Origin of the sequence: Paenibacillus nuruki (assembly GCF_963311185.1) — a bacterium.
Lineage (GTDB): Bacteria > Bacillota > Bacilli > Paenibacillales > Paenibacillaceae > Saccharibacillus > Saccharibacillus nuruki.
In genome coordinates this window covers 1,194,902-1,656,274 of sequence record NZ_OY725677.1, presented here as the reverse complement: position 1 = coordinate 1,656,274, position 461,373 = coordinate 1,194,902, and the positions used below count along the sequence as shown (strand labels likewise).

General features: G+C 38.7%; 403 protein-coding genes, 7 pseudogenes, 1 riboswitch and 1 other annotated feature (2 of these 412 only partly in view). Of the genes and pseudogenes, 92 read left to right on the top strand and 318 right to left on the bottom strand.

Annotation, left to right across the window (positions count from 1 at the left end):
* On the bottom strand, nt 1–1,836 hold the 5' portion of the coding sequence (locus RCP16_RS07385; protein WP_273594041.1) for a TerD family protein. 171 nt of this gene lie to the left of the window's left edge; only the first 1,836 of its 2,007 coding nucleotides appear in the window; it begins with the start codon at nt 1,834–1,836; the stop codon falls past the left edge of the window.
* 191 nt (nt 1,837–2,027) lie between these two features.
* On the opposite strand from RCP16_RS07385, the gene RCP16_RS07380 reads away from it, so the two are divergent.
* On the top strand, nt 2,028–2,591 hold the full coding sequence (locus RCP16_RS07380) for a GNAT family N-acetyltransferase (RefSeq protein WP_069328626.1): 564 nt from the start codon (nt 2,028–2,030) through the stop codon (nt 2,589–2,591).
* Between the two features lie 28 nt (nt 2,592–2,619).
* Here the strand turns inward: RCP16_RS07380 and RCP16_RS07375 are convergent, their stop codons facing one another.
* The 12 genes from RCP16_RS07375 to RCP16_RS07320 form a co-directional block, all read right to left on the bottom strand.
* Entirely contained in the window at nt 2,620–3,123 is a 504-nt protein-coding gene (locus RCP16_RS07375) for a ferritin (protein WP_069328627.1), read from the bottom strand.
* Between the two features lie 193 nt (nt 3,124–3,316).
* Nucleotides 3,317–3,673, bottom strand: coding sequence for a DUF948 domain-containing protein (locus tag RCP16_RS07370; protein ID WP_137221904.1), 357 nt, complete (start codon nt 3,671–3,673; stop codon nt 3,317–3,319).
* Nucleotides 3,674–3,735: 62 nt separating this feature from the next.
* On the bottom strand, nt 3,736–5,463 hold the full coding sequence (gene poxB, locus RCP16_RS07365) for a ubiquinone-dependent pyruvate dehydrogenase (protein WP_308642020.1): 1,728 nt from the start codon (nt 5,461–5,463) through the stop codon (nt 3,736–3,738).
* Between the two features lie 182 nt (nt 5,464–5,645).
* A complete protein-coding gene (locus RCP16_RS07360) occupies nt 5,646–6,368 on the bottom strand; it encodes a YebC/PmpR family DNA-binding transcriptional regulator (protein WP_069328630.1) in 723 nt (240 codons plus the stop codon).
* 247 nt (nt 6,369–6,615) lie between these two features.
* Nucleotides 6,616–6,957: a hypothetical protein gene (locus RCP16_RS07355; protein ID WP_069328631.1), complete on the bottom strand. Its 342-nt coding sequence runs from the start codon at nt 6,955–6,957 to the stop codon at nt 6,616–6,618.
* Between the two features lie 170 nt (nt 6,958–7,127).
* Nucleotides 7,128–8,684, bottom strand: a complete 1,557-nt coding sequence (gene abc-f, locus RCP16_RS07350) for a ribosomal protection-like ABC-F family protein (protein ID WP_273594043.1) — start codon at nt 8,682–8,684, stop codon at nt 7,128–7,130.
* A gap of 144 nt (nt 8,685–8,828) precedes the next feature.
* A complete protein-coding gene (gene cysI, locus RCP16_RS07345) occupies nt 8,829–10,556 on the bottom strand; it encodes an assimilatory sulfite reductase (NADPH) hemoprotein subunit (protein WP_137221898.1) in 1,728 nt (575 codons plus the stop codon).
* 63 nt (nt 10,557–10,619) lie between these two features.
* On the bottom strand, nt 10,620–12,461 hold the full coding sequence (locus tag RCP16_RS07340; protein WP_308642462.1) for an assimilatory sulfite reductase (NADPH) flavoprotein subunit: 1,842 nt from the start codon (nt 12,459–12,461) through the stop codon (nt 10,620–10,622).
* A 164-nt stretch (nt 12,462–12,625) separates the two neighbouring features.
* On the bottom strand, nt 12,626–13,804 hold the full coding sequence (locus RCP16_RS07335; protein WP_308642019.1) for an alanyl-tRNA editing protein: 1,179 nt from the start codon (nt 13,802–13,804) through the stop codon (nt 12,626–12,628).
* Between the two features lie 192 nt (nt 13,805–13,996).
* Nucleotides 13,997–14,437 (bottom strand): GNAT family N-acetyltransferase, encoded by a 441-nt coding sequence (locus RCP16_RS07330; RefSeq protein ID WP_308642018.1) that lies wholly within the window; start codon nt 14,435–14,437, stop codon nt 13,997–13,999.
* Between the two features lie 23 nt (nt 14,438–14,460).
* Nucleotides 14,461–15,483, bottom strand: a complete 1,023-nt coding sequence (locus RCP16_RS07325; RefSeq protein WP_308642017.1) for an acyltransferase family protein — start codon at nt 15,481–15,483, stop codon at nt 14,461–14,463.
* Between the two features lie 304 nt (nt 15,484–15,787).
* Entirely contained in the window at nt 15,788–18,526 is a 2,739-nt protein-coding gene (locus RCP16_RS07320; RefSeq protein ID WP_308642016.1) for a family 78 glycoside hydrolase catalytic domain, read from the bottom strand.
* Between the two features lie 162 nt (nt 18,527–18,688).
* On the opposite strand from RCP16_RS07320, the gene RCP16_RS07315 reads away from it, so the two are divergent.
* Nucleotides 18,689–19,567, top strand: a complete 879-nt coding sequence (locus tag RCP16_RS07315) for an AraC family transcriptional regulator (protein ID WP_308642015.1) — start codon at nt 18,689–18,691, stop codon at nt 19,565–19,567.
* Here the strand turns inward: RCP16_RS07315 and RCP16_RS07310 are convergent.
* Nucleotides 19,564–20,622: an LLM class flavin-dependent oxidoreductase gene (locus RCP16_RS07310; RefSeq protein ID WP_273594050.1), complete on the bottom strand. Its 1,059-nt coding sequence runs from the start codon at nt 20,620–20,622 to the stop codon at nt 19,564–19,566. The two genes, RCP16_RS07315 and RCP16_RS07310, sit on opposite strands and share 4 nt — an antisense overlap.
* 119 nt (nt 20,623–20,741) lie before the next feature.
* Entirely contained in the window at nt 20,742–22,409 is a 1,668-nt protein-coding gene (locus tag RCP16_RS07305) for a diguanylate cyclase (RefSeq protein WP_069328309.1), read from the bottom strand.
* Between the two features lie 299 nt (nt 22,410–22,708).
* Between RCP16_RS07305 and coaA the strand changes: the two genes are divergently transcribed.
* Both coaA and RCP16_RS07295 read left to right on the top strand, forming a co-directional pair.
* A complete protein-coding gene (coaA, locus tag RCP16_RS07300; protein ID WP_069328308.1) occupies nt 22,709–23,638 on the top strand; it encodes a type I pantothenate kinase in 930 nt (309 codons plus the stop codon).
* Between the two features lie 33 nt (nt 23,639–23,671).
* Nucleotides 23,672–24,040 carry a DUF423 domain-containing protein gene (locus RCP16_RS07295; RefSeq protein ID WP_069328307.1) on the top strand — a complete coding sequence of 123 codons (369 nt, stop codon included), beginning with the start codon at nt 23,672–23,674 and terminating at the stop codon, nt 24,038–24,040.
* Between the two features lie 166 nt (nt 24,041–24,206).
* Here RCP16_RS07295 and RCP16_RS07290 read toward each other — a convergent pair whose 3' ends face one another.
* The 7 genes from RCP16_RS07290 to RCP16_RS07260 form a co-directional block, all read right to left on the bottom strand.
* Complete coding sequence (locus RCP16_RS07290; RefSeq protein ID WP_371748205.1) at nt 24,207–27,047, bottom strand: chitinase N-terminal domain-containing protein; 2,841 nt, start codon at nt 27,045–27,047, stop codon at nt 24,207–24,209.
* Nucleotides 27,048–27,363: 316 nt separating this feature from the next.
* A complete protein-coding gene (locus RCP16_RS07285; RefSeq protein WP_308642014.1) occupies nt 27,364–28,476 on the bottom strand; it encodes an NADH:flavin oxidoreductase in 1,113 nt (370 codons plus the stop codon).
* Between the two features lie 196 nt (nt 28,477–28,672).
* Nucleotides 28,673–29,686, bottom strand: coding sequence for an AI-2E family transporter (locus RCP16_RS07280; RefSeq protein ID WP_069328304.1), 1,014 nt, complete (start codon nt 29,684–29,686; stop codon nt 28,673–28,675).
* A gap of 155 nt (nt 29,687–29,841) precedes the next feature.
* The gene (locus RCP16_RS07275; protein WP_137221878.1) at nt 29,842–30,894 is read right to left on the bottom strand and encodes an aldo/keto reductase; all 1,053 of its coding nucleotides are present in this window, start codon (nt 30,892–30,894) and stop codon (nt 29,842–29,844) included.
* Nucleotides 30,895–31,047: 153 nt separating this feature from the next.
* Nucleotides 31,048–31,845 (bottom strand): helix-turn-helix transcriptional regulator, encoded by a 798-nt coding sequence (locus RCP16_RS07270; protein WP_308642013.1) that lies wholly within the window; start codon nt 31,843–31,845, stop codon nt 31,048–31,050.
* A 39-nt stretch (nt 31,846–31,884) separates the two neighbouring features.
* Entirely contained in the window at nt 31,885–32,778 is an 894-nt protein-coding gene (locus RCP16_RS07265; RefSeq protein WP_308642012.1) for a fumarylacetoacetate hydrolase family protein, read from the bottom strand.
* Nucleotides 32,779–32,861: 83 nt separating this feature from the next.
* On the bottom strand, nt 32,862–33,173 hold the full coding sequence (locus RCP16_RS07260; protein ID WP_069328300.1) for an L-rhamnose mutarotase: 312 nt from the start codon (nt 33,171–33,173) through the stop codon (nt 32,862–32,864).
* 280 nt (nt 33,174–33,453) lie between these two features.
* Here RCP16_RS07260 and RCP16_RS07255 point away from each other — a divergent pair, with 280 nt between their 5' ends.
* From RCP16_RS07255 to RCP16_RS07245, 3 genes are read left to right on the top strand one after another with little or no spacing between them, the layout of a single operon-like run.
* Nucleotides 33,454–34,578 (top strand): ABC transporter ATP-binding protein, encoded by a 1,125-nt coding sequence (locus tag RCP16_RS07255; RefSeq protein WP_069328299.1) that lies wholly within the window; start codon nt 33,454–33,456, stop codon nt 34,576–34,578.
* Nucleotides 34,578–35,231, top strand: coding sequence for an ABC transporter permease (locus tag RCP16_RS07250; RefSeq protein WP_069328298.1), 654 nt, complete (start codon nt 34,578–34,580; stop codon nt 35,229–35,231). The genes RCP16_RS07255 and RCP16_RS07250 overlap by 1 nt, the downstream gene beginning before the upstream one ends.
* Before the next feature lie 26 nt (nt 35,232–35,257).
* Complete coding sequence (locus tag RCP16_RS07245) at nt 35,258–36,169, top strand: glycine betaine ABC transporter substrate-binding protein (protein WP_245703488.1); 912 nt, start codon at nt 35,258–35,260, stop codon at nt 36,167–36,169.
* 71 nt (nt 36,170–36,240) lie between these two features.
* On the opposite strand, the gene bshB2 is transcribed toward RCP16_RS07245, so the two are convergent.
* The 8 genes from bshB2 to RCP16_RS07205 all read right to left on the bottom strand — a co-directional run bounded on the left by bshB2 (nt 36,241) and on the right by RCP16_RS07205 (nt 43,550).
* Complete coding sequence (gene bshB2 / locus RCP16_RS07240; protein WP_308642011.1) at nt 36,241–36,933, bottom strand: bacillithiol biosynthesis deacetylase BshB2; 693 nt, start codon at nt 36,931–36,933, stop codon at nt 36,241–36,243.
* Nucleotides 36,933–37,277, bottom strand: coding sequence for a YojF family protein (locus tag RCP16_RS07235; RefSeq protein ID WP_069328295.1), 345 nt, complete (start codon nt 37,275–37,277; stop codon nt 36,933–36,935). Before RCP16_RS07235 ends, bshB2 begins: the two co-directional genes overlap by 1 nt.
* A 248-nt stretch (nt 37,278–37,525) precedes the next feature.
* A complete protein-coding gene (locus RCP16_RS07230) occupies nt 37,526–38,692 on the bottom strand; it encodes a rhamnogalacturonan acetylesterase (RefSeq protein ID WP_371748204.1) in 1,167 nt (388 codons plus the stop codon).
* Nucleotides 38,693–38,926: 234 nt separating this feature from the next.
* The gene (locus RCP16_RS07225) at nt 38,927–39,355 is read right to left on the bottom strand and encodes a universal stress protein (protein WP_069328294.1); all 429 of its coding nucleotides are present in this window, start codon (nt 39,353–39,355) and stop codon (nt 38,927–38,929) included.
* Between the two features lie 68 nt (nt 39,356–39,423).
* Nucleotides 39,424–40,515, bottom strand: coding sequence for a YhgE/Pip domain-containing protein (locus RCP16_RS07220; RefSeq protein WP_069328293.1), 1,092 nt, complete (start codon nt 40,513–40,515; stop codon nt 39,424–39,426).
* Nucleotides 40,516–40,614: 99 nt separating this feature from the next.
* Entirely contained in the window at nt 40,615–41,046 is a 432-nt protein-coding gene (locus RCP16_RS07215; protein ID WP_069328292.1) for a MarR family winged helix-turn-helix transcriptional regulator, read from the bottom strand.
* 89 nt (nt 41,047–41,135) lie between these two features.
* Nucleotides 41,136–41,387, bottom strand: coding sequence for a YolD-like family protein (locus RCP16_RS07210; protein ID WP_069328291.1), 252 nt, complete (start codon nt 41,385–41,387; stop codon nt 41,136–41,138).
* Nucleotides 41,388–41,561: 174 nt separating this feature from the next.
* Nucleotides 41,562–43,550: a glycoside hydrolase family 127 protein gene (locus RCP16_RS07205; RefSeq protein WP_308642010.1), complete on the bottom strand. Its 1,989-nt coding sequence runs from the start codon at nt 43,548–43,550 to the stop codon at nt 41,562–41,564.
* Nucleotides 43,551–43,750: 200 nt separating this feature from the next.
* Between RCP16_RS07205 and RCP16_RS07200 the strand changes: the two genes are divergently transcribed.
* On the top strand, nt 43,751–45,085 hold the full coding sequence (locus RCP16_RS07200; protein ID WP_308642009.1) for an MATE family efflux transporter: 1,335 nt from the start codon (nt 43,751–43,753) through the stop codon (nt 45,083–45,085).
* A gap of 98 nt (nt 45,086–45,183) precedes the next feature.
* On the opposite strand, the gene RCP16_RS07195 is transcribed toward RCP16_RS07200, so the two are convergent.
* The gene (locus RCP16_RS07195; protein ID WP_069328288.1) at nt 45,184–45,948 is read right to left on the bottom strand and encodes an SDR family NAD(P)-dependent oxidoreductase; all 765 of its coding nucleotides are present in this window, start codon (nt 45,946–45,948) and stop codon (nt 45,184–45,186) included.
* 206 nt (nt 45,949–46,154) lie between these two features.
* Between RCP16_RS07195 and RCP16_RS07190 the strand changes: the two genes are divergently transcribed.
* Nucleotides 46,155–47,822, top strand: a complete 1,668-nt coding sequence (locus RCP16_RS07190; protein ID WP_308642008.1) for a putative bifunctional diguanylate cyclase/phosphodiesterase — start codon at nt 46,155–46,157, stop codon at nt 47,820–47,822.
* A gap of 110 nt (nt 47,823–47,932) precedes the next feature.
* On the opposite strand, the gene RCP16_RS07185 is transcribed toward RCP16_RS07190, so the two are convergent.
* The 12 genes from RCP16_RS07185 to RCP16_RS07130 form a co-directional block, all read right to left on the bottom strand.
* Nucleotides 47,933–50,068: a glycoside hydrolase family 6 protein gene (locus RCP16_RS07185; RefSeq protein WP_308642459.1), complete on the bottom strand. Its 2,136-nt coding sequence runs from the start codon at nt 50,066–50,068 to the stop codon at nt 47,933–47,935.
* 475 nt (nt 50,069–50,543) lie between these two features.
* Nucleotides 50,544–51,509, bottom strand: a complete 966-nt coding sequence (locus tag RCP16_RS07180) for a glycoside hydrolase family 12 protein (RefSeq protein WP_308642007.1) — start codon at nt 51,507–51,509, stop codon at nt 50,544–50,546.
* Between the two features lie 364 nt (nt 51,510–51,873).
* Complete coding sequence (locus tag RCP16_RS07175) at nt 51,874–53,904, bottom strand: Na+/H+ antiporter (protein WP_308642006.1); 2,031 nt, start codon at nt 53,902–53,904, stop codon at nt 51,874–51,876.
* A gap of 191 nt (nt 53,905–54,095) precedes the next feature.
* On the bottom strand, nt 54,096–54,995 hold the full coding sequence (locus RCP16_RS07170) for an ABC transporter permease (protein ID WP_308642005.1): 900 nt from the start codon (nt 54,993–54,995) through the stop codon (nt 54,096–54,098).
* Nucleotides 54,996–55,009: 14 nt separating this feature from the next.
* On the bottom strand, nt 55,010–55,945 hold the full coding sequence (locus RCP16_RS07165; protein WP_308642004.1) for an ABC transporter permease: 936 nt from the start codon (nt 55,943–55,945) through the stop codon (nt 55,010–55,012).
* Nucleotides 55,946–55,955: 10 nt separating this feature from the next.
* Nucleotides 55,956–57,602 (bottom strand): ABC transporter substrate-binding protein, encoded by a 1,647-nt coding sequence (locus RCP16_RS07160; protein WP_308642003.1) that lies wholly within the window; start codon nt 57,600–57,602, stop codon nt 55,956–55,958.
* 12 nt (nt 57,603–57,614) lie between these two features.
* On the bottom strand, nt 57,615–58,946 hold the full coding sequence (locus tag RCP16_RS07155) for an LLM class flavin-dependent oxidoreductase (protein WP_371748202.1): 1,332 nt from the start codon (nt 58,944–58,946) through the stop codon (nt 57,615–57,617).
* Nucleotides 58,947–59,005: 59 nt separating this feature from the next.
* Nucleotides 59,006–60,220 (bottom strand): M20 metallopeptidase family protein, encoded by a 1,215-nt coding sequence (locus RCP16_RS07150; RefSeq protein ID WP_308642002.1) that lies wholly within the window; start codon nt 60,218–60,220, stop codon nt 59,006–59,008.
* A 253-nt stretch (nt 60,221–60,473) separates the two neighbouring features.
* Nucleotides 60,474–62,021 (bottom strand): sensor domain-containing diguanylate cyclase, encoded by a 1,548-nt coding sequence (locus tag RCP16_RS07145; RefSeq protein WP_137221853.1) that lies wholly within the window; start codon nt 62,019–62,021, stop codon nt 60,474–60,476.
* Nucleotides 62,022–62,226: 205 nt separating this feature from the next.
* The gene (locus RCP16_RS07140) at nt 62,227–63,174 is read right to left on the bottom strand and encodes an NAD(P)/FAD-dependent oxidoreductase (protein WP_139129255.1); all 948 of its coding nucleotides are present in this window, start codon (nt 63,172–63,174) and stop codon (nt 62,227–62,229) included.
* A 247-nt stretch (nt 63,175–63,421) separates the two neighbouring features.
* Entirely contained in the window at nt 63,422–65,488 is a 2,067-nt protein-coding gene (locus tag RCP16_RS07135; RefSeq protein WP_308642001.1) for an ArnT family glycosyltransferase, read from the bottom strand.
* A gap of 291 nt (nt 65,489–65,779) precedes the next feature.
* Nucleotides 65,780–66,460, bottom strand: coding sequence for a pectate lyase (locus RCP16_RS07130; RefSeq protein ID WP_308642000.1), 681 nt, complete (start codon nt 66,458–66,460; stop codon nt 65,780–65,782).
* Nucleotides 66,461–66,880: 420 nt separating this feature from the next.
* Between RCP16_RS07130 and RCP16_RS07125 the strand changes: the two genes are divergently transcribed.
* A complete protein-coding gene (locus RCP16_RS07125; RefSeq protein ID WP_069328715.1) occupies nt 66,881–67,354 on the top strand; it encodes a hypothetical protein in 474 nt (157 codons plus the stop codon).
* Nucleotides 67,355–67,459: 105 nt separating this feature from the next.
* On the opposite strand, the gene RCP16_RS07120 is transcribed toward RCP16_RS07125, so the two are convergent.
* The 5 genes from RCP16_RS07120 to RCP16_RS07100 form a co-directional block, all read right to left on the bottom strand.
* Entirely contained in the window at nt 67,460–67,957 is a 498-nt protein-coding gene (locus RCP16_RS07120) for a metallophosphoesterase family protein (RefSeq protein ID WP_069328716.1), read from the bottom strand.
* Nucleotides 67,958–68,767, bottom strand: coding sequence for a (2Fe-2S)-binding protein (locus tag RCP16_RS07115; RefSeq protein WP_308641999.1), 810 nt, complete (start codon nt 68,765–68,767; stop codon nt 67,958–67,960).
* Between the two features lie 145 nt (nt 68,768–68,912).
* Complete coding sequence (glpX, locus tag RCP16_RS07110) at nt 68,913–69,983, bottom strand: class II fructose-bisphosphatase (protein ID WP_069328718.1); 1,071 nt, start codon at nt 69,981–69,983, stop codon at nt 68,913–68,915.
* A 320-nt stretch (nt 69,984–70,303) separates the two neighbouring features.
* Nucleotides 70,304–71,902: a M4 family metallopeptidase gene (locus RCP16_RS07105; protein ID WP_069329789.1), complete on the bottom strand. Its 1,599-nt coding sequence runs from the start codon at nt 71,900–71,902 to the stop codon at nt 70,304–70,306.
* A gap of 523 nt (nt 71,903–72,425) precedes the next feature.
* A complete protein-coding gene (locus RCP16_RS07100) occupies nt 72,426–73,847 on the bottom strand; it encodes an aldehyde dehydrogenase family protein (RefSeq protein ID WP_308641998.1) in 1,422 nt (473 codons plus the stop codon).
* 444 nt (nt 73,848–74,291) lie between these two features.
* Here RCP16_RS07100 and RCP16_RS07095 point away from each other — a divergent pair, with 444 nt between their 5' ends.
* Both RCP16_RS07095 and RCP16_RS07090 read left to right on the top strand, forming a co-directional pair.
* A complete protein-coding gene (locus RCP16_RS07095; RefSeq protein WP_161594222.1) occupies nt 74,292–75,995 on the top strand; it encodes a methyl-accepting chemotaxis protein in 1,704 nt (567 codons plus the stop codon).
* 38 nt (nt 75,996–76,033) lie between these two features.
* A complete protein-coding gene (locus RCP16_RS07090) occupies nt 76,034–77,734 on the top strand; it encodes a methyl-accepting chemotaxis protein (protein ID WP_069328819.1) in 1,701 nt (566 codons plus the stop codon).
* Between the two features lie 113 nt (nt 77,735–77,847).
* On the opposite strand, the gene RCP16_RS07085 is transcribed toward RCP16_RS07090, so the two are convergent.
* Nucleotides 77,848–78,528: a serine/threonine protein kinase gene (locus tag RCP16_RS07085; RefSeq protein ID WP_069328818.1), complete on the bottom strand. Its 681-nt coding sequence runs from the start codon at nt 78,526–78,528 to the stop codon at nt 77,848–77,850.
* 236 nt (nt 78,529–78,764) lie between these two features.
* Between RCP16_RS07085 and RCP16_RS07080 the strand changes: the two genes are divergently transcribed.
* The gene (locus RCP16_RS07080) at nt 78,765–79,997 is read left to right on the top strand and encodes an aminopeptidase (protein ID WP_137221837.1); all 1,233 of its coding nucleotides are present in this window, start codon (nt 78,765–78,767) and stop codon (nt 79,995–79,997) included.
* A 162-nt stretch (nt 79,998–80,159) separates the two neighbouring features.
* On the top strand, nt 80,160–80,747 hold the full coding sequence (locus tag RCP16_RS07075) for an imm11 family protein (RefSeq protein WP_308641997.1): 588 nt from the start codon (nt 80,160–80,162) through the stop codon (nt 80,745–80,747).
* Nucleotides 80,748–80,929: 182 nt separating this feature from the next.
* On the opposite strand, the gene RCP16_RS07070 is transcribed toward RCP16_RS07075, so the two are convergent.
* A complete protein-coding gene (locus RCP16_RS07070; RefSeq protein ID WP_069328815.1) occupies nt 80,930–82,072 on the bottom strand; it encodes a zinc-dependent alcohol dehydrogenase in 1,143 nt (380 codons plus the stop codon).
* A 179-nt stretch (nt 82,073–82,251) separates the two neighbouring features.
* Here RCP16_RS07070 and RCP16_RS07065 point away from each other — a divergent pair, with 179 nt between their 5' ends.
* Complete coding sequence (locus tag RCP16_RS07065; protein WP_273594068.1) at nt 82,252–83,031, top strand: TraR/DksA C4-type zinc finger protein; 780 nt, start codon at nt 82,252–82,254, stop codon at nt 83,029–83,031.
* Between the two features lie 148 nt (nt 83,032–83,179).
* On the opposite strand, the gene RCP16_RS07060 is transcribed toward RCP16_RS07065, so the two are convergent.
* Nucleotides 83,180–84,532, bottom strand: coding sequence for an MATE family efflux transporter (locus RCP16_RS07060; protein ID WP_308642457.1), 1,353 nt, complete (start codon nt 84,530–84,532; stop codon nt 83,180–83,182).
* 293 nt (nt 84,533–84,825) lie between these two features.
* Nucleotides 84,826–86,151, bottom strand: coding sequence for a hemolysin family protein (locus RCP16_RS07055; protein ID WP_069328823.1), 1,326 nt, complete (start codon nt 86,149–86,151; stop codon nt 84,826–84,828).
* A gap of 341 nt (nt 86,152–86,492) precedes the next feature.
* On the opposite strand from RCP16_RS07055, the gene RCP16_RS07050 reads away from it, so the two are divergent.
* From RCP16_RS07050 to RCP16_RS07040, 3 genes are read left to right on the top strand one after another with little or no spacing between them, the layout of a single operon-like run.
* Nucleotides 86,493–87,419 carry a carbohydrate ABC transporter permease gene (locus RCP16_RS07050; protein WP_137221829.1) on the top strand — a complete coding sequence of 309 codons (927 nt, stop codon included), beginning with the start codon at nt 86,493–86,495 and terminating at the stop codon, nt 87,417–87,419.
* The gene (locus RCP16_RS07045) at nt 87,416–88,240 is read left to right on the top strand and encodes a carbohydrate ABC transporter permease (RefSeq protein ID WP_069328813.1); all 825 of its coding nucleotides are present in this window, start codon (nt 87,416–87,418) and stop codon (nt 88,238–88,240) included. Before RCP16_RS07050 ends, RCP16_RS07045 begins: the two co-directional genes overlap by 4 nt.
* 54 nt (nt 88,241–88,294) lie before the next feature.
* The gene (locus RCP16_RS07040) at nt 88,295–89,683 is read left to right on the top strand and encodes an ABC transporter substrate-binding protein (protein WP_069328812.1); all 1,389 of its coding nucleotides are present in this window, start codon (nt 88,295–88,297) and stop codon (nt 89,681–89,683) included.
* Nucleotides 89,684–89,792: 109 nt separating this feature from the next.
* Here the strand turns inward: RCP16_RS07040 and RCP16_RS07035 are convergent, their stop codons facing one another.
* From RCP16_RS07035 to RCP16_RS07025, 3 genes are all read right to left on the bottom strand, one after another.
* Complete coding sequence (locus tag RCP16_RS07035; RefSeq protein ID WP_308641996.1) at nt 89,793–90,203, bottom strand: spore coat protein GerQ; 411 nt, start codon at nt 90,201–90,203, stop codon at nt 89,793–89,795.
* Nucleotides 90,204–90,383: 180 nt separating this feature from the next.
* Complete coding sequence (locus RCP16_RS07030) at nt 90,384–91,355, bottom strand: SDR family NAD(P)-dependent oxidoreductase (RefSeq protein WP_308641995.1); 972 nt, start codon at nt 91,353–91,355, stop codon at nt 90,384–90,386.
* 67 nt (nt 91,356–91,422) lie between these two features.
* Nucleotides 91,423–91,923, bottom strand: a complete 501-nt coding sequence (locus tag RCP16_RS07025; RefSeq protein WP_083243590.1) for a MerR family transcriptional regulator — start codon at nt 91,921–91,923, stop codon at nt 91,423–91,425.
* A 261-nt stretch (nt 91,924–92,184) separates the two neighbouring features.
* Here RCP16_RS07025 and RCP16_RS07020 point away from each other — a divergent pair, with 261 nt between their 5' ends.
* The gene (locus tag RCP16_RS07020; protein ID WP_069328810.1) at nt 92,185–93,378 is read left to right on the top strand and encodes an LLM class flavin-dependent oxidoreductase; all 1,194 of its coding nucleotides are present in this window, start codon (nt 92,185–92,187) and stop codon (nt 93,376–93,378) included.
* Nucleotides 93,379–93,498: 120 nt separating this feature from the next.
* Here the strand turns inward: RCP16_RS07020 and RCP16_RS07015 are convergent, their stop codons facing one another.
* From RCP16_RS07015 to RCP16_RS07005, 3 genes are all read right to left on the bottom strand, one after another.
* Nucleotides 93,499–94,245: an SDR family NAD(P)-dependent oxidoreductase gene (locus tag RCP16_RS07015; protein ID WP_308641994.1), complete on the bottom strand. Its 747-nt coding sequence runs from the start codon at nt 94,243–94,245 to the stop codon at nt 93,499–93,501.
* A gap of 261 nt (nt 94,246–94,506) precedes the next feature.
* Entirely contained in the window at nt 94,507–94,683 is a 177-nt protein-coding gene (locus RCP16_RS07010) for a hypothetical protein (RefSeq protein WP_175425211.1), read from the bottom strand.
* A 213-nt stretch (nt 94,684–94,896) separates the two neighbouring features.
* Entirely contained in the window at nt 94,897–96,210 is a 1,314-nt protein-coding gene (locus RCP16_RS07005) for a WD40/YVTN/BNR-like repeat-containing protein (RefSeq protein WP_069328808.1), read from the bottom strand.
* Nucleotides 96,211–96,460: 250 nt separating this feature from the next.
* On the opposite strand from RCP16_RS07005, the gene RCP16_RS07000 reads away from it, so the two are divergent.
* On the top strand, nt 96,461–97,396 hold the full coding sequence (locus RCP16_RS07000) for an L-lactate dehydrogenase (RefSeq protein ID WP_069328807.1): 936 nt from the start codon (nt 96,461–96,463) through the stop codon (nt 97,394–97,396).
* 198 nt (nt 97,397–97,594) lie between these two features.
* Here the strand turns inward: RCP16_RS07000 and RCP16_RS06995 are convergent, their stop codons facing one another.
* From RCP16_RS06995 to bcaP, 4 genes are all read right to left on the bottom strand, one after another.
* A complete protein-coding gene (locus tag RCP16_RS06995; RefSeq protein WP_308641993.1) occupies nt 97,595–98,695 on the bottom strand; it encodes a DUF3900 domain-containing protein in 1,101 nt (366 codons plus the stop codon).
* 87 nt (nt 98,696–98,782) lie between these two features.
* On the bottom strand, nt 98,783–99,763 hold the full coding sequence (locus RCP16_RS06990; protein WP_308641992.1) for a DMT family transporter: 981 nt from the start codon (nt 99,761–99,763) through the stop codon (nt 98,783–98,785).
* Nucleotides 99,760–100,452, bottom strand: coding sequence for a GntR family transcriptional regulator (locus RCP16_RS06985; RefSeq protein ID WP_083243592.1), 693 nt, complete (start codon nt 100,450–100,452; stop codon nt 99,760–99,762). Before RCP16_RS06985 ends, RCP16_RS06990 begins: the two co-directional genes overlap by 4 nt.
* A gap of 136 nt (nt 100,453–100,588) precedes the next feature.
* A complete protein-coding gene (bcaP, locus tag RCP16_RS06980; RefSeq protein WP_069328804.1) occupies nt 100,589–102,007 on the bottom strand; it encodes a branched-chain amino acid transporter BcaP in 1,419 nt (472 codons plus the stop codon).
* Nucleotides 102,008–102,292: 285 nt separating this feature from the next.
* Between bcaP and RCP16_RS06975 the strand changes: the two genes are divergently transcribed.
* Nucleotides 102,293–103,267, top strand: coding sequence for an arsenic resistance protein (locus RCP16_RS06975; RefSeq protein ID WP_308641991.1), 975 nt, complete (start codon nt 102,293–102,295; stop codon nt 103,265–103,267).
* An 86-nt stretch (nt 103,268–103,353) separates the two neighbouring features.
* On the opposite strand, the gene RCP16_RS06970 is transcribed toward RCP16_RS06975, so the two are convergent.
* Complete coding sequence (locus tag RCP16_RS06970) at nt 103,354–104,298, bottom strand: tyrosine-type recombinase/integrase (RefSeq protein ID WP_273594078.1); 945 nt, start codon at nt 104,296–104,298, stop codon at nt 103,354–103,356.
* Between the two features lie 247 nt (nt 104,299–104,545).
* On the opposite strand from RCP16_RS06970, the gene RCP16_RS06965 reads away from it, so the two are divergent.
* The gene (locus RCP16_RS06965; protein WP_308641990.1) at nt 104,546–105,499 is read left to right on the top strand and encodes an alpha/beta hydrolase; all 954 of its coding nucleotides are present in this window, start codon (nt 104,546–104,548) and stop codon (nt 105,497–105,499) included.
* Nucleotides 105,500–105,929: 430 nt separating this feature from the next.
* Here the strand turns inward: RCP16_RS06965 and RCP16_RS06960 are convergent, their stop codons facing one another.
* The gene (locus RCP16_RS06960; RefSeq protein WP_308641989.1) at nt 105,930–106,535 is read right to left on the bottom strand and encodes a TetR/AcrR family transcriptional regulator; all 606 of its coding nucleotides are present in this window, start codon (nt 106,533–106,535) and stop codon (nt 105,930–105,932) included.
* A gap of 236 nt (nt 106,536–106,771) precedes the next feature.
* Between RCP16_RS06960 and aiiA the strand changes: the two genes are divergently transcribed.
* Nucleotides 106,772–107,527 carry a quorum-quenching N-acyl homoserine lactonase AiiA gene (gene aiiA / locus RCP16_RS06955; protein WP_308641988.1) on the top strand — a complete coding sequence of 252 codons (756 nt, stop codon included), beginning with the start codon at nt 106,772–106,774 and terminating at the stop codon, nt 107,525–107,527.
* 110 nt (nt 107,528–107,637) lie between these two features.
* Here the strand turns inward: aiiA and RCP16_RS06950 are convergent, their stop codons facing one another.
* The 21 genes from RCP16_RS06950 to fba form a co-directional block, all read right to left on the bottom strand.
* Nucleotides 107,638–107,997 (bottom strand): hypothetical protein, encoded by a 360-nt coding sequence (locus RCP16_RS06950; RefSeq protein WP_137221801.1) that lies wholly within the window; start codon nt 107,995–107,997, stop codon nt 107,638–107,640.
* 295 nt (nt 107,998–108,292) lie between these two features.
* The gene (locus RCP16_RS06945) at nt 108,293–108,511 is read right to left on the bottom strand and encodes a hypothetical protein (protein ID WP_308641987.1); all 219 of its coding nucleotides are present in this window, start codon (nt 108,509–108,511) and stop codon (nt 108,293–108,295) included.
* Between the two features lie 446 nt (nt 108,512–108,957).
* The gene (locus tag RCP16_RS06940; protein ID WP_371748198.1) at nt 108,958–110,517 is read right to left on the bottom strand and encodes an RNA-directed DNA polymerase; all 1,560 of its coding nucleotides are present in this window, start codon (nt 110,515–110,517) and stop codon (nt 108,958–108,960) included.
* Between the two features lie 365 nt (nt 110,518–110,882).
* Nucleotides 110,883–112,079: a staphylopine family metallophore export MFS transporter CntE gene (gene cntE / locus RCP16_RS06935; RefSeq protein WP_308641985.1), complete on the bottom strand. Its 1,197-nt coding sequence runs from the start codon at nt 112,077–112,079 to the stop codon at nt 110,883–110,885.
* 32 nt (nt 112,080–112,111) lie between these two features.
* Nucleotides 112,112–112,858, bottom strand: coding sequence for an ABC transporter ATP-binding protein (locus tag RCP16_RS06930; RefSeq protein ID WP_308641984.1), 747 nt, complete (start codon nt 112,856–112,858; stop codon nt 112,112–112,114).
* Nucleotides 112,858–113,664 (bottom strand): staphylopine uptake ABC transporter ATP-binding protein CntD, encoded by an 807-nt coding sequence (gene cntD / locus RCP16_RS06925; protein ID WP_308641983.1) that lies wholly within the window; start codon nt 113,662–113,664, stop codon nt 112,858–112,860. The genes RCP16_RS06930 and cntD overlap by 1 nt, the downstream gene beginning before the upstream one ends.
* On the bottom strand, nt 113,661–114,533 hold the full coding sequence (cntC, locus tag RCP16_RS06920) for a staphylopine uptake ABC transporter permease subunit CntC (protein WP_308641982.1): 873 nt from the start codon (nt 114,531–114,533) through the stop codon (nt 113,661–113,663). Before cntC ends, cntD begins: the two co-directional genes overlap by 4 nt.
* Nucleotides 114,534–115,466 (bottom strand): nickel/cobalt ABC transporter permease, encoded by a 933-nt coding sequence (gene opp1B / locus RCP16_RS06915; RefSeq protein ID WP_308641981.1) that lies wholly within the window; start codon nt 115,464–115,466, stop codon nt 114,534–114,536. It lies immediately after the preceding gene.
* A 46-nt stretch (nt 115,467–115,512) separates the two neighbouring features.
* Entirely contained in the window at nt 115,513–117,126 is a 1,614-nt protein-coding gene (gene cntA / locus RCP16_RS06910; RefSeq protein WP_442789687.1) for a staphylopine-dependent metal ABC transporter substrate-binding lipoprotein, read from the bottom strand.
* Between the two features lie 13 nt (nt 117,127–117,139).
* Nucleotides 117,140–118,426, bottom strand: a complete 1,287-nt coding sequence (locus RCP16_RS06905) for an opine metallophore biosynthesis dehydrogenase (RefSeq protein ID WP_308641980.1) — start codon at nt 118,424–118,426, stop codon at nt 117,140–117,142.
* Complete coding sequence (locus tag RCP16_RS06900; protein ID WP_308641979.1) at nt 118,419–119,225, bottom strand: class I SAM-dependent methyltransferase; 807 nt, start codon at nt 119,223–119,225, stop codon at nt 118,419–118,421. Before RCP16_RS06900 ends, RCP16_RS06905 begins: the two co-directional genes overlap by 8 nt.
* A gap of 36 nt (nt 119,226–119,261) precedes the next feature.
* Nucleotides 119,262–120,092, bottom strand: coding sequence for a histidine racemase CntK family protein (locus tag RCP16_RS06895; protein ID WP_308641978.1), 831 nt, complete (start codon nt 120,090–120,092; stop codon nt 119,262–119,264).
* Between the two features lie 244 nt (nt 120,093–120,336).
* Nucleotides 120,337–121,848, bottom strand: coding sequence for a right-handed parallel beta-helix repeat-containing protein (locus RCP16_RS06890; protein WP_308642455.1), 1,512 nt, complete (start codon nt 121,846–121,848; stop codon nt 120,337–120,339).
* Nucleotides 121,849–121,998: 150 nt separating this feature from the next.
* Nucleotides 121,999–122,958, bottom strand: coding sequence for a carbohydrate kinase family protein (locus RCP16_RS06885; protein ID WP_308641977.1), 960 nt, complete (start codon nt 122,956–122,958; stop codon nt 121,999–122,001).
* The gene (gene melA / locus RCP16_RS06880; RefSeq protein WP_308641976.1) at nt 122,958–124,259 is read right to left on the bottom strand and encodes an alpha-galactosidase; all 1,302 of its coding nucleotides are present in this window, start codon (nt 124,257–124,259) and stop codon (nt 122,958–122,960) included. Before melA ends, RCP16_RS06885 begins: the two co-directional genes overlap by 1 nt.
* A gap of 42 nt (nt 124,260–124,301) precedes the next feature.
* Nucleotides 124,302–125,126, bottom strand: coding sequence for a carbohydrate ABC transporter permease (locus tag RCP16_RS06875; protein ID WP_069327117.1), 825 nt, complete (start codon nt 125,124–125,126; stop codon nt 124,302–124,304).
* 15 nt (nt 125,127–125,141) lie between these two features.
* Nucleotides 125,142–126,080, bottom strand: coding sequence for a carbohydrate ABC transporter permease (locus RCP16_RS06870; RefSeq protein ID WP_308641975.1), 939 nt, complete (start codon nt 126,078–126,080; stop codon nt 125,142–125,144).
* Nucleotides 126,081–126,096: 16 nt separating this feature from the next.
* The gene (locus tag RCP16_RS06865; protein WP_308641974.1) at nt 126,097–127,374 is read right to left on the bottom strand and encodes an ABC transporter substrate-binding protein; all 1,278 of its coding nucleotides are present in this window, start codon (nt 127,372–127,374) and stop codon (nt 126,097–126,099) included.
* Between the two features lie 146 nt (nt 127,375–127,520).
* Nucleotides 127,521–128,300, bottom strand: coding sequence for a DeoR/GlpR family DNA-binding transcription regulator (locus RCP16_RS06860; protein ID WP_069327119.1), 780 nt, complete (start codon nt 128,298–128,300; stop codon nt 127,521–127,523).
* 119 nt (nt 128,301–128,419) lie between these two features.
* The gene (locus tag RCP16_RS06855; protein ID WP_308641973.1) at nt 128,420–129,352 is read right to left on the bottom strand and encodes a 1-phosphofructokinase family hexose kinase; all 933 of its coding nucleotides are present in this window, start codon (nt 129,350–129,352) and stop codon (nt 128,420–128,422) included.
* On the bottom strand, nt 129,349–130,215 hold the full coding sequence (fba, locus tag RCP16_RS06850; RefSeq protein ID WP_137221773.1) for a class II fructose-1,6-bisphosphate aldolase: 867 nt from the start codon (nt 130,213–130,215) through the stop codon (nt 129,349–129,351). Before fba ends, RCP16_RS06855 begins: the two co-directional genes overlap by 4 nt.
* Nucleotides 130,216–130,496: 281 nt before the next feature.
* Between fba and RCP16_RS06845 the strand changes: the two genes are divergently transcribed.
* Nucleotides 130,497–131,540 carry an SIS domain-containing protein gene (locus tag RCP16_RS06845; RefSeq protein WP_308641972.1) on the top strand — a complete coding sequence of 348 codons (1,044 nt, stop codon included), beginning with the start codon at nt 130,497–130,499 and terminating at the stop codon, nt 131,538–131,540.
* 114 nt (nt 131,541–131,654) lie between these two features.
* Here the strand turns inward: RCP16_RS06845 and RCP16_RS06840 are convergent, their stop codons facing one another.
* Nucleotides 131,655–132,395: a sulfite exporter TauE/SafE family protein gene (locus tag RCP16_RS06840; protein WP_308641971.1), complete on the bottom strand. Its 741-nt coding sequence runs from the start codon at nt 132,393–132,395 to the stop codon at nt 131,655–131,657.
* 132 nt (nt 132,396–132,527) lie between these two features.
* On the opposite strand from RCP16_RS06840, the gene RCP16_RS06835 reads away from it, so the two are divergent.
* The 3 genes from RCP16_RS06835 to RCP16_RS06825 all read left to right on the top strand — a co-directional run bounded on the left by RCP16_RS06835 (nt 132,528) and on the right by RCP16_RS06825 (nt 134,640).
* Nucleotides 132,528–133,445 carry a helix-turn-helix transcriptional regulator gene (locus tag RCP16_RS06835; RefSeq protein WP_308641970.1) on the top strand — a complete coding sequence of 306 codons (918 nt, stop codon included), beginning with the start codon at nt 132,528–132,530 and terminating at the stop codon, nt 133,443–133,445.
* Nucleotides 133,446–133,538: 93 nt separating this feature from the next.
* Nucleotides 133,539–134,033, top strand: a complete 495-nt coding sequence (locus RCP16_RS06830) for a DinB family protein (RefSeq protein ID WP_273594677.1) — start codon at nt 133,539–133,541, stop codon at nt 134,031–134,033.
* Between the two features lie 31 nt (nt 134,034–134,064).
* The gene (locus RCP16_RS06825; RefSeq protein WP_503467187.1) at nt 134,065–134,640 is read left to right on the top strand and encodes a YdeI/OmpD-associated family protein; all 576 of its coding nucleotides are present in this window, start codon (nt 134,065–134,067) and stop codon (nt 134,638–134,640) included.
* Nucleotides 134,641–134,735: 95 nt separating this feature from the next.
* On the opposite strand, the gene RCP16_RS06820 is transcribed toward RCP16_RS06825, so the two are convergent.
* The 3 genes from RCP16_RS06820 to RCP16_RS06810 form a co-directional block, all read right to left on the bottom strand.
* The gene (locus RCP16_RS06820) at nt 134,736–135,608 is read right to left on the bottom strand and encodes an amidohydrolase family protein (protein WP_308641968.1); all 873 of its coding nucleotides are present in this window, start codon (nt 135,606–135,608) and stop codon (nt 134,736–134,738) included.
* The gene (locus RCP16_RS06815) at nt 135,605–138,748 is read right to left on the bottom strand and encodes a GNAT family N-acetyltransferase (RefSeq protein WP_308641967.1); all 3,144 of its coding nucleotides are present in this window, start codon (nt 138,746–138,748) and stop codon (nt 135,605–135,607) included. The genes RCP16_RS06820 and RCP16_RS06815 overlap by 4 nt, the downstream gene beginning before the upstream one ends.
* A 219-nt stretch (nt 138,749–138,967) precedes the next feature.
* Nucleotides 138,968–141,019: a beta-galactosidase gene (locus tag RCP16_RS06810; protein WP_308641966.1), complete on the bottom strand. Its 2,052-nt coding sequence runs from the start codon at nt 141,017–141,019 to the stop codon at nt 138,968–138,970.
* Between the two features lie 173 nt (nt 141,020–141,192).
* On the opposite strand from RCP16_RS06810, the gene RCP16_RS06805 reads away from it, so the two are divergent.
* Nucleotides 141,193–142,038, top strand: a complete 846-nt coding sequence (locus RCP16_RS06805; RefSeq protein WP_273594096.1) for an AraC family transcriptional regulator — start codon at nt 141,193–141,195, stop codon at nt 142,036–142,038.
* A gap of 73 nt (nt 142,039–142,111) precedes the next feature.
* On the opposite strand, the gene RCP16_RS06800 is transcribed toward RCP16_RS06805, so the two are convergent.
* From RCP16_RS06800 to RCP16_RS06730, 15 genes and pseudogenes are all read right to left on the bottom strand, one after another.
* Nucleotides 142,112–142,849 (bottom strand): TetR/AcrR family transcriptional regulator, encoded by a 738-nt coding sequence (locus RCP16_RS06800; RefSeq protein WP_308641965.1) that lies wholly within the window; start codon nt 142,847–142,849, stop codon nt 142,112–142,114.
* Between the two features lie 113 nt (nt 142,850–142,962).
* Nucleotides 142,963–146,076: an efflux RND transporter permease subunit gene (locus tag RCP16_RS06795; RefSeq protein WP_308641964.1), complete on the bottom strand. Its 3,114-nt coding sequence runs from the start codon at nt 146,074–146,076 to the stop codon at nt 142,963–142,965.
* Nucleotides 146,069–147,598 carry an efflux RND transporter periplasmic adaptor subunit gene (locus RCP16_RS06790; RefSeq protein ID WP_308641963.1) on the bottom strand — a complete coding sequence of 510 codons (1,530 nt, stop codon included), beginning with the start codon at nt 147,596–147,598 and terminating at the stop codon, nt 146,069–146,071. The genes RCP16_RS06795 and RCP16_RS06790 overlap by 8 nt, the downstream gene beginning before the upstream one ends.
* 211 nt (nt 147,599–147,809) lie before the next feature.
* Nucleotides 147,810–148,463: a response regulator gene (locus tag RCP16_RS06785; RefSeq protein ID WP_308641962.1), complete on the bottom strand. Its 654-nt coding sequence runs from the start codon at nt 148,461–148,463 to the stop codon at nt 147,810–147,812.
* Nucleotides 148,464–148,473: 10 nt separating this feature from the next.
* Complete coding sequence (locus RCP16_RS06780; RefSeq protein WP_308641961.1) at nt 148,474–149,643, bottom strand: sensor histidine kinase; 1,170 nt, start codon at nt 149,641–149,643, stop codon at nt 148,474–148,476.
* 129 nt (nt 149,644–149,772) lie between these two features.
* Nucleotides 149,773–150,690 (bottom strand): NmrA family NAD(P)-binding protein, encoded by a 918-nt coding sequence (locus RCP16_RS06775; RefSeq protein WP_308641960.1) that lies wholly within the window; start codon nt 150,688–150,690, stop codon nt 149,773–149,775.
* 175 nt (nt 150,691–150,865) lie between these two features.
* The gene (locus RCP16_RS06770; RefSeq protein WP_137221743.1) at nt 150,866–151,534 is read right to left on the bottom strand and encodes a TetR/AcrR family transcriptional regulator; all 669 of its coding nucleotides are present in this window, start codon (nt 151,532–151,534) and stop codon (nt 150,866–150,868) included.
* 50 nt (nt 151,535–151,584) lie between these two features.
* A pseudogene (locus RCP16_RS06765) lies at nt 151,585–152,739 on the bottom strand (FAD-dependent oxidoreductase).
* 164 nt (nt 152,740–152,903) lie between these two features.
* Nucleotides 152,904–153,419 carry a hypothetical protein gene (locus RCP16_RS06760; RefSeq protein WP_069327138.1) on the bottom strand — a complete coding sequence of 172 codons (516 nt, stop codon included), beginning with the start codon at nt 153,417–153,419 and terminating at the stop codon, nt 152,904–152,906.
* Nucleotides 153,420–153,744: 325 nt separating this feature from the next.
* Nucleotides 153,745–154,584 carry a S66 peptidase family protein gene (locus RCP16_RS06755; protein WP_308641959.1) on the bottom strand — a complete coding sequence of 280 codons (840 nt, stop codon included), beginning with the start codon at nt 154,582–154,584 and terminating at the stop codon, nt 153,745–153,747.
* Entirely contained in the window at nt 154,585–155,238 is a 654-nt protein-coding gene (locus RCP16_RS06750; RefSeq protein WP_308641958.1) for a hypothetical protein, read from the bottom strand.
* Nucleotides 155,239–155,257: 19 nt separating this feature from the next.
* Nucleotides 155,258–155,761 carry a GNAT family N-acetyltransferase gene (locus RCP16_RS06745; protein WP_308641957.1) on the bottom strand — a complete coding sequence of 168 codons (504 nt, stop codon included), beginning with the start codon at nt 155,759–155,761 and terminating at the stop codon, nt 155,258–155,260.
* The gene (locus tag RCP16_RS06740) at nt 155,758–156,102 is read right to left on the bottom strand and encodes a hypothetical protein (protein WP_273594105.1); all 345 of its coding nucleotides are present in this window, start codon (nt 156,100–156,102) and stop codon (nt 155,758–155,760) included. Before RCP16_RS06740 ends, RCP16_RS06745 begins: the two co-directional genes overlap by 4 nt.
* A 179-nt stretch (nt 156,103–156,281) precedes the next feature.
* A complete protein-coding gene (locus tag RCP16_RS06735; RefSeq protein WP_137221734.1) occupies nt 156,282–157,244 on the bottom strand; it encodes an AEC family transporter in 963 nt (320 codons plus the stop codon).
* A gap of 106 nt (nt 157,245–157,350) precedes the next feature.
* A complete protein-coding gene (locus RCP16_RS06730) occupies nt 157,351–159,066 on the bottom strand; it encodes an NAD-dependent malic enzyme (RefSeq protein ID WP_308641956.1) in 1,716 nt (571 codons plus the stop codon).
* Between the two features lie 358 nt (nt 159,067–159,424).
* On the opposite strand from RCP16_RS06730, the gene RCP16_RS06725 reads away from it, so the two are divergent.
* Nucleotides 159,425–160,303, top strand: a complete 879-nt coding sequence (locus RCP16_RS06725) for a LysR family transcriptional regulator (RefSeq protein WP_308641955.1) — start codon at nt 159,425–159,427, stop codon at nt 160,301–160,303.
* Between the two features lie 76 nt (nt 160,304–160,379).
* Here the strand turns inward: RCP16_RS06725 and RCP16_RS06720 are convergent, their stop codons facing one another.
* Entirely contained in the window at nt 160,380–161,309 is a 930-nt protein-coding gene (locus tag RCP16_RS06720; protein WP_308641954.1) for an NAD(P)/FAD-dependent oxidoreductase, read from the bottom strand.
* Nucleotides 161,310–161,944: 635 nt separating this feature from the next.
* On the opposite strand from RCP16_RS06720, the pseudogene RCP16_RS06715 reads away from it, so the two are divergent.
* Nucleotides 161,945–163,657, top strand: a pseudogene (locus tag RCP16_RS06715) (alpha-amylase family glycosyl hydrolase); the annotation flags it as partial.
* 127 nt (nt 163,658–163,784) lie between these two features.
* On the opposite strand, the gene RCP16_RS06710 reads toward RCP16_RS06715, so the two are convergent.
* The 9 genes from RCP16_RS06710 to RCP16_RS06670 form a co-directional block, all read right to left on the bottom strand.
* On the bottom strand, nt 163,785–164,414 hold the full coding sequence (locus RCP16_RS06710; RefSeq protein WP_308641953.1) for a flavin reductase family protein: 630 nt from the start codon (nt 164,412–164,414) through the stop codon (nt 163,785–163,787).
* 334 nt (nt 164,415–164,748) lie between these two features.
* Nucleotides 164,749–166,512 (bottom strand): dihydroxyacetone kinase subunit DhaK, encoded by a 1,764-nt coding sequence (gene dhaK / locus RCP16_RS06705; protein ID WP_308641952.1) that lies wholly within the window; start codon nt 166,510–166,512, stop codon nt 164,749–164,751.
* Nucleotides 166,513–166,920: 408 nt separating this feature from the next.
* Complete coding sequence (locus RCP16_RS06700; RefSeq protein ID WP_308641951.1) at nt 166,921–167,448, bottom strand: SMI1/KNR4 family protein; 528 nt, start codon at nt 167,446–167,448, stop codon at nt 166,921–166,923.
* A gap of 27 nt (nt 167,449–167,475) precedes the next feature.
* Entirely contained in the window at nt 167,476–167,937 is a 462-nt protein-coding gene (locus RCP16_RS06695; protein WP_137221717.1) for a hypothetical protein, read from the bottom strand.
* 331 nt (nt 167,938–168,268) lie between these two features.
* Nucleotides 168,269–170,260, bottom strand: coding sequence for a stalk domain-containing protein (locus tag RCP16_RS06690; protein WP_308641950.1), 1,992 nt, complete (start codon nt 170,258–170,260; stop codon nt 168,269–168,271).
* 367 nt (nt 170,261–170,627) lie between these two features.
* Nucleotides 170,628–171,209, bottom strand: a complete 582-nt coding sequence (locus RCP16_RS06685; protein ID WP_308641949.1) for an NAD(P)-dependent oxidoreductase — start codon at nt 171,207–171,209, stop codon at nt 170,628–170,630.
* A gap of 271 nt (nt 171,210–171,480) precedes the next feature.
* Nucleotides 171,481–172,893: a radical SAM protein gene (locus RCP16_RS06680; protein WP_069328084.1), complete on the bottom strand. Its 1,413-nt coding sequence runs from the start codon at nt 172,891–172,893 to the stop codon at nt 171,481–171,483.
* A gap of 175 nt (nt 172,894–173,068) precedes the next feature.
* On the bottom strand, nt 173,069–173,881 hold the full coding sequence (locus RCP16_RS06675; protein ID WP_308641948.1) for a prolipoprotein diacylglyceryl transferase: 813 nt from the start codon (nt 173,879–173,881) through the stop codon (nt 173,069–173,071).
* A gap of 12 nt (nt 173,882–173,893) precedes the next feature.
* Nucleotides 173,894–174,157, bottom strand: coding sequence for a hypothetical protein (locus RCP16_RS06670; RefSeq protein ID WP_069328086.1), 264 nt, complete (start codon nt 174,155–174,157; stop codon nt 173,894–173,896).
* Nucleotides 174,158–174,379: 222 nt separating this feature from the next.
* Here RCP16_RS06670 and RCP16_RS06665 point away from each other — a divergent pair, with 222 nt between their 5' ends.
* On the top strand, nt 174,380–175,192 hold the full coding sequence (locus RCP16_RS06665; RefSeq protein ID WP_069328087.1) for an SDR family NAD(P)-dependent oxidoreductase: 813 nt from the start codon (nt 174,380–174,382) through the stop codon (nt 175,190–175,192).
* Between the two features lie 109 nt (nt 175,193–175,301).
* Nucleotides 175,302–176,207, top strand: coding sequence for a hypothetical protein (locus RCP16_RS06660; protein ID WP_308641947.1), 906 nt, complete (start codon nt 175,302–175,304; stop codon nt 176,205–176,207).
* 93 nt (nt 176,208–176,300) lie between these two features.
* Here RCP16_RS06660 and RCP16_RS06655 read toward each other — a convergent pair whose 3' ends face one another.
* The 3 genes from RCP16_RS06655 to RCP16_RS06645 form a co-directional block, all read right to left on the bottom strand.
* Nucleotides 176,301–176,528 (bottom strand): DUF896 domain-containing protein, encoded by a 228-nt coding sequence (locus RCP16_RS06655; protein WP_069328089.1) that lies wholly within the window; start codon nt 176,526–176,528, stop codon nt 176,301–176,303.
* Between the two features lie 224 nt (nt 176,529–176,752).
* On the bottom strand, nt 176,753–177,955 hold the full coding sequence (locus tag RCP16_RS06650; protein WP_308641946.1) for an ABC transporter permease: 1,203 nt from the start codon (nt 177,953–177,955) through the stop codon (nt 176,753–176,755).
* Between the two features lies 1 nt (nt 177,956).
* Complete coding sequence (locus tag RCP16_RS06645; RefSeq protein WP_308641945.1) at nt 177,957–179,405, bottom strand: HlyD family secretion protein; 1,449 nt, start codon at nt 179,403–179,405, stop codon at nt 177,957–177,959.
* A 270-nt stretch (nt 179,406–179,675) separates the two neighbouring features.
* Between RCP16_RS06645 and RCP16_RS06640 the strand changes: the two genes are divergently transcribed.
* The gene (locus tag RCP16_RS06640) at nt 179,676–180,563 is read left to right on the top strand and encodes a LysR family transcriptional regulator (protein WP_137221702.1); all 888 of its coding nucleotides are present in this window, start codon (nt 179,676–179,678) and stop codon (nt 180,561–180,563) included.
* Nucleotides 180,564–180,707: 144 nt separating this feature from the next.
* Here the strand turns inward: RCP16_RS06640 and RCP16_RS22495 are convergent, their stop codons facing one another.
* From RCP16_RS22495 to RCP16_RS06630, 3 genes are all read right to left on the bottom strand, one after another.
* On the bottom strand, nt 180,708–180,854 hold the full coding sequence (locus tag RCP16_RS22495; RefSeq protein WP_371748194.1) for a hypothetical protein: 147 nt from the start codon (nt 180,852–180,854) through the stop codon (nt 180,708–180,710).
* On the bottom strand, nt 180,824–181,633 hold the full coding sequence (locus tag RCP16_RS06635; RefSeq protein ID WP_371748193.1) for a class I SAM-dependent methyltransferase: 810 nt from the start codon (nt 181,631–181,633) through the stop codon (nt 180,824–180,826). The genes RCP16_RS22495 and RCP16_RS06635 overlap by 31 nt, the downstream gene beginning before the upstream one ends.
* 149 nt (nt 181,634–181,782) lie before the next feature.
* Nucleotides 181,783–182,343 (bottom strand): CGNR zinc finger domain-containing protein, encoded by a 561-nt coding sequence (locus tag RCP16_RS06630; protein WP_308641944.1) that lies wholly within the window; start codon nt 182,341–182,343, stop codon nt 181,783–181,785.
* A 157-nt stretch (nt 182,344–182,500) separates the two neighbouring features.
* Between RCP16_RS06630 and RCP16_RS06625 the strand changes: the two genes are divergently transcribed.
* The gene (locus RCP16_RS06625) at nt 182,501–182,992 is read left to right on the top strand and encodes a DinB family protein (RefSeq protein ID WP_308641943.1); all 492 of its coding nucleotides are present in this window, start codon (nt 182,501–182,503) and stop codon (nt 182,990–182,992) included.
* Nucleotides 182,993–183,108: 116 nt separating this feature from the next.
* Here the strand turns inward: RCP16_RS06625 and RCP16_RS06620 are convergent, their stop codons facing one another.
* From RCP16_RS06620 to RCP16_RS06610, 3 genes are all read right to left on the bottom strand, one after another.
* Complete coding sequence (locus RCP16_RS06620; RefSeq protein WP_137221694.1) at nt 183,109–183,579, bottom strand: C40 family peptidase; 471 nt, start codon at nt 183,577–183,579, stop codon at nt 183,109–183,111.
* A 313-nt stretch (nt 183,580–183,892) separates the two neighbouring features.
* On the bottom strand, nt 183,893–186,127 hold the full coding sequence (locus tag RCP16_RS06615) for a heavy metal translocating P-type ATPase (RefSeq protein WP_308641942.1): 2,235 nt from the start codon (nt 186,125–186,127) through the stop codon (nt 183,893–183,895).
* Nucleotides 186,117–186,494: an ArsR/SmtB family transcription factor gene (locus RCP16_RS06610; RefSeq protein ID WP_308641941.1), complete on the bottom strand. Its 378-nt coding sequence runs from the start codon at nt 186,492–186,494 to the stop codon at nt 186,117–186,119. The genes RCP16_RS06615 and RCP16_RS06610 overlap by 11 nt, the downstream gene beginning before the upstream one ends.
* Before the next feature lie 326 nt (nt 186,495–186,820).
* On the opposite strand from RCP16_RS06610, the gene RCP16_RS06605 reads away from it, so the two are divergent.
* Nucleotides 186,821–187,132: an ArsR/SmtB family transcription factor gene (locus RCP16_RS06605; RefSeq protein WP_069328165.1), complete on the top strand. Its 312-nt coding sequence runs from the start codon at nt 186,821–186,823 to the stop codon at nt 187,130–187,132.
* A 100-nt stretch (nt 187,133–187,232) separates the two neighbouring features.
* Here the strand turns inward: RCP16_RS06605 and RCP16_RS06600 are convergent, their stop codons facing one another.
* The gene (locus RCP16_RS06600; protein ID WP_069328099.1) at nt 187,233–188,243 is read right to left on the bottom strand and encodes a cation diffusion facilitator family transporter; all 1,011 of its coding nucleotides are present in this window, start codon (nt 188,241–188,243) and stop codon (nt 187,233–187,235) included.
* A 140-nt stretch (nt 188,244–188,383) separates the two neighbouring features.
* Nucleotides 188,384–189,253 carry a LysR family transcriptional regulator gene (locus tag RCP16_RS06595; protein WP_308641940.1) on the bottom strand — a complete coding sequence of 290 codons (870 nt, stop codon included), beginning with the start codon at nt 189,251–189,253 and terminating at the stop codon, nt 188,384–188,386.
* A gap of 170 nt (nt 189,254–189,423) precedes the next feature.
* Here RCP16_RS06595 and RCP16_RS06590 point away from each other — a divergent pair, with 170 nt between their 5' ends.
* Nucleotides 189,424–190,164 carry an SDR family NAD(P)-dependent oxidoreductase gene (locus RCP16_RS06590; RefSeq protein ID WP_308641939.1) on the top strand — a complete coding sequence of 247 codons (741 nt, stop codon included), beginning with the start codon at nt 189,424–189,426 and terminating at the stop codon, nt 190,162–190,164.
* A 25-nt stretch (nt 190,165–190,189) separates the two neighbouring features.
* On the opposite strand, the gene RCP16_RS06585 is transcribed toward RCP16_RS06590, so the two are convergent.
* The 5 genes and pseudogenes from RCP16_RS06585 to RCP16_RS06565 all read right to left on the bottom strand — a co-directional run bounded on the left by RCP16_RS06585 (nt 190,190) and on the right by RCP16_RS06565 (nt 193,720).
* On the bottom strand, nt 190,190–191,056 hold the full coding sequence (locus RCP16_RS06585) for an alpha/beta fold hydrolase (protein ID WP_308641938.1): 867 nt from the start codon (nt 191,054–191,056) through the stop codon (nt 190,190–190,192).
* Nucleotides 191,057–191,259: 203 nt separating this feature from the next.
* Entirely contained in the window at nt 191,260–191,949 is a 690-nt protein-coding gene (locus RCP16_RS06580; RefSeq protein ID WP_308641937.1) for an LrgB family protein, read from the bottom strand.
* 86 nt (nt 191,950–192,035) lie between these two features.
* Nucleotides 192,036–192,380 (bottom strand): annotated as a pseudogene (locus tag RCP16_RS06575) (CidA/LrgA family protein); the annotation flags it as partial.
* A gap of 120 nt (nt 192,381–192,500) precedes the next feature.
* The gene (gene yidC / locus RCP16_RS06570) at nt 192,501–193,433 is read right to left on the bottom strand and encodes a membrane protein insertase YidC (protein WP_137221677.1); all 933 of its coding nucleotides are present in this window, start codon (nt 193,431–193,433) and stop codon (nt 192,501–192,503) included.
* On the bottom strand, nt 193,376–193,720 hold the full coding sequence (locus RCP16_RS06565) for a hypothetical protein (protein ID WP_241669288.1): 345 nt from the start codon (nt 193,718–193,720) through the stop codon (nt 193,376–193,378). The genes yidC and RCP16_RS06565 overlap by 58 nt, the downstream gene beginning before the upstream one ends.
* 352 nt (nt 193,721–194,072) lie before the next feature.
* On the opposite strand from RCP16_RS06565, the gene licT reads away from it, so the two are divergent.
* From licT to RCP16_RS06550, 3 genes are all read left to right on the top strand, one after another.
* Nucleotides 194,073–194,930 carry a BglG family transcription antiterminator LicT gene (gene licT / locus RCP16_RS06560; RefSeq protein ID WP_069328105.1) on the top strand — a complete coding sequence of 286 codons (858 nt, stop codon included), beginning with the start codon at nt 194,073–194,075 and terminating at the stop codon, nt 194,928–194,930.
* A 259-nt stretch (nt 194,931–195,189) separates the two neighbouring features.
* Nucleotides 195,190–197,070: a beta-glucoside-specific PTS transporter subunit IIABC gene (locus tag RCP16_RS06555; protein WP_308641936.1), complete on the top strand. Its 1,881-nt coding sequence runs from the start codon at nt 195,190–195,192 to the stop codon at nt 197,068–197,070.
* Between the two features lie 254 nt (nt 197,071–197,324).
* Nucleotides 197,325–198,785, top strand: a complete 1,461-nt coding sequence (locus RCP16_RS06550) for a glycoside hydrolase family 1 protein (RefSeq protein ID WP_273594132.1) — start codon at nt 197,325–197,327, stop codon at nt 198,783–198,785.
* 161 nt (nt 198,786–198,946) lie between these two features.
* Here the strand turns inward: RCP16_RS06550 and RCP16_RS06545 are convergent, their stop codons facing one another.
* The 21 genes from RCP16_RS06545 to RCP16_RS06445 form a co-directional block, all read right to left on the bottom strand.
* Nucleotides 198,947–199,369, bottom strand: coding sequence for a MerR family transcriptional regulator (locus RCP16_RS06545; protein ID WP_241669287.1), 423 nt, complete (start codon nt 199,367–199,369; stop codon nt 198,947–198,949).
* A gap of 54 nt (nt 199,370–199,423) precedes the next feature.
* Nucleotides 199,424–200,152 carry an SDR family oxidoreductase gene (locus tag RCP16_RS06540; protein ID WP_308641935.1) on the bottom strand — a complete coding sequence of 243 codons (729 nt, stop codon included), beginning with the start codon at nt 200,150–200,152 and terminating at the stop codon, nt 199,424–199,426.
* A gap of 157 nt (nt 200,153–200,309) precedes the next feature.
* Nucleotides 200,310–201,422, bottom strand: coding sequence for an SLAC1 family transporter (locus RCP16_RS06535; RefSeq protein WP_308641934.1), 1,113 nt, complete (start codon nt 201,420–201,422; stop codon nt 200,310–200,312).
* A gap of 86 nt (nt 201,423–201,508) precedes the next feature.
* The gene (locus RCP16_RS06530; protein ID WP_308641933.1) at nt 201,509–203,935 is read right to left on the bottom strand and encodes a molybdopterin-dependent oxidoreductase; all 2,427 of its coding nucleotides are present in this window, start codon (nt 203,933–203,935) and stop codon (nt 201,509–201,511) included.
* The gene (locus RCP16_RS06525; RefSeq protein ID WP_308641932.1) at nt 203,932–204,363 is read right to left on the bottom strand and encodes a hypothetical protein; all 432 of its coding nucleotides are present in this window, start codon (nt 204,361–204,363) and stop codon (nt 203,932–203,934) included. Before RCP16_RS06525 ends, RCP16_RS06530 begins: the two co-directional genes overlap by 4 nt.
* A gap of 202 nt (nt 204,364–204,565) precedes the next feature.
* A complete protein-coding gene (locus RCP16_RS06520) occupies nt 204,566–205,705 on the bottom strand; it encodes an SLAC1 family transporter (protein ID WP_308641931.1) in 1,140 nt (379 codons plus the stop codon).
* Nucleotides 205,706–205,968: 263 nt separating this feature from the next.
* Complete coding sequence (rbsB, locus tag RCP16_RS06515) at nt 205,969–206,895, bottom strand: ribose ABC transporter substrate-binding protein RbsB (RefSeq protein ID WP_069328114.1); 927 nt, start codon at nt 206,893–206,895, stop codon at nt 205,969–205,971.
* A 34-nt stretch (nt 206,896–206,929) separates the two neighbouring features.
* Nucleotides 206,930–207,898: a ribose ABC transporter permease RbsC gene (rbsC, locus tag RCP16_RS06510; RefSeq protein ID WP_308641930.1), complete on the bottom strand. Its 969-nt coding sequence runs from the start codon at nt 207,896–207,898 to the stop codon at nt 206,930–206,932.
* A 1-nt stretch (nt 207,899) separates the two neighbouring features.
* Nucleotides 207,900–209,381 carry a sugar ABC transporter ATP-binding protein gene (locus RCP16_RS06505; protein ID WP_308641929.1) on the bottom strand — a complete coding sequence of 494 codons (1,482 nt, stop codon included), beginning with the start codon at nt 209,379–209,381 and terminating at the stop codon, nt 207,900–207,902.
* A gap of 58 nt (nt 209,382–209,439) precedes the next feature.
* Nucleotides 209,440–209,850, bottom strand: a complete 411-nt coding sequence (rbsD, locus tag RCP16_RS06500; RefSeq protein ID WP_308641928.1) for a D-ribose pyranase — start codon at nt 209,848–209,850, stop codon at nt 209,440–209,442.
* Nucleotides 209,850–210,755 carry a ribokinase gene (gene rbsK, locus RCP16_RS06495; RefSeq protein WP_273594140.1) on the bottom strand — a complete coding sequence of 302 codons (906 nt, stop codon included), beginning with the start codon at nt 210,753–210,755 and terminating at the stop codon, nt 209,850–209,852. The genes rbsD and rbsK overlap by 1 nt, the downstream gene beginning before the upstream one ends.
* Before the next feature lie 36 nt (nt 210,756–210,791).
* On the bottom strand, nt 210,792–211,769 hold the full coding sequence (locus RCP16_RS06490) for a LacI family DNA-binding transcriptional regulator (protein ID WP_137221656.1): 978 nt from the start codon (nt 211,767–211,769) through the stop codon (nt 210,792–210,794).
* Nucleotides 211,770–212,283: 514 nt separating this feature from the next.
* Nucleotides 212,284–213,180, bottom strand: a complete 897-nt coding sequence (locus tag RCP16_RS06485) for an aldo/keto reductase (protein ID WP_069328120.1) — start codon at nt 213,178–213,180, stop codon at nt 212,284–212,286.
* A 90-nt stretch (nt 213,181–213,270) separates the two neighbouring features.
* Nucleotides 213,271–213,915, bottom strand: a complete 645-nt coding sequence (locus tag RCP16_RS06480; protein ID WP_308641927.1) for a hypothetical protein — start codon at nt 213,913–213,915, stop codon at nt 213,271–213,273.
* A 29-nt stretch (nt 213,916–213,944) separates the two neighbouring features.
* On the bottom strand, nt 213,945–214,559 hold the full coding sequence (locus tag RCP16_RS06475; protein ID WP_308641926.1) for a YdcF family protein: 615 nt from the start codon (nt 214,557–214,559) through the stop codon (nt 213,945–213,947).
* A gap of 83 nt (nt 214,560–214,642) precedes the next feature.
* Nucleotides 214,643–214,879 (bottom strand): DUF3953 domain-containing protein, encoded by a 237-nt coding sequence (locus tag RCP16_RS06470; protein ID WP_308641925.1) that lies wholly within the window; start codon nt 214,877–214,879, stop codon nt 214,643–214,645.
* 186 nt (nt 214,880–215,065) lie between these two features.
* On the bottom strand, nt 215,066–217,726 hold the full coding sequence (locus RCP16_RS06465) for a transglutaminase-like domain-containing protein (protein WP_308641924.1): 2,661 nt from the start codon (nt 217,724–217,726) through the stop codon (nt 215,066–215,068).
* A gap of 87 nt (nt 217,727–217,813) precedes the next feature.
* On the bottom strand, nt 217,814–218,875 hold the full coding sequence (locus RCP16_RS06460) for a carbohydrate-binding family 9-like protein (protein ID WP_308641923.1): 1,062 nt from the start codon (nt 218,873–218,875) through the stop codon (nt 217,814–217,816).
* A 239-nt stretch (nt 218,876–219,114) separates the two neighbouring features.
* Nucleotides 219,115–219,786, bottom strand: a complete 672-nt coding sequence (locus tag RCP16_RS06455) for a DUF2625 family protein (protein ID WP_308641922.1) — start codon at nt 219,784–219,786, stop codon at nt 219,115–219,117.
* A gap of 369 nt (nt 219,787–220,155) precedes the next feature.
* Entirely contained in the window at nt 220,156–220,929 is a 774-nt protein-coding gene (locus tag RCP16_RS06450) for an SDR family NAD(P)-dependent oxidoreductase (RefSeq protein WP_308641921.1), read from the bottom strand.
* Nucleotides 220,930–220,971: 42 nt separating this feature from the next.
* Complete coding sequence (locus tag RCP16_RS06445) at nt 220,972–221,469, bottom strand: GNAT family N-acetyltransferase (protein ID WP_273594146.1); 498 nt, start codon at nt 221,467–221,469, stop codon at nt 220,972–220,974.
* 164 nt (nt 221,470–221,633) lie between these two features.
* Here RCP16_RS06445 and xerS point away from each other — a divergent pair, with 164 nt between their 5' ends.
* On the top strand, nt 221,634–222,716 hold the full coding sequence (gene xerS / locus RCP16_RS06440; RefSeq protein ID WP_308641920.1) for a tyrosine recombinase XerS: 1,083 nt from the start codon (nt 221,634–221,636) through the stop codon (nt 222,714–222,716).
* Between the two features lie 511 nt (nt 222,717–223,227).
* Here xerS and RCP16_RS06435 read toward each other — a convergent pair.
* From RCP16_RS06435 to RCP16_RS06385, 11 genes are all read right to left on the bottom strand, one after another.
* Nucleotides 223,228–223,770, bottom strand: coding sequence for an NADPH-dependent FMN reductase (locus tag RCP16_RS06435; protein WP_137221617.1), 543 nt, complete (start codon nt 223,768–223,770; stop codon nt 223,228–223,230).
* Nucleotides 223,767–224,330 carry a molybdopterin-guanine dinucleotide biosynthesis protein B gene (mobB, locus tag RCP16_RS06430; RefSeq protein ID WP_308641919.1) on the bottom strand — a complete coding sequence of 188 codons (564 nt, stop codon included), beginning with the start codon at nt 224,328–224,330 and terminating at the stop codon, nt 223,767–223,769. The genes RCP16_RS06435 and mobB overlap by 4 nt, the downstream gene beginning before the upstream one ends.
* Before the next feature lie 4 nt (nt 224,331–224,334).
* Nucleotides 224,335–225,639 carry a molybdopterin molybdotransferase MoeA gene (locus tag RCP16_RS06425; protein ID WP_371748226.1) on the bottom strand — a complete coding sequence of 435 codons (1,305 nt, stop codon included), beginning with the start codon at nt 225,637–225,639 and terminating at the stop codon, nt 224,335–224,337.
* Nucleotides 225,640–225,945: 306 nt separating this feature from the next.
* Nucleotides 225,946–226,710: a DUF4247 domain-containing protein gene (locus RCP16_RS06420; protein ID WP_273594151.1), complete on the bottom strand. Its 765-nt coding sequence runs from the start codon at nt 226,708–226,710 to the stop codon at nt 225,946–225,948.
* 12 nt (nt 226,711–226,722) lie between these two features.
* Complete coding sequence (locus RCP16_RS06415; RefSeq protein ID WP_308641917.1) at nt 226,723–227,229, bottom strand: DUF4178 domain-containing protein; 507 nt, start codon at nt 227,227–227,229, stop codon at nt 226,723–226,725.
* A 23-nt stretch (nt 227,230–227,252) separates the two neighbouring features.
* Nucleotides 227,253–227,657, bottom strand: a complete 405-nt coding sequence (locus tag RCP16_RS06410; RefSeq protein WP_308641916.1) for a DUF350 domain-containing protein — start codon at nt 227,655–227,657, stop codon at nt 227,253–227,255.
* A 205-nt stretch (nt 227,658–227,862) separates the two neighbouring features.
* Entirely contained in the window at nt 227,863–228,534 is a 672-nt protein-coding gene (locus tag RCP16_RS06405) for a PspA/IM30 family protein (RefSeq protein WP_069328148.1), read from the bottom strand.
* 369 nt (nt 228,535–228,903) lie between these two features.
* Entirely contained in the window at nt 228,904–230,580 is a 1,677-nt protein-coding gene (locus RCP16_RS06400) for a copper amine oxidase N-terminal domain-containing protein (RefSeq protein WP_069328149.1), read from the bottom strand.
* A gap of 348 nt (nt 230,581–230,928) precedes the next feature.
* The gene (locus RCP16_RS06395; RefSeq protein WP_069328150.1) at nt 230,929–231,957 is read right to left on the bottom strand and encodes an NADH:flavin oxidoreductase/NADH oxidase; all 1,029 of its coding nucleotides are present in this window, start codon (nt 231,955–231,957) and stop codon (nt 230,929–230,931) included.
* 289 nt (nt 231,958–232,246) lie between these two features.
* Entirely contained in the window at nt 232,247–232,969 is a 723-nt protein-coding gene (locus tag RCP16_RS06390) for an amino acid ABC transporter ATP-binding protein (RefSeq protein ID WP_137221604.1), read from the bottom strand.
* Nucleotides 232,956–234,443 (bottom strand): ABC transporter substrate-binding protein/permease, encoded by a 1,488-nt coding sequence (locus RCP16_RS06385; protein ID WP_371748190.1) that lies wholly within the window; start codon nt 234,441–234,443, stop codon nt 232,956–232,958. The genes RCP16_RS06390 and RCP16_RS06385 overlap by 14 nt, the downstream gene beginning before the upstream one ends.
* A 237-nt stretch (nt 234,444–234,680) precedes the next feature.
* On the opposite strand from RCP16_RS06385, the gene RCP16_RS06380 reads away from it, so the two are divergent.
* The 3 genes from RCP16_RS06380 (at nt 234,681) to RCP16_RS06370 (ending at nt 238,352) form a co-directional block, all read left to right on the top strand.
* Nucleotides 234,681–235,850: a M20 family metallopeptidase gene (locus RCP16_RS06380; protein WP_308642453.1), complete on the top strand. Its 1,170-nt coding sequence runs from the start codon at nt 234,681–234,683 to the stop codon at nt 235,848–235,850.
* A 61-nt stretch (nt 235,851–235,911) separates the two neighbouring features.
* Nucleotides 235,912–236,994, top strand: a complete 1,083-nt coding sequence (locus RCP16_RS06375; protein WP_308641915.1) for a UCP032817 domain-containing protein — start codon at nt 235,912–235,914, stop codon at nt 236,992–236,994.
* Between the two features lie 122 nt (nt 236,995–237,116).
* A complete protein-coding gene (locus RCP16_RS06370; protein ID WP_308641914.1) occupies nt 237,117–238,352 on the top strand; it encodes an MFS transporter in 1,236 nt (411 codons plus the stop codon).
* Between the two features lie 139 nt (nt 238,353–238,491).
* On the opposite strand, the gene RCP16_RS06365 is transcribed toward RCP16_RS06370, so the two are convergent.
* The 3 genes from RCP16_RS06365 to RCP16_RS06355 form a co-directional block, all read right to left on the bottom strand.
* On the bottom strand, nt 238,492–239,793 hold the full coding sequence (locus RCP16_RS06365; protein WP_308641913.1) for an extracellular solute-binding protein: 1,302 nt from the start codon (nt 239,791–239,793) through the stop codon (nt 238,492–238,494).
* Nucleotides 239,794–239,947: 154 nt separating this feature from the next.
* A complete protein-coding gene (locus tag RCP16_RS06360; protein ID WP_308641912.1) occupies nt 239,948–241,600 on the bottom strand; it encodes a response regulator transcription factor in 1,653 nt (550 codons plus the stop codon).
* Entirely contained in the window at nt 241,593–243,401 is a 1,809-nt protein-coding gene (locus tag RCP16_RS06355) for a sensor histidine kinase (protein ID WP_308641911.1), read from the bottom strand. The genes RCP16_RS06360 and RCP16_RS06355 overlap by 8 nt, the downstream gene beginning before the upstream one ends.
* A 258-nt stretch (nt 243,402–243,659) precedes the next feature.
* Here RCP16_RS06355 and RCP16_RS06350 point away from each other — a divergent pair, with 258 nt between their 5' ends.
* Together RCP16_RS06350 and RCP16_RS06345 are read left to right on the top strand one after the other, a co-directional pair.
* The gene (locus RCP16_RS06350) at nt 243,660–244,544 is read left to right on the top strand and encodes a carbohydrate ABC transporter permease (RefSeq protein ID WP_206665599.1); all 885 of its coding nucleotides are present in this window, start codon (nt 243,660–243,662) and stop codon (nt 244,542–244,544) included.
* On the top strand, nt 244,544–245,374 hold the full coding sequence (locus RCP16_RS06345) for a carbohydrate ABC transporter permease (RefSeq protein ID WP_069328159.1): 831 nt from the start codon (nt 244,544–244,546) through the stop codon (nt 245,372–245,374). Before RCP16_RS06350 ends, RCP16_RS06345 begins: the two co-directional genes overlap by 1 nt.
* Nucleotides 245,375–245,606: 232 nt before the next feature.
* Here the strand turns inward: RCP16_RS06345 and RCP16_RS06340 are convergent, their stop codons facing one another.
* Together RCP16_RS06340 and RCP16_RS06335 are read right to left on the bottom strand one after the other, a co-directional pair.
* On the bottom strand, nt 245,607–246,569 hold the full coding sequence (locus RCP16_RS06340) for an ABC transporter substrate-binding protein (RefSeq protein WP_069328160.1): 963 nt from the start codon (nt 246,567–246,569) through the stop codon (nt 245,607–245,609).
* A 297-nt stretch (nt 246,570–246,866) separates the two neighbouring features.
* Nucleotides 246,867–247,871 (bottom strand): hypothetical protein, encoded by a 1,005-nt coding sequence (locus RCP16_RS06335; RefSeq protein ID WP_308641910.1) that lies wholly within the window; start codon nt 247,869–247,871, stop codon nt 246,867–246,869.
* 251 nt (nt 247,872–248,122) lie between these two features.
* Between RCP16_RS06335 and RCP16_RS06330 the strand changes: the two genes are divergently transcribed.
* Nucleotides 248,123–248,302, top strand: coding sequence for a hypothetical protein (locus RCP16_RS06330; RefSeq protein WP_308641909.1), 180 nt, complete (start codon nt 248,123–248,125; stop codon nt 248,300–248,302).
* Nucleotides 248,303–248,471: 169 nt separating this feature from the next.
* On the opposite strand, the gene RCP16_RS06325 is transcribed toward RCP16_RS06330, so the two are convergent.
* The 3 genes from RCP16_RS06325 to RCP16_RS06315 form a co-directional block, all read right to left on the bottom strand.
* Nucleotides 248,472–248,759 (bottom strand): hypothetical protein, encoded by a 288-nt coding sequence (locus RCP16_RS06325; RefSeq protein ID WP_308641908.1) that lies wholly within the window; start codon nt 248,757–248,759, stop codon nt 248,472–248,474.
* Nucleotides 248,760–248,948: 189 nt separating this feature from the next.
* The gene (locus RCP16_RS06320; protein ID WP_308641907.1) at nt 248,949–249,437 is read right to left on the bottom strand and encodes an ester cyclase; all 489 of its coding nucleotides are present in this window, start codon (nt 249,435–249,437) and stop codon (nt 248,949–248,951) included.
* 153 nt (nt 249,438–249,590) lie between these two features.
* Nucleotides 249,591–249,926, bottom strand: a complete 336-nt coding sequence (locus RCP16_RS06315; RefSeq protein WP_308641906.1) for a Cif family virulence factor — start codon at nt 249,924–249,926, stop codon at nt 249,591–249,593.
* A gap of 154 nt (nt 249,927–250,080) precedes the next feature.
* Between RCP16_RS06315 and RCP16_RS06310 the strand changes: the two genes are divergently transcribed.
* Complete coding sequence (locus tag RCP16_RS06310; RefSeq protein WP_308641905.1) at nt 250,081–250,971, top strand: helix-turn-helix domain-containing protein; 891 nt, start codon at nt 250,081–250,083, stop codon at nt 250,969–250,971.
* Between the two features lie 47 nt (nt 250,972–251,018).
* Here RCP16_RS06310 and RCP16_RS06305 read toward each other — a convergent pair whose 3' ends face one another.
* From RCP16_RS06305 to glgB, 4 genes are all read right to left on the bottom strand, one after another.
* Nucleotides 251,019–253,769: a PAS domain-containing hybrid sensor histidine kinase/response regulator gene (locus RCP16_RS06305; protein ID WP_308641904.1), complete on the bottom strand. Its 2,751-nt coding sequence runs from the start codon at nt 253,767–253,769 to the stop codon at nt 251,019–251,021.
* A 56-nt stretch (nt 253,770–253,825) separates the two neighbouring features.
* Nucleotides 253,826–254,665 (bottom strand): hypothetical protein, encoded by an 840-nt coding sequence (locus RCP16_RS06300; RefSeq protein WP_308641903.1) that lies wholly within the window; start codon nt 254,663–254,665, stop codon nt 253,826–253,828.
* A gap of 228 nt (nt 254,666–254,893) precedes the next feature.
* Nucleotides 254,894–256,327 (bottom strand): glycogen synthase GlgA, encoded by a 1,434-nt coding sequence (gene glgA, locus RCP16_RS06295; protein WP_069325950.1) that lies wholly within the window; start codon nt 256,325–256,327, stop codon nt 254,894–254,896.
* A 16-nt stretch (nt 256,328–256,343) separates the two neighbouring features.
* The gene (gene glgB / locus RCP16_RS06290; RefSeq protein WP_069325951.1) at nt 256,344–258,266 is read right to left on the bottom strand and encodes a 1,4-alpha-glucan branching protein GlgB; all 1,923 of its coding nucleotides are present in this window, start codon (nt 258,264–258,266) and stop codon (nt 256,344–256,346) included.
* Between the two features lie 296 nt (nt 258,267–258,562).
* On the opposite strand from glgB, the gene RCP16_RS06285 reads away from it, so the two are divergent.
* Nucleotides 258,563–259,765, top strand: a complete 1,203-nt coding sequence (locus RCP16_RS06285; RefSeq protein ID WP_308641902.1) for a glucose-1-phosphate adenylyltransferase — start codon at nt 258,563–258,565, stop codon at nt 259,763–259,765.
* A 110-nt stretch (nt 259,766–259,875) separates the two neighbouring features.
* Here RCP16_RS06285 and RCP16_RS06280 read toward each other — a convergent pair whose 3' ends face one another.
* The 6 genes from RCP16_RS06280 to RCP16_RS06255 all read right to left on the bottom strand — a co-directional run bounded on the left by RCP16_RS06280 (nt 259,876) and on the right by RCP16_RS06255 (nt 266,451).
* Complete coding sequence (locus RCP16_RS06280) at nt 259,876–260,940, bottom strand: GNAT family N-acetyltransferase (RefSeq protein WP_308641901.1); 1,065 nt, start codon at nt 260,938–260,940, stop codon at nt 259,876–259,878.
* Between the two features lie 27 nt (nt 260,941–260,967).
* Entirely contained in the window at nt 260,968–262,371 is a 1,404-nt protein-coding gene (locus tag RCP16_RS06275) for a sensor histidine kinase (protein WP_069325953.1), read from the bottom strand.
* Nucleotides 262,371–263,069 carry a response regulator transcription factor gene (locus RCP16_RS06270; RefSeq protein WP_069325954.1) on the bottom strand — a complete coding sequence of 233 codons (699 nt, stop codon included), beginning with the start codon at nt 263,067–263,069 and terminating at the stop codon, nt 262,371–262,373. Before RCP16_RS06270 ends, RCP16_RS06275 begins: the two co-directional genes overlap by 1 nt.
* A gap of 13 nt (nt 263,070–263,082) precedes the next feature.
* Nucleotides 263,083–264,366 carry a hypothetical protein gene (locus tag RCP16_RS06265; protein WP_137221574.1) on the bottom strand — a complete coding sequence of 428 codons (1,284 nt, stop codon included), beginning with the start codon at nt 264,364–264,366 and terminating at the stop codon, nt 263,083–263,085.
* A gap of 12 nt (nt 264,367–264,378) precedes the next feature.
* Complete coding sequence (locus RCP16_RS06260; RefSeq protein ID WP_308642452.1) at nt 264,379–265,104, bottom strand: phosphonate ABC transporter ATP-binding protein; 726 nt, start codon at nt 265,102–265,104, stop codon at nt 264,379–264,381.
* Nucleotides 265,105–265,266: 162 nt separating this feature from the next.
* A complete protein-coding gene (locus RCP16_RS06255) occupies nt 265,267–266,451 on the bottom strand; it encodes an MFS transporter (protein WP_342671971.1) in 1,185 nt (394 codons plus the stop codon).
* A 244-nt stretch (nt 266,452–266,695) separates the two neighbouring features.
* Between RCP16_RS06255 and RCP16_RS06250 the strand changes: the two genes are divergently transcribed.
* The gene (locus tag RCP16_RS06250) at nt 266,696–267,613 is read left to right on the top strand and encodes a winged helix-turn-helix domain-containing protein (RefSeq protein ID WP_069325956.1); all 918 of its coding nucleotides are present in this window, start codon (nt 266,696–266,698) and stop codon (nt 267,611–267,613) included.
* A gap of 12 nt (nt 267,614–267,625) precedes the next feature.
* On the top strand, nt 267,626–268,393 hold the full coding sequence (locus RCP16_RS06245) for an HAD family hydrolase (protein ID WP_069325957.1): 768 nt from the start codon (nt 267,626–267,628) through the stop codon (nt 268,391–268,393).
* A 57-nt stretch (nt 268,394–268,450) separates the two neighbouring features.
* On the opposite strand, the gene RCP16_RS06240 is transcribed toward RCP16_RS06245, so the two are convergent.
* The 10 genes from RCP16_RS06240 to pdhA form a co-directional block, all read right to left on the bottom strand.
* Complete coding sequence (locus RCP16_RS06240) at nt 268,451–270,781, bottom strand: type IA DNA topoisomerase (RefSeq protein WP_308641900.1); 2,331 nt, start codon at nt 270,779–270,781, stop codon at nt 268,451–268,453.
* Between the two features lie 317 nt (nt 270,782–271,098).
* Nucleotides 271,099–272,586, bottom strand: a complete 1,488-nt coding sequence (locus tag RCP16_RS06235; protein WP_069325959.1) for a glutamate synthase subunit beta — start codon at nt 272,584–272,586, stop codon at nt 271,099–271,101.
* A gap of 399 nt (nt 272,587–272,985) precedes the next feature.
* Nucleotides 272,986–273,474, bottom strand: coding sequence for a dihydrofolate reductase (locus RCP16_RS06230; protein WP_308641899.1), 489 nt, complete (start codon nt 273,472–273,474; stop codon nt 272,986–272,988).
* Between the two features lie 381 nt (nt 273,475–273,855).
* Nucleotides 273,856–274,650 (bottom strand): thymidylate synthase, encoded by a 795-nt coding sequence (gene thyA, locus RCP16_RS06225; RefSeq protein ID WP_069325961.1) that lies wholly within the window; start codon nt 274,648–274,650, stop codon nt 273,856–273,858.
* 301 nt (nt 274,651–274,951) lie between these two features.
* Complete coding sequence (rpmG, locus tag RCP16_RS06220; protein ID WP_083243303.1) at nt 274,952–275,101, bottom strand: 50S ribosomal protein L33; 150 nt, start codon at nt 275,099–275,101, stop codon at nt 274,952–274,954.
* A 272-nt stretch (nt 275,102–275,373) separates the two neighbouring features.
* Complete coding sequence (locus RCP16_RS06215; protein WP_308641898.1) at nt 275,374–276,615, bottom strand: GTP-binding protein; 1,242 nt, start codon at nt 276,613–276,615, stop codon at nt 275,374–275,376.
* 250 nt (nt 276,616–276,865) lie between these two features.
* The gene (gene lpdA / locus RCP16_RS06210; protein WP_069325963.1) at nt 276,866–278,290 is read right to left on the bottom strand and encodes a dihydrolipoyl dehydrogenase; all 1,425 of its coding nucleotides are present in this window, start codon (nt 278,288–278,290) and stop codon (nt 276,866–276,868) included.
* A 3-nt stretch (nt 278,291–278,293) separates the two neighbouring features.
* Nucleotides 278,294–279,634, bottom strand: a complete 1,341-nt coding sequence (locus RCP16_RS06205; protein WP_069325964.1) for a dihydrolipoamide acetyltransferase family protein — start codon at nt 279,632–279,634, stop codon at nt 278,294–278,296.
* 207 nt (nt 279,635–279,841) lie between these two features.
* Nucleotides 279,842–280,819, bottom strand: a complete 978-nt coding sequence (locus RCP16_RS06200; protein ID WP_069325965.1) for an alpha-ketoacid dehydrogenase subunit beta — start codon at nt 280,817–280,819, stop codon at nt 279,842–279,844.
* An 83-nt stretch (nt 280,820–280,902) separates the two neighbouring features.
* The gene (gene pdhA / locus RCP16_RS06195) at nt 280,903–281,970 is read right to left on the bottom strand and encodes a pyruvate dehydrogenase (acetyl-transferring) E1 component subunit alpha (RefSeq protein WP_069325966.1); all 1,068 of its coding nucleotides are present in this window, start codon (nt 281,968–281,970) and stop codon (nt 280,903–280,905) included.
* A 253-nt stretch (nt 281,971–282,223) separates the two neighbouring features.
* Between pdhA and RCP16_RS06190 the strand changes: the two genes are divergently transcribed.
* Nucleotides 282,224–282,958, top strand: a complete 735-nt coding sequence (locus tag RCP16_RS06190) for an alpha/beta hydrolase (protein WP_137222006.1) — start codon at nt 282,224–282,226, stop codon at nt 282,956–282,958.
* Between the two features lie 193 nt (nt 282,959–283,151).
* Nucleotides 283,152–283,799 carry a thiamine diphosphokinase gene (locus tag RCP16_RS06185; RefSeq protein ID WP_069325968.1) on the top strand — a complete coding sequence of 216 codons (648 nt, stop codon included), beginning with the start codon at nt 283,152–283,154 and terminating at the stop codon, nt 283,797–283,799.
* 203 nt (nt 283,800–284,002) lie between these two features.
* On the opposite strand, the gene RCP16_RS06180 is transcribed toward RCP16_RS06185, so the two are convergent.
* The 25 genes from RCP16_RS06180 to metH form a co-directional block, all read right to left on the bottom strand.
* The gene (locus RCP16_RS06180; RefSeq protein ID WP_241669284.1) at nt 284,003–284,551 is read right to left on the bottom strand and encodes a GrpB family protein; all 549 of its coding nucleotides are present in this window, start codon (nt 284,549–284,551) and stop codon (nt 284,003–284,005) included.
* Nucleotides 284,552–284,567: 16 nt separating this feature from the next.
* The gene (locus RCP16_RS06175) at nt 284,568–285,626 is read right to left on the bottom strand and encodes a MoeB/ThiF family adenylyltransferase (RefSeq protein WP_069326042.1); all 1,059 of its coding nucleotides are present in this window, start codon (nt 285,624–285,626) and stop codon (nt 284,568–284,570) included.
* A 2-nt stretch (nt 285,627–285,628) separates the two neighbouring features.
* Complete coding sequence (locus tag RCP16_RS06170; protein ID WP_069325970.1) at nt 285,629–286,396, bottom strand: thiazole synthase; 768 nt, start codon at nt 286,394–286,396, stop codon at nt 285,629–285,631.
* 1 nt (nt 286,397) lies between these two features.
* Complete coding sequence (thiS, locus tag RCP16_RS06165; RefSeq protein ID WP_137221568.1) at nt 286,398–286,601, bottom strand: sulfur carrier protein ThiS; 204 nt, start codon at nt 286,599–286,601, stop codon at nt 286,398–286,400.
* On the bottom strand, nt 286,592–287,776 hold the full coding sequence (gene thiO / locus RCP16_RS06160; protein WP_308641897.1) for a glycine oxidase ThiO: 1,185 nt from the start codon (nt 287,774–287,776) through the stop codon (nt 286,592–286,594). The genes thiS and thiO overlap by 10 nt, the downstream gene beginning before the upstream one ends.
* Entirely contained in the window at nt 287,773–288,408 is a 636-nt protein-coding gene (locus RCP16_RS06155; RefSeq protein ID WP_308641896.1) for a thiamine phosphate synthase, read from the bottom strand. Before RCP16_RS06155 ends, thiO begins: the two co-directional genes overlap by 4 nt.
* Nucleotides 288,409–288,651: 243 nt before the next feature.
* Nucleotides 288,652–288,761: riboswitch (TPP riboswitch) on the bottom strand.
* Between the two features lie 151 nt (nt 288,762–288,912).
* Nucleotides 288,913–290,469 (bottom strand): ABC-F family ATP-binding cassette domain-containing protein, encoded by a 1,557-nt coding sequence (locus RCP16_RS06150; protein WP_069325974.1) that lies wholly within the window; start codon nt 290,467–290,469, stop codon nt 288,913–288,915.
* A gap of 307 nt (nt 290,470–290,776) precedes the next feature.
* Entirely contained in the window at nt 290,777–291,769 is a 993-nt protein-coding gene (locus tag RCP16_RS06145) for a hypothetical protein (protein WP_308641895.1), read from the bottom strand.
* Nucleotides 291,756–292,307 carry a hypothetical protein gene (locus RCP16_RS06140; RefSeq protein WP_069325976.1) on the bottom strand — a complete coding sequence of 184 codons (552 nt, stop codon included), beginning with the start codon at nt 292,305–292,307 and terminating at the stop codon, nt 291,756–291,758. Before RCP16_RS06140 ends, RCP16_RS06145 begins: the two co-directional genes overlap by 14 nt.
* A gap of 20 nt (nt 292,308–292,327) precedes the next feature.
* Nucleotides 292,328–292,708: a hypothetical protein gene (locus tag RCP16_RS06135; RefSeq protein WP_273594197.1), complete on the bottom strand. Its 381-nt coding sequence runs from the start codon at nt 292,706–292,708 to the stop codon at nt 292,328–292,330.
* 10 nt (nt 292,709–292,718) lie between these two features.
* Nucleotides 292,719–293,204, bottom strand: a complete 486-nt coding sequence (locus RCP16_RS06130) for an ABC transporter permease (protein WP_069325978.1) — start codon at nt 293,202–293,204, stop codon at nt 292,719–292,721.
* 55 nt (nt 293,205–293,259) lie between these two features.
* The gene (locus RCP16_RS06125) at nt 293,260–295,329 is read right to left on the bottom strand and encodes a hypothetical protein (protein ID WP_308641894.1); all 2,070 of its coding nucleotides are present in this window, start codon (nt 295,327–295,329) and stop codon (nt 293,260–293,262) included.
* The gene (locus RCP16_RS06120; RefSeq protein WP_308641893.1) at nt 295,326–297,143 is read right to left on the bottom strand and encodes a P-loop NTPase family protein; all 1,818 of its coding nucleotides are present in this window, start codon (nt 297,141–297,143) and stop codon (nt 295,326–295,328) included. The genes RCP16_RS06125 and RCP16_RS06120 overlap by 4 nt, the downstream gene beginning before the upstream one ends.
* Entirely contained in the window at nt 297,133–297,972 is an 840-nt protein-coding gene (locus tag RCP16_RS06115) for a hypothetical protein (protein ID WP_308641892.1), read from the bottom strand. Before RCP16_RS06115 ends, RCP16_RS06120 begins: the two co-directional genes overlap by 11 nt.
* Nucleotides 297,969–298,694: a hypothetical protein gene (locus RCP16_RS06110; RefSeq protein WP_308641891.1), complete on the bottom strand. Its 726-nt coding sequence runs from the start codon at nt 298,692–298,694 to the stop codon at nt 297,969–297,971. The genes RCP16_RS06115 and RCP16_RS06110 overlap by 4 nt, the downstream gene beginning before the upstream one ends.
* 48 nt (nt 298,695–298,742) lie before the next feature.
* A complete protein-coding gene (locus RCP16_RS06105) occupies nt 298,743–299,765 on the bottom strand; it encodes an SAF domain-containing protein (RefSeq protein WP_161594214.1) in 1,023 nt (340 codons plus the stop codon).
* A 27-nt stretch (nt 299,766–299,792) separates the two neighbouring features.
* The gene (locus RCP16_RS06100) at nt 299,793–301,274 is read right to left on the bottom strand and encodes a serine/threonine protein kinase (RefSeq protein WP_308641890.1); all 1,482 of its coding nucleotides are present in this window, start codon (nt 301,272–301,274) and stop codon (nt 299,793–299,795) included.
* 236 nt (nt 301,275–301,510) lie between these two features.
* Nucleotides 301,511–301,981: a DinB family protein gene (locus tag RCP16_RS06095; protein ID WP_137221545.1), complete on the bottom strand. Its 471-nt coding sequence runs from the start codon at nt 301,979–301,981 to the stop codon at nt 301,511–301,513.
* Between the two features lie 68 nt (nt 301,982–302,049).
* Complete coding sequence (locus tag RCP16_RS06090) at nt 302,050–303,120, bottom strand: SAM-dependent methyltransferase (protein WP_308641889.1); 1,071 nt, start codon at nt 303,118–303,120, stop codon at nt 302,050–302,052.
* 25 nt (nt 303,121–303,145) lie between these two features.
* The gene (locus tag RCP16_RS06085; RefSeq protein ID WP_308641888.1) at nt 303,146–303,475 is read right to left on the bottom strand and encodes a thioredoxin family protein; all 330 of its coding nucleotides are present in this window, start codon (nt 303,473–303,475) and stop codon (nt 303,146–303,148) included.
* Entirely contained in the window at nt 303,475–303,825 is a 351-nt protein-coding gene (locus RCP16_RS06080; RefSeq protein ID WP_069325987.1) for a cyclic-phosphate processing receiver domain-containing protein, read from the bottom strand. Before RCP16_RS06080 ends, RCP16_RS06085 begins: the two co-directional genes overlap by 1 nt.
* A gap of 33 nt (nt 303,826–303,858) precedes the next feature.
* Nucleotides 303,859–304,683 carry an Fpg/Nei family DNA glycosylase gene (locus RCP16_RS06075; protein ID WP_069325988.1) on the bottom strand — a complete coding sequence of 275 codons (825 nt, stop codon included), beginning with the start codon at nt 304,681–304,683 and terminating at the stop codon, nt 303,859–303,861.
* 26 nt (nt 304,684–304,709) lie between these two features.
* Nucleotides 304,710–305,516: a 5' nucleotidase NucF gene (gene nucF / locus RCP16_RS06070; protein ID WP_308642451.1), complete on the bottom strand. Its 807-nt coding sequence runs from the start codon at nt 305,514–305,516 to the stop codon at nt 304,710–304,712.
* Between the two features lie 93 nt (nt 305,517–305,609).
* The gene (gene rnz / locus RCP16_RS06065; protein WP_308641887.1) at nt 305,610–306,542 is read right to left on the bottom strand and encodes a ribonuclease Z; all 933 of its coding nucleotides are present in this window, start codon (nt 306,540–306,542) and stop codon (nt 305,610–305,612) included.
* A 103-nt stretch (nt 306,543–306,645) separates the two neighbouring features.
* Nucleotides 306,646–310,086, bottom strand: a complete 3,441-nt coding sequence (metH, locus tag RCP16_RS06060) for a methionine synthase (protein WP_308641886.1) — start codon at nt 310,084–310,086, stop codon at nt 306,646–306,648.
* Nucleotides 310,087–310,299: 213 nt separating this feature from the next.
* Here metH and mtnD point away from each other — a divergent pair, with 213 nt between their 5' ends.
* The gene (gene mtnD, locus RCP16_RS06055; RefSeq protein ID WP_069325992.1) at nt 310,300–310,839 is read left to right on the top strand and encodes an acireductone dioxygenase; all 540 of its coding nucleotides are present in this window, start codon (nt 310,300–310,302) and stop codon (nt 310,837–310,839) included.
* 90 nt (nt 310,840–310,929) lie between these two features.
* On the opposite strand, the gene RCP16_RS06050 is transcribed toward mtnD, so the two are convergent.
* The 4 genes from RCP16_RS06050 to yneA form a co-directional block, all read right to left on the bottom strand.
* Entirely contained in the window at nt 310,930–311,724 is a 795-nt protein-coding gene (locus tag RCP16_RS06050; RefSeq protein WP_069325993.1) for an HAD family hydrolase, read from the bottom strand.
* A gap of 99 nt (nt 311,725–311,823) precedes the next feature.
* Nucleotides 311,824–312,345: a hypothetical protein gene (locus tag RCP16_RS06045; RefSeq protein WP_069325994.1), complete on the bottom strand. Its 522-nt coding sequence runs from the start codon at nt 312,343–312,345 to the stop codon at nt 311,824–311,826.
* A gap of 183 nt (nt 312,346–312,528) precedes the next feature.
* Nucleotides 312,529–312,738, bottom strand: coding sequence for a DUF896 domain-containing protein (locus RCP16_RS06040; protein WP_069325995.1), 210 nt, complete (start codon nt 312,736–312,738; stop codon nt 312,529–312,531).
* Between the two features lie 210 nt (nt 312,739–312,948).
* Nucleotides 312,949–313,509, bottom strand: coding sequence for a cell division suppressor protein YneA (gene yneA, locus RCP16_RS06035; RefSeq protein WP_308641885.1), 561 nt, complete (start codon nt 313,507–313,509; stop codon nt 312,949–312,951).
* Between the two features lie 266 nt (nt 313,510–313,775).
* On the opposite strand from yneA, the gene lexA reads away from it, so the two are divergent.
* Nucleotides 313,776–314,402, top strand: coding sequence for a transcriptional repressor LexA (gene lexA, locus RCP16_RS06030; RefSeq protein ID WP_069325997.1), 627 nt, complete (start codon nt 313,776–313,778; stop codon nt 314,400–314,402).
* Nucleotides 314,403–314,477: 75 nt separating this feature from the next.
* Here lexA and RCP16_RS06025 read toward each other — a convergent pair whose 3' ends face one another.
* From RCP16_RS06025 to RCP16_RS06010, 4 genes and pseudogenes are all read right to left on the bottom strand, one after another.
* Nucleotides 314,478–314,951 carry a hypothetical protein gene (locus RCP16_RS06025; RefSeq protein WP_137221530.1) on the bottom strand — a complete coding sequence of 158 codons (474 nt, stop codon included), beginning with the start codon at nt 314,949–314,951 and terminating at the stop codon, nt 314,478–314,480.
* 115 nt (nt 314,952–315,066) lie between these two features.
* Entirely contained in the window at nt 315,067–315,303 is a 237-nt protein-coding gene (locus tag RCP16_RS06020; RefSeq protein ID WP_069325999.1) for a hypothetical protein, read from the bottom strand.
* Nucleotides 315,304–315,329: 26 nt separating this feature from the next.
* Complete coding sequence (locus RCP16_RS06015) at nt 315,330–317,306, bottom strand: glycoside hydrolase family 127 protein (RefSeq protein WP_308641884.1); 1,977 nt, start codon at nt 317,304–317,306, stop codon at nt 315,330–315,332.
* A 61-nt stretch (nt 317,307–317,367) separates the two neighbouring features.
* Nucleotides 317,368–318,755, bottom strand: a pseudogene (locus RCP16_RS06010) (glycoside-pentoside-hexuronide (GPH):cation symporter).
* 261 nt (nt 318,756–319,016) lie between these two features.
* Between RCP16_RS06010 and RCP16_RS06005 the strand changes: the two are divergent.
* Nucleotides 319,017–319,970 carry an AraC family transcriptional regulator gene (locus RCP16_RS06005; protein WP_308641883.1) on the top strand — a complete coding sequence of 318 codons (954 nt, stop codon included), beginning with the start codon at nt 319,017–319,019 and terminating at the stop codon, nt 319,968–319,970.
* 105 nt (nt 319,971–320,075) lie between these two features.
* On the opposite strand, the gene RCP16_RS06000 is transcribed toward RCP16_RS06005, so the two are convergent.
* From RCP16_RS06000 to RCP16_RS05905, 20 genes and pseudogenes are all read right to left on the bottom strand, one after another.
* On the bottom strand, nt 320,076–322,187 hold the full coding sequence (locus tag RCP16_RS06000) for a CBM35 domain-containing protein (protein ID WP_308641882.1): 2,112 nt from the start codon (nt 322,185–322,187) through the stop codon (nt 320,076–320,078).
* 344 nt (nt 322,188–322,531) lie between these two features.
* On the bottom strand, nt 322,532–323,995 hold the full coding sequence (locus tag RCP16_RS05995; RefSeq protein ID WP_308641881.1) for an NUDIX domain-containing protein: 1,464 nt from the start codon (nt 323,993–323,995) through the stop codon (nt 322,532–322,534).
* A 136-nt stretch (nt 323,996–324,131) separates the two neighbouring features.
* Nucleotides 324,132–325,469 carry a type I glutamate--ammonia ligase gene (gene glnA, locus RCP16_RS05990; protein ID WP_069326003.1) on the bottom strand — a complete coding sequence of 446 codons (1,338 nt, stop codon included), beginning with the start codon at nt 325,467–325,469 and terminating at the stop codon, nt 324,132–324,134.
* A gap of 24 nt (nt 325,470–325,493) precedes the next feature.
* Nucleotides 325,494–325,907 carry a MerR family transcriptional regulator gene (locus RCP16_RS05985; protein WP_017812459.1) on the bottom strand — a complete coding sequence of 138 codons (414 nt, stop codon included), beginning with the start codon at nt 325,905–325,907 and terminating at the stop codon, nt 325,494–325,496.
* A 208-nt stretch (nt 325,908–326,115) separates the two neighbouring features.
* Nucleotides 326,116–327,368 (bottom strand): annotated as a pseudogene (locus RCP16_RS05980) (methionine gamma-lyase family protein).
* 208 nt (nt 327,369–327,576) lie between these two features.
* Nucleotides 327,577–328,863 carry a GTPase HflX gene (gene hflX / locus RCP16_RS05975; RefSeq protein ID WP_137221520.1) on the bottom strand — a complete coding sequence of 429 codons (1,287 nt, stop codon included), beginning with the start codon at nt 328,861–328,863 and terminating at the stop codon, nt 327,577–327,579.
* Between the two features lie 100 nt (nt 328,864–328,963).
* Nucleotides 328,964–329,512: a ribonuclease FAU-1 family protein gene (locus tag RCP16_RS05970; protein ID WP_069326045.1), complete on the bottom strand. Its 549-nt coding sequence runs from the start codon at nt 329,510–329,512 to the stop codon at nt 328,964–328,966.
* 105 nt (nt 329,513–329,617) lie between these two features.
* On the bottom strand, nt 329,618–332,245 hold the full coding sequence (locus RCP16_RS05965) for a PBP1A family penicillin-binding protein (protein WP_308641880.1): 2,628 nt from the start codon (nt 332,243–332,245) through the stop codon (nt 329,618–329,620).
* Between the two features lie 183 nt (nt 332,246–332,428).
* The gene (hfq, locus tag RCP16_RS05960; RefSeq protein WP_069326007.1) at nt 332,429–332,668 is read right to left on the bottom strand and encodes an RNA chaperone Hfq; all 240 of its coding nucleotides are present in this window, start codon (nt 332,666–332,668) and stop codon (nt 332,429–332,431) included.
* A gap of 85 nt (nt 332,669–332,753) precedes the next feature.
* Nucleotides 332,754–333,731, bottom strand: coding sequence for a tRNA (adenosine(37)-N6)-dimethylallyltransferase MiaA (gene miaA / locus RCP16_RS05955; protein WP_069326008.1), 978 nt, complete (start codon nt 333,729–333,731; stop codon nt 332,754–332,756).
* The gene (locus RCP16_RS05950) at nt 333,728–334,501 is read right to left on the bottom strand and encodes a class I SAM-dependent methyltransferase (protein ID WP_308641879.1); all 774 of its coding nucleotides are present in this window, start codon (nt 334,499–334,501) and stop codon (nt 333,728–333,730) included. The genes miaA and RCP16_RS05950 overlap by 4 nt, the downstream gene beginning before the upstream one ends.
* A gap of 167 nt (nt 334,502–334,668) precedes the next feature.
* Nucleotides 334,669–336,822, bottom strand: coding sequence for a DNA mismatch repair endonuclease MutL (mutL, locus tag RCP16_RS05945; RefSeq protein ID WP_308641878.1), 2,154 nt, complete (start codon nt 336,820–336,822; stop codon nt 334,669–334,671).
* 55 nt (nt 336,823–336,877) lie between these two features.
* Nucleotides 336,878–339,667, bottom strand: coding sequence for a DNA mismatch repair protein MutS (gene mutS, locus RCP16_RS05940; protein ID WP_308641877.1), 2,790 nt, complete (start codon nt 339,665–339,667; stop codon nt 336,878–336,880).
* Between the two features lie 239 nt (nt 339,668–339,906).
* On the bottom strand, nt 339,907–341,703 hold the full coding sequence (gene opp4A / locus RCP16_RS05935) for an oligopeptide ABC transporter substrate-binding protein (protein ID WP_069326012.1): 1,797 nt from the start codon (nt 341,701–341,703) through the stop codon (nt 339,907–339,909).
* Nucleotides 341,704–341,740: 37 nt separating this feature from the next.
* Nucleotides 341,741–342,646, bottom strand: a complete 906-nt coding sequence (locus RCP16_RS05930) for an ABC transporter permease (protein ID WP_137221511.1) — start codon at nt 342,644–342,646, stop codon at nt 341,741–341,743.
* 61 nt (nt 342,647–342,707) lie between these two features.
* A complete protein-coding gene (gene opp4B, locus RCP16_RS05925; protein WP_069326013.1) occupies nt 342,708–343,676 on the bottom strand; it encodes an oligopeptide ABC transporter permease in 969 nt (322 codons plus the stop codon).
* 15 nt (nt 343,677–343,691) lie between these two features.
* Nucleotides 343,692–344,618, bottom strand: a complete 927-nt coding sequence (locus tag RCP16_RS05920) for an ABC transporter ATP-binding protein (RefSeq protein ID WP_069326014.1) — start codon at nt 344,616–344,618, stop codon at nt 343,692–343,694.
* A complete protein-coding gene (locus RCP16_RS05915; protein ID WP_069326015.1) occupies nt 344,596–345,636 on the bottom strand; it encodes an ABC transporter ATP-binding protein in 1,041 nt (346 codons plus the stop codon). Before RCP16_RS05915 ends, RCP16_RS05920 begins: the two co-directional genes overlap by 23 nt.
* A 192-nt stretch (nt 345,637–345,828) precedes the next feature.
* Nucleotides 345,829–346,803, bottom strand: a complete 975-nt coding sequence (locus RCP16_RS05910) for an aromatic acid exporter family protein (RefSeq protein ID WP_069326016.1) — start codon at nt 346,801–346,803, stop codon at nt 345,829–345,831.
* 198 nt (nt 346,804–347,001) lie between these two features.
* A complete protein-coding gene (locus RCP16_RS05905; RefSeq protein ID WP_308641876.1) occupies nt 347,002–348,531 on the bottom strand; it encodes a carboxypeptidase M32 in 1,530 nt (509 codons plus the stop codon).
* 246 nt (nt 348,532–348,777) lie between these two features.
* On the opposite strand from RCP16_RS05905, the gene RCP16_RS05900 reads away from it, so the two are divergent.
* From RCP16_RS05900 to RCP16_RS05880, 5 genes are all read left to right on the top strand, one after another.
* The gene (locus tag RCP16_RS05900; protein WP_137221509.1) at nt 348,778–349,116 is read left to right on the top strand and encodes an iron-sulfur cluster biosynthesis family protein; all 339 of its coding nucleotides are present in this window, start codon (nt 348,778–348,780) and stop codon (nt 349,114–349,116) included.
* A gap of 41 nt (nt 349,117–349,157) precedes the next feature.
* Nucleotides 349,158–349,742, top strand: coding sequence for a beta-class carbonic anhydrase (locus RCP16_RS05895; RefSeq protein WP_069326019.1), 585 nt, complete (start codon nt 349,158–349,160; stop codon nt 349,740–349,742).
* Between the two features lie 278 nt (nt 349,743–350,020).
* The gene (locus tag RCP16_RS05890; RefSeq protein ID WP_069326020.1) at nt 350,021–350,584 is read left to right on the top strand and encodes a PadR family transcriptional regulator; all 564 of its coding nucleotides are present in this window, start codon (nt 350,021–350,023) and stop codon (nt 350,582–350,584) included.
* 131 nt (nt 350,585–350,715) lie between these two features.
* Nucleotides 350,716–351,150 carry a hypothetical protein gene (locus RCP16_RS05885; protein ID WP_069326021.1) on the top strand — a complete coding sequence of 145 codons (435 nt, stop codon included), beginning with the start codon at nt 350,716–350,718 and terminating at the stop codon, nt 351,148–351,150.
* Nucleotides 351,151–351,155: 5 nt separating this feature from the next.
* Nucleotides 351,156–351,446 carry a YxcD family protein gene (locus RCP16_RS05880; RefSeq protein ID WP_069326047.1) on the top strand — a complete coding sequence of 97 codons (291 nt, stop codon included), beginning with the start codon at nt 351,156–351,158 and terminating at the stop codon, nt 351,444–351,446.
* Nucleotides 351,447–351,506: 60 nt separating this feature from the next.
* On the opposite strand, the gene RCP16_RS05875 is transcribed toward RCP16_RS05880, so the two are convergent.
* The 8 genes from RCP16_RS05875 to RCP16_RS05840 all read right to left on the bottom strand — a co-directional run bounded on the left by RCP16_RS05875 (nt 351,507) and on the right by RCP16_RS05840 (nt 361,873).
* Complete coding sequence (locus RCP16_RS05875; RefSeq protein ID WP_308641875.1) at nt 351,507–352,535, bottom strand: dienelactone hydrolase family protein; 1,029 nt, start codon at nt 352,533–352,535, stop codon at nt 351,507–351,509.
* Between the two features lie 132 nt (nt 352,536–352,667).
* Nucleotides 352,668–354,725 carry an HD domain-containing phosphohydrolase gene (locus RCP16_RS05870; RefSeq protein WP_308641874.1) on the bottom strand — a complete coding sequence of 686 codons (2,058 nt, stop codon included), beginning with the start codon at nt 354,723–354,725 and terminating at the stop codon, nt 352,668–352,670.
* On the bottom strand, nt 354,725–355,036 hold the full coding sequence (locus RCP16_RS05865; protein WP_069326024.1) for an STAS domain-containing protein: 312 nt from the start codon (nt 355,034–355,036) through the stop codon (nt 354,725–354,727). The genes RCP16_RS05870 and RCP16_RS05865 overlap by 1 nt, the downstream gene beginning before the upstream one ends.
* A gap of 14 nt (nt 355,037–355,050) precedes the next feature.
* Nucleotides 355,051–357,105 (bottom strand): FapA family protein, encoded by a 2,055-nt coding sequence (locus RCP16_RS05860; RefSeq protein WP_308641873.1) that lies wholly within the window; start codon nt 357,103–357,105, stop codon nt 355,051–355,053.
* Nucleotides 357,106–357,130: 25 nt separating this feature from the next.
* Entirely contained in the window at nt 357,131–358,261 is a 1,131-nt protein-coding gene (locus tag RCP16_RS05855) for a PP2C family protein-serine/threonine phosphatase (protein ID WP_308641872.1), read from the bottom strand.
* Between the two features lie 195 nt (nt 358,262–358,456).
* The gene (locus tag RCP16_RS05850) at nt 358,457–358,984 is read right to left on the bottom strand and encodes an RDD family protein (protein WP_161594209.1); all 528 of its coding nucleotides are present in this window, start codon (nt 358,982–358,984) and stop codon (nt 358,457–358,459) included.
* Nucleotides 358,985–359,015: 31 nt separating this feature from the next.
* Nucleotides 359,016–359,606 carry an RDD family protein gene (locus RCP16_RS05845; protein ID WP_308641871.1) on the bottom strand — a complete coding sequence of 197 codons (591 nt, stop codon included), beginning with the start codon at nt 359,604–359,606 and terminating at the stop codon, nt 359,016–359,018.
* 176 nt (nt 359,607–359,782) lie between these two features.
* The gene (locus RCP16_RS05840) at nt 359,783–361,873 is read right to left on the bottom strand and encodes a thioredoxin domain-containing protein (protein WP_308641870.1); all 2,091 of its coding nucleotides are present in this window, start codon (nt 361,871–361,873) and stop codon (nt 359,783–359,785) included.
* A gap of 359 nt (nt 361,874–362,232) precedes the next feature.
* Here RCP16_RS05840 and RCP16_RS05835 point away from each other — a divergent pair, with 359 nt between their 5' ends.
* Nucleotides 362,233–362,745 carry a hypothetical protein gene (locus tag RCP16_RS05835; protein ID WP_273594222.1) on the top strand — a complete coding sequence of 171 codons (513 nt, stop codon included), beginning with the start codon at nt 362,233–362,235 and terminating at the stop codon, nt 362,743–362,745.
* A 101-nt stretch (nt 362,746–362,846) separates the two neighbouring features.
* On the opposite strand, the gene RCP16_RS05830 is transcribed toward RCP16_RS05835, so the two are convergent.
* From RCP16_RS05830 to RCP16_RS05820, 3 genes are all read right to left on the bottom strand, one after another.
* On the bottom strand, nt 362,847–363,761 hold the full coding sequence (locus RCP16_RS05830; protein ID WP_308641869.1) for a methyl-accepting chemotaxis protein: 915 nt from the start codon (nt 363,759–363,761) through the stop codon (nt 362,847–362,849).
* Nucleotides 363,762–364,004: 243 nt separating this feature from the next.
* Nucleotides 364,005–364,865, bottom strand: a complete 861-nt coding sequence (locus RCP16_RS05825; protein ID WP_069327808.1) for a Cof-type HAD-IIB family hydrolase — start codon at nt 364,863–364,865, stop codon at nt 364,005–364,007.
* A gap of 531 nt (nt 364,866–365,396) precedes the next feature.
* On the bottom strand, nt 365,397–365,612 hold the full coding sequence (locus RCP16_RS05820; RefSeq protein WP_308641868.1) for a hypothetical protein: 216 nt from the start codon (nt 365,610–365,612) through the stop codon (nt 365,397–365,399).
* Between the two features lie 111 nt (nt 365,613–365,723).
* Here RCP16_RS05820 and RCP16_RS05815 point away from each other — a divergent pair, with 111 nt between their 5' ends.
* Nucleotides 365,724–367,253 (top strand): hypothetical protein, encoded by a 1,530-nt coding sequence (locus tag RCP16_RS05815; protein WP_308641867.1) that lies wholly within the window; start codon nt 365,724–365,726, stop codon nt 367,251–367,253.
* Nucleotides 367,254–367,264: 11 nt separating this feature from the next.
* Here the strand turns inward: RCP16_RS05815 and RCP16_RS05810 are convergent, their stop codons facing one another.
* From RCP16_RS05810 to RCP16_RS05770, 9 genes are all read right to left on the bottom strand, one after another.
* Nucleotides 367,265–367,876, bottom strand: coding sequence for a response regulator transcription factor (locus tag RCP16_RS05810; RefSeq protein ID WP_137221487.1), 612 nt, complete (start codon nt 367,874–367,876; stop codon nt 367,265–367,267).
* Nucleotides 367,854–369,080: a sensor histidine kinase gene (locus RCP16_RS05805; RefSeq protein WP_161594208.1), complete on the bottom strand. Its 1,227-nt coding sequence runs from the start codon at nt 369,078–369,080 to the stop codon at nt 367,854–367,856. The genes RCP16_RS05810 and RCP16_RS05805 overlap by 23 nt, the downstream gene beginning before the upstream one ends.
* Before the next feature lie 484 nt (nt 369,081–369,564).
* Complete coding sequence (locus RCP16_RS05800) at nt 369,565–369,702, bottom strand: type A2 lanthipeptide (protein ID WP_083243493.1); 138 nt, start codon at nt 369,700–369,702, stop codon at nt 369,565–369,567.
* 117 nt (nt 369,703–369,819) lie between these two features.
* Nucleotides 369,820–369,957 (bottom strand): type A2 lanthipeptide, encoded by a 138-nt coding sequence (locus RCP16_RS05795; RefSeq protein ID WP_083243493.1) that lies wholly within the window; start codon nt 369,955–369,957, stop codon nt 369,820–369,822.
* A gap of 233 nt (nt 369,958–370,190) precedes the next feature.
* A complete protein-coding gene (locus RCP16_RS05790) occupies nt 370,191–372,236 on the bottom strand; it encodes an FtsX-like permease family protein (protein ID WP_308641866.1) in 2,046 nt (681 codons plus the stop codon).
* Nucleotides 372,237–372,271: 35 nt separating this feature from the next.
* Nucleotides 372,272–373,033 (bottom strand): ABC transporter ATP-binding protein, encoded by a 762-nt coding sequence (locus RCP16_RS05785; protein ID WP_241669282.1) that lies wholly within the window; start codon nt 373,031–373,033, stop codon nt 372,272–372,274.
* A gap of 42 nt (nt 373,034–373,075) precedes the next feature.
* Nucleotides 373,076–376,252 carry a type 2 lanthipeptide synthetase LanM family protein gene (locus RCP16_RS05780; protein WP_308641865.1) on the bottom strand — a complete coding sequence of 1,059 codons (3,177 nt, stop codon included), beginning with the start codon at nt 376,250–376,252 and terminating at the stop codon, nt 373,076–373,078.
* Between the two features lie 190 nt (nt 376,253–376,442).
* Nucleotides 376,443–377,489, bottom strand: coding sequence for an adenosine deaminase (add, locus tag RCP16_RS05775; RefSeq protein ID WP_069327800.1), 1,047 nt, complete (start codon nt 377,487–377,489; stop codon nt 376,443–376,445).
* Between the two features lie 170 nt (nt 377,490–377,659).
* Nucleotides 377,660–378,100, bottom strand: a complete 441-nt coding sequence (locus RCP16_RS05770; RefSeq protein ID WP_069327799.1) for an SMI1/KNR4 family protein — start codon at nt 378,098–378,100, stop codon at nt 377,660–377,662.
* A 383-nt stretch (nt 378,101–378,483) separates the two neighbouring features.
* Between RCP16_RS05770 and RCP16_RS05765 the strand changes: the two genes are divergently transcribed.
* On the top strand, nt 378,484–379,158 hold the full coding sequence (locus RCP16_RS05765; RefSeq protein WP_308642450.1) for a response regulator transcription factor: 675 nt from the start codon (nt 378,484–378,486) through the stop codon (nt 379,156–379,158).
* On the top strand, nt 379,155–380,675 hold the full coding sequence (locus tag RCP16_RS05760) for a sensor histidine kinase (protein ID WP_308641864.1): 1,521 nt from the start codon (nt 379,155–379,157) through the stop codon (nt 380,673–380,675). The genes RCP16_RS05765 and RCP16_RS05760 overlap by 4 nt, the downstream gene beginning before the upstream one ends.
* A 77-nt stretch (nt 380,676–380,752) precedes the next feature.
* Here the strand turns inward: RCP16_RS05760 and RCP16_RS05755 are convergent, their stop codons facing one another.
* A complete protein-coding gene (locus RCP16_RS05755; protein WP_308641863.1) occupies nt 380,753–381,664 on the bottom strand; it encodes a discoidin domain-containing protein in 912 nt (303 codons plus the stop codon).
* 315 nt (nt 381,665–381,979) lie between these two features.
* Here RCP16_RS05755 and RCP16_RS05750 point away from each other — a divergent pair, with 315 nt between their 5' ends.
* Nucleotides 381,980–383,014 carry a WD40 repeat domain-containing protein gene (locus tag RCP16_RS05750; RefSeq protein ID WP_308641862.1) on the top strand — a complete coding sequence of 345 codons (1,035 nt, stop codon included), beginning with the start codon at nt 381,980–381,982 and terminating at the stop codon, nt 383,012–383,014.
* Nucleotides 383,015–383,173: 159 nt separating this feature from the next.
* Here RCP16_RS05750 and RCP16_RS05745 read toward each other — a convergent pair whose 3' ends face one another.
* On the bottom strand, nt 383,174–383,521 hold the full coding sequence (locus RCP16_RS05745) for a hypothetical protein (protein ID WP_069327797.1): 348 nt from the start codon (nt 383,519–383,521) through the stop codon (nt 383,174–383,176).
* A gap of 171 nt (nt 383,522–383,692) precedes the next feature.
* On the opposite strand from RCP16_RS05745, the gene RCP16_RS05740 reads away from it, so the two are divergent.
* The gene (locus tag RCP16_RS05740; RefSeq protein WP_069327796.1) at nt 383,693–384,196 is read left to right on the top strand and encodes a hypothetical protein; all 504 of its coding nucleotides are present in this window, start codon (nt 383,693–383,695) and stop codon (nt 384,194–384,196) included.
* A gap of 76 nt (nt 384,197–384,272) precedes the next feature.
* Here RCP16_RS05740 and RCP16_RS05735 read toward each other — a convergent pair whose 3' ends face one another.
* The 3 genes from RCP16_RS05735 to RCP16_RS05725 form a co-directional block, all read right to left on the bottom strand.
* Entirely contained in the window at nt 384,273–384,731 is a 459-nt protein-coding gene (locus RCP16_RS05735) for a putative immunity protein (protein WP_308641861.1), read from the bottom strand.
* A 279-nt stretch (nt 384,732–385,010) separates the two neighbouring features.
* Nucleotides 385,011–387,098 carry a glycosyl hydrolase gene (locus RCP16_RS05730; protein ID WP_308641860.1) on the bottom strand — a complete coding sequence of 696 codons (2,088 nt, stop codon included), beginning with the start codon at nt 387,096–387,098 and terminating at the stop codon, nt 385,011–385,013.
* A 204-nt stretch (nt 387,099–387,302) separates the two neighbouring features.
* A complete protein-coding gene (locus tag RCP16_RS05725; RefSeq protein ID WP_308641859.1) occupies nt 387,303–387,710 on the bottom strand; it encodes a hypothetical protein in 408 nt (135 codons plus the stop codon).
* A 129-nt stretch (nt 387,711–387,839) separates the two neighbouring features.
* On the opposite strand from RCP16_RS05725, the gene RCP16_RS05720 reads away from it, so the two are divergent.
* Complete coding sequence (locus RCP16_RS05720) at nt 387,840–388,358, top strand: GNAT family N-acetyltransferase (RefSeq protein WP_308641858.1); 519 nt, start codon at nt 387,840–387,842, stop codon at nt 388,356–388,358.
* Nucleotides 388,359–388,457: 99 nt separating this feature from the next.
* On the opposite strand, the gene RCP16_RS05715 is transcribed toward RCP16_RS05720, so the two are convergent.
* The gene (locus tag RCP16_RS05715; RefSeq protein WP_308641857.1) at nt 388,458–388,697 is read right to left on the bottom strand and encodes a hypothetical protein; all 240 of its coding nucleotides are present in this window, start codon (nt 388,695–388,697) and stop codon (nt 388,458–388,460) included.
* 167 nt (nt 388,698–388,864) lie between these two features.
* Between RCP16_RS05715 and RCP16_RS05710 the strand changes: the two genes are divergently transcribed.
* Nucleotides 388,865–389,182 carry a helix-turn-helix domain-containing protein gene (locus tag RCP16_RS05710; protein WP_308641856.1) on the top strand — a complete coding sequence of 106 codons (318 nt, stop codon included), beginning with the start codon at nt 388,865–388,867 and terminating at the stop codon, nt 389,180–389,182.
* 305 nt (nt 389,183–389,487) lie between these two features.
* Here the strand turns inward: RCP16_RS05710 and RCP16_RS05705 are convergent, their stop codons facing one another.
* The 6 genes from RCP16_RS05705 to RCP16_RS05680 all read right to left on the bottom strand — a co-directional run bounded on the left by RCP16_RS05705 (nt 389,488) and on the right by RCP16_RS05680 (nt 394,027).
* Nucleotides 389,488–390,120, bottom strand: coding sequence for an NADAR family anti-phage protein (locus RCP16_RS05705; protein WP_308641855.1), 633 nt, complete (start codon nt 390,118–390,120; stop codon nt 389,488–389,490).
* 109 nt (nt 390,121–390,229) lie between these two features.
* A complete protein-coding gene (locus tag RCP16_RS05700) occupies nt 390,230–390,748 on the bottom strand; it encodes a phosphoribosyltransferase-like protein (protein WP_308641854.1) in 519 nt (172 codons plus the stop codon).
* A complete protein-coding gene (locus tag RCP16_RS05695) occupies nt 390,724–391,077 on the bottom strand; it encodes a phosphoribosyltransferase-like protein (RefSeq protein WP_308641853.1) in 354 nt (117 codons plus the stop codon). The genes RCP16_RS05700 and RCP16_RS05695 overlap by 25 nt, the downstream gene beginning before the upstream one ends.
* A 14-nt stretch (nt 391,078–391,091) precedes the next feature.
* Nucleotides 391,092–391,313, bottom strand: a complete 222-nt coding sequence (locus RCP16_RS05690; RefSeq protein WP_308641852.1) for a hypothetical protein — start codon at nt 391,311–391,313, stop codon at nt 391,092–391,094.
* 152 nt (nt 391,314–391,465) lie between these two features.
* On the bottom strand, nt 391,466–392,041 hold the full coding sequence (locus tag RCP16_RS05685; RefSeq protein WP_308641851.1) for a restriction endonuclease: 576 nt from the start codon (nt 392,039–392,041) through the stop codon (nt 391,466–391,468).
* 36 nt (nt 392,042–392,077) lie between these two features.
* Nucleotides 392,078–394,027: a 3'-5' exonuclease gene (locus RCP16_RS05680; protein WP_308641850.1), complete on the bottom strand. Its 1,950-nt coding sequence runs from the start codon at nt 394,025–394,027 to the stop codon at nt 392,078–392,080.
* A 413-nt stretch (nt 394,028–394,440) separates the two neighbouring features.
* Between RCP16_RS05680 and RCP16_RS05675 the strand changes: the two genes are divergently transcribed.
* Nucleotides 394,441–396,141 carry a methyl-accepting chemotaxis protein gene (locus RCP16_RS05675; RefSeq protein ID WP_308641849.1) on the top strand — a complete coding sequence of 567 codons (1,701 nt, stop codon included), beginning with the start codon at nt 394,441–394,443 and terminating at the stop codon, nt 396,139–396,141.
* A gap of 84 nt (nt 396,142–396,225) precedes the next feature.
* On the opposite strand, the gene RCP16_RS05670 is transcribed toward RCP16_RS05675, so the two are convergent.
* Entirely contained in the window at nt 396,226–396,855 is a 630-nt protein-coding gene (locus RCP16_RS05670; RefSeq protein WP_308641848.1) for a DUF1836 domain-containing protein, read from the bottom strand.
* A gap of 182 nt (nt 396,856–397,037) precedes the next feature.
* On the opposite strand from RCP16_RS05670, the gene RCP16_RS05665 reads away from it, so the two are divergent.
* From RCP16_RS05665 to RCP16_RS05655, 3 genes are all read left to right on the top strand, one after another.
* Complete coding sequence (locus tag RCP16_RS05665) at nt 397,038–397,874, top strand: DegV family protein (RefSeq protein ID WP_273594255.1); 837 nt, start codon at nt 397,038–397,040, stop codon at nt 397,872–397,874.
* 303 nt (nt 397,875–398,177) lie between these two features.
* Nucleotides 398,178–399,911, top strand: a complete 1,734-nt coding sequence (locus RCP16_RS05660) for a methyl-accepting chemotaxis protein (RefSeq protein ID WP_308641847.1) — start codon at nt 398,178–398,180, stop codon at nt 399,909–399,911.
* Between the two features lie 321 nt (nt 399,912–400,232).
* A complete protein-coding gene (locus tag RCP16_RS05655; RefSeq protein WP_137225786.1) occupies nt 400,233–401,339 on the top strand; it encodes a DUF4179 domain-containing protein in 1,107 nt (368 codons plus the stop codon).
* 138 nt (nt 401,340–401,477) lie between these two features.
* Here the strand turns inward: RCP16_RS05655 and RCP16_RS05650 are convergent, their stop codons facing one another.
* From RCP16_RS05650 to RCP16_RS05635, 4 genes are all read right to left on the bottom strand, one after another.
* Nucleotides 401,478–403,247, bottom strand: a complete 1,770-nt coding sequence (locus tag RCP16_RS05650) for a SulP family inorganic anion transporter (protein WP_308641846.1) — start codon at nt 403,245–403,247, stop codon at nt 401,478–401,480.
* Between the two features lie 179 nt (nt 403,248–403,426).
* Nucleotides 403,427–403,777: an ArsR/SmtB family transcription factor gene (locus tag RCP16_RS05645; RefSeq protein WP_069328730.1), complete on the bottom strand. Its 351-nt coding sequence runs from the start codon at nt 403,775–403,777 to the stop codon at nt 403,427–403,429.
* A 62-nt stretch (nt 403,778–403,839) separates the two neighbouring features.
* Nucleotides 403,840–404,808 carry an NAD(+)/NADH kinase gene (locus RCP16_RS05640; protein WP_069328731.1) on the bottom strand — a complete coding sequence of 323 codons (969 nt, stop codon included), beginning with the start codon at nt 404,806–404,808 and terminating at the stop codon, nt 403,840–403,842.
* Complete coding sequence (locus RCP16_RS05635) at nt 404,805–405,854, bottom strand: SPFH domain-containing protein (protein WP_069328732.1); 1,050 nt, start codon at nt 405,852–405,854, stop codon at nt 404,805–404,807. The genes RCP16_RS05640 and RCP16_RS05635 overlap by 4 nt, the downstream gene beginning before the upstream one ends.
* Before the next feature lie 161 nt (nt 405,855–406,015).
* Between RCP16_RS05635 and RCP16_RS05630 the strand changes: the two genes are divergently transcribed.
* The 3 genes from RCP16_RS05630 (at nt 406,016) to RCP16_RS05620 (ending at nt 408,141) form a co-directional block, all read left to right on the top strand.
* Nucleotides 406,016–406,834, top strand: a complete 819-nt coding sequence (locus tag RCP16_RS05630) for a helix-turn-helix transcriptional regulator (protein WP_308641845.1) — start codon at nt 406,016–406,018, stop codon at nt 406,832–406,834.
* A 168-nt stretch (nt 406,835–407,002) separates the two neighbouring features.
* Complete coding sequence (locus RCP16_RS05625; RefSeq protein WP_137225776.1) at nt 407,003–407,386, top strand: VOC family protein; 384 nt, start codon at nt 407,003–407,005, stop codon at nt 407,384–407,386.
* A 446-nt stretch (nt 407,387–407,832) separates the two neighbouring features.
* Nucleotides 407,833–408,141, top strand: coding sequence for a hypothetical protein (locus RCP16_RS05620; RefSeq protein WP_137225774.1), 309 nt, complete (start codon nt 407,833–407,835; stop codon nt 408,139–408,141).
* Between the two features lie 143 nt (nt 408,142–408,284).
* On the opposite strand, the gene RCP16_RS05615 is transcribed toward RCP16_RS05620, so the two are convergent.
* A complete protein-coding gene (locus tag RCP16_RS05615; RefSeq protein WP_273594263.1) occupies nt 408,285–409,043 on the bottom strand; it encodes an SDR family oxidoreductase in 759 nt (252 codons plus the stop codon).
* Nucleotides 409,044–409,245: 202 nt separating this feature from the next.
* Here RCP16_RS05615 and RCP16_RS05610 point away from each other — a divergent pair, with 202 nt between their 5' ends.
* On the top strand, nt 409,246–409,839 hold the full coding sequence (locus tag RCP16_RS05610; protein ID WP_308641844.1) for a TetR/AcrR family transcriptional regulator: 594 nt from the start codon (nt 409,246–409,248) through the stop codon (nt 409,837–409,839).
* Between the two features lie 19 nt (nt 409,840–409,858).
* Here the strand turns inward: RCP16_RS05610 and RCP16_RS22570 are convergent.
* Nucleotides 409,859–409,972 (bottom strand): annotated as a pseudogene (locus tag RCP16_RS22570) (bacteriocin immunity protein); the annotation flags it as partial.
* A gap of 289 nt (nt 409,973–410,261) precedes the next feature.
* Nucleotides 410,262–410,507, top strand: a binding site (T-box leader).
* Between the two features lie 107 nt (nt 410,508–410,614).
* Here RCP16_RS22570 and RCP16_RS05605 point away from each other — a divergent pair.
* Both RCP16_RS05605 and RCP16_RS05600 read left to right on the top strand, forming a co-directional pair.
* Nucleotides 410,615–411,790, top strand: coding sequence for an aminotransferase class I/II-fold pyridoxal phosphate-dependent enzyme (locus RCP16_RS05605; RefSeq protein ID WP_308641843.1), 1,176 nt, complete (start codon nt 410,615–410,617; stop codon nt 411,788–411,790).
* A gap of 388 nt (nt 411,791–412,178) precedes the next feature.
* Complete coding sequence (locus tag RCP16_RS05600) at nt 412,179–413,288, top strand: helix-turn-helix transcriptional regulator (RefSeq protein ID WP_308641842.1); 1,110 nt, start codon at nt 412,179–412,181, stop codon at nt 413,286–413,288.
* On the opposite strand, the gene RCP16_RS05595 is transcribed toward RCP16_RS05600, so the two are convergent.
* Nucleotides 413,275–413,445, bottom strand: a complete 171-nt coding sequence (locus tag RCP16_RS05595) for a hypothetical protein (RefSeq protein ID WP_308641841.1) — start codon at nt 413,443–413,445, stop codon at nt 413,275–413,277. The two genes, RCP16_RS05600 and RCP16_RS05595, sit on opposite strands and share 14 nt — an antisense overlap.
* A gap of 211 nt (nt 413,446–413,656) precedes the next feature.
* Between RCP16_RS05595 and RCP16_RS05590 the strand changes: the two genes are divergently transcribed.
* Nucleotides 413,657–413,992, top strand: a complete 336-nt coding sequence (locus tag RCP16_RS05590) for a hypothetical protein (RefSeq protein WP_308641840.1) — start codon at nt 413,657–413,659, stop codon at nt 413,990–413,992.
* A gap of 11 nt (nt 413,993–414,003) precedes the next feature.
* Here the strand turns inward: RCP16_RS05590 and RCP16_RS05585 are convergent, their stop codons facing one another.
* From RCP16_RS05585 to RCP16_RS05560, 6 genes are all read right to left on the bottom strand, one after another.
* Complete coding sequence (locus tag RCP16_RS05585) at nt 414,004–414,885, bottom strand: carbohydrate ABC transporter permease (RefSeq protein WP_137225762.1); 882 nt, start codon at nt 414,883–414,885, stop codon at nt 414,004–414,006.
* Between the two features lie 30 nt (nt 414,886–414,915).
* Nucleotides 414,916–415,800 carry a carbohydrate ABC transporter permease gene (locus RCP16_RS05580; protein ID WP_137225760.1) on the bottom strand — a complete coding sequence of 295 codons (885 nt, stop codon included), beginning with the start codon at nt 415,798–415,800 and terminating at the stop codon, nt 414,916–414,918.
* Between the two features lie 177 nt (nt 415,801–415,977).
* Entirely contained in the window at nt 415,978–417,300 is a 1,323-nt protein-coding gene (locus RCP16_RS05575; protein WP_273594268.1) for an ABC transporter substrate-binding protein, read from the bottom strand.
* A 90-nt stretch (nt 417,301–417,390) separates the two neighbouring features.
* A complete protein-coding gene (locus tag RCP16_RS05570; RefSeq protein WP_161594330.1) occupies nt 417,391–419,187 on the bottom strand; it encodes a sensor histidine kinase in 1,797 nt (598 codons plus the stop codon).
* Nucleotides 419,180–419,986 (bottom strand): response regulator transcription factor, encoded by an 807-nt coding sequence (locus RCP16_RS05565; RefSeq protein WP_308641839.1) that lies wholly within the window; start codon nt 419,984–419,986, stop codon nt 419,180–419,182. The genes RCP16_RS05570 and RCP16_RS05565 overlap by 8 nt, the downstream gene beginning before the upstream one ends.
* Nucleotides 419,983–421,062, bottom strand: a complete 1,080-nt coding sequence (locus RCP16_RS05560) for a hypothetical protein (RefSeq protein ID WP_308641838.1) — start codon at nt 421,060–421,062, stop codon at nt 419,983–419,985. The genes RCP16_RS05565 and RCP16_RS05560 overlap by 4 nt, the downstream gene beginning before the upstream one ends.
* A gap of 130 nt (nt 421,063–421,192) precedes the next feature.
* On the opposite strand from RCP16_RS05560, the gene RCP16_RS05555 reads away from it, so the two are divergent.
* Nucleotides 421,193–422,167, top strand: a complete 975-nt coding sequence (locus RCP16_RS05555) for an aldo/keto reductase family protein (RefSeq protein ID WP_137225752.1) — start codon at nt 421,193–421,195, stop codon at nt 422,165–422,167.
* Between the two features lie 75 nt (nt 422,168–422,242).
* The gene (locus RCP16_RS05550) at nt 422,243–422,797 is read left to right on the top strand and encodes an O-acetyl-ADP-ribose deacetylase (RefSeq protein ID WP_069328748.1); all 555 of its coding nucleotides are present in this window, start codon (nt 422,243–422,245) and stop codon (nt 422,795–422,797) included.
* Between the two features lie 99 nt (nt 422,798–422,896).
* Here RCP16_RS05550 and RCP16_RS05545 read toward each other — a convergent pair whose 3' ends face one another.
* The 5 genes from RCP16_RS05545 to RCP16_RS05525 form a co-directional block, all read right to left on the bottom strand.
* The gene (locus tag RCP16_RS05545; RefSeq protein WP_069328749.1) at nt 422,897–423,652 is read right to left on the bottom strand and encodes a polysaccharide deacetylase family protein; all 756 of its coding nucleotides are present in this window, start codon (nt 423,650–423,652) and stop codon (nt 422,897–422,899) included.
* Between the two features lie 260 nt (nt 423,653–423,912).
* Nucleotides 423,913–424,587 carry a DNA alkylation repair protein gene (locus tag RCP16_RS05540; protein WP_273594274.1) on the bottom strand — a complete coding sequence of 225 codons (675 nt, stop codon included), beginning with the start codon at nt 424,585–424,587 and terminating at the stop codon, nt 423,913–423,915.
* Nucleotides 424,584–425,120 (bottom strand): methylated-DNA--[protein]-cysteine S-methyltransferase, encoded by a 537-nt coding sequence (locus RCP16_RS05535; protein WP_308641837.1) that lies wholly within the window; start codon nt 425,118–425,120, stop codon nt 424,584–424,586. Before RCP16_RS05535 ends, RCP16_RS05540 begins: the two co-directional genes overlap by 4 nt.
* On the bottom strand, nt 425,107–425,739 hold the full coding sequence (locus RCP16_RS05530) for a bifunctional transcriptional activator/DNA repair enzyme AdaA (RefSeq protein WP_308641836.1): 633 nt from the start codon (nt 425,737–425,739) through the stop codon (nt 425,107–425,109). The genes RCP16_RS05535 and RCP16_RS05530 overlap by 14 nt, the downstream gene beginning before the upstream one ends.
* Nucleotides 425,740–425,903: 164 nt before the next feature.
* Nucleotides 425,904–426,605: a YceI family protein gene (locus tag RCP16_RS05525; RefSeq protein WP_069328753.1), complete on the bottom strand. Its 702-nt coding sequence runs from the start codon at nt 426,603–426,605 to the stop codon at nt 425,904–425,906.
* Between the two features lie 226 nt (nt 426,606–426,831).
* On the opposite strand from RCP16_RS05525, the gene RCP16_RS05520 reads away from it, so the two are divergent.
* The 3 genes from RCP16_RS05520 to RCP16_RS05510 all read left to right on the top strand — a co-directional run bounded on the left by RCP16_RS05520 (nt 426,832) and on the right by RCP16_RS05510 (nt 430,740).
* Nucleotides 426,832–427,515, top strand: a complete 684-nt coding sequence (locus tag RCP16_RS05520; RefSeq protein ID WP_069328790.1) for a response regulator transcription factor — start codon at nt 426,832–426,834, stop codon at nt 427,513–427,515.
* On the top strand, nt 427,500–428,900 hold the full coding sequence (locus tag RCP16_RS05515; protein WP_193555973.1) for a HAMP domain-containing sensor histidine kinase: 1,401 nt from the start codon (nt 427,500–427,502) through the stop codon (nt 428,898–428,900). Before RCP16_RS05520 ends, RCP16_RS05515 begins: the two co-directional genes overlap by 16 nt.
* Nucleotides 428,901–429,138: 238 nt before the next feature.
* Complete coding sequence (locus tag RCP16_RS05510) at nt 429,139–430,740, top strand: right-handed parallel beta-helix repeat-containing protein (protein WP_308641835.1); 1,602 nt, start codon at nt 429,139–429,141, stop codon at nt 430,738–430,740.
* A gap of 104 nt (nt 430,741–430,844) precedes the next feature.
* On the opposite strand, the pseudogene RCP16_RS05505 reads toward RCP16_RS05510, so the two are convergent.
* From RCP16_RS05505 to RCP16_RS05445, 13 genes and pseudogenes are all read right to left on the bottom strand, one after another.
* Nucleotides 430,845–431,012 (bottom strand): annotated as a pseudogene (locus tag RCP16_RS05505) (excalibur calcium-binding domain-containing protein); the annotation flags it as partial.
* A gap of 294 nt (nt 431,013–431,306) precedes the next feature.
* Entirely contained in the window at nt 431,307–432,239 is a 933-nt protein-coding gene (locus RCP16_RS05500; RefSeq protein WP_308641834.1) for a TIGR02452 family protein, read from the bottom strand.
* Nucleotides 432,240–432,270: 31 nt separating this feature from the next.
* The gene (gene ybiA, locus RCP16_RS05495; protein ID WP_308641833.1) at nt 432,271–432,771 is read right to left on the bottom strand and encodes a riboflavin biosynthesis intermediates N-glycosidase; all 501 of its coding nucleotides are present in this window, start codon (nt 432,769–432,771) and stop codon (nt 432,271–432,273) included.
* A 30-nt stretch (nt 432,772–432,801) separates the two neighbouring features.
* Nucleotides 432,802–433,728 carry an NUDIX hydrolase gene (locus RCP16_RS05490; RefSeq protein WP_308641832.1) on the bottom strand — a complete coding sequence of 309 codons (927 nt, stop codon included), beginning with the start codon at nt 433,726–433,728 and terminating at the stop codon, nt 432,802–432,804.
* Between the two features lie 376 nt (nt 433,729–434,104).
* Complete coding sequence (locus RCP16_RS05485; RefSeq protein WP_069328759.1) at nt 434,105–434,434, bottom strand: hypothetical protein; 330 nt, start codon at nt 434,432–434,434, stop codon at nt 434,105–434,107.
* Nucleotides 434,435–434,555: 121 nt separating this feature from the next.
* Nucleotides 434,556–435,131 (bottom strand): TetR/AcrR family transcriptional regulator, encoded by a 576-nt coding sequence (locus RCP16_RS05480; RefSeq protein WP_069328760.1) that lies wholly within the window; start codon nt 435,129–435,131, stop codon nt 434,556–434,558.
* Nucleotides 435,132–435,261: 130 nt separating this feature from the next.
* Nucleotides 435,262–435,798: a GNAT family N-acetyltransferase gene (locus RCP16_RS05475; protein WP_308641831.1), complete on the bottom strand. Its 537-nt coding sequence runs from the start codon at nt 435,796–435,798 to the stop codon at nt 435,262–435,264.
* A 59-nt stretch (nt 435,799–435,857) separates the two neighbouring features.
* A complete protein-coding gene (locus tag RCP16_RS05470) occupies nt 435,858–436,871 on the bottom strand; it encodes an NADP-dependent oxidoreductase (protein ID WP_308641830.1) in 1,014 nt (337 codons plus the stop codon).
* 189 nt (nt 436,872–437,060) lie between these two features.
* On the bottom strand, nt 437,061–438,140 hold the full coding sequence (locus RCP16_RS05465) for an alkene reductase (protein ID WP_308641829.1): 1,080 nt from the start codon (nt 438,138–438,140) through the stop codon (nt 437,061–437,063).
* 54 nt (nt 438,141–438,194) lie between these two features.
* Nucleotides 438,195–438,947, bottom strand: a complete 753-nt coding sequence (locus RCP16_RS05460; RefSeq protein ID WP_069328763.1) for an SDR family NAD(P)-dependent oxidoreductase — start codon at nt 438,945–438,947, stop codon at nt 438,195–438,197.
* Nucleotides 438,948–439,169: 222 nt separating this feature from the next.
* A complete protein-coding gene (locus tag RCP16_RS05455) occupies nt 439,170–439,958 on the bottom strand; it encodes an SDR family NAD(P)-dependent oxidoreductase (protein WP_308641828.1) in 789 nt (262 codons plus the stop codon).
* 443 nt (nt 439,959–440,401) lie between these two features.
* Entirely contained in the window at nt 440,402–441,265 is an 864-nt protein-coding gene (nudC, locus tag RCP16_RS05450) for an NAD(+) diphosphatase (RefSeq protein WP_308641827.1), read from the bottom strand.
* A 288-nt stretch (nt 441,266–441,553) separates the two neighbouring features.
* The gene (locus RCP16_RS05445; protein WP_083243588.1) at nt 441,554–442,513 is read right to left on the bottom strand and encodes an NADP-dependent oxidoreductase; all 960 of its coding nucleotides are present in this window, start codon (nt 442,511–442,513) and stop codon (nt 441,554–441,556) included.
* A 178-nt stretch (nt 442,514–442,691) separates the two neighbouring features.
* On the opposite strand from RCP16_RS05445, the gene RCP16_RS05440 reads away from it, so the two are divergent.
* Nucleotides 442,692–443,633 carry a HEAT repeat domain-containing protein gene (locus tag RCP16_RS05440; protein ID WP_308641826.1) on the top strand — a complete coding sequence of 314 codons (942 nt, stop codon included), beginning with the start codon at nt 442,692–442,694 and terminating at the stop codon, nt 443,631–443,633.
* A gap of 90 nt (nt 443,634–443,723) precedes the next feature.
* Here RCP16_RS05440 and cydC read toward each other — a convergent pair whose 3' ends face one another.
* The 5 genes from cydC to RCP16_RS05415 all read right to left on the bottom strand — a co-directional run bounded on the left by cydC (nt 443,724) and on the right by RCP16_RS05415 (nt 450,320).
* Nucleotides 443,724–445,451: a thiol reductant ABC exporter subunit CydC gene (gene cydC, locus RCP16_RS05435; RefSeq protein WP_308641825.1), complete on the bottom strand. Its 1,728-nt coding sequence runs from the start codon at nt 445,449–445,451 to the stop codon at nt 443,724–443,726.
* Nucleotides 445,448–447,247, bottom strand: coding sequence for a thiol reductant ABC exporter subunit CydD (cydD, locus tag RCP16_RS05430; RefSeq protein ID WP_137220585.1), 1,800 nt, complete (start codon nt 447,245–447,247; stop codon nt 445,448–445,450). The genes cydC and cydD overlap by 4 nt, the downstream gene beginning before the upstream one ends.
* A 70-nt stretch (nt 447,248–447,317) precedes the next feature.
* Nucleotides 447,318–448,331: a cytochrome d ubiquinol oxidase subunit II gene (locus RCP16_RS05425; protein WP_193555924.1), complete on the bottom strand. Its 1,014-nt coding sequence runs from the start codon at nt 448,329–448,331 to the stop codon at nt 447,318–447,320.
* Nucleotides 448,328–449,695 (bottom strand): cytochrome ubiquinol oxidase subunit I, encoded by a 1,368-nt coding sequence (locus tag RCP16_RS05420; protein WP_069328774.1) that lies wholly within the window; start codon nt 449,693–449,695, stop codon nt 448,328–448,330. Before RCP16_RS05420 ends, RCP16_RS05425 begins: the two co-directional genes overlap by 4 nt.
* A 286-nt stretch (nt 449,696–449,981) precedes the next feature.
* Complete coding sequence (locus tag RCP16_RS05415) at nt 449,982–450,320, bottom strand: winged helix-turn-helix transcriptional regulator (RefSeq protein WP_241669234.1); 339 nt, start codon at nt 450,318–450,320, stop codon at nt 449,982–449,984.
* Between the two features lie 143 nt (nt 450,321–450,463).
* Here RCP16_RS05415 and RCP16_RS05410 point away from each other — a divergent pair, with 143 nt between their 5' ends.
* A complete protein-coding gene (locus tag RCP16_RS05410) occupies nt 450,464–451,348 on the top strand; it encodes an SDR family oxidoreductase (RefSeq protein WP_308641824.1) in 885 nt (294 codons plus the stop codon).
* A gap of 148 nt (nt 451,349–451,496) precedes the next feature.
* Here RCP16_RS05410 and RCP16_RS05405 read toward each other — a convergent pair whose 3' ends face one another.
* Entirely contained in the window at nt 451,497–451,832 is a 336-nt protein-coding gene (locus RCP16_RS05405; RefSeq protein ID WP_308641823.1) for an antibiotic biosynthesis monooxygenase, read from the bottom strand.
* A 156-nt stretch (nt 451,833–451,988) separates the two neighbouring features.
* Here RCP16_RS05405 and RCP16_RS05400 point away from each other — a divergent pair, with 156 nt between their 5' ends.
* Nucleotides 451,989–452,837 (top strand): AraC family transcriptional regulator, encoded by an 849-nt coding sequence (locus tag RCP16_RS05400; RefSeq protein ID WP_308641822.1) that lies wholly within the window; start codon nt 451,989–451,991, stop codon nt 452,835–452,837.
* Nucleotides 452,838–453,031: 194 nt separating this feature from the next.
* Here the strand turns inward: RCP16_RS05400 and RCP16_RS05395 are convergent, their stop codons facing one another.
* Together RCP16_RS05395 and RCP16_RS05390 are read right to left on the bottom strand one after the other, a co-directional pair.
* The gene (locus RCP16_RS05395; RefSeq protein ID WP_308641821.1) at nt 453,032–453,646 is read right to left on the bottom strand and encodes a hypothetical protein; all 615 of its coding nucleotides are present in this window, start codon (nt 453,644–453,646) and stop codon (nt 453,032–453,034) included.
* A 29-nt stretch (nt 453,647–453,675) separates the two neighbouring features.
* Nucleotides 453,676–454,842 (bottom strand): helix-turn-helix transcriptional regulator, encoded by a 1,167-nt coding sequence (locus RCP16_RS05390; RefSeq protein WP_069328779.1) that lies wholly within the window; start codon nt 454,840–454,842, stop codon nt 453,676–453,678.
* 249 nt (nt 454,843–455,091) lie between these two features.
* Between RCP16_RS05390 and modA the strand changes: the two genes are divergently transcribed.
* From modA to RCP16_RS05375, 3 genes are all read left to right on the top strand, one after another.
* A complete protein-coding gene (gene modA, locus RCP16_RS05385; protein WP_308642449.1) occupies nt 455,092–455,934 on the top strand; it encodes a molybdate ABC transporter substrate-binding protein in 843 nt (280 codons plus the stop codon).
* Nucleotides 455,931–456,611 (top strand): molybdate ABC transporter permease subunit, encoded by a 681-nt coding sequence (gene modB / locus RCP16_RS05380; protein WP_308641820.1) that lies wholly within the window; start codon nt 455,931–455,933, stop codon nt 456,609–456,611. Before modA ends, modB begins: the two co-directional genes overlap by 4 nt.
* Nucleotides 456,612–456,768: 157 nt before the next feature.
* Nucleotides 456,769–457,620 carry a GNAT family N-acetyltransferase gene (locus RCP16_RS05375; protein ID WP_069328781.1) on the top strand — a complete coding sequence of 284 codons (852 nt, stop codon included), beginning with the start codon at nt 456,769–456,771 and terminating at the stop codon, nt 457,618–457,620.
* 238 nt (nt 457,621–457,858) lie between these two features.
* On the opposite strand, the gene RCP16_RS05370 is transcribed toward RCP16_RS05375, so the two are convergent.
* From RCP16_RS05370 to RCP16_RS05360, 3 genes are all read right to left on the bottom strand, one after another.
* Entirely contained in the window at nt 457,859–458,641 is a 783-nt protein-coding gene (locus RCP16_RS05370; RefSeq protein WP_308641819.1) for a hypothetical protein, read from the bottom strand.
* Nucleotides 458,642–458,725: 84 nt separating this feature from the next.
* Nucleotides 458,726–459,178, bottom strand: a complete 453-nt coding sequence (locus RCP16_RS05365; RefSeq protein WP_308641818.1) for a flavodoxin — start codon at nt 459,176–459,178, stop codon at nt 458,726–458,728.
* Between the two features lie 209 nt (nt 459,179–459,387).
* Nucleotides 459,388–460,077, bottom strand: coding sequence for an SDR family NAD(P)-dependent oxidoreductase (locus RCP16_RS05360; RefSeq protein ID WP_308641817.1), 690 nt, complete (start codon nt 460,075–460,077; stop codon nt 459,388–459,390).
* Between the two features lie 156 nt (nt 460,078–460,233).
* Between RCP16_RS05360 and RCP16_RS05355 the strand changes: the two genes are divergently transcribed.
* Nucleotides 460,234–460,836, top strand: a complete 603-nt coding sequence (locus RCP16_RS05355) for a TetR/AcrR family transcriptional regulator (protein ID WP_308641816.1) — start codon at nt 460,234–460,236, stop codon at nt 460,834–460,836.
* Nucleotides 460,837–461,028: 192 nt separating this feature from the next.
* On the top strand, nt 461,029–461,373 hold the start of the coding sequence (locus tag RCP16_RS05350; protein WP_069328786.1) for a class I SAM-dependent methyltransferase. 525 nt of this gene lie beyond the right edge of the window; the window shows 345 of its 870 coding nt (coding positions 1–345); its start codon is at nt 461,029–461,031; the stop codon falls past the right edge of the window.

Genomic DNA, 461,373 nt, shown 5'->3' with positions numbered 1-461,373 from the left:
ATTATCAATCGTCAATTCCACTTTTTGCTTATACGCATCGAGTGAACCTACAATCACAATTTTCTCGCAATATGCAGGCAAAATGGATAGATCGATATACATCATTTTTTCCCATGCATTATCGTTGATCAATCGTATACATCCACTCGGGTGATCAGTCTGATTGTAGAAAATTAAATCTTCATCACTTTGACATTGATCCGATCCATCGACGAGAAAAGCAGAAATATCGATATCAATCTCGTCTTCTACATCTTTTTTAGATAATTTGAGCTTGAGTTCACTTTCATCAGAGACTCCGATACGTGAGCGCAAACGATCTTCCACTTTGGCTAACTGCATTTTATCCCATATTTCTACATCTAATTGTTCTGCTAATTGTAGCGCAGCACGGCTAAAATAATTTGTTGCTACAACCATATATTTGTCGCAATTGTACATTCTTGCGCCTGCATATACTTCTTGTACAGCTTTGATCGGAACCACATTGCTAAAGCATTTTAACTGCACCGCTTTGCGTACTCCGCCTTTGATCGCAATCAGATCCACCCCATAATCAGGAGCATAAGGATCACTGGTAGGGACTTCGACTTCATAGCCTAATTTGGTAAACAAATCCTGCATATGATACTCAAACGTTTTACCATTTAAAGCGATATCTTCTAACACTTCTGGCGTGAAATTATACGTATCCGTCAGATCAGGAATCCCATAATTCGCACCGATCTTTTCCATGCCAGCATTATAACCGTTCCCGATAGCATTAAAGCGCCATTCTTGCTTGTAGTAGTATAATGCACCCAATTCCAGCGCTGTATTAGAAGCACATGTCTCCATATCAATATGAAAACGAATCAATTCACGATTATCATAAGTGAGCACACGAATATATAATTGTTCAGGTGTACCATCAGGCATAACCAGTGAAAATAGAATCTTATCTTGCCCTGCTTGCTCTACTGCCGATAGATTTACAGTGTATTGCTCCATATCTTCTGTTGGTAATTCTCGTCCATCGACATGGGTCATCCCGATCGTGGATTTATTACCGAAAAAAGCGATATTTTCAGCATCAGCTAATTGATTATTGGCAAGCAACATCGCCGCGCTTAGACATTCCCCTTCGACTGTTTTCCAACCGATTCCTACTTTGAGGTTGGTTTGTTCTACTTTGGATTTGGAGCCTTTGATCACATGTTGTGAATCTGCTATGTTTTCGATCTGACTGATGCGTACTCGTCCATGCATCGGTAAATCTGTTTTGTTCACATACTGCGCAAATTTATTCAACAATTTACGATATAATACCGAAGTGGCTAGACTAGAAATCTTAGGAATATGCGTTAACATAATATTTTTAGGTGGTTTTCCAGCACACCGTAAAGGTGATCCTTTAATCGATACAAAATTCCAGAACATATGCGGTGCATTCATGGATTGAATGACTCGTGTATACGGTGTAACTTCTTCATCTGTAAACCAGATAATATGTGTTAATTCACTGGTATGAAATAGTTCTGCGAATAAATCTATTTTTTCTCCACGTAATGGATCTTTACCGTAAATATGTGTTTTCATATAATGAGAAGCGGTCACTTCTGCAAAATGAGGTAACTTGTAAAAAGATCCTTCGGTCTGGGCGATCACTTCAATATCACCGAACATCGATAACGGTGACAGCTTGGTCAAGACGGATTGCATATTATTACGCTTCATATACCGCTGTAGACTATCGGCTGTATTGATAATAAATATGTACCTCATTTTGGAACCATCTACATCTTGACGGGTTAAATAGGACTGATACGATGCTCTATAGTTAGTGGCAGAACTCATACAAAAACTCCTTTAAGAAAAATATAGAAAAAAAGATAGAAACCATACTAATGTGACTTAATAATCATTTATATTATTTCTAACTTTACCTCTTTTTACCTAAGAAGGAAATGAAATATTTTACGTTGGTTAGAATATAGGATGTTTGGTCTAATAGAATAAGGAAAGCGATATTGTGGAGGGAGAACGGTATGACATCATTACAATGGGTTACAACTACAACATGGGATGAATCATTATGGCAAAAGATTCAACCGATTTATGAAGAAGCATTTCCACATGGAGCGAAGCCCAAAAGGATATTGCGTACCATGCTGGAGCAAAATCATACGTTTATTCATGCTTTAATGGATCAAGATCAGGTAATAGCGATGGCGATCACGGGTCTGGTCGGTTCTTCTGCTGAATATATATTAATTATTGATTATATGGCTGTGCATCACGATTGGCGTGATCAAGGAATTGGGATGTCTTTTTTGGAACAGATCAAGCAATGGGCGATTCAGGAGTATTCTTTGGCGGCTATTGTGATCGAAGTGGAAGCTGAGGATACTCCGCTCAATCAAAGCCGATTATTATTTTGGGAAAAGTGCGGCTTTATTGCGACCTCTTATGTACATCAATATATCTGGGTTCCCGAACCTTATCGTGCAATGGTATTACCTGTACAAGCTGACTTTGTTGTCGATGATCAAGGAGAATCTCTATTTCGTCATATTATTTCTTTCCATGAAAAAGCCTACCGTAAAAGGTAGGCTTTTTGGATTTTAGTTTTTTATTTTATTATAGTGCAGGAGCAGTGAACGAACGTCCAGCAAATTCGGTATCCATCATATAGAAAGCATTACTGTCTTGTTCAATACGACGTAACTTTTGGATTAGATTATCGAACAAAGCCTCTTCTTCTACTTGCTCATCGATAAACCATTTCAAGAAATAGATGGTTGCATGTTCACGCTCATTAAGCGCTAAATCTGCCAGATGATAAAACTTCTCTGTATTTCGTTTCTCATGTGCATAGCCGTGTTCAAATACATCAAGCATCGATGTGTATTCGTTGGTTGGTTCAGGCATCGCTGTAAGTGTAGCACGGTATCCACGGTCATTTAGAAATTTGTAGATTTTCATCGCATGGAAACGTTCTTCTTCTGCTTGAACAATAAAGAAGTTAGCAAATCCATCCAGACTTTCTCCTGAACAGTAAGCAGCCATTGCCATGTACGTATGCGCCGAATAAAATTCAAAGTTCATTTGTTCGTTTAAAGAATGTATTAATTCATTTGCCATGATTCAGACACCTCGACCTCTATGTAATATAGATTGATTATAACACAGAATTGTCGAACTTATTTTGAATATCTAGTGACTCTCAATTGTGACCAAGTATTGTATCATCTTGTATGTTAATGATTGAACTACAAAAAAACAGGATCATATGCACAAAAGTATGCAGATGATCCTGTTGATTTGTTTATGATGATTAATAACGAGATGAGGATTGAAGTGAAGGTTGATGTTCACCTGTGCTTTCAGAATAAGTAGACGTAGATGTCGTCAACGTTGATTCTTCTTTCATCGAAAATAGTGCTTTCACTTCATGCAGACATAACATGAATGAGTTACCGATTTCTTTGGTATTATCCCCTGCTCCTTTAATCGTCGCCATTGCTACTTTCAAGTCAGCAGACTTTTGTTGCGCTTCACCTTTAATACGATCTACATTTTTCTTTACACCATCTACATCTTTTTTGACATCATCCAAAGTCAATTTGATCTGGTCTGCGGTAGCTTTACATTTGTCGATACTTTTTTTGATATCTTTAATCGGGTTACCCATAAGAGTACCTCCTTGTGTTTTTCTTTGTTTTCTCATACTATCTATTACCCAAAAGAAATGATTTAACGTAAAAGATTACTTTTTGCCAAATCAATGATCTCATCACCACGTCCATTAAGGATCGCTTTCATACTCCATACTGTAAATCCTTCTGCTTGTTTGAGTGTGATTTTCGGTGGCATGGATAGTTCTTGACGGTTAATGACCACATCAAGTAGTACAGGGCCATCATGAGCAAGCATACGCTCAATTGCAGAAGGAAGGTCAGCAGGATCTTCAACTCGAATCCCCATAATACCTAACGCATTTGCTACAGCCGAAAAGTCAGGGTTCACAAGCGAAGTCCCTGTTTCAAGAAAACCTGCTGCTTTCATTTCCAGTTCGACAAAGCCAAGTGCGCCGTTATTGAAGACAACAGTCTTGATAGGCAATTGATGTTGTTTTAACGTCAATAGATCGCCCATTAACATCGATAACCCACCATCACCGGATAAAGAGATCACCTGACGCTCTGGAGCGGTGGCTTGCGCTCCGATCGCTTGTGGAAGTGCATTTGCCATCGTCCCATGATTAAATGAGCCCAAAAGACGACGTTGACCGTTCATTTGTAGATAACGAGCCGCCCATACCGTTGGCGTTCCGACGTCTGCTGTAAAGATCGCATCAGTAGTCGCTGCATCACTTAACAGTTTCATGAGGTACTGCGGATGAATTGGAGTATGCCCTGGTTTGCCAACAGCTAATTCATCTAATCCTTCGCGTACTTTGGTATAACGATCTACACATTTCTGCAAATGATTCGAATCATGTTCTGTTGTAAGTAAAGGTAATAATTGTTCTATCGTATGTTTGACATCTCCGCAGAGTCCGTAATTCACATTTGTCCGTCTTCCGATATGAGAAGGATCAATATCCACTTGCAAAATAATGGCTTTCTCAGGATAAAATTGACGATACGGGAAATCAGTACCTAGCATTAAGAGTACATCACAATCCATCATCGTATGATAACCGGAAGAATAACCAATCAACCCTGATAAACCTGCAAAATAAGGATTGTTGTATTCTAAATGTTCTTTCCCTCTAAGCGCAGTCACCATTGGAGATTGCAATCGTTCTGCTAATTGCATCACTTCAGCATGAGCGCCTTTACATCCTGCACCACATAATAGACTAATTTTCTTACCTTCGTTTAAGTAGGTAGCTAGCTTTTGCAATTCATCTGTAGAAGGGTGAACGACTGGACGAGTCACATGACCGGGAATTTCAGATACAGGATGTTTCCCTGCTTCTAGTGCAGCAATATCTCCGGGTAAAATAATAACGGATACTGTAGATTGCGCTATAGCTGTCTGGATCGCCATGTTGATCGTACGTGGCATTTGCTTCTCTGTCATAATCGTTTCACAAAAAGCACTACATTCTTGAAAAATTTGTTCTGGATGTGTCGCTTGGAAATAACTACTTCCAATCTCATCACTTGGAATATGAGCAGCAATGGCTAGCACAGGTACACGATTACGATAACAATCATACAATCCATTAATTAAATGCAGATTACCCGGGCCACTACTTCCTGCACAGACAGCAATACTACCTTCTAATTCCGCTTCTGCTCCTGCGGCAAAAGCAGCCACTTCTTCATGACGAACATGAATCCACTGGATTTGACCGGATCGACGTACAGAATCCATAATAGCGTTTAATGAATCGCCTACGATTCCGTAAATGCGTTTAACACCTGCATTGATTAATGATTCTACAACTGAATCTGCAATATTTTTTTTCATGTACAGTCACCTTCTCATTTCCTATAGTCTATTCTTTATTTAATCTTTCGACATAATTCATTCTTTACCCGCAGAGTCACCTTTCTCAAACAATATGTAATTATATACAAAAGCCCTTTACCGAATAAACAGGCAAAGGGCTTAAAGTAATCTATCATATATCCTACTACATACGTAGAATCTTAATCTTCGAACTCTACATTGTGATAAACCTGTTGTACATCTTCCAAGTCTTCAAGCGCATCAATTAATTTTTCAAATTGTGCATACGCTGCTTCATCCGGAAGAGTAAGGTAATTTTGTGGCAACATCGTTAATTCAGCAACGGTAAATTCAGTAACACCGGCTTCTTTGAACGCTTCTTGTACAGCATGGAATTGATCCGGTTCAGCATAGACAATAACCGCTTCATCTTCTTCAAGAATATCGCGAGCATCAACATCTGCTTCCATCAAAATTTCCAAGACTTCATCTGCTGTTTTGCCTGTGATTCCGATTACTGCTGTAGAATCGAACATGTAAGCAACAGAACCAGCCACGCCCATATTACCGCCGTTTTTGTTAAAAGCAGAACGAACTTCTGGTGCAGTACGGTTTACGTTATTGGTTAAAGCGTCCACAATAATCATAGAACCATTTGGACCAAAGCCTTCATAACGAAGTTCAGCATACTGCTCATCTCCGCTACCTTTTGCTTTTTCAAGTGCACGATCGATAATCGCTTTAGGTACGTTATATGTTTTTGCGCGTTCAACAACGACTTTCAATGCACGGTTAGTTTCCGGATCGGGATCGCCTTTCTTCGCAGCTACATAAATTTCAACTCCAAATTTGGCATAGACACGACTTGTGTTAGCGTCTTTTGAAGCTTTCTTCTCTTTAATATTATTCCATTTACGGCCCATAGTTATCCCGCTCTCTTTCTAATATTAAATCTATATAATCAGTCAGTGTCTAATTATACTCGTAAAAAGATGCGTGAACAAGTTCATTCCTGCTGTTTCTGTTCATTTTGGTTCACAATAACGTGCATATCTAGTCATCTTTTCCAAATAACAGCACTTTCAGCAGGTGTTCATTTGCCTTTAGGACGGAATGTTTCGTCAGGATAACCTTGTATCTATGTACTTCTCCATTCAATCCTATTGACCATTATTCATTGGTCTTGAACTTACGGATATTTACAATAATATTATAGATCGTGCCGACAATATATACAGCAAGCAGTACATAAGCAATCATATTAGCTGTAGTGGATTTGACATAGATTAATAGATAAAGAGCAACAAACAGAAATTCAGTATTGATAAAAACAAACAGCAGTTTTTTCGCAATTTCTTCAGGTGTAAAGGCAAGAACCCCATGGCTAGGTTCCACGACTGCTCCACTTTGCTTACGTTTGTTACTGAGACTCATCCAACGTAGACCTGTCATGATAATCCCTACAGCAATTAAACCAATCACGATCAATAAAGCAATCTCCAGATTGTTCATTTGATTCTCCTTTGAAATGAATAAAAAGTAGTCGATCTCTCTTATTAATGTAAGATTAGACTTCGTTTTACATTATACAATAACTTTTATATCAATATATACATTTAAAAATAAACAATAAAAAAGAGTGCCTGTAAGCACTCTTTCTACTGTAAGCTCTATTTATTAACTTAAAATACTTTTGTTGTCCAATCTTCACAATTCCAAGTCTCTGTCACGATATCACGATAGAATTCAGGTTCGTGAGAGATCATCAAAATACTGCCTTTGTACGCTTGAAGCGCACGTTTAAGCTCGTCTTTGGCATCGACATCCAAATGGTTCGTCGGCTCATCCAGTACAAGAATATTCGTTTCACGATTAATCAATTTACAGAGACGAACTTTAGCTTTTTCGCCACCGCTCAGTACAGCAATTTTACTTTCGATATGCTTGGTCGTTAGCCCACATTTCGCTAGTGCAGCACGAACTTCGAACTGGGAATACGAAGGGAACTCTTTCCAAATCTCTTCAATACAAGAATTGTAATTGTCACCTTTCATTTCTTGCTCAAAATAACCAATTTGCTGATGTTCTCCACGTTGTACGGTACCCGAAATCGCTTGAATTTCGCCTAGAATGCTACGTAGTAATGTCGTTTTACCGATACCGTTGGCACCGACTAAAGCGATTTTTTGACCACGTTCCATTTTGAGATCAAGCGGTCTGGACAATGGCTCATCATAACCAATAATCAAATTGTTCGTTTCGAAAATCAATTTGCCTGCGGTACGACCGACTTTGAAGTTGAACTGCGGTTTCGGACGTTCTTGTGCAAGTTCGATCACATCCATTTTATCCAGCTTCTTCTGACGGGACATCGCCATATTACGAGTCGCTACACTTGCTTTGTTACGTGCTACAAAGTCTTTTAACTGTGAAATCTCTTGTTGTTGACGCTTGAAAGCAGATTCGAGCTGTTGTTTTTTCATATCATAGACTTCTTGGAAGTAATCATAATCGCCTACATAACGGCTTAATTCCTGATTTTCCATATGGTAAATAATATTGATCACACTATTTAAGAAAGGAATATCATGAGAGATCAGAATAAAAGCATTCTCATAATCAAGCAAATAGCGCTTCAACCATTCAATATGCACTTCATCTAGATAGTTGGTCGGCTCATCCAGCAAAAGGATATCTGGTTTTTCAAGCAGCAATTTGGCAAGTAAGACTTTGGTACGTTGACCACCACTGAGATCGTTCACATCTTTATCAAGACCGATATCTGTTAATCCTAGACCACGCGCCGTTTCATCGACTTTGGCATCGATCAAGTAGAAATCTTGAGCAGTTAGTGTATCTTGAATCGTACCCACTTGCTCTAACAATTCTTCTAGTTCTTCAGGAGTCACATCTCCCATTTTGCCGTACATATCATTCATCTCTTGCTCCATATCAAGCAAGTATTGGAAAGCACCTTTTAATACATCACGAATACTCATGCCTTTATCCAGAATAGCATGTTGATCCAAATAACCTACACGTACACGCTTCGACCATTCTACTTTACCTTCGTCCGGCTGTAATTTGCCTGTAACGATATTCATAAAAGTAGACTTACCTTCACCATTCGCTCCGATTAAGCCGATATGCTCGCCTTTTAGCAGACGAAATGATACATCTTTAAAAATAGCACGATCACCAAATCCGTGACTTAACTTCTCTACATTTAATATACTCATGGTTGATATAACACCTTTTCTGTTAGACTTTTTTCCTCGTTTTATTATAGGGGGAAATCGTTAACAACTCAATAAAAATCCTTTACAGTATCTTGTGCACTGCAAAGGATTTTTGATGATATCTATTCAACTATATAATAATGATTAAGCATGGAACTGCATACCATCTAATACTTCTTCTACATAGCCTGCACGAATTACAAAATCACCGAAATGCTCGCCAGCGATCCGTTCTTTGGCATATTGGTTCACCATCGGACGTAGTGAGTTCAAAATCTCTTCTTCACCAATGTTTTCTTTGTATAGCTTGTTTAGACGATGCCCTGTAAAGCTACCGCCTAGATACATATTGTATTTCCCAGGAGCTTTACCGATAAATGAAATCTCCGCGAGTGCTGGGCGTGCGCATCCATTAGGACAACCTGTCATACGAATCACGATATCTTCATCACGTAGACCTGCTTCTTCTAAGATTGGTTCAATCTTATCAATCAATTCAGGTAAATAACGCTCTGCTTCTGCCATCGCCATTCCACATGTTGGTAACGATACACAAGCCATCGAATTACGACGAAGAGCAGAATAATGAGCACCTGCGGTTAATTGATGACGCTCAATCAGTTCTTCAATCTTTTTCTTTTTGCGATTGCTTACATTACCGATAATTAGATTTTGGTTAGCTGTTAAGCGGAAGTCACCATCATGAATTTTGGCAATTTCACGTAAGCCTGTCATCAACTGATAATCACCATCATCCATAATCCGTCCATTTTGAATAAATAACGTCAGGTGGGATCTGCCATTACTGCCTTTCACCCAACCGTAACGATCTCCATTATGGTCAAAATGGAATGGACGTGCACTCTGCAACTGCCAGCCTAGACGTTCATGTAATTCGTCTACAAACCACTGTAGACCACGATCATCAATCGTATACTTGAAACGAGCATGCTTACGTACCGCACGATCACCATAGTCACGCTGTATCGTCACTGTTTTCTCAGCTACATCAATCATTTGCTCTGGTGTGCAGAATCCAATCACTTTGGACACTTGCGGATATGTTTTGTCATCTCCGTGTGTCATGCCCATACCGCCACCCACTGAAACGTTGAATCCGAGCAATACATCATTTTCGACCACAGCGATAAAGCCTAAATCTTGTGAAAATACATCTACATCATTAGAAGGTGGAACCGCAATCCCAATCTTGAACTTACGTGGCAAATAGACTGCACCATAGATCGGTTCTGGTTCTACATCATTGCTGTCGATAATCTTCTCTTCATCCAACCAGATCTCGTGATACGCTCTTGTCTTCGGATCTAAATGTTCACTGACTTTACAAGCCCAATCATACACTTGAGCATGTACATCTGATTGATAGGGATTCGGGTTACACATCACATTACGGTTCACGTCTCCACAAGCCGCAAGTGTACTCAGTAGCGACTCGTTAACTTCACGAATCGTGTTTTTTAGATTCCATTTCAATACACCATGCAACTGAAACGATTGACGTGTCGTTAAGCGAATCGTATCATTGCCGTATTTATGAGAAATACTATCCATCATCAGCCATTGTTCCGGTGTCACTACACCACCAGAAGCACGCACACGTAGCATAAATTGATAAGCAGGTTCTAACTTCTGCTTATTACGTTCGGTACGTAGATCACGATCATCCTGCATGTAGCTACCATGATGTTTCATTAGACGGTTATCATCTTCTGGAATCGAACCGGTAATCGGATCTTTCAATGTTTCCTCTAAGCTACCTCGTAAATAATTACTATTGCGTTTGATATCCTCAACATCGCTATGCGCTCGATCATGTGGAGGATACGGTTTTTCTTTTTCTAGATTCCCCATCTAACTGTCTCCTCTCGATATCTACAGAATGAATCACGTTCAACCGCTTGGAACCTTGAACGTTTAATACACATCCCGTTGATAACGTTTTTCCTGTTGCATCCGTGTTAAATATTCAGTCGCTTCTTCAGGGCTTAATTGACCTTCTTGAGCGATAATTTGTTCAAGTGTTAAATGTACATCGTTCGCCATCTGTTTCTCATCACCACATACATAGATAGCCGCACCTTCTTGAAGCCACTCGAATAACTCTTTGCTACGTTCTAACATGCGGTGCTGTACATAGACTTTGTCAGCTGTATCACGTGAAAAAGCAACATCCATACGAGTTAACGCACCATCTTTAAGCCAGCGTTGCCATTCGGTCTGGTACAAGAAATCAGTAGCAAAATGCTGATCTCCATAGAATAACCATGACTTACCAGAAGCTCCTGTTTCTTCACGTTCTCCAACAAATGCTCTAAAAGGCGCTACTCCTGTACCCGGGCCGATCATAATAATCGGTGTCTCTGGATTCTCAGGTAAACGGAAATTATCATTATGCTGAATATAGACAGGTAATGTATCACCCGCTTCTAGACGCTCTGCCAAATGAACCGAGCATACGCCATAACGTTCACGACCTCTTGCTTCATAACGAACCGCTCGAACAGTAACATGAACTTCTTCTGGGAAAGCTTGCGGACTACTTGCAATCGAATACAAACGGGCAGGAATTTTACGTAATACTGAAGTGAATTCTTGGGCAGACACACCTGTAAAAGAATGATCTTGTATCAGATCCAGCAGATCAATGCCGCTGATATAAGCACGAAGGTCTTGTTCACGACCCGGTGCGACTAATGCTTTTAGTTCATCACTTGAAGATAATTCTGCTAATTGCTGAACAATCGGCTTGGTAACTGTTGTAATCTCATAATGATGAAGCAACGCTTCGTGTAAAGAAGCTTGATCGCCATGTTTGCTAATCGTAACGATATCATCACTATTCCAGCTCATTGCAGAGATGATATCATTAACTAATTGCGGATGATTCTGTGGATAGACACCCAGACTATCGCCAGGTTGGTATTCCAGATGTGAACCTTCTAATGAAAGTTCAATATGGCGAGTCTCCCGACTGGAACCACGTCCGTTCAGGTTAAGGTTCTCCAATACTTCAGCTCGAAAAGGATTCGTCCGTGTATATTCTGATTCAACTGTACTGGATACCGCAGGTTGATCTGTTGTAGCAGGACTAGCTGAAGCGGTTGCCGATTGCGTCAAAGCAGCCAGTACATCATTCATCCATGCTGTTGCCGGTTCTTCGAAATCCACATCACAATCAACGCGAGGTACAAGGCGTTCTGCACCCAACTCTGCTAAGCGCTTGTCGAAATCTTTTCCAGTCTGGCAAAAGAATTCATATGAAGTATCGCCCAATCCTAATACTGCAAAACGTGCATGTTCTAATTGAGGCGCTCGTTTACTATGCACAAATTCGAAAAAAGGAATCGCATTATCCGGCGGATCTCCTTCTCCTTGAGTACTTACCACGATCAGCAGATTTTCTACTTTTTTCAATTGATTAGGCTTGAAGTCGCCCATCGATGAAAGTGTAATCTGAAAACCTTGCTCTTCTAATTTTTTAGACATCTTTTTCGCTAAGCCGTTACTATTACCAGTCTGTGATCCAAAAAGGATCGTTACGTCTTTGGAAAAGGATACCGTGTCTGTTGTTGTAGGGCTTGTCTCTACTGGCGTAGCAACAGCGCTTGCTGTTGTCGGACCTGCCGCCGTTTCAGGCAATGCCGCAATATATCCACTAAGCCAAATACGTTGTGTGGTATTTAGCGTAGGCAGAAGACGATTCAGCAGATCGACCTGCTCTTGATTAAAAGGACTATTCATCACTTGAAGTTCCAACAATATCCACCCCATCTGTAGCATCCTGCGATACTAATTCCTAGTATTGTGATCAGAATTAATTTACTTCTTTGAACTTATCATAGTGCGATGTAGCGGTCAATTGACTTCCAATCAGAATGCCTTATAGTACTTATCAGTTCTGCTGATAAACGGTGACCTATTTAATGCATAATGCCGAGTTGTTGTTCTGCAAAAGTATAAAAGGCGATGAGATCAGCTTCAGATGTAAATGTAGCTTGCGCAGACAGATCACTTCCTCCACCTTTTCCATTAAACGTCGACAGATGCTCTTTAAAGAAAGCTCCGCATTTTAACTGAGGATGACCGTTCTGAGCTAGAAATACTTTGTATTCACTTAAAGTTGCCAAAAGTACAGTCAATGGTTGCTCAGCCATCAAGTTTGCCGCTATACGTTGCAAATCAGGTAATGTTTTGTGTTCAAACATATGAGTTAATTGTTGATTTTGAATCTGAGACGATAATTGCTTGGCTTCATGTATATCGTTAGCTTTACGCAATTGTTCTAATTCTGTTTTGAGTTGTTGTTGATCTTCTTCCCATTTGCCAAAGCGTTCTAGAATGTCTTTGCGACCAGTATTGAATTTGACAGCAAGCGTATTCAAAATATCCAGACTATCGTTATAATCTTGAAGAGCACGAGCACCGCATTTGAAATATAGACGGATACTCCCTTTTTGTTTTTCAGCTTTGAACAATTTGATGATGCCGATCTGCCCAGTTTGCGCTACATGTGTGCCTCCACAAGCATTATATTCAACACCTTCTATCTCCACGATTCGAATATGTTCAGTCACTTTAGGCATTTTGACGATGGGTAATTGAGCCAATTGTTCTGCATTAACAAAATAACTTTTTATTGCCAGATTATTATAAATACGTTGATTAACCGCTTGCTCTAATGTAGTCATTTCTGCATCACTAAACGATGAACGGTCAATATCTATTGTGACCATATCTTGTCCCAAATGAAAACTAAGTGTCGGGGCATCGAATAATTGAAGTGCTGTCGCTGATAATAAATGCTGACCGGTATGATGTTGCATATGATCGAATCGACGTTCCCAGTTCAATTGACAGTCTGCTTGATCCTCGATTGGTAATCGCTCTACTTGATGCCAGATAACCTCTTCTTCTTTCACTACATCCAGTACAGCAATATCATTAATAACTCCTGTATCACAAGGCTGTCCTCCACCATGCGGGTAAAAAGCAGTCTCTGCCAAACGAACAAAGTGCTGCTGATCTTGTTCCTTGCGTTCGACAATCGTGGTTGTCCATTCTCGCAAAAATGAATCGTTATAATATAAAATAGCTGACATAATCATTTCCTTTCTTCATATACACGTTCTGATTTATACTTCATTATCATATCTTGCCGATAGGGAGTCGTCTAGTGAACGTCATATCTATTCTGTCTCATACCCACGCAATCAATCATAATAAAAAAACGTTAGTGAAGTATCTGCAACAGATTCTACTACTGATCTGTTCAACACATACTTCATTAACGTTTAAGAGAAATGCTTGATCATTTGACGATGATTAATGCCGATTTCAGTAAAAGCTTCTCCGATCGACAAGTAATTCATTTTTTCATAAAAAGGAATAGCATTCTCACGCGCATGTAACATAATCGTTGTATATCCTTCAGTCACTGCTATATGTTCGGCGAGTTCGACCAACTTTTTACCCACTTGCTTTCCTCTAGCCGTTTCACTCACAGCAACCTGCTTCATCTGTACTTGCTGTGAATCAAGCGGACGTAATAACAGAACACCGATAGTGTCTTTATCAAGAGTGGCACAGATATGAATATCGTGTTGCTCCTGTTGCCACGGATCGTCCCAGATACTGAGTCCTAGAGGTTGCCGTAACACCTGATCACGTAATTCCAGACAAGCTCGATATTGATCTGTATTCCAATCGATGCGCTGTACTTTCATATCTTCCATATGTTCCTCCACCTATACTTGGTTTATTCAGTCTGGCTTTTGCGATTAGAACGACTCTGGCTATGTTTTAATAATAATTTCATTTTAGGTTCGACTAACCATTTGAAAAGGTAACGGATACTGCTAAAAGATAATACCATCGTTAACATAATGCCTAAAGGAATTAATAATAACTTCTCAGTCGTCGTTGTAAAATGAGTATAAGCATCGCCTGCTGTCAGATACAATACAATAAATCCATGTAGGAGATACGTATATAGCGTATTTGTCCCCATTGTCGATATCCATGGAAGTGAGCGCTGAGGAATCAAAATCATTACCATTCCACCAATCAGTACAGCAGCCACATAGACAGCAACTCGATAAAGTCCAGCACTCCATTCAGGATGTCCTAACGATTCATAGGAGAAGCTTCCGAAAAACCATTCTTTTTTATACATATAACCATACGAAGACATTATCACATACGTTAATATCAATCCGACGCCTGAAATGATACGCATTGGAGTGGTACGCAACTTCTCGATCCATGATTTATCCATATAATAACCGATGAGAAAGAAAGGGAAAAACACAAGTGTACGCGATACGCTGGCGTAATATTGAGCATCATTTGCATATCCAGCAAGTATAGCGATCCCAATAACAATAGGTAGAGCATAACGAATACGAATAATATAAGGCATTGCGACTTTCCACAAAATCATACTTAAAAAGAACCACATCAACCAGTAAGGGGTAAAATAAGAAAACTTCAATTCTGCTCGATCATATATCCAGAAATCAAATAACGAATATAATGACTCAAACAGCAAATAAGGCACAATTAATCGACTGATAACTTTATTCAAATAATTACCGCTACCAATATTTTTAGCAAAGTAACCGGATATCAGCACGAATAAGGGAATATGAAATGTATAAATCATCAAATAAATTGGTCGCAGTACTGGATCTTCATTTAAAGGCTCAATTAAATGGCCAATAACGACCAATGTAACCAGAAGGAATTTTAAATTATCAAAATAATAATCTCTCGTGTTCATCTCTTTCGCTCCTTTGCTAGAAGAAAAATGCTATCAAAGACTAGCCGTTCTTCTAGTTCTGTGCTGAGAGGGCACGTTATTATAGGGGTATCTATAGGAATTGAATTGTAAATTTATGCATGTTTTACCCTACAATATTGTTCGTGAATCGCTAACACATTTCGTACGATTATAACAATGCTTGTATGACTATGCCACTTTAGCGTATCACCCAGATCATTTTCCAAATGCAAAAAGCCCTGTTAAATGATGTATTAACAGAGCTTTTTGATGTTATTATAAATGGAGAATACATCTGATGTTATCAACTGATAGGCTTCTGGGTATACGTGAAATGATAATGACCAGAACCAATCGTTACAGAAACAGCGCTTTGGATTTCTTGTACAGTCTGAATCCCTTGAACATCCTGTAATAACTGATCATTTTCTTGGATCGAAGATAATAGCGCATTCTCTAAGATAACGTCAGCAGTGGTATTTGGCGGAATAATGACTTCCAGTTGCCGCTTCTCCCCACTTTCTATCCAACTACATAAAATAGTACCGTAAGCAGACTCTAACGTCGCCCGGGCAGAAGTAATCTCTCCTTCTCCATACAACGGATGAATCTTAACTTTCTTGTAAGCTGGAAGACTCTCATCCATATCGAGACCTGCTACATAACGATACAACCATTCTCCTATAGCGCCATAGGCATAATGATTATACGAGTTCATATCATCCGGCCAGAATGAACCGTCTGGCTTAATACTGTCCCAATGTTCCCAGATCGTTGTGGCTCCTTTGGAAAGAGGATATAACCAGGATGGGTATTGTTCTTGGAGTAATAACCTGATCGCTGTATCGTGATACCCATGATCTGACAATGCAAAGCACAGATAAGGTGTGCCTACAAATCCAGTTGTTAAATGATAACCATTTTGGATCACTAAACGATTCAACTCAAAAGCAGTACGTTGTTGATCATGTTCATCTAGCAAATCAAACATTAAGGCGAGAGCATGTGCAGTCTGTGTCGGTGCAGCTAAACGTCCGGCAGGCGTTACAAATTCATGACGGTACGCTTGAATAATCTGCTGAAGACGTTCGCTGTACAATTGTTCATCTTCTACTTCTCCCAACACGACAGCCGTATCACGTACAATCCGTGTAGAATAAGCAAAATAGGAAGTCGCTACCAGATCCGTAGGCGTTGATCCCATATAACTATTTTCTTTAGCATCCAATGCTAACCAATCTCCAAAATGAAATCCTGTATTCCATAGATGCTGATTATCGCCTTGATTGTAAATATAGTCGACCCATGCCTTCATACTTCTATATTGTTCTTGCAATAACTTCTTATCTCCATAATGCAAATACATAACCCACGGACAGATAACAGCCGCATCGCCCCATGCCGCTGAACCAGGCAGTTCTGTATCCCCTTTCTCCTCGTCTAACACACTTAGCACATCAGGCACAACAAACGGTACGCTACCATTGGAGCGCTGATCTGCACTAAGATCACGTAACCATTTCTGGAAAAAAGGTGCGATATTATAATTGTAAGCTGCTGTACGTATAAATACCTGTGCATCACCTGTCCAGCCTAAGCGCTCATCTCGTTGTGGGCAATCGGTAGGCACATCCAGAAAATTTCCTCGCTGCCCCCAGACAATATTGTTTTGCAACTGATTGATTAGCGGATGAGAACATTCAAATGAACCAGCAATAGGCATATCTGAATGCATCACTTCTCCAGTGAACACCTCCAGTAATTGCCGATTAGTGAGATGATCCAGTCCTTCGACTTGAACATAACGAAATCCTTGAAACGAAAAACGAGGAGCATGACTGATCTGACGATCTTGTGTATCATCAGCTATATAATGAACCGCCTGCTTGGCAGTTCGCAAGTTTCCTCGATAAAAGTTCCCTTGTTGATCTAGAATTTCAGCATGATATAAGGTATATGATGCGCCAGTAGGTAATACACCTGTAAAACGTACTCGTCCTACCATATTCTGCCCCATATCCAATACCGTTTCTCCAGCAGGTGTATGTATAACGTCTACAGGAGTCAACACTTCAGTCACTCGAACAGCCCAATTTTCTTGAGCAATCAGATGATGATAAGGTAATTTTAATACCTTCACTTTGGGCCACTCTGAAGCATCAAATAACGGTTGATCCCAACCTTGCTGTTCTAAGGAAGCATCATAATGTTCTCCATCGTAAATAGAAGCTAGTGTAATAGGACTGGGTGCACTTTGCCATGATGTATCTGTACCTATGATTATTTCTTGTCCATCCTCATACCGAAGATGAAGCTGTAACAATAACGCTTTATGTTCTCCGTAATGCTGACGCTGATTCTCCCAACCGAGACGACCGCTATACCATCCATCGGCTAGACTTACCCCTATCGCATTGTCTCCCATGTGCAGATATGCTGTCACATCATAAGTCTGATACTGATGACGATGGTTATAACTTGTCCATCCCGGTGTAAACCATTCATTTCCTACACGTGTCCCATTGATCATCAGCTCATATAATCCAGCCGCTGTGGCATAGATACGTGCAGAGATCGGTTGACTGGGTAGATCCAATGACTTGCGTAGCTGAAAAACAGATTCGGGTTGCACATTATGCCATTCTTGCTCAGACGTAATCCACTCTGCTTGCCACTCTGACTGATCAAAGAAAGCCGTCTCCCACCATTGAATAGCACTCCATGCTGACGTTCTTTCCGATTGATCTTGAACTTGGACACGATAATAATAACGTGTTTGAGATTGTAAAGGTGAGCCTGCATACTGAACGTGAATCGATTGATCGCTTTTCACATGGCCAGAATCCCAACAGAGTTGTTGCCAGTTCTGGATATCTTGCGATACCTGTATCCGATAACTAGTTTGTACAGTGGCTCGCTGATCCGATTGAATGATCCAGCTAAATTGAGGATGAGATTGATCGCTACCTAACCATTCGTTACGATATTCGCATTGCAGTTGTATCACTTCTAATCCACTAGGTTGTAACAGAGTATCTTTCATTCGACCCACGCTCCTTCTATCCTAAGATATATACATCTATGAGATGATCTTTTCTTGAGATGAATTCCTTTTTATCATACGATAGTTGTAAGCGTTTAACATGTTGTATTCGGACATCATTAGATGGTGAATCAGACATCAGAAAGGACGGAATAACATCTTATGACAATCAAACGCAGAATAGATACGCTGATAGGTGACTACTTTTTCAACAAAGAAATTCCGATTTATATCAATCGAGTCGCAGAATCATATGAACTGCATGAACATATTCATGATTTTTTAGAATTAAATTATGTAAGTGAAGGTACAGGAAGTCATGTCATTAATGGCGTGACCTCTTCTGTCAAAAAAGGAGATCTATTTCTTCTGCCGATGGGCATCTCTCATGTATATCGCCCTTCCACAGCCAGTGATGCCGATCCGTTGATTGTATACAATTGTGTGGTTGATGCGGATTCGCTATTAGAGGTGTTGTCTACTTATCCGGGAAGTGAAGTGATTAAGCCTTTATTGCAAGAAAAGCAATATCGTTACTATGATGATCGCTGGCAACAATTTCAGCGTTTATTCGAGCAAGTGTACGAAGAATATCAGCGAGGTCGTGAAGGTTGGGTGATATCGGTCTATACCTATGTTATTCAGATTTTGATTCATTTACAGCGCTTGGATACAGAAGCTCAATTACGGATACAACCCTCCTCTTCAGGATGGGAAGATATAGTGCATGAACTTCATACTAATTATACCGGGTCTATTACTGTATCGGAGATGGCGGCAAAAATGAAAGTCAGTGTTCGTCAGCTTCATCGCTTATTTGTTAAGCATACTGGAGCATCAATGTCTCATTATGTACAGAAGATACGTATTCAAGCAGCTTGTGATTTGTTGCGAACTACAGATCTGTTGATTAGTGAGGTCAGCGAGCAGGTTGGGTATCATGATGTATCTTATTTTCATGCTTTATTCAAAAGAAAAACCGGCTCTGCTCCGAAAGCATATCGCCGGTTAGTTCGTTCTAGGAGTTTAGAAAATGATTAACTATTTACAGTATTACGAATCTGAGCCACTTCGCTAATAATTTCATAAGAGCGTAGTCTAGCCTGATGATCGTACAACATACCTGTTACAATCAATTCATCTGCACCTGTATCTGCAATATATTGTGTTAATTGTTGTTTTACTTTTTCAGGGCCACCTTTGATCGTAGAGCGTAGTTGTTGCTCCACTGCATCTTTTTCATAAGGTGTCCATTTGCTAGACATATCTGTAGGCGGTTGAACTTGACCTGTTTTGCCACGAATAATATTCAAGAATTGCTGTTGCATCGTGGTACCTAACCATTCTGCTTCTTCATCGGTATCGGCAGCAATTGCATTGACACCCACCATAGCATATGGTTTGTCCAAAATAGCAGATGGTTCAAAATGATGACGATAGACAGCTAATGCACGCTGTGTATAATCTGGTGAGAAATGACCTGCAAAAGCAAACGGTAATCCTTTTTGACCGGCTAATTGAGCACTAAAATCACTAGAACCTAACAACCAGATCGGAATATTTAAGCCTTCGCCGGGTACAGCACGAATCGGTGCGTGATAAGAAGTCGCTGATGCATCAAAAAAGGAAGTTAATTCTTGTAACAATTCAGGGAAATCTTCTCCACTGTCCAATTGACGGCGTAATGCAAGTGTTGTACGACGGTCACTACCTGGCGCACGTCCAAGCCCTAGATCAATCCGACCTGGATACATCGATTCCAAAGTACCGAATTGCTCTGCAATCACAAGTGGCGCATGGTTTGGAAGCATGATTCCACCAGAACCGACACGAATAGTTGAAGTTCCTGCGGCTAAATAGCCAATAACTACTGAAGTTGCTGAACTCGCAATCCCGGGCATATTATGATGCTCGGCAACCCAGTACCGATTGTAGCCCCATTTTTCAGCATGTTGTGCCATATCTAGACTGTTTTTAAAAGCTTCGCCTGCGGTTGATCCTGCTGTAATAGGCGCAAGGTCAAGTACAGATATTGGTATATTTCCTAATGTATTAGTAGAATGTGATGAATCTGAATGTTGGTGTTGTTCAGACATAATGAATACCTCCTTCTTGTTAATTATGGATGGTCTTATGGATTCACTATCTCTATAGTATACACCTAATTGTTATTAATTATAAGTTATTTATTAAAAATAACTAAATATCTTCTCAATCATTCTATATTTTTGGATATATCTTCGCCACAAATGACCTGATTACGACCTGCCTTTTTCGCTTCATACAAATAATGATCAGCGATAGCGAGCAATTCTGAACTCGATTGAGCGTGATCAGTAATCGTCGCAATACCGATACTGGCTGTCACTGGTAAGTTACCTGTGATCGGGCTCCAATCTGCTGAACGAATCGCTTCACATAACATATTTGCATACACACGTCCTTGCTTAAGATCCGTTTCCGGGAAGACGGCTACAAATTCTTCCCCACCAATTCGGGCTACAGCTCCAAGCGATGGAATCGTCAAAGAGAGTATCTTAGCGACATGAACAAGTACAATATCGCCAACTTCATGAGACAATGTATCATTGATTAATTTGAAAAAATCCAGATCGATCATCGCTACGGTTAGAGGTTGATTGAGTACAATGCACCGTTCTAGCAATTTGTTCATATGCACATCCATAAAACGGCGATTATGCAATCCTGTCAACGGATCACGCAGTGCCATTTCTTTGAAATACTCACTATCTCGCTTCGCTTCTTCAGCATCGTACACAATCTGCAATATCCGTGCTCTGGTCTCGCGCTGTGTAGAACGTAACGTTTCGTTTTCTTTGAAAAACATACGATGTTCTTCATAAGCTTCTTGATAGCGATTGGAAGCGGCATACCATTCTGAACGTTCCAAACGTACTTTGACACTAAGACGACCCAGCCCGTGTTCTTCTGAAATATGAGCAGCTTCATTTAACGTTTTCTCAGCTTCATGCAACTTCCCTTGTAGACGTTGGGCTTTGGCAACCGTTAATAGACATTCGGGCAATGTAGCCAGTTCACCTAATTTGCGTCTACCTACTGGCTCATCTAACAAAGGTTTTAACGTTTTTTCAGCTTCTTCTGGACGACCGGCTTGAATTTCAATAACAGCGATTGTATCTAATTGTTGCGCTTCTAAAGGTACTTTATGTTTAACACTGAGTTCACGCATTTGATCAATTAATTTGAGTGTCTCAGGAATATTTTCACGTTCATAATGCGTATACGCCATATTATTGAGAACGAACATCGATATCTGAAAATCATTAGTATTGGTAGCGATCTCTAGCACTTCTTGAAAACGATGTACTGAATCTTCGTATGCGCCTACTTCATCTAACGTTAACGCCAGTGTCATTAGATGGTCGGCACGGATCGGCAAAGAAGCATCTTCTGGCAAATATTTAAAACCAATTACAGCATTTTCCAGAGCACTCTCGCTATCTCCGATACGTCTATAAAAAGCAGCTAATAAGCGATGACTACGTGCTAATAAATAATGATGATTATGATCAAGTGCCCATTTATTAATCGTACGGATTTTGCGTCCACCTTCTGCAATTTTACCTTGTCTGCCCATAATATCTGCATGAATGAGTTGAGTACGAATAATCAAATCTTCAACATTAAGCGACTTAGCAATTTCCAGACTCTTGCGAACTTCATAGACCGAAAGATTAACATTACGATAAGGCATCATTTCAAGCGTTTCTAATAGTGTGGCAAAAGACTCAGGAGTATGCACAATAGATGCATCGCTCAATAAGGATTTGGTATGCAATTCACGATTAAATATAGCTTTGTCCTGATCGGAAGATTGTGAGTATTCATATTTTTCGGACAAAATATTTCCTCCTTATAGCCCGTCATCATGAGATCATTATGCATAGGGTTTTATAAACTCAACAATGTAATACTTATATTACCATTATGTATATCTAGAAAGAATAGTGTCTTGTCTACCTTATGCTATTCCAGATACAAGAAGCAAGATTGATGTTAGCTATTTGTAAGGATAATCAGCAATATTAGCTTAACACCAGTATTTAGAAGGTCAATAGCGATGCAAATTAAACCTTTAGAGGTTTTTCATTGTAAAGTTTGGTACACTAGAAATAAAAAATTCTCAGAAAGTGAGAGCACATGAAACGATATTCGCCATACATCGAGTTTGATCGTAAGGAATGGGCTTCCTTAAAAGATCACGATACACCACTATCTTTGACCGAGGTTGAATTAGAAAAACTACGTGGATTAAATGAACAGGTCTCTCTCCAGGAAGTGGAAGAGGTCTATTTACCGCTGACTCATCTGATTCATCTTTACGTGGGTGCTTCTCAACAGCTCCACCAACTAACGACTTCTTTTTTACAGAAAAAAGCCCGTAAAACGCCTTACATTATTGGGATTGCTGGTAGTGTCGCTGTAGGCAAAAGTACCACAGCACGCTTGATCCAGACCTTGCTTACCCGCTGGGACACGCATCGCAAAGTCGATCTGGTGACCACAGATGGTTTTCTGTATCCGAATGCGGTTCTTGAAGAGAATGGGATTATGAATCGGAAAGGATTCCCTGAAAGTTACGATATTAAGCGCTTAATTCAGTTTATTGGAGAAGTGAAATCTGGTAAACCGAAAGTAAAAGCACCTAAGTATTCACATCTAACTTATGATATTCTGCCGGATGAGGAAAGTGTCATCGACCATCCTGATATTTTGATTGTTGAAGGAATCAATGTTTTGCAGGTGAAAAAAGACAGTCCGCTATTCGTGAGCGACTTCTTCGACTTCTCGATCTTTATTGATGCAGAAGAGAAAAATATTGCTCGTTGGTATGTAGAGCGCTTCCAATTGTTACGCCAGACTGCTTTTCAGAATCCAGACTCTTATTTCCATTCTCGATTTGCAGATTTGTCTGAAGAAGAAGCTTTAGTGGTTGCTAACCATACATGGGAATCAATCAACGCCAAAAATCTACATGAAAATATCCTTCCTACCAAAGGACGCGCACAGCTGATTTTGAAAAAGGAAGCCAATCATACGATTCAAAATATCTATTTACGCAAATTATAAATAAAGGCATAGTTACGACTGGAGATGAATGAGATGCAAACGATACTGATTATAGGTTGTATGATGATGGTTTTAGCGGTCGCATTGGGGGCTTTTGGCGCTCATGCCCTTAAGAAAAAGCTAAACGCAGATATGATGAAAGTATACGAGACAGGTGTACAATACCATATTGCGCATGGATTAGGTATGTTAGTGATAGGGACACTCGGACATAATCTCACCCATTCTTCGCTGGCTGTAACCGCAGGTTGGTTGCTGTTTGTGGGAATTATTTTATTTTCAGGAAGCTTATATGTACTTAGCTTTACCGGTGTTCGGAAATTAGGTGCGATTACTCCTCTCGGTGGTCTTGCTTTTATCGCTGGATGGATCGTATTGTTAGTTGCTGTTATGCAAGGGTAAGGATTTCTCACTATCGTGGATGAATTGATACAATCTACTTGAAGATGACTTTCCACAATCTCCAAAAAATAAAGCCTTGAACTTCGATACGGTTATGCGATATGCATACCGTTGAAGTTCAAGGCTTTTTTGTACATCATATTTGCTTCATACAGCTAAAGTGCGATTATTGAGTAACTTTTACAGTGATGGCTTCGCTTTTCGTAACGCCAGAAGCATTGACCAATTCAGCCACATACTCATACGTACCTACTGGACGATCTGTGATACCACTAATGGCATGTTGCGCTTGAGGTGAACCTTCTTTTAGAGATTGAGTATCGATCAATTTACCATTTTCATATAAACGATATTCTGATCCATTCGTTCCCCACCATAGGTTCATACTCACTTGATAGTTACCGTCTCCATCCCAGTTATCATTCGATAACACGGACTTGGCAGGAGAAGCATCGGTTACGTTAACCACCAAAGGTTGGCTTTTCGTTGTACCGAATGAATTGGTTAATTCTAAAGTATACGTATACGAACCATTTACTTTACCTTTGATATCAGCTTGTACTACTTGTGCATTAGGTGATTGATCGGCAAGCTTTCCACTGCTGATCACCTGATCATTTTCATACAATTTATACGTAGAACCGTTATTGCCCCACCACATATTCATTGTAACTGTATAATTACCATCTTTAATTCCTGTGTCATGCCCATTATTGTCAGATAATACAGGTGTTCCTGGTACATCTGTTGCTAATGGATCTGTCACAACTGGTGGTTCTGTAGGATCTGTTGGGTTGGTAGGATCAGTAGGTGTTGTTGCCACAGATGTAATATCTGCCGCACTTCTTGGCTTCAATTGGAATACACCTTTGAAAATAGTAGCTACTCCAGTGATATCTACAAACTGTCCATTTTGATAAGCAAAGTTCGCTTGTGTTAAGCCTGTACGTGCGTCTACACGTGCATGTGTAGTTGCAGGTTGATCACCATATACATTGCTTGTTACATCAAATTCGAAAGAACCTGTAGGTGTAGCCGCAGCGATATTGCTGATCTGTACATTTTTCAATTGTACCAATTGTCCTTGATTATACGTGTCTACAGCTACTGCTGTTTTTGCTGTCGGCAATGATGCAGTGCCTGTTTTTTCAATACTTACCGGATCAGTCAATTCAAGCTCTGTATTGTACAAAGCTAATGGAGCTGTGACTTTGATAACATCTCCTTGATGAAATCCAGCTTGATTCTGGTAAACATAAATACCTGCTGTGTTATCTTGCAAATAAAAAGCTTGTCCACCAAAAGCACCTGGCTCTGTCGTTACAACACCTTCAATTGTAACCACTTTACCTTCTGCTTGAGTACGAGCATTCGCTACGGTTGTTAATGCCGGTGCTGGTTGTACCCCACCATTTTCCGCTGGCAAAGGTTCAGCAGGCACATTTGCAATCGTTACCGGAGTGGTTACTAGATTGCTACCATTCAGTCTTACACGTAGACTTGCTGTTCCTGTTGTGCCCGGCTTCACGCGGACCGTAATGTCTTTGTAAGCATGACCTTTGCTATCTGCGGTCAAACTGTACGTTGAGCTGTATCCATAAGAAGTAGGCCATGTACCATCAGGATTCTGTACTTGCCCTACTTGTGTACCTCCTGTTAAGAAAATACCGCTACTGTAACCTGTGACTGTACTATTTGCTGCTAGGTTGTCGGCGACAATACGAATTTGGAAAGGTTCAGCATTTGGCAACTCTGCTTGATGTACAAGACTATAAGTTGGCGATGTTACTGATACTGCACTGCCATAAGCACCTGGCTTAAATGTGGAAGCATCCCACCATTTGTATCCAGCTGCTGGAGCTGACCAAGGTTCTGCTTGAGGTTCAGTTGATGTCTGTGGAGCCTCGATTGGCAATAATGTCGTCGGTTGATCCAATTGCAGACCTTCTACTTGATCAAAGCTTGTATAGGTTTCTTTATCGGATAGCCAGTTGATCGTATTCACAAGCAATACGCCATCATCTACTTCTTTAAATCCATCATACGTTGTTTTTTTAGTGCCTGTTTCTTCACGTAGATATTTCGGAGAAGCATCTTCTACAGGTGAAGAATCACCGATAAATGCTGCTTTACCTCCTCCTAATTTGGAGACTGCTACATAAGGGCCTTCCGCAACACCGCCACCATTGTATACCCCTTGATCGACAGCATTACCCCACGCTGCATTCGTTTCTGGCAAGTAAACAATTCCTTTAGCTTTGGCTGGATCTGTAATAGCAAGTGTAGAACCGGCATGCATCGCTACACTACCTACACCTTCTGTAATTCCAAAAGCTTGATTCGGTGCAACCACTTGGTTAGCATTAATATCTCCTAAAGCGTTATAACGATAACGAATCCCGAAGTTATCAGATAACCAATCAGAGCTTGCTACTCCTTGCATCGCCGCAGAATTTTTCTCTTCTGTGCTCATGCCTTTCGTTGGATCTTCCCAAGCGCCACGACGGAAACCATTGATTGCTTCTGATCCGTCCCAACGATTTTTGTTACGATCGGCATTATAATGATCACCTACGAAGAAAATACTGCCACCGCTTTCAACATATTGTTTCATCGCAGCTTGTTCTGTTGTTTTGAACGGAACGTTAGGTTCTGCGATAACAAATACATCGTATTCACTCAAGTCACTGTATGTGATTGGTGTACTTTTGCGAAGTTCTTTCACATAGTAACCATCATTTGCGAGTGCATTTGCAAAATCTGAAAATCCGCCGTCGATTACCCAATCGGCTGCCCCTGCTGTCTGAGCATGACTGTTATCGAACAATACTTTTTTACCTGCATTCTCGTTAACCACTTTGGCTGCGATAAAAGGTGCTGGATCTGTAGGTCCTTCAGCATGAACTGCTGTTAATCCACCAAGCAAGCCTGTTTGCATTGGTAAAGCAATTGCCACCATTAGAGCATACTTCACCCAGCTTGATTTTATTCCACTACGTGTTACCATGTTTTGCCTCCTATGTACTGAAAGAATAGATATCTAACTCATATTATCATGGAAATATATTCAAAAGTAAGCTATTTTGTAAAAAAAGCAAAATAATTGGGTAATATTTTATTTTATTTTTACATTTTGAGGCAGTTAAGTTTACATTACTTTCATAAATTCAGCTCAAATCACCAAAATAGATCATTATATCGGTAACATGTATACAAATACCTGATTTATGATCAAAAAAAGAGCAACCCTTATGAAAAGGTTGCTCTTCTTAATTTATATGGTTTGATTTTGTTACCTGTTTATTTAATTTGATACCTTCAGTTTAGCGTAAAGATTTCAGATCTTCTTGATCAAATGTTTTGATATCATCTGTACGTTGCTCGTGCAATTTGGTAGCCCATGCTGCATCACCGATCAATGCACGACCGACAGCCACTAGATCAAATTCCCCTGCATTTAATTTCGCATCCAATTCTTCAAGACGGATACTTTCAGAGACATCTTCAGTCTTATTGCTTAAGAATACCTGATTAAGTCCTACAGAACCAACTGTGATTGTTGGTTTGCCTGTGATTTTTTTCGTCCAACCGGCAAGGTTAAGATCAGAACCTTCAAATTCAGGTTCCCAGAAGCGACGTGTAGAGCAATGGAAAATATCTACACCAGCTTCAGACAACGGTTGTAAAAATTGAGTCAATTCTTCGGCTGTCTCGACAAGACGAGCATCATAATGATTCATTTTCCATTGTGAAAAGCGGAATACGATCGGATAATCAGGCCCTACAGCAGCACGACAAGCTTTAACCACTTCAACGCCAAAACGTGTACGTGCTACAAGATCGCCACCATACTCATCGGTACGTTGATTCGTTTGTGACCAGAAGAACTGATCGATTAAGTAACCATGTGCTCCATGAAGTTCTATACCATCAAAGCCTACTCGTTTGGCATCCGTAGCGGCTTGAGCATACGCTTGAATGACTTCTTGAATCTCTTCTGTTGTCAACGGCTCATTTACTTTCTCACCGTTAATATCAAGACCGGATGGGCCGATCGGCCCAGCTTCTACATTCGGTAATGAACCGACTGGGCGAGCCATACCAACATGCCAGATTTGAGGCATGATTTTGCCACCAACTTCGTGTACTTGTCTAACCACTTCTGCCCAACCATTCAAAGCTTCTTCGCCATGAAAAACAGGGATATCTGGAGAAGAGACAGCAGCAGGATGATTGATCGCTGTACCTTCTGTAATAATCAATGCGACTTCATTTTCAGCACGACGTCTATAATACGTCGCTACATCTGCTCCAGGTACACCATTAGGTGAAAAATTACGTGTCATCGGAGCCATAACGATCCGATTGGACAATTCTAGCTGTGGTGTATGAAAAGGAGTAAATAGTTCTGATGTTTTTGGTGAATTGACGCTCATATAAAATCCCTCCAAATATGAATAATTGTATACCTAAGTAGATCGATATGTTTATAAGGATATCATGTGCGATAATGAAAAGCCAATCGTAAATGTAAAATTTTTGTAAAAGCAAAAAACGTTTATACTCCATACAGGCAGCATAAACGTTTCAAATAGACTGTGATCACAATAGTCTTTTATAACTAACGATCCATTAGACACTGCCTTTTTTCTTACGAGTAACCCCGATCAAATCAAGGAAAAAGACAAATAACGGAATACCGATAATCAATCCCCATGGACCGATAAAGTGTTCAGAAAAAATAAGAACCACAAAAGTATAAAAAACAGGTAGATTGGTTTTACTGGACATTAATTTGGGATTTAAGAAATAAGCTTCAATCGCATGAATCACTACAACCAGAATCAGCAGATAGACAATGTACTTCACTCCACCGATACTGAAAGCAATCAATCCTAGCGGAACAAGCGATATAAATACACCTGCAACCGGTATTAAGCCTAACATAAAGATAATCAAAGCCAGACCTAATAAATTCGGGAAGCCCATGAACCAGAGCGCGATAATCGTAATAATACAGTTGATCAATGAAATCAATAATTGAGCTTCAATGACTTTACCAAACGTATCTAAAAACATTTTGCCGAAATAACCGACTTCTTTAAAAAACCAACCTAACTTACTTTCTTGAAAAGAAGACGTAAAACGTGTAATGTGCGCACGATCCAATAAGAAAAATAAGCTAAGCAATAATGCTATAAGTAACTGAGAACCTAATTTGCTAATTTTTAAAATAACATTAAAGCCGGGTTCGATAAAACGCTGTACATTTAACGTATTCAAAAAGTTAATAATGTACGGGTTCCATTCACTTTCGTGAGGGTGCCGATAGGCTTCAATAATCATTTCGTATAACTGAGTGACCTGCATAATCACTGTAGGCACCATTCGGTACACGCCCCAGGCAATAACAGCCAGCAAGATCAGATACACTAAAGGTAAAACAAAAAAGCGTGAAACATTAGGAATGAACGTTTGAAATAACTTCATAAGCCCATCATACATACTACCGATTAGAATCGTCAGCAGTAATGTAAGTAAAATAATATTCATCATACTTTGCATAGCAAAAATCACCAGAACAAGAATCGCAAGCACGATAATGCGCCGGATTCCATCGTGGTTAATCCATTCCCTTACCTTCATTCATAGACCTCATCTCTATTTATGTCCGCTCCTGTTATCATAACGTTTTTCTGCTTTCTTGTCATCGTAGCAACAAAAGGCAAAACATCATACACATAAAAAAAGGAACCCACAAGTATATTACCTTGGGATTCCTTTTTTCAGTGTAATGTATATCACGAACGGGTATGACGCACCTGTTGTAATTGTTCTATTCTTGCTTGACTCCACATATCTATCATCCAGCCTGGATATTCACTAGGAATCTGACTGATCTTATCGAGTGTCTGTAATTCTTCTTCAGAAAATACAATATCGATGGCGCCTAGATTATCTTCTAACTGATGCATCTTCTTCGTGCCAATAATGACGCTGGTCACTGCACGTTGATGTAACAGCCATGCTAGAGCAAGTTGAGCTACCGAGGCTTCTTTTTGATTAGCCATTTCGATCAAAGTATCAATAATATCATACGCACGGTCTTTATCTACAGGCGGGAAATCAAAATCATTGCGTCGACTGCCTTCAGAATTTTGCTGATCACGTGTAAATTTACCGCTTAATAAACCTCCTGCAAGTGGACTCCATACGAGCAATCCCATATCGTTATGACTATGTAGCATCGGGATAATCTCACGTTCCAGCTCACGACCTGCAAGTGTATAATACGCTTGTGTAGAAACAAATTTTTCAAGTCGATGCTGATTCGAAATGCCGATCGCTTGAGCGATTTGCCATGCTGCCCAGTTGGATACACCAATATAGCGAACTAATCCTTGTCGTACAAGGTCAGTTAAAGCTTGTAGCGATTCTTCTATCGAAGTAGCAGGATCGAATCCATGAAGTTGATACAGATCAATATGATCCATTTGTAAACGTTCCAGACTATTTTGGACACCATCCATAATATGATTGCGAGAAGAACCTTTCTGATTAGGAGAAGATCCCATGACACCGAACACTTTCGTAGCGACAACCACTTCTTCTCGTTTGACGCCTAAGTTGCGTAGCGCTTGTCCAGTAATTCTTTCTGAATTGCCTTCAGAGTAAATATCTGCGGTATCAATAAAGTTAATTCCTGCTTCCAACGCACGTGCTAGTAAAGTATCTGCTTCTTCTTGCTGTACTTTACCAACGATATCAAAATTTTCTCCGCCTCCGAACGTCATTGTGCCAAAGCATAATTCAGATACAAATAGCCCGCTTGGACCTAATTGATTATAGTGCATCTATCGTTCCTCCTGTTCAATCTATACAATATAGTGTGGTTACTTTCTATATCCTATTCCATATGTATAGGTTCAACCACAGTACAGTTATGCTAGTAAAAAAACTAACAGGCAGCATGTGAGCTACCTGTTAGTTTAGGAACATAATATTCATTATGAGGAGACGGGTGAATAGATACACATATGATAATTGGGACTGTTGTCGAGTGTCGCCATTGAATTAGAGTCGAAAGTAACTATCTGTTGGGCACTAGGCATATGAATGTGTAAAAGACATGCTTTTTGAAGTTGAACATGATGCAAATTCCATATTGCTTCAAATTCAGGGCTATCCCTACATAAACGTTGTACAAATTCTCTGAAAAAAAGATTTTCAGGATGGCGATTGTAATAGCTACGATAGACAGCGACACAACTAATCGTATACTCTTCCAAGTTCACGATCCGACTCCGAAATTCTTCGTTTAGAAAGACTAACCTCATAAAAAACCGTTCTTCAGGTAACATTGCGTCTAGATTGGAAAATAATTCATTGGCTGCTGGATTCCAAAAAATAAACTCTGACATATGATTCGTAATAATGGATGGGGAATGAAGTTGATTCAGAATATGTTGCCAATGCGGGCTTATGGTAGAGACATTTGCAATCGTCTCAGGCTCATTCGGATTCCAGAGCTGAAGCAAATGTACTCTTTCATCAGGATTCAATTGTAGCGCTCTGGCTATATTTTCAATCACATCGCGTGAAGCAGTCACATCTCTTCCCTGTTCTAACCACGTATAATACGTAGCACTTACACCAGCAAGTACAGCCACTTCTTCCCGTCGCAATCCCGGTGTTCTACGTTGACCGTAAGAATGACTGAACCCTGCTTGTTCAGGTTGTAATTGATTCCGACGGGATTTGAGAAACGTTCCTAGCGTTCTCAGTTTGGTATTTTCTTGGATCATAGCGATCCCCTCCTGTGCCTTCCAAAATATCGTTTGATTCTATTTAGCCGATACAAATGTATTCGTTAATCTGCCTAGCTTTTCAATTTCAATTGTAACTTCGTCACCAGACTTTAACCAGACTCGTTCTTCTTCTGGTTTGCCCAAAATCACGCCTTCGGGTGTACCCGTCAAAATAATATCACCCGGATTAAGCGTCATATGCTGAGAAAGATAATGAATAATATAACGACAATCAAAAATCATATCAGATGTATTGGAATGTTGGACTTGTTCTCCATTTAGATAGGCACTGATCTGGAGCTGGTTGGGATCGCCAACTTCATCAGCTGTAACCAGATAAGGACCAATCGGTGCAAAATCGGGACATGTTTTGCCTAGTAACCATTGACTGGTCAGCATCTGTAGATCACGTGCAGAGACATCATTAGCGGCGCAATAACCAAATACATAATCTAAAGCCTCTTCTGTACTCACCTGACTCGCTTGCTGACCGATTACTATACATAGCTCTGCTTCGTAATCGACTTGTGTGCTGGCTTGTGGGAGCGTTACAGATTGTAGATGACCTGCTACCACATCAGAGAATTTGCTAAAAACAACAGGTGTTTGCGGAATCGGTGCCTTTGTTTCTTCTGCATGACGGCGATAATTAAGACCAATACAGATCAGCTTACCGGGGCTTGGTATTACAGGCAACCATTCGATATCTTGTTCAGCAATCGCTTGAGCTAAAAGTTCAGTGGTGTGTTGTTCTAAGATGTGTTGAAGCTGTGTATGTAATCCATGTTGAGACCAGAGATCGTCCATGTGTACAGGAAGGATTAACGAGGAATCGACAAAAGGTTGTAAAGCAGACATAGGTACAATCACATCATCTAATGCGATACCTATGTGTTGCTGTTGTTGATAACTAAAATGAACATATTTCATATCAGAACACCTCCAACACTAATCATGACAGGCTGAAGGTGTTCTTTCAACTATTCTCTAATAGGATATTACTAGAAATAAGATTAATTATGGTAATGAAATACTTCAGGAATGACTTCAGATGTGGTTCCTTGCGGATTAGCAATCAACATATCTGACATAAAAGTCTGCCAGCGCTGATTAGCAGGATGCACAGCTAGTTGATCCATCGCTGATTGATAGTGATCTACTTCCATATAGGCAAATAGAGTGCCTTCATGCAAAAAAATACTATACGTGTGAATCCCTACTTCTCCAAACGCTTGCAACAATTCTGGATAAACCGCTTGATGGCGTTCAATATACTCTTTTTGATCTTTCGGATCAATATGTAAAACAAAAGAAACGCGTTCCATCTTCAACATCCTTCCTTTTATTTGTTCGATAGATTCACTTTAAATTGTAAGCGTTATACCTCAAATAATCAAAAGACTTCTTCATCTTTTTTTAGACATTTTTCGACCGTTTTCATACAATTATGACTTTGTATATTGTTTCAAATGTATAAATTAGGTCTAAATACATGGAGCTCAATCAATTGTTATACGCATGATGAACCTAACTCTTTTTTAGAGTCATTATTGAAATGTCAATGGTTGTACATACCAAAATAAAATAGATAAAGGAGTACAAGTTATGATTAAATTCGAAAATGTAAGCAAAACGTACCCCGATGGTTTTCAAGCCGTCAAGTCACTTAATTTTGAAATAAAAGATGGGGAATTTTTGGTGTTTATCGGCCCTAGCGGATGTGGTAAAACGACTACGATGAAAATGATTAACCGCCTAGTCTCTCATACAGGAGGTACTTTATCTGTAGATGGCAAAGATATCAAAAAGCAAGATCCTGTGAAATTACGCCGTACGATGGGCTATGTGATTCAGCAAGCAGGACTGTTTCCTCATTACACGATTGAACAAAATATTGCTCTAATGCCTGAACTTAAAGGCTGGGATGAGAAGAAGAAAAAAGATAGAGTGATTGAAATGCTCAACTTGGTAGGTCTGGATCCTGAACTATTTGCCAAGCGTTATCCTAAAGAATTATCAGGTGGACAGCAACAACGTGTCGGTGTAGCCCGTGCTCTAGCCGCTGACCCTGATATTGTGCTGATGGACGAGCCTTTTGGAGCACTTGATCCTATTACACGTGAGCAATTGCAAGATGAGTTATTACGTCTACAACGTGATTTGAAAAAAACGATCGTTTTCGTTACGCATGATATGGATGAAGCTTTGAAATTAGGCGATCGAATCGCAGTTATGAAAGATGGCGAGTTATTGCAACTGGATACGCCTGATATGTTACTACGCGAACCTTCTCATGGTTTTGTAGAAGAATTTATAGGTAAAAATAGATTGTATCAAAATCCTGAGTATATTCCGGTTACCGATCTGATGCGTAAAGATCCTTCCACTTCTCTTCCAGATCGTAGCCCGGGTAAAGCTATTACCTTTATGCGCCAACGCAAAACAGATACGTTATTGATTACCGATACACAAGGTATATTGCTAGGGATTGTATCTGCCTATGATGTATTGGCTAATATCGATACAGTAGCTACGATAGGCGAAATTATAAAGCCTGTCACACATATGTTAAAACCAACAGATACCGCGCAAGATGCTTTGCTAAATGTCGTTGAAGCGAAAAACGGTATTCTACCTGTTGTCGATGAACAAGGAAAATTAGTAGGTATAGTGACTCGTGGAACTTTGCTGACCATGTTTGCTAATCACTGGGCTGGAGGCGAAGTATAATGGAAAACATATCTTTGTGGGAGCAATTTATCCGTCAATTTAACCTTCGTGGTCCAGAACTGATTGGAGCAACAGGGGTTCATATCAAATTAGTATTAATATCGATGTTGATTGCTATTGTTATCGGGGTACCGGCAGGTATTCTAGTCGCACGTGTGAAAGGATTACGCACACCCATTATTGGAGTTGCTAGTATTTTGCAGACGATTCCGGGACTGGCTCTACTGGGCTTTATGATTCCGATCTTCGGTATCGGTACGATTACAGCCGTAGCTGCATTGTTCTTATATTCTCTGCTACCTGTGATTCGTAATACATTTACAGGGATCAAAGATGTCGATCCAGCTATTATTGAAGCCGCCAAAGGTATGGGTCTAACCAGCCGTCAAATATTGTTCCGTGTTCAGCTTCCACTCGCATTATCTGTGATTATGGCGGGAATTCGGACAGCAACTGTTATTAATGTAGGTACAGCAACGTTAGCTGCTTTTATAGGCGCTGGTGGTTTAGGTGACTTTATCTTCCTTGGAATTACTCGTAATATTGATGCCCTTATTCTATTAGGTGCTATTCCTGCAGCTATCCTTGCATTGGTATTTGATTACTTGCTTGGGTTGGTAGAACGTTGGACAACACCACGAGGATTGAAATAAGGAATCTGAACGCAGGAGGAATGATGATGAAGCGAAACAAACGCTGGATAACGTTATTGATATGTATAGTGACGATCACAAGTCTGCTCACAACAGCTTGTAGCAGTTCATCCGCTACAGAGGGTACAACTGGCGGTGAAATTACCATTGGCTCCAAAAACTTTACCGAAAACATTATATTAGCTTATCTAATGGCAGATATGATTGAAAATCGTACCGGTATCAAAGTCAACCGTAAAGTCAATCTAGGTGGATCAAGTGTTGCCTGGACCGCTCTTCAAAATAACAATATTCAATTGTATCCTGAATACACAGGAACGATTGTTGCCAACTATTATCAACAAGAAACTACCAATTCTAAAGAAACATTAGCAAGCGCTAAACGATTGATGAAAAAAGATAATTTGCAATTTATTGCTCCTTTTGGATTCAGTAATACGTATTCTCTAGCGGTTAACCAAGAAACCGCACAAAAGTATAACTTAAAAACATTCAGTGATCTAGCCAAAGTATCGCCTAATCTTGAATTAGCGTCAGAATTTGAATTTACCGATCGTGCAGATACGTATCCTGGATTGAAGAAGAAGTACAATATGATCTTCAAAGATGTTAGAGGTATGGATCAAGGTATTAAGTACCGTTTGATCGGACAACATGATACTGATGTGGTGAGTGTCTATTCTACTGATGGTCAGATCAAGCTTAATAATCTATTTGTACTCAAAGACGACAAGCACTTTTTCCCGCCTTATGATGCAGGCGTAGCTGTTCGTTCAGAGACACTTAAAAAATATCCAGCGATCAAAAAAGCTTTGGATGCATTACAAGGTCAAATCAATGAACAAGAAATGCAGATTATGAATGCCAAAGTCGATCAAGGTTACCGTGAAGATGATGTTGCTCATGAGTTCCTGATCTCTAAAGGATTAATTAAATAATCACAATAAAAAGCCGCCCTACCCTTCTGATGTGAAGGAATAGGGCGGCTTTTTTTATAACAACATACGTCTTAAACAGAATGTGTCCAGAAACGTTCTTTACCAAAACGTTCTTTGATTTCTTTATCTTTTAATTTGTTCTGACCTAGCATTTCTACCGCTTGAAATTGCGAGCGATGGGCTTGGATCGATTTCATTTTATTTTCTAAAAAGTCGCTGACATCATTCTCAATATCAGGTTGACCTAATTCAGCATAGCAGTTTTTGGAAAATGCCATTGTATGCAGTAATGGACGTTCGCTTTGAGGCAGACGTTCTACAGCACGTACAACAGCGGCTCCTGTCGCATCATGATCAGGGTGAACGCTATATCCTGGAGAGAAAGTAACGATCAAGAATGGCTTGAGTTCAACGATTAGATCGTAAATAGTACCATCTAATACTTCTTTAACTTCAAACTCGATCGTTTTATCATGGAAACCGAGCATGCGTAAATCTTGAATGCCTATCGCTTCTGCAGATTTTTCCAACTCACCTTTACGAATCGTAGGCAGACCAATTCGGTTAGTAAATGGTGGAATCCCCATATTACGTCCCATTTCGCCAAGTGTGAGGCAAGCATAAGTCACTTGTCCTCCTTGTGCAATATGCTTCGCTAGTGTACCTGATAAACTGAATGCTTCATCATCAGGATGTGGCAATACGACAAGGATACGAGAATCAGCAGGAATTAGAGAAAATGTAGTTTTTTTATTATTGTCCATTAGAAAGGCTCCTTACTGAGTTGCAAAGCAACTACTAATTTACCTTGCGTATCATGACCAGCTAGAATCAGACGCTCTTGTTCGGTTTCTTCATAATGAGTAAGTCCTTCTGAATAAACCCAACCTTTTTCTGTTTTAAGTCCAACACGATATGGACCTTCGCCAGAAATAGAACCATGAATATAGCGTAATGTCGCATTACTGATAAAAGTAGCGGCTGGATGCTTGGTACTATCCAAATGAGCGGCATAGGCTCCAGTGGTCATTTCCAAATGAATATACAAATCTTGATCTTGTAGATCATCGATTCGTTGTTGAATCAAAGTTGGTTCGATAAGTAACATAATATATCCTCCATCAGGTCTGACCTTCTATAGCAGAAGATCGGATTAAGTTATTCATACAATGAAAAAGCTCAACGTATATAGTCTACCTTTCACAGTCGAGCATAGCAATACTTAAGGTATTATACTATAGTTTCTTTAGTTATGTATGAACATAATAAATCATCATATATGAAAAAAGCTTCTCCCTATATAAGCGAAGAAGCTTTGGATATACAGAAGTACCACTTTCATTCCTCGTTCAACGATTAATATAACCCTTGGGCTTTCATATTTTCAACAACAATACGAGCAAGCTGGGTGGCTCCAGCATAATTAGGATGTAATGTATCACCGTTCATATACAATGCTAATGTAGCATTTGCCCCGATCGAAGTGAAATAAGCAGAACTGAGTACATTTAGATCGATCAACGGAACATTGGTTTCTTGAGCCACTGCTATCGTTGCTCCGCGGTACCAACGACCTTCTGCATGATGGACACCTGCACTATCAAAATCAGTTGCTCTGCCTTGAGGTGTAGATAGAATAACTGTAGCACCTTTGGCTTTCACTTGATTCACCATATCTCGCATAATATCTTTGAATTGTGCTTCTGTCGTATTATTTTTGACATTCGTATCATTGATACCCAGTTGCACAATAAAGTAATCGCCCGGCTTAATGTATTTCAAAATGGCTTCCAGTTGTCCATCATCACGGAATCCACGCGCAATTTGTCCACCGGATGCCATATTGCGTACGAGATAATCGTTCTTGTTAATAAATTGAGGTAACATCTGTCCCCATCCACCTTGTACACTGCTAGTCAAAGGATAATAATTTGCTACTGTGGAGTCGCCACCTACGTAGATCGTTGGATGAGTGGTCGGATTGGTCGATACTTGTGTAATTTCAAGTGCGCTTAATGTAAAGGCAGCCCCTGCTTTGCCTTCTGTGACTAATAAGTTAAGCTGACCATCGGTAATCGGAATCTGGAATTGATCGGTCGCATTGTTTCCCGTCATATTAATCAGCTGATATACCCCTTCTGCGGCTACACTAGAACGTGTGGTGTTACCGAGTGTCACTTTCACTTCATACAATCCATTAGGTAGATCAACGTTAAAAGTATTACTACTTTTCGTTCCAAAGGTGACAAATTGTACTGCATCACTAGCTACACCTGTCCCTGAAGCAGATACATTTTTGATATTGGCTGGCGTGTTAAATCCATAGCCTGTTGAAGCATTATAAGCGGTCGAAGCTTGTACGCCTGTATATCCAGAAGTCACTGCACCACTACCAAAATCGAATTTGTAAGCGGTTGCAGAAGCATCTACAGAAGAAGATGTTCCCCACGATGTACTTAATAACCCTCCGATCAACATCATACAGCTGATTTTGCCCCATTTGTTAAGTAATTTGCTGTTCATGATTTGTCCTCCTTCAAAATGTTAACGTTTTCATTTCACTTTGTAACTATTCGCTTTGTACGATATTTTATCCTTTATCTGGATCAAAATATCATTTATAGAAATGTAGAAATAGTCTGTATAAGAATATCGATCCACTAATTGATCATGAATATAGACGCCTACAAAAACACCCAATACCCTTCTCTAACTTAGAGAAAAGATATTGGGTGCTCTACACGTTATTTGATTCGTTTATTTCACAATCATAACAGGAGATTTGGCGCGCTGTGTTACATAATGACTAACACTACCCATTACAAATTCACTCACAGTACCTAGCCCACGACTACCCATAATAATCAGATCTGCTTCAATGCTGTCTGCATACTTAACGATACTTTTACCCGCACTGCCTTGAATCACTGTGGCTTGAGCATTAGGGATGGTGGAGATCAATTGACGTAGATTAAGGCGTACATCCTCTTCTTCATGGTCAAAATAAGATTCTAGTTCATGTGTAGGAATCACTAACGGTTGTTGCAAAATCTCTGTAGACGTTGAATCTACATACAATACTTCAATCTGAGCTTTTAGTTCTGTTCCAAGACCAATCGCTTTCTCTAACGCTTTTTGAGAATGTTCTGATCCATCGTAAGGAACTAGAATGTGTGATAATGACATCGTTAACGCCTCCTTTTGGAATAGTACAGATAATACATACACAACAACCTTGTTCAGTCTACTGGAGATTAGTGACTATTTGCCGGATGATTGATAGGGCTTGGTGCTGGCTTGATCAGCGCTGTACGAATCCATGTGATTCCAAAAGTGACAATCGCTATCCATAGTAAATGAATCACAAATGAGGATACAGAAGCCCCACTATAAATTAACCTTAAATAGCCTTGTATAGCATTTGGAGCTGGTAAAAAGTGTCCTACATTTCGATATAAAGGAGATAACATAGCAGCAGGGATGATATTTCCTGCGGTCATCAACTGAAGCGGAATTAACGCTACGTTGAATAATGGAGCCACATTGCCGAATAAAGCGAACGCCATTTGTGTAACAGCAATACAGGAAATGTAGACCAATAGATGAAAGCTCCACATTTGCCAGAATGAAGCGGCTGTATCTGCGAATAACGTGGCTACTGTCGTAATCAGTAATGAAGCTACGATAGAGATTGCCAGCAGTAATATCTGTCTCCCCCAAAAGATCTGCCACTTACTATGATCACGCTTTAACATCATAGATGCAATATTTAATTGGATATTCATGGTCATAACACCAACATATGTGACAAAACCTAAGATCATAGGCAACATTGAAATGGCAAAATTAGAAATATCATGTGTTTTGACCACATTTGTAGTCACGATTTCTTGATGAACATCAGCAAAAGCATGTTCGCCTATCGTCGAGGAAATTTGTGCAGCAGAACTTTGTACGATGGACTTCGCAATATCCGAGTTCCCTTGATTGATATAATAATTCATCTGAGTACTGCCATTGCTCGCTACATCTTCGGTGAAATGAGCAGGAATAGAAATAACCATGGTCAATTCACCATTATCCATATGTTGTTGTGCTTCGTTTAACGACGGATAAGATTGAGTCTTGTATGGAACCCCTGTAGCGATCGCTTGAGCAATATTATCACCTGCTGTTCCGTCTTCATTGACAATACCTACCACCAGTTGATCCACTCGCTCTGTAGCTCCGTGATAACCCGTCATCCAGAATAATAAAAAGACTAAAGGTACAAAAATAGAAAATACGATCCCTACCTTAGTCTGGGTAATGCCCAAAAAATCTTTAAACGTTTTGAATACAGTCATTCTTTTCTCCTCCAAATACAACTTTTCTTTTTAAAATTACATGCATAGGATATAAATGGTTATGCATGTATTAAGCCAAAAAATATCCAGCTGACAGTATCAGCGGGATAAATGGTCAAACAATTGATTGATTGTGGCAATAAACTGTTTTACTTGTTCCGGTGGAAATAGGCTATTGATCTCATCATCAACCTCTTTCATAATCGGCTGTGTGGTTGCGATCAATGCTTGTCCTTGCGCAGTCAAATGCAATAATACAGCTCGGCGATCAGCAGGATCTACTGTACGTGTGATTAACTTTTTATTTTCCAATCGATCAATCGTTTTACCAATACTGGTCTGATCTTTAGAAAATAATTCAGCTAATGCTTTCTGAGAAATGCCTACGTGAACCACAAGGTTGTTCAGAACTCCAAATTGTTCTGGAGTGATATTATAATCCTGTAAAAGATGAGAAGCTTTTTTCTTATAAGCCAAATATGTTCTGGATAACAGCAAACCTAGCGGGTCTTGCTCTTGATTAAATGACATAAGTTATCCTCCAAAAAAAATACTAGCATAGCAGATAATCGGCTATGCTAGTATATTCTGAATATCATTATTTTGTCAAAACAATTTATTTAGTCTCTCGGGTAATTTACACCCATAATATCCATAAATTTGACTTTATGAAGTTCTTCTTCATATTGTACATGTACTCGACCTGTACGTGGATCCATATTTACAATCTGACCGCGTACAGGTTCTTCTGTACCCCAGACAGTCAGCAAAATTTCCGATTTTTCTTGATAGGCTTCAGTAAGTTGATTACCGATCTCTTCTAGTACAAATTCATCCCGTGTTGGACGCTTTGCTACTTTTGCTTTAGCCAAAATTAACCCCCCTTTACACTTCTCTATTCTATTTTACATTTAACTGCATATTGATTCAATAGTTTAAGCTAAAAAATAAGCACAAATGTTCGCTTTTTTCGTTAAATTGACATTTTTTCATACTATTTTCTGCAAAATAAAGAGATGCGACATCTAAATATCGCATCTCTTGTCCTACTTAGTTGATGAAGTTGTAGAAAAGGCTTCACTTTTACGAATCCAGACCGCCATATCGCCTTCACCACGATTTGCCCACAGGAAGTAAGGAATCGCTGTAAATGGTTGTTGTTGAGGTGTCGGAGCACTATCTTGATATAGATTATCGCCCCATCCCTCTTCTTGCTCTCGCACAGCTGTACCTTCAATGACGATCGTTCCTCCTAGCAACTGTCGATCGAATCGGGCAGTCAATAGCTTTTCAGGATGAATAGATAATGCTGAGATCAATTCTCCATTATCTGCTTGCTCCAGGCAGTATACTAATGGGCCATATTGTAAAGCGACCTTGCCCGCTGTAGCCCGCAGTCTTGGATGACTATGAATCACTTGTACGTGCATCTCCATATTCCATTCTATAACATCACTTGCTGACCATTCTCGCTGAATATAGATATATCCATCATGTAATAAGGACTCATAAGTTATTGCTTCACCGTTGATCGTAAGCGTAGCTTGTTTACACCAATTGGGTAAACGCAAAGCCAATGTAAACGATTGAGGTTGTTGTAATTGAAAAGAAAAACGAGTCGCTCCATTCCACGGGTATCTACTTTCTTGCTGAATAACAAGTTGCTCTTCTCCAAGTGTTAATTGTGCTTCTCCACCGATATACAGATGCGTATATATCGTATCTTGATCAGTACTATAGATGTATTGCCCTAATGAACTGACCAGACGTGCAATATTAGGAGGGCAACAGGAACAGCCAAACCATTTCTGACGTACAGGCTTTACATGATGCTTGCCTGGATTATGATGACAAGCAGACGGCCAGACTTCTAATGGATTCACATAGAAATAATGCTTACCATCCTGCGCCATTCCGCCAATTACTGTATTGTATAGAGCTCGTTCTAACACATCGGCATATTCGCTTTTGGCTTCAATCTGTAGCATTCGATGAGCAAAAAAGACTATTCCTACTGCTGCACAAGTCTCTGAATACCCTGTATCATTAGGAAGATCATAATCAATAGTAAAAGCCTCACCATGATGCGTAGAACCAATTCCGCCTGTGATATACATCTGCTTGTGCACCATGTTGTTCCACAATGTCTGGCAAGCTTCATATAGACTTTTATCGTCGGTTAAACCAGCCAGATCAGCCATCGCTGTATACATATAGACTGCACGAACAGCATGCCCTACTGCTTCTTTTTGTTCACGTACTGGCACATGAGCCTGACTGTATTTCAGATTAATTTCATTTGTTTTACCTACAAAAAAGTTGATGCGATCCCGTTGTTCCCATTCTTGCTCTAGAAAGTTAGGTTGTTGTCCACGTTCATCAATAAAAAATTGGCTCAGTTGCAAGTAACGTTGTTCTTCGGTTAAACGGTATAATTTCACAAGTGCTAGCTCAATCTCTTGATGACCATCATAGCCACGTAATTGACCTTCTTTGGTGCCAAATACGGTATCAATATAATCCGCTAGACGGCAGACCACATCAAGCAGTTTGCGTTTACCTGTTGCTTGGTAATAAGCTACTCCAGCTTCAATCATATGCCCTGCTGTATACAGTTCATGACAATCCGCTAGATTAGTCCAACGTTTATCCGGTTCTTTGATTGTAAAATATGTATTTAGATATCCATCTTCGCCTTGCGCTTCAGCAACAAGATCAATCACTTGATCGGTCATCTGTTCTAATGCAGAATCAGGATGTGTCATTAACGAATACCCTACGGCTTCGATCCATTTCGCTACATCCGTATCTTGAAAAACAAATCCATTAAATTCCCCTTCTTTGCGACCAGCAGCAATCTCAAAATTCTGAATAGCATAACTGGGTTCAGCATCAGCAATACGATCATGTAGAGCATCATATTGATAAGGAATCACAACTTCACGTACCAGTTCATTATATTTCGTCCAAAATTCATCTTGAATACGGACTTCTTTCGGTGTAACTGTGGTCAACACGTTATCATTTTTGAGCATAGGTATTCTCTCCTTTATAGTGGTAGTAAAGTAGACTTTCTTTCTAATATGATTACGCTTTCAAAATTATTGTTTAGGTTGTTATTAATTAATATCACATTCATTAACGATACACAATGATTTCCAACTATAAATTCAACAATCTATTCACAAATTGTTTAATCGTATTCATTTCGATTAATTTATGGTATAACAAAAGTATGAAAACATTACAATCTTCTACTCCACCTAATTATCGTAGTTATCTTGCTTTAAGTATTCCGTTAATTATTTCTACCGTGACTACTCCCCTTCTTGGTGCAGTAGATACTGCTGTTGTTGGTCATTTATCAAGTAGCATTTACATAGGTGGCGTTGCAATTGGTACTCTTATCTTCAATACATTGTACTGGTTATTTGGATTTCTAAGAGTAAGTACGTCTGGATTTGCAGCACAAGCCAAAGGCGCCGGAGAATTAGAACGTGGCTTCTCCGAATTGGTTCGTCCGACCATCATTGCTCTGCTTATCGGTTTCCTATTTATTGTGTTACAGTACCCCATTTTGCAAGGTGTACTGGCATGGATTAGACCTGATGCAAATATTCGTGAGCAAGCTTCTATTTATTTTCATATTCGTATCTGGGGTGCTCCAGTAACCCTGCTGAATTATGTTATTCTGGGTTGGCTCATCGGAATGGCGCATGTGAGGCAGACTTTATTTGTCCAGATAGGGATTAATGTACTCAATATGATTTTGGCGATCGTATTTGTACATGTATTTCACTGGCAAGTTGCAGGTGTCGCTTCAGCTACATTGATTGCAGAGATTATCGGGCTAGTATTCGGGATCTTTCTGATCTGTCGTTCTCCTTATTTCAAATGGGGATCGATATCGCAAGCAGGTCTATTTAATCGTGAAGCTTTACGCCGTATGATCAGTGTGAATAGCGATCTATTTATTCGTACGATCTGTCTGTTAGCAATGTTCAATATCTTTACAGCGAACAGTACTTCATTCGGCCCTGAGATGTTGGCTGCGAATGCTATTTTGTTACAAGTCCATTATATTATGGCTTACTTCTTTGATGGATTTGCCAATGCGAGTAGTATTTATGCGGGTCAAGCTGGTGGATCGCGTAACCCATTGTTACTACGGCAGACGATTCGGTGGTCATGGTACAGTTCATTTCTGCCAGCGCTATTGATCGTAATCGTCTACTGGGTGTTTCATCAACCATTATTGGGATTATTTACAGATTCAGCATCTACAATTGCACTGGCTAATGAATATAGCCCCTGGTTGTTACTGTTTCCTCTAGTGACAGGTGCAGGTCTTGTATTCTATGGATTATTTACAGGGTTATCTGTCACTGCTCCTATTCGTAATTCTATGATAATCTCTTTTGTATTATTTGTAGCGGTGCTCTGGATTGCTGTTCCTCTGTATGGCAACCATGGATTATGGTTAGCTTTTATCGTCTTTGGTTTAGCGCGAAGTGTATTTTTGTTAATACGTCTTCCTCGCTTGTTAGAAGCTGTTCCTACCAAATCATAAAAGTCCGCTGCATAAGTAAGATAACCAAAAGAGTCACACTCATGATAAGTGTGACTCTTTTTTGGTATCTATATACGTTTGTCTTTTATTATATCATCTTAAAATTCTTGATCGGTTGGGCGAATCAATACTTCATTGATAGCCACATGCTTAGGACGTGTCACTACATATTCGATAGCATCTGCAATATCTTGAGATTCTAGCGGTGTAATATCACCAAATAGCTTACCCATCTCTTCCATAACTTCAGAGCGTACATGTGAAGATAATTCGGTCTGTACAACGCCTGGCTCTATTAAGCCTACACGTACCCCACGACCTGTCACTTCTTGACGAAGAGCTTCACTAAAAGCAACAACTCCAAATTTGGTCATATTGTAGACAGCAGAACCTGCGCCTGCACGACGACCTGCTACCGAACTAATATTGATCAGATCGGCTACTTTGCGCTCTGACTGTTCAGCGGCTTTCAGTAAATGTGGCAATGCAGCATGAGAAATATGCAATAGTCCATTCACATTAATCGACACCATACGATCCCATTCTTCTGTCGGTGCATTTTCTGCTGGACCTAATAACATCACACCAGCATTGTTGATGACAATATCCAAACGATTATATTTTTGAATCGTTTGTTCAATCGCTTGTTGTGCTTGTGCTTGATCGGTAATATCTGCTTCAATCACGAATGCTGCTCCACCTTGAGAAGTAATATCAGCAGCTAATTGATCCAGACGGTCTTTACGACGTGCTACGACCACTACGGTTGCGCCTTGTGCAGCCAGAGTCTTAGCGGTTGCTTCCCCTATTCCACTACTTGCGCCTGTAACGAGGGCTACCGTTCCTTGTAATTTCTGTGCCATGTATAACACTCCTTTTATATGGATAAAATACACATATCTATAGTCTTATACCCTTAAAAAGAATAGCACAATCAAATTTTGAACAATTCATTTAAAAAAAGAAGTTCATTTTTTCTTCATATATGCTCTATACATACCGATGAAACCTATTATATATTAAAAATAATTTTAAGATTATGATTTGTATGGTAAAGGAGTGGACCTAAATGAATAACGAAGATTCACTGATTCATCCGCTTCTTAAGTTAGCTTTTGATGCTATGGAAGATCTAGTGTATATTATGGCTGTCGAGAATCGACAATTCGTATATTGTTATGTCAATCGGAAGGCAGAATTGTCTAGTGGAATCACTAGCGAATATATGGGTAAAAACTTTTTTGAGCTATACAGTGAACGGAATCAATATGAAATGGCTCAATATTTGCATAACAAATATTCTAAAGTACTTATTCAAGCACAAAGTGTACGTTTTGATGAAGGGCATCTTTTGCCTACCGGAACATTAAGCGGAGATAGTATCATTTCTCCTATCTTTGATGAACATCAAAATATCACTCATCTCGTCTGTATTACTCGTAGTTATGATGAACGTCATCATTATCAAGAGAAAATGCAGTATTATGCCTATCATGATGAATTGACTCAATTATTGAATCGGCGCTTTCTGTATGAGTTCGTGACTCAACCTGCTTATTTATTTATGTTTGATATTGATAATCTTAAGTATGTAAATGATACTCTGGGTATGGAAAGTGGAGATACTTTATTAGTTGAAGTTGCCGGTCGTCTTAAACGCAATTTCAGTTCCGACTATATCAGTATTCGTTTGAGCGGGGATGAATTTATACTGGTATCTAATCGAGAACAAGAACATCCCGAACAGATGGCGAAGATTATTATCTCTCTTATGAATGAACCTTTTTTATTCAACAATCATCAAATTAAGATTAACGTTAGTGTAGGGATCGCTTTCTTCTCGGAAGATATCAATATCTCGATTGCTTTGAGACGTGCTGATATTGCCCTATACCATGCCAAAACAAGCGGACGTAACAAACATCATTTGTTCTGTGAAAGTACGCAGTATGAGCAAGTGGTACGTTTTAATTACGAACTGGCACTGAACAGTTGTCTGGAAAAAGAAGAACTGCAATTATTGTATCAGCCGATCTATGGCAATAAGCAAAAGCAGGTCGTTGCGGTCGAAGCTTTATTACGATGGAAAAAAGATCATAAATATATGGTTTCTCCAGCTGACTTTATCCCTGTCGCCGAACAAACAGGTCTGATTATTCCGATAGGGGAATGGGTGATTCGTCAGGCTTGCCGTGATCTGACTATTATTCAAGCCAAATATGGACAACAGACGAAGATTGCTATTAATATTTCCAGAATCCAATTAAGTGAACCTGATTTTATTGATCGAATTAATCAGATTCTCAAAGAAGAAAACGTTAATCCACGTTATATTGATCTCGAAATTACGGAAAGTGTAGCTATGATCGATACGGTTAGTGAACGCTCTTCACTACTCAAATTACGTGAACAAGGATATACGATCTCTATTGATGATTTTGGGACAGGGTATTCTTCACTCAGTACACTTACTCGTCTTCCCATCGACAATATCAAAATAGATCGTTCTTTTGTGGCGCAAATGAACCCTCCTGTGCTTAAAGCTCTACTTGCGATGGCAGAAGCGCTAGAGCTGCATGTGGTCGCTGAAGGCATTGAAGAAGAAGAACAATGGCGGCAGTTGATCGAATTGGGATGTAACGACTTTCAAGGATATTGGATCAGTTATCCGATGCCACTTGCAAGCTTACCGGATCTCCCCCATTTTCTTTCTTCATTTTCAAACGATTACTTATAATTCTTGTCATGCTTATGATAATTATACAAAAGACCTTATCCCTAAAAGGACAAGGTCTTTTGCTATTGAGCATAGTTAGCAGATGGTCATATACGCATCATGCTTATTTATTATTGCGCTACACCCCATGTTAATGTATTGCCTTTGTACAATGTTACTTTGTTCCAATCTGCATATGAAGTCTTGGTTGCGTCAAAAGAATAATCGTTGCTTTCATCTAGTGGAGACCAATCATTTTTGGCCATACGTAGTTGAATATCGCCTGTCTGTGCACTAGGTTGAAGTGCTCCAGCGCCAGCAGTAAAACCTACTTCTACGTAATTAGGTGTAAAGGTAGTTGTTACATTGCTTTGACCTACTTGCGCCCAATCGACCCAAGCAGTCATATCTGCTGATCCTTCTTTAGAGAAATAATAACGCAATTTGAGATCGCTAAGATTCACAGCCGCTGTACCATTGTTTTTGATATTAAAATAAGGTTTGATCTGGCTATCATTAACATTGGTATCTCCCGCACGATACTGAACCACAAGATCACCTGCTGGTGTTGGATCTGTTGGTGTCGGTGGGTCTGTTGGTGTTGGCGGTGTAGTTGTAGTCGCTTGTGGCTTAGCACTCACCACAGACGAATTTACACTTGAACCTGCTGTGTTATTTGCAGTAATAGCATAATAATACGTTGTTCCATTTGTAACTGCTTTGTCTGTGTACAATGTGGTTGTAATATTAGCACCAACAGTAGTTAAAGCTCCTGTGGCACTCGTTCCTCTTTTCACCGTATAGCTAGTAGCTCCTGTTACCGATGACCAGTTCAATTTGACTTGACCATCTTCAGCAGTTGCTTTAAGACCTGTTGGTGCAGTAGGAACCGTTACTGGAACTGGAGTTGTAGGTGTTGTAGAACCGCCTACAGCTGGATAAGAATTGTTGATTAACATCACGAATTGATCATGGAACCAAGCACCAGAGATAGGTGCGTTAGGCAATGCACCGGTTAATACGCCATCGGCTGTTGTAAATGTAGGATCACACATACGGTCAAAGCCTTTGCCTTCATTGTTCGGAATCAGTGAGCTAGAACCATCGGATTCACCTGGAGGTTTAACCCATACATACGCATCCAAGTGAGCACCTGGAGCTGATGTTGGAGCTACACCAATACCTGCTCCACTAGCATTACACCAGTTACCACGGTGATCGCGGCGGTCTACGCGTCCAGAGTTCACATAGGTATTGATATCATTTCCAATAGCGGCAACTGGACGGTTAGGTCCACCCCATCCGTTACGGCCTGTATCAATCAAGAATCCAATACCACTTGGCCAGCCTGCACTGACAAAATCCTTATACAATGCGCCTGTAAAATCAGTTTCGTCAAAGTAAGGATTCCATTCGTAGAATTTGGACGATTTGATCGGTTGTCCACCGACATTTAGATCAGGATTAGGAAGATTAGGTTCATTCAGCGGTGTTGTATTCGCTGTGTTAGTTACAAACCCATCTACACTCGCAAGACCTGCTGTTGTAGATTGCACCACTTTAGTATACAAAGAGACCGTTGCTGTACGGTTGTTATCCCATCCCAACCAACCGGAGTGACCGATATCAAGGTAATTGTATACATTTGGGATTGCATGAAGTTTGTTTAAAGCGTATTTTACGCCCGCTTCATAGATTCCAGTTGAACTAGCTTGAGCACAACGTGCATCACTCAAGTTCGTCACCAGATTAGGTAAGCTATCCGGTTCGATTACGTTTACAATACGAATATCTTGATATTTAGGATTAGCGAAAATATCGGCAATCACATCAATATATTCTGTTTTGTATCGTTCTAACCCTGCCGGTGTTAAAGGTAGTTCGCCATTAGAAGCTAAAGCATGACAATCCCGTCCAGGAAGATCATAAATTACAAAGCTTGCTGTAATCGGGGTATTTCCTTTTTTCTGGGCTAACGCTGCATCCAAATGAGCTTCCAAGCTAAGACGACCTGCATTGTTCGCACCACCGCCTATCGCGTCAATCCGATCTAACCAGACGGATGTAGGATAGGACTTTATGGTTTCCATTTTTGCTTTGAGTGAAGCATCACTTACTTTCGCAATTGAGGCATTAACTTCTTTGGCATAATCAGGATTCACATACGCAGTCGCGCCAACAAACGGATTATCGACATGGGCTTCAGCATAAGCTGCTGGAGTAGAAAGTACAGGCAAAAGACTTCCAGTTAATAGTGAAACGGCCATCGTGTACTTCAATGTTTGCCAGATACTTTTTTTGGATTTCAAAAAATTCACCTTTCTTTCTTAAGTAATTTGGGTGGATCATGTGTATCCATTCGAAAAGTAAGCGTTATCTTTTTGGCTTACGTTTGCTTGTTCCCCTTCTGAATCACCTCCTCAGGGCTGATTATACTGAAAGTTTTTAATGGTGTAAATTGGTAATTATGGATTTAATTTGTTTATAATATTCAAAAATGTTAACGTTTTCATCTGTTTTTTTATATATCACAATGACACATATGTTAGTTTACGCGGAATTCATTTATACGCTGTTTAAGTAAGCCACCTTTACCATTTCCTAATTACCATATAATTCCATGTAATTTTTTCACTGTCAAAATGCAAAAAAAGTGCTTCTCTTACCCGTAGGCAAAAGAAACACTTTGATTTTATTCAGAAATGATATGAATTTCAGTACTATTTTAGTTCGAAAATGATCTTATTGAGCTGTAATCGACCAGTTTGTCACATTCAATTTACCGCTACCACTCATCACATCTGTACCGAATTTCACGCCACTTACATAATCAAAGGAGTTCAATTCGTTACGATCTAACAAGTTTTTGATAAAGGTAGAGATGTTCAAGTTTACGCTATCTGCATTCTCTGTTCTTACAAAAGTATATACATTTCCATTCATACTATTGAAGTTAGATTGACCTTCCATATCACTATTCATACCTTTACGATACACATCCCAATTAGCGCCATCTAGACTCACTGTGCCTAGAGATTCGCCCCATGTTGCTGTGGTCGTTTTCATATCTTGGTTTGTTGTTGAAGTAGAATCATTTTTATTCTCGACTACAGTTGAAGCATTCTGTGAAGTAGAAGTGACTAATTTTACAATATCAGAAGGTTGAGACTCTGCTCCTGCCCACTGCGTATTATGGATAAATACCGTATATCCTGTGCTATAATCACCTGTTGCTTCTTCAGTCGAATAGCTCACTGAAGTATTGATATCTTTCATTTGGCTTTGACGAGAGCTAGAGCTACTACTATTACTGCGTCTGTTCTCGTTGTCTTTATAGATTTGGACAGGGAAGTTACCTGCATTCTCATAACCTGGTGTCCAGTTCCAACCGTAAGAGATTGCTGGAGAAGATTGTGTACCTGTCATGTCTGCTGCATATGCCCAGTTATAACCGAAAGATGAATTGGTATCATAGAAGATCGACTGCGTAGAATCTTGATTTTCACCAGTCATCGTACTATTTGAATTATTCATGCCCGACCAACCTGTATTCGCTAGATAACCATTCGTACCCAGACTATAACTGCCATTTACATTATTTGAAGTCTCAGCTGCTGCTGAAGCTGCACCGGGTAGAAGTAAAGAAGCACTGATTGCAAACGTAGCTAATGCAAAAATAGGTTTTTTAAATGTCGTTGATTTTTTCATGATGTTACCTCCAGTAGAATTATAGTTAGTGAGTATCAGGAAAAAATGCTATCGATATAGATCAAGAAAGAACGATCTATTTTTAACTGTGCACAAAAAAAGCACAGTATAGACCACAGAAGAATATGTATCATTCTTGTTCTCTCTATTTCAAATGAAGAGATCGTTTATCCCAAAGCATAATACGATGTGTACTACCATCATGCTTCAAGATAAACGCTTCATTTGGATAAATCTTCTTTAACGTAGAAGATAATATATCGACTACTTCCTACTTATAACTTACCCAACACCGGTTCAACATAACCGAATTTGATAACCATTTTTTGTAAAAATATAATTTCGTCTTAAATTTGACATACTTTTAATTTTCCATCAGTATCCACTTTTCTAAATCTTGAACAAAATGTCTCATTTTACGAGCGTGTTGACGGTCAATTTCTCCACTTTCATACAGTTCTTGTACTTTATCACGTTGATTTTGGATCGCTGTCGTAATTAGATCTAGTTTTCCTTTATCTAGCGTAATATCAGGTAGTGATTGCCCTGTCTGGTACTGAATCGCATGAATCACTTTTTCATAACGGGCTATAATTTTGGTCGAAGCTGTTCTGTTATCTGGAGTCATCTGTTGCTGAATCGCTTCAATAGCCGCAATCGATGTATGCAGTTTTAACTTTTTCAACATATGTGTTCGTGCTGCTTCATCATTCGGCTCTAACGTTTCATGCTGTTCTGCATTGTTCAGTGGAATCATCCCTTTCCACTTGTCCAGACATTCGGCTATACCCGTATCTGATCGATCTCGAAGAACCGTTTCCAGACGGTCTAGTCGATATTCGAAAGTCATCGCAATCTCTGCGGTGATCTCCCCACGATTACGTAACCGTCTGACTTCTGTACGTTCAGCTTGAATACCGTGCAGGTAAATCTCCATTTCCTGTGGTCCCATACCGTTAATCTCCATGATCCGCTTTTGGAACACATCGCTTTTGGACATATAGCCTTTCACTTCAGCGATAAGATTACGAGCGGCATCACGATTGGAATCGTTCATATTAGAATGAACCGATTGTACAGCCGCTTCTAAAATTTTGAGTCGAATATCTTTTTCTGATTTTTTCTTTTTATCAGCAAGCGTCACTACAGGTTCTGGATCAGAAGATAATAATGGCAAGAAAATACTCGCTAAGATCAGACTCAGTAGAATAACTCCTGCTGCAATAAATAAGATCAATTCCCGTTCTGGAAATGCACTTCCATCATTTAATACATATGGAATAGAAAACGCAGCTGCTAAGGTTAAGGCACCACGAACTCCAGATAAAGAAGTTAATAATATCCCTCTAAGGCTAGGTCGATTGGATTCGGAAGGCGCTTGTAACAAATAGCGTACACTCCAAAATGCATAAATCCAGATAAACCGTAGCACATACAAAAGTAATGTAATAAGTACGACATAACCCAGTACTCTTCCGTTGTCGAAATTGACATTTTGGAATATAGTTCCCATGACTTCTGGAATCTGTACACCAAGAATCATAAATACCAGACCATTTAGTACAAATACAAGCACAGACCATGTACTGGTAGACACTAATTGCATTTTAAGTTGTACGGATTCGGCACGATCACGCTCCATCGCATGAACAATACCCCCGGCAACAACAGCTAAAATACCAGATACGCCAATTTCTTCGGCGAGTAAGTAGATGACAAATGGAGTGAGAATTTGCCACAATACATGCACCGTAATATCTTCCATTCCCCAACGTCGTAACCACACCTGACAACGAATAAGGATAAAAGACATCAATGCGCCAAGAGCCAATCCGCCCAAAGCCACAAGCACAAAGCTAAAAGAAGCTTCCCACCACGAAAAAGCACCGGTGACTGTAGCTGCTACAGCAAATTTAAAAGCTACCAGACCGGAAGCATCATTGAGCAAAGATTCTCCTTCGAGTAACCGATGAATGGATTGTGGTAAATGGACACGCTTTGCGAGCGAACCTACAGCGACTGCATCGGTAGGCGATAATATAGCCGCTAGAGCAAACGCTGCGGGTAATGGAATACTTGGAATTAGACTATGAATGGCATAACCTGCAATCAATACCGTAGCAAATACAAGCCCAAAGGCTAGCGTTATAATAGGGACTCGCAGATTCCATAACTCATCTCTAGGTGTACGCCGTCCATCGTTATACAATAATGGCGCAATAAATAGCACAAGGAATAATTCAGGATCAAGGGGTAACTCTACGCCTACGATCGAGACAATGATCCCGAGTGCAATTTGGAATAAAGGTACTGGCACCAAAGGAACCAGTCGATTCAAAATATTAGAAATACCAATCATTAAAAGTAAAACAAGTACAGCGATAAAGTACTCCATAGCCTTCCCCCTCTTTATGTTCTAGTCGATATGGAATAAATCTTGTCATTATTCCCCTATACAGTCAAGAAAGAAACAATCTTTTTTCACGCCAAAGAACGTATACATCACAACCTCATCCTATGACGGACTTTGTTGTAGCGTATACGCTCTACTTTTTTCACATGGTATAGACTCAAAATTATCTACAATTATAGATAAGAACTTTGGGGGTCTAACCGATCTCTGAGATCATCTCCTATAATATTGATCGCCAGAACAAATACAGTAATAGCTAGTCCGGGGAAAGTACAAATCCACCATGCTACAGTTAGATAGCCTCTACCTTGAGATAACAGTGCACCCCAATCGGGAATCTCATGGATCACACCCAAGCCTAGAAAGCTAAGCCCTGCGCCTGTGAGAATCGCTGTACCTAGACCTAGCGTTCCCATCACTAGAATCGGTGAGACTGCATTAGGAAGAATATGCTTCCAGACGATACGCAGTCCAGAAGCTCCTAGAGAGCGAGAAGCTTCTACATACCCTCGACTACGCAAACTCACCATCTGACCACGCATCACACGCGCATAACCGGGAATCGCCGAGACAGAGATCGCAATAATAATATTCAGCAATCCCGGACCCAGTGCAGCCGCAATCGCTAAGGCTAACAACACACCGGGAATAGTCATTAAAATATCTATAAAGCGCATTACGATCGTATCCAGTATGCCCCCAATGTAGCCTGCCACTGTGCCTAGCAATACGCCTACAAGTACACCTATAACGACCGAGCTAAATCCGATTAACAACGAATCCCGAGCGCCATAGACTACCAGACTGAATATATCTCTTCCAAAATAATCAGTACCTAGCCAATTGATAGCATTAGGGGCTTGTAAAATACGATCAGCTACCATGTCTACAGGTGAATATGGAGCAATCCACTGGGGCACAAGCGCACAGAGTACAATAAATGCAATAAGAGCTAGTGCGATATACCACATATAACGGGTCGTTGTTGCTTGCCATGATAACTTTTTCGATCGTACCGTGGAAGACGATTCATTTTGCCAGTCTGTTGTTAATGTTGGTGTTGCCTGCTTCATAGATACCCTCCCTTTTATCTCGAAGTACTCGAACGACGGATACGAGGATCAATATACGTATATGAGATATCTACCAGTAGATTAATAACTACGTATAGAATAGCTGTAAAAAAGACAACTCCTTGTACCACTGGAATATCACGTGCCATAATCGCATCTGCTAGAATCCGTCCAATACCTTGTCTGGAAAAGACCGTCTCGATCACTACCGTTCCGGCTAGCATTTCTCCAATCTGCATACCGACGACTGTCACCACAGGAATCAGTGCATTACGTAGAGCATGCTTATACATAATCACATGACGTGATATTCCTTTTGCCCGTAAAGTGGTGATAAAAGGTTCACTAAGCACTTCCAACATACTATTACGCACCATTCGAATCACAAAGCCTGCTCCAACAATCCCGAGCGTAATCGCAGGCAGTACCAGTGTCGATATCCCTTCCGAACCCATTGCCGGGAACCAGCCCAATTGAATAGAAAAGATCAAAATCAGCAAAATGCCTGACCAGAATGTAGGCATCGAAATTCCGAATAAGCCGACGGTTCGTGCTACAATATCAATCCAACCGTTACGATGAACAGCCGATAATATACCAAGCACTACACCAATGATCACAGCTATACATGTACTGGATAAAGTCAAAATCAATGTAGACGGAAAATTCGCTAAGATTTTGGGTAATACAGGATCAGAATTCACCATCGATACGCCAAAATCACCATGTAACATATCTGCGAGATAATGACCGAATTGAATATAAAATGGCTGATCTAATCCTAACTGTACCCGTAGGTTTTCGATCATTTCAGGTGTGGCATATGTGGGATCAATCATCGATAGTACAGGATCACCGGGTAGCAAGTAAAAGATCGCAAATACCAATGTTAATGATCCTACAATAACCAGTAACGATGAGATCGTGCGTGTTATGATCGTCTGTACCATAGATCCCTCCTTATCCTCCGATACGTACATCGTTAAATATCGGATAACCTAGATAATCAAATGTAATGCCTTGTACAGTCTTCGATGCTGCTATCGTATACGGGAAAATGTAAACAGGAATAATCACAGACAGTTCGCTAATACGTTGTTGTACCTTGCGATAGATTTGAGCACGTTTGTCTTTATCTTTTTCAATAGCTCCTTGTTCTAGCCATTGATCGACTTGCGGATCAGATAAACCGGGTAATGTCGGACGGGCTGACGGATCAGCAGTATGATAGAACGCCGACAATGCATTAGGATCAGAGTTCACCTGACTATTACCGTACAGATCGTACTCTCCATTTTGATAGACTACTGTCGCAATATCTTTAGTAATATTGACTTGCACCTCGATACCGACAGGCTTTAATTGCTGTTGGATCATCGCCGCAATATCATTGCGCTTTTCTCGGTTAGGAGAACCGTCTACATATTTGAGCGTGAGACGCTTGCCGTCTTTGACACGGATACCATCTTGCCCTTTCACCCATCCCAGTTCATCTAGCAGAAGGTTAGCGCGAGCTAGATCAGGTTGGATTTTATTTTCCAATGACTCATCGTAACCTAGAATGCCTGGAGTCAATGAAGACCATGCGCGTTCATACGTACCTAGATATAACGTTTTGACGATCGCATTTACATCAATCGCAGATTGTAGAGCTTGTCTTGCTTTGACATCATCCCACGGAGCATGACGTTCATTGATAAATAAGGTATACGGTAAGCCGAGTGTGTTGGCTTGTAATAATTGAAGATCAGGGCTGTTTTTGAGTGCCAATATATTTTGTGGAGGTACTGTCTCAGCAGCAAGTACCTGCTTACTTTGTACACTACCGATCCGTGTGGCTTCTTCAGGAATGATTGAGAATGTAATGCCATTGATATAAGGTGTGCCTGTATTTTTCACGGTTTCAGGAGCCCATTTGTAATCCGGATTTTGGTTTACTTGAATGAAAGTATTGTCTTTCCAATCAACATATTGATAAGGACCTGAACCGACAGGATGCTTACCAAATTGTTCGCCTTCTTTTTTCGCTGCTGTTGGAGACACGATTCCTAGCATGGCTTGACTAATATTGCCTAGAAAAGCTTCGGAAGGTGTCGATAGATTCACTTGCACGGTATATTCATTAATCACTTTAGACGATTCATAAGGACGAATAAGTGCTAGTGCATTGGCGGATTTGGTCGCTGGATCGATCACACGATCAAAGTTGAATTTGACTGCTTCTGCATTAAAAGGAGTGCCATCATGAAACTTCACATCTTTGCGTAATTTGAATGTATAGCTTTTGCCATCTTTGGAAGTTGTCCAAGACTCTGCAAGCCACGGCTTAATCGAACCATCAGCAGTCTGCAACACAAGACTATCGTACAATGTACGCATCACCCTCACCGATACCGCTAGACCACTACGATGAGGATCAAGTGTATCGGGTGAAGTAGCTAGCGCATATGTTAAATTTCCTTCATTAGCTGTAGCATGGCCTTGAGCACTACTTTTCTCTGCTGCTACGCCTCCGCAACCGGATAATACCAATGATAGAGCTATCAATAGAATACTTGCAGTCCATCCTAACAATGCAGGTAAATATTGTTTTTTAGTATGTGCCATAAGTGATTCCTTTCACCGTGTAATCGGAGAGGTATGTGGAGTATAACGATTAGCTGGAATATTCAGCCCTAGATTACCTCGCAGCGTATCTGCTTCATATTCGGTACGATAAAGACCTCGGGCTTGCAAAATAGGAACGACTTGATCAATAAATTCAGCTAATCCTTGCGGGGTACCTCCGCCGACAATAAATCCGTCTGCCGCTCCTGCTTCAAACCACTGTTGCAACTGATCTGCCACATGCTCTGGAGTTCCGATAAAGGTAGGTCTAGGTGTTGCCGCTTGTAATGCAACTTCTCGTAGTGTTAGCTGATGTTGACGAGCATTACGCTTGATGCTGTCTGTTGTACTACGGAAACTATTTTCACCCAATTCACCTAACTCGGGAAAAGGTTCGTCTAAAGCATATTGACTGAAATCGTGATGTTCAAAATAACGACCCAGATAATCTATCGCATTTTCAATCGTGACTAATTTCGCCACCTGCCAATATTTGCGTTCTGCTTCTTCATCTGTCTGACCCAGAATGACACTGATTCCCGGTAAAATGAGTAATTCATCTGCTGTACGCCCATATTGTGCGAGCCGCCCTTTGAGATCACGGTAGAAATCAACTGTTTTTTCCAGACTATCATGACGAGTAAATACCGCATCAGCTTCTTTAGCTGCCAAATTTTTACCATCTTCAGAAGAACCTGCTTGGAAAATAACAGGCTGTCCTTGACGGGATCGTCCAATATTGAGGGGCCCTTGTACTGAGAAATGTTCACCTTGATGATGAAGGGTATGCAGTTTATCAGGATCAAAAAATACTCCTGATTCTTTATCCCGTACAAAAGCATCCTCTTCCCATGAATCCCATAACCCTTTGGTTACTTGTAAATACTCATCGGCGATCTTATACCGTTCAGGATGAGAAGGATGTTCAGGCTTACTATAATTGCGCGCTGAACCTTCAAGTGGCGAAGTAACTACATTCCAGCCTGCTCGCCCACCACTGATATGATCGATGCTTGAGAACTGTCTAGCTACTGTAAAAGGTTCGCTATACGATGTGGATAATGTACCGACTAAACCAATACGTGAAGTAATCGCTGCTAGAGCAGATAATAAGGTGATCGGTTCAAAGCGATTCAGAAAATGAGGAATTGATTTTTCATTGATATACAGACCGTCTGCGATAAATAAAAAGTCAAACTTGCCCGATTCTGCTTTTAACGCTTGTTGACGATAATAATCGAAGTTAATACTCGCATCAGCAATCGCTTCTGGATGTCTCCAAGCTGACATGTTACCGCCTACACCTTGAATAATAGCTCCTAATTTCAATGTCTTTTGAGTCATGATCATCCACCCTTTATCTTTAATAGAATTGATCTATAGCCTGTAAGTCATTGTTGTGATCAAGTCAGTGCATCTAAAGCAAACTGAATATGCATTTTGGTTCCTAAAAGAAGAACCTGTTCATCGATATCGAACTTGGGATGATGTAAAGGATACGCTGTTGTCGCTTCTGGTGAACGGCAACCAATAAAAGCAAATACCCCCGGACGATGCTGAGTGTATAGGGCAAAGTCTTCACCGGCAAGAAACGGTTGCTCTAACGTCAGTACATTTTCCTTGCCAAAAATAGGTTCTGCCGCTTTCCTAGCTGTTTGTACGGCTGAAGATTCATTATTCAGTACCGTACCTGTGCGCTGAGTTATGGTTGCTTTTCCTCCATGCAGGCAAGCAATACTATGGGCATAATCAACAATTGCCCGTGTGATCCGCTCTACCGTTTCTGTTCGAAAAGCACGAAACGTTCCCGTCACTTCACTTTCGCCTGCAATCACATTTTTGACAGTGCCTGCATGTAGTGTTCCAAAAGATAGCACTTTCGCTTCGCTAGGATTAATACCTGTTGTCATAAAAATCTGCATATCATTCACAAACCGTGCCGCCATAATAATAGCGTCTGACGATAAATGAGGAGCACTATGATGACCTGAAGTCCCTTGAAAATGAACTGAGAAGTGACAAGATGCCGCCATTGCCGTCTCTTCATGTATCCCAATACTCCCTAAAGGAAGATCAGGCCAGACATGCATTGCGAAAGATTGCGACACTCCTTGCAAAATACCATCTTCGATCATATCTCGTCCGCCACTAATCCATCGTCCATCAATAGGTGAAAGCAGTGCCCCTTCTTCAGCCGGTTGAAAAACAAACTTGATCGTTCCACGAATCTGTTCTCGATGTTGACTTAATACTTTAGCCGCACCAAGCAACATTGCTGTATGAGCATCATGACCACAAGCATGCATATAACCTTCACGTTGAGATCGGTACGGATAATCATGTTCTTCTTGAATCGGTAAAGCATCGATGTCTGCACGTAATAGAATAGTCTCGCCTGGTTCTGCGCCATGCAGGATACCTACTATTCCTTTGCCAAAATGCTTACCCACGCCATGTTGTACGTCCAATCCCCATTTGCGTAATAGTCCAACAATCAGTGTAGTCGTATGATCAACATCGAAAAGAACTTCAGGATAAGCATGCAATTCGCGGCGAATACGAATCACGTCCGATTCAAGCGTATCCGGCAAAGATAAAGCTATAGCAAGTTCACTCATCCTCTAGATCCTCCCTCTTTTTTTCTAATGTCTTTAATTCCTATCTACTTAATTGGTATTGTCACATAAATGTAGACCTAATCTGGGATAAGGTCAATGAATTCGCTTATAGATAAGATTAATACAGATATAGAACATATCAATCGGATCGTTTAATGTCTCTAAAATGAAGGCTCATACTTATCGTTCAAATGAAAGAAAAGCATACATAACAAAAAAAGCCTGTTCACGATCTCACGTGAACAAGCTTTGGTTATATATTGATTTCTTCAGGAGTCGGTTCTTTTTCTACTTCTTCAGCAACTTCTATCGGTTGGTTGTAATAAATCGTTGTTCGATTTCTACCTTCACGCTTAGACGTATACATTGCTTCATCCGCATGACTAATCAGATCATCTGGAGTTCGGCCATGTTCAGGGAAAGCTACCACTCCACTAGACACCGTAATTATTTCACCTGAAGGACTCACCGTTCCTTGAAGCAATTCACGCAATCGTTCTGCTACAATATAAGCACGAGTCACATTACATCCACGTAGTAAAATACCGAATTCTTCCCCACCGTATCGAAAACAAACGTCTCCTTCACGTGACACGTTACGCATAATGACCGCTAAAAATTGCATCACTCGATCTCCGGTAAGATGACCATACGTATCATTCACTCGCTTGAAACGGTCAATATCTAACATGACCATGGCAAAAGGTTCATCCCCAATACACCATGCTTCAAGTGTCGAATCAAAGTTACGACGGTTTGCAAGCCCTGTTAGACCATCCAGAGCCGTTTCATTTTTTAGTTTCATAATGTACTTCTGTAATTGACGTGTAGTAAATCGAATACTTTGATACAGGACTTTCACTTCATACGTTCCCGATTTCATCGGTGGTAAAGCTTCACTACGCCAATCATTGACCATCCGGTTCGAATATTCAGCCAATACGTGCAACGGTCGAACAGCCAAATACGTAATAATCCAACCTGCCGCTAACGTAATCAGCAATAAAGGCAAAGATAACAGAATACTCTTCTGCAATAATTCACGCAAAGGAACATCAATCACCGATGCAGGCGTTTGTACAATCACACCCCAGCTAGTTTTCATATTATAAGCATAGCCAGTATAGAAGGTCTGATCTTGTTGATCGGTAAATTCAATTTTGCCGGCTAGACCCGCCATGACTTTCCACACTGCTTCATCCGAAGCTTTGCTTACTCCGACTAAGTTGATATCCGGATGGAAAATAATATTCCCTTTAGGCCCAACAGCATAGATATACGAACCATCCGAAGAATAATCATGTTCTAAAATACCTTGTAATACATTTGATTTTTGCAAATAAATCGTTCCGGCAATATACCCATAATAACGTTCTTGCTTATCAAATAAGGGACTGGTTACTAATACAATCCATCTACCATCTTTACTTCGAAAAGGCTCAGTGATATGAGGAATACGTATCTCTAACAACATATTGTTGATAGGTCCACTTAATTGTTGCCCTGCTGTGACACCTGATGTAGCAGGTACCGTATTATCTACAACTAACTTCTTATTTACAATGACAATCGAATTAAAGTAATTTTTGTTATTAGAATACAAATCTTCTAACAAATCTTGATCGATTTTACTTCCACGTTGCCATATTGTAGCGAGTCCATCGACACTTTCTTGCATTGTATCTAACACATTACCCGCAGCATTAGCCAGTTCACTAGCATGCTGGTAATTGCTTTCCAGATAATTATCAACAAGCGCTTGTTTACTGACCAGATAAGCGGAGTAAACAGAAATAATCATCGTGAGTAGGATTGAGAAAACGATGATAGTGCTTACAATGGTGACAAGCTTGAATCCCTTTTTAGGATATAAACGCAATATGACACCCCACCTGACCAATTAAATAGTAATCCATCTCAATTTTAACACAACCGTTTTCACAAAAGAAAGCAAAAGCGCACTTAAAGTGTCTTTTGCTTTCTAGAATATTATAGAAATATAGTTATTAATTTACTGTTTGCTTTTGTGGAGTACTTTTCATTTTTAATAATGTTTTATTAATCCATATCGCCGCCTGTGCTCCTTCGCCCATAGCAATATTCGCTTGTTCTGAATGTGCCCCTAGATCACCAGCAATCCATACATTTTCAATATTGCTCATTTTAGAGCGTGGATCGGTCTCTATATGATGATTATGAATCGTTTCTACACCTAATTGCTCGGCAAGCTCTGAATTGACATGATTTCCGCCAAAAGCAATAAATCCACGTTCCACTTCAATGGTCTGTCCATCTTCTAGCTCTACACTATGGATAATACCACCTTCATGATAATCCACTTTAGCTACAGCCGATTCGATATACGATATTTGTTTGTCTTGCAAATGCTCCATCGTTTCTGGACGGAATGGCTTGGATTCATGATTGATATAGATTAAGTCAGAAGTACGCTCTGACAGAATAAGAGCCATTTGTGCTCCTGCTTCTCCTGCACCGATCACGACTGTACGACGATCTTCAATCTCATAACCATCACAATCCGGGCATACATATACACTATAACCCAATGTTTCAACTAATCCCGGTAATCGTGGGAAACGGTCAATTAAGCCTGTAGCTAACAATAGTGTTTTGGCTTTATAACTTTCTCCTTGTGCACCTTTGAGTAGAAAATGATCTTCTTTTTGTTGAGCTTCCAAAATGCGATCTTCATGAAATTGTACACCTAATGGTTCTGCATGTTCACGTCCAAGCTTACGCAATTCTTCGCCTGAGACACCATTTGGAAATCCAAGAATGTTTCCGTAGTTCTGGCACAAAGTAGAACGTCCATGTCCAGCGTCAATCACCAGTACTTCATGTGCAGAATATCTGCCTAACTGAATAGCCGCCTGTAATCCTGCAATGCCTCCACCTACAATAATGCAATCATATAATGTGTTATCACTAATCATAAATATTACCCTCCTATAGTCCTTTTTTCTTTTTATAATTAACACTGACTTTGGTTTCTCCATATAGATCATTCACGTACAAGTGTACGTTAGTAGATGTTCGATACTTACTTACAATTAAAAAGATCGTATAAGATAATATGTAAACCTCTTATATATTATGAAACGCAATCGAATCAATATTACAAAAATCCTCTTCTTCTGTAGAGTGAATCTACAAGAAAAAGAGGATAGTATTTATACAATCTTATGAATTAATATCTGCGGGTGTAATTTCATACAATGTGCCACTCATCATCCCACCGAATCCACCGCCATTATGGGTACGATTCATCCCATTTAGAGGGCTGTTCATAGTAGAACTTGTAACTTTAGTATTATTAGCTCCAGAAAGGCTATTTTGTAAAACCGTACTGGTCGTATCTTGCCACTCTTCCGTAGGAACTTCTGTGCCGTGTGCTTTAATCCATGTGATCACTTCACTAGCTTCACCACCACGACCCCCTATACCATTGATCATAAAGTATTTGATTTCTCCTTTGCTGATCAAATCTTGTAAAGAATCTACGGTGAGAATCGGATCACTGCCTCCGAATCCCCCCATTGCCATCACAGGCTTGCCTGTTTGGATAATATAAGGAGCAGCTGTACTTGCATTAGATACAGCGAATAGATATTTTTCCCCTGTATTGTGTTCCATCGCATATTGTAATAATTTCTCATTGGCACTCTGATACATACCGCCACGATTAGGCGTTCTCGCAGGAGGTGTTTCTCCGGGAGCTGTTAGACGAGCAGAAGCACCTCCGAATCCGCCCAATCTTTCTTTCGCTTCAGGTCCACCTGCTGGAATAGCCACATTGCCAGTAGCATTTACAATAGAGAACGATGACCAATACAGTGGAGTTAATATAAGAACTGCCATCGCCATAGAAGCTAGATACGCTTTTCTTTCTTTGAAGATAGAACGACGTTTGCCTAAGATCAAGCCTATCGTCAACCCTAATCCTAAAATGCCAATAATATAAAACCAACTTGAACCGATCGTTTCATTAAATGGATAGATCACATACAGTTGAAAAGCAGTTGTTACTGCAATACTGATAGGCAGCAACCATGATAGCCATCCACGCTCTTCACGATATAATTTCCATTGAGCCATACATCCTGTTGCAGCCAGTACAGCGACAGGGGGTGCCAACATAATCAGATAATATTGATGGAAAAATCCTGCAATACTGAAGAAGCCAGCAACAGGAAGCAACCATATCACCCAGAATATAGTTTCTAGATGATCTGGACGACGCCATTTTCGGCGTAAACCTGCAAATAATGCAATCAATGAGATGATCGCAAATGGTAATAATAGACTTGCTTGACTGGAAAGACTGGATTGAAATAAACGAAGCGGGCCTGCATCGCCAATATTAAACATCGTTCCTGTATTTCTACCTCCTTCTGGAGGAGCAATCTGACTGCTGTTCAGCTCATTCGCTGGTGCAAGTACAGACGTCTGTCCGGTTAGACGATTCAGTCCATTATAGCCAAAAGCTAATTCCATCACAGAGTTTGTCTGACTACTTCCTTCATAAGGTCGCTCACTAGCCGGTACACTATCGACTACCATTGCCCATGATACCGAAATACCTGCTAACAATATCGTTCCGATCGCTAGAACAGATAGTTTCTTTTTCCAATGAACTTGGTAAGCCAAAAGATAAAATACATATAAGGCAGGTAAGATCATATACGCTTGTAGCATCTTGACGTTAAAAGCAATACCCACCATCGAAAATCCGGCAATAATCCATAGTGCTTTATGTTGCTTCACGCCTTTGAATAACATCCATGTTGCTAGTAGCAAACAGAATACTAATAGACTATCTACATTATTGGAACGTTGTACGGCTATTGCTACAGGGGTGATCGCCATCATTAGTGCTGCTAAACGTGCTGTAGACGTTCCAAAAGTCGGTTTGACAATAAGATAAATTAAACCTACCGATCCAACACCTGCTAATGCCATCGGCAATGTGACGCTCCATCCATGCACTCCAAAAATAGATGCAAATAACGTCTGCACCCAGAACGCTACAGGAGGCTTATCAATCGTTACAAATCCTCCGGGATCAAATGAAGCATAGAAAAAGTTATGGAAACTTTGAAGCATACTGGTTACTGCTGCTGTATAGTAAGCATTCGCATTTCCGTTTTCCCAAATCTTCCATATGTTCAGAAAAGCAGAAAGGATTAAAATAAAAATAAGTGGGATATCTATCCTCAATTTGGATACTGTATTTGCTCTTATTTCCATAGGTGTTCCTCCCCCGACTATAAATAGTACATGTATGTTTTTTATGTCATTTCATTGTGTAGGATAAACCTTAAATTCAGATCATGAATTACTTAAAAAAAGATTAAATATGCAATTTCTGTGATACATAAAGCATAATTATGCACAAAAAAAGAACCTCCTAACTCACTACGATGTGAGTTGGAGGTTAACTGTTTTATTTATAGTAGCAAAGGGGGATTTGCTAAGAACAAGGACAAATCAGGGTTAGAGTTGGGAAAACATGTACGCCAATAACTGGATCGTCAACTATTAATATTGAGTGTTACCACTTTCCGTAATGTTTTTAACACCAATAAATTTAGTGCCTACATTGTGGTAACGGGTATTCGTCATTTTCACTGTACTTGTTGAACTATCTGTACGGAAAATAGCTTCTTTCATATCAGAGATATCGCAATTGTCGATTGTTACATTCACTTTGAATGTACTTCCGCCCAATTGACGAATAAATTTACCTGCTTTGGAACCTTTAAAGTTACTCACTTTAAACGTAGAAGCAGCATTGATTTGGAACATTTTATCGTCACCATTGGTAGCTGAACCGCCTTTAAGCGTAACTGTTCCGCTCTCTTTGATTGTCATTGCGTCTTCACCGATATCTTCCCAGACAATGTTCTCCAGAGTGGCGTTGCCATAAGTATGTACGCCATCAGCCGCTGGATAACCCAGTACTACATTTTTTAATGTGCCCCCATTTTCAACACGGAAAATAGGTTTTTGACCTTCTTTTTGACTGCCATCTCCAAGAGCACTTCCTGCGATGAAACGTGCTCCTTTGCCATCATACACTTCCCCTGCTTTCACGATAATGGTAGTGTTTTGTACTCCTGCCGCTTCAACAGTTGTTGTTGGTACAGCAGTTGTCGGCACAATTGTAACTACTGATGCTAACAAAGTAGCCGCTAAAGTTGTTGTTAACCATTTTTTCATCAGTGATATCGCTCCTTTTGAAGTATAATATGCAACCTGTTACTTAAAATCATGTTTATCAGGTTTAAGTTAACGATATCATCGAATAATAGTTCTATCTATATGAATATAAGGAAATATTTAAGTTATAACCCTATAATTGTATATCTTATGTAAAAATAAAGTCATTTTTCCTTATAGTTATAGACCTATTGCATTGTTGATATCGGTATATTCGTTATACAGCCTACATTATTTCTAATTACTTATATTAATATTATGGAAAATATAGTAATATTAGGATGTAAAATGGTAACGTTTACTTTTTAGTTGTGATAACAGATTTTTTGCTACTTGAGTAAGGAGGTGATCATCGAGGTTCCCACTCGCTATTGGATTTGTAGTAGGAATATATCTTTATCTTATCAAGGAGGATATGTTATGAACTATTCAAAATATGCTACATCAGTAATAGGATTGATCTTAACGATGACGTTCTTTATTTCTCCCACTTCGATGATGGCGATGGAGCACAATGAGATCCCTTCATCTAGCGAAAATACGATCACACCTTCATTATATGCAGAAGACGATTTCCCAGGATCGATGGATCAAAATAATCGTGTGTATTACAGTCCTAGTATTGGCCCGGGTGGCAATGTAGATGCCGAGATTTCTGTTACATTACTGCCAGGAGAGCGTGTATTCATGACCTATGAATTTTACTCATGGTCTACTGAAAAATGGACACCTGTCGTCACAGAGATTATTGACGGCAATCAAGGTGGATTTTTGCATCGTATATTACCTCTTTCTCCTAACGATCCTATACCGGGTCTGTATCGAATTACGTTATCCAGTGATAGTACACGCTCCATCTCAAGTTGGATTCACCTAGAGTATTCCGCATGGTAAACGACTACTTTATCCTGATATAATACGTAAATAGGCATCATAAAAAGGGTTGATGATTTGAGCGACATACGCTCATCATCAACCCTTTTATATAGGATCTATATATTATTCTTTATCAAAAAAGAAGTGTTCCGCAGATACTTGATCGCCCTCGATCGTGATCTTACCATAAGAGTATCGAGGCTCACGGCGCTTGTCTGTCGGCGAACCCGGATTGAATAGTAAGATATCTTCTCGCACTTCAGACAATGGTGTATGCGAGTGTCCAAATACAATAATATCCACTGCTTCATTAGGAAACGTATTAAAAGCACGATCCGGTGTCGTCCCTTTCCATCCATCTCCATGCACCAAGCCGATTCGCTTGCCGCCCGCTTCAATAATCTTTTGTAGTCCTAATCGCTCCACAATCTCTGATCCATCATTATTACCTGCGACTGCTTCGACAGGCGCTAATTCAGACAACTTCTCATAGACCCACCAATCACAGAAATCTCCTGCATGCAAAATCAAATCTACCCCTTGTAAACCTTCTAATACATGATTAGGCAAATGACGATTGCGACTGGATAGATGGGTATCCGATATAATTCCAATAATCAATTAAATCCCCTCCTTTTGTTGATAAGCATAACGACGCTCATCTCTATCGGTTTCGCTAAGCTTCGGACAAGAGAAACAATAATCCCCGTCATCCATCCGATGATATAGACAACAAGCACTTTTTAGTGGAATCTGTTGATCTCCTTGAATACTGGTCGTATAACGAGTCCGCATATTCAATGGATTCACCGTTAATCCAAAAGGTTCAGCACTCATTTCAGAAGTCACATACCGATGATCATCTTTAATATGCTCTACAATCTCTGGTGAAGATGCTTCTTGTTGCCATGTCTGCACAAAATAATTAAACTGACTTGGAAATTGACGCCAGAAGACACGCGCATGAGCTCCTGTGACCGCAGAGATCGCTTCGACTATAGGACGAAGCGTTTGTTGGTACAACTGTTCTAAATGAGTCTGACGGAATAAGGCTCGTTCCTCAGGTGTATCCGGCCCTTGCTCTTCACCCCATTGCTGAAGTCGAAAAGCAAACTGACAATATCCATTACTCTCATACATATCCATAATTAAACTATCCGGCTCAAGTGCAATACTCTTATTATAGAAGGAAAGATAATATTGCCCTGCTAATGCGATTCGACCTAACCACGAACAAAAAAATGTGCCCGCAGGTTCGGTATCTGGTGCTTTTAACAAAGGAGCATAGAACTGTAAAAACTTCTCCATCCCGACCACTGTACTCAACTCTGCAAAAGAAGCACTATATATCGCATCAGGATGTGGTTCGATGATGATATAAAATTTAGCTTTTAACATGTCATGATCTAAGCTAAGTTCCATGCTGTCCATACCCTTCCTCTAGTAAGATTCATTATCATTTATCCTATACCAATCTCTGTGATTCTTCAAATCCATACAAAAAAAGACAGCCCTTCTATCAAGGACTGTCTTTTTATAAAGAGTAATACTGAAATCAAAAATGCAATATCAGCGATTAAGATGTTGGCTTCGCTTCGACCGGTTGCTTTTTGCTACTGACTACCGATTCAACAGCTGCTACACGGCGATCTTCAGGTTGCCCTGTTGCTTGAATCTTTCTTACTTTGTGAAGCACTTCTTTGTTCGGTAGGTAATGAAGTGATTTGATATAACGAATCGTTTTGGTTTTGGCACGCATAACAATTGAATGTGTCTCTGCACGATCATCCGCCAGATAACGTACACCACCCAAGATCTCACCAGGCGTTACACCTGTTGCGGCAAAAATAACATCGTCGGTGCCGATCATATCCTGCATCGTAAGAATCTGGTACGGATTTTCGATACCCATTGCCTGACAGCGTTCAAATTCAGCTGCATTGGCTGGCATCAGTCTGCCTTGAAGTTCTCCACCAAGGCAAGATAGCGCCGCTGCCGCCAGTACACCTTCTGGTGCACCGCCTGAACCTAGATACAGATCAATCCCTGCTTCGGGGAAAGCAGGAGCCATCGCGCCAGCTACATCGCCATCGCTGATAAATTTGATCCGTACGCCTACTTTACGTAATGTTTTGATAATACTTTCATGACGATCACGATCCAGTATCATTACGGTGATATCCGCCATATTTTTACCGAGTGCTTTGGATGCTTTATGCAAAGTCACATCGACAGGATCTTCAATACTGAGCTTGCCCACTAATGCAGGGCCTACAGCTAACTTTTCCATATACATATCAGGTGCATGTAGAAGATTACCTTTATCTGCTACAGCAATAACCGAAAGTGCGTTATTCAACCCCTTCGCTACAATAGCTGTTCCTTCTAGCGGGTCTACAGCCACATCAACTTCTGGCGAATCTGTATTTCCCACTTTTTCTCCAATATACAACATTGGAGCTTCATCCATTTCACCTTCACCAATAACGACTGTACCATTGATCGATACCGAGTCAAACATTGCACGCATAGCTAGTGTTGCTGCTTCATCTGCGCTGTTTTTGTCACCGCGTCCCATCCAGGGAGCCGAAGCCAATGCCGCGACTTCTGTTACTCTTACAATTTCCAATGCCATTTCGCGTTCCATGTCTTCCACTCCTTTATTTGGGATTTTAAAAATAAATGTTGTTTGCTAGAGCATATAATATCATCAATCCAAACAAAAATGTTGTTTTTAACGAAAATTTTCTTTTAAAACAAATTTATATGTTTGATAAATAAATATTATAGATGATTTCAGACTCGTTATTCACAAATAACCAACAATTATTTCATAATAAGAAAATAAATCTGTGTTTATTATTTCATTTTATATAAATAACCACATTTTATCAAATGAAAACAAAAAGAAGCAGTAAACAATCTCAAAGAGATCATTTACTGCTTCTTGAATGTAACTATTCGAGATTAGTTAATGCCTACAGCACTCAAAGAGTTTTTAACTGCTGTTGTTTGCGCAGAGCTTGCACCGTACAAGTCTGTAGAAGCTTGGATCATTGCAGAACGGTAAGCTGAGAAGTTAGAGCTAGAAGTTAGGTAGTAGTTCAATGCACGATATACGATTTGGATCGCTTGTGAACGACCGATACCTGTAGTGTTCACTCCACCAAATGTTCCACCTTGCGCTAACAAGTAGTATGCTTTGTTCGGAATACCACTGTTTGTGTGTACGCCGCCATTATCATCACTTGTATTTACATAAGCAGACATTGAAGCTGGTTGTCCACCTTTAGCAGGGTTGTCCATGTAACGAAGTGCATCACCAGTTGTACCTGGCGTATAGATCGCATCACCGATCAACCAGTTTTTACCTTCGATTGTGTTACCGAACATATCAGAGATCGCTTCATTCAACGCACCGGATTGACCGTAGTATTCAAGATTAGCTGTATACTCGGTTACACCGTGAGTCAATTCATGACCAACAACGTCCAAGTCACCAGACAATGGAATGAATGTAGAACCGTCGCCATCTCCGTATACCATTTGAGTTCCGTTCCAGAATGCGTTGTTATATCTAGTAGAGTAATGAACTGTTGATTTAAGAGCTAGACCATTACCATCAATACTGTTACGTCCAAAGTTAGATTTGTAGAAATCATATACTCTTTCTGCGTAAGTATGAGCATCTACAGCAGCAGGATCGTTAAACGTACTGCTTGTGCTGGATACTGTTGTTCCTGGCAAGGAAGTACGGTTAGCTGCCGTATATGTTTGTACACCTTTTCCACGAGTGCTATCGATCAATAAGTTGCTAGAACCTGATACTGTTGTTGTGAACGATTTGGTATCGCCCAATACGCCTTTACCTGTTCCTGTAGCATGCTCAATCAAGTCATATTGGAACAAGATTGAACCTGATTTCGCATCGATAAAGTAACGTGTACGAAGTGGTTCAGGAGTAAGTACGTTAACTTCAGTTACATACGCTAAGCTAGCTTTATCTTCTGGAGCATATACATACAATTTAGCACTTGGTGCTTTTTGAGCTTCGCCTAGTGAACCAATTTTAGAAGCAGCATCTTTTTCAGCAATTTTGATTGCTTCAGAAGCGCTAATTTTTGGAGTTACAGCTGCTTTTGCATCTTTAGAATCACTCAATTTACCGTAAACGTCTTCCACAACGCTACCTAGATACAAAGATACATTTCCTGTTTTATCGAAATGTAGTGTTTGTTCTGCGCCGTATACAGGAACGCCTTCGTAAATTTGGTTGATGCGATAATGTTCTGTACCTGTAGAAGAATCTGCTTGACGTTTAGTAATATCAAAAACTTGTTGTGCAGTTGCTTGTTGATCTCCGGCAATTGTACGTTTTTGTCTGTCCAAGAATTTCCATACTTTTGCATCGCCTGTCAATCCGCTAGTCACCAAAGTAGATTGTGTAATCACTTGTGGAGTGTAATCTCCTAGTGGTGTTACTTCATTAGCAGAAGCAGCAAAAGCTGGAGCCTGAGCACCAATCAACAAACTACCGGCAAGTATAAATCCAAACGTCTTTTTCAAAGTATTCTCCCCTGTTCACTTGGTTTTTTTGGTATAGCCTGTCTGCGAATATTCTTCCTTTTCTTCTAAGTACCTACGAGCCTTTGCCAAAATTGAATGATAGCATTCTAGGAATGCCTAAGCGCCAGCTACAAACTGCGGGCAACATCTACAACAACAATCAGTAACCGGTACCCCTCCTTTTGGACGCTCATATTTTACCAAATAAATCATTTTGTGGATTCCTCTTGCGTCTGAAAGGAATCGTATCATGATTCCTAAAAAAAATAAATACCTTTTTAGATAAAAATATGGAAAAAGTTGAAAAACACTGTTTTATCTGACATAGGGTGTATAGTTTAGTATCATTTGGGGAAAAGTACCTCATTTTACGCACGTAAATAAGACTTAATTCTACTTTTCAGCAGTAATTAAGTCTTATTTAAATTCCGATTCACAAAAAGTGAAAAAAGGTTATAAGAATCAGGTCGTGAATGAGTATAATTTTAACAATAAAAATGGAAATTATTACTCAACAGACTGCTTATTTTTTAAAGACAACTAACTTAGTCTCTAACATTTCTTCTAAAGCATATTTGATTCCTTCGCGTCCTATCCCACTTTGTTTGACTCCACCATATGGCATATGATCTACACGGAATGAAGGAATATCGTTAACAATTACTCCGCCGACTTCTAATTTCTCAGCAGCATGAAATGCCGTTTGCAGTTGTTGCGTATAGATGCCTGCTTGCAATCCATAATCCGAACGATTGACTTCGCGAATGGCTTCTTCCATATCTGCCACAGGGTTAATCATTACGATTGGAGCGAAAACTTCTTTACATGCTACACGTACTTCCGGATGTACTCGTAATAAGACAGTTGGCAACAGAAGATCATTCTCTACTGTACCGCCATAAGCGATCTCTGCTCCTTGGGATACAGCTTCTTCAATCCATTCTATCGCTCTTGTCTGTTCTTTCGGTGCGATCATAGCCGACACATCGGTATCTTCATTCATAGGATCACCTAACTTCAGTGCACGCGTTGCTTCTACAAATTGAGCAACAAACACTTCAAAGATCTCCTGATGTACATAGATTCGCTGAATTGAAATACACACTTGCCCTTGATTACCAAATGCTCCGGAGACTGCACGCTTAATCATCGCCGGGATATCGGTATCTCGATCAATAATCAAGCCAGAATTCGATCCAAGCTCCAAAGTCACTTTTTTCAGCCCTGCTTTGGAACGAATAGAGATACCTACTCCCGGGCTACCTGTAAATGATAATGCTTTGACACGTTCATCAGTAACAATCGTATCTCCTACCACTTTACCATCACCTGTCACTACATTAAGTGCGCCAGCAGGCAATCCTGCTTCTTGTAATAACTCGGCTAATAAGAAAGAAGACAATGGTGTCTGCTCCGCAGGCTTCAATACAACCGTATTTCCAGCGGCAAGAGCAGGACCCACTTTGTGTGCAACCAGATTCATAGGGAAGTTAAAAGGAGTAATCGCTCCAACTACACCTACAGGCTCTTTGACTGTATACGCTATTCTTCCTTCTCCACTGACCGAAGCATCCAGTGGGATCGTTTCACCATGAATCCGTTTGGCTTCTTCTGCTGCAAATTTATACGTTTCGACAGTACGCCCAATTTCAGTACGAGCGGCTTGAATCGGCTTGGCGCCTTCTAGAGCTATCAATTGAGCTGCTTCTTCAGATCGTTGTTCTAATAGAGAAGCTAATTTTTCCAAAATAGAGGCTCGCTGATGAGCTGGCATCGCACGCATAGTCTCTTTAGCTTCATAAGCAGCAGTAATTGCTTGCTTCGTTTCTTCTGCGTTCGCTTCTGCCACTTCTGTAATAAGAGAACGATTGTAGGGAGAATATAAAGGAGTATACGAACTAGCTTTCACCCATTCTCCGTTAATATATAAATGTTTTTGATCCATTGTAATCTTCCTTTCGCTATTCAAAATAAAGCTTCATCGTAAATGAACACTCCTACTCAATACCCTTTTTCATATCAAAGTATGTTCTATTATTTCAATTTGTTAAAAATAAGGTCTTTTTAACTATATTAATTTCGACTATATTCGACATTTCGAGTTTTAAAATATTATTTTTTTCGACATCTATACATTATTTTAAAATTTTACCGAAATATAATTTGTTGGAACAATAAAAGGATTAAAAAAGCGACAAAAGATAGATTTAAAAGGACAATAATAGATAACGCCTTAATATTAAAACCTTTTTGAAAATACATTAAAATACAATTAATGAAAAAATATTTAAAAATGTATCGACATATTCGACAAAATGTGATATTTTTACATTACTTAAAAACCAAGACTTATTAACTATAAAAATAGACACGAGATGAGATGGTACCGGTGAAGCATTTAAAAGTACAAACTAAAATTATCAGTTTAACGTTAATCAGTGCATTGTTTATGATTGTTATAGGATTTGCAGGTTACAAAACAACGGATCTAATGTCTACTGAATCGAACGAAATGTATAACCAGAATGTAAGAGCAATCAGCGATGTTAGCCAGATCATTATTGATAACCGTACGATCGAAGCTGCATTGCTTGAATTTATTATCACGACAGACGATGAACGCAATACAGCATTAGATGCTTCTATTAAAGAACGTTTGACTCAAAATCAAACTTTATATACAGATATGAGCACGATCAAGCTCAGTCCAGCAACAACCAAGCTTTATGATACTTACACTCAATCTTTAACGGATTACACTTCCAAAATTGAAGAAGTTCTTCAAAATGCTTCACAAAATAACAACACCGAAGCGTATCGCGTTTTTCAAAATGATGTAGAGCCATTACGAATAGCAATGAATGACACGACCAGACAACTTAATGCTTTGCTCAAGTCAGAAGCTCAAATCAACAATCAAGAAGCTGTTCATCTAGCCTCTGTTGCCAAATTAGTATTAATTATTGTCTTTATCGCAGGTGCTCTTCTTTCTGTATTACTAGGTTTATGGATCAGTCGTACGATCAGTCGCCCGCTGAAGCATCTACAAGAATTGATGAGTCGTGCGGGTGAAGGGGATCTTACAGTAGAAGGAACATATACATCTCGCGATGAGATTGGACAGGTTACACAATCCTTCAATGCTATGGTCAATAATGTGAAAGATATTATTCGCAAAGTGGATGAAAGTGCAATGACATTATCAGCTTCTTCTGAAGAATTAACAGCAAGTGCAGATCAGACTGCTCAAGCTGCTGAACATATTGCTGTCGCTACTAATGAAATGTCTACAGGTATTGAATCTCAAGTAGAATCTGTGAACCAAGTGAATCAGTCCATTGGTTCAATGTATGAACGTATGGGACATGTAGCTGCGATTAGTAATGAAGTGAATCAAATGACAGAACAAATGAACAATGACGCTAAAAATGGATTAAGTGAAGTGACTGAGATTACGAATTTAATTCAGGAAATAGCTAAAGATATGCAAGACAATCTAGTGGTCATGACTAATTTGAATGATAAATCCAACCAGATCAGTATTGCTTCTTCTGCCATCCAGCAGATTGCTCAACAAACTAATCTACTTGCTTTGAATGCTTCGATCGAAGCAGCTCGGGCAGGTGATGCAGGTCGAGGATTTGCAGTGGTTGCTGAAGAAATTCGCAAGCTTGCATCCAGTACAGCTGATTCATCCAAATTAATTTCAAATATGGTTCAATCGATCCAACATGATAGTAATATGGCTGTTGAACAAGTTCACAAATCATCCGATAGCATCCAGAGCACTGTTGCAAGCAGTACTCGTGTCAATACAGCATTTCAAGCGATTCAGCATTCGGTTAGCAATACAACAGAGAAAATTCTTCGTACCGGTTCATTGATTCAAGAAGTTGCCAAACAATCAGAGACGATTGCTGAAGCCATGGGACATGTGAGTGCGATATCAGAAGAAAGTTCTGCGGGAATTCAACAGACAGGTGCTGCTAGTGAAGAGCAATTGTCTACGATGGAAGAAGTTTCAAGTGCGGCACGCTATTTAGCGGATCTTGCTGAGAATTTACAGACGACTCTTGCCCGCTTCAAAATATAAATACGATTTTAAATCATATTCAGTCAGGAGAACAAAGCATGAAAAACTGGAAAGTTAGAACCAAAATTATCACTCTTATCGTAGTAAACCTACTAATCTTAATTATGTTAAGCGCCACAGGAACATTGATGACTAATAAAATGTCCAAAGTCGCTTCAAATATGTATGAAGTTAATATGCGCTCGCTAACAATTATGGATCAAATTATTATGAACTATGGGGATAGTGCTGCTAATCTTCTTGAATTGATGCAGACGACGGACCCAACAGCTAACAAAGCGCTAGTCAATCTTATTAATGCAACGACTGCAAGTAACAAAGAACAATTTGAATTAATGGGTCAAATGGCTTTAAGCCCGGCAAATCAGAAGCTAGCGGCTGAATTGGTTCCTTTAGCAACAGCCTTTTCCGAACAACGTGACAATATTTCTGCTTTAGCAGCATCTAATGAGAATGAGCAAGCTTTTCAAGCTTATGCGAATCTAAGTAACCAGCGTACTCAATTAAATGAAGTACTTAACGCTATGCGCACCAATCTTATTGATGAAGGCGGCAATGCGAAAGTAGATTCAGATCAACAGTATGCTCAATCTCAATGGATTACAGGTATTCTTTTTGCGATAGGCTTGATTGTATCGCTATTACTAGGAACTTGGATCGTACGCTTAATTGTACGCCCTTTAAATAATGTACAACTATTAATGACTAACGCATCTGATGGTGATCTTACCGTTCATTCTGACTATGTATCTAAAGATGAGATCGGTCAATTGTCTGCTGGCTTCAACACTATGATATCCAGTATTCGTGAAATCACGAAAAAAGTCGACGAAAGTGCAATGACATTATCGGCTTCTTCTGAACAATTAACAGCAAGTGCCGAACAAACGGCAAAAGCTTCTTCTCATATCGCTACTTCTTCTGGTGAGTTATCAACTGGATTTGAATCTCAAGTTGAGACGGTTAACCAGGTAACTAATGCAACCAATGAAATGACTGACAAAATGCAACAATTGCAAACAAGCAATAAAAATATTCAAGTGCTTACGAATCATATGGAAGAAACCGCAGGAAATGGAATCAATGAAGTTCAAGAAATTACACATTTGATCAATGATTTGGCAAGCAATATTCAAGATAATTTGAATGTGTTAACTAGCTTAAATCAAAAATCAGACGAAATCGGCTTAGCTTCGCAAGCAATTCAACAAATTGCCAAACAAACCAATTTACTTGCTCTCAATGCTTCGATTGAAGCGGCTCGTGCCGGGGAATCTGGACGTGGATTTGCAGTTGTTGCGGATGAGATTCGCAAACTTGCTGAAGGTGCAGCCCAATCATCTACACAAATTACCGCTTTGATCTCAGACGTTCAATCTGAAAGTCAAAAAGCTGTTGAACAAGTGCATACTTCAGTGAACAATGTACAAGCAGGTGTTCAAAGTAGTGAACGTGTCAATGTCGCTTTCGAAGCGATTCGTCAAGCCGTAGCTGATACGGTAGAACAAATTGGTGGTACACGCTTAATGGTGGGTTCTATCACTGTACAATCTCAACAAATCTCTGAAGCAATGGAACATTTAAGTGCTCTATCCGAACAAGGTTCTGCTGGTATTCAAGAAATGAACGCAGCCAGCGAAGAACAATTATCTACAATGGAAGAAGTGTCTGAATCGGCTCGTTACCTCTCTTCACTTGCAGAAGATCTACAACAATTGTTAGCTGGATTTAAACTTTAAGTTTGAATATGATCTTATGAGTCTTTGATTTTCTTTTTAACTGTCTGCTTTATTTGAAAAGGAAGCTCTCTACGGTATATGTAGAGAACTTCCTTCTTTTTTTATTACTTATGTTATTTCATATATTTAGAGAACAGTTCGCCTGCTCTTTTCGCAAATTCTTCCAGATCGATATTGGTTTTTCCCAGACGAGAATACCAATTTTTGACCGTATCTAATACCCATGATGGAATACTTTTACCTGATATTCGGCTATAAAATTGATAATAAGCCCATACCAGATGATCCCAACGCTTATCATCGCCTTTTTGAATATACTCGGATACATCGATTACTTTAGCATGTCCATTTTGGACAATGACATTTTTAAGATGAATATCCCGTGGATTCAGACCAATACTGCGTACATACTCTCTAGCCGCTTCTACATCCAAAATCACTTGCTCTGGTACTTCTATTCCTTGTAGTAAGCAATCTTGAAGAGTTGGCCCTTCTTCATAACTCATGACCAGATAGTTCGTTCCTCTACCATAACAAGTCGGAAAATACGGTGAACCTGCTAATCGCTCATATACAAAGACTTCAGATTGAATTTTATCAATTGCTTCAGGTGTAAAAAGCTTAAACGCATACTCTGGAACTTGATCATACGTAAATACAGCCGCATCTGTTCCTATGCCTATACACCTTGCTCCATCCGCATAACCGGATATAACAACAGGATCATTATCATCACTACCACTTACTCCTATACGGCGTAGCGCTTCTTCAGCTACTCTCCAATCGGATACCATCCAGATTGCCCCTCTCTTACCTCACATCAACCAATTACGGATTCATAATAAATATAACAATTTATACAGTATTCTAGACCATTTTTTTAAAGAAACCAAATTTTATTTTTAGATATGGAAATTTATACATTTCGACATTTTGTTTTCATTACGAATAGATTCCTGTAAAATAGATAAGACGGATCATAAAATGATTCTTTGACACATTTTTGTATTTGAAATGGAGGAATTTATCAATGTCAGATTTTCAGATCAAATTAGAACAGTACGCCGAACTTGCGGTACGGGTCGGTGTTAATATACAGCCAGGTCAGCGTTTGGTTATCAATGCTTCGATTGATGCTGTTGAATTTGTACGTATTGTCACCAAAAAAGCATATGAAGCTGGTGCTGTTCTTGTTAAAGTCAATTGGAGTGACGATCAAGTCGCACGTATGCGCTACGATCTGGCTCCAGATGAATCTTTTGAAATTGGTCCAAAATGGTATGCTGCTGAAATGGAAGAACTTGCTGAAGATGGCGGAGCTATTTTGCATGTCATCTCGGATGATCCTGATTTGTTAAAAGGTGTGAAGCCTGAGCGCATTTCTACGTATCAAATGACTGCTAATAAAGCACTTGCGAAATACCGTGAGTATGTACAATCTGAAAAATTAAGCTGGTCTATCGTAGCGGTTCCTTCTGAAGCTTGGGCTGCTAAAGTATTCCCTGATGTAGCAAAAGAAGATCAAATGTCTACTATGTGGGATGCGATTCTCAAAGCGGTACGTGTAGGTAATGGCGATGCGATCGAAGCTTGGGAAAAACACGTTGAATTGTTAAATACCAAGTCCAAATACCTGAACGATAAAGCATACAAACAACTTCATTATGTTGCACCAGGAACAGATTTGACGATTGGTCTTCCTGAAGGTCACTTATGGGCAGCAGCAGAAAGCACAAGTGAGCGTGGATTCTCATTTATGGCGAATATGCCAACAGAAGAAGTATTTACTGCACCTCTTAAGAGCGATGTTAACGGCTATGTAAGTAGCACGAAGCCTTTAAGTTATGGTGGTAACATTATCGACAATTTCAAATTAACATTCAAAGACGGTCGTATTGTTGGTGTAGAAGCTGAACAAGGACAAGATACATTAGAGCGTCTAGTCAATATGGATGAAGGTTCTCATTATCTGGGTGAAGTTGCCCTTGTGCCTCACAAGTCTCCTATCTCTCAATCGAACATTCTATATTACAATACATTGTTTGATGAGAATGCTTCGAATCACCTTGCAATTGGTAGTGCGTATGCGTTTAACTTGATCGGTGGTAAAGAATTATCCCGTGATGAGTTGAATGAACGTGGACTTAATAACAGTCTGACACACGTGGACTTTATGATCGGTTCAGGTGAAATGGATATCTATGGTATCACTAAAGACGGCGAAAAAGAACCAGTATTCCGTCAAGGCGAATGGGCATTTTAATTGAGTCTTTGTTATTATTTATGAAATAATAAAATAACAACTATAGTACGGATAAAAGACCTGTCATTTTATAAATGGCAGGTCTTTTACAGATATCCTCTTTTGATTTAGACTACATAGAACAGATTATCATTTGTATATCGGAAAGGAATTTATAAAGTCATGGAGTATTATATTTTGGAATATCAATATCCACGTAAAGGGTTTATTTCAGGAGGAGCTACATTTGTACCTGCGCTGGATGATTATTATGATCCGATCAACACAGAATTACTACCTCATACTACTGCTGATGTTACTTTAGATTTTAATTTGAGAAAAATGGATGTGGATTTTTTCTATACAGGTACACGGGCTACTGTAATATCTGATGCTTTCAAGCAACTTTTAGAACAATGGAAAGTGGTTGCACAATTTGTGCCGACAAAAGTTCACTATTATAATAATGTACCTGTATCTGGAACGTACTGGATTGCTCATAAGTTACAAGCGCTTGATGCTGTCCAGTATGAACAATCTCAATATGCTGGCAAAGCTATGGTTCTACGTTCTATCAATCAACCACCACGCCGAATAGCCAAAGGATTCGAAAAAATCGTATTAGACGAACAGAAAATTGGAGAAGCAGAATTGTTCACACTCGATTATACGTATATTTCTAATCCTATTATTTCAGAAGCACTTTATCAGGATATCAAACAGCATAAGCTGAAAATTCATATGACACCTGTAAGTGAATTTAGACCTTAATATAATAGGCAACTTAGATAATCTGGTAAAAAATAATAGACTCTATATCGTAAATAATTACAAAATAAGCTATCCTCTTCTATCCTCCTTATCAAAAAAGTGCTGACTCCCAAAGGAATCAGCACTTTTTTTGATTGTTGATGCAAGCAACTCGGAGTGAGCTTACCTGTTATAATAATCTATTATGGTTTGAGCACAACTTTGATACAGTTCTCATCTTTATTATCAAATACATTATAACCATGCTCTGCTTCATCTAATGACAGACGGTGAGTAATAATATCAGCAGCACTGAATTTACCTGTTTGAATTTGGTCGAACAACTCAGGCATGTAATGAACGACTGGAGCTTGCCCCATTTTCAGCTGAATATTACGTTCAAATAGATGACCGAATGGGAACTGGTTGTAATTCAAGCCGTATACGCCCGTTACTTGAATCGTACCGAATTTGCGAACAACATTACTCGCCAAATTTAAAGCACCCAAGCCGCCGCCTTGTAGCTTCAATGTAGTTTCGATTTTTTCCATCATTGATTTCTCTGCATCTAGACCTACACAGTCGATCACCACATCTGCTCCACCGCTTGTAAGTTCCAACAGGTATTTGTCTGCGTCGCCGACTTCTTTGAAATTGACGGTTTCTACATTGTTGGTACGTTTCGCATGAGCTAACCGGTATTCAACATGGTCTACAGCAATAACACGTTTTGCTCCTTTTTGCCATGCGAATTTCTGAGTAATCAATCCGATAGGACCGCAACCCAGTACAATCACCGTATCGCCTTTTTTCACGCCAGCACTTTCTACACTCCAGTACGCGGTAGGAATAACATCGGATAAGAAAAGAACGTCTTCGTCTGCTACTTCCAAGCGATCTGGAATCACGAAAGGCAAGAAATTACCATAAGGTACACGTAAGTATTCGGCTTGTCCTCCGGCAAATCCACCGTATGTGTTGGAATATCCGAACATAGCGCCTGTATCTTTTTCAGGATTTTCATTGGCGTTATCACATTGACTTTCCATTTCGTTTTTACAGAAGAAACATTCACCACAAGATACGTTAAATGGGATAATAACACGATCCCCTTTTTTCACTTTGGTTACTTCAGGCCCTACTTCTTCCACGATTCCCATCGGTTCATGACCGATAACATAATCGCCTTCCATACCTGGAATTTCACCGTTAAAGATATGCAAGTCAGATCCGCAAATCGATGTAGATGTTACACGAATCAGAATATCATCTTGTTTCTGCAACTTAGCATCTGCGACCTCTTTAACTTTTACTTTGCGTTTACCTTGATATGTTAGTGCCTTCACATTAATGTTCCCCTTTCAAAATTATAGTGGTTGAGTCGATATTTTTGTATTAACCAAACTTTTCCTTTTCTTAACAGGCGATTGATTATTAGCATAGTGGGGTAAATGGAGAATAGATCATCGATTTAACAAACATACTACAAATTTACGATAACTCGTCTTGAGAGGGGTAACACATAATGAAACACTTAAAATCTTCACAAATTGAGGAATTAAAAAATAGTTTATTAGAAGATAAAGAAGCATTGGAACGCCATTTCAATATGGAAAATGATACAGCAGATGGTCAAGTAGAATCCGAACTTGATTCTACAGGTGAACTTTCTTCTGTAGATAATCATCCAGCCGATCTAGGTACAGAAACATTTGAACGTGAACGCGATATGGCGATTGATGAAAATATGGATGAGAAGTTAGATCAAGTCAATGCTGCTCTACAACGTATCGAAGATGGTACGTATGGAATCAGTGAAATCAGTGGCGAAGAGATTCCTTTTGAACGTCTACAAGCTCTTCCATACACGACAATGCTAGTAGGTGAAAGTGCTGAAGAAGGCGGCGGTGTAAATGATTACCGTCCTGTAGAAGAAGACTTGATCACTCCTGCGGCTAAAGGTGCTGGAGAGAATCGTCAAAGTCATACAGGTAAATTCGATGACGCTGGCGCATGGCAAGCTGTCGAAGAATACGGTGTAGCTGATTCGCCTGCAATGTCTACGCAACGTGATGTAGAAAGCTATAATGAGCTTGCAGAAGGCGGAGAAAATAAAGACAACGGCACTGTAGAAGATATTGAGAAGTTCGCTGGCAATGATATCGAAGGCGGTCAACGTCATGTACAACGCGGCGAAGACTTGGATCGTTATGTAGCGGATGACGAAGGCGATACTGAATTACAAGTGAATGAAGATGACGAAGAAATCGATGCTGAGAGCGAAGAAGCGGATCGTCGTCGTTAAGATTATTTTCGGAGATATACATTATTTGAGATACGAATAATAATGTAACAATCCTATAAAGTAAAGACCCCTCTTATCTTTGTGGTAAGAGGGGTTTTTACTATTCTCTTTCGTATCAAAAGTTATTGCTATAGTGAAAAAATTTCTTTTATACTGCTATACTTTCCAAATCAGGCTGTAGCTTATTACGCAATATATAGAGCATCATCGCCCCTACTAGAAATGCAACCACATCTGAAATCACAAGTGACCAGACTACCCCATGAAACCCATTCATCTGATTAGCAATATACAACACAGGAATTAACGTGATTCCTTGAATAATAGACATAATAAATGCCGCCGTACCTTGAGCTGTTGCTTGAAAAATCCCTGTAAACAAAACGGTAATTCCTGTAATAAATAGAGATAAAAATGTAACATGCAAAATATAGCTACCCATTTCAATCAATTGCATATCGTTGGTAAATAATCCTATTAAATGATCTGAAATAAAATAGACGATAATCCCGAAAGTAGTAGCTAAAACCATAATCGCTTTCAGTGTAAAAGTAATGGTCTGTTTCATTCGTTCTTTATTGGCTACAAAATTAAAAGCAATCATCGGTACAACACCTTCACACAATCCCATTAAGATACATTCAGGAAATTGCAACAAACGTGATGAAATCCCAAACCCGGCTACAGCTTGTTCCCCGTATTCAATCAGAAAACGATTAAAAATTAGCGACATCGCTCCTAAAAACAGACTCATAATAAAAACAGGAACTCCGATTTTGAATACATTACTAGATATCTCTTTAGTGACTTTGAACGCTTTAATTGAAATCGTTAAAAATTGACTTTTGTATCCAATATGAAAGGCATAATACGCACTTGCTACCAGATTTGAAATAACGGTAGCCGAAGCTACTCCAATCACTCCCCAATGAAATACGAAAATGACCAATACATCAAGAATAATATTAACAATAACACTCAGAATCATACCGATCATCGACGTATTCGCTGCACCTTCGGAACGCACGATATTTTCTAACATAAAAAATAATAAAATAAACGGTGATCCCGCCAGCATAATCATCACATAGTCTTTGGTGAAGGCGAACGATTCTGCATTAGCTCCCAAAAATCGAACGATTGGATCTAAAAAAGGAAGTCCAACAGCTACAACGATCAAGCCAAGTATCAGACTCACGTAAAAAGCAAATGAAGATACATGCTTCACATCACTATACCTTTTTTCTCCTAGCAATCGAGAGATAAATGCTCCACTCCCTATCCCTATCAAATTACCTAATGCCATAATCACTGCAAATAAGGGCAATGTTAATGCAAGTGCAGTTAGCATCGCTGTATTATGAAGCGTCCCAATAAAATACGCATTTAAAATCGAATATACAACACTCATCGACATCCCTAACATCATCGGTACAGCAAAATGAGTAACCGATTTTACAATTGGAGCTTCTTCAAAATAATAAAGATTTTTGGCATCCATATGAATCACTACTTTCTCTTCTTATTTATGTGCTAACGAACAAAGCTACATTTTTAAATTTATTATCTAACATCGTTAGATAAGCCTTACAGTGTTAGATATTATCATTGATATCGGTATCTGTAAACAAAAACTTACACTGTTAGATTAAAATCAAAAAAAGGGATGTCAAACGAAAAAAATCGCTTCACATCCCTTGGATCTTCTATGTCACAGAAATTGTATATGTACACAGCAAAAAAGCAAACCACTTCTATAACAGAAGTCATTTGCTTTTTTACTTATAATGATGTTCAGGCTCCTGCCTGATTATGAGTTGTTGCGAATTGCGTGATCACTAATTTCACCCTTGAAATACGTTTCTGTTCCGTTTCTTCAATCACTAACAGATGTCCTTCATGCGCCACGCTTTGCCCGATTTGTGGAGGTAAAGATTCCACCCGGGAATACAGCCAACCACCAATGGTATCGTATTCTGTCGAATCCAAATCCAGTGAAAACCTTGTATTGATCTCATCAATTAACATCATTCCATCAATGGAGTACGTCATTTCATCAATAGGTTCTACAGCTGGACGCTCATGGTCAAATTCATCCTGAATTTCGCCGACGATTTCTTCCATAATGTCTTCAAGAGTTACTAGACCAGCTGTACCACCATATTCATCAATAAGGATAGCAATCTGTGTTTTGCCACGTTGCATCAGCTTCATCAGTTCACTAATCTTAATCGATTCAGGTACAGCTATAATGGGACGGATCAATTTGGCTGAATCTACACTTTGATAACGCATCAAATCTTTAATATGCACAAAACCGACAATATGATCTTTGTCGCCATCGCATACCGGATAACGAGTACGCATTCCTTCAAAAGCCAGTTCCAAATTCTCCTCTTTGGAACCGTGTAGACTCAGACAGATCATTTCTGTACGTGGGATCATGATCTCATGGGCGGTTGTATCAGCAAATTCGAATATATTATCAACCAGCGCCAGTTCGGTATTATCGATCAGTCCGCTCTTGTTGCTTTCCTTCATAAGTATACGTATTTCTTCTTCTGTGTGAGCCGAATCTTCTTCAGACACCGGAGCAATACCGAACATTTTGAGTAAAGCGTTCGCCATGCCATTCAACACCCAGATAAAAGGATACATCATTTTATGGAATAAGAGCATCGGTGCTGCTGTCCATAAGCTCACGACTTCCGCTTTGCGGATCGCTAGAGACTTCGGAGCAAGCTCTCCAAGTACAATATGCAATACCGTAATCACAACAAAAGCAATAACGATAGAGACAGTGTGTACAGCTACATCATTATTCCAGCCGAATGCCGTAAATATAGGTCTGATCAGGTCAGCAATCGCCGGTTCACCAATCCACCCCAATCCAAGTGATGCAAGTGTAATCCCTAACTGACAAGCAGAAAGGTAAGCATCCAGATTGTTTACGATCGTTTGCGCAAAGCGCGCTCTTTTACTACCACCATCGACTAATGTTTCTAATCGACTACTGCGAATTTTAACCATTGCGAATTCAGCCGATACAAAAAATCCATTGAGCATCACCAGAAATGCCACCAAAACTAAATTAAGTAAACTGGGTAAGGGGTCAGTCAAGTGTATATCCCGTACTGTCAAATTGATAGACAGTTACGGGTTCACCTCCTTCGTATATTTGTTTTTTGAATTTGCAGCCACATCACGTGCACCGTCATTTTCCCAAGTGTCCTCACTCCCTTCGTTTAGTTATGTATGATTATACATGTTCCTTACTTTATTATATCGTCTCAAACCCTCCCGTCAAATGCTCTATTCATCCGATTACAAATCTTTTACATAGATAATCATTTCTCTTAACATCCTGTATTTATACTGAACCACGTAGCAAGAAGAACAACATGTAAGCAAAAGATGAAAGTGAGGTAAGTGTTAACTTGGATAAAACGCCTGTAGTTTCAATGAAACGTTCTGTTCGAAAAACTCGTTCTATCGTGCGCTATCCCCGTCAGACTCGCCGTTGGAATGAATATATACTTGCAGCTATGTTTTTAGCTCCTTCCATATTGCTGTTCGGTATATTCCTTTTTTATCCGCTGATCAAGTCCGTATATCTGAGTCTACACTCCACTACACCTCGCGGAGATGTTGCCAAATTTGTAGGGTTCAAAAACTTCACAAATTTATTTACATCAGATACTTTTCTCAGCAGTCTGTGGGTAACTACTCAATTTATGTTGTTTACTGTACCGACAACATTGATCCTAGCATTGATCTTAGCTGCATTTTGTCGAAGCCGTATACGCGGTAGCCGTATCTTCCGCTTTATTTTCGCTTTACCTTTAGCGATATCGGTGAGTACGGGTTCTGTCATTTGGATGGTTCTATTTCATCCGACACTGGGAACATTAAATTATTTCCTTAGTATAGCTGGCTTACCAACTATCAATTGGCTTACTGATCCGAACTGGGCTTTGATCTCAATCTCGATTATGACCATCTGGATGAATCTAGGATTCTTATTCATTCTATTATTAGGTGGTATGGAAGGCGTACCTGAAGATATCTATGAAAGTGCACGTATGGATGGAGCTAGTCCAACGCGTACTTTTGTACAGCTCACTTTACCATTGATCTCGCCTACCATTTTCTTTGCCAGTGTCACCTCAATGATTGGTTCTTTTCAAGCGTTTGGACAGATCAATATTCTGACCAAAGGTGGCCCAATGAACAGTACGAATGTCATTGTTTATAACTTATATCAAGATGCGTTTATGAATTTCCGTTTTGGGACAGGAAGTGCGCAAGCATTGGTCTTATTCGCCATGATCTTAATTCTAACGCTTATTCAATTCAAATTTGGTGAAAAGAAGGTGCATTACCAATGAAACAAGGTCTAGTGCGCACAGGAACAGCCTACTTCTTTATGATTGTGGCTGCGGCACTTATACTTTTGCCTTTCTGGATCGCCGTTTCTAATTCATTTATGACTGAATCGGAATCAGCTACATATCCTCCACGATTTTTACCGTCAGGTATTCATATCGATAATTTTATAACAGTCATGAATAATATTCCGATTATTCGTTTTATTGTGAACAGCTTTTTGACCAGTAGTATTATTACGGTCGGTAATCTGATTACTTCTTGTATGGCTGCTTATGCGTTTGCTTTTCTACGGTTTCCCGGTCGTAAAATCTTATTCGGTCTATTTATGGCTACGATGATGATTCCGTGGGAAGTGACTGTGATTCCGAACTATCTAACCGTTCGTAGTTGGGGCTGGCTTGATTCGTATCAAGGATTAACTGTTCCTTTTCTAGCGACAGCTTTTGGAACATTTCTAATGCGCCAATTCTTCTTGCAACTGCCCAAAGAATTAATGGAAGCTGCTCGAATAGATGGTTGCGGACATATTCGCATTTTCGCTTCACTGGCTGTGCCGTTATCGATGCCAGGGCTTGCAACACTAGGGATCTATTCTTTCCTTAATCACTGGAATATGTATCTATGGCCACTATTGATTACGAATAGTGAAAGTATGCGTACGGTTCAGATTGGTATTAGTATGTTGCAATTTGCAGATGTAACCGCATGGAACGTTGTTATGGCTGGTATTGTGTTGGTGATGCTCCCTTCTCTTGTTCTTCTTGCTGTAGGTCTAGGTCGTCTTGTAGGCGGTCTAACAGCAGGTGCACTGAAGGGCTAACTCATAGATTATCTTTTCAAAATTTGTTCAACTAAAAGGAGAATACGAAAAGAAATGAAAATCAATCGTTCGCGTCAAACATGGAGTTTGCTTAGTTTATGCCTATTTTTATTCTTAGCAGCTTGTGGTGGAGGTCAAAGTACAACTGGCTCTACAGCAGCTACAGGTACAACAGCTGATGCAGCAAGTGAGACTTCTACAGGTCCTGTAAAAATAGTCTGGTGGCATTCGATGAGTGGCGATTTGAATAAAGTAGTTGATGAATTAGTTAAAAAGTTCAACGATTCTCAAAAAGATGTTCAAGTTGAAGCTATTTTCCAGGGCGATTATGATGCTAGTATTAACAAATTCAAAACATCTATGGGATCAGGAAGCGGCCCTACCATGCTTCAGACTTATGATGTAGGTACACGTTATATGATCGATTCTCAAGCGATCACACCGATGCAACAATTTATCGATGCCGATAAATTTGATACTTCACAGTTCGAACCAAACATTTTGAAATACTATACTTTTGATAATCAGCTGTATTCTATGCCTTTTAATACATCTAACCCGATTTTCTACTATAACAAAGATGCTTTCAAAAAAGCAGGTCTTGATCCAGAAAATCCTCCTAAAACATTAGATGAATGGGAAGCAGCAGCTAAAGCATTGACTAAAGATGGACAAACAGGAATGTCATTACCAATCTACGGATGGTTGATGGAACAAATGTTTGCAAGCCAAGATGCAACATTGTTGAATAACGATAATGGACGTACAGCACTTGCAACTGAATCTCAATTAGGTTCTGAGCCGGGTGTAAAATTCTTAACATGGTGGAAAAAATTGATCGATGAGAAATACATGCTTAATCTAGGTCGTAAAACAGATGATACGAAAAAAGCATTTGCTGCTGGTCAAGTAGCGGTAACAATGGATAGTACAGCTTCACTTCGCGGATTGATCAGCTCCACAGAAGGTAAGTTTGAAGTAGGAACGGCTCCATTGCCTAAAGTGGCTTCTAGCGATATTGGTAAAGGTGGCGTGGTTATCGGTGGTGCAAGTCTTTGGATTATGAATGACAAATCCGCAGCAGAACAACAAGCGGCATGGAAATTTATCAAATTCTTAGCAGAACCTGAACAACAAGCGTACTGGCATGTAAACACAGGCTACTTCCCAATTACCAAAGCAGCTTATAACGAAGATTTAGTAAAAGAAAACATGAAGAAATATCCACAATTCGAGACTGCTGTAGATCAATTGCACAATACCAAAATTGATACAGCTACTCAAGGTGCAGTAATGGGCATCTTTACTGAAGCTCGTCAGTTAACAGAAACAGCAATCGAAGAAGCACTTAACGGTTCCAAATCACCACAAGCAGCGCTAGACGATGCAGCTGCACAGATCACACAGAAATTAAAAGATTATAATGATACAGTTAGCCCATAAGCAATTGCATAACCAATAAAAGTAAGCACAAAAAAAGAAGCGTTAGTTCAATGGTTGCTCTTAACCACTGGATTAGCGCTTCTTTTATTTACTTTAGTATTAATCTATTTTACATCCGTGATGATGGTGCATGAATAGAAGGCGTTTGCCCTGAAATATGTGTGTATGCACCTGTAGGTTCGATAAACACAGCATAATCTAATGAAGTTAACGGTAGCACATGACGTAGCCCGGTATTGAGATCACGAATAACAATATGATCTTCTCCTGTCGCTTCTAATAAGCCACGATAGTCGCTATGCATCACTTCACGACCAGGGATCATATAGAACATACCGTTTTTCCCTAGATTGTTCTGTAGCTTTTGATGTAATGACAGATCAGTAGTCCTTGTATTTGAAAGATTCGTTGGACGAATAGTCGATGAAATGTAGTTATTGATTTGAGTCGGAATATGTTCCATGCCAGCATAGCCGTGCTCAGTTCGATAAGCGACCGGACGATAAGGTTGAGTCAACATGATTGCATTCCTCCCAATATTTTGAAATAGGTAGATACTCTAACTCTTAATATTACCCTTTTCTCTGTAGCTCCAATCGTATCTTTGAGGAGAGCGTCAAATAAAAAAAGGCACATCGCTGGTATTTCTACCGGGATGTGCCTTTTGAGATTGATTTATTTTATAGTCATCCTGCTTGATTTAAGAAAGAGATGCTCCGGTCAAAGTAACCGATAGATCCCATAGGCGTTTGGCTTGATCCGAATCCACAGCATACTCTTTCACGCCAACAGAAGGTACACCTTCGATAGCAGGTTCTGCAATATCGCAATCTTCACAATATACGCCACCTTTACCTTCTAACTGTGGAGAAGTAGCTGCCCAGAGTTGAGTTGCCGCTCCCTGTTCAGGTGTTTTGAAAGCAGAGTTTACTCCATTACCATCTTCATCGATCCATTTCAAAGCTACCATTTCTTCTTTAGGCAAATGGCGTTGAAGTGGTGTCAAAATGCCCCCCGGATGAACAGAGAAAGCACGTACCCCTTGTTCACTTCCACGGCGATCCAGTTCTACTGCGAATAAAGCATTAGCTGTTTTAGCTTGACCATATGCTTCAAACTTCTGATAATTGCCTTCAAAATTAATATTGTCCCAACGAATAGGTGAAATGTGATGCCCTGCGGAAGAAGTAGCTACTACTCTTGCGCCTTCTCCTGCGGTAAGTGCAGACCAGATCAAGTTGATCAACGTAAAGTGACCTAGATGATTGGTTGCAAATTGTAATTCCCAGCCTGGACCTACACGAGTCTCAGGGCAAGCCATCACGCCAGCATTTAGAATCGCTATGTCAATACTACGTCCACTCTCTAACAATCGACCTGCAAAAGCACGTACACTATCTAGATCGGATAGATCCAGTTCATCCACTTCGACATGTTCTAATCCTTGAAGTGCTTCATTAGCTACATCCGGGCGACGAGCAGGCACGATAACAAAAGCTCCTGCTTGTACGAGAGCACGTGTTGTTTCAAGTCCAAGACCGGAGTATCCGCCTGTAACTAAAGCGGTTTTACCTGTAAGATCAATACCTTGCAATACTTCACTTGCTGTACTGTCATGTCCAAATCCTGAGTTGATGTTGTGTTGAGCTGTTTTCACATAAGAATGTTCCATATTATTTCTCTCCTCTTCATCGTTGATACTCTTACTGTACAAGCTAGAGTTCACTCTAGGTCAAGTCTCATTTATCACAAATATTGATTTGTGTGTGAGATGACTTGCTGTGAGGATGATCTGTCGATGCTTCTGAAGCAGTGAGGTGTTGATTTTCCCACGTTTGTTCAGGCTCATTACGATTGAGGTGTTTCTCATAGACATTGGTCTTGAGTGTGATGACTTCCAGACAATCGTTCAAATGCTCCATCTGACTGACCACTCGTTGTTGATGTTCTTTCAAAATATCCAACCGTTCATGTTCATTACCCGGACCCATACGTACCAGTTCAGCAAAACGACGAATCTGAGCAATCGGCATACCTGAAGCACGTAGACGTGTACAAATGTAAAGCCATTCTACATCGACTTCACTATACCGTCGTCGTCCTCCCTCATCTCTAGCAATACGTGTAGATAACAGTAAACCTTCCCGCTCATAAAAACGGAGTGAATGTACGCTAAGACCTGAACGTTCTGCAACTTCCCCTATACTGAGCTGATTCTTCTGCTCTAAGTCAGTACTCATAATAACATTCTCCTTTATCAATCCTAGTCGATGTGATGTATAAATGATCACCAATACTTTGATTTCTATCTTAACTCAAGCGTTCGCCTTTCACCACTAATGCGACAGATAGAATGAATTTGAAACAATTGACACACCTGAGTGAAAATGCTAGTATCATTTATACCAAGTATGTTTGTCGGATTAGTCTATTAAATAATGAAATTAAGCGGTACACCCTATATAAATCTATCTATACTATCTTTTAAAGGAGATATTACGATGTCAACATCTGATCATATTCAACGGGATGAAGTAGAATTTGGCTGGTTTTTACCTACAATGGGAGATGGAACACGCTTTGGACAAGATTCTGAACGTCCTCCAACCCTTGAATATTTAACTAATGTTGCCCAGACTGCTGAAAAAGCAGGTTTTGAATTTGCTTTGATCCCTACAGGCGGTGCATGTCTGGACTCTTGGGTGGTAGGATCAGCTATTATCGGTGCAACTACAACGTTAAAACCTCTTGTCGCTCTTCGCCCGGGATTGATTGCTCCTGTGTTAGCAGCACGTATGGCAGCTGCTTTGGATAATCTATCCGGTGGACGAGCACGTATTAATATTGTGACAGGAAGCTCTCCTGATGATCTTGAAGAACTGGGTGATCCACTTGCGCGCGCTCATGACGAGAAGTATGCGCGTACTCGTGAATATGTGCATATTATGAAAAGTGTATGGGAACAAGCAGCTGGTCTTTCTTCAACAGAATTCGGCAATACAGGTCATTCAGCAGTTACCAATCACAAAGTGGATTTTCAAGGCGAATACTATGAATTAAAAGGGGGTACAAGTCGCCCTGCTACGGTACAAAAGCCTACTCTTCCTATTTACTTCGGTGGTAGTTCGGCAAAGGCCAAATCGGTTGGTGCAGAGTATTCAGATGTATTTCTAATGTGGGGCGAGCCTCTTGATATGATTCGTGAACAAGTACAAGAACTTGAACAAGCTCAAGCCGCATATGCCCGGGAACATGGTAGTGTTCGTCCACTTCGGATCGGAATGCGTGCTCAAGTCTTAGTGCGTGATACTGAAGAAGAAGCTTGGGAAGCCGCACGTAATCTAATTAAAGATATCGATCCTGCTACGATCGAACGTGCCAAAGCGTCATTCAGCCAAACCGGAGCAACCGGACAAAATCGTCAAAATCAGATTCGTGACGCAGCTGCACAAAATGACTTTGTTGTCGGCCCTAACCTCTGGGCGGGATTGTCTAATCTTCGTTCAGGTGGAGCTTTGATGTTTGTCGGTACTCCTGATCAAGTATCTGACCGTTTGATGGAATATGCGGAGATTGGGATTACATCCTTTATCTTATCGAGCTATCCTCATTTAGAAGAAGCACAGATTTTTGGTGAAAGTACATTGCCTTTATTTAAAGAAAAATGGAGCAATCGCTTAGTCGCTTCGAATTAAGGACGATGAAGTCTGTTAGCTAATCATAAACTACAAATTTTATGTCTTGATATAACAAAAACAGGTGCGAATAGATCGCACCTGTTTTTTTGTCATGCTTATAAGCATGCTCTAGCTCATCTATTCAACATAGATCATTTTACGTGTCATTCCACCATCTACAATCAATTCAGCACCGGTAATAAATGAATTTTCTGGATCGGTTAAAAATAAACAGGTTCTCGCTACATCTTCAGGTGTGCCTACACGTCCTGCTGGATGTTGTGCATGGTCTTCTTTCGTCAGAGCATTATAGTCGCCTGTCTCAATCCAGCCCGGGCTAATCGCATTCACGGTAATATGATCAGGCCCTAGCGATACAGATAGAGCATGGGTGATCGCTGTAATACCACCTTTTGAAGCCGCATATGCTTCAGAATGAGGCTCAGACATATGAGCACGTGTTGAAGAAATATTAACAATAGAACCTCCTGTATGATCACGCATCACTTTAGCGGCTTCGCGGGATACTAAGAAACAAGCTCTCACATTCGTATTCATTACATCGTCCCACTCGTCCAAAGTCAGTTCGTAAGGCGATTTCCAACGAGACACCCCTGCGTTATTAATAACAATATCAATCTGTCCGGTTGTATTCACAATCTCCTGTATGGTGGCTATAACGTCTTCTTCTCGACGTACATCACAAGGTAAAAAGTGCGCTTGTCCTCCACTCTCACGGATAGCTGCTGCGGCTGAAGCACCTTCAGGTTCTAACGTATCGGTCAAAAACACAGTAGCGCCTTCGGCAGCATAACGTTCTGCTACAGCTTTACCGATTCCTTTGGCTGCACCTGTGACAATAACCGTTTTCGAAGCATATTTCATAAGATATCTCCCTTTGAGTTCGTATATGAGTATGATGAATCTATACTGCTTATTCAACGATTGAGAGAATTAAGAAACATGACCTCTTATACGACCAGTACTATTCTATGTAAATACAAAGGTATGACTTATGTCCAAAAGGATCAGAAATGATAAAGGAACACACTTCTTATTGATCAGCGAAGTGTGTTCCTTTATGAAGTGCCTATAGATAATCCGTCTGCATGTCTGGCTTGGATAATAGATAATCTTATGAACCGATTATGCATAATACGCTTGTAAAAGCTCCTGAGTATCATCTTTAGCGGCATCCAATACACCTTGATCTGCCCAACATGCACGACAAGCTTCTTCTTCTCGACATTCATTAGCATCCAAGCAAGTGTAGCAAAGGTTCATGTAAAAGTTAGTAAGGTTTTCATTAGTATTGTTTCTCATCTCAATCATCTCCTTGTTTTTTCTACATCCCAAGCATAACCGATTCAAAAGCATATTAATGTGATTTATTTCACAATCAATAAAGAATTTTAAATTATTTTTTGATTTTATAAAAAGAAAGTATTCTAACGAGAAAAAAGGATCACCTTTGCTACCTTTAGACGGGTTCGCAAAGCAGATCCTTTGTATATTATTCTTATTTATGATTGTATTTTATAAAACATGCCATGTTTTGCCACCATCGGTAGTCTGCATCAGTAGTGAACGTCGTTCTTCATTTTTGGCAACTAATAACCAACCTACATTTGCAGAAAAGAATTGCAATTTGGCTAACTCTGGATAATTATTCAATGTTCTTTGTAACGTATTATTGACAGGTAATGCTGTCCATGTCTTGCCTTGATTGGTTGTACGATAGACTACCCCGTCAACTACAGACCATCCTATTTTGTTATTCAAAAAAGTAGGACCCATCGACTGATTAACACCAGTTTGAGCTTTTAACGCAAATGGAGCAAAGTTCCATGTCTTGCCTGCATCATTGGTAAAATAGCCATTGTAGCTTGTCTGGTTATCGGTTACACAACCAATATTCATCCAACCGGCTGTTTTGCTGTCACCAAAAAATTGAGGTTTCCCTGTGGTCAAAGCATGACAATTCGACATTTTGGTATTTTTCTCAAAGTCAGGCCCTGATTTCCACGTTTTGCCGGAATCACTTGTCATATAGAGATGAGGCTTACCTTGTTGTTCTAACGTCACAAATCCATGATCACGATCTCTAAAAGACATACCTACAAGCTTCCCGAATTTAGGAATAGCTTGCGTTGCTAACCCTTTAGCTTCATAGATACCTGTGTTTTGCATCACTTTTTCCCATGTATTACCGCCATCTTTGGTAATATAGAGTACTTTTTCCTGCTGATCTTCTGCACTATTGGCTGAATCTGAAGAAGCCAGTGCCCAACCCATTTTACTATCCATAAAATAAATACCTAATACATTTACTTCATCATCCAATGTAGCGAAATTCCAGTTCTGTCCGCCATCGGTTGTATGCAGAATTAAGGTTTCGCCTACACCTGATGCATTGCGAACCACCCAACCATTATTTTGATTTAAGAAAAAGATATCTTTGCCATACGTAGGCGGTTCTGAAAATGTAACGGTCTGAGCGGGTGATACATTATCCCATGTGCCTCCACTATCTTGCGTCACATAGATACGCAGTTCATTACGGGTAACCCCCCATGCTAGACCTGCACTTGCGCTTAATAATTGAAAGTCTGTTAATCGGGTCTGAATTTTATAACCTTTTTCAGCAGGAGCCCCCTGCTTCGTATCTGATGTGGCTGTATGGTTAAGGGTTATGGTCTGCCCTTGATCTTCAGTTTGAATTTTTTTGAGTTCTTGAGATGACGCTTTGTCTGCTGCTGGATCGTAATCACTTGTAGATGATTGACAAGCAGTAAGGACAAAAATAAGCGTAATCCATATAAAGAGCGCTTTGCGCATCGATCGTTTCATTCTTTCTCTCCTTTCACGCTTACATTAAGCAATTTGTGATTCCGATGTTTGATAACCCTTATAAGAGTAAACCATAATGAACAGAGGTTGTTTACAGAAAAGTTACAAGCCATTACAGATTTTGCGATTTTTGCAATGCTCCATACCATTTTTTGGGCTTTCTTTTCTGTGATCCTTTTTACATTGGTCGCGCTTTCCGTTACAATAGTAGCGAATCTGTAATATAGATTAAAGAAGGAGATGATAAAAAATGACAGTATCTGAATCTGTATCCAAGCCCCACCGTGTCGTTGTTATTGGCACAGGAGCCGTAGGCTCCACAACCGCTTATACCCTTTTACTCCACAAGAGAATGTCTGAACTCGTCTTTATTGATGCGAATCACAACAAAGCTCTTGGCGAAGCACTCGATATGAACCATGGACTCCCATTCGTTGGCGGCGTCAAACTATGGGCAGGTGATTATTCGGATTGCAAAGACGCAGATATTATCATTATTGCTGCCGGTTCCAATCAGCGTCCAGGGGAAACCCGGATCGACTTATTGAATCGGAACTCAGCCATCTTCGAAGACATTATTTCGAATATTACGAAATATAATAATAGCGGTATTCTACTTATTGCTACCAATCCAGTAGATATACTCAGTTATGTATCATGGAAAAAGAGCGGTTGGCCATCTAACCGTGTTATTGGCTCCGGTACATTACTTGATAGCGCACGCTTCCGTTATTTAATTGGTAAAGAAAAAGGCATTGATCCTCGCAGTATTCATGCTCATATTATCGGGGAGCATGGTGATTCCGAGTTGCCTGTATGGAGTCTGTCTAATATTGCAGGAGCTCCACTGAACTTTGAAGAAGACAAACAAAAAGAAATCTTTGAAAACACCAAAAATGCAGCTTACGAAATCATCAATGCTAAAGGATCTACTTCGTATGCGATTGCACTAGCACTTGACCGCATTGTAGCGGCTATTTTGCAAAATGAACACGCTGTATTGAATGTCTCTTCTTTGCTTGAAGATTATCATGGCATCTCTGACGTATATCTCGGTGTACCTGCGATTGTCGGTAGAGATGGTATCCAAGCTAAATTGCCTATTCCTATGAATGAGCATGAAGAAGAATTACTACGTGCTTCTGCTACAAAGTTAAAAGATCAGATTGCACAGTTAGATATTTAAGTTGAATCAGAGATAGATTCTGAAGTGATATATAATTAACTATAGACTATCTTGTATTCATATGACAAATCTCTAACGAATATTGATGTATAGAAAAACTGAATAATTCAAAAATAATATAAAAAAGTGGATTTAGGGATAAGACCCTGAATCCACTTTTTTTATGTGTAAAATGATGATTGTCTAATGATCACTTGATCAATAAGGAATATCATCGTCACGTTCAGGTGTTTCATTCGCCCGATCCACTAAGCGTCTTGCCACCACTTCAAAAGGCTCCGGCTGTAATAGTTCTACAGGTGAAAATCCTTTATCAAACGTAAACGCATCGCCTTCAATCACCATAGCATAATGATCACCTAACTTGGCAATATGCAGTCGATATCCATAATCAGCAAGCAATCCACGAATACTGGTATCTCCTAGCTTCATTTTGATCTCGATCTCTGGCTTAATCTCCACAATACGTTCTGCGGCTTCGATCACATGTTGCGGTTCCCATTTTTCTTGAATATCCCGCTTTTCACTGGCTGCCCATAGTTCTAGATCATGCTCTTCTTGCTGGCGTTCTAGATTGGTTGCATCCGGCCACTTTTCTTCGACATATGTCTGTACATAATCCATCACTCGTTCATTAACAATCTCCGGAATCGATTGCTCATACGTGATAAATTTCAAAAAGTCTTCAAAATAACGGGCATGAGAAGATTGATGAATTTTAAGCTCCCATTCTTCGATCATACCTTCTTCTGGCATATGCGGGTATTGGATTGATTTCATATTGCGAGCGCTAATCGCCATCTCGACTTCGCTAATCAGACTACGTTCATCCGAGATACGGGCGATACGCTGTTCAAAATCACATTTCATCACAAAAATAAACGGATCATCAAAATGCGTATCTAGCTTGGCTTGTGTAATAATCAAAGCTCCACCACGAACTGAACTTGTTTCCAGATAGCTACGTACCAGATCATCACATGCATTTTTGAAATCTTCTTTATTATCAACCGCTCTTAAACGAGTAAATAAATTGTAATTGGGATTGCTGGTCAGCTCATGTCCCGGCTCCACTAAAAACGTACCAATCTTAGTAGGCGGCTGTTCTGTACCCGGATTTTTTTCGACTTTTCGTTTGGCTGTACGACCAAATTCAGCATGTAGAAATTTTTTGATCTCACTTTCTTCATACTCATCTTCATCGAGTGTTTGATAATGTTTGTAGTTTTTGTTAGTTTGTCCTTCTTTACCTTCAACTTGTAATACAAAAAAAGATAAAAATTGAATATCAAATCGCATAATAAACTCCTTTAATTTCGCTCAATTAGTCTATATATCATTGTGAATTGAATATTGAAGCATGAATAGTATATGTTATTTCCGGAATCAAGTGACAGGATGATTAGACTTATGCTTACGGGAAATACCTGGCTCTCGAACCGACAATATAGCATTAACCGCCATACCTCCGATAACCAATACCAATCCTACCCACATGCCGACTGAAGACAACATAACACCTAGAAGTAGCCACTCACCTAATAAAGTAAAGACTACTTCTAACGCTTGCGTCGCTTCTACAGTCGCTAGACGTGCAGGATGATGTCTAACTTGATCGGTAGCACCAAAGAACAATACGGTTGCTACAACCCCGGAAAATAGAGCGACTAGAAATGTCTGACCTGTCTGAGCACCTGAAGGTAATCCAGATTGGATAGCACCAATACACGCTAGAATAATCCATACTGGAAGACTGGCTATACTCATTCCCAGTGTCCGCTGAAAAGCATCCAATCGCCCATCGCATACTTCCATCATTTTACGATTACCTAGCGGATAAGCAAAAGCCGCAATAGCAATCAATACAATACCTTGCCAGCTAGCACCTTCTGTATGTTGTCTGACCTGTTCCCACTGCATTAACCCAATCCCTGTCAAAATAATTAGCGCCGCTAACATGCCTGCTCTTGGGATCTTTCCTCGTTCTTGGATTGGTCCTTGAGCTGTATAACGGACAAAGAAGAACAGTGGTGACATAATCATACCTGCCACAATCGTCATTTCAAAAGCTGCCGCAGTCAGCCAACCGGGTGAGTAGATCGCCGCTGCACACATCGGTGCATAAAATAATCCAAATCCGATGGTACTCCATATCAACCACTGCACAGGCGACTTTTTCATTTCCACCCATAATCCAGTAAGATTACGGCGCAGAATAACCAGTATCGCTAATAACGGAATCATAAAAAAGTAACGCAGTGATGCGCTCCATAACCAACTGCCTCCACCCACTTCCATCGAGCGATTCAGTACAAATGTAAACGCAAAAAAGAATGCCGCCGCTACGCCGATCAGTACAGCTTTCATGATGAACCTTGATCTGTGGAAGATGGAGAGTGATTACCAGAAGAAGCCAACCAACTCCCCAGACTCATCCAGTTCTGCTCCATCCGTGTAGCGGTTAATAATAAGTCCCCTGCTTCACTTGCTTCTATAATCAGTCGATGGTCTTCAGGTGAATGCGTATGATCAATACTGCTGAATTTAGCGTATTCTAATCGTCTGATCTTAGGCATCACACGGCTTAGTGCAGCTATAATCTCGGGATTATTCGCTTGTTGTATAAATACATCGTGAAATTGATCATCAGCTTGAATAGCCGCAGAAGCATCCTGTTGCTGAAGTGCCGTAATCAATTCTTGATTGAACTGTTTTAGCATATCATAATGTGGGGTCTGCAAGTAAGGAATAGATAAGCGTGCTGCTAATCCATGTAATACCGCTGCTACTGTAAAAGCATGTGCTGCCGCTTCTTCATATAAAGGAGCAACCCGTGTAACGGCTCCAGGAAAAGATTCAATTAATCCTTCATCCTCCAATCGCTTCAAAGCTTCACGCACTGGAGTACGGCTTACTCCGAATTGCGCGGCTAATTCATTATCATTGAGCTTCTGCTCAGGCAATAATTCTAAGGTCACAATACCTTGTTTGAGCGTATCATATACTTGATCACGCAACGTCGGACGACTTATTTTCTGGATTGATAGTTTTTTCATAAAACCAATATATTGCATATTACTCATAATCTCAATCTTTTTATTATCGTTATGGTTAATTCTGTTGCATAAAAAAACCTCTGAACTGTGGAATAGACCACAATTCAGAGGTTTTTGATTTAGATTCGTTGGAATATTATTTGTTAGTATCACGATTTTTGCGATTTGGGTTTAATAGACTATGATTACGTCCATAAGCGAAGTAAATCAATAATCCAACAAACAACCAGATAAAGAATACAATCCAAGTTAATGGTGCAAGGCGAGTCATCAAGTATACACAGCCTAGTGCACTAATGATTGGAATCCAAGGCACCAATGGAACACGGAATCCTTTTTTCAAGTTAGGGTGATTACGACGAAGTACAATAATCCCTAGACTAACTACAGCAAAAGCAAACAATGTACCGATATTGGTCAATTCAGCTAGATCACCTAATGGGATAAAACCAGCGAAGATTGCGATAATGATACTTGCAATCCAAGTTCCTTTAGCTGGCGTCTGACCTTTACCACTAATTTTAGAAAAGACTGGAGACAACAGTCCATCACGTGACATCGAGTATAATAGACGACTCTGTCCATACATCATCACAAGCAATACGGTAGTAATCCCTGTAATAGCTCCCAATGATACGATCCAAGCTAGACCATTCAAATTAACAAATTCAAAAGCAAATGCTACTGGATCGCTAACGTTTAACATTTGATAAGGGACAATCCCTGTCAAAATCAATGAAACAATAATATACAATACCGTACAGATTGCTAATGAAGCAATAATACCGATTGGCAAGTCGCGTTGTGGACGTTTGACTTCTTCAGCGGCTGTAGACACTGCATCAAATCCGATATAAGCAAAGAATACCGTCGCTGCACCTGTCGTTACACCTGCCATACCAAACGGTAAGAATGGATGCCAGTTCTCAGGTTGTACATAGAATACACCTACACCGATAAAGATGAGAACAACGATCAATTTCACAGCAACCATAATTCCATTGGCACGTGCTGCTTCTTTGACTCCACGTGTGAGCAAGAATGCAATAATCAATGTAATCGCAGAAGCAATCACATCAAAGTATGTTCCTTTTTCTGGACTAAATGCACTGGTTAAGGCATGTGGGAGTTCTAATCCAAACCCTGATAATAGACTCTGGAAGTATCCAGACCATCCACTAGCTACTGCCGCACTAGCGAATCCATATTCCAGTATCAAGTCCCATCCTAGAATCCATGCAATAACTTCGCCGAAAGCTGTATAACTATATGTATACGCACTTCCTGAAGCCGGTACTGTTGAAGCAAATTCAGAATAACATAATGCGGCAAACGCACAGATAATACCTGCTAAAAGGAAAGAAAGTACTAATCCAGGACCTGCATATTTAGCAGCAGCTACCCCTGTTAATACAAAAATCCCTGTTCCGATAATAGCCCCCACACCTAGCGTGGTTAGATCAAGAGCTCCTAATACTCTTTTCAGCCCTTTGTCTTCCGCTTCTGCTATAGGTTTACGTCTGAATAAAGAAGTCTGTTCTTTATTACTATTCATACACAAAATCCTTTCACTGTGAGGTATTATGACATTTTTTTATAATATTAAAGGACACCTATAAAAAACTACATAATACTACACTGTGATGCGTTGAATTAATAAATTTATTTATGAAAAATCGTTAAATTATGAGATAAAAGCTTTCATTGGCTTCATTTTGGGAAAAAGTTGATTCTTTTTTTGCGATAAACGGAGATAAGCAATCTTTGCTATGATACAAATAACATCATTAGGATATGGCGATAAGAAATAATATGCTTATTAAAGGAGTAGGTTATACATATGATCACCCGTGAACAATTAGAACAGCAACAGATTTGGATCTACATTATTGTATTAATCATAGCTGCTGGATTGGGATTATTCGTTCCTGATCTAATCTCGATATTGGATCATCCGATATTGATATCTATAGTGATCGCTATATTGATGTTTGGGATGTTTACTCAGATTCCTTTTCTAACTATACGAAAGTCTTTGGGTGATCGCCGTTTTATATTGGCTTTACTAACTGCTAATTATATAGCTGTACCGATCGTCGTCTGGGGATTATCTCAATTTCTTCCTCAGCAAGCCCCCTTATTATTAGGCGTATATCTGGTACTACTTACTCCATGTATTGATTATGTTATTGTGTTTACACATCTAGGACGTGGCAATGAAAAAGCGATTCTACTGGCAACACCTATTCTTTTTGTCACCCAAATGGTTTTGTTGCCGGTATACTTGTGGTTATTTATGGGAGAGAAAGCATCTGAAGTGGTCAATCCTACACCTTTTATCGAATCTTTTCTTATTATTATTGTTCTCCCTCTGATATTAGCAATTGGTCTGCAAGTTATCGCTAGTAAAGCCAGACCGCGTGGATCATTACTGTTAGAAGGTTCAGCATGGATTCCTGTTCCATTGATGGCGTTGACCTTATTTATTATTGTAGCGTCACAGATCGGCAAGTTATCTATGTATGGAGACGTGATTATTCAGGTTATTCCTATCTATATTGCTTTTCTATGTATTATGCCTTGGATTACGAGATGGATTGTACAATGGTTCAAATTAGACATAAGCTCAGGACGAGCTGTCATTTTCAGTGCTGGTACACGGAACTCTCTGGTTGTGCTTCCACTTGCCTTATCTTTGCCAGACAATTGGAGTACTTTAGTCGCTGCGATTATTGTAACGCAGACGATTGTGGAGCTTGTCGGCGAACTGATCTATATTCGCATAGTTCCTCATTTTATTCTGCGTGACAAATAGAATCCAATATACAAAATAAGGATAGATCGTCGTGACACTAAACGATCTATCCTTATTTGCATGTTCAATAGTAGATATACATACTATTATTTGATTTCAAAAGGAAGCTGTACGTCCAATTTGGAAATCGCTTCTTCTTTTTCTCGATTGCTTACATGTGTATAAATGGTTGTCGTCTGAATTGAGGAGTGACCTAACAACTCTTGTACTGTCCGTAGATCTGTACCTTGACGTAATAACATCGTTGCAAACGAATGTCGTAATTTGTGGCTGGAATACGGAAGCCGTTGCTCGGGTTCGATATGACTTTGAAAACGATCAAATGTATCTGTAGCGATCTGCTGAATATTTCGAATCGACAAACGTGTTCCTTTTTGTGAAATAAATAGCGCACTTTCCCCATCTCTCCATGGAGATAATCGCTCTTCTATCGCTTGTTGTAAAATCGTCGCTACAGCATTCGGTACAGGGAGCGTACGCCATTTACGTCCTTTACCCAGTACTTGTAACGTGCCCCGTTCAGCATTGTAGTCGTTGAGATTGAGTCCATGAACTTCTCCAACCCGTAGCCCCATATACGCCATAAATAGAAAAATGGTCAAATTGCGAGTGCGATATTTGCCTTCTACCGATTGCATAAATTCAGTGATTTTGATTTCATCTAAGTAAACAGGTGCTTTATTATGTTCTGTTTTGGCTTTTTTTATCCCAAAAGCAGGATTATGTTCCGCCATTTCAAGTTCGATCAAAGCTTTGAAAAAACAACTTACTGCTGCATGCTTACGATTTCTAGTGGAATCACTGACACCACGTGTACGTGCGCTACTAAGAAAAGACAGCACATGACGCTTTTTCATTTCATCCAGTGGTTTGTTACGAATAGCATGGGAATTGAGAAACTCATATACATCGCTTAAATAAGACTTCTGTGTATAACGCGTATAACCCGCATCTTTCATCCAATCTGTAAAAGCTTCAATTTCTTCACTATATATAAAATCCTCTTCTTCGGATGCATACTTTGTATTCATCAGAGATCATTCATCCTTTCCTATAACCCACATCCTTCTTCTATTATACATCAACCTGTCGATATCGTTGAGACGCTACTGTTGAAATTAAAATGGGAAAAAGAGTGCATTCAGCGTTCTAACGTTTCAAATAGGGTAAAAAAGAGTATAACTTATATAGAAACAAAACAGCGTCAAATTTTATTTTGTCAAATTAATTTATGGATATACACTACACTAAACTTCATGATGAAGAGGAGATTCTACGATGACCGAATTCAAAAAAGTTTATCTTGAACCTGCTGCTCAACAATTCGCAGACGACAATTCTAAGCCTCCATTTCTACCTGATCTAGGTCCAGAAAAAGGGCGCGAAACAGTAGATGAAGTACAGTCTGGTGAAGTATACAAACCAGAAGTTGATATCGAAGAACTTAATATTGCAGGTGGCCCGTCTGGTGAAGTATCGGTTCGTATTTTACGTCCAAAAAATGCTCCTGAGACGTTGCCTGTGTTGGTATATATTCATGGTGCAGGCTGGGTATTCGGTAATGCACATACTCATGATCGCTTAAGCCGTGAACTAGCAACAGGTGCTGAAGTGGCTGTAGTATTCGTTAATTATAGCCTTTCACCTGAGCATAAATATCCTACAGCAATTGAAGAAATCTATGCTGTGGTAGAATGGATTGCTAAAGAAGGTTCTACCAAAGGTCTGGATGCTTCCCGTCTATATGTAGGTGGAGACAGTGTTGGTGGTAATATGACAGCTGCAATCACTCTAATGGCGAAAGAACGTAGCGGCCCTACTATCCAAAAACAATTGTTGTTCTATCCAGTAACTGATGCTTCTTTTGATACTGAATCGTATCAACAATTTGCAGAAGGATATTTCTTGCAACGTGATGGTATGAAATGGTTCTGGGATCAATACACAACCGATCCTAACGAACGTACTCAAATTACAGCATCCCCTCTTCGTGCAACAACAGAGCAACTGAGTGGTCTACCAGAAGCATTGGTTATCACAGGTGAAGCTGATGTATTGCGTGATGAAGGTGAAGCTTATGCTAACAAATTGCGCGAAGCAGGCGTACCTGTTACAGCTGTGCGTTTCCAAGGTATTATTCATGACTTTGTGATGTTAAATGTACTAGCTGATACTAACGCTAAAAAAGGTGCGATCAAGCTAGCTACTACCTTCTTACGCGAAGGATTTTAATACAATTCAATCCAATTGCTGATACTAGTTATAAACGATACATGTTTGAATCGATTCAATAGATGTATTGAATAAGTAAATAGTACAATAAAAAAAGGATGTTCTTGAGTCTATCTTAGGCTTAAAGAACATCCTTTTTTGTTATAGATCACGGATTGTTAATAATAGATACAGTTAGCTGATAAAAAAGACAACCTAGACACAAAATGGGATCTGTTATTTAAGTATATACTATTTAGTTTACATATTATTTATTATGTAAAATAATGATGTAAATTTATTAATGACTTTAAAAAGTTATTTTTATTGCAACTATAACATCGAAATAAAAATACATCCTTTTTTTATATGTCTAAAAATAATCTATTTAATGTGGCACCCTATCTTTGGAAAAATCATTCACTAGAGAATATTCTTTTACACCTCTTCTTCACTTTACTTTCAGACCATCAATATAAAGTCTTCGTATCCCTTGCAAAATGCGTTGCTTTTCAAATCCCTGATCGATCATATGAATATCTAGATTATGCAGAGTAGACATCAATGCTTCTACGGTATAGGCAATATCAATCTCTTCGATTTCATTGTTCTTTTGGGCTTGCTCTAACAGTCTTTGACAGCAATTACGCATCCACACATATAACGGCGATTGCATCGGACGATGTCCTGTTAAAGAACGACTAACATGGCATAACCATGGCGATTTCATTTCTAAAAAATCCGCAAATTGCTCAACAACACTATATAGTTGTTCTAAAGGTTGAGCTTCTACATGTGCCTTCAACCATTGATCCATCTGATCGAATAATGGCTGACATTCCTCTTTTACTACATCTATAGAAAGGTCATTAATCTCAGAATACCTTCTATATAGACTTGCTTGCCCTACCCCTGCTGTTTTGGAAATCTGATGCATATTCACATCTTGTATGCCTCCATGCTGTATAAATAATGTACGTGCAGCTTGTATAATTTTACGTCGATTGACTTCTTCCCGGCTTAATTTGAGGCTAGTCGATTGAGTTGCTTCTTTCATATATATCAGTCTCCTTATTATCATTTAAATAAATCTATGCTGATTTAATTGACAAACGGACAGATTGTCCGTTATAATTCTATTATGGACAGTTTGTCCGTTTATTATAAAGAATTATTTATTAAGAAGCAATAAGTAGATATTTTAAACGGAATAAATAATCTTAATTACGTCATTTTAAGTTTTTCGTTATAAAATGACTTAGAATTTCAAATATAGAAATGGAGTGTTAAAGTATGATTCAAAAACTTTATTTTTTACAGATGGGTTATTGTGGATTAGATCAATCTGCTTTAAATGGTAATCTACCTACGGGTAAGATTATGTATGTGCCTGTATGGTCTTTTCTGCTCGAAACATCCGACGGGCCTATTTTAATAGATACAGGAATGCCAGATTCATTTGTAAATCAGCCCAATTATTATGCTGGAACACGTCGAGAAGGTAAATTAATACCTGATATGCAACCACAACATACTATGCCAGAAACGTTAAAACGTTTAGGTTATTCGATCAAAGACATTCAAGCTGTTATCAGTTCGCATCTCCATCTAGACCATGCAGGCGGTAATCACCATTTTCAAGATGTACCTATTTATGTACAGCGTGCCGAATATCATGAAGCGATCCATAATGAAGATTACTCGCCAATAGAATGTCGAGAACCCAATTTGAATTATCATTTGTTGGATGGAGATTATGAAGTCGCACCAGGTATTCAATTATTATCTACTCCCGGTCATTCTGCGGGGCATCAATCTGTTCTACTGAATACTGAAAAATCCGGTTCTATTTTACTTACTGTTGATGTATCCTATACACGTGATAATTTTGAACGAGGTATCCCCTTTGCTGTTAAAGATGCACAACAAAATCAACAAGCGATCCAGCGTCTTCAACAAGTTATTCAAAATAAACAACCACAAATCGTTTTCTTTGGACATGATATAGAGCAAGCTAAACATCAACAAGTATATCCTTTATTTTTCTAAATGAATTATAATTAACATAATAATAATTATGTAAACTAAATAAAGAGAATGTAAAGAATAACACTCTCTTTGCCTCTAATATAAAGAAATCATACACTAAAAGAAATCCTTTACTTTCCACCAGCTTGACGAGAATTATAGAATTCAACTGCTTTTTGAATCAACTGTTGCATGGAACCGAAAGAAGTACTCTCTTTGACTTGACTATCCAACTGACCTTGAGGTACTTCTTTCACTTTATCTGCTGAATCTGTAGGAGATCCTACCCCTGCTTTTTGTAATAACTCTCCAATTGATTGAAATGGAGTATGCTTTTGCATAAACTCTGGTGTTAGTAATTTTTCTAAAGGTAGTTTTTGTACAATCTGATCCAACGGTAAATTTTTAGCTATTTCCATCAAACCACCCGGTGTTTTTGCTTTTTCAATCATTCCTTTAAGATCGCCCATTCCACCTAAATTAAATCCCATATTGATAAACCTCCTCTAAAAGTATCGTTCTATTCAGTGAATAAAACTACATAATGATATAGTTATGAGAGGTACCCCTATAAAGTACGTCTTCATGTCTATTACCCTAATCTGTAGTTAGTGATTGACTATCATTTTTAATTACTATGTAAGGTTGTGTGAAACCCTATACTAGTTTACGTATTATTTATTATGTAAACTAATGATAAAACAACGAGATTATAACCACAACTAAATAAATAACGTTTATGTTTCTTGCATCAAGTTAATCTTGTTATTTATTTAGTTGTGATGATTATATAATTTCTAACATACACTCCCATGAGTTCAGATACTCCAGTTCTTCTTCGACTCTTTGTGTTTCTTCTAGATCCGTATCTTCTTGATTCCATAATTCTTCTGTATCGGCAAATGCATTATTTATTAAAGGTGTAAACAACCATATCATTTTATCTGACATTCCCGCTTGTTGATACTCGTTAGATTGATTTGCTACATTATGAACATGACTCATTTTCAATCCATCTCCTTTTACACACTTTATATTTATGTCGACATGAAGTAAGCTTCCAATAAGATCATCTGACAAAATATTTATTTTCTTTTTTATATCATAATACAATCCACTCTTTTTCAAATCCGCTTAGAGGATGAATTATAAACTATAAAATATCATCCTCTAGATGGAGTTTATTTTTACAAAGTGTTGTATAGATTTAATACTACAATTACGAAAAGTGTAGGTAGATGAAAGAAGTATTCGCACCTAGCAAATAGAGATGTTTTTGAAATCTTTTAGGTTTACATAATTTAAATTATGTATGATTCTGTATTTTTGAGCCTTTTTAATATATGGTATTATTTGTTAATGAATATGAGAAATATACTCTTATTTATGCGGAATAGTGGTCGCATTATCTATTTCTAATCGATTTAAACATAAACAGCGTATAATTTATATTATACGCTGTTTTTTGATTGCTTAAGTTTAACTCCTAATAGCATTGCATTTAAAAAGCTCACTTTATTATCTTTTAGCTTTTTCCAATCAGAGTTTTCTTTGTTAAAATGTCCTATACTTAAAACTTCATAAACAAATACCCAGTTTTCTTGAAAATCTTCTTTATTCTCAAGTAGCTCCTTAGCGAGATTTTTAAATACCTTTATTTGCTTCTTATTATCTGTCATATCACTATTACAACAATATAAATAACCCAATAAATTTAAAATAGCATGATTAGAATTTCTAATTTTTTCAAAATCAATAGATTTAATTTCGAAGTTGTACTTTATAGAAAAAAATAAAGCATAACATACACTTTCATAATTATTACTCATAAAGCCTTCTTCATAAATTATATTTGAGAATCGGGAAATGATATTAGAATCTAATTCTTGCTCTTCAAATATATAATTATCAATAAGTTGTATTAAATAGGGATAAATAACAGCTAAATGTAAAACTTTTTTTACATAATATTTTTTAGCATTTTTAGATAGTTTCTTTTTATGAAAAATTTTAATCATGTAATTTAAAATAGCTGCATTGTTATTATTAGAATGTAATGCATATATTGCTGTATTAATTAATAGCTCTGTATTTTTATAATCCCAGTATTCCTTTTCGTTAATTGATAATGCGTTTAACTTACTGATCCAACTTTCTGTTGAAGGTATAGGCAAAACTGATATTGTAGTTTTTTTATGATTTAAAATCAAATTAAACTTTTTCAAAGCCTCGTTTATATCTACTAAAAATTTTTGTACTTCATCATAATTTTTAACATAACAGGTATAATCATCAATATTTCTAAAATACTTCCATCCTTTATCTATAAGGACTTTATCGATAAACACTAAGACTATCTCAGATAAAAGGTTAGAAGTATGAGGACCAATTAATATTCCATGTGTTTCTCCATTTTTAATATTTCTAACATGAAAATCTAGTTTATTAAACCAATGTTCTTCGCTACGGTTTTTTTTAGCTATTTCTTTTCCAGCTAATGCCCAGGCTAAAGAATGAGTATAAATACTAGGAAAACAAGTAGATATGTCAACATTAACAATATATTTTGAACCGATGAGAAAATCTTCATTTTCCACTTCACCATCAATTTTATAGTTTTTATAATTCATTTTAAAAACTATTTTTGTATCCCTCATTTTTCTAATATGTAGCCTACTAACTTTGATTGTTTGATTTTGTGTCTGCTTTTCAAAAAAATCTTTTAATTTATCCCAATGGTTTTTTATAAAAAAACATAATTGATAATAATTCATTGGATTTGGTATTCCTATACTTCTAGGAATATTAATATTTCTCATATTCTCATATCTAATAAAATTTGTTTCTCTAGGTGTATTTTCAAATTTAGGATTAAAATTTTTACAGTATTTATAAAAAGGAACACTATCAAATATGGGTGGAAGTTTTTCACTGAATAATCCGTATCCTAGCAAACCTTCAAAAATATCTTCATTATTTAGTTCATTCATAAAATCAGAATACTTTTTCAATAATACCACCTCTATCTTCACTAATTTAGTTAATTATAATTAATAGTCGTTTTAATATCTCCTTAAAATTTATTGATAGATTCAAAAAAATCCATCATTTTCTAAATGATTATAGTATAACTTTTAAAATTAAATAAGTATAACTATTTTATGAGAAATAGAGCATTTTTAAAATTAAAGTGTTTATGTATAAATTAATAAGTTTTAAATTAGTCACCATTTTATATTATTATATTTCGATTTTGTTAAATATATTGAATATTTATAATTGTCAAAAAAGAGAACGTCTATTGATAAACGTTCTCTTTTTTTGTATTTCAATAAAAATTGCTCATAAATATTAAATAGTTACAATTTATATTTTATTATGAAATTTGATATTTGCCCTCCATCTTGCGTCTTTTCAATAAAGTAAACACAATCAACATCACTCCAAGCAATGTACAAATATTATACATCCCTGAATAGGATAACACGTCTGAGAGGGGTCCCATAATGATACTACCCAGTGACATCCCTAGATCAGCTGTTGCAATAAATAAACCTATTAATATATTACGATTATGAGTGGGTAAAACAAAACTCAAATAGGTGGTTAATGTGGGATACAGAATCGCTTGAGCGACTCCCATACATATAGCTCCTATGTATAGAACAATAGCACCAACAATGACAGAAAGACTAATCAATTGTGCAGCGATCGTTAATAATAGCAATGAGCCTACAATAAAGGAAGTATGCCATTTGCCATCAGAAGGAATCTTTTTGCGTAATGTAAATCGGGCAATCACTACAGTTGCCGCTTGAATCATCAAATACACTCCCGCACTTCCTCCGGTCAATTCTTTAGCATATAACGGAATAAAGGTTGTTACTGCCCCAAATACAACCGAAGCTGTCAACATCATCAGGCTACATGTAAAAAGAGTAGGATTGGTTACCAATTGCTTGAGTGATCCAATTGTTCCTGTTCGCTGATCTGGAGAATCTTTAGTTTCTTTAGAGGGTCTAGCATCTATCCGCGCAGTATATCCAAGTACACCTGTAAAGACCGCAATAGCGATCATCGTTATTGTAAAATACGTCATATTACCACTTTGCCAGATCCCTAGTGCTAGAAGTGGTGCAATAATACCTGGCATATAAGAACAAAGTGAATATAGCGAGATCCCTTGCGAACGATCTTTTTCAGGAAGTGCGTCTATAATTCCCATCTGCAAAGCCATGGAGAAAAATGCAGTAGATACCCCTTGTAAAATACGAGCAATCAGATAACCGCTTAATCCAGTAAATGTATACAATAGTAAAGCCACAGCATTGATGATTAAAATTAAACGAAGGATTCGAATAGGCCCATATTGTTGAATCATCTGCCCTGCCCACGGACGGAAAAACATGGTGGTTAATAAATAGGCTCCCATAATCAGACCAATCGTTGTATTGGTCGCACCCCATGCATTTCCTTGAAGTGGAATAATCACATTTAAGATCGCATTGGCACTAAAGTAACCCAACACTAAAATGTATAATCGCAAAAATGGCCAGGACATCGCTCCTGTCAATGATTTCCCCTCCTTTGATCAGACATGCCTTTTTATAAAACAATCGATGTCGCTAATAAAGTACGGCCGTAATCCGACTGTACCTGACTTAATTGATCTGTATTTAGGATCTCTTCAATCTGTCCTTGACGAAAGATAATAATACGATCACAGATATAAGCAGCGGCTTGGATATCATGAGTAATAAAGACATAGCCCATATTGTAGATGTTTTTCAGTTCTTTCAGTAGCTGAAGGACTTGTACTTGAATAGATACATCTAGTGAACTGATCGCTTCATCAAAAATTAGATATTGTGGTCTGCAAGCAATCGCTCTAGCAATACATACCCGCTGTGCTTCTCCGCCGGATAATTCATGAGGGTACCTTTTTTTGAATGAAGCATTTAAGCCTACTTGCTCTAGTAATGAATCCAGAACATAGATTGAATTGCTGTCTATATTAGTACGAAGATGGACAGATTCCATAATTGTACGCTCTACCGTAAAAAATGGATTGATCGAAGATGTATAATCTTGAAATACAGCGCTGATCTGACCTCGCCTTGTCAAACGATGTTCAACAGACTTTCCATGTAAAAGTACCTGTCCTTGATCGGGTCGCTCTATACCTAATATCATTCGTACTAATGTAGATTTACCACTGCCACTTTCTCCGATAATACCTAAAGATTCTCCTGCTTCACATGCAAAGCTCACTCCATGAAGCACCTGATGCTTCTTTTTCCATCCGATGATTCCGTTGTGATATGATTTGGTTATATTTTCAATCTGTAACATTAAGAACCCTCCATCAGTTGGCGAAAGTGATCACTTAGTGTCGCTCGGGTAGCCATTAGATAACGAGTATATTCATGCTGGGCATTTGTAAATATATGATGAGTTGTTCCTCGTTCTACTATCTCTCCTGAACGCATAATTAAGACTTCATCTGCTATTTGCCTGACCACACCCAGATCATGAGAAACAAAAATCATAGAGTTTCCAATCGTCTGACGCAATAGCAAGAATTGTTGGATCACTTCATATTGTGAAATGGTATCCAGCGCTGTTGTCGGCTCATCTGCAATAATAAGGTCTGGTTCTAATACGATAGCGAGCGCTATCATCATTCGTTGCAACATACCTCCCGATAGTTCATGCGGATATTTACGTAGTAGTTCTACTGGCTTTTGCAACATAACTCTCTGCATAGCTTTGATCATATGATCATCAGCGACACGACGTTTCCATCCCAAATGTTGACCTAGTGTTTCTCTAAAATGAACACCGACTACACAGGAAGGATCAAAAGCGCTCATTCCATTTTGCATAATCATCGCTATTTCTTTGCCTCTTTTTTGCCGTATTTCTGCTTCAGATAAAGTCGTCAGATCGATTCCTTTAAATACAATCTTGCCCGATTGAGCCAAAGATTTAGGATTTAAACGGGTCAACGCTCGGCATGTCAAAGACTTACCACTACCGCTCTCTCCTACAATCGCTAGACAACTACCCTTTCGTAATTGAAAAGAACTATCATGTATCAGTGCTTTCCCGCTGTGTTGATCCCATATGTTCAATTGTTCCACTTCAAGAATATTCATATCCGAACCTGCCACTTTTTAGATGATGTATAGGGAGAAGCTGATTGATGCAGACGAGGATCAATCGCCACTTGAAGAGCATCAGCCAAAAAGTTAAATGCAGATACCATAATGATAATAGCGATACCGGGAGCTAACATCATTTCTGGACGAGTGAACATCACTTCTCTAGCTTCATTAAGCATCATTCCCCATTCTGCATGAGGTGCTTGAATACCCAATCCTAGAAAAGAGAATCCAGATATTTGTAAAATCATCGACCCGATCGAACTACTAGCAATAACAGTTAGATCAGCAAACGTCACAGGTACCACATGTCTACGTATAATATGCCAGTTGCTAATACCCGATGCTTTGGCAAATCGAATATAATCCAATTCGGTATATTGCATAACTGACGTACGAATCACCCGAGCAAACCAAGCCCATTTGGTCAAAATAAAAGCTATGACTATATTTTCAAGTCCTACACCTAGAATACCGACAATGGCGAGTGTCATCACATAGCCCGGAAAAGACAGCATGATATCGCATATACGCATGATCCAAGCATCGACTTTGCCTTTAAAATAACCTGCTATAAAACCAAGTGCTGTCCCGATTCCTATCGAGATCAACAGTATCCATAACACTAGTAAAATACTTGGACGAATACCATAGATCAGTCGGGATAAAATACATCTACCCAATTGATCATTTCCAAGCCAGTATGACCATGTCGATCCATTATAACGAAGACTCATATTCACTGTTAACGGATCATGTGGAGCAATAATAGGTGCACATATTCCTATAACAATAACAGCTATAACAGTAACAAGTGACAGTATACCGATCCGATCATGTCGTAGATTACTCCATATATTCATTTACAGACCATTCCTTAATCTCGGATTCATTGCAGCGTTGATCATGTCAGAAATAGCATTGAATATGACAAATGAAATAGCTAGTATTAACACATAGGCTTGAATAACAGGAAAATCTCTACTCAATATCGCTCGTATACTCAAGCTACCTAACCCCGGCCAAGCAAATACATTTTCAATAACCACTGTACTGCCTAATATAATAGGAATAGCCATACAAAAAATCGATATCGCTACTTGAAGCGAATTACGTAAAATATGCATCATAACGACAGATTCTTTTAACCCTGAGGCACGTCCATATAAGACATAATCTTTGTTCATATTACTGAGCATCGAACTACGTACATTTCTAAAATAGATACCAGCATAACTGATCGTGATAATCAGCACAGGCAGAATATAACTACGGTAAGAATCCATCCCACTGGTCGGTAACCAATCTAATTGGACAGAGAAATACCAGATCATTAATGCGGCTAACCAATAAGAAGGCATCGCTGTAAGGATAAAAGCTATTCCGCGCACCGTTTTATCTACTTTTTTTCCTACTTGTAATGCACAGATCACACCTAGCACCACAGAGACAATCATAATGGCTATCGAAGAAACCAGTGTTAATTTGAACGTATTTACAAAAGCAGGTCCTAACGTAGACCATACTGGCTGATTGGTTACATAGGAATGCCCAAAGTCCAATTGAAGACAAGCCATCCCCCAATCCAGATAACGGACAAAAAAAGGACGATCCAGACCAAGTTGTTGCTCTGTTTGTCTAATCAGTTCTTCGGTAATATCAGGAATACCTTGAGCTTGCAAAACAACTACTGCTGGATTCAAAGGCGATAAGTTAATAAAAGCAAACGTAACCAGAGAAATAATGATTAATAGTAAAAAAGCTAATACCATTCGCTTTACAATATAAATACTCAATCGTAATCCCCTCTACTTTGTATTCAATTCCAATCAGAATGTATATTTATTTTTCAAAGCTCATCTGTTCAAATGGAAGTTCGTATTGCGTCTGTTTGAACGTAATGCCTTTGAGATCAGAAGGTGCGACTACTGTGATATTTCCGTTCGTAATTGGAATAAAAATAGCCTCATCATGAACAATAGTAAGTACATCGGTAAATAATTGTTGACGCGTTTGCTCATTCGTCGTCGTCATAATCTGATCAATCGTTTTATATAGCTTGGGAGCTTCAGGTATACCTTGAGTGGCGTAAAGATAAGCATTTTGTGAAGTGAATCCTGCAATCGTACTTTGTGGATCATAGGCTAATCCCCATGTCTGGTTAAACAACAGATCGTATTCACCGGTGGATCTACGATTCGCAATCGATGTTGATTCTTCTCCTGTTAGCTCAAGCTTCATGCCTATAGCTGCTGCCGCGCTTTGGATCAGTTCAGCTTCTATTTTTTGCGAAGAGGAATTGCTGTCATAATATAATTTCATTGTGAGTGGTTTGCCATTTTTAGAACGAGAACCTGTACTATCAGTAGATACCCAACCTGCACTCTCCAAAAGCGAGGCTGCTTTTTGCGGGTCATATGCCCGTTCTTGTAGTGGGATATCTGCATCATTTACATTTTTTGAAAAGAGTGTATACGCAGGTGCCTCTGTTCCTCCCATAATATCTTTACTAATCGTTTCCCGATCGACTACATACCATAATGCTTCGCGTACAGCTTGTTCGTGTACTGGACTTGCTTGGCGACTCGTATTAGCAACGATCATTTTGGTATTCATAGATTCACTTTGTACCCGTTGATACTTTCCAGATGCAATCAGTTGCTCTACTGCTTCTACATCTACGCTGTCTGCTCCACGATCATCTGTAAATGCGAAATTAACTTCACCTTTTTGCAAAGCTAGATACGTCGTTTCTCCTGCGGGTAATACTTTAGCTGTAATCATAGGGATGGTTGGAGTTCCATTCCAATAGTTCGGATTGGCTTTGAACGTTGCATATTGTTCGGGTTGATGGTCTGCCAGTATATAAGGGCCTGTACCATGATATCCATTGACTCCATCTTTAGTTTCTCCATTTTTAAAATCTTTGGGCGAAATAAAAACGTAAGGACGAGTCATAGACAGTTCTGCTAATGTTGGATAATAAGGTTCAGCTAGTACAAGTTCAACTGTATATTCATCGACTACACGACATGCTTTTATTTTGGTCGATAATTTGATCCAGGCATGCTTTTCTGAATTACGCTGTACTGCTTCTATATTTTGCTTGACCGCTTCGGCATTAAAAGGCTCACCATCATGGAATTTGACGTCTTTACGTAAATGAAACGTATAGGTTTTGCCATCCGGTGATACGTCCCAAGATTCTGCTAATAGGGGTTTGATCCCTTCTGCTGTATTTTCGACTAAAGATTCATAGACGATTCCTTGAGCAGGCATTGATCCTGCATAAAGATGAGGATTCATATCATTGATATCTTTGGCAGTCGCATAGGTGATGTTTTTTGTAGCAGTCTCTGCCTGATTATTAGGTTGATCTTTGGCTGGATTACAAGCTGTTAAAATGACGGTTAACACCATCAATATAGTGATCGATTTGAATGTTGTGATAAACAAATGATTTCGCTCCTTAATGAGTTGTCTGAATCCGATTGTAGTCTTCATCATGATGATGAATTTGAAAAGCAGTCGATAACGGTTCTTCGGGATGAGCTTCAATATACTGCTGAAGATGATATTCATAATTACGGATCAATTGATCAATCGTAGGACAAGGTGTACCTGTATGTCTGGCGAATCCTTGAATCATTTTGATCCGATAATAGTCTTCTTGTGGCATTCGAGGAATGTCTTGCTTCCCTTCTTTATTGGTAAATACCGTCCGAATCGGCACAGCTGAGAAATCAAAATACCTTCCCTTTGAATCAGGTTCTGAAAATGGATCGATTAATAGTGAAGCATATCGTACATATAAGAGATACTCTTGGTGAATCGGTTCTAAGTCTATAAAGTTCTCAATATCTTCTCTAGATAGACTTTCTGTAGCGATAGGATAATTATCATCCACCATAAATTGAAGTAAATTGATCCCTGTAATCCCCATCTGCTGTAGCAGATTCATCACTTCTTTCCATTGAGACAGCATATTGCGAATCAATGGTGGAGTGATAGGACCTTCCGGATATAATTTGTATACAAATTTGGGGACACTATGACTACCAAATACAACTTGTAAGGAAAAATCATTCATAAATAGTGCAGGATGAACATAAAGTGAGATATTTCTAGTTTCTGCTTCCAGTGGTGAAGACATCGTTTGGACTTGAATTCCCAATTGTTGATACATACGCTGTAACTCTTGAACCCGTAACGAAGATGAAGTCTGAGAACCTATATATACTTTTTTCTTTACAGCAGTCGTAATCACTTGATGAGAAGGTTCATGACCTGCCCAACGTGTGTCTCCATAATACGTAGAAAAGCTGATAATCTCTGCCTCCGGTTGAAAAGCACTTATGTAGTCAGAGACCAGATCGCCCGAGCCAAATGTGGGAGAAATCAAAAGTACACATTGGATCTGCTTCAATAGATCAGGTTGAAGTTGTTGCAAGACTTGAATATAGGTGTCTGTAGTCACTGCCAGCACAATGGTATCCCATTGTCCTGTAATCTGTTCGTACCCAGCAAATACATGATCTATACGACATTCTCCTGCGACCGATTGATGTTTTTCATTTTGAATATGTACAGAGATATGTTGATCACTTTGCGCTAAAGCTTTATACACATGATCTGCACGTGAAGACTGCCTTCCTGCAATCGCTACAACACTATGTAAATGCTGCTTGAGATTAACAGCTACTTGAATCGCCACAGGGCCTGTACCCAGAATCAATACATTTTGAAAATTATTCATGATCTACACCCTTTTGATAAATAGCAATATCAAATACTTGATCCGCATGTACAATGTTCTCAACCTGTTGCCATTTTTGTGGATCTGTCGCTAAAGAAGGAAAATTAAATAATGATTTCAACCCATTTCCATATCGCATAGCTACTACCACTTGCTGGTTTGTTAATAGATATAATCGGTCTAGAATATCGTATTTTTCCGCAACGGTTGAACTGAAAATAATATGCGTAGCTTCTTGTAAGCCCTCAAGTTGTTCAACAGGAACCGCTTTTAACTCAATATCCAGATGAGATCCTAGTCGATCAATAACAGCTTGCCCCAGATCGATCGATTCTTGATCAATATCAATACCTACCACCTTGGCTCCAGTACGTCTAGCTATAAGCATAGGTGTCATTGGAAATGAGCCTGAGCCAATCATGACTACTTTGGATAAAGACGTCACATGAAATCCGCCAAATTCTTGTTCGATGCACGATTCTATATTTTTGAAATAATCGGTCTTCTCATCTTGTCCTTCCAGAAGGTGAAGCGCGCGATATTTCTCCATAATCGCTACACATCGTGCAGATCGCATTCGTAGTGTATCCATTATAGATGTTAAAGCTTCAATATCACTGGTCTGTAATTGTTCCCACTGCTCTTTATGGTAAGGATCAATAATGAACCTTGAATAATCATCGATCAACGTCTGTAACTGTGTATCATGGGCTAACGTGTGATCATATTGAGCTATAGCTTGTTCAAATTGCTGTGAGTAATCAATCAGACTTTGTTGAAATGTGAGTAACTGTTCCATTGTTATCCCTCCAATAGATGATCCTAATTACATGTGTTACACATTAACAAAAGCTTTGCCTTGCGCCACTAAACCTACATTGCCTTCAATCTCAACCTGTTCGACGATCGTATGTTGGTAATTTGCGGTGACACGAATAGTTCCTCCCGGTTGCTTAATATCACAATCTATTCCTTTTTGATGTTTCCAAGCAAGATAGGCACCAATCGAAGCTGTTCCTGATCCACAACCTCGTTCCCAGACGATACTATCAAGTGCTGGTACATAAATAAGTGGAGCCATTTCGCCCGTTTGTGCATCATACAATAACAGACCGATTAGGCTTACATCATATTCTGTTGCTAATATCCGAATAAATGATTCTGCTTCTTTCTGTAGAGTAGTACTGAATGTCTGTACTTCTATCACAAAATGAACAGCATCCTGATAATTCAATTGTGTAGTCTGCCAGATCTTATCTTTATGAAATGTACGGTATTGAATCTGTTCTGGCACCGGCATTCTAACACGACAATAATATTGCCCTGCTTTTCGAGTGACTATACACTGGATAGGTGTATGATTACCTGATGTCTCAATCTGGATAGGCATGGCAGTCATATCGGCAATATTCTTCTCTATAGCGAGCATCACTGCAAGAGACATACAAGCATTACCGCAAAATTCACCTCCTGCCATATGTAGACATGCTTCAGCATGAGGGCTAATCGCTTGTTGAATAAAACCTACCTGTTCTGCATGTACATGATCATAAGACATCAAGTTCGCAGCAATACGGGCATGATCCTGTTGTGGATACCATGTTTTTACAAGGATAGTCATATTTTGTGTAGGACTAAACTTTACAAAATCGATCTCTTGCTTCATTGTTCACCCTCATTCCCATATATGCTTTTATTAAATAGTAATAATTACGATTATCATCTGTAAGCATATATTACAAATATTGATAGTGTCAACAAATAATTATGTTATAAGGAAATTTATTATGTAATAAATACATCTGTATAAGATATAGTTATTATGAAAAAAAGCGACTATCCGGATAGGTTCTTTATACCGGATAGTCGCTTTTTTGCTATGGATACATCATAGGTACTGGGTATACGAATTACTCATCGGCTCCAATATTTACTGCACTACCAGATACCCGATTTTGCCCGTCAATATCAGCAGTTCCTATAATAGCTGTATCGGTTGATCCTTTATCTACAGCAGGTGAAGTTGCCTGAATATGATAATTATCTGCACTTACATTTACAAACTTAGGATCTGCGAAGATGGAATGAGCATCATTACCTGATCCTGATTTGTAAGCTGCAAATCCGTTATACTCTTTGTTTTTCCAAATCCAAAATGTAGAATCACTACTACCTGAAGCAAAGTACAAATTGTAGTCAACGACATTACCTGAATTTTTGGTATACGGATTTGTGATCAAAGCATTTGAAGCACCAGCTACCATAATATTGTTTTTGATAATGTTATTGGAAGTATCGTATTGTACTAATAATTGTCCATTATCGTCACCTAATGTATCGTTTTTGTACAGCGTATTATTCACGATTTTGGAGTTAGTGGTTGAACCACGACCTGTATCATATCCACCCATAGCAATACCAGTTAAGCGGTTTTTATAGACCATATTGCTACGAACTGTAATATTGTCGGTTGCTTTGCCTGCATGTTCAGAAGCAATTTCGATACCGATATCGTTGTTGTAACTATAGTTACGCTCAATAATCGTATCTTTCCCACCATCGACATAAATACCATCTGCGGAATTGGTGTTATTAGGTACAGGACCATAAGATACATTATTATTAGACGTAATATTATACACTTTATTACCTTGAATCAATCCATTACGAGCTTGATCATAAGCAACTGTTGGAGACTTGCCTTCGAATCCAATCACATCAATCCCAATGTTGTCTGCATCATGGATCGTATTATTGAGGATTGAAAATGTATCTACATTCCCGTTTACAACTAATGCTTCACTTGTACCTAACACTAAATTATATAATTCATTTCCGCTGATTGTCAGATTATTAATTGAAGCTGGAGCTTGGGTTCCATAGACAGCAATACCATGAGCATCACGTCCTAACCAGATGTCTCCACTTGATGTAGATGTAGGTGTAGCTGTACTTTTGATATCATGGATTTTGTTATTGAGTAATTTGATATTGCTTCCTTTACCATGGACATAGATACCAATCGGTAGCAAATCTTTAGTCGCTGTTTTGTAATTGCTAAGTTCCAACCCTTGAATCGTAATGTAATCCGCATTTTGAATATCGATTAATCCTTCTAATCCTGTAACACTTAATCCTGTTCCATCAATGATAGGTTTTTCAGAAGCATAGTTGCTAAAAGTGATAGCTCCTGTAGAAGAGCCTGATTTGGTGATTTTCAGCTTCTGATTATACGTACCTCCACGAATATAGACAGTACTTCCCGCTGTAGCTACATCTGCGGCATGTTGCAGTGTTTTCCAGGGAGCACTCAATGTCCCTGCATTAGAATCACTACCACTGGTGGATACATAATATTGCGTTTCTGCGGCTACCGCTTGAGAAGTATTCCACTGAATACCTGTGGTTACTAACAACACCATACTTGCGCCTAGCACTACTTTTTTGATGGACTTGAACACTTCTTCATCAGCTCCTCTGAAATAGTGAATTGCGATACATTAACGTTGTTGCTTACCCCTTGTATAGCAGAATAAGTATGACAAGCTCACCTCCTTTAAAGAATAAATACGTTAAGAATGACTCATCTGTATATGGTCTATCTGCTGTAAAGTCGGTAAAGCGCCTGTACCCCCTACTCCTTGAGTAGATAAAGCGCCACAAGCATTTGCAAATTCTAATAGAGTGGCTCTTCGATAACCTTGTAAATATCCATAAATGATCCCGGCATTGAAGCAGTCTCCTGCTCCTGTCGTATCAATAGGCGTCACCGGATAAGAGCGAATGGTTAGCGGCTGCCTGGTTGTATCAACAAGTAAAGAACCCTGAGAACCTAATTTTACGATCACATCGCCTACAAGATCAGGTAATTTGGTAATAACTTCTTCCATGTGTGAAGTGTTATATATATGCAATATCTCTTCTTCACTTGGAATAAACAAGTTAGTGGTTGTTAATAATTGTTCGATTCCTGAACGATCCCATAGATTGCGAATGTCCCAACCGGTATCAAAAGAAGTGCTTACGCCTAGTTGCTGTGCCTGTGCAAACAATGTTGACCAATGCTCTCTCATCTGATCTTGCAAATAGTAGGAACCGAAGTGTAAATGATCAGCTTCACGAAGTAATGATTCCGGAACCATATCAGGTGTAACACATGGAATACTTCCAGGATAGGTGACAAGGCCACGATCAGATGAAGTAGAAAATGATAATGTCACTCCTGTTTGGATATCTGAACGTGTATGAATATGATCTGTGTTTACACCCATTCGCTGTAATTCTTGTATACAAAATTCTCCAAAATAATCTGCTCCCACTACACTTACAAATATTACTTCAACGCCAAGACTAGCGAGTGCACAAGCCGTAATTGCTGAAGATGATCCCAAAACGATTTCGAATTGATTAGCTATCTTTTCTCGATTCCATTCCGGTACAATATCTTCTCCGGTTAAAATCATATCGACATTCAATTCGCCAACCACAACAACACTTGCAACGGGTGTATGTGATGCTTTAGTCTTCATCATTATTTCATATTCGGGATAAATTCCCGTTCCACTTCATATAATTCATCGAACATATTGCTAATTTCTTCAAGTGAACATACGGCTGCTGTTAATGGATCAGACATCAATGCATGACGTGCCATTTCTTTATCGTTACCGAGTACAGCACCTACAGCTAATTCAAAAAATGCCATATTCGAGCGACACAGCGCAGCTAGATGTTCAGGTAGACTGCCGAACTGACAAGGATTAATTCCATTACCATCAATCATACAAGCCACTTCGACAACACCATTTTGCGGTAAATTGTGAATCAGCCCTTGGTTAGGTATATTGCCATAAATCACTTTAGGTTCATTTTTCAGCATAGCTTCTATAATAACCGCTGCATACTCATTACTATTTTTCAATTCGATAGGTAAAGTACCTTCTAGTTGTTGTAAGATACGCTCATCGTTTTCTTTTCTCCAGATGGGCCAGTTATCTGCATAAAATCCTGTTGCACCGTTATATCCTGTATTGCAGTGCTGATCAATTAATTCCTGACGTTTGCGATAATAAGGAATATATTCAGAAAAGTGTCCGCTGGATTCAGATACAAAAGCACCTAAGTATTTCATTGCGTCTAAGCGGACAGGATCTTGACGCAGTAACTCTTCGTCTTTTATCTTTTCCAGTAATACAGGGTACAAGTCTTGACCTTTATGCTTGAGTTCAACGAACCATGACATATGATTAATACCACCTGCTCGCCATTCTAATTCGTTGTAAGGTACACCTGCATACTCTGCTAATTGACTGGATGTGTTCTGAATCGAGTGACATAGACCGACTACCGGAAGTTCTGTAATCCGTGAAGTGAGTAACGTAACTGCTGACATCGGGTTCGTATAATTCAAAATGGTTGCCTGAGGAGCAAGGTCTTCAATATCTCTCACAATATCGATCCAGCTTGGGAGCGTGCGCAACGTTTTGAACAAACCACCGGGTCCAAGCGTATCTCCTATACACTGATTTACATTGTATTTAAGAGGAATCTCATACTCGTACCTTACATTTTGCAGTCCACCGACTTCAATCTGATTAATTACAAATTGAGAGCCACCAATGACTTCACGTCGATCGGTAGAAGCGATAACTTTCCAACGATTACCTGTCATTTCAATCAACTTTTCGACCATACGACGAGCAATATCCAGACGCTTTGCATCAAGATCGACTAAAGCAATTGTTCCTCCATCGATTCCTTCTATTTTCAAGATATCTGTAGTGATATCCTGTGTAAAAGCACTACCTGCACCAATAATAGATATTTTTGTCATTATAATTCGTCCTCTCTGTATGTCGATTATGATGGAATATTGTTATTTCATACCTGTCATGGTTAAGCCTTTGATAAATTGCTTTTGGAAAATAAGGAAAACAATCATTACAGGTAAAGTAATTAAGACGGCAGCAGACATCACAACATTGTAATTGATCACATGAGTTCCGTTAAAATATACAAGTGCCAGAGGCACAGTCATATGATCGGTATCATTCAATACGATTAATGGCCATAGATAATTGTTCCATGCATTCATGAATGTAAAGATACCAAGCGCTGATAACATCGGCAAAATCAGAGGAGCAATAATGCGAATCATCAATCGCAATTCACCAGCACCATCTATCCGCGCAGCATCTAGCAAGTCCTGCGGGATATCTTCAATAAACTGTTTGGCTAAGAACACTCCATACGAACTAACAAGGTTAGGCAAAATAATAGCGGCTAAATGATCAATCAATCCAAGTCTTGCAGTGATCAGATAGGTGGGAATCATAATCACTTGAAAAGGAATCATCATCGTTGCCAGAATCAACATAAATAAAATGCGTTTGCCTTTAAATTGATGCTTAGCAAAAACGTAGCCGGCAAGTGCACTTGTAAACAGTGTAATGATGGTAATAATGACTGCTGAAATAGCGCTATTCCACATCCATTTCACAAATGGAGCATCTTCAAATACAGTGAAATATCCTTCTAATGTCGGATGATTTGGAAAAAAACTTCCCTGACCTGACATGATATCCATATTGCTTTTGAAAGAAGATACTACCATCCATAGATAGGGAACCATCATTGCTACTGCTGTCACGATTAGAAACACCAATACGATCGAATCCAACCATGGACTTTTTCGTTGCATCTGTATCTCCTCCTCTTATTGTTCCCAGCTAGAACGTCCTAATCGGAACTGAATTAATGTAACGATTAAAATGATGATCAAGAATATAGTTGCCATTGCCGAAGCATAGCCCATATTGGAATTGGAAAAAGCTTGATCATAAATATTAAGCGCTAAGACTCTTGTTTCGTTAAACGGCTCTCCTTTGGTCATAATCTGGAATTGTGGAAATGCTTGAAAATACGAAATCACTGTAGTGATCGTTACAAATAGCATCGTTCTGCGCAATAACGGCAAGGTGACAAAAAAGAACAAATGCCAGCGATTAGCGCCATCCAGAATAGCCGCCTCATAATACATATCAGCAATAGAATCTCTGCCTGCTATAAATAGCACGATATTATAGCCAATATCTGCCCAGAGCGTCATCATAATAACCGATAACAAGGCATACTTGGGATCACTTAACCAGTGAACAGGAGCAATATGTAGCTGACCCAGAATCACATTGAACAATCCACTGTCATAATTCAAAATAGTTGTCCAAACAATTGCCGTTCCCGCTAGTGGAGCAATAGCCGGTAAAAAGAACAGCGTGCGAAATAAATTTTTAAGCCATTGGATTCGTATTGCATAGATCGCACTTGCAATAACTAAGGTGATCAAAATATTGCTGATGACAGTAATACCAACGAATTTAAAAGTGATCCAGAGCGATTTTAGAAAGACTGCATCTTGAAATAACAATGCATAATTTCTGATGCCTATAAAAACAGCATGATTACTGAGCGGACTATAATCATAAAAAGATAACAACAAACTCCAAGCAATCGGCAGAAAAGCAAATACTCCAAAAAGAAGTAGAATCGGGGCTAGAGCAATACGTACAAACCATTTCTCATTTTGATATGAACGAGTGGTTCCTTTATCGAATGTTCTTTTACTGGTATTTCCAGCTTCGATACTTTTATTCATTCGCTATTCACCTCGATTACTTGTGTTGGTCTTGACTTGAATTGATTGATTTTTCTATATTACCTAGACCTGTTTCCACGGTGATCTGTCCGCTTACAATCAACTGAAAGTTATCATTAATCTGTTTAAAGAAATAATCTCGATCTGCAATAGGACCCATCCATTGACCATACTTCAAAATATCAAGCGGTGCTTTCATGTATGGATTCTTCTTCAAAAATTCAGGATTATTCGCGACTTCTTTTTTGGCAGGTACCGTAAATGTACTTATATTCCATTGAAGGAGATTTTCATTTTCGCTTAGAAATTGAATGAAACTTAAAGCTTGCTTCTGTATTTCACTTTTACTGGCTACCACTACACCCCATCCTGATTCTGCTGCGAAATAAGGATTCTCATTCGTAAATGAAGGAACAGGGACATACTCAAAATCTTTCATCTTATAGTTATCCAGTCCAGAAGCAACTGTCCAAGGACCACGATAAGTCATAGCAGAATTGCCACGGAAAAAGTAATCTGAACTATCCAATTGACCGCCAAAAACAGAAAGATCAGTTACTTTATCTACACTAACTAAAGAAGTAAGCGTATTCATTGCTCGGATAGCTTCTGGAGTTTGAAAGCTTACATGGTTATCGGTTCCCCAGTACTTTCCATTCTGTTGCAAAATCATGGAGAGAAAGGTAAACGTAATATTGTCTAAAGAAACAAAATCAAATCCCTTGATTTGAATGCCATTATCATTACGTACCGTTAATGTTTTGGCACTTTCCACTAAATCAGCCCATGTTTTGGGTGGATACTCTAGCCCTTTATTTTTGAACATTTCAGGATGGAGTAACATGCCTCCATTTTCGAGGTTATATTCAAGTGGTAAACCGTACAACTTGCCATTGTATTGATAAGCTCCTAATGGGGCTGGATAATACTCTTTGCTGATCTTGTCGATATCAGGAACTTCAGTCAGCGCTCCATTTTTACTATACTCTGGAACCCATGTACCAAACATCTCAGCTACATCGGGAGGGTTTTGTGCAGAAAAAGAGGCTTTAAGTTTTTGATTATAAACGTCATATGGAAAGGTCTGAAATTCAATTTCGATATCGGGGTGCTTGGCTTCATAAGCTTTGATCAGCTTGTTATATGCATCATTCATTGCACTTTCTTGATGTGCCCAAAATACGATTTTAGTTTTACCAGAGGAGCCTACATTTTTAGAATTCGATGCACATCCTGCTAGCATCACAGTAATCAAGATCAGTAAGATGAAATGGTTCAAAACCTTAGTAGGCATATTTATGAATTCCCCCTTTCAAATTCAGTACTCTTACATGCTCTATTTCTATTACCTATAGTGTATAGACAAAAGTTGGATATTCGAGCTAAGCAACCTTGTCTATACGTAATAACAGCTATATGATCAGATGGATATCCCAATCATTAGACAAGTTGTAGTTGAACATGTTCTTTCTCACATAATTGCTGTAACCAAGAATCAGGATGTACATTAGTGATAATACCGGTCACTTCTTTTAAAGGCATAATCGTAAATAAAGCTGTTTTCTCAAGTTTACTTTGGTCGAACACAGCATATACTTCACTAGAACGCTCACTCAATTGCTGAGCAATGCGTACTTCTAATTCAGAATGCATAGTAAACCCTCGTTCAGATGCGACACCATCTACACCCAAGAACATTTTGCTCAAATTAATCTTCTGAATAACACTTTCAGCTAAAGGGCCAATTAATTCATAACTTTGTGAGCGCATCACACCACCTGTTAGAACCACTTGGATTCCTTCAGCATCTGCTAATTCAAAAGCAATATTAACGGCATTTGTAACAACAGTGATATTTTTGCGATGCTTCAATTCCATAGCGATCAAAAAAGTAGTTGTACCGCCTGTAAGACCAATAACATCACCATCAACGACTAATGCCGCCGCCGCTTCTGCGATTTTTTGCTTATCTGGTTGCTGAGCTAGCTGTTTATCGACAAATGGAACTTCATCCTGACTGATTTTGCTTCCACCCTCGTAGACGGCTCCGCCAATCGTACGAATCAGATGTCCTTCTTTCTCCATAAGATCTAGATCACGTCTAGCTGTAGCTTCAGAGCAACCGATAACGCTAGTAATTTCTTGGACAGATATTTTCCCATTCTTTTTGATCATATCCATAATTTTTGTTCGTCGTAATTCACTTTTAGAATACTCCATTTCTGCAATCTCCTTTGATTGTTATGAGCATTATTCATATAATTCTGCTCTTTTTAATCATTTTGTATGATTACAGAATGAATTGCAAGTATTTATGATCGGTTCATACGGTTCACCTTTTATAAAGGAATCACCTGAACAGCAGATTCTAACTCCAAGTAAGTAGCATAATCCATATCGCCTGCTTTTTCAGATAAAGCATTTGCACTAGCAACAGCAGAAGCTAACTTTAACTGTTGTATAGGGTCGTACTGTCTTAATGTGGCAAATGCCATGCCTGCTACAAAAGCATCACCGCATCCTACCGTATTAATGGCTTGAATAGACGGAGATATCACTTGATACACTTGCTTATTGATGATTGCAATCGCTCCCTGACTTCCTCGTGTAATACAGACATTCTCTATCCCATGATTAATAAGAAGCCATGCTGTATCAATATATTGCTGATCTGTTGTCAGCGAAGTATTGCTCCACTGTTCTAACTCATGTTGGTTCGGTTTGATAAAATAAGGCTTAGCTTGAATTGAATCTGTAAAAGCGGCTCCACTTGTATCCAAAAAAGCATGTGCACCTGCCTGTTGTACAATTTCGATCAGTTCAGCATATCCATTCGTTGCGACTCCTTGAGGTAAACTCCCTGAAAAAACAATAATCGTAGACAACTGTGAAAGTTGTTGTATTTTCTGCTTAATGGCTATCCATTGCGATGAAGAAATCGTAAGCCCCGGTTCTAAAAGTTCAGTAGAAGCATGTTGACTGGATTCATCAATAATATTAAGACATATTCTCGATTCACCTGATGTTATAACAAAATCTGTGCTTATTTTGCGTGTTTGTAGCAAATGGTCTATTAGTTGTCCATTGTCTCCTCCTATACAACCAGAAGCAGTCACTTCACCACCTAATAATTTGATCATTTTGGCTACGTTATTTCCTTTACCACCTGGTTCTGTTAGTACACGTCTGACCCGATTAACCTGATTGGTCGCAAATGAATCCATATAATACGTTTTATCGACTGCTGCATTCAATGTCACCGTAGTAATCATTGTAGAACGCCAGCTTTACCTGCCGATCCGCATAAGCCGATTTTTTGCATGGCTAATTGTTTAACTGCTTCTTTGGCAGGAATCATATATTTACGTGGATCGTTTTCTGAAGGATTTTCGTCAAAAACGTGCTTAATCGCATCAGAGAACGCGATACGTAATTCAGTAGCGACATTCATTTTGGACATCCCTAGAGCAACGGCTCGCTTCACTTGTTCTGCTGGAATACCTGAACCTCCGTGAAGAACCAATGGGATATCGACCAATGCTGCAATTTTCTCGATTCGTTCAAAATCAATATGAGGGTCACCTTTATAAATACCATGTGCTGTTCCGATCGCAGGTGCTAATGTAAGTACTCCGGTTTGTTTTACAAATTTCAGACATTCTTCAGGATCTGCTAATAGAGCATCTTTTTCATCAACGACGATATCGTCTTCTACCCCTCCTACTTTGCCAAGTTCTGCTTCTACATTTACACCAGCAGCAGTTGCTACTTCCATGACTTTGCTAGTGATGGCTACATTATCATCATAAGGATGCATAGAAGCGTCAATCATGACCGAGGTATAACCTGCTCGTATACATTCAATAATAAGATTGAACTCTGTACAGTGATCCAAATGAAGAGCGATCGGAATAGAAGATTGATTAGCAGCAACCGTCGCTGCTTCGACTAAATACTTAGCTCCTAAGTGACGAACAGTGCCCACCGTCGATTGAATAATAAGTGGAGACTCCATTTCTGTAGCAGCATCTACAACAGCCTGTAGCATTTCCAAAGTATGTACATTGAAAGCAGCTACAGCATATTGATGTTCTCTTGCCTTTTGGAGCATAACAGTGGATGAAATAATTGGCATATTAGCATCTCCCTAATGATTGAATAAATCATATAATTTGATCCTTTAGATCATTTTTTAATTATGATACTCTTAATTTATGATCAAAACAATCTTTTTTTATTAATTTTTACAAATTTATTTATTTTTCGATTAAATAAGCGCATAAAATATCGCAATAATCAATTTTTGATTTAATAAATCATAATTATGATTGAAAAAATCAAAATAAAGAAATATACTATAAATGAAGTCCGCTCGTAATGACTATGTTGCAAAATATACTATATGGAGGTCAATTCATGAATTTAACGTATCAGGAAGTAAAAAAGCAATATACAGCGCTACATCAGACGTTCAATTATATGCTAGAACATCGTCATGCTATTGAAGAATTAAGACAACAAGTTCAACCTACTTCTATTACCTTTGTAGGTTGCGGCTCTAGTTACTGCCTAAGTGAATCCGCTGCTTTTTCGACTCGTTTGTATACACATATGCCTGCATCTGCATTAGCAGGTGGTGATCTCATGCTAAATGCAGAGCGATATGCTCCTCTTTTGGCAAATACATTATTGGTTGCTCCATCACGCTCAGGGAGTACAAGCGAAATTATAGAAGCTATTCAACGTGTACGTAAACTACAACCTCTTTCGGTTCTTTCTCTATCCTGTGTATCCGATTCTCCTTTATCTACACAAGCTGATTTATCTTTAGAATTACCATGGGCATTTGATCATAGTGTATGTCAGACTCGTACAGTCACGAATTTGTATGTAGCTAATCTGTTGATTAATGCTTTTTGGAGTAATGATGAGAAATTAATTGAAGATATTCAAAGTGCGATTCAAATGGGCGAAGCTTATATGGAAAAAGTAGAAGCATCGATTCGAGAAGTAGCTGATTTCGCATGGAAACGTGTCATTTTATTAGCAGATGGTGAATTACAAGGATTAGCTAACGAGGGTGCAATTGCTATTACTGAAATTGCTCAAGCAGAAGCGCATGCTTTTCACTTATTAGATGTTCGCCATGGCCCAATGGTCACTATTGATCAAGATACATTGGTGATTGTAGCATTAACTGGAGAAGGCACATCGTATCAACATGATCTTATTCAAGATATCCATGCTCGCGGAGCACGAATTATTGCGTTAGCCGATCACGCCAATCGGATTCCAGATGCATTAGTCCATCTAGGAATTGTTTTAGAACAACCTTTGCATCCAGCAGCACAAGGGATTCCTTTTATTTTCATCCCGCAAATAGTCGCTTTAGCCAGTGCAGAGCGTCAGAATATTAATCCTGATCAACCCGATGGATTGGAAGCATGGGTAAAGTTGTAAAAGTAGATTTGTATTTGTAATAGTACCGATAAAATTTATACAACAAAAGAGAACAGTCCTCTATAAAGGTCTGTTCTCTTTTGAGTTGTACTATTTGCCTATCATTTATTCATTTCAAATCACACCTAGACCTGCTAATAGCGTACAAATTCCAGATAAAATAATCAATCCCAATGAATACTTTTTAAACTTCTGCTCGTTCAAATAGTTAACCGCTTTAACTCCAATCCATGTCCCAATCACCATCACGGGTAACATCCAACCTAGATACAGACTCATCTCTTGATCGATCAATCCACTATATACAAAGGTAATGATCGTCACTCCATTTAATATCACACCGACTAAGGCTAGATTGGCTCGAAACATCTGCTTGGACATGCCTTGATTAGACAACATCAATGCCATAGGAGGTCCACTAACAGAGATACTTCCACTCAACAACCCACTTAACGCTCCTGCTGATAGATAAGCTGCTTTTTCATTGGCTATCGGAATGGTGCGTCCACTTAACAAAAACACAGCAAATAGTGTAATCAATATACCTGTCGCAATTTTAAGTACACTTCCACTGATAATAAGTAAAAATAACGTTCCTACCGGAGCCATAGCAACACTCGCGATAATCAATAATCCGATTTTACGAATATTCGTATCTCGATACACTGAACCTAAGACCAACAAACAAATCAGCATACTCAATATCACAATCATCGGTACAACACGTTGAATAGGGAGAAACAAGCTCAGTAAAGGTAAAGCAATCAACGCAAACCCAAAACTAGTCAGTCCTTGTACAAAACTTGCAATCAGGATAATACCTGCCCCCATCAGTAGAGCGTCTATAGTAATCATCTATACTCCTTCATGTTAACTAGATTCTATATTATATTAGATTATACGGTATACTTTTATCTATCCATACTATAATACTTTATAGGATCAATATAGATATAATCTACTAACCAAATTAGGCGGGATAATACGATGAAATTAGAACGATTGATTGCGATGATCTATAAATTACTTCATCATGAAGTATTGTCTGCTTCTGTATTGGCAGAACAATTTCAAGTTTCACAACGGACTATTTATCGGGATATTGATGTACTCTGTGCTGCTGGATTACCGATTGTCTCTTATCAAGGTAGTGGCGGCGGATACGGGATTATGGATGGATACAAAATGGATAAAAGTCTACTAGGTGCGTACGATGTCAATTCATTGATCACTGTTCTTGGTAGTCTCTCCACTGTATTTCAAGATCAACGTGCTCAAAGTACTATTGAACGTCTACAGAATATTGCTCCTGAACATCATCATTCTAATCTGGCGATCAATTTTAATACATACCGTACAGAACCTCATGCGCTGCTTTTTCTACGTCAAGGCATTACAGATACCAGAGTCGTTCGTTTCGATTATATTAATGCCAATAATGAGCATAAGGCGCGAGAAATCGAACCGTTATGGCTTCATTTTAAATATAGCACATGGTATGTACAAGGATTCTGCCGGACACGTCAGGATTATCGTGAATTTCGCTTGTCTCGAATGATGAATGTGCAGTTAACCGAAGAACATTTCCAAGCTCATCCACTTAGCCCTCAAGAGCCTATACATGCCGAACAAGAATGGAATACTTTATTAGAAAATATCGTGATTCGTGTAGCACCCCAAGCCTTGTCTGAAGCACTGGATCAATTTCAGCAAGCCGATAAGGAATTTCAGACAGATGGAAGTATGATTATGCGTATTCCTGTCTACCAACCACTGGAAGCCAAATGGTTGCGGTCGACACTGCTTAGCTTCGGAGATGGTATTGAAGTACTAGAACCTATCGAGTTACGTAGTATCTTAAAGCAACAACTTCAACAGGCGCTCAACCTTTATCCAGAAGTATGACATACTGTTGTCATACTTGTTTGGCTATGATGAGGATAGAAATTAATTATCATTCCAGAGGAGCTGTTATTTGTGCCAAATCATCCTGTAGCTATGTTTGAGTATCATATCTGGGCAAGCCGTACGATTATGGAAAGGATTCAAGAACTGCCTGCTTCTGTGTTACATGCAGAAGTAGGTAGCTCTTTCCCGACTATTGCACATGCACTAAGTCATATGTACGCTGTAGATCGAATGTTTTATCAAGTGTTACAAGGTGAAGAAATGCCGGAAGCCTTACAAGAATGTATGGCTTTGAATCAGACCACACTGACTTCTATCGATGAGTATATCACTCGTTTTGCAGTATTAACTGATCAGTATCAACAATGGCTACAAAGTGGAATAGATTTAGAACAATCTCTTCTACTGAACAATCCTTATGTCGGCCCAAGGCAGACGCGTTTAGCGGAAATCGTACTGCATGTAGTAAACCACGGAACATATCATCGAGGAAATATTTCTACTATGCTTCGTCAATTAGGTCATGCTTCTGTAATGAATGATTATCTATTATTCTGGTATCAGGAATCGGCATCATCTATCTAATGATCGAAAGGAACATGATATATTGAATAACATTGACCATCTTCTCACTATACATTTCAGAATAGAATTAAGAGCATGGTTACAACAGCATAGTAATGATATGCCCTATTGTTGGGTGATTGTGAGTATCACACCTGTTCCCAATATTCTACTCTATCTAGATGTGGTCGAAGAATGTCTATGCTTTGGCTGGATCGATGGGGTCAAAAAGAAAATATCTGATACACAATTAGCACAGCGATTATCTCCTCGTAGTCCCAAAAGTTCATGGACTGAACTAAATAAAGAACGTGTTCGTCGTTTAGAGCGACTGGGATTGATGACGGATGAAGGTAGAAAAGTACTGCCTGATATGAACGAAGAGAATTTTACTATTCATCCATATATCCTTCAAGCTTTACAAGAAGATTCTGAAGTGTATGCTCACTTTCTAGCTTTTCCAGCGCTATATCAAAGAGTGAGAATCGATACGATTCAGAGTATGGAGCATCAACCTGAAGTATTTCACAATCGGCTTCAGAAATTGATCACCAATACCAAAGCCAATAAAATGTATGGTCAGTGGCATGACAATGGGCGTTTATTGGATGCTCACGATTTGTTATAAATGATTATTTACTTGTATGACTATACATTCTCAAACACAAAAACGTGTACTTCCATGTCGATGTTTGACATAAAAGTACACGCTTTGATTTATGATTAGATTGATTGCGACTCTATCCAGCTTTTCAACTTGGGAAAGACTTCAAGTGCATTATTATAAAATACATTCTCCCATTGCGCTTCAGGAATTAGATTTTTGATAAAAGCAATATAAGCATCTAAAGGCACTAACGGCCAGTCGGTACCGAATACAAGCCGATCATACTTTTCAGCAAACACGATAGCACGCTTGAAATGATCCACATAGGTTTGTTCACCCATCAGGCGGTACACTTTAGAGCTATCTCCAACAATCCAACCGGATAGATCAGCATATAAATTGGGATTTTTCTCAAGTAGAGCTGCGGTGTCCATCACCCACGGATCACCCAAATGACATAACATAAAGGTAATATCCCGGTGCTTAAGGAACGTTTCTTCCATCGATAAGGGATGTGAGTATTTAAGCAGTCCATGATCCGAATAAGTCAGTCCTCCATGAATAACGATCGGAAGTTCATACTTACGCGCAAGATCATACACCGGATCATAGATAGCATCACCCACATTATAATGATAATACCCTGCATATAACTTGATCCCTACCACTTGTTGTGACTGCAAAGATTGCTCTAGTGCTTCCAATTGACCTTCTTGATGCAATGTCACTGGATTAATACCCACGCAAGTAAATAGATTATCTGGCATTTCATCCTTTAGATCCAATAACATCGGATTAAGTGCCGCTGTATCCGGAAAACCACCAGCAGAAGTCTCTGTCACGCCCATGCCAACAGCAGCGACTACGCCTGATCGTACAAATTCATCCAATAATCCTTGTTGACTATAGTCAATTGAAGCTAATGTCTCAGCTGTATCATAAAAAGATTCTATTTCCGAAAAATGAATATGGGCATCTATGATTTTCATGATGGACTCCCTTCTGAATCATTTTTTGCATCACGTACATCGAATTGAATATTGAATAAATCTGATAATGTTGAATCTGGAATCTCGGCATCTGAAATGATATAAAATTGTGGTTTGCCCCATACCTGTTCATTGTTGTTAGCAAATAGGTTAGCGATAGCAACAGAAGCCACTAAATGCGTATTCACAAACACAGCACAAGATTCATTTTCTGGATGGTCAACAAACAGTAACTTTTCTTTCCGTTCATTAGATCCAAAGCGAATGATTCTATCTTTGACTTCTGTCTCATACTGCACTTTTCCCGCTTTGTAGATCACATCTTCTTGGACTGTATTTTTAATATAAGCTTTGGCGTCTTTGATCTCTTCACTGACTTTGTAAAAGCTAAAATGATTCGCACCAAATGGTGATAATGTAGTTCCTGTATGTTGATCAAGCTTAATAAAGTTACACAGGACAGGAACCCCTGGAAGCGTAACATAATACTGCTGGAACGACAGTCCTTTTAACTTTACATTGTTCTGAATATGAACCGTAATACAAATACCTGACCATACATTTCCTAAATTATCTTTGATTTCTGTAAATTCAACAGAGCGTTCTTCTTCTAACAAGGTACGTGGTGATAGACCATGAACTTCTAATGTCATCCCACCTATCCATGGATTCCACCATGATTTAGCAACTGGTTGTGGAAATGAAGAATCTAACCATTCGACCCCATGATACTTCAGCGAAAATACAGTCGGTGCAAAAGATTGACTGGCTTGAAATTCAAGTACACCATTGCGCACTGTATGAATATCTCCATGCTCTGTGGAGATAATTTCCTGCGTGATCGCTTGTTCAGATCCTGGAAAGACTAAGCGCTGTTCTTCCAGTATATAAGAGTCCATATCCAGTTGTAATCTCAGCACATCTATTTCGTGAGCTGATTGTAAAGGAAGTTGCACCTCGAAATCATGCAGTTCTAATGTTCTATCAAGCTCATATTGATTCGGCTCTACACTATTGAACTGTGAAGCAATCGATAGCGTACCCTCTAGTATCACATTTTTGTGTTCTGTAATCTCCACATGTAGTGATTGCTGTACAAATGGATTGCCTTGATTTACTTTTAGCTCCAGAGATGAAGTTGCTATTAATGTATCTGCTGAGCTTTTCTGTAAAGCAAATGTCCGAAAGTCTTGCCAATCATTCCATGTGCCAATCGCTAACTGTAGCGCAGGCGTTTCGACTTGTTCTCCAAGCTTGCTAAGCGATAGCGAATGTTCTAATGCATATAACCAATGATCTGTAATCAATGTCTGATCGGCTGACCATGTTACACCATAGGTTGCATGAGGGGTATATGAGAACAACCAATTTTCAGTAATATCGCTAACTTCCCAGTAATCTGTAGCCGAAGCGTCAGAACCTTTAGCTGTATGGATATACTGATGTCGATAAGGAATAATACTATTTTCTAGCGCAAGGCGGAAATGTTCTTTTAAAAATAAAGGTTCGGTTCTTTCCTGTTCACTCGTATTCTTCACTTTGTAATATCGATTTACGATACCATTTGGATATAGTTCTACAACAGTTGTCAAAAGGATATGGAGCGTTTCCAGATTATATTCTGCTTCAAGAATCATCGCTTCTTCTTGGCGGAAAGTGACTTTAGAAGCACGATCTTTTTGAAACTCATTTTTGTAAGGTAATCCAAATTTGGGATGGAACAGTTGGGTAATACTTTCTAGCCCTTTATAGATAGCAAGCTTATTGTTTATTTTGTTCAAGCAGACATGGTATTGTCCGTTAGAAATAACCCAATCTTCAGCCGTCTCGCCTCCAAAAGAAGAGGAGATCCCTGAAAATACAAGACTTATGTATTGGTCAAGAACTTTGGAATCGGCTGTATAGCTTTTTTCCTTGTAAATAGAAATCGAATGATGCCAGATACCATAGCTAAGCAGTGTTGCTGTCAGTGTCACCGATTGACGTGATCGAGCTGGAACTTCAATAGCTATCTCAGCATTTTGAAAAGATAAGATATCGTCATCTGGACATTTCATATAATAAGTTACGGTTTGATCGTATTCATTTTCTACTGTTAATTCTAATTGTACTTCTTCGCCGACCATGATCATGCGGTGAGGCGCTTGTAATTTTAAGCGAACTGGAAATTTAGGTTCGACTCCGATCTTGAATATAGCAGACTTCCCATTAATGACTAACTCGGCTTCGACAACCGGATGCGTCTGGAAAAGGTCTTGCTCTTCTTCAATCGGCATAATCTGAAACTGTCCCTCAATAGTGGCGTGGGTGTCTACTGTTTTCGATTCTTGTAAGTCAAACGATACCGCGCTGTTACTGATTGATCGGATCTCAAGCGATAAGGGCTTACCTGTTTTGTTAATGATTTCATAGACAATCGGATACTCTGTTCCAAAGGGCAATCCATGCGCAACAGGGATCGTTGCTTGAATCTTATAATCATTCGTTTCAATCAGTCGCAGTCCGCGTCCTGTGCGTTCATATTCCATTTTGAGGTGTAGATCGTCTTTACTCCACTGATAGGTGAAATAATCAAATCCATACTCTTGCCGTCCATCCGGTTCGGTTATAATGTCACGAGTGCTATCTGTATACCAATCCATATGTTCAAAGTAAGACTGTACCGCTGGTGTCTGTAACACCGAAGGAATAAGATTGATAAGATGTGTAGTATCATCCCGACGTTCCCAGAAAAAGCCTGCTTTTTTATACGTAGGAACGGCTTTGATATTCCCCGGCCATGTATACAAATCTAAGCGTGGCCATCCACGTTGTAACGTTTCTTCGACTGCTCGTAAGACCAAGCGCTTGCCGATCTTATGTCCATGATAATCTGGACGTACATTAAGTAAAGGAATGTATAAAGCACCTGTATCTTCTTTATAATGAGAAAAGCTACAATATCCTACGACTTCTTCTGCTACTACTGCTAAAAAGATATCAATATGTGTATGATTGTGGTGTTCTTTCAAAATCATTTGTTCGGTCTGAACAGTATTATCACCACCCCAACTTTCATGACTGGCATTCCACATTTCTGCAATCGATGCAGCAAAGCGTGGTTCATAAGTTACTATTTGAATATTATCCATTTGGGTCATTGTTCTGGCTCCTCTATTAGATAAAATATCCGTATTTTACTAGCTACGATTAAATGAAGATACAGCTGTCGCTCCTTTCTGTCTAATTGTCTTTTATAATACTATGGTTCACTGCATAAGCAAAGCTTGAGAATGATCATACTATTCATGTGATAACTCCTACAAATCAGAGCAACAAAAAACCTCCTCATGATCAGGAGGTTTTTGACTTATTTCAAATTAAGACTGTAAAATCATCGCGCCATAAGCCGGTATAGTCGTGGCTCCATCTATGGTTGTACCTGTTAAGATATCTGTACGCGGAACTTTAGTATGGATAGGAGCCGGTTGATCACTGTAATTAAGCAAAAATACATAGTCTGCATGTTCATTCTGACGAATCCCTACTTCTACTTGCTCCGGTAATTCTAACCATTCGACAAGCGGTGAAGAAATATCCAATAGACTCAACAATTCATCTACAACTGCTTCATTAAAAGCTGCTCCATAATACAACACCTGACCTTGCCCCTGTGAACGCTTGGTTAATGCAGGAGCATTTTCGTAATAACACGAAGTATAGGTAGCTAATACTTCTACATCATCATGCTGAATGTGCAAAATATCGTTAAATAGTTCTGCGGATTGTTCGATCTGCTTGTTATTATGCTTCCAGAGCAGTCCCGGAGCTTCAATCGTACCTGTAATAGAAGTAAAATCAGCTACAGAGATACCACATAAAGAAGCTACAGGCCCTGGCATAGGCGCCATCCGGCACTGACCATTCAAGTCTTTGTATCCTGTTCTTGCACCAAAGATCAGTGTTCCCCCTGCTTCTACATACTGAGTTAATAACATCGCTGTCTGTTCAGACATAATCGCCGCATGCGGATAAATGATGAATTGATAGCGTTGTAGTTCTTCTAATGTCTGATGACGCAAATAAACGATATCTGTTGGAATATGCTGATACTGAAGTTGCTTGAACCATGCATTAATACTTTTAGCGGTTAAAGGGCCATGCCAGATATCGTATTCGCCATCCCAATCATTATCATAATCTTTGAGAATAGCAACATTGGCTTGATACGTTGTACCTGCAATCTTTTCACCGATGGAGACAAATTCTTCCCCTACTTGAGTGGCTTCTGCAATACGACGATTAGGCTGATTATGGTAATCATTGAGACCATGCCAGTATATCTCTGTACCAAATGTAGCTGTACGCCAGCGGAAGTACATGACTAGATCTGCACCATGCAGTACAGATTGGTATGTCCACAGTCTCAATTGACCTGGACGTGGAGCAGGCATATTCATACGATTCACCCAGCCACCCGGCCCTGCTTGCTGTTCCATAATACAGAAATTATTAGATATATTACGCACAACACTTAGATTCTGACTCCATTTGCGATCCAGTAACGGCTTGTGCTCGTTATTTCCGGAAATCGTTGAAAATTGAGGATACGAATCATATGAGAAAAAGTCGAGCATTTCTTCTGTTAAGGCATGAGTATCCAAATGACCAAACAATCCATTAGTCGTAATCCAATGATGCGGTGCGACTTCTCGCAAAATCTCTGCTTGAATACGAGCAAATGCAATCGTATTGTCTGAAATAAACCGCTTTTCATCTAAGACATGATGCGGATTGGGAGAGTGGGATACAGTAGGACGTGGCAAATACACCTGCTCCCAATCTGTATACGTCTGACTCCAGAATACAGTCCCCCATGCTTTATTAAGCGCTTCCAACGTATGATAACGATGTTGTACCCATTCACGGAATGCGATATGGTCTGCTTCTGCATAGAACTCACTAATTTCACAGTTTAGTTCATTATCGATCTGCCAACCTATAATAGCCGGATGATTTTTGAAATGATTTGCCATTTGACGGGTAATATTTGCACATAATTCTCTGTATTTGGGGCTACTATAATTGTAATGTCTCCGCATACCATGCTGATATGTAACACCTTCGATGGATACGTTCAATACTTCAGGGTATTTATGAGTTAACCATGCAGGCGGAGTGGCTGTAGGTGTTCCCATAATCACTTTCAATTCATATTGTTGAGCTAGATCTAATACACGATCAAACAGATCGAAATAGTATACTCCTTCTTGTGGTTCAAATACACTCCATGCAAATTCTCCGATTCGAATATGAGAAAGGTTCATCTGTTTCATTCGTTTAAAATCATCTTCCCATAAGGAATCCGACCATTGTTCAGGATAATAACATACCCCTAATTGCAAAGAATCTAGCTGAATCGATTTGTTCATGACTATCACCTCTACTGTTTGGATAGTCTTATTTTAAGTCTACTGAGCGTATCCGTATATAACGAGTAATTATCCTGATAACACTATTTTGCGATTATGGATTTACGATATAACTGCTGTTACTATAAAATAGGTCGTAGCATAGCATTCATTTCATATGAAAGGACGTAACGATGAGAGAACATATTTTCTTTCCCAATCCTTCATTTCCGCATTATAGTTGTTATCCAGACTTTATAGGTGGTTATCAGAACCATGCTTCTCATACCGTAGATCGTCCAGCTCAAAGCAGTGATTTCAAATTAAACCAGTTATATAATCTGCACTTTATTGTGAAAGGAAAAGGTTATGTATACAGTCAAGGTACGAAATATGAGCTGAGTGCAGGTCATGGATTCTTATATGGTCCTGAACTGGCACAACGCTATCAAGCCGATCCTTCTGATCCATGGGATATACGTTGGGTTCACTTTTCTGCTTCGGCACTCGAATCTTTATTGGGTAATCGGGGCATTAGTGAAGTCTGGTTATTTGAACATCATCATATAGAAACATTGAATCAACGGATGGATGATTTATTATCGCTAGGTCGCAACTTCGATCTTCAGCAAGAAATACGTGCTTCTGCTATTCTATACGAAATGTTGTTGCATATGAGTAAAGAAGCGGTCTCCCTCCACTTGCCCAAAGATCCTTCATTACCAGGCATTCATGCAGCCGCCAATTATATGCGTGAGCACTGTACACAATCTATATCGATCACAGAAATTGCTACATTCACAGGTTACAGTGTGCCTTATTTTTCTCGCAAATTCCATCAATCCATGGGTGTCACGCCTACTGCTTATTTGCTAGAATCTCGAATTTTACATGCCAAAAAGTTGTTACTGTCTACGAATAAAACGATTCAAGATATTGCTGTGGAGTCAGGCTTTTCGCAGAGTAGTTATTTTATTCATTGCTTCAAAAAAGTCGTTGATCTCACGCCTGAACAATTTAGGTTAAGTTGGGATTCTTGATAAGAACATGATATGTATAAAAAAGATGCCGAATATCTTCAGCACCTTTTTTGTTCAATCTATGGTATCACTCTCAATGCATTTCATAAGAACGTTGCTCTGTACCTGCAAAAGAATCAAGCATAACGATAGGATGTTGCTCTATACAATGGAGTAACGTCTTAATCAATAGACATCGATCTTGGCTATTCATTATTGCTTGCTCTGTCTGCATGATTTCACGCCACTTTACACGCTTCATTTCTAAAGTGAGCTGATCGGTATGCACAGATATTTTCGAATTATAGAGGCTTTGTTGAATATCCAATGCTTGAAACAATAGTACATGATTAGACTGCTGGATCTGTTGATTCAAATGGTCTTTGTTCCATTGCAACAGATTAATATCATCTAGCTCATATAAGACAGTATTCATCATTTCTAGCAGTACACTACTCAGACTGTATTCTAACCGTTGATAGGCATGATGAATAGTTGGATGATCTAATACATTTTCTTTCCCAACATGACTTTGATGCAAATGAGTATACACCATATCTAGATACTGCATATAACTTTGCATATAGTTTATTATTTTCTGCTCGGGGATCAAGTAAGGATCTGTATAATTGGTGAAAATAAGATGATCTATATCCTGACACATTGTATCTAAAATTAAACTAAACAGATGATCTTTATCTTTAAAGTGGTTTGTAAATTCTTTTTCCTTCAGACCACAGATATGCATAATATCTTGCTCTGAAACAGCATCATATCCCTTTTCAAAAAATAGCAGTTTGGCTTGTTGAACCATGGTATAGGTGTTATTCATCTATTAACCTCCTTCGCACCAACGCATAGATAGTAACCACATATTTAGCTACTATCTATACATAAATGCTTTTTTAAGAAGTATATGATTAGGATAGCAATAAAGTATTGTAATTACATCGACTGTTGACGTTTGGCTAACCGTTTGTTTTTGCGTTCTATTTTAGAAGTCATTCGTTTGTCAGTATAACGAGCCATTACCATATACAACGCTGGTACAACGAATAGTGTTAATACCGTTGAGAACACCAATCCGAAAATAATAACGACACCTAGTGGACGGAATAATAACTCTCCTACAGTTGCAATTGGAATCATACCCACAATAGCTGTTAATGATGTTAAAATAATCGGACGGAAACGTGCTGAAGCAGCTAGAATAATCGCTTCTGTTAGTTCCATACCTTCATGTCTTGCATCTTCTATAAATTCAATCAATACAATCCCGTTCCGTACTACAATTCCGGCTAATGCAATAATACCCATGACCGCCATAAATCCGATCGGTGTCTGTGTTACAAATAGCCCTAGTACTCCACCTGCCGCTGCTAAATAGACTGTTGTCATAATGATAAAAGGAATCAATAAGGAATAGAACTGCATCGTAATCAGGATGAAAATAATAAATATGGCGACGACAAATAATGCACCTAAATCTTTAAACGTATCGCTCTGGCTTGATGTCTCCCCGCCTACTTCCCATGTATATCCTTCAGGAAGCTGGATCTGTTCTAACTTAGGTCTAATATCTTGCATCGCTTCTGTTGCGGTCGGTCCACTTAGTTCAGCTTCAATCGTATTCACACGTTTAAGATCATAATGATTGATCTGTTGAATCGAGAATACCGGCTTGATCTCTACAATTTGAGACAATGGAATCTGTGTACCTGCGGAATTCGTAATATTCACCTGTTGCAACAATGTATTCGGACTGCTGTTACGTGAATCTTTGATATATAATTTCAAATCAATCAAATCACTACCATTATCAAAATCTCCTACAGTAAATCCACTACCCATCATTAATAAGGTTTGAGTTAAGTTTTTGTAAGTCACTTGATAGCGATCCATCGCTTGCTTGTTTACGGCGAAATCTAAAGTATAACTATCATTTCCTGTACTATCTGTAATCCCGTACGTACCCGGAGATTCTGAAATGATCTGCTTGATCTGATCGCTCAGACTACGTAGTTCTGGTAATTGATCCCCTGTCACTCGAATAGAAATAGGTTTTCCTACTGGAATCCCGAGTGCTGCACCTTTTACCGAAATTTGAATGCCGGGATATTCTGTTTTTAATGCGGCTGACCATAATTCTACAGTAGAATCAACATTCATCCCATGTTGCCCTGTGACTAGAATCTGACCTGAAGATGCGCCATTACCTGATCCACCCGTACTATTAAATAACTTGGGAGCCGCGCCACCTACAGCGTACGCTAATTTATCAATATCCGGCTGTTTTTTCACCCATTTCGCAATATTTTCAGTCACTTTATTGGTTTCTGTAAGTGAAGTTCCTGAAGGCAAATCAATATCTACCGAAATCTGAGGTTCTTCGGATGTGCCAAATAACTCAACAGGTGTCAATGCAGCAAGTCCGTATACAGCTGTACTAACTACAAGTCCTACCAGAGCCACCATTAATGGACGTTTGAGTAGACCTGGCATTAAGCGAAAAGCATAGCCATTCGTTAATAGCTGAATTTGCTTACCTAACAGACCCGGTGGCTTATCTACATGGCGTTTCCCTTTTTCAATTTGTCGATTCTCATACCATTCGCGGAAAATAGGAATAATCGTTAACGACATAATCATCGAAGCAAGCATACATAATGAAATAATCACTGGAATCGGTCGGATAAATGAACCCATGTCGCCCGGTAATAACATCAATGGCACAAAAGCAGAAATTGTTGCAAGTGTAGCCGTAATAATAGAAACAGCGACTTCTTTGGTACCTCGCACTGATGCTTCTTTTGGATTTTCTCCAAGGGTTGATAGCCTTCGCTCGATATTGTCATTGACCACGACTGCGTCATCGACCAGAATCCCCAGCACGATAATCAGACCTACAATGGTAATCTGGTTCAACGTGATACCAGCTTGAGGTAATGCAATCAATCCTAGAGCAATAGAGATAGGAATAGAGAGAGCTACAAAGCCTGCTGTAAGTAAGTTCATACCTAATGTACAGATCAGAATAACCGCAATAATAGCGATCGCCATTTCTCGTATTAAATCGTTAAATATTCGCTCAACTTCATCATTTTGAGCAAATAAAGACTCGATTTTCACATGAGAAGGTAATGTTTTCTCTAAAGAGGTCATTTTAGCGGATAATACTTTGTTCATATTGATAACGTCTGAACCTGCTTGACTACTGATATCCATAGTGATCGATGGAACACCATTGTAGTAACTGAGATACGATTCTGTGGTAGGAACCATTTTCACATCAGCTACATCTTTGAGATAGACCGGAATACCGGCTTCAGTTTGAGTAATCAAAATCTCTTTGATCGTATTATAATCATCTGATTTATCGACTTTGAGTTGATACATGCGATTGTCATACGTTAGATTTCCGACAGGAATACGATCATTTTCGGATTGAATCCCTTGTAATACTGTTTCCCATGAAATATTATATTGTTTCAGCTTATTCGTATCTGCTTCGATACTGATTTCTTGCTCGGGTAGTCCTTTAATCGCTACTTCAGTAATGCCGGGAATCGCACGAAGCTGCTTTTTCCATGTGTTCATAAGATCATTTAACGCATAGACATCTTCTTTGGTCTTACCATAAATAGCAAAAGACTGTACAAAACTCTGTGCTAAATTATCATTGACGATCGGTACATCTGCATCTGTAGGTAAGCTGGATTGAGCATCTTCAACTTTACGTCTTAATTCATTCCATACCTGTTCTGCATCGGCTTTATCTTCTGCTTGTACCGTAATCGTTGAAATTCCATTTCCTGAAGTTGAAGAGATCGTTTTGAGATCAGTCACTTCTTTGATCTTTTGTTCAAGTACTTCAGTCACAGTCTGCTCCATCAGTTCTGGCGAAGCACCTGCATAAGTGGTCGTAACCATTGCTGTTTTGACCACCACATCGGGCTGTAATTGTCGAGGTAACCCTATCCCTGAATAGACACCATACAAAATAAGTAAAACAAAAAACAATAGAGTAACTTTACGTTTTCTTATAAAAAACTCAATCATGAGCAGTTACCTCTTGAGCATTCTTTGGTGTAGCCAGAGTATCGCCATTAAATAAACGGTCTGCTCCCTGTACAACGACTTGTTCTCCAACTTGAAGTCCACTTTTAATCACATACTGATTGTTATAGGACTCGCCTACAGTCACAAAAGTCTGAACAGCTTTTCCTTTGATATTTTTGAATACATAGGGTTTATCTCCTGTACTAATCACTGCTTCTACAGGTAACAGTATTCCTTTTTGCGTCGTTGCTTGACGAGAAGCTTTGACCACCTGTCCCGGTTTCCAATCTTGCTTGGTATTACTTACAGTGACTTCTGCATTGATTGAACCTGTACTTTCATTGGTTTGTGGATATAACTTGGTCACTTTGCCTGTGCGTACATCATCATACAGACTTACACTTACTTCTTGCCCTACTTTCCATTGACTGATCTCGCTATCAGCTATAGGGAGTAGAACTTTCAAACGTGTGGTTTCTCCAATTACAAATGGATCGGATGAACCGCCCATAGCGCCACCACCACTTGAACCTGCACTCACTGTCTGACCGACAGATACATTTTTTTCTAAAATCACACCGCTGGCTTGTGCTTTTAAGGTGGTATAGGAAAGACTCAACACAATTTTATTTTTGGCTGTGATCGCTTGATCGTAGCTTGCTTTCGCTTTGTCGACTCCTGCTTGAGATTGAGCAATACCTGCTTCTGCTTGGGCTACACTTGCTTTGGCTTGTTCTATCGTTGCTTGTGCACTAGCGATTCCTGTCTGTGCTTGGGTGACAGCAGAAGCTGCATCTGCACGTTCTGAATCACTTGCACCTTCTAGTGTTAATGAAAGCTTGGCTTGAGCGTCTTTGAGACTATCTGTCGCATCAGCTAGAGCCGTCTGTGCTTGTTCATTCTCTTGTTGCGTAAGTAAGCCGTTGCTTGCTAACGTCTGCGAGCGGGTCGCTTCTGCTTTTGCCTGATTATAAGCGGTTTGTGCTTTGTTCACAGCATTTTGTGATTGTGCTTTTTCTTGCGAACGTGCTCCAGACAATACGCTTTGCTCGCTTACACGCGCACTATCGATTTTGGCTTGAGCACTGGCTAATTGAGCGTTGGCAGAAGATACTGTAGCCATTGCATTTTGCTTAGCGGCTTGAGCATCTTTTAAAGAAGCATTGGCACTGGACAGATCGGCTTGAGCAGCAGCCACAGACTGGTTCGCATCTGCTAATGATAAATTCAGATCAGCTGTATCCAATGTAGCCAGTACAGCACCTTTCTTTACCTGTTGTCCGATCTCACCTTTAACCGATGTCACTGTTCCAGCTGTACGGAAAGTAATAGGTGTTTCTGTATAAGCAGTTAATGTGCCTGATAAATTGTAATTCACATTAAGTGCTTGTTTTTGAATAGTGGTAAATGTTACATTGCTACTTGTTGTATTCACAGCAATTGTCGAAGAGTCTGTAGAACAAGCAGTTAGACTGATAACAAGTAGTATAGCTATACCTGCAAAATATCCTTTTCTATTCATTGATCATGTTCCTCTCTTATCTCAACACCAGTATAGTTGTGGTTTCTCTGTGCTTATCCTAACAAAGATAATATGTTGTCGAATCGTCCAATCGTACATGCACATCATGCCCTTTCGGGCAGAATTTATTACAACGCAAAAAAGAACACATCTCTACAACAAAGTGATGTGTTCTACATGTAATTATATTTTAGGGGTTATGTGTCTTTTTTTAAATATGCACAAGCCCTTGTTCTACTGCTATGGCTACAGCTTGTGCTCGTGAATCGACACCTAGCTTATTATAAATATTCGTAAGATGAGCTTTCACAGTACGCTCGGCAATACCCATATCAAAAGCAATCTCTTTACTACGATGTCCATGTGCAGCTGCTTGGAGTACAATCTTTTCTTTATCTGATAAAGAAGGAAGCAAATTGTTTCTGGTTGGCTTTTTGGGTGCAACATCATGTTTGGCTTTAAACACAATTTCCATAATTTCAGGTTGTAACAAGGTCTCGCCTCGAATCGCCGAGTCTAATGTACGAAAAAGATGCTCACGTTTGGTATCTTTGAGCAAATATCCTTTCGCTCCTATGGTTAAGCCTTTGATCATAAGATCATCTTCATTGTAAGTGGTCAGAATAACGACAGGAATCGTATTGTTCTGCGCTTGCAATTGTTCGATCGCTTCAATTCCATTCATAATCGGCATATTTAGATCCATTAAGATCACATCCGGACGAAGCTCTTCAATCAGCTGAATAGCCACTTTGCCGTTATCTGCTTCACCAATCACTTGATAATGTTCACTCGTCTCTAAGATAAGCTTAAGTCCTTCTCTAACGACAAAATGGTCATCTACAATCAATACGTTGTATTTCATACTATTCTCCTCATCTCAAAGGAATCTCGATATGCACAGAAGTTCCATGAGGTATACGATTCGTTATTTCTAATGTACCCTGTACAATACGGATACGTTCTTGCATGCCAATTAGACCATAATGTCCACTAAATGAACCGATCTGACGCATATCGAATCCAATGCCATCATCTTTAATATCCATTACCAAATGATGGTCATCATACGAAATGTTCAATTCTACATGGTGAGCTTGAGCATGCTTGATAATATTGGTCAAACATTCACGTATAATATGAATACTATGTTCATAGATCAATTGGGATACTTCTATAGGGGTTACTATATTGCTTTGTATCGGGATACCTGTTAAGGAAAGGAAATGATCTACTTCTTTCTCTACAGACTCAGCAAAATTCACTTGTAATTCGGTATGCAAACGCAAATCATCAATCGCACTGCGAGCTTCTGCTAATGTGTGACGTGCACCGCTCATAGACAAATGAACAATTTCATGTGCTCTTTTGGTATTATTCGAAGAGAGATGGGCATCAATCGCTTCCAATTGCATAATCAATCCGGCTAATCCTTGTGCTAACGTATCGTGCAGATCCCTTGCCATACGCTGACGTTCATTAGCAACCGTTAATTCTTCGACTTGATGATGAGCGATTTCTAATTCTTTCAAAAAATGCTGTGTACGTAACTTAGCATAAAATTGACGTAACGTTAAATTGATAATGCCTCCTACCAATACGTTCATTAATGTAAACAACGAAATATAAAACAGCAAATTAACAAAGCTTAAATAATTCATATAAGCAATACATACTATATAAATAGCCGCAATAGAAATGATTATCGTTATCTTCTTATACGGAGCATATAGTAATTGTCCAATAATAATCGGATACAGCACAATCATGACTAAATAATATCCTTGATTCATAAAATAAACAGACATGAGAAGGATAGCACTTTGTAATACATAGTACACCCATAATTCTCTTTGAATAAACCAGGTTACTTTCCAATTCAAAAACATAAAGCACAAAATACCCAGACTTGCTATCACAATATGAAGCACACTATTATGGGACGTTGTTTCTAATAATGTAGTTCCAATATGAACCATCAGAATCCACACGATCACCGGTTTACGTAGTTCTAACGCTATCTCACTCAGATACTTTTTTTGCATAATGCCCCCTTTCATAAGCCTCTTACAGTATAACAGGTGCTCAGATCAGGACATTGTACTTTCGGGCATGTACGTTGCAAAATTTAATAAAGCGATAAATACAACTTATTCTAGCTATAAGTGATTCATTTATACATGAGATGAATGGATATGATCAGCTAATATGTCTTTGGCAGATGTCCATTGTATTCCGGCATACCGATCGTTATCAATCTGTTCAAGCTTACCTAATCCGCTGAACATACCATGAACATATTGCATCCCTTGCCATGCGGGATACAAATCGGTTGAAGGCTTAGAACAACTACGTGCAATCTTAATCAATGTCTCCAACAATCCTCGACTTCCTGCTTTGAGCAAACGGAATCGTTGACCGCTTAATCTGCTCATCAGTACCGTCAATTGACGTGCATTGATCTGATCTCCTGCAATCTGTAAAAAGCGAGGAGCAGAGTTATCCAATGCTGCTTTGGCTGTATAGGTAGCTACATTGTCTTTGGTTGTAAAATCCATAGGTTGATCCGCATCATCCCAGTAAAGGATTCGGCGATGTGAGAAAAGAACGATAGGTGCCATCCCTGTTAACATATCTGCAAATGCTCCATTTAAAATAGAAGTGGCTGCAATCGGTGCTTGATCCAGTCTTTTCATAAAATCACGACGTAAATCCAAATTGCGATTTGATCCTACAGGTAACTTGGTATAGTCCATCGAGTAATCAGAAGGAATAAAGCGAGGAACGCCTGCTTCAACAGCTGCATTCAGTAGTAAAGTTTGTATCTCGATAATCACATCTTCTAGTCCACTTAGAGCAGATACTACACAGGATACGCCTGTACAAGCTGCTTTCATTTCTGCTGCATTCGTATAATCGACTTCTAAGATTTCGATTCCTAGTTGTTCTAAAGGTACCATCTTCGATAATGAAGTGCCCCGGCGAATCAATGCCCGCACATGTGCTCCTTCATGAACCAATGCTTTGGCAATCCGTTCGCCCAGATCACCAGTACTGCCTGCAATTAAAATCGTTGAATGTTCCGGTACCATGTAGAGATCCTCCTCAGTGTAATAACCTTTTATTTGTTGTTCCGTATTTTATAGATTATGTATAGTTCATTTTACCATTTGTTGAATCTATTAGAAATTATTAACGATAAGAATTTTTCTACAATCGTTAAATAAAAAAGCTATCATTCCCAAAGGAAGATAACTTTTCATTTTATTATTTTGGATTGTGCAGGATTCCTTGTAAGATCACTTCTAATCCCCATTGAAATCTCTCTTCGTCACCTGAGAACATTTCCTCATTTAAGCGAACAAGCATTGGATATTTTACTGCATCTAATGATTGGTAAGAATCACGAATCGATTGAAGAGTCATGCCTTTTTGCTCACGAGAAGATTGTTCAAAAGCTACTGAGGTGACATATAAAAGTAACATATCTGCTCCCCATGCTGCTGACTTCGCCTGTGCTCCCCCTGCTTGCAAACGCGCTAATATATATTCGTTGATTGCTAAAGAGTAAGGGCCGATTGGGATCGTTGTTAATGCAAGTTCCGCTACTCCTGGAGATGTATACAAAACGTTAAGATAAGAATTCAATAGAGAGACTAGTTCACTTTTCCAAGAGTTCGGTCGCCCTTCAGGCAATATTACATCTCTCAATCCATAATCAACTACATAACTGTAAAGCTCTTGAATATTTTTGACATACACATACAGTGATGAAGCGCCTGTATCTAAATGTTTAGCAATTTTGCGCATACTCATGCCGGACAAGCCTTCGGCTGCTAACAATTCAAAAGCAGTCTTTACAATAATTTCACGACTAAGTGCGTCTTTAGCAGGTCTGGTACGACGACTAATTATAATTCGATTTGTATTATCCATAGTTTCCTTATAACATGTTTAACTTTATTAGTAAATCCTAGAGTACTTTTTTATGCTTGTTGATGATACTGATTCATTAATGCTGCTAATCGAGAAGCTGCCTGATCACCAAAACAAAGCTGTAAGTTTTCATACGATTCTTTAGCCGCTTCTCCAGAGTAAGCATACATTTTCTGCTCATAACTTTGAACAGCTATACTCAAATCATTATGCTGTACAATAGACAGTGCTAATTCGGTAGCATCTAACATTGCTAGATTCACACCTTCACCAGCAAAAGGAGACATTAGATGTGCTGCATCTCCAATTAATGTAACTCCTGCTCGGTGTGCCCACGTTAATCCTACAGGCAACATGTAAATGCGTCTTGGAAGAATTTTCCCTTCTGCTAAACGGATATAATTTTGAAGAGAATCATCCCAATCTTCAAAATAACTTAGCAATTTTTGTTTTGCTATATCAGGTTGATCCCATAAAAAACCGAATTGATCTAACTATTCTTGCTCTACTTGAAAGCTCGCATACACACGAATATCTCCATCTCCATTTAACTGACCGATGATTGCTTTGTGATCTGCCAGTGCAAACATTTTACCACGACGATTAAAGCTAGACAGCTCAGGATGATCTATAGCCACATTTTTGATATGAACTTCTACCATACTCAAACCTGTATATTCTGCTTTGGCTTTTGTTAGAAGAGGACGAACTTTTGAAAATGCTCCATCTGCTCCTATAACAAGATTAGCGGTTTCCACATTCCCGTTTTCAAAATGAAGTTCATACAGATCATCTTTTAATGGAACAACATGGCTTAATGAGTGATTCCAGCGTATAGAAGTAGGGTCAAGTGCTTGTAATATCATTTCACATAATACACCCCGGTCGATTTCGGGACGATCTGAACCATGATCTTCTGCTATTTCGTCTAAATACATTTTTCCTTTTTTGTCAAAAAGTCTAAAGTCCTCTCCATCATAACGAGCAACAGCTTGAAATGATTCAAATAAGTCGGCTTCTTGTAATGCTCGCTGTCCAGATTCACTATGAATATCTAATGAACCTCCTTGTTGGTTATTAGCTTGAAAAGAAGATTTTTCATAAACAGTAGCTTTGACACCATATTTTTGTAAAATAACGGCTAACGTCAAGCCCCCAGGTCCTCCACCAATAATAGCTATTTTTCTTTCGTTTGCTTTTTGCATAATAATATCATCTCCATGTTTAACAGATTAACTTGTATTAGTTATATCATAACGAACATCGTTCGTAAAGTACAGTGTTCGTTAAATGCAGTAAGTGTACGATATAAATTTGTAATCAAAAGAAGTCTGTGTAGTTTAATCTACACAGACTTCTTTTATATCCATTAACTATTCCATTCGTCTCCAGAAAAACGTTCTGTAGCACGAGTATGCTCTTGTTTGGCTTGCTCACTTAGACGATAGCGAATTTCCTGAAGCATAATAGACATGATTTCCCGGCGTTCGCCAAGATCAATAAGTGCTTTACGTAATCCATCACGCACCATGCCTTCTTGTTCACCTTTTTGGTAACTAGCCAGAGCCGTAGCGCCTTTTTCAATTTCTAACTGCAAGTCTTGTACATAGGAAGTCACAAGTAATAATGACTCTTCATATACATCACTCGAAAACCCTTTAAGTGGAGAACGAATAAATCGTTCCTGAACCGATTCCTGAATATTAACCATTACAAAGGCTGGATTACTCAATAACAGATGCATACTTTGCATTTGCAAATCTTCCGGCATACGGTCAATCAAAATCGCTTCATTGTTCTCAAGCAACTGTTTTAAACAGTAATTCAGTTCAGCTTCACCTTCTGGTAATTTCTCTACTTGGTTTTTTCGCACAAAATAGATCATTATTGTCTCCTTTAAGTTACTGAATACGTTTACTAAAATCAGTAAAATTAAATACAATCTTTTAGTACCGTAAGTAGTAAATTCGCTTTAAGTTAAACGCATTATTTAAGTATTTTGTTATAACTTAACCATTTTAAGTACATTGTTAGCATATTTACTCTTAAAAAAAGACTCTTATTTACAATAATCGGCTTAAAGCGAAGAAATTGTTATGTATAAACTATGAATATTAGACAAAATATGCACTAAAGTATATATTCAAAAAAGAACAAAGAAATACTGATACTCCTTTATTCTTTCTTAAATAAGCTGTAATCATGTGCTATTAACTGATAATAATACATTTACTATGGCTGCTATGTCCAATTCCGGTCGATTTCACTATCGGAATCGGCTTTTTGGCTGTTAGCTTTAGAAGATGCTGTTGAATAAGATCCCATTCATGATGTTGTTCTATTTCAGTAAATGTTCCTAACAATATTCCAGAACATGTAGCGAATATACCGACTTGATCCATTTGATCCAGCATAGAGATGATTCGATGGGCACGTCCACTCCATGCTTCCAATAAAATAACTTTACCCGAAACCTCAGGGAAATACGGAGTGCCGACTAATTTTAAAAAGCAACGAATATTGCCTCCAATCACATCGCCATTTAGATTCTCACCCTGAACAAAATCAAAATCGAAATCATACAAATCCGAAGCTCCTTCAAAAAAGGTACGATAAAATTGCTGTCGTTGTTCTGCACCCTTTTCTTTGACCAAGTTCATGATTTGATAATGATACGTCTGAATATGAGATTGATGCACAATAGCGTTCAGAACAACAGTCAGATCGCTCATCCCAAAAAAAGCAGTCTGTGCTATACGAATCCGGTCATAATGAAGGTGTGGAAGTACGCCATTAGCCAGGTCGCCGCCAGAGATATCAAAAATAGCTTTGATCTGCGGATCAGCAAATAAACGATTTAACTCATTGGCTTTTTCTTGGGAAGCCTGAATAGTATGGGGTTGCATCAATACTTTAGATTCGACAACTTGAAGCCCCCACTGTTGCAAATATCCGATCAATTCATTAATCTGTACTCGGCGATCAGGTGAGATAGGATCCGAGCAAGCGACCAATGCTACTGTATCTCCAGATTTCAATTGCAGTGTCATTTATGTACTGCTCCTCTCTGTTGAGTGTAAAGACGTATTGATACGAATTCCTTTGTCTAATTGTTCTACTTGTTTATTTGTATAATCTTTACTGATTTCTTTATTGACCACTATACTATAAAAGGAATTCATGTTACGTAAAATAGATTGTATGGTTAATTGCGTTAAATCGTAATCTTGATGTGGATATTCTTGATTAGAATCAAACAGGAATGTCGCATCATTTTCTATAGCAACAACTCCAGCAACAAACTCTAGTTTTTCAAAGATTTGTACAAGTAAAGCTGTAAATTCATCTAATTCAGAATCTTTAATACCTATTTGATTCCATTCAGGTACATCTTCTGAGCAACCATAAAAACACATAGAAAAACATAAACTGTTTTTAGCAATACGTTGAATATAAAGATCGCTTTGAAGAGTCCTAGATGTATGAACATTAAGAGGAACACATAATTGATGAATTCTTTTACTATTAGAGTCTTGTTCATCATATAGATATCCTTTATGAAAAACTTGCAAAAGGTCAGTAGTCATGTGCATTTCTATCTTTATTGGAAGATCGCACAATTTATCTAATATGACTTGAATAGATTCAGATTCAAACATTAGAAAGCTAATTTCTAAAAAAGGACCACCTTGCAATCTATCCATAGCTATCTCCTTTTTCTTATTACGAATTCGCTGTGACGGATAATTGATAAAACTTTTTATCCACTTGCATTACTGGAAAAGAAGCAGGTAGTTGGGTTACTTCTATTTCTTGAAAGCCATTTTTTTCATAAAATCGATGGGCAGCTATAAATTGTAGAGTTGTGCCTAAATATATATGCGTTAATTGCTGTTGGGTTGCCCACGAAATGGCTTGTTGTAGCAATAATGTAGCTGTATTCCACACTTTTCCTCGATAATCAGAATGGACAAACATTTTGCGAAGAGCGACCTGTTGATTCCCTATATCTAACAAAGCAATTGTACCCACTACTTGATCACCATCACAAGCCACCCAGAAGTTACCGTTCCCTTTTTGATAAAAAGATTGAATGGATAATAGGTCTGGCTGATCTTCCTTAGTAATTGGTATATTGTATTCTTGTTGCTGAATATGAAGAATAAGCTGTACTACTTGCTCTTGATCACTGTCTGTGTAATTTCGAATACTTAGCGATGAATTCATTGGCGATACTCCTTTAGGAAAGAATTCCATTTCTTTTTGGAAAAAGGTTTATACAACAACGTCTCAAACCCATCATATTGTTGTTCATTCATACGTAGAACTATAGCTTTTTTAGCAATTTTAGCACAGGGTTGTGAAGAATAGTTTGGACTGCCTAACTTTCTTCGGACAGGAATATTAAATTGCAACAGATCCGCTAAATCATTCCAGCCTTCCCAGCTCCATCTAGCTTTGCGTTTCCAATCTATCGCATATAATATGTAATCAGATGTAGAGTTATTTTGTTTTTCGATCATAATCCATGTAGCAGGAATGATTTTTTGAGCTTGTCGTTGATTCATATTTGCTCCCTCACAATATCATTTCGTTATTGTTCTATTTTCATATGAATAATCTATAAATTCAACGTTCAATTATCAATATGCAAAACAAAAAGCCATTCACCGGAAATCTTTCAGCGAACGACTTTGATTTAAAATTTATTTTAAAATTAAAATGTATGATCTAAAAAAAACACATTTTACAATAAAATCGAGATTAAGATAGGTAAAGAAATTAAGGATAAAACGGAACTAATAACAAAAGAAGAAGCTGTTTCGACTTCAAGCGTTTCAAAGCGAGACGCAATCATTGCGGCGACTGCTGATCCAGGGAAAGATACCAACAATACAGCCATCGTAATATCTTTTGAAGATAATCCAAATGCTAAAGCTAATACATACGTTAAAATAGGCAATCCGACTACTTTTAATACCGAAATACTGATAGCATTCGCACTAAATTGAATACGATTCAGACCAATAGTTACACCAATTGCAAATAGTGCCGCACCGGATGTAATACTACCAATTTGATCAAGTGAACTTTGTAGCAATTCAGGAGAATGGAATCCAAACATCGTAAGCACAACCCCTAATAAAGGAACACAGGCGAGCGGCTCTCTAAGACCATGTAAAATCGAATGAACAGTCAGTTTGAGCAAGTTTTCAGGATGTCCATCTTTTTGCCCTGCTTGTGTTTTTTTACCTACAGAACTGACAATAGTTGCGATTGGATCAAGTAACGCATTAACAACAATACCTGTAATCGCAATCGGAATAGCAACTTCAGCAGCTCCAAACAAACTTCCAAGTACAGGTATACCCATAAAAGCGAAAGAAGGTTGAGTCGCATTTAAGGAGAAAATAGATGATCTATTTAAATCTTTTTTGAACACAAGTCTTAGGATTAATAGCAAAATTACATAAAACCCGATAATTCCTAAAAACATTGTGATAAAAAAAGGCCATTTATCGATTAACGTTTGTTTACTTGTTGTAGTAATTCCGATAAAAAGGTGAGCAGGTAGTGCAAATTTGGTCACTAATGTATTTAAACCTTTGGACGATGCGGAATTGAATACTTTAAAATGACCGCCCAAAAATCCAAGAATAATAACAAAGAAAATAGGTATTAAAATAATAAAAATATGACCGACTGACATGTTGTAGGACCTCCATTATATTTTCAAATCTACCCTGTAAAGGGCAGACTGCCTATCTGCTTTAGATAGACAATCTGAGAGTGATGCGATGGTAACAAAGCAATAATTAGCTTACTGGCGTCATCTCTGTAGATTTAACAGTTCTATATACGGGATGCCACATTGCGTCTTTGACAGCTTGTTCGATATCGGTTGGAGTATTTTGTGCAACACCATCTTGAATAGCGGCTTTGGCAACAGCTACAGCAACATTAAATGATACTGCTTGTAGATTTTTTACTCTAGGTAATAGTGGAGCTCCTAGATCTGAAGAATCTACAGCATGAGCAACAGCATCGGCTGCCGCTGTAAACATTCCTTTGGTGAATATATTAGCTTTGGCAACAATCGCACCAAGACCAAGACCCGGGAACACAAAAGCGTTGTTGGATTGACCAAATTCGAAAGTCGTTCCTTTATATTCAATCGATTCAAATGGGCTACCTGTAGCAATCAATGCTTTGCCGTCTGTCCATGCGATCAAGTCAGCTGGTACTGCTTCAGCCAGTGATGTTGGATTCGACATCGGCATAATCATAGGACGTTCTACATGTTTTGCCATTTCTTTTATGATTTCTTCTGTAAATGCTCCGGTTACGCCTGAAGTACCAATCATAATCGTAGGTTTGACTTGTTTCACGACTTCAAGCAAGCTTACTTTACCATTTTCGTCTGTTTCCCAGTTTGCAATTTCAGACATTTGGCGAAGATATGGTTTTTGGAAAGCAAATACATTTTCTGTTTCTTCTGTTAATAGACCGCGATAATCGTATGCCCAGAAGCGACCTTCTGCTTCTTCTTGTGACAATCCTTCTTTCATCATCGCATCACGAATTTGATCAGCATTCCCAATGCCTGCTGCGCCGGGTCCAAATACCAATACACGTTGATCTTTCAGTGATGTACCACTTACTTGTAGACCTGACATAACTGCTGCTAAAGTAACTGCGCCTGTACCTTGAATATCATCATTAAATGTCAAAATCTGATCGCCGTATTTTTCGATAATATTACGTGCATTTACATTGCCAAGGTCTTCCCAGTGTAATAAGACGTTAGGGAACAATTTCATAGCTGTTTGTACATAACGATCGACGAACTCATCGTATTTATCTCCACGTACTCTTTCATGACGGTTACCCATATATAATGGATCATTTAATAATTTCTGATTGTTCGTCCCTGCATCCAAAACAACCGCAAGCACACGACTAGGATCAATACCTACAGCAGCGGTATATACAGCTAATTTACCAATAGCGATATTAATACCACCTACACCCCAGTCACCAATACCCAAAATACTTTCAGAGTCAGTGGCCACGATCAGGTCGATATCTCCAGGTTGTACGCCTGTATTACGGAACGCTTCTTCTATTCCGTCCATATGATCAATTGAAAGATAGACACCACCTGGTTTGTGATACTGTTGGCTGTATTCTTGAATCGCTTGTCCTACGGTTGGTGTGTATACAATAGGAAGCAATTCACTTAAATGCTCGCTCAGTAGACGATAGTAAAGAACAACATTGCGATTATATAGATCATTTAACATTGTATTTTTGCGAAGGTTATTCGGTTCACTGCTAATCTGATCGTATACACGGTTCACTTGTTCTTCAATCGTTAAGATCATTGGAGGCAATATTCCGTTCAGTTCCAAATCTGTTCGTTCTTCTGCTGTAAAAGCAACCCCTTTATTTAAGATAGGGTTAGCTAAAATTTCTTTTCCTTTAAGAATCGTTTTAATAGAACCATCATTATCAAGATAAAAAGCGTTCATTTGTATTTCCTTCTTTCGTAAAATTGTCATATATGTGTTTTTTTTGTGTCTAAATCGTGATTACACTATTAATAATAGTATCATTTTGACATATTGTAAAGGTCATTTTCTATCATAAATAATTTAATCATTGATAAAAACTATGATAAATATAAATATTACATTTTTAAATTGTATTTGCAGAAATTATTTTCATATATAAATCCGTTTACATTGCTGTCGTATATGCTAAAATTGATATATTGAATACATAACTGATAATAATGGTAAAATGGTTTATCATAGTTAAAAACAATGATAAAAGTTGAAAAAAATAATCATTTTACTTCTCATTTTGAGATTTAGGAAAGGAATACGTATGGAAATTAGACAACTTGAATATTTTGTAGCCGTATGCGAGGAGTTACATTTTACCAAAGCCGCTGAGCGTTTAGGTATTACTCAACCTACACTCAGTATTCAGATTCGTACCATGGAAGAAGAAGTAGGAACATTGCTTTTTGATCGTATAGGTAAAAAAATCACTCTGACCGAAGCGGGATTTATTTTGTTACGTCAAGCTCGAAGTATTCTGTTGAAGTTACAAGATGCGTTTGATGAGATTAACGGGTTACGCGAGTATACAGGCGGTAATTTGGTCGTTGGAGTGATGGCGGCGGAGCTAGATTATCGGATTACACCGATTTTAATTGATTTCCACCATCAATTCCCTAATATCCATTTAAAAATCTCGTCAGCGATCGAAGTCGCAGAGATGGTGATCAATAATGTAGTAGATATTGGAATTACGTTGATTGAATTTACTGATCCTAGACTGGTGACCACTCCACTATATACAGAAGAGTTTGTACTTGTCGTTTCTGAAAATCATGAACTGGCAGATCAGCAATCGATTTCCCTAGAGGCATTACCTTCTATTCCGCTGGTTCTTTATCCTAAAGGATTCAAAGGACGTGAATTGATAGAACGTCACTGTAAAGAACATGGCTTGAACTTGAATATTATTATCGAGACTTCTACAGCTTCTTCTTTATATGGATTTGTAAAATCGAATGTAGCCGCTTGTATTCAACCTTATTCGTTATCAGCTTCTCTCAACGATCCCACTCTTCGTTTGATTAAAATAGCTGACTTCCCACCTACCCGTCAGATTGGTATTATGCATCGTACCGATAAGTATCTTGGTGTGGCGGCTTTAGAATTTATGAAAATGATTGAGAAGCATTTAAAAATGTAATGCTATAGACAAAAAGAAGGAGCAGCATGAGGATATGCTCTCCTTCTTTTTTATTTCTATTTTACTTTTTTACAATTTATGTTGAGGACTTACTAACGTTATGCTGCCATGCTTCTTCAAGCAATTCACTATTGATACTGATTCCAGCCATAGAACCTGAAGCTGCCGCAGCAACGACCTGATATTTTCGTGAAGCCGAATCGCCTGCGCTGTATACACCCGGTATATTGGTTTTACCAAACTCGTCTACGATGATCATGCCTGTATCAGCAGATTCGCATCCTAACATTTGTGGAACATCTGATCCAGTGACAAGTTCTGGTGTGAAAAAGATCCCTGTACATAAAAGAGAATGACCATCTTCAAATTGAATATGTTCTACGATCCCCGATGCTGAGTGTATATGTTGAATAGGTGAATCGATGATTGAGATCTGGTGGTTTATAAGTTCCTCGTGTTCTTCTGCTGTCCAATCATTCATGCCATTGGTGCAGATAGTGAAATGAGAAGTCCACCCTGAGACCGTCTTAGTTAAATGAAGTGCTGTTGCTCCACTAACGATCAATGCTAACTTCTGATCTCGAAGTTCCCACCCATCACAGTAAGGGCAGACAAATGCGCTTTTTCCATAGACTTCTTGTAGACCGGAGATAGCAAGTGGACGATCTTTCATTCCTACTGTAAATAGTATTTTTTTGCTAGTATACGTATGTCCTTGAGAGGTAACCACTTCAAATTGACCATCACTACCATTGGCACCGATAACGTTATCTGTGGCAAATTGAACAGTAGGATACCTACTAATCTGTTCTCTAGCGATTTGGCGAAAATCAGCAGGTGTAATGCCATCTCGAGTTAAAAATCCATGCGATTCTTGAGTGACTCGATTCCGTGGAAGTTCTTCATCTATAATCAGTACATGTTTACGTGCTCTTCCCAAAATAAGCGCAGCACTTAAGCCAGCGGGCCCTCCACCAACGATGATTGCATCTTGTAATTGTTCCATATGATCAGTACTCCTTTAAGGTGTATTTTTAAGCAAGTTCTCTATTGTTATATCTTTTGCTTTGGAAAAAATAACATTAGATATCGATGATTGTTTTCAATATTTTTTTTCGAAACTATAACTATTGGACAAATGAAGCTGATATATTTTGAATAGCAATTTGATCTATTCTTCTTTATTCCTCCTTCAATAATAAAAGACTTTAAAGACTACCATTATCTATGATTACTATAAAAAAATACGTAATACAGTAAAATTTAAGATTATAATTTCATTATAGACTTTGTTTATCTATAATATACTTAATCATGATCAGAAGTCAACATACCAAATGATTTCTCCTTTTCGTAAACTAGAAATAAATACGAATGTAGCTAATGATTCGATATTTTTATACCGTTTGAGTGTAAATACATATTCTTCTATAATTTTATATAATTGCCTATTTCTTTTTTGTAAGCGCTATCTTATAATAAGTTGCGTAAACGTTTGCACAAACTATAAGCACAGGAGGAATGGTTATATTGGTATCGGGTAAACCACATTTTAAAAAGATGATTTTGATTGTATTCGGGGTATTGCTTTTATTTCCTTTGCTGTTCAGCGGTTCGTATACCACCACTCATGCAGCAGATAATTCAGTAACGGTGTATTACAAAAAAGGGTTCACAACACCTTATATTCATTACCGTCAAGCGGATGGTAATTGGACAACTGCTCCGGGTACCAAAATGGCAGATTCTGAAGTCAATGGATATACCAAGATCACTGTTAATATTGGTTCTACTGCTCAATTAGAAGCTGTCTTCAACAACGGTAACGGTACATGGGATAATAACAATTCCAAAAATTACTTATTCAATCCCGGTACATCGACCTTTACACCGAATGCTAGTAATACCGTAGGTACGATTACAACTGGTGCGCCGGGTGGTACAACACCTACGAATCCTACACCTGCTCCCGATAATTTCGGTCCAGTTGATTGGAGTAAACGTAGTATTTATTTCATCATGACTGATCGATTCAGTGATGGGGATACTAGCAATAATAACTATGGCGGCTTTGCTTCTAACAAAAGTAATCCTTCGCAATGGCACGGTGGAGATTTCCAGGGGATTATCAACAACTTGGATTATATCAAAAACCTTGGATTTACAGCGATCTGGATTACACCTGTAACGATGCAAAAAAGTGTAAATGCTTATCATGGTTATCATACGTATGACTTTTATTCTGTAGACGGTCATTTGGGCACAATGGCGAAATTTCAAGAGTTGGTGAAAACAGCACATAGCAAAAACATCGCAGTGATGCTAGATGTTGTTGTCAACCACACAGGTGACTTCCGTCCAACCAATGGAACCGCCAAAGCTCCTTTTGATAATGCAGATTGGTATCATAATGTTGGCGATATTACGCAAAACGATTATAACAGCAATAATCAATCTCGTATTGAAAATGGTGATGTAGCCAGTCTTGATGATCTCAAACAAGAAAATGCGGCGGTTGCTACAGAATTGAAAAACTGGGGTAAATGGATTATTGCTCAATCTGGCGTAGATGGTCTACGTGTAGATACAGCCAAGCACGTACCCAAATGGTTCCTTAAAGATTTCGATACCGCAGTTAATACATTTACTATCGGTGAAGTCTTTAATGGTGACCCTGCTTATGTTGCTGATTATTCTAATTACTCTGATGCTGTACTTGATTTCCCGATGTATTACACCATTCAAAATGTATTTGGTCATGATGGTTCAATGAATCAGATCAAAGAACGGTATAGCCAGGATTACCGTTACAAAAATACGAACTTGAATGGAACATTTTTAGATAATCATGATGTCAAACGTTTCTTAAATGATGCTTCTGGTAAACCTGGAAACGCATCAGACAAATGGCCACAATTAAAAGCAGCCCTTGGATTTATGCTAACTTCTCGTGGTATCCCGATTGTCTATCAAGGAACAGAACAAGGATTTAGCGGTGGGGATGATCCTGCTAACCGTGAAAACATGACGTTCAATACGAATAATGAACTGTACAAGTATATTGCCAAAGTAAACGCTATTCGTAATAGTCACTCTGCTTTACAAAATGGAACGCAAAAAGAGAAATGGGTAGATACTAATTTCTATGGATTCCAACGTTCCAATAGTGGTGACGAAGCAGTTGTATTGATTAACAACTCATGGGAAAGCCAAACACGTACCATTCCAAATTTAGATAATTTCTCTAACGGTACAGTGTTGCGCAATCAAATGGGTACAGATTTGGTAACGGTTAATGGTGGTTCGATTACAATCACACTAGCTCCTAAAGAAGTAAAGATTTTGACAAAATAACAGCAGTTTATGAAATCGTTATCCATATAAAATCATTGTATAAGTAAAGCACCTCAAAGCAGTCTGCTTTCTTTTGAAAAGATCAGATTGCTTTGAGGTTATACATATGAGTCTGTCATGGCACTATTTAGCCTTTACTGTGATACTGAGCCATAAAAGGTTCTGCTAAACGGGATGGTTGTAACTTAGCACCTAAGCCAAAAAACTCGCAGTAATTCATAATCAATGGATACCATTTTTCAGGATCGATATAATCTTGATCAGGATGAAGCAAAATACTTTCTTCGACATGTACACGTATCATCCGTAGTTCTATAGCTGCAATTGTACCTGTTTCACTAAACGTGGAGATCTGTTCAACTTGAGCTTCTAATTGAATCGGACATTCTTGCACTAAAGGGGCTTGAACAAGATCTGCTGGAATAGCTGTTAGCCCTGCACATTCAAATTTATTAGGTTCATAGGTATAACCCATAGTGGCTTTGTACATCGGAATATCTTCTTTTCCAGTTGTTAACGCTAATCGATCGACATGATTGACTAACTGAGCAGAAGGCAGATTAAGTACACAACTTTTTTCTCGTATTATATTCTGTACGGTCTGTGATTGATAGCTCATTCCTAACATACAGGATTGATTAACCCACCATGCTGAAGACATTGGTGCTAGATTAGGAGAACCATCTGGATTGATAGTACTAATAAGAACGACAGGTGTTCCGAAGTAAAATACTTTAGGCTGTACAATTTTGTGCATACGTCACTTCCTTTATAGGATTAGAGATCCAGAATGATGAATAGGATCAGGCGGTGTCCTTATTATAAAAGAAGCCTATAGACAAAACTTTCGCTTTATTGCGCTCTTATTCGAATCTAATGTTCATTATGTAGTAGATGATGTATAACCTAGCATCGATAATGTAAAATGGATAACAAAAATAAAGCAAGAAATAATCTGCATTCATCACAGACTATTTCTTGCGTATTGATTGGATGTGACTTGCTCTTTATCATACATATTTCGTATATATCTTTTAACATTACGATTGCAACTATGCCTCATCTATCTCAATAACATGTTTGCTATCGACTTAAGAATGTAGACTTTGTGCTAACTCTGTGAAAATAACGCCGAGTGCATGTGCACCTGCATCAGGATATCCGATACTACGTTCGCCTACAGCTCCTGCACGTCCCATGCGAGCAACAATATCTTTTGTACGTTCTGCACCTTGTACTGCGGCAGCCGCACCTTTATTCAACGCTGTATGCATATCATCACCGGCTTGCACACTTTCTGTCCAAGCATCTGCGCAAGGTACAAGGGCATCAATTAATGTTTTATCGCCGACAACTGCGCCACGTCCAAAGGAACGTTCGCCTGTTGCTTGAATCCCTTTAACAGCAGATTGCATCATTTCAGCAAATTCGGCTACAGTGATTTCTTTTTGGTCACCTACACTTTTTCCTGCCGCGCGGAAAGCAGATCCCCAGATAGGACCGGATGCTCCACCACAAGATTCCATAATAACCAGTGATGACTGATCCAAAAAGCTACCGATCGTAAGATCCGGTTCAGCTAGAATTCGGCTCCATTCATGTTTTAATTCACGGAAACCTTTAGCAATACTCATTCCGAAATCCCCATCACCTGCATGAGAATCCAGATCACAGAAAGGAACTTCATTTTCAATAATCACTTCACTCATTTTATCGATCAAATAAATCATATTATTTAATGTTAATGTATCGCCTTGAAGTTGGGCATATTTAGGATCGGTTTGTACTTTGTACGATACTGGTGTGTCTGGCACTTCTTCAACTGCCGCTGCTTCATAATGCACAGGTGCTACAGCTCCCGATACTTTAAAAGCAGGTGTATCGCTTTCTTGAGAAAGTAATGTTTTGAGTTCTTCATCTAATTTCATTATCGTTACTGAAATACCGTCCATATCAATACTGGTCATATAGTTACCGACAAATTCACGATTGATCTGGATACGACGCTGTGCCAGTTCACGAGTAACTGCATGATTGAACAAATACAATTCTTGTAAAGGTGTTCCTCCGAATCCATTAATCAATAATGCAATCTCACCTTCATGTCCATCTTCGATCTTCATATCTCGCAAAAGATCGTCTACCATACGTTTGGCAAGTGTATCTGCTGATGCCATTTGCTCACGCTTGATGCCTGGTTCACCATGAATACCGACACCATATTCAATCTCATTCTCACCAAGTTCAAAAGTTGGACTTCCTTTAGCAGGTACGGTACAAGAAGTTAGAGCGAATCCAAGACTTCGTACATTTGCCGCCGCTTTCTCCGCAACAGCTTTGACACCTTGTAGATCACGACCTTCTTCTGCTGCCGCTCCTGCAATTTTATGTACCAATACCGTTCCTGCAACTCCGCGTCGTCCTACCGTATATAGACTATCTTCGACCGCAATATCATCTTCCACCCGTACATAGTCTACTTCAATACCATCTTCTTCACATAGATACGCAGCATTTTTGAAATTCATCATATCGCCACTGTAGTTTTTGATAATTAGCAATGTTCCTTTTTCCCCGGCGGTTGCTTTGATTGCTTGATAGATCTGAATCTGAGAAGGGGATGCAAAAATATCTCCACAAACAGCGGCATCTAGCATGCCTTTACCTATATATCCTGCATGAGCCGGTTCATGCCCACTACCACCGCCACTGATCAAAGACACTTTGTGTGGGTTTAATTCTTTCTTTTTAATGACTTTATATTTAGAAATGAGTTCAAGTTCAGGATGAGCAAGCACCATACCTTTAGCCATTTCCAACACCATATCTTCTGCTTTATTCATTACTTTTTTCATTGTATTGACCTCCTGCTCTTTCGATTTGTTCTTTTTTCTCCATCTTACGTTATTACCCGAAACGGATGAATTCAAAAAAAGCCATACAGATTGTAAATTCTGTATGGCTTTTGATTACTTGAATAATCGCTGAAATAATGATTTCTTAGCTACTATGGCTCCATCCAACATACTGTCCGGACGATCTACAAATTCATTCAGTAGACTATACATATTTGATTTTCCGCTAAAATGAGGATTCATCCCGATACATTCATTTTTCTTATTTACTTGTACCCAGAAACGTTAAATCCAATCGATGTCATATGATTAACCATCGTTTTCTCTCCCTACTTTTTCAAAAATCTATTTTTATAATGATACATCTAACCATAGAGCAACACGATAAATGTATTACAAACTTCTAGCCTAATCGGTTTCTTCCTCTTGCAAAGCCATCTCTATAAATTCAAAAAGACTTGTAGCTTCGACAGAACGATACTCCCAATCATGCCAAAAATATAATACTTGTCCGACTGTGCCTTCTTCCGCAGGATCGGTATCGATACATAAGTAATCTCCTCCACCATTAGAGGCGATCGGAATCCATTTGGCATTCCATGCGAAAGGTTTGACTCCTGGTTGAGCATCTACTTCTAGATCTTCAGGATCGAACTCTTCTTGTAAAAACGTCCAATTTTCTATAATTTCTGTAATTGAAGATAAGGTTAAGTTACGCAAAAAACAGGTGTTTGCTTTATTTTCTTGTTGCCCATTATGTATCCGATAAAATGATTGAAGCTGTGCAGGAACTTGAACGCCAAGTGTACGCTCCAATGTAGCAAAATCTTCTCCTGTAGCCCCTTCATACAAATAAAGTTTCTCTTCAAATAATGGATTACGTTCTAATCCTTTGGCTATAATACGATTCCATAATTGTTGTGCTTGAGTATCCATTATCATTCTCCTCGTCTATAAAATCAGTTATGATGACACAGGTAAGTAAATACGATCTAATTCCTTATAATATAAGTGCTTATCAAATATGAGTGGTGGTATATGTTCGAACCATTCCACAGTATGACCGATGTTGTGATAACTTCGTTTAATATCACTTTGATCTACACCGATTCGGTTCCACCATATTTCATTTTGCTTTTGAATTACTTCTGCAACGATAACTGTACACCAAAGATCACAGTCATCCGGACACATCAATATAGGTAAGACAACTACGTCTTGTCTATCTGTATAACGTTTAATAACTAATTGTTGTTCAGCTTCAGCATCCATCCAATCTGTAATACAAGGAATAAGTCCAAGATAATTATGATTAGCATACAACTGATCTAACCAACTATCTAACTCTACTCCATCAATAAAGATACAGGGATGGTCTACATCAGTATGTATACTTTGCTTTACTTCAACTTTTAATTGGTTCATCTATTATTGCCCCTTCCATTTACAACATAATACATTTTATAATAAGCTAAATCATACATTTACAGAATTAGTCACCGACCGAATCCCTAATATAGTCGTCCTCGATATGGTCTTATTTTGTATAGTAATCATTATATCCGTATTTACGATTTCGAGCGCAAAGATAAATATAATGGGCAAATATATAAAATAAAGTCTCCTTACTCTATACAAATCATTGATGATCTATATGCACATCAATAAGATACGATTTATAAAAAAAGCCAACACAGTTTTAATTTAGTGTGTTGGCTTTTTATTTTGTTATCTAGAACAGATAGCTTTTTGTTATTTAAATACTAAATACCTCGTACACAACGCCATCCCCGATCCCCAGCATATTCAGATAATTTTCACCGATATATGACCAGATTTCTATCGTGTGTCCGTTTTCTTTGGTAATCGTCTTTTTATCAGGTTTGCCCCATGATAGTAATGCTTGTTGTGTATTCATCCCTTCCACAACTTCTGCATTAATAATTCGGTTCCATGCTGCTTGTGACCAATTATATTTGCTCCGAATATCATAATTGAAGAATTGTTCTTTATCTGACAATAAGGCAGTAATTTCTGAAGCTGTTAATCGATCCGACAAATACTCTGTACCTTTCTTATCACGAAATTGAACTACGAATCTCGTTCTGTTATAAGGATCTTTTTCTGCATAAATGTCTTTGATATTTACTTTGCTGAATCGCTCGCCAGCTTTATGATAGTAATTCACCCAATAGGATTTACCAAGTAATCTTTTTAAATTTCCAATTTCTTCTTGCTTCATCAATTTTAATGTTTTGTCAGATTGAATGGTGATGTTGGAACCATTCACTTGTATAATTGCCTGTTGATATTTAGAATCCCAAGTGACTTTGGCATCTTTCGAAATGCTAGATAATAAGGTAGCTGGAAATACAGTCTGACTTCCAGAAGTTCGTACTTTACCTTTCATCGTAACTGGTTGATTATTCATTTGAGCTACTGCACTATTTTTATTTAATTGAATAGTTTGAGTTCCCCAATTGATTTGAAATTGATTACTATTTACCAGAATAGTTCCACCCATAGCTTTAAATACAGTCTGTACTGGCAAATATACAGAACCTTCTATCAGAACCGCACCTGTCAAAGCTTCTTCTGTTGTTCCATTCAATGGAGATTGGGTCGTTAATGTATCTGTAGTCAAAGTGATCGTTGCATTACCAATAGCTTTAACTTTAATCGTACCATCACTTAGTATTTCTGCAATTTGAGAAAGATCAACTTTCAATTCATTGGCACTAGCCGGGCGTGTATGGATAGAACCATTAGAGTATATCTCCTGAATTTTTGCATTGATTTTATCGCCGACTACAGCATTTGTTTTAGATAAGATTAATTTCAAACTTGTTATTGAAGGTACTTGAAGCGGAGTTACTATTTTGTCGGTATCTTGTACCCAAGAACCATCTTTATGTTGGGCATATATACCTGTAGGTGAATATACCACTTGCTCAATATCTGTAAGTTCACTTAATGCTTGAGGAGCGAATCCAGTAGAACGGCTATGTGACCATACAGATCCGTCCTTTTTTACGACTAGCAAAGTTCGTTTAGATCCTTGCCATGCTATCGCTACAGCATCATTATCAATGACTTGAGGAGTATCACCAGATAATAGATCAAGTAAAGTTACAGTACCGTCGCTACGAAGAACAGCTATCGCAACTCCATCTTGCTTGATTGATATTGCATCTGGATAAGAATCGATTTTGCGTCCTAGACCATTTTGATAATCTTTATAGTATAAAATATCTCCTGACTGCTTCAATATTGCATAAGAATCTTCGAATCCATCAATTAGCTTCACACTGTTAGGTAATGTATCTGGCTTACCCGAGCCGATAACATCTACTTTGCCATCTGTATGTAGAACAATACCATCACCTGAAATATGAGCAACATTATTCATTCCCGGAATAACATGAATCTCTTCGGTTATATTGTCCCAACTCATTGCCTGTCCAGTGGTGGTCCAGCCATAATATTGATTGTTGGAACCTGCTGTTATACCTGCAAATTGATACTCTGAATGCCATGTTCCTTTCATCGATTTTGCCCACATAGAACCATCGGATAATAAATAGTTGTCTTGATCAATTACACTTACGATTTGAAGTCCAGAAGTATTCGCTTCTGCTGATACTGTCAACATAGATGCAAATGGCGAAACTGTACTTCCCAGGAAAATTCCTGTTGCTAATACTGATGATATTACTAATGGATTAAACCAAGCTTTTTTCTCGAACATGTAATAACCCCTTTAGGTATGTATAGTCACTCATTGATCAGCTTATATACATATAAGCCCTTCTTTATATCGGTATATTGACCTATAAATTGTAATCATATATGTAGAAATTTCGATTTGACAAAAGGGTTTAGATTTTTATAATTTTTTTTTACAGATTTTAGTTTTATTATTGTGAATTTTTCATATGTTGAAATTTTAATTTTAATGATTATAGAGTTGTAAAAAGGGAACGATTTGAGAAGTACTTCCCCCTCCTATTTTTAACGCAAAAAAAGGATCATACATTGATCCTTTTTCGTATTTTACAGCTATTCTGTTACAAAAACAGCGCTTTGGTGATACGTATCTTGCTGAAGTTGTTGGATCATAAAATCAGCCAAGTTGGCACGAGATAGCTTTTTTTACTAGATATGCCTTTATCGATGTGTTGTTCATGTATATAGTTCCCCGTTTTTGTACCTGAAGTTAGAATCGGCGGTTGGACAGCGATCCAATTCAGTCCACTACTTGCCAGCACAGCTTCTTTTTCTCGATGATCGGCGATAAGATTTTTCATGACTACAGGTGCAATATATTTATACAACATGCCAAGTGTACTGGATTCTTTGCGAACTCCTATAAAGGACACATGGATAAACTTATCAATATGATTTTCAGCTGCGGCTTGAATGATATTTTTTGTAGCTTTAGTCAGAATAGGATCTCGTTGAAAAGGCGTTTTGGCTCCTAATGCTGAGAAAACAGCATCATATGGTTGTGCTTTTACTATCGTAGTCACATCGGTGTAATTCGTTAAGTCCCCCTGCTCAATCGTTAAATGAGGATGGGTTATTGTCATCTTCGTTGGATTACGCACAACCGCAGTCACTTTGTAGCCTTTCTCTAGCGACTGTGTAACTAATTCATGCCCTGTCTTGCCTGTTGCTCCAAAGATTATAATGTTCATATTCTTCACTCCTTTATAATTCTAATATTCTAATACTTATTTTTCATTTTTTGTTGTGAATTTTTCATGTATTGAAATATTTTTAAAATTCTCATATCTGGCTGTAATGATTGGCTCTATCTTTTTATATAGCATACTCCTTTTATCCTGTTTTCACATCTTCACGCCTTCTCTTCTAAACTTACAAATCTCGAACCAAATAAAAAACCTAGACTAACTACCAGTGCATTAGACACCAATAATCACTCTAGGTTTTCCCATCATCAACCTATTAATCCCAAGCTGTAGCAATTTCTTGTTTTCGTTCTTCTAGTAGCTTTTCTTTGTCATCCCGGTAAAAGAGGTTGTACGTATCAAATGGAATAATACGTCCATCTGGATGTACGATGTGCACACAAGATTTTTTTACAGAACGAACATCAAAGTTATAGGCATCTAAAAATTGCATAATAATCACGCGGAATACATTATCGTAGTTGATTTCTTTCGGTACAGCTGCAAGTGGTAGACAACAAAGTAAGCTTTTTAGCGATAATGCAGATGAAATCGGTGAATGACCGGTCGATAAAAGTTCAAATAATTTGCCACGAATAACAGGGTCTTGTTCAAATACAATTGTATTGCTATCTCCTTCTAACAAGATCGAAGGCTCAATCATACGAGTTAAAGGTAGAACTTCACGTCCTAATTTCAAAGCATATCCCATCGCTAGGCAATCGGGATGACAAGGAACTGGTAAAATATCATCTTCTTGAAAGACTTCGGATTGATCAATAATCATTTGTCTCACTTCACTTACTGTTAAGCGATCTGTCGCTGGATCGTACCCTTCCAATCGCCCTGCGGCTTGAATCGGTTGAATCGTTACCCCACGAACCGCTTTTTGCTTGAGACCATATTGAATAATTTTACCGATTTCTGTATCATTCAAGCCTTTTTTCAAAGTAACTACAAGCGTAGTCGATAAATTATATTTATTAAGATGTCGAATCGCATCTTCACGGATACGTCTTAGATCAGCACCCCGTAACTCTTTCAATACATCGGCTTCAAAACTATCGAATTGTAAATAAATTTCAAAGCCTGGCATATAGGAAGCTAATCGTTTGGTAAATTCACGATCTTGCGCAATCCGAATGCCATTGGTATTTAGCATGATATGTTGAATCGGACGGCTTTTACACATGTCTAAAATTTCAAAAAATTGCGGATGAGTTGTTGGTTCTCCTCCGCTAATCTGCACAATGTCCGGCTCTCCTTCATTTTCTACAATCCGATCTAACATAAAAGCAATCTGTTCTAACGAACGATAAGAAGTGCGATGTGGAGAGGATTCTGCAAAACAAATCGGACACTGTAGATTACAATGATCGGTAATTTCCAAAAGTGTGAGACAGCTATGTTGCTCATGATCTGGACATAATCCACAATCGTAAGGACAACCGTACTTTATCGGTGTATTCCAGACTAACGGCATTTCTGAAGGCTTAATAAATTCGCGTGTACGATGATAATAATCGACATCTGTAGAGATCAATACTTTCTCAGGGCCATGTACAAGACAGCGCTTGACCATATAAATACGTCCATCTTCTTCGATAATCTTGGCTTCGACTTTGCGATAACATGTTGTACAGATACTGTTAGTCAATTCATGATATAGATACGGTCGATTTTTCGGCATAATATAACTCCTTTTATAGTGAATATCTCAACTGCATATTCACTTATTGGGTATAGATGCTGTTGCTTGGTCGATGGTATAGCCCTATGTAGCCTAATATCCAAAACAAATTTCTCGAAATTTCTCGAAGTGTGTAACCAGACACTATTCCGTCTAGCGATTCAGATAGTAAATCCTATCCTATGGCTTTGATAGAAGATGAAGCCTTTCTGCCTCTGCCCCACATGATCCAACTGTAATAGACCAAGCCTGCCAGACAAGCTAACTGAATATTATTGTGGCCCCAATAAGGATGTAATGTAGGCTTAATATATTCAATCAGAAAGCGAAATAAAAGATAACTCGCCATAAACCATTGGAACATTCGACCGGATACATACGAAATATACGGTACCTTAGACTGAACTTCAGTAGATAAGACAGACATCAATCGACTTTGACGATATAACGGAATCAAGCAGATCGCGAGTATCATAAGAAAAGCAATCTCGTAGAGCTGAGTCGGATGACGCATAATCCCATCCCCAAAATCAATGCCGGTAATCCATGTGGTTGCTGTTCCATACGTATGATCATCTAGTCCAGTCAGAAAGCATCCAATACGTCCCAAGCCTAGTCCTAACATCAAAGGATAGACGAAATCGTCTCCTGTCGAGCTTTTCCAACCGATCCAGCGTTTGGTGAGTTCGACTCCTATCAGTCCACCTAATAATCCGCCTACAATCGTTTTTCCACCCCATAGAAAATGAAACTGACGCAATTGCTCCCAAGTTGCTAGCGGATTCTCGAACCAGAATAATAACTTGGCTCCTAATGCTGCACCTAGAATAGTACCTGCTAATATTTGCAGACTCATCAGCTTGGTCATCTCACTAGGACGACGTGTCCATAAATAGAGTCGAAACCCTAGAAAATACCCCAGCGATTCAAATAATACATGCGGATGAATACGCCATGATCCTAAATAAAGATACACAGGAAACTCCATTCAAGCACTCCTTTAATAAGAATAAATCATCGCTCCACATATAGCGGCTAACAATAATGCCAATGCGCCTACAATAGCTAACAGAGCCACAATCACTTGCCAGAATGTGTTTTTAGGTCGAGGATCAAGTGTTGGTTTTGTAGAAAGAGTATTACAATACTGACGACAAGTCTGTGTTTCAGGATTGTAGCATTCGTCACATAAAGGCTTACCGCAACGAGTACATTGATGAACAGCTTGGCGATCTGGATGGTTTATACAATGAAACTCTTCCATTTCAGCACCTCTCTTGTCATTTATTTCTATTGTAAGCGTTGATACTTAATTGATCTACCAAAAACCTTATAGACTCACCACATTTCTAATTTGTAATGATTTGGTGTAGTATTAATATATATTTGAAAATGGATGTAAACGATTCATTTCTAACAAAATGATTGTCTATACAGCTGATAGGGTAAAATGGTAATGAGACTATTTCAAGGAGGAACCATCGTTATGTCTATTTCACTAAAAAAATTAAAAGATCAAGTTATCGTAATTACAGGTGCTTCAAGCAAAGTGGGTATCGCTACAGCTAAAATGGCAGCAGCTAAAGGCGCAAAAGTTCTACTAACTTCTAAAAATGAAGATGCGCTCCTCCAATTAGCGACAGAACTTCGTTCAAAAGGATATCCAGCTACATGGGTTCCCGCAGATATTGGAAGAGAAGAAGATGTTCATAAGATTGCAGAAGCGGCTATTCGTACATTTGGACGTTTTGATACATGGGTAAATAGTTCGGATGTATCGTTGCTTGGTGAATCGACAGAAGCGACTCAAGACGATATTAAGCGTATGTTCAATATGAATTATCGTGGAATTATTTATAGTTCTCAAATCGCTATTAAGCATTTCAAAGAAAGAGGCGTTCCTGGCGCACTGATCAATATGAGTGCTGTCTGGAGTGATCGTGGTACTGTGATTCCTGTACCTTCGTCTGCTTCTAACTTCTCTGTCAAAGAATGGACAGATAATCTAAGAGCTGATATTGCTAAAGACAAATTACCTGTATCGATTACTCTTTTACATCCGGGTAAAGCTGTGACTCCATATAACGAAACCATGAAAAAACATAAAGTGATGGTATATCCAGCAGGTTCTGTAGCTGAAAATATTATCTATGCAGCTCAACATCCGAAAGAAGATATCCATGTTTATGTGAAAGAAAGTAAACATCCAATCTTGTCTTCTCTTGCTGTTGCAGGTTTAGGTGTTATTGTATATGCTTCAATTAAGCAAAAAGATCAAACACCTACACCCAAAAATTGATCCTACTGGATCTATACTTATTTCACAATCATCATGACAGATACTTATGATATTCAAAAGGCGATCTTATTCTGTAGATCGTCTTTTTTGATACAGAAAGGAATAGCCTATGAATTCTACACGTTCAAATGATCTCAAATTATACAAAAAGAAAATCAAAATCTTACAAAAGTTATATCATTATCAAAATGGTCATTATGATGCTACCCGTCATGTGAGTATCTATCAAGAAGATGTATTAACAACGGAAGAACGTCAGCAATTAGAACAAGACCAATGGAAAATTAATGACATCCTAACTGTCGATCATGATTCTCTTATACAATCGATTAGAGTCTGGGGACAACATGAGGCATTATCGTTAGAACGTGCAACCGCTGAATTTGTAGCTGCTGTTGGTGGCAGTTATCCTCGTGGAATGACTACCTTACATAGCACACTTTTTGCACATCATGTACCTGATCATACCTATGAATCGGCTCGTCGACTGCTTGCATGTGGAATTTGCGGTTTTTCGGGAAATAAAGCCTCAGCAGATGATGAGAATTGGGAAAATATCGCTTCGATCCGTTATTCGTTATATCAAGGAAGGCTGTATAACAACGTTATTGGAGTTTACACCGATCTGGAAGAGCGTATCCATTTGCCAGCGATATCACCTACCGAAGAAGATACCACTATTTTTCGCAATCTATTACAACACTTAGATCAAGCCGATGAAGATATGACTCCTGGTTCTTATGAGAAAAGTCTGACAGGGAGCAAATTAATTAAAGGCAATGCGGGTATTCGGCGTGATATTCTACAATCGTTGTCACTTGTAGGTATTCTACCTAATTCACAAATTCAATTGGATCACACTGCATGGACTGCATTTGAAGATATTATCGATCCTGAAGTGAATTTGAATAATACAAAAGGTCGTTCCGATATGGAAATGCCGTGGGCTGGATGGGAAGGAAAATTAGGCGTGGATTGGGAAAAAGCGCATCAATTATTCGGGGTTTATTTGTAAAGGATGATATTAAAAAACGAACCTGCCACTATAGAAGTGTGCAGGTTCGTTGCTGATGAAGATGATCCTTATAATCCATAAAAAAGTGATATCTTATTGGTGTTTATCGTGTTCTTTTTCCATACGAATTTTATCGGGTGTAACATCATTTCCTAATTCATCCACAACAGTCAAACCTGAGAAAGTACTCAGTACCTGTCCACGGATTTCGCTTAAATATTCTTTACGCAAGACTTGCTGTTCAGCTTTCTCTTCAGCAGTCAGACCTTCTTCACGCTGTTTTTTAGCTAATTCATTGATACGACTCAAACTTACAATCATCTGTACTCTCTCCTTTCACTTCCTCATTCCTATTATACACAAACACATACTATATGCGAAGTTGTATAGATTAGGAATATCTGTTTCTCTTTATATATCTTAATATTAAGATATATAAAATATACTATATATCCCTGATAAATACAAGTCTTTGTTCTATTCTACTAAAAAAAGCATACGCTATCTGTGAAAGATAACGCATGCTTTGTATCTACTCTATTCTTTTATTCTACAACGGTTCGATCCACTTCTATCGCTTGTTCCTCTTCTTGTTCACGCTTTTTGAATGCCAGAGGATAGGCAATTAGGGCGATCAATAAGCTGATTAGCCCAATAAGACAAAGTGCTAATAGATCAGGTACAATCGCTACCATGCCCTGTCCTTTTAACGTAATCGCTCGTACTGCATCTAAATAATAAGTTAAAGGTAATGCTTTGGCGACCATTTGTAAAAAAGTAGGCATCGCTTCTAGTGGCCACGTATAACCGGATAGCATAAATGAAGGCACAGCAATCAACATTAATGTTTGCGTAGCATCCACTTTGGTACGTGAGAACAGACTAAACAAAAACCCAAGTCCACACAAGGCTAAGTTAAATGCTATCGCTAGCAGAATAAAAGGTAATAATTGCCCTTTAAACGGAATATGAAAAGCAAAGGCTGCGATACTAAATACAGTCAATACATTAACCATCCCTGCTAAGAAGTAAGGGGTTAGCTTCGCGATCGCCAGTCTCCACGGTGTATGCCGCCAGTGATAAAAGCGACTCCATGTGCCCTGCTCTTTGTCTCTTGTGCAAGACAACGCAATACCTAACAACAGACACTGCTGAAGCGCTGTTGAAATTACACCAATCGGCATAAATAATTTGTAATTATACACTGGATTGTATAATACACGTGAGCGGAAAGGAATAGTACTGAATACAGAATTAGCTTGATCGCTATTCATACCTTTTTGTTCTAATGCTTTCATAGATGCTCCTGCGCTAACACTACTAATGACCTGGTTCGCAATTCGGCTTGCACTATTGGAGTACATAAGATTGCTACCATCAATCACTGTCAAAATCGGTACATTTTCTCCATGCTTAAGTGATGCTGAAAAATCGTTCGGAATAATTAGCCCTACTTTAAATTGTCCTTCTTCCACTTGCTGAACAATATCATCTTGATTCCAGCTTTGTTTGGTTACAGCAAACGTATCTGTAGCATCAAACGCCTGAATAATTTGCCGGCTTAATTGCGAATTATCACCATCGTACACAACGATTGGAATTTCTGTAATCCGTTCATGGGAGTATAGAAAGCCAAACAATACAGAATACAGGATAGGTGTAATCAGCAAAATAATAATTAACTTCTTATCTCTAAGCATCAAGCCAAGTTCTTCGCGGAATACCTTTCCTATAGTAAGCCGCTGCATATTACTGAACTCCTTTGCCATGGAAAATCACAGTGGAACCTGTAGGAATAGTATTCGGCAAATCTAGCAATTCCACTTTAACTCCAAATGAACGAATATCCGTATCGCCAGAAGTCTGACTTGGTTTTTGAATCGCAAAATCAGCGGCGGCATCGATCACACTCACTTTTCCTGTAACCATAGTATTCCCGGATAATAAAGTGACTTGAACAGGATCGCCTACTTTTAATCCATTGAGTTCGGTTTCTGTAACATAAAATTTAGCCCAGCGCTGACTGGTCGTCTCTAACGCATAGACCGGGAAGCCTGCACTTGCCATTTCACCGATATTCAGTGATTTGGACTGGATCACTCCATCCACAGAAGCTCGTAATACGGTATAACTGAAATAAGTTTGTGCTTCTTGCAAAGCCGCTTTGGCTTGACTGACTTGAGAACGTGCTGCTTTGACTTTGGATTTGGCTTGTGTCAGTGTCGCTGTCGCTTGCTCAATCGCTCCGTCTGCTTGAGCCACAGCACCCTGCGCCTGCGCTACTGCACCTTGTGCTTGATCGATCCCTGCGGAAGCGGCTTTGACTCCTTCTTGTTGCAAAGCAACTTGCCCTTGTCCGGCTTGCGCTTCTTTGACACTTGCTAATGCTTGTTGGTACAAGGCTTCAGCCGCATCTATTTCTTGTTGACGACTTCCTTTTTGTACCAATTGTAACTGTTGCACTGCGGCATCGTATTTCGCTTGAGCTTGCTTTTGTTCAATCGTTGCCTGATCAAGTGCCGCTTCGGTCGCCAGACCATTCGTATGTAATAGCTGCACACGTTTCAGACTTTTATTTACAGTAGCCAATGCTTCTTTGGTAATCTGCATATTCACTTTGGCTTGTTGAATTTCTTCCGGTCTTGCTCCACTTTTCAGTGCTTCCCATTTTGCTTTAGCTGCTTTGGCGGCGGCTTGTGCTTCTTCTATTTTGCTAGAAGCGGTATTGGCTGTAACATCGACTGTCATTTCGCCCTGACTTTTTTTGACTTGTGCTGCATTAACAGCCGCTTGCGCTTCAGTCACACTTGCACTGGCTTGTACTTTGCCTGCTTGTGCTTGAGTCACGCCAGCTTGCGCTTGAGCCACACCTGCTTCAGCTTGAGCAACATTCGCATTAGCTGTTTCGACAGCGGCTTTAGCTTGAGCGACTTTATTTTGTAATTCTTTACTTTCCAGACGCGCAATCATCTGCCCTTTTTTCACTTGTTGTCCTTCTTGAACTACCATTTGATCCACTCTACCGGCTACTTTAAAGCTGGCATTAATCACATCAGATTCTACATAAGCTGTCGGTGTAGAGGTTGATGCTTTGGCGTTTAGTAAATGCCCTTGTCTCCCCCATGTAAATACCGCATAAAAGCAAAGTACGATCGCTACTACAATCACACTATATATTGCGTATTTTTTGACTTTCATAATAACACTCCTCCTGTAGATCATAGTCGTCATATACAGTAACCCATAAATAAACCAACCTGTTTACGCATAGGTTGGTTGTAATTATTCGCTTAGCTGGTAATAAGATCTAAGCAAATAATGAAAGAATAGCTATGTAGTTTCAATATAACATATACTTGTAGTACACTATATCTACCATAAGTAGACTTGTGTAACCTTTTAGTCAACTATAGATTTTGCAGATATAAATGATCTAGTTATTAGAAAAAGAAGGTAGGAAAAACACCTATGAATATAGAGCAATTGGAATATATTATTGAAGTCGCCAAATGCGGATCGTTAACCAAAGCGGCTGAGAATTGCCATATTACTGTAACAGGAGTCAGTCGAGCGATCTCTTTATTTGAACAAGAAATTGGAATGCGGATATTTATTCGCTCTCGCTCTGGTACAACGGTTACGCCTGAAGGACAAAGTATTATTACCAAAGCCAGTCGTATTCTCAAACAGATCGAAGAACTAAAATCTGAAGCACAGAGCTATGGAGAAATGAATAATGCCAAACTGCGTATTTCGACCATTCCGGGTCCAATCTCCTTACTGATCGATGTAATTACTGAACTGAAAAAAGAATTTCCAAATAGCCGGATTGAGATCAAAGAAAATAGCACCGATGCTGTCATTGATGATGTGATGAACGAACGAAGTGATATCGGCTTCTTTCTATTAAGAGATATTCATTTACCATCTACACCTAAGCTTAAATTTGAACCGTTAATGAAAGATAATATGGTGTTAGGGGTTAGCGTGCATTCTCCTCTGGCGACTAAAACATCTGTCACTTTACAAGATTTGAAAGACTATCCATTTGTGTTATACAACGATCCTTATATTGTGGCATTTGTGAATACGTTAGATAAACCGGATATTTTATTCCAAAGTAACAATGTGGAAGCTATTCTCAAAGCGGTGAAAGAAGATATTGCAGTGACGATCGGTACCGATTATTCTTTTCGTGGATATACCATGTATCAGAATCGGGGAATTGTAACCATTCCTTTTGAAATTGTATCGGAAGAACCTTCGTATCTCTGGTCTGTAACGTCGAGTAACAATACAGTGTCAGAAGCAGAACAACTTTTCGTCAAACGAGTCAAAAATCTATTATTGATTTAACCTTTCTGATCTCAAAAAAAGTAGAACAGCTGTTAAAAGACACTGTTCTACTTTTTATATCATATGAGTATAAGGCTTATATGATGCGAATATAGGATGCTTATTCATCATCTATGGGTGTGATTCAGACGATGTGCTTGTAGATCATTCTTTTGTATACATGCGTTGATCTTGTAGTCGAATCAATACTTTACCAAAACGTCCACCTTGCTCCATCGTAACCGTACCTGAAGGATACTGCTGATCTAGATAATTGGAAATCACTTGTTCCGCATCCGTGCGTATATCCACTTGATGTAAGCCAAGCCAAGCATCATGATCACATGTTCTAACGCATCCTGCTTAGACATTTCAACTGTTTTCATTTCATGGGTAATAATCGACTCATAGGCATACCCTTTGAGATATAATAGATGAAGTAAATAGCCCATATCTGAACTTTGATGTCGAATTTGAGGTTTGATCGGTTGATTGTGATCACTAACCAGCGGTAGTACTTCATTCATCAAACTGTGTTCTCTTGGTCCTGCTGTGGAACTAATATAGCAGAATTGACGAGCACAACTTAGAATTTTCTCAACACTAGCCCAATCGACAAGCACCGGACACATGGATACAAATACTAGATCAAATGCCTGCTTCCACCCTTTAGCTTCTATATCAATGTCTTGAAATTCTTCATCAACGATCGTGACACTTCCTGATGTTAATGTATCTGCATTTTCTTTTAATAAATCAAGCAAAGGTACACATGGTTCAACCGATGTCACTACTCCTCCTCGCTCTGCAAATGGAATCGAAAACCCACCAGATGCTGCTCCAATATCCAGAATGGAAGCATTCTCAAAATTCACATCTTGTCCTTGAATCCAATTAAGAATTCGTTTCGTTCTTTGTTGACCTTCTTCTGAAAATACCTGTTGATTGAACTCGGCGGCTTTATGGTCAAACGAATGAGCGGGGTCCATACCTGCTGCTCTCATTTGCTTCATAGCTGTAAACGAATCATTTTGCCATGCTTGTTCCCATACAGACGGATCAAAGAAGTCATTTGTGCTTATGGTTGTCATGTATATTCCTCTTTTCAATGTATTTTAAATCTATTACAGATATATAATATCTATAATGTATGTAATAGATCTTCTTGTCAACTATTATTGTTATTGATCTACTCTATCAATCGCTATTTTCTTCTATAATAAGATAATAAAAAGCATATCTATTGGGATCGTGATGACCCTTTTTTAGCACGGAATCGTCTGACTTTCATCAGGTTTCCACATGTTTTATCTTCACAATACCGTTTGGTTCGGCTGCGTGTATCATCATAAAATACCCAGCGACAATCTGGATTATCACAGATTCGGATCCGCTGGATATCTTGATCCAATACGGTATGCACGAAATCCGATACAACCTCAGCCATCACACTATTCCAATCTTGGACTAACGGTATATACGTTACATGTCTATTTTCTTCATCATCTTTATGCCACTGTCTGATCACAGGAGATTGTGCCATGATGCGATTCAGTTCATCCCAATCGATGAGATCAGCTGATGATTCTTTAACGATAGCTAATGTATAATTATGCAATAATTTTCTTAAAGTTTGGAGCGCTTTTATCTCAATATTTGTAGCGGGAACAGAAGATTTTAAGTGCCAATCATGCAAAAATTGCTTTTGCCATGAAGAAAGAACTAAGCGATCTTCATGTTTACCACTTTCTCGAAAATCATGCCAGTCACTGTTGATAAAATCGGTCCATAATGTATCCATTGATCTGTACTCCTTTTGCACTTTTCTATATAGCTTTGAAGTTGTAACGTTCTTTAATGTACAAAGGTGGTTACAATTCTTTATTTTGTGGTATATGTATTGTAACGCTTTAATATCTCTTTAGCCAGTTACATCACCTACTCATGAGGAGGATCATATGACGAATACCAACATGTTAGATCTACTTCTTTTGCAGAAAAAAGATATTTGGGAACATGAAGATTGGATTGTACCGTTATCTGTCGCATTAGAAGGGGTTACAAGTGAGCAAGCCGCATGGATTCCAGCTGGTGGTGGTAACAGTATCTGGCAATTGGTGCACCATATTAATTATTACAATCATGAATTACTCTATCATATGCAAAATATTGATCCAGGCCCTCGTGCTGACAATAACGATCAAACATTTGAAATTACTGATGAGGCTGACCACAATCACAAATGGCAACACACTCTTCAGGAAACAAGAAGACTTGCTACCGCTATTGAACTTGAACTTACCAAATGGGATGAAGTTAAACTGCAAGAAATGCGTCCTGCTGGAGATCAGACATGGGGACAAGCAATTGCACGCTGGCTTCCTCATGATGCTTATCATGCTGGACAGATTGTACTGATTCGCAGACTGCAAGGAAGCTGGAGAATCTAACAATAGGCAAAATAAAAATCCCTTATATTAACCAAGGGATTTGGAATATTCACAGCTTATGTGATTCATATACGTATACATTTAAAAAGGATTGCGACCAAAATCGCAGTCTTTTTTTATTTTTCTTCCATCATACTTTGATATGCCCATTGACTAACAACATGTCTTCCAGTAACATAACGATTTTGGAAATAAGACTCGGATAAACTACTGATCGTTACACCATGACTCGTTGAAGCATGTGCAAAATTTCTACCATCTACCATAACGCCTACATGAGATATTCCACGTCCACTTGTATTGAAGAAAACAAGATCACCAGCACTCAAATTACCTTTTGACACGTATGTACCCATTTTGGCTTGCACATTAGCTGTGCGTGGTAATTCTATATTAAATTTATTAAAAACGTAGCGTGTAAAACCGGAACAATCGAATCCGTTGGTTGTTGTACCTCCCCAAACGTAAGGTGTTCCCATTACACCGCTAACGGCTTGATCAAGATTAGATGTGCTAGCAAAAGTATTTGTTGGCTGAGCTGAGAAAATGATTGCAGCGCCAAGTAGCGATAATACGACTTTCTTCACTAAAAAAATTCTCCCTTCGATGCCTTTAGAGTAAATCAATTTGGAATTCAAATTTGAAACTCGGCAAATATTAATATTTTGTAACTATTGACCACTTTAAGGCATAAGGATGTATCTTGTCAAACTTTATAATAAACTTTTTTGCCGATTTTTCGCTAAAAATGTGTATATTTCGTGATTTTCAGGACTTTTTAGAGTAAAGGTTACAAATCAAAAAAGATGACAATAGTAAATTTATTGTCATCAATTATTTCACAAAAAACTGTTTCAAAACCAAAAAGCCTTCATCTAACTTCGAAGGCTCCTGTTGTTTTTACTTACTTTTGAGTACTCTTAAACTGTTTAAAATCACCAATAAAGCGGCTCCCGTATCGCTCAGTACAGCTACCCATAATGTAAGCCAACCCGGGAAAATAAATATTAAAGCAACGCATTTAATCATAATCGAAAACCAAATATTCTGTTTGATAATACGCAACGTCTGACGGCTCAGTGTAATAGCATACGGCAATTGTTCTAAATGATCTGCCATTAATACAATATCCGCCGTTTCGATCGCTGTATCGGTACCTGCTCCACCCATCGCTATACCTACATCTGCTGTAGCTAGTGCAGGTGCATCATTAATCCCATCTCCTACCATCCCTACTTTTTTCCCTTGTAGTTGATACTCTTTTATTCGATTCATTTTATCTTCAGGTAATAAATGAGCAAAGTACTGATCAACCCCAGTAACTTGAGCTACTTGATGCGCAATCTGTTGATGATCGCCTGTTAACATAACCGTCGATGCTACTCCTGCTATTTTCAACTGCTGTAATGTCTCTGAAGCTGTAGATCGAACTTGATCAGCAACAGTGATAATTCCAACAATACGGTTAATTGAACCCACGACCATAATAGAGACACCTTCATGATGAAGTCTATCTATATACGCTGTTACCTTAGTGACAGGTGCTCCGATTTCTTCTAGCCATCCGACATGACCAATATAATAAGTCTGATTATCTATAGAAGCTTGTACACCTTTGCCTGCTATTGTCTGTACAGAAGTCACAGGTAATTGAGGGATTGCATGCTGATTGGCATAAGCTGTAATAGATAAAGCAATCGGATGAGAAGATTGTTGCTCTATCGAACTTGCAATACTCCATAATTCAGCTTCTGTAGCTTCTATCGGATACGTTCCCACCACATGAGGCTTGCCTTCCGTTAATGTACCTGTTTTGTCGAATGCTATGATCTGTAAACCTGCTATCGCTTCTAATGCAGATCCACCTTTGATCAATACGCCTTTCTTGGCTGCAATCCCTATCGCAGACACAATCGCTACAGGTGTAGAAATGACTAATGCGCAAGGACAAGCAATCACCAGTAATTCCAATCCCCGATAAAACCATTCAGACCAATCACCATTGAATAACAAAGGCGGTACGACAGATACAACAATAGCGATCCCAAAAACAATCGGTGTATAGATTGTAGCAAAGCGATCAACGAATGCTTGCATCGGTGCCTTATTCGCTTGTGCTTCTTCAACCATATGAATCATACGGGCGACTACTGTATCTTTAACTGTTGTCGTCACCTGAATCGTTAACAGTCCTTCTTCGTTTAAAGTCCCTGCATATACAATATCGCCGTTTGTTTTGGTAACGGGTTGCGATTCTCCTGTTATAGGAGCTTGGTTCACATGAGATTGTCCATCTATAATAATTCCATCCAAAGGTATTTTATCGCCAGCCCTAACTATAATGGTCTCACCTATCTGTATATCTTCTACAGGATGCTGTATCATCTTGCCCTGTTGCATGATCCAGACAGATGCAGGTGCCAGATTCAGTAATCCTTTGACTGAATAACGTGTGCGTTCTAAAGACTTCTGTTGAAGTGTGTTCCCCAGTGCAAACAAGAATACGACTGTTGCTCCTTCCCCCCATTCTCCTATCCATACAGCACCTATAGCAGCTACTGACATCAATACATTCATATCAAGTGATCGACTTTTGACTGCAAAAAAAGCACTTTTGACTGGTTTGGTTCCGCAAATAATAAGTACAGCCCCATATAATACTATCGAGACTACTGGCAAGACTGCTAACCATGTACATACCAAAGCCGTTATCAGCAAACCACCCGATAGAAACATCGGTAACCAGCTTTTCCAAAAGGAAGGCTCACTCGATCTCTCTTGATCCTCATCCATAGGAGAAATATCAAATCCGACTCGCTTCACTTCACGCATAATTAGATTGGGTTCAGCCGTAGCTGCAATATTCATTTTACTGGTTGAAAAATGAACTTCTACAAATTCTACGCCTTTCAACTTTTTGAGACTTTTCTCAATTGTAATGGCACATGAAGGGCAATCCATTCCTTGAATTCGATATTCAGTAGACTTAACGGTATGAGTATTACGCTGATCATAAGGTATACGATCATCAGCCACAATATGTCCAGATAGACCTTGATCGGGACTGACTATCGGAATTGAATTTTTAGCGGTAGACGCACAACATGATTTGGATTCTTGTTCTTTATTCTCCATGCTCTGCACCACCCTGTGCAGGAATCAACACTTCATTTTGTTCACAACAAGCGACTTTAGATTCAACTTCTACCAATACTTCATCGAACATAGCAAGAAGTAATTTGATTTTGGCATTGGCAAGTTGGTAATAGACATATTTGCCTTCTTGTCTTCCGGTGATAATTCCGCACCCTTTAAGACAGGATAAATGTTGAGAAATATTCGATTGATTGCCTTGAATCGCATTTACGATCTGACTGACTGTTTTTTCTTCTTCTAATAAAAAATCTAATATTTGCAAACGTGTCTTATCTGAAAATCCACGAATAAATTTAGTTCTCGTATCGATCGATATATTAGTGTCTGCGCAATAGTTATTTTCCATAGTGTTTGTATCTCCCTGTTATCATATTAGTGAACACTGATACGTTATATATTAGTATATACTAATATGTTTGGCAATAGAGTCCTACTATTTATCGAATATCGCCATAATTATGCATGTCCGAATAGTAAATCATAAAAATAGAAATATTCTGCTATTCGTAATCTCAACGATCTTTGGTATACTGTATGTAGATATTTTGTTGCATCACAGCATTTCTTTATTGAATCATAGTACTTCTATTAATTCGTGTTAGGAAGGTGAGCATATTGGAGTCGGATGCTATTATAGACGAGTGTAACCATAGCAGTGAAGCTTCACAACAGATGCTTGCACAGATAAAGAATGAGCTTATTGACGGTACAACCGCTAACGATATGGCTGAATTGTTCAAAGCATTAGGAGATCCAACACGCATTAGATTAATCTATGCTCTTTCGCAAAAAGAGCTATGTGTACATGATCTATGCAGTGTATTAGATATGACTCAATCTGCAATCTCGCATCAACTTCGGTATTTACGTAATATGCGAATTGTGAAGCGGCGCAAAGTAGGCAAAACCGTTTTTTATTCGTTAGATGATTATCATGTAGAAGAGATATTTTTACAGACGCATGAACATCTGACTCATAAGTAAAAGAATCATTTATCATATGAAGCTAGTGGTTCATCGTTAACATGAATACAAAAAGGGAACTACACCGTTATGGTATAGTTCCCTTTTTTGTTTATACTCACTACTGATGCGCAATATTACATTGTATTCCCGGTGTATCAATCTGGATGGTAATATGGTTAATCTCATATTGCTCTTTGATATATTTCTGAGCTTGCTCCATCACTACGCTATAGTAAGCTTGATCTTCAATGACAATATGGCAACTTAGCAAAATAATATCTGAAGATAATGCCCAGACATGCAGATCATGTACTTCTACAACATGATCAATCTGTAGTAAAGACTGTTCTACTTCTTCAGTATGAATATTAACAGGCGTACCTTCCATCAAGATATGGATAGAATCGCGAGTCACACGGTACGCACTTAGAACAACCAGTACGGCTACAATCACACTTGCAATAGGATCGGCTAGATTCCAGCCAAAGAACATAATCAATAAAGCAGCTACAATTGCACCGACTGAACCCAATAGATCACCTAATACATGTAGAAACGCACTACGAATATTCAGATTTTCTGAAGTATCCCCACGCATCAAAATGAAAGCTGCTGCTATATTAACTAGCAAACCAATAACCGCGATTGTTAACATCCCTGCACTCATAACGCCAGGTGGATTTGCAAATCGCTGAAAAGCTTCCCAAAAAATATAGATCGAAATAACAGACAACGCCAAACCATTAATAAATGCTGCTAATACTTCAAATCGCTTATACCCGAATGTTTTGGACTTGCTCGCTTGCTTCTGTCCCCACGTCATTGCTAAATAACTAAGCCCCAGAGCCGCTGCATCACTGAGCATATGCCCTGCATCTGATAATAAAGCTAGACTGTTGGTCATTAATCCACCAATCACTTCGATAATCATATAACTGGCAATCAGGAAAAAAGATAATTTCAAAGCATTTTTATTCGCTCCATGCCCATGAGAATGGGAATGCCCGTGTCCATGAGAATGCCCATGACTGTGAGAATGATTGTGCTTTTTGCCTTTGGAATGTTGATGTTCTTCATGATCATGATCGCATGCAGTATGTTCGGTATGGGTATGACTTTTATTACTCATTGACCTGCACCTCTATTCTTATTCAGTAGGTAATATCATAATTAAAAATAACATATGAGCACTTATTCATATATTATAGTTTAACCATGTATAATCTGCAAGTTCTACAAAGTAAATAGAATATCATTTAACCACATAATCTATTCATGTTCACTGTTGATGAGCAGATTGATAAACGAAGATAACGTTGTAGAAGGTGTATTACGCTTCGATATTACAAATTGAATACGCGCTTGTTGCAACGGTATTGGCAATATATGACTATGAAGCTGTGAATAAGAATGGACGATACGTTCAGGTAATAAAGATATCCCTAGTCCTTCAGTGACTGCACGAATAATAGCTTCTACTGTATCTACTTCTATCACACGAGGTAGTTGTTGAATAGAATGACTTTTACTTTTGGTGTGATACCACTCTTCTAAATATCTTCGATACGGGCAATCAGGAAATGTATTAACGATTAACCGTTGTTGAAGTAACTCTGATTCGGTATGACTATGGTTAGCAGATACAATAACTAACTGTTCATTATATTCAAATACAGATTGAATATCTTGATGATGGTATTGACTGCTAATAAAAGCTCCATCTAACTTTTGATCTATAACTTGATTCATTAATTCAATCTGTCCAAGCGTTTGAATAGATACTTCTACATCCCTATTTTCTTCATAATAAGCAAGTAACCACTGCGGCAATCTAGAAGCCGCTACAGTCGGTGTCGCTCCTAATTGTAATTGATACGATGGTGATTTTGCTTTTAAAATGTGAGTAGCTTCATCTAACAAATCGACAATCTGATCTGCATAGCTCCACAATTGTTGCCCTGCTTCTGTAATCGTTATGCCTTTATTACTACGCTCAAATAGCGATTGACCCAGTTCTTTTTCCAACTTCTGAATACGTAATGTAACATTCGACTGTACATATCCCATTTTTAGTGCCGCTTTGGAAATAGACTGCTCTTGAGCTACAATCCGAAAAATACGCAAATCACTACTTTCCAAATCCGTTGCCACCTTTCTTTACTCGTTTTCTTATATGTAAACACAGTAGATTTGGATATCATTATTTTTAATATCCAATATCATTTCTAACTATTATACAGACCTTTTATCTTCTTTTACACTATCAATAGAAACAACAAACAAGTACGAAGGCTAAAGGAGCGCTATACATGGAATGGATCAATAAGGTTGTCATCGTTACAGGCGGAGGTACAGGAATAGGACAGGCAACTTGCTTACAACTTGCTGAACAAGGAGCAAAAGTAATTATTAATTACTCCCGTTCACAGCTACAAGCAGAAGAGACTGCTCTACAAATTATACAAAATGGTGGACAAGCTATTACAATTCAAGCCGATGTATCTAGGCAACATCAAGTACAAGATATGATTACAAAAGTTATCCATACGTATGGTCAAATCGATGGCTTGGTGAATAACGCCAGTATCACCAGACAACTGCCTTTTGCTGATTTGGAACAGATCACTGATGATATCTGGGATGAGCTATACAATATTAATGTCAAAGGAATGTTTTATTGTGCTCAAGCTGTAGCGCCATGGATGAAACAGGCACATCAAGGATCTATTATCAATCTAGGTAGTATTGCAGGCACTACAGGCTACGGTTCTTCTCTTCCTTATGCCGTCTCCAAAGGTGCTGTGCATACGTTAACCAAATCGTTAGCAAGAGCACTCTCTCCACACATACGTGTCAATTGCATTATTCCGGGCGCAGTAGATACACGTTGGTGGGCTGGAAATGAAGAGAAAATGGAACGTTTGACAACACAGTCATTGTTAGAGCGAGTATCGACTCCTGCTGATATCGCTTCGCTAATCTGTGCTATTTTACAACAACAATCCATGACCGGTCAGCTAGTGACTGTCGATAATGGACAAACGTTATAATTTGTCGATCATGACAAGATCAGTATTATTTAAAAAAGGCAATGAGTCGTTGACTTACTTCTGCTGGCTTATCATGTTGTATCCAGTGTGTTGCATCATCATAATGATGAATCTCTGTATTCGGTACCCATTCCGGTAGTGGGTCAGCAAGGTCTTTGGATAAATGCGGATCAAGATCACCAAATAAAATAAGTACAGGTTGCTCAATTTTGCGCATCTGTGCTTTTTTGGTTGCTGAAGATCGACGGAACATCGCTCGATAATAATTGATTGCTGCACTGAGCGTTTCTTTTTGCTCAAATGCTTTGAGATACACCTGCACTTCTTGATCGGAAAACGGTTCTTTCGGTTCTTTTTTGAAAATAGTCCGTAGCATATGATTGTTGTCTCTTGCCAGTGCTTTCTCCGGTAATTTGGGAATTTGGAAAAAGAACATATACCAGCTTCTCCGCAATTGCGGTAATGTACGTAATCCTGTCTGCAAACGTTCAGGATGTAGCATATTGAGAATCGCTAAACGGCGAACACGATGCGGATACATCATAGTAAAGTACCACGAGATATTACCGCCCCAATCATGCCCTGTTAAATAGACGTGTTCTTCTCCTAAATATTCTATTAATCCATTGACATCTGCACATAACGTATCAATACTGTAATGATCTACCCCTTCTGGTTTGGAAGACAAATTGTATCCTCTTAGATCAGGAGCTACCACACGATAACCAGCTTCGATCAACATCGGAATCTGCTCTTTCCATGTATACCAGAAATCAGGAAAACCATGTAGCAATATCACCGTAGGTCCTTTTCCTCCGATCACATAATGCAATTTAACTCCATTAACTTCAGCAAATCGATGTTCGATCATCGTTTCTACTTTATGGCTCATCTCTATTTGCCTCCTTAGCATGACATGTCATTATCATTTTTTAATATACCTATTTCAACATATCTCTTCTAAGCATTACCCATAATCAGATCAATGTTACCTTTTTGATCCAAAGTCTGTTTAGATGTAAGCATGCCAAAAAAAGCTATTTACCGATAGATACCGATAAATAGCTTTTTGCCAGCGTTAGGGTTGACCTGTATTTAATGGTAAATAGCGACTAAGATCAATGGCCCTATAAAAGAAGAAACAATCGCGCTAATTGTTAATGCTAATGATCCCATAGATACAGCGATTTCCCCATGTTCAAGTGCCTTTGCGGTTCCCAGAGCATGAGAAGATATACCAAGCGCTATACCAACACTTATTGCATTTTTAACTCGAAATAATTTGAGACATCCTAGCCCTAAGATGACCCCTGTAAATCCAGCAATCATTACAAATACAGAAGTTAGCGAAGCTTCTCCGCCTAGATTATTCGAAATCTGAAGCGCGACAGGTGTGGTCACTGATTTGGGAATAATCGAGATAATATAAGGCTCACTGAACCCCAATACAAGCGCCATCCCTACTCCGCTTAACATCCCGACCACGACACCAATCAAGGCGCTTCCTAGAATCGATAATCCATATTGCTTGAACAAATGACGTTGTCGATACAGCGGATAAGCAAGAGCTACTACGGCTGGACCCATCAATTTACTGATCCATTCTCCACCCGACATATAGGTAGAATACGAAGTATGTGTAAGCAATAAAATAACAACAATCATAAAAGTAGTCGTTAATACCGGAATAAGAACCGATACACGAACATGTTTATACAGTAGGCTTGCTAAAACATACAAACATAGCGTCATGACAATCATCAATAGAACGATCCATATATTCATTTGGGCTGATCTCTACTTTCATAGATCAGTTGATGATCAGGGATCGAAGTAGCGGATGCTTTATTTTGATTCGAGCGATCAGCAAGTGTAATAAACCACTGTGCTACATAACCGGTCACTCCAATCGTAAATAGCGTACTGATCACGACGATAAGAATAAGCAATAATCCTTTACCTGCAAATAAATCTAAATGCTCAATCACACCGACTGTAGCGGGTATAAAGAAAAGCGGTAAATAGAATAACAGCGTATTGGCTCCTGTCTGTATCCACTTTTCAGGAAATACTTTTAACATTAGCAAAGCAAATAACAATAACATACCTAATACACTACCCGGTATAAATAAATGGAAGTATTGCTGAATCCATGTACCGATCAGATAAAATAGGTACAACACAGCAATTTGAAGCAACATTTTAACTATTTTCATCAGTATAGCTCTCCTTTGTCTTTCACTCTCTATCTCTGTTTTATCTTTATCATATCAAAAAGATCATCCTCCTTGAAAAAGAGTGATGACCTTTTGTGATGGTAACCTTTATTGTGCCTATTACGCTTTAGCAGACTTATTATTTTTCGCTTGATTAGCTTGTCGAGCTAACTTTTTAGCTTTTGTATTGCTAATCTTAGCCGGTTCTAGCATTTCAGGCTCAGGTTCTACTTCGATCTCAAGTGCTGTCTGTACAGGAATACTATTCGGATACATTTTGCGGAATAATAATGTCTGTACTAACAAGAACGAGCCACTAACCATCCAGTATAACGGCATTGCCGCAGGAGCACTGAATGAGAAAAATGCCATCATAATTGGGGACAAATAACCCATTATTGCAAATTGTTTTTGTTGCTCAGGTGTCATATTGTATTGCGATACTTTAGCTTGCAGCATATACAGTAAAGCTACAATAATCGCCATAATCCAGTTGGGCTCTCCCAATTTGAACCAGAGAAAAGAGTGAGAAGCTAGTTCAGGTGTCGCACGAATTGCTGTATACATTCCGGATAGGATAGGCAATTGAATTAAGATTGGCAGACAACCGATATTTAGCGGGTTAAAGCTATGCTTTTTGTAGATTTCCATCATTTCTTTTTGTTGATTTTGCTTGTCTTCTGCACCTGTTTTGTTTTCATATTTCTTTTTCAACCTATCTAGTTCTGGTTGCATAATACTCATTTTGCGTTTCATACCCTGTTGACCTTTAGCTTGACGCATCATCAAAGGGAATAAAGCAAAACGTACAGCAAGTGTCAAAATAATAATCGCCAGACCGTAACTTCCACCGAACCATGTAGCAATATGTTCCATACTATAGGTTAATGGAAAGACAACATAATGAGTAAAAAATCCTGGTGTTGTTGAATTTACTTCTTGTACAGATGTGGTACCGCATCCTGCTAATAACATCATCATGATCAAGCCAAGTGCTAAGCCGTAAAGACGACCCTTTTTCCCCGTAAGTGTGAATCCCTTGAATAATTGCATGTTGTTCCTCCTCGTTGATGTTGTTGCTTATGGCTCAACGAGGATGGGCAATCTCCTGCATCTTCATCAGGAGCTTCCTTGCGGCGTATCATGCGCGCCAGTGTAATCGGTGTACGATGTATTGTTTTTAAAATCAGTAAAGGTAGATCGTAATGTCCACGCACTTGCCTGCTACTGATCCAAAACTCAGTAATTCCACAATAGAGATGAGCAATATATCCGTAGCTGACTGTAATCAATAGACCAATCGAAAATAAATACGGAATCCAATCATGCATTTCAAACAAGGAATTCACCTCCTTTTCCTATCCTGCGATAGTTGATATGTTAATTATAACATTACTACATCCTTTTTACATAAGACAAATTACGACAATATCATGTTATTTGACGACTAAAGTACAAACCTTACAAAAAATCTGTGAATCGCTCTTGTAATCGCTTTTATTATATACTACAATAAAGTCAGTTAAAGGATTGTGACCGGTCAAGCGGGCAATGCCTGAGATTATTGTAATATCATTTTGTAGAAAAATGGTATTGGAATGATTTCGGGCATTTTTTATATCTATATTCATGTATAGCTATATCCTTTGCATTCGATTAGCCCGTTTATTTTAGAATTGTAGGTGGAAGATTATGATTATAGAGAAAATATTAAATAATAATGTGCTACTGACCAAAAATCAAAAAGGCAAAGAAATTATCGTTATGGGTCGAGGGATTTCTTTTAAAAAAGTTATTGGCGATACAGTTGACGATCATAAAATCGATAAAATCTTTATGCTAAATGAGAACGAATTTACGGCTAAATTAACCGAGTTATTAAATGAAATTCCTGTCTCTCATTTGGAGCTGGTGAATGAAATAGTGAACCATGCGAATACAGTTCTAGGTACCACGTTGAGCGATAATATTTATCTTACGTTAACAGATCATATTCATTTTGCACTGGAACGTCATGAGAAGAAGCTTCATATCAAAAATGCATTGCTTTTTGAAATTCAACGCTTTTACAAAAAAGAATATAGTGTAGGTCAAGATGCGCTGCAAATGATCAAAGACAGCACTGGCATTTCACTTGGCGAAGATGAAGCTGGTTTTATCACTCTTCATATCGTAAATGCACGTATGGATGGCAACGAAATGCAAGCTACAATTAAAATGACCGAGATTGTACAACATGTACTGAATATTGTGACTTACCATTATGGAATTGTACTGGATGAATCGTCACTCAACTACTCTCGCTTTGTGACACATCTACAATACTTTGCGATGCGACTATTGCGTAAAGAGATTCATTATAGCGGTGAAGAATTCCTGTATAATCAAGTCAAAACAGCATATGTCAAAGCATTTGAATGTGTAAGTAAAATCAATGACTATTTGGAAAAAACGTACCAGCAATCTTTAAGCAAAGACGAATATGTATATCTTACGATTCATATTCACCGGGTGACCGAGCGCACAACGATTGAAGAAGAACAATCATAATTGAATACATTCCATCCACTAGGATTGTGACTGGTTATGCAGGCAAAACCTAAACTGATGGTGAAAAGGACGTGCTCAAACGATGTCTATTTCACCACGAGTTTAGGTTTTTCTTGTTCATAAAAGAAAATACGAGCGCCGGCAACTTCTCTTTTTTCTTTTATCGTACAGTTAAGCTTTCCTTCCACACATGTCGGCCAACATGTAGTGAGGATATTATTATTAGCGATGTATTTATTAACCAAAGGAGCTATCAATCATGAGTAATCAAGATTTATCCAAACAAATTATCGAACTGGTCGGCGGAGAATCGAATGTCAATTCGGTATTCCATTGTGCAACACGTCTACGTTTCAAATTAAAAGATTCCAGTAAAGCAGATAAAGCTACTTTAGAAAAAACACCGGGTGTGATTACCGTTGTTGAAAATAGTGGACAATTTCAAGTGGTTATCGGCAACTCGGTAAGTCAGGTGTACGATAAAATTATGGCGGAAACCAATCTACAAGATGTAGAAAAATCAACTGAAGCGCAAAACACTTCTACAGATAAAGATACGAATGTTCTAGGTAAAGCGGTTGATATTATTTCCAGTATCTTCTCTCCTCTCCTTGGAGCATTAGCAGGCGCAGGGGTACTGAAAGGATTAGTGGCTCTTTTTCTAGCACTTCACTGGTTAGATAATACATCTGGAACATACCTTGTTCTTAATGCGGCTTCAGATAGCGTATTTTATTTCTTACCGATCTTCCTAGCTGTTACAGCAGCTCGCAAATTCAAAACCAATCAGTTTGTGTCGATTGCGATTGCAGGTGCGCTGGTCTATCCTACGATTCTGACAGCGTTAGATAGTGGTATAAGTCTATCGTTCCTCAGTATTCCTATTGTACTGGTTAACTATACATCCAGTGTTATTCCGATTATTTTGGCGGTATGGGTACAATCGTATGTTGAACGATTTGCAAGTTCGTTTATCCATGAATCGGTCAAAAATATTTTGGTACCGATGGTCGCTTTGTTAGTTGTTATTCCGTTAACATTCTTGGTATTTGGACCTGTAGGTCATTTGGTCAGTCAAGGATTAGCTTCTGGATTTACATGGATTTATAATTTGAGTCCAATTCTAGCAGGTGGTATAGCCGGTGCATTCTGGCAAGTATTTGTTATTTTCGGCGTACACTGGGGCTTTGTTCCGATTATGCTTGGAAATATCGCAGCAAACGGATTTGATCCGATGTTGCCGATGCTTACAGCTGCGGTTATGGCTCAAGCCGGTGCAACATTAGGTGTATTTTTCAAATCTAGAAATAAAGATACCAAAGCATTAGCAGGTTCTTCTACGCTTGCAGCTATTTTTGGAATTACAGAACCAACGATTTACGGAATTACATTGAAATTGAAAAAACCGTTTATCTATGCTTGTATTGCTGGTGCTGTAGGTGGCGCTATTATCGGTGCCGGTGGTTCTAGAGCGATCGCATTTGCTTTACCAGGTTTGCTTGCTTTGCCTACGTATATTGGTACTGGTTTTGTTGCTGTTATTATTGGACTGTTGGTCGCTTTTGTACTAGCTGGTCTTTTAGTATATATTCTTGGATTCAAAGAAGAAGCTACCGTAGCAACTGTAGATAATACTCCTGCTCCAACAGGAAACACCTCTACTGCTACCACTGCTTCTGTGATTGCAAAAGAAGTGATTATCAGCCCACTACAAGGAACGACCCTACCGCTTGAATCGCTTGAAGATCCAGCTTTCTCTTCAGGTGCGATGGGTAAAGGGATTGCGATAGAACCGACTTCAGGTCTATTGACTTCACCTGTGAATGGTACGATCACAACTGTTTTCCCGACAGGACATGCGATTGGAATCACTTCTAATGATGGTGCCGAAATGTTGATTCATGTTGGCATGAATACCGTTCGCCTGAAAGGTCAATTTTTCGAAAAAATGGTTAAAGAAGGCGACGTGGTGGAGCAAGGACAATTGTTGCTCAAATTCGATATCGAGCAGATTCGTGCCGCTGGTTATGTACTAGCTACGCCTGTTATTGTAACCAATGCAGCCAGCTATCTTGATGTCCTCAAAACGTCTGAAACAGAAGTGAACAATCAAGACTATCTGTTAACCGCAGTTGTCTAAGATTCACGTTAGATTTATGGTAGGTGCTTGAAAACGCTATTCTTGTGTATTACAATAAGGATAGATAATTAAATAACTCAGGATTGTGACTGGTCATGCAGGCAAAACCTAAATGGATCGTGTACAGGTGCTCTTAATAAGAGACTTCCTTGCATTTTCTGTTTAGGTTTTTGTTATGTATAGGGTATTTTCGCTTGATCAGCATTGTTCTCAATTATATTTTTTTATACTCTATGACGAAAGAGGTAATGAACATGACGAATGTACAACAAGGATTTCCTAAAGACTTCTTATGGGGCGGAGCAACAGCAGCGAACCAATTAGAAGGCGCGTACGATGTAGATGGTAAAGGTCTATCCAGTGCGGATATGATCGCTTATATTCCAAAAGAAGAACGTGGTATTACAAACCATGCTATGGAAATTTCTTCTGAGCGTATTGCACAAATTCTAAGTGGTGAATTTGAAGCACGCTTCCCTAAACGTGATGGTATCGACTTTTATCACCGTTACAAAGAAGATATTGCTTTGTTTGCCGAAATGGGCTTCAAAGTGTTCCGCCTTTCGATTCATTGGGCACGTATTTTCCCAAATGGTTATGATGAGCAACCAAACGAAGCAGGTCTACAATTCTATGACAATGTATTCGATGAGTTGCGTAAATATAATATTGAACCGTTGGTGACTCTTTCTCACTATGAGACTCCACTCGGTCTAACTGAAAAATATAACGGCTGGGTTGATCGTGAAGTCGTAAACCATTTTGCACGTTATGCGGAGACGGTATTTACACGTTACAAAGATAAAGTTAAATACTGGTTAACGTTTAACGAAATCAATGTGTTAACGATCAGTGCTTTTACAGGTGGCGGTGTCGTTATTGACCGTGAAGAAAACAAACTACAAGCGATGTATCAAGCATTGCATCATCAATTTGTAGCTAGTTCAATCGCTACTAAATTGTGTCATGAAATTATTCCAGGTTCGCAAATCGGTTGTATGTTAGCACGTATGGAGACTTACCCGTTCAGCAGTAACCCAGAAGATATTCGTCAAGCGCAACATGATAACCAGATGAATCTATTCTTTACAGATGTTCATGCACGTGGTGAATATCCAAGATTCATGAACCGTTATTTTGCTGAAAATAATATCGTGATTCAAAAAGAAGATGGCGATGATGAAATCCTCAAAAAATATACTGTCGATTATATTTCGTTCAGTTACTACATGTCGATCACGGTAACAACAAGTACAGAGGGTGACAAAGCAGCTGGAAACTTATTCGGCGGTGTGAAAAATCCATATTTGGAAGCTTCAGATTGGGGCTGGCAGATCGATCCAATCGGTCTACGTGTCACGCTTAACAACTTCTATGATCGCTACCAAAAACCATTATTTATCGTTGAAAATGGTCTCGGTGCATTTGACAAAGTAGAAGAAGATGGCTCCATCCATGATACGTATCGCATCGAATACTTACGCAAACATATCGAACAAATGCGTGAAGCGATTGCCGATGGTGTAGAATTGATGGGTTATACAAGCTGGGGTCCTATCGATCTTGTGAGTATGTCAACTTCTGAAATGTCTAAACGATATGGATTTATCTATGTCGATCAAGATGATGATGGTAATGGTACACTCAATCGTTCGAAAAAAGATTCATTTGAATGGTACAAAAATGTCATTGCTACAAACGGTGCAGAGCTATAAGACCGATGATATAAAGATGATACTATGATACTCTTTCTGAGCGATTAGCTGACTAGATCATCAATCTTCAGGTAACTAACAAGAAAGAGTATTATATTTCATATTAAAAGACGTATCCTCTTTTCAAAGAAGATACGTCTTTTTTATGTGTTGATATCCATTTACCTATGTTTAGCTAACATTCTTTCACTAACGACAGCATCACATTCGTGATTGTGGATATCTGGATTCTGGTCTGTTTCTATATAATGATCTATCGTATATTCCAAAAAGCGTTGTGTCTCCATCAACTCGGCAATACTTTGTTTGACTTTGAGATGGTGCTCTTTGAGTATTTGTAATCTTGTGTCTAATGTGCTTTTACCGACTACCGCTAATTCGCGATAATTCTTCATCTGTTCCAACGTCATCCCTGTCGCTTTGAGTCGGGTTAGAAAAATGATTCCTTGAATTTGTTGCTTACTGTATGCTCGATGTCCATTGGGCTGACGATCTGCATAAGGTAGTAACCCAATCTTTTCATAATAGCGAATAGTGTCTTCGCTCAGTCCAGTCAATTCAGCAGCTTCCTTAATAGATGTCATGTGTTCAGGAATATCGATCATACGTCTATTGTCATCTCCTTGATTAAATGTATATCACCACGGTACAACACCATTTTCATCGAAAAATTGTCCTGTTGGACCTGTTTCATCCAAAGTAGCCAGTTCTACGATAATAGTTGCCGCTTGTTCTACAGAACGTGGCCCTGTATTGTCGTTAAAATCAGTTGCTGTATACCCGGGATCAGCTGCGTTCACTTTAAGCGTAGTGTCTTTAAATTCCTTCGCAAACATTACGGTTACAGCATTTAAGCTTGCTTTTGAACTGGCATAAGCTAATCCGTTAAAAGCAGCATATTCATAATTAGGGTCACTATTTTGAGTCAAAGAACCTAATCCACTGGATACATTTACAATGCGTGGAGCAGAAGACTTCTGTAATAAAGGTAACATATGTTGGGTTAATTCAACGACTCCGAATACATTGGTATCATACACAAGACGCATATTTGCTACTTTGTATTGACTTGGTGGTGACATGGCATCAATAGAAACACCAGCATTATTGATTAATACATCTAACGAACCAAACTGTTGCTCAATGTATCTGGAAGCTGATTCAATCGTTGCTGTATCTGTAACATCTAACTGTATAAAATGAGCTGTTATTCCTTGCGTCAACAAGTTTTCGACCGCTTCTTGCCCACGAGATTCATCACGAGCTCCTACCAGTATTGTATATCCTTGACGACCTAATTGTTGCGCTGTCTCATAACCGATTCCTTTGTTGGCTCCTGTAATGAACACTGTTTTGTTCTGACTCATGTATATACCCTCTTTTCTAGTAGTAGATGAAGTGGTTCTATACACACTCTACTACTTGGAGTATACTCCAAGTCAAGTCGCTTTCTCGCAAAAGAATAGGTAACTCGAATAGTTTTCTATTTTTAACTATTCTAATAATGATAGATTTCTTTCATCTTTATGGCATATTGCTTGTTTTTGCTCTCTTTCTCTGCGCGTGATGCCATAGGGCTTGAACAGCAAGTCCAATCTCGATCACAAGTAATATACTAATGATCCATGAACCCCCTGTCAAAATCCAACGATACATTTCAAGCGCCCATCGTGATTCAGTATACTGCTGATATAACGGATAGATACGCAAAGTAAAGAAATAAAACATCCCTAATGTAAATAAACGAGTCCATTGTGCGGTATTATAGATGCCAATCCCTTGTCTCCATCCTTTAGCTTGAATACGTCTTATAGCACGAACCACTTCTATTCCTTCAACGATAATCAATATTATCCACGTGATCCACCATAAATAAATAATCGCTACATCAGACCAAGCATGAACGGTTTGTACAGCCGCTCCGGTAATAGCAAGTGCTCCGTACAGAATACAGTTAGGATCTGTCCACTCCTCTACTATAGGATGACGATGATGCCAATAACGATAGACAATCAACATCACACTCCATATATAAAATATCAGCCCTATAATAATAAGAGTCTGATGAAGCCATAACAGATTATCGATCTTAAATATTTGATGTAATAAGAGCACGATAGACTGCGTGGATACGGTAGACAGCAATATTATGCCATGTACACGGTGGATCTGAGATTGATGCAGGATTTGGTACCAACCCCGACACATTACATATAACACAACTAACCATAATCCTATATTGAGAATAGCTATAATGCGAATAATTTCATTTAAAATAAAGTGATTAAATGAGGCATGAATAGCAATTAATAATGTGGATGTACCTGCCACCCATGTTCCAGTAGCAAACCGCATAACAGGATCAGCTAGATGGTCTTGATACAAGCGACCCCGGCGAATAGAACCGATATAGCTTACTAACAAATATAGCCAGATCCCTACAGTTATTATCACTAACAGAGAAGTCCATATACTCTTTGGACTGTAACCTGATAGCTGTTGCCAGGCTCCTTGTATAAAAATACCTAGAGCCATGACAATACTACTAGTGGCTGTTGGTACAACAGGTACATCCTTTTTGCTACTCCATGTGATCATAATCGCAATGATAAAAAGTAGTAGCAAACCTATAAGCATGATTATTCTCCTTTATCTATGATCGAAATAATCTATATGCTGTGATCTATAAAATGCACGTTTAGCTTTCACTTCATTCTTATTGATTATGCTCGACCTCGTTGCGGGATATACGGTGGAACAGGTGTGTTAAGAACAGAGATCGGTACTTCTAACGATTGTCCCATTTGAATATCATACGGTGTATTTAAGCGATTGGCTTGTAACAGATGCTCTACAGTCATATTATATTGTTCGGCAATATATTCAGCCGATTCTTCGCCGATTACGATATGTTCTTTGCGTAACTTTTCGATTCGACAAGCGGCTTGTTTGAATGTAGGCTGTTTGGACAATGGATCTGTGAAATCAGCAGTTAACTCGTTAGCCGCTTGATTACCTTCCCAGCTTCCATAATGAAAAGGTACAAATACCAATCCTTTTTGCACCGCTTTACCAATCCGAGCAGGTACTTCAATCCAGCCCCGTGGGGATCGAATCCGTACCACTTCCCCTTGTACAATAGACATCGCTGCGGCATCATCTTCATGTATTTCTACATAACCATTTGGTGCAGCCATCTGTAGGTGGGGAGCACGAGCTGTTTTGGTACGGGTATGCCAGTGCCATACTAACCGACCAGTTGTAAGCCACATCGGATAATCTTGATTTGGTTGTTCCGTGGGTGCCAGATAGCGAGTTGGATGTAGAATTGCCCGTCCATTCGCCTCTTTTTTGACAAATTCATCATGAGATAAGGGTCGCCCACTGAATTGATCTTTGGTATAACTTTGCGCATAATCAGCATGTGTGGGGAACTTATAATCACTGTACAATCTTGGTGTCCCTTCTGGATGTTGATCATTGGTAGGCCAGCGTAGTCCATTGGATTGCTCAAGCTTATCGTAAGTCATACCTGTCATATCACATGGACGACCGCTAGATACTTTTTTCCATTCTTCAAAACATTCTTCAGGTGTAGAATAACCAATTAACGGTTGACCATCTTTGTCTTTTAACTCCATTCGATCAGCAAAATCAAGTAAAATCTGTAGATCACTTTTGACTCCCTGAGGTGGTTCTACTGCTTTACGCAAAATATTGATTGTACGATCTGCATTTTCCATTGTTCCTTCTTTTTCTCCCCATAACGCCACAGGTAGAATAACATCTGCTACTTTTGCTGTTTCTGTTAAAAAAGGATCTTGTACAACCACAAAAATCTTTTCTAACGCTTTGCGTGCACGACGACGATTAGGCAAAGAAACCATAGGATTAGTGCCAATATTCCAGAAAAAAGTGACTTTTCCTTCTTCTATCATATCAATCTGCTCTTCTATTCCTTTTTCCGGACCTGTCGGCAATGTATCTGGTTCTACATTCCATAAAGTCGCCATCTCTTCAATATGCTGAGGATTCATCGGATTACGTTGTGCTGGATAAGTACCCACTCCACCTGCTGTCCGATTCGCTGAGGAACTTGGTTGTCCTGCCATATGTAAAGGCCCACAACCAGGCTTACCAATCAGCCCTCGTAACAAGTGCATATTGTTGATCGCTACACAAGCAGTTGTTGCATCTGCACTTTGAAAAGTACCTTGTAATGTAGTGGTTACCATAGAAGTAGTCTGACCAATTACACGCCCGGCTTCCTCTAATTGGTCTACAGGGATTCCGGTCACTTCAGAACTACGCTCTGGTGTCCAATCCTGGACGGCGGCTGCCATATGATCATAACCAATCGTATACTGATCAACAAATGACTGATCCACATAACCATCTCGAATCAAAATATGCGTCAATCCATTTAATAAGGCAACATTAGTACCCGGACGAAGTTGTAAATGTAAGTCAGCATTGCGAGCTGTCAATGTCAGGCGAGGATCAACAACAATAATATAAGGATGACCTTCACGCTCTTTACGTTGCATAATTCGTTCATGCAATACTGTACCTGTCTCTGCCACATTGTGTCCAAATAACATTAACGTATCTGTAACATCTACATCATCAAAAGAAGCCGGTGTACCGTCTGCTCCAAAAGATTGCAACAAACAAAATTCTGTTGTCGCTGTACAAAGACGAGTATTGGCATCTAGCAGATGGGTATGCAGACCAGCACGTCCAATTTTGGCAATTGTATAATAGTCTTCTAGATAAGCCTGTCCTGTGGAATAGATAGCGATGCTATTACCACCTTGCTTCGCTATAGACGCTTTGGCTTTGGTCACAATCAGTGCCATAGCTTCTTCCCAACTTGCTGGTTCTAACTGCCCTGCATGATTCCGAATCAAAGGAGTTAATAATCGATCGGGACTGTTATTGGCATACCATTGATTTTCACCTTTAGGACCTAATCGTCCACGGTTAATAGGATGGTTCCCATTGCCTTTAATTCCAACAATCTGATTATCTTTGACAGCGACATGACAGCCACAACCTACCGAGCAAATATTACATGTACTATATACCCAGCGGTCTACTTCACCTTGAGAATATACATTCATATCAATACGTTCGTCTTGCCAGCTCATACTTGCACCCCCAGATAAAAAGATGGAATAAGATATTTGATAGCTGCTTCACCATAATGTTGTTTCATGAGATCGGCTATATTATTAAGCTGTGCTCGAATACTACGATATAACGATTCAATCTCTTCAATATATTCAGTCTCAAAAGAAGGCATCCATTCTACCGCTCGCACCCAAGCACGCATCGTTGGCTCACTCACCTCATTATTTTGATAAATGATCGCGAGATAAGGACGGATTTTATCTAAATCAGGATTAGAATGCTGGCCTGATTCTTGTAGAGCTAGTAGGTGATCTAGCGCTTCACGCTGTTCATGGGTGGTGTAGCGAATCAGCTCGATAAGCGGGTGTTTCATCGGTTCTGTTTTTTCTAATATCTGATTGATATCATTCGATATTTGCTCTAAATGTGTTGTCAAAAAATTCATTATTTCCCTCCATCATGATATGATTTAGCTTACCTTTCTAGAATAAAGCTCAAATTATTTCTATATTATTACCCACAATCACTCACATATATGTCTATATATACATTTTTTTATGATCGATTTTCTGTAACATAAACAAAAAAAGCGTATAGAGCACCTTCGTTAGAAAGTCGTCTATACGCTTTTTGCTATGATTATGATATTACTTCATTTTTCTTGAATGTACATGTGGGATACGTTGAACTGGCACTTCTGCAACGACAGGACGATGTACAAATGCATCAACCGATAGTACACATTGCCAGATTAACAAAATGACCATCATACCAGCAGTTACGATCATTACACTCATCTGTAGATTCGCTAGTGATGCATTCATGATTGAACTTGAATTCATACTGATGAGACGCCATGTAAATAGATTAAAAATACCGATCGTAAATATCCGACTCCATTGTGTCACATCATATGTTCCTACCGCTGTTTTCCAGCCATTTCGTCTTATTCTCATCACAGCACGAATCATCTCAATACATTCCACGACAAGTAATACAGCTAGCGATATCCACCATAATATCGATACACTACTCGGTGTCCAACTGGATGTCTCAATAACAGCCACTCCTGTGATGGCTAATGCACCGTACATCATTACATTATTACTTTGCGATTGATCTGCTGTATTCCAAGCATACCGTACATATCGATAGATCATTAAGCTAGCTAACACTACATATAAGACCAGTCCCCAACCAATCAGCAGACGGCAAATAATCAACATCGCTTCACTATGTCCAAAAATATCATACAATAACATCGCAATCGATTGTGTTGCTACGGTAGCCAATAATACAATGCCATGAACATGCCGTCCAGCTTGCATTTTAGCAATATCGATCATACTTTTCACTACCCAGTACATAAAGAATATCCATAATCCGATAGTCATGACTGCTAGAATCAATACCGTTTCATAGACCCATGAAGATGGAAATGAAGTATAGATTGTGATCAGTAAAATAGAAGTTCCCGCAATCCATGTCCCTATTGCAAACCGACCCACAGGATCAGCTAAATGGATAGCATAAAATTCGTCTTTACGAATCGAAGTGATATAACCCAGTAATAGATAGATCCAGATCGCAATCAAAAGAATCACTAATGCCGATGTAGCATAAGAGTACACAGACAATCCTGTTAATTCACCCCAAGCTCCTTGTATAAAAATACCTCCAACCATCAGTATACTTCCTGCGGCGGTTGGCATATCTGATTTACGCCTATACGTATGTGTAGTCATTAATCCAACAATGATGCAAGCCAGCATCAAAATAATCAGCATCCCTATTGATCTTCCTTTCGAGTGATACAGAAATAAATTATATTTCAGTAAATAGTGCCTATATCTAAGTAGTAGTAACCTGTTATTTCAAAATAAATAGTAGCTTTAGTATAGCATAGTATGTAAGTAATGTTAGGTTGAGATTAGGTGAGAAATAATTTACTTTCTATATAAAGTATACGTATTCTTTTTAAAACGCAAAAAAAGAAGGTCAATAATATATCGACCTTCTCCTTTATTTGATTTAGCGAAGTCATACGTTTTTATTGATTTTCTTTCGTTACTAATTTCAATGGAGCTGGAATAGATTTTTCAACTGTTTTACCTTGTAGAACATCGCGAGCAGCATCAACTGCCATTTGTCCGATCAGTTCAGGTTGTTGTGCGACTGTTGCTGTTAATTTACCATCTTTAATCGAATTGAGCGCATCTTCGTTACCATCGAATCCGATCACAGGAATATCTTTGCCTGAGCTTTGAATCGCTTCAATCGCACCTAGTGCCATTTCATCATTATGAGCAAAGACAGCTTGTACATCTGGATTTCCTTGAAGTAGATTTTCCATAACGGTTAGACCTTTAGTACGGTCAAAATCTGCTGCCTGACTAGCGACTACATCTAACTCTTTATCTGCAATATCGTGGAACCCTTTACCCCGTTCACGAGTAGCCGATGCACCCGGTACGCCTTGTAATTCGATCACTTTAGCATCTTTACCTAGTTCTTTGACAATGTATTCAGCTGCCATCTTACCGCCTTTGACATTATCTGAAGCGACTAGAGCTTTGACATCTCCTTTGTCAGCTGAACGGTCCAAAGTCACAACCGGAATATCTAAAGTATTGGCAGATTGAACAGCGGCTGAGATGGCGGCTGAATCAGTCGGGTTAATCAATAATGCATCGACTCCCTGCTGAATCAAATCATCGACATCATTACTTTGTTTAGCTGAATCATTTTGCGCATCCACAACGATCACTTCAATATTGAGTTTTTTGGCTTCTTTGACTACACCGTCTTTAAGTGATACGAAAAATGGATTATTTAAAGTAGATACAGAGAGACCAATCTTAATCTCGCCTGCATTTGCTGATTTCTTTGATTTTGCCCATGCTGGAGGTTGAAGTGAACACCCTGCTAGTAAAATAACAGTCATGACAATAGCAAGTAAAGGTATAACTTTTTTCATACTGGATTCCTCTTTTCCTTTTAAAATCAACGGATTATGCAGATTTTTTGCGATCAATCAATACTGCGATTACAATAACGATCCCTTTAACGACCATTTGATAGAACGAAGATACGCCCAACAAATTCAGACCATTATTCAACGTACCGATAATAAGAGCACCAATCAGTGTACCTACGATTCGTCCACGTCCACCGGAGAGGCTTGTACCCCCCAATACAACAGCTGCAATAGCATCCAGTTCATACGATGTACCTGCTGTCGGTTGTGCTGAATTTAGACGAGAAGTTAAGATTGCTCCTGCTAGAGCAGACAATGCACCAGCAAGTGAGTAGATCATAATTTTAACACGTGGTACTTTGATACCAGATACGATAGCGGCTTTTTCATTACCACCAATTGCATACGTTTTACGACCAAAAGGAGTTTTGTGAAGAATGACCCACAATACAATAAATGCAAGTGCCATCGTGATCGCTGGTACAGGAATTCCTAAGAAATATCCACGACCGAACAATTGAAATGCGATACTATCGCCAAGCCCTGTTATAGGATTACCATTAGTGTAGACAAGTGTTAATCCACGGAAGATGGTCATCGTAGCTAATGTTGCGATAAACGGAGCCATTTTACCTTTAGTGATCATCAATCCATTGACCATACCCATGACGCCACCTGCTGCACATCCGATAATAATGGCAAAAATCGGATCTACACCTGCTAACATCAGATTCGCTACAAATGCACTGGATAAAGCAAGAATCGAACCTACCGATAGATCAATACCGCCTGTTAAAATAACAAAGGTCATACCGAAAGCTATCAGCGCATTAATCGCTACCTGACGCAACAGATTCAAAATATTAAGCGGTTCCAAAAAGTCTGGATTCAATACCGATACAATAATCACTAGAATAATAAATCCAAGTAATGGACCTAATTTCTGTGTTACATTTGATAATTTGAAATTTTTATCTGGTTTTTCTTTCGTTATTGTTGTCATATTACTGTCCTCCTGTAGCTAACGTCATAATATTTTCCTGTGTAGCTTCTTGACTGGATAGTTCGCCACTTATCTTGCCTTCGTGTACGACTACAATGCGATCACTCATCCCTAATACTTCTGGCAATTCAGAGGACACCATAATAATGGCTACACCACGATCGGTAAGTTCATTCATCAATTGATAAATTTCACGCTTCGCTCCTACATCGACTCCGCGGGTAGGTTCATCTAAGATCAATACACTAGGTCCAATACCAATCCATTTCGCGATAACAACTTTTTGCTGATTACCACCGGAAAGGCTACGTGCAGGCGTTTCTGCGGATTGGGTTTTGACCTGTAAACGTTTGATTAATGTATCTACAAATTCAGCTTCTTTTTTGGTTGAAATAAATCCTTTGGAAGAGAAACTAAATAAGTTAGGTAGCGCCATATTTTCACGAATCGAAAAGTCGAGCACTAACCCTTCGTCTTTACGATCTTCGGTAATAAAGCCAATGCCATGTTTCACTGCATCATCCGGTCTACGAATATTGACTTTTTTACCACGTATCCAGATTTCTCCGCTATCTAGCGTGTCCAGTCCGAATAAGGTACGCATAATTTCTGTACGTCCTGAACCCATTAGTCCAGAAAAACCTACAATTTCGCCAGCTCGTACCGAAAAGCTTACATTCTGGAACTGCCCTTTTTTACTAGCATCTTTCACTTCCAAAATCACTTCGCCAGGTTGTGGTGTACGTGCAGGATAACGTTCAGTCAGCTCACGTCCAACCATTTTTTTGACCACTTCATCAAAATGAGTATGTGGGATTTCTTTGGTATCGACTGTTTTACCATCTCGCATAATCGTAATTCGATCACAAATCGCAAATATTTCTTCCATTCTGTGCGAAATGTATACGATTGATACGCCTTCTTTTTTGAGCGCTATAATCACTTCAAATAACTTCTGAATTTCACGCTCCGTTAGAGCCGCAGTCGGTTCATCCATTACGATCACTTTTGCATCTGTCATTAACGCTTTGGCAATCTCAATCATCTGTTGTTGTCCAACTGAACAATCTCCTGCTTCGCCTTGTAACGGTAAATCCACTGCTAATTTACGTAATTGTTCTTTTGCTAGCGTTTTCATTTGTTTGGTGTTCAGTAAACCCCACTTAGACGTTAGCTCTTTACCAATAAACAAATTCTCAAGTACCGTCATATCACGCCAGATATTAAGCTCTTGATGGATAAAAGCGATCCCTTTTTGTTCAGCGACTTTTGGATTATCAAAATACGTTTCTTGACCATCTATAATAATCGTTCCTTGATCACGCTCATGCAGACCAATCAAAATGTTCATTAATGTTGATTTGCCAGCTCCATTTTCACCCATCAGTGCATGAACTTCGCCTGCGCGGAGATCAAAATCGACTCCGCTCAAGACTTGGTTTGTACCGAAGGATTTGTAAATACCATTCATTTGAATCTGCATATACAATGCCTCCTTTAAATCTGCTGTGCTATTTCTACTTTATGAAGAAGTTATACTTTTAACGCGCTGCCGTTCCAAAATGTACACCTGCATGCAAAATACAATTGGCATACGGTCTAGACTCACCCGTACGGATAATCACTTTAGCCTGTTGACTGTAGCACTTAAACTCTTCATGACTGCATTTCAACAATGGGATATGATCGAACTTTTGTTGCATATATAAAAATGTATCTTGATTCTGCGCTATCATTTCTTCAGCAATGGTGATCTGTTCAATTGCCATATCTTCTGAGATAACATGAACCACATCACGAAAACTGGGTACTCCATAAGTCAATGCCAGATCGATCTTAGGTACTCCATCAGGTACAGGCAATCCTACATCTGCAATCACGATATAATCCGTATGACCAAGATCAGCTAATACTTTCGAAATATGACTGTTCAAAATTCCATTCTTTTTCATTACAATTGTTCCTCAACTTCCTGACGTGTTGGCATTCCACCTTGTGCGCCAAACTTGGTAACGGAAAGAGAGGCGGCTCGATTACCAAAACGTAATGCATCTTGTAAAGACTGCCCTTCTGCTAGAGCCACGCCAAAAGCTGCATTAAAGGTATCGCCTGCGCCAGTGGTATCTATAGCTTCTACTTTATAAGTAGGTACAACTACTTCTTGCTGTCCATCATAATAACGAACCCCATTACTGCCTTCGGTTACAAATAAGCGATTAGGATGTTGACGTAATGCTTCTTCTAACGTCTGTCCTTCAAAAACAACAGCTGCTTCATGTTCATTAGGAGTAATGTAAGACAAATTCTTAATCACAGTGTCATTCACAGGGCGTGCTGGTGCAGGATTTAATAACAAAGGAACATTAGCATCCGCACAAATTTGACTAACATAGGTTACTGTTTCTTCTGGAATTTCTTGCTGAATCATAACGATATCTGAAGCTTGAATCACTTCAATCGCTTGAGCTACATAATCTGGAGTCACATGATCATTTGCCGCTTTCACTACAATAATACTGTTATCTCCATCGGCTAAAATAATATGTGCTGTTCCACTTTCCATATCTGTAACCGGTTCCACATAGTCTACATTAACATTGTTATCTTTGAAATTTTGTAAAATAGTTGCTCCCAAATGATCATCGCCTACTCGGCCGATCATTGTAACTTCTGCTCCTAAACGTGCAGCAGCGACAGCTTGATTAGCACCTTTACCGCCCGGAACGGTTTTGAAGCTTTCTCCAAGAACCGTTTCCCCCGCAACTGGACGTTTGGATGAAGTTACTACCAAGTCCATAGAACAACTACCGATTACACAGATTTTAGCTTTAGAAGAAACTTGTTGAGATTGAGTCATAATACAATTCCACCTTTCTATTTCTACTTGATCAGATTAAAGTTTACGAGTTGTTTCCCGTTCTATAAATTGCACTGGCATTTGAATGATGCGTTGTTCTCCTGCTGTACCTTCAATCAATTGAATTAATAAATCAGCTGCCGCTCTGCCCATATCGTATGCCGGTTGGCGAATCGTAGACAATGCTGGCGATAATAGACTACTTAACGGAATATCATCAAATCCGATAATTTGTACATCTTGAGGTACTTTTTTACCTAAGCGATATGCTTCTTGAATGACAGCCGTAGCTACAATATCATTACTTGCAATCACTCCATCGGTATCAGGGTATTGCTCAAACAATTCTTTTGCCCAGCGATCTGCATCTGTAAATGAAAAAGAAGAAGTCTGTGTTGTATGATAATGGATGCCCATATCTTGCAACACTTCTATCGCTCCTTGAAAACGGTCTTGAGCAGGACGAATATGAATCGGCCCTTGCATCACTGTAATCTGCTGACTTCCACGCTGGATCATTTGCTGGGCTGCAAGTCGACCACCTTCTCGGCCATCTGCATAGACAGCAGGACGATCACTCGATATCCGATCTAGAAAAACAACGGGAATTTTGAGTGAACGGTAAGAAGCTGTTCCTGGATCATTGGTAGATGAGATCACACCGACTACATTATTTTGTACAAAAGTCTGTATGTAATCTTGTTCTTTGGTTTGACTTTCATCACTATTGCCAAAGATTAAGCGGAATCCACTTTCCTGCATCCGATCCTCTACTCCGCGAGCTAACTGTGGAAAATAAGGATTCGTAATATCAGGTAGCAATAGACCAATTAATCTGGATTTGCGTTTATATAAAGAACGTGCCACTTCATTAGGTGTGTAGTTCAATTGTTGAACAGATTCTTCTACTTTGCGCCGTGTATCTTCATGTACATAGCCTGTCTCATTAATAACACGTGAGACGGTCGCAACAGAAACACCTGCATGGCGTGCTACATCTTTTATCGTTGTCATTTTCTTTTCACCTCAATGTGTAACCGGTTACAGATATAAATTATCATATCCTTTTGCGTTTGACAACTATTATTTTAGATTTTAATTTATTTGATGAAGGTGGATAGTTATGATTTTCCTTTTTTCGTTCTTTGTGTAGAGTTATGTATAAGTGTGCATAATCTGTACAGTAACAAAACAAACTTATCTTTTTCTATTATGAATTTTTCATGTATTGAAATTTTATTCATTGCAGATATTTAGTTAAATGATTATTTAAATTAGATTGTTTCACCTGCAAAATAGATAATCATCCAGTGGACTTATTATACGTTTAAATAAACCCTATTCGTTAAGCAACGATTCGATTGATTGAATATTCCATGCACAAAAAAATAACAAAAAAGCTATCCTCTTATCATCTCATAAGAAGATAGCTGGGTACTTATTTAGTATAGCTATAAGATGGGAAATCTTTATTTTAACCGTTGATGTACAGATTCACAGTTTAGTTTTTCGAGTAAAATTTATAAGTTTACGTCTGTCCAACCCATTCTGGCTCTGCAATTTCTTCCCAACGACTACGTATCGCTTCAAAATGTTCTTTAGGTAATGCACCTTCTTTAAGCAAAGCAGCATTTTCTGTCCAGCGACTTGGCTTCGTTGTTCCGACAATTGCTGTATCTATACCTTCAATACTCAACGTAAAACGTAAAGCACGTTCTATACTTTTTTGAACTTCTTCATCTTGCAAAAATCCATAATTAAGATCACGTAAACGATTCCAATAGACAAAAGGATATTCTTGTGGGCCTACAGTTTCAAGAGTCCATGCTGCATTTGCTATCGGACGCTTCGCTACAATACCCATACCATGCTTACGCGCTTCTGGAATCGTAAGTGCAATCGCTTCTTGATCTGCAATATTAACAGATGTTTCTAGACTATCAAAAAGACCTGTATTAATCGCATATAGTGCATTCGTATGATCACCGCTGTAACCAATATAACGTGTTTTGCCTGCTTGTTTGGCACGTTGCAAGACTTCGATCACTTCACCACGGCGTAATACTTCTTCAGAGCAACTATGTAAATGAATCACATCGACATAATCGGTTTTGAGCCGTTTAAGACTGCGGTCTATACTTTGTTCCAACATCACAGGGTCCCAATCAGGAGCATCGAAATCTGCGGCATGTCCGCATTTAGTAAACAAATAATAGTCATCTCGACGATGAGCTAATGTATTACCTATCAATTCTTCACTTTGCCCGTAGCATTCTGCGGTATCAATCACATTCAAGCCTGCATCGAGTGCACTATTGAGCAATTGTTTAACATCACTTTCACTAACTCCGCTTCCTATTTCAGAACCACCAAATCCGAGCACACTAACTTCCATATCCGTTTTACCATATTTACGTTTTTCCATTACTGTAACCTCCTTGGTCATATCGATTCGCTAATTTATTACCCTTCAGCTGTAAGCGTAATCACTCACTTGGAAAATAATGTACTTTGGTTATTCTAGTTCCAACTCAAGATCATCATCTTCTAGTCGTTCTGGATTGATCCAACTCATTTGCTGAAGGTTCAATATTTCTTTAAATTGATCCACCAAATCATGCATAAATTCCAATTGTTCTTCATGTTCTTGCGTCATTATTGTTTTTAATTGTTGGATTTGTTCTGCACTTACTTCAAACAGACTGAATTGTTCCACGTTGCACTCTTTAAAAAGGTTATTGATCTGCTCTTGATAGATATCACTATTATGTAATTCATCTAGCAATTGTTGACGAACCCCTTCAAAATCAGGGTTTGTATATAACAATTCCACTGGATCTTCTTCTGGATAACGATCTAATGCTAATTGATATAACGCCATATCTTCCATTTCATAATTGTAATCAAACTTAGCTTGCGATTTGCCTTTAAATACAATCTCATAACTCCACCCATGATCTTCTGCGTTATCAAAATGTAATACAGGTATCGTATTCGAAATATCATAAATAGATTCGGGAATCCTTTTATAAATCCCTGTATCTTTCATAAAAAACAGTGTCCATTTGTCATTCAGGTGACCTATAAATAAAGGATTAACATCCTGCAATAGATCGCTATGTTTGCGTTGAATTAAATGTCCAATCGTAAATTCGCTCATTAGATCACTCCTTTTTATACCTCAATATTTTAGGAAAGCTGTAACATTGCTTTAATCATCGCCAGATATTCACGTAGCATATTCTGCGGTAGCAAATACCTTAGAGATGGACTTGCTATGCCGTGCACGTTGTATCCAAGCGTAGAAGCAATCATTTCAGCACGATAAAGATGATAATTGCTTGTAACAATTATAATGGAAGCATTATTTACACCTTTCGATTGCAAAATATCTTTAGAAAATGTTAAGTTTTCAAACGTGCTGGTCGAACGATTTTCTTGAATAATACGATTCTGATCGATTCCTTGATTGACTAGGTACCGACTCATTGCTTCTGCTTCCGGGATATCTTCACCTGGACCTTGACCACCTGATACAATAACAGGAATATCAGGATGCTGTTTGAGATATACGATTCCTGTATCTACTCGTTGTTGTAAGATGATCGAAAGCTCAGAACCTCTAAGCCCGGAACCCAGAATAATCATATAATCTATATCTTTGACTTGAGTATCATTGATCTTAAAGCCAGATATAATCATAGATTCAATGATACTAAACGAAAGTATAAACACAAACATTCCTGTAACGATCAATCTTTTGAATAGGTCATGCCCGAATATTATTTTCAACCTTTTAAACATGATTTGCTCCTTATACAAGCTTAGCTGCTTTTTGAAATAATTATGTAATTTGTATTAATATTGGATACTTATTTGATTATTTGTTAAAACGATAGACCAAAAACGATTAAAATAAAAATACCCACCATCCAATTTGCATAAGCCGCTAATTTTCTATCTGTTCGAAACGCAGAAGCTCCTGAGGAGATCATAAGCAATCCAAGCAACAAAAAAGTATATCCACCATTATACTTGCTTACAATTTCCCAAATCGATAAAGCAACTGTAACTATAGCCAACACTATCGTAACCATCATAAAACCGTCTTTATTTCGTAACATGTTCCCCCTCCTTTATCTTTTAAAATTATAACATCATTAACCGATGCTTGTGAAATTCACTACTTTGCACGCTATCCATCCGATTCTACATAGCAAAGACTCTATTGCTAATCGATTAACAATAGAGTCTTTTTTATATAGTACTTATTATATAAAGCACATGTATCGCTTTTACAAAAATAATCATTAACCTTCAGGATTCATCTGATGAACCACACGTAACAATTCTTTACCTGTACCCAGTTTGTATCCTTGCAAACTATAGCGAACCCGATTTTGTTGATCTACAACAATCACCACAGGTAGCTGGTCTCCATTTAAGGAAGGAAGCAACTCAGACCATTGTGACAGTGATTGATGATGTGGATCTATCTCTATATGGGATTGTGCAGGTAAAGGATCAAGGGTTACGACTGCTTGCTCTGATGGATCTGCGATCAATAGGCAAATATCCCCTGTCCACGATTCAAGTTCTACTCTAAGTTCCGCTAATTCACGTAACAAATGTTTGGTAGGCTCGCGTTCAGGTTCAAGCCACGCTAAAATGCTACCTGATGTTACATCTACTGCTGTATTCTTTGTTTGTACGTTATGCAATTGATGTTGTAGATTTTCTGGTAATTTTTCTAGCAGAATGGGTATCGGTTGCTGTTCTGTACGGAATACTAATTCTACAGCTACTTCTTGGTCAGATTCTACTGTAAAATAAGCAAATGTGCCCAACACACTTCCATCTTCCAGACGCGTACCTGTTGTCAAACGGTACTCTCCTGCTAAAACTGTATACGGCTGATCATACACATCTTTTTCACCATAAGGAATATCTAATGTACGATAATGACCTTTTTCCAAAATAGCGATTGTAAAATTATGCTGGTATTCTGCAACCACTTCTGAAGAATCCACTGCACGTGTGAATATGATATTGCCTGTATTGGAAGCAGATGAGGTAAGCGTATCGGTCTCTTCTGAGATAGACTGATCTTTTGCCCATTGTACCGAATACCATATCCCTTGCATCTGATATTGAGGCATTGCGTTCAAAGGTTCTAAACGTGCAAAGATTCCTAGACTACGTGCAGCCGCTACAAATACAATATCCCGACTAACCGAGTCAGTCATTCCTAACTGATGTGCTCTAGCAGGTGTAGCCATTCCTGTATAACGATCCACATCATTATTTATAATCAGTTCTTGTTCTAATACAGCGGCTAACTGCATTGGATCTGAGCGAAATTGATCTTGTTGCACTTTACTCCATTGCTTACTGAAATATGCTCGATAAGGAGTAAGCATTTCAAAATGTACCCGCGGACAAAGAACATAGGCATCCCAATCTTTCGCCATATCTTCTGTAGGTTGATTTAATAATAGTGCACCTTGCAAATGATCCTGCAATACGGCTCTACATGTATCGGTTAAGTCTTTCGGACGTAAACTTTCTAATAAACGCAAACCTAACTCTCGTTCAGATGCTGAACATTCATTGAGAAAAGTAGCTATTTCCTGTCCGTTTCCTTTAGCCGTTTGCAGTATATGCCCTACCCGATCTACAGGTAATTGCCATGCTTCAGCATCATGTTGTGCTTGCTCCTGATCTACAAAAGTCTGTTCAAACGCAGTACGAATAGCTGTCCCTGCTTTGATTCTTTGTGTATGTTGTTCAATGATTGGCTCGTCTAGCTTGATGCCACTATCCATAGCAGGAGCAACAGGGGGAGTCATTTTCCATTCTTCGGTGAATAAAGTTTTATTCTTTTCATTAGTCAGACTTGATGTGTAGGCAGATTGGGTCTGGTACTTCAATACTACTTTGAACTCTGAGGAACGACGAGTATCGATAAATGCAGTTCCCCATGATGAAGATGTGCGCGCATGAATTAGCAGGTCGCCATAACCTGTAGTTAATGAAGCTCGTCCATGATCATCGGTCATTAACGAAGTGAGCGGATAAAATTCAGCCGAATTGTACAATTGAAACTGAACTTCGGCTACAACAGGTTCACCTGCTTCATTTACTGTATCCACATGAATTGATTTCACTGAAGCATAATGATCTAACAGATTGATCTCGGTATACCATGGATGTGTAGTCGTTACTTCTTCAGGGCCATTATAATCCGCAAATACGCGCGTATGCACTAACATTGCACGCTTAGCGGGTAAGCGAAACCATCCTTCATCCAATATCGGCTCGGGTTCACATGCACCCAGAAAGTGCCACTTCCCATCTGCCCATGCTTCGACCCATGCATGATTAGAATCACAATGTGCCCAGCGAGGCGTATAACACTGACGTGCAGGAATCCCGATACTGCGTAGAGCAGTTACAGTCAAAGTCGATTGTTCTCCACAACGCCCGAGTGCAGTCCTCATTATCGTTAATGGAGAAACAGTGCGTATATCTGTGCCTATATATGTGGCTCGTTCATGACACCAATAATTCGTTTCCAATATAGCGTTAGTCATGGATAAATGTTGGACTCGATCAGCTAACTCTTTATAAATAACAGACCGACTCTGATCGATATTCTCATTATTGACTCGATACGGGAGGACATAATTCACAAAAATATCAGCTGGAATATGCGAACCCCACGGCATTTCCGCTTGAACCTGTAATACCTGCCGAATATGTTGCAGGAAAAAAGCACCGTCGTAATCAGCTAGATCATGTAGTGGCATATACGCATACAAAAATTGAAGCAACTGTTCTTCTTGCTCTGACAGAGGTTGGTCAAACACATCAAATAATGATTCTGCTCGTCCTTGTGCTTGCTCTTTTTTCCATGCTAACTTTTCTTTAATAAGATCCAGATTCAATCCATAAGCTGTACGTGTGGTCATGAATATCCCTCCTGATGATCTATACTGTTGATCGTCGATAGCTTGGCGACTGTTTGTTGATAAGAGTATGCTAGCGTCTCACAATAATTATGCTTCTTCCCATACCCATCCATCTTGACGGATACAGAGCCTAATCTGCTGATCAGGTACAATGATAGACATTTGGAACATACTACTTGTTGTTTCCAATTGAAGTTGTTCCATACGGGCAATACTTTGTATATCCACAGGTAACATGGCATATATTATTTCCAGTTGATCGCAATATCGGTCATGCTCACTTGCATACTGACGCTGACGATAATATAGCTGACGCAGTAACCATTTGTATTGTTCTATGTTTGTTATATACAAAGGCTGTTGAGAATCTTCTGTTGTCTGCTCATCAACAAAAATGACATATCCCCACAGCTCAGGATAATGCATATTCACAATACCCATTGGACTCCACACCCAGTTATCTTCTGGAAAAGAATTGCCTGTTGCTGGATCCATTCTTTTTACATACTGGTTATCTACAATATCTACTTGCCATTGCACACGCGAAAAATTCACACGCCAGTTCTCACCCGCTATCGGCGCACGCTTATGTAGCGAACATTCTTTCAAAATCGACCATGGCATTGCAATCTCAACACTCCATTTGCGATTATTCGCTTGTGGATTATTCAACTCTCCATCAATATAGACAGCTGTTCGTAATCCGCTGATATCCCAGCCATTGATTGCAGGTCCCTGATCTCGATACGGCTTGGATAATAATAAATCCCAAACTGTATTCAGAGCATTGATCTCAAACTCATAATAATGATGAGTATCTCCATCAGCATCTATAAAAACTTCAAAATCATTATCATAAAAAATAACAGAATCTCGCTCTGTCTGATTGGCCCATATTTCATTATCTTCTAATTCAGCACCAATATAGAAATACTCATCATCCCAGAGCATTTTGACACGGGTCTGCTTGGTAGGTAAAGGTTTCAAATCACCTTCGATATCTACAAACTCATCTGTCCAGTTCGCTTTTTTCCAAAAGGGCTGATCTAATCTTCCACTCCAATCACTTTGTCCTTCTGCCCGTTTACACTCATACTGTTTGGGTTGATACGTGATATTCGGTTCAGGAACAGCAGATAGCTTGTGCATGATGTCATCTCCTTCTTTTGTTAGCAATTCTTACATTTATTCTAAAGGAGATATAGACATACGTAAATATGGCATATATACACTCCAATATATGTCGTATTTGTCTTTCAAATGAATAGATATAGTTAAAATAGGATAATTCTGTTCTAAAATAGTCAATAATACTGACAATAAAAAGCAAAAAAGCTCCTATGTAATTTAAGAGCTTTTCGTGTTTCTATGCTTATGATTGATTTTATTTATTTTCCAACGATATTCATATTCCAAAACTCAGCTACAGGCACAGCTTTTTTGCTACTCTGATCAGTAGATCCTTCTTGTGTCCACAGTGGCGGGTAAAAATGAATAGCACGATCAGGTGAAAGTGCAGAAATGTCGTCTTGCCAGCCATTCCAACGCATCGTTTCATAAAACTGACTCAAACGTCCGGACGCTAACCAGATCACAAACTCAGAATAAGATAACTCGGTATCTTCCCATTCTAATGTATCTGGCGCAAAGTAATAGATCGAAGCCTGTTCACCTAGTCCTCCACCATTCAAAGCAAAAAATCCACCTACGACATCATAAGCAACAACTAGTGCTTTAGCAAGAGGTTGAGTAATAATAGACGATTCAGATTCTGGTTGCGATTGTCCATTCCATGATAACAAATCTCCATAAATATGTTCATTACCCGATCCCAATAACTTGATCCAACCCTGATCAAACAAAATCCCACCTGTTTCGTAGGCAATACAACCTAGATATGATTTAGTAGTTATTTGCATTTGTAACAAAGTCGTTTGCGCTTGCAGATCTTTTTTAGGCAAGATCGTGTACGGTGTTTCCCCTTGATTCAAAACATCCTGAATTTCCTGCCAAGCATGTTCGTTTATATCTACCAGTTGTTCGATCGACTTCATAGTCATAGTGAGCATCCTCTCTTTTCAAATCAAACTTCATGACATCATAAAATACACTAAGTAATTACACTTAGTGTATTAGGAATAATCTTTAATAACAAGTTCTTTAAAGGTTAAAATAGATAGTGTACCGTCTACTATAATATGACGTACTATCTTTTTATTTATATATATTTATTAGCTAAGCTTTGCTCATATGTAGCAATAATTTGTAATAGATAGATTCATCTTGATCGATTAAATTTTTATAATGTGCATGGATATGATCTGATTTTGCTATTAATTCTTTCAATCTAACACTCCTTTCATATATGATGTTTTGGATAAATGATAACACACTAAGCCATTTTACTCAGTGTGTTATCATTTATTTCATCAAAATCCAAACACAGACATTCCACCATCTACCATAATCGTCTGACCCGTAATATATCCAGCGGATTCAGAAGCTAAAAAGACGACTGGGCCTACGACTTCTTCCAAATTACCGACACGTTTCATCGGCGTTCGATCTAGAATATCTTGCATATATTGTTCATCAGCTAGAATAGTTTCTGTCAGTGGCGTACGGAAATACCATGGACCGACTCCGTTAACTTGTATACCGTATTGTGCCCATTCCATCGCTAGAATTTTGGTCATATGAATTAACCCTGCTTTGGTTGCTCCATAGACTACTCCTGTTCGCAAAGCGGTGTGTCCACCAACCGAAGCAATATTGATAATTTTACCGCCACCGTGTTCCTTCATTAAATGTGCTGCCATTTGCGAAGCAATTAAGGCTGAATGTAAATTAGTATCTACAATGGTATGCCACTCGCTATCGGTTACATCTAATGCTTTCGATCGAATATTCATTCCTGCATTATTGACCAGAATATCCGGTGCGCCAAATGCCAATTCAAAACGATCAAATGCAGATTGCATTTGTTCACGATCTGTTACATCGGCTGGAATACAGATGGCTTTGCGACTACTATGTTTTTCGATCAGCTGCTTGGTCACTTCTAGATCTGAACCTGTTCTAGCAATCAACCCTACATCTGCTCCTGCTTGAGCAAGTCCAATCGCCAATGCTTGACCAATGCCTTTGCCGGCTCCAGTGACAATCGCTTTTTTATCTGATAATGAAAATGATGGTAAATACATAATGTGTCTTCCTCTCTATGCTGTGATTAGGGATCATGTGGTTTATTCTGCTTTGTGAGTATCAAAATACTGACTGGGATTACCGTATTCTGGATGAACCACTTCTCGATACTGCTCTTTGGTATATTCTCCAATCACCTGACGCCAGAACAACTGTGCAGGACGATTGGTCTGTACTTGTGTAACTTTCCATTTGCCGATATAACGAGCGAATAATTGATGAGCTGCCCATTTACCTATTCCTGTACGCCTGTATTTTTTCAAAATAAAAAATTCAGTCATATAGTAATCACCTTCAGAAGAATCTTTCAATCGATCGACTAAAGCAAAGCCTGCAATATAAGAATCAGCATAAATCAAAAATGGAAACTTCTTCCCCGGTTGACTCCAATACTGATTTAACCCTGGATATTCTGGAAATCGACCTTTATCGTCCAGATCAATACTCAAATAATATGTAAAATCATAAAGATACAATTGCATCATTTCTCGGATCACACGTCTGCGACTGCGTGGCACTTGTTCAAGCTTTAATCTCATGATGAACCTCCGTCATTGAAGTCAGGTCTTTGGTATCCAAATGCACTTTTTCTTATCTTTTTACTATATACTTTTCACGTCAAAAGAAGCAAATCATTTCCAATTGAAGAAACCTATGATTCTCTTTGATTTATGCTACAATCGGGGTAGAGGTGAGTATCTACATGAGTATCCAAAAAATAGCAGATCGAGCGAAATTAGATCAAAAATTGCCTTCTATGCCGTGGTTTGTAGAGCAATTTATAAATTATAAATTACCAGATCTTTCTCCGTCTACATTGTTAGAGTACATACGCGATTATGAATCTTTTTTCGGTTGGATGATTGTTGAAGGGTTATCGACAGCTACCCATTATACACAAATACAATTACTCGAATTGGAAACGTTACGGATGGAAGATATTACGAATTATCGTCTTCATTTAACGACTCGAACAGAAGGTACCAATACCAGAGTAACTGTATCACGCAAATTATCGTCTCTTCGCTCACTATTTCATTATTTAAGCCAGATTGCTGAAGATGATAATTTTTATCCTTTGCTCAAACGTAATATTATGGCAAAAGTCGAAGTCAAACGAATGCACAAACCCAAAGATACAGCTGCCAAATTAAAAGGTAAAATTTTAGAAGAAGATGAATTACTGGAATTTGTCGGTTATATTCTGGAAGGTTATCGTCAAGATATTGCTACGAATAAGCAAGCATTATACTCTTACGAACTGAATCGTGAACGTGATGCCTGTATTACTAGTCTTATTTTGAATTCAGGCTTACGGGTATCTGAAGTGGTTAATCTCAATTTGGTTGATCTGGATCTCAATCAGAAGTTAATGTACGTATCTCGTAAAGGTAATAATGATGAGACATTCAAAACACCCATTTATTTCCGTGAGCAAGCCAAAGACGAGATCAAAACTTATCTAGAATTACGTGAAACACGCTATCGTACGCCTAAAAAAGAAACAGCGTTATTTGTTGCTCGTCCGAATGGACAATCTTCTGGTAAGCGCATGACCAAGCGCGCTATTCAAGCCATGATTATGAAGTATGCCAAAAGTTTTGGTAAACCGTATCTGACTGTACACAAATTACGTCATTCGTTTGCGACAGATTACTATTTACAAAATGATATTTATAAAACCAAAGAGCAGCTCGGACATGCTTCTACGGAAACAACAGAAATCTATGCTCATCTTACCGATAAAACGATGTCTGAAGCGATTGAGAAACGAACGGATCTATAATATTCGTACTTTCACTGTTCCATTTCACAATATCTGAGGAGGCATATTAATCATGTCCTGAATTCATTACACAATCTTTACTTGATCAAAATATCCATAGTGGTCGGATTCAATTGGTCCTTCAGCCGAATGTAGAGGGTATTTACACTATTGATCGGTTGTCTAAGCCGAATGAAAGCTTACAAAAAATGAAGTTCTGATCAATGGCAAATTACTGTATGATAACCAGATCAGTTATGGGATTGAAAATTATTTATAGCTAAAGGAACAGGCTTAGAAGTGGAAAGCATCGCCCCATAGACCCAAATAAAATCCCCTTAACACTTTTGTAAACTTCTCAACCTTGAATGAGTAAGTTCACTAATAGCGGTAAGGGGATTTTGTAATTCAATCGGTAGTTACACTGATCGACTTGCATGTCTATAGTAGATTACAACGTTATATTTTTTTCAGATCGTTCTAGTTGAATATAAGTATATTATTCTAAGCTTACAATCGTGCTCCATTTAGCTTAAGCAGAAGCACTACTTAATTTAGATGCTAAATCGATAAAGCTTTCTACCGCTTTGCGAATACGCAATTCTGTTCCTTCATCTGTAGGCTCACCGTTTTCATTGAATTCACGCTGTGACCCACCGATGGAAATCCATTCCGGACAGTTAATACCATGTACATTACGAACAATCGTCTGTAAATGTAATAGAGAAGCTGTACCGATCAATCCACCTGCGGAGTTCGCAGATAAAACAGCTTTATTGTTAAAATAATCGCTTCCTAAGAAATCAAGCGCATTTTTGAGTACGCCAGAAATGGAACCGTGATATTCAGGTGTTGCTAGAACAAGGGCATCCGCCGATTTGGCTGCTTGGGCAAGTTTTTGTACTTCTTCATGTCCATAAGCTTCGCCCGGTCCGTATAATGGTAATTGATGCTCATACAAATTAAATACTTCTGCTTCATGTCCATGCTCTTGAAGCAGATGGGCAATATACTGGCTCAATTGAGTAGTTGATGCATCCGGACGATTACTTCCGGCGATAAGTGTAATTTTCATTTCTGATGTTCCCCCTGTGCTTCAATATAATTTTCCAATTCATGGATTATGGTTATGATACCATCTTTTTCAGCATCAATAAAAGTGATTTCTTTCAAATTTGAAGATATAGATGATGAATAGCGATTGTATACCCATTTGACCTGTACCAATTCATGAACCAAAGAAATACCTTGCTCATCGGCTACGATCACGATCTTAGGGTAGTGGGCTTGCTTAAATCCTTCGACTAATATCAGATCATACCCTACTTCAAATCTCGATATTAACTCTTCTAATGTAGAGGAATGCTGCTCGATGATAGCCGTACGTGTAGCTGAACTAATCGCAATCGCTGCTGCTCCTGCTTGAGTATGAGCGTAGGTGTCTGTACCTGCATGATCCATCTGGAATTCATGAGCGTCATGCTTGATAACAGCGACTTTTTTGCCTTGAGTAGACCAGTGTTGTAATAAGGCTCCAATCAATGTCGTTTTACCCGAATTTTTGTAACCGACAATCTGAATAACGACAGGCGTATGTTGACGATCAATAGTAGATGGCCTAGAAGTATCATTCATCTTATCATCGACTCAGACGGAGCAACGATACCGTCGTCCCTGCTGGCAGTACTTCACTGGTAGGTGGAATAATAATTAAGCAATCGCTATCTTTGATCGTTACCATCACACTGGATTCGTCCAGACTCGCAGGATAAGCAATAATTTTACCATTTTCTACAGTCATGCTTCCACGTACATAACGAGTAAAGCTATTGATTTTGTGATAATCATGCCCTAGTGTTGCTGTCCATTCTGGCAAATAATCTTGCTTGGAGTTCATCATTTGCCGGATCGTTGAACGGACTAATAATTCACAACCCACAAAACATGCTCCTGGATTACCTGATAGTGCGAATAGTAATTTGCCGTCTTTGACTGCACCAGTGGTGACACTACCTGGACGCATCGATATTTTGTTAAATAGCATTTCTACTTCGTCACTACGTACCAGATCACCCATTACATCATAATCCCCTACAGATACACCCCCACTGGAGATGACGATATCATAAGACGATAACGCATGTAACATCGTTGTCCGTGCAAGTTCCAGATCATCCATAATAGCCCCTAATACATGAGGCTCACCGCCTGCTGCTTTGACTTGCTCTGCTAACATATACGAATTACTATTGCGAATCTTACCTGGAGCAATAGGTTCTTCTACGGCTAACAATTCAGTCCCTGTTGAAAAAATGGCCACTTGTGGACGACGATAGACTTCTACTTGATGGACACCAAAAGTAGCCAGCACAGAAATCTCTCCTGCTCCAATCTGTGCTCCCTGTGTTAGTAAAATATCGCCTGCTTGTACTTCAAGTCCAATCGGTGTAATATTGCGACCTTGTTCTACAGAACGCTTGAATCCTACCCATTGTCGTCCATCTTCTTCTCTCGTCTCGGTCATCTCTAACATTACTACTGTATCTGCTTCATCAGGAACCATCGCTCCCGTCATAATACGAGCTGCGGTGCCTTTAACAATCGGGACGGAAGGAGTCTGCCCACAAGGAATATTATCGATCACTTCTAACCAGACGATATGGTCACTTGAAGCTAAAGCAATATCATCAGCAATTACAGCATAACCATCCATACCTGAACGGCGAAAATGAGGATAAGGATGAGGAGCTTGTACCGATTCGGCTAAAAATCTTCCCCCTGCTGTGTACAAAGGTATCACTTCTGTGTCTATAACCTGTACATATTCAGCTACTTTTTGTTGCGCTGTTGCTGGAGTAATAGGTTTCCGCTTAAACTTAGTCGGATTATGTTCAACAGGATTAGAACCGCCCTGTTCACTTGATAATGGTTGTGATTCTTTCATCATTAACTGCCTCCTGTATATTGCTTATGCTACGACTCTTGTAACTTCATTGTTATATGTTCGTTCTTTTCTATTCCTTTCTTTTATAGACTAACATAGAAGATCATGCAAGTTTTATGATGAACATAGAGATAAATTGCTCTATATTGCTCCCTTTTAGTTATTGTATGTATATTCTTTATTTTAGTTATAAAAAAACCGCATCCTCTGTAAAAGGATACGGTTTAAGGTTGAACTAATGAGAATAAAAATCAGCTTGTGTATGAATATTATCAACAACTATTATATTCACTTCTTTTCATATGTTTACCTTCGACTTCGCTTGCGTATTTTACCTGATCCAGAACTGCTCTTCGGTTTACTGCTTCGCGAAGGCGAGAAGAATCCTCCACCTGACGAATCCGAGCGACTACCTCGATTGATCGTTCCACTTGATCCGTTTGAAGAAGATGATCCTCGATTAAAAATACTACCGCTATCTTTCGAACGCTTCGAGCTAGATGATGTGCCACGCTTGAAAATAGAACCGGATTTGTTCACTGTTAACGGAGGAGCTTGTTTGATATCTTGTGTGGTTGGCTTTTTGTACTGTATCGTGGGCTTGTATGTTTTGTAGGTTGTATATCCACGATAACTACCACCATAATTGTATCCGCCACCAAAAGAATTAAATAAATTACTGATAATACTAGCTGTAAGATATCCTTGTAAAAAGCTAGAATCATAGTTTCGAGCTACATATTTGTCCGAGTCCACCTCGATAATCGTATCTTCTGGCTTCTCAGGATCTTGTTGGACTTGAATTAATTCATTGTCATAGACCAGAAACATCCGCTCCGGATCTTGAACACTCATCTCTTGTGGAGTACGTTGATCCGATAACTGCTCTGCGACTACAGGAACGGTCTGTCCTGCTGCACGGTATACATAGGAAGTGGAATCTCCATCTCTACTGACCGATTCAAGTGGATAATTGACTTCAACCTTCGAATTACCACAACCTGATAATAATGAAGTTAATAAGGCAAGCATTATTGCTATTTTGAGCAACCATGATGCACGCTGTTTCATTCTTCTTCGCTCCTAACTAGCACGGATAACATAGACGTCTCCGTTAAGTACGAATTCTCCTTCATACAAAGTAAAACGTCCAGCTTGCCATTCAATACGAAGTAATTTGCGATCATCTGATTGATATTGCCACACCGATTGCTCTCCACTTTGTAATGCTGGTGTTCTGCCTGTAGATATTACTGTACCATCGTATTGTTCTTCTAAGTAATAGTCGGTATCATCCATTTCGATATGACTCGGTACTTCGTTTGCATTTTCAAGTCCACCATCAATCGGATAATATAGCGCATAGCGCACCGTTTCTCGCTCTTCGATATGCAGATAAGCGATTGCATTGCCATCTTGTATAGTGAGTACTACAGCATTACGAGCACGGTTACGAACGCTTCCTTTGACTTCATATGTAACCAATGACACTTCACAAATATCCCCAACGCTCAAATCCATCGGGCTTTTTTCCACTTTAGCCGGTTCAGGTTTAGATACGAGGTTAGTAATTCTTTTCCATAATCCCATCGCCAATCGTCCTCTCGTAATCTTTATAATGAAGCTGAAATAATCAATGCACCTACGATTTGTAATGCTCCGCCCAATAATCCATAACCGATTTGACCTTGTTTGGTACCTTCATCCAGATCAAGACCCATCATTTTTTTCAATAAGAAGCGTACAATTAATTCCAAGATTAGTAAGATTACAAATGATACTACAGATACCAGTACAGCTTCACCAAGACTCCAAGATGTACCGATCGCTACCGATAAGATATATCCTTGCGCAAATAATTTCATGACCAGACGAGTCGCCACCGCATTATTGCCTGCTTTGATCTCAGTAATATCTTTGTACTTGGTAAATAACGAATCAATATACATCAAAAGAAATAAAAGTACTGCTCCTACTGCTGTCCATACTGCAATTGATCCCAAAATGTTCCAACTCATACTAGACATCCTCCACATATTCAACGTCGTAAAATTATTTATAACCTGTTCAAGATTGTACTCTTTTGCTTATTTCTTTCAACATCATCAACCCATCACTATTCATCAAAAATCCATACAAAAAGCGAAGGAGAACAAGCTGTATCGTTCCGACCTTCGCTTTGTAATGAGCTACAAAAATAGCGTAACTTATATTTGAATAAAATTATGATTTGTTCTCGTATTGCTTCATCAATGCTGCTAACTCATCTTCAACTGCTTTATCTTTACCAAGTGATGCAAATTCATCATCTAGTGATTTGTTCTGACCATTCACTTCTTCACTTGCTTGTGCTTGAGCTTCCATTTGTAGCATTTTTTCTTCCATACGCTTCAAGCCAGATGTTGCAGAATCTGAGCTAAATTCACTCATCGCATGATTGATTTCTTTTTGCGCTTTAGCTGCTTGATAACGAGCGATCAAAGTATCGCGTTTGTTTTTCATTTCAGTCAATTGCTTGCGCATTTCGTTTAACTTGGCACGAAGATTGTCCGCAGAAGCTTTGTTTTGCTCATAGTTCGCTTTGAACTCATCACGTTTGGCTTCAGCATTTTTCTTTTCTTCCAACGCCCGACGAGCTAAATCGATATTTTGCGCTTGAGCAGCCATATGTGCTTGCTCTTCACGTTTTTTAACCAATGCTTCTTGTTCTTCGTACGATTGTTTGAAACGTTTTTCGATAGCGATCTGTGAGGCAACAGCTTTCTCCGCATCCTCTAGGTCAGCAGACATATCGCGAATATATTGATCTGTCATTTTAATAGGATCTTCTGCTTTCTCAATCAAAGCAAATACATTGGATAAAGTTAAATCACGTAACCTTTTGAAAATAGACATAAATAATTACCTCCAATTTAATAATTGATCACTATTGTCGTGTCAATGATAGATCATAATACGAAGCATGATATTTAACGTTTCAATAATTTATAATTTGACCGCTATTCATCGTTCTATATTCTGACTATACGACTGCATCTGAACACCAATAGGTTCCTTATACTGCCTATTTTACGGGATTATGGGACTTTCGTCTATATCACCCCTACATTCTTACCTCTACATATAAAATTAAACATATTTACGATTAAAAAAACACTCTCAGTCTATAAGACCAAGAGTGTTTTTATTTATGATAAGCGTTGACAACACGGAGATGGGTTGGCTATGGGCATAACCGGATATCTCGTATCAGTTAACGCTGTGTTACATCGATTTCGTTAAAGTGATTGAACCGTCTGCTTTATTCCATTTAACGTCCCAACCTAATAATTCAGTAATCGAACGTAATGGTACTAATGTTCTGCCATCACTATTGACCATAGCATTTGCACTTAGCATTTTAGTAGATCCATTAACATCTACTTTTTTGTTATTAATCCAGAATTTCATGGTATCGCTACCTGCCATTACAGTCACTTGGCCAGCAGATTTATTCCAGCTTACTTTCGCACCGATACCTTCTCCCAAATAACGAAGTGGGATATACGTAGTGCCGTTTTTAACAACAGGAGCAGTATCCATCATTGTTGTTTTGTCACCAATTTTGAGCTGCTTGCTGTTCAGCTTCATCCATACCATCATCATCGAATCATTAGATGTTGTAGGATTGGTCATCACTGGAGCTGTTGGCGTAGGTGCTGGTGTAGTTGGCATTGTAGGCATAGGTGTAGTTGCTGCTGTTTTAAATTTGTCTGGATATTGAGTAACAATCGCACCACCTAGTGCTTTACCAATTCCAAACATCGTTTTGTATCCTTCACGATCTGCTGTATATGCACCTGCATAGTTTTTAGCAGCATATTGATCGATCACAGATTGAACTTGATCTTCATGAGTGCGTAATGCAGCTAATGCAGCATCAGCTGGCAAGTTATTCGCTGTAGCTGTACCTAAGAATGTGGAGAATTCTTTAGTGAAGTCTGTAATACGATCTTTAACCGATTGTAAAGAGGTTTGATTGTTGGATTTGAGTGCATCGACATAATCACTTTGTGCTTTGATATGATTAGTCACCCAAATTTTTTCAAATTGATTAGCACCTTCTGCACCATAGATTGAAGAAATAGCTGCTTTGAAGTCTGCTGTGTTGCCAGCTTCAGCTGCGATTAGTGCATTAGAATCTGGTGAACCGTTATATTGTTTTTGCATTTGCAAGACAGATAATGCAAAGTGTTCTGCTGCTAAATGGTTCAATGCTGAACGTAAATCTGCTGCTGGTGTATCAACAGAAGTGTTATCGAATTTAGCCGGGAATTGAGTAACAATCGCACCCGATAATGCTTTACTTACTGTAAACATCGTTGCTAGACCTTCACGATATTCGGTGTATGCACCTGTGTAATCACCAGCTACATATTTTTCAAATACGTCTTGGACTTGATCTTCATGGAGACGAAGTGCATTTTCAGCGGTTTGTTCAGGTAATTTACCACCTGTTGCTGTAGATAAGAATTTGGCAAATTCATCAACAAATCCTTGTACTTTCGCTTCTGCTGCTTTGATTGCATCTTCGTTTTTCATTTTGGTTGCTTTTACAAGTTCGTCTGTATATTGGTTGTGTGCACGGAAGATTCGTTCGAACTCTGCTGCTCCTTCTTTACCGTATAAAGATTCGATAGCAGGTTGCATATCTAATGCATTTTTATCCAGTGCATCTAACGCTTGTGCAGCATCAGGAGCACTTTCATAAGCTTTAGTCATGGCTACCACAGCTAGTGCAAAATGTTCAGATAGCAGATAATCTAGATCCGAACGAAGGTCTGCTGCTTTGGTACTTACAGTTGGCATTGATGCTGAAGTTGCATCGGCGGCGAAAGCACCTGTAGTAGGAACTAACAAAGACAAGCTAAGTACGGGTACTATCAATTTTTTCATTTTCATCATCAAAACTCCTTTATGTGTTTGTTTTATTTTTGTTGTCGTCCTTACACAGATGAACGGAAGAGATTCATTTTTGGATCACTTTGTTATTTTAAATTTTTGATATCTGTCGTGAAAATAGTATGTTGATCGTCTCAAATTTATCCTAGCTATCACTATTATATTTGCGCAAAAAAAGCCTATATCCCTTGATAGACAAAGGATATAGGCTACTTTTATTTTTAGACCAAACTATATCATACTTTAGTCAAATGACATGTCCAAAACAATTAAAAACTTTTTTTATTCTGTCTCCAAAATAAAAGATTGAAAAGTAACATATTGGTAAATATACATTTTAAAGTATAATTATCTATGATACCCACGTGCGTATTGAACAGGAACTTCTGCTTCTAATTGTAGTTCTTTGGCAGCATGAGTCGCCCAGTATGGATCACGTAACATAGCACGACCTACAGCTACAAGATCTGCTTGATCGTTTTCAATTACTTTTTCTGCAACGTCGTACTCATCCAATAGACCTACAGCAATCACAGGCATATTCAATGCTTTTTTAATATGTGAAGCTAATTCTACTTGATAGCCTGGACCTACTTGCATACCACCTGAACCAACAGGGCCTTCACCACCAGAAGAAATATGCATGATATCTACACCTGCTTCTTGATAACGACGACATACATCTGTGATATAGTCGATACCGTACCCACCATCTACATACTCACGTGCAGATACACGCATAATGACAGCCATCTCTGCTGGAACGACTTCACGAATTGCTTCTACTACACGTACACCGAATAAAGCAAGGTCTTGACCATACTCATCTTGACGTTGATTCACAAGTGGGGAATGGAATTGATGAATTAAATAACCGTGAGCTCCATGCACTTCTACCGTGTCAAAACCAGCTTCTACTGCACGACGTGCACCTTGACGGTAAGCTTCAATCATTTCTTCTACTTCTGCTGTAGTAAGCTCATGAGGTGTTTTGTAACCTTCTCCATCATAACGAATAGCTGACGGTGCAACAGGAGGATTCGCATCTTCTGCTTTGCGACCAGCATGACCTAATTGAATACCGATCTTCGCCCCATATTGATGTACACCATCAACTATTTTGCGATAAGCCGGAATAAAAGAATCGTCCCAGATCCCTGTATCGTTGTCTGTAATACGTCCATCTGGATGTACGGCAGTCATTTCGACAATAATAAGACCCGTACCACCTACAGCACGACTAATATAGTGAACATTATGCCAATCATTCGGCATACCGTCTTTGGTATCTACAGAATATTGACACATCGGAGGCATAACCACCCGATTTTTAAGTTCTAAATTTTTGAATGTATAAGGTGTAAACAAATTAGGCATATCTATTCCCTCCAACAATTATGAGATAACTAGCTTGGTATATTACAACTCTTCGTAATGAATAATAACATACTTACTTATTATATACTAAAATTATCACAACAAAACAGGATAACAACGATATCTCTGATATTCACGAAATCTTCATAAAATTGTTCCAACAAATAATAATGAATAATATGTAGATTGGTGGTTTCTTTGACACCCTATGCTAAATAAAAAAAGAAAGAGCCGATACGCTAATCAGCTCTTTCTTTCCCATTTATAAGTGATGGTTGGTTAATTGAATTTATAATACTTTGCTTAAAAAGTCTTGTGTACGTGGATGACTTGGTGCACCGAATACTTCTTCTGGTGTACCTTGCTCTACAATTTGCCCTGCATCCATAAAGATAATACGGTCGCCCACTTCACGTGCAAAATTCATCTCGTGCGTTACGATGACCATCGTCATACCTTCATGTGCAAGCTTCTGCATGACCTCTAGCACCTCTCCAACCATCTCAGGATCGAGTGCAGATGTCGGTTCATCAAACAGCATTACATGGGGTTGCATGGCAAGTGCACGCGCAATCGCAATACGTTGCTTTTGTCCACCGGATAACTGACTTGGATAAGCATTGTATTTATCTGCTAACCCTACGGTGTGTAACAAATCTTCAGCAATTTTGTTAGCTGCATTGGTATTCATCTTTTTCACTTTGATCGGTGCAATCGTAAGATTCTGCAACACCGTTTTGTGCGGGAAAAGGTTAAAGTGCTGGAATACCATGCCCATTTTTTTGCGTGTATTATCAATATCATGCTTACGTGCTGTAATCAATTCATTTTCAAAATGAATCTCACCTGCTGTAGGTTGTTCTAACAAGTTGAGACAACGTAAAAAGGTACTTTTACCTGATCCACTTGGTCCAATAATAACAACCACTTCACCTTGAGCGATATCCATATCGATACCTGTTAACACTTCATTTTTACCGTAAGACTTTTTAAGACCTTTAACGTTGATCACTTGCACTCAACCTCCGTTCTACAATACCTAGTAGTTTGGACAATATAAATGTCATTACAAAGTAAATAGCTGCTGCGATAATAAGCGGACTTAATGCAGAGTACGTTATACTACGTACAGCCTGTGCTTGGAACATCAAGTCTGCTACTCCGATAAAGGATACAATCGATGATTCTTTAATAATAACGACAAATTCATTACCGATTGCCGGCAATACACTTTTGATTGCTTGTGGAATAATAATATGACGCATCGTTGCACCATAAGACATACCCAGTGAACGTGCTGCTTCTGTCTGTCCGCGATCTACACCTTGAATACCTGCACGAAAAATCTCAGCTAGATAAGCAGAACTATTAATAGATAATGTGATAATACCAGATTCAAGCACTGTAAAGTTAATATTAAACGCTTGAGCGATACCATAATGAATAATCAACAACTGCACAAGCATTGGTGTACCACGTAAAATTTCAATATACGTCATCGCTAACCAACGGAATACCGAGATTTGGGATAAACGTAACAACGATACGATCAATCCAATAATAAATCCGAACAATACACCCATTGCTGATAAGAACAATGTGTATTGAATTCCTTGCCAATAGTAACTACGATAGTCCCAGAAAATTTGAAAAATATTCGGCTTTGGCTTGTCTTTGATCTGTTCTGCCGTTTCACCTGTTGATTCACCAGAATTTAATTTGAATGCATCATTTACAAATTTATCAACTTCATTGTTAGCTTTGAGTGTAGCTAATGTTTTGTTAATTTGACCTAGTAATTCAGTATTTCCTTTTTGCACAGCGATTGCCATAGGCGTATCACTATCTGGAATTTGAATATCTGTTATCGCAAGATCAGGATGATTCAGCACTTGTCCATCCGCTACAGGGCCTTCCATAACTGCTGCATCTACACGATTGGATTCCAACTGCAACATAATATCAGACACTTTATCAACCGGAGATAATTTTGCTCCTTCTATGCCTTCTGCGATATCTTGTTGAATAGATCCTCTTTGTACACCGATCGCAGCCCCTTTAAGACTTTCCATCGTTTTGAATTTCGTCGTATCTTCTGCTCGAGTGACAATAACCTGACGAGAAATATAATACGTATCCGAGAAATCAACATTTTGACGACGTTCATCCGTTGGTGTCATCCCCGAAATAATCATATCAATCCGTCCACTATCTAATGCAGGCAATAGACTGTCAAAAGCGATATCTTGAATTTGCAGTTCAGCTCCCATATCAGCAGCGACTCGCTTAGCAATCTCTATATCCGAACCGACAATCTCATCTTTACCATTGATATTTTTACGAAATTCATAAGGTGCAAAGTCTGCACTTAAACCTACAACTATTTTTTTGCCTGTGTCTTGCGCGGCGGATGCCATAGGAGTGACTGCTAGAAATACAATCAACACGCTAAAGCAAAGCGCAAATAACGATTTACATACTTTCAATTTTTTATCCCCTTCCATATTATCAATGCAGACGATGCCGTCTACCGGATCGAAGTAAGTGTTCCTACAATCATATCCATTTAAACAATTTAGTTAAAAAGTCTAACCGGGTTATTATAAATGAATATGTATGATTATTCAATCATTTTATAATCAGTTATGTTCCACTTTATGATATACTACTTTGGTCTAAACATTATATAATGACTTCTAAAGGAGACGATACAATTGTCCGTTATATCAACCCTCAAAACTCAAATAGGTACAACAATTGATCAGCATACCGAGCGCTTCAAAGCTGTTTCTACATATATAGGGCAAAACCCTGAGCTTGGTAATGAAGAGTTCAAAGCTTCAGCTAGACTGAAAGAAGAATTGTTATTTCATGGATTTGAAATTGAAGCACCGATCTTAGGAATAGAGACTGCATTTATCGCTACATATACAGCTCCAAAGTCAGGTCCTATTGTTGCGTTGTTATGCGAATATGATGCATTACCTGAAATTGGACATGCTTGTGGACATCACTTAATTTGTATGATGAGTGTAAGTGCAGCTGTAGGTCTCAAATCGGTAATAGATGAACTGGGTGGCACGATTCGTGTCTATGGCACACCAGCAGAAGAAACACGTGGTGCTAAAGTGCCCATGGCAGCGGCGGGATTATTTGACGATTGTGATTTTGCGATGATGGCACATCCTTATTATGCCTATGAAGAATCAGGGATTTCTTTAGCGATGGATGCTTTACAATTTGAGTATTTTGGCAAATCTGCTCATGCAGCAGCCAGTCCTCAACATGGTATTAATGCGTTAGATGGTGTATTACAACTGTTCAATGGAATCAATGCATTACGTCAACAGACACGTAGTGATACACGAATTCATGGCATTATTAATCAAGGTGGTGTAGCCGCTAATATTATACCGGACTACGCTTCTGCTCAATTCTATATCCGTTCTGCTAGTCGGGAGTATACGAATGAATTAGTAGAAAAAGTAAAACGTGTAGCTGAAGGTTCCGCTTTACAAACAGGATGTACACTAAAAGTATCCAATTATGAATATTCGTATGATGAATTAATAACGAATACGACGTTATCTGAAGCATTTACAAATAATCTGGTATCCCATGGTATTGCACGTTCTGATATTCATAGCGGTAAAGATGCAGGTTCGCTAGATCTAGGAAATGTATCTACACATTGCCCTGCTATTCACCCTTATATTCAAGTCACCACAGAAAAGCATGAATTGCATAGTATCGGGTTCCGTGATCGTGCTCAGCAACCGGAAGCTTTAGAAGCAATGATATTTGGGGGTAAAGTTCTGGCAGAAACGGCATACGATGTAATCAGTCAGCCTGAATTGTTACAACAAATTAAGCAAGAATTTGTAGCGCGATAAGTGACCATTTTAAGCGTATTTTTCAAAATCAGCTTATGTTAAAAGACAGGAGTGATTGTGAATGTCCTTTGATCTTTTATTACTATTAGCTTTTATCGTTTTGTTTATTATCATGTTCCGTAGAATCGCTCGTAAAAATTGGGGTCGATCATGGACACTTCAATCGGATCAACGCTTTTTCCAGTCTGCTGTTGCTGCGCCTACATTGATTGTGCCTGCCGGGCATCCTTGTGTACCGTTAGCTCTTAGACTCGAAAGAGCTTTACCTAATGACTATGCTCATCAATTAAGGCAACGTGTCTTTACAGAACATCCTGACATGACAGAGGAAGAATGGAATTGGCGGTGGGTGGAAATGCGTCGATATTTCCTAATCTGCGCCCTATTCAAGCAAATGCCGATGTTCAGTAGTAAAGTCGATGATATCTGGCATGAAATGTTGATGTTTACAAGAGAGTATCAGCAATTTTGTGAGCAATTTTTTGGATACATGTTGCATCATTCTCCGCATGGACAATCAGTATCCCAACCGGATCAACGTGCGCTTTTTGATTGGACGTATTCACAATTATTTCCGATGACTCGTGCAAATTCTAAATTATGGAATGGATTTTTCAATTATCCATTGCCACAGGCAACGATGAATAATTTGTATTCTTTTAATGAGTATCGAATTGATCATAGCCTATTTAACCGCCAAACGTTCAATAATGTTCCTGAAGCCAAAACGGTCATCCTTTATTTGAGTAAACAATTTCGAGATCATAATCAACAAGCAGTGCAAAAAACACCGCCTGCTAAGTATGATAAGCAAAACAAAAATCAAACCTATGATACTGGTAATTACACTTCACCTAGTGATAATTACGGTCTAGGTGTAGCCGGTTGTGCGGCGGTGTATTATTCTCAGAACGACGTACAGCATTTCTGTTCGTCTGTGAATACCTATTTGCCAGCAGATGTGCAGACCTTGCAATCGTATAGTTCTAGTTCTTCTTGTGGTACAGGTTATGTTTCCACCGATAACTCTAATCATCATAATTCTCATCATTCATCAGATAACCATAGTAGTCATGATTCAGGTGAGAGTTCATGTAGCAGTGATAGTTCATGTAGTAGTTGTGGTGGCGGTGGTGGTGATTAAGTCGATTGATCTTATTGTTGAACCCAAGGTTTCATACAGACTTGTTCTGTATATTTATTGGTGAGAGCGCTTTATAAAACATTTCTATACAATAAACAAATGATATGGTGGAGGATTATCGTATGGCTCGTTCTTTTTTTTCACGCTTGGAAGGCAACAGTCGCGGCTGTCTTGCCTTTGAACCTTTTTTTCTAATCCCTTATAGTATGTTTGCTACGTATGCGACATTGTATATGTATCAACTGGGAATTAGTGAAACGAATATTGGCTGGATCACGACGATCAGTCTAATATTTCAAGTATTTTCTTCATTTATTAGCGGTTATTTAACAGATCGCATGGGACGCAAAAAAGCACTGTTGTATTTTGATATATTTAGTTGGAGTGTAGCTACTCTGGTCTGGGCAGTATCCCAAAACTTTTGGTTTTTCCTTGTTGCTGCAATTATTAATGGGTTTCAACGGGTTCCTGCTACTTCATTTTATTGCTTGCTTGTCGAAGATACGAAGCCGGGGGATCGAACGTATATATTCACATTACTTCAGATTATTGGCGTTATCGGCGGTCTCTTCGCTCCTCTAGGCGGTCTACTGGTATATGAATATGGATTGGTATCTGGAATGCGGATTATGTATGTGATTGCTTTTGTACTGATGACCTTTCAATTTATCGGTCGCCATGTGACTACACGTGAGACAGAGATGGGTTATCGCAAAATGAAAGAAACACGTGAATTGGGACTCAAGCAAAGTCTGGTTGACTACAGCGGTGCGATTCATGATATTTTGCAAAGTAAAGGGTTATTGTTGATTTTCAGTGTGTATATTTTGTTCAATTTCCAGACCACTCTCAAAACAACCTACCTCTCGCTCTATCTTGCAGATTATCTACATATTGACGATGGGATCATTTCACTTGTTCCAGCAATTTCGTCATTGATTATGTTGCTGACCTTATGGTTATTGACTCCGCGTATACCGGAAGGTGCTGTATACAAATCAATGATGGCTGGCTTTGCTCTGTCTGTTGTTTCCAATGTAATGCTTGTATTCGGCCCTGTACACAATCTAATCTGGATTGGAATCAGTACCATTTTAGCAGCCATCGGTATCATGATCAGCTCTCCCTACTTGGAGACAGCTGTAGCCAATGCTATTGATGATGAAAAGCGTGCCAAAATCTTCTCTATGCTATCTGTATTAATCCTACTGTTCACTTCACCTGCCGGAATTATCGGAGGATGGGCATATACGCTTGATCCACGTATTCCAATCTGGTTGATTACAGGTGCTTTTGTCGGTTCATACTTGTTAATTTTGATGTATCGTCAAGGCGTTAAGCGTGTACGTGCAGTATAAATATGTATTAAAAAGGGACTTGATGATATATACAAAATATCTTTTTGGTTCCACGTATTAAAAGTCCCTTATTTTCAATTCAAAAAGCATCTTCTCCTCTGCATGTTAATAACAGAGAAAGAAGATGCTTTCTTTTAGTTTACTGAGCCGATCCTAATTGAATCCAAGCTTGTTGAATTTCTTCGACGGCTTGATCTTTGGTTTTACTTTTGCCAATATAGGCTTGCATGATCTCGCCGAATTTCTGGTGGAACGTATCTAAAGAATAGTTGACCGATAGATCGCCAGATTTTTCGGTTTTTAAGATTTCTTCCATTTCTTTAGGCATTTGCAAGTCTGGAAGTGGAGCATCTTTGATCGGTGGAATTACTTTGGCGACTTGAGAGAACCAGTTTTTACCGTAATCTGACGTATACAACCAGTTGAAAAATTCGATCGTTTCTTTGGCTACAGGAGAGTCAGCGTTAATACGCAACGCTTGATCTGCGCCTGTAATAATCATCGATTGATCGGCTTTGTGACTAACAGGGTAACCCATAATACCCATTTTGAAGTCAGGATTGATCTTAATAATCGCTTCTTCATCCCAAGCACCTTTACCTGTCATCATCGCTGCTTTACCTGAAGCAAAGTCACTTACTTCTGCATTGCTATCACGTTCTAGTGGCTTGTCTGTACCATACTGAACGGTCGTATCAATAAAAGCAAAGAAGTTATTGTATAATGCAGGGTATTCTTTAATCGTCGTTTCACCTGCAATAAATTTATTGACCAAATCTTTGGAAGTCACACCTGCATCAAGTGCCGCTACATCTACATAGTGTTGGAAAATATGTTTCCATACCCACCATTCTTTGTAAGCGTTCGCAAAAGGAGTAATACCTTTTGCTTCTAATTTCTTAATCGCTTCATCCATCTCTGCGATCGTTTTGGGCGGTTCTGTAATACCTGCTTTGGCAAATAAATCTTTATTGTAAATCAGTGCGAACAGATTGCCTTTCACCGGTAAGCCCAATACTTTACCATCGGTAGATGTCATATTGGTACGTACCGCATCAGTCATTGCTGCCGCAAGCGGTTCGTTGGTTAAATCTGCACTGTAATCAGCATACGTATCAATATCTCCACCTGCTGTCGTCTGGAATACATCCGGTGTACTTCCCGCTGCGATACGAGATTTGAGGATGGTATTATAGTCGGCTTGCATAATTTCTAGATTGATCGTCACATTCGGTTTTACTTTTTTGTATTCTTCGATATAAGCATTGAATGCATCGGTGTACTCTGGAGAAGCAGTGAACATATTGATCGTTACTGCACCATCTGTACTTCCTCCTGAAGAAGCGCTATTGTCTGTTGTATCTGTACTGTTACCACAAGCGGCTAACATGGATAAGCTCAGCACAAGGGTAATAGGTAAGACCATCATCTTTTTGAACATATATCTGCCCCCATCTTTCAAATTCGTACGCACATAGCATTCATCATTCAATGCCTCTGCTGTACGGTATAGTCTTATTCTAGTGAAACTCTATTCAGATAAAAATGTAGATAAGTAATCTATTAAGGGTAAAAAAGTGAATTTATGAATACGCTTACTTATTTGCTATTGTCGATAATTGAGATCTATATTCTGAAGGCGATAATTGATAATAATTGCGAAAAGCTTTACTAAAATAGTTTTTATCTTTGTAGCCCAGCATTTCGGATATTTCTTGTATTTTGAGTCCTTCTTCATTCAATAGCGTTTTGGCTTTCCCCATCCGTAACTGTTGTACATATTCATGAATCCCCATCTGATATTCTTGTTTAAATAACTTCATCAAGTACTCGCGGCTCAAGTAATATTTATCGGTAAACATTGAAATTTTGATGTCTTCAAAATAATGCTGATCAATATACGACCGAATATCACTGATATGAAAAGACTGCCGACTTCCTCCTGATTGGCGTACCTTTTCTGCATAATACGTAATAATATCGTGAACATGTTGTTCCCACTCAGCCATATTTATAATATCGAGTGAATACGTCTGTATTCGTTCTTTGCGTTGGCTAGCAATAGTTCCATCTGATTCTAATGACCTCTGATCCAATTCTCTCGTAATCTCATACAATTGCCCTTCCAAATCATCCAAACTATATTCCGCCATATACAGACTCAGATAAGGAGACTGCTTCATCATGCTGATACATTCATCAGCAATTCGATGAATTTGAGGAAAATGTCCATTTTCAAGCAACGTTCGTATCTGAGACATTCGTGAGCATAAGCTATGCGACTCTCCTTTAGAAGCACGTTGTTCATAAGGGATGATTAATGAGCGATTCAATTCCAAAATATTGACTTGCTCAATCATATGTTTTCCTTGCTCATAAGCAGTCGCTAACTGCTGAATATCATTAGACGGCTTGCCTGTACCTGCGATAATTTGAATGTCTAGCAACTGTTCTAAGTTCTGAATTGAACTCCGAACCCGTTGTTGCACAGCATAATGAAGTTCTTGAGGATATGCATGCCGGGCATGATAGATCAGAATCATTTCACGTTCGAGTCGCTGATTGGCAAAACAGAAATAGTGGATTCCATCTTCTGTACATTCATTCAGCACATTCGCAATCGCAAAGTGTAATAGACTGGTATCTCCATAAAAGCGCTGACGGCGTACTTGCTCCAAGTTCAAAATACGCAATACAACCGCTCCATGATAACAGTTCTTATCTTCTGCTCCAATCATCGCTAACATCTCTTCGTTCCCTTGCTTTTTGAACCGTTTCTCAACCAGCGATTGATAGATCGTTTCTTTTAACTTGGGTACAGACATATTAAGTGTGCGATGTTGTTGTATATTGTGCTGATTCTGTTGCTGGCGTTGTTGTAACAGATGAACCGCTTTGCGTAACGTATCATTTAATTCATGTCGATTGACAGGCTTGAGCAAATAATCTAATACTTTTGAACGGATAGCTTGATGAGTATATTCAAAATCGTTGTATCCACTAATCACAATCGTTAACATATCGGGATAGTCTTGTTCGACTTTTTGCAGAAATTCAACACCATTCATTCCTGGCATTTTCATATCGACCATCACTAGATCGATAGGATGTTCACGCAATATCGATAATCCTGCTTGTCCATTGATCGCTTCATAGATATGACTGATCTCAAGATTGTCCCACTCTCCCAATATGCGAATTGCTTCACGCAACGGTTCTTCATCATCCAGAATCAAAATACTATACATAAGATTTGCCCCCTTGTGGTATATACATGCTTAATTCTGTTCCTGTGTGATTGCTATCAATAAGTAAACCTGCTTGTTCTCCGTATAAAATTTGTAGACGTGTATGCAGATTTTGCAGCCCTATATGACTGCCTTCACGCTCGATAAATGTTTGTTCAAATGAAGACAGCACTTGCTGTAACCGTTCTGGCGAAATACCGGGTCCATTATCTCGTACCGTAATCAGTACATCTTGATGAGTTAAATGTGCTGTAATCGTAATCATCACGGGTTCAGACACTTGTTCAACCGCATGCTTAATCGAATTTTCAACCAACGATTGAATTGATAATTTGGGGATGGATAACTGAAGCAAAGAATCGTCCCAATCAACTGTCATCTGTAGGCGACTACCAAAGCGTGCTTTTTGTAAAGAAAGATAGCGTTCGATATGCTTGAGTTCTTCACTAGCCATCACTATATCTTTACCACCGATACAATAACGAAGTGTTTGCGCTAGATTATCGACCATATCCGCTATATCTAATCTGCCACTTCGCAGGGCTTTGGTTGAAATCGCTTGGAGAGCATTATAGAGAAAATGAGGATTAAGTTCAGCTTCAAGCGCTTTCAAAATCGCATTTTGTTCTACTAATTTCATTCGATAACGTTCATTAATAAGTTCATTGGTATTGCGCACCATATCGTTAAAATGTTGGGTGAGATGAGCAATCTCGTCTTGCCCTTTGACAGTGGCTTCAATCTCAAATTCTCCACTACTGAATCGATTCATCTGTTTGGATAAATGCCCTAAAGGACGGGTAATTTCATTTGCCAAAATCGTTACCAATGCAAATGCAATCAACAAGAATCCTGCACCGATCAAATAACTCAGATTACGTGTAGTATTAGCGACTTCATAAATCTGGCTATACAAAATAGGCTTCATTAATGTCCATTGATTGGGCTTCGATTGATTGTACATGACCATATAACGCTCATGATCGATTGTCGATGTTAACGGATCACTGGTTTGATTTTGCAACTGGGTAATCAGACCACTAACCATCATCGACTGATAAAAAGCAGGATCGTCTACATAAAAAGGAATATGATTAGCATCTGTAAAGATAAGATGTTCACCTTCATGGATCGAAGTATCTTGCAAAATCGTATCTCGCGCAGAAGGATTAACATAGAAGGTCAAAATCGCCTGCGGTTGGCGAGAAGCTATCGAACGTAGCACACGATGATACGCCATAAAACTATCTTGCTGTAACGAATCATTGGGATCTACAGGATTGAGCGCCAGCGATTGAAAATATTGATTATCGGCTTGTTGGAGCACATGGTTATACCACGGTTGGTTAACTATCTCGCTATCATATCCAGAACGAGAAGCGATATTATATGATTCACGACTGACCGAGTAATATTTCTTTTCTTTGACCATATATAGAGAAATGGCATTCAGATCACTACGTCCAAAATACAGTCGGCGTAAATAATTTTCCAGATACATCCGTGAAGCATACTCTTCTTTCTCATTCATAATCGCATGGATAAGGTCATCATATTGTAGTTGTGGCAAAGAATACTGAGCGATCCCTTCCATATAATCTTGTAAATTACGATTGACTAGCAGTAAATTATTAGCGGTACTGTCGATGCTATTTTTCACCGATTCTTTGCGAATCATCTGATAAGAGATCACTGTTAATGACGTCACCACCAAAATAATAACAGATGTGAATAAGATCACGAGCTTGTATAACAATCGACTGGATAATAGATTCCAGATAGCGGTTACTCGTGACTTCATTGCTATAGCATATCGCCTAAAATAGGGATGAGTATTCGTGAATCTACTGTTTACTTTTCTCCCCATTCCCTGTTCATCTCCTATCGTTGTATTTCTTTTGCTGTTCACCTTTTTACCCTTAACTGTTTCCTTAAATCCATTTTGAAGAGCGTAACGCCATTCTATAATACAAGTATCAGAAAAAGCTATACATTTTATGTAACCGCTTTATTCTAGAATACGATATCGGATATTATTTTTAGGAAAGAGGTATAGATAATGAAAATGGGACGAAAATGGTCTGATCGATTGCAATTTGGGATTTTTACTTTACCTGTGCTGATCTGTATTGCAGTTGCTTTTTATATTCCATTCGTAATGACCGTACGTTATTCATTGACCAAATGGAATGGCATCGCCAAGCATCCTAAATTTGTCGGACTCGATAATTTTGAGCGGATTTTTACAGGCGATGCGAACTTTAGCAGTGCAGCATGGTTCACCATCAAATATATGGTGCTTTATATTGTACTGGTTAATGTGTTAGCGATTGTACTCGCGTTAATTCTAGATATGAAATTACGTTCAACCACATGGCTACGGGCAGCATTTTTTGTGCCTTATATTTTGAGTCTGGTGATTGTCGGCTTTATCTGGAAATTTATTTTTATGCAAGGATTTGAATCGCTTGGAGCTACGACAGGCTGGGGTATTTTTGCGATGAGCTGGTTAGGTGAACCCGGGCTTGCCTTTATCTCGATTCTGGGAGTATCAATCTGGCAATCGGTCGGATTTTATATGGTGATCTATATTGCAGGCTTACAAGCAGTACCCGAAGACCTCAAAGAAGCAGCAACTGTTGATGGTGCAGGTGCTTTCCGCAAATTTTTCAGTATTACATTACCTCTACTCGCTCCATCGATTACGATATCGGTCTTTATGGCGCTCACAAACTCGATCAAAGTATTCGATGTGATCCTTTCGCTGACCGGTGGTGGACCTGGTGGAACCACATACAGTGTCGCTTATGATATTTATCGAGATACGTTCCAAAATAATCTATACGGCTATGGTACAGCCAAAGCACTTGTCTTATTTATAGCTGTACTTGTAATCACATTTATTCAACTCGGTATCTTCAAACGCAGGGAGGTTGAAGCCTGATGACATCTGCCAAAACAGGTCGTATTATTCTTGAAATTGTGATGATTATACTGTCACTTTTGTTCTTATATCCGCTTATTCTAGCGATTATTAACTCGTTCAAAAGCTTTTCCGAAGTGATGAGCGATGTGATTGCTATGCCTCAACAGTTTAATTTAGATAACTATGCGTATGTATGGAAATATATCAATTACCCTCGCTTATTTATCAATAACACTATTATTACTGTGATTGGTCTGGTCGGGATTATTTTGTTCTCGTCTGTAGCTGCTTACAAATTATCACGTACCAATTCCAAGTGGAGTAATACAATCTATCTACTCTGTATTGTGCCTATGTTGATTCCGTTTCAGTCGATTATGCTAACTGTATTGCAATTAGCCAAAAGTCTTCATTTATCAGACAGCACATGGGGATTAGGCATTCTATACTGGGGATTCGGCGCACCCCTTGCTATCTTTATTTATCATGGATTTGTTAAAGGGATTCCTCGCGAAATAGATGAGAGTGCTACGATTGATGGCGCTTCTGGATTTAAGCTATTTTTCTTAGTCATCTTCCCTCTACTCCAATCGGTGACTACCACTATTATTATTATTGATGTGATGTGGATCTGGAATGACTTTCTGTTACCGTTATTGATGGTGAATGGTTCTCCTGCCACCAAAACGCTAACTCTTGCCGCTTATACGTTTGTCGGACAATATACATCGGATTGGCAATATGCGATGACAGCTATGGTTATGGCGGTGTTACCTTCGATTATTGTATTTGTATTATTACAAAAGTATATTGTTAGAGGCGTAGTCGCAGGTGCAGTAAAAGGTTGATTTGCGAAACATAGATGGATATCAATAAATACTTCTCCAATGCTTATCCAAAAGAAGTCATTCGTTAAATAAAAAAGGGAGGTATCGAGCGCACATAGGCTGCTCGATATCTCCCTTTCTGCTATATCTATCAATCTACTTATGAATACTCCATCTAATAGATCATTTTATAACTTTAAATCTATCAGATACTTCAATCCAATGAATATTCTTATTGATCAGATATGCTAAATTACTGGCTTTTCACTTTACCGTTTATAAAATCTAGTGCATTTTGTCCAATTTTCTCAGCAGGAGTAATCCCACGGAAGCGAGTCCAGATATCACGATCTACCATAAAGACTTGATTGTTTTTAGCTGCTTTCAAGTTTTTCCAAACAGGTGTTTCTTTCCACTTGTTGGTGATGGCTTCAGAATCATCGGTTGCAATAAAAATAATATCAGGATCAAGCGTAGTTAACGTCTCTAGACTTAGTTCAACATAAGGCTCATCTGTATTAGAGATGGCATTTTGGAAGCCCATTTCTGTCATAACTTGTCCAGCATAAGAATCGGATGTATGAACATCGAATCCATCTTTACGTGCTACACCGATCAATACTTTTTTGCTACCCATAGCTTCTACTTGTTTTTTCAGATCAGCCATAATCTGATCATGTTGCTTCACTCGTGCGTCAGCTTCTTTTTCTTTGCCGACTGCTTTGGCAATTACTTTGAAATCATCAATACTTTCAGCATAAGAACCTTTACGACTGTTCAATACAATCGTAGGCGCAATCTGATCCAATTGCTCTTTGATCTTCGTATGACGATCACTATCTGCAATAATCAGATCAGGCGAAGCTTCGGTGATTTTTTCTAAGTCTGGTGTCTCGCGTTTACCTAAAGGCATATAGTCAAATGCTTTACCTGCTAATTTGGTCATTGCTTCTGGCTTATCATCATCAGCAATTCCGATCGGTGTAACACCAAGTGCCAGTAGATCATCTGCAAATGACCATTCCAACGCCACTACTTTTTGAGCAGGTGCAGGCAATGTTGTTGTTCCTATCGTATCTTGAATCGTAATCGCATTGGCATTATTCGTTGTCGTTGCTACTGTCTGATTCGCTGTACTGGTATTTCCGCAACCTGCCAAAATTGCTGTAATCGCACCCACTGTCAATATCGTTTTTGTTAATTTTTTCAGTATCATGTTTCTGTCTCCTTCATATCCGTACCATTATCTTTTATATTTTTGTGATAATGATAATTATTCTCAACGTTTGCTATTATAATACGTTGTTCTTTTAAAGTAAACATGTAATGTAAATTCATGAAACAAAGCATTGCATATATTCAAATTCTTTAAGCATTTGTGAGATACAACTGTAAAAACTGCAAAAAGGAAGCCGACTAATACAGATCGGCTTCCTTCTACTTGATAGCGTAGACATGCTTAGTATAGAAATAGTCAGTCTACTTCTATCATACATAGCGTTATAGCTTTAACTTAGTTGGTATCTTTATAAATCGAGGTACTATCCCAATCACGGTGTACATAGGAGATTGGATTGTCGATCGTTCCATACCATTTGTTGTTTCTAAAGTCGCTAGACTCTGGGTACTGTGTCCATGGATAAGCCTGGTCTTGATAAAAGAAAGATACTTGTACATTATCATAGCGTTGATTCATTGTGCGACCTTCGATATTGGTACCGTCAAAAGCTTTCTTGGCAATCGAAGTTACTTTTTTCACTGAAGTCGAATTTGCATCACTATCCGTGAATTTTGTAGGCGCAATCGTGACTTGTGTGCCACCCACGACCATATATGCATTGTAATACGTATCCGATGTTGCTGTTTTGGCTAAATAGAACTGTACGCTATTGATCCGGTTACCATCATACTTCTGGTATGCGGAATCAGCATAGTAAAATCCATTGGAACGAATATACGGCAACCATCTAAATGTACCTGTCTGATAAGCATATCCAGCTTCTATTGAAGCATTATCAGAATCAAATCCATAATAAACCCATGGCTGTTCGCCTGCACCTAGACCGCTTACTTTAGGAAGTGTAATGTCTGATGTAATACTGTCAAAGCCAGAGTACGCCAATTGCTTGCGTTCAAAAGCTCCTGTTGTACCACCATTTACATCTTTGACCGCAGGGCCATTACCACTAATCGGTGGACTTGGTTGATCGCCAACACGCGAAGCTTCAATATCATCATCTTTTTTAGCGGCTCCTAGATAGCCACGTTTGGAACTATACACTTGACCATCTGTACTCATATACAAATAATCCGCATTTTCAAGCTTCTGCACTTCTTTGGATGCACTAGCATCATTACTGGAATTAGTTACCGTCTGATCCATCACGACTTGCTTTTGTTTTTCAAAAAAAGCATTATCGACTTTCAACGGATCAGCAGAAGCTGTATGTACAGCTGTGAGCGATGCTCCTAACATGAGCATGATGCTCATCGTTCGTAATGTCTTTACTTTTTTCATGCGTACATTCCTCTCTGTTGTGTAAATATAGCGTAATGCTTGCCTACTTTAACACGATTCGTTATCTTTCAGGATAATGACATTCATCATTACCGTGACTATTTTATAAGAAAACGAGTCAGATAGCAAAAAACACACTTTAAATGTTAAATCATCTATCCATTATAATCATAGGGATTTAGTAATTATTCTCTTTTTTTGATAATATTAGATTATTGCTATTGACTACTTATGGAAGGAAGATGAATCCTATGTTGTTACAACGTAAAGCAATTGCCCTCATTTTAACAGGTATATGCTTGATTCTTTTGGGGATGTACAGTAAAAATATGTTTGTCTATGCACCGACAATAGGTTGGTTCGGCGGTATATTATGTATGTCTTTAGCTACTTTTTTCATATTACGTTCTACCTCTGCGAATTCTAAATAATAGGAAATGGAGCATCGATGATGACGCGACTATTTAAAATTATCTTTGTGACTTGCCCTATTGTAGCTGTACTTAGCTTACTAATGAGATTAATTTATCCACAATCGATTGGTTTAGCTTATATTGGTTTTATATATAAGCAATAATACTTGGATCGTTACATAATAATTTATTGTATAAAACGTAGCATATTCGCATACAATTTCGCAGTAAGTGGTATACCTAGAGCAATTCCAACACCAGCCCCTGCCACTACTGCTATGACTAGCGTAGGGTTAGCTATTACAAAATACGAAGGATGGTAATTTGATGCAGATGGACTTTGGATACTCGCCTCACTTCGAGCTGATCCTATTATAAACACACCCCCTAATAATCCAATGACCATTACACTCACAATACCATTTCGTAGCCATTTTATTTTATGATTATGATGATTTGAAGAATGAATACTCATTGATTTCACCTCTTTCTACTCGTCGTTGTTCTGATATGCTTTCAACTTTTTAAGAATATTTGTGTATCTGTTTATATCCTTATAATCTATTTCAATGTTACTTTCAGTATTAAAATAACATAGTATAGAAAAAGCCGCCAATTTCTGACGGCTATCTATATAGTAATGCTTATATTAGAACACACACTTTTAACCCTTCGGTCCAACTCCTATTTGTTGAAGCAATCCAAGCAAGTCGGGTTGACCATATTCCTTAACAATTTTCCCTTTAGAAAATTTATAGAAATTCATTGCTTGAACTTGTATCTTCTTGTTTGTGGCTGGAAAACCATAAAAATCACCTGAGTGTGTGCCTCTCATGGTGAAGCGTGCTGCTACCATTTCTTCTTCTGCTACTGTCTCTTCCAATGTCCATTGAATATCTGGAAAGCCACCTCGCATCATATCGATGACTGCGAGGTAACCCATTGGTCCTATCATCGGATCATCTTTTCCAGGACTGTAGAATATTGCATCTGATACGATAAGCTCTTCAGCGAGCTTTGAGTCAGCTGTATTAATGAAATCCGTAAATCTCTTCATCTGATATTTATTGTTTTCTATTGTCATAATCAAATTCCTTTCTAATAAACCCAGTTTTATTTTTAGAAAATCGATAGATGTACTTATATCATTCATATTCAACTTGTAGACATCTCATTTTGTATATTTTTATCGGACATATGCTATATGTACCAGTCTCGACATAATTCCTAGATGTTGGACGAAAGACCAGTGTGCATTGACTGTACGCCACTTGCCATTGATCTGGCGAAAAACGGCTGTTGAGTTTCAAAAAGTCTGAAGTTGTTCTTCTCCATGTTCTCCTACTACAAAATTGCGTAAATTGTAACTGAGTACAGCGAGATCACCAGCTTCACTAATAGCTATATTTGGATCTATATATTCGCTTCGAATAATATTTGGATTTTTATAATGTGTCAAAATATGATTTTCTACAGCTACTTTACCGACGAGAAGTTTCGCAGCAATCGGATCAAAGTAACTGATATCATCACTATAACTATCGAGATAACCATAACAATCGCCTTGATTCCAACGCTCATTATTTGCGTGCTCGATATCCATAACAATTTCAGTAATTTCGTTATGGTTCATCGTATTCATTTTTCAAACTCCTTTTCTATGTTATATTGATAAGATGATATATGATCATTTTAGGTAATTTAGGATATGAAATAAAGGCTATATCAGGACTAAAAAAGATATAAAATGGACATTATATTTTTATACAACTTCTCACCGAAAGGAAATATATACTATGAATGTTCAACTAAATCATAATGTCAAAATAGAAGCTCTAGGATATAATCCACCTTCGCCTTATTTATACGACTTAGAAATTTTCAGTTTTTCCGAATTGAAAAAGCGTACACCTGAAGGAAGAATAGATATTAATCATAGATACAAATTCTATATGGTTATTTGCGTGACTCAAGGGGAATGTACTCAATCTATTGATTTTGAACCCGTTTTGTGTAAATCAGGAACTCTGTTTGTAGTCTCTCCTAATCAGGTTCATAACTTTGGAAAAGATGAAGATTGGGAGGGTTGGATTATTTTATTTCGTTCCGAGTTTCTTATACCTAGGTCTTCAACTTTAAATGAACACAAGCTAGCTTTTGATATTGAAAGACTACCCAAAGTACTAACGCTAACTAATAAAGAATTAGATCGAGCTGTTTATTCGATTGCTAGAATGATCGAAGATTCTCTGATCTCAGAACCTACCGAAGATGTCCATATGTTATTACGTTATCAACTTTATACCTTGATGACTTGGCTTCATATTGTGCACAAAAATACTCTTCCCATAACCTATACTCAATTATCACAACGTTTTATTCATTTCCATAAGCTTGTCGAGACACATTTCACTGAATGGAGTCATGTTAGCGAGTATGCGCACTATTTAAATTGTACTGAAAAAACATTAACCAGAGCTTCTATAGAAGCAACCGGAATGACTGCCAAAGCTTTTATTTCTGCTCGAATGATCTTAGAAGCGAAGCGATTACTTGTGCATACCGATCAATCGGTCAGCCACATTTCAGAACATCTTAACTTCAAAGAAGCAACCCACTTCAGTAAATTTTTCAAAAGAGAAACAGGATATACGCCTTCTGATTTTCGAGAACAAGCCGAATGGTAAACAAAAAAACTCTCTAACATTAAGAGAGTTTCTTTGTTTAGGTTGTATTATTTTCTATCATGCGTACGAATATACTCTGACCATTTTTCTAACTGTGCTTCAATATCAGTGATCCGAAGTGGCTTAGATACAAAGTCTTGCATTCCACTTTCCATACATAATAACTGTTCTTCTTTGCGAGCAAATGCAGTCACCGCTACAATAATCGGTGAAGATTGATGTTGCTGACGAATACGACGTGTTGCCTCCATACCATCCATAATCGGCATATTCACATCCATAAATATCAAATCATATATTTTACGACTGGTCGCTTCTACGGCTGCTGCCCCATTCTCTACAAGGTCTGCCTGATACCCTCGCTTGCTTAATATGGTTAACAATACTTTCTGATTCGTTGCATTGTCTTCAGCTACCAAGATACGTAAAGGACCGTATAATGAAGTCGGTACCGATGGCTGCGCAGCTATTTGTTGTGCAGTCATATCGATTTCAGGATAATCGGCTGCATTTAATGTTAGTGTAAATGCAAAAGTAGCTCCTCGATTAGAATTACTTTCAACCCGAATAGAACCGCCCATCAATTCAATAATCTTTTTGCAAATAGATAATCCTAGACCGGTTCCGCCATACCTACGATTGGTCGCTGTCCCGATCTGAGAGAACGGTTGGAATAACTTGGCTTGTTGATCTTCCGGTATACCGTGCCCTGTATCCTGAATAGAAAATTCTACAACAATCGATTGCGCATCAACTTGTGGCTTCAGATGAGCAGAAATCAATACACCACCATGCTCTGTAAATTTAACAGCATTTCCGACCAAATTGATCAGAACCTGTCGTAATCGATCTTCATCTCCAATAATATAAGAAGGTAACTTGGGATCGATATGTGTATTAATAAACAGTTTCTTTTCCTGTACTGGTGTAACAAAAATATCCGTCACTTGATCGAGTAAATGCTGAATATTGACTTCCCCATACTCTAGCTCCATACGCCCAGCTTCAATTTTACTAAAGTCTAACAACTCGTTTAGAATTTTCAATAATGCATTGTTGCTATCTATAATAATCTCAGCATATTCTCGTTGTTCTTGCGTCTCTAACGTATCGAACAACAATTCAATCATACCGATCATACCGTTCATTGGCGTACGCAATTCATGACTAATAATTGCCAAGAATTCAGATTTTGCACGATCTGCTTGTTCAGCAATCTCACGTGCTCGAATCACTTCATTTTCTTCCGTACGATCTCGAAAAACAATTACTGCACCTACGCGTTCCCCGTTATCAATAATAGGAGTCACACGGTATGAAGCTAAGAAGCTTGAATTATCTTGTCTCCATAATACGGCTTCCTCACGGTAAAGAGGTTGTCCATCTGACAGAGAACGCATAATCGGAGTATCTCCCGCCAGCGCTGGGCTTCCATCTGGCTGACTTTGCTCGATCTGCTTCAAATGATATTCATTCATCATGAGATTGACATCGTACCCTAACATTGCTGATCCGGCTGGATTAATAAACGTTGTATTGCCTTCCAGATCGACGCCGAATATCCCTTCAGATACTGAATTTAAAATAAGCTCTTGCTGATTACTTAAATTTTTTATTTTAGCTAAATACTGATTACGCTCGGTAATATCGTTAATAATCCCATACACACCAACCACTTCATTTTCTACATAAATCGGTACATTCGTAACATGTACTTCAATAATATGACCGTCTTTGTGAAAAGTGCGTATTTCGTACGTCTGTGTCTCACCTTTTTTGGCTAATTCAAAATGATAATTGGTTTTGGCTAGATCGTCAGGATGAGCCACAGGTTCAAATGGTTTATTTTTCAAATCTTCATTTGTATAACCTAGAAGATCCTCCATGCTTTTATTCATAGCCAAATAAGTGCCATCTATACTTAAAGCATTAATACCTGTAGGATTATGTTCAAATAACGATTTGTAACGACTTTCGCTTTCACGCAGTCTTTTTTCTTGTTCACGTCGTTCGGTAATATCCCTCGAGACAGCTACCAGATATTCCAATTCGCCTTGCTCATCATACGTATATCGACAAGTCGTTTCAGACCACATATATGTTCCATCTTTACGTTTAAAACGGAAAATAACCGCTTCTGGGTCGGATTGCACATATTGAACGGCTGTTAAGTAGTTACGTACTTTCTCTACATCATCTTCATGTACATAACTTAGTCCATTTTTACCCAACATTTCTTCTGGGGTATAACCAAGCAATATTTTACAGGCGGGTGAAGCATATAAGTATGTCACGTCACTATTGGCTACATGCCTAGAAATCAAATCAGATGTATGATCTGTAATAAGACGCATTTGCCACTCGCTGTATTGCAATTGTTCTTCAATCAATTTACGTTCTGTGATATCACGAGTAATAGATAGCACTTCTTTTTTGCGACCTTGTTCATCATACAAATAATGACAAGCAGATTCTGCCCAGAAAAACGAACCGTCTTTGCGCAAAATCCGGTATACAATCGTTACATGATGATTCATAATCAGACTGACATTAATATATTCAATAACTTGAGGAGCATCTTCTGGATGTATATAGAGATATCCACTGGTTCCTAGCAATTCTTCTGGGGTATAGCCTGTTAATGTATATGCTGCATCAGATACTGACAAATAGGTAGATGCTGTATTGATCTGATGACGACTAATCATATCGTTAGAATAATCCATAATATTTTGATAATGCTTTTCATTCGATAGTAATCGTTGGTATACTTCTTTGCTTATGGTTACTTCACTCATATCTGCCTAACGCTCCCTTATGTTGAGCAATGCTGTAGCCTAATATAATAATCGATTTAGAAGATATTTTTTAATAAAGCTTCTCTTATAGATATATCGTCAGAACAATGAGGACAATTCACTTTTCCTCCTAAATAAGCTAGCTGGGTTACCCGATATGTCATTTGCAATGAAGTCATATACGTATATAACCATTTCAGATCCTCTTGGTTCTGATATTCCGCATCCGGTCGTATTTTTTGATAGTTTGCTTCTATATTCATCACTGGATCTGTAGGATAAGCTCGCCATTCGGTGAGTTCACTATTTTGATCGGTCCATATATAGAGATCTTGATCACAATTAGGACATGCCCCTATGTATTCTTCACCATCACTGTACATAAGAAAACATTTCGCCCAATGTCGGTATCCTTGCAAAGCAGCTATAGCAGCTAAAAGATGAATCTTTTCACTCTCTTCAACCTCATAGATCTGTGTGATAATTTTGTCTAAAACGGACTCTAACCTTAGTATCGATTGTTGATACGATTGGTATACATCCACTACTTCTTCAGTATCTAAATCTGTAAAATAATCATACCACTCTTTAGATGGTTCATGAGTGTCTTCACCTATAGGCAATTCATTCCACGCTTCAAACATTCCACATACGATATAAATATCCAGTTGAGTCTGAAGATCAGAAGCTTCCAGTGCCATCTGTACCAAATACGGAACCGATACGTACGTACTAGGATAAATTGTGTTCTGATGATATAACTCTTCATAATATAATTCGTTTGCTTGCTCTTGATCATAATGTTGTTGTAATGATGTGATAAGTGAAGGAATATGTCCACCGTTACCATACGGCCCGTGGAGAAGTTCCCATTTTGTACTGGTTAGACTAAGCATATGTATTTCCACCTTTTACTGTTATTTAGAGTGTCTCATCGATAACTTAATCAAAAGCAAGAATCATCTCTACCTCTTGATTGATTTATCCATATAGATAATGCACGTTATAACCAAATCATCCTATACAAAATAAGAAAAGGCTACCCGTTATCATTTATTTTGCGGGTAGCCTTTTCTGGCTTCACTCATTGAGCTTAACCTACTATTTTGAATTATTATACGACCTTAAGATTCAGATGCTTTACGATACACTTCTAGATATTCTTGCGCAGATACCTGCCAGCTATATTCGCCAGTGATCGCATTTTTCACAACTTTTTTCCACTCTTTAGGTTGATTATAAATAGATAATGCACGACGAATAGTGAATAACATATCATGTGCATTGTAAGCAGCAAATGTAAATCCTGTACCTTCGCCTGTAAATTCGTTATACGATTGTACCGTATCATTCAATCCACCGGTTTCACGAACAATTGGAATACTACCATAACGCATCGCTAACAATTGACTGATCCCGCAAGGTTCGAATTTGGAAGGCATCAAGAACATATCACTACCTGCATAGAAACGGCGTGCTACGCCTTCACTGAATCTAATCTCTGCCGCAAGCTTAGTAGAGTGACGAGACAGCGCTTCACGGAACCAATCTTCGTATTCTTGCTCACCTGTGCCCAAGATAACAAACTGTACATCATCATAATATAATAGTTCATCAAGTACACGAGTGACGAGATCTAATCCTTTCGATTCAGCCAAGCGAGTAACCATAGAAATCATAGGGATTTTAGCATCAATTGGTAATCCTAATTCTTCTTGTAATGCCAACTTATTAGCTGTACGCTTCGCTGTTGCACTACGATAATTACTGGTTAGATACGTATCTGTTGCTGGATTATAACTCTTCGTATCAATTCCATTCACAATCCCGTGCAAGCGATCACCCAGTGAGCCTAACAACCCTTCTAATCCATAGCCATAATAAGGCATTTTGATTTCTTCCGCATAGGTTGGACTTACCGTAGTCACTTGATCAGCGAACACGATTCCACCTTTCATAAAGCTTACATTACCATGATATTCGATTCCCTCAGATTGGAAATAACGATCATCCATGCCAAGTAAATCACCCAATACAGAATAAGGGAAAATACCTTGATATAGCAGATTATGAATCGTAAATACGCTGTGGATATCTGCATAGAACGGGTTATAACGGTATTGTGCTTTAAGTAACATCGGTACCATGCCTGTATGCCAATCATGAGCATGAATAATATCAGGTTGGAATTCGATCACTGGTAAAATATCTAACACAGCACGGTTAAAGAAAGCAAAACGCTCCCCATCATCTCCATACCCGTAGATCCCATCACGTCCAAAATAATACTCGTTATCGATCATATATACGGTCACACCATTTTCGATATATTGCATAATACCGCAATATTGACTACGCCATCCCACTTGTACTTGAATCACTTTCAATAAGACAGACTTTTCACGAATGGGTGCAGGGATACTTTTATAAAAGGGTAATACGATCCGTACATCTGCCCCTTCTTTTTGAAGAGCTTGAGGCAATGCGCCAATAACGTCAGCAAGACCTCCTGTTTTGATAAAAGGATTCGCTTCTGCTGCTGCAAATAAAATATTCATCGTTTATGTCCTCCTTCTATGATTTGCGTCTATTGGAAGTGCGACGCTTTAATATAAGCACGCTAAGTGGTGGTAAAGTGATTTCGATACTTTGCTCTTGCTGATGGAACGGTTCTTTTTCAGAAAAGACTAATGATTCTGTTCGTCCACCTGTTCCGCCAAAGCGAGGCTCATCACTATTCCATATTTCTTCATATGTTCCTGCTTTCGGTACACCTACACGATAATTCACTTGTGGAATGGGTTGGAAATTAATCGCAATAATCAGTGTATCGTTAGTTTTCTTACCTTTACGCATATACGTAATCACACTACGTGCAGCATCGTCTGCATTTAACCATTCATACCCTTCCCACTCATGATCTTGTTCCCACAAAGCAGGTAATTGTAGATAGAGATGATTTAGCTCGCGTGTGTAACTTTTCATTTTCTGATGCATATCGTATTCAAGCAGTAACCAATCCAATTGATCTTGATCTTTCCATTCGATAAATTGCCCAAATTCGCCACCCATAAATAATAACTTTTTGCCCGGGTGGGTCATCTGATAAGCCAGTAACAGACGTAGTCCTGCGAACTTCTGCTCATAGCTACCCGGCATTTTATCAAGTAGCGACTTCTTACCATGCACCACTTCATCATGAGAAAGAGGTAACGTGGAATTTTCTGCAAATGCATAGGTAATCGGGAACGTTAACAGATTATGTTTACTAGGGCGCTGGTCGAAGTCTGATTCGACATAGTCTAGCGTATCGTTCATCCAACCCATACTCCATTTATAGTTAAATCCAAGCCCGTTTTCATGTGCAGGCTTCGTCACACCCGGCCACGCACTGGATTCTTCTGCCATCATCAGAGCATGAGGGTAATATTGAAAAATCGTTTTGTTGAGCTGTTGCAAAAACGAGATCGCTTCTTTATTTTCAGCTCCACCTTGTTCGTTCGGCTTCCAGCCTCCAACCGTTTCTCTACCAAAATCAAGTCGGATCATACTGGTAACTGCATCGACACGCAGACCATCAAAATGGAACATTTCCATCCAATATAAGGCACTCGATATTAGAAAAGAACGAACTTCTGGCTTACCAAAGTCAAATGATAATGTACCCCATCCGATCTTTTCAGCTCGATCTGGGTCAGCATATTCATATAGTGGTGTACCATCAAACATTCTCAGACCATGTGCGTCTTTGGTGAAATGTCCTGGAACCCAGTCTAAGATCACACCGATATTCGCTTGGTGACAAGCATCTACAAAATACATTAATTCTTGTGGTGTTCCATAACGACTGGTTGGTGCAAAATAGCCAGTACTTTGATAACCCCATGATAGATCATACGGATGTTCGGTTAGTGGCATCAATTCCAAATGCGTATATCCCATATCTACCAAATAAGGAATTAGGATATCTGCCAACTCACGATAGGTATAAAAGCTCCCATCTTCTTTTTGTTTCCATGTTCCAAAATGCATTTCATAAATATTAAGTGGTTTACGATAAGGTGCGCGACGTTTGCGTCTCCATACCGCATCATTCCATGTATATCCTGCTAATGAAGAAACAACAGAAGCTGTCGCTGGTCGAACTTCAGCATAATGCGCATACGGATCAGCTTTAAGAAAAGGCACCCCATTAGATGGAGTAATATGATATTTATACAGACTGCCTTCATGAACATTCGGCAGAAATCCTGTCCATACTCCTGAGTTGGGAAGCTTATGTAATGGATGATGTTCGCCATCCCAATTGTTCCAGTCTGCTGCGACTCCGACATGTATGGCATCAGGTGCCCATACCGTAAAGCGTACACCAGACTCACCATTTTCTGACGTCACATGAGACCCAAAGTGACGATACGTATGATAATTTGTGCCTTCATGAAAAAGATAAAGTTCCTCAGGAGTTGGTTCTCCATAAACTGTTCGTTTTTGACTCAAAAAATCACCCCCGCTACATAGTAGATGTATGTTTATTTTTTACATTATTTTATATCTTCTACTTCTATTCTAGTTTATTATCCTTCTGATTAGAATAGGTAAACGATTTAAGTCACTAACCACAATTATTACCCGTATTTGTTCTAGTTGAAAAGACCTTTCTACGCAATTAGGGGAACAAAGAATTGGTTAATGAAAAAATTTTACAATAAACTTGTTTCAACCAATATCTTTCAAGGTTATAAATTATTACATCATCACGAGCGTTGTCACTATACAGTTGGAGGGAAAAGTTAATGAAAAATCAAAAGTGTGTTGCTATGTTGCTGGCCGGAGGAGAAGGGCGCAGACTCGCACCACTTACATCAATTGTAGCCAAACCAGCAGTTCCGTTTGGCGGAGACTTCAAGATTATTGATTTTCCTCTCAGTAATTGCGTGAATTCAGGCATTGATACGATCGGTGTACTGACGCAATATGAAGCAGCATCGCTTCATGACCATATCGATCAAGGGGATGCTTGGTCCACATCCGATCTTCAAATGAACATCTCTCTGTTGTCTTCTGAAGCAACAGGTGAATATATGGGAACAGCCGATGCGATCACGAAAAATATCGCTTATCTTGATGCGCTTAATCCTGAAAATGTTTTGATTCTTTCAGGCGATCATATTTATCACATGGATTATAGTGATATGATTAACTACCATCAAGAACACAATGCTATGGCAACTATTTCTGTTATGGAAGTTCCATGGGAAGAAGCAAGTCGCTTTGGTGTGATGAGTACTGACTCTTCAATGAATATTACCAAATTCTCTGAAAAGCCTGCTCAACCAGAAAGTAATCTAGCTTCTATGGGTATCTACGTATTTAACTGGCAATATCTTAGACGTCATCTAATCGAAGATGCAGTCAAAGCAGATTCCAATCATGATTTTGGTAAAGATATTATTCCGCAAATGTTGGCAGAACACCAAATCGTGGTAGCTTACGAATTCCAAGGGTACTGGAGAGACGTAGGTACAATCGATAGCTTATGGGAAGCGCATATGGATATTTTAAGTCAAAATCAACAGTTTGAACTTAAAAATGAAGCTTGGCCGATGTTCTCACCTAGTTTAAATGCTACAAATACGATCGCTCGTGAACGTCAAGTCCCTCAATGCTCTATGGTTAGCGATCAAGCGGTATTAGAAGGCGATGTACAACGTTCTGTTGTATTTAACAACGCTGAAATCGGTAAGTTCGCCGATGTTCGTCATAGTGTGATTATGCCAGGTGCAATTGTAGGAAAAAATGCTCGTGTAGAATATGCGATTGTCGCTGAAGGGGCAGTGATCAAAGAAGGTGCAGTCATCAAAGGTACTGCTGATGATATCAAAGTTGTTGCTCCTTATGAGATTATCCATGCTAAGCCTGTTGTTCGTACACAACCTGCTCGTTTACTTCAAGAAGTTTATGATAAATCCACTAGATTGCGTGCTGGCGGATTGTAATTTATTACATCCTTTTGGTAAATATAGATTATTTCAATGATGATCATTACGATATACAACGTATAGAATAAATAAAAAGCGGTAGCCTTATGGCTCCGCTTTTTATTTTGCTATTGTAATGCTTTCCACTCGTGTTCGAGTATACTCATCTCGTATACACTGTAATACTGACCGTTTAACCAAGAAGAATCGCGCATTAATCCTTCTTTACTAAATCCACAAGACTCATACAATTGAATTGCTGATCCATTATAATCATACACACCTAAAGTGATACGATGCATTCCTAAAGTATCAAAACCAATCCGTAATAGCTCTTGAATCATTTGTCGCCCGTAGCCTTTCCCTCTCGCTTCAGGATCACCGACTAATAATTTGGATATACGTGCAGACCGGTTACTACGATCTATTTTACTTAACGCTACATGCCCTATTTTACGATTTGTCATGCGATCTACAGCTATATAGATCAACTGATCTGAAAATCGTGGATGATTCGCTCCTTTTATATGAGCATTAAGATCATCTTGATCTAGCGGATACTCCCAGCCTGATCCACTCCATTGTTGTAGAAACACAGCATCTCCCGACCATTCTAACAACTGATCGAAATCTTTTTCCAGAAAATACTCTAACCGAATCTGATGATCTTTGGCAGGCGCAAGCTTTTCATAAAGACTAGCTAGGCGACCTTTTACCTCATGTGTACCCATATAACGAAAATCTTGACTTTGATAAAAGCGATTCAAAGTAGGTAAATGCGCCATGCAATCTAGGCGAAGCCCTTTTTTACCCGAACTATGTGCATAATCACTAGCCCACTGAATAGCAATAGCTCCTAGCCCTACACTGCGAAAATCTTGATGTACCGTTAAACGATGCAAATAAAAGTAATCTTCATCATTCAGCTGTTGCCAGTACTCCAGATCGCCTGCTTGTAAAGTAAACATAGCGGCTGGTTGCTCTGCCATGTATAGAATAAACACTTCTCGTTCTAGAAAATAGCTATGAATCAACTCAGGAGTAAACATTTCCTTTTTCCATTGTTCTATGCCTTTAGACTCCATCCACTCTGCTGCATTCACTAACAAAGAGGTTACCTGTTCAGCATGTTGCTGATTTGCTTTAATAATACGAAGTGGCAAATCGTTAACTTGAGGTTGCTGTAATGTCAAATGGTGATCCCCCTTGTTTAGTCTGTTTTAAGTTAGTTGTAGTATTTCTTGCTGTTTGGTTAATGGAAGTTCTATCATAACTGTGGTGCCTTTTTCGATCTCACTATCAATATACATTTCACCATTATGCAATTGTACAATCTGCTGTGTAATCGCAAGCCCCAAGCCTGTTCCGCCCCGGTTCGGATTCACCTGGAAGAAGCGATCTTTTACTTTTTCCAAATGTTCCTGACTAATACCGATTCCTGCATCTTGAATCGATATTCGTACACGTTCAGGGGAGACTTCTGTAAGCATAATAAAGATTGTAGATTCTTCCGGTGAAAATTTGATCGCATTATCGACAATATTTAGAAAAACTTGCTTTAGACGGTTACCATCGGCTTGTACTATAAAAGGACGAGCACCGGGTTCTAACTTCAGCTGAATTTTTTTCTGCTCTGCTTTTGCCCAGACATTAAGCATCGTCTCTTGCAATACTTCTTTAAGATTAACTTCCCCGATCACCATTTTCATCTGATTCTGTTGCAATTTAGAGAAATCAAGCATTTCTTCTACTAATCCAATCAGACGATCGGTTTCTTTGGAAATAATGCTCATCCCAAGCTTAGTCTCTTCTGGATCAAATCCACCTGAGACTAGCGTTTCACTCCATCCTTTAATCCCGGTAAGAGGTGTTCGCAATTCATGAGAGATCGAAGAGATAAAGTCGTCTTTAATCTGATTACTACGAATAATTTCTTCAGCCATATAATTCAGTGTTGAAGCAAGCTCACCAATTTCATGAGGATAGTTCCCCTTGATTCGGGCGTTAAAGTCTCCTTTTGCCATCAATGTCGAGACACCGATAATATTGTTCAGCGGTCGTACAATTGAATTAGCCAGCCCTAAGCTTACAACCAGTACAATAATCAAGACTGCGGCTCCAACGCCTACAGCAACCATTGTAATCGTTAATAACTTCTGATTAACACGCTCTAGTGAAGTAACATAACGAACCAGATAATTATCACCATTCACTTGAATTTGTCTTGTAACCGCCATAACATTTTCACCTGTGCCAGCTTGCTTGCCAATCCAACGTCCAGTAGAGCCTGCTAATGCTTGCGGGATATCACCGGTCTGAATTGGCTTATCGACTCTAAAGTTGGTTGAGTTCTGCAACACATTTCCCTGTGTATCCAGCAATTGAACTTCAACCGTATCACCTAGCTCATAACGTTGAATAATTTCTTGATATTTCACAGGGCTAGACTGATCACTGATATAATTCTGTGGTACATCTGTCGAACTATTCAAATAATTGTAAATACTGTCGTAATAATATGTGCGCATAGAAAACAGAAATACCAATTCTACCAAGAGTAACGCCAGAAATACTACAATAAAGTAATGTAGAACAATCTGGCGGCTAATGCCTTTTTTGATCATTAGGACTCCCGGCCTCTCCATTTATAACCATGTCCCCACACTGTTTGCAGGAATTCAGGTTCAGACGGATTGTTTTCGATTTTTTGACGCAAACGACGAATATTTACATCTACAATTTTGGGATCACCCATATACTCTTTGCCCCATACATGATCTAAAAGTAGATCACGACTAAGCGGTGTATTTTCTTTTTCTAGGAAAAATTGAACCAATGAGAACTCGGTAGGTGTCAATTCGATTTGTTGCCCTTTTTTCTTGAACTGTTTGGAGATAAGATCCAAAGTGAAAGGTCCTGATTCAAACGATACTTTGGTATTGGATTCACGTTGTACATTCACACGACGTAACAAAGATTGAATACGAGCGATCAATTCTGTTGGGCTAAATGGCTTGCTAATATGATCATCTGCACCTACAGATAAAGCATAGACTTTATCTTGCTCTTGAACTTTAGCTGTTAGGAAGACAATCCCAATCCGTTCATTTTTTTCACGAATACGGCGACAGACTTCGAATCCGTCGATCCCCGGAACCATGACATCTAGTAAAGCAATATCGATATCCGGTACCGTTTCTAACATATGCAGCGCTTGTTCACCGTTCTCAGTCTCAATCACTTCAAATCCATTGCGCTTTAAGTTAATAATAATAAAACTACGGATTGACTCTTCATCTTCCATAATTAACACTTTACTCATAAAAAAGGCCCCCTCAATTCAATATCAGATTATTTTTTGTATTTTGCCAAAGTGCAATGTATTGATCATTAGAGTTGGTAATAAGCTCCCAATCTTTACTCGCTTGGTTGGCCCATTGGGTTGAAGTGAAGAAGCGTACTTCAGCTACTTTTTCTCCCGTATCTTTTAAAATAAAGCGTAAATCTTGATCTTTATTAGACTTGGTATCGAGCGTAATCTTATCATTCCATTCTGGCGCAAATTTGAGTACAAATCGTCCCGAATCATCTCGATATTGCTGACTGACTAATTTCAGACCATTATCTCCATCCCATTGATAATAATACGTAAAGTATGGAATTTCGCTAGGCTCAATATTTTCCCAGCCTAATGGAATTTGTAGCATTCCAATTTCCAATAATCCATCTCCATTAACATCATCACTATAGATCAGAGAGTCTTTGAATGTAGCCGCTCTGCCTAAAGGGAATACATCTCGAAGCTTATTATTTTCCATAATAATGAGGTGTGTGAATCCAGAGGAGATCCCTAGTAATTGATCCATAATAATACCATTCTGGTCTTTAGACACTTTGCCAGATACTACATTATAGAATCCTAAAGTAATCGTTGAATCCAGATCAATCGAATCCACTTCTTGAAAACCGTCTTTGTAGCGGAAATTAGTAATCGTCAAATAACTGTTACGACTCATGTACATCGTCGTTAGATCATCAATGCCATCACCATTCATATCTAATATCTCATAATAAGTGTATGGCTTTTTATCTACAATATTCAACTCACCTTTGTCATAACTATAAATAACTAGATTTTTCTGCATGCTATCTACGCCACTATTGATCGTATTGATCGCATTCGAATAACCGACGATCAGGTCTTTATGACCATCATGAGTAATATCTTTGATTTCTACACTTTCTAGCACATATCCTTGACCTTCAATATCTCTTTTTTTAACCCAATCAGAACCCGACTGTTCAAAAATCATTCCGTTAATTCGCGCATCTGACGTGGTGTAGAAAGCGATAGCTTCCATTTTGCCGTCTCCATCTAGATCTGCTTGTTGAATCCAATCGTTAGCATTCCCATTTTTGGGATTGGCAAGTTTGGCTCCTGGAGGTAATGCTGCTTGGATGGTGCTACTTAATGTCTGTTTATCCGAAGGAAGCTGTGGCAACTGCATAAGCCCTTTCGGATCTGAAATGAGTTCACAACCACTCAACAAGATCAGTAATGTAGTGACTGTCGCCAAGCGCACCCATAGATTCCATTTCAATAGTATCACTCTTTTCATTAACTAAATCTGTTATAACAATCGACGTTCTGAACTGGTCAATCGTCTACCTTTAATATCAAAAGCAATATGTCCTTCTTGTAATCCAATAATACGAGTTGCATATTTTTCTGCTAACTCTAATGGAATCACTGTAATGATCGTGACTCGTTCACTACTACATAGCGCGCGAAGTGTTTTGATAACATCTTCCCCTGACTTCGGATCAAGCCCTGTAATCGGTTCATCCGCTAAAACTACTTTGACACCATGAGCAAGCGATCGTGCAATCGCTACACGCTGACGCTCCCCACCACTTAACGTACTGGCTTTCTGATGTGCTTTATCTAATAAGCCCAGACTTTCCAGTACATCCATTGCGCCCATATAATCATCGGATCGCACCATACCTGTAAGCATACGCCAGATTGGGGTTTGTCCGGCTTGTCCGATCAACACATTTTTGAGCGCTGTTCGGTCAGGATGAAGTTGAGGGCTTTGTTCAACATATGCCCATTCACGCGATATTTTGCGTTTACCGCTAAAGCCTGCTTTCATAATATCGATATCACCGACCTGAAAACTACCATCTGTCCATGATTCTTTCATTGCCAGACATTTAAGTAATGTACTTTTACCACTACCGCTCGGTCCCAAAATAGCGATCATTTCACCATGTTGAATTTCTAGGTTAATCCGATCCAATACTTTGGTTTTATGTTCACCGACCGTTTTTGTAAGATTCTCTATTTTGATCATCGACATCTATTATGAGCCGCCCTTCTCTATCTAGTGATTGCTTAAGACTTATTCGTGTTTACTATCATCTGTATATACGTGAATACTGTTTGAGTGTTGAGGTGTAGCCATCACTTATTAGTTTAGGGGAAAAAGCACAGAAATGCCATCTACGGCACCGGATTATTTCGATTTTTCTTTAAATATAAAACCTGTTGCTGCAAAAATCATATAACAACCACCCAAAACCCAAAATAAACTAGCTGTTGAGCCCATCTCGATTCCTTTTCCGCCTAGCGCCGGTCCAATAATACTTCCTGCATTAAAATGGAACGAAGCTAAGACATTAGCTGCCGGCAAATACATTTTGGGTAACATATCTGCGGCATAAGCAAGTCCAAGTGAAAAGAAAGAACCGATCAGACCTCCAGCCAATGCAAAAATAGCTGCAATAGCGATCATATTTGTTTCTGCCATCGGAACGAATAAGAACAACAATCCGCCTAGCCCTCCACAGATCATAAGCATTTTTTTGCGTCCATAGCGATCGCTTAATATTCCCAAAGGAAGTTGAAGAATCAATCCTCCGATACCGATAAAAGGAAGTAAGAAGGCGATATCCCCTGTAGAAAAGCCGACTCTTAATCCATAGACAGGGAAATTGCTATTCATTGCCGCTTCCATATATCCGTATAGAAATGCTGGGATAAGTGCATACCATGCCCAGCTATAACTTTTAACAAAACGGCGTTGTGCAGGTTCATTGGTTGCTGTTTTTTCAGGAGTTCCATTCGGTAACTTCCAGATTACTAGCATAACTACGATTAGAAATAATCCAGCAAGTAAAAGAAACGGTGCATAGATACCCCAATCTAACAATTTAATACCAAGTGGTCCAATACTGAATCCTATACCATACGACATCCCGTATATCGAAAGGTTACGTCCTCTATGTTCAGACGGCGTGACCATAAGTACCCATAATTGAGCAGAATAATGAACAGCACTATCTCCGATACCGACTAATAACCGAAGCACGAACCAGAAGGCGATACTTGGGTACACTGGAAATAGAGGCAAAGTGATAAGGACTAACAATAATCCTCCTAGCATTAACTTTTTAAATCCTAAAACGCCTAACAATCGTTCTGCAACCAGTGTCATACCGAATGAACCGATATACAATACTGCGGCATTCAATCCATTTAACGTGGAAGAAACGCCCATTTTTTCTAGAAAAATAGCCAGTACAGGTAATAACATTCCCTGACTAATCCCTGCTACTATAATAGCAATAATCAAAATAGCAAAATGAATTTTGGATACAGAATGAATCGATTGCGAATGTTGGGACGATGTTTTGAGCACGACGGTTCCTCCAATTATGTAATGAAACAAGATGTAAATGAATCATAAAATCTTTTTTTTGCGAAATACCATCCGAACATTATAGTAGACAATGTATAAGTAAACAAGCCATAATAACAGGACGATAACCGATGGTATAACTTGATATTAGACGTACAAACAGGTTATATTGTTACACTATGTTGAATCTAAAATCAGATTCATTTATTGTTGAATAGATACTATTTGGGAGGGTTCTGGTTTCATGAGCTATGACGTGAAAATAGATGTGTCTCCGATCTACGATTTACTAGGAAGTTTTATGGTCTATGTGACCAAAAAATGGATTCGTGATATCGATCTGGGTTCAGAATGGATCAGAGACATCGACAACCAACTAAGCCCTGGAGTACGCTCTGCTATATTGGAAGCTTCTTCGTGGCCTTTTGATGATTTTGATGTATTGTATGCCTGGGCAAGCTGTCGTCATGCCGACGGTTCTGTTCGTGATTTTTTAGATCATTTAGAAAATGCACCTGAAGATGAAATGTGGAATGAGATTCATGAACTGCTCCCGGCTATGACATTAATTGATACAAGACGGATCCAGACCAGTTATGCTCCACTGTTAAAATTATGGTATGAGCATTATTTTCATCATATGGAAGCTGAAATTCTTGAATTGATCACAGAAGACGCTAAAGAGAAAAAAGGGTTGCTGGATAAAATGGACCCTACAGCTCTGATTGAATATGCTTCAGGCGGCTTAGTGGTAGATCCTTTCCCTGAACTGAACACGGTGATCTTATTCCCTACTGTACACAATCGTCCGATCAATACGTATTGCTTCTATGAAGGTGTATTATTGATTCAATATCCGGTTGATGTACCTGAACAAGACGAAGAAGATCCACCAAATGTGTTGCTACGTATGACACGAGCATTATCCGATCCAGAACGTCTGCGTATGCTGCGCTATATTGGCGGTGAACCGCGTTCTCTGCAAGATATGGCTCACTATCTATTACAACCGCAAGAATCGCTTATGCATCATCTGATGATGCTTAGAGTGGCAGGCTTATTACGTATCCACCTCGGTAGAGGCGATATTGAACGTTTTAGTATTCGACAGGACGGTGCTTCTGAGCTTCAACTGTTCCTCGAATCGTATATCCGTATTTAAGGAGTGACTCACATGAAAGATATCAGACATCAGCACCTTATCTTTGATATGGATGATACGCTGATCCATTGTAACAAATATTTCAATCTTATTTTAGACGAATTTATTAGCTTATTATCAGAATGGTTTAACAATCACGACATCACTATGGAAGCGATTCGGCAAAAGCAGATCGAAATTGATGTAGCTGGCGTTCACAGAGTCGGATTTGCTAGTGAACATTTTCCCAAATCATTAGTTGAAACGTACCATCATTTCAGTGAATTATTTGGACGACCTATTAACGAAAAAGAAGAAACTCAATTGCGTTTACTCGGCAATAGCGTCTATGAGAAAGAAGTCGAACCTTATCCGGGTATGGTTGAAACGCTAGAGATTCTTCAACAAGCAGGACACACCTTATATCTTTATACCGGTGGCGAAACGGTGATTCAACAACGTAAGATTGATCAGATGAAATTAACCTCTTATTTCGAATCCCGTATCTTTATTCGTCAACACAAAAATATTCATGCGCTCGAAGAAATTATTAATTCTCATGTACTTCCACGTCAGGATACTTGGATGATCGGTAATTCTTTACGTTCTGATGTTCAGCCGGCTCTACATGCTTCATTGAATACGATCTATCTCAAACAATCTCATGAATGGGCTTATGACGTTGTTCAACTTCAGCATGAAGATGATCTTCCGTTCTATACCATATCGCAATTGATTGAAGTACCTCAAGTTATTCATGACAGCTTAACTCAACAGCAAAAGAAACGGACTTCGGGTTAACTCCCGGTCCGTTTTTTCATGTGTACATAGCTTATTCCTACAAAATAAATCTTAGATTTATTTCACAGCTTCTACAATTAATTTGCCTGATTCTTGATCCACTAACTTGATCCGTCCTTTATGTGTTTCATTGCCTTTTTTGAAAGCAAGTGCTTGAGTCTCACCTTTTTGCAATAACGTTTTGAGCATAGATACCGATATTTTTTTACCGGCAAATTCTTTCCAGATCACAAAAGTACATCCTTTTTTGAAATGCGAGCAACCGTACCCTTTGCGTCCTTCAATAATTTGTCCACCGCAATTAGCATTAGGGCATGTCCCCAGTGCGGTATGTTCTCCAGCTGCTCCCATCGATACAGTTGCTGTCGCTGAACGTGCTGTTGATGGAGCTTTGTTAGACGCTGACTTGGTAGTGGCTTGGTTAGCAGCACTACTTTTACTACGATTGGTTGCACCTGTACTTCCTTTACTTGAAGCCGTCTTTGTCGATGTTGATGAACGTTTACCTTTACTGTTAGAACGGGAATCATCGCCAAACCGCCCAGCAATCGCAGGGGTCTGTGTTTTTACTTTTTCAATCACAGAAGCGGCAAATTTCTTAACACTTTCCAAAAAACGATCTGAATCTGCTTCTCCACGTGAAATTTGGTTCAGTCGACGTTCCCATTGACCTGTCATTTCTGGAGAAGTCAGTAGTTCCACTCCAGCAGCACGAATCAATTCAATAGCGGCTCGACCTTTCAATGTTAATTCCATCTTTTTGCCTTGTGTGTTGATATATCCAACTTGCTTTAATCGTTCAATCGTTGCCGCTCGCGTTGCGGGTGTACCCAGACCCGATTCTTTCATCGCATCACGCAATTCTTCATTTTCAATCTGCTTACCCGCACTCTCCATCGCTTTGAGCAATGTACCTTCGGTATAGTGCTTGGGCGGTTGAGTTGCTTTCTCTTTCACTTCTGCTTTGCTACATTGCACAGATTGCTGATCATTGATGACAAATGGCTCTTGAACTTCTTCTTCAGGTTCTTCTTCTTTACCATTTTCACCTTTGCTTGCAGACTTGCTTGAAGATTTGGATTTATCTTTATCCGGCAATGTGGCTTTCCAACCTAGAAATAGTAGTTCTTTTACCGCCGTTTTGAATGTTTCCTGTTCTACCGTTGTCATTACCGTATGATGCTTGTATTCAGCAGGTGGATAAAATTGAGCTAGAAAACGACGTACAATCAGATCATACAATTGCTGTTCTTCTTTGCTAAGGGTGCCCGGCTTTTTTAATGTCGGCAAAATAGCATGGTGATCTTCCACTTTGGATGGATTACAGACTGCTTTATTGTTTATATGCACTCGTTTACCTTCTGCGCCTTCTGCTAATTGTTCATACGGTGTATTTTTGAGCATACCGAGAACTTTATGCATTCCATCAATATTCTGCTCTGTTACATAGTTAGAGTTGGTACGTGGATAGCTGATCACTTTATGTTTTTCATATAAAGCTTGCGCCGTATCCAATGTTTTTTTAGCAGAGTAACCAAACTTGGCATTCGCATCCCGTTGTAATAACGTTAGATCATACAATTTGTATGGATACTCTTTACTTTCACGAATATCGTATTTGGTGATACGACCTTCTTTACCTTTTACTTTATCTGCAATCGCTTGTCCCTTAGCTTGATCGGTAATACGATCGCCTTGCCAGACTCCAGTGTAACTTTTATCTGCTTGCTTAAACGTAGCGCGTACTTCATAAAACGTTTGCGAATCAAACGCTTCGATTTCTTTTTGCCGATCATAGATTAGCGCTAATACAGGCGTCTGTACACGTCCAACAGATAATAGATTATTATGCTTGATCGTAAATGCACGTGAAGCATTCATGCCGATCAACCAGTCTGCTTCACTACGTGCTCTTGCTGCACGAGTTAAATTGTCAAATTCTTGTCCATCTTTTAATTCAACAAACCCTTTGCGAATACTTTCTGGTGTCAGATCAGATATCCATAAGCGCTTGACAGGCTGTGTAAGCTTCAATTGACGCTGGATTAACGCAAATATATGTTGCCCTTCCCGTCCGGCATCACAGGCGTTTACAATGCGGTCACAGCGCTTGGCTAATTCTCCGATCGTATTCAATTGATCTTTGGTTCTTGGGTTAGGTACTATTTTGAATTGTTCTGGAATAATAGGCAGATCGCCGAAGTTCCACTTTTTATATTTGGGATCATACGCATCCGGTTCGGCTAGCCCTATTAAATGACCGATTGCCCATGTAATAATATATTGTTCCCCTTCCAGATATGTACGGTGATTGCGTGCTTTAGGCTCCATCACAGCAGCAATATTCCGTCCCATATCTGGCTTTTCTGCTACGATTAATATTTTCATTTCGTTCATTCCTTTCCGGGAATGGATTGCATCTTAGCGGCAAAAAGGGACCACACCCTGGAGTGTAGCCCCCTTGCCCACGTACTTGCTATTGCTATTTATTATACCATAGCCTTATTCAAATTTCGATTGAAGTTTTAGGCTTTTCTTTTGAGCTTAGACCGATATTTGAAATCAAGATTAGCAAGTTAAATACAATAAAAGCTAGGGTACGCCAGCAATATCTTCGGCACACCCTAGCTTTTATTATGATCTATAACAACGATATTAATCGATTGTGACCATGCTAACAGTACATATCACTTTATCGATTCTAATTAGACCAGAACTGTAGAACCCATCAAATATTTATCCACTTCACGCGCAGCTTCGCGTCCTTCATTAATCGCCCATACTACTAGACTTTGACCACGACGCATATCACCAGCAGCAAATACTTTCTCTACATTGGTATTGTATTTACCATAACGTGCTTTAACATTTGTCCAGCGATCTGTTGCCAGACCCAGCTGTTCAGGCAATGTTTGTTCAGGACCATCAAATCCGATAGCAATAAGCGCAAGTTCCGCAGGGAATACTTTTTCAGTACCCGGGATAGGTTGATAGATTTTGCGACCTGTTTCATCTACAATCCGTTGAATTTGAATCGTGTGTAACTCTTTCAAGTTACCATTTTCGTCTCCAACAAATTTAGTCGTCATGATTGAGAATTCGCGTGGATCACTACCAAATATCGCTTTTGCTTCTTCTTGTGCATAATCCAGTGTGTATACATTAGGGAACTGTGGCCAAGGATTGCTAATTGGATCACGTTCGAGTGGTGCTTTATCATGAGTACCGAACTGAGTTACTGTACTGCAACCATGACGGACAGAAGTAGCCACACAGTCAGAACCTGTATCACCGCCACCGATTACAATCACGTTTTTATCTTGAGCGGATAAGTAATTACCATCTTCAAGATTGCTATCAAGGAAACTTTTGATTGAACCGTTTAGAAAATCCATTGCATAGACAACGCCATTGAGTTCGCTACCTTCAATATTGAATTCACGCGGTTTCGTTGCACCGCCGCAAAGTATCACTGCATCATACTCATCAACTAATTGTTGTGCAGGAATATCTTTCCCGATTTCAGTACCTGTAATAAATTCAATACCTTCTGCTATCAAGAGATCCACACGACGTTGAACAATACCTTTATCTAATTTCATCGTTGGAATACCATAAGTCAATAATCCACCGACACGATCAGAACGCTCATAGACGGTTACCGAATGACCTGCTTTGTTTAATTGTGCTGCACATGCCAGACCGGCTGGACCTGATCCGATAACCGCTACACGACGACCTGTACGTTTTTCAGGTGGTTGTGGAACAACCCAACCTTCTTCAAAACCTTTTTCGATAATCGCTTCTTCAATCGTTTTGATCGTTACCGGTTGTCCGATCAGACCTACCGTACAAGAGCCTTCGCACGGTGCTGGACAGATACGCCCTGTAAATTCAGGAAAATTATTTGTTTTGTGTAGACGCTCTAATGCTTCTCTCCACAATCCACGATACACCAAATTATTCCATTCAGGAATCAAGTTATGAACCGGACAACCAAAAGTTCCACCTGCCATATCCATTCCTGTGTGACAGTAAGGTGTTCCACAATCCATACATCTAGCTCCTTGTGTACGAAGCTCATCTTCTGCCATATGTTTGTGGAACTCTTGCCAATCTTTTACGCGTTCAAGCGGATTGCGATCCGCGGGAATTTGTCTTTTGTATTCCATGAATCCAGTTGGTGTAGACATTTTAACATTTCCCCCATCCGTTCTGTCACTGCTGAGCCTGTGTTACAGATATTGTATGATATTCAAAGCTGGTTTCTTTCTGTATTTAGCTTACCTTGGATACATCTACAATCTTTGGAATGCTACATTTTACTTACAATAAGTTTATTTTCTAGATTATCATTCACACAAATGAATACCAAATGGATTATGCGCATGATTGTTTGTACTTTTTACATAGAGATTACACCGTGATGAAACATCTTGCAAGCATATTTCTGTTATTTTCCTACTTTTTCAAGCTTATATTTAGACTGTTTGCTAACATTTAAGCTGAAAATAAGTACTCATTCCTATGCTATACGTATACTTGTAAAGATAACTCATTTTTTATTTTCGCATAAATATCTCATAAAATGATTAAATATGCAAATATTCTTCAAATCGGTAATCGTAATCGTTTTTCTCATCGCGAATACCTTTAGTGATTGAGGCTTGTTGCCACTGAGACCAATCCACTTCTGGAAAATAAGTATCTCCTGCAAAATCATGATCAATTTTTGTCATCAGCAGACGATCTGCATACTGCAAAAACTGCTCATAGATCGTGGAGCCACCAATCACCATCAATTCATTGTCTTGTCCTGCCAGTTGTATCGCTTCTTCTACAGAATAAACTACTTCAGCATCTGTAGCTGTAAACTCCTGACTACGTGTAATAATAATATTGCGACGATTAGGTAGTGGCTTCCCACCAAACGATTCCCACGTTTTACGACCCATAACGACTGTCTTATGCTGGGTTTGTTGTTTAAAATAAGCCATATCACGAGGCAAGCGCCATGGCAGATCATTATCTTTTCCAATCACTCCGTTACTTGCTTGTGCCCATATCATTGTAATTGTCATCGCTTGTGCATCCTCCATCTATCCAGAATACTATTCAGACCAATTTATACTGTATCATATCATCAAAATGAATCATTGGCATCACATTATTATCCAATCCCGAACTATTCATTGGCTTCTATACTCAATCATTTGTAAAAAAGTAATATATAAAATGTTCTTTGGTTCCTTATTTATAAATTTGATCACTTATTTGATCACTTATTTGATCACTTTGTACTCTTACCTAGAATTTTACGATAACCTTTTACAAATACACCCTTTATATACAAAAAACTCTTACTATCTTTTCTCGTTACAGAAAAGATAATAAGAGTTCTATTCAAACGATATATCGTCTTATAGATATCAAAAGCTCATCATTCTATAGCTGATCTACGCTTAAACCGAGATCGGTGCTTTGATACCCGGATGATATTCATAATTTTCAAAAACAAAATCATCAAAATGATAATCAAAAATAGACTCCGGCTTGCGAGCTAGACGAAGCTGTGGCAATGGATAAGGCTCTCTTGTCAGCTGTAATTTCGCTTGCTCCATATGATTAGCATAGATATGAACATCTCCGCCTGTCCATACTAGATCTCCAACTTCAAGATCACACTGCTGAGCCACCATATGAGTGAGAAGCGCATACGAAGCCAAATTGAACGGCAATCCAAGGAATGTATCGACCGAACGCATCTGGAACATACAAGATAATTTGCCATTCGCTACATAAAATTGGAAAGCATAATGACACGGAGGTAAAGCCATTGAATCCACTTCTGCCGCATTCCAAGCATTCACGATATGACGACGTGAGTCCGGATTGTGCTTGATACTTTCGATCACCGATGTAATCTGGTCAATCACTTCGCCACCCGGTCCACGCCATGTTCTCCATTGTGCTCCGTATACGCGTCCTAGATTGCCTTCTGCATCTGCCCATTCATCCCAGATCGTAACGCCATTATCCTGTAAATATTTGATATTAGTACTACCACTGAGAAACCATAACAATTCATGTATAATCGAACGAGTATGTAACCTCTTCGTTGTTAATAAAGGGAATCCTTTTTGTAAATCGATACGCATTTGTCTACCGAAAACAGAAGTCGTTCCTGTTCCTGTGCGATCTGACTTTTCTACGCCTTCATCCAAAATATCTTGTAATAGCTCTAAATATGCTTTCATAATTCACCTCATTATAAGACTTCGCTAAACGTTCAATATAGAATATACTCATATCCGTATCTACTTAGCTTCTTATTATGATACCAAAATCAGATGATTATTCATATAGACATTTATACCAAGAAATGATGCTAAATATTCAATCTATGTTTATATGTAATACAATCTAATAACAAAAAATAAACTATAATCTCACCTTTATCCTAAAATCCTAAAGCAAACTGCAATTAAAAAACATCTTCAAAAACACAAACACCCATCTGCATAAACAGATGGGCGAACGTTTAGACGTTAATAAATATTAACGAGTTTCACGATGGATCGTGTATTTTTTTAGACGTGGGCAATATTTTTTCAACTCAAGACGTTCTGGATGATTTCTTTTGTTCTTGGTTGTAGTATAATTACGGTCGCCAGTCTCTGTGCATGCCATAGTTACGATAACGCGCATGTGAATTCACCTCACTTCACTAATTAATAGACAAAAATATTCAACTATACTAATGTACCCTAATTGTGAGAAATGTTCAACTTCAATTTTCAGAAAAACACTATATTCACTAAATGATATGTTAAATCTTTTCTCAATCTGTTCAATAACACACAGATTTGATGTCCAACAGCCTTTTCTATTATATCATAGATTGTTCAATATTTATATTGAGTACGCTTAATTTTTGAAAAGAAAATGCGTTGAATCTTTGAGTTACATTTCTACTACGATTACCCTAGTAAATGTTGTATCGCTTCATTCACATGATTCTCTTCCGGTTTTAACCATGGTAAAGGATTATAAAATGTTGACCAATCCTGTTGCATTTCATAATCAGTAAGTAGACATTGATCCAAATTAGATTCTATCTGTTTTTGATTTAACCCTATACCGATAAAAACAACTTCTGTCATACGATCTCCCCACTCTTGATCCCATTGCTCCAATAGTTCAGGTTCTTCCTCCAGAATCTGCTGGCGTTCTTGCTGAGGTAATGCTGCTACCCAGTTGCCAGCGGGTCCAAATTGCACTGATGGGCCTGCTTGACCTAATGTAGCTGCAACATCTTCACCTGTAGCTAGCCAGACCAGACCTTTTGCCCGTACAATCTGTTCAGGCCATTCTTCCATAAAATCGTATAATCGTTGCGGTTCAAACGGACGTCTACGGCGATAAACAAATGATTGAATACCATATTCTTCACTTTCAGGAGTATGATGATCTTTTTGCAATTCCTGCATCCACCCTGCTGAAGTGGCTGCTTTTTCCATATCAAATAATTGAGTGTTTAGAATCTCTTTAGGATCAACCTCTCCTTTTGTTGTACGAATAATGCGTGCACTTGGTTGAAGCTTATGAATAACTGCTTCTAATTTATTTAACTCAGATTCGGTAACCAGATCACATTTATTCAAAATCAAAACATCACAAGTCTCTATCTGATCGATCAATAGATCTACCACATCGCGTGTATCGTCTTCACCTACAGCTTCTCCTCGTTCTAATAATGTTTCACCCGACTCATAATCATGCCAGAAGCGATTACTATCGACTACTGTAACTAAACAATCCAAACGTGTAAGTGTCGTTAAATCAAAAGCTAGCGAGTCATCTGCATAGCTAAATGTTTGAGCTACAGGAATAGGTTCACTAATTCCTGACGATTCAATAAGTATATAATCAAATCTTCCTTCTTCTGCTAACTGCTTCACTTCTAATAATAGATCATCTCGTAGTGTACAACAGATACATCCATTCGAAATTTCAACCAATTTTTCTTCGGTTCGTGATAATGTACTGCCTGATTTGATCAGGTTAGCATCGATATTCACTTCACTCATATCATTCACGATTACAGCTACTTTTAAACCTTCTCGATTATTGAGGATATGATTGAGAACGGTTGTTTTACCTGAACCTAAATAACCGCTTAATACAGTTACTGGAATTCTGGACTGTTGATTGTTTATCATTAAAATTTCCTCCATCACACTTTAATCGTAATAATTACTATTAAATCATTATATACTGATGGATATAACTATTGTCAATTATTTTTATAATCTATCTTTGATAGACACGGATTTATCAACAACAATACAGGATATTTATGAACAGCAAAAAGCCGCCAGAAGTATATTCTGACGGCTTGGAGTAACCACTCATGTTAGCACAATCATATAGATAAACTTAATGATTATACATAACACTGATGTTTATTTATTATTTTTTGCGTGGAGCGATAACATGGATAGGATGACCCATAACCAATTCAGCAGCTTCCATCACGATTTCACCCAATGTTGGATGCGCATGGATAGTCAATGCCAAATCTTCAAGAGTTGCGCCCATTTCGATTGCAAGACCCATTTCAGCGATCATGTTAGAAGCTTCCAAACCTACGATTTGAGAACCAAGAACAAGACCTGTTTCTTCGTCTGCTACGATTTTCACGAAACCTTCTGTGTTGTTCAAAGAAGTTGCGCGACCGTTACCTGCATATGGGAATTTACCAGCAGATACTTTGTATCCTTTTTCTTTTGCTTCAGTCTCAGTGTAACCAACGCTAGAGCATTCTGGATCTGTAAATACAACAGCCGGAACACATTTATAGTCGATTACAGATGATTCACCAGCAATAACTTCAGCAACAACTTTAGCTTCATAAGAAGCTTTGTGTGCTAGAGCAGGACCAGCAACGATATCACCGATAGCAAAGATGTGAGGAATATTTGTACGTCCTTGGTGATCAATTTTGATCAATCCACGCTCGTCCAATTCCATTTCAATAAGATCTAGACCCAACTCACCATCAGTGTTAGGACGACGACCAACGGTTACTAGCAAGTAATCTGCTGTAACTTCTTTAGATTCGCCACCAACGCTGAATTTAACAGTTACGTCTTTATCTGTTTGCTCTGCGCTTTCCGCTTTCGCGTTCGTGAAGATTTCCATACCGGATTTCTTCATGTTTTTAGCAACAAGGCTAGTCATATCTTTATCGAAGCCTGGCAATACTGTATCCAGACCTTCAATGATTGTAATTTTAGTACCGAATTTAGCATACATTTGGCTAAGCTCAGCGCCGATGTAACCACCGCCGATAACAACCATGCTTTTCGGAATTTCAGGTAAATTCAATGCTTCTGTAGAAGAAAGAATGCGTCCACCGAATGGGAATGGTTTAAGTTCGATTGGACGAGAACCTGTTGCAATAATACAGTTTTTGAAACGGTAACGAGGAGATTCATGATCGTTGAATACACGTGCTTCATTTTGGTTAATGAACATGCACTCGCCTTGGAATACTTCCACTTTGTTACCTTTCAACAATCCAGCTACACCAGAAGTCATTTTTTTAACAACGCCTGATTTGAATTCTTGAGTTTTGGAGAAATCCACTTTAACATTTTCAGCTGTAATACCAAAAGCTTCGCCATGTTGTGCAGCTTCAAATTGATGAGCTGCGGAGATTAGCGCTTTAGAAGGAATACAACCACGGTTCAAACAGACGCCGCCTAGTTCGGATTTATCTACGATCAAAACTTTTTGACCCAATTGAGCTGCACGAATAGCAGCTACATATCCACCAGGTCCTGCACCAATAACTAAAGTATCAATATCGAGTGAAGCATCGCCTACTACCATTGATTACACCTCCATAACCAGCAACTCGGGATTAGCGAGAAGTGATTTGATAAAGTTCATAAAGTTCTGTGCTGTTGCACCATCGATAATACGGTGGTCAAAGCTTAGAGATAGAGCCATTACAGGTGCTGCTACGATTTCGCCATTTTTAACAACAGCTTTTTCGCTGATACGTCCAGTTCCCAAGATAGCAACTTCTGGGAAGTTGATGATTGGAGTAAAGAACATACCGCCAGCAGAACCAATGTTAGAGATTGAAATTGTGCTTCCGCGCATTTCATTAGCAGACAATTTACCTTCGCGACCACGTACAGCCAAATCATTGATTGTGCTTGCGATCATGAAGATACTCTTACGATCTGCATCTTTAACAACAGGAACGATTAGACCGTTATCTGTGTCTGTAGCAATACCTACATCATAATGTTTTTTGTATACAATTTCATTAGAAGCTTCGTCAATAGAAGCGTTCAATGCTGGGAATTCACGTGTAGCAGCAACTAGTGCTTTTACGATGAATGGCAAGTAAGTTACTTTGATGCCTTTTTTCTCAGCAAGTGGTTTCATACGCGTACGGAAAGCAACCAATTCTGTAACGTCTACTTCGTCCATAATCGTTACGTGTGGAGCTGTGTATGCAGATTTAACCATAGCGTTAGAGATCGCTTTACGAATACCTTTGAATGGTACGCGCTCTTCGTCTCCACCTGTTGCGATAGCTGTAGGAGCTGCCGCTGGTGCAACTGGAGCAGATGTTTTCTCTTCTGCTGCTACTTCTGCAGTTTGGGAAGAAACTTGTCCGCCACCTTGTTTGAAAGATTCTACATCTTCACGTGTAATTTTACCGTTGTTGCCAGTGCCACTAACTTGCGCTAGATCAACACCTTGCTCACGAGCAAATTTACGAACGCTTGGAGTAGCTAAAACATCTTTGTTAGGTGCTGCTGGTGTAGAAGCATTTGTTTCTTTGCCTTCTTTTGCATCAGCAGGGCTATCAGAAGCAGGAGAAGAAGTTGTGTCTACTCCGCCTTGAACGGATTCTTGTTCTTGACCGCTCTTTTGTTCTGGAGCTGTTTCTTCTTCGTCTTGATCTGGAATGTCACCTTCAGCTTCGATAATTGCTACCGTTTCGCCTACATGACAAACTTGACCATCTTTAGTCAATACTTCAAGTACTGTTCCGTCAACCGGACAAGGCACTTCAACTACTGCTTTATCATTTTGTACTTCCATAATGATGCTATCGTCTGTTACTTTATCACCTGGTTTGATATGCATTTTGATGATTTCGCCTTCATGCAAACCTTCACCAAGCTCTGGAAATTTATAAATAAATTTTGCCACTTGCAAAACCTCCCTATTTAGATTGCTGAACAATTGATTCCACTCCTATCATTCAGCAATATCTCTTTACATAATCTATTTAGTGCATATTTCAAAGCCAAAAGGCGTCCGCAAAATTATATTCTTCGATTTAACGAGTATCCAAAGGACGATCATCAAACTGAATGAATATGCTCATGTACCCGCCTTTTGACAATAAAAACTATTTTAGAATTGTACTACTTTTTTAACAGCATCGATCACGCGTTTAGGTGATGGCAACCAAGAATCTTCAATTTGTGCAAATGGATAAACAGTATCCGGTCCTGCTACACGCAGTACTGGAGCTTCCAAGTGCAAGATTGCTTTTTCATTGATTTGTGCAATAACTTCTGCTGCTACGCCAGCACTTTTTTGTGCTTCTTGAACAACAATTGCACGGTTTGTTTTTTGGATAGAAGCTACGATTGTATCAATATCAATCGGGCTTACTGTACGAAGGTCAATGATTTCTGCTTTGATTCCTTCTTCAGCCAATTGATCAGCCGCTTTAGTTGCTGTATGAACCATCATGCCGTAAGCGATGATTGTTACATCAGAACCTTCACGTACTACGTTTGCTTTACCCAATTCTACTGTATAAGCTTCTTCTGGTACTTCTGCACGGAATGCATGGTACAAGTTCAAATGTTCCATAAAGAAGACAGGATCATTATCACGGATAGAAGCAATCATAAGTCCTTTAGCATCATAAGGGTTAGACGGAATAACCACTTTGATACCAGGAGTTTGTGCAAGTAAACCTTCTAGTGAGTCAGTATGCAATTCTGCCGCTTTTACACCGCCACCGAAAGGTGTACGGAAAACGATTGGAGAATTGTATTTGCCACCAGAACGGAAACGCATACGAGCTGCTTGAACAACCATTTGGTCAAGTGCTTCAAAAATAAAACCTACGAATTGGATCTCAGCGATAGGACGGAATCCTTGGATACCCAAACCTACTGCCAAACCACCGATAGCTGACTCAGCAAGAGGTGTATCAAATACACGATCTTCACCAAATTCTGCTTGCAAACCTTCTGTTGCGCGGAATACGCCGCCAACATGACCTACGTCTTCTCCGAAAAGGATCACATTAGGATCATTTTTCAATTCAACGCGAAGCGCATCACGGATCGCTTCTTTCATATTCATTTGTGCCATTTGCTTCATTTCCTCCTTAAACATTTCACTGTTCATGTTCACGCATCAAGGATCTAGATTAACGCTCTATTGTTAGAAACCTCTTATTCGAAATCAGCTTTTTGCTCTTCCAAGTGTTGAGGTGTTTGTTCAAACATGCTATCAATCAAGCCAGAAACAGTCATTTTCTCTGTTTTCTCTGCTTTTTTGATTTCTTCATTTACTTTAGCTTTAGCTTCTTCTCTTACGCGCTCTGTATCTTCATCAGTCCAGAGACCTTTTTCAGCCAAGTATTTAGCAAGACGAGCGATTGGATCTTTTTCACTCCAGATACCTTCTTCGTCTTTAGTACGATATTTACTTGTATCATCTGACATGGAGTGAGGACGGAAACGATAAGTAACCGCTTCGATCAATGTAGCACCTTCACCATTACGTCCGCGTTCAGCAGCATCTTGGACCGCTTTGATAACAGCAAGAACGTCCATACCGTCTACTTTTACGCCTTTGATACCTGCTGCAACCGCTTTGTGAGCGATAGACAATGCAGCTGTTTGTTTTGCAAAAGGAGTTGTAATAGCATAACCATTATTTTGTACAAAGAAAATAACAGGCAATTTGTATACACCAGCATAGTTAAGACCTTCATAGAAGTCACCTTCAGAAGAACCACCATCACCTGTGTAAGCAATAACAACTTGCTTTTGTTTTTTCAATTTGTAAGCCATAGCAATTCCCATTGCATGCAAGATTTGTGCACCAATGATGATTTGCGGCATCAAAACGTTAACGCCATCAGGAATTTGTCCACCGTGTTGATGTCCACGAGAGTACAAGAATGCTTGATAAAGTGGTAATCCGTGCCATACCAACTGAGGAATATCACGGTAACCCGGGCATACGAAATCTTCTTTTTGCAAAGCGAATTCGCTACCAACCATTGTAGCTTCTTGACCAGATACTGGTGCATAGAAACCAAGACGACCTTGACGACCTAAGTTAACTGCACGATCATCCCAACTACGTGTGAAGACCATACGATACATAATTTCTTTCAATTGATCATCGTTAAGATCAGGTAATAAATCTTTGTTGACGATTTTGCCTTCAGGAGAAAGAACGGAAAGAGCTTCCACGTCCTCCGTATAAACTTCATAAGGAACCTTGCTCATTTTATTCACCTCAATAAAAAATTTGAATATCATGTCCCGCTGTTATAGAATTATTATACACCTGTTCTACTCCATTCGTCAAAACATACATTGAAATTTAGTAGATATGTGTATTATTGTATGTATAACAGCAGGTTAATATTTGTATAACAGTTTTACGATCTTGGTATTCAAAGACTTCACGACCGCACGAAACAATCTTAACGCATTGTGATACGCAATGCAAAAAATATTCCCGAAAAAGGTGATCACTGTGACAGATTCCCGTTATCTTAAACGGACAATACTGAAAGAACAGATCGAAAGCAGCCATCTTGGTGAAAGTCGTACATTACGGATTTACTTGCCGCCAGGCTATAATGAAGTATTAAGTTACCCTGTCGTGTATTGTCAGGATGGTGAAGAGTTTTTCAACTTTGGTCGCATTGCTACGTATGCCAACCAATTAATCCTTGATGAAAATATAGAACCTTTTATTATTGTAGGTGTAGAAGTAAATACGAAGATTCGAACACAAGAATATGCTCCATTTGGTGATCGCTTCGAAAAATACACCGCTTGTTTTGCTGAAGAAATCATTCCTTATATTGAACAAAAATATCCTGTACGACGTACGCCAGATCAGCGTATTTTGGCAGGTGACTCCCTTGGCGGCAGCGTTTCGATCCATCTGTCCCTGTTATATCCTGAACTGTTCCAGCAGGTGATTAGTCTATCCGGTGCTTACTATAAGCAAAGTCAGGATATTATCGCACAAGCTCAAAATCTTACAGATTTGAATGTATATATGATTGTAGGTCTGCAAGAAACTGATTTTGAGAGCGATACAGGTATTTACGATTTTGTACAATTAAACCGTGAGACTCGTGACCTTTTACAAGAACGCGGAGCCACTGTACAATATAGCGAAAAAGATGGTAAACATTTGTGGGGCTTCTGGCAAAAAGAACTTCCTGCTGCATTAAAATACTTTTTACCAGAAATCTAAAATTTGTAGCTCTTTATTACTTACAGTAGAAATCGAACTTTCAAACGGGTTATATTGATGTTTACGCTTTCACATCCAAAAAATCTATAATTCGTTTGATTGCTCGTCTTTTCTATTGTATCTGTGTGATAGAAAGTTATGCAACTACAATTTCAATATATCTTCTTTTATTTGATGAAACGAGGGCTGATTCATGTCGATGAAGCGTGCTATTATTTTCTCGGGTGGTCAATTACATCCTGATTTTGTACAACAGATTCAAGAAGACGATTTGATTATCGGTGCAGATCGTGGAGCATTATTTTTAATTGAACACGGTATTCACCCTCATGTCGCTGTAGGGGATTTCGACTCATTGACCAATCGTGAACATGATCTAGAGAATATCAAAGCTAATAGTGATCAGTTGATTGTCTATGACTCGGTGGAAAAAGATTGGTCTGATACTGAAGCTGCTTTTGAAATTGCGATGGAACGTCATATTCGGGAAATTTTAATTTTGGGAGCGCTTGGTACACGATTCGATCATACGTTAGCCAATGTACAACTGCTAGTCCGTGCTGTTCAGCATCAAGTGAATTGTAGCATTATGGATATGAATAATTATATTTCACTTACCAGTACTCAAGCGGTTATCGAAAATCGTGGTTTTCCTTATATTTCATTGTTGCCTATTACTTCTGAGGTGACCGGTATTAATCTCACCGGATTTCAATATCCGTTAGAACATGCTACTTTACGTATGGGTCAATCCCGTGGTATTAGTAATCATTTGATTAATGAAGAAGGTACAGTGAGTATTGAAGGTGGTTTACTACTTATTATTCAAAGTAGAGATTAATCGCTCTATTTTAATCATATAGGTTGTAATCGTACTTATGATCAGTTCATAGTATTACATACAAAAATCCATGTATGAAGAGAATATTCTCTTTGTACATGGATTTTTGTATACCTCTGTAAAGTTATTGATCGCTATAGAATCTGTTTAGTCATGATAAGCTTTCTTGTACGCATAATAAGATTAAGTTAATGAGACCGTTCTTAATGATGACCTAGTACTTTTTGTACGAAATCTGTTTTGGCTTGCGTATAGGCTTCTCGATCATCTTTGTTATCTACAGCCAGCTTTTGCTTTAATTGAGCATATTGCTCTGCCCATTCTGGATGTGCGATTAAGCGATCACGAAACAACAGTTGATTTTTCCATTGTTCTCCTTGTTGCAATACGATATGCAAATGAGCAACACGCTTATCATTGATTACTTTCACAAAAAATCTACGATGTTCTTTACCATCCAATTCAGGCGGTACATAATTCCAGTTTTCTTTTTCCAATACAGAAATGATCGCTGGTAATGAATCAAAAGAATCTGTAATTGCCATCATATCAATAATAGGTTTGGCTGGTAGATGTGGTATCGCTGTACTACCAAAATGTTGAATATCATTTATCGCAAACGGAGTTAATAATATCGTTAATTCGTTTTTGTACATCTGCCCCTGTTCTACCCATTGTGGATCAGGTTGAGCAATTTCAATAGCTTCTGTTGCCCAGACAGGCCAAGTTGATTCATTGTGAATATCAGTCAATATGATCCTCTCCTTTTTAACCAAAATATCTGTGATATAAAGTCCGCGCTTCTGCAATATCTTTAGTACCGTGCACCATTACACGTCCATCACGGAAAATAACAAGACGTTGTCCACTTTGCATCGTCATAGATACCAAAAAAGGAGTAACACTGACTTGATGTTCTTCCAATTTGGCTAAGCGCTGAGCAGTTTCTTGCAAGTCTACGGTTACTTTTTGTGCAGGACGAATCTGTACCGTGTCTCTACCGCATAATACTTCGGTTTTACTTTGACCGGCTTTTGTCAAATAAGGATACGTGGGTTCACTGCCACACGAAGGACAATGAGGTTTGCGTGCGCTGCTCATTTTGATCGAGACTTGTTCATTGTTCCATAGGTCAAACGATAACAATGTACCTCGCAGTTGATCTACATTACCACTAAGTAACTTAATTGCTTCTGTACATTGATGAGCTACAACCATCTGCACAGCTGGAGGAATAATACCTGAAGTATCACATGTATCTCCGCCAAGTGGTGCAGATTCCATTAAGCATTGCAGACAAGGAGTAACTCCCGGAATAATCGTAAATGTAATACCATAGCTACCTACACAACCACCATATATCCACGGAATATTATATTTTTGTGATATATCATTAATCATAAGTCTTGTCTCAAAGTTATCGGTTGCATCCATAATAAGATCTACACCTTTAGCTAGATCTTTCATTTCATCAGCAGTAACATCTGCAATATGTGCCTGTATATCTACTTCAGAATTGATCTGTTGTAAACGACGTTGAGCAGCGATCGCTTTGGGCATACGCTCTTGAGCATCTTGCTCTGTAAAAAGTTGTTGCCGTTGCAAATTGCTCCATTCCACATAATCACGGTCTGCAATAATGACTTTACCTACGCCTGCTCGCACTAACGTTTCTGCTGAACTCGACCCTAAAGCTCCAGCGCCTACAATAAGTACAGTAGCTTCTGCTAAATGTTGCTGACCTTTTTGCCCTAATGGAGCAAATCGTTCTTGTCTGGAGTACCGATTTTGTTGTTCAGGTTGTTGCTCTATGTTGGTAGTATTCACGTTCAAGTGGTAATCATCCCTTCTGCTGGGCTACTTGCCACAGCATACTCACGTACAGGAATCATGCCTGCTTCCCTTCCTAATCGACCTGCTTCTACCCCCAGCTTCATTGCTGTTGCCATTTGGACAGGATTGGTTGCACCTGAGACTGCACTATTTAGCAGTACTGCATCCGCACCTAATTCCATTGCATAAGCAGCATCTTTAGGAGAACGTATACCTGCATCTACAATCACAGGTACAGTCGCTTGATCGATAATCCATTGTAAAGCAGATGGATTGAGTATTCCTTTACCCGAACCGATCGGTGAAGCACCCGGCATAATCGCATGTACACCAAGTTGCTGTAGACGTTTGGCTAACATGTAATCATCAGAGATATACGGCAGAACAATAAATCCTTCTGCTAGCAAGACTTCACAAGCTTTGACCGTCTCCAAAGGGTCAGGTAAAAGCAACGTATCATCTCCGATAACTTCTACTTTTATCATATCACATAATCCAGAAGCTTTTGCTAAGCGAGCGATACGGATCGCTTCTTCTGCTGTTTTGGCGCCAGCGGTATTTGGGAGTAATTTATATTTTTTGAGATCTAACATTTCCAGAAAGTTCGGTTCATTCACTTGATCTAAATTCAATCGTCTGACAGCAAAAGTTAGCACTTCTGTACCTGAAGCTTCAACAGCTTGATTCTGAATCTGTAAATCTGTAAATTTCCCTGTTCCTAATAATAGCCGTGATGTAAATGTATGTGTACCTATCGTTAACAAATCAGCCACCTCCTACAAAATGTACAATCTCTAATATATCTTTGTCTGCCAGTGTAATATGCGGATGTTCTTCTTTTTGCAAAATTTGTTGATTATGCTCTACAATGACTGTTTTTTGACCGAGAGATAATGATTCTAGTAGTTTGGATACGGTATTGTATTCAGGTTCTACATATTTCCGATTGCCATTAATTATTAATTCCATGTAGACACTCCTTCGATTGTGGATAAAGATTTAGTTGATAGAGATTTCGACTTTCGTAAAGCTCGTTCTGGTGAAAAACAATCGGGAATATGAACTGTATGATTATTTATGAGTGCCTCTGCTATCCATTTTGCTGTGCCAGCAGCTAATAACATTCCATTGCGATAATGACCGGATGCTGTCCATAATCCAGCGAGCGGTTGAATTTGCCCCAAGTAAGGTAATTCATCCGGTGTTCCAGGTCGTATGCCTGACCAACAACGTTCAAACGTAGCTGATCCCACCGCAGGTAGAAATTGCTCCGCTCCAGACAACAACTGAGCAATTGCAGAAATATCTACTGTTGTATCTGTACGTTCTGGTTTACTCGTAGCTCCGATCCAGATTCGATAATCGCTTTTGGGAATCATATAAATACCTTCTCCATAGATCGTATGTCCAAGATACTGAGAAGGCGTACTAACTTCGATTAATTCTCCTTTAACCGGCACAAAAGGCAAATGATACTGCTCTGTTGCTAACAATTGTTGTGTACATAAGCCTGTTGTTAAAACTACTTGTTCAGCATGGATCTCTCCCTGATTAGTGATTATACCTGTAATATGATCTTTCTTTTGCGAATGTAGTAAGCGATATACTTCAGTCTCTGGATAAAAATCGACATGATATTGAATCGCTGCTTGAACAAGGGCTTGATTGAGCAAAGCTGGAATTAATTGCGGTTCATCTGGATTGTAGATCATGCCAGAAGGAGCATGAATATATGGCTCCACTTGTGCTAAATGTGAAGGACTCCACCACTCTTTGCGATCTACTTGGGAATCAGTATGTGTAGGAACAGCAGTCATGGGTAGCAAAAATCCTTCTGTTCGCAGTCCAATATCAATCCCTGTCTGCTCCAATAGATCAGTAGCCAGCTTGCTATAGAGCGATTGACTGTATAATGCCAATTGATACAACTCTTGATGAGCGAAATGTTCTGAATGAGCCGCTAACATTCCACCTGCTGCCCCTGACGCACCAGAAGCGGGTTGATTTTTTTCCAACAAAGCGACTTTGACTCCTTGCTGTGCCAGTTCATAAGCAAGCGCAGCCCCGATAACGCCAGCGCCTACAACGATCACGTCATAATGATTAGTCTTACCATTCGATAGATGAACCATCCGCCGATTCACTTCTTTCCTAATGATTGTGATTGTAGATCGGTAAAAGTAACTTGTTGAATACTTTCGTTATATAACCGACAGACATGCTGTGGATGTTCCGCTTCAAAAATACCCGACATGACAGCTATTCCTGTAGCACCTGCTTGATGAATGTCTTGGCAATGTTCGGGTTGAATACCACCTATAGCAATCACAGGTATAGATACAGCATGACAAAGCTTTTCTAATTGATCCAATCCTCGTGGACTCAGATCTGGCTTAGAAGTAGTCGCATAAATATGTCCATAAAAAAGATAATCGACCCCTTCATCTTGAGCTTGTAATGCTTGCTCTATGCTATGAACAGATCGCCCGACTTTCCATCTTGAAAGAGGATCATCTGTAGTTATATAAGACATATATTCACTCAAATGCACACCACCTATATTCAGATCCACTGCTAATTGAGGTCGGCTATTGATCCTGATTTTGGATGGTGGCACTCCTGTATGAATCAACTGCTGGACAGCATCAATGACCTGAGAATCAGACCACTTTTTTTCACGAATATGAATAGCGGTCGTCCATGAATAGATCTGGGAAGCTATCTTTACAAGCTGATCGATCGATTGTTGACCTGTACTGATGGCATGAAGCTCCATAAGATATATGCTCTCCTTCCTTCAAAATATGTATAAGTGAACGCAAAAAAGCCACTTCTTATGAATAAAGAAGTGGCTAGTATAAACTTAGAAAATAATGATTCTTGTCTGAGATCAAACAAGATTATTATTAGAATAACGGACAACATATCGACAATCGTCATAAGCTAATTCTGTATAAAATAATTTCTACTCCATACAGTCAATGACTTAATCGTACATGCAATATGATCTAACATTTCCGTAACTCTGCTACCACTTCCCTACGCTGGTATGATCCAGATCAGGTACAAAGGGTCCGAAAGCAATATCTACTTTCATCTCAGCCTCAAGCGGCCCCCCTAGTGCATTCAAGCTATTCGATTTGTTATTCATCTTAGCAAACAGATTTCGATAAAGCAAATTATTATAGAAATATAATATACAAATAATGTAAATCAAAAGTAAATATACATCTAAAATTATTATACATAAATGATATTGTTAGCTTTATTTATACATCTATTATTTTGCTTTAGCTTCAGACCATTGCTCAACATCCCAAATTTTAGTGACCCAATCTTCATAAAATTCAGGTTCATGAGAAACAAGCAAGATCGTACCTTTGTATGCTTTTAAAGCACGTTTCAGTTCGTTTTTAGCATGAACATCCAAGTGATTGGTAGGCTCATCGAACAGTACCCAGTTGCTTTCACGTAATAAAAGTTTGCATAAGCGTACTTTCGCTTGCTCTCCACCACTTAACATACGCATAGGACGTGTAATATGCTCATTTTTCAATCCACAACGTGCTAGGTGACCTCGAACTTCATTTTGACTCAAATGCGAAAATTCATTCCATACTTCATCAATCGGTGTCAATTGATCCGGGCGTACTTCTTGCTCAAAATAAGCCGAATGTAAATAATCGCCAAGATACGTTTTACCACTAACCGGTTGAAGTTTACCTAGAATTGTTTTGAGCAAAGTTGATTTACCTACACCATTACAACCTACGATAGCAATTTTCTCACCACGTTCAATATTCATAGTCATTTTAGGCAATAAAGCGTGAGTATAACCGATCTCGAAATCTTTACCTTCAAATACCGTTTTACTACTTGCACGTGCTTCTTTGAAATTAAATGTCGGCTTTGCAAATTCTTCCGGTTTGTCGATTCGCTCGATCCGATTTAATTGCTTTTCACGACTTTTCGCACGTCCTGATGTCGATGCACGTGCTTTATTTTTTTGAATAAATTCTTCTTGTTTTTTGATAAAATCTTGCTGTTTTTCAAACGCTTCAATATGTTGATGCTTTTGAATATCTGCCATTTCCAAAAACTTAGCATAATCAGCTGTATACCGATTTAATTTGGCAAATTCCAAATGATAAATAACATTAACAACTTGATTCATGAAATCCGTATCATGCGAAATCAATACAAAAGCATGTGGATAGTCTTGTAGATAACGTGTTAACCATTGAATGTGTTCTACATCCAGATAGTTGGTAGGCTCATCTAATAACAATACATTAGGCTTTTCAAGTAGTAATTTGGCAAGTAATACTTTGGTACGTTGTCCACCACTTAATGCTGTTACATCTTTATCAAGTCCGATCACATTCAGACCCAGACCATAAGCCATATCTTCAACTTTGGTATCTAGTAAATAGAAATCTCCAATTTCCAGTTGTTCTTGGATATCACCCATTTGTTCCAACAATACTTCCAATTGTTCAGGTGAAGCATCTGCCATCTGGTTAGTGACTTCGTTTAGTTGTTGTTCTAATTCCAGTAAAGGAAGGAAAGCATCTTTAAGTACATCACGTACTGTTTTTCCTTCAGTTAACTTCGTATGCTGATCCAAATAACCATAACGTACACGCGGAGCCCATTCGACTTTACCGCTATCTTTTAACAGTTTACCTGTCATAATATTCATTAGTGTTGATTTGCCAGCGCCATTCGCACCGACTAAGCCTACATGCTCTCCAGCAAGCAGACGAAAAGATACATCCCGAAATAATGTCCGGTCTCCAAAATTATGCGTTACATTTTCTACTGATAACAAACTCATGTTAAATAATGCTCCTGTCTATATTAAATATCTCTTTTTTAAATATGCACCGTTACAAAATTGCTACAGAGTGTATTGTAACATAAGCAGAAGCTGTCTAGAACTGAAAATTTTCATTTTTTTACATTCATTTTCTGATCAAGCAAATATATTTACTACTTTTTGAATAAATTTGAACACCGTTGTAAGTGAATTTATTACGAACAAATGAATAAAAACGATTAATAAAGCTTGTAAATAGGTAGCCATTCGCTTGAGCGATTCTTATTTATTGTCAAAAAGATAATACTCTCCAATTAGTAAATGATTAATGTATTAAAGGATTACGGCAATCACGTAGAAAGTATCCTGATTTCGCTGCTTCTTTGGCATCGGTGAATAAATCTTGAGCAGGCGCAGGTAACTTACAGCCATTAGGATACGCATATTTAATACCTGAATCAGGATCGACTGTTCCTAACCAAGAAGTCTTTTTCACTAATCGTCCTCCACCTAGCGCATAATTATTGTAATAACCGCTACCTGTAGGAATCCCCTGTAAAAAAGATAAAATACCGATATCATTGATACTATTATTCCATTCCTCTTGCGAGATCGTTGGCAACGTAAATGTATAAGAAATCCCGTAATGAGACGCATATTCATTGTGTTTGTTGATATAATAAGCCAAATCTTTTTGTATCGAACTCACGATAGCTGTACGTCTAACTTGCTCAAAGGTATCCATTTGATCTAAAAGTGCGATATCTGTCTCATTAGCTAACTGCTCTGCTTGTCCATCTAATACTTTGCCGGTATTTGCTTCTGTCACATGAACAGTATGATCTAATGTAAATTGTATACTGTTACCTTGCGCATCTGAATACACATACGGCTTTTTGGGATGCCATGTATGTCTAGCATTGGATGATCCATCTGCACCTATGTAATTTTCGGTGGCATAAATATAATACCCATCATAATCTATCACAACAATAGCAGGAATATAATGTAAAAGATTTTGCTGAGCCGATTCATCACCACGAATACCAAAGTTCAAATAAAGTGTATTCAGAAATGTCTGTAAAGCTAGTTCTTTGTCTGCTCGAAAAAACTTCTTAGAAGAATATCCTGCTTCATATTGTTGCTGTTCATTAGTACTCATAACCTGACCTGCGTCTTGAGAAGCAGTCCGAAGTGCTGTAGTGTACGAAATTTGTAGACTGGATGCTTGTGACTGTTCATCGGTATGTAGTCCACTTAGCCAAAATAATGGAAAGAAAATAATTACGAATAAAATTGCAAAATCAGTAATCTTCATTGAGCACCATGCCTCCATAACGTGCAAGTACAGCAGAACGATTCTGATTTCCTTCAATTCCCAGCATCCCACGTAAGATCGCTGCCATGGTTCGATTAGTACTTTCTACTTTTACGGTGAAATAATCACCATTTTGTAAACGATATTGTCTGCTTGGATCATCTTTAGCCATACTATTTTCTGGATACAATACAGGGAGTATCGCATTCTCATAATACCCTTCATATACAGTAGTAAATTTATTTTCAAATGTATTCGGATTCGCAGGATCTGTATATTCAGGATGATACGTTTTGTGCAAATGTTCTAATTGAATAGTGTACTGATTCCCTGTGGCATTCATTTCACGGGTAAAATCATTGTACATTGTTGGAGTCACATATCCTTTGGTACGTACAGCATCGGTAAATTGAACAACTGCATTATAAACCATCATCTGAGAAAGATCGTCTTGACGCTCTGCCGCCTGCATCGTCGGAAATACATATAATAAAGCTACCGCAAGAAAAGCGGCAAATACTTTGGACATCGAATTCATAGCGTTCTCCTTGATCCTTCTTAGCTAAATTGAATAGTCACTATATTCCCTTGCTGATCCGTCTGGTAAGTGACCTGATACGTACGCTGTACGTCTATTTTCAGTAATGCAGATGGTTCAGGTTGTATATGATGAGGATAAAGAGAATGATCTATTTGCATATCGACACCGATCTCTTGAATCTGAGCTATCGACTGCCTGACCTGTGCGCCTGTATATGTCAGCGGTTCTGAAATGCCAATATACTGCTGAACACTTTGTTTTTGACCCTGCATCACGGGTTCTGATAATTGAGTGACTTTCTGCATTCCACCGCTCAAGTAAAGCGCCGCTAGGCAAGCTGTTCCAAACAAAAATAATTGAACAGCCAGCCATAGCATACTTTTTGTACTATTATCCATAGATCATTCCTTACTGTTGTGTGAAAACAAGACCGCGAACTACATTAGAACGATCTTTGATAATCGCTGCTTTGAATTTACCACTTGGATTAACATACTCGGCACTTGATTCGGCCATTGTATTATTCATATCCCCATTAGCTTTAGCAGTTACGGATCCATACGAATCTGAAGTTAATTCTCCGCTTGTATTTAACGTATTGCCATACCATTGTCCGTTAGATCCTTTGTTTTTACCCGTTGTTACCTGAACACCGAACTGTTCTTTACCGCTAAATTTACGCAAAGCATTCGTTACTTGAGAACCACTAATAGTTGTACCATCATATACTGTATAAGAAGCTTGAGATAATTCAGTTTGGATATCCGCAAAGTTATTTTGTGCAGTTTTGGTAGCTTCTTGAGCAGAAATAAATAAAATAACAACAATCGTAATCAAAGCAATCGTTAAAAATATTCCTGCGGCTACTTTCAAAGCAGTTGAAGCATTATTCATTGTAAAATCCCCCGTTATTGGTTTTTTAGTTTATACGTTGATAGTTTATGAATAGCTATATTTTTTGAATCTGGTCATAATACACTTCCATCTGGCTAAAGCTCATACCGATTAACGGCAATACCAGATAAAGGAATATCAAAGCATACATAGGCGTAAAGCCAATCATTTTTCCCCATGTTGCTTTCGTTTCGATCATTTTTTCATATTCTTGACGACGCTGTTCAAAGTAATAAGACATATCACTTTCCAGATCATCAAATGCTTGTGGAATCGGAATTTTATCTACGGCTAGATGAAGTTTGTCGACTAGCTTACCGAATTCAGGAAAAGAAACTTCATCTTTGAGCTGTTCCAATGCATCTTCAGGTCCATGTTCATAATGAAGTAAACATTTCTGTAACGGTAATTTGAAGATAACGGCGAACCGATTCATCCATTCCAAAATCACTTCGACAGACATACGATCCATTCCACTGAGCATGGAGATCACGGTATGAAATTGATATACTTCGTGCTTCATATCCATACTTCGTGCTTTTTTCTGGAAATAAAGCATCCATACAGGGACTTGATAAGCAATCAAAGCCATCATAAGGGCGATCAGCAACTCCCACCAGCGAAAATATTCACTATCATATGCTTTGAGCTTGAGCAAAATGCGATCCGTTGTGGTATTGATCTGCTCTTGATCTCGAAACTTGCCAGAGTTGTTCACCTGTATTGCAATCTGCTCATAAGTCACTTGACTAGACAATCCGACAGAAAGCATAATTTGACGATCCAAGTCAGCTAATTCCTGCGCGTTTTTTTGTTCATCTATAGACATAGAGCCAAATAACATATCGTTTTTGACAGGTGCATATAGAATCATTTCTTTGGATTGATGATGTAGAATCATTCCTGCTGATAAAGTAACGACGAAACATAAGATGCAAAGTACTAATCTGCGTACTTGTAACCACTCCACTGTAATTCTGGCATTTACATCATTCAATAATTTGTCTAACCGATACTTATGAAGTGGATTTTCTCCTGCCGATGCTAGAAAAACAATTTTGCTAAACCATTTCCATTTCAACAATGCTTGTTCCCAGGAACGATAATCTTTCCCTGCTCGATACGTTGTCTCATCGTAAGTTTGTAATTTTTGAAGTAACAGATAACTAATGAGAATCAAGATGAAAATAAAAATACGTGCGATAAATCCTAATTTACTGGTATAAAAATCATCCATTGCTGGAAAATTACTACGTGCCCATTGTTCTATTGGATTGGTAAAAAAGATCGGCACAAGCACAATAATGTTTAGACTTTTAAGCAGATAATCCAGCTTATCTCTTCGTAAAATCTCTAAATGAATCTCTTTAGTCAGATTACTGAGTCCTCTAAGATACATAGAACCATCTTGTCTTACTTTATCCCCATATTCCATCACCATACCGGATATACCGGCAAAAGCCTTCAGAAAGCGGTTAGGAGCTGTCTCATAATACTGTTCTAATCGTTCTTCTGGATGTTGGTCGGTTAATGCTTCTACGATCAAGTTCGCATGGAGCGCAATCTCAGGAGCGGCATATTCTGACGCTTCATATAGAGATTCATCCACCATTCCATGACGGTGATAATGATGTCTGACATCTGCTAGCAAATCGACCATTTGACGCAGCAGTCTTCGTTCTAATCGACCTGCATAGGCTTCGATAAACATGCTATTGAGTACTACAGCAGCAATACAAAGCATAATAAAAAACAAAGGGTCAGGATTACGGATCATAAGGATCACTATCGATCCACCTAGTATACCTATAATCATCCATGTTACTGCCATCGTACGACGACGTAATTCCCATTCTTCATAAGCATGAATACTGGTAAGCCGTTTGCGAATCCGAAGCACATAACTTCCTAATAATGGAACTTTCATTGCTACCATATACGATTGCTGTAGCGTCTGATAATGCCATGCTTGCCATCTTTTGCGCAGATCATGATTTTTCTCAGAAGGCATCATTGCTGTTAAATGACGACTACGATTATGCTGTATCCGGTAAAGTATGATAACAACTGCCATTCCAACTGCACATATAATCAATACAGCGATAAGCAAATGCTTGATACTCATACCGCTTGCCCCCAATACGTATGTACAAAACGTTCAAACGAAACACGATCTTGCGTTGTCATTTGCTCTTGCATTTCGATCTTATTTTTTGTAGATAACGGATGAACAGCTACATATACACCATCATGGTATTCAATAATATTACGTGCAATAAACGTATAACGCTGGTTATGATCTTCTTCTTCACTTAGATCTGCTACAGGTACACATTCAGTGATACGTTCAATATAACGTTGTCCTTCTGCATCTCTTTTCAAATGAATATCAAAGTTAATGACACTAACGACTTGTTCTTCAGCAATCACTTCATTTTGGAAAACCCCGGTTTTGAGCAATGAGTTACGAAGCGAATAGATCAGATCACGAAATGTTTTGGCATGATGAGTAAAAATAGTGAATAAGCTAGCTACCTGTGCCATCTGAATCATCCATGCAGCGACTTCATCAGTAGCAACTTCTCCCAGAATATTAACTGTTCCATCGGTTTTTTTCTGCACATCTAGACCTTGTTGACCGGATACATTTTCAGTTTCACGGAAGCTCAAAATATTACGTCGACTATAGATTTCACGCAAATGAAGTTCTGACGCCATTTCTTGCACACGCAATGTATACGAAGCGTAGATATGCTTCACCAGTGCCATCAACAATGTTGTTTTACCAGAACCTTGAGCACCTGTTATCGATGTGATGCGTGCTCCTTTCATCAAGTAAACAAGCATTTCAATCACCATTGCTGATTGATCGCCACGAATCAATTGTTCTAAGGTAGCATTTTGCACGTCAAATTTACGTACAAAAAATGCCCATGATTCTGCAAAAGGAGGACGTACAACGACGATCCGTGAACCATCTTTCATTTCATTTACTTTGTATCCATTAGCTTCAGACAATTGCCCTGGATGATTGTATTTATAGATATTTTGACAGACCCGTTTTAATTCGCGCACAGACCCAAAGCTTAGAAAAGATAAGTGAATAGATTTACCTTTATAAAATAGCCATACGCTTTCCCATCCTTTAGCAGGTGGTTCAACAACTTCATCTTTAGGGTTAGGCATATACCGTGGTGTCAGTTGTCCTGAGTCTTCCAATACACCACTGACCCCGCCACTTACTCCATCCACTCGTTGATCTCTAATTTCATCAATAACAGAAAATCCTTTATAATGCTGATAGACTTTTTGCGTTACAATATCTAACTTTTCTTCAAAAGTTAACGGACGATATTCCTGTCTAAAAATCTGCTGAATATCATGATCTGTTATAGCATAAGATAAGCTATCTCCATCGGTTTCGATTAATTTAGGCGCTGCTAGATCATATGTATCAATCAGCATCGATAATCCATCACGTCCATATTCGCTAATATAGCGATATAACAAAATATCGAACTGTTCACCTGTTGTTAATCGTTCTTCTTGATCAAACGGAATAATCTGATTGATATTGGTTTCATTTAGCCCGTATCCTTTGTGTAAAAGACCTGCAATAAAATCTTTGACATAGCGCTTATCCATTACATCTCCAGAAATACAGCCTTTTAACGCTTGACGTAATTCGGTACGCTTTGCAATTCTACGTCTATACTCTTCTTCATTCAGACCATAATCTGATAAACGACTATGGCTCATATCATGCAATTGATCTTTAACATATTGAATCAATGCAGACAATGTATGCTCCTGACTATGATTGACAGCGATATCGTTACCTGCAAGAGCTGCACGACGATGACGTGCAAACAAAAGTACACCCAGAATCAGCAGAACGATAATAATCAAAGTCATATTGATTCCATTTTCAAATAGCATGAAGCTTCCCCTCTCCAAGCCGCTTATGATCATGTCCTTCATTTAACTGTTCGAGTACATGTTCTGTTAACATAGTCGCTTGCTTAAAGAGTTCCACATATTTACGCGGCTGAGCCACTCCCAGATTCCGACGAACAAAAGGAAGCAGTGTCTGTACATTCCATGCATCTCTAAATTGAGCATCATTTTCAATAGCGAATATATTTTGCTTCAAACTGTATTTGCGACGAATATTGGATATCGTGCATTTAGAATCTGGATCATAAGCACCTAAGACTGTTGTCCATGGTTGCTGATGAATCGATGCCCATTGCTTGCTAGTAGTAAAAAAGGATTCTAAATGATTGATATTCTGGCTCATATTGACGACTACACCATCTGCATACTTCAACAATTCCACTTTATCCATACCTGAACCTATATCTACAATCACAAGATCATAATATTCATTCGCAATATTCAAAATATCCTGCCAATCGGAATCGTTATCTGTCACTGTCTGGTTGGATTGAATCATTGTACCCGGTAGTAGGTCTAATCGATCTTTTAATAATGGAATCGTGTAATCAGATATATTATTTTTGTTCAGCTTGCGTGAAGATAACAATCGACGCACACTATCAATACCAATATCTGATTCCTGATAAGCAGTAGATACGAGAGTACCATGAGCCATTAATCCGCTCTCTATACTTTCGCCTTGAGCTTGATTATGGCAGACCAATATGCGTAAGCGATATTGTAGTGCTGCTGTCAAGGTAACTAATGCGGTATGTGAAGATGTTTTACCATGACCTGCTTGCGGACTCCAAAACATTACTGTACTCATGCTCTTTTCCTTTCTGCTTGTTTAAGCGCTCTTTTAATTTCTTTATTTTCCATTCCGCTGATCTGACCTGTAAGTTCACACAATCCTTTTTTGAACAAACGGGATAATGGACGAATACGTAACTTTTCTGCATATTCATTTTCTAACTTTAGAGCCATATCCGATTCTGTCCATGGAATAGTAACAATCTCTGTATTCCAAGCAATCGGTAAATGATCTAAATGACTGCGGATATATTGCGATTCTAATGAACAATCTATTGTATGAATAAACGTTAAATGAAATGAAGGGACAAAAGTGGCTTTATCTTGAGCTTGCATCTTTTGATACCACTGTTCGAACCAGTTAATACTTTTGTCGATTGTCAGTCGATCATAATCGCTTACCCAGACATGTTCCTCGGCACTAATCCATTGCTCACGATTATAAAAATTAGTCTGTTCTACATCACAAAGAATATAATCGTAGTGCATACAATCTTCACCTGTATGGGATAACTGTGTATTAATATGTTCAAAAGCTTCAAACCCTGTCGCTAAATCAAATCCGGCAAATTCAGTAATGGTCTGTCTATAATCCGAATTGCCACTGTAGTAGCGATAACGATGTTCTAAAGTCGCATCGATTAATAATACTTTTTGCCCGGCTGAGGTCATCAAAGCACAAAGGGATAACATTAAATCTCGCTTATCGCACAATCCTGTAAATATCCAGGTTTTCAAACTGCTCAATCCTTTCTTTTGGTAAAGGGTATCGTTTCTATTTTCGATCTATTGAGATGTAAAGGCTTCAGATGCGTTGTTTTTATATATTGAATTCTCAGTATTGGTAGAACTATTATCTGTAGTTGTCTGTTCGTTGTTAGATGTATTATTTTCCTGATTAGAATTGTTGTTATATGAACTTGCTCCACCTGACTGATTATAGGATTGTCTTGTAGATACAGCGGATTCTGCTGCCGATTGAGCAGACTGCGCAATATTGAGTCGTTGTTCATCGGATAGAGCTTTAAGATCTAATTCTAATTGCTTCCGTACATTGTCTAATAAATAACGTTCTGCTGTGCCTACGATATTAGGATCTGCTTTCATTAAATTTAATACTTCAGCGTTAGAAGGGTACGTAGGAATAGCTTCTTTTTGTAATTCTGGTTCTACATAACTAACAGCGTATAATGATGCTTTATGCAATAACGCATCTACGGTTGCACTGGATAATGCTAACATTTCGTCTTCTTTTAAAGTGGTCCATATGGTTGGATAATCTAAATTATTTAATTTCTTTTTGGTTAACACAATATAATCTTGCCCGGTAGGAAATTGAATCCTAATATCAATCGTATCTCCCTTTTTGATATCTGTAGGCATTAAGATGGTGTTTAGTTCACGATTACGCATATCATCTGTAGTCGGCTGTTCTTCATAGATCATCGAAGTGGTGATCGGCATATTACGGGTTAAATTAATTTTAGTTGTTTTACCGACTAACTCATTGACTGTAGGTAAGAGATGATCTGGCAAAGATTGCTTAGGCAAATTGATGCTAACTAGATCTTTTTTAGTGATTTCTTTGCCTGCTGTTACTTCTTGTGAAGGTACAAATACAGTTACACGTTCTGTACCTTCTTCTAACGTGCGTATCTGCTGTTCATAGCGTGCTCTAAGTTCATTCTGATCATGTTTGAACTGAATACTAGAGTAAATCACATACCCTGCAAAACAAAGACCAATCGCCCCTGCTCCGCATAAACCTGCATATATTAAATGCTTGGTGCGTTGTCTGATTTTAGACAATGTTATAATCTCCTTCATTTCTGCTTTTTAACGTAGACTAAAGCGAAATTTTTTTCTTTTGATAGGTGCTGGGATAATACTATTGAAAATAGTTTGTAGAGCGGTATCCATCTGCGCATGTTGATCAAAAGGATCAGGTTGCCATGGTAACGCATAGACTTGCTGAGTCTCCATCTCTTTGCTTATCCGCTGTGTCACTTCTTGTGTAGCCAAAGGTAAACAATAATGCCATTTGTTTTGCGGATGACGTTGCAATTGTTCTGCAAACTTCAAAATATCTTGATAACGCCATTCAGCTCCCGATCCTACTACAATCGGAATATCGGCTCTTAAAAACTCTTCTAAGCGCTCATTGTCTTTGTAGCAACCGAGATCAAGTACGAGAAAGCGATAACTTCCACCCAATAAATTCACTACTTCTGCACGTGCTGATTCTCGCCAATAATCTACATGTTGTATTTGAAATTTACGATCAAGCGGGTTGGAGCTTCCTCCTGCAACCGATTGAATTCTTGCAAATGTTCCAGGTACTCCATTCATTTCTGCTAGGGCAACGCCGCCTCCATGACGGGCAAGATAATGGGCGATTGCTATAGCTGTATGTGTTGTTCCTGTACCTGATGCTGTGCCAATTACAGCCACTACCATCGTCGCTTGTTGCATATTTACAGCGCTAGAAAGTGAATTCGGATAGATAGGCGCTGTATTTTCTTGCACCGCTCTTCGTATTGCTTCACGAGCTTCAGTAGCATTTTGAAAACGATCGATGGGACGCTGTTGTAGCATTTTGCGTAATACAGGGATAATTCCACGAGGAAGATCGCTACGAATAAATTTCTCCATACCGGGCATCCATTCGCTATAATGACCTCCTGTAGCTAGATACAGAATTAATGCTCCTAATCCATACAAATCAGAACGACTATCCGTTTGTCCACTACCATATTGTTCGGGTGCAGCGAATCCAACCGTTCCTAATTTCACTGTATCTTCTGTTTCTTCTGGCTTAAAGTTGCGTGCAATTCCGAAATCGATCAACCTCATATCTTGCATCGGTGTGACCATCACATTAGAAGGCTTCATATCTCGAAAAACAATCGGTGGTTCACGATCATGTAAATACTCTAGTACTTCGCACAATTGATCTGCACAGCGCATAATAAAAGATGCTGTAATATATTCAGGATGTTTTTTGAATTGTTGATCCAATGTAATACCTTCAATATAATCCATAACTAAGTATGTAAATCCTTCAGCATCAGGCTCAAAAAAATCTACAATTCTTGGTAAAGAAGGATGACTCAATGTAATTAACATCTGTGCTTCATCGGCTACATTTACAAATTGTGATGGCGCAGAGACACTTTCTTTGATCGCCCAAGATCGTCCAGGTAACTTCAAGTCATGAGCTAGATAGACATGACTCATACCACCACTGCCTAACTTTTGCTCAATCCGATAGCGATCTCCTAGTACCATGCCATATGCTAATTTGGATGAATGAATCATAGATATACCTCCTTGATTACAGTTTGTTATTCAGTCATATCGTCTCCATATCAAAAAATGCAACAAAAAAGGGAAAGCTTCCGCCACACTGAAAATAACCCTGTTAGGATTAGTTGTTTCAGTGGACGGGATGCTTTCCCTGTCCGTTGCACTTCAATTTGAATTTATTATAAATGATAAAGTCGGGATTTGTAAAGACTTTTTATAAGACTATTTTCCTACATAGTTCAATATGATCATTTTTGAGCAGCATAAGCGTCTCGATTACGTTGCACTTGTTTGACATGCAATTCTAAATGAGATACACAAAGTTTCTCTGCAATCATACGTGCAGACAGTGTTCCATCTTCTGTATGCTCACCTGTACGTTCCCAATCTTCATCACGAATCTGCTCCAAAACAGGTGCAAAAGCCCTACGCATTGCGATCAATGCTTGCAGGTGATGTTCCATATTAAGTGAACTATACTTTAGATTTTGTGCCCATAGATCTTGATCAAATGCTCTAATCACAGGATTTTCTTCAGCCAAGACTGATTTCAATCGGGATTGAAGCATAATTTCTACATCAAATAGATGAACAACGATCTCATGAATGCTCCATGCTTCTGGTGCTGGTTTAAAATCAATTTCTGCTTCAGGAATCGCGCGAATCTGTTCTACAAAATGCTCCATATCCGGTAAATAACGATAAATTGCGTTTTGCATAAGTACACATCCTTCTCCACATTGATCTTTATATTGATATATCCAATGATCTGACCAACCCTGTTTTATCAGTATTTGACCATATAGAGCGTAATCTCGTCACGGTTATGAAATAATTGCTTCGCACGTTGAACCTGCATACGCGCTTCTTCAAAGGTGCTGATGACTTCTTTGATCAAAGCCAGTGGCTTTTTGTTCATTAACTTCACTGTAACAATCACAGTTCCGCCCGGCACAACAGCATCTAACATACCAATAACCAATTTAGCTGTTAACTTAGGGCTCCAGCTCATATCACAAACCAGTAGATCGAATTCATTCGGTTTGAATTTGACATCAGCTGCATTTTTTTTGACTACTTTAAGATTAGGAATATTTTGTAGAGAAGGATCCATTTTAGCTGGATCTACTGCTGTCACTTGCAATCCTTTGTCCAGTAGAAAAGAAGTCCAGCCTCCCGGCGCAGCACCTACATCAACCGCAGAACGAAACGCAGTAAAGTCGATTCCAAATACACGTTCTGCTTCAAGTAATTTGAATTTGGCACGCGAAATCTGACCTTCTTCTCGTTGGAAACGAACAGCTCCACCATTCCAATCCGACAGATTATCTGTTGGCACCGAAATGCCTGCATACAATCGTTCTGCTGTCCAAAATACAGAGACTACTTTGTCTGCATCCTGTACTGCAAAATCAGACTGCAAGCCCATTAGACGTTGTTCGAGTAGATGACGTAATTCAGACGCATTTTCTTCTGGTGCAGCATCAGCTGTTTTGCGAATATGCACAGCTAGACGAATACCTTTCAATTCATCACGTTTCAATAGTAAATCGGCTAATACATCAAATGGATGTTGCGCTGCATCGATCTGATCCAATACCAGATCATAATGAACCGGTTGAATATGACGTAAGAACATAGGCGGTTCTGCTAATAAACGTTGTACCACTTGCTCACTAGCTACAGGTAAAGTTAATAAAAGCACTTCAGAAGAAACTAAAACAGAACTTTTTACAGCTCCGAAAGCTCTTTTTAATTCTTCTTGTGCATAAGGAGCAAAACCGTGATTAGCTGTTCCGATCCAGCGAGAATCGCTTTGTTGCTCTTGTTCTTTCGTATTGTTTTCTTGGTCATTCATGAGTTAATGTTCAGCCTCCAATAATTTATGCGATTGCACTACGGATATGTTCAAGTATACGTGGAACAGATTCCATACGGTATAAAAAACGTGGAGTTTTTTCTCTCCACGCTTCAAATACAATCAGACACGGTATACTGCTAATTTCGTAAGCTTGTACAAATGTAGGTGCAAAGTTAACATTTAAAGCATATACCGTTTGTTCTGGTAAAAGAGGTAACGTAATTTCCAACATCCGTCGCCCCATTTTACAAGTACCACAAAGCGGTGTATACGCATATATAGCTACTGCTTGTCCTGATGTGATCGCCATAGCTAGCGCTTGTTGTTCTGTCAGTTCTTCGATCATAGCCATCACCCTTGCCCTTGTGAAGCTTGGTTAGCGATATCACTCAGAAGTTCCGCAGGCATAGCACCATCATGCAGGATCACATGTTCAGGTTTTGCTTGATACAACAGTTCATACATTCGCTTACGACCCGACATACTTGAAGTATGCAAATAAATTTCATTAGCAAATAGACCTTCATGCACCATCGCTTTGACTACATCTGTTCCATCCATTTGCCCAAAACCAAGCTCATGATCTAGCGAAAGAATATGGACTTCGCTCTCTCTGAGCATCATCAGACATTCTTCTCCGTCTCTCGCTAGAGCAAAACCTTTGGGGCAAGGACGATAATCATCCAAATAAAGATTGATCATAAATACTGCCTCCTCGGTTCCTATGGCTTGATTTTATTTTTCAAATTGTGTAGCTGGACAATAATATGCTTTTTTACCTGAGACTTCGGTTTTGACAATTAAGTCTTTGGCAGAACGTACAGAAGGTTCACCTTCACGCTCATATACACGACGAAGTTCATGGAATCCACCTGTTAACGAATCCGTTACTGTTAACGGTTGACCCGCAAGATGTCCACCTGTTTGAATCGCTTCTTCTAGTACAGTCTGCATAGCGACATAAAGACGAGATAATGCTTCATCTTCTAGTTCTTGTACTTTGGCAGATGGTAATAATCCAGCTGTAAATGCGATCTCATCCGCGTAGTAGCTTCCAATACCTGCTACTAGATTTTGATTGGTCAATGCCGTTTTAAGAGAACTGCGACGACCTTTATATAATTTGATGAACTGTTCTTCCGTTAATTTGCGATCCGTTGCTTCAGGACCTAAATCTTTTAATTTAGCGCCTGCTTCTTTGGCAGTATACACATAGAACATCCCTTGACGTGCACCGGTAAAGTAAAGAGAATTGTGATCTTCGAATTGAATTTCAACATCAGATACACGATCTGCATTGTCTTTTGTTTTGCCATAAAATAAAGAACCACCTGCTGCAATACTTAAAAGCAGACGTTGTCCATTGTTGGTATGCAAATTTAAATATTTGCCGCGACGTTCGATAAAAGCAATTCGTTCGCCTACGATTTGACGATTTACTTGTTCGGATTCGAGATTAACAGCTTTGGCACGCTTAACCTCAATTTGAGTAATCGGTACATTTAAAATGTAATTGCTTAATTGCACTTTATAGTTTTCTAATTCTGGCAATTCTGGCATAAGAATTCTTCCTCTCTCTATATCAATTAATGGGATAATGACTGGAATCCAAGTGCCGAACTGACTTCGGCAAGATTCTGACATATGATATCTGCTTTGACCCCTGCTTTGGCTTCATGTATAGACATATTCGCCGTTGTTGTAATACCGCTTAAGACCAGTACTGTTACACAACCGGCTGCCGCACCAGCAGCAATATCTGTTAATAGATTATCACCTACTACAATCGCATCGCTTGCAGGTAGTCCTAAGCGTTCTAATGCATATTCCATCAAGATAGCTGATGGTTTACCTATCACAACAGGTTCTACACCTGTAGCGGCAGCAATGGATGCGCCAATCGTACCTGCTCCCGGCAACAAACCATCATGTGAAGGAAGCTGAAGATCGGGGTTCGTCAGAATAAACTGAGCTCCACTTGCGATCAGGCGTAATGCCTTGGTCAGCTTTTCATATGTAAATTGACGATCGATCCCTTGAAGGACATAATCCGGTTGTTCCTCTGTTAATTGTAATCCGTGTGCTGTTACGGCTTGCTTCAATCCATCTTCTCCAATGACATATACACTGGAATCAGGTGACTGCTCTGCAATATAATGAGCCGCTGCCATAGCCGAAGTACATACTTGTTCAGCACTAGCAGGTATGCCTAGATGAGTCAGATGATCTGCGACTCCTTGCGGCGTACGTGAAGAGTTATTGGTAACAAATAAATAAGGAATCTGCTTCGACTGTAAATCTTCTATCCAAGCACTTGCTCCTTCGATCACGGTATCACCATGATACAATGTACCATCCAGATCAATTAGCAATCCTTTACGATTTGTTGTCATATAGACACCCTTTCTATCACTCACAATCTTCATTGTAAAAAAAGTTGCGGCATAAGGCAAACGGTATCCTTATATGGCCGCAACAAAAATACTTCAAACCGACTTAGAAGTGATCGGAAATAGTACATGTTCTTCTGCTAACAAAGTATTTTCAAACACACTTTTGGCTTCTTGAAGCAAAGGCTCAAGCTGCTCACGATCTTTATAACGGGAACTAAAATGAGTCAAAATCAATTCGTGTGCATTCGCTTCTTTAGCTGCATGTGCTGCTTGTAATGTAGTACTGTGATAATAATTATGAGCAGTTTCTTCCATATCTTGCAAGAAAGTAGCTTCATGCACCAATACATCTGCATCTTGCGCCAGCAGACTTACATTAGGACAAGGTCTTGTATCTCCTAGAATCGTAATTATTTTTCCTTTTTTCGGTTTACCTACGACTTGATGAGAGTGTAATGTTTGTCCATCTGCTAACTGGATACTACCTCCGTTTTTCAACTGCCCGTAGAGAGGTCCTGGCTTAATCCCATGATGTTTTAATATTTCAAAATTCAATTGTCCCGGGCGATCTTTTTCAATAATACGATACCCGTAACTATCAATACGATGCTCTAATAATGCAGACTCTACGCGAAACATTTCGTCTTCAAAGACTACGCCGCCTTCGTGTTCCACAATATTCAACTCATATTCGATACGTGATTGACTGAGTTCGAGTGTGGTACGAATATATCGTTCTAATCCTACAGGACCATACACTGTCAGTGGAGTCACTCCTCCTTGATAAGCACGACTGGATAATAATCCTGGAAGACCGAATAAATGATCACCATGTAAATGAGTAACAAAAATCTTTTCTAATTTACTTAATTTGAGTAAAGAACGTAATACTTGATGCTGAGTACCTTCTCCACAATCAAATAACCATAAGGCACGGCGTTCTTCATACATTCGCAATCCAATAGAGGTCACATTACGCTGAAGTGTAGGGACCCCTGCATTGGTTCCCAAAAAATACAATTCCATCTCTCTCTACCTTCCTTCTGTGTTCGCCAAGTTCCGTAACAAAAATCCCCCGATGGGTCGGAGGATTCTGCAATAATAACAGATGATACAACTCAATCTATAGTTACGCCTTATCGACATTAAAATAACGAGCTTGTGGATGGCTGAATACCATCGCTGATACTGAAGCTTCTGGCTCCATCATAAATCCTTCGGTTAATTCAACACCGATATCTTCAGGTTTTAATAAAGCAAATAAAGGACCTTGATCTTCCAAATCAGGGCAAGCCGGATAACCAAATGATACCCGAATCCCTTGATAACGTGCGCCTAAGCGTTGCTTCATCGTCATGGTGGCTGGATCAGAGAATCCCCAACTATCACGCATCATATGATGAACACGTTCTGCAAGTCCTTCTGCGGTCTCTAGAGCTACAGCCTGAAGAACATGGGAACGTAGATAATCGCCTTTGTCTTTCCACTCTGAAGCAAGTGCACTAATCCCCTGACCGGCAGTGACTACCATAAATCCTACATAATCCATCATACCACTTTCTACAGACTTCAAAAAGTCAGCGAGACAGAGATAAGGCTCGACTTGTTGGCGAGGGAAAGTAAATGTATGCAAGATTCGGCTGTGATCTTCTGGATCATAGACGATGACATCATTTCCACTGGATTGAGCAGGGAAAAAGCGATACATACCGTGAGCCTGAATAATATGCTCGGTCAATGCTTTTTGCAATGTTTCGTCTACTACCGATTTGAGCTGTACTGCTTTCGGATCTTCCTTCGCTAACAATTGCTCTACAGAACCTTTAAGCCCTAAATGATGTCCTAGAAGCATCTGCATATTCACATACGGCAAAATATGACCAAGCGGATAATTACGCAATACATGACGATCTAGATCAGGCGGAATATAGATCTGTACATTAGGATCAATATCTGATTTTACCGCACGAGTCAGTACAGGTAATGGCGCAACTTCTACCGCTACTGCTGTATCAATCTCACTTTCAGCGGCAACTTCAGCTTCGATCACTGCCCGTTTTTCAGGATTCATCAGACGGTTGGCTATATCAAGACCATCCATTGCATCTTTGGCGTATAATACCAATCCATCATATTCAGGTCGTATACGGTTTTTGGTAAATTTACGAGTTAAAGCAGCTCCACCGACTAGAATCGGAATCGCAATACCTGCACTTCGCAGATCTTGAGCTGTGGTGATCATTTGTTGAGCTGATTTGACCAATAGCCCTGATAGCCCGATAGCATCTGCTTTTTCATTACGGTATGCTTCGATAATACGTTCAGGTGGTACTTTAATGCCTAGATTAATAATTTTATAACCATTATTGGATAAAATGATCTCTACTAAATTTTTACCGATATCATGTACATCGCCTTTAACAGTTGCCAGCAAAATCTTACCTTTTACAGACGATTCATTTTTCTCCATAAATTGTTCTAAATAAGCAACAGATGCTTTCATCACTTCAGCACTTTGCAACACTTCAGCTACAATCAGTTCATTGTTATTGAACAATCGTCCGACTTCTTCCATCCCAGCCATAAGCGGGCCATTGATAACTTCTAACGAGGAATACTTTTGAAGTGCCTTTTCCAAATCTGGAAGTAAGCCTTCTTTGGTTCCTTCAACTACATAAGAAGCCAATCGTTCTTCAACAGTAAGATTAGAATCGAGAACTTTCTTTTCTACCTTCTTATTCCGAAAAGCAGCAACAAATTCAGCCAGTGTTGCATCATTGGTATTGTAAAGTAATTCTTCTGCAAGATGACGCTCATGATCAGGAATAGAAGCATACCGCTCTAATTTCTCCGTATTCACAATCGCATAGTCTAATCCTGCTTTGGTACATTCATATAAAAATACAGAGTTCAATACTTCTCGTCCTGCTTCAGGTAATCCGAACGAGATATTACTGATACCTAGAATCGTATGACAGCCTGGAACCTGTTGCTTAATTAAGCGAATCCCGTCGATAGTTTCTTTGGCAGAGCCGATATATTGTTCGTCTCCTGTACCCACTGGAAAAACAAGCGGATCAAAAATCAAATCTTCTGTTTTGAGCCCATATTTATCAACAAGCAATTGTTGTGAACGCTTAGCCACTTCTAATTTATCTTGCGCGGTTATTGCCTGTCCTCGTTCGTCAATTGTACCTACCACTACAGCAGCGCCGTATTTATGAATCAGTGGTGTAACATCTTCGAACTTTTCTTCACCATCTTCTAAATTGATCGAATTGATAATCGCTTTACCTTGCGAATAACGAAGAGCAATATCAATCACCGCAACATCGGTTGTATCGATCATTAATGGAGCTTTTACTTTTTTGACAACCAAATCTAAAAATTTCTCCATATCATAGGTTTCATCTCGATCGGGATCCTGTACGCAAATATCTATCACTTGTGCACCATTTTTAACTTGAGCACGAGCAATCTCAGAAGCTTCTTCGTATTTGCCTTCTACAATCAGTCGTTTGAACTTACGTGACCCCAGCACATTGGTACGCTCACCAACCATATAAGGACGATTAGCTTGTTCAATATAGACAGGTTCGATTCCAGATAAAGCAGGCGGATGTGTGCCGATCATAGGACGAGGTGGATACTGGGACAACAACTCATCCATCACTCGAATATGTTCTGGTGTTGTTCCGCAACAGCCACCTGCGATATTGAGCCAACCTTGTTCAGCAAAAGCTGCCATTTTGCGCCCTAGTGATTCTGGAGATTCATGATAATTCCCATTTTCATCCGGCAAACCTGCATTAGGATAACAACTTACTGCGGCTCCTGCCATTTCAGATAAAGAACGAATATGATCACGCATAAATTCAGGCCCTGTCGCACAATTTAGCCCTACTGAAATCGGATTCAAATGTTCTAAAGAAATATAAAAAGATTCTATATTCTGTCCGGCAAGTGTCGTACCCATGGGCTCAATTGTACCGGATATCATTAGAGGGAGATGAATACCGGTCTGTTCAAACGCATTACGGATACCGATACTCCCTGCTTTCACGTTCAATGTATCTTGCGAGGTTTCTAATAGAAGTACATCTGAACCGCCTTCTATCAAAGCAACAGCCTGTTCCTGATAACTATCCACCAGCTCATCAAAAGTCACTCCGCCAGTAACCGATAATGTTTTGGTAGTGGGTCCCATAGCGCCTACAACATAGCGTGGGCGTTCAGCAGTGCTGTATTTATCAACAGCAGCTTTGGCAAGCTTTACTGCTGCTAGATTCAATTCTCGTGCTTGATCCTGAATATCATATTCAGCTAAAACGACTGATGTTGCACCAAATGTATTCGTTTCGATCAAATCTGCACCTGCAGCTAAATATTGTTCATGGATTTCTTGAATAACATCGGGACGTGTTAAAACCAATATTTCATTACAACCGTCCAGATCATCGCTCCCAAAATCATCAGCTGTTAGATCTCTTTGTTGAATCATAGTACCCATAGCGCCATCCAAAATCAGAATACGCTGTTCAAGTCTTTCTTGTAGGTCAGGCTTCTTCATCTATTCGATCCTCCCCGCAAAACGTTAGGCTTTAGTTTAACAGAAACCTTTTAACTAGAAAAGAATCTTATTTGTCATGTATCGATATAGTATGCTTATAATGAGAGGGAACAACTTTATCTACACACAGGATGAAGTTTCTATGAAAGTATCGACAAAAAATGCTTTTTCTTTTATAATACAACATAAAAACATTGAAAGAAGGGTAATCCGATGGCTGAAATCAGAATTAGAAATACCAACGAACGAATTGCTGGAGATGACAAGGTTCTGGAGTTTTTGAACAAACATGAAGTGGTATATGAAAAATGGGATGCTTCCAAATTAGCTCCTGAATTGCAAGATAACTTCACTTTAACAGATGAGCAAAAACAAGCGGTTTTGGATACGTATGCTGAAGAAATCAAAGACCTTTCAGCACGTCGTGGTTACCGTACTTGGGACGTGATTACATTATCTGAGTCTACACCTGATCTTGAAGCGAAGTTAGCTAAATTCGAAGAGATTCATACACATACAGAAGATGAAATTCGTGCGATCGTATCGGGGAACGGTATTTTTATTATTAAAAGCCCTGAGCATGGATATTTCGATGTTGAGTTAGAACCAGGCGATGTTATTTCTGTACCTGAGAATACACCTCACTTCTTTACACTTGTTGACAATCGTAAAATTGTAGCTGTTCGTTTGTTTGTCGAAACAGACGGTTGGATTGCTGTTCCGTTTGAAGATAGCTCTTTCCAAAAAGCATAAGTATACACATACAAAATCCCTTACCGCTTTGATCGGGTAAGGGATTTTTGTTATGTGTTTGATACTATTAGTACGTAACCGATCAGTCTATTACACCAACTGAGCTGTAATCTGATGGATCTCAGTTAAGCTTTTAATTTCATAATCAGGCTTGATCTCACTATCATTGACTTTACCATTACGATTCACCCAGACAGACTTAATACCTGCTGCAAGTGCGCCTTTGATATCTGTAGTAAGCTTATCCCCGATCATCAGTGCATGCTCAGGTTGTACTTCCAACAAACCAAGCGCATGCTCAAAGATCTCAGCATTCGGTTTCCCTTTGCCAAATGCACCCGATACAACCACCTGATCAAAATAAGGAGCTAATTTGGGCACACCGTCTAACTTTTCTTGTTGCAAAGCAGGGCAACCGTTGGTCAGTAACAATAGCTTCACTTTACCTTGTAATTCATCCAAAATCTGAAATGTTTCTTCATAGATATGAGGACGGTTACGTCGTTCTTGAACGAATCGATCAGACAGTTGTAGTGCCAAAGCTTCATCTTCGATCCCCATTGCACTTAGACCGTTACGCCATGATTCTTTGCGATAAGTCGGTGCAATTGCTTGCAATTGACGGAATTCTGGTTGTTCACCTGCGGAAAATTGAGCCCACAAGCCTTCAAACGGATTAATTCCTATCCATTGTGTAAATGGAAAAGTCTCATAGGATTCATAAAGTGCTCTTGCTTCTCTACGTACAGCTTCTTCCAAAGCGATAGGATCTACCCCTGTCGCTTCCTGAGCCACACGACAAGTCTCTGCAAAAGCTTCTTCTATACTGCGTTCATCCCATAATAACGTATCATCTAGATCAAACAACACGGCTTCAATACTCACTGCCTGTACCTCCTCAACGATAATGATTACTTTGACTATACTAGGACTAGATTGCTTGCTCAGATATAGATGCTATATGCCAATCATTCTCCAAAAAGCTTACGCTTTTTCTTGAATCGTAATTTTGTGTTGTGCTGCAAATGTACGCAAATGCTCGCTCATTGCATCTGTATCATAACGGTTTAGAGTACGAGAGAATACCCAGCTTCCACCTTTGGAGCTATGTTCAATAACAACATATCCTTTTTGAAGACGGATACTTTTCACTTGAGATGAAGAAATCAGGCGATCACGATTAAATTTGGTTGTAATCAGTGAATCTCTACCAATTTTCAAGTACGGTTTGCGGAAATAAAGCATAACACCCAGTAAGATATACAATGCGACAGTAATGATAAAGATCGCACTAAATCCATCAGCTGTTGGATACATAATACCCATAACAGCATAAATAATTCCCAATATCACTAGAGCAGCTGGAAAAACAATATTTCTTCCTTTATATGCCGTATATTCGGAAATACTGGTTTTGCCACCGATAGAAGTCTGACCTTGTTTTCTACGTGTAGCATTGACTTGCTTTGAGTTACGTCGAACTTGCCTTTCCCAGGAACGGGACATACTTTGTTTCCCCCTAATAGATAATGTAAGCCTTACAATAAAAGCAGAAGACTTCCTTCTATCTTATCATGCCAGAACAAGCCCCAAATTTCTATAGCAAAATAGGATGCTCTGTTCCAGATCGGCTAGAGCACCCTTAATATCGTTCATTTTTCTTTTGTAGATTGAAGCTATTATATGTTCTTATTTCTGACTATTTTTGGTGTTATCCGATGGTTCAGTATCTTCTACAAATTCAATTGTATCTAATTGTTGACGGAAATTACTGCGAATATTATTCAAATAAACAGCACGTAATTCATCACGTTCTATCGTTTCTTCTGCTGTAAGACCTGAACTTTTCTTTTTACGAGCTAATTCATTGATGCGTGTAATCAGTGTATCAATATCCATAATTAACCTCCATGTGATCGGTGTGCTTTTTGCCCCACTAACTTTGACATGTAAAAAAAAGCTTGTCAAGATCTATAGATCTCAACAAACTTTGACGATATTGATCGTTCGATCACAATATTCATAACCCGATGACGTTATCCCATACACAAACTATCTGCGATACATGTATCCATAAGCCAGGTATATATATCAGTTCAGTATAGTGTATTAATCGTAAGGAATAACCAACACATCTCCTGCTTGGATTTCGCTTGAATCCAATTGATTTTTACTACGAATCTGAGCAATATAATCTCGTGTATCTGTCTGTACAGATTTGTATTCTTTCGCAATACTCCATAGACTGTCGCCTGCATGCACCACTACTTTTTGTGTAGGGCCTTCTACTTTGTCTGCAACTACGAAATTATGAATGACTCCACCGTATAACAATACGCCTGCAAAAACAAAACATACCATCAAACGTCCGCCTGATTTCCATTTTACTTTTTGCGCTGTGCTTTGGATAAGATGAAGTGTTTTTTGACGTAACGTCTTTTTGCCTTTTGGTTGAATTGGCTTGCGGATCTTCTGTACGGTAGGTACGTAAGTCCACTCATCCACAACTACATCTTTGTCCGCTCGTGTAGCATGAATAGCTTCTTGTTGCGCTTGTTTTTCCGAATAACCTGTTGATGTATGATGTATATCTGATCCTGATGTATCAATCTGTTGTTCATCCTCTTCAGACTGATTGTGGATGCTACGATATGTAGTATATTTTAACATTGTCATCACGCTCCAAACATTTGTTCTTGTTTTCTCAAATTCACTATAACACGAACATATGTTTTACTCAATAGTTTTTTACGAACTTTCGTTCGTGTTTTTTATCGCAACTTTTGGACTATAGATAATGCTATTTAGATGATGAATAGACTACGAAAATAAGCAAATAACAAATAAATATACAAATTTTAGAACTTATGTTTGTACGAACGGTAGTTCTATGTTATAATTTTGCCAAACGTTACTAGCATTGGGGTTGATAAGGTATGTCAAAAGTTTCAAGTCGCCAACAGGCCATTTTGGAATTTATCCGAAATGAAGTCAAACTTAAAGGTTACCCGCCATCTGTACGTGAAATTGGTGAAGCTGTAGGTCTTGCTTCTAGTTCTACTGTACATGGTCATCTGGATCGTTTGGAGAAAAAAGGACTGATTCGACGCGACCCGACCAAACCTCGTGCCATCGAGTTGTTGGGTCAAGAAGAGTCTGAAAGTAATATTCTTTTCGCTCAAACGGTATCTCGTGTTCCTATTATTGGAAAAGTAACCGCCGGTGTTCCGATTACAGCTACAGAACATATTGAAGATTACTTCCCTCTACCACAAAATTTTACAGGTGAAGGACAAGTATTTATGCTTTCTGTAGTTGGAGACAGTATGATTGAAGCAGGGATTTATAATGGTGATTACGTGATCGTACGTCAACAACAAACCGCTGATAATGGCGATATTGTTGTCGCTATGACAGAAGACGATGAAGCAACGGTCAAAACTTTTTACAAAGAAAAAGACCATATTCGTTTACAGCCTGAAAATCCTATGTATCAGCCACTACGTCTGACGCATGTTACGATTTTGGGTAAAGTTGTAGGTTTGTTCCGTAATCTGCACTAAATCATATGTATCATAAGAAAAGACCACTATCTTAATCGATAGTGGTCTTTTTTGTAGTTTATTACTATTATATATTTATTGTATATATTTCCATAGAGCCGTTTTAATAACATCTTCAGCTTCGATCTCACTAAAAGGAACATCTACTTCTTTTCCATTCTGCTCCATTTTATACATCCACACAGGATGATCGATTGGATTTAAATATAATGATTCTACAGCAAGTTGAGGTTTTCCTGGATTGTGTGAGCAACTATATTCTATATAAGCTTCTCCATGATAGTGCTCAGTCAGATTTTTTTTCACGGCATTGATCGTAATAACAACGAGAGCGATTGTAATGACTAATTGAGTTCCATCTTTTTTTTGAACACTACAATCTTCTTTGAAATTTTCTTGGATCTCTTCTAAAATCGTAGAAAACTTCATCCATAAATCTTCGCAGTGTTCTAAAAAATGTTCGTGGATTTCTAAAGAATAGGTATGAGCTTTTTCCTTCTCTACTTTCTCTTCTCGCGCACGTATTGCCGCAGACTCAATCCAACCCATAACCTCACCTCTCTCATAAGTTAAATTACCCTTTCATCATAACCTAATCTGAGAGAATGAATACCTTTTATTTCCTCTTACTATTATATTTTTTCAACTAATATCTTGTTCTACCTTATCCAAAAAGCTTAGTATCCATTAATTTAGCTAATAATGCTTTGAAATCTTTACTTTCTGCTTTTTCTGCTAATTGAGATTCTAATATATTGAATTTTTCTGCTACAAAATAAGCATTCAAAAATACGCTCAGATGATCTTTGGCAATCGCTTCTGCATTCTCTTTATCTGATGAATAACTTGAAATCACAGTATATGCAAATTTTTGGGGATCAATTTTCATTTTGGATTTCATTGTGTATTCTCCTTTCTGAATGTTTATTAGGCTTTATTAAGCCATACACGCATTTCGCCTATTTGTCGGTTCGCCCAGCAGTAATAAGGAATTAGACGTAACGCTGTAGACTTATACGTTTGAGGAGCTTTAGAAGCATACAATACATCTTCCCACTCTGGTTCTATATTTCTTTTTCGAGCTTCTACTTTAATCGTGCCTACTCCACCTAATAATTGTTCATCAAATTCATACTCATATGTCTGATCTTGCGTTAACTGAACCAAATGCAAATGCTCTCCATTATCAACCTCTTCTGCACAATACATAAATGGCCCTCGACCTATAGCGACTTTGCCTATATCCGCCCGTACTAATGGATGAGCGGTATATTCTTTGATCTCCATCGGTAACTTCAATTCTAGCTTGTCATTACTATGCCAGATTCGATCAATGTGTATATATCCGTTGATGGGGTCTGTATCTATAGGATTACCATTTAACAATAAAGAATAATGTTCAGCCCAGTATGGCAATCTAATGGCTAATGTAAACGAAGTGGATTGCTTCATCTGTGTGACTATAGAAATATCACCTTCCCATGGCAAATTAGTAATTTGCTCCAATTGCACAGGATGATCATTGATCTCTAACTCTGTTGTATGGGTCATAAATAAATGAGTGTATATCGTATTTGTGTCTGCTTGAACAGTATAAATATATTTGTGAAGTGATGTTAATAAGCGAGCTAGATTCGGCGGACAACAAGCACAACCGAACCATTCTGGTCTTGTAAATTTCACATGACTTTTCCCCGGATCATGACGGCTACTTTCTGGATGCACTTCTAGCGGATTGACATAAAAGAAATGCTTACCATCCAGCGCCATACCACCAATAGCAGTATTGTATAAGGCACGTTCTAGCACATCTGCATATTCAGATCTCGCTTCATTTTTGAGCATATTAAAGGCAAAAAAGATTAATCCGATCGAAGCACAAGTCTCACAATACATCGTATCATTAGGTAAATCATAATCGAGTGTAAATGCTTCTCCATCTACTGTTGATCCTATTCCTCCTGTAATATACATGCGCTTGTTGATTATATTTTTCCAAAGACGGCGACAAGCTTCTAACATCGCGGTATCCCCTGCTAATAAGGCAACATCTGCCATAGCAGTACACATATAGACTAATCTTACGGCATGACCTTCTGCGGTTTGCTGTTCTAAAATCGGTTGATGTGCTTGATAGTACTCCAGAGGACGATGATTCATACCTTCAATTACAGCTTTGTGACCATTATCTGCTGCTTGTTGTCTGGCAAAAAATGTTGTATCTGTTCCACGCTCATACAGAAAATAGCGGCTAAGCTCCAGATAACGTTGCTCTCCAGTCAATGAATACAGTTTGGTTAATGCTAGCTCTATTTCTTCATGACCATCATAGCCTTGAATCTGATGTTTTTCTTTGCCAAAATGAACATCTATACAGTCTGCTAATCGACAAGCGATCGTTAATGCTTTTTCATTGTGAGTCGATTCATAATAAGCAACAGCTGCTTCAATAAAATGACCTGCACAATACAATTCATGACTTTCTGCTAATTTTTTAAATCTACGCTCTGGTTCTTCGATTGAGAAATACGTATTGAGGTATCCATCTTCCTCTTGTGCTAGAGCAATCAGATCTATCACGCCATCTGCTAATTCTTGTAACTCTGTATCCGCATGAATCGATAATGAGTAAGCAACCGCTTCAAGCCATTTGTACACATCACTATCTTGGAAAACCCAACCATAATGATTACCTTGCTTCAATCCAGCAGCAATTTTGAAATTCTCTATCGCATGACTTTTTTCAGAAGGAATACTATTATCGTTTCTTTCTTTTTCAATCGTAATATTCGCATTATCGTTCAATACATTCCATTGGTAAGGAATCATTTCTGTACGTACAAGTTCTCGATAATGAGACCAGAATGGATCGGTAATCGTAAGTGATTTTAATTGTAAAGACATCGTATGTCTCCTCTCATGTTGTACATCATTGATAGTGATCGACCTATCCATCATTTTGTATTTACGTATTAGTATGATGTTCTTTAATTAATAATTGTCTGCGGATATAACCTTCATTTTTTTCAAAACGTCTATAAAATAACATTGGAATAATTCCTAAAGCAAACACGATAGCGGGTAACCAGATAAAGACGAACTGAATACCGGATAATGATTGTGTACTTTGAGCCACATTCGGGACATATCCAAACGAGGACATAAATTGTGTAGGAATAAATCCACCTAGCCCTGAGCCAGCTTTGATACAAAAAGCACTACCTATCGCTGTCAATATGCCACTTCCACGTAGACCTGATTTCCACTCGCCATAATCTACTGTGTCTGACAACATAGCAAACGGCATAGAACAAGCAATTCCTGATCCTATACAAGCTACAATCCAGCCTACAATCAATATGCTAATATGATCCCCTGCAAAAAAGAGAACCACTTGTCCGCAGACTGCTAATATAAATCCAAAAATCATCGTTGAATATTTATTCGAAACCTTTACAATAAACGGAATCATAATCATACCAATCACTTGAATAATCGAAATTCCGTTGATTAAAGGAACCAACTCTTTATGACCAATATTGTATTCAAAATAATAAACCAGTGTAGATGTACGAATCGTTAATGCAATCCAGAACAATAGATTAGCAATCACTAAAATAATCCATGGCCAGTTGCCTTTCATTGCTTTAAAGCTTGATTTGAAAGGGATCGTTTTGATTTTTTCTGTATTGATTTCTTTGAGATCTGCAAAAGCGATCAAAAACATAATAATAGAAACGATTCCAAATACACACAGCGTCCAAAAAAGCCTTTCTGATCATTGCCTGCTCCGAAAAAAGCCACTAACGGTAAAGTAAATGTTACGGCTGCAAAGTTACCTACATTTCCGCCCACCATTCGAAACGAATTCAAAACAACTCGTTCATCTGGATTTCTACTTAAGTTAGGTAAAATAGAAGTGATCGGCGTTGAAATTCCGGTATAGGCTATCCCTGCTAAAATATAAGTGACTGCCGCATAGATCACTTTCGATGTTCCATCCAGATTAGGCGTTGTAAACGTCAATATGGTAAAAACAGCAAATGGGAAACATAACCACAAAAAGTAAGGTCGACTTTGTCCATATTTGGATTTTGTTCGGTCTACGATAATGCCCCAAAGCGGAGCATCTACCGCATCGACTAGCCGAGTAACTAATAATAATGTTCCTGCTATGCCTACAGATAAACCAAACACATCGGTATAGAAATAAAGTAAGTAGGCACCTATAATGCTGTACAACAAATTACCGCCTGTATCTGTGAGCGCATAACTGATTCTACGATGAAAAGGAACTTTATCATCTAGAAGAGTAGACTGATGCTCTGGCGAAGATTGGGAAGTAGATTCCATAATATAGCCTCCTGAGTCAAATCAAATAATAACGATTTCCTTCTCTAATAGTAAGCGCTTACGTATGTAAGATAAACTTATGATTTCGTAGGAAAGGTATCTATTTCCGACTTCATATTATATTTAAAAAATTAGGTATTTGTATACATAGTTGTGCTATACTACCCTCAAAGTACAAATTATTTAGCAAATACATGATATAGGTATACAAATCCGACTTTTAATATCCAAAACTGACTTTTGAATAAGGAGTGTTTACATATGTTAGTAAAACCGATCTCCAAAATAAACATTGAACGGCCGCTTGCTTATTTTAAATGTGGGCAGTTTGTAAGCGATGAAGGTTGGAAACATAAACGCATGAAGCTAGAAAAAGATTATGAAGTGATTATTGGCTTAAAAGAAGTGATCTACCTTCAAGTAGGAGACACACAGTATGAAATCAAGCACGGCGATGTACTGCTTATTAAGCCTGACGTGGAATACTTTGGTTATAAAGCTTCCAAAGCAGGGGCTAGCTTCTTCTGGCTACACTTCTTCCCTCGTGATCTAACTCAAACAGAATCAGGCGATGAATTTATCAGTCATCTATTTAGTACCCTACTGACAGAACAGAAAAATGAGATTAATCGTTATGTATGCTTACCTGATTTCTTCTCACTACCGTATCTCGATAAACCTATTATCTTGATGAAGCAGATTTTGGATACGTCTAATACTTCTTACTACAGCACGTACGCAGTAGATTATCTAGTAACTGAACTGATGATTGAACTGACTGACAAGTACTTGCAACCTCTTATTCATAATGAGCTTCTACACAAAGAATACAATCAGAAATTTATGCAGATTTTAGAATGGATTCGAGTCAATATTTATCATGATCTCACTGTACAGAAAGTAGCAGATACATTTTGTTTTAACGCCGATCATTTAACTCGTTTATTTAAGAAAAATCTAGGAATGAGTACGATCCGTTATATTAATACACTCAAGTTAAGTCTGGTCAAAGAGTTATTATGCACCAGCAATGCGTCGATCAAAGAGATTGCGTATCAATTGCATTTTCGGGATGAAAAGTACTTGATGAAGTTGTTTAAAAATTATGTTGGGATGACGCCTACTCAGTTCCGTGACACTTATACCAATACCTACATGAATACTGTAACCGTAGACCCTGATATTCCTATTCCAAAGCATCTTTTAACAGAATAAATATAACTTATAGAAAAAATAAATATAACTTACAGACAAAAACGTGCTCACCCTTATTCTACATTCGAATATGGGAAGCACGTTTTTTATCAATGTAAGATTAGACTATTTAACTTCAATATAATCCAGTTCTGCATATCCTGTACCTTTATTGAATGCAATCGTATTTTCGCCTTGTTTCAACGTTACAGGAACAGTGATAATTTTGCGTGTTCCTATATTCGGAATATTAGCGATCCATCCTCCTGTTTTTGGATACGTAATGGTAGTGGATGCTTGATTATTTACAGATATATTTTGCGTAGAATCGCCTGTTGTTCCATTACCATAACCTACTTCCATCTTATACGTTCCACCTTTTGGAGCATATACAGAGAAAGTCACCGAACTATTTGGATTATCTATATTTCCTACAAACTGGCGATTAGAAGCAAAGGAACTTCTTGCCACTCTAGCATCATTGATTTTGGCATCTTCTGCTTCTACTCTTACTTTAAAATCGCCTACAGGCTGTAATTGAATATAATCTAGCTCCGCAGAACCTACTGTGCCTTTATTGAGTTTCAATACATTACTTCCTGCTTGCAAAGAAACTTGAGTCTGAGCTGTATTACTATTTCCTTCAGATAACCAACCACCTGTTGTTGGATATTGAACAGTTGTGTTCGCTTGATTATTTACAGTTAATTGCTGCGTGGATACAGCTTGAGTTCCGTTGGCATACCCAATATTCAGGCGATAATTACCTGCTGTAGGAACATTTACTTTAAATTGAACATAGCTATCCGGGTTGTCTATTTGACCTACATATTTGCTATCTGAAGCATTAATATTATTAAATACATTGGCTCCATGAACATCTGCATTTTCAGCTTCATATCGGCTAATAGAAGATTGATTTCCTGGAGTAATCACCAATCGATAAGCAGAAGATTCTTTCAAATTGCTTACGGGTACCGAGATCTGACCATTTTTGATCGTAAAGTTACCTTCAAATTCATTTGTTGGTTGACTTACTGCGGTATCTACTCCATACCAAGGTGTACTTTCTACTTTGACATGAGCTGTACCTGAGAAGTAAGGGAGCGCTTGGAATCCTTTAACAACTACATTACGATTGCCATTTCCCCCACCCAATACTACATCTGCTTCTTGCTTCGTATGATCTACACTGGCAATACCATCCAAATCTAAAGCTGTTGGATTAGCAGGTGTAGTCATCGCCATCTGACCAGACATATCACCATACCATTTATACATCCACCATGCTCCATTGGCAGCACCTGTATCTGTAATTAGGTTACTGAGACGACCTGGACGGAACCAAAATGCAATATTAGCTGTATCTACATCAGAACGTTCAAATTCAGCGATATACCGCAACATATTGCCTGGAACTGCTTGTTCTGAAACTACGCCATATTCATTAATGCTGATCGGCACATGCTTAATCCCTAGCTCTGTTTCCAAAGCACGATAAGCTTTCATATGATTCGAAATATACTGTGGTGCAGGTCCATCTAGATATTCGCCTTCAGGTGCTCCCAATTCATGCCAGGATATAATATCTGGTAATACATTGTTATCTCGTGCATAAGTTAAAAAGTCTCTCAGCCAACTTTCATTATAATTAGTAATACTTGGCCCTATAATTTTGGTGTTTTTGTCTTTAGCTTTGACGCGTAGATATGTTTTTTTCCAACCTTCATTAAATGATCCTGCGGCTGCTGTATTCCATGTTCCATCTGGTTCATTCCATAATTCATAGCCGTATATGTTCTTCGCACCTGACTTCAATCTAGCATCTACGATACTATCTACTTTCTTATACCAATCGTCCCAACCTACCCATTTATAAGGGAAATTCGGATAAATATCTGGCATTCGTATCGTCACTTGTGCTCCATTCCGTTCAGCGATTGGAGCGACTTTTAAGGCATCACCGATAGGTGTTGTTTCTCCATTCGGCAATTGTCCTCCATTTGGAGCCATTTGTGTAAACATTTTAGGCTTTGTGGGAGCAATAAGATGATCAGCCGGTCTACCTTCTTCTGCTAATCCATACAATGAACCCGAAGCCACATGGGTCACCGGTCTATATTGATTAGCCAAATCTACGGTAAATGATGCAGGTACAGCAGCAGTAGCTGGCGCAGGGGTAACAGGAAAAACAGTAAGTAATAATGCTCCACTCAATAAAACAGCTAACTTTTTCAAATGTCATCACCTTTTCTAGTTGTATTTTGAAATCTAGTCATTAAATAGAGCGCTTTCAAAATACGGTGGCCACCGTGGTATCCTTTTGATACAAGTTATAACTTATACTCTAAGGTTATTGGTTTTCCACAAATGAGTAAACTCAAAAAAACGTAGGAAGAGTGTCAATTACCGACTTGTTGAGTGAGGTGCACTAACATATATAAAAAGCAAAAACCCTTGAATATATCAACAAGGGTTTCATATTATATAACTAAATTAATATTTTCATGATCGAATAACAATCTTCACATAAAATCATTCAATTTAAAATTTCAATAGTTATTTACTCATTATAACTCTATTTAAAATAAATAATTTAGTTGATTCAAAGAATTTTGAAGTTTTATATCTGCTGGTGCAAAATTATATATTGGTAAATCTGATAAACTAATCCACTTATACTCACTATGATCAATAAGATTAATATTTCCATCTATCCATTTACACCAATAAGCTTTGAGCCTTATACTTCCTTCTGAATAAGTATAAATACTATCATCATAATGCTGAATAACTTTAATTTTCATACTGAGTTCTTCAGAGATTTCTCTTTCTAAACATTCCTCTAAAGTCTCTCCTTGTTCTAATTTCCCACCTGGAAATTCCCAAAGACCTTCTTGACTTCTTCCTGGGCCTCTACACGTAATTAAAATTTTACCTTCATGAACGATTAACGCAGCAGTCACTATTTTAACAGGTATACCTAAGTGGGCTTCTCTATGGCAATTTGGACAAACAGCAATAGCATTTTCTAATGTATCTTCGCCGCCATCAGCCAAGGGAATGATATGATGAACTTCCAAATATGCTGTATTATTGCTCGCTCTAATGAAAGGTGCTTTTTGAAGACAGTTCTCGCAAATACCATTAGCTCTTCTTAATACTTCTACAATAACATCAGCATTTCTTTTAAAAGCTTTTGTTACAACTGAAAAACTTTCCGGTATTTTAATGGCATTAGCTAAACGTATTTTACGTTCAACACTATCTGTATTTATAGAATACTCAACTCCAAGTTGAGTTTCTCTAATATATTCTGCATCTGTTATAAGGTTCTGTATCTCTAAAGAACTAATTTTATTTAAAATAAACCACATAGATCCATTTGCTAAATCACTATCATGACTTTCATATTCATATATACCATTTAAATTTAAGATCGTTCCTTCTTTTATAAAGACATAAATTGGTATATTACTAGCTTTGGAATTCAGAATTGCAGAATTATATACATATTTTTCACTAAACTTTCCACTTCTACTATAGAAATAATATTTCAACTTTTCATCTTTAATAATCCACTCATTTGAATAGTTTCCATTTAACAAAGTAGCTTTGATAAAAATGGCTTCTGGATTGCCATTTTTTCCAACCAAATAAATACCTGATCGATTATCATATGTTTTTGAAAAAATAGATATATCCCAAGATGTATAATCATTTCCAATTATAAAATCATTTAAAACAGTAGTATCTTCTAGATCATTCTCGAAAAGACTATAAAATTCAGGGTATATACTTTCATATGTTTCTAAACCTAGTTCATTAAATCTTTCATATAATTTAGATTCTGGAGTCTGTAAAACAGGTATATTCTTAAACCGCTTTAAGTAATTATGTAAATCTCCAACCTTCTTCATATTTTTAATAATTGATTCAGAACTTTTAATTTTATCTTTAAATTCCTTTTCTAGATCTTTATGTTGATAAGCAGGAATATCGACATTATTTAATACAAAATTAATAGCTTGATTGATTTTTGACATATACAACACTCCAAAATAATAAGATATTTTCCAATATAATAATTAGTTTAATATTCATTTATGATTTTGTATATCTACTTGAACTTATTATCAAAAAAAAGCCCTTAACGCTTAGAGCGCCAAGGGCTTACTTATCTTAATACATCGTCAAGTATTGGTCACGTTCCCATTGGTGAACCTGTGTTCTGTACATATCCCATTCAATTTCTTTTAATTCATAGAAATGAGCAAGAGCATGTTCGCCTAGTGCAGAGACAACGATCTCGTCACGTAATAATTCGTGTAACGCTTCTTTCAAGTCGCCTGGAAGACTAGGAATACCTTCGTCAATACGCTCGTCTTCAGACATTACATAGATATTACGATCTACTGGCTTCGGCAAGTTCAACTTGCGCTCAATACCATCAAGACCTGCTTTCAACATTACCGCTAATACTAGGTAAGGGTTAGCTGTTGGATCTGGATTACGTACTTCGATACGTGTGCTTAGACCGCGTGAAGCCGGGATACGGATCATTGGGCTACGGTTACTTGCTGACCAAGCTACATAGCAAGGTGCTTCATAACCAGGCACAAGACGTTTGTAAGAGTTAACTGTAGGATTCGTGATCGCTGCCATAGAACGAGCATGCTTCAGAATACCTGCCATGTAATAACGTGCAGTTTGGCTTAAGCCCAACTCATCACTTTCTTCATAAAAGGCATTAACATCACCTTGGAACAACGATTGGTGACAGTGCATACCTGATCCATTCATACCAAACAAAGGCTTAGGCATAAATGTAGCATGTAGTCCATGTTGACGAGCGATCGTTTTAACAACTAATTTGAACGTTTGAATTTGATCTGCTGCTTGAAGAGCATTGGTATATTTGAAATCAATCTCATGCTGTCCTGGAGCTACTTCATGATGAGATGCTTCAACTTCAAAGCCCATTTCTTCAAGAGTAATAACGATCTCACGACGGCAGTTTTCTCCTAGATCCATTGGAGCCAAGTCAAAATATCCACCTTGGTCATTCAATTCGTCTGTAGGATTACCATTCGCATCGGTACGGAACAAGAAAAATTCAGGTTCTGGTCCAACGTTCATTGCTGTAAAACCAAGTGCATCTGCTTCTTTTAGATTGCGTTTCAAAATACCACGCGGATCTCCTGCGAATGGTGTACCATCTGGCATGTATACATCACAAATCAGACGAGCTACACGATTTTCAGTCACCCAAGGGAAAATAACCCAAGTGTCTAGATCAGGATACAGATACATATCTGATTCTTCAATACGTACATAACCTTCGATGGAAGAACCATCAAACATCATTTTGTTATCCAATGCTTTTTCCAATTGACTCACTGGAATTTCCACGTTTTTGATTGTGCCCATCAAATCGGTGAATTGCAGACGGATAAATCGTACATTTTCCTCTTTCGCTATGCGCGAAATGTCTTCTCTTGTATAACTTTTGTAACTCACGCTACCCTCTCCTCTTTACGCTATTTATTTTTTGTTAAAGAATCGGGATAATTCCCCTTGGATAAGCGATACTTGTCCCGGGCGTTTGCCTGTGACAAGCTGCTGCTTAAGCATACGATGAAGTTGGGAATCTGACAATTCCCTACGACGTTCTTCTGTATCTGCTGTGATCACAGTTGCTTCTTCCGATTCTTTCGATACCGGATTCATCACTTGCTTGATCCCAGCGATATTCACGCCTTTTTCAATTAAAGCTTTAATTTCAAGTAACCGTTCTACATCGTTAAAAGAAAATAAACGCTGATTACCTGAAGTACGTGCAGGTACGATCAAATTATGCTGTTCATAATAGCGAATCTGTCTTGCCGACAAATCCGTCAATTTCATAACAATCCCTATAGGGAACAGCGCCATATTTCTCCGAATTTCATCACCCATATATTCATCAACCTTCCACTAATCTATTCACTATTCTGTTACCTATTGTACATATCCTGATATAAAGCGTCAATAACATGTTAACTTAACTTACAATAATTTTATAAAACACTAACATCTCCATGATAATAGCACTTTGCAGACACTATATTTTACAAACTTCTTGAATAACATGTCTCTTTTTTACATGGTATCAATATAAGTTGTTTTATAATAATCCACGCTCATGCATTGTCTGTAACGCCATAAGTACCCCTAGCTTCACATGAGAAAAGGTCAATCCACCTTGCATATATCCGATATAAGGAGCACGAATTGGAGCATCTGCTGACAATTCTAGACTCCCCCTTGAATAAAGGTTCCTGCCGCCATAATAACGGGATGATCGTATCCTGGCATATCCCACGGTTCCGGCACGACATGACTATCTACAGCTGCTGCACGTTGAATCCCTTGTACAAAAGCGATCAATTGATGTTCGTCTTTAAAAGAAACGGCTTGAATAAGATCGGTACGTTTCTCTTGCCATGCAGGTTTGCTGTTAAAGCCAGCCAATTCAAACATCGCTGCGGCATAGATACTCCCTTTAACGGCTTGCCCTACAATCGTAGGCGCCATATACAATCCCTGATATATACTGCGAGTCGTACCCAGCATTGCGCCTACTTCGCCGCCAATACCGGGTGCAGTCAGACGATAAGCTGCCAGATCAACATACTTTTGCTTGCCACAGATATAACCACCTGTTTCAGCTAAGCCACCACCTGGATTTTTGATCAACGAACCTGCCATGAGATCGACTCCAACATCAGTCGGTTCACGAGTCTCTGTAAATTCACCATAACAGTTATCTACAAAAATAACGGCTTGCGGACAAATCTTACGAATCTGAACAACCATATCTGCAATCTCTTCTATAGTAAAAGAAGCACGCCAATCGTAGCCACGTGAGCGCTGAATCCCAATCATTTTGGTTTTATTATGCACCAGTGATTGAACGGTGTCCCAATCCACTTGTCCTGATTCATCCAATGCTGCTTCTTGATAAGTAATTCCAAAATCAGCTAAAGACCCTGTACCATCTCCCGGCTTGCCAATGACTTTATGTAACGTATCATAAGGTCTACCTGTAATGTAAAGTAGTTCATCGCCCGGACGTAAAATACCGAACATTGCTGTAGCTATCGTATGCGTTCCAGAAGCAAAATGAGGTCTAACTAAAGCAGCTTCACTACCAAATACTTCAGCATACACACTTTCTAGAACTTCCCTACCTCTATCATTGTACGCATAGCCTGTCGAACCTGCAAAGTGATAATCACTAACCCGATATTTTTGAAAAGCTTCTATAACTTTCCATTGGTTGGCATCTACGATATGATCTACCGCTTGGATCGCCGATCCAATCATTTGTTGTGCTTGTTCTGACCACGCTTGAATCTGTGTATCAAAAACTGCCATACGTTGTCTCTCCCCATAGTGATAGCCCGCCGTATTAAGCGCTGGCGGGCTTCCACAAATTCATATCTAATTATTCATAATGATATCAAAGCTCACTTTATATTCAATATCAACAATATTAGTGTTTAAAATATAAACTTTCGCGCTTCATATTTTACACGTAACGGTAGGATGAAGGGAAGTCTATTATATAATTGTCGTAATTTTGTCACTTTATTTCATATTCTTGTAAGCGATAACCGTACTTTTCATAATCAGCAGCATTGATTTCTACTTTGATGATGGCTTCATTTTCTTCATACTCTTGTTCCAATACACTACTGAATTGGTAGAGCTGTGAAATAAGATCACCACGATCTGCCGGAATACGATACGTTTTGATGCCACCAGCTAATTGATCTTGGATGATGTTCAAAATACGCTCCAAATCACTTTCTTTATAAGCACTAATCCGCATATGAGTTTCATCGTCTGGTAACATTTCTAACTGTTCCGGTGTACACAGATCCGTTTTATTATATAAAACAACTTGCTGCTTATCACTTGAACCTAATTCTTGTAGCAGATCATCGACTACTTTCATCTGCTCATCTCGCATATCAGAAGAAGCATCAACCACATGTAAGATGAGGTCTGCTTCATTCACCTCTTCTAACGTTGCTCGGAAAGCTGCTATAAGATTATGAGGCAAGTTTTGAATAAAACCGACGGTGTCTGTTAACACTACTGTTTTACCGCCTGGAAGGTCTAGATTGCGTGATGTTGGATCGAGTGTAGCAAATAACTGATCTTGAACATATATATCTGCACCGGTTAACTGCTTGAGTAGTGTAGACTTCCCTGTATTGGTATAACCTACTAATGCAACTTGTACAGCACCCGCTTTTTTACGACGTTCACGATACAATGTACGATGACGTGTTACTTCTTCAAGTTGATGCTTCAAGTCGGTAATGCGTGTACGAATATGACGCCGATCTGTCTCTAGTTTGGTCTCACCTGGACCTCTTGCCCCGATACCCCCACCTAGACGGGATAAGTTACTACCCTGTCCAGACAAACGAGGTAATAAGTAACTATGCTGGGCAAGTTCCACTTGAATAATCCCTTCACGTGTTTTGGCACGTTGCGCAAAAATATCCAAAATCAACTGTGTACGGTCAATAATTTTAGCATCTAAAGCAGCTTCTAGATTACGTACTTGAGCACCTGATAATTCCTGATCAAAAATAACACTATTTCCGCCTAAAGAATCCATCAAAATACGAATTTCTTCTACTTTACCTTTACCGATAAACCATCTAAAATCAGGTTTCTCTTTATTCTGAATCACTTGTTCTAGCACTTCGACTCCTGCTGTCTTAGCAAGACTAACTAGCTCTTGCATAGAACCATCTGCATTAACACCTGCACGCTTATCATTCTGTGTCACTAAGCTTACGAGAACAGCTCTCGGTTGAATCTCTATTTCTACACCATGGGTTTCATTTTTCATTTGTATATCCCGCTCCTTGTAATCTTACCTACTTCTTGCTTGTATCGTGAAGTCTTATACTTGTCATGTTAACATACTTCTCACACTTTTTGATATTGAATCATGAATTACTATCTTTACCAAATAAACTTTGGCGGTGTTTAATCGATAATGTGAATAATGGAAAAGCATGAGCATCAATTTGTACCAGTAACTTTTGCGCGGTATGCTGTGCTAATTCATAATCTTGGTCTGTAATGATCTGTCTACGCAGAGCATCATCTAACTCATCTTCATCGAGTAAAAAGACTTGTCCATCTTTCATAACGACGATATCTAGATAAAGATCATCAAACCATGGTACGCCTTGATCGGTTAATCCTTGTGTTTTACAAATATCAATATACCACTCTATAATTTCACGTTTATCATCAAACATTGCAGTGACTACATAGTTCGCATGTTCTGGATAATACTGCATCCACGAATAACCTGCTGCTGCAATACAGAATCGCCGTCCTCCATATATTTTATATAAAGGTTCACGTAAACGATTCATACGGTAGAGAGTGACATACCCTGTAAATAAACTATTGTTTACATAGCGTCTTGAATAATTACGTTGAATTACTCTACGCCAGTTCGCTCGATCCGCAAATTTACGTTTCATGGAAGTATCCCTTTCCCAACAAAGTAACTTCAGAATAGCATATTTGCGCCATGCACTCAAAAAAAAGCCTCCAATGAATCACTGGAGGCTTTTTTGAGCGCCTATTTACGGTGTAGTAGGTGGCGTTGTTGTCTGTGGTGCAGTTGTTGTACCTTCGGTTGTTCCTGCTGCTGGATCTGTTGTTGTTCCCGGTGTTGTTGGTTCAGGAGTGGTTGGCGTTGTTGCTCCATTTTGTCCACTATTTGTACCACTATCTGGTGGTGTTGTCCCCGTATCAGGTGGAACAGTGCCTTGATCTGTATTCGGATCTGTAGGTGTTGTTCCTGTTCCTTGGTCAGTTCCTGTCCCTGTATCGGTACCCGGTACTTCTTCCCCTGTTGGTGGAGTTGTCGGTTCACCTTCTGGTGGAACCACACCATCCTCAGAATTTTCTTCCGGCTCTACAGGAGTCTCTGTAGCTTCATCGACTGTAATCTGAACCGTATCTGAAGCATCAGATTGCGATCCATCTTTCATCGTTGCTGTTACATAATACTCGTAAGTCTGTCCAGGTGCTGCTGCGCTATCTTGTGCAGAAGTGTCGCTTAACCCACTAGATATCGCAGTAAATTGACCATCTGTACTACCTTTACGATAAACCGTATATGAACTTGCATTTGCTAAAGCTTTCCAGGATAAAGCTACCACTTGATTGTCTTTATCGTAAGAAGCAGACATGCCTGTTACCGCAGATACTTCCGGTTCCGGTTCTTCCTCTACCGGCTGTTCTACAGGAGCACTTGGTGTAGGAGCTTCAAACTGTTGGACAGGATATCCTTCAAGCGAAGGTCCCATTACAGCTGCAAACATAGCTGCTGCCATACCACTACTTTGATTCAACAAATGCGTACGGTCTGGCTTGTCATAACCCATCCATACCGCTGCTGTCCATTCTTTAGTGTATCCTACAAACCAAGCATCGCGGTTCGCACTGCTTCTGAACCCATCAATACCATGCTGAGTTGTACCGGTTTTACCTGCTACAGGACGGTTAATTTGAGCACGTTTACCTGTACCATCATTAACAACATCTTGCAACATTTGAGTCATTTCATTCGCTGTCTGCTTGCTCATCACTTGAGAAGAATCAGCTTTGTTTTTATAAATTTCATCGCCGCCACTATCGACTATACTTTTCACAGCGTACGCAGGAGTGTATGTTCCTCCGTCTGCAAATGTACGATAAGCTTGAGCCATTTCTAACGTATTCGTTCCTGTACTTAGTCCACCTAATGCCAGTGCTAAGTTACGATCCTGATCGGTTAACGAGAATCCAACCGATTTGGCAAAAGAGAGCCCTTTATCGATACCGATCTGATTCAGTGTCCATACTGCAGGGATATTAATCGAATCTTGAATCGCTTCATCCATCGTTACTGTAGATGTGTATCCATGTAAGTTGGTTGGGCAATAATTGCCAAAACACTGCTTTTCATTACTAAGCAATGAATTCGGTGTAAATGTACCCGATTCTAGCGCAGGAGCATACGAAATAATCGGCTTGAATGCCGAACCCGGCTGTCTACGGCTAGTAACACGACTGAAGTTACCTGTATTGTAGTTACGTCCACCTAATAAAGCGACAATACCTGCGGTATCGTTATTGACGATAACCATCGATCCTTGTACAGGTACATCATCTGCACTTTTTTCGAAGAGCTCGTTATTTTTGAAAGAGGTCTCCAAGTTCTGTTGAGCTTTAGCATCCATCGTCGTGTAGATTTTATATCCACCACGGTTCAGATCATCCGATGTTAAGCCTGTTACATCTTCTGCTTCTTGCATCGCATATTCAATAAATGCTTCATAATTTTTGTCTTTATCTTTGTTTTGAGAATTGTACGCATAATCTACTGCTGCGGCTTCTTTGGCTTCAGCTTGCGTAATATACCCTTGATCTGCCATCAATTGAAGTACCACTCCACGACGTTCCTTGGATAGATCAGGATTCGATTGTGGGTTGTAACGTGATGGAGCTTTAGGTAAACCTGCCAGCGTAGCAATCTGCCACACTTTTAATTTGTTCAGATCGGTCACACCAAAATAAGTCTCTGATGCTTCTTTGATCCCATACGCACCTTTACCAAAGAATATACGATTAAGATACGTTGTAATAATTTCTTCTTTAGTCATTTTGCGCTCAATCGCTAAAGCAATCGATAATTCAGTTGCTTTACGGAAAAACGTTTTGTCATCATTCAAAAATACGTTTTTAGCTAATTGCTGTGTAATCGTACTTCCGCCTTCTACAGCAGAGCGTGCCACGATATCACGAACAGCTGCACGACCAATTGACCAGATGTCTACACCCTGATGTTCAAAAAAGCGACGATCTTCTGTTGCTACAAAAGCATCCACAAGCAACTTCGGAATTTCATCGTATTTTACAGGGTCCCCTGTCCTTACAGAACGTTCTTGAATCAATGTGCCGTTACGATCAAAGATTTGTGTAGGGCCGTTTATAGCCAATTTATTGATGTTTTGTTGATAGATTTTTTCGCCACTCACCATAATAAACATATAACCGGCTAGTGCACAAAATACGCCTAAAGCAGCGACAATAAACAATGTCCAAAAGACACGTTTACCTGTTATTTTCTTCTTTTTCTTTTTGGGTGTTGGCTTGGACTGTCCCGGTCTTGTTCTTGTTTCCGGCTTACTTTTGTCACTGCGGGATAGCTGCTGTCTTGGCATTTTTCGTTCTGACTCCCTTTCAGTAAAACAATTTGCATCATTTATCAATCAAATGATTTGAAATATAGATGGCTTGCTGTGGTGTCTAACCTTAGAAAGAAAAGAACAACCTATAGAACAGGTTGTCCGATTCTTTGTCCTATAGTTAGACGATGTTTGAGCATAAAAAGTTTCATTTAAATGTTAGTTATCGCTTTGATTATCCGGCATTAGGGATACGTTACGTGATGGTGTAAATGTAGATACAGCATGTTTATAAATCATTTGCTGACGTCCATCGCTATCTACCATAATGGTAAAGTTATCAAAAGCTTTGATCGTACCACGAATTTGAAAACCATTGACCAGATAAACAGTCACTGGAATATTTTCCTTACGCAATTGATTTAGAAACGTATCTTGAATATTAATAGACTTATTCATTAGCCGTACCCCCAAGTGATTATTAATTCAGCATTGATAAATGCTCAATTCATGTAAGAATGTAATCTCAGTGTAATCAATGATATTAGGTTGTTGATGTATATTCCATATCCGCAGGGAATGTTCCTGCTATGATATTCTGAACTTCACGGGTGTGTTCGTCGCTTCTGTCCACATCGCTAACATCAACCCAATGAATATTATTCATATGACGGAACCAGGAAAGCTGTCTTTTTGCAAAACGGCGTGTATCCCGTTTGAGCAGTACCACTGCTTCTTGAAGCGATACATGACCTGCAAGATGAGCAGCAATCTCTTTGTATCCTAGCCCCTGCATTGCGACCATTCCGGGGGTATACCCTTGATTCAAAAGGTTTCTTACCTCTTCAACCAGCCCTTCTTCTAGCATCTGGTCTATACGGGCTTCAATACGTTTATATAGCATTTCCCTATCCATTGTCAAACCTACAAAGCATAACTCATAAGGAGATTGCTTATTTTGTCCGGATAATTGATCGGAAAGTTTGACTCCTGTCATATGATACACTTCCAGAGCGCGAATAACACGTCTTTGGTCGTTGGGATGCAATCGTTTGGCAGAAGGAGGATCAATCTCTGCTAGACGGTCATGGAGCGCTTGAGCACCATGTTCTTCAGCATACGCCGCTTGTTCTTGACGGAATGCTTCATCTGCGCCATTTTCACTAAATTCAAATTCAAAACACACAGACTCGATATACAATCCTGTTCCTCCCACGATAAAAGGAAGATTTCCGCGGGCTGTAATTTCTGGAATCAATTTTCGGCAACGTTGCTGAAATTCTGCTACTGAAAATGATTCTTGTGGATCATGAATATTAATTAAATGGTGAGGAATACCTTGCATTTCTTCCGGTTTGATTTTGGCTGTCCCAATATCCATACCACGGTAGACCTGCATGGAATCACCTGAAATAATTTCACAGCCAAATAATTTGGCAATTTCTATACTGATTCCAGTTTTGCCAACAGCTGTTGGACCCATTAGGACCAGTAACCTTGGCTTTTTAACCGCTTGGGTCATGGATAAATCACTCCGTATTCAATTTTTGATGTTTTGCGTTGTATTCGTTTAAATCCAAGTCGTTCATATTCCGGACTATCCCATTTTTCTTTAAGCAAAACCGATTTACGAGCAACACGAATCGCTTGTTGAACGGCTTCTTCACTCAGCGCATTATTGTTGGAAAATCCTCTTAAAGGTGCAATCGCAGCTGACTGCTGAACTGCTTCACGAAACATAGGATCAAAATAGATCACATCTACACTTTTGTCAGGTTGCTCTCTCAGATACGTTAGATGATCTTGCGGAATCACTTCGATTCTACGCATGGCTTCATTCACAGGTTCTAACGCTGTGACATGACTACGCAATCCTTCGGTTAACAATGCTGCAAGAGGTAACGAGCTTTCTAATGATACTACTTTGCCTTTCTCACCTGCATACATGGAAAAGACAAGTGAATCGGAACCCAATCCAGCCGTACAATCGATCACCTGATCTCCAGGCTCAATCAGCGAGTGAGTGATCATAGGATCTGCTTCTCCTTTAAGCAATCGTTTCGCTCTGACATAAGCCATACTGGGGTGAAACTGCATAATAGGTTCCCCTGGACGCATAATTCTCACTTCTTGCTCGACCAGTACAATAAATTCAGTCTCCTTGTACTTAGCCGCAAGCTTGGGAATAGAATGTCCAGCTCGTTCAATATAAGGAACAGCGAATTCTGCTGCCAGCTGTTTGGCACGCTGGATCGTATAGTTTGCAGCATCATCGCCAGTTGTAATCATCATTCGGTTATTCTCCATTCTAGTGCTTCCCTATAAAGCGCGACTTCTTCTAGATAAATAGAAGAATGATTTTGCGAAGCAAAATATCTTACACTAACATACATACTCTATCTATTATTTGGGATAGAGGTATTTCTAGTTATTGTATGCCATAATACCATAACTCTGTGTTACATCACACGTTTGAACATTTTTTCCAAGTCATACGATGAAAAAGAAACAACGATAGGACGCCCGTGTGGACAGGTATACGGCTGACGACATGTAGCCAGACGATCCAATAACGATTGTGCTTCTGCTTCCGTTAGTTTCTGATTGGCTTTGATCGAAGCTTTGCATGAACAGAGGGTAGAAGCTTGCTCTCGTAACTTCGCTAGATCAATCGCTCGTTCACTAAGCACCCATTCTGCCATTTCTTCAATCACTTGTTGCTCTTCGCCTTTTGGTAACCAATAAGGATACGCAGTTACACGAAAAGTCTGACCCCCAAAATGCTCTAAATAGACGCCTACCCGTTCAAACCAGTGTAACCGATCTTTAAGCTTGTTCGCTTCTGCTAACGTAAATTCAAGTGTAATCGGTAATAGTAATTCTTGCGATACTTCTTCAGGACGACCGAATTTCTCATAATAAAATTCATAATTAATCCGTTCATGTGCCGCATGCTGATCAATTAGAAATAATCCTTCATCATTTTGTGCAACCAGATAAGTACCATGATGCTGACCAATCAAGTTCATATCTGGAAATTGAGGAATCTCTGGTTCTTCAGCAGTGCCATACAGCATTTCAGCATTAAATAAACGTTGATTAGTATTGTTATAGTTGCCTCGTTGCTGTGGCAATCTTGAAGACGAACCAGAAGTATTTTTAGATGGTGCCGCAGTACTTTTAGCATATTGAGCAGTCTGACTTTGTTCCTGAATTTGTGGAGCCGATTCAGCATGTACCGGAGCTGTATAAGCAGGTAATGGATGAGACGGCTGAACAGGATCAGACTGAACATCTTTAGGCTGCGTTATAGAGTCATTAGGACTCGCTGGTACTTTTTGCGCTTCTGTTACAGGTGATGTGATAGGTTGTTCCTTTTTCTTATACGTTATCTGTTGTTCATTTGAAACAGCAGGTAAATGAGTTGTCGATTCTGGTGGCAAATCTGCATCGGTAAATGGCGGAATATACGGTGCATCCAGATCGCCTAATTCAGTTGAAAGTTGATTGGTTTTTTCCGGTTCAAGATATTCTACAGGTGCTTTGCTGAAATTAAATTGCTCTTGAATAATCGATTCACTATTACCACGCTTAATCGTCTGCTTGGTCGCATGTGGAATCAATATTTCTTTACGCAACGTCTGCCGAATCGCTTCTTCGACAAACAACATTAATTCCGCTTCTTTACTAAAACGCACTTCCATTTTGGAAGGATGCACATTCACATCTACTAATGAAGGATGCATCGTCAATTGTAACACTGCTAAGGGATAACGATTGATAGGTAGCAATGTATGATAAGCACGCAAGATAGCTTGATTGACGGCATAATTACGAATATAACGACCATTTACTACAATCGACATTGCATTACGACTTGATTTAGCAATTTCAGGTCGCCCAATATATCCGCCAATCTGATAATCCAGATTTTCACCTTCTAATGGCAAAACCATTTTGGCGGCTGAAGTCCCATAGACTGCCGCAATCACCTGAAGCATATCGCCTGTTCCGGGCGTCTGAAGCAACAGATTGCCATTGTGCCGAAACGTAAACGCAATCTCAGGATGAGCTAAAGACATCCGGTACATTACATCTGAGATATGTCCAAGTTCTGTCTGAACAGTTTTCATATATTTTAATCGTGCTGGCGTATTATAAAATAACGAATTCACACGAAAATCAGTTCCACGTGGCGCAGCTTCGTCTTCGTTGACTTTAAGTGTCCCACCTTCAATCAATAGACGTCTGCCTGCACCATCATCTGTAGCGCTTGATAACAATTCGACTTTGGATACAGCAGCAATACTCGGTAAAGCTTCACCACGGAAGCCTAGACTTGTGATTTGATAGAGATCACGATCATCAACAAGTTTACTTGTAGCATGGCGGTAAAAAGCCGTCTCACAGTCGTCTGCGGCGATCCCTTGCCCGTTATCTTGTACACGAATATATTCAAGTCCACCTTCACCAATATGCACATCGATCCGACTAGACTGAGCATCTATTGCATTTTCAACCAACTCTTTAACCACTGAAGCTGGACGTTCGACCACTTCACCTGCCGCAATCTGGTTAGCGATATGTTCATCCAATACACGTATTTGACCCATATTTATTTCCTCCTTCCATATTCCATTTCTTATCCATTATCGTTACTCCATTACATTAATAGGTTGCTTTCACTTTGAGATCATTTAGCAATTGCATCGCTTGTAAAGGTGTCATATTCATAATGTCTGTATTTTGAATCAACTCAACGATTTGTTTGGCTACAGGGTCTTCTTTGATTATCGTCTGAGTCGTTTCTTCTTCATCTCCAAAAATAGACATCTGTACAACATCTTGTGCTTTATTTTTAGAGGTAGGCTTAGTATATTGATCTTCTATTTGTTGCATATCTATTGCAGTAAATGAAGTATCTGGCGAAAGCACAGCACTCTTTTCAGCAATAGGAGAAGATGACTCTTTATAGTTAGACGAGTAATGAGACGTCGTCTGATGCTGTTCCGTATGTGCAGGTCTAGTTGCTGATGATATAGTCGATTGATCGGCTACAACTGTGCTACTTGCTTGTTCCATCCGACTCAGTATGCCATTGGCGCGATCAATAATACTTTCCGGCAAACCTGCTAATTGCGCACAATAAATACCATAACTGGTACTTGCTGCACCTGGAACAAGTTTACGTAGAAAATGAACTTTATCTCCGCTTTCTTTCACTGCCATCGAGAAGTTTTGCAAATGTTCTAACGTTTCTTCTAGATGCGCTAATTCATGAAAATGAGTAGATACCAGCGCTTTACATCCAATCTCATGATGTACATATTCAATCACCGCTTGTGCAATCGACATACCTTCACTGGTCGATGTTCCTCGACCTAATTCATCAATAATAATCAGACTTCGTGGTGTCGCTCGTTCTGTCATCACTTGAATATCAGCCATTTCGACCATAAATGTACTTTGTCCACCGATCAGATCATCTGCGGCTCCAATACGGGTGAAAATACGATCGATCATCGGAATTTCAGCATGTTGCGCCGGTACAAAACATCCGATTTGTGCCATAATTGATACCAAAGCCACTTGACGCATATACGTACTTTTGCCCGCCATATTAGGACCTGTTATCAGTAAAATGTTCGCTTTGTCTTCTGTAATTTCGGTGCTATTTGATATAAAAGAAGTATTATTCATCACTGCTTCTACAACAGGATGGCGACCTTCTTTCACAATCAGATCATATCGATCCGTTAATACAGGTTTGACAAAGGCACGTTCTGCACTAATCGCTGCAAAAGACTGATAAACGTCAATCTCTGCTACTTTTTCAGCTAACTGTTTTAACCGTGGAATCTCGTTAGCTACTTGAGTTCGCAGATCCGCAAATAATTCATATTCAATATCAACCATTTTTTCTTGAGCTTCCAGAATCAATGCTTCTTTGGCTTTTAATTCAGGGGTAACATAACGTTCTGCATTGGCTAATGTCTGTTTGCGCTCGTATCTGCCTTCTGGTAAAGCATTTAAGTTAGAGCGTGTCACTTCTATATAATAACCGAAAATTTTGTTATACCCGATTTTGAGCGATTTGATGCCTGTTGCTAATCGTTCTGCTGCTTCAAGCTCAGCGATCCAACGCTTGCCATTTACACTAGCTTCGCGCAATTCATCCAGATGAGCATGATACCCTTCTCGAATCAAGCCTCCATCTTTAACTGATACAGGAGGATCGTCTACGATCGCTGTACTGATTGCATCCGTTAAGTCTGTACATTCATCCATCAATTGCGAGATTTGTTGAAGCGTCGAAGAAGAAGAATCGGTACATTGACGACGCAATTCAGGAATCTGAGCCAGTGAATCACGTAACGCTAACATATCGCGTCCATTGGCTGTTCCAAAAGCGATTCGTCCTACTAACCGTTCCAGATCATAAATACCTTTAAGCTGAGATCGCAAGTCTTCACGCAAAATTAATCCATGATGAAGCTTCTCTACTGCTTCTAAGCGCTCTTCGACTAATTTCCGGGATAACAATGGCTTATCGATCCAACGACGAAGCAGTCGCCCACCCATCGGTGTCTCTGTACGATCAAGTAACCAGAGCAAAGAACCTTTACGAGAACGTTCACGAACCGTCTCGATCAACTCTAAATTACGACGTGTAAATGGATCAAGAATCATATAATGTTCAGGTTCATAGGCACTGATATGTGTTAGCTGTCCTAATGAACGTTTTTGCGTTTCACTCAAGTACCCAATCAGAATCGAAATACATAATTGGCGCTCTTCATCCAACCTTGCCCATGCTGCTTCTCCAAATTGACGACGTGCTAATTCCTCACGTGCTTTGTCCCAAGGGGTATAGAGTACTTTGCGCCCTAACTGAAGTGCTTGGCGGTATGGCTCATCTATAAGATCAATTTGTCCAATAATTTCAGATGGTTCATATAGACCTAATTCATCACGTAGCCATTGCTGCGAGGACAATGCTGAAGTCACATGCAGTTCGCCTGTAGACAAATCGCAAGCTGCTAACGCCATTTTGCCTTCGCGCTCTGTCAGACAGATCATATAGTTGTTCGCTTTATCGGTTAAGCCTTTGCTTTCCATCATCGTACCCGGTGTCACGACACGAATAATTTCACGTTTCACAATGCCTTTGCTTGCTCCTGCTTCTTCTACTTGTTCACAGATCGCGACTTTGTATCCTTTTTCGATTAAACGATGAATATAATTTTCTGCGGAATGATAAGGAACACCGCACATGGGAATGCGTTCAGGTGCACCTGCGGCTTTGCCAGTAAGTGTAATTTCTAATTCTTTAGATGCTAAAATTGCATCATCAAAAAACAGTTCGTAAAAATCCCCCAATCGGAAAAATAAAAAAGCATCTTGTGCTTGTTCTTTTATTTTGAGATACTGCATCATCATCGGTGTATACGTAGTCATGTTTCCCCTCCAAAAAAGCATTCCAGAATATCGTTAAGCATAGATGTAACATGCTTGTTTTTTATCGAAATATTATCGTACTCATACTTGTTGTCATATGCAATCCCTTTTCGAAATGCAAATACGTGTTCGTCTCTTTATTATAACGAAAGAGCTTAAAAAGTGCTATGGATCAAAAAAGAAGTGCGAACCCCAAGTTAACGGTTCGCACTTCTTTTATTCTACTTTACAGTCATTTCTTATTGTTGTACTTCAGGTTTATCCGAAGTCAATTCAATTTCAGCTAGTGAATCATAGCTACCACCATAAGAAATATCATAATTTTTAATACGTTTGTTTACAGCTTGAACTTCATAACGGTAAAGACTTGGAATGACAGGTGCTTGGTCAATCATCAACTGCTGCCATTGATTGTAAATATCTTTACGATACGCCATATCAAATGATTTAGCAGATGCACCTTCTGTTAATAACTTGTCATTCTCTGCACTTACGAAGCGAGAGTAGTTAAATGAAGCTTTACTACCATACAATCCAGCAGGGTTAATATCTGTACCTGTTCCCCATGCTGCGCCATACACATCGATGTCTGGATCATCTTTTTCAATACGATCGTAGAAAGAGTTAAATTCTTGTAGACGGCCATCTAGCAATTGAACATTCAGACCTACATCTTTCCAATTTTGCAAATAGAACTGAGCACGAGCTTCTGAGATAGTGTCTCCACTCATAGCTGCATAGTTAATTGTTAATTTGTTACCTTTAGGATCTTCACGCAATCCGTCGCCATCTTTATCTACATAACCTGCTTGATCCAGCAATTGTTTTGCTTTCTCAGGATCATAGTTATATCCTTTGATGCTATCATCATGATATTGTGCAAATGCAGGAATAATCAATGAAGTAGCAGGTGTACGAAGTCCGTGATACAACTGTGTACCTACTTGTTCGTTATTCAAAGCATAACCCATCGCTTGACGCAATTCTTTATTCGCCATCTTAGCATCTGGATTCATAATGCTTTCGCCTTTAGCTTTATCAAATTTACCTAGTTTGAAACCAATATAATCATAAGACAATTCTTGTCTACCTAAGAATTCAACATTCGTCGGAACATTTTTACCATCATACAAACTGTTTGGGAATGAAGCTAAATCAATATCGCCTTTTTTCAACGATTCAATTACTACATTAGGATTCACTACTTTTAGATTAACACCGGCTAATTTAGGTGCACCGTGGAAGTAATCTTTATTTGCTTCAAATTGTACAGACTCACCTGTAACCATCGCTTTGATTTTGTACGGGCCATAACCGATAGGGTTTTTACGTACAGGATCAGAAGAAGACATATCTGCTACAGGAATATCTCCAAATACTTTTTTCTCTAAAGGATAAGACCATAAACCTGATTTTACAGAAGGATCTGCTTCTTTAAAGTCAATTTGTACTTCTTTATCATTTACGATTTTGATACCTGAGATTGTTTTTGCTTTACCTGCATGGTAATCTTCCATACCAACAATATTCATAAAGCTAGTATCATAACGTACACCATCATAGTCTTTGTTACCAATCACTTCAAAAGCAAAAGCATAATCTTCTGCTGTTACAGGATTGCCATCAGACCAGTTTAATTTGTCATCAATTTTGACATTAACTGTTTTGTTGTCGTTAGAGAAGCTAATGTTAGCAGCTCCGCCATCTTTTACATCAAAGTTCTCATCAGTAGCAAAGAAAGACGGATAGAAGAATTGAATAACTTCAAAATCCGGGTTACCACTGTAGAAAATAGGATTCAAAATACCTTCAAACGGAGTATCGGAAATCAAACCATAATTCATCGTTCCACCTTCAATTGCAGCAGCTGTGTTTGTTGCTGCTTTTGGAAACTTACCAGACTCTTTAACACTTTCATTGGTTGCTGGTGCATCTTGAGCCGTTGGTGTTGACTTTCCACTTGTACAAGCAGATAACACCAATACAAATGCAATGAACAAAATAGATACGATTTTTTTCTTTGTATTTCCCAACATAAATTTTCCTCCTTTTGATGATCGTACTGTAAATTTATTATCCTAATCGCTGTCTAGCATCTGTCGCACGCTTGAGGGCTTGACCGACAAAGTTAATCGCTAGAATAAGAACCAAAATCAGCAGCGATGCTGGTAACCACATCCACCAATAGTTTTGCAAAATATCAGGGTCTGTTGCATTACTTACAATCGTCCCTAGACTTGGTGTACTTTGAGGTAATCCAAATCCGAGGAAAGATAGCCCTGTCTCAATCCCGATATTACCAGCAAGATTCAATGTCATATTTACGATAACGATTGAACTCAGGTTAGGAAGTATACCAAAAGCGATAATCTTCCAGTTTGGCGTACCTAATGTTTTGGAGGCTTGTACATAATCCAATTCTCGTTCAGCAAGTACTTTGGCTCGAATCAAACGAGCTTTACCTACCCAGAGAAAGGCAGTCATAATGAAAATAAATGACCATATATTATATTTAGGTACAATAGTTACAAATACGATAACTAACATTAAAAAAGGAAGAACAAGAATAAAATCGATAAAACGCATAATAATATTATCTACGATTCCACCAAAGAAACCTGCGATTAATCCTATGCTTAGACCAATAACAGCAGCAAAAATGGTAATTGCAAACGCAATCGTAATCGAATTACGTGCTCCGATCATCACTTGACCAAAAATATCACTACCTGCTCGATCTGTCCCTAACCAATGATCTGCACTAGGTGGAGCCTTGATGGAGGTCAAATCAACTTTGGTCACAGCTTCTTGATCAATAAAGAATATAGACCCATAAATAACAATCAAAAATAATGCTAAAAAGACTAAGGAAATCATCGCCATTTTATCTTTGATTAATTCTTTACCTAAAATCGACCAACTTGAAGGTGATTTTTGAATCGTTTCTTCAGGTGCAAATGTTTGAGCTCTCATTCCCATTACAGGCTTCCTCCGTTCTTATGTCTGATGGTACGTGCCAGATTGTATAATGTGCTTCAGCTTAGCCAATCCGAATACGTGGATCAACCCAACTTAAAATGATATCCGACAATAATGTACCGATAAGAGCAAGTAAGCCGGAAAGCATAACCAGTATGGTAACTACAGAATAATCACGTTGTGTAATGGATTGTAAAAATAACTGTCCTAGTCCTGGATATCCAAAAATAGATTCAATAAACAGATTACCTGCCAATACGCCTGTTAAGTCATAACCAAGAAAAGCAGCGATAGGAAGTAAAGAGTTACGCAAAATGTGTTTTGAATATACTTTAGACTCAGGAACCCCTTTAGAACGAGCTGTTTTCACAAAATCTTTCAATCTTGTATCAATCACTTCATTACGAAGGTATTGAATCGTTGCTGTTGTACTTACTAATGCCCCTGCTATTGCGGGCAAGATCAAATGATAAAACTTATTCGCATAGTACGAACCGGAGCCTGGATCTATCCCTACATCTACACTACCACTTGTTGGGAACCATCCTAGTTGGAATCCAAACACGAATAGTATTAATAGTGCAAATATAAATAGCGGTGTAGCAAAACTGAGATACGTATAACCTGTAATCGTTTTGTCTAATAATGAATTCTGATAGCGACCACTCAAAATCCCCAGTGGAATCGAAATCAAATACGTTAAGACCAGAATTGCAACACCAAGGTAAAAGGTATTCGCCAGACGACTGCCGATTAGATCAGCAACGCCAATTTTATGTACATATGACTTTCCCAGATCCCCTTGTACTAAATTTCCTACCCAACGTCCATATTGCTGCCATGCTGGATCATTCAGACCTAATTTTTCCCGTTGTTCTGCTAAGACTTGTGGACTCACATTCGGATTGGCTTGCATAGCACCCGTTAACGCATCGCCCGGCATTGCTTTAGCTAAGAGGAAGATCAGCACGCTCAGTACGAACAATTGGGGAATCATGATCAGAATGCGGCGAAGCGTAAATTTCCACATAATTTAATTTCCCCCCTATGGTAATGCGACTTGATGTGACGAGCTGATCGACTTCAATGCCAATGGCTTGCCCTCTGGGTCTAAGAGATTATTAAGATCTTGTTGATATGAAGATAAAATATGTTGACGTGCCTGTGTACTCGCTTGGCGCTGACCTGGATCAATATTCGGAATCGCTGAAATCAATCGCTTGGTATACACATGTTGTGGATTTTCATAAATATCTTCTGTATTCCCCTGTTCTACCAGACGACCACGATACATAATCCCGATCTCATCACACATATGACGTACAATCCCTAGATCATGACTGATAAATAAGTAGGTTAGATTAAATTCTTTCTGGATTTCTTTCATAAAGTTAAGCACTTGTGCTTGCACCGATACATCCAGAGCAGATACCGGTTCATCTGCAATAATCAGCTTCGGATTCAACGTCAATGCTCTGGCGATACCGATCCGCTGACGCTGTCCACCTGAAAATTCATGCGGATATTTAAAAGCCGCTTCTGGATTCAAACCTACTTTTTCAAGCAAATCTTGCACACGTCTACGTTCTTCTTCTTTGGTTAAATTTTCAAAATTACGTAGTGGTTCTGCAATAATATCCAGTACACGCTTTCTACCATTTAGCGAAGAATACGGATCTTGAAAAATCATTTGAATATCCCGGCGTAAAGAATGCTGATTTTTGTGAGCAATTTTGGTTAAATCTTGCCCTTCAAAGGTTACATTTCCTTCTGTTATTTTATTGAGTCCGATAATTGCGCGTCCTGTTGTTGTTTTGCCACATCCGGATTCACCGACAAGCCCGTAAGTTTTACCTGCTTCGATCTGAATCGATAAGCCATCTACTGCTTTGACATGACTGACAACACGCTGGAAAAAGCCACCACGAATCGGATAATGTACTTTTAGGTTATTGAGTTCCAGCAATGCCATTCAATACAATCTCCTTTCCATCTCCCACTTCATCTTCAAAATGAAAATTCTGATAGCATGTACAACGCACCCAATGTTGCGGAGCCACTTCATTCAGCTCAGGATGCTCTGCATGATGCGTCTGTGGAATCCAAGGAATACGTTCTGAGAAGCGACAGGAACCGCGAGGGATATTCTGTAATGAAGGTACACGACCTTCAATCACATGTAAGCTCTCCTGCCCTACATTTGCTCCTGGCATTGAAGCCAATAGTGAGCGGGTATACGGATGTTTGGGATTGTTGAATAACTCGTTTACATCAGCAATTTCTACAATTTCGCCTGCATACATCACAACGACACGGTCTGCCATTTCAGCCACAACACCAAGATCATGCGTGATAAGAACAATACCGGCGTCATTTTCAGCTTGCAATTGCTTCAGTAAGTCCAAAATTTGAGATTGAATCGTTACATCTAGAGCTGTTGTTGGTTCATCAGCGATAATTAATGAAGGGCGACATGCAATGGCAATCGCTATCATAATCCGCTGTCTCATCCCACCAGATAACTCATGTGGATATTGGGCATACACCCTTTTTGGATCAACAATATTTACATTTTCCAATAATTCGATAACACGCTTTGTTTTTTCTTTTCGAGATAGCGACGTATGATAATCGAGATTTTCCTCGATTTGTTTGCCGATCGTCATCAAAGGATTCAACGCTGTTAATGGGTCCTGAAAAATCATTCCAATTTCGGAACCACGAATTTTGTTCATCTGTCCAGGTGACAATGTGTTCAAATCCTGCCCTTTAAAAAGCAGTTCACCTTCAATACGTGTGTTTTTGCTATCATGAAGTCGTGTCAGAGAAAGTGCCAAGGCACTTTTACCGCAACCCGATTCACCTACAATAGCCAAAACTTCGTTTTTGTTGATCGTTAAGTTCAGTTGATCGACAGCAGGGTAATACTCGTCTTTGATACGAAAAGCTACTGTCAGGTCTCTGATTTCCAATACCGATTCTGTGTTCAAATTTGGATTGCCTCCTCGCCTTCAATCTTTAACGCAATGTAAACATTTCTTATTAATTGTTATCATTTTATATTTATAATCTTCCAAAGGTCAATAAAATTTAACTTTTTTCCAAATTGGTGAAAAGAATTTAGCATAAAAGCTATCATAACGTGTGACGATATAGATAGCTTCTATGATTAAACTTATATTCTATTTTACCTTATTATCCATACCTAGCAAGGGGTTACGCAATTTATCACGTTTGGATATTTTTAGGTACTGACCCAATTCTCTGCATAATTGCAAGATAGCGGAACGCATTTCAAATTCTTCGCGTGTTGTCGGTAAATCCATATTTCGAAATTCTTCTTCCAATGCTAAAAGCAAATGTTCGGTTTTTCCAGTATAATACGGCGTTTTGACATCTCTGGATAATTGTTCGAACATTTCAGCAGCGGCATCGGCTTGAGGCATTTTACGATACACTTGAGCTACCAATTGCATCATATTCTGAATCGAATCCAAATGCTGTTTTCGCATATAAAAATAGACCGTCCATGACTCATCGGTATGCAACATCTGATTTTCCAATTCACGCTTCGATTCGGTCAGTCCTTGCTCTACTTTGGTATAGGCTTCGATCACTTCTTTTCCGTCCCAAGCAAAAGAAGGACTGCGAAGCGTTTTGGCGATCTGCTCACACATTTGAGACAATAGCTCATTAACTTCACTACGAATTGCATCTAAGCGCTGATGAGGATTAGGCATATAGATCAGATTGACAATAGCCGCTGATCCTAGACCGATCAATAACAGTTCAATTTCTACTAACATCGTATGTGCTGTTAACGTCGCTCCATTAAAAATATGCACGACTACCACAGAACTGGTAACAATACCTGCACTAAACCCAGCCCGTGTAATCAAAGGAAACGCCACTAAAATATATAAGGCAAATACCCAGTGATGAAATCCAAATAATGAAAATAAAACAAAAGCACAAATCATTCCGATCAACGAAGCAAAAAATCGCGCTGAAATCGTTTTGAGACTTCGTTTACGTGTAACATCGACTCCCAGTATAGCTAATAACGCCGCCGACATTGCACTTGGAACTCCTAAAGTGCTGGCTGCAACTACTGCTAATAATGCCGCAATAGCCGTTTTGATCACGCGAAAACCCATGCGTCTTTCTCTCCCTACTCCACTTCTTTTTCTCTATCTGTATTTTGTAATCTCATTTACTCTTTTGAGTATAGCTTTTATCCTACTTGATTTACCGGTATTCGACAATATCATATTCGTCTGTTATTAGATAAAAAAATAGCAAACAAAAAGCTTTCATCGGCTTAGACTACTCGCAGATGAAAGCTTCTTGCTATATTAATTTGAAGTTTGCAAATGATAAATCTCGTTATATTTTTCTTCCAAATAGTCGGCAAGATAATCCGGGTTCAAGTCTTCACCTGTAATCTGCTGAATCAATTCGGAAGGAGTACGGCTTTTGCCATATTTATAAATTTTATCTGTTAACCATTCTTTGATCGGCAATAGATTACCTTCAGCAATCCACTTTTCAAAGTCAGGCAGTTCTTTGCGCATGGTATGCGTCATTTGCGCTGCATACATATTACCGAGAGAATAGGAAGCGAAATATCCAAAGTCTCCACCTGACCAGTGTACATCTTGCAATACGCCTAATGCATCATTAGGTGGTGTAATACCGAGATACTCCTGATATTTACTGTTCCATACTTTAGGCAAATCTTTCACATCTAGACCTTCGTTAAATAACATTTTTTCAATTTCATAACGAATAATGATATGAAGGTTGTATGTTAACTCGTCAGCTTCGATACGAATCAATGTATTTTCTACACGGTTTGCTGCACGATAGAACGTATCAAGTGATACTTCTTTAAGCTGTTCAGGGAACAACTGTTGCAGATCACTATAATAACGATCCCAGAATGAACGACTACGTCCTACTACATTTTCCCAGAAACGGGATTGAGATTCATGAATCCCCATCGATGTTCCTGTTGCTAATGGAGTGCCTGCTAGATCGTGTGAAATGTTTTGCTCGTACAATGCATGTCCGCCTTCATGAAGAGAACTGAAAATCGCACTCATCACATCTTCAGGCATATAATTTGTTGTAATCCGTACATCTCCTGGATTAAGACCTGTAGCAAAAGGATGCACACTTTCGTCTAAGCGTCCTGCATCAAAATCAAAACCCATTTCTTTAAGCAACAAATGACCTATCTTTTCTTGTTGACCAATATCATACTGTTGCTTCAAAAAATCATTGTCGGGTTGATGTGCAGATTGCTTGATTTTTTCCAATAAAGGAACAAGACGTGCTTTCAATCGATCAAATACCACATCTAATTTGGCGACTGTCAAATCAGGCTCATACATATCGAGCAATGTATCATAACGTGTTTCTTTCACACCCCAGTAATCAATAAAATCACGTTTCATTGCTACAATCTCACTAAGTAATGGCTCAAAGCCTTGAAAATCATCATTATGTTTGGCTTCTTCCCATACCGTTTGTGCATGAGTCGTTAAGCTAGAATATTTTTGAATTTTTTCAGGTGGAATCTTCTCATTTAGTTCATACTCTTTACGAACATCTTGTACAATGCGTTTGTCATTGTCTTCTAATTGTTCAAATACATCTGGACGTGACAAGATTTCAATATACCCGCCCATTTCTTTCGATACAGACAGTTTGAAATGTTCTGTTGCTAGTACACCAATCGTATCTGCGCGTAGCTCTGCACCTTTACGTGGAGCTCCTGTACGCAAGTCCCATCCCATCAATGCGAGCGCTTCACCATAACTGCTAATTTTGCGAACCAATTGCCGGAATTGCGTCAACGTATCTTGTACATATTGTTCCATAATAGGGTTCACCTCTCTGCTTACATACACAACACTTGGGCTATGACATGTAATATTGTTATTTTTGTAAAAAGACACCTCTTGATGATACGTTCTTCTAGACGTATAATCAATGGTACACAATTAAATATTATAGACATCATTCATTAGATTGTGCTATACACTTTGATTTATGGGTCTATAAGAATACATTTAACCATTTTTGCTCATATCATAATACCTGTAACTTCTAAGGAGTGAATCGTAATGGTAAAAGTAAATGTAACCCCTCAAGCAGAACAGTATTTAGCACGCAAAATAGGAGATAACAAAGCTGTTATTCGAATTTTCGTAGATAATGAAGATTGCGGATGTACAGGTGGTATCCCGGCACTTCGTTTAATTGATGAGCCTGGCAAACGAGATACCGTTATCGAAAGCAATGTGTTAACACTCACCATGCATCAAAGTGGTGAATCGTATTACGATGATGATGAATTGACATTATCAACCGATGATGCAGGTTCTTCACTCAGACTCAGTAGTGCTTCTCAGTACTATAGTAGAAGTATTCGCGTTCTTGATGGACGCAAAGCATTAGCCTAATTTTTTATTATGAATCCGTAAGATGAGCAGGAGGATAATCAATGAATTCGATTACAACGATTATGCAACACAATCAGGAGTTCGTGACAAGTAAAGAGTATGAAGCGTATCTTTCCAGTCCTTTTCCTGAGAAAAAGTTGGTCATTTTGACGTGCATGGATACCCGTTTGACTGAATTATTGCCTAAAGCAATGAATATTCGTAACGGTGATGCCAAAATTCTAAAAAACGCAGGTGCTATTATTTCACAACCATTTGGTAGTGTAATGCGTAGTATTCTTGTGGCTATTTACGAATTAAAAGCAGAAGAAGTGATCGTAGTTGGTCATCATGGATGTGGTATGGCTTCACTGAACTCAGATCATATGATTGAGAAAATCCATGAACGCGGAATTGCGCCAGAAGTACTGACTACACTCGAAAATTCAGGGATTAAACTTAAAAGATGGCTTCAAGGTTTTGATAACGAAAAAGAAGGCGTTATGCGTAGCGTAGACATTATCAAAAACCATCCTTTACTTCCTGCTAGCGTTCCTGTACACGGCATGATTATTGATCCAGCAACAGGACAATTAGAGCTACTTGTCAATGGTTATGATCAGGTTGAAGTCCCTTCTAACTCTTAATTTTCAACCGATTATTCGCTTCAAAATACAGCATAAAAGGCTGTAGATATATCAGACGTGGAGGTCACTGATCCACGTCTTTTTGCTATTTATTTTTATTGAAATGAGCAAAATATCGCTTCATTTCAAAATTTGAACATTCTTTGTCTATCTTTTTTATATTTCAATAACTTTATATAAAATCGCTATGAGCTTCCTTGCGAAAGCATACAGTTGTAGTGTACACTTTATCTTAAATCGGCCAAATGGCTGTTTTAAAAGATAGGAGAGAATGCCCTATGAACACGCTATCTTATGGTTTACTTGCCTTGCTTGCACGCAATAATTCGTCAGGTTACGACTTGATGCTCAAGATTCAACCGTTTTGGCAAGCAAAACATAGTCAAATTTATCCATTGTTATCACGCATGGAAGAACAACATCTGTTATCCGCAGAATGGATTCAACAAACAGACAAGCCAGACAAAAAGATTTACGCAATTACCCCTCTAGGAGAGCAACGTCTCAAAGAATGGATGCAACTTCCTGCGGGTGAACCTGTTAGTCGTGATGAGTTGGTTCTCAAAGCATTTTGCTTATGGACAACCGATCGCGAAAACGCTATCTCTTTATTTAGTACACGATCTATTTATTACCAAGAACGTATTCATTACTTTGAGCAAGCGATTCACAAAATGCCTGAAGAAGTACGTCAATTCGGTACACGCGATTTTGGATTATACATTTTGCGTCAAAAAGCATTGGCAACAGCTAAAGCGAATTTAGAATGGACAACATGGGTGATCGACATGCTCAAAAATTCCACAACAACAGAAAGCTCCTCACAACCTCAACACCAATGAACAGTTTATACGAAGCCAATGGTTCAAAATAAAGAGAATCAATATTAAAACATTTTGAAACCTAATAATAAGTGCTTCGTATAATAATTATACTGTCATTGAAGACAACTACTAGGAGGATCATGAACACAATGAAAAAAATGCTGATGGTTTTTGTAGCATTCACATTATTCTTCACCTTATTTAGCGGATTTGCTAATGATGCAGATGCAAGACGTGGTGGTGGATTCAAATCTTCACCGAAGTCTTACACAACAACACCTAAAAAATCAACAGATAGCAATAGCAGTACAATGAACAGCACGAACCGTAGTAAAAATACTACAGCCGGTTCAACAGCTAATCGTGGATTTTTCAGCGGTGGTAGCTTTTTCAAAGGATTAATGATTGGTGGTCTTGCCGGTATGTTATTCGGCGGAATGTTCGGTAATATGGGAATGTTCGGAGACTTGTTAGGATTAGTTATCAACTTATTTGCTATTTATATTCTATTTATAGCGGCTCGTGGTATTTACCGTATGATTCGTCAACGTAAAAAATCCGCTGATCCGTACAACAGACGTTAATGCCTATGCGACTCAGTATGGATGAAATCATTAACGCAGTGTGCTTGAATATCGCTGAACGCAAAGGACTCAAACCTACGGATGTAACGGTTCAACTTTCCTGGGAAGAAGACACGGGTTACACCGCAGAAGTGTGGACAGAAGGACGAAGCCAATATTTAGTCGAAAGTAATCTGAACGAAGCGATCTTACGTTATATGTTCAGTGAGTATAATGCACGTGTATTTAAAGAACAGGTAGAATTAGTTATCAACGATGACGAAGAAGAAATTCAAGCGATTATTCGCGATAACTAATCTCTACTCTATTCATTTAATGAAGAATACTTTCCAAAAGCTTGCGATATAGACTATCATTTAGTCGACGATCGCAAGCTTTTTTTGTATCCAATCATACGCATATCGTCCACTAATCTCATGGCTACCTTCAAATAAATCATATGCAAATTGTTCTTCTGCATGATGCTGTAGATAGATCTGTTGTAACTGTGTTATCGCCTGCTCCACACCTTGTAAAGGAAAAATCGGGTCACCCTTTCCCCCTTCTACAAATAAAGGTCGTGGCGCGATCAGACCGATCCATTGAGGCAAGTCGGCATACACTGCCTGACCGGGAATATAATTACAGATACAGTGATGAATATGCAGAATACTGTCCTGATACGTATTGGTGAATCCTGTAAGTACTGTAGCACGTATCCGTTGATCAAGTACCGCTGTCAAATAAGCAATCAATGCTCCTCCTGAAAATCCCATAATCCCAATCCGCTCTGCATCCACTTCTGGCATTTCACTTAGAACATCTACTACTTTCAATAGTTCATGTACTCTAAATCCAGCCAACGTCTTCCCCATTAATAACATTCGACTCGATAAAGAATCACATGAATTAGCAACCTCTGCATTTCTAGCCATATCTTCAGCCAATCGTCTTTCTCCAAAACCAATCACATCAGGAGCTATAGTGATTAGCCCTCGGTTGACCAGTTGTACAGCATAATGTTGATGAATACCCGGTGTATTGAGATCGGTTTCTCCATTTGGCAATAGGCCTACAATCTCACGGCTACCGTAGCCATGACCATGAATAGCAATCACTGCGGGTGCAGGTGTCGTTAGATTTTTGGGAATTAAGACATAAGCAGCAAATGAACTATAAGGAGAAGCGGACAATTCTATCCGCTTACGAATATATGTACCACAATCAATGGTTTCCAAAAGCTTTACTTCATCACTATCATTTGATGAAAATGTACCGATAAGCTGTTGCAATAACGTCCTTCCTTGAGATGGACCCTGTCCTTCTTCTGCAAAAGATAATGAATGTTGTGCCGCAGTATCTGCATATAACTGCTTTAACAGTGTATCTCCCTGCCAGTCGCCCATATTTCTCCTCCTATGCACACGTTATCATTTTGAGTTGTATATGCTCTCTTTTTCCATAATGACCTGATAATGCCTTTATTATATCGCTAGTTTATATAAAAACAAGTTAATGATAGCGATATATATCTATCATTAACCTGCTTCTTCTAACAAAACATCAAACTCTAGCAAAATAGATGTTCCTTTTGAACTGGTATGCACCATAATTCGATCTGCTGAGGTGTACATCAATGCAAAGCCTTTACCTAGTGAACGCTTACTACTATATCCTGAGATCAGTATCATCTTAGGCAACTCATGAATAGGAATGCCTGAACCATGATCTGTAATATAAATTTGTAACACATTAGGCTTACTATACACAGACAATTTGCCGTGTGCAGCATGTTTAATCAGATTGGTAACTCCTTCAGATACAGCGAGCTTAATATGCATCAGTTTTTTCGGTTGATTGATTTTGAGCTCTTCTGGAATATACTCCATCACCAGTGAACGCCCTGAAGATACGTCGCTTTTAGTCATAATATCCATATTAGCTAGTGGACTACCCAGATGTTCTTCAATCTCTTGTTGTTCTAGACAGATATCAATTTTGCTTTTGGAAAGTGTTTCGATCACATCTTTATACGAGCGCATCGTACTTTGATGCAATTGTTCACGGTATTCTAACGCCGGTGTAATATCTGTTAATACAATAGCAACCCAATTATTTTCTGGATAAAAATGAGCTTCAAATGTTTTTTGATTACTCTGGATCACTTCATAGAAATTTTCAGAGACACGTAATGCATGTTCAGCCAGTGGCCCTAATTGATTTTTCAAATGAATGTCTTCCATCTCTTGCAGACTATGATGGTCTTTATATTTAAGCAATACAGTCCCACCAGTGAATCCACTCATTTCTTTGTGTTCATCTACAGATGGAAGTTCTGAATCAATCAGATCGGAACCTTCAAGTAACGGCTTAGTGATCACAAGCTGGCGCAAAGCGATAATAATCTCTAATGTGATCCGTTGTATCAACTTGGGATCTAATACTTTGCCTGAAAGTCGTTGTAATTGGTGTAAGACGTCTACATTATCGGAATGACTACTTAACAAATGTTCCAAATGATTGCAGAGCGCTATAATACGCGATTCATAAGGAATATCCTGACCTTTTAAGCCAGACGGGAATCCTTTGCCATCATAACGTTCATGATGATGAAGTACCCAGGCTGCCGCTTTTTTATCTCCACTAATCGCATAAATAATATTAGAACTTTCAGTAGCGTGAGACTGATACTCTTTTTCTTCTGTTAAAGATAATGCACCACGCTTCGTCAGAATCTCCATCGGTAATAATGATTTACCAATATCATGTAGTGTAGTGTAATTGACTAAATCTGTTCTTCTTTTTTTGGGATACGCCAGTAGTTCCAACATATACTGACAAAGAATCCCTGTGTTCTTACCATGCCCTTCATTACGCTGAGAAATTCTCAATTCGCTTAATCGAATAAACTCTTCTGAAGATTTCATTCGAATCTGTAATTGACGAATAAATCCATGCGATAAAAAAATAATCAGTAGCAAAAACAATAACACATACACCGTTTCGTATACGATATTGCCTAACGAGATATGTCTTAGAAAATGAGGAACGATAATCGTACATAACAATACAGGTACGATCAACTCTTTTAATTTGAGCACCATATCATTAAGAAAAGGTGTGCCGATAATCGTTGTAGAAGCACCTGCTAGTAATAACATATAGACCAGACTAAATACTAGAGCTCCTAGCCCTGCCTGAATATAGGTAGAAAAAGGATTCAAGGCTTCCATCACTTGATACGATAAATAAATACTAATTACACTTTTGCCTAATGCAGAGCAGATTCGAAAAAGATTCATTTGCCGAATATCAAAATTCTTTTTGCGTGTGTAAGATATAATCGTACTGATCGCTATCCCCAAAATAGCAGGATTATACCCAAAAGCAAGCGCAAGAATAAGAAACCCAACCAGACTTCCGCTGTACTCCTCACCGCTTAGTAATCTGACCGGAAACAGATCCAACAAAACGATAAGAAACAGAATCGGCGCAATCGCAAACAATGCAATTAAATGCCATTCGCGGATCATATATACGATACTTGCTACCCCTACAAGGCTGAGCAATATCGTATAACCGTTCTTTTCTTTCATTATCTAAAGATTTCCTTGCCCAGAATCTCATCCAGTTGAAGCAATTCAAAAACTTCCATAACCTCCGGTTGAGTTTGTTCAATATAGACATTACGCCCTAATTCTTGCAACACTTGTACGAGACGAATAATCAGTCCAATCCCAGAAGAATCTACAAAGAATACCTTTTCCAAATTCAATATAATATTCGTATACGGTGCTACAGCCGGTTCGATCTCGTCCTCTAATACATCCCCAGCATCAATATCAATATCACCTTCAAAATAAATTGTAGCTTGTACTTCATCGGTCACGATTTGATATGCAAACATTATTTTTCACTCTCCTACCATACAAATTGGCGATCCTCATTCAAGCGTGCTTTGACATTCAAGGTATCTTCTTTAAAGTGATGCATTTTGGAGCCGATCTGTAAAATCGTTCCACCTAGTAACTTGTCCACATGAATCACTGCGCCTTCTTTGACGGTTAATTTCGTAGAATTACTGCCTATCGTGCCAGCTTCTTGAATATGCATCCCTTTGGCGGCATAATAATCTCCACCACGTAGAAATCCTGTCACTTCAAGTAATCCTGCACAGCGCAATTGTGTGTTGTAACATCCTTTTTTCACTTGGACTGGCCCACCTACAAGAATTTGACTATTCTGAATATAATGAAATTGTGCAAAAATATGATCCAATTGAGGTAAAACAACTCGGTCTAACAAGTAGGCTGTTCGCTTAACAAAACGATCCAAATCCTGTGCTGTTTTAAAATGACTCATCGTTAGATTTAAAAAACCATTTTTGATTTCTTTGATATATTTTTGCCATTCTTCATTAATTAACGCTTTGTGTTCTTCTATAGTACGCATAAACAAAAGTAATTGCTTATGCAACTCTTTAAACCGTCCACGAAATAAAACGTCAAGCAAAGGAGCAAGCCCATGCTGATCAATATCTGTAATTTTAAAAGCTGCTGCGCGGTTCAATTGCTCGATTGCTGTCGTCAAAAATTCCGTTTGTTCCAAAATCACTTGCAAAATAGGTTCTGCTTGACCATAAAAAAGAAACAATTGTCCAACCGCCACTTCGCTTCCGATCACATTAGCAGTGACCATTAATGACTGAGTTGCTATAATTTCTGCCATATTCACATTGCCTTTAATATGAATATTACCATCTGCTTCGACTTTCATCGTATCTTGAACTGTACCACTAATTTCAACATCACCTTGAAAATGAATATTGCCTGTCTGAAGAGCAACATCTCCACGATGCTCAAGCTTCGGAATAATCGCAACCTTTACATGTCTTCCCTGTATAATCACTTCAGGCATTCCGGTACGTGTAGCAAGAATTTCCAATCCATCTTGAGATAGCTGTGTACCATGACCGGTTAACACAATCACACCTGTTACCGGTGGTGCTAGAACAGGTTCTCCAAATACATTGACTCCATTTATGCCAATCACAGGTGGATAGATTAGACCAATCAAATCACCATCATCGACACAAGGAAATTCTTTAATCTCACGATAATCGATTGTTCCATTTTCACGCATTTTGGGCTGTACTTTGCGAGTCTTGGTATCGACTTTAATCTCAAAGTATCCATTCGTACCTGCGATTGCCTGCTCACCTTCTGCAATCAGAAATGTATCATTTACTTCACTCAGGCAAGCTTTTTTGATCTCATCATGGTACAGACCGTAGACTACTTTTTGTTCGATTAATTTTTTGCGTACGGCTATCGGTTCAATCGGTGTATGTTGCTTCTGTTCTTCTGCTTTGAGAACCAATCGCAATGTTGGTGGAGTATCAACAACCTGCCGAATAATGCGATATCCTGCTTCAATTCGTAATTGTACATTCATTGCTTTATCATCAATATGAATGTCCCAGACCGGTTCTACCACTTTATCTTCTACTTCATATCGGACAATATCGCCAGCAGATAATTTTACTGTTTCCCCTGCGAGAATAGGTACTTCGTCAATCCAAAGAGATATCTGCTCAGTTGCACGAATACTAGGTTGATGGTTTCCTTTGGAATGAAAATAGACTTGCCCTGCTTCAATCCATACTTTACCTTCTGTATCATCTATAGAGGGGGTAGTGACTGGATGTTCGATTCTAGAAGGTGGTATATTCACACTGGCTTCAGCTATAGAGATCGGCGGAGAATACTCTGCCATATCCAGCGATTGATCTAGTATTTCTTCTGTTTTGAGTGTTACTTTGACTACAGCTTGCTTGGAATAAAGCCCAAGCATCCCTTTGGCTTCACTTTCCATCACTTCAATATGAACCTGTTGCTTGGTAGCATCTAGCAAAGTTAGAGCTTGCTCCACGGCATCTTGCACTGTTTTCGCTCTAGCAATCACACTACGCTCCATAGTGGGTACCTCCTCCATACCTTTCTCATGTCAATTCAATCGAAATAATGCAGACATCATCTTTACGATGCTGAATCAAACGTTCTAATTTCACTACGAACGCTTCATTTTCCAAATAGTGTAGACTTTGAGCATAGTGTTCTAACTTTTCGATTCCTGCATGGATAGAGACGCCAGGCTTTTCTACTAATCCATCGGTGTATAAGACAATGCGTGCAGGTGTCTCGTACGCCACTGTAGCTGTATCTAATTTCATATCATTTTGAATACCGATTGGGACGGTTGTGCCTGTTAATTGAGTAGGAAATTGATCTTTCAAAAATAATAAACCTGGTGGATGTCCTGCATTAAAATACTCAATTTGCTTTAACTCTAAGTCGATAAATAGATAAATCGCTGTAAAGTAAGCAGCACGGCGATTTTTACCAAATAGCGCTCTCATCTTTTTGTTCAATTCCTGACAGACCAGTTGAGGCTCTTTCACTACACCTACAATGCCATCAAGCAAGGAACGAATGGACATACTGATCAGTGCAGCCGATATTCCGTGACCAGATACATCAATGAGCAGTACACCACAATGCTGTGGATCGAACATTTTCCAGTACAACATATCACCGGATACTTCGGTCGATTGTAGATAGCTACTGTGCACTCGAATAGTAGGTTCATTAATTGGTGGACTGAGGACGCTACGTTGTAAATGTTTAGCCAATTGCAGTTCTTTTTGCACTTTTTCTTCTCGAATTTTGCGTGAATCCATTTCTTTTTTAAGTCGAATAGCGGATTGAACTCGTGCCAGTAGTTCATAATCAGGTCCACCTTTTTCAATAAAATCCATACCGCCTGCATTAAAAGCTTCTTTGAAATGAATCCGATCTGCGGTGAGGAAAATAATAGGCAAATCCTGATAAACGATACAACTCTTAATAATCCGACAGGCTTCAATTCCGTCGATTCCAGGCATTACAATATCCAATAAAATTAAATCAATCGCCGCTGCTTTACGAGGAGATACTTGGTCGTGAATACTAAGAATATCGAATGCTTCTTGAGCCGAAGAAGCCGTCTGTATATGCTTGTACCCTGCTGTATCGAGTACATTTTGCAAAAAGACAAGATTAAGTCTGGAGTCATCTACAATCAATATACTCATGATACTTCTCCTTCAGAGTAGTTTATATCTTTATTTTCGTCAGTTTCTTCCATTTATGTGATAGTTAACGATTACAATTATATTGAGTAAGCATTTAATTAAGAATTTTGAATAGATTTGAACAAAAAAAGCCTACTTTGCTTGAAGCAAAATAGACTTTCAATAAACCTACAAATGATGATATAAGGCTTACAACTACATATTTTTATCCATATTCAAAGGATATTCGGTCTGTGGTGGTGATTGAAATTGCTGTTCATATAAATAATTATCCAGAGTGCGGTTATTCACAATGTACGTATCTGCAATCATATCATGAATACCTTGCTTATACTTTGTAAATCCAACGATAATATATCCTATGCCTAAAGTGAAATTACATAATATTCTTAAGAAATAACGTGCTACTGCACGTCCGAATCCTATCGGTTGCATAGAACGATTTACTACTTTGATTCTGAGTATCATTTTACCCAAAGTCGCTTGATACTTCGACTTCTCAAATAATCCAAAGTATAACCAGGTTAACAAAACAGATAATAATTGAAAAATAATAGGCAGTAGATCGCCTATAAAGACTTCATTTCTGAATGAATGATCTGTAAGATGGATGATACCCACAATAATGACACTCAAAATAACACTTGAAATTAAATATACAATACTAAGAATAATTGCATCTATACATATAGCTGCAAACCTTTTCCAAAATCCTGCATACAATATAATCGTTTCTCCTCTAGCCCTTTAATTTTTATCTAAATTCGGGTTGATCTTTTTGCAAATAAGAAGACATCTCTGGTTGGTTCCAAGAAGCTGCTTGTTGCTGTTGCTGTTGTTGCATATACATGTATTGTTCCCAATCTTTTTTATTTACAACATAGGTGCTAGCGACCATATCATGTAATGCTTGCTTGTATTGTGTCCAACCTGCCATCATATAACCGATGCATAAGATCATATACGATAAATTTTTAGCCCAAAAGCGTCCTGTTGCTCGACCAAAACGAATCGGTTGGAAATAACGATCTACTACTATGATACCTAGAGCCATTTTACCTGGTGTGGCATGGTATTTCGATTTTTCAAATAAACTAAAATATAACCACGGTACGACTAATTCGGCAATAACATATAAAATGTAAAATACAATCAAAAAAGTAATATCGCCTGTCGTGTATTCATTTTCATTCTTCATCCATGTTCCGTTCACAAATCCGATGATCGTAGGAATTCCCAGCAAAATCAATAACACAAATCCGACAATAAATCCATCGATCAACGTCGCTGCTGTTCTTTTCCAAAATCCTGCGTAGCCGTGAGAACTGGTTCCTGCTTCATTCATTTCATCTAACTCCTATTCTGCTATGTATACATTTCTACCAACTTTGTTATTTTATACGATATAGTTGTAAATTACTAGATAATCACCTATACAAAAGAAAACCTACTCCACATGTGAATGTAGAATAGGCTCTCATATAATTGAAAATCTTATCTGCTAGATTACAAGTTGTTTAACTATTTTAGATGCACAGGGCGATGAACAGACTCACGCAGTGCTTCTACTGTCGTTAATGGCTCATGACAGACAAAACCTTCACAGATATAAGCGGTTGCCTGACTTTGTTGCATACCTTTGTCTTGCAAATGAGGAAGCAACTCTCTAATGGCTTCACCTGATGTACCATCTGCATGAATAATTAGAGAAGCAAATGGTAAATAAGCTTTTTGCACTTCAGCGATCATTTCTTGAAAATGGATATCTTCTACTTTCCCTGCGAGTACAATTTCTTGATTCCCTTGCAACAATTGCAATCCCGCAAGTAGTAACATCGAATACCCTGCTGGATATTGCTCAGCCGTGCCTGTAAATGTAGTCACAATTTGTTCGGCATATTGACGCAGTTCTATATCTTGCGTCACCGCAGCTAATTTGGCTAATGTCCATGCCGCAACAGAATTACCCGATGGCATCGCTCCATCATAAATTTCTTTTGTACGAGTAATCAATGCTTCTCCATCTTGACCTGTGAAATAAAATCCACCCTGCTCTTCATCCCAAAATAGAGCAATCAATTGTTCTTTGAGTGTTATCGCTTGTTGTAGATACTTCGCTAATCCAGTTGCTTCATACAATTCTTGTAAGCCCCAGATCAAATAAGCATAATCATCGACATAAGCACTATAAGCGGCTTCCCCATCACGGTAGCGAGCAAGCAGACGACCATCTTCACGACGCATATGTTCCCAAATAAAATCAGCCGCTTTGACTGCTGCTTGGGCATATTCAGGTTTTTGTAAAGTTTGACTTGCTCTAGCGAGAGCCGCAATCATCATGCCGTTCCATGCGGTTAACACTTTATCATCTTTAGAAGGATGCACGCGTTGCTCACGATAATCAAATAATTTCTGACGGGCTTCTTCCAGATCGGTGCGTAATGCCAGTTCATTGAGATCACGTTGCTCTGCAATTTCTGAGGTAGAGAAAGGAATCAAATTTGGAATATTTTTACCTTCAAAATTACCTTCAGGCGTTATATCATACACGTTACAATATTTATGCATCTCTTCCAGACCTAATACTTCTTCGATCTCATCGCGAGTAAATACATAGAACTTCCCTTCGACCCCTTCGGAGTCCGCATCTTCAGCACTATAAAAAGCTCCTTCAGGTGAAGTCATATCCCGCAATACATAAGTAAAAATAGATTCTGCGATATGTGCATATTTGGTTTCACTGGTCAAACGGTATCCATCCAGATAAGCAATCGCTAATAATGAATTATCGTACAACATTTTTTCAAAATGAGGAACTAACCACTTCTCATCGGTCGAATAACGAGAAAAGCCAAATCCGATATGATCATAGATGCCGCCACTATACATATGATCTAATGTTTTGCGCACCATATGTAACGCTTCTGGTTCTTGATACACATGAGAATAGGCACTGAGAAACATCAAATGATGTGGAGTCGGGAACTTAGGCGCTCCGCCAAATCCACCATAAACTTCATCAAATGAACTCTGAAATGTTTTGTATCCACGATGTACAAGTTCTTCACCAAACTGCCCAGACTTCGTAATCTTCGTCTGCTGGCGATTCATACGTTCTACAATATCATCACCCGATCGAACAATATTTTCACGGTCTTCTGTCCATTTATCACGAACCTGAGACAGCATATCCATCATACCGATTCGACCATATTTAGTCTCTTTCGGAAAATACGTACCCGCATAAAATGGCTTCTGATCCGGGGTTAGCAATACCGTTAAAGGCCATCCACCTTGCCCGGTTAATGCTTGGCAATACGCCATATATAAATTATCAATATCCGGCCGTTCTTCACGATCGACTTTGATCGAAATATAAGATTCGTTAAGTAACTGAGCCACTTCTTCGTTTTCAAAAGATTCTTTTTCCATCACATGACACCAATGGCAGGTAGAATAGCCTACACTGAGAAAAATGGGTTTATTTTCTGATTTAGCTCTGGTAAAAGCTTCTTCTCCCCAAGGGAACCAATTCACAGGGTTATGAGCATGTTGGAGCAAGTAAGGAGATTTTTCTTTAGCTAATCTATTGGATGTATTGCTCGTTGACATAGGACACCACCACTTCTAAATTTGGATTATATACTTGATATTATTTTACCCTAAATAGATGTTAGCAATCGGAAGAAGAGAAAAAAGATCATTCATTTCAATCTCAAATCTTCTATTTTTAAAAGCTTTTTAAGTTTTGATAAGGTTGAACTCATCATCCTCGGGCATACGTACTGATCATATCAGTCTTTATGTAAAACAAAGCAAAACTCTACTTACCTTCAAAAAAAATTCTCTCTCCTTAAAAAATGCATCTATATTCCTATACATTTACTTCTATTTTAAAATATTACAATTTTATACATTAAATGCTATATTTTAGTTGTAATCAAATATTTTTTTAGAGGAGAATGATACATATGAAAAAGGTAGTCCGAAAAACAACTTTGATTGTACTCGCTGTTTTTATGCTTCAACTGTGTCTGGTTTCAGCAGCGTTTGCTAAAAATACTTTAAGTCCGGGAGAAACGCTTGGTAAAGATCAGAAGTTAACTTCCAACAATGGAAGATTTAATTTGATGATGCAAGCGGATGGTAATTTAGTACTGTATAAAGATGGTGGTATATCGATATGGTCTACAAATACAGATGGTAAGCGGTATAGATGGCAAGATCCGATTAGTGGTTATGTCATTACAAGAACACCACAATTGCTTACTTTTAATCCAAGTAGCTTTCGAGTAACTGATCAATTCAAAGATTATACTTTCTGGTCTGCTAATCCTCAAGCATGGAGTAATAATTACTATCAAGGTAATGTTCCAGCAGGCATGGTTGGAGAGATACTTGCTATTCAAGATGATGGTAATCTAGTGATGTATTCTAGTGGTGGTAAAGGTCCAATGTGGGCATCGGATACAGCTGGACGTTAATAGCAAAATTTTAAAATAAAAAATCCCTTGAGATCGTAATGTAAAAGTCATAGTTTAATGGCTTTTATGTTACATTTCTCAAGGGATTTTTACATCGTCAATCAAATAATCTTAGCTACTTTTTGCGCTTGAATATCCAGCACCTGAGCGGATGAAGCGATATCTGTAAAAGCTCTCATTGCTGTATTGACTTGCTCTTGCCCTTGTTGCACACTTTGACGCACATCGTCTGTGCCATTAGAAATCTTCTGCACTTCTAGACTCATTGAATCTACACTTTTTTTCACTTCTATAATGGAGTCTTGTACCATTGAAGACAGTTTACGTACTTCTCTAGCAACTACATTAAATCCTCGTCCAAATTCACCTGCATGTGTAGCCTCTATCGCTGCGTTCAAAGCCAACATATGAGTTTGAGAGGCTATTTTACGGATCGTCTGCACAATCCCTTGAATTTCTAATGCTTGTTCTTGCAAATTAATAAGTGTGGTTGTATTCGTCGTCGATGATTCTACAATGGTGTTCATACTTTTTAGTAGTTCTTGACTGTGCTCAATGCCTGCGGATGAACGAATATTAAGTGCTTGTGCTGTTTTTTGGAGATCATCCACGACACAAGAAAGATCGCTTTGACGCTCGGTAATATCTGTAGCCACTTTGGTAACGCCAATGACTTCATTTCTATTTTTGTTCCATACCGGCATATAAGTTGCCTCTAGCCAGATTGCATTCCCTTTTGCATCTTTACGTTCTATTTTATCGTGAAATGTTTCTCCAGATAATAGACTATCCCAGAATTTCTCATACTCTATACTATTCGCAAATTCAGGAAAACATAAATTTTTATGATGCATGCCAATCATTTGATTTGGTGAATATTTAACGACTTCTGCAAAAATAGGATTAACATAAGCAATTTTACGATTCGTCCCAAAACGGATAATAGCTAAATTATCCTGTAGAGTGCGTATAACTAGTTCGTCCGTCACCATTTCAAGCTGACTCATTTCGTTCATGATTTCCCTCCAATGTATGTGTACAAGCGTGATACTTATTATTGTATAAAGTTTTTATTTTATTTCATAGTAAATATTAATCTAATGTGCAAAATTAACCAATTAAGTATTACTTATGTATATCGGATAAAAGTTAAAAATAATAAATTCTTGAACACAAACTAAAAAAGCAACAGAGTTTAACATCGATCTCACTCTTATTGCTTCTTTAATATGGTTTATATTTTACTTTTATAGAGACTCTTATCCAAGAAGTCCGTATTTCTGAAAGCTTAGAAACAGACCATCTTCTTCTACAGTCGCTGTAATATCATCTGCTAACGCTTGAAGCGCAGGCTTGGCATTTCCCATCGCTATCCCGATTGCACAGTACTCTAGCATCTCAGCGTCATTCATTCCATCTCCAATAGCAATCGTGTCTTCACGCGACATACTCAGATGTTCGAGTAAATCTGCTATCGCTAATGCTTTATGTATCCCAGGGATAACTAACTCTCCACTGCCTTCACCAAATATCGGAACAGTACATTGCATCACTTGGAACTTCCCTTCAAATTCTTGCTTAATCTGTTCAAAAGGAATCGTAGCACTTTCTAGAAAACAGACCTTATTGACATCATCTTTGTACAGATTGGCTTCACCATACGTTAATCCAGTGATAAAAGGATGAGGTTGAGATTCTTTTTTGGCTCGTGCTACCAGATCATTCTCAATATCGCCATAGATCCGTCGTTCTAAATGGGGCTGAAGATTAGCGCTTGCATACAATGCTGAATTGGATTCCAGATAAAAGTCGATCTGATGAGTATTGAAAAAATCGACCATATGTCGTACATCTTCTGCTGTTACCTTTTTGTGGTACAAAACATCTTCTCCAAACTCCACATAACCTCCCCCTGCTCCAATCAGTCCATCAAATCCGATATCCCAGATACTATCGTAAATCTCAGCTTTAGATCTTCCTGTACATAAATAAAGCAAATGTCCGTTGTTACGTGCTTGTTGACAAGCTTGCTGTGCAGAAAGAGGAATATGACCATCATCGTCTACCAGTGTGCCGTCTATATCGATAAAGACTATTTTTTGGCGAGTATTTTCTGTCATGATTTAACCTCCATACTGTATAAAAAAATGTATTGAAAAGTATATTACGAACAAAGTTAATATGCCTTGTAATTTTAGTATTGCTTCTATTTTCATGTTTTTTCTAAAAACTTTACTTTAAGCTTATTTAGCATATCGGATATTTTGCCTACGTTATAGTGATTTTCCGATCTTTTCGGTATTATTTGTTGTTTTGGACGTAGTACCTCACCTTGTTAGTATTCTGAATCTAACCTATTTAACATCAATCACAAGCAACAAAAGATGAATTTCTAGCGCATCATAACGTTTAATATAAAAAAGACCGCTCTTTCGATGCAAAGAGTGGTCTTTATTATTAATATTTTCATATTTTCGCAGTATACCTCTAGCATTTCAAAGATAGATTCTAAACTCAGCTAATAACATTCTTCATGTTCTAAAATGAGTTCGGCTTGCTGATCAACTGCATATGACAATCTCTAAGGGTTGAGTAGCATTCTGAAGCCCGTCATTCTTTTGGAATTGAAAAAGTAGCATCGTGTTCTCCTCTTACTTTTTAGCGTCTATAACCTCTTTTATCAATGCCGGCAACTGCTTACCGATCACTTTACGAATCTCTTTGAGATCGAATAAAGCAATCTGCTCGCTTTCTTCTTGAATAATATCTTCTACAATGCGTGAAGACAGTTGCTTCAAGATTAGTGCCATATCTTGCATACCAAAGTTAGCTTGAAGTGAACCTTCATCGATTAATTTATAGGTCAATCTGGTCTACATAACCTACTCATTTTCATAAGATATTGTTCGTATTACTGAAATGCTTTTGCTATACTGAGTACAATTCATGCATTCTATATTTATACACGAAAGGAAAAGATGATGCTACCTCAAGTTGGAGATATCTATTGTGTTTTTTCTCAAAAGCTACAGCAATATGTAGCCTGTCAGGTCACTCATATCAAAGAAAGCTCATCGCCCAAAGAACCTCCACTCGCTGCTATTCTAGAATTAGACTGGACAGGAGATACACTGCCTGATGAAGATACTTTACATACCATGAAGCCGTTAGTGTGCAACTTTTATTTTTGGAATGATCGATATGATCATAACTATGTTAGCGCCAACGTGCCTCCGGAATACTCATTTGTAGGGAATATTCCTCCTCTAGTGGATCAAGAAGTAACAAGCTACGCTGGAGGTTGGTATAACGGCAATAGCATCCATAACCAACGTCGCTGGGAACGTATTGATGTGACGAAAAGAAACCTATTCAAATCGGCTTCTCCAGATATCGAAGTAGTCGTAGGGGGTCAGACACTACCTCAAAATACGACAAGAATTAACGATATGATCTTGCAAAAGATAGAAGACTTCTCTGAATTGGACAAGCTTCCTTGTCTGATATCGATTGAGACTGAACAAGGTACACTAGAATTGGCACACTATATCAACCAGAATCCTCTTATTCATGAATTACAATGGAAATCTTCGATAGTGACTGAACTTGATTTGAGGCACAGCCATTTAAATCGTTTGATGCTAGAACCAGATCATCTTATTACTATTTATCTTAATGATGATCTTATACATTTTATGCTCAATAGTGAACCTTCTCCTGATCTGCATATTCATAGTGTGTCTGATGGACGATTTATTGATTTACAATGTTGGAACCATTTTTTCCAGTTTCATGGTCTAGATCATTTAGCCGGACTATCTCTAGTTCGTATACAAGAGATAGATATCAACACTATAGTGGAGCGCTTTCCTTATTTGACCGAACTGCGAGTATCAGGCAAGCCAGGTGTTGTACATCATATACAAAATCTAGCAAAACTACCTCATTTGCAAATTTTGAACACAGATGATCTATTCGGATTCGAAGCAGATGAGTTCCCATCTCCTGAGCAGTTACCCAAGTTATCGGCGTTATGGATGAGCAGTATTCCAGCCAATGTAGCCAAATCGGTCAAAACGAAATACAAAAAAGCTGCTACTCTCGGGCTGGATCTCTGGATCACCAAACCTCGTAAACCAGAATGGCTAGCTGAAAATTTACTTAATCCTTTCCGTGATTGGGATGGACGTGAACATATTTCGGCTGCCAATGCTAAGAAAGCTGCTCAATCTTATAAAAAAATGCTTACTACTACACGTATGATCGATGCATCGATTCAGGCAGATACAGTATATTCGTTGTTAGAAAAGATGGTCACTGAATATACAGAAACGTTTAACAAAATGGATCGGCGTAATCACATTATTGAAACGATAGAGCGTGAAGAAATCTACGCTGTGTTAGAAGAACTGTTAACAGAACTGCAACAACAACTAGGTGAACAAGGTAAATTACTTGTAGATAAAGATGGTTTATACGAACTGTTTGATAAGTTACGGGATTTCTAATCAACCTTTGATTATGATTGCTTATACGTTTTGACATAACCTAATTTGATGCCTTTGGTTACTGCTTCTAATGCTGAACTGACATGCAATTTATCAAAAATATGTTGAATATGATTAGATACCGTACGTTTACTAATAAACAGAGTATCGGCTACTTCTTCTCTTTTGTACCCATCGCTTAACATTTGCAAAATTTTAGTCTCTTGCTCAGTCAGTTGCTCGATCTCTTCTTCTTCATCGGGAAAATATGTACAGCCTGCATGAATATGAAGTAGGATATGTAACAACTGATCAGGAGATACATTTTTGTTGATAAATCCACGTGCTCCTGCTTTTTTCGCTTCATAACGATAGACTGGCAGGTCAAATCCTGTCAAAATCACAATATTCAAATCAGGATACTTTTTAGATACCGATTCAGCTACAATCAATCCATCTTGCTCACTAATATTGCTTAGATTAATATCTACTAATAAAATGTCCGGTTGCTTATCTTCAATCATCGTCATAACATCTGCCACTTCTTGTACCGATCGAAATGTACTCACTTCTGGATAATCTTCAAAAGCGATTTCCAAACTTTTGGCAAATAATATATGATCATCGATTAATAAAATATTCATACGAATGTTCTCCCTTCATTTGCAAGATAATCTGAATCTTTAATCCATGCGGCTTGCGCATACTAAAATTCATTTCACCTTCTAACAAGGCAATCTGTTCTTGAATCGAATGCAATCCCCGATGCCCTTGATTATGCTTATACTCAGTAGGATCTAGCCCTACCCCATCATCTTCCACCGTTAACTCAATCTGCTCCAGATGCTGTGTTAATTGGATCCAAATCTGACTTCCATGTGAATGTTTGAACGCATTAGTTGTTAATTCTTTGATCAGACGGTAAAAAATAAAGTGATACGGTTCAACTAAAAACAGATCATCTTTGCAGGTAAACGAAACATTGATCTGTTGATGAGCATACGTTTTTTTTATAATTTGCAGTAGATTCTCGTAGTTTTGCTTGAGTGTTAATGAGCTGAGTAAGGTTGGATGATACTCTTGCATCTGATTGCGAATCGATTTATTTAATTCAGTTAACGTTTCTGTAATCATCTGCTGTACTTCTGCTTTATTAGACTTATTCATCATATTTTTGACTGCTAATAAATCTTGTAATATCTCATCATGTAGATAATTAGAAAATTCTTTTTTAAGTTGTTCTTCTTTCGCCACCTGCGCTACTCGACTCACATAAGAATCGTATTGCTTCTGCTCTGTTGCTTGTGTGACTTCTAAAGACTGCTTAATTTGTTTGTACAACAATAGATAGTAAAAAATCAATAACCAGATTAGCGAATGAAAAACGATCATATAAAACAAAGGCCCTGCCCCGAACACTTGACCGATCAAGCCAACACCTATAACAGATACCACAATCATCAGCCATTTGTTCCATGTACTAAGCTGTGTAAGTTGTATAAATCCTTTAACATTATTTTGTACAATACTGTATACCGCATATAAAGGAAAAATAAAAATAAAGTAGAATACGAGATTGGTGAACACATTTTTTGCTTTATCCATAAATAAAATATATGTTCCAAAAGGAATAGCCGTCATCATTAGCGCATACGTTAGACTTTTCGATTGTTTGTTCAGAAAAAATTGTATTCGTTTTTTATTTTTAAATACCGTGACTGCAATTAGAATTCCACTAATCACCCATTGCCAGAAAAACATGATGGAATAGAGTTGCTTATCATAAATCGAAATTAACGTGAATAATGAGATTACTTTTAATATCCAATCGACTTGCCTTTTATGCATATAAGCAGAATTTTGAAAAATAAATCGTAACAAAAAACGTAATAATGTATAGGACACAATTACATTTAAAAAGATCACTATATAATAAAAGAGTGGATCTTTTCCAAACATCAAAAGAATTTGCCAAGAATATAATAATAATAAATTAGCAAATTGATTTAAAATCATACTCCCATTCAAATTTGTCATTTTAATATAAGATAATACATAGATAGCAATTGATATTACAACTAGCGACATCATATTTGAGATACTATTATTCAGATGCTGAATATATTGATAATATAAAAAAATAATGACTACTTTCTGATTAAAAAGGATAAATAATTGTTGTTTTATGTATTTGTCATGCATATAGAATACCTCTCTACACTTTGTCGTTAGCAATTTTATCCCACTTGTATAATATACCATTTATTTGTAAAAAAAGTAAAGCCGATATCATAAGATATCGGCTCTGTATTCTTTATTATTATTTGGTCACTTAACAACAAACAATAATAGAGTTAGGACAATCATCTGTCAAAGTTGTAATCCATCCATCGCCTGGAGCTACTGCTGCTTGTAATTCTGCTTCTGTGATATCCTCAACAGCCGACAAATCTACAAATAATTCTTTCATATTTAAACACTCCTTAGGATTGTATTGGTGAATCACTTTGAACCATATTGATCTCAAGTGTGTAAGTATGCAGTAAACTGCTATATTCCTTTAAGTTCCTCGCCTGACAACATAAAATTAACAACATACAATAATGGAGTTCGGGCAATCGTCTGTCAAAGTTGTAATCCATCCATCGCCTGGAGCTACTGCTGCTTGTAACTCAGCTTCTGTAATATCTTCCACTGCTGACAAATCTACAAATAATTCTTTCATATAGCACGCCTCCTCCCTGCATCATTTATAGTTATCAATAACTACATACTAAAAATAACAATAATTACATATTTTAGAATGAGTAAAAAGCGCAATCTTATTATTTATTTAAAATAATTTGGTCAGTTTAGATAATTTGCATCAATATAACAAAAAAAGAAACACACAAGTACTGTGTGTTTCTTCGTTAGATCTAATCACTAATTAATATAATTTGTAAAATTATAAGGAAACTATTTGTAACTACGTGCACGGCGCTTTCCATACGATGAAACATATTCTTTAGAATCAGGAGGTTGCGTTATCGTACGTGGTTTAACTGCACGACCCCAGATGACTTTGTATGAAGAATACTGAGTGATTAGATAATACACTCCATAGATTACTGTAAATATACCGATTGCTACAATCTCTGGTAACCAGAATGCACTGGCATCTCCAATCAAGTTAGGCATTAATGTCTTGAAGCATTCTAGAGCAAAAATACTATGAAGACTACCCAGAATATATGGAATAATCAGCGTGATAAAAATTTGGTAATTGACGATTTTTTTAATTTTCGATTTACGATAGCCTAACTTTTCTAAGATTCTAAAATCATTAATTTTGGAATACGTATTCGAAATATTAGTAAAGTACAAAATGCTACCTGTCGAAATTAAAAAGATCGTACTCGCAAAAATACTAATTAATAAAGATGAACTGTTCGCTTGTAAAAAGACCGTTCGTTTTCCAATCGCACTTTGAAAATAAACATTGTCTGCAAAAAGTGGACTCAACTGTGCATGAACAACAGCATCACTACGCAATCCATCACCATAAATACTCATAATCTGACGTGAAGGTACGCCTGTGGCTTGAATCTGCTGATACAAAGCATCCGGTAATACTAATGTACCTACACTATTTGCGAAAGAGATTGTATTTTCAAGTGTGGTGTACTTAACATCCACATCAATCGGCTTGCTTTGTGGAGGGGTTAATGTATAGACTTTGCCACGTTCATCTACATTATTTTGATTGTATTTGATAAAAATTGCTTGATTGCTGGTTAGATCATTCATATTTGGAGTGTCACCTTGTAATACTAAAGAACGTTGATAATCCGATGCGGAGATCAGATCAAAACCTGCTTTTTCTTTAGCACTATACTCAAACGGCAAATTTTTTGAAGATGATTGCACTTCCAATACGGTAGTCTGCTTGGATTGAATATGATCTGCGTCTGCTTGTTGCTTCACAATAGCCAAAGCCTTCTCAGTCAATACCGCATCTTGCATTGGAAATTCAAAAGCAGCTGGGTTGGTCCGTTCAATCGCTTTAACAGGATAATAAAACGTAATAACCCCAGCTCCCAATAATCCTAATGCTGTAGCAGAGATTAACGTAGAGACAATAAGTGTTCTCGAATTGCTAGTAATCCGCTGTACAAATTGAGGAATCGTAATAATCATGGTATCCCGATAAAAAGAATGTTTAGCGGCTTTTAATTTATTTAACGTATATGGCAAAAAAGAATGGATAGACAGAATCGTTCCGACAACAACCAGTATAAACGTCAACATGGATAACGGTGCAAATCCAATCGTCACCCATAACGAATCGGCTCCTCTTTTGATATCAAGTGCCAGTATATATCCAGCGACAAGAGCAACAAAACCGACAATCGCTTTCCACAATTTAAGTTGAATCGGTTTCTCACGTGTACCTTCCACTTTGACCAGATCCAATAGTGTATGCTTACGGATAAATCGATAATTAGAAAATAACAAAACGATTAGTGCCAGTACAACAAAAGAACTGGTCATCAGTACTGCATCACTGTTAAACCATACAATATTAGACTGATCCAAAGAAACACCAAGCCACTGAATAACGATCTGAATCAATACGATATACACAATACCACCCACTATAATACCAATACCGAGTGCCAGCAAACAAATAAAAATATTTTCTAAAAATAGAATCCAAATGACTTTACGTTTATTAAAACCAAGCAATGCATAAATACTTAATTCTTTCATTCTTCGCTTCATAAAAAAAGTATTCGAATAAGACATATAAAACAACACAAAAGCCATAAGTAGAGGTAATACCACTTTAATCATCGCTTGTAACTTATTATCCCCCATTAAGCGAGACAGAATCAGATCATTACTTCCAAAAGAAATAGAAAAGTAAAAAATCATCAGTACAAAAGCAACTGAACCTAAATATAAAGAGTAAAATGATAGATTTTTTTTCAAATTCTTTTGTACAATACGGAGCAAACTCACTTATAGACCTCCTTTAATCATCTTTTATCCTAATCTTATATACTGGAAAGTGTTCGATTGGATAGAGCAGCAATTTCTTCTAATATCTCTTCAAAAAAAGTTTGACGGCTTTTTTGAGCTTTGTGTAATTGCTTGATCGTCTGACCATCTTTTAAAATAATAATTCGATTAGCATAACTTGCTGAATACGCATCATGAGTGACCATTAAGATCGTTGTGTGTAACTCTTCGTTAATTTCTTTAAGCTTTTCTAATAGTTCTTGAGCAGAGTTGGAATCAAGCGCACCTGTCGGTTCGTCTGCAAATAAAATACTTGGATTTTTGATCATGGCTCTGGCTGCCGCGGCTCTTTGGCGTTGTCCACCTGACAATTCGTTCGGATATTTGTGTAACTGATTTTCAATACCAAAACGTGTGGCTAATGCTTGAATCGAGGCTTCAATTTCAGCTGGTTTCTTTTTGAGTAATGTTAAAGGAACTGCTATATTTTCCTGAATCGTTAAACTATCTAATAATAAATATTCTTGAAAAATAAACCCTAAATAATCTTTGCGAAAATCACTTGTCTGATTATCATTCAATCGACTGATCTCTGTCCCATCAATAAAAATTTCTCCATCTGAAATATGATCAATCGTAGATAATACATTTAATAATGTTGTTTTGCCTGAGCCTGAGGAACCCATAATGCCTACAAATTCTCCTTTTTGGACTTCAAGCGATATCTGATTTAGTGCTTTAACATGATCGTAAGATTTGACAATATTTTTGGCGATGAGTACAGCATTATTAGTCATCATCTATTCTCCTTTACGGTTGAAATGAATATCTTTAACTATTTATACTTGGGATTGATGAGGTAATTCCAGTGTCAGTACTGATGGAATATGATAAGGGTCTATAGTACGCAATAGTTGATATCCAATACCTGCTAAGCCAATCATTAGAGTCGGCACTTGAGCAGTCTGCGGAATACCACTATACCATTGATCTGCTTGAGCATTCTTCACCAGATCACCGACAATACGTTGAGCGATATCCATATGTTCCGATTGACCTAGATGTTGAGCAGATAACAATAGCAGGTCTATATTCCCCATCGATCCATGGCATAGACAATCGCTACCTCCGAATCCTTCTTGAAGTGTTTTCTGAATCGCTCGCTTAATCTCAATACCTGTTTGTTGTTCAGCAATAATATTAAATATTTTGACTCTTGCCATACCAATTCCTGGCGCACCATGACACCAATTCACAGGCTCTGGAAAGTTTTTTTGAATACGATGTTGACGATTGCGTAGATCAAACCAATTATTTTCCTCTATAGAATACAGTCCTCGTTCATAAGCGATGGCTTGATTGGAATAATTTCGGAATGTCTCGATCCGGGTTTCTTCATATAACTCTGCTAATGCCCATGCTATTCCTGCATTGCCATGTGACATACCTGTGAGTACACTTCCATCACCAATCGCATTTTGCCAGCCTATACTATAGTCGTTGACTTGAGTGGCATGCTTGATCAGATGTTCTCCACATTGAATCGCTATCGACAACACTTCATCTTTCAAACAATCCTGATATATTTGCAGTGCTACAAGAAGTGTTCCTGCACAACCTGCCATCAGATCATATTGGTCATCTTCCGCTATTTTTGTGCCACAATGTAAAATATGCTGTATCCCTTGATCTTTAAGCTCTTGACGCTCTAACAACATCCCCAGATAGTAATAGCTATACGCATAGCTCGCTTCCCCGGTAAAAGCAGATAACGATTGTGGTTTGTTGTACAACATCGTATCTAGATTGACAGCTACAAGAATTTTTTCTACTACATCCAGATAACGTGTTTGTTCGGTCACTTGATACATCATAGCGAAAAAGATGGCATTTCCAAGTAATCCTTCATATAAAGAATTATCTAACGGATTGATAATCCACTGTTCATCATTGCCGATCGTTACATTTTGCCAGCTAATATCGTCAAAATCGGTGGTAGTGGTACTAAGAGCAATCAGTTCATCTGCAATTCGGGTTGCTTCTTTAATAAAATAATACGCTGGTTTCCGTTCCAAATGATCTGTCTCACGATAATCTTTTTTGTATTGTTTGAGATCCCACTTTTTGATCGGCGTTGCTAATGCAGTCTTGATCATCTGTACTTGAAATGATTGATCTGTATGCTGTTCATCCATATTTTCTATACGTAGTATGACTCGATCTAACAATGTTTCTTGATGGAAATATTCGTATTCCAGATCACGACTATCATAGATCGATGTATGATCAACATAGGAGTAAAAGTACGGAATATCCATATGCAGCAAATCATAAATTTCAGCAGGAATAATAGGTAATAAACGGTGATTCCGACTAGAAATCGCCCACATCCGATCAAATAAACGATTGCGATATAAAGCATCTATCAAATAATTAGGATTGGTAGAAGCATTTAATAATGTACTGTAATCACTGGTATTACGAACAATCGTACGGACTTTATCTTTGGCAAAGTTTCGGATGAGTCCATGCTGTCCTATAAAATCAAGCTTATTCTGACAGATGATCTGATAGGCTTGTTCAAATCCTTTCAAAATTGAAGTCACGTATTGTCTTGGATCTACTCTTACTCCATGGAGCAAAGGAATATTCTTTTTGTGCGTAGTGGTATACCGGGTACGAACCAACTTGATCTGATCCGTATAATTATGTTCAAATGCAAATTTTCCTTTAGCAATCGTTTTTTCGCCTGTACCGGTAAGACCGCTAATATCCAGATTCGACTGTTTATCCAACTTGGCTGGAAATAAGCAAGTACGAATAACTGAATCTTTAATAGCATAGAGCACTTTTTTGTAAGCAGTCTCTTCCTGTAAATCTTGACTATCATATCCTTGAAATAAAGATTCCAAATCTACAAAATATGGATTATTGCCTGACATAATTACATTTTCTGCATGCATATCACTTCCCATAAGCACATGTAATAAGCAGAGATAAGCACCTACTTTGTAATATAATTCTTCAATCTCCGCTTCTGATGTACTACTCACTTGTTCAATATAAGCTTGCCATCCATAATCTTCATAAGCGATTACAGGCAATGGCTTGATTGGATACTCTAGTCCATGATTATTCATATACTCAATGATCTGATTCACATGGTTATTCACTTGTAATGGCTTCGGTTTATAGACTACTTTGCCATGTTCAAATGCACAGATCAGCACTGTTTTCTTGCCACAATGACTGTCTCCTTTATTCATTTCTATGCCTGTTAAAGCGCCCAATAATCCAAACTCGGCTTGAATCTGATTAAAATCAGACATTAAATGATCTACAGCTTCAAGTAAGAAATTCTTCTGCTGTATACTTTCTTCTATAATCATGCGAAACATAGTCGGATACTCATATACCAGCTGTGTAAAGTACTGACGTTGTTGTAATTGCGTACAAAAATCTTGATATCTTGCTTCAGGAGTATCCCCTTTTAGTAATGAATGCTTGCTCAGCTTATTAATTTCTACAGTTAAGACTTTTACTGATAATTTAAGTACTGTCTGTAAGGTGGCTTCCAAAATAACCGATTGAATCGCTTGTTGATCTACTTTGGGCGTCTGAGGCAGATCCATATCAATCATCTGTTGCATCCAGTATAAAAAAGGATATGTAAAACATAAGTAAGGATGTTCGGTAGGAATATGTCCTTTGACCGCATATAATATACTCTCATTTGCATTAAAATCGCTCATTAATTGTTGTAGATCATCAATCCACTTCTGTTGATCTTCTAATACAATGTCTGGAGCTAACGGATGAGTCAACGAATTGAATTCTTGTTCAGATTTGCTATAGCTTTCCAAAAACGCATGTCTATACTGGACAGGTAACTGAATATACTCTGTCCATTGTTCTAAGGCTTCATTGGTTATAGATACGGTAGATACAGGTTCAGTGATCATCCGCTCTTGCAGATAAGTGGCTGTTTTTAATTTGCAGATATCTAATAAGGTCATGGGTACTCGTCCCCTTTATGTTAGATGATAACTATTTCTTCCTGAAGTTATTATAATCGTCATCTTTTCTATTGGATTGAGTATTGCACGCACACTTGCAAATCCTACACTGCATCTTCAAAAAGAACGCACAAAAAAGACTTTCCATCAATATCAGGAAAGTCTCTACATCGTTATCATTCGTTTCATCTCATACTGAAATGCCAAGATTAGCAAACTCTGCTCGCAATTCTCGCTTTAACTTCGCTTTTTCACTTTCTTCTAGAAAAGCAGCATGCGCTCCATTCATAGCGATCTTACCTAATTCGGAAGCTGTAAATCCGAATCGTTCAGCTAGAATACTGTATTCTTTGGTCATACTTGTACCGGATACACCAGGGTTATCTGTATTCACTGTAATCATTAATCCACGTTCAAAATAATCACGAATCGGGTAACTTTCCCAGTTGGAGACGGCTTTGGTCTGGATATTACTTACCGGGCACATTTCAAGCGGAATCTGACGATCAATCATCATATCCATAATTGCCGGTGCTTCTTGTAGACGTACTCCATGACCGATTCGAGTCGCTCCCAGATTGGATACCGCTTCATAAATATTAGCTGCTCCAGCGGCTTCACCTGCATGAATCGTAACCGGAATATCTCTACGATGAGAAGCGGCAAAAATATCACGGAATAATTCAGGTGGATATGAAGCTTCATCACCAGCTAGATCGACAGCAACGAGACCTTTGCCTATATATTTGGAAGCAGCATGAATCACTTCAATATTTTGTTGATAACTGTGATTACGCATGCAGATCGCGATCCCCCGTGCTCTTACACCGAACTGTTGTTCACCACGCTTAAGACCTGCAAGTACATAATGGATCACTTCTTCAGTATATAGTCCACGTTCACGATGCAATTGAGGAGCAAACCGAATCTCGATATATTTACAACGATGTCCCATCGCTTTCTCAACAATTTCAAAAGCGACTCTCTCTAACGCTATAGCTGTTTGCAAAAATTGAGTTGTAAAATGAAATTTGCTCAAGTAATCTTGCAGACTACTACAATGTTCATTGACCTGCATATGAGAAAGTAACGCATGCTTATCTGTTGTTGGCAGTTCAACACCATGACTTTCTGCCAGATCCAGTACAGTCTGCGGACGCAAGCTTCCATCCAGATGAACATGTAAATCTATTTTGGGTAGAGAAGACACATCAAGACCGTTCAGATGATTGCTCATTATTATATCCTCCTCTATATGTTTAAATAATTTAAAATACGTCATTTAAATGTTCATTAATATAACATATAAACGAAATAAAGTATACTTTTAATTATTTAATGTTATATTAAATGACATATAAGAAGAGGTATAACTTTATATTTCATTTGCGATGGGAAAAAGATGACTTAATCTAAATCATCATCTTCGTCTATGTATTCATCTTCTTCAGGTTCGCCCAGTTCTAGACCTTCATTCACCCAACGAATAAAATGATCGGTGACATGCATACCATCATCAGGGCTCATACTCCCACCATCCACAATCCATACATCTTTGGCTCCTGCTTCAGCAAGCATAATTAATACTTTACCTCCACTATCGTCGCCTACAGCTACATACCCTTCTGCATACAGTTCTGTCTCCCATGTCTGATTACGTTCAGCAATTTGTTCTGCTCCATAGATCAGTACACCTTCATCGGTATATAAACCATCACTTTTTTTCCATAGTTGTTTTAACGCTTTGGGAAATGTAGTGTTCATCCATTTCTCTGCATCACGGATCGTACTATTTTCAGCCGGTGGATAAAATTCACAAGATCCTAATTGAGACAATTCTAATTCCATAGTCAACACTCCTTATTTGGATAACGGATATAAGCGATATCTTCTATTATAGTATAACTATACAGACCCTTGCATCTAATCATCAGCATAAGTCATGATCTACATACCGTATTTGCTATATTTATAAGTACAACGGTATCTAATACAAGATGATTAGCTTCATTAATTATTTCAGAAACTACAGGTAAAAATGCTATACCTGCCACTGGTGTCAAGTGATGGTTCTAACCCTTTGCCATACAGTAATATATCTGTTCTAGTAACGACCTGCGAGGTTAAAGCAATGTCTGTTATACTGTTTGCATTAGGAAATCTATTGCATACTATTTCCGATATAATAATGAAAGATTGAATAAAGAGAGGGTTACACTTATGTCCAAAAAATACTAATCGCAGATGATGAAGAAAGTATCCGTAACTCGATTGCTTATGCTTTGAAAAGAGAACATTTTATCGTAGAAACAGCTATAGATGGTGAAGATGCACTTGTCAAAACAAACATTTTCAAGCCTGATGTTATTGTACTTGATGTGATGATGCCTAAGCTTGATGGATATGGAGTCTGTCGTGAGCTGAATAATCGTAAAGGCATTGGTATTCTCTTACTTACTGCCAAGTCCGATATTATTGACAAAATATTAGGTCTAGAAATGGGCGCAGATGATTACCTTTCTAAGCCTTTCGATATTCGTGAATTAATTGCCCGGATCAAAGCATTAGCACGACGTATGGAACGAGAAAGCACACCTTCGGCTAACGATGCCCCTTCAATATTAGGAGCAGTTGAAGTGTACACCAGTAGTCGTAAAGTATTAGTTGATCAGCAGCCGATAGAACTTACACCGAAAGAGTTTGACTTGCTTGCTCTACTTATTGCGCATCCGAATCGTGTCTATACACGCGAAGAACTGCTAGAACTGGTATGGGGAATGGATTACTTGGGAGAAACACGAACAATCGATATTCATATTCAGCGATTACGTAAAAAAATAGAGCCACACCAAGCCTTACTGCAAACCGTCTATGGTATAGGCTACAAAGCGGAATATTTATCGTGAAGCGCTCTGCATCTAAGAATGCTCAACCAACTACACGTTCACATCTATTTCAATCACGCGGATGGAGTTTACGTTGGAAATTCCCACTACTTTTAGCGGTTTTGCTTTTATTTACGGTAGGTGTATTAAGTACGCTAGTACTGATCGGGATTCAATCGAATCAGAAGAACCAAATTGAAAACACACTCAAACGTCAAAGTGAAATTGTAGGGCTTACGATACGGCAAGAGTATCTAGCTAGCAATCCTTCCGATCCCGAGTCATTTATGAAATTACGAGCGACAGAACTTGCGGGTCAACTGGGAATATCCAGTAATATGCGGATTGTGTTATACGATGCTAAAGGACAATTAGTCGGTGATTCCTTACCTCTTGCTCCTCAAGCCCATGTAGAGCAGGCACTTGCGTATGCTTTAAAAGGTCAGATCGCTTATATTACAGCAGGTTCTTCAGTGATTTACTTATCTCCCATTCAAGGGCCGAACGGTTTACTTGGAGTGGCACAACTTCACCTTTCAATCGCAGAACAGCAAGCCTTTTATCAAGATATCGTACATTTATTGCTCTGGATAGGATTGTCTGTGTTGATGATCAGCTTTATCGTCGGATGGTTGTATATTCGCAAACAGACTACAGATATTGAGCGACTGACTCAGGAGACTATTTCGATAGCTCAAGGTCAATATCCTGTTGCTCAGACGACTCTTTTTACTCGTAAAGACGAATTAGGGCAACTTGGCGAAGGTATTGTACAGATGGGACATATGATTGCTCAAAGTATGAACGATTTGGAAAATGAAAAACAACAACTGGAACAAGCTGTCACCAAATTAACAGCACTGGAACAATTGCAAAAAGCGTTTATCGGGAATATCAGTCATGAATTGAAAACACCGATCACCTCTATTCAAGCGTATGCCGATTTGTTACATATGTATGGGGATGATCCTTCATTAGTGCAAGAAGCGAGCGAAAGCATTGCCAAAGAAACCAAACGTCTGATTGAATTGATTGAAGATTCGATACGTTTATCGTTGCTTGAGAAATATGATTTTGAATTACAATTGCATACGGTACAGTTAGATGAACTACTTCAAGATGTAGCAGAACGTACACGTGGTAAAGCATCCACTTCAGGTATTGATCTACAAGTGCAGACTGTGTCTGTGAACATGATTACCGATCCCAAGCATCTTATGCATATTTTATTGAATTTGTTAGATAATGCAGTGAAATATAATGATCGTAAGCATGGTTGGATTCAGCTATCGAATACGCTAGATGATCACAAAACGATCATCCGTATTGCCAATTCGGGAGCTATTATTCCCGAAGATCAATGGGACAATGTATTCGAACCGTATGCTACATTAAGCAGTGACCGTGCACGTACAGGTAGCGGAACAGGTCTAGGTCTTCCTCTTGCCCGCCGCCTAACAGAACGTTTGCAAGGTCAATTGTATATTAAGCAATCGAATCCATCAGGAACTGTATTTATATTGGAACTTCCTTTGTAAATTAAAATTATATATTAAATCAACAAACCCCTATTATATGATAACTGATAGGGGTTTGTTTACTAGGTATGATAGAATTATGAAGCTGAATATTCGCTTACTTCAAAAGTTAAAATCTTATTAAAGATCACATAATCTTTACGGTTCTTAAATGGACCTTTATTATTATCATGTTTATCAATAGCATATGTTGCTTTACCTGAACCTGCTTGTTTGTTCTCGTACCATGAAATAAATGCTTCTACTTCATTAATACTTAAATCAAATTCTTTTTCCAAGCCAGTATCCATAGTAACCACTAAAATAGCACGATCTCCACTTGGTTGCGGTGTAGGAGTTGGTTCTGGTGTTGGTTCTGGTGTAGGAGTTGGTTCTGGTGTAGGAGTTGGTTCTGGTGTAGGAGTTGGTTCTGGTGTTACAACTTTAGTTGGGATATAGAACATTTGCATTTCACCTAAAGTTACATAAGAAGTATTACCATTATTTTTAGTAATATTCAATCTATATTTTTTATAAGCGGTTTCGTTAGTAAATGTAAATTCTTTACTTACTTTTTTAACCCATCCTGTGATATCTGTTCTTGTATCGAGTACAACCCAATTAGCCCCATCCCAACCTTCAAAGCTCCAAGCTTTAGCAGCTTCTGTTGAAAAATCAGTATCATTATTACGTGGTTTTAAAGTATATTTGTTTACAGCTACAGGCTTGTCAAATTCATATGCGATCCATCCTGTAAGTTGACCTGCAGCAGTAGACCAACCATAATCTGAATCTTTTCCATCAAATACTTGGAATGGTTGATGATTAGCAGAACTCCATATGCTACTTGCACTAGCTATTCCAGAAGGTGCTGTATTAGAAGTCATAGTAGGAATAAGGTTTACAGGTGTTTCAGATTCAGCTGCATTTGTTGCTTGTGATGTCAAAACTACAAATAAAACTAACATACTTACTAAAATACTTAATTTAACTTTAAAACCTGTTTTCATGTAATAACCCCTTTAAATTCTAATTTATATAGTTTTTTTCTACAAGAATTATACTAACATTAAATGTAAATAATAAACAAACAATATTTTACTTTAATTAAAATTAGTAGCATAAAAGTTATTCATTTCGCATATACGAACTAATGACATATAGTATAATTATTTACAACTTGGATACAATTCGATATATTTACGAAACGTCTGCACCTTATAGTAAAGACATCGATCATATAAGGGAGATGTTCTTTTGTGAAAAAAATAAAGATATTCTATCGTCGAGATTCTATGTACTTGCTGATTAGCAGCATCCTATTCATGATGTTACTTAGTGCATGTAGTCCTTTAACCCATACAGGCGGACTTCGCTCATCAGAACCACAACTTACCGTGTTACCGCTGGATACATCTACGCAAAAAAAAGCCGACGAAGTGCTTCTTTCCACAGTAGATCCATTGAAAAATCGGTATGCACGTACATGGTTATCCGATACCGAACTGATTATTAACAAAAAAGATCGGCTGTATATTTATAATATAACAACGGCTAAAGAGAAATTATTTACACCTGATCGCATATCACCTCAATATCTTGCACTAACTTCTCAAGATGGTCAGCATGTATTTTTTACAGAAGGTGTAGATGGTGATCCGTATGAGATTCAAGGCTATATTTGGGAAGTATCGACAGGCAAAGTCACATCTATCGGTAGACTGGATATTACCAACACCGTTAGCTGGGCAGACAATGAACACTTAATTACAGATCAAATCGGTGGCGGTATACGCTTAATCGATCTAAACGGTCATTCTTCCGATGTTGTTCTACCCTATTCTATGCAACCACAGGATAGAATCGATAATGTGCAGAAAGTCGGTAAAGTGATTTACTTTTTAGGTTCAGATACTCATGTCTATCGGCTGGTACAATACGCTAATCAATCAGAGCCTACTATGACTGCGATTGCTAGCAATGTGAGAACCTTTACTGTATCTCCAGATGGCGAACGTATAGCAATCGAACAACGCCTATGGAATACAACTGAACCTGCTAAGTTGATCATTATTGATCCGCAAGGTGATGTGAAAGGCACATTAGCGCAAGGAAGTTTAATCAGTCATAGTGTATGGTCCGCAGATAGTCGTATGCTTGCTTTCGCAATCAATCAGGTGAATCAACAAGGGATGAACGGATTGTATATTTTCGATCAAGCTACAGGTAAAACAACTCCTGTGTTTGCCAAAATCCAAGATTCCAACGCTTCGATCCAATGGAACCCGTCAAGTAAAAGTTTGTCTATGTATGATGAGAGTAACGGAATCATGACGTATATTATAGGAATAGAAAAATAAGCTAAAGCCAACATGATCGTGATCGATGTGTGGCTTTAGCTTATTTTTATGATTTATTGTATATGATTTGATTCACAATATGAGATATACATGCCTCAGAGTTTACTTTATCTTCTCAAATGAGTTCTTGTACCCGTTAGAATATCCACTTGTGAACTATTACCCTTTTACTCCATTGTCATCTGGAAAAAATAATTGATACTCTCCATTCAATTGCTTAATTAACAAATTATGATCTGATGTCTCGAATACTTTTGTACCTTTATCTACAGCGTTAGACATCAGGTGTGCTGATGGATAAACCTCTGCATCGACTCGTTGTACAATTTCACCGACTGGTTGAATATCTGTATACTGCTTGATATCTACAGATTGTCCGCCTAAATATTGTTGTTCGTTATAATTAATAATAGCTGCATAACAAGCAGTACTCTCTGTGTTAGCATTACATCCTATTAGAAAAAAAGAATACCCTAGTATACAACAAGTTATGATAAATAGTCTCATGCTTCACCTCTTTTGTTCTGAATAGGTCGCTTTGTTATATACTCTACATTTGATTTCTTTGTGTGATTCCTTTACGCTAAAATCATGAATAAGCGTCGTTATATTGTAAAATTATAACATAAAAGTAATACACCTATTCCAAATATCTCTATACCTAAGGAGCGCCTAATCATGAGCGAACAGCTATATACCCTTTTCCAAAGTAAACAGATTCCTTACGAATACGATCTAACATTCGTGGATCAGTTGCTTCGGACTAAATATGCTGCTATTGAAGTCAGTAAACGTACTGTCGAGGATTTGAAAAAAGATCCTATGTGCGATTTTGATGCGATTTATAAGTGTTATGTGATTACAGATGCAGTGTTACTTGATTCTTTATTTACAGAAGAAGAACGTTCAATTCAAGCAGAAATGGCAAAAAAGCATTCTACATACTCAGAAACAAGGGAATATAACGTATGGGGAGATATCCAAGAAGGTCGAATGATTCGAGTGATTGTAGACTCGGATAATGGTAGCACGATGACAGGCTTTAACTTACAAGGTTTATGTGAAGTGTTAATGTATGAACTCTATGTACTTAAAGGAATTAAACCTGAAGCTTGTACCAATCCTAACGATCCTTATTTTGCTCATTATCTGGAGTGCTTGGATAAAGCCGGTTATCTTTAATTTTGCATGATAATAAGGACAGTTCTCGAAAGTTGGAGAGCTGTTCTTTTTTATTCGTTTATCGTAGTTGTTGTTATTAATGGTCTTGCTGAAAGCTTTGCAATTGCATGAGTTGCCGCCATGTACGTTCTTCGGTAATAAAGTTATCTGATGCAAGACCGATCACTTTAATCGCATAATCACTCGCGACTATAGCATGTTCTCTCATATGTCCCACAGCTACCGCTTGTCCGGCAGTTCTTGCTGCTGTTTTGGCTATTTCGCTCTGGCACTCTCTGGCAATATTGTGAATCTGGAATCCAGCTTGCCTTACTTGATGTACAGTAGCTTGTTCCACTTGCCATAGCTCATTTACTTTGAACGCTTGCTCCACTTGTTCAAGATTCAGTAATTCTTGCTCCAGATAAGGTAGAACATGCTTTGCTAGACTAAGCGCCCATTGTGCTAATTGAACATGACTCATCTTCTCGATCTTCTGTTCGATCTCTGCTCGCAGGGATAAGTCGTCTATAATCTTAATCTTAGATTTACTCAAGGCAACCTTCTCCTTTCAAGAATCTGAATAATGTGTACCCCTTTGATATCATGGAATAAGATGTCTTACAAAGTCAGATAGCTCCAAATAATATAATCGTTCTTCCTCTCAATCTTCATCCTTTATCTATTCGTTCCAAAAGCCTTGATATGAAGGGCAAGCTTCTAATTATAAATTTATCATTTGCTCTTTCATAATCACAGTTATTCCCCCTCCCTTTCTATCTAGTATAAAAGAAAAGCCATTGAAAAACTCAAGGGCTTTTTTACTTTTCCTACATTACTCCGGTACACTCGTACTTCCATCGCTATATGCTTCAATATCATCGAAATACAACGTGCCTGCTGTCACCGAAGAATTTTCACTTTTATTAACGTAGATCGAGAACATTCGCACATCTTTTAAGCTTGATGCTGTAATCACTTTATCTGCATTCGCTGTATCCCATGGTGCTGGCTTGAAGTCGGTAAAAGGAATCTCGATCATCCCTGCTTCTGTTCCATAAAGCGAAGGATAGGCTTCAAATGAAGTGCCATTGATGTTGATCTGAATGACTAGCTTATTATTGCTAGCATCTGGATTCATCCAGAACCGCACCGCATTAGTGCCTGACCAGTCTGCATTTTGCATATTTTTGGACTCACCTGTATAGCCTTGGCTATTGAGCGTATAATCATATTTCAGACCGTATTTGCCACTATTTTTACCATACGTACTGAGTGTGACTGTGTTCGGATCGCCTGCCATCACATACGCTCGATCTAGCAATTCATTGCTACCTTTATACGTTTCAAATTGGTCGACTACCCATGGATCGGTTGTTCCATCACTATCGCTTACATACAATTGCACCGTTTGGGTAAGAACATTGCCGTCTTTGAGATCAACTTGTACGGTTAATGTGGTTCCCTCTTCTGCAAGAGATGCATCAGGTGTCCAATCTGCCACATAATAGAATCCATCTGCATCTTTTTTCATTTTGTGCTTTGTACTATTGCCCTCCACTTGATACGTCACTTTAGCAATCTTGGCTTCATTCACTCGCACTCGAATGATTGTCGGCTTGCTGAGTGGAACTGTTGCATTGTTGATCGGTGAAACGATATGCATAAATGATTGCTCTTTGGCTACTTTGGACTTCTGCTGATACGGACGATCGGCTGCAACTTCTTGTTGGAAAGCAGTATACGGATCATTATAAAAAGCTTGGAAATCTGGTAACAGTTCATGATCGCCTAACCCATTCGGTGCATCCCGATAAGGTACAAAGATAGAATCGGTATTGAAGTTCGCCCATGTGAGCATGTACGCCATCTTTTTCGCTTGTGGATCAGATTGTAATGCTTTTAATAACTTGGTAAAAAACTGCAAATCCTTCGTACCTGTCGGCTTCACATTCGAATAGCCAAATTCGGTGAACGCTGAGATTTTGCCTTTCTGCTCTGCGATCTCAGCCACTAAGCGGGCATCTTGGAAAACTGCATCGTACCATGTCGGTGTATTGCCATCATAATACGTATCAAATCCCAAAATATCGACATAATCATCTCCGGGATACGTCTCCAAATAAGTATCTGCATCCTGATTGAATGGACTACCCGGTGAGAACGCATATAAGAAATTATGCACCTTTTTCACATCACGCAGATATTCTACCGTATACCGATAAATCTCAACGTACTCTTCTTTCGTCCGATAAGGCGCACCCCACCAGAACCAACCGCCATTCTGCTCATGGAACGGACGGAAAATCACCGGAATCGCTTGCCCACGGTCATCTTTAAGATGATGAGCAAAGTCGGCAACCTGATCGAGAAAAGCATTATAATCTGCATGCTTGTCTCCACCCGGCAAGATATGGCTAATCACATTTCCTTTGGTATCATAAAAATCATTTCCAGTTACAAAGTTAGGCATATGCGAACTTAAGTTGAGCACACTACCTTGCTCGTAAGCCGACTTCATCACCTTAACCAGATTGTCCCGATTCTCTGTAGCTGCTCCACCATACACTCCGGGCTTCTCAAATCCTTCTAGACTTAGCGTATCCCATCCAAATACTCCCGGCAGATCGCCGACAGATCGCTTCACTTCAGATTGCGTTCCATCTTCGGCTGTAATCCCGATCCCTTCCGTAGTCGCATGTTGGTGACCGAATAATATCTCTTTCCCTTCATTATTCAGTAAATAGGTAAATAGCGAACGTGTAGCTTTGGTTGCGTCTGCATCTGCTAGATTTACAATCTGCGATTGAGATGTTTTACTATTGACCGCTTCTACCTCATTTTCTGCTTGTGCCACTTGCCCTGCTGTTAGTGATACCGCCAGCAACATTGCCAATACCCCTATCACCCAACGCTTCCTCATAATTACAACTCCTCTGTGGTTGGAATAACTATCTGTATAGATAGCGCTTACAGAGTTAAATATACAAAAGTATAAGGAAGGATTATATAGGGAAATAAGGAAAAAATAGTGTTATAAAAAACATACTCTTTTCCTTATTCTTGGGTGTATCTTATTTATATGAAAATATGTATTGAAACGTTTGTAGGCATAACGATACTATACTTATCCTTCTTCAAGCATCTTATATACTTTATAATAATCCTTAACTTTAATAGCAAGTTGATCTATATGAACTGCATTTTTGACTTGATACATTTCCGTTCCTATTGGAAGTGTGGTAGACATGAACTCGGTAAAAGGTTCATCGTCTTTATGCTGTTGTTGAATCGTTCCTAACTTCTCTCCGATCTGGTCACTCTTTATGGTGAGCTGTTGATCCACAACATATACTCCATTCTTGAATATAAATAAATCTGCATGGGGTGAATCACGGATCGTTTCTTGGGCTAAAATTTCTGTTGTGCTGATTTCTGTAATGTTGTTAGGTTGTACTCCTTGCTGGGTCTGTGTGGCATTGGGACTACAACCTAGAAGTGTGGATAATAAGGTGATTACTATAGCTGATTTCAAATGAAGTTTCGCTCCTCTCTAATCTATTATCAAATGGGTATGTAGATTCTAAACAGATATAATACTTCAAACCATACTAGATTCTGCTATTATAAACAATAAATAAAGAGCCGAAGGAATTTACATATCTTGCACATTAGAAAAGCAACCCTTCAAGATGCAGAAGCTATTGCCAGAGTTCATGTAGACAGTTGGAAAACAACGTATACAGGTATCATTCCAGATGACTTTCTCAACAATCTATCCTATACCCAAAGAACGGATCTATGGACTCAAGCCATAGCACAACAAGATCACTTCGTTATGGTAGCAGAGACTTCAGAGGGTGAGATTGTCGGATTTGCAGATGGTTGGAAAAGAGAAACCAACACCATACCTCATTCTGGTGACTTAACCTCGATCTATATACTGGAATCTTATCAAGGTAAAGGTATGGGTAAGCAACTACTCCAATCTTTATTTAAGATATTCAAGCAATTGGGCTGGCAAAAAGTATTTGTTGAAGTATTAGAAGATAATAAAACATGTGATTGGTACGAATATTATGGTGCGATATTGTGTAAGACTGTGAATATCCAGATAGGTGGCGTGCTTCTCAATGAACGAATCTATGAATGGAATAATATTGATGATGTATTAGCAAGATGATCAAAGTAAATTGATACTACTTCAAGTAAAAAAGCCTATTCGAGAATAATCGAATAGGCTTTAGCATTGAACAGCATATGATGTAATACAACAGTAAGACTAGGCTTCAAGATCGGGTTGAATATAAAAAGGTTCCATATTGATCGTGGACAAATATTGGCGGAAGCGGGACAGTTCTTCGACTGCTCTTTCCTTCTGTTGAAACGTACCTACCGTAAAAGCAGATTCGACCGAACCGTCTCCTACGTAAGCGGAAAGAACAGTTCCTTCGGTTGATGTTTCTAGTGTAAGAGCAACAGATTTGACGATGGTTTGCTCATCTTGGCTTATGATCCACACGGTTGGTTTCTCCTCTCGGGGTATGTATTGTTCTATGCAACAAATTGTACACTTCAAATCACTTTTTAGCAACATTAAGTTTCTTTTATAGGATTTTAGAAACGATTTGTTTCCTTTTCTGTATGCAACAAAGAGTTGCATTATACTCCTCTTATAGAGGTGATATCGTGTTGAATGGTGAACGATTAAGAGAAGAACGCATTGCACAGAACTTGACTCAAGAAGATATGGCAAAAAAGCTTGGCATCACTCGCCAAGCTTATGGTAATTATGAAACTGGTAAAAGGGATGTAGACTCGCAAACATTAGTTAAACTTGCAATCACATTAGATGTTTCTGTTGATTATTTATTAGGTCTATCAAAGAATAAAAATAACAATACTGATAAAAACTCCGTTTTGAATAATCTAAATGATTTAAATCAAGAAGAAGAAATGCTTATCAAACTTATAATTTCTAGTTGGAGAAAAATGAAAACAGAATAATAAAAATAAAATATCTTATTTTTATTGTTCTATAAAATAAAATTTATAGAAACTTTAATATGAATTTTTAAACTCCTATTAAAGTTTTTATGATTCTTTTTAACAATATATTTTTATGTTTATTGTACTTATGATCTTTTCCAGAAATTTGAATCTTTTGATATTAACTTTCTTTATTTTAATATGAATATATCGACTTTCATTTTGTGAAGTTTATGCTATATGTTTTTCAATAATTATAGTAATTCACCTTACTTTGAGTTAAATAAAAATTCATTAGTTAACCCCCTTAGTATTAATTCAAACTAATCAAAGTTTAGTATGATTTGTTCATCTAGATCATTTAATTTTTTTTGCGTTTTTGCTTTGTTTAGTATAATTTGATTGATTGGTTTTCCGTATAAATAAAAATTGTCTAATTTAGGTGTATTCAACTTATTATATTTATCTTGTTCATATAAGATCAATTCTTCCCTTAATTCCATCAAAAGTCTTCCTAGGCAGTTTACACCTCGTAAAGTATCATTCTCATCAGCACGAGCTCCCCAAAAAATATCTCTATTTGATTCTTCTACTATAGGAAATTTTTCAGTAGATTTGAGTAGCATGCTAAATTCATCCCAATTTTGAAATAGCTTCACTCTCAAACACCAACGCATAATTTGTATTCTTACTTTTTCCCAATCTCTTCTAGTTTTTTCTCTGTACGGTTTACTTTTCATTTTAGCAGTCATGGGGCTACGTTCACTTATTATAATTTTTTGTACTTCTGGAAATTCAGGAAATCGACAAGCTTGATACAAGGCTTCTGAAGTTAAAATCTTTATATTATTTATATTTATTAAATATCCTCCAGCCATATTAGAAAGACCACCAAAATCTTCATTTGTTTTTCTAAAAACTATAGAATTACGCCTTGAATAGGTTCTTTCTTCCAATTGTCTGCCCCCTTATTGTGTAATGAAATTTAATAAAAGAGAATAGAAATAAATTCTATTCTCTTTTATTAAATTATTTCATTAATTATTAAAAAATCAAGCTTGTTTCTCAGTTTATTTTTCTTGGTAATAAAGGATGCCATTTACTAAATGGATGGCTTTCTTCTTGATCTAAGTCTCCCCACCATAAAACTAAGGGACAATTATTAGCAATATTTCTATAAGTAAAAAATAATGATCCAAACCCTAAACTATGATATTTTTCAAAACCTAATGGTCTCATTGACCCTTGTAATTCGTTTGGAAGAGTCGTTATATAAGCCCCTTTTTCTAAAAAAGCTCTTTCTAATACGGCTCGAGATTTTGTTGAAGTAAAAAGAGAATCATTTAAGTTGTTATTCGTTCTATATTTACGTGGTGGAATTATATTATTGCTTGATTGAAATTGATCTTCTAAATGATGCTCAAACCATAACAAATGTTCGCTTTTATTTTTTTCATTAATTTCTAAAGGCCAACAACAATCATAACTCGAATAATCCCTAGAAAAATTAATAAAATAATTATTCTTAAAGCAACTTACTTGAAATTTTATATCACGCTTTAATTCATCAAGTAATGCAGGCATTCTTTTTTTGTAAAACTATAATAACCACTTGCATAAGCTGCTAAAAATATAGTATGCAATTCTTCAATTACTAATTCATCATTTTTCTCTAACCAATTCTTCAAATCATAATATGCAGTATTACCAGAATAAATACAATCATCTATATAAATGTATTTTTTAGGAATAGTACCGCACATGTTAATATCTATTTCATAATCTTCTTTTAATATTATCTCAATGAGTTTTAATAAATCATTTTGACTAGAACCTTTTCGTGAAATTCTCACAAACTTTATGTTAGGATAATTTGTTTGAATATCACCAAAAATTCCATCTGTTTTTAGCATTTTTTTTAATAAATCTATAGTCGTATTTTTTGATAAATAATTTTTTTTATTATATGCTCTATTTCTTTTGCTATAATTAATTGATCAGTTCCATCAAATTGTTTAAGCCATTTCATGACATGGTCTTGATCAATTAGTTTAATCTCTCCAATTCTATAATCTTTTATTAATTCTGAAATATTGTTAGCACGCTCTGTTAAAGAAATAATAGGATCTTCTTTTATAATTTTATTCATATTTAAACATCTCCTTTAGTTTTAAAAATAGAATTAAAAACACTTATATTTTTAGCTCATTATTTTTTATAGCAATAGAAAAATGATATTTTATATTTTTGATTTATTGATAATATCTTTTAATAAGTCTTTTGTCTTAGCAGCTAATTGTATTATGCTCCCTTCCGCTTCACCCTCAAAATCATCTCAACCAGTTCCTCACGATCGACCAATCGAACGTTATTGGATCTTGCAAGGTTTATTGCAGATTGAGTATAGCCACTGTTTGTTACAACCCAACCGGCAGAAGCTTTATAGTGTGCAATAGCTCCATATACTTCTTGCACAGCTTTTAAATTTACATTCTTGCTGTACCGCTTCGCCTGAACAACAATCCGCTTGCCATCTTTGTTCAATACCAGATCAGCACCATAGTCTCCCTGTGCTTGAGTTACTGTTGCATTGTATCCTTGAAGCTTAAACAATTGTCCTAGATAATGCTCAAATTGTGTGCCTGTCATTTTGTCAATCTCTGCTATCCCTGATCTTCTCAATCTTTTTAATCTGGCTTCTTCAATCGAATGTATAATTAACGCTAAAACAACAATAACAACTATTAATGTAATCACAGAAATAACAGCATTTTTAGTTAGATAAAGTGCAACAAGACTACTGAGTATGCTAACTCCTCCTACTAGACTTACTGTATCATTCTGCTGTTGCTTCTTTTTGCTCTTTCTACGTGCCATGTGTAACTCCCCTTTGAGAATGTTCTAAAGTGTATTCTATGATTGGAATCGTTGTTGCTTCTTCTGTTCCACTGCATCACTTGCTTCGACAACCTTTTCCTCTAACCACCCTGCGAATCCCTCAACCTTGCTATAACTCAAAAATAACCAGTCCATCGCTCTCGTCATCCCAATATAAAATAACGACACTTCTCGCTCTGGATGTTCTTCTAGCTTGAACGGCATGCTGTCGATATTGACGATAAACACCGCTTTGAAGTCCAGCCCTTTAGAGCTGTCGAGTGTAGATAGCTTAACCGCTTCTTGTTGACGTTCGAATTTTCGCTTGGCGGCTGTATTTTCGGTAAACCAGTTGTAGGGAATCCCATGCTTGGACAGTTCTTTTTGCAATACATCGATATAAGAGTACGAATAGCGCTTTTGTACCCGATATAGAACAGCCATTTCGGCATAAGGTACTTTTTTCTCGTTATGCAATGTCTTCATCTGCTCAACTACCCATGAGACTTCTTCTGCAAAAGAAGCACAGTGCTTGATCTGTGGCTCTATTCCTTTGCGCTTGGTACTTTGTGGCGGAATAATCTCTACTCCTTCTACACTTGTGCCTTCTTTGACCTTTTCCCCTAAGCTAGAATGGGTACGATAGAAGTCCCAAGCGAAGTTCACGATCTGAGCGGTATTGCGGTAGTTGATACTAAGAATCTTGGAACGTCCACGGAAGTCCAGTCCGGTATTCTGGCTCAGACTGGTTTTGCGTTTGTAGATATTTTGCGCTTTGTCCTCTACTAGCAATAACGATTGGGTTTCCGGATTAAGCACCTTACTTAGTAGTTCTAGCCATGACGGTTCGAAGTCTTGTCCTTCGTCGATCAGAATCGCATCGTATTGCGGTAAGATGGTTTCGCCTCGATTAATCTTTTCCAAGTAGGGTTCGATCAGCTCGTCTTTGATACGCATGGTGCTCCATAGCCATTCATGGAAAGTGGCGATCTGTAGGTTAGATGGCTTTTCTATAGAAGGTGTAGAAGATGGATTCTCCTGACTGTTGGCAAAATCGAACAAATCTTCTGGCTCTTCAAGCATCCGATGGATCTGGCTATGAATCACACGGGATAATGGAATCCCATAGCAGAGAACAAGGATTTTCCAATCGGGATGTTCTTTGATTAGTATCTTCGCTCTAGCAGCTAGAATTAAGGTTTTACCACTTCCTGCCACACCACGAATTAAGCGGTTCTTATCCCCTAATTGTCTGGCAAGTGATTCCTGATGCAAGTCCATCGCTTGTATATTATGAAGCGATAGTAATAATTGATCTTGATAATAAGCAGGTTCACGGTACTGTGCACTGATCCGTACTTCGGGAAATAGATGATAACGAATCGCTTTGATATCTTCGTCGGTCAGCATCTGATTCATATGAAAAGGCGTATCGAACATATTGGTAATTCGTTCTAGTAAATGATCTGCGGTGCAATTGGCATCTTCAAGGTCTATTTCTTCTCGTGTCAGCATATATCTAGGATCGATCACCCGATGCAGACTGTGCTTCACGATATGCGTCTGCTTAAGACGTGTAAAGACAACTCCGTGTCCATAGCGGAATTTGAGATTATTTGCATAGATACCACTTTGTTGAGTCAGGTTCTGATCTTTTTTGAGCTTATTGTTAATGCGAAAAGCATAGTCTCTTGCTTGAAGCAGTGGGTTCTTGACCGTCTCCACTGATCCTGTTCCTTTTTGAGTATGTAGCTGCCATTCATGAGTATTGAGTTCGTAGAGAGTATTTTCGGTGTAGTCTTTGACTTCGAGTACAAGTAGTCCTAGATCGGGTCCGATAATTACGTAATCTGGTCGTCTGCCACCGATCTCTGGTTCGTAGTAGACAATATAATCGTCTGGAAGATGTTCTTTGAGGGTCTGGAAAAGAAGGCGCTCGCCTGCGGTTGCTTTTCTAGGAATAGTTTCTGGAATCGTATATGCCATAGATGTATTCTCCTTAGTGCAGGCAGAAGATATAGATAGAGTCCAGTTCTTCTGGAAATCTGCGATGAATTTACTTCAAATTAAAACCGTTAAATTTTTAGGTCTTAAGTTGGGAGCTTATTTACCTATATCATACTTTGTTTGGACGATATTGGAAATACTTTTTTTCAAAATAATGGTTCAAATCCAAAAAAGAAGGACATCCCCCATATGAGTCTGGAAATGTCCTCTTCATGCAAATCATGATGGCTGAATCCCTAGCAGGTATGCTCATTTCATTAAATATTTCATTTCAATCTTCTATAATTTTTTTACTTTAATTGTAATATTTAATAATCAAATATAAACAAACAGCGAAATTTGTCGATATAGATATTACATTATATGTTCAAACAATTATAGGGAGTGGAATTATGCGTATTAGTATTCAGACTAAATTATTACTTGGATTTCTAAGTGTTATTTTATTATTAGTTTTAGTTAGTATCCTATCTTTATGGAGTATGAAAACGATGGGTGATCAGACCAAAGCGATTGATAACAAATGGATGCCAAGTGTTACTTTGCTAGGCACGATGAATGGAGATATATCGGATATCGAGCGTTTGGTTCTCAATATGGTGATTGAAACGGATCCTACTGAACTGACTGCAATCAAATCAAGTTACGAGGAATTATTGAAAAAGATCGAAATCGAACGTAAAGAATATCAGGCATTGATTCAATCTGAAGATGAGAAGAAATTGTATGAACAATTTTCTACTAATTATGATAGTTATCTAACAACACTACCTGCACTTGTTCAGGCTGCTATGACTAATAATGCGGAACAATCTCAACAATTGCATCGCGCTTCTTATGATGAATGGTCTACAGCCAATAATACCATTTTTCAATTAATCACTTTAGATAATACACAAGCCGCTTTGATCACAGCCGAGTCTGTCGATACAGCTGCAACATCAAGCAGAAACATTATTATTTTGAGTATTCTAGCGGTTCTGATTGGTATCGCTATCGCTTACTTGATTGCTCGCTCGATTTCTCGCCCTGTCAAACAAATCCAGCAAGCAGCAGAACGTATCTCTGGCGGTGATCTTACAGGAGAAGCGATTGTTATTCGTAACAAAGATGAAGTGGGCTTACTGTCTGTCGCTTTCAACCAAATGGTAGCTAATCTACGTGGCTTGATTGAGTCAGTAGCCGCAACTTCCGAGATCGTTGCCGCTTCATCCGAGCAATTAACAGCTAGCAGTGAGCAAAATAAACAAGCTTCTGAACAGATCGCTGAAACGGTACAAGAAAATGCAAATGGTGCTGCCAAACAAGTCGATATTGCAACGAAGTCTTCACAAGCGATGCAAGAAATGGCAATCGGTGTAGAGCAGATTGCAGTTCGTGCACAGACGGTATCCAGCTCTGCTACCAATGCAGCAAGTAAATCATCTAATGGTAACAAAGCGATTCAACAAGCTGTTACACAGATGGATTCTATTCAGACTTCCCTCCATTCTCTAGGAACTGTAGTCAAAGAGTTGGGTAATCGTTCAGAAGAAATTGGGAATATTACTAAAGTCATCACTGGTATTGCGACACAGACCAATCTTCTTGCTCTGAATGCTTCAATAGAAGCGGCTCGTGCAGGTGAAGCTGGTCGTGGATTCGCAGTCGTCGCAGAAGAAGTTGGCAAACTAGCAGAACAATCTTCTCAATCGGCGAAGCAAATTATTGAACTGGTTACTTTTATTCAAAAAGACACGACAGAAGCGATCCATGCTGTTGAATTGAATAATCGAGAATTTGATAAAGGTCTTGCTTCAGTATCTATCGCTGGTGAAGCATTCGAAGATATCTTACAAGCGGTCAATCAAGTGGCTGGAGATATTGAAGAAGTATCGGCTGGTGCTGAACAACTATCTGCAAGCACAACAGAGATTGTTGAATACTCTAGACAGATCACTCATATTGCTGAAGAAGCTTCTAAAGGTATGCTTAGTGTATCTGCCGCGACTCAAGAACAATTAGCATCAATGGAAGAAATCACTACCTCTTCTTCTTCGCTAGCACAGACAGCAGAACAACTTCACGCAGAAGTGAGTGAATTCAAAGTATAATCATTTATTGACACTCTTTAATGATAAAACAATACCCCTTATCTTGTATGATCAGAAGATCGTTTATACAGGATAAGGGGTATTTTAGTTGTCTATATGCCTAATCGTTTTACATTTTGATCTTTTTACTTTTTTCCCTTTATCATCCAAAGTCGAGAGTTTGCCTTCTGCTCGCTCCATCTCAATAATCTTTTCTGCTAAAATTTTGCTAGAGTTCGCCAATACCGCCATTTTGAGCGAAAGATTACTGAGCATTTCTTGCTCTGTTGCTGCCGTCTGTCCCAATAGTTCGCTTTCGGCTTTGGCTTGTGCCATCGTATAGACCGAAGCTTGTTCTTGCTCAATCGCAAAGTGATCATAAACCTCGGCAAATGTTTTGGTCTGTAATTGAAACTCGATAATCCCTTGCACTACAGCCAAAGGCAAAACTGGCTTAAGTGTGCAGAGCATCATCAGATAAGCAATATGGGTACGGGAATAACGCTTTTTGATAGTAGGCGGAATAATCCCTTGTTTGACATAATTATTAATCATCGAAGGTGAGATCAACTTGCCTGCACTATCTCCTGGGAACTTGTGAAAATGCTTTTCCAGTAAGGCAATCACTTGATCCATATACAACTCTATATCTGGAATCTGCTCCCACCGAGGAAATGTATATGCTACTTTCTCTTTGCCCCATGCTTCTAATTCTTGAGCAAGTTTGTCTTCCATATGTAATCCTCCTTGAGCTGAATAAATATTGTAGGTTGTATAGTACGAAGTTTGTGTTTATATCTCTATATGGTTATAATAACTATATCACAAAGTTATTAGTTTTATATGTTAAAATTTTAATAATCTTAATATAGCCTTTCTACTATATTATATCCCTGTGTACAGAAAGAGTGGTTTGAATGAAATCGATTGCTTGGATAACAGACAGTACAGCTATGATTGATAAAGACTTTGCAGCAGAGAATCATATTTATATTGTACCTCTACGTCTGATTGTGAACAACGAAGCTTACAAAGAAAATGTAGAAATTACCTCAGAACAGTTCTATGAGAAAATGCGTCAACATGAAAGTGTCAGTAGTTCACAACCTCCCATTGGCGAGTTTATGGAACTCTATGAATCACTTAAAGGCAAGTATGACGATATTATTGTGATTCATTGTTCTTCTGAATTAAGTGGTACGTATCACACTTCTCTACAAGCGGCTGAGATTACCGAAACAGAAGTGATCGGTATTGATTCTAGAGTAGGTGCTTTCCCTTTACGTGAAATGGTCATGCAAGGAATCAAATGGCAACAACAAGGTGATACTGCCCTGGAGATCAAAGCCAAAATTGATATGATCATCGAAAATATGGACTTCTATCTCATTCCAGCTAGCCTTTCTCAATTGCATCGTAGTGGACGTGTATCTGGTACTCAACTGGTGATTAGCCAATTGCTACGTATTCATTTATTGCTACGTTTTGTAGAAGGTAAGATTATTGTAGAAGACAAAATTCGTACATTTAAAAAAGCCAAATTAAAATTGATGGATATATTAAAAAGAGATATTAATGTTGTTAAAAGTGTCTGTATTATGCATGCTAACAATATTGAAGAAGCATTCCAGATGGAAAAAGAAATTAGTCTTTTTGCTCCTTTCCTCAAAATCGAGATTGCTCCTTTTATTCCAGTTGTAGGTGTTCATGCAGGTGAAGGTACGATGGCATTAGCATGGATTCGTCAGAAGTAATTGTTTGGTGTACCGCTTTAAATTTATCGTAAAAAATGAAATATCAATAGCATAATCGAAAGCAATTTATAGGTAACCACTATAGATTGCTTTTTTTTGTTGTGGGCTACTCGCTTGCATTGTGAGTAATAGTACATCCCTAAAAATAAAGAATAGATATATTAATATGTAAGCATTTACAAATACAAACCTACGAACTACGCCCTTAGCACTAATATTTCCAAAAAAAACTAAATTATAAAAAAATTTTGTCGATATAGATAAAGTTAAGAACGTTACCATTACATATTGGGGGATCATATTATGAAACAATTACGTATCGGCAAAGTTAACAGAATCAAAATGAGTATACAAACTAAGCTATTAACTGGATTTTTGAGTGTAATCTTGTTATTAGTTATTGTTAGCTTACTTGCTCTAACAAGTACCAGGACAATGGGGAATCAAGCAACAGATATCAATACCAAATGGATGCCTAGTGTGACTTTGTTGGGTACACTTAATGGAGATATATCTGATCTAGAGCGTCTACTGATCAATATTATTATCGAAGATAATGCAGATGAAGTGACTAAATTAAATCAAGACTATACTGCATTATTAGCCAAAATCCAAACGGAACGTACAACTTATGAAAAATTAATTCAAAGTGATGATGAGCAACGATTGTATGAACGCTTCTCTACTCAGTACGAAGCTTATGTCAAAGTTTCTCCTAATGTACTAAATGCAGGTCTGAATAATGAGTTGAATAAAGCAATCTCGTTGCACCGTAATGCATACGCTTTCTGGTATAATGCGAATTCAACGATTGCTGAATTAGTCGCTTATGATAACAAGCAAGCAACGCAACTTACTAATGAATCTGTAGATATCTCTCGGACAGCAAGCTTTAATATTATTGTCTTGAGTGTCATCGCTGTTATTGTTGCTCTTGTTATTGCTTTCCTTATTGCGCGCTCGATCTCCAAACCTGCCAAATCATTGCAACAAGCGGCTGAACAGATCGCTGCTGGTGATCTGACAGGTGCTGATCTGGTCATCAAAAATAAAGATGAAATCGGTTCACTTGCCGTTTCCTTTAATCTAATGAAGCAAAATCTACGTCAGGTGATTGAATCAGTCGCTTCTACGTCCGAATTGGTAGCGGCTTCGTCCGAACAATTAACAGCAAGTAGTGAACAGAACAAGCAAGCAGCTGAACAAATCGCTGAAACGGTGCAGGAAAATGCGATCGGAACCGCCAAACAAGTCGATATTGCAACAAAATCTTCTCAAGCGATGCAAGAAATGGCAATTGGAGTTGAACAAATCGCTGTTCGTGCACAGACGGTATCCAGTTCTGCGGTAGATGCAGCAAGTAAGTCTTCCGATGGTAATCAGGCGATTCAGCAAGCGGTTGCCCAAATGGATTCGATCCAACAATCTCTTCATTCTTTGGGGTCTGTTGTGAAAGAGTTAGGTAATCGTTCACAAGAAATCGGTAATATTACCAAAGTGATCACTGGGATCTCTTCACAGACCAATCTACTCGCTCTGAATGCTTCGATTGAAGCGGCTCGTGCAGGTGAAGCAGGTCGTGGATTTGCAGTCGTAGCTGATGAAGTCGGTAAGCTTGCTGAACAATCTTCTCAATCGGCGAAGCAAATTATAGAACTGGTTTCGTTTATCCAGAAAGATACGTTAAATGCGATTGAAGCAGTTGAATTGAACAATCGTGAATTTGATAAAGGGATGGCTTCGGTGGCAGTTGCAGGTACAGCATTCCAGGATATTTTACAAGCTGTTAATCAAGTTGCAAGTGATATTGAAGAAGTATCTGCTGGTGCTGAAGAAATGTCTGCTAGCACAACAGAGATTGTCGAGTATTCTAGACAGATTTCTCATATTGCTCAAGAGTCTGCTGAAGGTATGCTTAGTGTATCCGCTGCGACACAAGAGCAATTAGCATCGATGGAAGAAATCAATGCTTCTTCGTCTTCTCTAGCCGAGACCGCAGAACAACTGCATAGTGAAATGAACGAATTCAAAATTTAATACAGATCGCTTACTGTAAAATAGATATTAAAACCTATAGATCAAACAGCCCTAATTCTCTAAAATGAAAAGGATTGCTTTTCAAAAGAGATTAGGGCTGTTGTCGGTCTGCTTGTAATGCTTCTTAGTAGTAAGATAGAATAAAGAGAGATTTTCCTTCTGACTTCTCGTAGAACCGTAACAAAAGTAGATTTACCACCGATATATACAATAAGTACTTAGAAGAAGTAGACATAAAAAGATACAAATGCATCCTACAATCAGTCTTTATAATAATTAAGCAACTTTGTAAATCATTCTGAATCAGGAGGAATAGTCATTATGAGTACATCCAAACAAGAACATTCTAAATCATCTAGCACTCCATTACATACACAGACACCTTCTGTATCGGAAATGTCTCATACCCCTACTCCAACAGATGAAGAAGCTCTATTCGAAGCCAAACGCATGCGCTCACGTTTCCCCTGGTTGGATGCTCGATTACTGGTTGTGGTCGGTTTTACCTCTGTTGTGATGTTGATCTTACTTATTGTGCCTATGCCTACTGAAAGTACCAACACTACCGCCTCTTCTTGGGGCAAATTAGAACCTTTTCAGCAATATCAATCGGAAGTCATTCAGAACCAAAGCTTAATCTCAGCTATCAAACATAATTATATTCAGTATGTGAATGAAAGCGCTGAGAAAGACGGTTATATTGTGACGGTCAATGCTGTAACAGCCGATGAGAATCAGTTAATCCTTCTGTATACTGCCAAAAGCTTAAATGGACAAGAAATCTATGGGATGAACAGTGTCAAATTAAGCAGCATCGCTACTGGCAAATCGTTAGGTCATTCACGAAATAATGGAACACATGATGCCGATCGGGAGAATGTATTCCGTGGCACGACCACTATTCGTTTGAAATCTAGAGAACCTTTTCCACAAGAAATTGCAGCCAAATTCCAAATCGCTTCTGTTGATGAAGGTCGACTTAGCGATCCGGTGACCAATACCAGTACAGAAGATATGCATCATTCACCTACCTTACTTATCCACTTCTCATTAGCCAGTCAATTCAAGCGACCTGAGACTGAAATTGTTTATCCGAATCATACGATTACTTTAGGAGATCATACTGTTGCTTTAGCTCGTGTAGAAATGTCTCCACTGGAGATGCGTGTACGCTTCACATCAGATCAGCCTTTCGAGCCGTACAACACCAGTAGACAATGGGTTGAGGCTACAGGTATCCTTGCTGGCGAAGGCGATCAGGAAGTGCTGTTACGTGCGCTTAATCGCAAAGTCGCTTTCGATGATCCCAACAGTTATGAATATATTTTCTATAGCAATTTATTAGATCAACCGAAAACATTACAGTTACAAGTCGTAACGCGAGATGCCGATCGTGTAGGAGATCCAACACTAATTCAGATCAAATAAATGAAGTATCGTTTCACTCTATAATGTCTATCATGAGAATCATGGAATAATACAAATAGACGCAATATAACTATCGGGTTGATATACAGCGATCCGATAGTTATACTGCGTCTACTTTTGGTATCTATTTATGGAATATTAAATATTCGCTTCTAACGTTTTTCTTAGTTGTACTGGTGTGGATACAGATGCTGTATGAATTTCAGCAGACAACGCCTGACATTCATGAAAAGCAAAATGCTGACAACCACGACACTGTTCTAGGTTCAGATGGTCTAATGCTTTGTTAATAGCCACTCCTGTACGCTCATAGAAATGGTTAGCTCCGATCATCGTATACAGACCTGTTTTGCGCATCAGTTCAAGTGGTTGCTGCTGAATACCTGAGATGATAACGATTCCGCCATAAGCTTGTACTTTATGTACCAATGTCAGTACATTTGCATCCCCTGTCGTATCAATCATCGGCACTCTAGCCATCCGAAGCAACACTACACGAGGTTGATTAGCGATAGCTTCATCTATAGCAGATTCAATTATATGGGTTCCGCCGAAAAAAAGAGCTCCTTCTACTGTATAAATACTAATCTGTGGGCAATCATGATTTTCGGTGACCATGTGACTGTGTACTTGTTGATGCTTGGAATCAGGATCAGGTAACACTTTAGTGATCGTTAATCCTTGACTCATCCGCTGGACAAATAAAACCACAGCTAACAATAATCCAACTTCTACAGCAGTCGTCAGATCAGCAAATACGGTTAGTAGAAAAGTGATTGCTAATACAAGCGAATCACTGGTTTTGATTTTTAGCATATGCATAAAATGCTTACGTTCACTCATATTCCATGCGACTAACATAAGAATAGGTGCCATACTGGCAAGCGGAATATGAGAAGCATACGGAGCAAAAAGAAGCAATACTAACAAAACCACTATTCCATGTACTATACCGGAAATCGGCGATACAGCGCCATTTTTGATATTTGTAGCTGTACGAGCGATTGCCCCTGTAGCTGGAATCCCGCCAAATAAAGGTGTAATCATATTGGCAATTCCTTGTCCGATTAACTCCCGATTACTATTATGACGCGTCCCTGTCATGCCATCGGCTACAACAGCGGATAATAATGACTCAATACTGCCTAACATCGCAATCACTAAAGCAGGACGAATCAAAAGTGTCATGTTGTCCAACGTTAAGTTAGGAATATGAAATTGAGGAAGTGCGCCCGAGATAGCGCCAAATGAAGATTCGATCGTAGACACTTTGCCTTGAAAAAAGAGTACCGCTACAGCTGTAGAAATACATAAGCCGATTAATGATCCTGGTACTTTGGGGAAAAATCGTGCCGTCAATATCATCGCCAAAAAACAGATTAATCCGGTGATTAAGCTGTAGATATTAAATGTATTCAAATGAGTAACGATTTCTCGCATATTTGAGAAAAAATCTTCATGCTTAGTGAGTCCTGTTAGACCGAGAAAATTAGCAATCTGTCCTCCAAAAATCGTGACAGCAATCCCTGCGGTAAAACCAATCGTTACTGGTCTAGGGATAAATGAAATCAATTTGCCCAATCGACATAATCCCAAAATCAATAAAAATACTCCTGCCATAAAGCCGGCTATCAATAAATTCTCATAGCCATACTGCATGACCACTGCGAACAATATCGGAATAAATGCACCTGTAGGCCCGCCGATTTGAAATTTGGAACCGCCAAACAAAGAAATACATATCCCTGCAATAATAGTGGTATAGATTCCGTATTCCGGCTTCACTCCTGAAGCAATCGCAAAAGCCATTCCAAGTGGAATCGCAATAATACCTACAATCAAGCCTGAAATTAAGTCTTTACGCAAACTATTCTTATTGTATCCTGCAAATCTCCCTGTCCACTTCATCCAGTTACCTTCTCTTTTTAGATATTTGATCATTATTTTAAATATCTGATTATTTGAATATACAGAGATAGTACGCCTATGTATAGATCATGTCAATGATATTGTGTACACACCAAAAAGTACCTCCAATCAAACGAGAGATACTTTATTTTTATCATTCTATTCTATTGATTCTATCCTCAATCCAGATGCTTGATCGATTCTGGCTCATTTCGCATTCCTTCAAGTAAGGAGATCGCATCTACAAGATGATTGTCAAAAATCTGCTTCGCCACTGCTAACAAATCCTGAATCAACGGATCACGTAAAGAATAGATCACAGACGTGCCTTCTTTCACACCCTGCACCACATTTTTACTACGCAATATTGATAATTGTTGAGAAACGGCTGATCCTTCTGAACCGACAATCGTTTGCAGTTCATTCACAGTCTTGTCTCCAGTACATAGAGCTTCTAAAATCTGAATCCGCATCGGATGAGCTAAAGCTTTGAAGAAATCAGCTTTGAATTGCTGTATATTTTGATTCATGAATCCATACCCCTTACTGTATTATCTTCAACAGATACGGATATCATAACACAAAATAATCATCATACCACCAGATGACCTCGCTTCTCAGCTAGACCGATCGTTGCTGTCATCCCTGAATTGAATTCTAGAAAGTCACTTTCTACCCCATCGCTAAAGATCACTCCATTTTCAGGCATCTGCGATATAATCCGTAACGGTTGATTCTGATTAATTTGTCCGAATACACAGTTCGTCGATGTAGTACGACTAGGAAAAGGTTCTCTGACTGTAAAATATAATTGTGGTGTATCCCATGCTAATGAAGTCGTAGTGACTGACTGTGTCTCCTCGTAATGGACACTGCCTGTAATCTGCTGATAACTTTCGCTATGCACAATACCACTTGCACCAGCGAGCACACTTTTGAACCATCCGGTGGCTCCCATCCCTGTAGATACAATAATCCCACTTGAAGATTGCTGTTCAGTATGCCCTGCTAACTGTAATTGATACCGTGCAGAGACATGCGTTTTGCGTCCGATAAATAAATCGTTGACTCCATACAATGTCTGCCCATCATTCAGCTCTGCTTTGGCAAGCATCACTTCTTGAATCGTACGACGCTTGCTCAATACTTCCGGTACAATCTTAATCAGATCACGCACTTGAAAAGGAAGCAATACTCCATCCCAGCGTAGTGGATCAGGATTCACGCCGATCAATGGTTGATGCGTGACATACTTCATCGTATTAGCGACTAATCCATCTTGACCGAGCACCACTACAATATCATCATCCCCAAAAATAAAGTTGGGTACATGTTCGCGTTCTAGCAATTGTACTCTGCCTATACTTTGCAATGTCATTACGGATTGCTCTACAGCATGGCGGTAATTCTGATCTTCTTGAATATAGTCGGTAAAATCAACACCCAGACGCTCAATATAAAATTGTGCTTGCTGGATCGTATTATAACGAACAATCAATTCTTCTAATCGTGTTTTACGCTTTACGAGTACAATTTTATTTTCGCTCATCCGGCTATTCATCTACTCCGACCTCCTTGCTGTTGTTGATGGTTATTCGATTCTGATAACAGTCCTTGCAATAGATCCGGCGTAATGTTTAGTTGCCCGATTCGTCCTGCATTTTCAGCTAATCCCTGGAAAGCAATAGCGATTAACTTATCAGGATTCATGCCCATATTCGCCATAGATTGTAACAGTGCAGGATTAACACCTTCAAGCGACTTCATCACCGCAGACATTTCGTATGCTTTGGCATCGGCTTGTGATTTGGCATTGGCAATAGACAATTCTGTTAACTGTTGTTTCTTTTCTTCCATCATCGTATCGAATTGCAATTGTTCTTCTTTGATTTCGTTCTTTTTTACACTTACTGAACGTTCAGCATCTAATTGTGTTTCACGAATTTGTTTTTTCTTAGTTTCTACTGCAATCTCTGTATTTAGTTCGTTTTCTTTGACCCGGCGTTCTTGCTCAATCGATGCATTACGTCGTTCATATAGTGCATCATCCGCATTACGTAGAATCTGCTCACGAGCTTGCGCTTCTAACGCTCTCATTGTTTCTTTATTAGGTAGAATCGCTAATACAGAGAAACCCATCAATTCAATTCCTAGCTTTTCCAATTCTTCATTTTGCATAATTTCGCGTGTAATACTTTGGGCTAATCGTTCACTGGATTGAATGGCTTCTCGTAGTGGCATTTGTTCCAGATGCTTTTTGGTCAATACTTTCGCAATATTAATCACCCGTTGAGCCAGCTTATTCGGATCATCTGAAATATATTGATTTTTACGTAAATTGTAAGTGTAGTTGAGAATTTGAGTTGTTTTACGATAATCGACAATACGGTAAGTTAATTGTCCTTGCACGGTTACCGTCTGATAATCATTTGTTATTTCTTCAAAGATAAATGGAACATCAATAGAAGATACAGGTACTACAATTACCGAAGTGGTCGGCGCATAATAACGGAATGATAAGCCTACGCCTTCTTTAACTATTTTACCGTTTCTTACTTTCATCACATATTCACTCGGTTGAAATTTGACGAAGCGGAATCCAAACATAATCACTCTCTCCTTTGTTATTTCCTTTTTGTTAATAACAATATAACATCCTTTATCGATATTTACAATATGATAATAACAAATTGTTAATTATTATTGTGATAACGGTAATTGTAGATCATGTTACAATCAAATAAGATATAGAGAAAGGGAGTGTTCGGATGATCTATCGCCCTATTCAGCCACCCAAATTGCAATCTCATTTGCTCCATTCCTATTATGATTATCAAGAATATGCTCCACGACTAGCATTGCAAAATACAGTAGCTTGTTACTGGTCATCCACTTTTCAGATGTCTTCTTCTACTCTATCTCATGCTTCAGAATACCGTATTATTCCTGACGGATGTATTGATATTATTTTCGATATGGATGCTGTGTCTGCAACTCAAGGTGCTTTTGTATCTTCATGGATGTCTACTTATGAAGTTTTTTATCCTCAACAATCAATGAATTTTTTCGGTATTCGAATGTATATTGAAGCCGTACAAGCTATACTTGGTTATCCTATTGCTGAACTACGGGGACAGATGTTGTTAGAGGAATTATGGGGTTACGCAGCAGGTGATTTTTGGGAACAGACGTTAGATGCACCTGATATAAAGTCTCGAATCGATCGTATTGAACAACGACTACTTCAAGTGCTGTATACATATGATATTCACTCTCGCTCGATTCATCCCTTACTTTCTAATAGTTTGCAATTGATGTACGCCCAGCGTGGACAAATGGATCTAGCCGCTCTTGCTCATGAAGTTCATTATAGTGAACGAACGATTCGTCGTATTTTCCAACAGGAGCTAGGTATTCGTCCCAAAGAAGTACTTGATATTATTCGTTTTCAGTCGGTTTTGCAGGCGATGTACCGTTTCCCACATCTAACGATGAGTGAATTAGCCACCTCTTATGGTTATTATGATCAATCGCATTTCATTAATAACTTTCAGCGTTATTATGGACTATCTCCTAGCCAACTTTGAAAAGGAATGAATCGTATGGACGTATCTCGATCACAAGCTTGTACATCAACGTTCGATATTGACCGTTTTTTCCAATGCTTATTCCATATAAGCAGGCATAATAGATATAGATTCTTTGATTGATAATGTCACCGAAGTAAATAAATAATAAGAAAGTTGGATGAGTAGATGAAATTAGCTATGAAGTATATTATTTTGTATGTTCGCAATGTAGAAGAAACGATGCATTTTTACAGAGATGTTTTGCAATTGCCAGTCAAAATGCAAGTCGATACTTATGTTGAATTCGATACAGGCATGACTACTTTATCGTTTAACACCCGTGAATCGGTTCGACAAGATATTGGACTGGATGTTGCTGAGAATTTGATGGCATCAAGTACATTTGAGATTGGTTTTGTCGTTGAGGACGTTGTTGCCACGATTGAACACTTACGCCAGCAACAGGTCGTTATTGCTAAAGAACCTGTCGTCAAACCATGGGGACAGACGGTTGCTTATATTACCGATCCTGATGGACATTTTATTGAAATATGTAGTGCTATAGAATAGTATTACAGTTGTTATCCGCATGCATTGATCGAATAGTTCTATTTATATTCAAGCTACAAACAACTTGTCCAATGATGGATAAGTTGTTTTTTTATTAGAAAGTGATTGAAATTCCCATTATTGCTTTATATAGTACAGGAACTTAATTTGAGCTATACAAGTCAATATTACTTATTATTATGTCTTAATACCTACATATTCAGGATTATTTTTATTTTTCGACAAAATTTGTGATTTTTGTGATATGTCTATTGTTATATTGTATGCTGTATAGTATTATGTACCTATATCTAAAAGACTAAAAAAAGATGTAAGGGGTGATCGTGTTGACTCTAATGGTGGATTATTGTTCAAAATGTGGTTCTATTTTCCAAAAAAATATGCGTAACTTATGTTCTTCTTGTAGTAATCAGTTAGATAATGCTCTGAAAAACTGTATGGATTACATGTGGAGATTTCCTAAAGCAACAACCGAAGCTTTAAGCGAAGCGACTAAAGTTCCACTAACAGAATTGCACGATCTGATTAAACAAGGTAAATTATCCAATGGTTACAAAAATTTGATGTATCCTTGCGAATGTTGCTTACAGCCTATCGCTCAAGGTCGCTTATGCTCAGGTTGCTCTACTTCGTTCAAAGATGCTTTCCAAGCTACACCAAAATCACAACCTCATGTGGTTCATGGTGCACCTAGCCTGAATAGCACGGGACAAAAAGTATTGTTTACTTCACAGACGCGTTCACCTCGTCGTTAATTTTATATACTTTTTTTATATACTTGTAGTTTATTCATAACATAGATAAAAGCCTGAATTCTGATAAAAGAATTCAGGCTTTTTGTTGTTTATTGTTCTAGATTATATTTATCATTTCAGCATATTGTCGTCTTTAATTAGTCTTAGTAAGCTGTCCAACCTGCATCAGCCACGATCACTGTACCATTCACAAAGCTTGAATCATCGGAAGCTAGAAACAAGGCTACTTTTGCAATATCATGAGACTCGCCTGTTTTGGGATTCAGATTCATACCGATCATGGCACGTTCCATTCCAAATGCATTTGGTTCATTAATCGTACTGCTAATATTCGTAGCTACTCCCCCCGGTGCAATCGCATTACAACGTATACCTAGTGGAGCATATTGGAATCCCACATTTTTAGTTAAGCCCACTACAGCGTGTTTGGAAGCGGTATAAGCGGCTCCTGCTCTAGATCCATTTAATCCACCGGCAGAAGCAATATTAATAATCACACCACTACTTTTTTCTGTGAAAATCGGTAAAGCTTGACGAATCGTACGCATCGTTCCTGTCGTATTGATTGCAAAAACACGTTCCCACAAATCGTCTGTTACATCAGCTGCCGGTACAAAATTATCCATAATGCCTGCATTATTTACGAGGATATCCAGTGTTCCATATTCTTCGACCGCTTTTTGAATTAATTGTTGTACTTCTTGCTCTTGTGTCACATTGGTAGCGATTGCAACAGCTTGTCCGCCACTGGCTTCTATTTCATCTACTGTGATCTGAGCCGCTTCTTTTTGAATATCAGATACGACTACTTTTGCTCCTTCTTGTGCAAATAATAAAGCAATCGCTTTGCCCATTCCTGAAGCCGCTCCTGTAATAACTGCTACTTTGTGTTCAAGTCTCATCTATACAACCTCCATGGCTTTTTTCTCTAATCTTCAACAGTTGTTGATTAACATACATCTGTTATATTATCTTAGAGCGAGACCCGTAGAGATACAATCAGCAAATCATTCGACTTTTGTTGAAAAATAAACAAATATCCTCTATTTTGTTCATTATGTGCCGATTGGACTTGCTTATGTCTGTCATTAAAGGAGCCTATCTATGAGTGATCGTCGTATTCGTAAAAGCAAGCAAGCTTTGACCACTGCTCTGATTGAACTGTTACAGCAGAAAGAATTTCGCAGTATTTCGATCACAGATATTGTAGCTGTCGCTGATGTGAACCGAGGTACATTTTACAAACATTATACATACAAAGAAGACTTGCTTGATGAGCTTGTAGAGAGTGTGATAATCGATCTTCGAGACTCGTATGAAGAACCTTATCGACATGTCACTACGCTTATTATTCAAGAATTAGTTGCTTCAGCTGTCAAAATTTTTGATCATGTATATAAACATCGTAGCTTCTATCAACTGATCTCTAATTCTAATGCGTTACCCGGTTTTCAGCAGCGACTTTGTAACGAGTTACAGAATCTATCCCTGCAAGATTACCGCAATGAAGAAGCCCGAAATGCCATGATTGAGCTAGGAATTAATCCAGAATTATATGCCAGTTATCAAGCGTATGCGATCTGGGGATTGATTATCGCTTGGATTCAGAATGACTTTGAGCATAGTACGCACTATATGTCTGAGCAATTGCTAAAGATCCTGAATCAACAGTCTACTTTCCGCCCTACTCATGAATAAGATAGCTTTTTACGATTGGTTACGATGATGGTGAAGGTGGTAATAGTATCGGCTGATACGCTAAAGCCTTATCTACAATTTCTGCGGCTGAGCAGTCTTTATCATTCCAGAAAATCAGGTTACTAATCTCCGGATGAGGGACATTTTGCTAAAGTATAACAAGCCATTGATCGATCTCTTGCTCATTACCTCGATCTTGCATAATTCGCTCGACAAGATCAATACATTCATTACGGGAAAGAGTCATCATCTACATCTCCTTATGTCTTTGAAGTATTACTCTCTACCATAACTTTCAAATTCAGGTATTGCAATTCTAAAAAAGAGGGATTATACTAAGCCTACGATTTTGATCGATCAATCGCTAATCGTTTTCTTTATGACTTATAATGATTTCACTTATAAATAATGATGAAGTATATACACATTCTATGACGAGAAAGAGTACGCTTTTAATCTGATCCACAGAGAGTTGGGTACGGTGCAAACCAACGTTCAGATGCTAGCTGAAGCCATCTCCGAGAAGCAGGCTGAAATAACCAACTAGGTGCTGCCGCATGTCCAGCGTTAACGGGAACACGTATTGATAGATACGTAGCAGAGTGTCACTTTGTGTACGCACAAAGTGGAACTAGGGTGGTAACACGGGTAAAAGACTCGTCCCTTTTTAGGGACGGGTCTTTTTTGTTTTCTTTTCCCTATTCCTCTACCGAATCTTACACATACGTGAACAGATGAGCATTCACTATTTAGAGACTTTTGAGGAGGAACAACCATGACAACTTCAACAATCAGCCAATTTTTGACCCCTTCTATTCAACAGATGCAACCTTCAGGTATTCGCAAATTTTTCGATTATTCTTCAGAACGTACCGATATTATTTCGCTCGGCATCGGTGAACCTGACTTTCCGACCCCACGTTTAGTTCGTGAAGCTTGTGTGCGTGCTTTGGAAGAAGGTAGAACGACGTATACTCATAATGCAGGCTTGCCTGAATTGCGTGAAAGTATCGCTGAATACCTGCATACGAATTTCCAAGTCCATTACAACCCTGCGCATGAATTGATGGTCACGATTGGTAGCAGTGAAGCACTGGATCTTGCACTACGTGTCTTGATCAACGAAGGTGATGAGATTCTAGTCCCTGCGCCTTGTTATGTATCGTATTCACCGATTACGAATCTAGGTGGTGGTGTCGCTGTCGAGGTGGAGACATTTGCTCAAGATCATTTCAAATTAACGCCAGCTTCTTTACTAGCAAGTCTAACACCACGTTCGAAAGTATTAATCTTAAGCTATCCCAGTAACCCGACAGGCGGGATTATGACGTATGAAGATTGGTTGCCGATTGCTAAGATCGCCGAAGAACATAATCTAGTGGTGATTACAGATGAAGTATATGCAGAATTAACGTATGGGCAAAAGCATGTTAGTTTTGCAAGTCTACCGGGTATGAAAGAACGTACGTTATTATTAAGTGGATTTTCCAAAGCTTTTGCGATGACAGGATGGCGAATTGGATATGCTTGTGGCCCTGAAGAGTTGATTCAAGCAATGCTCAAAATTCATCAATATACGGTCATGTGTGCGCCGATACTGGGTCAGATTGCTGCACTGGAATCGCTCAAACCTCATGGACTTGCTGCAAAAGATGAAATGATGGCTTCGTATAATGCACGCCGTATATCTTTTGTACAAGGATTACGTCAGATCGGGTTACAATGCCATGAACCGCTGGGTTCCTTTTTCGCTTTCCCTTCTATCGCTCATACCGGTTTAACGTCAGAACAATTTGCTCAGCGATTGTTACAAGAAGTCGGCGTGCTCGCTGTTCCGGGTACAGCATTTGGTAAAGGTGGCGAAGGATTTATACGTTGTTCTTATGCTACGTCCTCTGTACAACTGGATGAAGCTTTAGAACGAATGCGTCAATTTTTACAGACCCTTTAATCAGAGCATGATGAACGCTATTGAAATGATCTCTAGAGAGATGAATAACATCATACCTCTTCATTCTCTAGAGATCATCTATAGTGATTGATTTACATTATATGGCCTACTATTCATGGATACCTTAATCCGTTCTGTTCATGTTTCTTTTCTTCTATGGATAACGCCTTATACTTTGATCCTGTACTGTATTTAAGCTTCTAAGCGACAGATCATTTTCATTTAGCACTAGAGCGAAATTGGTCATAGCTATATAGCTTCTGGTATAATCGGTAACTATTATCAAGTATAAACCTTATTCGAAGATAGCTATCCTACAACTACGGGATGTGTACAAAAGAGATGTAGACCGAACTTTATTGAAATCCAGAAAAGGTAGGCGATATATATGAATACACAGACTTATATGCAAAAGCTTGAATTACTAGCGGAACGTTCTATTTCTTCTTACTCTTATATTCATTCATTATTAGAAGAATTAAAGCCCCTTCTTCCTTTTGCAGGTGCATGTTGTACGAATATTGATCCGTATCGTTTACTCTCTACAGGAGCTGTTGTAGCACATAATATGGAATCGATTCACCATCAATTACTAACATATGCGTATGGACAAGAAGGTATTCATAGCTATGATAATATGACTCTCTCGCATACATCTGTGATGACATTGCATTTTGCGACAGAAGGTCAACCGGAACAGAGTTCAAGATATCAGGATATTTTACAGCCTGCTGGATTCGGTGATGAGCTACGTGCGGCATTATTGTATAAAGGTAGTTGTTGGGGATATTTAACGTTATTTCGCAAACAAGATCAATCGTTATTCAGTGAGCAAGAATGTCAGTGGATGGTGGAGATTGCTCCTATCATCGCAAAACATCTGCGCCAGTTCAGCCTCGCGATTCCTTTTGTCAATGAAGTCAAATTACGTTCACCCGAAATTCTGATGCTGTCTCAGCAATTGGAATTATTATCTTCTAATTCAGATACACATCACTGGTTAGACGTGTTACGCCAACATGAAGGAATAACAACGTCTGCGCTCCCACGCTCTATTTTAACGGTTGCCAGTATGGCATTAACAGATGATACAATATTCGATCAACGATTACATACAGATTGCTGTTCATCTTCTCTACCATGTTCTCCTATTCAAGTGTGTGTGCCTGTACGTGAACATGACTATATCGATATTACAGCTTATGCGCTGTATAGTCACACCTCAAGTATTCAGTTGATGATTGCCATTCAATCTGCTTCTCCACTTGATATCTTGCCGTGGATGATGGAGGATTACCATTTATCTGAACGTGAAAAGCAGATCGTCGATCAAGTGATCGAAGGATTGTCTACACGCAAGATTGCTGATATTCTGCATCTTTCTCCTTGTGCTGTGGAAGAACATCTTCAATCTATTTTTGCCAAAACAAAAACGACCAGTCGTAGAGAACTGATCGCTCGTTTATTATCCCAAACCGATTGTATTATTTCCAGATAGCTGTTATATGTTTTGTTTTTCTTCTCATGTATCGTTTGAGTGCACCCTCACTTTTGCGAGACGCTAGTGTTTGTTTTACACCTTGCATGAGTAGTTTATAGCGCCAGTCATCATCATGGCTAATTTTGTGTAATTCATCCAAAAATTCTTCACTCATTATAATCACTCCAGCTCCAAAATATGAACTCTATACCTATAATATACCCAATGTATATGAATTCTTTATGGAAACTAGCTTAAAATAAGATGAAAAATGTATGAAGAATGTAAGGCTGATGTGATGATGTGTAAGCATATGGTTCAATAAACCTTCTGATTATCCGATATATAGTACTGAAGGTATACGAATATAATCAGGAGGCACGACCATGGATACATACCCACCTTACCAAGATCCTTACCGAAAAGAAGGTAGCAATCGTTTTGGATTGGCTTTGACTTCTTTTATTTTGGGGATCATTAGCTTTTTCACTTCTTTTATGAGCTTTGCTATTATTGGAGAATTTGGACAAGAAGATAGTGGCTTTTGGAACATATTACTTGCTTTAAGTGCATTTGTAGCGATTGTCCTACTTATTCTTGTGCTCACATTTAGTCTTATTTCGATTCGTACTACCCATGGTAGAGCATTTGCGATTACAGGACTTGTATTAGGATCCGTACAGATCCTTTTTGTACTGCTACTGATTTTTGTAGTCAATTAAGTCGATAGATATTAACCTTTGATCGCACCTTCTGCCATTCCAGCTAAGACTTGTTTGTTAAACACAGCGAATAAGACCACTGTTGGAATGGTAGCGATCATAATCGCTGCGAACATCGGCGCATAATCGGTTGTATACTCCCCTGCAAAACGGGTCAGTCCCACAGGAAGTGTTAATTTATCAGGATCAGAAATAAAGACAAGCGCCAATAACAACTCGTTCCACACCCCGACAAAACTCAGTATCGTTACGGTCATCAGAGCAGGCTTCGAGATCGGTATAACAATCCGCCAAAAAATACTATATACCGTACAACCATCCATCACAGAAGCTTCCAACATTTCTTTCGGAATACCTGTAAAAAATCCGCACAGTACCAGTACAGCTGCTGGCAATCCAAATGAAATATAAATCAGAATCAGACCGAACTGCGAATCGACCAATCCAACTTTCGTAAAATACACAAACAGTGGAATCAATGTCGCATGAATCGGAACCATCATCCCTAGTAGAAAATAAACAAAAGTCGCTTTTGATAATTTCCAACGTAACTTGGTCAGAGCGTATGCTGACATAGCACTAAATACCAGTACAGCAACCAAAGTAGCTGAAGAAATCCAGACCGAGTTCAACAGATATCTGCCTGTATTCCCTGTTGTCCAAGCATTCCAATAATTACTCCACATCCAGTGTTGAGGTAATCCCCATGGATTGGTATAGATCTCTGGGGTCTGCTTCAGTGAATTTAGCAATAACCATAACAACGGATAGACATAGAAAATCGCTACAAAACACAATACAGCATAAATCATGATTTTACCTATAGGAAAAAAACGTCGTGTATCTACGTTAGTTTGCTGTTTGGTTGTCTCTACATAAGGCGAAGATTTCATCCTTCCTGTTCACCCCCATCACGATACGATTTAATATTCAATACTTGATTTGCGGAAAATCATATTGATCAATACGGTTGCCACCAGACACATCAACAGCAAGATAACAGATAGAGCGTCTCCGTACCCGTATTCGAATTGACGGAAAGATCTACCGTACAAGTAAGAGGCTAATACCTGTGTCTGATTGGCTGGACCTCCACCTGTCATGACAAATACAAGATCAAAGAACTTAAGTGAACCAATTGTTATCAGAATTGTAGTTACTTTCATAATTGGTTGTACCAGCGGAATCGTCATATGCCAGACCACTTTCCACCCTACAGCTCCATCTATACGTGCTGATTCAAAGATATGTGCTGGAATATTCTGAATCGCCGCAATATATAGAATCATCGTATACCCCAGATATTGCCAACCGACTACAAAAGATACTGCCCACATGGCTGTATCCGGTTGAGATAACCAATCATTAGCCAGTGAAGACATACCAAGCACTTCTAACAATTTATTAAGCATCCCGATTTCTGGATTATAGATAAAGCTCCACATCATCCCTACAGCCACACTAGAAATAACAGCCGGGAAAAAGAAAATATTTTTAAACCACTCTTTGCCTTTGATCGAGCCGGTAATCAGAATGGCTAGTAAAAAGCCCAATCCTTGCTGAATAACCAGACTCACAAATAGTAGAATCATCATATTTTTGATACTGGTAAAAAAGACAGAGTCTCTGGTAAACATACGAGTATAATTATCCATCCCGATAAACTTCATCGGGCTAATCACATCCCATTTAAAAAAGCTAAAGTAAATCGAAGCCACAATAGGGATAAATACAATCGCTGTATACAGCAATAACGCTGGCAACAAAAATAGAATAATCGCTGATTTGTTCCGTAGCATTCGTTCCATGATTTTCCGCCTTTCCAGAACTTCATTCTTTGCAACTTATAGATTCGCTTAGAACATGTATCTGTTGAGAAGATCAGTCAGGAATCACTATCCACTGTTGCTACCTATCACTACAGTAACTTCGTTGTTATCATGATTCCTGACCTCATCTTTATACAATACTTACTAAGGAATGATTTACTCTTTATTATCTTGCGTAAACTGCTCTAGACTTTGAAACGCTTCTTCAGGTGCTTGACCTGCTAAGATCGCTTGGATCGTTGTATTGTATTCGTCCCCGATCTTCGCGCCCAGCCCTACATCGTAGAAAATAAACATACCTTTCATATCTGACATTTCTTTTTGCAGTTCTTGAGCAACCGCAGGCACTTTATCTTTGTTGAGTTTAACGTTGACCGCTGGAATATCACCATTTTCTTCAGCTAACTTTGTCTGAATATCATTGCTTGTCCATGCTTTGATATATTCTAATGCTTGATCTTTATTCTCTGTATTGGCACGAATGACTAGATTGTAACTCGGTTGCCCTAGCCATGTATCTAGATCGCCTTTACCACCTTCAAAAGTAGGGAATTTGGCTACGCCTACTTTTCCTTTGACTTTAGAGTCAGCGGCTTCTACTGAACCTACTGCCCAGCTTCCCATTACAAACATAGCCGCTTCACCATTTTTGAACATATTGGTAATGGCTGTATTATCCAATCCTAAGAATCCCGAAGGGAACGCACCCATATCTCGTAATTCATTCATCACATTTCCTGTCTGAATATAAGAAGGGTCCATCCAAGATCCTGTGCCATCCATCAATTTGTTAAATGGCTCGTCTCCACCAATTCGATTCGCTACCATTTCGCTAAATAGAGCGCTTGTCCATGATTCTTTCGCTCCAAAAGCAAATGGAGTTACGCCATTGTCTTTAAGTACTTTAATTACATTTTTGAGTTCTTCATAAGTAGTCGGTGGTGTTAGATTATATTTAGCAAAAATTTCTTTGTTATAAAAAAGCGGTACAGTTGCAAATGCAGTCGGGATCGCATACACTTTATCGTCAAAAGTCAGTAGATTAAATGCTCCAGAAGTAAAGCTTTTTTTCCACTCAGGATCTGCATTTAAAATCTCTGTCAAATCCATAATTCTACCGGAGTCAGCGTATGTTTTTAATTTACCGGCGGCATGACTTACAAATACATCTGGCCCTGCATTCGCAGCAAGTTCTGCATTTAATTTGGGATAATAACGATCTGTTCCCGGAATATGTTGTACTTTCATCGTCGTTGTAGCATCTTTGCGTGCATTGTAATCTTTAGCTAGTTGTTCCGACATCTTATACACAAAACTATCTGCATTCTGCCAATCATAGATCACCATTTCACCTTTAGCACCTGCCGAACCTGATCCTGTGGCTGATTCAGAGCTGTTGCCGCAACCTGTGAGTACACTACTCAATAAGAGAACACCTGTCAGCACACCTATACTTTTTTTCCAATACCCCTTTGCCATGACTCATTTCATCCTCTCATGCTTTCGGTATAGAATACGCTTTCATCATATAAGGTGTTTGGAATATCGACCATGTGGTATTTCTGACATTTAACTTGAAAATTCCGACCTCTTTTCCAAAAAGTGGTCTCTAGGAATATGCAATATAACGGTTGTTCCTTGATTGTCTAGACTTTCAATTTGTAGTCCATAATCTTCTCCATAATGCAGTTGGATTCGCTGATGCACATTGAGTAGCCCTATACCTGACAAGCTCGAATCTGAAGGATGATCTAGATAATGGCGTAATGTTTCCAGATGAGCAGTATTCATTCCCAGTCCATCATCGTGGATCGATAGGATTAAAGTATCTTCACTTTGATGTGCATGAATACAGATCATTCCATTTTCCATTTGCATTTCTAATCCGTGAACAATTGCATTCTCAATAATCGGTTGCAAAATAAATCTCGGCACAATCAATGATAAGACTGCCGGATCGATATCGTATTGCATATCGAACTTATCTACATACCGCACTTTTTGAATATAAATGTATTTTTTGACACTCTCTAATTCTTCACTTAGTGTAATAAATTCTTTCCCTTTGATCCCTTCACGCATCAGATCACCTAACGCTTTGGACAACTTGCCTACTTCAGGGACACCTTCGATCCGTGCCATCCAATTCATCGTTTCTAGCGTATTGAATAAAAAATGAGGATTGATCTGGAACATTAGAAATTTCAGTTGTGATTGTTGCCGTAGACGTTCTTCTTCATACACTTGATTGATCAAATAATGAATACGTGCAATCATTCGATTGAAATTTAGACTGAGAATACCAATCTCATCTCGCGAAGGATAATTAAAGCTAATCGACCAATTATCACGTTCCGTATTTTTCATAATAGACGATAACTGACGAATCGGTCTGGAAATACTGACAGATAAGGAATAGCCTAATATCAACGTGATAAGCGCAACAACGATAAACAAAATTAACATCCATTGCTGCAACACAATCGATTGTTCTGAATAACGTGCAGTCGGAATAATACTGACGATTTTCCAATCAGTATTCTGAATACGTTGATACGATACAATCTGCTGTTTATCATCAATATGATCTGCAAAATCACCTGTATCTCCACTGGTGATAATCTTCTGTAGATATGCTTCAGTAGGTGTATGATGAATACTTGCTTTATTTCCACTGGAAATAATCTGTCCATGACTGTCAATAATAAATAGCTCACCTTGTTCATTAAGCTTGATCTGACTGTACACTTTGTACAAAGCTTCCTCATGATAAGTCAACAAAAAATAGCCTATCTTTTGCAGGCTATCCACGTCATAAATAGTACTTACTGCGGCTACGACCGATTGCTGTCCTGACGGATTGAACCAGGTTAGATCGCCACGATTGCGCTGTAATACTTGCCAATTCTGATCTCGCAAATCTAACTTTCTTGGATAGGTACTCGTCTGAAAAGAAGTACCATCCAGTGCATATAGACTGACACCTTCAACATCTTCTCGATCACTTATTAACCCGTACAGAATATTACGTATGCGCTTATCTGCTGAGACATGTTGAAGTGGCGACCATTGCTGTCGATTAACAGCTTTGAGCGATTCACGAATCTCTTGATTGGTAAAAATAGCATAATACAGACGTTCAATATCATGCATATGCAGTTCAATATTTTTACTGACTTCACTTAACATATCCATCGTGTAAATATTCGTCTGCTCTTGAATCAGTGAACTCGATTTCTGATACGTCCAGACACTAATGACAGCTAATGGAATCAGATTAAGGACGATAAAGGCGATAAATAATTTATTGCGAATATTGAGATCACGAGCCGCTTGAATCAGTCGATGTAACCACACTTCAAGCATGGGATTGATCTCCTTTTTTACGAAATTCATTCGGAGTTAGTCCATATCTTTTTTTGAACACTTGTCCAAAATAACGAGCATCTCGAATCCCTACCTGCTCTGCTATTTTATAAATTTCAAGATGAGGATTGGCAAGCAATTGAACAGCTTTTTGCATCCGAATCCTTGTAAGCGTATTCAAGAAATTGTCGCCTGTTTCTTTTTTGAATAATCGACTAAGATAATCGGCATTAAAGTGATTTTTGTCTGCAATATGTTCTATCGTAATATCTTTCATATACTGCTTTTCCATCGTCTGAAGCATTTGCTGAATAACAGGATGTATCGACGGTGATTCTTGATGAGCAGTATGTTTGCCTTGTAAAGTCAGTGCATATTCTTCGAGTTGATCCCGTAATTCTTCTTCAGTATGCTGGCGTTGACGTTCTTCTAGAATCGTTGCTTTGGCTTTGAGACAAGCCGTTATAATTTCATCTGGATCTGTCGGTTTCAAAACAAACCCTAATGCTCCTAATTGAATCGCTTTGAGTGCGTAATCCAACTGATGATAAGCTGTAATAAAAATGACTTTAGGTGCACACAGTTGCTGATTAAGACTATCCATTAGCGCTAATCCATCCAGACCGGGCATCCGAATATCTGTAAGCAATAAATCTGGCTTTTGCGAAAGACTGAGTTGTCTGGCTTCGATTCCATTAGCAGCTATGCCGACCAATTGAAATCCATGATCGTGCCAGTTGAGCATTTCCAATCCCCGGCGAGTCATGACTTCATCGTCTGCGATCATTAGTGTAATCATGCTTTCTCCTCCTTAACTATTTTGATCAAACAATGAAAAGGGACACTTGTAGCTTCACTCCACAAAGGCGAACGTTCGATATGATCGTTATAACTCCATACAAATTTGAAATGATGTCCATAATCCCAATCTACACTGGCTAAATTCTGTTGCCAAAATCGTATATCTGTATATTCAAAAGGCGCAGGAGTGGCATACTGAAGAGGTAATCGGTCGACAGGAGAATACAACCCAACTGCTTCTACTGTACTTCCATCCCAATTCCAACTATACCGTAGAATTTTGACCATTTTCCATAAAGGATGTAATCCACGTTGAAATAATTCTAGTTGCCCCAGATCGTGTAATATATTCAGTGCATGAGCAAAAGTTAACGTATGTCCGATCAGATCATGATGTGCTTCTGCTAGATAGATCCGCTCTGTTGCTGCTAACTCCTGCAAAATAAAAGCAGATAACTCCGTAGGAGATGTTATAGCTGGAAAATGATCCTCTGTAGTGATTTCTAACTTTTTGACGTCCGATACTTTATATCCGATCCACGAACGTCCCGGAATCGTGCGATCAAAAGCAGTAATCAATTGCTGAATACGTTCTATATCTGCTCGACATTCCCATACGTTCTGTTCACGCATAGCGAGCAATGATACAGCGGCATAGATAACATTGTGACCTACCCAATGCAGTTGATCGATATTAGCTTGTAATGCTTCTAGAATGAACATGGACGCATCTGCATATGAAATAAGTCCGTCTGGAGCAGAAAAAGTAGATTTCAATTCCTGTTCTGGATTGTGTGAAGATAGCGACGTAGTGGAATCATGTATCGCCGCCTTTTCTTTGACCGATTGATCTTCACTTAAATACGTAGTAGATGTTAATTCATATTGAGTGATCATCTGCTCCGCTTGGTTCAATAACGCGGTTGCTACTTCCTCTGTGATCGTAGGCGATTGGGCTAAGAAGTAAGCGGCAATACTAGCTGTTCCATAATGAGCATCCCAGATATCTCCTGACTGTTGCTGACAATCAGCGATTATTTTTAATCCACTTGTCAAAAAAAATGAGCGTAACATCAATATCCTCCCTTTCTGAATCTCATGTAATGTTGACGAATCTATTTTTTTCGTTAATGATAAAAGAAGTGAGTTGTTAGCTTGGCTGACAATTCGATACTTAATCTACATACACAGAGGAGCGCTTATCATGAAATATCGTAATCTGGGTCAAACCGGTCTAAAAGTGAGCGAAATTAGTCTTGGAAGCTGGTTAACTTATGGTACGGCGGCAGAACAACAAGCAGCCGATGATTGTATACGTACTGCGTTTGATTTAGGGATTAACTTTTTCGATACCGCAAACGCTTACAACCGTGGTGAAGGGGAAAAAGCGATTGGATCTGCGCTTCGTTCGTATGAACGTTCAAGCTATGTACTAAGCACGAAAGTCTTTTTCCCGATGGGTGAAGGTCCCAATGATCGTGGATTATCACGTAAACATATTATGGAACAATGCGAAGCCAGCCTCAAGCGTCTGGGTACAGATTATATTGATATTTATTTCTGCCATCGCTTTGATCAAGAGACTCCTACTGAAGAAACATTGCGTGCACTAGATGATCTTACATCACAAGGTAAAATTTTGTATAGTGCAGTGAGTGAATGGACAGCAGCTCAGATCAGTGATGCGGCTCATATAGCAGATCGTCTGCGCTTACGTCCACTTGCAGCCAATCAACCAATTTATAATTTATTTGAACGTTATATCGAACATGAAGTTCTTCCTGTTTCTCAGCAACATGGATTAGGACAAGTCGTCTTCTCCCCGCTTGCTCAAGGTATTCTGACAGGTAAATACAAGCCGGGTCAAGCTCCCGCAGCAGGCACACGAGCAGCAGACGATTCGGTAAACCATGTGATTAACAGTTACCTACGAGACGATGTATTAGAGGTGGTTGGTCAGTTGGATCAATTAGCGCAAGGACTGAACATCAAATTGTCTCAATTGGCTTTAGCTTGGGTTCTTCGTCAACCGGGTGTGAGTTCAGCTATTATCGGAGCATCCAAACCCCATCAGATTCAAGAAAATGTAGAAGCGGTAAATATTACTTTGAGCGAAGATACATTATCACAAATCGATCAGATCATGGAAAATGTTCATGATTTCTCACCGATGCGTTAACATGATAAATGGGTCTGTGAGTACATCTGAATATTAGAAATTGCTCTGGTCCATCATTGTTAGGAGGATAAGAAGATGAATGATATTCAGATGGGACAGACACATATTGTATTGCTTCAAGGAGATATTACTGTGCAACACGTTGATGCAATTGTAAACGCGGCTAACTCCAGTCTGTTAGGAGGTGGCGGAGTTGATGGTGCTATTCATCGTGCAGGTGGTTCTGCAATTCTTGAAGAATGTCAACAGATTCGTAATCGTCAAGGAGGATGTCCTACAGGTGAAGCGGTCATTACAACAGCTGGACGCTTACCAGCCAAGCATGTAATCCATACGGTAGGCCCTGTCTGGAATGGTGGTTCTAATCATGAACAGCAATTACTGGCTCAATGCTATAGCCATTCTCTTCAACTGGCAGATGAACATCAACTGACTTCGATTGCTTTTCCCAATATCAGTACAGGAATTTACCATTTTCCCAAAAAAGAAGCAGCTACGATCGCTTTAAATACGGTAAAAGAGTATATCGAGCAACATCCTGCAACTTCCTTAAAGCAGATTATGTTTGTATGTTATGATGCCGATAATTTATCATTGTATCAACAACAACTGCAAGCGATGAATGTCTAGCACGCTATTCTTTTAGTAAAATAAAAACCCCCTGCTCTTTACATCACAGTTATTCTCTGTGAGAAAAAGGCAGGGGGTTTTATTTATTTACAGATATGATTAACGTTCGTCATTCCAGAAATTCACAGGATGATTTTGTTTGTTCAGTACTTTAAACGTATATCCATCTTTTTTGAGTGTTTCTAATACCAATGGTAATACTTTCAGTGTCGCTGGCTGATCATGCATTAGTACGACTGGAGCGGTACCACGTTTCTCAACGGAGTTAACTTGACTCATAATATTTTTGTAGACACGTTGATGATCTTTTTTGTATTTCCAATCCAGTGAATCGACGTTCCAATCCCATAAATGGAATCCACCTTGATTCAACATTACATCACGATAGCCTTGCTTCATATAAGGTTTACTGCCGTAAGGTGTACGTACAAGACTGGTACGAACGCCTGCCACTTGGAATAGACTTTCGTTAGCATCACGCATTTCTTTGTAAGCACTGAATGGTGAACTATAGAATTTTTTAACCACATGCGTTACACCGTGTAATCCAAGTCCATTGCCTTCTTTAACAATTCGTTTCGTTGCTGTCTGATATTGTTCCATATGCGGTCCTAACATAAAGAAGGTTGCTTTCGCATCATATTTACCTAAGATATCCAACAGTTGCATAGTATGTGCTGTTGGCCCATCATCGAATGTTAAATAAATAACTTTTTCTGCTTTTTCTGAACGTGTGGTAGTTGCACTTTTTGTAGCTGTTTTACTTGCACTAGCAACTGCTGTTTGTGTAGCCCATTGAGGAATTAACAATCCAATTAAAATCGTAACCAGTATCCATTTTTGATAGCGTAACATAATAATCTTCTCTCTCCCTTGTCCTATGTAATTTCGACATCTCTCGTCATTATTATATCTAATGTGCAGAGTCCATTTCATCCTTCAATAGCTACTTTCATATCACATTTTTGTTACGATTGAGAAAAACAAAAAACAATTTCGTAAATTAATTGTTATGATCATGCACAAAAAGGCTACATTTTGACGTGTAGCCCTTCTGTTCTATCCTATATATCGTACTTGATATTCAATCTGTTTTTGACCAATCTATAATATGATTATTTGCGTCTCATACTTCGTATATGATGTTTGGTCTCTGGGTCGATCCGGTAAGATTCTGTGATTTTCTGCAATGCTTTGTTGTACGTAAAGCGATCCAATTGATTATGTTGCAAATAGTGCATCGTTGGTTCAGGTAAATGAATATAACAAATCGAGATTGCCCATGCGACAGCCATTTTCACATAATATCCTTCATGTTGAACACGATCCAAATGACGCAGCACATCTTGAATATAATATTCGTCTACATAATAAGTAAGTAACATTACAACTGCAAATCTCACCTCATATTCGTGCTCTGAAGAAAGATAGGGCAAAATAAATTCCCATACTGGCTGTTGATGGGTTGAAGTGAATTTTAGTCCACCGCAGAAGCGATCACAGACAGACCAATTATCAATTTTCGGTACAAAATCAGTCATGTATTGCAATCGTTCTTCAATATCCATCTGTGCATACCCGATAACCATCCCTTGTAACATCACTTCTTCAAAATATTCATGATCGGCTTGTTGTAAATATATACGCCAATCGTCTTTAACAATCTGCTTGGCCATAATACGAAGTGCAGGTATGCGCACTCCTAATATATTGGTGATCGTAGGCAACAAGCTAGCTGAAAATTGCTGATAATCTGAATCGACTTTTGCTAAAATCTGCTCTCGGATCATAGAACCTCCTTACGTTTTTCCAAATCTAATAACGTTGTCTTCATATTCAATCCACCACGATAGCCTGTTAACGCTCCACTTTTGCCAATTACTCGGTGACAAGGAATTGTAATTAAGAACGGATTCGCACCAATCGCTGCTCCTACTGCACGAACGGCCGCAGGTCGCCCGATATGTTGTGCAATATCCGAATATGACCATGTTGCTCCATAAGGAATCTGTAACAACGCTTGCCAGACCTGTATTTGAAAAGAAGTGCCTTGAAAGTCATGTCTGATCATAAACTGTTGTCGTTCTCCACTTAAATATTGAATCATTTCTTCAATATAAGGTTGTAATTGATGCTCATCATGTATGATCGTGCTCCCTGGTCGTCTGGCGTGAAGCCACACTTCCATTTCGTCATAAGGTTGACCTTGTGAGCCGATATAACAAAGTCCCTCTGGTGTTGCTGCAAGATAGAATTGCCATTGATCATGTTCAATACGTGCCCAGTAGATGATAGGCTTGGTGGCTGTATTATGATTGTTCACTGCTGATTCCCTCCTTAATGCTATCTTTCTGTTGATGTATCTTTTGGTGTTGTTTACGATATTGCGCAGGCGTAATGCCCATTTTCTTTTTGAATAAAGTAACAAAATAAGACGTATTCGGTATGCCTATATTCAGTCCTATAGCCGTAATACTGTGGTGAGTCTCTTTTAATTCTTGGCATGCTTGATGGATACGATGCTGCTGAATATAATCAACAGGCGTGATATGCATGATTTTTTTGAATGTGCGGTGTAAATGATAAGGACTTCCATGACATATTTCAGCTAACTGATGTAGTGTTAACGGTTCTGTATAATGATGATCTATATATTCAGTCATTACTGATACCCACTCGCTATCTGGCAATCGCTCTCCTGTTGGTTTGCACCGTTTGCAAGGACGATATTTGGCAGTTATCGCTTGCCGAGCATCTGCAAAAATCGTTACATTTTGGGGCTTGGGTTCTTTGGATTTGCAAGAAGGACGACAAAATATACCTGTTGTACGCACCGCATAAAAAAACTGCCCATCATAAGAAGCATCATTATTAATAATCGCTTGCCACTGCTCGGTAGAAATCTGAGATTCATGATTGAACTGCGTTTGGATATCCGTCATCGGGTTCACCTCTACCTGTAGTATATCTTTTTCAATCCCCCTTTGTACGCTGTTTTGAATGTAAAAGCAAGATTACAACATTTTCAAACAAGCTTGAATCTCAAATTAGACAGCAAAAAAGCATCCCGATCATAATGACCGAAATGCTTTTTCAAGATAGCTTCTTATTTATCTAATGTTAATTCCAATTGAACACCGATATCATTCTGTGTGCTTAATACAACAGAGTGAGGATTTTTCATACCGAAATCTTCAAATGTGACAGTCGTTGTACCGGATAGTAGAATTTGTCCGCCTTTGTATACTGCTTTACCTGCAACAGTTACATCTTTAGCAATACCTTTAACCGTCAATGTGCCTTTCATGGTGAAATCATTTGTTGCGCCTTCTGTCCATGTTGTTGGCAAGCCTTCAAAAGAAGTTGCTTTGAATGTAGCTTGTGGGAACTTAGCAACATCGAAGAAATCGGCTTCTTTCACATGCTCATCACGTTGCGCTGTTCCTGAATCAATCGCGCTCATATCAATTTGTCCTTCAGCTACCATTTTGGTAGGATCATCTACATTGATATTCCAGTTACCTGTTACTTTGTTATCTACAAAGTTAACGGTCTCTTGTGAAGTGGTAACGGAGAAGTACACTTTAGAAGCATCGGTATTGATTTTCCAATCGCCATTCAGTTGTTCGCCTGTCGCACTTGCACCTGATGCGGTTGCACTGGATTCAGTAGACGTTGCTGCTGGTATGACTTGCTCGATTGCTACTTTGTTCCCCATATAACTCTTCATAAATTGATATCCACCAATAGCTACAACCACAATAACGATAGCTGCAATAATGATGATATTTCTTGTTTTTTTATTCATCGATTTAATCTCCTTTTGTAAACTGTTCTTGTACCCCTATCATAAACGGCGAATGTGTCGAGAAGATGTCCAAATCGATACGGAAGGCTAAAATAATAAAATATTATAAAATGGCTTGATCATTGAAGATCGGTATGTACAATAAGTAGACAACGCATTATGCTCTCATTAAACGATAGTGCAAGCTAAACGTAGATATTATGTAGATATAAGGAGCCTTTGAAATATGAACTTAATACTGATTGTAGAAGATGAAGAAGGTATTGCACGAGTACTTTCGGCTTATTTGAAAAAAGCAGGCTTCGAAACATTACGTGCAACGGATGGTCATCAAGCGTTAGAACTATTCAATTCTTCTGCTCCTGCATTGGTTATCCTTGATATTATGTTACCCGGCATGGATGGCTGGGATTTACTCAAAATTATTCGTAGTAAAAGTGCTTGTCCGGTTATTATGCTGACTGCACGCGATGATATTCAAGATCGACTCACTGGACTGGACGGTGGAGCCGATGATTATATGACCAAGCCTTTTATGCCTGAAGAAGTGGTCGCACGGGTCAATGCAGTACTACGTCGTCGTCCACACTGGAACGATGGAGGCAGTAAACGGAACTTTGGTAATCTAGTAATTGATATGGCTGCCAAACGTGTCTATCTAAATGGTGCTGAGGTGGCACTTAGTCCACGAGATCTATCATTATTACTCTTTTTATCAGAACATCCAAATCGTACATTTACCCGTGATCACTTGATAGAGCAAGTCTGGGGAATGGATTACGATGGAAGTGATCGAGCGGTCGATCTATCGGTCAAAAGATTGCGCCAGTCACTCTCTCACTGGTCATCACAGACGGGAGAACTTCGAACATTGCGCGGAATGGGGTATCAATTTTGGCTAAGCGAGTAAAAAAATCAAAACAAACTTCGATCTTATCGTATTGGACGATTCGTTATTTTCTAATACTGTGTGTTGGATTCTTAATTATTGCAGCTGCGGCGGTCTATTGGGTACGCGATACAGCCATGGATAACCGTTTGAAAACAGCGGGTTTACTCGGACAGGAAGTTGCTGATCGAGTCACTTCGGATAATGGGACTATCGTTATTCCTCAGAGGCTGGATGGTATTATTCAAAATCGACTAAAGTTTTTTAATTTAGATGAATATATGTGTATTATGATCGCTAATGAAAAAGGGCAATTCTTATTCTCTATGCCTAATCTTCCGCAAGATAAATTAAGTAAAAAGTTAACTCCTGATCTTGCCGAACCGACAGATAAACGGTATATGGCGGTAAACACACCTATTTTCAATGAACAAGGAGTTAAGATTGGACAAGTGACTCTTCTTCAATCCAAAAAGTCGTTAACGTATAGCCCAAATGAAATTATATTAGTAGTGGTTCTGTTAAGTACGCTTATTATCTCAGGGTGGCTTACCATCTACTGGCTGTCGCGCAAACTATCCAGACCGATTCAATTAGTAGCCGATGCCGCCAAGCAAATTCGTGCAGGTAACTACGATGTTAACTTGGATATTGATACACGGGAACAAGAAATCACGGAACTTGTGCAATCTTTTGAAGAAATGGCTCAACGGTTGAAGCAATTGGAAGAATGGCGTGCTTTATCGTTAGCTGGAGTTACCCATGAACTGAAAACACCTGTTACATCAATTAAAGGTCTGGTCATGGCGGTACGTGAAGAAGTCGTTACCCAAGATGAAGCCAAAGAATTTCTTGATATTGCACTGAAAGAATCAGATCGTATGGAACGTATGATTGCTGATCTACTGGATTACAATGCTTTTACTTCAGGTAGTGTAGAGATCCAAAGCGATCGATTGCATTTACAATTGTTAATCTCAGAGATTGCCTACCAGTGGAAAATAACACATGAATCATATCCTGTAGATATGATTCTTGATCTGCCTGAAGAACCACTATATACGATGGGCGATTCGCTACGGATTCAACAAATCTTTGTCAATTTATTAAATAATGGATTACAAGCTGTTGATAAAAGTATACCGATTCAATTTCGGATTCGGATGTATGCAGAACAACAATATGTTCATGTTGAAGTAACGGATAACGGAACAGGCGTAGCACCTGAAGATCAATCTCATATTTTCGAACGCTTTTATCGTGGAGATTGTAAAAAGCGTAGTGTACGTGGATTGGGACTCGGATTAACGTATAGTCAATTGCTTGCTCGTGCTCAAGGTGGCGAATTGCGATTGCGTCAAAGTTCTTCTGCGGGTAGTACGTTTGCTTTACAGTTGCCTCGATAATCACATGCTGATTCTGTTCGATAAATCTGCTAAATCAATATATGACTCCAAAGGTGAATCTTTAGATTCGCCTTTTTGGATTGCTATAAAACTTAAATGATATGGATACAACTACGGAATAGGATATATTCACTTAACTTATTAAGTAAGTTTACCTTTTTAGAGAGTTGGTTAATTTATTATATGATCCTAAATTATGGGATTATACTATGAATTAACATTATTAGGGGGCTGTGTCATGAAAAAGAGGCAGATAGGTATAAGTATATTATCGGTAATGTTATTGGGATGGAGCCAGATTCCTGCTCAGGTAGATGCTGCTTCTACGTCTTATCAAGCATCTAGCGACTTTGCTACCACACAAGGACAACATAATTGGTATTATCAACAAGGGTCTGGCAATACATACTCTAATCTCACTTATAATACGGGTGCGAGTCGTTGGGATTTGAATCAAAGTTATCCATGGGTTTCTGCTAATGCTCAGCATCCCGGCAATACTGCTGATGCTGTTCGTACATGGATATCTCCAGGTACAGGCACGATCACGATCTCTGGAAGTATCACTAAAGGCTCCGCAGATGGCGATGGTATCCAAGCTACGATCAAAAAAGACAACACTACTTTGTGGACGCAAAAAATTACAACGACTGCTGACCAAAACCCTACCGGAGTTACTCAAATTCCAGTGGTCAAAGGCACACAAATTCATTTTGTAATCAATAAAGTACAGTCGATCAGCTTCGATCATACCCTATGGAATCCAACAATTACGTATACCACTCCAGACAATCAGTATCTATCGATAGTCGATTTTGGAGCTATCCCCAATGACGGCAAAGATGATTACGCTGCGATTACCAAAACAATTACAGAAGCTAAAAAACAAGGAAAAGAAGTCTATGTACCGACAGGCAATTTTACACTAAGTCAAATTCTTAAAGTAGATAGTGTAGCCATTCATGGAGAATCTCAAGATAGCTCTATCCTGACTTCTACTGATCCTAACAATGGCTCGATTGATCTGTCTGGAACCAGCCCTGCTCTTCGCAAATTGACCCATACGTATCAGACGACCGTTGAACGTGGCAATGGTGCGAATGAGAAAAACAGTATTACTGTACATGGCGCAACTAACTTTACGATTGATCATGTGACTGTAGACAAATCGAGTGCTGCTGGAATGTTAATAAGAGGTCAAGCTAATCAAGGAACGATTACAAATAACATTGTACAAGACACAGGAGCAGATGGTATTCATACAACTGATGGGAGTTATAATATTACGATTGCAAATAATAAGGTCAATCGTACTCTGGACGATATGATTGCTGTTGTTAGCTACGGTGATGATAAAGATAGCTCAGGCAAATTACTCCCTACTCATGACGTAAAAATTCTTAACAATCAAGTTAATGGTAGTACAGAAGCACGTGGTATTTCTGTCGTTGGCGGTCATGATGTACTGATTGAAGGTAACTCTATTCAAAATACTTACATGGCTGGAATTTTAGTGGCTACAGAAGCGGGCGATTATAATACTCAAGATGTCAATCAAGTTACTGTTAATAACAACACACTAAATTCTACTGCTACTAATCTAGGCGGTGGTCATCCAAGCCTTTTGGTAACTACAGGACCGGGAAAAATCGATAATGTAACATTTAATGATAATACAATTAGTGAAGCAGGTAAGTATGTTTTCGGTACATTAGGTAGCGGAACGATGGGTACAATTAATTTTAATCGCAATAATATTATTGGAACAGGAAAAAGTGGACTATATATTTTTAAAAATGGGAACGTATTCGTAGATGGAGAAAAAAAGGTACTTACTTAATAATTAAAGACTGCATTACATTCACCATTAAATAAAAAGGAACCTTTGCTCCCTACGAGGAGGACAAAGGTTCTTTTTTTATTTTAATATAAAAAAGCTATAGACTATTCGCAAGCTATGCCGTCTTTATCACGATCTAATTTTAAACGGTATCCTGGCTCTCCTTTATACAAAGGCGCTTTACCTGCTTTGCGAACAGCGCTACAGTTTTTGTAAAAGACTGTTTTGGATTTGGTATTCACATAATTTCCAGCTTGACTGGATTGTGCTTGAACCGTTGGTGCAACAGCTACTGTTAATCCTGCTAATAATGATAATGCGATTAATCCTGAACATGCTTTGTTCATTTTTTTCATGAGTATACCCCTTTACATTATAAGTGTTATTATACTTTTTTGGTACTATATGGATTATATCGGAGAGTTAGTTAAATTGTTTAGTTTAATTTATAAGTTACTTTCAAAAAATAAAAAGCATACCTTATGATGGACAAGCCACATTGGTATGCTTTGGGATATATAAGACTTGAACTTTATCTATGGAGATTGGCTGAATCCATACGCTCATTATAGTGAAAATACTTTCTCAAAAGCTTGAATAACATGCTTCTTGGGGGATCGATCATACACAGCAAAAACAATCTGTTTAAATAAGAGTGCATATTTTTCTTCTAGTAGCACTTGACGGAACCACGCTGCTACTTCGTGCGGATCATTGCGAAATACACCACATCCGAATGCACCTAATACCAGATACTCGTCTCCCTGCTCTGCGGCTATAGCCAAAATATAGCGAATACGTTCTAACATCACTTCACCGATTCGATCTACATTTGCAGGTTCACGTTCTCTGACTACACCTGCATTAACAGCTGGTGCAGTAATCATAGATACTTGATAGGTCTGTGCTCTCAGCGAACCATCGTCTTCCCGAAAGACCGTTACTTGTGGTGAGTAGATCATATAATCTGAATACAGACAACTTTTTTGCTTACGATTATAATCATACATTTCAGTCATTTGAATCTGACTCGGATACAGAGAAGATGAACGTGCTAGACTTTCTTCTTGCGCCTGGCTTCCTCCTAGAAAGCCACCACCAGGATTACGTGCAGAAGCAAAGTTTAGACAAGCGACTTTGTCACGTTGTTGTCTCATGGTGAGTTGTTCAACTGCTTTGAGCGTTGAATAAGGATTTACAATAATCTTTGACGCACAGCGCTCATCATCCGACAATGACGACTCTTCCGGTTGTAATAAATCTGCTATATTTGGATTTCCTATGTGAGTTGTATGTTGTAAAAGAGTGTTGATCTTTGCGACTGCTTTTTCTTTGACTGTTGGTAATTTTTCAGGTGTATACAGAACAGAATGATTGATAGTATATTCAATCTCTGACTTGATCTCAATCTGTTTACCTGATAGTACTTTGTAATGACCTCGTTCTAAAATATCTAATGTTTCTTGCGCCCACTTGGAGCGAACTTCTCGTGATGTCATGATTGGCAACTCCTTACTTCTCTATTTCTAGTTAGACTTGAGACAATAAATCTTCTCGCAGTTGTATTAAAACTTCGCCCAGCCAATTCGTTCCCCGCCATGTTGCCCGCTGATGGATACGAGGATCATCTTCAGATAATCCAATACCCCAGATACGATCAGATGGACTGGCTTCGACTAAAGTCTGTCCAGCTGTGGCTAACAGTACCAGTAATAACTCCGGGTTCTGCGTAAACTTGGCATGATTGCCACGGTATACGATATTTTTGGCTTCTCGATTCCAAAGCTCATCATCAAATCGTTGAATCTGTCTACCTAACGCTTTTTGCTGACGCGGATGGTCGGCTTGCAAAATACGTGCAGCGATATCCCGATCACCGAATAATTGCGCTTTGCCATACATCATATATTGTTCTGCTGATGTAAATTGCTGCCCTTCCAACTCAAAAGAAGCTGGATACCACTGAGAGAATGGAGAGGCATCTCGGTAAAAAAATAAAAAACGTTCAGATTGAGAGCTTGATCTACTCATTGTATGATTCCTCTTTTCTTGATCTAGACGTTATTTGATGACCTCTTCCCAAGCGGGACGAAAACGAAAAAGTTGGGACGGTCGATGTCCTGCATCTTTGGTATATTCATTCGTAGCTACGACTTGTGAAGCGATTTTACGACGAAATGCAGGTGCTAATAACTCGCGATCCAAAATAATTTCATAGACTTGTTGTAATGCAGATAATGTAAATAACGGTGGCATCAAATTAAAAGCAATATCGGTATACTCAATTTTGCTACGCAAACGTTCTACACCATAAGCAATCATTTTGGCATGGTCAAAAGCGATTCCTTCGCTCTCTATTACTTCCCAGCGTACATCGTTGATCGTACCTCGATAGACATGAGTGACTCGAACCAAGCCAGATAATTCATGTTCGCCATGCTGTAAATGAATACGAATATCCCGCTCAATCTCGCATCCATCGGGTAAACGTACTTTCTTCTCTTGCATAATCTGATAATTAAGCTTAAACCATCTTGCATCGTCTGCGTCTTCTCCCGCTTGTACTTGCTGAGTTGTAGAATCGACCAGTGCCATGTAAGAACAACTGATTACCCGTGTGCGAGGATCACGATTCACTTCGCCCCATGTGTATAATTGCTCCATATAGATGTGCTCTAGATTCGTTTCACTCCGCAATTCCCGAGCCGCCGCTTCATCCAGACTTTCGTCGATAGATACGAACCCACCCGGTAATGCCCACTGCCCCATATATGGATGTTCACCACGTTGAATCATCAGCAACTGCAATGACTTTTCTGGTAATTTGCGATAGTTATCTTGCTCTTGATTCATGACTGTAAAAATCAGCATATCGACTGTAGCTGAAGGTCGATCATATATACCAGCATCATATTGTTCCAGAAATTGTTCTTCTGTAAGACCTTTATGGTTAAGAATGGGCGTCGCATCAGTTGGCGAATCAGACATAAATATAACCTCCGTATTAGAATTAGCTATTATTAGTATTTACGTTTATTGGTTAAATGTGTTCAGCAAAATAAATCAGATATATATTCGAATGATATTCACTTATTGTTATTAACATATAGTTATTATTAACTAAAATTACCCTCCAAGTCAACATTGATCATAAAATAAACCAAAAAGACTTTCTCTAGATAACAGAGAAAGCCTATAGTGCAAAATATCAAATCTACCGTTTATTTACGTTGATTACGCTTATTTTTACGATTCGTTTGGATAGTCATAAAACCAAAAATAATAAAGACTACTCCTGCACCTACAAGCATTTGTATCAAAAAATCCATTATTTCACCTCAAGCTTAGTCGTTATGTATACAGCTTACTTTACACTTAACCGATTACGCAGTACTTGCCACACTTTTATTAGAAAATATGCTGTAATATAGCAACCTATTAATGATACAAAAAAAGAATCTGTTTTAAAATATACTTTCTCTGTATGCATAGTGATAAACCATAGATTTTCATATCCTGTCAGATCATCACTTGTCTGCAATGTTAAAAAAGAAGAAAACTGACCAAACTGATACTGCTTTACAATATCTGAAGGGAAATTTCGTGTTATATGTACTCTATTAGGTATTAACATAAACAGTAACATCACAATTACAGTCACTAGCCAAACTCTTTTATGATCAAAAAAAGTCATATTGTCCTCCTTTCCTATCAAACGTGTAATATAAACATTGTATACCAAATAAAAAAGCCTGAAACATTATGACTCTCTCGCGATCGCAAATGGTTAGGCTATAGTTATAAGGTTATATACTTCATTTGTTCAAAATCCTTAACGTGGTATCTATAATATCTGTTAATTTCTGCTGATCTACAGCTGTTTTCACTGTGGTACGTAGACCTAACCAGGCATTCATAAAATAGTGAGCCAGCAGTTCAGCATCAAGGTCTGCTTGGATCTCTCCACTTCCTTGACCTGCCACCAGTAGATCCAACAAACATTGTTCAGTGTGTGTATAAGCACCTTCTACTAATGCAGAGACTTCAGGATCGAGTGTACCTAATTCTACACCAGAATTCACCATTAGACAGCCTTTCGGTAATGCTTGATTATCGACCGTTGTTTCCAGAAATATACGAATGATATCTGTAACAGGAACTTGCCGTTCCAATAAATGTTGCAGTCGTTGGGACTGAAGAAGTTGATAGCGTTGCAGCGCTTGAATAAACAGCGCATGTTTATCTCCAAATGTATCATAGATACTTCTGCGATGAATCCCCATCGTATCAACCAATTCTTGCATTGACGTCTTCTCATAACCTTGGGACCAGAATAGATACATCGCTTTATCGAGTACTTCATTGATTTCAAATTCTTTATGCCTTGCCATTGTTCTCACCTCGCTTATTTAGTATACATTGAAGTGAATGATCAGCAAACGTGAGATTGATCCCAACTCATTCCTAACAGAAACTGTTGAATCTTTAACATCATAGTATTAATCTTTTAAAATCATGCTATTATTCTTCAAAATCCAAATAATAATAGATATCAGAATTGCCTCGTTCAGATGTAAAATGGTAATCTCTTGTATTCAAACCGCCGATTTCAAAACCATATTTTAAATAGAATTTATTTGCAGCAAGATTATACGATTGGGCAATAGTACTCAAGCCCTTACAATTTTTTTCTTTGGATACGACTATTCCCAAATTAAGCATATCTGTAGAGACACCACTTCTACGATAGTTTTGATTTACTTTCAGATCACTAAGATAACAATACTTATTCCAATGGATCTCAAACACAGCGAGTCCAACACAGATATCCTGATCAAAGGCAGCTATAGCAAAACCATTCTGATAGATTTTGGCAAATGAATAATTTTCTTCTGGAAATGTTTTCTCCTGCGTCTGATCAAAGTACTTTTCTTGATACTCCCATTGATCATTAGGCTTGGTCACGATTAATTCACCGAATATCTGAAAGGTCTCATTAGGTAATTGCAGAGAATCTTTGGTTGCTTCTGTAATCAATTCAATTCTTATATGATTCAATTTGTAGCCTCCTTCGATCTCTAACTATTCAGCTTCCAGAGTCTACAAAACTGAACGTATCAGAATTGTATAATAACTTTACCTTTTGGTCGACCATTAGCTACAAGCTCTAACGCATAATTGATATCGTTGATCGTAAATGTCTGCGGATGAAGAAGTGGAACAATATGATTGGTTTCAACGATTTGAGTAATTTCTTTCAATTGTGTACCGTCTGAGCGGACAAAGATAAATCGATATTGTATGTCTTTCTTCTTCGCTTTGTTATCGTATCTCGCACCAACAGCACCAAAAAGCTTTTGTTTCCACCAAGGAAAGCCACGATCTTCTGCAAAACGTTTATTAGGTCCAGTACGAAGAGAAAGTAATCGTCCGCCACGCTTCATAATTTGTAATTCATTATCGAACTCTTCCGGTCCTAAAGCATCGATCACATGATCAATATTCGTTAGAACGTCTACATAATTTTCTTTCGTATAATCTAAATATTGATCTGCACCAATCTGTAACGTACGTTCGCGTGTCTGTGCATTGCCGCTTACAATAACTTTTAATCCCATAGCTTTGGCGATAGGTACAGCGATTTGTCCAAAACTACCAGATCCACCGGCAATAAACACAGACTGCCCTGATTTTGCTTCTAGTTCTTCATGTAGCCCTTGATAAGCAGTAAGTCCTGTCAATGCTACCGCTGAAGCTTCTGCATAAGACAAATTTTTGGGCATGGGTGCAATAGCCGCCGCATCTACAGCTACATACTCGGCGAATGCGCCTATTTTTTTCAAAGGTAACCGTGTGTAAATATCATCGCCTACCTGAAATTCACGTACATTTTTACCTACTTTTTCAATCACACCTGCTAATTCATTACCGATTGTCAGTGGAAAAGTGTAGTCCTGAATTAATTTGACACTGCCTGTTATGATTAACATTTCTAGTGGATTCACAGCGGCAGCTTTGACTTTGACCAGCACTTCATGATCTTCAATATCTGGAATCGAAATCGTATTCACCTGTGCTTCTATTTGCTTGGAATACTTGCTGATCTGAGCAGCTTTCATTGTTTTGTTCAAGTGTGAGTACACATCCTTTTTAAATTCATTTTAGAATTTATGTTTTTAGTCGTATTATACAAATATATACCATTTATGTTAAAAAATCCTATTTATACTTATTAAAATATTGAATAATAGAGAGCGTACATGGTTTAAATTGTACGCTCTCTTTAAGCAGATCAAAGGAATGACTGTGTTACTGTTTTTCTAATTCTTTTGTTTTTCTAATTCTTTTAACGTAGGATAATCCGTGTAACCCTCGCTACCTCCACTAAAGAATGCAGCAGGGTTTGCTTCATTTAGTGGTGCGCCTGTTTGAAGTCTTTCTACCAAATCAGGATTAGCTAATGCCCATACACCAACCGGTACAAGATCAGCTAGACCACTATCTAGATCTGCACTTATATTTTCTAATGTCCGACCTGCACGATTAACCAATAACGGATTCGTCCATATAGATCGAATATCTTTTAACAATTCTTCATTTCCAAGGTGCATGATATGAAGATAAGCCAGATTGAATTGTGCTAATTCTTTGGTCAGGTAACGATAAAGATCAGGACCCTGTTCACCTTCTTCAATACCGCCAAGTGGTGTATGTGGAGAAATACGGAATCCTGTTTTGTCGGCTCCAATCTCCTCTACAATCGCTTGGGCAACTTCGATAGCAAAGCGAGCACGATTTTCGATCGAACCACCATATTCATCAGTACGTGTATTTGAATTTTCGCCTATAAATTGATTAATCAGATAACCGTTCGCCCCATGAATCTCAACGCCATCTGCTCTAGCTGCAATAGCAGCAGCCGCGGCTTGACGGAACTCTTGAATCGTTATTTGAATCTCTTCTTGGCTCAACTCACGAGGTACAGGGATATTTTGCATACCATTTGCTGTAAACATATCGACGCCAGGAGCAATCGCAGAAGGCGCTACGGCTTGACGATGATGAGGTGTATTTTCAGGATGTGACATCCGTCCAACATGCATCAATTGTATATAGACATATCCGCCTGCTTCATGAACAGAATCAATCACTTTTTTCCAGCCTGCGATATGTTGTTCTGTATAAATACCGGGTGACCATAAGTATCCTTGACCATCGTCTGAAGGCTGTGCTCCTTCTGTAATCAGAAGCCCCAAAGAAGCGCGTTGCGTATAATACTCTGCGGCTAACTCTCCAGGGGTACCATCTTCTTGTGCTCTACTGCGTGTCATCGGTGCCATAGCTAGTCGATGATGTAATTCCATATTTCCTATTTTCGTGGGGGTCCATAATTTTTCCATTTGTCTTCCTCCGATATTTGATAGGTTATAAGCTGAATACCACTTAATTGATATTTAAAATTCTGAAATGACCGGGTAGATCGGTGCTGTTAAATTAAAATCGTAATTGGTATCAACAATACCTACAGTCTCTGTACCTTCATACAGATTCACCATAAATCCAGCCATTTCTTTTGCTGTGTGATACTTAGGCATATTGGCTTGATAATCATATTCTTCAATATCGTTTGAGTTTTTCACAAAATCGGTTTCAGTGATCGCTGGAGCCAATACTTTAGCTTTCAGATGCGCACCTTTGATTTCTAATTCTTTGGCAAGACCTTCTGTAAATGCACTTACATAATATTTAGAAGCAGAGTAGGCTACACTTCCAACAGCAATCGCATAACCAAGTGCTGAAGATACATTGATCAATTGAGTGCCTTCGATATTTGCATAATCCTTAACATAAAGAGTGGAAAGAATCGTTAATGATTCGATATTAACTTTTAACATCATTTCGACTTTACTTAGATTCTGATCGACGATGAAAGAACCTTCACCAAGTCCTGCATTGTTGATCCAAGTCTCGATTTGATAATTTTTTAGACTGTTGTATAGCGTATAGGCTTGCTGAGTGATAGAAAGATCACTCTCCACGATTACAACATCTAATGCTGGATGCAATTCTTTGATTTTGGCTTGAAGTTCTTCGAGCTTTTCTACTCTTCTGGCTACGATAATTAAGTTCTTTCCTTTAGCTGCAAATGCCAATGCGCTCTCATAACCAATTCCTGAACTTGCTCCTGTGATCACTGTATATTTCATTATTATTGCTCCCTTTAATCATATTTTTAATTTGAGAACGATCATTCTATAATTGATATAAAAGACCGTTTCTCTTTCTTTCGCCATAAGCATATCATTTCTAGAACGATCGGTAAAGTATTATTTTTAAAAATCATTTGTTGTGTCAAAAAGAAGTCATAGGCTGGAATTTAACCATTACTTAAATAATAAAGTGACTCTTCTGCATCTAAAATGTAACGCTTAATGGTTGGTGTTAGCTTGTGTAGATCTTACGAGACGAGTTGTCCATTTGCGTGGTAATAATCGTGGCATAAATGCTAATAAGCGATTGCGTGCTCCCGGTATAATCAACGTATCTCCTTTTAAAAATCCGTGATACCCTTCCTTCGCTACTTGACTAGATGTCATGACTGAACCGCTTTTTGCCATTTGCGGAGCTTCTTCCATACCGGAACGATTGAAAAATCCAGTCGCTGTCACTCCCGGGCATAATGCTGTCACAGTCACATCGGTTCCACGTAGTTCATTTTCAAGTGCTTCTGTAAAAGATAATACATAGGCTTTAGACGCATAATACACAGACATCAGCGGACCCGGAAAAAATCCAACAAGTGAAGATACATTCATGATCCCGCCATGTCCTCGCTTCACCATATCCGGTAGAAATAACTTGGTCATTACAGTTAAAGCTTTGATATTGATATCAATCATATTCACTTCTTGTTCTAGATCTGTTTCTAAAAACGTTCCATACAAGCCAAATCCAGCATTATTAATCAGGTAATCTACGACAATTCCTTTTTCCTGAAGTTCTGCAAAAACAGCTTGAGGCATTCCTGTTTCCGAGACATCTTTGGCGATGATTATCGAGTGTGTACCGTATTTTTGTTTGTACTCTTTCGCCATTTCTTGTAGCTTGGCTTCATTACGTGCTACCAACACCAAGTTATAGCTATCTCTTGCAAAAAGATCTGCTAATTCTTTTCCAATCCCACCGGATACGCCTGTGATCAATACGGTTTTTTTCATTGTCATGGCTCCTTATTCATATAGTAAGTGAAAGTTAAACGTGTTCGTTGTATTCATTTATAAGACTGTACAAAGGATAATGATTGCTAACATAAAAATATAAGAATGATCGTTCTAAAAATATCAAAAAAATAAACTTTTCTTTGAATATCTTATTTGCGTATAAACATTCTTTACATATGGTTAGTTAGCAACCTTCTGTTTTAAACTCTACCATATTGAGAACGATCGGTAAAGAAAAATATTTTTTATTTCTATATGTTAAAGAATTAGATATTAAAAAGCCTTTAGCCCGTATAAGCTAAAGACTTCTATTGGAGTGTAATTGTTAGATAAGCAAAGACTCGTTGCTTATCAACCTGTACTAACATTTCGGACAACATAGACTAATAGTAACCATAATACAAATATGATGCCGTAGAACTGCTGCTTTCACATTTTATCTAGCTTTTATATTCTTCTACATACCAGTCAATCATCTTACGTGCAATACTGACTCGCGGTGGAATATTTGGGAGTTCATCCGCATGGAACCACTTCGCTTCGGCGATCTCTTCACCATCGACTTGAATCTCACCGCTATCATATTCAGCGATAAAGCCGATCATGAGTGAATGTGGGAATGGCCACGGTTGACTGTCGTAATAGCGAATATTTTTGATCTTGATACCGACCTCTTCCATCGTTTCCCGTTGTACACAGTCTTCTAGTGTCTCTCCAGGTTCTACAAAGCCTGCGATCAGACCATACATGTTATTTGGAAAATGACCTGCACGAGCGAGCAGAATCTGATCACCTTTTAAAATAACTGTAATCACAGCAGGTGACAGACGAGGATAATGAGACAATCCGCAATTTGGACAAACTTTGCTACGTTCATGATCTGCATGATTCAGCGGATTGCCACAGCGTCCGCAGAACTGGTGTGTTGCATCCCAAGACAGCATTTGCAGACCCCGTCCAGCTACATGGAACAAATCTTCATCAATTCGGTCATATAGAGCAAAAAGAGGTAGAAAAATCATACCTTCCGGTACGGTACTGTCTTCTGCAACTTCAGCCGTATAACAGGAAGCACCTTCGATCGAACCGAGATAAAGTGTGCGGTTAGACGTTAATCCATACTTGTCCAGATGATCTCCAACCGGAACGGCTAGTAGGTCGCCTGTTTCATGAACAAGTAGTTGGTTCCCACGAAAGATAAACCAGTACCCTATCGAGTTTTCCTGCTCTGTAGGTCGAAGTGCAGGACTATATCGTTTATAAATGCTTTCAATGGTCGGTTGCATGGAATCAGAACCTTTCATGTGCGTACTTTTTACGTTATTTGTGATATGTTGTACATCATTAAGTTTACCCTAAGAACAGAATGGATCAAACGTCAATCTACAAATCTCTACATTATCTGGGAAAAGGATGTATCTATACATGAGCAAAATAAAATATACAGTTGCAATCTTTACCAGTGTAGCTTTACTATTATCAGCCTGTAATCAGGGATCGCTCATTCTATGTGTAACTCACTACAACCTAATAAAATCCCCTTTATAATCAAAGGGGATACTTTTAAGTATTTGAGCTAACATCAGTATGTCTTACTCTCCTACAGTAATTAACACTTTACCGCGAACGGTTCCTACTTCTGCACGGTGATGCAGTTCTGGGAGGTCTTTAAGTTTTACTTTTTCAGCAATGACAGGTTTGAGTACACCTTCATCGACAAGCTTCGCAATATGAGCCAATTGTTCTCCGCTTTGTTGTACATTCATATGGACTACATTTACGTTTAACTCTTTAGCTACTTTTCCATCTGCCGGGCTTGTGATAGAGACGAGTGTTCCGCCTTCACGCAATAAGTGAAGCCAGTTGCTGACTTCATTAGAACCCTCTGGAGAAAGGTTGAAAATAAGATCCAGCTTGTCTTCGATTCGTTCTTCGACCATTTCTTGATTGTAGTCGATCAGTTCATCGATTCCGATTTCTTTGAGCATCGGGAAACTGGCTTCAGATGCGGTACCGATCACATGCGCACCTTTCCATTTGGCTAATTGTACCGCTAATGTACCTACTCCACCTGCGGCTCCAGCGATCAAGACACGTTGCCCACTTTCAAGCTGACCGTGATCGAATAACGCTTGCCATGCGGTTAACGCCCCTACTGGCATTGCAGCAACTTCTGGAAGCTTGATCTTTTTGGGTGCTACAGCCACATATTCTGCTTTGGTCGCCACATATTCGGCAGCTGCACCATTAGATAGAATATTCAGTAAAGCAAAAACAGATTCGCCTACTTTCAGATTCTTCACGCCTTTACCGATCTCAGTAATCGTACCGGATACTTCTACATTCGGAATATAAGGTAATTTATGAGGAAATGTTTCTTGCACGACACCCATTCGAATCAGATGATCCAATGGATTAAAAGCTGTCGCTGAAACTTTAATCAATACTTCATCCGCTTCAATCTTTGGCATTAGCACATTCTCATAGTGCATTTTTTCACTATTGCCGTAAGCATGAACTCTTATCGCGTGCATCATTTCTGGAGCTGGCATATTGAACACCTCTTTGGTTTTTTGAGTAGCACATTCCAATAAATAAGCGCTTACAAATATTTGCTCATTAGGTTTATCTTACGCTTAACTTTGATGTAATACAATGAACAATAAGATATACACGATGGATCGCCATTTGACGTATACTTGAAATATGTATTTTAAAGGAGGTTATTTCATGGAACATATCGATTACATACAGGATCTAGTCTATCGAATGAGTGTAAAAACCGATGAACATGGCCAAGCTGTAAGAAGTTCGGGCGATAGTGTAGGGTGGAAAGCTCGCAAAGAAGCCCAGCAATTGAAAGAAGAACATTGGATTGATATTGTAGACACGGTATGGACACAGACAACCCATGTAGATGATCGTAAACATCTCTTTTTTATATGGAGTCATCTTGCACGTCATACTCAAGGCACACGAGCGGTAGACAAAATGTTATTGTATTTCCAATCTATCCCTCCTCGTGAACAAATGATGCTTTTGCACACCTTTACCTATGTGCCCTTTGTTCCAGACGCTACGCCATTCTTATCTTTGTCTTATGCCAAAAAAGCTTCAGTACGTCATAATGCTATCGAAATATTAGGTCATTGTGATCGTGAAGTTGTTGGTGAACGCCTTATTGAACTATTATCGATATCCAAAAACCATCTTGATTTATTTTATATCCTTCTGGCTATTCAGGATGCAAACCTATATATTGCTGCTCCTTATCTGGTTCCTCATTTGCGTTCCAACAAAGTGGATATTCGTGCATTATGTATTCATATCTTATCTGCATTTGACGGTAAGCATTATCTATCTATTTTTGAACATCATTTAGCCAAAGACTTATCCTCTTCTGTCAAATGGAATGCTATGCAGGCTATTGCCAAACATGGTACTCCTTCTCAAGTCAAGCTAGTTCTTAAACGAGTTAAATCTATCGTTTCTAGACCTCGTGCAAGTAGACAACATCCTACAAGTGAGTTGATGTATGGTATATCTTTTCTCCATCGTGTGGCTAGCGACGATCCTGATGTTGTGAAATGGTTACAAGAAATCAGAACCACCAAGTATGATAATCTGTTTGAATATGAGCAAAAGTGGCTCAACGAATTATTGCCCGAGTAATATTGTAGTTACTTATTGGCTACTTATTGATATCCTTTTCTCAAGAAATCATGACTTCTTTACACATTACTTGAGAAAAGGATAACTTTTTTATATAGCCACTTCCCCGATCATTTGCCACTCCACTTTCTTCATTTCATAAAAGTATCCCTTTTTATCCATAAGTTCTGCATATGAACCGATTTCTACAATCTTTCCTTGATCCATCACCACAATCTGATCCATCTTTTCCAATCCAGTAAGACGATGCCCGATCAGAAGCAACGTGTCTTCAGCGCTGTGTGCCAAAATCTGTTGTAAGACAGATTGTTCTGTCACGTAATCAAGTGATGATGTCGGTTCATCGAGAAGCCATAGCCTCCCTTTGCGCAACATTGCACGTGCTAGAGCCAGTCGCTGTTTCTCTCCATCTGATAAGTTTTCGCCTTTTTCATAGACGATATCATTTAATAAAATATGAGGGAGTTGCATCTGATGCAGTACATGTAATAAGTGCTTATCCGAATATTCTTTATTGTCTAATAATAGATTGTCACGAATGGTTCCTCTAAAAAAGTGCCCTTGTTGTAATACCACATTCGCGTTCTGCCAAATACTGTTCTCATCCAGTTCCTTCAGAGCTACACCATTTAATCGTATATCGCCAGCTGTAGGGGTACGAAGCTTGAGCAACAAGTCGATCAATGTGGATTTGCCAGATCCGCTCGGACCGACAATTGCTGTTTTGGAACCTGCATCTAAATGTAACGATACTTTTTGTAGTGCAGGTCTCCATTCGTCTTCATATTGAAAAGTCACCTGATTCAGATCAATCGAGATGGCTTGATCATCTGACTCTATTCTTAGCGATGGTGCAGGTAGAGATGCCGAACTGCCTACTGTGTCTTGTAGACGTTTTGCGGCATGTTCACTATCTTGCTTGTACGCTGGTAATGTAGCCATCGCCGCTGCTTCTTCGAAAACCGTAAGTGAAGCCATAATAAGCATTGCTAGAAATACGCCTGCAAGTGCTCCATCAATAATTAAAAAAGCTCCTAGTGCCAGCACTCCCCACGAAATAAGATACGTTACAAATGTATGCATCGCTTGTCCACGTAGAAGATTCTCGGCTGCTTTTTGTTGTTCTTCTGTTAACGTAGCAGAAGTTTGTTGAAGCTGTTGTTCACGCTGTATCAATTGTCCATAAATTTTCAAATCTCGAAAACCGTACAATACTTCGGTTACTTCTGTAGAAAATAAAGCTCGCTCTTCGCGAACACGTCCATTGATTTTGCGTTGTCCGAATAATACGATGGATGGTACCACCAAAGCTGTTAATAGCATTCCTACTACAAATAAACCAGCAATCCAAAATGAAAAAGTAGACGTAAATATCATCGTTGCCAAAAATACGAGCACGACAATAATAGGCGGATATGCTACACGCAAAAAGTAGTTTTGTAAGCTTTCTACATCGCCTACGATACGTGCCAGTAGATCACCGCTTCGATTTTTGTTTAATATGCCAGGCGTTATTGGAATAAGCTTTGCAAAGAAAGCAGTACGTAATCGGCTAAGCATAGAAAATGTAGCTCGATGTGAATACAATCGTTCTGCATAACGACTTCCTGCGCGAAGCAGACCTAACAGCTTAACCATAGATGTAATAATAATCAACGTATATAACGGTGGCGCAAATACAGTCTGCGAGATCATATATCCACTTGCCGAGAATAGAGCCACTCCGGCGATACCTGCAATAAACCCACCCAGTATAGAAAGGATAATATCTTTGCGTTCTTGCAACATCGCTTTGGACATGATAGCTAACTCATTCATGCTATACCTCCTTTTTGTTGAACATTTACCATTTCAGCGTATAAAGGTAGACGATCTATAAGTTCATCATGACGTCCCGTATCTACGACTGCACCATGGTCCATAAATACAATTTGATCCGCATCTTGAATCGTATACAATCGGTGAGCGACTGTAATCATAGTTGCGGTTTGAGACAATAGTGCAATCGAACGCTGAAGTACCTGCTCGGTATGCAGATCCAACCCTACCGTAGGTTCATCGAATAAAATAATAGTAGGTCGTTTGAGAAAAGCGCGGGCTAGCGCAAGTCGTTGCTTTTCTCCCCCTGAGAGTCCTCTACCGCCATCTCCAATCACAGTCTCCAACCCTTGTTGCAACTGATCAATAAGTACCGTCAGCCCTGCTTCTTCAGCCGCCTGTTCAATCTCAGCTGTTGAAACCTGTCTACCTGCACCGATCGAGATATTTTCAGCAATTGTCCCTGCAAAAATATAAGGATGCTGTGTTATATAGCTAACCTGTCTGAACCACGCCGATTGTTGAGATTCCAATAATACTTTTCGATTCACCAATACTTCTCCTGAAGTAGGCTTTAGCAAGCCAGCAATCAAATGTAGCAATGTTGTTTTACCTGATCCACTTTTGCCCACAATAGCAATATGTTCTCCAGCTTGAAAAGAAATGTTGCCAGTCTGAATTTCAAAAGAATCAGTACCATAGTGAAAATGAACATCTTCCAGTTCAATGGATAAAGGTGTAGATTGATCTAAAGTGGTTGATATATCTTGGGATTTCGTAATCTGCTGATTAGAAGCACTTATTGATTGCCCGATGTCTTCTAGTTCATTTGTTATCTGTGATTCAGCAAGCATCTGATCGACTTTGCGGATAGCTCCCATACTTGTACGCCCACTATGAAAAGCAGTACCTGTATTTTTTAACAGACTATAGAACTCGGGGATCAATAGTAGAATAAGAAAAGCCGTGTGAAACGCCATGGATTTGAACACTAGCAATTGCAGAGCCAGTTCCAGCGCTACAATGCCTATACTTAACATCACAATCGATTCCAGCATAAAGGTATTGGTAAAAGCAATCTTCAAAATACTCATCGTCGCATCACGATACCCTAGACTGCTACGTTCGATTTCTTGTTGCTGATGATTAGCCCGTCCAAATATTTTTAACGAAACAAGCCCTTGAAGCGAGTCTAGAAAAGTACCTGAAAATTCAGCGAGTTGTGTATATTTTTCTTCAGACTTATTTTTCGTTTTGAGACCTACTAGAATCATAAACAAAGGAATAAATGGTGCAGTACACAACAGAATCCAACCTGTATTGGAATGGAGGTAAAATGTAACGATTAAAATCAGAATGGGAATCATAGCCGCTTCCATCATTCGAGGCATATATTGGCTAAAATACTGATCGGCTTCATCTACAGCATCCAGAGCGATACTGACTTTTCCACCGGTCTGTCCACGAAGAGTGCTTGGCATCGAAGTATAGATCAGACTTTGTAAGACAGCAGATCGCATATTGGTTTTGGCACGGGCAGCCATATGTAAGCCTACTTTGCCATTGCTATAAAAGAGTAATGTACGTATAACCATCACTGCGAGCAACAGACCGAGCAGTGTGATTACGGATGAGAAAGAAGCTTTTTCTACAAAAATTCGCTGTACTACTTCAGCAAGCAATACCGCCTGAGCGATCATCGTGATACCTAGTACCAACGAAATCATAGCAAGGAGAGTCCTATTTTTCCGTTGCAACGACATTTGTTCACTGATGAGACCGGATGTTCTACTCATTGCATTCTCCTCCTTTATCCATCAAGGCATACAAGGAATCTCCTCATATGCCACTATCCATTCACAAGTGTTATTTCTTTCCTTTTACATAATCTGCATCAAATAAGAACAGCTTAAATACCAGAATCAGTGAAGGAATTAACAGACATAGTCCTCCAATAAATACCACTACAAGTGCAAAGCCCATAGATGGCGAAGTGGCACTGCTCTGAATCGTAATGTATGGATCAAGAATATATGGATACTGCCCAATACCATAAGCGAAAAAGGCGCAGAAAAATTGTAACATGATACAAATAAACGCTAAGCCGTAACGACGTCCATTGTATAAAAGCCACATGGCGATCATAAAGAAAGCAACAGATAACGCAAGTAACCACCATAGATCCATCATATTTTGAAAATGTCGTTCATTGTGTTGACCGAGATAAATAAATGCTGTTAAAGCTAGCACAATCGTAGGTGTACTCCAAAACAAAGCGTATCCTCGCATCAGCTTCAATGCGGACTCATCTTCTGCACGTGAAGCATAAAAGGTTAGAAATGTACCACTAATAAACAACACTGACACAATCGCAAGCCCTACAATACTCCAAGATAATGGATTCGTGAATAATGCCCAATAATCCAGAGAAACAACGTCTCCTTGCTTGAGGATAAATCCACCTTCAGCCAAAGTTAGTGCTACCGATAATGAAGCAGGAATCAGCAATCCTGTCGCACCATACAAAAAGAGATAAACGATGTTGTTTTTAGAACCATAATTTTCAAAAGCATAGAACGAGCCTCGAATAGCCAGAAGAACGATCGCAATACTTCCCGGAACCAGTAATGCTGACCCGTAATAATAAGCCGTATCTGGAAAAAATCCGACAATACCAATATAGAAAAAGACGAAAAACACATTGGTGATCTCCCAGACAGGTGATAAATAACGGGAGATTAAGCGGTTAATTAAATGATCTTGCTTGGTTAAGCGTGCATAAAAAGCGAAGAAACCTGCTCCAAAATCAATCGAAGCGACTATTAAATATCCGTACAAAAATAGCCATAGCACCGAGATCCCAATCAATTCATAACTCATGATAAAGGCCCACCTTTCTCGCTTGGTGGCTCAGGCTGTTCTTTTAACCATTTCTCCATCTCAAGTTCAGCAGGATTATTATTGAACAATCGTCTTAATACAAGAACACATATTGTGCCAAGTACGATATAAAGAAGTAAAAATACAAAGAACAAAATGCGGACACTTGGTGAAGATGTCGCTGCTTCTTCGACTCGCATATATCCTCGAATAATCCAAGGCTGTCTGCCAAGCTCTGCGTAGAACCATCCCATTTCGACAGCTAGAAATGCTAGCGGTGCGCATAGTGCAATAATACGAAGCATCCACTTATTCAATTCATTGCGCTTTTTCCAGAATAACAATACGAAATAAAGACTGGAGATCATCAGCAACGTAAATCCGATCCCAGCCATCGAATCAAATAAATAATGTACCAAAAGAGGTGGACGTTCATCGATAGGGAATTCATTCAGCCCTGTAACTTCTGCATTAAAGTCGCCAAATGCTAAAAAGCTAAGAATTTTGGGTAAATGAAGTGCTCCTATAATCTCATGCTCTGCATTCAACCACCCCAACAGAACCAAGTCTGCTCCGCGTTCTGTTTCAAAATGCCATTCTGCTGCTGCTAATTTCTCAGGTTGATGCTCTGCCAAGAACTTAGCGGATACATCGCCTGCTAATGTATTCAACAGACTAAATAGTAAAACAACAGCCATCATCAGATTTAAGCCTTTTTTGTGATAAGCAGATACGCCTTTTCTTAACATAGCAAAAGCAGCAATGCCTGCTAATAACGCAGCACCTGTTAGATAAGCTGAACTTAATACATGGAATACTTTAGAAAATGTCGCTGTATTGAGCATCGCTTGTACAGGATTGACAGCTATAAATTGCCCGGCTTCCATCACAAATCCACCTGGTGCATTCATAAATCCATTCACTGTTGTAATAAATACAGCAGACATGCCTGCTCCAGCTACAATCGGAATAGTCAGTAACCAATGAATATACGGATTTTTGAAGCGATCCCATGTGTACAAATAGATGCCTAAGAAAATAGCTTCAAAAAAGAATGCAAATACTTCCATAAATAAAGGTAATGCAATCACATTGCCGGCTAATTTCATAAAGTTAGGCCATACAAGCGCCAACTGTAGCGATATCGCTGTACCTGTGACCACACCCACTGCTACTGAAATCACAAATCCTCGTGACCATCTTTTTGCCATAAGTATGTAATGTTGATCTTTCTTACGGATACCCATCCATTCTGCTATTGCAATCATGAGCGGTATCCCTACACCTAGTGTTGCAAAAATAACGTGGAACCCGAGCGTTAACCCTGTTACAAGTCTGCTCCATAACACCGTATCGATTTCCATACCTGTATTGCCCCCTTTCAAAATAGATCAAGCGACTGCACGTCTTGATAGTTAAAATTATTGTATTCTAATTTTCGACCAATTCAATCACAGTCACATTTTTGTCCCTAATCGTTCCAAGAAGGAACATATCTTTCTGACAAGTTAGTGAAAAATAGCGAAAATACTCGAATGGGCTATTGTGTTATTTGGCTTATCCCTTTAATGACAAAAGATCGTATCCTGAACACGCAAAAAAAGCCGCTAAGTTAGCGACTTTGCCTGATCAATATAATTTTCAACAGTCTTACATATGTTGTAGACCCCATTCTTGTAGTTGTAATAAAATCGGAGTCAACGTTTTTCCTTTGTCTGTTAGAAAGTATTCCACACGAGGAGGCATTTCAGCATAAGCGACTCGGTGTATTAATCCATCTGCTTCCAATTCACGCAATTGGCGTGTAAGTGTACGATGTGTCACGGTAGAAAGTGCTCTTTGAAGTTCATTGAATCGAATTTTATCGTTTTGCAGTAACTGATATACAATCAAAATCTTCCATTTCCCACCAATCGTATTGATTGCAAATTCTACAGGACATGATTTACAATTTTCCATTAATTTAATTTCCGTTACCTTCATTTCCATTGATTTACCTCCAACAGTATCCTTAAAGATACCTGATATCTTACATGTGCGTACTTACATAAAGTGTGTAACTTGATTATGATAAATATAACATTTCGTTCGATGTTGAACAAATGAACTGATGATAAGGAGCTGTTTTATATATGGAAACAATTTTGGTCTATGGAGCATCAGGTGTACAAGGTGGAGCTGTCGCTAGATTATTAACATCTAAAGGAGTTACTGTTCGCACACTTACTCGCCAAGAAAAAAATGTAGCGACTTTGAAGGAACAAGGAATAGAAGCATTTGTTGGAGATTTGTCTGTATTAGAGACTTTACATGAAGCAAATAGCAATGTAGATAAAATATTTTTAAATATGCCGATTGAGTATGATACAGAACTAATGAAGCAACAGATTACCAATGCAGTACAAGCGGCTCAGCAAGCTAATGTACAACTAATCGTTGTGAATTCGAATGGATTTTTGCCAGAACAACATACAGCCACTGCAACGTTAGAAGTTAAGCGCGAAATGATTCAATACGTACAGCAAAGCGGTATTCCGACTATTTTGGTAAAACCTACTTTGTATATGGAAAACTTTTTAATTCCAGGACTGATCAATCAAGGCATGCTTTTCTATCCTGTCCCTGCGGACAAGCCTATTCCGTGGATCAGTTCTGAAGACGCCGCTCAATATCATTATTATGCATTAAATCATCCTGAATTAGCAGGTCATACTCTTTTAGCTCCTGGGCCAGAAGCATTGACAGGTGAAGAATTGGGGCATCAGTTTACACAAGCTTTGGGAAAAGATATCACTTTCCAGTCTCTAAATTATGATGACTTTCAAGCTTCGCTTACACCTGTAATGGGTGCTCAACAAGCTACAGGTATTGCGAATTTTTATCGTTGGATTGGAGAAAATGTAGATTCTTTGAACTACTATAAGGTGGAGGATCGTGTCATCGTACCTGATCTTCAACTGACTTCACTCAAAGATTGGTTGCAACAACCGCATATACAATCTATTCTTCAGGCTTAAACAAGCTACCCTTAGAATAACGGATTATAATCACAATGTCTTTTAATATTATTCAAAAGGCACAACAAAAAGGGATGAACGACGTGTTATCGTCGTTCATCCCTTTTCTATTGCATATTTTTATACTATAAAGGTAGTCTAACAGACATTAAGATTTGGTGATATTGGATGTTCCTGTTTTGATCGCTTTGATATCATATTTGGCATTTATCGAATCAACAACATACTCGGGCTTAGGTTGACCTGCTTTTTGGCGATGTCCTTGTACATGATCATCACTTTTCTCCCAGTTCTTCCATGCTTCTTCAGACTCCCAACGGAATAAAAGAACCACTTCTTCTTCCCCTTTACGAGTCTGCTTCACCATAATATTCAAATCAACAAATCCAGGCTGTTCTTCCAAAATACCGGCTTGGTTAAAACGTTCTACGACTTGATGAGAGTTACCTTCTGTGACTGTAATACTACGCATAATTGCAAACATTGTTAAACCTCCTTCAAAGCATTTGTTCTTTTATTATAAATGATAATCATTATCATTGTCAAAACAACTATATTCACCTGACAATTTGGCGCATAAAATGACAGGATTAGCTTGAACTTTTGACTTATAATAAACACCAAGGAGTGAATAACTACTATGAACTGGATCGAATCTTTACAACATGCGATTAATTATATGGAAGAACATTTGTTAGAACCGATTACGATTCAGCACATTGCAGATCAAGCTCATCTATCGCCTTTTTATTTTCAGCGTAACTTTGCGTTGTTAACCGATGTGACCGTAGCCGAATACTTGAGACGAAGAAGATTAACTCTAGCCGCTCATGAACTGGTACATAGCGATCACAAAATTATTGATCTGGCACATAAGTATGGCTACGATACACCTGAATCTTTTTCCAAAGCGTTCCGTAGACAACATGGGATTGCCCCTAGTGAAACCCGCAAGCACAGTACTTCGCTTAAGTCCTACAATCGCTTGGTGATTCAAGTAAATCTGAAAGGAGTCGAACCGATGAATTACAAAATTATAGAGCACCCGGGATTCTCATTAGTAGGTATCAAGCAAACATTCTCTTATGAAGATGGAGAAAATCTACGTGAAATTCCAAAAATGTGGCAAAAAGCGTATCATGATGGTATCGAAGATCAGTTATTTGAACTCAACAATGGAGTGATCTCAGGAATACTTGGTGTCTGTGTTGATCAAAGTGAACTTCAAGATAAACAAATGGAATACTGGATTGCTACTGCTTACAATGGAGATACTCCAGAAGGATTATCCCACTTACAGATTCCTGCTTCCAAATGGAGCGTATTTGAAGTGGAAGGTCCGATGCCAGCAAGTATGCAAAATCTCTGGAAACAGATTATTTCAGAATGGTTTCCTTCTAATTCTTATGAACATGCATACTTGCCTGAACTGGAAGTATACGGTGGTCCTAACGTTGCTCCGCAGATCTGGATTCCAATTAAAAACTAGCAGGTAACGGCTGGGTATATTCCAATATATTTATCTTTTGTTCGACTGGTCGCTGCAAGCCCCTTTTACTGATTCATAGTATGAATGATTTATACAAAAAGAATTGCAAATCATTATAAAAAAGCTGTAGATCGCTCGTATTCCAACGATCTACAGCTTTTTGCTTTGTTATTTTTATGATAGTACAGATCTATTTAGAACATTGAAGTAATTTCACCTGTATTTTTATTTACATAATACCAGCCATATGTAGATGTATGACCTTCTCCTGTAGCTTCATCATCGACCACATCTTCATACACATGGACAACATACATATCGTCTTCCTCATGATCTACATCTGTCAACAGATATGAAGAACCATTTAACTTATATTTGTCTTTGACCAGTTGAATCGCTTGTGCTCTGCTGACTGCTGATGTACTTGTTGCTGTATTGGAATTTGAATTAGGTGTGGTTGGCACTGTCGGTACACTTGGAGTCGGTATCGTCGGAGTAGGTGTAGTCGTCGAATTAGAAGATGACGATGAACCTGTACTATTTGCCTGATTGCTTCCAATATACAAATTATTATTGGACAAACGAATATCTTTGCTCATTGCATTACTCATCGTTCTTGCCGGTACATACGTAGTGCCTTTATAAATAATGACATTAGCATCTGACTTTTTAACTTGATCGATGTATAACCCTACTTGCTTAAAAGCCACTTGAATACTGGTTGTATTAGCTGCCATCGCTACACCTGTACCTGTCAATAATGAACCGATCGTTATACCTAATACTAATCCTTTAACTTTGTCTTTCATGCCTGCTCACTCCTTTATAGGTAAATGTATTAATATTCGCTAGCGTACAAAATCTCTCCGGTGCGGGATAGATCATATCCACCGATCGCTTGTAATTCACGTTTGAAATCATCGGATGACAATATTCTTTTTAATGTAGCGATCCACTCTGCATTTTCTACTTTATTTAAAATAACCAGATCATATCGTTCTACTGTCAATGGAATAAATTCCACTCCGACCAATGCAGCGGCTTTCTCACTTCCTACCCCTACATCTGCTTGACCGCTTGCTACTTTACCTGCCACAGCAATATGAGAAGATTCTTCCTGCGTGTATCCTTGTAATTGAGAAGTACGAATCCCATTCAATCGTAATTGTTCATCCAATAATACACGCGCTCCTGCTCCACGTTCTCGATTCACAATCGTTATTCCATTTTGAGCCAAATCTTGCCATGAACGAATATCTTTTGGATTTCCTCTAGCCACATACAATCCTGCACGCCTTGAAGCTAGATTAATCACTGTACATGGATGCGAGACAAGCATTTTACGAATATACGGTAAATTATAATCTCCTGTATCCCCATCAAATAAATGAGTACTGACAATATCTGAATTTCCCATATACATCGATACTAGACTATCCATACTTCCGGCAAAAGAACGAAGCGGACGATAACGATTGTCCTCTTTTTCCATATAACGAGCTAGAATATCCAGACTGGTATCTTGCCCTGTAATCACGATTGTTTTGCCAGTCGTCGGTGGAGTGATCGGTTCTTGAGTAATCGGGTTCATCGTGCCTGTATTTCGCAAAATTTCTTCTGGACGTGCATAAGCTGCATGCACAAATTCAGGTGTCACTGTAGCGTCTGGATCAGGCGTATGATCTTGATAATCAATATGTGGAATATTCCCGATGCCAGGCTGAAGTGGAGACACTTCTGACGGCTCCGAGGACGAAGTTGGTAATATGCTATTTAGTGGGGTTGCTGTCATATGAAGCTGTCCCGCATTTTCTCGATTTTCACGAATCATTCCATTTTTCGCTTTTTGTTTATACGTTTCTAGATCATAATGATCCACTCGCATTTGTTTCCCTACACGATAAGCGGGTAGATCGCCTTTTTTGATCAGATCGTAAACGGTTAATTTAGAGACTTTAAGTAATTTGGCAATTTCTTCGGTTGTGTATGACACCTGCTCATTCATAGGTGGTTCCTCCCTAACAAGATACATTTATCTTAACGTGGATGATATGAGTTTTCAATTTAAACAATCGTACTATATCCAATTTAATGTGATGTTTAATTATAACTAGATATAATTAGAATGATTTAGTATGATCTAATATATACTATTCAGTATAATACATAGTTGTATTATAACTTTAAGGAGGAATATGTGTTGAAATCTATACTTTCTTTATTTTCACATCGAAATCATACTTCTACTTCCCGGATGGGTCTACCTGCGCTTCTGTTAGGTCTGATCTTAATACTTAGTGCTTGTTCGTCCACGACAACTACATCCAGTACAGATAGCGCCAACGGTTCTACACCTTCTTCTGAGACTAATGCTACAGCTACCAGTGAATCTCCTGTACAACTCACTATTTCAGCTGCTGCAAGCTTAACGGATAGTCTACAGGAAATCCAAACGTTATACCAACAGCAACATCCTAATGTTAACCTTACATTCAACTTTGCGGCTTCAGGTACATTACAGAAACAGATTGAACAAGGCGCTCCTGCGGATCTATTCTTCTCAGCAGGTAGTAAACAAATGGATGCTCTACTCAGTGCTAATCTTATTGATAAAACGCATGAGAAAGACCTGCTCGCTAATGATCTTGTACTTATTGTACCCAAAGATAGCGCATTAACATTATCTTCATTGCAAGATTTGACTCGTGACAATATCAAAAAATTAGCTGTCGGTACACCTGAATCGGTTCCTGCGGGTATGTATGCCAAACAAACATTAGAGTCGTCAGGAATATGGGACAAGTTACAATCCAAAATCGTGCTGACTAAAGATGTCAAACAAGTATTGTCTTATGTAGAAACAGGTAATGCTGAAGCAGGATTTGTCTACAAAACGGATGCCATGGATTCAGATAAAGTACAGGTGGCTTTGACAACTACTGTTGATAGTCATGATCCAATTCTATATCCAGCAGGAATCGTATCTGATACTACTCATCCTGAAGAAGCTGCTGCTTTCTATGACTATCTACAGACCGATGAAGCACAAGCAATTTTTGTTAAACATGGCTTTATGAAGGCTTCTGCGAGTTCATGAATTCGTTAAACTGGTCATGGGACGTTATCGGTTCGCCTATTCTGTTGTCTTTGCAAATTGCTTGTGTAGCAGGTTCGCTTGCTTTTTTACTGAGTATTGTGATGGCCATGTGGATGAGTCGGCATACCTTTCTAGGGAAATCAATCGTTGAAACGATATTTATGTTACCCCTGGTTCTGCCTCCTTCGGTTGTCGGTCTTTTACTACTGACTATACTGGGTCGGCGTAGTTGGATCGGTCAGGCAGCTGAATGGCTTACTCATCAGCCGATTGTGTTCAGCGCAACTGGAGCGATTATTGCTGCAACTGTCGTTTCTTTTCCACTGGCTTATCAGACACTCAAAACAGGATTCGCTCTGGTAGATAAAGATGTACTGGAATCTGCACGCTCTCAAGGTGCCAGTGAATTACAATTACTCTGGTATATGATCTTACCGCTTGCATGGCGTTCACTGGTAACTGGATTTGTGCTTGCTTTTGCTAGAGCCTTAGGAGAATTTGGAGCTACTTTAATGGTAGCTGGTAATATTCCAGGCAAAACACAGACATTACCAACTGCGATTTACTTTGCTGTCGATGCTAACAATATGCCACTGGCTTGGAGTTTAACCATCATTACGATTCTGATTTCATTTATTCTATTATTAGTCACTGGACGCATTCGTGGTTCTGCCTGATCGGTAGCTGCGGATGCTTTTTTTATTTGTAAAACTTAGATAGCTTTATCTAGTATATTCCTTATATAATTAGAAATAGATTGACCAAAAAGAAGATCGATTGGGGACGACTTCATTCCATCTCTTTCTATTAAATACAGAAAAAAGAGGTACCGCTATGCTCAAACTTCAGCAGTTATCAGATATATTAGAATTACAGGCACTTTGTGAAAAAGAAGATCATATTATGCTTAAATTAAACTGGGACATGCTCAAAAATCGTGCGCCTGGCAGTGTAGAAGATTTTTTCCATTACGAAGGTAAATTACTGATCGGTTTTCTAGGTATCTACCGAATGGGACAAAATATTGAAGTATGCGGCATGACACATCCTCTTTATCGTCGACGGGGTGTATTCACAAAATTGTGGGAACAAGCAGTCAGTCGTGGTCAATTGGTCGATGCCAATCAAGTGTTACTAAATGTGCCTCGTGATTCAGTTGCAGGTCAAGCATGGGTACATACAAGACCTGTTGTGCTGCAAAGTATTGAATATACGCTCAAGCTTGATAAAGAACATAACTCGTTACGTATAGACGAACCTGAATCTGCGGTATTACGTCCATTTAACGATAGCGATATTCCGTTGTGGATACGACTGGATGCAGATGCATTTGCAATTAGTGAAGCTTCTACAACAGCTACACTAGCCAATGCCAATCGTTCCAAAACACGCAAAATGCTAGTGATTGAACATGCTGGTATCGCGGTCGGTAAAATAGAAGTGGATTATGAGGGAGAACACAGTTGGATCTATGGATTCGTCATCGATCCTGCATTACGTGGACACGGGATTGGACGTAGTGCTTTGCGTCAGGTGGCTCTTGCTGAAAGTCAGGCAGGTCATAGTGTCTGGCTCAATGTAGTATCTGATAATGATCGTGCGCTCTATCTGTATGAATCGTGTGGCTTCCAGCATCAAGATATTCAAGACTATTACTTGTATTCTCCACCTATGCCTGAAATTTAAATCATTTATACAAACACAGAAAAAGCGTTTATACCAAGCACGGAGGTCCGGTCCATGCATGGATAAACGCTTTTTCTTAGAGAATCATCTATGTTATCGAATCATGTGACTGGGACGAAAAGATAGATGATCTCTATTCCCTGTAACAGGAAAGCCGTATGTTCGTTGGTCTTACTTATATTGTGAAAAGAATCCGGGTCAAAAAGATGGGGGGATTTTGACCCGTTTCTTGGTCCACCTACATGAGGCTCCACGAAGGAGCTAGGGATGTCACACCAGCGTTCTGTCTGCAATGTTCACAGACTTGAGTTCCGCCTGGTACGACATGTTGAAGCAAATGAAGATAATCGATTGATGCAGCTACTTTTTCCGGTGAAGGATAATGACGCTGTACCTTGCCTTCCATAATCGAAAAGATATCGATTCGTTCAGGAAGTCTACCAAAAGCAGACTGGCAAAACACGGAAGATAGATGAATAAAAGCTTCTGCTGTGTAAGGATCATCATCGACTATAAACTTCTGAACAATCAGGCTCTTGTGTCCGGCTACATCATCCGGTTGCGCTGTTTGTTCAGATACTTGCCATGCCACTTGAAAAATAACAGACAAGTCAGTTTGCAGTTCTGGAACCAAAGTCTGATGCTGTTCATACAACATCATAGGATAAGGTGCATATTCGTTGGCTGCAAGAAGCTTACGAATATTTGCCGTAACCAGATCTTTGACCTGCCAGTAATGCTGTTCATGATCGAAGTAAGAGATACGCTTGGGCCAACGGAAATCAACCAGCTGGCCAATATCTGTAATCCCTCTAAGCTCTGGTGACATACTGTAATAACGATTAATCGCATGTCCTATCGCAAATTGTACACGTTGCTTCCAATGAATCTGTGAAGCTTGCTTACGTGACGTTTGGCGTGTAGGTAGTGACTGATCATTTGTACGATAGGTCATCCGTAGCCATTCTTCCAGCTTGTAATCCTGCAAAACAGGTGAAGCCTGATCCGTAGAATAATTCATATATGCTTAACACCTGCTTTCCAGTCATACGAATTCTTTAATTACATCTACTCTAATGTGATCGTTTGATCAAGTAAGCTTAAATTACACTACGCTTACTGCTACGCCCGCAAATTTTTTGCCGAATTCACGACAAGTTTCCTTCTCGTCGGATGAAGGATTCAATTCGATCTTCAGCCCTTCTAACACGATATCTGCGCCACGCTCTTGTAACTTGTTCGTAAGAATATCGACTGCTGCTGCAAATTGTTCGTAACAAGTGTCTCCACTTCCAAATACAGCTGCTTTTTTACCAGTAAGGTCTAGCTCGTCCATATCTTCGTAAAAGTCGAGGAATTCATCTGGCAATTCGCCATCTCCCCAAGTATAGGCGCCAAGGAGTACTGCGTCATATTCCAAAAGAGTATCCGCATCACAGTCCATTGCTTGCTTGAGTTCAACCTCTCCACCTGTGGATTGTATTCCTTCGGCAATCAAATCTGCAATTTCTTCTGTATTCCCAGTCATGCTGGCGAACACCACTAATATTTTAGACATTGTAATCCTCCCGCATATGTGTTTTCCATGGATTGATCATACTTGATAATGATTCTCATTGTCAACAACGAATTTTAAATTTTTAGTTTATTTCTTTTCAAGTGTGTTTTATGCAAATAAAAAAGCCGCCTATTCAGCGACTTGTTTGTTGTATACCTTTGAATGAAGAATTTTGTTGATTCGAAAATGTTACTCAATTCTGTCGTGCTTTAATACTGTATGGTTGCTGGCGTAACTCCTTTTGGATACTCTTCTTCCCATACTGCTTGGTCTGTATAAGCCTGATACCACATATCTGCAATTATATCTGGATCATTCACTGTGCCATTACCTGATTCTTTGATAAATAAACCTAACGATCGATGACCTACAAAAATGCCTTTAGGTGACAATTCAGTATGCAGATTAGTGATATAATTTCGCAAACCTGCCATAATAATACCGACATTTCCCATCATAGGCACAGGGTATAATGCTGATAATCCTGTAGTAAAAAGTAAAGCTCCTTCTTTGCGTGCAAGCATATCTTGTACTACTGTATTCACCACATGAATAGCACTGAAAATATATCCTTCATATAGGTCTTTGATATTCTCTGCTGTTAATTCCAATACAGAAGTAGGTGGATACTTTCCAGCAGTAGGACTAAATTCCAACACATCAATCGAACCGTATTTGTTTTTAATGTTAGCAAGTGCCTCTGTCATTTGGTCTGCTTGATATACATCTGCTATAAAATAAGAAGCTTCTATATGATTTTCTTTTAATACGTTTATCATTTCTTGCAGCTTGATAGTATTGCGCGAGACCAAAGCTATTTGAAATCCTGCCTTACCAAATCGTTTGGCTAATGACAATCCCAAACCTTTTCCTGCTCCAATAATAACTAATGTTTTCATTGCTATTCTCCTCTATCCATCCATATATTGTATTCATGTAATGGTTTTTATTGTAGAATTTAAGCTTAATGCATTCAATGGTGGATATTCATCAATTTAACATTTAATAAGCAAATGTATTGAATCTGCTTATTATCTTGAAGAAAGGAATTTAGAATGAACAAACCTAAAATTGATTTACGTATTGTCAAAACAAGAAAAGCGATCAAAGATTCTTTTCTGACTTTAATTCAAACTAAAGGATATGATCGTATCACAATACAAGATATTGCAGATCAAGCGATCATTAATCGAAACACTTTTTATTTGCACTATATAGATAAACCTGATTTGATGGAGAAATTATGTATAGAACATATCGATCTATTGAATGTTTGCTTACCTGAGTATACTGAGGATGTTCAAAATGAAGATCCTTCATTTATGGTGATTGCGTTAAAAAGTCTATTTCTTATCCTAGAAGAACATGTTGTTTTCTTTAGAACGATGTTAACTCATGAGATTGAGCCTAGCTTTTCTAGTTATCTTAAAGACCATTTCAAACAAATTATTCTCTCTGGTCTTGATACTCCTCCTGATAATCTCAAGATACAGATTAGCCTTGAATATATGGTTTCAGGCTTAGTCGGTGCGATCTCTTTATGGATCAAAGAACCAGAACATTATTCTATAGATGAATGGATTGAGCAACTGAGTAACATTCATTTTAATAATATTTTGGATCTTATACGTAGCATCAACGGTCATAGTGTTCAATAAAAAGGAAAAAGAATCGTTTATATAACGATTTTTCTTTTTTTGCTTATTAAATCAAATATAGCTTCCTTTCATCTATTGTTATACAATGAAATGCGGTAAACTGATAAAGATGGCTTTTTAGGCTACTCTGTATATAGATGATTGTACTCTACAATATCTATCGAGAAATAAAATATAAGGATGGATTATTACATGTATATTGCTGATCAATGGAAAGATTATGAATTAATTGATACGGGCGCAGGTGAGCGTCTGGAGCGTTGGGGAGAAATCTTATTACGTCGTCCAGATCCACAGATTATCTGGCCTCTTCAATCCGCAGATAGAGACCCACGCTGGAATCAAGTACACGGTCATTATCACCGTAGTGCTTCAGGTGGTGGTGAATGGGAATGGAAACGCAAAATTCCAGAACGCTGGAATATTCGTTATGGCGATTTGAATTTCCATATCAAACCTACTAATTTCAAACATACTGGTCTATTCCCTGAACAAGCAGCGAACTGGAGCTGGATGATGGACAAAATCAAAAATGCT

Excerpts from the sequence above, each read along its gene's own strand:
- RCP16_RS07380 (WP_069328626.1), top strand. The coding sequence starts at position 2,028 with ATGACATCATTACAATGGGTTACAACTACAACATGGGATGAATCATTA.
- RCP16_RS07375 (WP_069328627.1), bottom strand. The coding sequence starts at position 3,123 with ATGGCAAATGAATTAATACATTCTTTAAACGAACAAATGAACTTTGAA.
- RCP16_RS07370 (WP_137221904.1), bottom strand. The coding sequence starts at position 3,673 with ATGGGTAACCCGATTAAAGATATCAAAAAAAGTATCGACAAATGTAAA.
- poxB (WP_308642020.1), bottom strand. The coding sequence starts at position 5,463 with ATGAAAAAAAATATTGCAGATTCAGTTGTAGAATCATTAATCAATGCA.
- RCP16_RS07360 (WP_069328630.1), bottom strand. The coding sequence starts at position 6,368 with ATGGGCCGTAAATGGAATAATATTAAAGAGAAGAAAGCTTCAAAAGAC.
- RCP16_RS07355 (WP_069328631.1), bottom strand. The coding sequence starts at position 6,957 with ATGAACAATCTGGAGATTGCTTTATTGATCGTGATTGGTTTAATTGCT.
- abc-f (WP_273594043.1), bottom strand. The coding sequence starts at position 8,684 with ATGAGTATATTAAATGTAGAGAAGTTAAGTCACGGATTTGGTGATCGT.
- cysI (WP_137221898.1), bottom strand. The coding sequence starts at position 10,556 with ATGGGGAATCTAGAAAAAGAAAAACCGTATCCTCCACATGATCGAGCG.
- RCP16_RS07335 (WP_308642019.1), bottom strand. The coding sequence starts at position 13,804 with ATGTCAGCTATTTTATATTATAACGATTCATTTTTGCGAGAATGGACA.
- RCP16_RS07330 (WP_308642018.1), bottom strand. The coding sequence starts at position 14,437 with ATGGAAGATATGAAAGTACAGCGCATCGATTGGAATACAGATCAATAT.
- RCP16_RS07325 (WP_308642017.1), bottom strand. The coding sequence starts at position 15,483 with ATGAACACGAGAGATTATTATTTTGATAATTTAAAATTCCTTCTGGTT.
- RCP16_RS07320 (WP_308642016.1), bottom strand. The coding sequence starts at position 18,526 with ATGAAAGATACTCTGTTACAACCTAGTGGATTAGAAGTGATACAACTG.
- RCP16_RS07315 (WP_308642015.1), top strand. The coding sequence starts at position 18,689 with ATGACAATCAAACGCAGAATAGATACGCTGATAGGTGACTACTTTTTC.
- RCP16_RS07310 (WP_273594050.1), bottom strand. The coding sequence starts at position 20,622 with ATGTCTGAACAACACCAACATTCAGATTCATCACATTCTACTAATACA.
- coaA (WP_069328308.1), top strand. The coding sequence starts at position 22,709 with ATGAAACGATATTCGCCATACATCGAGTTTGATCGTAAGGAATGGGCT.
- RCP16_RS07295 (WP_069328307.1), top strand. The coding sequence starts at position 23,672 with ATGCAAACGATACTGATTATAGGTTGTATGATGATGGTTTTAGCGGTC.
- RCP16_RS07290 (WP_371748205.1), bottom strand. The coding sequence starts at position 27,047 with ATGGTAACACGTAGTGGAATAAAATCAAGCTGGGTGAAGTATGCTCTA.
- RCP16_RS07285 (WP_308642014.1), bottom strand. The coding sequence starts at position 28,476 with ATGAGCGTCAATTCACCAAAAACATCAGAACTATTTACTCCTTTTCAT.
- RCP16_RS07280 (WP_069328304.1), bottom strand. The coding sequence starts at position 29,686 with ATGAAGGTAAGGGAATGGATTAACCACGATGGAATCCGGCGCATTATC.
- RCP16_RS07275 (WP_137221878.1), bottom strand. The coding sequence starts at position 30,894 with ATGCACTATAATCAATTAGGTCCAAGCGGGCTATTTGTATCTGAATTA.
- RCP16_RS07270 (WP_308642013.1), bottom strand. The coding sequence starts at position 31,845 with ATGATCCAAGAAAATACCAAACTGAGAACGCTAGGAACGTTTCTCAAA.
- RCP16_RS07265 (WP_308642012.1), bottom strand. The coding sequence starts at position 32,778 with ATGAAATATGTTCATTTTAGTTATCAACAACAGCAACACATAGGTATC.
- RCP16_RS07260 (WP_069328300.1), bottom strand. The coding sequence starts at position 33,173 with ATGGAACGCGTTTCTTTTGTTTTACATATTGATCCGAAAGATCAAAAA.
- RCP16_RS07255 (WP_069328299.1), top strand. The coding sequence starts at position 33,454 with ATGATTAAATTCGAAAATGTAAGCAAAACGTACCCCGATGGTTTTCAA.
- RCP16_RS07250 (WP_069328298.1), top strand. The coding sequence starts at position 34,578 with ATGGAAAACATATCTTTGTGGGAGCAATTTATCCGTCAATTTAACCTT.
- RCP16_RS07245 (WP_245703488.1), top strand. The coding sequence starts at position 35,258 with ATGAAGCGAAACAAACGCTGGATAACGTTATTGATATGTATAGTGACG.
- bshB2 (WP_308642011.1), bottom strand. The coding sequence starts at position 36,933 with ATGGACAATAATAAAAAAACTACATTTTCTCTAATTCCTGCTGATTCT.
- RCP16_RS07235 (WP_069328295.1), bottom strand. The coding sequence starts at position 37,277 with ATGTTACTTATCGAACCAACTTTGATTCAACAACGAATCGATGATCTA.
- RCP16_RS07230 (WP_371748204.1), bottom strand. The coding sequence starts at position 38,692 with ATGAACAGCAAATTACTTAACAAATGGGGCAAAATCAGCTGTATGATG.
- RCP16_RS07225 (WP_069328294.1), bottom strand. The coding sequence starts at position 39,355 with ATGTCATTATCACACATTCTAGTTCCTTACGATGGATCAGAACATTCT.
- RCP16_RS07220 (WP_069328293.1), bottom strand. The coding sequence starts at position 40,515 with ATGACTGTATTCAAAACGTTTAAAGATTTTTTGGGCATTACCCAGACT.
- RCP16_RS07215 (WP_069328292.1), bottom strand. The coding sequence starts at position 41,046 with ATGTCATTTAATCAAGAGCAAGACCCGCTAGGTTTGCTGTTATCCAGA.
- RCP16_RS07205 (WP_308642010.1), bottom strand. The coding sequence starts at position 43,550 with ATGCTCAAAAATGATAACGTGTTGACCACAGTTACACCGAAAGAAGTC.
- RCP16_RS07200 (WP_308642009.1), top strand. The coding sequence starts at position 43,751 with ATGAAAACATTACAATCTTCTACTCCACCTAATTATCGTAGTTATCTT.
- RCP16_RS07195 (WP_069328288.1), bottom strand. The coding sequence starts at position 45,948 with ATGGCACAGAAATTACAAGGAACGGTAGCCCTCGTTACAGGCGCAAGT.
- RCP16_RS07190 (WP_308642008.1), top strand. The coding sequence starts at position 46,155 with ATGAATAACGAAGATTCACTGATTCATCCGCTTCTTAAGTTAGCTTTT.
- RCP16_RS07185 (WP_308642459.1), bottom strand. The coding sequence starts at position 50,068 with ATGGCCGTTTCACTATTAACTGGAAGTCTTTTGCCTGTACTTTCTACT.
- RCP16_RS07180 (WP_308642007.1), bottom strand. The coding sequence starts at position 51,509 with ATGAAAAAATCAACGACATTTAAAAAACCTATTTTTGCATTAGCTACG.
- RCP16_RS07175 (WP_308642006.1), bottom strand. The coding sequence starts at position 53,904 with ATGGAGTACTTTATCGCTGTACTTGTTTTACTTTTAATGATTGGTATT.
- RCP16_RS07170 (WP_308642005.1), bottom strand. The coding sequence starts at position 54,995 with ATGAAGCAGGCAACACCAACATTAACAACAGACTGGCAAAATGAATCG.
- RCP16_RS07165 (WP_308642004.1), bottom strand. The coding sequence starts at position 55,945 with ATGGTACAGACGATCATAACACGCACGATCTCATCGTTACTGGTTATT.
- RCP16_RS07160 (WP_308642003.1), bottom strand. The coding sequence starts at position 57,602 with ATGGCACATACTAAAAAACAATATTTACCTGCATTGTTAGGATGGACT.
- RCP16_RS07155 (WP_371748202.1), bottom strand. The coding sequence starts at position 58,946 with ATGACTCAAAAGACATTGAAATTAGGAGCTATTATTCAAGGTGTAGGC.
- RCP16_RS07150 (WP_308642002.1), bottom strand. The coding sequence starts at position 60,220 with ATGAGTGAACTTGCTATAGCTTTATCTTTGCCGGATACGCTTGAATCG.
- RCP16_RS07145 (WP_137221853.1), bottom strand. The coding sequence starts at position 62,021 with ATGATTATTTCTGTTTACTCCGCTTATCTGGTCAGTAAACAAGCGCTT.
- RCP16_RS07140 (WP_139129255.1), bottom strand. The coding sequence starts at position 63,174 with ATGATTAGTGATAACACATTATATGATTGCATTATTGTAGGTGGAGGC.
- RCP16_RS07135 (WP_308642001.1), bottom strand. The coding sequence starts at position 65,488 with ATGGAAATAAGAGCAAATACAGTATCCAAATTGAGGATAGATATCCCA.
- RCP16_RS07130 (WP_308642000.1), bottom strand. The coding sequence starts at position 66,460 with ATGAAAAAATGGTTAACAACAACTTTAGCGGCTACTTTGTTAGCATCA.
- RCP16_RS07125 (WP_069328715.1), top strand. The coding sequence starts at position 66,881 with ATGAACTATTCAAAATATGCTACATCAGTAATAGGATTGATCTTAACG.
- RCP16_RS07115 (WP_308641999.1), bottom strand. The coding sequence starts at position 68,767 with ATGGACAGCATGGAACTTAGCTTAGATCATGACATGTTAAAAGCTAAA.
- glpX (WP_069328718.1), bottom strand. The coding sequence starts at position 69,983 with ATGGAACGCGAAATGGCATTGGAAATTGTAAGAGTAACAGAAGTCGCG.
- RCP16_RS07100 (WP_308641998.1), bottom strand. The coding sequence starts at position 73,847 with ATGGATCAAAAACATTTATATATTAACGGAGAATGGGTGAAAGCTAGT.
- RCP16_RS07090 (WP_069328819.1), top strand. The coding sequence starts at position 76,034 with ATGAAAAACTGGAAAGTTAGAACCAAAATTATCACTCTTATCGTAGTA.
- RCP16_RS07085 (WP_069328818.1), bottom strand. The coding sequence starts at position 78,528 with ATGGTATCCGATTGGAGAGTAGCTGAAGAAGCGCTACGCCGTATAGGA.
- RCP16_RS07080 (WP_137221837.1), top strand. The coding sequence starts at position 78,765 with ATGTCAGATTTTCAGATCAAATTAGAACAGTACGCCGAACTTGCGGTA.
- RCP16_RS07075 (WP_308641997.1), top strand. The coding sequence starts at position 80,160 with ATGGAGTATTATATTTTGGAATATCAATATCCACGTAAAGGGTTTATT.
- RCP16_RS07065 (WP_273594068.1), top strand. The coding sequence starts at position 82,252 with ATGAAACACTTAAAATCTTCACAAATTGAGGAATTAAAAAATAGTTTA.
- RCP16_RS07060 (WP_308642457.1), bottom strand. The coding sequence starts at position 84,532 with ATGGATGCCAAAAATCTTTATTATTTTGAAGAAGCTCCAATTGTAAAA.
- RCP16_RS07050 (WP_137221829.1), top strand. The coding sequence starts at position 86,493 with ATGAAACGTTCTGTTCGAAAAACTCGTTCTATCGTGCGCTATCCCCGT.
- RCP16_RS07045 (WP_069328813.1), top strand. The coding sequence starts at position 87,416 with ATGAAACAAGGTCTAGTGCGCACAGGAACAGCCTACTTCTTTATGATT.
- RCP16_RS07040 (WP_069328812.1), top strand. The coding sequence starts at position 88,295 with ATGAAAATCAATCGTTCGCGTCAAACATGGAGTTTGCTTAGTTTATGC.
- RCP16_RS07035 (WP_308641996.1), bottom strand. The coding sequence starts at position 90,203 with ATGTTGACTCAACCTTATCGTCCGGTCGCTTATCGAACTGAGCACGGC.
- RCP16_RS07030 (WP_308641995.1), bottom strand. The coding sequence starts at position 91,355 with ATGGAACATTCTTATGTGAAAACAGCTCAACACAACATCAACTCAGGA.
- RCP16_RS07025 (WP_083243590.1), bottom strand. The coding sequence starts at position 91,923 with ATGAGTACTGACTTAGAGCAGAAGAATCAGCTCAGTATAGGGGAAGTT.
- RCP16_RS07020 (WP_069328810.1), top strand. The coding sequence starts at position 92,185 with ATGTCAACATCTGATCATATTCAACGGGATGAAGTAGAATTTGGCTGG.
- RCP16_RS07015 (WP_308641994.1), bottom strand. The coding sequence starts at position 94,245 with ATGAAATATGCTTCGAAAACGGTTATTGTCACAGGTGCAGCCAAAGGA.
- RCP16_RS07010 (WP_175425211.1), bottom strand. The coding sequence starts at position 94,683 with ATGAGAAACAATACTAATGAAAACCTTACTAACTTTTACATGAACCTT.
- RCP16_RS07005 (WP_069328808.1), bottom strand. The coding sequence starts at position 96,210 with ATGAAACGATCGATGCGCAAAGCGCTCTTTATATGGATTACGCTTATT.
- RCP16_RS07000 (WP_069328807.1), top strand. The coding sequence starts at position 96,461 with ATGACAGTATCTGAATCTGTATCCAAGCCCCACCGTGTCGTTGTTATT.
- RCP16_RS06995 (WP_308641993.1), bottom strand. The coding sequence starts at position 98,695 with ATGCGATTTGATATTCAATTTTTATCTTTTTTTGTATTACAAGTTGAA.
- RCP16_RS06990 (WP_308641992.1), bottom strand. The coding sequence starts at position 99,763 with ATGAAAGCTGTACTGATCGGCGTAGCGGCGGCATTCTTTTTTGCGTTT.
- RCP16_RS06985 (WP_083243592.1), bottom strand. The coding sequence starts at position 100,452 with ATGAAAAAACTATCAATCCAGAAAATAAGTCGTCCGACGTTGCGTGAT.
- bcaP (WP_069328804.1), bottom strand. The coding sequence starts at position 102,007 with ATGAATAGTAATAAAGAACAGACTTCTTTATTCAGACGTAAACCTATA.
- RCP16_RS06975 (WP_308641991.1), top strand. The coding sequence starts at position 102,293 with ATGATCACCCGTGAACAATTAGAACAGCAACAGATTTGGATCTACATT.
- RCP16_RS06970 (WP_273594078.1), bottom strand. The coding sequence starts at position 104,298 with ATGAATACAAAGTATGCATCCGAAGAAGAGGATTTTATATATAGTGAA.
- RCP16_RS06965 (WP_308641990.1), top strand. The coding sequence starts at position 104,546 with ATGACCGAATTCAAAAAAGTTTATCTTGAACCTGCTGCTCAACAATTC.
- RCP16_RS06960 (WP_308641989.1), bottom strand. The coding sequence starts at position 106,535 with ATGAAAGAAGCAACTCAATCGACTAGCCTCAAATTAAGCCGGGAAGAA.
- aiiA (WP_308641988.1), top strand. The coding sequence starts at position 106,772 with ATGATTCAAAAACTTTATTTTTTACAGATGGGTTATTGTGGATTAGAT.
- RCP16_RS06950 (WP_137221801.1), bottom strand. The coding sequence starts at position 107,997 with ATGGGATTTAATTTAGGTGGAATGGGCGATCTTAAAGGAATGATTGAA.
- RCP16_RS06945 (WP_308641987.1), bottom strand. The coding sequence starts at position 108,511 with ATGAGTCATGTTCATAATGTAGCAAATCAATCTAACGAGTATCAACAA.
- RCP16_RS06930 (WP_308641984.1), bottom strand. The coding sequence starts at position 112,858 with ATGTTACAGATTGAAAATATAACCAAATCATATCACAACGGAATCATC.
- cntD (WP_308641983.1), bottom strand. The coding sequence starts at position 113,664 with ATGAATATTCTTGAAGTGGAACAATTGAACATATGGGATCAACACAGC.
- cntC (WP_308641982.1), bottom strand. The coding sequence starts at position 114,533 with ATGAATATATGGAGTAATCTACGACATGATCGGATCGGTATACTGTCA.
- RCP16_RS06905 (WP_308641980.1), bottom strand. The coding sequence starts at position 118,426 with ATGAATAATTTTCAAAATGTATTGATTCTGGGTACAGGCCCTGTGGCG.
- RCP16_RS06900 (WP_308641979.1), bottom strand. The coding sequence starts at position 119,225 with ATGGAACAGTTACTCACATTTCAACAAAGTCTGATTGATTACTCACAG.
- RCP16_RS06895 (WP_308641978.1), bottom strand. The coding sequence starts at position 120,092 with ATGAAGCAAGAGATCGATTTTGTAAAGTTTAGTCCTACACAAAATATG.
- RCP16_RS06890 (WP_308642455.1), bottom strand. The coding sequence starts at position 121,848 with ATGGTGTTGTTAGTAACCACAGGTATTCAGTGGAATACTTCTCAAGCG.
- RCP16_RS06885 (WP_308641977.1), bottom strand. The coding sequence starts at position 122,958 with ATGATGAAGACTAAAGCATCACATACACCCGTTGCAAGTGTTGTTGTG.
- melA (WP_308641976.1), bottom strand. The coding sequence starts at position 124,259 with ATGACAAAAATATCTATTATTGGTGCAGGTAGTGCTTTTACACAGGAT.
- RCP16_RS06875 (WP_069327117.1), bottom strand. The coding sequence starts at position 125,126 with ATGCAACGAAAAAGTCCATGGTTGGATTCGATCGTATTGGTGTTTCTA.
- RCP16_RS06870 (WP_308641975.1), bottom strand. The coding sequence starts at position 126,080 with ATGAATAAAAGTATCGAAGCTGGAAATACCAGTAAAAGAACATTCGAT.
- RCP16_RS06865 (WP_308641974.1), bottom strand. The coding sequence starts at position 127,374 with ATGCCTACTAAGGTTTTGAACCATTTCATCTTACTGATCTTGATTACT.
- RCP16_RS06860 (WP_069327119.1), bottom strand. The coding sequence starts at position 128,300 with ATGGAGTATTCTAAAAGTGAATTACGACGAACAAAAATTATGGATATG.
- RCP16_RS06855 (WP_308641973.1), bottom strand. The coding sequence starts at position 129,352 with ATGATTACTACGGTGACATTGAATGCAGCAGTCGATAAAACGTATTAT.
- fba (WP_137221773.1), bottom strand. The coding sequence starts at position 130,215 with ATGCCAATTATTTCATCCACTGTTATGCTCCAAAAGGCAAGAGAACAT.
- RCP16_RS06845 (WP_308641972.1), top strand. The coding sequence starts at position 130,497 with ATGAATTTAACGTATCAGGAAGTAAAAAAGCAATATACAGCGCTACAT.
- RCP16_RS06840 (WP_308641971.1), bottom strand. The coding sequence starts at position 132,395 with ATGATTACTATAGACGCTCTACTGATGGGGGCAGGTATTATCCTGATT.
- RCP16_RS06835 (WP_308641970.1), top strand. The coding sequence starts at position 132,528 with ATGAAATTAGAACGATTGATTGCGATGATCTATAAATTACTTCATCAT.
- RCP16_RS06830 (WP_273594677.1), top strand. The coding sequence starts at position 133,539 with ATGTTTGAGTATCATATCTGGGCAAGCCGTACGATTATGGAAAGGATT.
- RCP16_RS06820 (WP_308641968.1), bottom strand. The coding sequence starts at position 135,608 with ATGAAAATCATAGATGCCCATATTCATTTTTCGGAAATAGAATCTTTT.
- RCP16_RS06815 (WP_308641967.1), bottom strand. The coding sequence starts at position 138,748 with ATGACCCAAATGGATAATATTCAAATAGTAACTTATGAACCACGCTTT.
- RCP16_RS06810 (WP_308641966.1), bottom strand. The coding sequence starts at position 141,019 with ATGAACAAATCGATTCAGCTAGATTCTTTGCAATTAGGGGTATGTTAT.
- RCP16_RS06805 (WP_273594096.1), top strand. The coding sequence starts at position 141,193 with ATGAGAGAACATATTTTCTTTCCCAATCCTTCATTTCCGCATTATAGT.
- RCP16_RS06800 (WP_308641965.1), bottom strand. The coding sequence starts at position 142,849 with ATGAATAACACCTATACCATGGTTCAACAAGCCAAACTGCTATTTTTT.
- RCP16_RS06795 (WP_308641964.1), bottom strand. The coding sequence starts at position 146,076 with ATGATTGAGTTTTTTATAAGAAAACGTAAAGTTACTCTATTGTTTTTT.
- RCP16_RS06790 (WP_308641963.1), bottom strand. The coding sequence starts at position 147,598 with ATGAATAGAAAAGGATATTTTGCAGGTATAGCTATACTACTTGTTATC.
- RCP16_RS06785 (WP_308641962.1), bottom strand. The coding sequence starts at position 148,463 with ATGAAATACAACGTATTGATTGTAGATGACCATTTTGTCGTTAGAGAA.
- RCP16_RS06780 (WP_308641961.1), bottom strand. The coding sequence starts at position 149,643 with ATGCAAAAAAAGTATCTGAGTGAGATAGCGTTAGAACTACGTAAACCG.
- RCP16_RS06775 (WP_308641960.1), bottom strand. The coding sequence starts at position 150,690 with ATGGTACCGGAACATTCAACGATTTTAATTGCAGGCAGTACTGGTGAT.
- RCP16_RS06770 (WP_137221743.1), bottom strand. The coding sequence starts at position 151,534 with ATGGATAATACAAATCGAATTATAATTAGTCGTCGTACCAGACCTGCT.
- RCP16_RS06760 (WP_069327138.1), bottom strand. The coding sequence starts at position 153,419 with ATGATCTATTTTGTGCGAAAAAACCAAGTAGAGAAATTACCAGAAGGT.
- RCP16_RS06755 (WP_308641959.1), bottom strand. The coding sequence starts at position 154,584 with ATGACACTGCAATTGAAATCTGGAGATACAGTAGCATTGGTCGCTTGC.
- RCP16_RS06750 (WP_308641958.1), bottom strand. The coding sequence starts at position 155,238 with ATGGATAGATTGCAAGGTGGTCCTTTTTTAGAAATTAGCTTTCTAATG.
- RCP16_RS06745 (WP_308641957.1), bottom strand. The coding sequence starts at position 155,761 with ATGAATTCATCGCTAAGTATTCGAAATTACACAGACAGTGATCAAGAG.
- RCP16_RS06740 (WP_273594105.1), bottom strand. The coding sequence starts at position 156,102 with ATGAATCAACGACAAGCTCAAAAAATCATTCCTGCTACATGGATTATG.
- RCP16_RS06735 (WP_137221734.1), bottom strand. The coding sequence starts at position 157,244 with ATGTCAGTCGGTCATATTTTTATTATTTTAATACCTATTTTCTTTGTT.
- RCP16_RS06730 (WP_308641956.1), bottom strand. The coding sequence starts at position 159,066 with ATGAACGCTTTTTATCTTGATAATGATGGTTCTATTAAAACGATTCTT.
- RCP16_RS06725 (WP_308641955.1), top strand. The coding sequence starts at position 159,425 with ATGGAAATTAGACAACTTGAATATTTTGTAGCCGTATGCGAGGAGTTA.
- RCP16_RS06720 (WP_308641954.1), bottom strand. The coding sequence starts at position 161,309 with ATGGAACAATTACAAGATGCAATCATCGTTGGTGGAGGGCCCGCTGGC.
- RCP16_RS06710 (WP_308641953.1), bottom strand. The coding sequence starts at position 164,414 with ATGCACAAAATTGTACAGCCTAAAGTATTTTACTTCGGAACACCTGTC.
- dhaK (WP_308641952.1), bottom strand. The coding sequence starts at position 166,512 with ATGAAAAAAGTAATGAATAAAGCAGAAGATATGGTGTTGGAAATGGCT.
- RCP16_RS06700 (WP_308641951.1), bottom strand. The coding sequence starts at position 167,448 with ATGGATACTCAAGCACAACAATTATGGAATCGTATTATAGCCAAAGGA.
- RCP16_RS06695 (WP_137221717.1), bottom strand. The coding sequence starts at position 167,937 with ATGAACCAATTAAAAGTTGAAGTAAAGCAAAGTATACATACTGATGTA.
- RCP16_RS06690 (WP_308641950.1), bottom strand. The coding sequence starts at position 170,260 with ATGTTCGAGAAAAAAGCTTGGTTTAATCCATTAGTAATATCATCAGTA.
- RCP16_RS06685 (WP_308641949.1), bottom strand. The coding sequence starts at position 171,209 with ATGAACATTATAATCTTTGGAGCAACAGGCAAGACAGGGCATGAATTA.
- RCP16_RS06680 (WP_069328084.1), bottom strand. The coding sequence starts at position 172,893 with ATGCCGAAAAATCGACCGTATCTATATCATGAATTGACTAACAGTATC.
- RCP16_RS06675 (WP_308641948.1), bottom strand. The coding sequence starts at position 173,881 with ATGGAGTTTCCTGTGTATCTTTATTTAGGATCATGGCGTATTCATCCG.
- RCP16_RS06670 (WP_069328086.1), bottom strand. The coding sequence starts at position 174,157 with ATGGAAGAGTTTCATTGTATAAACCATCCAGATCGCCAAGCTGTTCAT.
- RCP16_RS06665 (WP_069328087.1), top strand. The coding sequence starts at position 174,380 with ATGTCTATTTCACTAAAAAAATTAAAAGATCAAGTTATCGTAATTACA.
- RCP16_RS06660 (WP_308641947.1), top strand. The coding sequence starts at position 175,302 with ATGAATTCTACACGTTCAAATGATCTCAAATTATACAAAAAGAAAATC.
- RCP16_RS06655 (WP_069328089.1), bottom strand. The coding sequence starts at position 176,528 with ATGATTGTAAGTTTGAGTCGTATCAATGAATTAGCTAAAAAACAGCGT.
- RCP16_RS06650 (WP_308641946.1), bottom strand. The coding sequence starts at position 177,955 with ATGCAGCGGCTTACTATAGGAAAGGTATTCCGCGAAGAACTTGGCTTG.
- RCP16_RS06645 (WP_308641945.1), bottom strand. The coding sequence starts at position 179,405 with ATGAAAGTCAAAAAATACGCAATATATAGTGTGATTGTAGTAGCGATC.
- RCP16_RS06640 (WP_137221702.1), top strand. The coding sequence starts at position 179,676 with ATGAATATAGAGCAATTGGAATATATTATTGAAGTCGCCAAATGCGGA.
- RCP16_RS06635 (WP_371748193.1), bottom strand. The coding sequence starts at position 181,633 with ATGACAACCATAAGCACAAATGACTTCTTTGATCCGTCTGTATGGGAA.
- RCP16_RS06630 (WP_308641944.1), bottom strand. The coding sequence starts at position 182,343 with ATGGATACATTATGGACCGATTTTATCAACAGTGACTGGCATGATTTT.
- RCP16_RS06625 (WP_308641943.1), top strand. The coding sequence starts at position 182,501 with ATGACGAATACCAACATGTTAGATCTACTTCTTTTGCAGAAAAAAGAT.
- RCP16_RS06615 (WP_308641942.1), bottom strand. The coding sequence starts at position 186,127 with ATGGAGAATAAAGAACAAGAATCCAAATCATGTTGTGCGTCTACCGCT.
- RCP16_RS06610 (WP_308641941.1), bottom strand. The coding sequence starts at position 186,494 with ATGGAAAATAACTATTGCGCAGACACTAATATATCGATCGATACGAGA.
- RCP16_RS06605 (WP_069328165.1), top strand. The coding sequence starts at position 186,821 with ATGCTTGCACAGATAAAGAATGAGCTTATTGACGGTACAACCGCTAAC.
- RCP16_RS06600 (WP_069328099.1), bottom strand. The coding sequence starts at position 188,243 with ATGAGTAATAAAAGTCATACCCATACCGAACATACTGCATGCGATCAT.
- RCP16_RS06590 (WP_308641939.1), top strand. The coding sequence starts at position 189,424 with ATGGAATGGATCAATAAGGTTGTCATCGTTACAGGCGGAGGTACAGGA.
- RCP16_RS06585 (WP_308641938.1), bottom strand. The coding sequence starts at position 191,056 with ATGAGCCATAAAGTAGAAACGATGATCGAACATCGATTTGCTGAAGTT.
- RCP16_RS06580 (WP_308641937.1), bottom strand. The coding sequence starts at position 191,949 with ATGAATATATGGATCGTTCTATTGATGATTGTCATGACGCTATGTTTG.
- yidC (WP_137221677.1), bottom strand. The coding sequence starts at position 193,433 with ATGCAATTATTCAAGGGATTCACACTTACGGGGAAAAAGGGTCGTCTT.
- licT (WP_069328105.1), top strand. The coding sequence starts at position 194,073 with ATGATTATAGAGAAAATATTAAATAATAATGTGCTACTGACCAAAAAT.
- RCP16_RS06555 (WP_308641936.1), top strand. The coding sequence starts at position 195,190 with ATGAGTAATCAAGATTTATCCAAACAAATTATCGAACTGGTCGGCGGA.
- RCP16_RS06550 (WP_273594132.1), top strand. The coding sequence starts at position 197,325 with ATGACGAATGTACAACAAGGATTTCCTAAAGACTTCTTATGGGGCGGA.
- RCP16_RS06545 (WP_241669287.1), bottom strand. The coding sequence starts at position 199,369 with ATGACATCTATTAAGGAAGCTGCTGAATTGACTGGACTGAGCGAAGAC.
- RCP16_RS06540 (WP_308641935.1), bottom strand. The coding sequence starts at position 200,152 with ATGAGTCAGAACAAAACAGTGTTCATTACAGGAGCCAACAAAGGAATC.
- RCP16_RS06535 (WP_308641934.1), bottom strand. The coding sequence starts at position 201,422 with ATGCTTATAGGTTTGCTACTACTTTTTATCATTGCGATTATGATCACA.
- RCP16_RS06530 (WP_308641933.1), bottom strand. The coding sequence starts at position 203,935 with ATGAGCTGGCAAGACGAACGTATTGATATGAATGTATATTCTCAAGGT.
- RCP16_RS06525 (WP_308641932.1), bottom strand. The coding sequence starts at position 204,363 with ATGAATTTTTTGACAACACATTTAGAGCAAATATCGAATGATATCAAT.
- RCP16_RS06520 (WP_308641931.1), bottom strand. The coding sequence starts at position 205,705 with ATGCTGATTATTTTGATGCTGGCTTGCATCATTGTTGGATTAATGACT.
- rbsB (WP_069328114.1), bottom strand. The coding sequence starts at position 206,895 with ATGAAAAAAGTTATACCTTTACTTGCTATTGTCATGACTGTTATTTTA.
- rbsC (WP_308641930.1), bottom strand. The coding sequence starts at position 207,898 with ATGACAACAATAACGAAAGAAAAACCAGATAAAAATTTCAAATTATCA.
- RCP16_RS06505 (WP_308641929.1), bottom strand. The coding sequence starts at position 209,381 with ATGCAGATTCAAATGAATGGTATTTACAAATCCTTCGGTACAAACCAA.
- rbsD (WP_308641928.1), bottom strand. The coding sequence starts at position 209,850 with ATGAAAAAGAATGGAATTTTGAACAGTCATATTTCGAAAGTATTAGCT.
- rbsK (WP_273594140.1), bottom strand. The coding sequence starts at position 210,755 with ATGACTCAATCTCAACAAGTTTCTTCTAAAGCTAAAATCTGTGTAATC.
- RCP16_RS06490 (WP_137221656.1), bottom strand. The coding sequence starts at position 211,769 with ATGACAACGATAAAAGATGTAGCACGCCATGCAGGTGTTTCTGTTGCG.
- RCP16_RS06485 (WP_069328120.1), bottom strand. The coding sequence starts at position 213,180 with ATGGAAAAACGTAAATATGGTAAAACGGATATGGAAGTTAGTGTGCTC.
- RCP16_RS06480 (WP_308641927.1), bottom strand. The coding sequence starts at position 213,915 with ATGAGCGAATTTACGATTGGACATTTAATTCAACGCAAACATAGCGAT.
- RCP16_RS06475 (WP_308641926.1), bottom strand. The coding sequence starts at position 214,559 with ATGTTTAAAAGGTTGAAAATAATATTCGGGCATGACCTATTCAAAAGA.
- RCP16_RS06470 (WP_308641925.1), bottom strand. The coding sequence starts at position 214,879 with ATGTTACGAAATAAAGACGGTTTTATGATGGTTACGATAGTGTTGGCT.
- RCP16_RS06465 (WP_308641924.1), bottom strand. The coding sequence starts at position 217,726 with ATGACCACACGTACAGCTTATGGATTGAATCTGGATCTTATTAAAGAA.
- RCP16_RS06460 (WP_308641923.1), bottom strand. The coding sequence starts at position 218,875 with ATGCACAAGCTATCTGCTGTTCCTGAACCGAATATCACGTATCAACCC.
- RCP16_RS06455 (WP_308641922.1), bottom strand. The coding sequence starts at position 219,786 with ATGACTATGAAGTCGATCGAACAACTGGTAGATATAAACGAACATGCT.
- RCP16_RS06450 (WP_308641921.1), bottom strand. The coding sequence starts at position 220,929 with ATGTATTTACCATCATTTTCATTATCAGATAAAAAAGCGATTGTCACT.
- RCP16_RS06445 (WP_273594146.1), bottom strand. The coding sequence starts at position 221,469 with ATGAGATTAAAGCTTGAACAAGTGCCACGCAGTCGCAGACGTGTGATC.
- xerS (WP_308641920.1), top strand. The coding sequence starts at position 221,634 with ATGAGTATCCAAAAAATAGCAGATCGAGCGAAATTAGATCAAAAATTG.
- RCP16_RS06435 (WP_137221617.1), bottom strand. The coding sequence starts at position 223,770 with ATGAAAATTACACTTATCGCCGGAAGTAATCGTCCGGATGCATCAACT.
- mobB (WP_308641919.1), bottom strand. The coding sequence starts at position 224,330 with ATGAATGATACTTCTAGGCCATCTACTATTGATCGTCAACATACGCCT.
- RCP16_RS06425 (WP_371748226.1), bottom strand. The coding sequence starts at position 225,639 with ATGAAAGAATCACAACCATTATCAAGTGAACAGGGCGGTTCTAATCCT.
- RCP16_RS06420 (WP_273594151.1), bottom strand. The coding sequence starts at position 226,710 with ATGAAACAGCGTGCATCATGGTTGCTCAAAATAGCAATAATGCTTGCC.
- RCP16_RS06415 (WP_308641917.1), bottom strand. The coding sequence starts at position 227,229 with ATGGGATTATGGAAAAGAATTACTAACCTCGTATCTAAACCTGAACCG.
- RCP16_RS06410 (WP_308641916.1), bottom strand. The coding sequence starts at position 227,657 with ATGAGTTGGAACATTTTGGGATCAATTGCAGTATGGACAGCAGTAGGA.
- RCP16_RS06405 (WP_069328148.1), bottom strand. The coding sequence starts at position 228,534 with ATGTCTATTTTCAAAAGGTTACGTGATTTAACTTTATCCAATGTATTT.
- RCP16_RS06400 (WP_069328149.1), bottom strand. The coding sequence starts at position 230,580 with ATGAAAATGAAAAAATTGATAGTACCCGTACTTAGCTTGTCTTTGTTA.
- RCP16_RS06395 (WP_069328150.1), bottom strand. The coding sequence starts at position 231,957 with ATGCCTAATTTGTTTACACCTTATACATTCAAAAATTTAGAACTTAAA.
- RCP16_RS06375 (WP_308641915.1), top strand. The coding sequence starts at position 235,912 with ATGTCCTTTGATCTTTTATTACTATTAGCTTTTATCGTTTTGTTTATT.
- RCP16_RS06370 (WP_308641914.1), top strand. The coding sequence starts at position 237,117 with ATGGCTCGTTCTTTTTTTTCACGCTTGGAAGGCAACAGTCGCGGCTGT.
- RCP16_RS06365 (WP_308641913.1), bottom strand. The coding sequence starts at position 239,793 with ATGTTCAAAAAGATGATGGTCTTACCTATTACCCTTGTGCTGAGCTTA.
- RCP16_RS06360 (WP_308641912.1), bottom strand. The coding sequence starts at position 241,600 with ATGTATAGTATTTTGATTCTGGATGATGAAGAACCGTTGCGTGAAGCA.
- RCP16_RS06355 (WP_308641911.1), bottom strand. The coding sequence starts at position 243,401 with ATGAAGTCACGAGTAACCGCTATCTGGAATCTATTATCCAGTCGATTG.
- RCP16_RS06350 (WP_206665599.1), top strand. The coding sequence starts at position 243,660 with ATGAAAATGGGACGAAAATGGTCTGATCGATTGCAATTTGGGATTTTT.
- RCP16_RS06345 (WP_069328159.1), top strand. The coding sequence starts at position 244,544 with ATGACATCTGCCAAAACAGGTCGTATTATTCTTGAAATTGTGATGATT.
- RCP16_RS06340 (WP_069328160.1), bottom strand. The coding sequence starts at position 246,569 with ATGATACTGAAAAAATTAACAAAAACGATATTGACAGTGGGTGCGATT.
- RCP16_RS06335 (WP_308641910.1), bottom strand. The coding sequence starts at position 247,871 with ATGAAAAAAGTAAAGACATTACGAACGATGAGCATCATGCTCATGTTA.
- RCP16_RS06330 (WP_308641909.1), top strand. The coding sequence starts at position 248,123 with ATGTTGTTACAACGTAAAGCAATTGCCCTCATTTTAACAGGTATATGC.
- RCP16_RS06325 (WP_308641908.1), bottom strand. The coding sequence starts at position 248,759 with ATGAGTATTCATTCTTCAAATCATCATAATCATAAAATAAAATGGCTA.
- RCP16_RS06320 (WP_308641907.1), bottom strand. The coding sequence starts at position 249,437 with ATGAATGATATAAGTACATCTATCGATTTTCTAAAAATAAAACTGGGT.
- RCP16_RS06315 (WP_308641906.1), bottom strand. The coding sequence starts at position 249,926 with ATGAATACGATGAACCATAACGAAATTACTGAAATTGTTATGGATATC.
- RCP16_RS06310 (WP_308641905.1), top strand. The coding sequence starts at position 250,081 with ATGAATGTTCAACTAAATCATAATGTCAAAATAGAAGCTCTAGGATAT.
- RCP16_RS06305 (WP_308641904.1), bottom strand. The coding sequence starts at position 253,769 with ATGAGTGAAGTAACCATAAGCAAAGAAGTATACCAACGATTACTATCG.
- RCP16_RS06300 (WP_308641903.1), bottom strand. The coding sequence starts at position 254,665 with ATGCTTAGTCTAACCAGTACAAAATGGGAACTTCTCCACGGGCCGTAT.
- glgA (WP_069325950.1), bottom strand. The coding sequence starts at position 256,327 with ATGAATATTTTATTTGCAGCAGCAGAAGCGAATCCTTTTATCAAAACA.
- RCP16_RS06285 (WP_308641902.1), top strand. The coding sequence starts at position 258,563 with ATGAAAAATCAAAAGTGTGTTGCTATGTTGCTGGCCGGAGGAGAAGGG.
- RCP16_RS06275 (WP_069325953.1), bottom strand. The coding sequence starts at position 262,371 with ATGATCAAAAAAGGCATTAGCCGCCAGATTGTTCTACATTACTTTATT.
- RCP16_RS06270 (WP_069325954.1), bottom strand. The coding sequence starts at position 263,069 with ATGAGTAAAGTGTTAATTATGGAAGATGAAGAGTCAATCCGTAGTTTT.
- RCP16_RS06265 (WP_137221574.1), bottom strand. The coding sequence starts at position 264,366 with ATGAAAAGAGTGATACTATTGAAATGGAATCTATGGGTGCGCTTGGCG.
- RCP16_RS06260 (WP_308642452.1), bottom strand. The coding sequence starts at position 265,104 with ATGATCAAAATAGAGAATCTTACAAAAACGGTCGGTGAACATAAAACC.
- RCP16_RS06250 (WP_069325956.1), top strand. The coding sequence starts at position 266,696 with ATGAGCTATGACGTGAAAATAGATGTGTCTCCGATCTACGATTTACTA.
- RCP16_RS06245 (WP_069325957.1), top strand. The coding sequence starts at position 267,626 with ATGAAAGATATCAGACATCAGCACCTTATCTTTGATATGGATGATACG.
- RCP16_RS06240 (WP_308641900.1), bottom strand. The coding sequence starts at position 270,781 with ATGAAAATATTAATCGTAGCAGAAAAGCCAGATATGGGACGGAATATT.
- RCP16_RS06235 (WP_069325959.1), bottom strand. The coding sequence starts at position 272,586 with ATGTCTACACCAACTGGATTCATGGAATACAAAAGACAAATTCCCGCG.
- RCP16_RS06230 (WP_308641899.1), bottom strand. The coding sequence starts at position 273,474 with ATGACAATTACAATGATATGGGCACAAGCAAGTAACGGAGTGATTGGA.
- thyA (WP_069325961.1), bottom strand. The coding sequence starts at position 274,650 with ATGAAAGCATATTTAGAGCTATTACAAGATATTTTGGATGAAGGCGTA.
- rpmG (WP_083243303.1), bottom strand. The coding sequence starts at position 275,101 with ATGCGCGTTATCGTAACTATGGCATGCACAGAGACTGGCGACCGTAAT.
- RCP16_RS06215 (WP_308641898.1), bottom strand. The coding sequence starts at position 276,615 with ATGATAAACAATCAACAGTCCAGAATTCCAGTAACTGTATTAAGCGGT.
- lpdA (WP_069325963.1), bottom strand. The coding sequence starts at position 278,290 with ATGGTAGTAGGCGATGCTTCACTCGATATTGATACTTTAGTTATTGGT.
- RCP16_RS06200 (WP_069325965.1), bottom strand. The coding sequence starts at position 280,819 with ATGGCACAAATGAATATGAAAGAAGCGATCCGTGATGCGCTTCGCGTT.
- pdhA (WP_069325966.1), bottom strand. The coding sequence starts at position 281,970 with ATGAGCAAGGTTCCTTATGAAGTTTATACGGAGGACGTGGAAGCTCTT.
- RCP16_RS06185 (WP_069325968.1), top strand. The coding sequence starts at position 283,152 with ATGTCGATGAAGCGTGCTATTATTTTCTCGGGTGGTCAATTACATCCT.
- thiS (WP_137221568.1), bottom strand. The coding sequence starts at position 286,601 with ATGGAATTAATAATTAATGGCAATCGGAAATATGTAGAACCTGAATAC.
- RCP16_RS06155 (WP_308641896.1), bottom strand. The coding sequence starts at position 288,408 with ATGGAGCTTCATGCCATCAGTACAGGTCAACAATCGATCGATCAGCTT.
- RCP16_RS06150 (WP_069325974.1), bottom strand. The coding sequence starts at position 290,469 with ATGAGTTTGTTATCAGTAGAAAATGTAACGCATAATTTTGGAGACCGG.
- RCP16_RS06145 (WP_308641895.1), bottom strand. The coding sequence starts at position 291,769 with ATGAAGATTACTGATTTTGCAATTTTATTCGTAATTATTTTCTTTCCA.
- RCP16_RS06140 (WP_069325976.1), bottom strand. The coding sequence starts at position 292,307 with ATGAATTCGATGTCCAAAGTATTTGCCGCTTTTCTTGCGGTAGCTTTA.
- RCP16_RS06135 (WP_273594197.1), bottom strand. The coding sequence starts at position 292,708 with ATGGATAATAGTACAAAAAGTATGCTATGGCTGGCTGTTCAATTATTT.
- RCP16_RS06130 (WP_069325978.1), bottom strand. The coding sequence starts at position 293,204 with ATGAATAATGCTTCAACTGCTTTGAAAGTAGCCGCAGGAATATTTTTA.
- RCP16_RS06125 (WP_308641894.1), bottom strand. The coding sequence starts at position 295,329 with ATGAGTATCAAGCATTTGCTTATCGCTGTATTGATTATATGTGCAGTT.
- RCP16_RS06120 (WP_308641893.1), bottom strand. The coding sequence starts at position 297,143 with ATGCTATTTGAAAATGGAATCAATATGACTTTGATTATTATCGTTCTG.
- RCP16_RS06115 (WP_308641892.1), bottom strand. The coding sequence starts at position 297,972 with ATGAGTACAGTAATGTTTTGGAGTCCGCAAGCAGGTCATGGTAAAACA.
- RCP16_RS06100 (WP_308641890.1), bottom strand. The coding sequence starts at position 301,274 with ATGATTCATTCATCCAAATTAGCATATGGCATGGTACTAGGAGATCGC.
- RCP16_RS06095 (WP_137221545.1), bottom strand. The coding sequence starts at position 301,981 with ATGCAAAACGCAATTTATCGTTATTTACCGGATATGGAGCATTTTGTA.
- RCP16_RS06090 (WP_308641889.1), bottom strand. The coding sequence starts at position 303,120 with ATGAATGACCAAGAAAACAATACGAAAGAACAAGAGCAACAAAGCGAT.
- RCP16_RS06085 (WP_308641888.1), bottom strand. The coding sequence starts at position 303,475 with ATGGCTATGATCGAAGAACTGACAGAACAACAAGCGCTAGCTATGGCG.
- RCP16_RS06080 (WP_069325987.1), bottom strand. The coding sequence starts at position 303,825 with ATGATCAATCTTTATTTGGATGATTATCGTCCTTGCCCCAAAGGTTTT.
- RCP16_RS06075 (WP_069325988.1), bottom strand. The coding sequence starts at position 304,683 with ATGCCAGAATTGCCAGAATTAGAAAACTATAAAGTGCAATTAAGCAAT.
- nucF (WP_308642451.1), bottom strand. The coding sequence starts at position 305,516 with ATGACAACAAATCGTAAAGGATTGCTAATTGATCTGGATGGTACATTG.
- rnz (WP_308641887.1), bottom strand. The coding sequence starts at position 306,542 with ATGGAATTGTATTTTTTGGGAACCAATGCAGGGGTCCCTACACTTCAG.
- metH (WP_308641886.1), bottom strand. The coding sequence starts at position 310,086 with ATGAAGAAGCCTGACCTACAAGAAAGACTTGAACAGCGTATTCTGATT.
- mtnD (WP_069325992.1), top strand. The coding sequence starts at position 310,300 with ATGGCTGAAATCAGAATTAGAAATACCAACGAACGAATTGCTGGAGAT.
- RCP16_RS06045 (WP_069325994.1), bottom strand. The coding sequence starts at position 312,345 with ATGTCCCGTTCCTGGGAAAGGCAAGTTCGACGTAACTCAAAGCAAGTC.
- RCP16_RS06040 (WP_069325995.1), bottom strand. The coding sequence starts at position 312,738 with ATGGATATTGATACACTGATTACACGCATCAATGAATTAGCTCGTAAA.
- yneA (WP_308641885.1), bottom strand. The coding sequence starts at position 313,509 with ATGTTAAAATATACTACATATCGTAGCATCCACAATCAGTCTGAAGAG.
- lexA (WP_069325997.1), top strand. The coding sequence starts at position 313,776 with ATGTCAAAAGTTTCAAGTCGCCAACAGGCCATTTTGGAATTTATCCGA.
- RCP16_RS06025 (WP_137221530.1), bottom strand. The coding sequence starts at position 314,951 with ATGGGTTGGATTGAGTCTGCGGCAATACGTGCGCGAGAAGAGAAAGTA.
- RCP16_RS06020 (WP_069325999.1), bottom strand. The coding sequence starts at position 315,303 with ATGAAATCCAAAATGAAAATTGATCCCCAAAAATTTGCATATACTGTG.
- RCP16_RS06015 (WP_308641884.1), bottom strand. The coding sequence starts at position 317,306 with ATGTCTTTACAATTAAAATCACTTACGATTACCGATCCATTCTGGTCT.
- RCP16_RS06005 (WP_308641883.1), top strand. The coding sequence starts at position 319,017 with ATGTTAGTAAAACCGATCTCCAAAATAAACATTGAACGGCCGCTTGCT.
- RCP16_RS05995 (WP_308641881.1), bottom strand. The coding sequence starts at position 323,995 with ATGTCAAAAATCAATCAAGCTATTAATTTTGTATTAAATAATGTCGAT.
- RCP16_RS05985 (WP_017812459.1), bottom strand. The coding sequence starts at position 325,907 with ATGGGTGATGAAATTCGGAGAAATATGGCGCTGTTCCCTATAGGGATT.
- hflX (WP_137221520.1), bottom strand. The coding sequence starts at position 328,863 with ATGAAAAATGAAACCCATGGTGTAGAAATAGAGATTCAACCGAGAGCT.
- RCP16_RS05970 (WP_069326045.1), bottom strand. The coding sequence starts at position 329,512 with ATGAAACGTAAATTTGCGGATCGAGCGAACTGGCGTAGAGTAATTCAA.
- RCP16_RS05965 (WP_308641880.1), bottom strand. The coding sequence starts at position 332,245 with ATGCCAAGACAGCAGCTATCCCGCAGTGACAAAAGTAAGCCGGAAACA.
- hfq (WP_069326007.1), bottom strand. The coding sequence starts at position 332,668 with ATGAATAAGTCTATTAATATTCAAGATACGTTTCTAAATCAATTGCGT.
- miaA (WP_069326008.1), bottom strand. The coding sequence starts at position 333,731 with ATGACCCAAGCGGTTAAAAAGCCAAGGTTACTGGTCCTAATGGGTCCA.
- RCP16_RS05950 (WP_308641879.1), bottom strand. The coding sequence starts at position 334,501 with ATGATGATTACAACTGGCGATGATGCTGCAAACTATACGATCCAGCGT.
- mutL (WP_308641878.1), bottom strand. The coding sequence starts at position 336,822 with ATGGGTCAAATACGTGTATTGGATGAACATATCGCTAACCAGATTGCG.
- mutS (WP_308641877.1), bottom strand. The coding sequence starts at position 339,667 with ATGACTACGTATACACCGATGATGATGCAGTATCTCAAAATAAAAGAA.
- opp4A (WP_069326012.1), bottom strand. The coding sequence starts at position 341,703 with ATGTTGGGAAATACAAAGAAAAAAATCGTATCTATTTTGTTCATTGCA.
- RCP16_RS05930 (WP_137221511.1), bottom strand. The coding sequence starts at position 342,646 with ATGGGAATGAGAGCTCAAACATTTGCACCTGAAGAAACGATTCAAAAA.
- opp4B (WP_069326013.1), bottom strand. The coding sequence starts at position 343,676 with ATGTGGAAATTTACGCTTCGCCGCATTCTGATCATGATTCCCCAATTG.
- RCP16_RS05920 (WP_069326014.1), bottom strand. The coding sequence starts at position 344,618 with ATGGCATTGCTGGAACTCAATAACCTAAAAGTACATTATCCGATTCGT.
- RCP16_RS05910 (WP_069326016.1), bottom strand. The coding sequence starts at position 346,803 with ATGGGTTTTCGCGTGATCAAAACGGCTATTGCGGCATTATTAGCAGTA.
- RCP16_RS05905 (WP_308641876.1), bottom strand. The coding sequence starts at position 348,531 with ATGGAACAATATGTACAAGATACGTTGACGCAATTCCGGCAATTGGTT.
- RCP16_RS05900 (WP_137221509.1), top strand. The coding sequence starts at position 348,778 with ATGGTAAAAGTAAATGTAACCCCTCAAGCAGAACAGTATTTAGCACGC.
- RCP16_RS05895 (WP_069326019.1), top strand. The coding sequence starts at position 349,158 with ATGAATTCGATTACAACGATTATGCAACACAATCAGGAGTTCGTGACA.
- RCP16_RS05890 (WP_069326020.1), top strand. The coding sequence starts at position 350,021 with ATGAACACGCTATCTTATGGTTTACTTGCCTTGCTTGCACGCAATAAT.
- RCP16_RS05885 (WP_069326021.1), top strand. The coding sequence starts at position 350,716 with ATGAAAAAAATGCTGATGGTTTTTGTAGCATTCACATTATTCTTCACC.
- RCP16_RS05880 (WP_069326047.1), top strand. The coding sequence starts at position 351,156 with ATGCGACTCAGTATGGATGAAATCATTAACGCAGTGTGCTTGAATATC.
- RCP16_RS05875 (WP_308641875.1), bottom strand. The coding sequence starts at position 352,535 with ATGGGCGACTGGCAGGGAGATACACTGTTAAAGCAGTTATATGCAGAT.
- RCP16_RS05870 (WP_308641874.1), bottom strand. The coding sequence starts at position 354,725 with ATGAAAGAAAAGAACGGTTATACGATATTGCTCAGCCTTGTAGGGGTA.
- RCP16_RS05865 (WP_069326024.1), bottom strand. The coding sequence starts at position 355,036 with ATGTTTGCATATCAAATCGTGACCGATGAAGTACAAGCTACAATTTAT.
- RCP16_RS05860 (WP_308641873.1), bottom strand. The coding sequence starts at position 357,105 with ATGGAGCGTAGTGTGATTGCTAGAGCGAAAACAGTGCAAGATGCCGTG.
- RCP16_RS05855 (WP_308641872.1), bottom strand. The coding sequence starts at position 358,261 with ATGAGTATATTGATTGTAGATGACTCCAGACTTAATCTTGTCTTTTTG.
- RCP16_RS05845 (WP_308641871.1), bottom strand. The coding sequence starts at position 359,606 with ATGAATGAAGCAGGAACCAGTTCTCACGGCTACGCAGGATTTTGGAAA.
- RCP16_RS05840 (WP_308641870.1), bottom strand. The coding sequence starts at position 361,873 with ATGTCAACGAGCAATACATCCAATAGATTAGCTAAAGAAAAATCTCCT.
- RCP16_RS05835 (WP_273594222.1), top strand. The coding sequence starts at position 362,233 with ATGAAAAAGGTAGTCCGAAAAACAACTTTGATTGTACTCGCTGTTTTT.
- RCP16_RS05830 (WP_308641869.1), bottom strand. The coding sequence starts at position 363,761 with ATGAACGAAATGAGTCAGCTTGAAATGGTGACGGACGAACTAGTTATA.
- RCP16_RS05825 (WP_069327808.1), bottom strand. The coding sequence starts at position 364,865 with ATGACAGAAAATACTCGCCAAAAAATAGTCTTTATCGATATAGACGGC.
- RCP16_RS05815 (WP_308641867.1), top strand. The coding sequence starts at position 365,724 with ATGATGCTACCTCAAGTTGGAGATATCTATTGTGTTTTTTCTCAAAAG.
- RCP16_RS05810 (WP_137221487.1), bottom strand. The coding sequence starts at position 367,876 with ATGAATATTTTATTAATCGATGATCATATATTATTTGCCAAAAGTTTG.
- RCP16_RS05805 (WP_161594208.1), bottom strand. The coding sequence starts at position 369,080 with ATGCATAAAAGGCAAGTCGATTGGATATTAAAAGTAATCTCATTATTC.
- RCP16_RS05800 (WP_083243493.1), bottom strand. The coding sequence starts at position 369,702 with ATGAAAGAATTATTTGTAGATTTGTCGGCTGTTGAGGATATCACAGAA.
- RCP16_RS05795 (WP_083243493.1), bottom strand. The coding sequence starts at position 369,957 with ATGAAAGAATTATTTGTAGATTTGTCAGCAGTGGAAGATATTACAGAA.
- RCP16_RS05785 (WP_241669282.1), bottom strand. The coding sequence starts at position 373,033 with ATGACTAATAATGCTGTACTCATCGCCAAAAATATTGTCAAATCTTAC.
- RCP16_RS05780 (WP_308641865.1), bottom strand. The coding sequence starts at position 376,252 with ATGACCTTATTAGATATCTGCAAATTAAAAACAGCCACTTATCTGCAA.
- add (WP_069327800.1), bottom strand. The coding sequence starts at position 377,489 with ATGAGCAATCATCTGAACGGTCTTGATGTGTCTTCTCTACCCAAAATA.
- RCP16_RS05770 (WP_069327799.1), bottom strand. The coding sequence starts at position 378,100 with ATGGAATTAGAATTGTCTCAATTAGGATCTTGTGAATTTTATCCACCG.
- RCP16_RS05755 (WP_308641863.1), bottom strand. The coding sequence starts at position 381,664 with ATGAAAACAGGTTTTAAAGTTAAATTAAGTATTTTAGTAAGTATGTTA.
- RCP16_RS05750 (WP_308641862.1), top strand. The coding sequence starts at position 381,980 with ATGATGTTACTTAGTGCATGTAGTCCTTTAACCCATACAGGCGGACTT.
- RCP16_RS05745 (WP_069327797.1), bottom strand. The coding sequence starts at position 383,521 with ATGAGACTATTTATCATAACTTGTTGTATACTAGGGTATTCTTTTTTT.
- RCP16_RS05740 (WP_069327796.1), top strand. The coding sequence starts at position 383,693 with ATGAGCGAACAGCTATATACCCTTTTCCAAAGTAAACAGATTCCTTAC.
- RCP16_RS05730 (WP_308641860.1), bottom strand. The coding sequence starts at position 387,098 with ATGAGGAAGCGTTGGGTGATAGGGGTATTGGCAATGTTGCTGGCGGTA.
- RCP16_RS05700 (WP_308641854.1), bottom strand. The coding sequence starts at position 390,748 with ATGCCTGCATTACTTGATGAATTAAAGCGTGATATAAAATTTCAAGTA.
- RCP16_RS05695 (WP_308641853.1), bottom strand. The coding sequence starts at position 391,077 with ATGCTAAAAACAGATGGAATTTTTGGTGATATTCAAACAAATTATCCT.
- RCP16_RS05690 (WP_308641852.1), bottom strand. The coding sequence starts at position 391,313 with ATGAATAAAATTATAAAAGAAGATCCTATTATTTCTTTAACAGAGCGT.
- RCP16_RS05685 (WP_308641851.1), bottom strand. The coding sequence starts at position 392,041 with ATGGCACGTAGAAAGAGCAAAAAGAAGCAACAGCAGAATGATACAGTA.
- RCP16_RS05680 (WP_308641850.1), bottom strand. The coding sequence starts at position 394,027 with ATGGCATATACGATTCCAGAAACTATTCCTAGAAAAGCAACCGCAGGC.
- RCP16_RS05675 (WP_308641849.1), top strand. The coding sequence starts at position 394,441 with ATGCGTATTAGTATTCAGACTAAATTATTACTTGGATTTCTAAGTGTT.
- RCP16_RS05670 (WP_308641848.1), bottom strand. The coding sequence starts at position 396,855 with ATGGAAGACAAACTTGCTCAAGAATTAGAAGCATGGGGCAAAGAGAAA.
- RCP16_RS05665 (WP_273594255.1), top strand. The coding sequence starts at position 397,038 with ATGAAATCGATTGCTTGGATAACAGACAGTACAGCTATGATTGATAAA.
- RCP16_RS05660 (WP_308641847.1), top strand. The coding sequence starts at position 398,178 with ATGAAACAATTACGTATCGGCAAAGTTAACAGAATCAAAATGAGTATA.
- RCP16_RS05655 (WP_137225786.1), top strand. The coding sequence starts at position 400,233 with ATGAGTACATCCAAACAAGAACATTCTAAATCATCTAGCACTCCATTA.
- RCP16_RS05650 (WP_308641846.1), bottom strand. The coding sequence starts at position 403,247 with ATGAAGTGGACAGGGAGATTTGCAGGATACAATAAGAATAGTTTGCGT.
- RCP16_RS05645 (WP_069328730.1), bottom strand. The coding sequence starts at position 403,777 with ATGAATCAAAATATACAGCAATTCAAAGCTGATTTCTTCAAAGCTTTA.
- RCP16_RS05640 (WP_069328731.1), bottom strand. The coding sequence starts at position 404,808 with ATGAATAGCCGGATGAGCGAAAATAAAATTGTACTCGTAAAGCGTAAA.
- RCP16_RS05635 (WP_069328732.1), bottom strand. The coding sequence starts at position 405,854 with ATGTTTGGATTCCGCTTCGTCAAATTTCAACCGAGTGAATATGTGATG.
- RCP16_RS05630 (WP_308641845.1), top strand. The coding sequence starts at position 406,016 with ATGATCTATCGCCCTATTCAGCCACCCAAATTGCAATCTCATTTGCTC.
- RCP16_RS05625 (WP_137225776.1), top strand. The coding sequence starts at position 407,003 with ATGAAATTAGCTATGAAGTATATTATTTTGTATGTTCGCAATGTAGAA.
- RCP16_RS05620 (WP_137225774.1), top strand. The coding sequence starts at position 407,833 with ATGTGGAGATTTCCTAAAGCAACAACCGAAGCTTTAAGCGAAGCGACT.
- RCP16_RS05615 (WP_273594263.1), bottom strand. The coding sequence starts at position 409,043 with ATGAGACTTGAACACAAAGTAGCAGTTATTACAGGAGCGGCTTCAGGA.
- RCP16_RS05610 (WP_308641844.1), top strand. The coding sequence starts at position 409,246 with ATGAGTGATCGTCGTATTCGTAAAAGCAAGCAAGCTTTGACCACTGCT.
- RCP16_RS05605 (WP_308641843.1), top strand. The coding sequence starts at position 410,615 with ATGACAACTTCAACAATCAGCCAATTTTTGACCCCTTCTATTCAACAG.
- RCP16_RS05600 (WP_308641842.1), top strand. The coding sequence starts at position 412,179 with ATGAATACACAGACTTATATGCAAAAGCTTGAATTACTAGCGGAACGT.
- RCP16_RS05595 (WP_308641841.1), bottom strand. The coding sequence starts at position 413,445 with ATGAGTGAAGAATTTTTGGATGAATTACACAAAATTAGCCATGATGAT.
- RCP16_RS05590 (WP_308641840.1), top strand. The coding sequence starts at position 413,657 with ATGGATACATACCCACCTTACCAAGATCCTTACCGAAAAGAAGGTAGC.
- RCP16_RS05585 (WP_137225762.1), bottom strand. The coding sequence starts at position 414,885 with ATGAAATCTTCGCCTTATGTAGAGACAACCAAACAGCAAACTAACGTA.
- RCP16_RS05580 (WP_137225760.1), bottom strand. The coding sequence starts at position 415,800 with ATGGAACGAATGCTACGGAACAAATCAGCGATTATTCTATTTTTGTTG.
- RCP16_RS05575 (WP_273594268.1), bottom strand. The coding sequence starts at position 417,300 with ATGGCAAAGGGGTATTGGAAAAAAAGTATAGGTGTGCTGACAGGTGTT.
- RCP16_RS05570 (WP_161594330.1), bottom strand. The coding sequence starts at position 419,187 with ATGCTTGAAGTGTGGTTACATCGACTGATTCAAGCGGCTCGTGATCTC.
- RCP16_RS05565 (WP_308641839.1), bottom strand. The coding sequence starts at position 419,986 with ATGATTACACTAATGATCGCAGACGATGAAGTCATGACTCGCCGGGGA.
- RCP16_RS05560 (WP_308641838.1), bottom strand. The coding sequence starts at position 421,062 with ATGTTACGCTCATTTTTTTTGACAAGTGGATTAAAAATAATCGCTGAT.
- RCP16_RS05555 (WP_137225752.1), top strand. The coding sequence starts at position 421,193 with ATGAAATATCGTAATCTGGGTCAAACCGGTCTAAAAGTGAGCGAAATT.
- RCP16_RS05550 (WP_069328748.1), top strand. The coding sequence starts at position 422,243 with ATGAATGATATTCAGATGGGACAGACACATATTGTATTGCTTCAAGGA.
- RCP16_RS05545 (WP_069328749.1), bottom strand. The coding sequence starts at position 423,652 with ATGTTACGCTATCAAAAATGGATACTGGTTACGATTTTAATTGGATTG.
- RCP16_RS05540 (WP_273594274.1), bottom strand. The coding sequence starts at position 424,587 with ATGATCCGAGAGCAGATTTTAGCAAAAGTCGATTCAGATTATCAGCAA.
- RCP16_RS05530 (WP_308641836.1), bottom strand. The coding sequence starts at position 425,739 with ATGACGGATATCCAAACGCAGTTCAATCATGAATCTCAGATTTCTACC.
- RCP16_RS05525 (WP_069328753.1), bottom strand. The coding sequence starts at position 426,605 with ATGAATAAAAAAACAAGAAATATCATCATTATTGCAGCTATCGTTATT.
- RCP16_RS05520 (WP_069328790.1), top strand. The coding sequence starts at position 426,832 with ATGAACTTAATACTGATTGTAGAAGATGAAGAAGGTATTGCACGAGTA.
- RCP16_RS05510 (WP_308641835.1), top strand. The coding sequence starts at position 429,139 with ATGAAAAAGAGGCAGATAGGTATAAGTATATTATCGGTAATGTTATTG.
- RCP16_RS05500 (WP_308641834.1), bottom strand. The coding sequence starts at position 432,239 with ATGACATCACGAGAAGTTCGCTCCAAGTGGGCGCAAGAAACATTAGAT.
- ybiA (WP_308641833.1), bottom strand. The coding sequence starts at position 432,771 with ATGAGTAGATCAAGCTCTCAATCTGAACGTTTTTTATTTTTTTACCGA.
- RCP16_RS05490 (WP_308641832.1), bottom strand. The coding sequence starts at position 433,728 with ATGTCTGATTCGCCAACTGATGCGACGCCCATTCTTAACCATAAAGGT.
- RCP16_RS05485 (WP_069328759.1), bottom strand. The coding sequence starts at position 434,434 with ATGACTTTTTTTGATCATAAAAGAGTTTGGCTAGTGACTGTAATTGTG.
- RCP16_RS05480 (WP_069328760.1), bottom strand. The coding sequence starts at position 435,131 with ATGGCAAGGCATAAAGAATTTGAAATCAATGAAGTACTCGATAAAGCG.
- RCP16_RS05465 (WP_308641829.1), bottom strand. The coding sequence starts at position 438,140 with ATGGAAAAATTATGGACCCCCACGAAAATAGGAAATATGGAATTACAT.
- RCP16_RS05460 (WP_069328763.1), bottom strand. The coding sequence starts at position 438,947 with ATGAAATATACAGTGATCACAGGAGCAAGTTCAGGAATTGGTTATGAG.
- RCP16_RS05455 (WP_308641828.1), bottom strand. The coding sequence starts at position 439,958 with ATGAAAAAAACCGTATTGATCACAGGCGTATCCGGTGGGATTGGAAAA.
- nudC (WP_308641827.1), bottom strand. The coding sequence starts at position 441,265 with ATGAAAGGTTCTGATTCCATGCAACCGACCATTGAAAGCATTTATAAA.
- RCP16_RS05445 (WP_083243588.1), bottom strand. The coding sequence starts at position 442,513 with ATGCCAGCTCCAGAAATGATGCACGCGATAAGAGTTCATGCTTACGGC.
- RCP16_RS05440 (WP_308641826.1), top strand. The coding sequence starts at position 442,692 with ATGGAACATATCGATTACATACAGGATCTAGTCTATCGAATGAGTGTA.
- cydC (WP_308641825.1), bottom strand. The coding sequence starts at position 445,451 with ATGAATGAGTTAGCTATCATGTCCAAAGCGATGTTGCAAGAACGCAAA.
- cydD (WP_137220585.1), bottom strand. The coding sequence starts at position 447,247 with ATGAGTAGAACATCCGGTCTCATCAGTGAACAAATGTCGTTGCAACGG.
- RCP16_RS05425 (WP_193555924.1), bottom strand. The coding sequence starts at position 448,331 with ATGAGTTATGAATTGATTGGGATCTCGGTGCTATGGCTATTTTTGTAC.
- RCP16_RS05420 (WP_069328774.1), bottom strand. The coding sequence starts at position 449,695 with ATGGAAATCGATACGGTGTTATGGAGCAGACTTGTAACAGGGTTAACG.
- RCP16_RS05415 (WP_241669234.1), bottom strand. The coding sequence starts at position 450,320 with ATGGAAATGAAGGTAACGGAAATTAAATTAATGGAAAATTGTAAATCA.
- RCP16_RS05410 (WP_308641824.1), top strand. The coding sequence starts at position 450,464 with ATGGAAACAATTTTGGTCTATGGAGCATCAGGTGTACAAGGTGGAGCT.
- RCP16_RS05405 (WP_308641823.1), bottom strand. The coding sequence starts at position 451,832 with ATGTTTGCAATTATGCGTAGTATTACAGTCACAGAAGGTAACTCTCAT.
- RCP16_RS05400 (WP_308641822.1), top strand. The coding sequence starts at position 451,989 with ATGAACTGGATCGAATCTTTACAACATGCGATTAATTATATGGAAGAA.
- RCP16_RS05395 (WP_308641821.1), bottom strand. The coding sequence starts at position 453,646 with ATGAAAGACAAAGTTAAAGGATTAGTATTAGGTATAACGATCGGTTCA.
- RCP16_RS05390 (WP_069328779.1), bottom strand. The coding sequence starts at position 454,842 with ATGAATGAGCAGGTGTCATACACAACCGAAGAAATTGCCAAATTACTT.
- modA (WP_308642449.1), top strand. The coding sequence starts at position 455,092 with ATGGGTCTACCTGCGCTTCTGTTAGGTCTGATCTTAATACTTAGTGCT.
- modB (WP_308641820.1), top strand. The coding sequence starts at position 455,931 with ATGAATTCGTTAAACTGGTCATGGGACGTTATCGGTTCGCCTATTCTG.
- RCP16_RS05375 (WP_069328781.1), top strand. The coding sequence starts at position 456,769 with ATGCTCAAACTTCAGCAGTTATCAGATATATTAGAATTACAGGCACTT.
- RCP16_RS05370 (WP_308641819.1), bottom strand. The coding sequence starts at position 458,641 with ATGAATTATTCTACGGATCAGGCTTCACCTGTTTTGCAGGATTACAAG.
- RCP16_RS05365 (WP_308641818.1), bottom strand. The coding sequence starts at position 459,178 with ATGTCTAAAATATTAGTGGTGTTCGCCAGCATGACTGGGAATACAGAA.
- RCP16_RS05360 (WP_308641817.1), bottom strand. The coding sequence starts at position 460,077 with ATGAAAACATTAGTTATTATTGGAGCAGGAAAAGGTTTGGGATTGTCA.
- RCP16_RS05355 (WP_308641816.1), top strand. The coding sequence starts at position 460,234 with ATGAACAAACCTAAAATTGATTTACGTATTGTCAAAACAAGAAAAGCG.